Source organism: Nonomuraea fuscirosea (assembly GCF_035917475.1).
Classification (GTDB): Bacteria; Actinomycetota; Actinomycetes; order Streptosporangiales; family Streptosporangiaceae; genus Nonomuraea; species Nonomuraea fuscirosea.
Genome location: NZ_CP109074.1, coordinates 7,104,339 through 7,565,711, shown reverse-complemented (window position 1 = coordinate 7,565,711; position 461,373 = coordinate 7,104,339). Strand labels below are relative to the sequence as shown.

The window sequence follows — 461,373 nt, the reverse complement described above, 5'->3', positions numbered from 1 at the left end:
TACGGCGACCCGCAACCGGTGGCCGTCACCGCGCGCCGCTCGCTGCGGGACAAGGTGCTGCGCTACCGCATCAACGGCGGCCCCACGCGGGTCAAGCCGCTGAGCGAGTGGAAGGGCGGCGAGCGTTACGGCGACGAGAACGACCTGTACTTCGCCGAGTACCGCGCCACCGTGAGCGGCGCCAGAGCGGGTGACCGGGTCGAGGTCTGGTTCCAGGGCGTCAAGCCCGGCGCCGGCGTCGTCTCCAGCACGCACTTCACCTACCGGCTGGCCAAGAAGTCGTCGGCCAAGGTGCTGGTGCTGGCCAACGAGGACTACACCGGCTTCAACCCGGACTATCCGCCCACCGTGACGGCGCCCAAGTACACCACCACGTACAAGCAGGCCCTCCAGGCCGCCGGGTACGCCTCCGAGACCTGGGACGTGGACGCCCAGGGCGTGCCGCACCACCTCGGCGTGCTGTCGCACTTCAAGGGCGTGGTGTGGGAGCTGGGCGACAACCGGCTGTCCATGGACCAGCAGGACGTGGTCACGGTGACCCCGCTCGGCAACCTGCCGGACGCCGACGTCAAGCGCTCGCAGCAGGACCTGACCATCGCCGTCCGCGACTACCTGAACGAAGGAGGCAAGCTCCTCTACACCGGCGAGACCGCCGCGTACTACGGCATCCTGGACACCATCGTCGGCGGCATCTATTACGGCATCGACGGCGACCCGGACGGCGACTGCGTGGTCACCACCGTCCAGGGGCTGTTCGACGAGTGCCTGCTGCTGGCCGACGACTTCACCCAGTACTACATGGGCCTGGCCGGACGGCTGCCGCGGTCCGCCCCGAGCGGCTTCACCGGCACGGGCCCGCTGGCCGGGATCAGCGGCACGTTCGGCGGGCCGGCCACGGTGGACAACCCGGTGGACGAGGCGGGCGTGCTGTTCCCCATGGGGACGGACTTCCCGAGGTTCACCGGCACCCCGGCCGCCGACTACGCGCTCGGCGCCCCGGGACCGTTCGACCCCGTCGAGGGCGCCTGGTACATGGCCGGGGCGCACGCCGACGACTCGTACATGCGGCTGACCAGGACGATCGACCTGGGCTCCGTGACGGCGGCGCAGCAGCCGCGGCTGGCCTTCCAGCTCTCCTTCGACACCGAGCCGGGCTACGACAACCTCATCGTCGAGGCCCACACGGTCGGCCAGGAGAACTGGACCACGCTGCCCGATCTCAACGGCGGCACCGACACCGGCGTCCCGTCCGAGTGCGAGGCGGGCTTCTACCTGGACGAGCATCCGTGGCTGGAGCACTACCTGACCCGCGGCAACCCCTGTCAGCCGACCGGGAGCAGCGGGTCGTGGAACCGGTTCACCGGTGACTCGGGCGGCTGGCAGCAGGTGGCGTTCGACCTGGCCGCCTACGCCGGGCAGCAGGTCGAGGTGTCGATCAGCTACGTGACCGACCCCGCCACCGGCGGCGTGGGCGCGTTCGTCGACGACACCCGGCTCACCACGTCCGGCGGCACGACCCAGGCCGAGGGCTTCGAGACCGGGCTCGGGCCGTGGGCGACCCCCGGACCCCCGGCGGGCAGCCCGATCGGCGGCGGCGACTTCGTCCGCGCCTCCGCCGACCGGACGGCGGCCGTGACCACCAAGGACACGGTCCTGCTCGGCTTCGGGCTGGAGCAACTCGGCAGCGACGCGGCGCGTAGCGCGTCACTGCGGAAGATCCTGCGCTACCTGATCGGCTGATCACCGCACGGGACGGCCACCTCCTTCGCAGGGGGTGGCCGTTTCGCATGCGAACCGGCCCCTGACCCGCCGAACACCGAAAAATAGTGTAAAGGCGGCGGTTACGCGGGTTTTCGCGGTTTCTTGATGACATTCGTCCTAAGCCGATACGAGGGACGAGGAATCCATGCGTACATCACGTTTCGCTCTGGTGGTTCTCGCGGCCGTCGCGTTGCTCATGACGTCGTTCACGACGGGGAGCGCCGCGTTCGCCGATCCGGAGCCGACCGCTCTGGAACTGCGGGTCGTCGTGGACGACTGCCACTACGGAAGCCTGCGGCCATGACGGACCAGGCGCTGCTCGAACGGGCCCTGTTCGAGGTCAAGCGGGTGATCGTGGGCCAGGACCACATGGTCGAGCGGCTGCTCGTGGCGGTGCTGGCCAAGGGGCACTGCCTGCTCGAAGGCGTGCCGGGGATCGCGAAGACCCTGGCCGCCGAGACCATGGCCACCGTGGTCGGGGGGACGTTCGCCCGCATCCAGTTCACGCCGGACCTGGTGCCGTCCGACATCGTCGGAACCCGGATCTACCGGCCCTCCACCGAGTCGTTCGACGTCGAGCTCGGCCCGGTCATGGTCAACCTGGTGCTCGCCGACGAGATCAACCGGGCGCCCGCGAAGGTGCAGTCCGCGCTGCTGGAGATCATGGCCGAGCACCAGGTCAGCATCGGCGGCGTCACGCACCGGGTGCCCGATCCGTTCCTGGTGCTGGCCACCCAGAACCCGATCGAGTCGGAGGGCGTGTACCACCTGCCCGAGGCGCAGCGGGACCGCTTCCTGATGAAGATCGACGTGGACCATCCCAGCGAATCGGAGGAGCTGGCGATCGTCTACCGCATGAGCGTGGACCCGCCCGTGCCGCAGAACATCCTCGGCCCGGCGCAGGTCGTCGCGTTGCAGCGCCGGGCCGAGGAGGTCTTCGTGCACCACGCGGTCGCCGAGTACGCCGTCCGCCTCGTCTACGCCACCCGCGACCCCGGCCGCTACGGCGTCCAGGACGTGGACCGGCTGCTGGCCTTCGGGGCCAGCCCCAGGGCCACGCTCGGCCTGCTCGCCGCCGGTCGGGCGCTGGCGCTCATGCGCGGGCGCGAGTACGTGCTGCCCGAGGACGTCCGCGACCTCGCCCACGACGTGATGGCGCACCGGCTCGTACTCTCCTTCGACGCCCTGGCCGACGGGGTCGTGCCCCGGCAGATCGTGGACCGCGTGCTCGCCGCCGTGCCGATGCCGGTCATCGCCCCGCAGCAGGAGGCCGTGGCGTGAAGCCGTACCTGATGGCCGAGCCCGCGCTGCGCCGGCTCGAACTGACGATCACCAGGAGACTCGATGGACTGCTCCAGGGCGAACACCTCGGCCTGGTGCCAGGTCCGGGCAGCGAGCCGGCCGAGTCGCGGCCCTACCGGCCGGGCGACGACGTGCGGCGGATGGACTGGAACGTCACCGCCCGCACGAACGAACCGCACGTCAGGGACCTGGTCGCCGACCGGGAGCTGGAGATCTGGGCCCTGCTCGACGCCACCGCCAGCATGGACTTCGGCACCGTGGCGATGGAGAAGCGGGAGCTCGCCCTGTCGGCCCTGGCCGCGATCGGCTTCCTCACCCAGCGGACCGGTAACCGGATCGGCGTCCACCTGCTGCACGGCGGCGGCGTCAGGACGCTGCCCGCCAGGACGGGCCGGCCGCACCTGATGGCGCTGCTCCAGGCGGCCTTCGCGCTGCCGCGCACCCAGCCGGGGGTGAGCGAGCCGCTGATCGGCGTGGCGGCAGACCAGCTCGGCCGGACGGCGCGCCGCCGCGGCCTGGTCGTCGTCGTCTCCGACTTCCTCGACCCGCCGCCGACCTGGGAGCAGCCGCTGCGCGCCCTCGCCGCCCGGCACCAGCTGCTGGCCGTGGAGGTGGTCGACCCGCGCGAACTGAGCCTGCCCGACGTGGGCATCCTGACGCTCATCGACCCGGAGACGGGACGGCGGCGCGAGGTCGCCACCGGCAGCGCGCGGCTGCGGCGCAGGTACGCCGAGGCGGCGGCCGGGCAGCGCGACGCCGTCACCCAGGGGCTGCGCCGGGCCGGGGCCGCCCACCTGCGGCTGCGTACCGACCGGGACTGGGTGCGCGACCTGGCCCGGCACGTCATGCGGCAGCGCCGGCTGGCCGCGCTGGCGACGGGACCGGCCCGCCAGGGGCGGCCGCCGGCGGGCGGAGGTGACGCCGCGTGAGCCTCCTCGCGCCCCTGTGGCTCTTGCTGCTCGTCCCCGTGGCCCTGCTCGCCGTGACGTACGTGGTCATGGCGCTGCGCAACAGGACCTCCTACGCCGTCCGCTTCACCAACCTCGACCTGCTGGACAAGGTGGCGCCGCGGCGGCCCGGCTGGCGCAGGCACGTGCCCGCGGCCGCGCTGCTGCTGATGTTCGCCCTGCTCGTGCTGGGCTTCGCCCGGCCGACGGCCGAGGTGCGGGTGCCGCGTGAACGGGCGACGATCATGGTGGCGTTCGACGTCTCGGCCTCCATGGGGGCCACCGACGTCGCGCCCAACCGGTTCGAGGCGGCCAAGCAGGCGGCCAGGCAGTTCGTCCAGGGCCTGCCGGAGCGGTTCAACCTGGGCCTGGTGTCGTTCTCGGCGTCGGCCTCGGTCGCCGTGCCGCCCACCACGGACCGGCGTACGGTGCTGAGCGCGCTCGACCGGCTCGGCACCGGCTCCGGCACCGCCATCGGCGAGGCCGTCTTCTCCTCCCTCGACGCCATCGCCGCACTCGACTCGGAGGAGGAGGCGCCGCCCGCGCACATCGTGCTGCTGTCCGACGGCTCCAGCACCACCGGCCGCACGGTGTCCGACGCGGCGGCGCAGGCGTCCGCGCGCGGTGTCCCGGTCACCACCATCGCCTACGGAACGGCGGACGGCACCATCAGCCTGGGCGGCCAGGAGGTGCCGGTGCCGGTGGACGGGCCCGCGCTGCGCGACCTGGCCGGCGCGGCCGGCGGCGGCTTCTACGAGGCGGCCAGCGGCGATGAGTTGCAGGCGGTCTACGAGGACATCGGCACGTCGGTCGGTTATCGCGTCGAGCGTCAGGAGGTCTGGCAGTGGTTCGTCGGAGCGGGGCTGATCTTCGCGCTCATCGCGGCGGTGACGTCGATGTTGTGGTTCTCGAGGCTGCCGTGATGGGCCTGGGCAGGCCCCACGGGCCCGACTTCCGGACCCCGTCGCCAGGCGCTCGCCGGGAGTCCCCGGCCGCCGCCTCACCGCCCGTGTCACCGCCGCCCGTCCTGCCGCCGCTGATCGGGCCGCCGCCGCTTCCCGTACCCGTCGCGTCCGGCCCGGGGACGGACGCCACGCGAGTCGTCCGGGAGTCGCCCGGCGGGCGGTTGCTGGTGGCCGCCGGGCTCGTGGCGGCGCTCACCGGCGCGCTCGGCGGGGCGGCGGTCGCCACGGCGGGCGCCCGGCTGTTCGAAGGACCCGCGCCGGCCCCCGTCGCCGCCCTCCCGAGGGCGGCCCGGGCCCCGTCCGCCGGCCTGACCGGGCTGAGCGCGACGGCGGCCCGCGTGCTGCCGAGCGTCGTCTCCATCGAGACGCGCGACAGCGGCGGCTCCGGCTTCGCGGTGGACGAGCGCGGCCACATCCTCACCAACGCCCACGTGGTCAGAGGCAGCAGCCAGGTCACGGTGGTGCTCAGCGACGGCAGCCGGCTGCCCGCCCGCGTGGCCGGCACCGACTACGGCGAGGACCTGGCCGTGCTGGAACTGGACGACCCGGCCCGGCTCACCCCCGCCACGCTCGGCAGGTCCGCGGACCTGTCCGTGGGGGAGCAGGTGCTCGCCATCGGCTCGCCCCTGGGCCTGTCGGGGACGGTCACCGCCGGCATCGTCAGCGCGCTGGACCGGGAGGTACGCCTGGGCGGCTCCTCCCGTACGGCCGTGCAGACCGACGCCTCCATCAACCCGGGCAACTCCGGCGGCCCGCTGGTGAACGGCCGGGGCGAGGTCGTGGGCGTGAACACCGCGATCGCGTCCGGCAGGGGAGGCGGCAACATCGGCATCGGGTTCGCCATCCCCATCGACCGGGCGGCGCCCATCGCGGACCGCATCATCCGAAACTAGGGTGCGAAACATGCGACTGCTGGTGGTGGAGGACGAGGAGGACCTGGTCGACGCGCTGCGCGTCGGCCTGGTCCGGGCCGGATACGCGGTGGACGTCTCCTACGACGCGCCCTCCGCGCACGAGAAGTTGCAGGTCAACACCTATGACCTGGTCCTGCTCGACCTCAACCTGCCGGGCGGCGACGGCTTCCAGCTCTGCCGGACCGTGCGCTCGGCGGGCCAGGGCGTGCGGATCATCATGATCACCGCCCGCGACCGCCTGGACGACCGGGTCCGCGGCCTCGACGAGGGAGCGGACGACTACCTGGTCAAGCCGTTCGCCTTCCCCGAGCTGCTGGCCCGGGTGCGGGCCCTGCTGCGCAGGGACACCGGGGGCGGCACCTCCGTGCTGGAGGTCGGCGGGCTGCGGATCGACACGGCCAGGCTGGAGGTGTCGCTCGACGGCCGGTCGCTGGCGCTGACCCCGAAGGAGTACGGCGTGCTGCACTACCTGATGACCAGGCCGGGCCACGTCGTCTCCACCGAGGAGTTGCTCGAACACGTCTGGGACGAGCACGCCGACCCGTTCACCAGCACCGTCCGCGTCACGGTCGGCAACCTGCGCCGCAAGCTGCAGGAAGAGGGCCTGATCGAGACCGTGATCAGCCGCGGTTACCGGCTGAAGGAGCCGTCGTGATCCACACCATCCGCTTCCGGATCACCGTGCTCTACTCGGGGCTGCTGTTCGTGCTGGCCGCGCTCGTGCTCGGCGGCATCTACTTCGCCGTGTCCAAGACCACCGACCAGCGGCCGGTCACCACCGAGTTCGCGAAGACGTACAGCGGCAACCAGTATCTCGGCAAGCGCGAGGTCGTCTTCGTCGAGGAGGTCGAGAACCAGGTCAACGTCCAGACCATGGCCACGCTGCGCGACTACTCCCTCTACACCCTGGCCGCCCTGTACGTGGCCAGCCTGGGCATCGGCTGGGTGCTGGCCGGGCGGGTGCTGCGGCCGGTCCGGTCGATCACCCGGACGACGGAGGAGATCCAGGCCACCGACCTGAAGCGGCGCATCGAGCTGGACGGCCCGCGCGACGAGCTGAAGGACCTGGCCGACACCATCGACACCATGCTCGACCGGCTGGAGGAGGCGTTCAGCGCGCAGCGCCAGCTCATCGACGACGCCTCCCACGAGCTGCGCAGCCCGCTGACCATCATCAGGGCCAACGTGGACGCCGTGCTGGCCGCCCCCGACGCCAGCGAGGAGGAGCGGATCAGGGCCGTGGCCATCGTGGACCGCGCGACCACCCGGATGACCCGGCTGGTCGAGGACCTGCTGGCCACCGCCAGGCGGCAGGGCACCGCGTTCGCCGACGCCGATCTCGACCTGGCCAGGGTGGTGGGGGAGGCGTGCGAGGAGTACGCCACACCCGCCGCCGAGCGCCGGATCGCGATCGTCCGCGACCTGGGCTCGGGGCTGGAGATGACCGGCGACGCCGACGCGCTGCGCCGCGCCGTGGCCAACCTGCTCTCCAACGCCGTACGCCTCTCGCCGCCCGGCGGCACGATCAGGGCCTCGGCGGGCCGGGACGAGGGCTGGCTGTGGGCGGCGGTCGGCGACGACGGCCCCGGCCTGCGCGAAGCCGACCAGGCGCGGGTGTTCGACCGCTTCTGGCGCGGCGAGTCCAGCCGCCGGGACCGGCACACGGGCCTGGGCCTGGCCATCGTCCGCCAGATCGTGGAGTCGCACGGGGGCCGCGTGGCGGTGTTCTCGCGGCTGGGCCAGGGGTCCACGTTCGTGCTCTGGCTGCCTCCGCCGGGCGGCGTGCCCGGCACCCCGCCCGGCCACAACCCCCTCGCCGACCTGCTCCAGAACCCCTAGTCCGACCGGCGGCGGCACCACGCCCTGGTGAGCAGGAAGGCCGCCACCGGCAGCACGACCACCGCGATCCGCAGGCCGGGCACGACCAGCTCGTAGGTGTCAGGAGGGACCGTCAGCAGCGCGGGCGCGGCCGGCGGCGGCGCGGGGAAGCCGGGCGCCGAGCGCATCACCGGCGGCGGCGCCGAGACCCACGTGCCCGCCCAGAGCACGGCGAAGAACGTGATCACCGCGGCGCCCAGCGCCGTCCGCACAGGTGCCTGTGACGGCCGGTCGAGCAGGTGGTGCACGTCGCGGTCGCCGGTGAACCGGCGTTCCAGGAACGGGTAGAGCAGCAGCACGCCGAAGAAGACGGCCAGGACCAGCGGCGGGATCCAGAGCCCGAACTGCAGCACGTACCCGCCGACCGTGACCTCCCAGGCGGGGACGAGCCGCTGCGCCCCTTCCAGCACCCCGGCGTACCAGAACGGCTGCGCCGACGGCGGCAGGCTGCCCGGACGGTAGGCGCCGTGCTCCCACACCGGGTTGACCCGGACGAACGTGGCCAGCAGCGCGATGAACCCGATCGTGAACAGCGCCGTCGCGCCGTTCTTGACCGCGAAGTAAGGGAAGAACGGCCCGCCGGTCACCGTCTTCTCGCCGGCGGCGGTGGCGCGCCGCTCGGTGTGCTTCTGCCGCCAGGTGAGGATGAGCGCGTGCAGCGGCACCACCGCCAGCAGGATGCCGGGCACGAGCAGCACGTGGGTGACGAACACGCGCGGGATGACCTGGCCGGGGAAGCCGCCGTCGAACGCGAACGCCGACAGGTACGTCCCCACCAGCGGGACCGACAGCAGGAGCCCCTCCGCCTGCCGCAGCCCCGTCATCGCGAGCTGGTCGGCGGGCAGCGAGACCCCCAGGAACGACTCGAACAGGGCCAGCCCGAACAGCAGCACCCCCAGCATCCAGGTCAGCTCGCGCGGTCTCCGGAAGGCCCCGGTGAAGAAGACCCGGCACATGTGGGCCACGATCGCCAGCACGAACACCGTCGCCGCCCAGTGGTGCAACTGGCGCATCAGCAGCCCGCCGCGCACCTGCACGCTGATCTCCACGACCGACTCGTAGGCGACGTCGGGGTTCGGTTTGTAGAACAGCGTCAGGAACGTGCCGGTGAGGATGAGCAGCACGAACGAGTAGAGCGCCAGCTCACCCAGCAGGAACGACCAGTGGCTGGGGAAGAGTTTGCGCAGCTGCGGCCGTAACCAGCGGCCGAACGGCAGCCGGTCGTCGAGGTAACGCGCCGAACCGACCGCGGCCCTGGCGGAGCCGGTGAGCACGCGGGCCCGCCGCCCGGGCTTGGTAGGAGTGGCCATCAGGGCCTCCTGGTGGGGGTGTGATCCGATTCTGCACCCAGGGGCCGCCTTTCTCAAGAATTGGTTTAAACCAATTGGTCTAATCCAATTTCCCAGAGCTGGTCGTATAATTGGATTAGACCTTTCATGCGCCCTTCACCAGCGCAAACAGTGACCTAAGAGGGGAGTGCAGTTTCATCATCAATTCCCCCGGTAGAGTCCGGGACAGAGGCGTTTGATTGGAGCGTGTGGTGGCCAAGTACGTTTACGACTTCACCGAGGGCGACAGGAATCAGAAAGATCTGCTCGGCGGTAAGGGTGCGAACCTCGCCGAAATGACGAACCTCGGGCTGCCCGTTCCCCCTGGATTCACCATCACCAGCGAGGCCTGCCGCCGCTACCTTGCGGAAGGCTCTGTTCCTGAGGGGCTGGACCAGGAGGTCGTCGGGCATCTGGAGGCACTGGAAGCCCAGATGGGCAGGAAGCTCGGCCAGGCCGACGATCCGCTGCTGGTGAGCGTCCGCTCAGGGGCCAAGTTCTCCATGCCGGGGATGATGGAGACCGTGCTCAACATCGGGCTCAACGACGAGTCCGTGCACGGGCTGGCCAAGCAGGCGGGCGGCAACGACCGCTTCGCCTGGGACTCCTACCGCAGGCTCATCCAGATGTTCGGCAAGACCGTGCTCGGCATCGACGGCGACCTGTTCGAGCGGGCGCTCGACACGCTGAAGGGCCGGCGCCAGGACACCGACCTGGACGCGGGCGAGCTGCAGGAGCTCGTGGAGACGTACAAGGGGATCGTCCGCGAGCAGACCGGCAAGGACTTCCCGGCCGACCCGCGCGAGCAGATGCGCCTGGCCGTCATGGCCGTCTTCGACTCGTGGAACGCCCCGCGCGCCATCCTCTACCGCCGCCAGGAGCGCATCCCCGCCGACCTCGGCACCGCCGTGAACATCATGGCCATGGTCTTCGGCAACTACGGCAACGACTCCGGCACCGGCGTCGCCTTCACCCGCGACCCCGGTTCGGGGCGGCAGGGCATCTACGGCGACTACCTGCAGAACGCCCAGGGCGAGGACGTGGTGGCCGGGATCCGCAACACGATCCCGCTGGAGGGGCTGGAGAGCATCGACCGGCACTCGTACGACGAGCTGCTGCGGATCATGGAGGTCCTGGAGAACCACTACCGCGACCTGTGCGACATCGAGTTCACCATCGAGCGCGGCAAGCTCTGGATGTTGCAGACACGGGTCGGCAAGCGCACGGCGGCGGCCGCCTTCCGCATCGCCACCCAGCTCGTCGACCAGGGCCTCATCACGATGGACGAGGCCGTCACCCGGGTCACCGGCGACCAGCTGGCCCAGCTCATGTTCCCCCGCTTCGACTCCGGCGCGCCCAAGAAGAGGATCGCCAAGGGCATGAACGCCTCCCCCGGCGCCGCCGTCGGCAAGGTCGTCTTCTCCTCCGAGCGCGCCGTGGAGCTGGCGGAGCAGGGTGAGGACGTCATCCTCGTCCGCCGCGAGACCAACCCCGACGACCTGTCCGGGATGATCGCCGCCAAAGGCGTCCTGACCAGCCGGGGCGGCAAGACCTCCCACGCCGCCGTGGTGGCGCGGGGGATGGGCAAGACGTGCGTGTGCGGGGCCGAGGAGCTGGAGGTGCACACCGATGAGCGCCGCTTCACCGCGCCCGGCGGCGTGACGGTCGCCGAGGGCGACGTCATCTCCATCGACGGGACGACCGGCGAGATCTACCTAGGCGAGGTGCCCGTGGTGGACTCGGCCGTGGTGGAGTACTTCGAGGGCGCCGCCGAGCCGGGTGACGACCTCGTCCGCGCGGTCGACCGCCTCATGCGGCACGCCGACGCGGCCCGCCGGCTCGGCATCAGGGCCAACGCCGACACCCCCGAGGACGCGGCCCGCGCCAGGCGCTTCGGCGGCGAGGGGATCGGGCTCTGCCGTACGGAGCACATGTTCCTCGGCGAGCGCCGCCAGCTGGTGGAGGACCTCGTGCTGGCCACCACGGACGAGGCCCGCCAGCAGGCCCTGGACGCCCTGGAGCCGCTCCAGAAAGCCGACTTCATCGGCATATTTCAGGCTATGGACGGCGCGCCCGTCACGATCCGCCTGATCGACCCGCCCCTGCACGAGTTCCTGCCCGACATCGTGGACCTGTCGATCAAGGCCGCCACCGACACCGCCACAGCCAAGGACCGCAGGCTCCTGGCCGCGGTCAAGCGCCTGCACGAGCAGAACCCGATGCTCGGCCTGCGCGGCGTCCGCCTCGGCCTGGTCATCCCCGGCCTGTTCGCGATGCAGGTCAGGGCCATCGCCCAGGCCGCCAAGGAGGTGCCGGGAGCCAGGCCCGAGATCATGATCCCGCTGGTGGCCGCCGTACAGGAGCTGGAGGCGGTCCGCGAGGAGGCCGTCAGGATCCTCACGGAGGCCGGCGTGCAGGCCCTGGTCGGCACCATGATCGAGGTCCCCAGGGCGGCGCTCACCGCGGGCCGGATCGCGGAGGCGGCCGAGTTCTTCTCCTTCGGCACCAACGACCTGACCCAGATGGCGTGGGGCTTCTCCCGCGACGACGTCGAGTCGGCCTTCTTCTCCCGCTACCTCGACCTCGGCATCTTCGGCGTCTCCCCCTTCGAGTCCCTGGACGAGGAGGGCGTGGGCCGCCTGGTCAGGATCGCCGCGGAGGAGGGCCGGGCCGCCCGGCCCGACCTGCACCTGGGGATCTGCGGCGAGCACGGCGGCGACCCCGCCTCGATCCACTTCTGCCACGACGTGGGCCTCGACTACGTCTCGTGCAGCCCGTTCCGCATCCCGGTGGCCCGGCTGGAGGCCGGCCGCGCCGCCCTCACCGACACCGACTCCGACACCCGCTGACGTCACCGAAAGCGCCACCGCCCCCGCCGGGCGGTGGCGCGACCTCAGGGCGCCTGTTGACAGAGCCCCACAAACCCCATGAAACTCTCCCGAAACACGCGCGTACTCACGTGCCTGCGGTAAACGTTTACAGGAGAGTCCGATGCCCTTACCCCGATGGATCGCCGCCACCGCGCTCACGGTCGTGGCCGCGCTCAGCCTGACGGCCGGGCCCGGTGAGACGGGCGTACGGGCGGAGGGCCGGATCACCACCGGCGCGGCCCCGTCGCCCGCCCTGGGCGAGGACATCGCCTACAACGTCTACCTCCCGGCCCGCTACGACCGGACCAAGGACCGCCACCCCGTGCTCTACCTGCTGCACGGCCGCGGCGACACCATGCAGGCGTGGACCCGCGTCAAGACGACGCTGGACGACATGATCCGCACCAAGCGCATCCCGCCGGTCATCGCCGTCATGCCGGACGCGCCGTGGAACGAGCGCGGCAACTGGTACGTCGACTCGCGCTACACCGGCGCCGACCTCCCCGGCCGCAAGGTGGAGACCGCCCTGACCAGGGACCTGATCGCGCATGTGGACGCCACCTACCGGACGGCCCCCATCAGGCAGGCGCGCCTGGTCGGCGGCTACTCGATGGGCGGCGCGGGCGCGCTGCGGTTCGCGCTCGCCCACCAGGACCTGTTCGGCGCCGCCGCCGTGCTCAGCCCGGCCGTGTACGCGCCGCTGCCGCCGTCCGACTCCTCGGCCCGCGACTACGGCGCCTTCGGCGACGGCGCGGCGAAGTTCTCGGAAGAGGTCTACCGCGAGCTCAACTACCCGTCCCTGCTCCCCGACCTGGACGAGGACCTGCCCGTCCGGCTGTTCGTGGCGGTCGGCGACGACGAGTACGCCAACCCCGACCCCGCCGACGCCCGCCACGACCTCGACTTCGAGTCCGCCGCCCTCTACAACGCCGCCAGGCGCTCGCCCGCGATCTCCGCGCAGCTCCGTGTCATGGACGGCGGCCACGACTGGACGGTCTGGACGCCCGCGTTCGAGCAGGCCATGGCCGAGCTGGGCCCCGGCCTCAGCGTCACGCCGCCAACCGGCCTGCCCGCCCCGTTGCACGGCACGCCGGCCGCCGACTGGGCCGGCGGGGTTGCCGCGCACGCAGACGGCTCCCTCACTCTCGGGTACGCCGCCGGCGGCCCGGTCGAGGGGCAGCCGCACGCCGGCCGCCTGGACGCCGTCCTGACCCGTACCGGCGGCTGGACCAGGCAGTTCGGCACGGCGGCGGACGAGCGCCTGTACGGCGTCGCGGCCCTGCCCGACGGGGGTGTGCTCGCGGCCGGCTACACCAAGGGCGACCTGGACGGCCGGCATCCGGGCAACGCCGCGGACGACGCCTTCGTGGTCCGGCTGGACGCCGCGGGGGAGGTGCGCTGGCTCACCCAGTTCGGCGACCCGGCCGCGGCCGACCGCCTCTACGCGCTCAGCGCCGCTCCCGACGGGGGCGCGTACGTCGCCGGCTACACCAAGGGCTCGCTCGACGGCCCGAACGCCGGCGACAAGGACGCCGTCGTCGCCCGCCTCACCCCGGACGGCGCGCTGTCCTGGATCCGCCAGTACGGCGGCCCCGGCGAGGACAAGGCGACCGGCATCGCCGCCGACGCCCTTGTCGCCGGAGTGGGGGCCGTCCACGTGACCGGCAGCGCCTCCGCCGCCCTGCCCGGCACGACCGCACTCGGCGGCCTGGACGGCTGGATCGCCGCCTACACCACGGACGGCGCCAGGCAGTGGGCCACCACCGCCGGCGGCCCCGAGGACGACCGGCTGAACGCGGTCACCGTCACCACCGCCGGCCTGGCCGTCGCCACGGGCCTGTCGGCGGGCGACGCGCTCACCGTCGCCTACACCGGCAAGGGCGCGCGGCGCTGGCAGCACGTGCTGGCCACGCCGCAGGCCGACGAGGGCGCCGCCGTGACCCCGCTGCCGGGCGGGGAGGTGCGGGTCGTGGGCTACACCCGGGGCCGGGTCGGCGTGCAGGCGGGCGGCGCCGACGTCGTGGTGCTGCGCCTGGACGCCAAGGGGGCCCAGCGCGCCGCCACCCAGCTCGGGACGGCCCGCGACGACGGCGTGGACCCGTTCGCCGAGCCCGGCCTGTACGCCACCACCACCCCGTCCGGGCAGGTGGCCGTCACGGGCCTGACCTACGGGAGCCCGGCGGGCGGCACCGCGCCGGGCAACGGCGACGTCTTCCTGGCCGTCCTTTAGCCGACGTTCGCCGGCTCGTCGTCCCAGTCGGGCAGGGTGGTCGTCCCGGACACCCAGTCCCGCCGCAGGATCGCGTAACCGACGGAGTCGTACACCGGGCCGTCCGGCGACGGCCAGGCGTCCCGGTAGTGCGACTCCTTCACGTAGCCGCAGCGGCGGAACACGATGCGCATGGCCAGGTTGTCCTGCCGCGTGTTCCCCTCGATCCGCAGGAACTCGGGGAACTGCTCGAACAGGTAGGCGGTCAGCCACTTCAGCGCCACCGCACCGAGCCCGCGCCCCCGCCACTTGGCCCGGATCCGCAGGTCGAACATGGGCGTCCCGTCGGTCAGATCCTGCAACCGCACCAGCCCGGCCCGCTCACCGTCGGCGACCAGCCAGAAGGTGCGGTTGTCATCGTCGTCGTAGACGCCGTCGGCGACCCGCCGCCGGATGGCCTCCTCCTCCTGGACGCCCGCATGGAAGGGCCACTCCTCCCCGGTCAGGAAGTCAACAAGGGCATCGGCCTCATCAGGGGAGAACCGTGAGAATTCAACGTTCACGCCCCTGATCGTCCAGAACACCACCACACCGGTCAAACTGTTTTTACAGCCGACGATAATGACCCTTCGAGGGCCGCAATCCTCGCCTGGAGGCACCCACAATCCTGACCTCAATGGTCCGACGATCATTACACTTGGGAGGCCCTCACGGGCCGTGCGCGCCGACCACGAGCGCCTGATCCTCGCCGGCGGCTTCCCCATGGTGCCGGCGCTGCGCCAGGCCGAGCGCGGTCGCTGGTTCACGAGTTTCGTCGACATGGTGATCGACCGTGACGCCCTGGAGATCAGGAAGGTCAGACAGCGTCATGCCCGCGGACCGGCTGTGGAGCCCGCCGTCGTCTCAGGCTCAGGCGGTGGGGCCGGCCCATCACCGCCCCGGAGGGTGATGGGCCGGCCAAGGTCAGTTCACGGTGAGCGTGTGGCGGAGGCTGTTGAGGCCGGTCGCCGGTTCCCAGACGCCCTCGTTGGCGAGGTGGATCGCGTACTCCGGCCTGGACGGCAGTTGCGGGTCCGGGAGGTTGAGGAGCAGCGCGTACGTGCCGGCGGGCAGGGAGGCGGGCAGCGGCACCGTCTGCGTGATCGTGCTCGTGGCGCCGGCCTGCCACCTGCGCGGGTCGGCGGTGAGCGGGAAGCGGTGCAGGGCCGAGGTGGCGGTGTTGCGCAGCACCAGTTCCAGGCCGCGCGGGTTGAAGGGGGCCGCGTAGCCGTCGTTCCGCAGGGTGACGCTGATCGGCAGGCCGCCGCCGCGGGTGGCGGTGCCGGGGTAGGTGCCGGTGGTCAGGGTGAGGCGGTAGCCGAGGCGGCGGGTGATCTCGGCCAGGCAGCCGCCGGTGTTCCAGCCGCCGAGCACGCCGGTGTGGTAGTCGGTGTTGAGGTAGGAGTAGTGGAAGCGGGACAGCTCGTCCATGGCGGTCGGGCAGTCGGAGCGGGGCGGGTTGGGGTTGCAGGTCTCGCCGCCCATGGCCACGTACGCGGTGTCGGAGCCGAGGTAGGGATATTCGACGGCCGGGTTCTCGTACGTGCCGTAGTCGTCCGGGCTGGCCAGGAAGCAGTCGTTGTGGTGCCCCAGCCGCGCCACGGCCGAGCCCCCGTACGCCTGGCCCGAGGTCACCGGGCTGGTGGTGTACATCGTGCGCTTGAACTTCGGTGTGCGCAGCTGCACCATCCGGGTCGAGGGCAGGACGTTGAGGATCTTGTCCACCACGGCCTTCCTGTTGGCCCAGTCGGCCGCGCTCACCGTGCCGGCGTTGCCGAAGTTCTGGGTGTAGTACCACTCGCCCCAGGCCCCGATGAAGCCGGCCTGCATGAGGTAGATGACGTCCCTGTTGGCGCTCAGGTAGGGGGCGAGCTGGTCGAGGTGGGCCAGCACCCGCTCCTTCGAGGCGTCGGCGCCGTCGGTCGAGGTGGTGTAGGCGAAGCGCAGGATCATCTTCAGGCCCGCCGCCCGTACGGTGTCGAGCTGCTGCTGCAGTTGCTGCAGGGCGGCCGCGCTGATCGGGGTGGTCTTGAACTCGGCCAGGTAGAACACGCACATCACCAGGGAGATGTTCTGGCTGGTGCGGTAGCTCTGCAGGGTCGCCTGGGAGAAGTCGTTCTTGTCGCAGTCACCGGTGTGGTGGTAGAGGCCGCGCTCGGGATTGGCGAAGTCGGCGCTGGTGGGGGTGTAGGTGACGGTGCCGTTGCCGCCACCGCCTCCGCCGCTGTACACGTGCGTGAGCTTGGCGGACGTCTCCAGCGGCGACTCCACCTGGAAGACGAGGTCGGCGTCGTTCGGGGTGGCGCTCTCGCCGAGGCTCGCGCGCGGCACCGTCCACCTGGCCGTGCCGCCGGAGGCCGAGTGGGTGACCGCGCCCACGAGCGTCCAGCTCCAGCCGCCGCCGTTGTGGCGATAGAGGGAACCGTTCTCCAGTAAGAAGTCGGCTCCGGCTCCGCCTTGGGCGAAGCCGGTCGCGGGGTTGCGGTCGGTGTCGACGTACGCGCGCGTGTAGGCGGGGCTGCCGGTGTAGCCGAACTGGTACGTCACCGTCGTGGCGGTGTCGGTGGCCGACGGGCCGGTGATGGCGGCCAGCGCGGGAGACGGCGCGACGAGGACCGACGCGCACAGGAAGAGGAGGAGGGTGAGACTGCGTGCGAGCTTGGGCATGGCGCTCCTAGGCAGGCAGGCCGGCGAGGTGTTCGCGGATTGCTTGCGACTAATCATGGAGTCCATGCGAATTAAGTCAAGACCCCGGTCAGCCTGCCCAGGTGGTGGAGTGGGGATGACCTTTAATAATCAGGGAGTCCCGAGTAATATTCGGCGGAAGGGGTGACGGTCCTGAGCGCGTGCCCCGCGTTCCCGCCGCACGCGTCGACGATCACCGCCCCCGGCCGGGTCTGCCCGGCCCACGACTCCGGCGAGCCCGCCAGCACGAGCACCCGGTCGTACGGCCCCCGCTCCGGGCATCCGCGCGCCTTCTCACCGACGAACAGGTGTGGTCGCATCCCCGCCGCGGCCAGATTCCGGCCCGCCGCCTCCGCCACCACCGGATCGCTCTCGATGGACGTGACGCCGCCCGCCTCGCCCGTCAGCCGGCACAGCAGCGCGGTCACCCAGCCGCTGCCCGTGCCGACCTCCATCACCCGCTGCCCGGGGCCGACGTCGAGCAGCTCCAGCAGGTCGGCCACGGCGCTGGGGGAGGGGTTGACGCAGGTGTAGGCGGTGCCGCCGCGCCCGGAGGCGAGCGGGGTGGCGATCGGGCTGCCCGAATAGACGGCGTCCCACCAGCCCGGCGGATCGGTGTCGCGGTCGATCGGCACCGCGCCGCCGTCGTCGTCGAGCGCCAGGCCCTGCGAGGGGACGAACCAGTGGCGCGGCACCTTCCGCAGCGCCTGCGCGATCGGGCCGGTGGCGGATGCGCGGCGCTCGGCGATGGTCGCGATCATCGCCTCGACCCGCCAGGCGATGTGGGGCAGCATCGTCGAGCCCTGCCGGGTTCCGCCGTCATGCCTGCTCACAGCGCCTCCTTGGTCCGGGCGAATGCTAAGGGTGACCGTAAGGCCACTGATCGGAGTGTGGCAAGACGGTCGGGAAAAACTCTTGTCCAGGCGCCCTCGTGTGCGCGACTTTCCGTTTCATCCGCCGGGACGCCGCAGACTCGTCCCCGCGATGATCGGTCATGACGCGATCGGCCCGGCCGATCGGCCAGAGCTGTCGGTGTGAGTGCTCGGCCGAGAGTGAACGGGCGTCGCGCGGGCGGGCGGTGATCGGGCAGGCTGGGCGCATGCCGGAAACGCCGCTCCCCGGAGGCTTCGTCAACGCCGTCGTCCGTGTCGGCGACACCGTCCGCCGCCGTCCCGCCGAGCGGGCCGCGCACGTGCACGAGGTGCTGCGCCTGTTCGAACGGAGCGGCTGGCGGGGGGCGCCGCGCTTCCTCGGCCTCGACGGTGAGGGGCGCGAGATCCTGGGGTACGTGGACGGGCACGTGGCATGGGAGGAGGTCCAGCCGGACGGCGTCGGCTCGGACGAGAGCCTGGCCCGGGTGGCCGGCCTGGTCCGCGAGTTCCACGACCTGACCGCGGGCACCCCGCAGGCCGGCGACGGCGAGGTGGTCTGCCACAACGACCTGTCGCCGAAGAACACCGTCTACCGGGACGAGGGGGCGGGGCTGCGGCCGGTGGCGTTCATCGACTGGGACCTCGCCGGGCCGGGGCGGCGGATCCACGACGTGGCGCACGTGTGCTGGCAGTACGCCGGCCTCGGCCCCGGCGCGGAGCCGGGCGAGGCCGCGCGGCGGATGCGGGTGATCTGCGACGGCTACGGCCTGGCCGAGCGCGGTGAGGTCGTGCGGACCGTGCTGTGGTGGCAGGACCGGTGCCGGAACGGCATCGTCGCGGACGCGGCGGCCGGCCTGCCGCACGCCGTCAGGCTGGTCGCGGAGGGGGTCGTCGAGCACGTGGGCGCCGCCCGCGACTGGGTCGCCGCACACCGCGCCGACCTCGACCGAGCCCTCCGCTGAGTCCGGTCAGCCGGGCAGGTGGTGCAGGTCGGCCGGGGTCGGTTGCGGAATCGCGGGGTCGGAGGCGGGTGGTTCTTCGATCGGTACGTAGTCGTGGCGCATCCCGTGATCGCCCAGCCACCGCCGCAGCCCGCCCACGGCCTCCGAGTTCGTCGCCACCTGGGCCGCGTACTCCGACAGGGCCACCTCCTCGCCGTCGTCGAACAGCAGCCGCGCGGGCCCCGACCACGACAGCGTCCACTTGGCCTCGCCGAGCTGGATCAGCACCGCCTCCAGCGCCTGCCCCAGCACCCCGGCCAGCAGGGTAGGGGAGGGGTTCCAGCCGCTCTCCAGCAGCTTGGCCTCCAGCTCCGCCTGCCGCCCCCGCGCGATGGCCTCGAACGCCGCGTCCAGGTACGGCCGCGTGGCGCCCATCACCTGCTGCCCGGCCACCGCCAGGTCGTGCAGGGCGTCGGCGTTGCGGCCGGCGTACATGGCGTGCGCGACCAGCTCCTCCCACGGCACCGGCCGCAGCGTCGTCGCCGCCTCGGGCGACCACATCGACTGCTCCACGGCCTGCACCGCCACGTTCGGGTCGATGAGCAGGGTCAGGGCGGAGCGCGGGTCCGGCACCTGCTGCGGCTCCGGCAGGTGCTCGATCGCGGCCAGGCGCTCGGCCATGCTCGGGTGCGAGTCGTACGGGGAGACCTCCTCGGGCCGCTCGCTCAGCTTGGCCAGCTCGGCCTGCCGCTCGGGGTCGCTCATGAGCGCGTGGAAGCCGCCGAACACCGTCGCCGGCCTGGTGCCGCCCGCGCCCGTCAGGGTCAGGTAGCTGTCGACGTAGGTCTCCCAGCCCGCCGCGGTCAGGCGGATCTTCTTCAGCGCGCCTGACGTGGCCTGCCGGCCGCCGATCGCGACGGCGAAGCGGTCGGCCTCCAGCTCCTGCTTGCGCGAGACGGCCTGCGAGACCCGGAGGTAGAGCTTGGCGTACCAGGTGAACAGGCGCTGCACGAACGGATGGTTGCGCAGCCCCTGGACGGTGGCGATGAGCGAGACCCGGCCCCGGTAGACCGGCGCGCCGAGGCGCGTGTGGGCGCCGCTGTAGTGGCCGAGCTCGTGCCCGAGCACCGCGCGCAACTCGTCCACCGTGAGCGTCTGCAGCAGCGGCAGCCCGATGAACATGCGCCGCCGCGTCGCCTTCAGCCCCAGCAGGCGGGTGTCCTCCGAGACGGCCGCGTTCACCTCGGGGACCAGGCGGATCTCGTCCGGCGGGGCCGTGCGCACGCGCTGGGCCAGCTCCTCGACCGTCTGCCACAGCACCGGCTCGTGCTCGCGTCCCACCGGCACGCCCGGCTGCTCGCCCTCACGGCGGCGGCTGACCATCACGAGCGTCCTGACCAGAGCGCCCGACGCCAGCGTGAGCACGATCGCGAACTTGAGCGCGGTGGCGTGGAAGTCGACGATGAGCAGGACGTCGAGGAAGATGGCGGTGGCCACGATGAGGCCGACCAGTACGTAGAAGCCGGCGAGCAGGGTGAAAGCCAGCACTGCTCGGAACGCTGTCGTCATGGGGGAGGGCTCCCGGGGAAGGGGTTCTCGCGAGGCTCGACACTAGCGGAGACGGGAAACTGGATAAAATCGCTTCACTGATGCCGTACTACGACGAGCATGACCAAGAGCGTTGGGTTCCGGAACTTCCCGGCAATCCGGAACGGTCCGCGTTCGAGCGGGACCGTGCCCGTGTGCTGCACAGCGCCGCGCTCAGGAGACTGGCCGCGAAGACGCAGGTCGTCGGCCCGGGGGAGACGCTCGGCGGCGGCCAGCACATCCCCCGCACCCGCCTGACCCACTCCCTGGAGTGCGCCCAGGTCGGCAGGGAGATGGGCGCCACGCTCGGCGTGGACCCCGACCTGGTGGAGACCGCCTGCCTGGCGCACGACCTGGGGCATCCGCCGTTCGGGCACAACGGGGAGGTGGCGCTCAACGCGCTGTCGAGCTCGTGCGGCGGCTTCGAGGGCAACGCGCAGAGCCTGCGCCTGCTCACCAGGCTGGAGGCCAAGGTGCTGACCGAGGACGGGCGCAGCGCCGGCCTCAACCTGACCCGCGCCGCCCTGGACGCCTCCGTGAAGTATCCGTGGACCTGCCGCGAATCGCCCAAGTTCGGCGTGTACGACGACGACCTGCCGGTGTTCGAGTGGATCAGGGAGCGCGCGCCGGCCGGGCGGGTGAGCTTCGAGGCGCAGATCATGGACTGGGCCGACGACGTCGCCTACTCCGTGCACGACCTGGAGGACGCCCTGCACTCCGGCCACGTCACCCCCGAGGCGCTCCAGTCGCCCGCCGAACGCGCCCAGGTGTGTGAGATCACCCGCACCTGGTACGCCCCCGGCGCCGACCTCAACGAGCTGGAGGAGGTCTTCGCCAAGCTGATCGACGACCCGCTCTGGCCGCGCCACTTCGCCGCCACGATCGCCGACCTGGCCGGGCTCAAGGCCCTCACCAGCGGCCTCATCGGCCGCTTCTGCAGGTCCGCGCAGGCCGCCACCAGGGAGGTGCACGGCTCGCGGCACCGCGCCGACCTCGTCGTGCCGTACGCCACCAGGCTGGAGTGCGCGCTGCTCAAGGGCGTCACCGCCCACTACGTGATGACCACCGAGGACCACCACGCCAACCAGGCCAGGCAGCGCGACCTCATCACCGAGCTGGCCTCGCTGATCACGCTCGGCGCGCCCGGCACGCTCGAACCCGCCTTCAGGCCCGCCTTCCAGGAGGCCCCGGACGACGCCGCCCGCGTGCGCGTGGTGATCGACCAGATCGCCTCGCTCACCGACACCTCGGCGGTGACCTGGCACCGCCGCCTCTCCCGCTGACCGATCCAGGACGAGCCCCGCCGGCCGATCTTCTGGTTAAGGCTTCGTCAACGAGCCGGGGTCGCCGGGACGAGCCGCTTTCGCGAGGACCCCCGCCGGGCGGATACTGCGCCCATGGCCACATATGTGATCGTCGGTGCCGGGCTGGCCGGGGCCAAGGCGGCGCAGACGCTGCGGGAAGAGGGCTTCGACGACGAGGTCGTGCTGATCGGCGCGGAGAGCGAACGGCCCTACGAGAGACCACCCCTGTCCAAGGAGTACCTCCAGGGCAGGAGCGAGCGGAACGACATCTTCGTCCACGCCCCCGACTGGTACGCGGGCAACGGCGTGGATCTGCGGCTCGGCACGCCGGTCACTAAAATCGAGCTGGAGCACCACGTGGTGCGGCTCGGGGACGGCTCCCGGCAGCCGTACGACAAGTTGCTCATCGCCACCGGCGCCGTGCCCAGGCGGCTGCCGGGGCCCGCCTACTACCTGCGTACCGTGGCGGACAGCGAGGCGCTGCGGCGACGCTTCGCCGAGGGCGGCTCCGTGCTGGTCGTCGGCGCGTCCTGGATCGGCCTGGAGACCGCCGCCGCGGCGCGCGCGGCCGGCTGCGCGGTCACCGTCGTCGAGCCCGAGCCCACCGCGCTCAACCGGGCGCTCGGCCCCGAGCTCGGCGCCCTCTTCGCCCGCCTGCACGCGAGCAAGGGCGTGGACCTGCGCTTCGGCATCGCCGCGGCGGAGATCACCGAGGACGGCGTGCGGCTCAGCTCGGGCGAGCGGCTGAGCGCCGACCTGGTCGTGGCCGGCATCGGGGCGGCGCCTGAGGTCGGTCTGGCCCGTAACGCGGGCCTCGACGTCGGCCAGGGCATCCGCACCGACGCCTCCCTGCGCACCTCGCACCCCGACGTGTACGCGGCCGGTGACGTGGCCGAGTTCCTGCACCCGGTGTACGGCCGCCACCTCCGCGTCGAGCACTGGGCCAACGCCCTGCACGGCGGCCCCGTGGCCGCACGGTCCATGCTGGGCCGGGAAGTGGTGCACGACCGGCTGCCCTACTTCTTCACCGACCAGTACGAGCTGGGCATGGAGTTCTCCGGCGACATCGAGGGCCACGACGAGATCGTCTACCGGGGCGACCCCGAGAGCCTGGAGTTCATCGTCTACTGGCTGCGCGGCGGCCGGGTGATCGCCGGCATGAACGTCAACACCTGGGACGTCGTGGACGGCATCCAGGAGCTGATCAGATCAGGGGTCCAGGTCGACGCCAAGGAGTTGTCGTCGGGCTGAGCGCGGGGCCGGCGCACGCCGTCGTGGACGCCTCAGCTCCGTTCGACTTCGAGCACGAGCTTGCCGGTGGTACGGCCGGCCTCGATGCGGCGGTGCGCCCGCGCGGCCTGCTCCAGCCGCAGCGACTCGACCCGTACCCGGAGCTCCCCGCTCGCGGCCGCGGCCACGGCCCGGCGCAGCGCCCGGCCCGCCTCCTGCGGGAAGGCGGCGGAGAACGCGGCCAGGTTGAACCCGGAGACGGTCTTGTTGGCGAACCACAGCTCGTCGGCCGAGATCCCGACGTCCTCGGCGCCGGAGGCGTTGCCCATCACCACCAGCCGGCCCATCGGCGCGAGCAGGTCCAGGCCGCTCCGGCGGGCCGTGCCGCCGACCATGTCCACCACGACGTCGAATCGACCGGCCTCGGCCACCTGGTCGCGCAGGACCACCTCGTCGTAGCCGAACGCCCTGGCCGCCTCGATCTTGGCCGGGCTGCCCACGGCGCCCACCACGCGGCCCGCGCCCAGCAGCCGGGCGGCCTGGCCGAGCTGGCTGCCCACGCCTCCGGCGGCGGCGTGCACCAGCACGTCCTCTCCCGGTTCGATGCGGGCCACCCGGTCGAGCACGAGGAACGCGGTGGCGCTGTTGGACGGCAGCGCCGCCGCGGTGCCCAGGTCGAGGTCGTAGCCGTCCAGCGGAGTCACCAGGTCGGCGGAGGTGGTCACCACCTCGGCGTAGCCGCCGCCGTCGACGATCGTCAGCGCGGCGACCGGCTGGCCCGCGCGCAGCCCCTCGACGCCGGGGCCGAGCGCACGGACGCGTCCTGACACCTCGATGCCGGGTACGAACGGCAGCGGGACGTCCACCACACCGCGCCGGTAGAGGATCTCGGCGAAGTTGGCGCCCGCGTAGGCCACGTCGATGGAGACCTGCCCCGGCCCGGGCTCGGGGACCTCGACCTCGTCGAGACGCAGGACGTCGGCGCTGCCGAATTCGGGGATCGTGATCGCTCTCATGCCGTCCATCGTGCGGGGACGGCGCCGGCCACGGCAGTGTCAGCTCATCCTGGGTGTGCCACCACCAGGCTCTCCACCTTCTCCTTGGTGCCGGTGCCGGGGAGTGGCGTGTGCAGCACCACGTTGAGGTCCGCGCGATCCGGCAGGCGCAGCAGCGAGTACTCGAAGGTGAGGTCCCCGGCCTCGGGATGGGTGATCGCCTTGATCCCCTGCGAGCGGGAACGGACGTCCGGCCGCGCCCACAACCCGGCGAAGTCCGCGCTGGCCGCGCACAGCTCCGCTGCGATCCGCCCGAAGACCGGATCGTCGGGGTACCGGGCCGCGCCGGCACGGAAGTCGGCCACCATGTCCGGGGCGAACTCGTGCCACTCGGTGAACCTGCCGCGGTAGGTGGGGTGGGTGAAGAACGCCACCATGCAGTTGCGGACCTCGTCGTCGAACCCGAACACCCGTCTGGCCGCGTCGTTCATCGCCACCAGGTTGTAGTGCCGGTCCAGGACGTGGGCCGGTTGGGGCATCCACGCCGCCAGCACCGCGCGCAGCTGCTCGCTCACCGGAGCGCCGGGGCGGCCCGCGGGGTCCGGTGGATTCAGCCCGGCGAGCACGTACAGGTGCGCCCGCTCGGCCTCGTCGAGCCGCAGCGCGCGGGCGATCGCGTCCAGCACGGCGTCGGAGACCTTGATGTCGCGGCCCTGCTCCAGCCAGGTGTACCAGGACACCCCGACCCCGGCGAGCACGGCCACCTCTTCCCGGCGCAGCCCGGGAGTGCGGCGGCGCCCCGCGGCGAGCATGCCGACCTCGGCCGGCGTGAGCGCTTCCCGCTTGGCCCGCAGGAACTCCTTGAGCTGGTCACGGCGGCTGGCAGTCACCAGCACACCATATGCGCCTCAGCCGGCCGTGACGCCGCCGTCGGTCAGGGGGTCCGTCGCCGTCGGGTTGCGGTCGGCGTCACTGTCGGAGCTCCTGCGCGGCCTCGGCGTCTTGGTGGGCTTGCCGCTCTGCGGCGTCGCCTGCCGCGACACGCACTGCACGGAACAGGGCGGCGTCTCGCCCAGCTTGCCGCGCAGCTTCATCGTCTCCTCGCGCGGCGAGTACGTGCGGTTGCCCTTCTTCCAGGCGTCGAGGTAGTCCCACGGCTCGACCATGCCCCTGCGCACCCACCAGAAGGCCGGGCCGGTCTTCCACGAGATCGCGAAGTAGAGGTTGGACCCGGTGTCGCGGGCGTTGCCCGAGCGGCCCACCCGTCCCAGCACCTGGCCCTTCTTGACCTTGGCGCCCGGCTTGACGCCGTCGGCGATCGAGTCGAGGTGGCCGCCCAGGTAGCGTACGCCGTCGTCACCGATGATCGTGACGAACCTGCCCTCGCGGTCGGCGCCCGCGTCGGTGCCCGGCTGCCACCTGTCCTGGTTGTTCACCTCGTCCACGACGCCTTCGACGGGCGACACGAACGAGCAGCCCTGCGGCGCCCAGATCGTCGTCTTGGGCAGCACGAGCAGCTTGCGCTGGTAGGTGGTCTTGCAGCCCTTCACCGGGAAGGCGTAGCTGTACTTCGACAACTTCGGCGGCGGGACGTTCACCGGGTCGTCGCCCTGGGGCGGCTGCTCGGCCGCCTGCGGCTGGGGAGCAGGGCTCGGGGTCGTGGCGGTGGCCGAGGGGGTCCCCGAGACGGCGACCGTGGAGGGCGATCCGGCCCCTGCTCCGCCCCCGGCGCCGATGCCCGCCAGCCCGGTGGCCTGGGTGCAGGCGCCGGTCAGCAGCATAGCGCCCGTGACAGCCGCCCAACGTCCGATATGCCCCGATCGCATGTTCTCCACCCGTGTCACCGTTTCCACCGACAACCTTTACCTTTGTAGCCGACCGGGAGCCCCCGCATGGCCGCTTTCCCCCTTTAGCAGCCGCAAGGTAACCGTGGGCTACCTCCCCGCTCCCGATACCGGGGACACCCGGTCGGTCGGGAACCGTCGGTGGGGCGGAATAGACTTCCCGGCGTGGCTGGCCGGATCCGTGATGTCGACATCGCACTCGTACGCGAGCGCTCCCCCATCGCCGACGTGATCGGCGAGCACATCCAGTTGCGCAGCGCCGGAGGGGGCAACCTCAAGGGCTTGTGCCCGTTCCACGACGAGAAGAGCCCGTCGTTCAACGTCACCCCCGAGCGGGGGATGTACTTCTGCTTCGGCTGCTCCGAGGGCGGCGACGTGATCACGTTCGTCGAGAAGATCGAGCACCTGTCGTTCGGCGAGGCCGTCGAGCGGCTGGCGCAGCGGGCCGGCATCCAGCTCCAGTACGAGCAGGGCGGCTACGTGCCCCGGCGCGACCACGGCGAGCGGGCCCGGCTGATCGAGGCGCACCGGGCGGCGGCCGAGTTCTACGCCGACAAGCTGATGTCGCCGGACGCGGCGGTGGGGCGGCGCTTCCTGTCGGAACGCGGGTTCGAGCGGGCCGACGCCGAGACGTTCGGGGTCGGCTACGCGCCGGCCGAGTGGGAGGCGCTGGCCCGCCATCTCCTGGGCCGCGGCTTCAGCGCCGACGAGCTGGTCAAGGGCGGTCTGGTCAGGGAGGGGCGGCGCGGCCCGATCGACCGGTTCCGCGGGCGGCTGATCTGGCCGATCAGGGACGCCACCGGCGATGTGATCGGCTTCGGCGCGCGCAAGTTGCTTGATTCCGACGACGGTCCGAAATACTTGAATACGCCTGACTCTCCGCTTTACAAGAAGAGCCAGGTCCTTTATGGAATTGATCTTGCCAAGCGGGAGATCAGCAAGCGCGCGCAGGCCGTGATCGTCGAGGGATACACCGACGTGATGGCCTGCCATCTCGCCGGCGTGCCGACCGCCGTGGCCACCTGCGGCACTTCCTTCGGCGAGGAGCACATCAAGATCCTGCGCCGGTTCCTGCTCGATCAGGCCGAATTTCGCGGCGAGGTCATCTTCACCTTCGACGGCGACGCCGCCGGGCAGAAGGCGGCGCTGCGCGCGTTCGCCGACGAGCAGAAGTTCGTCACGCAGACTTACGTGGCGGTGCAGGGCGACGGGCTCGACCCGTGCGATCTGCGCGTCAAGCAGGGCGACGCGGCCGTGCGCGATCTGATCGCCAGCCGTGAGCCGCTCTTCCAGTTCGCGATCAGGAGCACGATCTCCCGCTACGACCTGCGCAGCAACGAGGGCAAGATCGCCGCGCTCGACGCCGCCGCGCCGATCGTGGCCGGCATCAAGGACGTGGGGCTGCGCAAGCGTTACGCCATCGACCTGGACCGGTGGCTGGGGTTCATGGACGAGCGCTTCGTCATGCAGCGCATCTCCGAGGTGTCCGGCACCCAGCAGGGCCGCCGCAGGCAGGCCCCCAAGGCGGCCCCGCACGACCCGGGCGTGCGGGTCGAGGGCGAGCTGCTCAAGCTGGCCGTGCAGCGCCCCGCGCTGATCGGGCCCCGCTTCGACGCGCTCGACGCGCAGGCGTTCACCGCCGTCGAGCACGTGGCGTTGCACAAGGTCATCGCCGCCGCGGGCGGGCTCGCGGCGGCCGGGCACGGCGGCCGCGAGTGGGTGGACCGCCTGCTGGAGCACGCGCACGAGGAGGGGGCGCGGGCGCTGGTGACCCGGTTCGCGGTGGACCCGATCCAGGCCGACGCCCACGCCGAGGAGCGCTACGCCGGCGCCATGCTGGCCGCCATCGAGGCCATCGCGGTCGATCGGGCCATCGCGCAGGTCAAGTCGCGGATCCAGCGGCTCAACCCGGTGGAGGAGCAGCAGGAGTACAACAAGCTGTTCGGGGAGCTGGTGGCGCTGGAGCAGCAGCGCCGCGTCCTGCGCGACCGCGCCGCCGGCAGCTGACCCGCGACCGCCGCTGCCGCGCCTCCAGAGAGCTACTGGCGTGCCTCCAGGCCGCCGCTTCCGCGCCTCCGGACCGCCGCTTCCGCGCCTCCGGACCGCCGCTTCCGCGCCTCCGGCGCGCCGCTTCCCCGCCTCCGGACCGCCGCTTCCGCGCCTCCGGCGCGCCCTCCGAGACGCCGTCGGAACGGCTCTGCGGTGCCGTCTCATCACTCGCGTTCGGTAACAGTTAGGACGCGATCGCAGCCGCAATTCAGGGTGGTAGACCCGGAAACTTGGCCCGGTCCAAAGTCCGCGGCGAGCCACGGGCGGCCACGTCGGGGCAGCGGAACGGCGGCGTCCGACCGGGGGTGTCGCCGGGCGCGTGAATCCAGACCGCGTAATTGACTTTACTTTCCTGATCAAACTCGGGCTAAACCTTATTGCGATCTCAATTCGGTAAGGACGATCGTCTTACCTTCAGTGACAAAAATGGGTCTGCCATTTGATGGAACCAATACTGCAGACTGTCTCCCGTGGGTGCATCGGTGCTGCCAAGCGGGCCGCCATCGGTAGATCAGGTGGCGGACCTCGTCGCGAAGGGAAGGGAGCGCGGGAGCGTAACCGTCGATGACGTCGCAGCCGCGCTTGACCGATCCGAGTTGCCGTCCGACGCGCTGGAACGCGTCGTGCGGATGCTCGCCGAGAACGGTGTGGAGGTCCTCGAGCCCCAGGGCGACGAGGAGACCTCCCGCGCCGATGAGGAAGACGTAGGCAAGCGGGCGCCGACCAGTGATCTCGTCCGGATCTATCTGCGCGAGATCGGCCGGGTTCCGCTGCTGACCGCCGAGGAGGAGGTGGAGCTCGCCAAGTCGATCGAAGCCGGCCTGTTCGCCGAGGACAAGCTGGCCAACGGGGTCTCGCGTCTGGCCTTCCCGGAGTTCAGGGAGCTCGTCTGGCAGGGCACCCGGGCCAAACAGCGGCTGATCGAGGCCAATCTCAGGCTCGTGGTGTCGATCGCCAAACGCTACGTCGGCCGCGGCATGCTGTTCCTGGACCTGATCCAGGAGGGCAACCTCGGGCTCATCCGGGCCGTGGAGAAGTTCGACTACACCAAGGGCTACAAGTTCTCCACCTACGCGACCTGGTGGATCCGTCAGGCGATCACCCGGGCCATCGCCGACCAGGCGCGGACGATCCGCATCCCCGTGCACATGGTGGAGACCATCAACAAGCTCGTCAGGGTGCAGCGCCAGCTCCACCAGGATCTCGGCCGCGAGCCGATCCCGGAGGAGATCGCCAAGGAGATGGATCTCCCCGTCGATCGGGTGGTGGAGATCCAGCGCATCGCCCAGGAGCCGGTCTCGCTGCAGTCGCCGATCGGTGAGGAGGACTCCGACCTCGGTGACTTCATCGAGGACGCCGACGCCGTCGTGCCCATGGAGGCCGCGGCCTTCATCATGCTGCAGGATCAGCTCGACGACATCCTGGCCACGCTGTCGGACCGCGAGCAGCGCATCATCCAGCTCAGGTTCGGCCTGGCCGACGGGCATCCGCGCACGCTGGAGGAGGTGGGCAGGGAGTTCGGCGTCACACGGGAGCGCATCCGCCAGATCGAGTCGAAGACCCTGGCCAAGCTCCGCCATCCGACGCGGGCGCAGATGTTGCGCGACTACCTGGACTGACCGCCGCCGCGACTGATCACGAGGAGACGGGACCGATCACGAGAAAAGGGGACGGCCACCGCCGTCCCCTTTCCGCTTTCCCCTGTCACCGGCGAGCGGTCACGAACAGCCCTCGAACTGCGGCACCGCGATCGTGGACAGATCCAGCCCGGACTTGCCGAACCACTTGTCCAGCAGCTTCTTCGCCGTCCCGCTCTGGTACATGTCGGTGATCGCCCGGTTCACCGCCTCGCATCCGGCCACGTCGCCCTTGGCCATCCCGATCCCCGAGCGCTGCTCGTTGAACTGCGCGTTGGCCAGCCGCAGCCCCGAGCCGTCCTCGGCGGCCAGCCCGGCCAGGATGACGTCGTTGGTGGTGACCGCGTCCACCTGCCGGTCCTTCAGCGCCGCCAGGCACCTCTTGTAGTCGGGGAACGGCACGACCTGCGCCGCCACCCCGCGTTCCTCCACGACTCGCTTGGCCGCGTTCGCGCCCTGCACCTCGCAGATCTTCCGGCCCTTGAGATCGCGCACGTTCGAGATCGTGTCGTCGCGCCGGGTGAGGATGTCCTGGTACGAGACGTGGTACGGCCCCGCGAACAGCACCCGCTGCTTACGGTCCTGGTCGATCGTGAACGTGGCCACCACCAGGTCGGCCCGCCCCTGGGTGAGCACCTTCTCCCGGTCGGCGGCCAGCACGCCCAGGAAGGAGACCTCCTTGCCCAGCCGGCCGGCCACGTAACGGGCCACGTCCACGTCGAAGCCGTCAAACTTGCCGCCCGCGCGGAACCCGACCGAGGGCAGGTCCGTACGCACCCCGATGACGAGTTCGTCCTTGTCCAAAATCGACTCGCGCCCGCTCATCCCGCAGCCCGCGGCCGCCAGGGCGACCAGGACCAGCGCCACTGCCAGCACCCGCTTCACCGGTACTCCTTGAGTCGTGGCCACACCCCGGCGATCACCAGCAGCCCGATCGCGCCGATGGCGAACGGCATCAGCCGCCACAGGTTGTCCAGCGCGTTCTCGCCGGTGCCGATCGCCCGCTCGAACACCTGCTCGTGCGACTTGGCCATGGACTGCAGCGCCTGGTCGTAGGAGCCGAACGCGGTCATGGTCCGGCCGAGCCGCTCGGCGACCGCCTCGTTGGTCCTGCCGTCCGTGACGAGCCGGCGGAAGGCCGCGTCGGCGCGCTGGAAGTCCTGGTACGCCCCCATCACCTTCGCGCCGTCCCGGCCGACGAGCTCCGGCCCCAGCATGCCGAGACCTCCCGTCGTGCCGCTGGACACCTGCTGGTGGTAGGTGCTCAGGTTGCCCGCCTCGTAGTAGACGACCGACAGCGACTTGTCCAGATACGTGTGCTCGTAGGTGTCGGCCCGTTCCTTGTCCAGCAGGTAGCGGCTCTGGTCGCCCTGCATGCTGTTGCTGATCGCCCGCGCCCTGGCCAGCGTCAGCACCGAGTCGAACCCGTCCGACTTGGCCGTGCGCAGGGCCCGCTCGTCCTGGCTGAGCACGTTCACACCGAAGATCATCGCCACCGCGGTCGTCACCGTGGCCGCCATCAGCGCCGGCCCGAAGACCCGGCGGAAGCGCCGGGCCAGGAAGACCTGCAGCCAGATCAGGCAGCCCAGCGCCACCAGCCCGGCCACCGCGACCGCCACCCGCACGAGCGGCACCATGAGGGCCTTCTCGTCGTAGGTGCGGCGCACGATCGTGCCGCTCTCCAGGGTCAGGTTGTACGCCTGCGGCAGCAGCACCAGCCGCATGAGGTCGGTGGCGGTGCGGTAGGTGCGCACCACGTCGTCCGGCGGCGGCCCGGCGGCGTGATTCGCCTGGTCGTTCAGCAGCAGGGCCTGCCCGGCCAGCCGCTCGTAGCGGCCGAGCCCGTCGAGCACCGACCGGACGGTCTGGCGCTCGGCCTCGTTGTCGCCCGACAGCTCGAACGCCTCCAGCAGCGCCCGGTGAGCCTCGACCCGCCGTGTGTCGTACTGCTTCAGCGCCTCGGCCCGCCGCGATCCGTAGTCCCTGCCGATCACGAGCAGGTTGGCGACCTGCGCGTCCATGTCGCTCAGCGCGAGGTAGAGGCCGGCGGAGGCGACGACCTGCGGGCCGGCGTCGCGGCCGATGACGCGCAGCCCGTCGCGGGCGCTGGAACTGCCGACCGCGAGCGCGGCGAAGAGCAGGGCCAGCGACGCGACCGTGATACCGGAGATGACGCGGATCCGGCCCGGCACGCTCCGGCGCGCCGGCGCGGGGGCGGGCCGCACCTGCACCATGGTCACGGCGTGCCCTCCCTGATCGTGATCACGGTCCACGCCCCGAGGTGGATGCGGTCGCCGGGGCCGATCCTGACCGGGACGTTCACCGTGAGGGGCCGGCCGTTCAGCTGGGTGCCGTTGGACGAGCCGGGGTCCACCAGCAGCCAGGAGCCGTCCGGCCGGCCCAGCAGCACGGCGTGCAGGTGGGAGACGCCCGGGTCCTCGGGCGGCCCGGTCAGGTCGATCTCGGGGGCGGCGTTCCTGGCCCGGCTGCGCCGGCCGATGCGGACCTGCTCGCCGTGCAGCGCGAACGAGCGCTCGGGGCAGTACGGCGGGAACGCCATCGCGGCGGCGTCGGGACCGCCCTCGGCGATGACCTTCTCGTAGTAGGTGCGGTCGGCGCCGGTGACGGCCTCGTAGCGCGCTCCCGTCGCGGGCAGGGGGACGGCGGAGCCGTTGCCGCTGTAGTCGTGGCCGCACACCTCGCAGAACTGCCCGGCGCGCGGCGTCTGGCAGACGGGGCAGGTCTCCGCGGCCGGCCCCGCAGCCGCTTCCTGGGGCTGGGGCTGGGGGGCGGAGTGGTGGGACACGGGCTGAGGCGGGCCGGCCATTTGGGCGCCGCAGGTGTCGCAGTAGTCGTCGGCGCCCGACGCGTGCCCCTGCGGGCAGGTCGCCATCAGTTTCCTTCCTTACGCAGCCGGCTCGTCCGCACGGAGCCGGTGTCCAGCTCGATCTCGTCGGCCTTGTCCACGTTCCTGCGCAGCCGGGCCGTGCCAGTGGCCGGGTCGACCTCCACCACCCGCTCCAGCAGCCTGGCGGTGTCCTCCCGGCCGGAGTCGGTGGCGATCTGCCGCGCCTTGGCCAGGCGGGCGGTGGCGGTGTCGACGTCGCCGACGGAGCGGGCGTTGAGGCCCTCCTGGATCAGCTCGTGCAGCTCCGCCTGGCCGGTGTAGTGGGCGATTTTCCTGTTGATCCGGGTGGACTGCGCCAGGTCGTCGGTCCACTGGGCCAGCACGTTGCCGGAGGCCACGGTCTCCTGGGTGTCGGGGCGGACGAGCTTGACCCAGCCCGCTCTGATCTCCTGCCCGACCTGCCCGGGCGGCACCTCGACGCAGATGTGGTATTCGCGTTCCTCGGCGCCCCAGGAGCCGGTGGGGTAGTCGCCGGTCAGCGGATTGACGTCGGTGCGTTTGCCGGTCAGGTCGAGCAGCGTGGGGGAGACCTGCTTGACGAACTTCAGCCGCGCGGTCTGCGGCACCCACACCCGCAGCGACAGGTCGGCCACCGTCTTGCTCATCGACGTCTGGGTGAGCCGGCGGAAGTATTCGGGCAGGTCGCCCTGGTTGCGCACGAAGTCGAACGTGCCGAGCAGCGCCTCGGCCACCTTGCGCAGCTCGGCGGGCACCCAGTCGTCGCCGACGCCCAGGCAGTCGGCCACGAACTTGCCGCTCCAGCCCGCCAGCACGGAGGCGAACACCTCGGGCCGCTCGTTGTTCTGCCCGTCGGTCATGAGCAGCGCGTGCCTGATCGCCGAGGGATGCGCGGTCAGCAGGTGACCGGCCAGCTTGAGCCACTCGCCCATCGCGGTGCCGCCGTGCGCGGTCAGCCGGCTGATGGCCCGCTCCGCCTCGGCCCTGGTGGCCGGGCTCGCCTTGACCAGATTGGCGTGGCCACCGGGGAAGACGACCCTGGCCGACTCCGTACCGGCGATCACCGCGAAATAGACACCGTCGCGCAGCGTCCGCACGGCGGTCGCGGCCGCCTGCCGCGCCTCACGGATCTTGCTGCCGCTCATCGAGCCGGACGTGTCAATGATGATCACTTCGGCCGCCTCGGCGGACGGGGCCGCCTGCACGGTCGCGCCGCCGGTGGAGCCGACGGTGAGAATGGCGTGCACCTCGCGGCCGTCAAGCGGAAGGTACTTGTTCTGGTCGACGTTCAGCGTGAAAACGGGCTGGTCAGCCATGCGACTCTCCTAGGGGGATCAAAACGATCGTCACGTTGTCCTGGCCACCGGAGTCCAGCGCGTGGCGCAGCATCTCACGGGCCATCTCGATGGGGGTGCCGGTGGCGGGGAAGGCATAGCCGTCCAGATAGCGCCACAGGCCGTCGCTGCAGACGAGCAGCATCCCCGGCCGCTCCGGGGTGAAGGCGCGCAGGTGCAGGTCCACGTCGCCGGCGTCGGCGCCGAGCCAGGCGGTGATCTCGCCGGTCTCCACCACGTCGTCCTCGGTCAGCAGGGAGCCGCCGGGCAGCAGGTACGCCCGCGTGTCGCCGGCCCAGCCGAGCGTGACCCGGCCGTCCCGCGCGACCGCGGCCGAGACGTACGTGCAGGCCGGGGCGTCGTCCAGCGACGTCGCCAGCTTGGCCACGGCTCGCCCGGCCAGCTCGAACGCCTCCTCCTGCGGCAGGCCCCTGGCCAGCGCCGCGCCCGCGGTCTCCACCGCCACCGCGGAGGCCTCGTCGGCCCTGGGCGAGCTGCCCACGCCGTCGCAGACCACGGTCACCACGGTTCCGCCGGTTTCGAGCAGGGACACCGCGTCCTCGTTCCTGCTGCGCCGCAGGCCCTTGTCGGTCACCGCCGCGGCGCCGCCGGGCAGCACGATCTCGGCGTGGTCGCGGCCGGTGGGCTGGCGCAGCCCGCACCGCTCGCAGTAGCCCTCCGCGTCCACGGCCGCCGCGCCGCAGGAGGAGCAGGTGGGCGCGCCCAGCGCGTGGCCGCACGCCTCGCAGTACGTGTCTCCGGCCACCACGGGAGCCTCGCAAACGGGACAGATCACAACCACGTCCTCGGTCGTACGGCATTGGCCTGGTCGATCAGCGCGTGCCGCTCCTGGCGCGTCTCCGCCGCCACGGCCAGCCTGCGATAGATGGATTCGAGCCGTTTGCGCAGCCCCGGCTCGGTGAACGGCGCGTCGGCCAGCCGCACGGAACCCTGCGGCGGCGGGTTGTCGTCCAGCCAGGCCAGCGCCCCGCCCAGCACCTCGGCCGTGAGCAGGTCGCGGCGGCGCGGGTCGAGGTCGGCCTGATTCGCGACCCGGTCGGCGGCGCCCACGAGCTCGTCCGGCCTCAGCACGCTGAGGTCGGCCCGGCGCACCACCGAGGCCGCCAGCGCCACCTGCGCCGCCACCCGGTAGACCGACGACGCGGGCACCTCGTCCAGGACGTCGATCCGGCCCGTCCTGGCCAGCCCGAACGCCGCGCTGACGTAGGTGTGGTCGGTGCGCCAGATGAGGTCGTACCAGGGGGCGGCGGGCTTGCCCGCGCACTCCAGCGCGAACGCCAGCGCCAGCTTCGGCGCCGTCTCGCCGGGCAGGTGTGACAGGCACGCCTCGAACAGCGACACCGCCTGGTCCGCCTGCCCGGTGGTCAGCGCGAGCACCCCGCGGTACCAGGTGAGCCGCCAGTCGCGCGGCAGCTCGCGGTCCAGCTCGTTCAGGGCGACGGGGGTCTCGGCCGCGCCCGACTCGGCCAGCAGCCTGACCCGCATGAGCTTCGTCTCGGGGGTCGCCGGCATCGCGGCGACCTGGTCCAGTAACTCCTTGCCGTCGCGGCCGAGCAGCCCGGCGAGCGCGCCGGCCGCCGGGTCGGCCGGATCCACCAGGGGCACCGGCAGCGCGCGGGCGACGGCCAGCGGGTCCAGCGGCTCGAACACCTCGCCGTCCCGCTGCGACAGCGCCGTCCCGACGGCGGTGCGCTCCGGCCCGAACAACGTCGACAGCGCCGGGTGCGGCACCCCGCTCTCCAGCGCGCTGACCTCACGCAGCACGCCGACGAGCTGCTCCTCCATCTCCCACGCGCTCTGGAACCTGTCGGCCGGATTCGCCGCGGTCGCCTTGCGCAGCAGCCGGGTGAACGACGGGTGCCCGCAGTCGGCCGGCAGCGGGCTGGCCACGCCGCCCGAGGCCGGGCTGAACCCCTGGATCGCCAGCACCGCCAGCGTCCTGGCCACCGTGTAGAGGTCGGAGGCGATCGACGACGGCTGCGTCTCCAGCTCGGGGGCGTGGTAGCCGACGGTGACCCAGGACGAGCCCACCGGCGAGCCGAACGGCTGCACCGCGCCCAGGTCGATGAGCTTGAGCCGGCGACCGACCCTGATCACGTTGGCCGGCTTGAGGTCGCAGTAGACCAGGCCGTTCTCGTGCAGGTAGCCGAAGGCCTGCAGGATCTCCCTGCCGTACATCAGGGCCTCGCGCAGCGGCAGCGGGCCCTGGCGGCGCAGCTCGTGCAGCGACTGGCCGCCGACGTACTCCATGACGATGTAGCCCAGGCCGGCCGAGCGCTGGAAGTTGAAGATCTTGACGATGTTGGGGTGGTCGACGGTGGTCAGGAACTTCCGCTCGGCCTCGGCCGCCGCCAGCGCCTCGGCGTCCATGGTGTTGAGCAGGCCCTTGAGCACCACCCACCGGCCGTCCAGGTTCTCGTCGGAGGCCAGGTAGATCCAGCCGAGACCGCCGTGCGCCAGGCAGCCCAGCACCCGGTACTGGCCGGCGACCAGGTCGTCCTTGGCCAGCTTCGGGGCGAAGGAGAACTGGGTGCGGCAGTGCGGGCAGAACCCGTCCGTCAGCCCGGGGCGGCCCTCGCGCGAGCGGCCCACCGGCTTGCCGCAGTCGGGGTTGGCGCAGTGGCGCTTCTCCTCCGGCACCTCGGGGTTGGCCATCACCGCGGTGGACGGGTCGCGGTACGGGACCGACGGCAGGTCGGCGATCGTGGCCAGCACCCCGGCCCGCGACCTGCCGCTGCTCAACGGGGAGCTCATCGATCTGCTCACCGGCTGCGTGTGCAGGGGCACCGACGACGGCACCGACGACGGCGCCGACGGCGGCAGCGGTGACGGGCTCGCCGCGTTCCCGCACTGGTCGCAGTAGCCCTCCTCGATCGTCCCTGTGCAGCCGGGCTGCGCGCAGCGGGTCATCGCCTACCTCCGGAAATCGCGCGCTGATAGTTCTCGACGGCCTCGGCCGCCCTCGTCAGATCGCAGGGGGCGCTCCACAGCAGCACCCGCGCCCGCTCGTACAGCTCCGAGGTCACCGGGTCCTCGGCCAGCCCCTTGCGCACCGCCATCGCCTGGCAGGCGCCGAGCCGGCCGCGTAACTCGTCGCGCCTGCCGACGAGGCCGTAAAGCGCTTTGGCGGTGGCCCGCGCCTGGTCGGCGACCCTGCGGGTCTCGCCCTCCAGCGCCGACAGCCGCTTGGCCCGCAGCACCCACGGATCGGCGGAGGCGTCGAGCGCGTCCAGCTCACCGGCCAGCGCCTCGACCCTGCTGCGCGGCTGGGCCTGCGGCGGCAGGGCGATCTTGACCACGACCGAGCCGTGGGCCAGCCGGGTCTCGCTCTCGGCGGCCCGCACCCGGTCGAGCGCGGCCACCAGGTCCTCCCTGCGCCTGGCGTACTCGTCCTTGACCACGATCGCCAGCTCGACCTCCGCCAGCGAGCCGGCCAGCAGCCGGGTCACCCGGTCGAGGTCCGGCCCGACGGAGGGGCCCAGCGGGTCCTCGACCGCCGCCGCGCGCATCCGCTTCAGCTCCGCCTCCTGGGCGGCCAGGTCGGAGGTCTCGCCCAGCAGCCCCTCCAGCTCGCGGATCCGGCGCAGGCGGGCCTCGGCGTCGTCGAGGCGGGGCAGCACGGCGTTCCACACCGCGTCGATCTCGTTCAGCGCGGCCGTGACCTCGCGGAACGCGGCGTCCATCCGGGTCACGGTCTCGTCGAGCGTCAGGCGCGCGTCCGCCTGGGGGAGCAGCGAACGCTGCTCGACCGGCTTGGCGGCGGCACGCAGCACCACGGACGGGCCCGACAGCAGCTCGGTGAGCCGGGCGAGCTGGTCGACGCCGAGCCGCGGCCGGGAGGCCCTGAGCTGCTCGGCGTCGCGCAGCACGGCACGGTAGGCGTCGTTCAGCGCCCACAACCCGGCCAGCGCCTCCTGCGCCGCGGCCCAGCGCCGCTCGGTCGCCCCGCGTAAGGAGGCGCCCCGCAGCAACCGGTAGGTGGTGTGGGATTCGAGATCGAGCAGGTCGCCGGAGATCCGGTCACGTTCGTCGGCCCGAGCGCGCAGCGCGTGCTCGGCGCCCTCCCTGCTCATTGGTGGTCCCAGGCTCATCACGCTCCCCGTGAAGAGGCCCCCCGCTGCCCCGTTTATACCGCCTCAACGGCGGGTTTGAGGGCTTTAGTTCCTTTGGCTCGGGGTGACCCCTGACTTGTCCCTGATCTAACCCTGCCTCGCCTGCAAACCACTTAAGGATCTCTTAGCGTGGTGGTCATGGGACGAATTCTTCTGATCGTCGCGGCCGTCATCGCCGCGCTCCTGCTGCTCGGCCCCCTCGTGGGCTTCGCCCTCACGCTGCTCAAGTGGGGGCTCGTCATCGGCGCCGTCGCGTTCGCCGTCATGTTCGCCTCGAAGTGGCTCAAGCGGACATAGCTTCCTGAGACATCCGCAGTCATAGTGAGGTGATGGAGGCGCGGCCGGCGGTCGACGATGCCGCGCTCGGGCGCGAGGCCCTGGCCGTGCTCGAGGCGAACTGGACGGGCACCGGCACCGTGCCCGCGCCAGGGCTGTATCCGCACCAATGGAGCTGGGACTCCGCGTTCGTCGTCATCGGCCTGGCCAGGCACCGGCCGGACCGGGCCCGCGACGAGCTGCTCAGCCTGCTGCGCGGGCAGTGGGCCACCGGGATGGTGCCGCACATCGTCTTCCATACCCGCGAAGCGTACTTCCCCGGTCCTTCCGTGTGGCGATCGCAGGAGCACAAGGCCGCGCCCCGCGTGCTCACCTCGGGACTCACCGCGCCGCCGCTGCACGGGCTGGCGCTGTGGTGGCTCTACCGCCACACGGGCGACGCCGCGTTCGTCAGGCAGGCCTACCCGGCGCTGGCCGCCCAGCACGACTACCTCGCCTCGGCCCGCGACCTGGGCGGCGCCGGGCTCGCCGCGATCGTGCACCCCTGGGAGTCGGGCATGGACGACAGCCCGGCCTGGGACGAGCCGCTCAACGCGCTGCCCTCGATCCGGTACGGCTACCACAACGTCGAGATGGAAGAACGCCACCCCGACAGCGACCACGACCGCTACGTCTGGCTCGCGATGCGCTACCGGGACGCCGGCTACAGCCCCGGCTACCTGCGCGACGAGCACCCGTTCGCCATCGAGGACCCGATGTTCAACGGGATCTGGCTGGCCTCCTGCCAGGCCATGGCCGAGCTCGCCCCGCTCGCCGGCGTCGATCCCGCGCCGCACGCCGAGCAGGCGGAACGCATCAGGGGGGCCCTGCTCGACCGCCTCTGGGACGGCTGCTTCTACGCCAGGGACCTGCGCGCGGACCGGCTCATCCGGGTGTGCACGGTCGGCGCGTTCGGGCCGCTGCTCGACCCGGGGCTGCCCGCCGACCGGCTGCGGGCCGTCGTCGACGTGCTGGAGTCGGCCAGGTTCATGGGCGCGACCGGCTATCCGGTGCCGAGCTGTGAGATCCGCGCCGCCCAGTTCGACCGCACCCGCTACTGGCGCGGCCCCTCCTGGGTGAACACCAACTGGCTGCTGCGCAGGGCCGCGGCCGTGCACTCGCTCGACCAGCTCGGCCAGCAACTCACCAACGGCACCTTACGCCTGGTCCGCCAGGCCGGTTTCCGCGAGTGCTTCGACCCGTTCGACGGCAGCGGGCGGGGCTGCAGGGACTTCTCCTGGAGTGCGGCGCTCACCCTGGATCTGCTCGCCGATATCGTGGTCGAATGAGCCTTTTCCGCCGGCTGCCCGCTGACGTGCGCCGTTCCCTGGACTTCGAGAAGGGGGAGCGGGTGCTGACGTTCGCCGCCGCGGAGGTGGGTCACCTGGTGGCCACCAACCTCGCGCTCCACCTGCCCGGCGGCACGCGCCTGCCGTACGAGGAGATCGACCGGGCCTCTTGGGACGAGGACGGCCTGCACGTGATCACCACGGACGGCGTCCGGCACTTCGAGCGGATCTCCGAGCCGCGCATGATGCCCGAGACCGTGCGCGAGCGGGTCAACTCCACGATCGTGGTCAACAAGCACGTGCAGCTGCCCGGCAGGGGCGGCGTCCGGCTGGTGGCCAGGCGCAGGCCCGGCGGCGAGCTGCTCGGCTGGACCCTCGTCTTCGACGACGGCCTCGACCCCGCCGACCCCGGCCTGCGCGCCCAGGCCGAACAGGCCCTGGAAGGCGTACGCCGGAGCATGGGCGTCTGACCTTCCCGCTCCGGCGTGGGCGCGGCCGCAGGCGTGCGGGGGTGTACGGCCGCTCTCAACCCACACGGGGTCGGCGTGTGCCTCAGTAGGGGATGCCGCTCTCCCGGGCCTTCCGCTCCGCGGCGTCCTCCTCGGGCCAGCCGGTGCCGTTCGCCGAACCGTGCTCGTCGGAATGGAGGAACGGGATCCGCTGCTGCAGCGTGTCACCCACCCTCTCCCTGGCCATCCCCGCGAACCTCGACGCCTGCGCCCCGAACACCCCGGCCGCTTCCTGCACCCGGGGATTGTCGGCCACGCGCTGCGCGGTCCGCTTGATCTGCTCGTACCGTTCGCGCCCGGCCCGGCTGCCCAGCACGTAGCCCACAGCCAGCCCGACAGCGAATGTCAGTCGATAACGCATTTTTCACCTCCGCTGTCTCCGGGCCTACCCCGCTGACGATGCGACACGCACTCCCGGAGTGCGCTAATCTATTCCTGCGCACAGCGACAGGGCCCAGGGCCCCGCCAAGGTGGGCAAACAGTTCGATCCCGCGTAGCTCAACGGCAGAGCAGCCGGCTGTTAACCGGCAGGTTATAGGTTCGAGTCCTATCGCGGGAGCCAGTCTGCCAGGCCCTCTTCCTCCGGAAGGGGGCCTGAGTCGTTTCCGGCGACGTGGGGGATCAGGTGGCTCAGAGCCGCACCCCATGGCTCGGGTGCGTCGGCCGGTCCTCCCGCTGAGGGCGCCTGCGGTGCGGGGCGCCCGATCCGATGGCCAGAGCCACGGCGCCGATCATGAAGCCAGCACCCACAGGATCGGCCTCGGCCCGGAGGTGCGGACGCGCGCTAGGGGTCGGCGGTGGGCGGTCGTTGTGCTTTGATGGCGGTGCTTCGGACTTGCGCGTTTCCTGGCCCCCATCACAGGAGTGAACGAGTGTCTGCCTCTTCACCCGGCTCGCCCGACTCTCCCGGCCGCTCGTCGCGGCGGCCCGCGCGTACGCCCATGTGGCCGGCGGTGGCGATGGGTCTCTGCTGGATCGTCGGCGTCCTGTGGATCGTCGTGTTCTACCTGAACCCCACTCTGCCGGTCCTCGCCGAGCTGGGGAACTACAACCTGCTCGTCGGCTTCGCGTTCATCATCCTGGGTGTGTTCTTCGCCCTGGTGCAGGCGGTGGTGGCCATCGTGGTGGCGCGCCGCCGGGGCTGAAGCTGAAGATCGGTTCGGCTGTCTTAAGCCTCGCTTCAGGTGCCGCGGGCGACCCTCGGGGGTGTCGAAACCCCCTCGGGGAGGGAGATCCCAATGATGAAGCGACACCTGGCGATCGTCGCCACGGTCGCGGCGCTCGGACTCGGCGGCATGGCCGGGCCCGCACTGGCCGGCGAACGCCCTGACGGGCCCGTCAGAGTGCTCGGCGGGCAGGACGGGCACGCCGAACGTGCGCGGCCCGACGGGCACGGCGAACGTACGCGGCACGGCGGGCATACGGAACGTGCGTGGCACGGCGGCAGGCTCGTGTGCTGGACGGATGACGGCGAGGTCGTGCGCCTTTCCAGGGCCAAGGTGGCCGAGCTGATCGACGACGAGTACGTCGAGGCCGTGCCCGCGCGGGCCGCCGAGGACGACGTGCGGCGGGCGACGCCCGAGCGGCTGACGATCCGCGTTCCGGCACGGGAGATCGCGGGCGGGAAGGTCGCCGGCAAGCGGTGGCGTCACGCGCGCGTCATCCGTCTCACCTGCGCATGGGAGGGGCACGTCCGCCGGTAGCCCGGACGGTGTCACGCGTCGCCGGCAGGGTTTCCGGGGGCGCGTGGCATTTCACGCTATGTGACTCGACCATCACCCGTTTTCCCGTTCCTGGGACAAGGCGGGCATGGCGCGCAAGGATGGAAGGGCCGGTCGTTCAGGCCGGAGCCGCGGGAACCGTGACGGAGGCGTGGAGAGGGCGCCACCAGGACGTGTCGCCGACCCGGAATCGGCGGGGCGCTCCGCTGACGGAGAAGTGCTGACTGCCGCGTGCCTACCTGGATCAAATCCCTTCGACCCTTCGACGCGCCAGCCGCCCGCACGGTGGTCAGGCGCACCACCGACCTCGGCGAGGCCGAGCGTTTCATCAGGCTCTTCCACACCGAGAACCCGTCCGCCGGGAACCCGTACACCCGCCTGCGCGACGTCGCCAGGGAGGTGGCCCGGCGCGGGACCTACACGCACACGTACGAGGAACTGGAGTTCGGGGCCCGGGTGGCCTGGCGTAACAGCAGCCGGTGCATCGGGCGGCTGTACTGGCGCTCGCTCAAGGTACGTGACCGCCGCCAGGTGAGCACGGCCGAGGGGGTCGCCCTCGAATGCGTGGCCCACCTGCGCGACGCCACGGGCCGAGGCAGGATCAGGCCCACGGTCACCGTGCTGCCGCCCGACACCCCCGCCCTGCCCGGCTTCCGGATCGTGAACGACCAGCTCATCCGGTACGCCGGCTACCGCACCCCAGATGGCGTGCGCGGCGACCCGGCCAACCTCGCGCTCACCGAGACCGCCACCCGCCTGGGCTGGCGCGGCCGGGGCGGCCGGTTCGACGTGCTGCCGCTCGTCATCCGGTCCCCGGCGGGCGAGCCGCTTCTGTGCAACCTGCCCGGGGACGCCGTGCTGGAGGTGCCGCTGACGCATCCCGACTATCCCTGGTTCGAGGAACTCGGCCTGCGCTGGCACGCCGTACCGGCCATCTCGGACATGTGCCTGGAGATCGGCGGAATCTGCTACCCCTGCGCGCCGTTCAACGGCTGGTACATGGGCACCGAGATCGGCGCGCGCAACCTGGCGGACGCGGACAGGTACGACCAGCTCGGGGTGGTGGCGGAGCGGCTCGGGCTGGACACCTCCAGCGAACGGACGCTCTGGCGCGACCACGCGCTGGTGGAGCTGAACGTGGCGGTGCTGCATTCGTTCGAGCGGGCCGGGGTGAGCATGACCGATCACCACACGGAGTCGCGGCGCTTCCTGACGCATCTGTCGCGGGAGGAGCAGGCGGGACGGGTCTGCCCGGCGGACTGGTCGTGGATCGTGCCACCGCTGTCGGGCAGCGCCACGCCCGTCTTCCACCGCTACTACGACACGCGCGTCCTGACCCCGGCCTTCGTCCACCACCGGTAGGAGGTGCCGAGGGGGAGGGGCGGCGGCCACCCGCCCGCCCGTCGCGGTGAGCCGGTTGTGTAAGGCGTCAGGGGTGGGGCTCGGTCAGGCGGTCGCGGAGGGTGGTGAGTTCGGCGGCGGTCAGGCCGGCCGCCGTCAGGCGGGCCTCCACGTCGAGGCGCGCCAGCAGGGCCGAGACGACCTCTTCCGTGGTGGTCCCGGCCTCCGCCAGGCGGGCCCGTACGCGCAGGTCGTCGTCGGGCTCGCCCAGCAGGGCGTACAGCGGGCCGAGCCGGGCCGCCGAACACGAGTAGTCGGCCAGGATGTCGGCGGGCCCGACCCCGGCCAGCGCGAGCAGCAGCAGCGCGATCAGCCCGGTGCGGTCGCGGCCGGCCACGCAGTGGATGAGCACCCCGCCGGGCTCGGCCCGCGCGACGGCGCGCAGGGCGAGGACGCACAGGTCGGCCCGCCGGTCGAGGAACGGGCCCAGGTAGAGGGGCGTCCCGCCGTACCGGGTGACGGCGGGGTCGTCGTCGCGGTGCAGGGGCACGCTGACGATCGTCATCCCGGGCGGGCGGTGGCCGGGGGCGGCGCGGTGCTCGCCGGGAGTGCGCAGGTCGACGATCGTGCGTACGCCGTGGGCCGCCGCGGCCGCCCAGCCGGCCGGGGTGAGCCGGTCGGGCGTGTCGGAACGCACCACCGCCCCCCAGCGCGTCCGCCGTCCGCCGGTCGCCGCCAGGCCGCCCAGGTCGCGGACGTTGTGGCAGCCCTCCCACGCCAGATGCCGCTCCATGGGACCACCGTATCCTTGCCTTCCTGGGCTAGAACATGGTTCTGTTAGGGGCATGGCGGATCTGGTGCTCTCGACGCTCGACGACAAGGGCGTGCTCACGCTGACCTTCAACCGGCCCGACACGCTCAACGCGTGGACCGACGCGATGGGGCGGCGCTACTTCGACCTGCTGGCGGAGGCGGAGCAGGATCCCGGGGTACGGGCCGTGGTGGTCACCGGCGCGGGCCGGGGGTTCTGCTCGGGAGCCGACTTCAAGACGCTGACCGCCATCCAGACCGGCTCGTACGACGAGGCCCCCGACCCCCGTCCCAACACCTTCCCCACGACCATCGCCAAGCCGATCATCGCCGCCGTCAACGGGGCCTGCGCGGGCCTCGGCATGGTGCACGCCCTCGTCTGCGACCTCGTCTTCACCGCCGAGGAGGCCAAGTGGACGACGGCCTTCCCGCGCCGCGGGCTGGTCGCCGAGTACGGGCTGTCCTGGGTGCTGCCGCGCGTCATGGGGCAGCAGCGGGCGATGGACGTCCTGCTGTCGGGGCGGGTGTTCTCCGGGCGGGAGGCGTACGAGCTGGGGCTGGCCAACCGGGCCGTGCCGGGGGCCGAACTGCTGGACCAGGCCCGCGCCTACGCCGCCGAACTGGCGGTGCACAGCTCGCCGGCGTCCATGGCGGTGATCAAGCGGCAGGTGTGGCACGACTGGGACACCACGCTGGAGGAGTCGGCCAAGGCGGCCACCCAGGAGATGCTCGCCTCCTTCGGCCGGCCGGACTTCGCCGAGGGCGTGGCCAGCTTCCTGGAGCGCCGCCCGCCCACCTTCCCGCCCCTGTAACGGCGCCGCCCGCCCACCTTCCCGCCTCCGTAACAGCGCCGCCCGCCCACCTTCCCGCCTCCGTAACAGCGCCGCCCGCCGCACTTCCCACCCCCTGTGACGCCACCGCCGGTCAGGGCGCCGCCGGAGGTCCCTCGATGACCATCCGCAGGCAGTCCTGGAACAGGTCGTCGACGGTGCGGCCGGGCTGGAAGTAGTCGGTCACGCCGGCCATGACGGTCGGGAACATCGCGCCGTACGCGGCCAGGTCGAAGTCCTCCCCGCTGCCCGCCTCGGGCCGGGGCCACTGCTCCTCCAGGACGAACCCGAGGGTGAAGCGCTCCACCGTCAGCACGATCAGACGGGCCTGCCGCAGCGCGAAGCCGCGTTCCACCAGCGTGCTCATCGCCAGCTCCGAGATCGCCGCCATCTTGAGGGAGAGCTGGGACGCCGAGACGATCCTGGCGCCGTCCGGATGGGCCAGCAGCGCGCGGCGCAGCCGGGTGGCCAGGCCGCTCAGCCAGTCCTGCCAGCGTTCCTCCGGCTCGGGCCGCGTCAGCTCGGGGAACTGCTCTTCGAGGATCTCCTCGGCGATGGCGGTGACGAGGGCCGCCTTGTTCGGGAAGTGCCAGTAGAGGGTCGGTGACCGCACCCCGAGCCGGGTGGCCAGTTTGCGCGTGGTCACGCCGTCGAGACCTTCCGCGTCCAGCAGTGCTATCGCTTCGGTGACGATCCGCTGTCTGTCCAAGGCCAAAGTCGGCACCTCCCAGGGCACTCTATCAGTGCTAGGGTCCTCCCTATCGGTGATAGAGAGGAGCTGACATGAAGGCAGCGGTGCTGCACGAGATCGGCGGCGTGCCCCGGTTCGAGGACTTCCCGGACCCGGTGCCCGCCGCGGACGAGGTGATCGTCGAGGTCAGGGCGGTCGCGGTCGAGAACGTCGACAAGGCCTTCGCGGCCGGGACCCACTACGCCAGCGGCGGATACCTCGCCCGGTTCCCGCTGATCCCCGTCTTCGACGGCATCGGGACACTGCCGGACGGCACCCTCGTCGGCTTCGGCCGCCCGCGCGCCCCCTACGGCGCGCTGGCCGAGCGGACCGTGGTGGCGCGCGGCGCGTACGTTCCCGTCCCCGACGGGATCGAGCCGGAGGTCGCGGCGGTGCTCGGCTCCGCCGTCACCGGCATGTCCATGACGACCGCGGCGGGTCTCGTGCCCGGCGAGACGGTGCTGGTGCAGGGCGCCACGGGGGTGGCCGGGCGGCTCACGGTCCAGGTGGCCCGGCTGCTCGGCGCCGGCCGGATCGTCGCCACCGGCCGCGATGAGGGGCAACTGCGTGAGGTGCTGGACCTCGGCGCCGACACGGTGATCAACACGGCCGTCCAGGACGACGCGCTGGCGCGGGCGTACACGGAGGCGAGGGGCGACGGTTACGACGTCGTCGTGGACTTCCTCTGGGGCAGGCCCACCGAGATCCTGCTGCGCTCGCTGACGCCGGAGTCCTTCGCCTTCCCGAAGCCGACCCGGGTGGTGCAGGTCGGCGAGTCGGCCGGGGCGCGGCTGACCCTCTCCGCCGACAGCCTGCGTACCTCAGGGGTCGAGATCTACGGCGCGGCCAGAAACCTCGACCCCGGCACCATGGGCGAGGTGTACGGGCGGATCGTCGCGTGGACCCGCTCCGGCGAGCTCACCTTCGCGGTGGAGAAGGTCCCGCTGAGCGCGGTCGAGTCCGCCTGGCGACGCACCGACCTGCGCGGCAGACGTCTGGTCGTCGTGCCATGACCGCGGTTCTCAAGTGACGGCGGCGCTCAGGAGGCGCGCCGCAGTCCCCTGAAGACGAGGTCGATCAGGTGGCGGGGGTTGTAGCGCGGGTCGCTGCCGTGGTCAACGCACAGGTCGCCGACGCCGCGCATCAGCTCGTACGCGCGCGTGCCCGGCTCGATCTCGCCCGCCTCCACCCCGGCGTCGAGCAGGTGCGCGGCGACCGGCTCCAGGCGGTCGAGGAAGTAGGCGTGCAGCGTCGCGAAGCCGTTGCTGTCGGACTGCATCGCCTTGGCCAGCCCGTGCTTGGTGACCAGGAAGTCGACGAAGAGGTCGATCCACCGGCGGAGCGCCTCGTACGGGGAGCCGGTCTCCGCCAGCAGCACCGGACCGGCCTCCGCGCACGCCTCGACCTGGTGACGGTAGACGGCGACGATGAGGTCCGCCCGGGACGGGAAGTGACGGTAGATCGTCCCCACCCCGACGCCCGCCTTCGCGGCGATCTCCCGGATCGGCGCGTCGACACCCGAGGCGACGAACACCTCGGCGGCGGCGGCCAGCAGCGTCTGCTGGTTGCGCCGCGCGTCGGCCCGCTTGCTCCTGACCGGCATCTCGCCGGGCTGGCCTGTGGTGGGCACCGTGCTCTCCTTCGCCGACGAAGCGGACCGGGCTCCGACGATCGATCGATCGGAACAACGCTCCACTTAGTTTAGGCGAAACCGGACACTGATCAGAGAGGCAGCGTCAAGAGAGGCGGTGGGCACCGGCGGCCGGGGTGGCGGGCAGGAAGCGCGGCTCCTGGAAGCCCCGCTCCGCGTAGGCGGCCGTCACCGAGGCCCGCACGTCGTCCAGCCGCTCGTCCGGCACCAGCGCGATGGCCGAGCCGCCGAAGCCGCCGCCCGTCATCCGCGCGCCGCGCGCCCCGCCCCTGATCGCGGCCTCCACCGCCAGGTCCAGCTCGGGCGACGACACCTCGTACTGGTCGCGCAGCGACAGGTGGGAGGCGTTCAGCAGGGCGCCGATCTCGGTGACCTGGCCGGCCCGCAGCAGGCCGATCAGCGCCTCGACCCGGTGGTTCTCCGTCACGACGTGCATCGTGCGCTTGCGCTCGTCCCCGCGCAGCTGGTCGAGGGCCCCGGCCAGGTCGGTGACGTCGCGCAGGGCGGGGACGCCGAGCTTGCGGGCCGCGGACTCGCACTCGGCGCGGCGCTTGGCGTACTCGCCGCCCGCGTGCTCGTGGTGCACCTGCGTGTCGATGATGAGCACGCTCAGCCCGTGCGCGGCCAGGTCGAGCGGGATGTTGCGGGAACCGAGCGAGCGGCAGTCGAGGAACAGCGCGTGCCCCTCCCGGCCCAGCGCGGAGGCGGCCTGGTCCATGATGCCGCAGGGCATGCCGACGAAGTCGTTCTCCGCCTTCTGGCTGAGCAGGGCCAGCTCCATGGGCGTCAGGCCCAGCTCGTGCACGTCGTTGAGCGCGGAGGCGACGGCCACCTCCAGGGCGGCGCTGGAGCTCAGCCCGGCGCCGCGCGGGACGTCGCCGTCGATCGCGATGTCGGCGCCCTCGACCCGGTCGCCGAGCATCGCGAGGACGCCGACGACGTAGCGGGTCCAGCCCTCGGACTCCTCGCGGGTGGCCATGGTGACCGGCTCGCCGGGGGCCTGGAGGGAGAGCAGGCGGATGGTGCCGTCGGTGCGCGGGGTCAGGGCCGCCGTCACGCCCCACGGCACCGCGAACGGGAGCACGAAGCCGTCGTTGTAGTCGGTGTGCTCGCCGATGAGGTTGACCCTGCCGGGCGCACGCCAGACGGTCTGAGGGGACGCGCCGTACGCGGCACGGAAAGCTTCAACAACGCCCATAATCGAACACTCCTCAACAAAGGCCCGACCGTAGACTAGCGCCATGGAGGAGCTGCTGGACTCAGGGCTCGGTCAGGTCCGCGTGTTCCTGCGGCACGACGACAACAAACCGCGCAAACTCCGTTACAACCTCGGGCACGCGCGGCTGCTCACGTTCGGCGGCGCCTACTCCAACCACATCAGGGCCGTGGCCGAGGCGGGGGCGCGCCACGGCATCGAGACGATCGGGGTCATCAGGGGCGAGGAGCACCTGCCGCTCAACCCCTCACTGGCCCGCGCCGCGGCCTGCGGCATGACGCTCACCTACCTCGACCGGGCCTCCTACCGGCGCAAGCACACCGAGGAGGTGCTGGCGGGGCTGCGGGCGCGGTGGGGCGAGGACGTGGTGATCCTGCCGGAGGGCGGGAGCAACGCGGCGGCCGTACGCGGCTGCGCCGAGCTGCCGGGGGAGATCGACGGCGACATCGACGGCGACATCGACGGCGACATCAACGGCGACTACGACGTCATCTGCTGCCCGGTCGGCACCGGCGGCACCCTGGCGGGCATCTCGGCGGGGCTCGCCGCAGGCAGGCGGGCGCTCGGGTTCGCGGTGCTGAAGGGCGGCGGCTTCCTGCGGGAGGAGGTGGCCAGGCTGCAGCGGGAGGCATATGGACGTACGTGGCCGAACTGGTCGATCGAGCTCGGCTACCACTTCGGCGGGTACGCGCGTTCGACGCCGGCCCTGGACGCGTTCGTCGAGCGGCATCCGGTCGAGCGGATCTACGTGGCGAAGATGCTCTACGGGATCGTCGACCTGGCCCGGCGGGGCGTCCTCGCACCGGGCACCCGCGTCGTCGCCGTGGTCACCGGTCAGCCCTCGACCCCGGTGGACGCGTGCGGCGCCCCGACCGGCTTCGACTCCGGTGAGCCCCGCTGACGCAGATAGATCGACAGCACCACCATCGACAGCACGGCCAGCAGCTCCGACTGCCAGTTCTGCAGGCTCCGGTTCCAGAACTCCGGCGAGGTGACGTACGAGCCCCAGGTGACCGGATCGCGTAGGTCGCTGAGCCGCTCGGCGTTGTACGCCGCCTGCCCCGCCACCGACTGCGCCAGCCACGAGAGCAGGAAGACGGCGCCCATCACCATCCCGAGCGAGTTGCTGAGCAGCCACAGCCGCATCCCCTTGACCCTGGCCCAGCGCGGGGAGCCGGGCCCCGCGTGCGGGCCGATCCGCTGCTCCTCGTCCGACTCCGCCCCCTCCTCGCCGGGCTCCTTGGACTCGGGCGAGCCCTTCTGGACCAGCCAGACGGTGAGCATGATGAACAGGAAGAACTGCAGGTATTCGGACTGCCAGTTCTCGGCCACGTCCACCGCGAACGACGAGGAGAGCACGAACCGCGCCAGCGAGACCGGCTCGGCGCCCTCGGCCACCTGCTGGTCGTTGAACTGCAGCAGCCCGGCCACGGCCTGCCCGCCCAGCGCCAGCAGGAACAGCACCAGGAACGTCAGCGACAGCGCGTTCTCCTTGACCCGTCTCACAGTCTCGACCATCCGATCGCGAAGAAGCTCGCCAGCCCGAGCACGATCACCAGCAGGGTCAGCACGAACATCACCCGCATCAGTCCTCCACCTCGCACTCGTACGGGAGGTCGCGCACCGGGCTGCAGCCGGCCGCGCTGATCCGCCAGCCGTCGCTGAAGTGGCGCAGGAAGAGCGTGTCGCCGCGCAGCCGGACCTGCGCCTCGTCACCCCACACGCTCACCGCGGTGACCCCGCCGCCGGGGCCGAGTCCCAGCTCCTGCAGCGCGTCGGCGCAGGTCTGGCCGCGGCCGGGCAGCTTCTCGGCGGTCTGGCGGGTGAGCATCGCGCACGCGGCGGCCTCCTGGTGGGCGGAGATCGCGGCGTGGAAGCGCTCGGCCGCCCGTGCGGGGGCCCGGGTGTCCACGGCGCAGCCGGTGGCGGCCGAGACCGGCACGAGGACCAGCGCCAGCGCCACGAGAGGCTTTCTCATGGGCGTCTGTTACCCACAGGAGTATCGGCCATGCTCGGAGTAGCGCTGCCCTCGGGGATCAGTACATCGGCCCGAGCTGGTCGAGCACCGGCGACACCAGCGCGTTGAGCTCGCGGGCCAGCACCGTCACCGCCCGGTGCGCGCGTCGCTCGACCTCCTCGTGCGGTCCCTCGGGCTCGGGCGGCAGGTCGTCCAGCGGCACCGGCGCCTCGACGAGGAGGGAGGCGCGCAGGAACGGGATCCTGGCCAGGTCCTGCTGGGTCGGCTCGACGTACTGGCCGAAGGTCTCCTGCCAGCCCAGCCAGCCGCGGTCGCGCCACCACGTCCGCGAGCGCCGCAGCTCCTCCGGCAGCGGCGAGACGACCCTGACCCGCGCGTAGAGGGTGCCGTCCCAGGTGTTGCGGTGGCAGGTCGCCTCCAGGACGCGCCGGTCCCACCGCACGTAGCCGGGGTCGAGGAACGGCGGCGCGGCCAGCCGCCACGCCGTGCAGGCGAAGCGCACCGGCGCGATGTCACCCCACTCGAACTCGTCAAGGTTCTTGCGAACGTGTACGGCATAGCGCCCGTCGCGGTCCCTGTCGAACTCCTGATCGATCCAGAACGCCTTGCCCATGAGCACTACGCTACGGCGCTCCCCGGGCTCCCCGCGTGAGGACGGGAGATCTCGGAATGCGCTGTGACGCGCGTGACACATGTGTAGCTTTTTCACATTGTTGGATGACCTTGGAGTGAATGATGGCGTCGGAGCAGCTTGACGCGGCCATGAGCCACTGGAAAGCGGGAGATCTCGACCAGGCCGCCGTGCTGTTCAGGCAGATCGCGGCCACGGGTGACCCGGAGGCGTCCCATCTGCTGGCCGGGCTGCTGCACGAGCAGGGGGACCTGGAGGGCGCGGAGGCGGCGCACCGGTCGGTGATCCAGTCGGGCGACCCGGTGTTCGGGCAGCGTTCGGCCATCGCCATGGGGATGATGCTCGTGACGGCGAAGGAGTGGGCGGCCGCGCACCGCGTGCTGATGATCGCCTCGGACGGGGCGGATTTCGAGGTGGCCGCGCTCGCGGACACCGCCCTCGTGCTGGTGCTCACGCAACTGGGCGACGAACCCGGCGCGCAGGCGGCACTGGAGCGGGCCCGCAGGTCCGACAGCCCCTCGGTGGCGGAGCTGGCCGCCAGGCTGGAGCTGCCCGACTTCGAGCAGGATCCGGCCTCGGCCGGGGACCTGTACGAGGTGGCCGAGGACGAGGACGACTACCGGGCGCTGCTGACCTGCGGCGACCCCGAAGTGGTGTCGCTGTCGGCGTTCAAGCTGTACCGGGCGTACGCCGACGACGGCGAGTTCGGCGCGGCCCGCGAGGTGTGCGAGCACGCCATCGCCGTCGGCCACCCCGACCACCTGGCCATGGCGCACAGCCTGCTCGGCGCGGTGCTGGTGGACCTCGGTGAGTACGCCGAGGCCGCGGCCGCCTACCGGGTGGCCGCCGAGGACCCCAGGCCCGAGTTCCGGCTCCCCTCGCTGATCGAGCTGGCCAAGGTGACCGCGCAGCTCGGGGACGTGGCAGAGACCAGGGCGATCTTCCACCGGGTGATCGTCAGCGGCCAGCGCGAGTACGCCGTCGAGGCGCACGCCTGCCTGGCCCAGATGCACACCGAGGCGGGAGAAGCCGCCGAGGCGCTGACCGAGCTGCGCGCCGTGCTGGAGGCCGGCGAGAACGAGTGGGCCTCGATCTGCGTCACGCTGCTCGGCCTGCTGCACGACGGTCATCCTGAGGTACGCGACGAGGTCATGGAGCTGGTCCGGCTGGCGGCCGGGAGCGACGACCCCGACACCTCGTTCAAGGCCGCGCTGCTGCTGGAGCACGCCGCCAGGCAGCAGCCGCTGGCCGACCCCGTCGAGGAGCAGGCGTTCCAGGACATCGACGACGGCCTGGCCCGGCTGCGGGAGGGGGACCTGGGCGAGGCCAGGCGGCTGCTGCGCGGAGCCGTCGACTCCGGCGCGCCCGTCCAGTCGTCGCGGGCCATGGTGGTGCTGGCCGAGCTGGAGATGGGCGAAGGGGACCGGGAGCAGGCCGACGAGCTGCTCGCGTACGTGGCCGAGGGCGAGGACGTGCTGGAGGGGCTGCACGCGACCTTCCTGCTGCACCTGGTGCGCGAGTCGGGCGCGGAGCCGCATCCCGTGCTGGCCGCGATACTCGCCCACCAGCGGCTCGGCAGGGAGGAGGGCCTGGTCCGCTACGAGGCCGCCACCGCGCATCCCGACCCGGCGGCCGCCGCGATCGGCACCGCCGTGTTCGCCCAGGTGCTGGCCTCGATCGGGTACGACCTGTCGAAGGCGTCGGAGATGTTCACCCGGGCGGCGGACAGCGGGGACCCGCTGGCGCTGTCGTACACGGCGCTGCTCCGCAAGGACATGCCCACGGGCGCGGACCAGGCCGTCGAGCTGCTGCGCCGGGCCAGGGCGGACGGGCATCCCGCGCTCGCGCCGTGGGTGGCGCACCACCTGGCCGGGCTGGTCGAGGAGGACGACCCGGCCGAGGCGCGGGCCGCGTACGAGTCGGTGCTGGAGAGCACGACGCACAGGGGGCTGCGCGTCGAGGCCGCCGCCGGGCTGGTCGGCGTGTACGAGCGGCAGGGCGACCTGCTGGCCGCCTGCCGCCTGCACGAACGGCTGATCGCGGAGGGGAGGCAGGACCGCGCCGCGCTGCCGCTGGCGTTCACCCGGGTCAGGCTCGACGACGTCGAGGCCGCGCGGGCCGCGCTCGCCCTGGCCTCCGACGAGGTCGGCGGGTTCGGCGCGCTGCTGCTCGACGAGGACTTCGAGGCCGCGCGGCGGGCCTTCCCGCAGGAGGAGGTCCCGGCCGTGATGGCGACGGCGCTGGCCATGGAGAGCGCGCACGCCTGGCGGCGCCTGGGCGCGACGGCCGCCGCGGACGGGGCGCTCGCGCTGGCCGCCGCGGTCGGCGCGCCGCGGGACGAGCGGCAGCGGGCCGGCTGCTACCTCGGCGCGCTGCGCTCCGACGCGGGGGACCGGCGCGGCGCGGTGGCGGCGCTCATGGGGGCGCTGGGCGAGGACGAGCACCTGAACGGCGTGGCGCTGCGCTCGGCCGGCCAGATCCTGCGCGAACTGGGCGAGCACGCCGAGGCGGTCGAGACGCTGACCCGGGTGCCGGGAGCGGACGGCGACCGTGATCTGAGCCTGATGATCGGCGACTCCCTCGTGGCCTGCGGCCGGGCGGAGGAGGCGCGCGAGCTGCTGGCCGGGAGGTTCGGCGCGGACGCGACGCTGCACCTGGCCACGTTCCTGCGCGACCACGGCGACCCGCGGGCGGCGCTGGCCGCCATGGAGGCCGCGCCGCCGCGCGTGAGCGGCGAGTCCCAGAGGCTGCTCGGCGGCCTGCTGGCCGAGACGGGGGACCTGGAGGGGGCGAAGGCGGCGTTCGAGCTGGGGGCGGCCGTCGATCCCGGGTCCGAGCCCGAGACGATGCTGGCCGCCGGCCGCTGCCTGCTGGGGACGCCGGAGGCCGACGCCGCGCGCTTCGCGCTGGAGCGGGCCGCGGCGCAGGAGGAGGATCCGTTCCGCGCCGCCGTGGCCGCGTACCTGCTCGGGCGGGGTGACGAGGAAGACCTGCCCTGGCTGCTGGCGGCGGAGGGCGACCGGGAGGGCGCACTGGCGGCGCTGGCCGGGCGGACCGGCTCGGAGCTCATCGCGAAGGTGCTGCTCGCGATCCAGGCCGGCGAGGTGGACGGCCTGCGCGGCCCGCTGTCCGAGCTGCCCGTGCCGGACCGGACGGAGCCCCTGCGCGAGCTGCTGGCGCACGGCCTGGAGTCCGGCGCCGAGGCGGCCGAGCCGCTCTTCCGGCTGGTGGCCGAGCTGGGCGAGCCCGAGCTCGCCGCGCGGGCCGGGATCGAGCTGGGCGGGATCCTGTCGAACGCCGGCGACCAGTGCCGGGCCGAGCGGTGGCTGCTGCCGGCCACCGAGGTCGAGGCGACGGCCGAGACCGCCTGGCGCTACCTCGCCACCGTCCGCCGCCGCCGCGGCGACCTCGGCGGCGCGATCGAGGCCGCCCGCGCCGCCCTGCCCGCCACCGCCTCGCTCGTCGCCGAGCTGCTGGAGGAACGCGGCGAGTCCGGCGAGGCACGGCGGCTGCTGACCGAGGGCGCGGCGGCCGGCGACCTGGACTGCCACCAGAGGCTGCTCGTCCACCTGCGTCAGCGGGAGGACTTCGACGCCCTCGTGGCGCAGGCCGAGCTGGCGGCCGGCACCGGCGATCCCGAGACCGTGGCGCTGGCCTACTGGACCTGGGGCGACGCCCGCAAGGCCATGGGCGACCTGCCGGACGCGGCCCTGCTGTACGTCAAGGGCGTCGAGACCGGGTTCCCCGGCACCACGCCGCCCATCCGGGTGGACCTCGCCGTGACCCTGCGCGACCTGGGCGACGCCGCCGGGGCGGACCGGGAGCTGCGCCTGGCCGTGGAGTCGGGCGACGACCCGGGCACCGCGGCGAGAGGCGGCGTCCTGCTGGGCGTCTGGCTGCACGAGGACGGCGACCACCTCGGCGCGGCGCGGGCGTTCGCCACCGTGGCCACCGGCGGCCACGGCGACTTCGCCCAGACCGCGATGAACAACCTCGAGGCGCTCGCCTACCAGGCGTGCCGGCGCGGTGAGCACGCGCTGGCCGTCGAGGTGCTGTCGATGACGGGCCCGACCGGCGAGCGAGCCGGCGAGCAGGTCAAGGAGCAGGCCTGGGAGCTGGGCGACCTGTGCGAGGACCCGGCGGCCGTGCGGGCGTACTACGAGCTGGCCGGCCCGGGACCCTTCACCGAGCTGCGCATCGCCGCGCGGCTGGAGGAGCTGGAGCGGACGGACCAGGCCCGCGCGATCTACGAGGGGCTGAAGGACCACGACGACCCCGACGTCAGGTTCGTGGCCGGCGGCAGGCTGCTGTCGCTGCTCGACGCGGAGGGCGACGCCGCGGCCTTCTACGACCTGGCCGAGCGGCAGGCGGGCGACGCCGACAGCCCCGGGCAGGGGGTGTTCGGCAGCCTGTTCGGCATGCTGCAGGGCAGCCAGGGCGACACCGAGGCGTCGCTGCGCACGCTGCGCGCGGCGGCGGAGAGCGGCGAGCCGACCGCGCTGAGCGTCTTCGCGCAGACGCTGGTCGAGACCGGCGAGGTGGAGGAGGGCCGGCAGGTGTACCTGCGGGTGCTGGACGCCGGGGACGCCGACCTCGCCGCGCGGGCGATGGTCGCGATCGGCCGGACCTACCACGACGAGGACGAGGAACGGGCGCGCGAGTGGTACCGCAGGGCCGTCGAGGAGAGCGAGGGGCACACCAGCGCGCTGGGCGCGATGTACCTGGGCGCGCTGGCCAAGCGGGAGCGGGACTTCCCCGAGGCGCTCACCTGGTACCAGCGGGTCATCGACGCGGGCGACTCGGAGTCGGGGATGGCCGCGGCGCACCTGGGCGAGCTGTGCTACTGGCTGGGAGACCGCGACGGGGCGCTGCGTTACTACGAGCTCACGCTGGGGCTGAGCCGGCAGGACGACCTGGTGGCCGAGGCCGCGTACCGGCTCGGTGAGATCCGGTACGAGCGCGGCGACCTCGATCTGGCCCGCCGGCTGCTGGCCACGGCCGTCGACACCGGGGACACCGCCTTCGCCCCGCAGGCCGAGACGCTGCTCGGCAAACTTGCCGTTGATTAAATGACCAAATAGTCTCATCCAGTCAAACAAATGGGGTGAGACGTATGGCGAGAGCGGGAAGACCGCCGCAGGATCCGGCGCGCCAGATCGAACGGGCGCACCGGATCCTCGACGCGGTCGCCGAGCTGGTGCTGCGCTGGGGCTACGACAAGACCACGATCGACGACATCGCGCAGCGGGCGGGGGTCGCCAAGGGCACCATCTACCTGCACTGGAAGACCCGCGACGACATCTTCGCCGCACTGCTGCGGCGCGAGCGGGTCAGCCTGGTCGAGGCGGTCCGCGGCCGGGAGCCGGCCACGCCGGCCGAGCTGTTCGGCGAGTTCTCCCGGGCGCTGCTGCGCCGGCCGCTGCTGCACGCGGTGCTGAGCGGCGACTCCGAGGTGCTCGGCAAGCTGACCCGCCAGAAGCGGGCGAACACGGCGCGGCTGCGCATCGACGGGCCCTTCGAGGACTACGTGGCCCGGCTGATCGAGCTCGGCGCGGTGCGCGAGCAGCCCGGCCACCACGTGCGGGTGATCACCTCGATCGTGTACGGGTTCTTGTTCCTTCCTGGCGGACTGACCGACGGGCCGCCCGAGGAGTCCCCTGAGGAACTGCCCGACGGGGGCAGGCCGTCCGACGACCGCGTCGCCGAGCTGGTGGCCGACACCATCGAGCGGGCCATGAGCACGGGCCGGCCCCTGGACGCCGCCGCCGCGAAGGCCGTCGCGGGCGCCACCCTCGACTTCCTCGACGCCGCGGCCGACCTGGCCGGGCGCAAGCTCGCGGCGTCCCTGGGCGCCGAGCCGCAGAGAACCGGGTCACCGAGCACGGGGGAGCGGGCGAGATGAAGGCCGTCATCCCCCTCGACGACGCCGCCGCCGACCTCGCGACCGCGGGCGGCAAGGGCGCCTCCCTGGCCAGGCTGACCAGGGCCGGGCTGCCTGTCCCCGGCGGTTTCCACGTCACGACCGCCGCCTACCGCGCGTTCGTGGCCGGTTTCCAGGACGAGATCCTGCGGGCCGCCGCCGCCGATCCCGGCTCCATCCCGGCGCTGTTCGCCGCCCACGAGGTGCCCGGCCCGATCGCCGGCGAGATCCTGCGCGCGTACGAGGCGCTCGGCCGGGACGTCCCGGTGGCCGTGCGCTCGTCGGCCACCGCCGAGGACCTGCCGGACATGTCGTTCGCCGGCCAGCAGGACACCTACCTCAACATCCGCGGCGACGCCCTCCTCGACGCGGTCAGGCGCTGCTGGGCCTCCCTGTGGAACCCGCGCGCCATCGCCTACCGTGACACGAACGGCGTGCCGCACGACGACGTGGCCCTGGCCGTGGTGGTGCAGGAGCTGGTCGACGCCGACGCGGCCGGCGTCATGTTCACCGCCGACCCCGTCACCGGCGCCCGCGACGACACCGTGATCAACGCCTCGTGGGGGCTGGGCGAGGCGGTCGTCGGCGGTCAGGTCACGCCGGACACGATCGTGGTGTCCGGCGGCGCGGTCACCTCCGCGCGGCTGGGCGACAAGCAGGTCATGACCGTACGCACCGAGACGGGCACCGAGGAACGGCCGGTCCCCGCCGGCCTGCGCGACGCGGCCGTCCTGGACGACGCCGAGGCCGTGCGGCTGGCCGCGCTCGGCGCGCGCGTCCAGGACCTGTACGGCACCCCCATGGACGTGGAATGGACCCGGCGCGACGGCGATTTCGCCATCGTCCAGGCCCGCCCGATCACCGGCATCAGGCCCCCGCTGGAGGAGTGGAACGACAGCCTCAAGGGCGACTACCTGTGGACCGGCGGCAACCTGGGCGAGGCCATCCCCGACGTGATGACCCCGATCACCTGGTCGTACGTGCGGCTGTTCATCGGCGAGGCCATGTCTGCCGCCTCGATCCCCGGCTTCGACCTGGTGGGCAACATCGGCGGCCGGTTCTACATGAACTTGAGCGTCGTCCACTCCATCGCCGGCGCCCTGGGCATGAGCGGCCGGCTCAGCGCCGTCGAGCAGGTCTTCGGCAAGTTGCCGCCCGGCCTGGAGGTGCCGCGCGTGCCGGCGTCCCGCTGGGAGATCATCAGACGTGTCCTGCCCATGGCCGTACGCCTGCAGGGCCGGGTGCGGCAGAACCTCAAGGGCATGCGCGCGTTCCTGGACACCTCGCGGCGGCGCTGCGAGGAGCTGCGCGACCGCGTGGCCGCCACCACGTCCGGCGCCGAGCTGGCCGACCTGTGGGAACGGGAGATCCGGCCGCACCTGGTCACCGCCTGCCGCATGCTGGAGGCGGCCGGCCGCCAGGGCGGCTCCACGCTCGTCTACACCCGCGACCGGCTCTACCGGATGATGGGCGAGGCCGACGCCGAGGCCATGCTCACCGGCGTCAACGCCGAGGGCGAGCTGGCCAGCATGGGCCCGGTCATGGGCCTGTCCAGGCTGGCCCGCGGCGAGATCACCAGGGACGAGTTCGCCCGGGGCTACGGGCATCGCGGCCCCCACGAGTTCGAGGTCTCCATCCCGCGGCCCGGCGAGGACCCCGCCTGGATCGACGCCCAGCTCGCGGGCCTGCGCGACCTCGGGGCCGACACCCAGGCGCTGCTCGCCCGGCAGCGGAAGGCGCGCGAGGCGGCCTGGGCGCGCTTCGCCCAGCGGTATCCGGGCAAGCAGGCCCGGATGCGGGCCAGGGTGCGGCGCTGGAACGCCGTCGTACGCGATCGGGAGAGCACCCGGTCGGAGACGATGCGCGCGTTCTGGGTGCTGCGGGCGTTCACCGTCCGCGCCGGCGAGCTGACCGGGGCCGGCGACGACGTGTTCCACCTCTACCTGGAGGAACTGCTCGACCTGCTGCGCGGCGACCGGGCCGCGCTGGAGCGGGTGCCGTCGCGGCGGGCCACCCACGAGCGCTACGCCGCTCTGCCGCCCTACCCCGTGCTGATCGTCGGTCACTTCGACCCCGTGCGCTGGGCGGCCGATCCCGGACGCAGGGCCGACGTGTACGACGCCCGCGGCCCGGGGACGCCGGTGAGCGACACCGTGACCGGCTTCCCCGGCGCGCCCGGCGTGGTCGAGGGCGTGGCCAGGGTGATCGCGGGGCCAGAGGACGGCGAACGGCTCAAACCGGGCGAGATCCTGGTCACGACGCTGACGAACGTGGGCTGGACGCCGATGTTCCCGCGCGCGGCCGCGGTCGTGACCGACATGGGCGCCCCGCTGTCGCACGCCTCGATCGTGGCCCGCGAGCTCGGCATCCCGGCCGTGGTCGGCACCGGCAACGCCACCATGCGGCTGCGCGACGGGGACCGGATCAGGGTGGACGGGGAACGGGGCACGGTCGAGTTGCTGGCGTGAAAAGTTCGCGCCAAGTCGCTCGCGAAGGCCGTTGGCGTGTGATCCCGTCGAGGACCATGATCGAACAGTGGCTCGAAGACGAGCGCGAACTCGAAGCGCGTTGTGCCCGTTTCCGGAACGCCCAGCAGGCGCTGGAGCGCAAGGACCGGGAGGAGGAGGTTGAGCGTCCCGGGGAGATGGGACCGGCGGCATGACCGGGCCGGCCTGCCCGCCCCGCTGGTAGCGGAGGCCGAGCGCCGGCTGGGCGCCGTACGGGGGTTCGAGCCGCGGCGGGGCGGCTGCTCGTACGGCGTCCTCGGCGTGCTCACCCTCGACGGCGGGCGGCGCGTGTTCGTCAAGGCGACGCCGCCTGGCTGCGCACCCGCTGGGCGGCGGGTGAAGGAGGGTGAGAGCAAGGGTGTGGCGCGGGGTCAGGAGGGTGAGACCGGGAGCGTGGCGCGGGGTCAGGAGGGTGAGACGGTGGTGTGCTGCGGTGGGATGAGGTTGTGCCCGCCCTGGCTCAGCGCGTTGACGAACAGGCGCTCGCCCCCGGGGAGCCCGGCCAGCCTGAGGATCAGGTCGCGGGCCACGATGCGCCACCGGTGTGAGGGGGCCATCCACTGTATGAACCGCCGGCCGAACCGCTGCACCTCCGAGATGACCGGCTCCATCCGCTCCTGGTAGCGGACCAGCGCGTCGGCCGGATCCACCGCGTCGGACGTCAGCTCGTCGGCCAGGATCCACGCCGCCGCCATGGCCATGGACGCCCCGTGCCCGGCGAACAGCGACACCGCCTGGCAGGAGTCGCCCAGGAGCACGATCCGGCCCCGGTGCCAGCGTTCCATCACCACCTGCGTCACCGTGTCGTGGTAGAGGGCGGGCGGCTCGGGGCAGCGCGCCAGCACGTCCGGCAGGATCCAGCCGAGGTGGCCGAAGTGGCGGCGCAGCGCGGCGGCGGGGTCGGCGGGCAGCTCGGGGTCGGGCTCACGGCGCAGGAACAGCAGCGCGAGCCGGTCGTCGCCCAGCGCGTACGCGCCCGCCATGAGCCCCGGTTCGGTGAGCATCTGGTAGCGGACGCCCACCCGGCGGCTCAGCTCCGCGTCCGTCAGGACGCAGGCCGCCACCTGATGCCCGAGATAACGCGGCGCCACGTCGCCGAACGCCAGCTCGCGCACCCGCGAACGCGCGCCGTCCGCGCCCACCAGCAGATCGACCTCGCGGGACGTGCCGTCGGTCAGCCGCACCAACACCCGGCGGCCGTCCTGCTCGGCGGCCTCGACGCTGGTCCCGTACGTGACGGGCGCGCGCACGTCGTCGGCGATGATCCGGGCCAGGTCGCCCCGGAGCAGGCTGAGCACCCCCTCCAGCCCGCCCGCCCCGAGCCTGAGCCGGCTGCGGGGCCGCCCCGAACCGTCGACGTAACGGACCTCGTCGACCGGGTGGCGCGCCTCCGTCAGCCGCTCCCTCAGCCCCATGCGCTCGGCCACCAGGAGAGCGGCGCCGTAGAAGTCGATCAGGTAGCCGCCCTCGCGGAACGCCTCCGCCCGCTCGACCAGCTCCACCTCCCAGCCGGCGCGTTCGAGATGCCAGGCCAGGGTCAGCCCGGCGATGCCGGCGCCGCAGATCAGAGCCTTCACACTTCCGTCCTCCTCGTTCTGGTACGGGGGCCGCTCATCGGGTCGGGAGCGGTCTGTCCGGCGGCGAACATGGCCCGCAGCGGCCCGGCCAGCGCGGCCGGGTCGAGGCCGGGGTCGAGCGCCCGGTGCAGCACGATCCCGTCGAGCGAGGCCGCCAGCAGCGCGGCCGCGGCCTCGGCGTCGCCCCGGTAGCCGTGTGCGGTCAGCCAGGACGCCACGACCGCGCGGAAGCCGCCGATCTGCACCCCGAGCCGTTCGCGCAGCTCGGGCAGCCGGGTCGAGGCGAGGAACATCTCCATGACCAGCAGCGAGGCCGGGTCGGCGCCGCTGTACTGCGACAGCTCGCCGAGCAGCCAGTCGATCCCCTCGCCGATGCCCGGTCGTGCGGCCAGTTCGGCGGCGAGGCCGTCGAGCAGGGCGGTGGTGAAGCCGAGCCCGGCCGCGATGAGCAGGTCGGTGACGGAGGCGAAGTGGTAGTGGACCACGCCGGGCGCCACCCCCGCCCGCTCGGCGACCATCCTGGTCGTCACGCCGCCCCAGCCGACCTCGGGGACGAGGGTGACGGCGGCGTCGAGCAGCCGCTGCCGGGTGGTCCTGCCGCGTTCGGCGGAATGGGTCGCCATGGTCTCCTCTTCGGACGAACGGCTTGGTCGGGCGACTTGGTCGGGCGACTTGGTCGGGCGACTTGGTCGGGCGACTTGGGCAACTGTCCAAACCCTAGCCCATGACGGACCGGCGTGGCATAAACCGGTTGCCGATCGTGGAGACGGTTTGATGTGCTGGCAGGCGGCCGAACGCCTCACCGCCGCGACCGCGGCGATCACCGTCGTGGCCGAGTGACCCGGAGGAGCCCCGATGCGCCAAACGTCCATGTCCCACGCGAAAGAAGGAGTAGGCCGATCAGAGGACATGACGTTCGTTGCGTACGCTCAACTTGGGAATCTTGGCGCATGTAGACGCCGGTAAGACCAGCCTGACCGAGCGGCTGCTGCACGCCGCCGGGATCATCGACGAGGTCGGCAGCGTCGATGAGGGCAACACCCAGACCGACACCCTGGCCCTGGAACGCAGGCGCGGCATCACCATCAAATCCGCGGTCGTGTCCTTCGCCGTCGCCGGCACCACGGTCAACCTGATCGACACGCCGGGCCATCCCGACTTCATCGCCGAGGTGGAGCGGGTGCTGAACGTCCTGGACGGCGCCGTCCTGGTCGTCTCCGCCGTGGAGGGCGTGCAGGCGCAGACCCGCGTGCTCATGCGCACGCTGCGCCGGCTCGGCATCCCCACGCTCGTCTTCGTCAACAAGATCGACCGCCGTGGCGCCCGCTATGACGGCGTCCTGCGCGAGCTCGCCGCCAAGCTGTCCCCGTCCGTCGTCGCCATGGGCTCGGTCTGCGGCCTCGGTACGGGCGCCGCCGCGTTCACGCCGTTCGACGGTCAGGCCGCGTTCGCCGAGGACCTGGTGAACGTGCTCGCCACCCAGGAGGACGCGCTGCTGGCGGCGTACGTGGACGACGAGAGCTCGATCTCCGCCGCCCGCCTGCGTGCCGAGCTCGCGGACCAGACCGGCCGGGCCCTGGCGCACCCGGTCTTCTTCGGCTCGGCCATCACGGGAGCCGGGGTGGAGGCGCTGATGGCGGGCGTCAGGGAGCTGCTGCCGCCCGCCCAGGACGACCCGGACACCCCTATGTCGGGCACCGTCTTCAAGGTCGAGCGCGGCCCGGCGGGGGAGAAGGTCGCCTACGCGCGCATCTTCAGCGGCACCCTGCGCACCCGCGACCGCCTCCGCTTCGACGACCGACGCGGGGGCGCGCAGGACGGCGAGCACTCCGGGGGCCGGGAAGGTGTCAAAGGCCGCGAGGGCAGGGTCACCGCGATCAGCGTCTTCGACGGCGGCACGGCCGTGCGCTGCCAGGAGGCGCCCGCCGGCCGGATCGCCCGCCTCTGGGGCCTGGCCGACGTCCGCATCGGCGACCGGCTGACCCGCCTACAGGACCAGGATCCGCCTGACGCGGACCTCGGCGCCAGGCGGGCCTCCGCAGACGACAGGCCGTCCGGAGGCGGGCGGAGGTCAGGCGGCGAGGAGGCGTTCGACGGGCACTTCGCGCCGCCCACGCTGGAGACCGTCGTGTCGCCAGGCCGCGCCGCCGACCGGGGCGCGCTGCACCTCGCGCTGAGCCGGCTCGCCGAGCAGGACCCGCTGATCGGCCTGCGCCAGGACGACGTGCGCCAGGAGGTGTCGGTCTCGCTCTACGGCGAGGTGCAGAAGGAGGTCATCCAGGCCACGCTCCTGGACGACTTCGGCCTCGAGGTCACCTTCCGCGAGACCACCACCATCTGCGTCGAACGCCCGGCCGGCACGGGCGCGGCGTTCGAGCTGATCGGCAAGGAGCCGAACCCGTTCCTCGCCACCGTCGGCCTGCGCGTCGAGCCGGGCGGGGCGGGCGACCCGACCGGCGGGGGAGTGGAGTTCCGGCTGGAGGTGGAGCTGGGATCGCTGCCGTACGCGTTCATGAGCGCCATCGAGGAGACGGTGCACGAGACGCTCCACCAGGGCCTGCACGGCTGGGAGATGCGGGACTGCGTGGTCACGCTGACCCACTCGGGCTACTGGGCCAGGCAGAGCCATGCCGGCGGCGGCTTCGACAAGAGCATGTCGAGCACCGCGGGTGACTTCCGCAACCTCGTCCCGCTGGTGCTGATGGACGCGCTGCGGCAGGCCGGGACCACGGTGCACGAGCCGATGCACCGCTTCCGCCTGGAGTTGCCGCCCGAGACGCTGGGCCCGGTGCTGCCCGTGCTGGCCCGGCTCGGCGCGACCCCGCGCACCCAGCGCTCCTCCCTGGTGGAGGGGCTGATCCCGGCGGCCAAGGTGCACGAGCTGGAGCGGCGGCTGCCGGGGCTGACCCAGGGCGAGGCCGTGCTGGAGTCCGGCTTCGACCGGTACGAGCGCGTACGCGGCCCGATCCCGCGCCGCCCGCGCACCGACCACAACCCGCTCGACCGCAAGGAGTACCTGCTGCACGTGGTGCGCCGCGTCTGACGCACCCGAGCCCGCGCCGCCCGCACTGAGCGGCCGGAACTCACGCCGCGCGCACCGTCCCCGCCCGCCGCGCGGGGCCGGTGCGGCCGGTCAGACCTGGCGCAGGTCGGGGTCGGTGGCCACCACGATGACGGCGAGGTAGCCGTCGCCGTCCTGGACGACGTGGGCCAGCATGTCGTCCTTGAAGACGGGGTCGTTGCCGTTGTGGGTGTCGCGGGCCTGGTCGTGCCCGAGGTAAGGGGGGCGGGACAGCACCTTCCTGTTGAGGCTCTCGTCGAACATGAGCTCCGTGCACAGGGCGCGCCGGTCGTCCACGACCACCATCGCGTGGATGTGCACGGTGCGGCCCGGATACCAGCCCGGCCAGATGGTGGTGAAGCGGACCACGCCGCCGGTGTCGGCGATCTGGACGCCGCGCAGGTAACGCTTGCGGTCCGTGGGCCTCATGTCGGCGAACTTCGTGTCGGGGTTGATCTGCGCTTTGCCGTCCTCGCCCCGGTCCTTGAGCGCGTCGCGCGACTCGGACTCGGCCCCCGAGTAGAGCCCGGCGGCGTCGCAGTGCCAGATCTCCACCACGGCTCTGGGCAGCGGCCGGCAGCTGGCGCCGTCCTGCACCTTGATCGCCAGCCGCAGCCGGACGCCCTCCCGGTCCTCGCGCAGGTCGCTGCGGATCGCGCCGGTCTCGAAGTAGTAGGGGCCCTGCATCGTGCTGGGCGCCAGCCGGCACGTCCTGGCCTTGGCGAACAGCGCGTCCGCCTTGGCGTGGGTGCCGGGGTCGAAGGCGGTGGACGGGTCGTCCGTCAGGGTGACGCCGAAGCTGGGGTCGCCGGCGGTGAGCAGGCCGCCGAGGCTGAGTGTGCCGATTCCGGTGATGAGCCGTCGCCGGCTGACCCGCCGGTCTTCGCGATCGTGTACCACGGAAGGTCCTTGGAGATCAGGAGCTACTTCTCGGAACCTCTCATGCGCCGGGGGACTTTCCGCGCAGGCGCGCGGCGCGGCCGCGTCGTGACATCGGGCGAAGAAAGTCGTCGAAACCCTTTTCGTTGATACCCAACTGTAATCAGACGCGGTTGAGCTGATCAGCGCCGCCGGATTCTCTTCCGCGCAGTTCATGGCACGTGCAACAACGTGCAGGAGCCGATTGACAGACCCGCCTCTGGCGATCTACGTTCCCGAAAACCTTTTAGGTAGTCCCGAGCCTGTCATGTTAGCGCTCACATCCACAAGGGGCCACTCATGAGACGACGATGGGCGGCGGCCCTCGCCGCGGCACTCCTGCTCCTCCCCGGCACCGCGCGGCCCGCACTGGCGGGCCCGCCGATCACCACCGCGATCTACCCGGCCGACCCGGCCACGCTGGCCGTCGGCGACACCCTGTACCTCTACACCGGCCACGACGAGGCCCCGACCGGCGGCACGAACTTCGTCATGCGCGACCGGCACCTCTTCACCTCCTCCGACGCCACCACCTTCACCGACCAGGGCGCCCGGCTGAGCCTGGCGAACTTCCCGCACAGCCACGGCGCCTACGGCAACTGGAACCACCAGGGCACCGAATGGCTCGAATACCGCTGGCCGGCCGCCGGACGATCTCCAGGTCCGAGGTGTACTGGTTCGACGACGGCCTCGGCATCGACCTGCCCGCCTCCTGCCGGCTCCAGTACTGGAACGGCGGTGCCTACGTCGACCTGCCCGGCTGCGGCGTGGCCGGCGACACGTTCAACCCGATCACGTTCAGCCCGGTCAGCACGACCCGGCTGCGGCTGAACATCACCTCAAGAACCGGCTACTCGACCGGCGTGCTCGAACGGAGGGCCTTCTCATGAGGCGCGTCCTGTCCGCCCTGCTGCTGATCGCGGCTCTGATCGTGGCCGGCGCCCCGGCGCACGCCGACCAGACCATCGGCTACCCCTCCTTCGGCGGTCCCGCCGTCCCGGCGCCGCCGGGGGCGTACACGACCGGCGACATGATGCGGGCCATCTATGACGCCGAGAGCTCCGGCACCGACTTCTGGATGGACCGGCTGCTGGCCAGGCCCGGCAACGACCCGGCGGGCACCTGGCTCATGTCGCGCGGCCGGGCGCTGTTCATGAAGACGCACACGCCGGGCACGCTCGGGTTCGCCGGGCAGGCCGCGTACTGGGAGAGCATCAGCGACAACAACGCGTTCACCGTCGCGCTCACGCCGGGCACGTTCACCGAACAGGTGAGCTCGCGCTGGCAGGCGCCGAGCCACTGGAAGAGCCGGCACACCAGCGGCTCGATCACCGTCAACCAGACGAAGTTCGTCACCGACAACAATGTGGCCGTGGCCAACCTGGCGATCACCAACGGCGGCTCCGCCTCGGCCACGCTGCAACTGCGCGCCACCTCCCCGTACGCCACCACCGGCTCGGGCGCCGAGCTGACCGGCCAGGTCAACGCCTACAACAACCTGACCACCCTGCGCCCGCGGCTCACCTGCGACGGCTGCGCCGTCTCCAGTGGCGGGCTCAACCGCTCGCTCACGATCGCCGCGGGCGCCACCGTCACCGTCAAGGTCGTCATGGGCTTCGTCACCGACGAGATCCCGGCCTCCCGCACCGAGTACGACGCCTACGCCGGCTACTCGGCCGCCACCGCGTTCGCCACCCACGTGCGCGCCTACAACCGCTGGTGGGCCGAGAACGTCCCCTACATCGACGTGCCCGAGCCGGCCATCAAGAAGAACATCTACTACCGCTGGTGGCTGATGCGCTTCAACCACCTCGACGCCGACATCCCCGGCCAGACCTTCCAGTTCCCCACCTCGACCGAGGGTGTGCTCGGCTACAACAACGCGATCGCGCTGACCCAGCCCATGCACATCGACGACCTCAAGTACCTGCGCGACCCGATCTACGCCTACGGCGACTGGCTGAGCGTCGGGCAGACCTCCAAGAACGGCCGCTTCCTCGACAACCCCGGCGATCCGGAGAACTGGTCCAACAGCTACACCCAGTACATCGGCGAGGCCGCCTGGAAGAGCTACCAGATCCACGGCGGCCAGCCCGCCATCGCGGCCAACCTGGCCCGCTACGCCGAGCAGGACGTCAAGGGGCAGCTGTCCTATTACGACACCGACAACAACAAGCTGATCGAGTACGACTGGGGCGCCCTGACCGGCAACGACGCCGACGCCGTCTCCTTCCACTGGAAGCCGGGCCGGATGGACCGGGCCGAGAGCGCCTACCAGTACAGCGGCGCGCTGGCCGCCGCGCAGGCGTACGAGACGGCCGGCAACACCGCCAAGGCCACCGAGCTGCGCACGCTGGCCACGCAGATCCAGAACGCCATCGTCGGCGTGCTGTGGAACCCGGGCAGGCAGCTCTTCGAGCACCGGCTCAAGTCCACCAATGAATGGGTGCCGTGGAAGGAGATCAACAACTATTACCCGTTCGCCGTCGGCGCGATCCCCAACACGGCCACCTACAAGCAGGCGCTGCGCCTCTTCGACGATCCGGCCCAGTATCCGATCTTCCCCTTCTACACCGCCAACCAGGCCGACAAGGCGGCCTCGGGCACCGGCAGCAACAACTTCTCCACGATCAACTCCACCGTGCAGTTCCGCCTGCTCTCCTCGGTGCTGCGCGATTACCCGAACGAGTGGATCGACGCGACCTGGTACAAGAAGCTCCTCTACTGGAACGCCTGGGCCCAGTACGTGGGCGGCAACACCCAGTGGCCGGACGCCAACGAGTTCTGGGCCGACTGGAACGGCTCCTCCATCGCCTACCGCTCCTGGATCCACCACAACATCCTCGGCAGCGGCAACTGGACCGTGATCGAGGACGTCGCCGGGCTGCGGCCGCGCAACGACGCCAAGGTGGAGCTCTCGCCGATCGACATCGGCTGGACCCACTTCACCGTCAACAACCTGCGCTACCGCGGCGCCGACCTGACCATCGTCTGGGACGACCCGGCCGACGGCGTCGTCCGCTACCCCGGCGTGCCCGAGGGCTACTCGATCTACGTCAACGGCGCCCGCGCCGCCACGGTCTCCGCACTCGTGCCCTTCACCTGGGACCCCGCCACCGGAACGGTCACCACGAGCGGCACCGTCACCCACCACGTCGCCGTCTCGGGACTGCGCTCGCCGGCCCAGGTCGTCCACAGCGGCGCCCGCATGGTCGACCTGCTCGCCAAGGCCGGCGTCGACCTGACCGCCGACCTGGCCAACCTGGCCGCCGGCGCCACCGCCACGGCCTCCACCACCGCCTCCGGCAGCCCGGCGGCCGGCGCCGTGGACGGCTTCCCGATCAACGAGCCGTTCTGGGGCGGCACCACCGCCGGACAGGACTGGTACGAGCTCAACTTCGGCACCGCCCGCACCCTCGACGAGGTCCGGCTCTACTTCAAGGACAGCCGTCCTGCGAGCGCGACCTACCGGGCGCCCGCGTCGTTCGACCTCCAGTACCACAACGGCTCGGCCTGGGTCAGCGTGCCCGCGCAGACCAAGACCCCGGCCGCGCCGCGGGCCAACTACAACCTGGTGCGCTTCCCCGCGATCACCGCCCAGCGCGTCCGGGTGCTGGCCACGGCCGCCTCCGGCGCGCGGACCGGCCTCACCGAGATCAAGGCGCACAACCGGGGCGGCGTGCAGCCGCCGTCCAACCTGGCGCGGTCGGCCACGCCGACCGCGTCCTACACCTCGTCATGGGAGAGCGTGAACGCCGTCAACGACGGCATCGACCCGCCCTCCTCCAACGACACGGTCAACCCACGCTGGGGCTCCTGGCCGCAGTCCGGCCAGCAGTGGGTGGACCTGACCTGGTCCTCGGGCCGCACCCTGAACCGGGCCGAGGTGTACTTCTTCGACGACGAGCAGGGCATCGACATGCCGGCGTCGTGGAGGCTGCAGTACTGGAACGGCAGCGCGTACGCGGACGTGCCCGGCGCTTCGGCGTACACGTCGGCCAAGAACGCCTACAACACCGTCACCTTCACCGCGACCGCCACCAGCCGCCTGCGGGTGCTGCTCACCGGGACCGGCACCAGCTCCGTCGGCCTGCTGGAGGTCAGAGCCTACGGAACCTGAGGCGTCATCGTGAGGAGCGCTCCCGATATCGGGGGCGCTCCTCCTCTTGACGGCACCCGCGCCACGGGCGCACCATCGCGAGCATCGGAGTAATGACATTCTCACTTTCGGTGACGTAGCGCGGCGCTGTCGGGCAAGCTGCTGTCACAAATCCGGCCGATGGGTGGCGATCGCATGGTGGGCAAGTGGCAGGCAGGCAACCTCCCTGCGGAGTTGACGAGCCTGATCGGCCGCCGGGCCGAGCTCGAACAGGTGCGCCAGGCCGCGCGGCGCTCCCGCCTGGTCACGCTCACCGGCGTGGGCGGTGTCGGCAAGTCCCGCCTCGCGTTGCGCGCCGCCGCCGGCCTGCGGCCCCAGTTCAGCGGTGGAGCCTGGCTGGTGCAGTTGTCGCCGCTCGTGGACGGCTCGTTGTTGCCGCACGCCATCGCCGAGGCGCTCAGGCTCACCGACCAGACCACCCGCCCGATGGTCGAGGTGCTGGCCGAGCACCTGTACGACCGGGAGATCCTGCTCGTCCTCGACACCTGCGAACACCTCGTCGGCGCCTGCGCCAGGACGGTCGAGACGCTGCTCGACGCCGTGCCGGGCTTGCGCGTGCTGGCCACCAGCCGCCGCCCGCTCGACGTGCCCGGCGAGCTCGTCTACGTGGTCGACCCGCTGCCGGTCCCGCCACCCGGCACGAGCGCCGGCCTCGGTGACGCGGCGGCGCTGCTGGCCGAGCGCGCCGCCGAGACCGTGCCCGGCTTCGACCTGGCCGATCAGGACCAGGACGCCGTCATCCGGCTGTGCCGGCGGCTGGAGGGCATCCCGCTGGCGATCGAACTGGCGGCGGCGCGGCTGCGTGAGATGCCCGTCGAGCACCTGGCCGACCGGCTCGACGACAGATTCGCCACCCTCCGCGACGATCCCGCCGCCTCGGCCGCGTCGTTAACCGATCCCGCCGCGTCGGGAGATGCGGCCGCATCGGGCGCGTCCGGCGAGGCCGGACCGCCGTGGCACCAGGCGCTGCGCACCGCCATCGGATGGAGTCACGAGCTGTGCGAGCCCGCCGAGCGGCTGCTCTGGGCGCGGCTGTCGGTGTTCGCGGGCGACTTCGACGCCGAGGCCGTACGCCGGGTGTGCGCGGACGACCTGCTCGGCGAGGCCGACATCGGGCAACTGCTCGACGCGCTGGCCGAGGAGTCCATCCTGACCTGGCTGCCGACCGGCGCGGGAGAGCGCTACCGCATGCTGGACACGCTGCGCGAATACGGTGCGGGCTGGCTGCGCGGCCTCGGCGAGGAGGAGCGCTTCAAGCAGCGCCACCGCGAGCACTACCTGTCGCTGGCCACCAAGGGCGCGGCCGGCTGGCTCGGGCCCGGCCAGATCTCCTGGTACGACCGCATGATCGGCGAGCACGACAACCTGCGCGCCGCCATGGAGGTCGCCCTCGGCGTCAAGGACGGCCTGCCCGCGCTGGAGCTGGCCGGGACGCTGGCCTTCTTCTGGTACGGCTGCGGCTACGCCAAGGAGGGCCGCCACTACCTGCGCCAGGCCCTCGACCTGGACACCAGGCCGGGCCTCGCGCTCGCGCAGGCGCTGTGGGCCGACGGCCTGCTCGCCGCCACGCAGGGTGACGCCGACGGAGCCGAGACCAGGGCCGCGGAGTGCGAGCGGGCCGCCCCCGAAGACGATCCCTACGCCGCCATGTGCGTCCAGGCCCTGCGCTCCTCCGCCGGGGTCATCAGGGGCGACCTGGTGCAGGCGATGGCCGAGTCGGAGCCCGCGTACCTCGCCCGCTGGAGCGGCGAGCCGCTGACCATCGCCGGCCTGCTGGCGCTGCTGTGCCGGGCCCACGCCTACACCGTCGACAACCGCGTCGACGAGGCGATCGCCGTCCTGGAGGACCTGCGTTCCCTCTGCGACGAGCGCGGCGAGCAGTTGATGCGCTCCCACGGCGACCTGCTGCGCGGCCAGGCCGAGCTGAGCGGCGGGCGCCTCGACGCGGCCGTCTCCTACGGACAGGCGGCGCTGCGTACCAAGAGGCGGCTGCACGACAGCTTCGGCATCGGCATGACCGTGGACCTGCTGGCCCTGGCGGCGGGCGCGGCCGGGCGGGGCCTGCGCGCCGCGCGGCTGCTCGGGCTGGCCCAGCGGATCTGGAGCACCCACGGCCAGGCCCAGGCCAGCGTGCCCGCGTGGGTGGCGGCCAGGAAGGGCTGCGAGGCGCAGGCCCGCGACCTGCTCGGCGACAACGCGTACACGGTGGCCTACCGGACGGGGTTCGACAGCGACATCGACGCGGGCATCGCGTACGCGCTCGAACCCGAAGGCGAGGACCTGCCCAACGGCAACCCGTTCAGCTGACCCCCGCCACCGCTCCTCTGAGCGGCCCCCGGCCCGCCCGGCTCAGCGCTGGCGGGCCGGGCGGATGACGAGTTCGTTGACGTCCACGTCCGCCGGCTGGCCGATCGCGTAGGCGATGGCGTCCGCGATGCTGCCGGGCGGGATGGTGTCCTTCCTGTAGTCCCGCATCGCCTCCTGGGCCAGCGGGTCGGTGATGGAGCCGGCCAGCTCCGACTCCACCACGCCGGGCGAGAGGGTGGTGACCCGGATGCCCGGGTCCAGCTCCTGCCGCAGCCCCTCGGTGATCGCCCAGGCGGCGTACTTCGTCCCGCAGTAGACCGCCCCCGTCGGCACCACCTGATGGGCGCCGACCGAGGCGACGGTGACGAAGTGCCCCTCACCCCGGCGCTGGAAGTGCGGCAGGGCGGCGGCGATCCCGTACAGCAGGCCGCGCACGTTCACGTCGATCATCCGGTCCCACTCGTCGACCAGCAGCGCGTCCAGCCGGGACAGCGGCATCACGCCGGCGTTGTTGACGATCACGTCGATGCGGCCGTGCCGCTCGGCGGCGCCGTCGGCGAAGGCGGCGACGTCCCGCCGGTCGGTCACGTCGAGGCGGCGCACGTCGGCCTCGCCCCCCGCGGCCTCGATCGCCTTGGCGATCACGGCCAGCCGGTCCTCGCGCCGGGCGCCGAGGACGACCCGGTGGCCGTCGGCGGCCAGGCGCAGCGCGGTGGCCTCGCCGATGCCGCTGCTCGCGCCGGTGATCAGAACGACCTTGCTCATGAGGTTCCCTCCTGGGACGGGTAGTCGGCGCTGAGCGTGAGCTCGCGCCAGGTGCCGAAGACGGTCGCGAGCGTGCCGAGCCGGGCCGTGGCCACGTCGTAGGCGACCTTGCCGAGCAGCAGCCGCAGCGGCGGCTCGTCGGCCTCGACCGCGGCGATGATCGCCGCGGCGGCGCGCTCCGGGTCGCCGGGCTGCCGGCCGTAGGTGGCCAGGGTCGACGCGCGGCGCGCGCCGGCGGTCTCGACGTAGTCGCCGATGCTGACCCCGGACTGCCGCATGGACGGCCCGGACCAGTTCGTACGGAACGCGCCCGGCTCCACGATCGTGACCTTGATCCCCAGCGGCCCGACCTCGGCCGCCAGCGACTCCGACAGCCCCTCCACGGCGAACTTGGTCGCGTGGTAGTAGCCGGTCGCGCCGAAGGCGGCCAGGCCGCCGAGCGAGGACACGTTCACGATGTGGCCGGAGCGGCGGGCGCGCATGGCGGGCAGCACGGCCTTGGTGACGTCCACCAGGCCGTGCACGTTGGTGTCGAACAGGGCCCGCACCTGCTCGTCCTCGCCCTCCTCGATCGCGGCCAGATAGCCGTAGCCGGCGTTGTTGACCAGCACGTCGATCCGGCCGAACGCGCGCTGCGCCTCGACCACGGCGTGCTCGATCTGCTTGCCGTCGGTGACGTCGAGCGGCAGGGCTAGGGCGCGGCCGGGATGGCGTCCGACGAGGTCGGCCACCTGCTCCGGGTCGCGGGCGGTGACCACGGCGCGCAGGCCGCGATCGAGGACGGCGCCGGCCAGCGCGCGGCCGAGACCGGTCGAGCAGCCGGTGATGAACCAGACGTTCGTGTCGTTCATGGTGTGAGGTACTTCCTGATGGTTTCGTGGCATGGTCGAATGGCGCGCCGGCGAAGGTCGCCGCGCGGTGGACGGAATGGTTCGGTCGGTGCGGCCGCCCGGCAGATGGATCAGGCGGTGCGGCCGTCCGGTGGCCGGATCAGGCGGTCAGGCTGCCCAGGAGGCCGAGGGCCTCTTCCGAGGCGCTGCCCGGATCGGCCTGGTAGACGACGAGCTGCTGACCCGGCGCGCTGTTGACGGTCAGCGCCTCGTAGTGCAGCGTCAGCTCGCCCACCAGCGGATGACGGAAGCGCTTGGTCTCGTGGGTCTTCTGGCGGATGTCGTGCCGGGCCCACAGTTCGCGGAACTCCCGGCTCTTGAGCGACAACTCCCCGACCAGCTCGACCAGCGCGGGGTCGTCGTAGTCGGCGCCGATCGACTGGCGCAGCCCGGCGACGGTGTTGAGCGCCACCCGGTCCCATTCGGGATAGAAGGTACGCGCGTCCGGGTCGAGGAACACCAGCCGCACCAGGTCGCCGCTGTGGGCGTGCCCGGCGAACAGAGCCTCGCCGAGCATGTTGGCGGCCAGCACGGTCATCCGGCGGCCGAGCACCACGGCGGGCGTGTGCGGCCAGGCGTCCATCATCCGCAGCAGGCGGAGGCTGACCTGCTCAGGGCCGCCGCCCTGACCGCCCTGACCGCCCTGGCCGTGCGGCCGGCCGGCGGTGGGCCTGGCCAGCTCGTGCAGGTGCGCGGTCGCGTCCTCCTCCAGCTCCAGCGCGCGGGCCAGCGCGTCGATCACCTGAGCCGACGGGTGCCGTTCGCGGCCCTGCTCCAGTCGTACGTAATAGTCGGTGCTCACGCCCGCGGCCCGGGCGACCTCCTCCCGGCGCAGGCCGGACACCCGGCGGCGGACGCCGACGGGCAGGCCCAGGTCCTCGGGCTGGAGCAGCTCGCGGCGGGCCCGCAGGAACTGCCCGAGCAGGTTCTCCGTGTCCATGCTTCGAGGCTAGGCCAGAAAAGGGCAGGTCGGGGCGCTCAGGGTAGCCGCGCCACACCCACCCTCCGGTGCGGCGGCGCCCCGCTGGGAGCCGCCGCTGCTCCGGAGGCGGGTGGCGCTACGAGCCGGTGGCCGGGGTGGCGGTCGTGGTGGCGGCGGCGCAGGGCGGCGCGTAGGGGCGGCCGGGGACGTACTGGGCCCACTCGGCCCTGGTGACCGGCGTGCCGGCGGCCTCGCAGACGTTCGCGCTCGCCTGCTCCACGTTCAGCCCCCAGAGCTGCGCGGCCGTGCCGGACGCGCTGGCCAGCACGGTGCCGTCGGGGCCGAGCTCCACGTCGCCGGCCGCGTCGGAGCCGGCGAACACGGCCCAGAGCGAGGGCCGCGCGAGGTCGGCGACGTTCCACACGCGCAACGTACGGTCCTGGGAGGCGGTGACGAGCGTGCGGTCGTCGGCGGCGAACGCGACGGCGGAGACGTCGGCGGTGTGACCGGGCAGGCTCGCCAGGGCCTTGGGCTGGGCGGGGCGGGACACGTCCCACAGCCGGGCCGTGCCGTCGGAGGCGGCCACGGCCAGCGTCTTGCCGTCCTTGCTGAAGCTCAGGTCGAGCACCCCGCCGGAGGCCGCGGAGAAGGTCTTCAGCGACTGGGGCTTGGCGGGCTTGGCGACGTCCCAGAGCCGTACCGACGAGGTGCCGGAGCCCGTCGCCACCACGCGGCCGTCGGGGCGGAACACGGCGGTGTTCAGCCGCCTGTCGGCTGCGCCCGGCGTGGAGAGCCGCTTAGGGGTGGCCGGGGTGGCGACGTCCCACAGCATCGTCCTGCCGTCGCGGGCGGTCGTCACCACGGTCTTGCCGGCCGGTCCGTACGCGGCCGAGCGCAGGCCGTCGGTGTGCCCGGTCAGCGTGCCGAGCAGCTTGGGGGTGGCCGGCTCCGAGACGTCCCAGAGCTTGGCGGTCCGGTCGAGCGAGGCCGTGACCAGGCGCCGCCCGTCGGGGCTGAACGAGGCCGCCATGACCTTCCCGGTGTGTCCCGACAGCGTGGACTGCGGGACGGCCACCGCCGGGTCGGCCAGGTCCCAGAGTTTGACGCTCATGTCGTCCGAGGTCGTGGCCAGGACGCGGCCGCTCTTGGCGATCGCGATCCCGTTGACCGGGGCGGTGTGCCGGTCGAGCCGGGCGCGGGGGGCGACCCGGGAGGCGTTGGAGACGTTCCACAGGCGGGCGATGCCGTCGGTGGCGGAGGTGGCCAGGTTCTGGCCGCTCGGGCTGAACGCCACACCCGTCACCGGATCGGGGAACCCGGCCAGCGTCGCCGTGAGCTCGGGCTCGCTCGGCGACTCCATGCTCCACAGCCGCACGGTGGCGTCGGCCGAGGCGCTGGCCAGGACGCTGCCGTCGGGGCTGTAGGCGATGTCGTCCACGGAGGCGGAGTGGCCGCGGGCCGTGCCGAGCAGCTTGGTCGCCGTGATGTCCCACACCTGCACCGCGCCCGTGGCGGAGGAGGTGGCCAGGTTGAGCCCGTTCGGCGAGAAGGCCGCGCCGCGCACGGCGCCCTCCTGCGAGGTCAGCGTGGCCAGGCTCTTCGGCTGCGCGGGCGTGAGCACGTCGAGGATGGCGATCGTGCCGCCGGTGCCGGCCAGCGCGGCCAGGCGGCCGTCCGGGCTGAACACCGCCCTGGTGAGGGCGGACTGCCGGCTCAGCACGGAGACCGCGGCGGGCTTGGCGGTGTCCTCGACGTTCCACAGCCGGCCGGTGCCGTCGGCGGACGCGGTGAGCAGCACGTCGTCCTTCGGGCTGAACGCCACCGAGGTGACCTGCTCCTTGTGCCCCTTGAGGGTGGACGAAGCGCGGGGCTCGGCCGGGTCGGAGACGTTCCACAGCCGGGCCGTGCCGTCGGCCGACGCCGTGGCCAGCGTCTTGCCGTCCTTGCTGAACGCCGCCGCGAGCACGCCGCCGGTGTGCCCCCTCGCCACGCCCAGGGCCTTCGGGCGCAGGGGGTCGGTGACGTTCCACAGCCTCGCGGTGGTGTCGCCGGAGGCGGTGACGGCGACGCGGCCGTCGGGGCGGTAGGCGACCCGCTCGACCGGGCCGGTGTGCCCGATCATGCGGGCGCCGACCGGACGCGACAGGGAGCCGAGCAGCGCGCCCCTGGCCTCGGGCGTGGCCGAGACGCGGTAGGCGGCCAAGGCGAGCTGGGAGCCGAGCGAGGTGTCCCTGACGGTGCTCGCGGACGCGGCCACCTGGCGGGACAGGGCCTGGTCCCGCGCCGCGGCGGCCTCGTTCGCCAGCCTGCCGGCCTGCCCGCTCCGCACCAGCGCCACGACACCGCCCGCCGCCGCCACGAGGAACAGCACGGCCAGGGAGGCGATGGCGGCCCGGGCGATCAGTGACCGCCGCGCCTTCCGGCCACGCGACGCGGCCAGGAAGTCCCGCTCGACGGGGGTGAGGGTGGGGTCGGCTGTCGCGGGCCCGCCTGTGGCCACAGGGCCTTGGGCCGGCTGGGCGGCTCGCGGAGCTGGTGCCGCGGGGACGGACGCGCTCACGGCCGCCTGGGCGATGGCGAGGCGGTCGTCGGCGTACAGGTAGCCGGCGTCCTGCCCGTCGCGCTGCCACATCAGCGCGTCCTCGGCCAGCCGGCGCCGTACCAGCAGCTGGGCCCGCCCGGTCTCCGCCCAGGTGCCGAGCCGCGGCCAGGCGCGGATGAGCGCCTCGTGCGCGAGCTCGGCCTGGGTGCCGTCCAGCGTGACCAGCCGGGCGCGGACGAACTCCGCCAGCACCTGCCCCTCGATCGACGACGGCCCCGGGCTCAGATCGCCCACCGGGACCCGCCGCCGCAGGCCGCCGGCCTGCTCGTCCACGTGCACCAGCCGGACCAGCAGGCCGCGCGCCACCGGCTCCGACTCCGCGCCGAGCCGCCGCAGCGTCTCCTCGCCGCTCATCGCCACCGCCCGCGCCACCCCGCCGGCGGAGCGGTAGCCGGCCATGGTCAGCACGCCACCGGCGCGCCGCTGCCAGGTGGCCAGCAGCGCGTGGGAGAGCCTGGGCAGCAGGTCGTCCTCGACCGCCTGGACGTCCTCCAGGATCAGCTCGACCAGCCCGGGCTCCAGGGAGAGCCCCGAGCGCACGGCCGGCTCCTCGATCGCCTCGCGCAGCTCGGCCGGCGTCATGGGGGCGACGATCTCGGGCCGCCGCATCGTCTCCAGCAGGCCGGGATAGCTCGCGCAGCGCCCGAAGAAGTCGCCGCGGACCGCGATCACCACGGCGGCGGAACGGGAGACCGCGACCAGCGCCTCGACGAAACGCCGCCGCGCGGGCTCGTCCGTGCAGACGGTGAAGAGCTCCTCGAACTGGTCCACCACCAGCAGCGTGCGGGCGGGCAGCCCGCGCCCGGCCGCGCCCGGGTCGGACTCGATCACCGCGCGCAGCCGTTCCTGATCGTTGCCCGTCAGGGCCGCCAGCTCCCGCGCCAGCCCGGCCACCGGCCGCGCGCCCGGGGTCATGACGACGTACCGGCCGCCCTCCTTGGCCAGCGCGGGGATCAGCCCGGCGCGCAGCAGCGAGGTCTTCCCGCACCCGGACGGGCCGGTGAGGACCAGCGGCCCGCCGGCCTCGAACGCCTGCGACCCGATCGCCACCGGCGGCCCCGAGGACCGCAACGCCTGGCGCGCCCGCGTCACCAGCGACCTCGTCTGCTCCGCACGGCCGAAGAGCAGCCCCGCGTGCTCGGGCCCGAAGGCCGCCAGCCCGCGGTAGGGGCTGTTGAGGTCGCCGGGGGAGCCGGTCGGCGGGCCCGTCTGGGAGGCGGGAGCGTCGTGAGCCGGGTTGACGGCCAGCGGCGGCAGCTCCTTGAGCGCGCCGGCCTGCCGCCGGGGCTTGGGGAACCCGGCCGCGGGCAGCACCCGGGACAGGTGGTGGTGCACGTGGTCCAGGGTGAACGCGCGCGGCCCCGACGGGTCGCCCTCGTTCAGCAGCCGCAGCAGCGCGCCGGTCATCGCGGTGTGCCTGACGCCGGGCAGCGCCCACGCGTTCTCGTCCTTGCTGGAGGACGCCAGCACGTACGCGCCCCGCGCGGACACGTCGAGCGCCTGCTCCATCGCCTTGGCCGGCACCGGCCGCGGGCCGGCGGTGAAGCAGCAGTCGAGGATCACGACGACCAGCTCGGCCCGCGACGACGCCAGGATCCGGCGCACCATCGAGTACGGCAGCGCCTGGTAGCCGGCCACCCCCTGCCCGAGGTCCGTCGTGGCCCGCGTGGCCAGGTGCAGCTCGTTCCCCGGGCCGAACAGCCCGTGCCCGACATAGTGGAACAACAGCACGCCGGTGGCCTCGCCCGCCGCCCGTTCCAGGGCCTCGCCCAGATTCGCCGGAGTCGCCGGATCGAGCAGCACGGACAGGTTGGCCGGCGCCAGACCCGCCCGTTCGACCAGCGCCTGACCGAGATCGGCGACGGTGGCCGGAACCGCCGGCACCTGTGGCAGCCGTGAGGAGGGCTGATGCGTGCCGGTGCCCGCCACCACCACCCGGGTCTCCGCCGCGGACAGCAGCAGCGGTGGACCGTTCCACCTGGGGGGCCGCACGAGCCGGGTCTTCTCGATCGTCGACTCGTCCTCGCTCATCCGGCGCTCCACAACGTGGGAATGCTTGCGGCCATGGTGGCAGGGAAGGTCAGGGCGCGGTCAACCCCCCGTTGCCCGGTTGTTACGGTACGCAGATCTCGGCCGGGCGTCGAGGGGGTTGACGGAGTCTCACCAGTTGGCGGGCAGACCGGGCGTCGTGGCGGGCAGCGGGCGCCCCGGCGGATGGATGACGTACGCCACGCCACCGCTGCTGGAGCCGCGCAACCACACGTTCTCGAACGCCGCCCGCGGATAGACGCGCCGTACGGCCTCATTGTTCGGCGAGGCGGGATCGTTCGCGATCACATCACCGCTCGGGGTGAAGCCCACGACCACCATGAGGTGGCCGTCGGTGCCGTACCCGGCCCCCGGCAGCTCGCCCTTCTTGAACGACTGCGACGTGATGACCGGAACGCCCGCCTTGATCAGCAGCTCCAGCTCGGTCAGCGACCGCAGCCGCGTGACGAACCCGTCGAGCCCGTAACGACCGGCGTAGGCGGTGTTGAACGGCCAGTTGCCGGTGCCCGCGTAGGCGTGGTCGTAGGTGTGCCGGGCGGCGTGGTCGACCTCCGGATCGGGGTCCGCCGGGTCGACCCAGGCGGTGTCGCGCTCGCTCGGCCACACGTCCCAGTAACCCATCACCATGGTGGTCGAGGTCGGGCTGCACCACGCCTCGCCGCCGCCGTTCCACTCGGGGTAGTGGCCCTGGTGCACGTTCTGGGAGCGGCGCGGCACGGCCAGCTCCTTCCCCCAGGCGCCCCCGCCCGGGCTGACCGGCACGGTCTTGCGGCCGGGCACGTTGGAGCTCATCACGCCGGACGTGCGCACGCGCGGCGTCACGTCCGAGCCCGGCAGGCGGTAGAGGGTCAGGCGGAGCTGGTAGCCGCTCATCGGCCGGCCCGCCGCCGCGACCAGCGTGTCGACCGCCACCTCGGCGTCGGCGTCGCCCTGGCCGGGCACCGACGTGCGCAGCACGTCACCCTCGGCGTAGGACCAGCGGCCCAGCGAATGCCACCTCGTCAGCCCCTCCGTGTTCCTGACCCGGGCCTCGACCTGCAGCCAGCTGCCCTGCGGCACGTCCGCCGTCCAGGAGGCGATCAGCTCGGTGGCGGCGAAGCCGATGGCCCGCTCGGGGCCGGTCCAGCGGGCGTACTCCCAGGTCTTCGTGCCGAGCGCGTCGGTGTGGCTGACCGTGCCCGCCGCCTCGCGGAACGCCAGCCCGTCGCCGGCCGTCGTGCCCTCACCGGTGCCGGTGGCGAAGTCGGCCCGGTGGAAGACGACGTCGGGGATCGTCGCGGCCGGTCTCGCGCGCGCCGGGGCCGCCACCGTCGTGACCAGGGCGAGGGTGGACAGGAACACGGTCAGCACACGCATGGACTCACCCTCTCTGAACACGCTCGTCGCCGCCGACCCTAGGCACGGCGGGCCTGGCAAAGCATCCGCAGATCTACGTATCACCGTGGTTTCGCCGTACCGGCCTCGATGGGAGGGTGGCATGACCACGAGGCAAGGAGTGGACACATGCGGAAATATGTGATCATGGGCGTCCAGGGCAGCGGCAAGGGCACCCAGGGCGCCCTGCTGGCCAATGATCTCGACCTGGTGCACATCAGCGTGGGCGACATCTTCCGCTGGCACGTCAAGAACCACACCAAACTCGGCGCCCAGGTACGCCGTCTCGTGGCGGCGGGCGAGCTGGTGGGCGACGACCTGGTGGCCGACGTGGTCAAGGACCGGCTCCAGCTGCACGACTGGAACTACGGCTTCGTCATCGACGGCTTCCCCCGCAACCGTCCCCAGGCGGAGTTCTTCCTGGAGAGCTACGACCTCGACGGCGTGATCCACCTCGACCTGCCCGACGACGAGGTACGCCGCCGCGTCCTGGCCCGGCGGCTGTGCTCACGATGCGGCATGGACTACAACCTCATCGCCCACCGCCCGGAGGTGGAGGGCCGGTGTGACGTGTGCGGCGGGGACCTGGTCACCCGCGAGGACGACAGTCCCGACGCGCTGGCCCGGCGGCTGCGCGACTACCACAGCAAGACGGATCCGGTGCTGGAGCTGTTCCGGCGCAAGGAGTACGTCATGACCATCGACGCCCGCGCCGACAAGACCACCGTCCAACGCGCCATCCGCACCCGCTTCAACCTGCCGCCGTACAAGGGGTAGCGGGCGTGCGACCGCCGCAGGGGGCATACCCGACTCCGCCGGCACCGTGCCACTCTGGAGCACCGGACAGCACACCGAGACGGAGCCGACGAGTGAGCACTCCTGAGCACCATCACCTGATCCCCGCCGGCCGTCGGCACCGGACCGTCTCACGCGCCGACTTCGCCGCCGCATCCCGCGACATGCCGCTACTGGATGACCGGAAGTACCGCGAAGACATGAACCGCCACGTCAACGACGCCCTCTACGACCCTTATGACCGCGCTGACGGCAAGGGCGGCTGTGCATCGGACGGGGAATGATTCTCTCCGTAACCCCAAGATCGCATGTCGCCCACTGCGCAGGCCGAGCACGAGAGCGTACGCGCAGTGGGGGAGGACCTGTTACGCCGCGGACTCGGCGCCCCGGCGGCTTCACCTGCCTGTCCTTCGCCGCTCGGAGGTCAAGAGTGGCTGGTGTGATTGATGGTGAGAATCGCCGCCACCCTGTGCTCGTCGCCGTGGGGTGATGTCTTGTAGCTGTCCGAGTACTGGTGGTCGATACGACCGGCCATCAGACACTGCACACTTATAACGAAATGTGTTACCTGGTGTCTCTCAAGCGATACAGAGCCGCTCTGTCGTTGGCCGGCAACACGTGGGTGGAAGCAGAAGCGCCCGCCGGGCCCATGATGAGCACCGCTGCTCGGCCAGTTGTCCGACCTCAGCCCCCGTAGAGGGCGGGCAGGTCGACCAGGAGGAGGTCATCGCGACGGTCGGCAAGTTGGACCACGTCCGGGTAGAAGCCGTGCAGCGAGTACAGCGCCAGGGTGGTGGCGGCGGTGTCGTACCCCTGATCGGTCAGCAGATCTCGGATGCGCTCCAGACGTTCCACATCACCGATACCCCGGCGGGCGACGGTCGCCTTGGCCTCCCCCAGGAGCGCGATCCGCGCACGGGGAGCCTGCGGGCGCTCGCCCGCGGCGAGGGCGATGACGTCGACCTCGTGCTTCGTCCGAGCGGCCGGGTCGGCGACCTCGGTGGTGCCGACCGGGCCCGGCAGCCGGCCGGGCAGCAGGGCATGGGCGTACCGGCGGGTGAAGTCGCGGGCCAGGTCCTCGAAGTGCGGGCCGAGGATCTTGGAGTTGAAGGTCGGGGCGGCCTGCCGCCACACCTGCTCGGCGAACCCCTGCTCCACGGCGGCGGCCTGCGGGAGGGTGATGAGCTGGTTGAAGCGGATCACCGGATCGGCGAGGGTGATGACCGGATGCCGGGCGCGCAGGATGTCCTGCTCGCGCCGGATGTAACCGGTCGATTCCAGCACGCCCAGCGGATGGGCGACGGCGTTGCGCGGGCGTTCCAGGGCGGCGCCGATCTTGCTGGGAGTGGTGGCTCCCTGCGCGATCGCGGTGAGAATGTCGTAGTAGAGCGTGTGCTGCGTGATTCGCGGGTCCTCGCGCAGGAGGTACTCGGTCTCGGTACGGGAGTAGACCGCCCTGCCCGGGTCGAGCAGCGTCCGGGTGAGCCAGGTGTCGAAACCGTCGTCCGGGTGCGGCCGCCCGGCCACCGGCCGATAGCCCGGCGCCCCGCCGAGGACCGCGTGCACCTTCAGCGCCGTCAGTGGATCGCTGATCTGCCAGAAGGCCCGGCTGTCCCGATAGCCGAACGGCCCGAGCCGTAGATCGATCACGGCACGACCCCGCAGCGGCTTCGTCCCGGACAACAGTTCGTGCATGACACTCATCGCGGAGCCGCACAGGATCAGCCGGGGACCCGGCCCGGCACCCGTACGGGCACCGTGCTGGCGTTCGTCGTAGAGCTGCTGGAGCAGTCCAGGGATCTCAGGTGAGTGCTGGAGCAGATACGGCAGCTCGTCGATCACGAGGAGCGGGTGAGACGAACGGGCGCTCACCTCCAGGGCGTTGGACAGGACGTCACGCCAGTCCGTCAGACGCAGACTCCCCGGCCGAAGACCGGCATGAGCCGCGACCGCGTCACTGAACCGCCGCATCGCGGGCAGCCGCCCCTCCTCGCGGACCGCGGTCACGTACAGGCCGCCGACCTGCTCGGACAGGGCTTGGAGCAGGTACGACTTCCCGTGCCGCCGCCGCCCGGACACGATGCCGAGCCGCATGGCGGGATCAGGATCGGTGAGGAACTCCGCGAGCAGAGCCCACTCCCGGTCGCGGTCGACCACATCGTCCGGCTTGACCGGCAGACTCTGCGTCATGCGATCTCCGATACATCGACTGCGACGGATTCTGTCTAACTGTACTTCGACAGAACTTGCGACACCGCACATGTACGGATGCGTCGGCTCGCAGCAAGTCGGCACATGACTCGGTGGACTCGCGATGCTGTGGATCAGGCCGGCTTATCGGCGTTGCTCGGTTGCGACGACATCCTCCGATCTCCAGGGGGCGTCGATGACGATCGCCCTGAGCAGGGTCCATTCCCGCAGGCGGGGATTGGCGGGGACGGACCTTGCGCAGCGCGATCGGTGTCACAGGGAGTAGGCCTTGGTGACGGAGATCTTGGTGTCGCCGAGGAACAGCCAGTCCGGTGGCGCGATGAAGCCGGGGAGTGCGGACATTTCGCTGGGGTTCGGGCTGATGTCGGTGACGCGGAGCCGGAGCTTGTCGTTGGTGGCCGCTACGGTGAGCGTTGCCTCCACGCCCGACCGGCCGGGGGCGTGGAAGGCGAAGCCCGCTGGGTCGGCGGTGATGGTGCGGCCCTCGACGGTCAGGGCGCGCACTGCCGCCGTGTCCCCGTCCACTCGTAGGGCGATCGCGTTCGCTCCGCGTTCTGAGCGGATCCGGACGCGCAGGGTTCGTTCGCCGCGCGAGGTCGTGTCCGCGAGCACCTGCAGCGTGGGCGCCGGCAGGGTGGCGGGTTTCGCCGGGCTGAGGAGTTTCGATCCGCCGCCCCACAGCTCCGCCTGCGGGTGGCCGGTCGCGGTGGTGCCGCCGTAGCGCCGGGCCCACTGGTCGGGGTTCTCGGAGGTCAGCCAGACGGCCTGGCCGGTGTCGGCGTCGAGGCCGTAGGCGAGGCTGGTGCGCCGGGGGTGTTCCTTGTCGAAGGGTTCGACCAGCAGGCCCGCCGCCAGCAGGGCGATGGACACGGTCAGGGCGGTCAGCGGGATCAGTGGGGAGCGCCTGTGTGGCCACACGGTTTCGATCAGCGGGAGCAGGAGGCCGGTGAACAGGATCATCAGGGGGATGGAGGCGTAGCCGACGTACTGCAGGCCGGTTGGCAGGGTGTTCCATGCGCTGGGCAGGAGGATGAGGGCGGCCGGGACGAGGCCGGTGGTGAGGGCGAGGGTGCGACGGCGCGGCGGGCAGTGGAGTGCGGCCAGACCGCCCAGTGCTGCTCCGAGGGTGGGCCAGGTGGCGAGGTGGGACGCTCCGGGCGAGACGATGCCGAGGCCGAGGGCGATCAGGGCGGCCCAGGTCAGGATGCCGAGCGACAGTTCGGTGGTGCCGATGCGGCGGCGGAGTAGCGCGTACCAGGTGATCAGGATGGTGGTGGCGAGGGTCAGGACGGCGAGCCACAGCAGTTCGGGACGGTACGGCGTCGTGGTGGCGGTGCCGTTCAGCGCGGGGCGGATGGCCTTGAGCAGGTCCCAGAAGGAGACGCCGGCGCCTGCCCCGGCCGCGATCGGGATCAGCGCGAGTGCGGTGCCGAGGAGGGTGCGTCGCAGCGTGACGACGCCGCGGCGGCGGGCCAGGAGGATCAGGGCGAGTGCCGCCAGCAGGGCGAGGACGGCCAGTCCGGTGGCCGCCCAGGCCGGGTAGCGGATCAGCAGGCCCGGTGGGAGGTTGAAGTAGACCAGGTTGTCGTTTCCGGTGGTCAGCCTCGCGAGGTCGGCGGAGCCGAAGGCCTGTACCAGCGCGAGAGTGTTGTCGCCCATCTGCTGCAGTGCGGCGAGGTCGACGTGCGCGGGGTCGTCGAGGACGCTGTGGTAGAGGGTGCCGGCGTTGGCGTAGGCGGAGTCGAGTACGGCCATCCCGCCGGGTTCGAAGGCGGTGAAGTCGGTGTCGTTGTTGAGCAGTTTCATGAGCTCGGCGTACACGGAGTCGGCCACGGGCATGGGAGCGGCCGATCCGTAGGTGGAGATCAGGCCGGCGTTCGGCTCGGTGCTGCGGAACATCAGCACCGGCCCCTTCGAGCCGCGGGCCTCGTTGTTGAGCACCACGTTGCGCCCTTGGGCGAGCGGGTGGTGCTTGACGAACGCCTCCGATCCGAGGAGTCCTGTCTCCTCGGCGTCGGTGATGAGGAAGACGACGTCGTTGCGCAGCGGAGTGCCGGCCGCGACCAGTGCTCTGGCCGTCTCGATCGCGCTGGCCGTGCCGGCTCCGTCGTCGTTGGCGCCGGGGCCTTCGGGGACGGAGTCGTAGTGGGCGGTGACGAAGACCCGGCCGGTGGGAGCGGTCCCCGGTATGACCGCGACGATGTTGTAGACCCGTCCGGCGGTGACGGGTTCGCCTCGTTCGCCGCGCGGTGCGACGCCCACCGCCTCCTGCACCTCGGGCTTGAGGCCCAGTCGTCGTAGCTCGCCGACCAGGTGGTCCCGGACCCGGGCGTGCTCGGCCGTGCCGACGGGGTGAGGGGCGACGGCGATGCGCTCGACCTGGGTGAAGGCGCGCTCCGCGCTGAACGTCCGGCCGGGGGCGTCGGCGGGGCTCACCGCGGTGGGGGTGATGTCCCTGATCGCGGCGATGCCGATCAGCACGAGCACGCACAGGGCGATGAGACCGGTGACGCGGGTACGCCGTCCCGTCGGGTGCCGGTTCTCGGGTGATGTCATGTCGTTCGCTCCCATGCTGGCGCTCCGCTGTCGGGTGATCGCCACGAGGGAGTATTGCAGAAAAAATGCTGCAGAAGAAATTATGCAAGTCGCGGTACGCCGGGAACGTGATGCCGCCCTCCGTGTCATCCGCGTCCACGAGTGATCTTCCGTGAACGCCGAGCACTTCAAGCATCTCTTGACATGGCATGCACTCGTGATACATGCTCAATAAAGTTAGAAGTTATAACTCAACGGAGCACTGCTCCAGGCGGAGGAGGTCGAAAGATGGGCAAGGGACGGGTGCATCCCGGGGCGGACGCTCGCCCTGAGGCGTCGCGTGGAGTGGCGACGGCCGGCCTGGCGACAGCCATGTTCCTGGCGGCAGTCTCGTCGGTGTCTTCCTCGGCGGAACGCTGACCGGGATGCTCGGCTGGCAGGCCGTGTTCGTGACCCCGGTGCCGTAGGCCTCATCGGGGCGATCATCGTGTGGCGCTCGGCGCCGTCGGCTCCGGGCAGGCCCGGCCGGTTCGACCTGCCCGGCGCCATCGCCGTCACCGTCGCGATCTCCGCCCTCGCGCTGGGGATGGTCGCGGCCGCCGAGGCCGGGTGGGACGCGCCCGGCACCGTCGCCGGTCTCGCGGCCGGCCTCGCCGCCCTGGTCGCGTTCGTGACGGTCGAGCGACGCTCGGCACACCCGCTGGTCCCGCTCGGCGTCTTCCGCAGAGGGCCGGTGGTCCTGGCGAACGTGGTGGTGCTGCTGATCGGCGGCACGCTGACGAGCCTGTTCTTCTTCCTGCCGCAGTACCAGCAGGAGGTACTCGGGATGAGCCCGACGGCGGCCGGGACGGCCCAGCTCCCCATCGCCGTCATGATCATCGTGGGTAGTGCCGCCGCGCCGCCGCTGGCCAAGCGCATCGGGCCGGCCCGCGCGCTGCCGGTCGCCCTCGTCGTGCTGCTCGCCGGCTTCGTGTGGCTGGCGCTGGACCGGACGGCCGGCGGCTTCTCCCTCACGCTGCTGGGCGCGTTCGTGCTGATCGGCGCCGGCCTCGGGCTCGGCGCCGTCACCGCCACCGCGATGGCGGTACGCGACAGCGCCGAAGGCGAATCGGGGCTGCTCAGCGGGCTGGTCAACGCCGCACAGCAGCTGGGTGGCGCGGTCGGGCTCGCCGCCCTGGCCGGGATCGCCATCGGCACCGCTGGAGCCGGGGAGGACATCGCGTTCACGACCGCGTTCCTGGGGCAGGCCGCGCTCATCCTCATCGCGCTCGGACTGTCACTCGTCCCCACCGTCAAGACCCGGCCGGACCCCGCCTCCGCGGGAACGCGCTGACCCGGCATCACCACTCTCCCCGGGGAACAGGACCTCGGCGGAACCACAGGAAGGAACACCATGATGAACAGCCCCACCGTCCTCGTCACCGGAGCGACCGGAACCGTGGGATCCGACTTGATCTCCGCCCTGCAGGCCCGCGGCGCCACCGTCCGCGCCATGATCCGCAACCCCGGCCGTCCCGTCCCCGGCGTCCAGAACGTCGTCGCCGACCTGCGCGACCGCGCATCGGTCACCGCCTCGTTGAAAGACGTCGACGCGGCGTTCCTCAACAGCCCCTCCGCGCCGGACGCCGCCGCCCTCCAGATCCACTTCGCCGATGCCGCCCGCGACGCCGGCTTGAACCGGCTGGTGCTGCTCTCCCAGTACGCGGCCCGCGCCGACTCCCCAGTACGGTTCCTGCGCTGGCACGCCGAAGTCGAAGCACACCTCCAGCGGATCGGCATCGACCACACCGTGCTGCGCCCCAACCTCTACCTGCAGGCGCTGCTCGGCTTCGCCGGCACCATCGCGCAGGGCTGGTTCGGCGCGCCCATCGGCGACGCCGCCGTCAGCGCGATCGACACCAGGGACATCGCGGAGGCGGCCGCGGTCGTCCTGACCGGCACGGGGCACACCGGCCAGATCTACACCCTGACCGGCCCCCGCGCCGTGACCCACGGCCAGATCGCCGAGGCGCTCTCCGCGGCCACCGGACGGGACATCACCTTCCGTGACGTCCCCGCCGACCAGTTCACGGCCGCACTGACCGGGGTCCTTCCGCCTTGGCAGATCGACGGCCTGGTCGAGGACTACGCCCACTACGCCGGCGGCGAGGCCGCCGAGGTGCACACATCCGTCCCCGATCTCACCGGACGCCCCGCACGCGACATCACCGACTTCGCCCGCGACTTCGCCCCCGCGTTCCGCCCGGCGTGACATCCCGGACGGACACCAGCCGAAAGGAAAGGCTCGATGATCTACCACTGCATCCGTTTCACCGCCAAGCCCGGCGTCACGGAGGCGGACCGGCAGGCCGCTCTGGAGAGCATGCGCGCGGCCGCCCGCGCCATCCCGGCCATCAAGTCACACGTCGTCGGCCCCGACTTCGGCGGGGACTACGAATACGGCTCCATCTCCGTGATGGAGGACCTCGAAGGCTACGCGGAGATGATGAACCACCCGGCCCACCTTGAGGTGGACCGCAAGGGGCTGCCGCTGGTCGACAGGTTCGCCTCGTTCGACATCACCGACGACCCGGACCCGGAGATCGGCGTCAAGATCGCCGCAATCCACCGCCGCCGCTACGCCACCGTCCCCGACATCGCCGCCCTGGTCGCCGACCTCCCCGAATACACCGGCAGCGCCACTCCACCGGCCGACGCCGACTGACCACGATCCCGCACGTCACACGCTTGGGACGGGGCCGCGCTCTGACACAGCGCATTCAGAGCCAACGAGCCCTACCTCTCCGCGCTGACCACCGGCCACCCGCCAGAAACAACCACCCAGACGACCACCCAGACGACCACCCAGACGACCACTCAGACGACCACCGCCGCCACAGCACCCCTCGGCCTGCTCCTCGCCGTGGTCGTCTGCGCCGCCTCCGTCTCGGAGAACCAGCCGGCCAGCCACCGTACCGGCACCGGTGGTGGCGAGGAACCTACGCCGCGTCAACCGTCAGGGGAATGTGGCTCGTGCTTCCGGGATGGTTGTACGGCACCGCCGGTGTCGGCCGAATGTCAGCCGCTCGCCGGGATCAACCCGGGCCTGCCGGGCCGGTAGCACGGTCAGGCTGGTGGAGAAGCGCCCGCGGCGCGCCTGCGGGCCACCAGTTGAGCGGGCCGGCCAGGCGCATGAGGCTCGGCACCAGCACGGCCCTGATGACGGTGGCGTCTACCAGCACGGCCACGGCCATGCCCACGCCCAGCATCTGCACGAACGTCACCCGCGCCGGGGCGTAGGCGGCGAACGTGAGCGCCAGGATCCCGCCCGCCGCTGTGATCAGCGGCGCGCCCCGCTGCAGGCCGACGGCCACGGCCCGCTCGGTGTCGCCGGTCCTGTCGTACTCCTCCTTGATGCGTGACAGCAGGAACACCTCGTAGTCCATCGACAGCCCGTAGGCCACGCAGAGCATGAGAATCGGGATGCTTGGGTCGAGGGTCCCGGTCGGGGTGAAGCCGAGCAGGCCAGACAGGTTACCTTCCTGGAAGACCCAGACGATCGCGCCGAACATGACGCCGAGACTGAGGACGTTCAGCAGGGTCGCCTTGAGCGGGATGATGAGGCTGCGTGTCATGAGGAACAGGACGGCGAACGTCACGCCGAGCATGAGCGCCAGCACCAGCGGGAGCCGGTCCACGACCGAGGCCCGGTAGTCCGACAGTTCGGCCGGGTAACCCCCGACCAGCACCTCGAAGGGCGGCTCGATGGAGCGGACGGCCGCCACCAGGCGTACCGGGTCGTCGGCCAGGGCGGCGGCCGAGGGCACCGCCGACAACCAGGTTCCCTGTTCGGTCGCGGTGGTGCCGCGGAAGCGGATCGGGTCGCCGTCGCCCACGCGGCGTCCCCCGGCGAAGGAGCCGGCGGCAGAGTCGACCTGGGCGATGCCCGGCAGCCGGGACAACGACTCCGCGTACGCGGATATGTCGCCCGCCGCCGGACCCTTCGAGATGATCTGGATGGCGTCGGTCTCCTCGGCCGGGAACGACTGGCGGATGACCTCCTGCGTCTGCCGGGAGGCGGCCTCCGGTGGCAGGATGCGGTCGTCGGCGACGCCGAAGCGCAGCCCGAGGAAGGGTGAGGCGAGCAGAAGCAGCACCGCCGTCGCCAGGCTCCCGAAGACCAGCGGGCGGCGCATCACGCGCACGGCCAGCCCGTGCCAGAACCCCGAGTCTCCGGGCTCGGATCGCGTGGACTTGGGCAGCAGCGTGCCGCCGATCGTGGCGAGCACGGCGGGCAGCACGAGCACCGCTGCCACCAGGCCGCCGACCACCACGGCGATGCCCGCGTAGGCGAACGAGCGCAGGAAGTCGAAGGGCAGCGCGAACAGAACGGCCAGCGACATGGCCACGGTGAGGCCGCTGAACAGCACGGTACGGCCCGCGTGCTCGACCGCCCCCGCGATCGCGCTCGCCCGGTCTCGCCCGTCGCGGGTCTCCTCGCGGAAGCGCTGGATGACGAACAGGCAGTAGTCGATGCCGAGCCCCAGGCCCATGGCCAGGGTCAGATTCAGGGCGAAGGTGGAGATCTCCGTCCAGAGCAGGACGCCACCCAGCAGCGCCAGCCCGGTCACCATGGCGAACACCCCAGCCAGGATCGGCACCAGAGCCGCCATCGCGCGCCGCTGGTAGAGCCAGAGCAGCACGAACGCCACCGGGAAGATCACCAGCTCCGCCCGGACGAAGTCCTGCCTGGCCAGCGGCACGGTCTCGCGGAAGACCTCCTCGCCGCCCCCGGCACGGACCTGGAGCAGGTCGTCACCGGCGGTGATCCGCGGCACCAGGACGGGCAGCACCCGGGCGCGCACATGATCGGCGTCGCCGGGGACGCGCACCACGATCAGCGCGTGCCGGCCGTCCGTACTGCGCATGGTCGCGGGCTTGCCGCGGGTCCAGTACGAGGCGGCCTCGGCGACGCCGTCCTCGCGGCCGACCCTGGCGGTCAGTTCGCGACCCGCCGCCGCCACGGCCGGGTCGTCCACGGTGCCCTGTCTCGCGGTGACCAAAAAGATCATGTCTGGGCTGCCGGTGCCGAATCGCCCGGCCAGCTCGGCCTGTGCCCGGTCGGACTCCGAACCAGGCGCCTCGAACCTGGCCAGCGACAACCCCGACGCCGCGCCGGCCGCCAGCACGCCCGCGGCGATCAGCCCGGCCAGCGCCAATGCCAGCACCAGCCGGCGACGGCGGACGAGCAGGAACCCGAGCCTGCGCAGCGGCGGCCCCACCGTCATCTCCCCGGACTGCCTGGCCGGGGCGCCGACGGCCGTCACGGGCGCGGTCCCAGGACGTCGAGGAGGCGCTCGAAGCTCTCCTGATCGTGCTCGAGCCACCACCAGCGGGAGTGGATGTCGGTGCCGAAGTTGCCGCAGCCCGTGACGAGCACGGTTCTCATGGGGTCTCCCGGGGAAACTCGGTAAACTGCTCGTGTTTCTCTGCTGAGCCCAGAAATACAAGTAAATGCTCGCATTTGTCAACGAGGAGGTCGCCCATGCCTGAACGCTCAATCCGTCGGCAGGCGCGCGGCCTGAAGCGCATGGCCGAGATCCTCGACGCCGCCGAACTGGTGGTCGCCGAAGTGGGTTACATGGAGCTGACGACGAACCAGGTGGCCGCGCGGGCCGGGATCTCGCCCGGGTCGCTGTATCAGTTCTTCCGCAACAAGGAGGAGATCCTCGACGGGCTGGTGAAGCGCTACACCGATGACCGGCAGGAGTTCTGGGCCGCCCGGCTCGCCGCCGTCAGCCCGGATGTGCCGCTGGAGACGCTGGTGGAGCGGCTGGTGGATGAGAGTGTGGCGTTCAAGACGGCCTCGCCCGCGTACTGGTCGCTGCTGTACGGCACGGCCACCGGCGATCGGCTGGCGGCGGCCTCGCAGCAGTTGCACGAGGCCATCGCGGGGCACATCGCGGCCCTGTTGCGCCGTCGCACTCCCGGGCTGCCGGAGGAGCGGGCGCTGCTCACCGGGACGATGGCGCTGGCCATGGTGAAGGCGGTGATGCCGATGATCACCACGGCCACGCAGGAACGGGCGGCGGAACTGGTGGCCGAGCTGCGACTGATGCTGGTGCGGTACCTGAGCTGAGCGCGCCGCCAGGTGCCAGGGGACAATCGGGCAAGCCTTTCCGGCGGCGTCCGTGCGCCCGCTCGACCGGTGATCGCCATGAGCGCGCCACACGCTCGGGTTCCGGCTGGGGATCGGGCGTCGGCGGGACCGGGCGCGGGGGAGGGGCCAGCGGGCGGGGCTGCCACCAGTTGCGGTGCCCGAGCAGCCTCATCAGGCCGGGAGGAGCAACATGCGAATCACGGTGGCGTCGATGAGAATGGCCACCGCCACGGCGAATCCGGCCTGCTGGAAGTCCAGGCGTCGGGTGAACGTCAGCCCGGCGAACGAGACGGCCATGATGGTGGCGGCCAGCGTGATGGGTGCGCTCTGTCGCCGCCGCAGGCGCAGTTGTGCGGGCCGCCGGGGCGGGCAGGCTGGTGGCCAGGTACCAGGTGGCCTTGTCCGGCAGGGTGACCGGATCGGTGGTGACGATCACCAGCCGGGTGAGCCCGTCGGGTCCCCGAAAGCCCAGCGATGCCTCGGCCGTCCACCACGTCTCGGTGTGCCGGTCTCGGAAGCGGCGCTGAACAGGCTGCCAGTCGCCGGGCTCCTCCGGCCCGCGCCACCTCAGCCGGCCGGCAGCGTCACGGGGAATGTGCGCATCCGGGCCGTAGGCCCAGGTGCCACGCTTGGGACGGACCGCCACCACCCAGCCCATGCCCGCCCGGCGCAGCTCACCCCGGAAATCGTCCAGGTCGCCATAGGCACAGTCGGCCACCACCGCGCGGAAGACCACCCCGGCCGCGGCCGCCTGGCCGGCCAGTTTGACGGCGATGCGCCACTTGGTCCGAAAAGCCGGGTCGTTCTTGCCCAGGCGGCCCAGCCACTGGCGGCCCACATGTGCGGTGGCCTTCTCATCTTTGCGGTCCCCGCTGTCATCGATCACCAACACCCCATCCGGATGGGGCGCGGGCGCGGTCGCCGCCTCGGCCGGCAATAACTCCACCCGCCGGGCATTGACCCGCTCGGGATCCCAGCACGACTCCGGTGAGGATGGCGTCGGTGATGAAGATTTTGCGGAAGTCGTGCGGCTGGAAGGTCAGGGGCTGTCCGCTGGCGTCGATGATGCCGGTATCCGCCAGCAGCATATTGAGCGACTGGCGGATCGTAGCAATGGAGATTGCCCTGTTCTCACCGCCCACAGACCATTGGTAGAGCAACGGCATGGGAGGGTTCCACACCTTCTCGTGTAGGTCGTAGGACGGGATGCTCGGCACCCTGCCGTCATGCCCGCGAACACGGCTGATCACGGCGCTGAGAACGTCGGCAAGCTCGGGGCTGACCAGCAGGAGGCGCTCTTGATTCGACTTGGACGGCGCGATCTGCAGGAGCGGTATCACCTCTCCAGTGGTTGGCAGCTTGCAGCTGATGATGCTGTGGTGGCCGAGCTCCTTGAGCTCTTCGATGCGCATCCCGGTATGCCTGAGGATCTCCACGGTCGCCCAGCCGTAGAAGGCCAGCTTTTCCTTTTCCTCTGTTCGGAGGTCGCGCTGCGTTCCTGTGGCGTCCACGACCGTTGAAGGTTTGCCGCCAGCGCGGTCAGTGAATCGAGGCAGGGTGAAGCTCTCACCGAGCACCGTGATGGTGGCTCCAAGGTCAGCCGCCTTCAATGCCTCCAGTCGCTGCCGGGCTTCTTTAAGAGGTCCTAACACAAAGATCAGCGAACGAGGCGGCGCCAGCAGATGATCGCGGCCGCGAGGGTCATGAACGCTTCGTGGATGTCGTCGCGGATTTCCCAGCGGATGCGCAGTCGGCGGAACCAGTGCAGTAGCGCGATGGTGCGCTCGACGACCCATCGGTGGATGCCCAGGCCTGAGCCGTGCGGGGTGCCGCGTCGGGCGATGACGGGTTTGATTCCAGTGCGCCAGACCAGGCGCCGGTACTTGTCGTGGTCGTAGCCGCGGTCGGCGGAGAGGCAGTCGGGTCGCTTCCGCGGCCGGCCGACGCGACCGCGTACCGGCGGGATGGCCTTGATCAGCGGCATGAGCTGGGTGACGTCGTTGCGGTTGCCGCCGGTCAGAGAGACGGCGAGGGGGATCCCGTTGCCTTCGGTGATGACGTGGTGTTTCGAGCCCGGCTTGGCGCGGTCGACCGGGCTCGGGCCGGTTTTGGGCCGCCCTTGAGCGCCCGGACGTGGGAGCTGTCGATCACCGCCTTGGACCAGTCCAGCTGGCCGGCGGCGTGCAATTCGGCCAGCAGGAGCTGGTGCAGCCGGTCCCACACTCCGGCTTGATGCCAGTCACGCAGCCGCCGCCAGCAGGTCATCCCCGAGCCGAAGCCCAGCTCCCGAGGCAGGAACTCCCACGGGATCGCGGTGTAGAGCACGAACAAGATGCCCTGCGGAGCAAGCCGGTCATCCAGCCGTTTCCGGCCCGGATGGCGCCGGCGTCGTTCCACCTTCGGCAGCAGCGGCTCAATCCGCTCCCACAAGCTGTCCGGCACGATCCGCGGCAGCTGCTCGCCCTTCTTCACACGGAGATCAACGACCAGCAGAGCCATGGGACACGGTCCTAGATCATTTTGTTAGTGGCTCTAAGCGAGGCTGGCGCTGGACGGATGCGAGCTGATCTCGAATTGTTGGGGATCGATGCTGAGAGTCTGAAGGGCGACAGCCGTGGATGAACAGAGAGTGGCGACGCTGCTGCGCGCTGCTGGCCTGCAGTTGCTGCCCGGCGAGGTGCCAGCAGGCGCACCTCCGTTGACGGCGGTGGGACTGCTGGCGACGTGTGCACCGGAGGACGGTCGGCGAGATGCCTGGGTGGACGGCTGGGTGGATGAGGAGACACCAGGCTTGGTGGAGCAGGCCAACGCAGGTTGGTTCGCCCTGGCCGCAGAGCATGGGTTGTTCGGTCCGGATCGCGAGTTCCTCTTGGGCGTACCGGTAGGCGACGACAGTGGGGATGGTTACGACACGAGCCAGTGGCGGCGTGTGCGGTTGTTGGAGGAGTGGGATCTGGTCGGTGCCGGGGCCGAAACAGGCCTGCTGGGTTCCCGTGCCGGGAGGCCGGAATTCAGAATGTGCTCGCTGGACGGACGCGTCCCGGTGCAGGGCACCACCTATCAATCCGGCGTAACCAGCATCGTGGTGACCGAGCTGTGGCGAGCGCCGTCGATATGCCTCTACATGGAGCGGCAAGTCGAACGTGTGCAGCAATCGAACAGGGCAGACGTAGATGACCGGGAGCGCGCCTTGGTGCGTGAGTGGCTTCAATACCTCCAGCACCACAGCTGAACCCGCGGCAGTCACGGGGCCGCCTTCAGGACGCGGGGCAGGTGCGCGTGAAGGTGTTCGATCTCGACCTCGCGACCGCGGGCGCGAACGGGTCTGGCGGTGAGTTCCACCAGGCCAGCAGCATTTTTTCTGAACTACTAAGATCAATTCGTGGGCTGCGCCGCTTTTGCAGGTCATCGGCGCTCTCCGGAAATGATCGGCATACCCAGAGACACGGGCGAGGACGGCTGCCTGCGGGCGAGCCGATCGAGGGCGGCGAGCTTGCGGCCGGCGGCGTCGAGACTGATCTGTAGTCCTTGGACTTCGCCGAGCCAGCCGTTGATGCGGGCTTCGTCGATACGGTCACGCAGGTTTCGGTGATCTGTTCGAGGCGGCGGCGTTGTGCTGGCTCAACGCGCAGCATGGGACAGCGAACGCAGGCTTCTCTGAACCAACGAGAGTGTGCCCTGTGATCAGGTGACGGGACGATCAGTCCTGAAGGGGAGATCCGGTGTGGGGCCGGAGAACGGGTGCGAATGGCGCGGGTGTTAGTTTCCTTCCCGTGTTAAAACACCAGGACGAGACCAGGGCGGCCTACGACGGGGTCGTCGAGCTGTACGCGTCGATGTTTGCTAATCGGTTGGAGACGCAGCCGTTCGCGCGGAACATGATCGGCACCTTCGCCGAGCTCGTGCGTGGCACGGGGAACCTGCGTGCAGCCGACGTCGGGTGCGGACCCGGGCATCTGACAGCCATGCTGCACGACTTGGGGCTGGACTCCTTCGGGCTCGACCTCTCCCCGGCTATGGTCGCCCACGCCCGGCGGGCCCATCCGACGCTGCGGTTCGACGAAGCGCGAATGGAGGCCCTGCCGATCGAGGACGGCGCGCTCGGCGGAGTGCTGGCCCACTACTCGATGATCCATACCCCACCTGGAGAATTGCCCGCGCTGCTCGCCGAACAGGTGCGTGTCCTGACGTCAGGGGGCCTGCTCCTGGTGTCCTTCTTCGGGACCGAGGGACCGGAGCCGGTCCGCTTCGACCACAAGGTGGCGCCCGCCTATAGCTGGCCGGCGGAGCAGTTTGCCGAGTTGCTGACCGGGGCCGGACTCGTCACGGTTGCTCGGTTGCTCCACGACCCAGCGCCCGAGCGGGGCTTCCTCGACACCCATTTGCTGGCCCGCCGCCCGTAGAGCGTGGCCCGTGGCCTGGGTCGGGGTGGTGTAGATCATCCGCGTGGATGAGCTCGGCTAACTTGAAGGTCCTCTTGCCGTACTGATTCGTGTCGCGATCTGGCTGAAGCGGGGCATGCCGAGATCAACCACTTGGCGTTGACGGACTTGCTCTGCATCGAGCTGGGCGAGCTTCTCCTCTGCGCTGGCGAGGCTGACTTGGAGTCCTTCGATCTCACCGAGCCATCCCTCCTGTTCAGCTTCGGTGATTCGGGCGATCAAGTTGTCGCGGATCTCGGCAAGCCGTGCCCGTTGGGCCGGGTCAGGTCGGAGGAGCGAGCATCTGACACAAGCTTCTCTGAACTTGCGGAGGTGACCTCAGTCTGGGTCCGTGGCATGCCACCCGGCGGTGACGCACCCTTCTTCCCAGTGCCACCATCCCTTGGCCTCGCCGTGTTCCAGCAGCTTGCGGATCCGGCGAAGGTCCGCGGACGGTGGGACATCCAGCGCGACCATCCTGAACTGCTCGATACCCTCGCCCGTGGTGCCGAGTCGATGAAAGGTCTCCAGCACGGTCTGCCGTGCAGCCTCTGACCCACCGTCCTTCAGCACGATTAGCCGAATGGTGCAGTTGTTCGATGCCCGAACCGTCTCTCCGGCCCACCACAGGCCGTCCTCGTCGACCTGCACTCTGATGATGTCGTCGCTCGCGACTCCTCGGACGAACCACGGGGTGTTGTCGAGGCGGACGGTTCCATCGCCCAGGTCCACCGCCCACAGGCTTTCGACGCTTGCGGGCGGCCAGCCGTCCTCGTCCACCTCCATTCGGAAGTGGAGCTTCACATGGTCGTCGCCGATGTTGGTCACCGCGCCATCATTCCTGGCAGTCGGCAGGATCGGAAGCGTCAACATCACGAGCACGGATCTGATCGGGAGACGGTGTTCCGAGGAACACCGTCGGTGAGCTGCGGTCGTGCCGGGCGTTGAGCTGGACGAGCTTGTCCTCGGCGCCGGCGAGGCTGACGCGGAGCCCTTCGACCTCGCCGAGCCAGCCTTCACGTTCGGCCTCGGCGATGCGGGCGATGAGGTTGTCCCGGATCTCCTCGAGGCGGGGGCGTTGCGCAGGGTCTGGCCTGAGGAGTGAACATCTGACACAAGCGTGCTCATGAACACAAGGGGTTGAGAATGCGCGGCCGCAGGTACCGACCGACACCTTGCGCTTCTCGAAGTGCGCCAGGAAGGCGTCCCACTCCTCGTCAGTGGGGGTCCGGTATTCTTCGCTGGGACGGGTGGCCCGGCGGCGGGCGATGAACGCCCTGTGTGCCTCGATCGTCTCGGCCGGGTAGACGGCCTTGTAGCCCATCGTCGTATCAATGTTCTTGTGGCCGCAGATCACTTGGGCGATGTGCGGCGGCAGGCCGTTCATGATGGCGTCGGTGACGAAGATTCTCCTGAAGTCGTGCGGAGAGATCGTGAGTGGTGTGCCGCTGGCGTCGGTGAGCCCGGTGCACGCGATCGCGCCGATCAGCAGCGTGCGCAGGAATGTAGGGGTGAAGGCCCGATGCTCGGTGCCGATCTGCCGCTGGAACAGCAGTGGCATCGGCGGGTTCCAGACCTTCTCGCGGACGTCGTAGAACGGCGCCAGCGGGATTGCTCCAGCCGAGCCGCGCAGTCGGCGGACGACGGAGGACAAGACGTCCGCCAGTTCTGGGCTGACCAGCAAGAGCCGCTCGGTGTCGGTCTTCGAAGGGGCGATCTGTAGCAGCGGCACGACCTCCCCGGTCGTCGGCAGCCGGTATTCGGTGATGCTGTGGTGACTCAGCTCCAGGAGTTCCTCGTTGCGGATGCCGGTCAGGCGCAGAACCTCGACGGCGGCGAACGCCCAGAATGCTTCTTCCTCCTCGAAGGACAGGTTCCGTCGACGCCCGGTGAAGGTCTCCTCGGCCCAGGTGAGGTGCCCTGCGGCCTTAGTCGTGACGGCTCGGCGCAGCAATCCCTCGGTGCCAGGGATCACCGCCCCGGGCTCGGTGGCCTGTGCGGACCGGAGCAGCTCGGCGGCCGTGAGCCTGCGACGGTTGGCAGTGTTGACCAGGACGGGAAGCACGGGAAGACGCTCTCGGGTGCGCTGATCCATCCGTGCCTTGCGGTGCTTGCGTTCCTTGACCTTGCGGATCTCGTCGTCGCTGATCGGGCAGCGAACCACCCACGGTCCCCAGCGACCCGGTTCCTCCGCGGCCCAGTGGGCGAGGTCGAGGTAGAACGCCCGGGCCCGCATCAACTCGTCCTTGGCATTCAGCCGGGGGCTAGTGATCTCGATCGCGGCCCCGTCGGGACCGGTGGTGGTGCGCCGCTTGGTGCTCAAGTCTTCCTTCCAGGCGCGGGCCAGCGTCGGTGGTAACAGCAACGTGTCGATGCCCGGTGAGAGCGCTTCGATCCGCGCCCAGAACAGCCCCGCCAGAGTCCGTGAGACCGCGTCCAAGCTGGCGAAGTCCAGCGACGGCTGCCGCTCGCGAAGGTATTCCACCAGCAGGTCCCGAATCGGGCGGCACCGGATCGGATAGCGGTCCACGAGCTCTTCGATGCTCAGCTGGCCCAGGGCCTGGCCGAACGCCCGGATCGTGGCCGGGGCGTCGTCGGAGAAGACGCCCATCGTCCGCAGCCGCAGGTAGAAGTCGACCTTGTGCTGACCGCCGCGGACGTGGACCCGGCGTTGGGTGTCGAACAGTTCCACGCAGTCTCCGACGGTGATGTCCCGGATCAGCCCGCCCTTGCAGGCCAGGATGCTCGCGATCCGGGTCGCGGCGATCTGGGCGTCCTTGCTGGAATGCGGCTGCGCGGCGGCCATGTGCGCCAGTTGGCCGAACCCGTCGGGGTCGCGGGCCTCGGCCATGATCGTGGCCAGATGCCGATGGGTTCAAGTGAGCATCCACGGCAGGCTGGGACGAATCACATCACCGCCGACCAGCACGAGCAGCCCGGTCGACAGGTCGGTGCTGACGTACGACGCCTGCGGCCCGGCCTGCGAGTTCAGGAAACGCAGCGGGAGCTGCGTCCAATCCACGCCGGGAAGGTCTTCGGCGCCGCTGACGGTCCACCGCTCCTGCCAACTGTCTCCCGGCAGGCTCGACAGCCAGTCCAACACCTTCATCACTCCGCGCCGACGACCGGCCCGGGTGGCCTTGGCCACCGGCAGAAACGGCGCCGTGGTGAGCCGGCGCAGCACGTCCTCAGCCGATTCTCCAGTCGCTGGCCACCACACTTCGGCAGCCCGAGACGGGAACCGCTCCCGCAGCACGCTGTTCCGCGCCCGAGCCTGCTCGGCGGTCGCGTTCGCGGCCTGTAGCGGCTGACGCGTCGAGTGCTTCTTGGTGATGGTCATGACGACCGCCCGAACAGGACGTCCAGCGCCTCGGGATCGTAGCCCGGCGCCGGAGGCGGCGGCACGGGTTCGGCGTTCCGGCCGCTCTGGCGGGCGTGATGGGCCAGCACCTGGGCGACGACCTCGTCCTGACCCGGGGCGAGGTAGACCTCGGTGGTGGTCAGGTGAGCATGGCCCAGGACCCACTGCACATCGGTCAACGTCAACTGCGGATCGCGAACCATTCGGCCGGCGGCGGAATGTCGAAGGTCGTGCAAAGTCCAGTCCGCGCCGAAAGTGGCGTTGACCCGCTCGAACATGCGGTGGGCGCCGTGATAGGTCAGCGGCCGGACCGGACGCCGCAGGGTCCACCACACCGGCTGCGCCTTGCCCCGCGGTATCAGCCCGTGCATTTCCTGCTGGTAGAGCCGTAGCCACACGAACGCGTCCGCCGACGCCGGCACCTGCTGCCGGGCCCGGGAGCCCTTTCGGACAACGCTGATCAGCTGCTGGCCCGGATCGACATCGCACTGGCGGATGCCGATCAACTCCGAGGCCCGGACCCCGCTGGAGACCCAGAACGCGATCAGGGCCCGGTCTCGGTTCGACGGCAGCGCAGCGAACAGCGTGTTGAACCATTCGTCCGGGATCGAGCGCGGGATGCGCCGTGGGACGCTGGGCCTGTAGCGACCCGTCTTCTCCGGCACCCAGGCGTCCATCGGGTTGTGGTGCGCGTGCACGCGGCCGGAGCGACACGCCAGGTCCAGCGGAAACGGGTTGAGCAGCGGCCCGGAGCCTGCATCGCGATGCAGATCGTAAAACCGCCGCAGCACCGTCTCGCTGTGAACGACGGTCGAAGGGGCATAGCCCGGTCCTAACGTCGGCTTCCCGGTCACCGGATTCGGAGTTCCCGCGACCCGCGCCGATCGCCGCGCCCCAGCAGTCGCCCTGGGCTTGACCGAGCCTTGGATCCAGCAGCTGAAGTCCCGCGCCTCCACACGCGTCGCCCGATCCCAGGCCACGTCGACGGCGTGCAGGAACCGCCACCACCGCAGCAGATCCATGCCATAGGAGCGAACGGTTGCCGCCGCCTTCCCGGCCGCCAGCAGCTCCTGGAAGAAGACCGCGGCCGGCTCCACGGGCACGCCACCGGCGTCGATCAATCGATAGGGCTCGTACCGGTCGCCGGTCTCCATCAGCCGACCCGATCGAGCGACCACCAATCTCGATAGATCCCGCCCGGGAAGACGCTCGTCCATCATGACCGCAGACCGTACTGCCCAAGAACCGAACCCGTGCTCTGAACTGCACAATCTCCGTGGTTCGTTCAGTCAACGGGGCGTGTTCGTGGGCGCAGGGTGTGCCGTAGGGGCGACCACAGGTTCCGAGCTCGACCTTGCGCAGCTCGAAGTGCTGCTGGAACTCCTGCCACTCGTCTTCCGTGGGCTCGCGGTATTCCGCCGCCGGGCGGACGGAACGGCGGGTGTCGAGGAAGGCGCGATAGCTGTTGATCAATTCGCCTTGGAAGACCGCGAGATACGCCTGCGTGGTGTTGATGTTGTGGTGGCCGAGGATCTTCGCGGCGATGTGGACCGGGAGTCCTCCGGTGACGGCGTCCGTGACGAACATTCTGCGGAAGTCATGCGGCGTGTAGCGCAGCGGCTGGCCAGCGCGGTCGGTGAGTCCTGCCCGCTGGATGGTGTCGTTGAGCAGGGTGTAGAGCACTTTGGTGCTGATGATTTCCCGGCGCCAGCCCACTTTGCGCTGGAACAGGTGAGGTAGCTGCGGGCCGGTCAGTCGCGCGTGTGGGTCGTAGCGCGCGGCGAGCGGAACGCGGCCGGACTCGTCTCTGATCCGGCTGATCACCGAGGCGAGCACGCTGGCCAGCTCGGGAACGACGAGCAGGAGACGTTTCTCGTTGCTCTTCGACGGCACGATCTGGAGCAGCGGAATGACTTCGCCGGTGTCGGGCAGCCGGTAGGAGATCAGGGCGAGGTGCGTCAGCTCCAGCAGCTCTTCGATCCGGACGCCGGTGTGTCGCGGTCCGAGCCCAACGCCTCGAAGAAGTTCTTTCACTGCTGGTCGGACATTGCCCGCGGCCGGCGCTTGGGCGCGGGCGGGTTGTAGCGCAGCCGCCCTTCGGGCCGGAACGGTTGCAGCGGATTGTGGTGCGCGTTCGGCCGTTGCCCGCCGCGGCGTTGCAAAGGCACTGGGTTGACCAGCGGCCCAGCGCCGCGCTCGATCCAGAACTCGTAGGAGGCGCGTAGGACGGCGTTGCTATGCAGGATCGTCCGCGGCTGATACCGGTCGCCCGGGTGCAGCTTGCGCGTGATCGGGTTGATCGTCCCCGCTGTGGCGGCCGACGTTGTCCGCGCTGTCCGGCGCTGCTTGGTTGCTTGTTGCAGCCAGAGCACCAGGTCGCGAACCTCGGCCGAGGTTGCTCGGTCCCACTCGATGTCGATGGCACGCAGCCAGCGCCACCAGCGGAGTAAGTCGTAGGCGTAGCTGCGTACGCTGCCGGATCGGCTCGATCGGCTGGCCGTCGTCGTCGAGAACTTCGTACGGCACGACACCGCCGGTCGCGACGACGCGGCCCCAGCTCGGGAGCTCGATGATGCCGACGTCTCGGTCCGGCTCGTCCGGTAGCGCCACGCGAATCCCTCCTCTTGGGTCGCGTGGCTTCCTATCGGCGCCTTCCCTATGGCTGTCCTCGACACGCGGAGGGCCAGCTCCGTAGTCCGGTCAACATGTCGAGCCGGACTTACACCATCACCGCGGGCAGGAGTGATGGGTGGTGGGCTTAACCGTCTCCGGACCCGGCCTCAGGCGGAGCTACCACACCCAGGTGAAGCGCCTGGAGCAAGCCGAGGAGATGGCGCGTGACCTGGTGGTCACCGTGCTGGATGAGGACCTCTCCGAGACTGGCGCCGAGTTCGAGCTGACCGCTTCTGGCAAAGAGGTCAGTACACGTCCTATGGCGTCAATCAGGGCTTAGTCCGAAGCCAGCGAACCTCGCCTCCCAACGTCAGGACCCTGTTGACGAAGTAGATAAGACGGAAGCGACCCCGTGATCACCACTGTGACCACGGGGCGTATCACGTGTCGGGGGACGTGCGCCTGGCCCGGTAGCACAGCTGAGAGCACACATACCAAGAACGTTGAGGGGGGATTCTAGAGATCATTTCTCCCCGGACAGGTAATCAAGGGGCTGTTGAGGTCATTACCAGGTGTGGACGATTCACAAGCGCGACTCACCGCGCTGTATGAGGAGCACTACCGCAACGTGCTCAGCTACGTGCTGCTGCGAGCCGATCAGGAGACGGCCGAGGACATCACCAGCGAGACCTTTGTGATCGCGTGGCGAAAACTCAGCCGCCTACCGGAGCCGCCGCTGCCGTGGCTGCTCGGCGTGGCACGCAACTTGGTACGGACGCAACGCCGCACCTCTGCGCGCAGGCACAACCTGGTCGCGCGGCTCGCCGAACTTGCCCCTGCCGACGACGTCGCCGAGCAGGTGGCCGAGCGGCAGGCAGCGCTCACAGCGCTCGCGGAGCTATCCGAGCTCGATGCCGAGGCGGTGCTGCTGGCCAGCTGGTACGGGCTCACCCCGGACGAGGCCGCGAAGATCGCCGGTTGCTCGGCTCGCACCTTCAACGTACGACTGCACCGCGCCCGTCGCCGTCTCACCGACGCGCTCAACCTCACCCAGCCCACGTTCCTGGAGCAGTCATGAACGACCTCAACGGCCTGATCACCTCCTTGCGCCCCAACACTGAGGACGCCTACCGGCGCCGCCGCGAAGCCGACCTCGCGCGCGCCTTCGCCACCCGTCGCCGTCGTGGCTTCTCCCTCCGGTTGCGGCTTGTGGCCGTGGCCGCACCTGTCGCCCTCGCCGGCATCGTGGCCGCGGTCGCACTGGCACCCGGCGGTACCCCGTCACCGGATCACAGTGCCGCAACGGATCACGACGTCAGGGCGTCGAGCCTGCACCAGTTCGTTCTGATGAGCTCGAAAGAGCCGGGAATCAGGGTCTTTCTGTGCAAGGAGGACGCTCCATGGCCCGCGTGCGGAGGCATCATGGCCGACCCGCCGGGCAGGGGCACAGCGATCACCGAGCAGCAAAAGGCCGACGTCGAGCGAACTTTGGGCGAACTACCAGGGGTCGTGAGCGTCACCTTCGAGGACGAGGCCGCCGCACTCGCCAGATTCCGCAAATTCGCTCCTCAAATGACGGGCGTAGGGATCAAAGACATGAACGAGTCGTTTCTCGTCACCATGGAGCCCGGCGCGGACTACAGTTCAGTGATCAGAAGGGCGAAAAGCCTGCCCGGGGTCTCGAACGCCTTCGAACAGAGACCTGCTCCGCAGACGCCACCGCCATCCACAAGCCGGCCTGCAGAGTGAAGCCATCCTCACTGCGTTTGCCGTGCGGCCTCCACGCCCCGGGAGCAGACAAGACGAAACGCCTACGCATCATGCTGTGGGCGCACGCCCATTCCAGGAGGGCAGTTAGCATCCCATCAAAGACCATGGTTTGTGACGTTCGGCGCACCTGGAGTCGCCATCGCCGCTGCCCGCGAGGACGGCCACGTTCGCGCAATTGACGATGAAGCTCGTCGAACGTGGAGAACGTGAGGCGTTGCTCGGTGCCGCTCTGGTCCATAAAGGTCGCCACGCCGCTGTAGAACTCGACGAAGCGTTCCCGCAGCGCGTAATCCAACACCAACTGTGCATGATCATGGGCAAGGGTGAAGAACTCGTAGTTGAGCACCCCGTAGCTGTGAGCCGCCCGCACTCGTTCGAAGCTCCTACGCACCAGGTCAGGCACAGAATCTGTCAGGTCGATCCGTCCAATGACCTCTTGCTGGAACGCTGCAGCATCCTCAGCGGTCAGCTTCCCCCAGACCCAGCGGCGAGAACAGCAATGCAGTTTGTCGGGCCGCTGAAGCTCCCCGAGCGATCTGATATCCACCCTCGTCCTCCCTCGCGTAGCAAAGCCTTCCAGGCTAGGCCACGCGACGTTCGTGGACGATCGGTTCTCCCCGGCTCATCGCTGGCGCTCTGCTGTTCAGCACCGTCTAATCCGTAGAGACAGGCAACATCTCATGACAACATTCTGTCCTGGTCAGGCGTTAGATGCGTGCCGGTGAGGTGTAAGAGCATGAAACGGTGTTGCTGTACGGCACTGCTGTCGCAGTACTTAGTGAACCGAACACCGTCTTCAGGGGTTTACAGCGGCAAAGCGTCCCGGATCGCCTCCTGAGAGGGCGTTTAGGCATGGTTGGTTGGCGTATGCCCAGCTCTGTAGGTGCAGCCTTTTGGGCTCTTTTCCCTGTACGTGTAGCTTTGTGTAGTCCTCATCGCTCATGCGAGCGACCATTTTGATGATGAAATGGCCTCAAATTCCGTCTGGTCTAGAAATGTGGTAGACGCTCCCGACTAGCCGAAGCCCACTATCGATCATATCTTTCGGGTAGAGGCTCCGCCATGAGCGAACGGAAGCCGTACCCCAGCGACATTTCCGACGCCCGCTGGGCCTTAATCGAGCCCACCTTGACCGCCTGGCGGCAGGCCAGACTCGACCGCCGGCCCACCGGCCAGCCAGCCTCGGTCGAACTACGGGACGTCTTCAATGCGATTCTCTATGTCAACCGCACGGGAATTGCCTGGAAATACCTACCGCACGACTTCCCGTCGTACAACACCGTGTACGCCTACTACGCGGCCTGGCGCGACGAAGGGATACTCGCCCAACTCAACTACGACCTGACCGGACTGGCCCGCGTCAAGGCCGGCCGCGAGCCCGAGCCGACTGCCTCCGTGATCGACACCCAGAGCGTCAAGACCTCCACCAACGTACCCCTGACCAGCCAGGGAACGGACGCCGCCAAGAAGATCATCGGCCGGAAGCGAGGCATCGTCACAGACGCGCTCGGCCTCCTACTCGCCGTCACCGTCACCGCCGCAAGCCTCTCCGAAAACGCCATAGGAATACAACTGCTCAACACCGTCAAGGAGACCCACCCAACCATCACCAAAGCCTGGGTCGACACAGGATTCAAGAACGCCGCAGTCGAACACGGAGCCCGCCTCGGAATCGACGTGGAAGTCGTCAACAGAAACCCCGACGTCCGCGGCTTCCAAGTCGTTAAAAGACGCTGGGTAGTGGAACGCAGCCTCGGCTGGCTTATGTTAAGACGACGCCTGACCCGCGATTACGAAACCCTTCCCACCAGCCTCGATTCTTCAGTGGGCTGAGTTGTGTGAGCGGCTCTGCGGTTCGCCCGTAATGTCCCCGGTGCGGTTGGGGCGGGCCATCGCATGACGCTGCGGGGGCGCCGGGTTCCACGGGCCCGGATGAGGCTCCTTCCTGGATCGTCGTGGTCGGGTCCGGCTCTCAGGCGAGAGCGGGTAGGTCGGTGAGCCGCTGCCAGGCCAGGACGAATGCCTGGGCCCAGGGCCAGGTGCGTTCGAGGCGTAGGTGGCGGCGGCGGGCGTGGGCGGCCAGGCGGGCGGGCAGGTGGTAGAGCCGGTAGCGCATGGTGCCGGGTTCGGCGCGGGCCAGATCGTCTTGGTCGTGCAGGGTGAGCAGGCGTAGCCAGCAGTCCAGGTCGTGGCCGAGGTTGGCGGCCAGCATCCAGCCGGAGTTGACGGTCCAGTTCTTGCTGGGCAGGTTGCGCAGGCCCATCGCCTTGTCGGCGCGGACGCGGTCTTCGACCACGGCGTGGGCGCGGGCCAGGGCATCGAGCCATTGCGGGTGGTGGGAGCCGGCGATGCCCCACATGCGGCCGATGTTGGTGGCGACGATGGAGTACTTCCAGCCGGTCCGCCTCTCCAAGGCGGTGAGGTTTTTGCGGTGCCGGGCTGAGGGGCGGACCCGGCGGACCAGCAGTCGCATGCCCTTTGGCCAGCCGGTGCGTTGGCTGAGGCCGGTGAGTTCGGCGACGTGGTAGCCGGGTTGGAGGTCGCCGTCCTGGCGCAGGGAGTCGGTCCAGGCGGTGGCGGGTAGTCGGGCGATGGCCTGCTCGTCGACATCGGTGATCATCCAGCCGACCAGGTAGCGGACCGTGCGGCGGGCGGTGTTCAGCCCTTCCAGATGGAGGAGCAGGTCGTGGGTGGCGCCCGCGCCGTCGACCCGCACGAGGATCTTGGCCTGGCATGAGTTGGGGATCTGGGCGAGTGCGTCGGTGAGGACGCGCAGGTGGTCGGCGACGGTGTTACTGCCCGCGTTACCAGGGCGCAGCAGCATCGCAAGCGCTTCTTGGGTGTTGGCGCACCAGCAGGCCAGCGGGTGAAAGCCGTACGTCTTTTTGAACGTCACCGCTGCCCCGTGCTTGCCCGAGGCCGAGGTGATGATGGTGGCGTCGATGTCGATGACGATCCAGCCGCGCAGTCGTTTGCCGGCCACCGTCAGCCAGGGGAAGCCGCCCGGGCGCAGGTGCAGCAGTTGCCAGACGCGGCGGCGTACTCTCGCCCGCATCTTGGCGATGTGGGCGAGCATCGGCTCGTCCAGTCCGGCCAGGGTGCGGTGGGTGGTGGAGTCCGACGGTGCCGTCCCGAACAGTGTCGCCTGGTGGGCTTGCAGCCGTTCGGCCTCCAGCAGGTTCCGCGCGCCGCACGCGATCGCTGTCGCCAGGGTGATCAGGACGTGAGCGCGGTCGCGCCAGGTCGCGCTTTGCCCGTTCGGCCACACCCCGCCCAGCTCTGCGGTCAGTCCGACCCGATCGGCGAGCCTATGCAGCAGCACCACTCCGGCATGACCCACCAGCCCTTTTCCATCGGCTGTGACAGACAACCGGCGATCCCAACCGGTACGCTCGTTCACCAGAAAGGTGCACCTGCTTCTGCACTGGATATGGCGTCGACACCCGAATCCTTGCAGGTCAGGGGCACCTTTTCTCATGTTTCAAGCACAGCCGCCCTCTCGGCTGAATACCCGAGGCCAGCTCCGAAGCCATGATCTACATCGCCTCGATCGACAACCTCACCAAACGCATAACGGACGAAACCACCCCAACCTGGCGAGGCACCTACTAGAACATAAGCCGCAATCTACTCAAATCAAATGCCCTCTGAGAGGGCGTTTAGGCATGGTTGGTTGGCGTATGCCCAGCTCTGTAGGTGCAGCCTTTTGGGCTCTTTTCCCTGTACGTGTAGCTTTGTGTAGTCCTCATCGCTCATGCGAGCGACCATTTTGATGATGAAATGGCCTCAAATTCCGTCTGGTCTAGAAATGTGGTAGACGCTCCCGACTAGCCGAAGCCCACTATCGATCATATCTTTCGGGTAGAGGCTCCGCCATGAGCGAACGGAAGCCGTACCCCAGCGACATTTCCGACGCCCGCTGGGCCTTAATCGAGCCCACCTTGACCGCCTGGCGGCAGGCCAGACTCGACCGCCGGCCCACCGGCCAGCCAGCCTCGGTCGAACTACGGGACGTCTTCAATGCGATTCTCTATGTCAACCGCACGGGAATTGCCTGGAAATACCTACCGCACGACTTCCCGTCGTACAACACCGTGTACGCCTACTACGCGGCCTGGCGCGACGAAGGGATACTCGCCCAACTCAACTACGACCTGACCGGACTGGCCCGCGTCAAGGCCGGCCGCGAGCCCGAGCCGACTGCCTCCGTGATCGACACCCAGAGCGTCAAGACCTCCACCAACGTACCCCTGACCAGCCAGGGAACGGACGCCGCCAAGAAGATCATCGGCCGGAAGCGAGGCATCGTCACAGACGCGCTCGGCCTCCTACTCGCCGTCACCGTCACCGCCGCAAGCCTCTCCGAAAACGCCATAGGAATACAACTGCTCAACACCGTCAAGGAGACCCACCCAACCATCACCAAAGCCTGGGTCGACACAGGATTCAAGAACGCCGCAGTCGAACACGGAGCCCGCCTCGGAATCGACGTGGAAGTCGTCAACAGAAACCCCGACGTCCGCGGCTTCCAAGTCGTTAAAAGACGCTGGGTAGTGGAACGCAGCCTCGGCTGGCTTATGTTAAGACGACGCCTGACCCGCGATTACGAAACCCTTCCCACCAGCTCCGAAGCCATGATCTACATCGCCTCGATCGACAACCTCACCAAACGCATAACGGACGAAACCACCCCAACCTGGCGAGGCACCTACTAGAACATAAGCCGCAATCTACTCAAATCAAATGCCCTCTGAGGTCATACCGTTGTCCGTGATGATCGGGACTATGGTCTGCCAGAGCTCCTCGCCAGCGACCGACGGCGCACCCACATGGCGCCGCGCGACAGCCTGTCCCGCTCCTGCCACCAGATCGACGGGTGATCTGGAGTTGGCCCAAGGCCAGGTAGTTAAGGCTTCTGTGGTGCCGTCAAGGGCGTGGGTTCTCAGGACATGAGGACGGAGATCCAGTAGAACGGTGATCTTCCACAACCAGCCGTCGAAGAACTGGATCTCCGTTGATTGCCGAGTATGCCAGCTCTGCTGTTTCCCGCGCTGTCGAGACGGACTCTTCGTCCCGCTCGGCAGCCGGGCGATTGTTCGCTCCCGGGCATTTGGGTGAGCTGACCGGGCTCGTGCCGTTCGAGCTCGTCGATGCGGTCCTTGATGAGACACGCAGCGTGCAGCGTCGTCTGCGCGCGCTGCCCTCGCGTGTCGGGGTCTACTTCCTGCTGGCGATGTGCCTGTTCCCCGAGGTCGGCTACCTGCTGGTCTGGCAGAAACTGACGGCCTCGCTGACCGCCCTGCCTGTCGTGACCCCCACCGCCAAAGCCCTGCGAGACCTGCGCCGCAGAGTCGGCGGCGCACCGATGCAGCGCCTGTTCGAAGTGCTGAGCGGACCATTGGCCCAGCGCACGACGCCCGGAGCACGGTTCGGGGCCTACCGCACCGTCTCCTTCGACGGCTGCAGCTCGCTCAAGGCCCCCGACACCATCCGTAACCGGGCCTGGCTGGGCAGCCCCGGCCACGGCGGCTACCCACTGCTGGAACTGATGACGCTCGCAGAGACCGGAACGCGGGCCCTGATCGGCGCGGTCTTCGGCCCCACCAGCGAAGGCGAGACCGGCTATGCCCGGCGCCTGCTGCACCTGCTGACGCCCGACATGCTCGTGTTATGGGACAAGGGCTTCGACAGCAACGCCTTCCTCGCCCAGGTCAGCGCCACCGGCGCCCAGGTGCTCGGCCGGCTGCGCAGCAACCGGCGCACCCCCGTCCTGGCCACCCTCACCGACGGCTCCTACCTCTCGATGCTCGGTAACCTGAAGATCCGCATCATCGAGGCCCGCGTGACCGTGACCTGCACCGACGGCACCACCTTCACCGGCACCTACCGTCTGGCCACCACCTTGACCGACGCCCGCCGCTACCCGGCCGCCGCCCTGATCAAGCTCTACCACCAGCGATGGGAACACGAGTCGGCCTACTACGCACTCCGCCACACCATCATGCAAGGACGGATCCTGCGCTCAGGCGACCCCGCCGGCCTGGAACAGGAGATGTGGTCGGTGCTCACGCTCTACCAGCTCCTACGCACGACGATGGTCGACGCCGCCGAGTCCCGGCCCGGGACCGACCCCGACCGCTGCGGCTTCTCCACCGCCCTGCACGCGGCCCGCGACCTGGTGATCCGGCCCGGCGACAACCCAGGCACCACCACCGGCCTGGTCGGAACCATCGGACGCCGTGTCCTGGCCGCGCTGCTGCCACCCCGCCGCCCGCGTGTCAGCACCCGCAAGGTCAAATCACCCATCTCCCGCTACAACGAACGCCTCGACGACGGCAGACCCGACCACAGCCGCACCATCACCGACCTCGACATCACCCTCCTGCCACCCCCGCCCACGTTGCCCACCGCGTCCCGAGACGAGCGGCCCATCGCCCCGGCCGACCGCCGCAGACAACAACAAGTCCTGGCCCTCCTCCACCAAGACCCCAACCGCTCCTGGAGGGCCCGCGACATCGCCCATCACCTCGGCGATGTCGCCCTGAACACCATGTATCGGCAGCTGTCGCGCTGGGCCGACAGCCAGCTCATCCGCAAAATCCGGCCGGGTGTCTACACTGCCGGGCCGCTCGCCCCGGCGCTCTTGCCAGCAGCCCAGAAACCTTAACTACCTGGCCTTGGGGCAACTTCAGATCCTTCGACACGCCACGTACAAGGCTCCGCAGGGGAGTGCCCGGCAGCACTCTGATGGGACCCCACTTGAGAGGCGCCGCCTTCGCGATCATACTAACCTCGGGCTTCCGCGGTGAATTTCGCGCGAGTTGATCATCTACATGAGAAAAGTGCTTCCGAGCTGCAATGCCGGTGAGTTAAGGCATTTGCGCAGGTAGCGAGTGCTTTTGCTGGTGTTGGGCGTAGCTGGCCTCAGCGCGGATCGTCGCGATTCGGTGACGGATGTGCGTCGGCTCGCCTGAGCAACGAAGCCCTCGCTAGGACAGCGGTCGACCAAGATCGCTTTATTGTCCTTCCGAGGAGCTTCGTTGCTCGCTCAGTTTGCCACGCCCAGATCATCTGTAGAGGAGGCTCCTGATCGGCCGATGTGCTCGGTCGGGCTCGGGGTCTTGACGGAGGAGATCCCGCCGGAGTTCGTCGATGAGGTTGTCGAACTGTCGGGTTGTGGCGAGAAGCGGCATCGGTTGCTGCCCGCGCGGGCGGTGGTGTACTTCGTTTTGGGGTTATGCCTGTTCAGCGGCGCAGACAGCGCGGCACCGCCGGGATACCGGTCGGTGATGAGGTGGCTCACCAACGGCCTACGGCATCTGCATGGGCTGGCGTTGCCGACCAGTTCGGCACTGACCAAGGCCAGGCAGCGGCTCGGGTCCAAGCCCCTTGAGCTGCTGTTCGATCTGCGGCGCGGGCCACTGGCCGGCCCGGGCACGAAGGGTGCTTTCGCGTTCGGGCTCCGCCTGGTCGCTTGGGACGGCACCGGCCTGGATGCGGCCGACACCCCCGAGAACGCGGCCGAGTTCGGAGTCACACAGGGCGGAAATCCACAGGTTCGGCTGCTGGCGCTGATCGAATGCGGCACCCACGCGCTGATCGATGCCGCCTTTGACGGTGTCGCCAAGGCCAGCGAGCACAAACTCGCGCGCAGGCTCCTGCACGCGCTTAACGCGGGCATGCTCCTGCTGGCCGACCGGAACTTCGCTGGCCACGAACTGTGGGGCATGGTCACCGCGACCGGATCCGACATGCTGTGGCGGATCAAGAAGAACCTGGTGTTCCCCGCGGTCGAGATCCTGCCGGACGGTTCGTTCCTGTCCATCATGCCCACCCCCGGGGGAGAACCTGCGGCACGGCATCGCCCGAGCACGCGGCCGCAGCCTTGGACGGGACACCGCACGGCCACCTCGTCCGGATCGTCGAATACACCGTCACGATCAAGACAGCGGACGGCCGCACGAGGACCGAACCGTTCCGGCTCGTCACCACCCTTCTCGATCACGAACAAGCGCCCGCAGCCGAGATCGCAGCCGTCTATCACGAGCGCTGGGAGATCGAGAACGGGTACGGCGAACTCAAGACCCGACTCCGCGGAGCGGCGTTCATCCTGCGCTCCAAGCTTCCCGAACTCGTCTGCCAAGAACTGTTCGCGCTGCTCGCCGTCTACCAAGCGCTGTGCACGCTGAAGTGCGAAGCGGCCCTGGCCGTCGGCATTGACCCGGACCGCGTTTCCTTCACTGTGACGGTCCGCGTCGCCCGCGACCACGCGCTTAGCGCATCAGCAGAACCCGCCCAAGCCCGCCGCAACGCTGTCCGCGACATTCTCGACGACCTGCTTCCACGTCGTCGTGACCGTCAATGCGAGCGCGTCAAGAAGCCCGCCAAGAACACCTTCCCGACCAAGAAGCGTGACACTGCGCAACCGCCACCAAGGCCAGCTACAAGATCAAACTCTTGAGAAAGGCACCTTCACCAGCGTAAATGCCTTAACTCACCGGCATTGTTCCGAGATGGGAGGATGGGGCTTGTCTAGAGTCCTGTCCACGCCAGATCGAGAAGCACTTTCCACGTGGAGACTATCGCTTCCCAGCGCACCATCACCGCCTCCGCGGACGGCACCGGACTGCTGTCTCATGCCGGGAGTCTGCTGCTGCTCAAGACCCTGCACGTCACCGGCCTGGACCGGCCGCCACCGCTCCAGCTGGGCCGATGGCGCCCGGTCCCGTGCGGTGCATCACCCCGGCAAGATCGTGGCCGACCTGGCCGTCGCCGTCGCACTCGGCGGAGACTGCCTGGCCGACATCGCCATGCTGCGCGCCCGGCCCGACCTGTTCGACCCCATCGCCTCCGACCCCACCGTCTCCCGCCTGATCGACCGGCTCGCCCGCGATGACGCCAAGACGCTCAAGGCCAAGACGCTCAAGGCCCTGCGCGCCGCCCGGGCACTCGCCCGCCAACGCGCCCGGCACCTGGCAGGAACGTCGGCACCGGGCAGCGACTGTGAGCTGATCCCCCTCGACATCGACGCCACCATCGTCATCGCCCACTCCGACAAACAACACGCCGCCCCCCTGGAAACACACCTTCGGCTTCCACCCGATGACGGTCTTCGCCGACCACGGCCCCGGCGGCTCCGGTGAACCCCTGGCCATCGTGCTCAGGGCGGGCAACGCCGGCTCCAACACCGCCGCCGACCACATCGAGGCCACCCGCCCGGCCCTGGCCCAGCTGCCCCAGCACCGTCGGCGTCAGGTGCTGATCCGCACCGACTCCGGCGGCGGCACGCACGAGTTCCTCACCTGGCTGACCAAACCAGGGCGGCGGCTGTCGTACTCGATCGTATTCACCCTGACCGAGCAGGTGCAGCAGGCCGTGCTACGGGCCGTGCTACGCCTGCCCAAGAGTGCCTGGACGCCCGCCTAGACGCCGACCGGCAAGTCCGGCCCGGCGCCTGGGTGGCCGAGCTGACGGCCTGCTGGACCTGACCGGCTGGCCGAAGGGCATGCGGGTCATCGCCCGCAAGGAACGCCCGCACCCCCGGCGCCCAGCTGCGTTTCACCGACGTCGACGGCTGCCGCGTCACCTGCTTCGTCACCAACACCAAGCAAGGTGGCCTCGCCGACCTGGAACTCCGCCATCGCCGCCGGGCCCCCACCGAAGACCGCATCCGCTGCGCCAAGGACACCGGCCTGGCCAACCTGCCGCTGCACCACTTCGATCGCCATCAGATCTGGTGCGGGCTCGTCGCGCTGGCCTGCGAGCTGCCGGCCTGGATGCAACTGCTCGCCCTGTCCGGCACCGCCGCCCGCAGCTACGAGCCCAAACGTCTGCGCCTGCGGCTGTTCGCCGTGGCCGGACGACTGGTCCGCGGCGGCCGGCGCGTCCGTCTGCGCCTGGCCTCCCGCTTAGTGGAGGCCTGCACGAAGTCCTGCTGAGAGTGCTCATGGACGCCGAGCTTGTCGACATCCGTTCGCGTCTCAGTGAGTCACAGGGGTACTCCGATGCCGTGGGGCCGACGTAGGAGGCCCTGCGGCGCCGATCGCTCCCGACCATCGCCCTATGCCAGCCACTCCCAGGCGATCGTGAGGCCCCGGCTGTTCCGACCCCTTGCTTGCAAAGGACGGCCTCTGATGTCCGCAGGACCGTGGACTACATGGCCGTGTACCGGGAGAACCTCTGTCCGTGGAACAGCATGTCTATGTCCGCCCACCAGCAGTTTCTTGTGTCCGTTCACAGCCCCGCCGCGGCCGTTCTCGCCCGACCCGAACCGCAGGGCCACCAAGTCCGAGAGCGGAATTTGCTCGACACCTCAGATCGGCTCTGCGTAGCCGGCTGGAGCCCTCAGAGGGCATTTGATTTGAGTAGATTGCGGCTTATGTTCTAGTAGGTGCCTCGCCAGGTTGGGGTGGTTTCGTCCGTTATGCGTTTGGTGAGGTTGTCGATCGAGGCGATGTAGATCATGGCTTCGGAGCTGGTGGGAAGGGTTTCGTAATCGCGGGTCAGGCGTCGTCTTAACATAAGCCAGCCGAGGCTGCGTTCCACTACCCAGCGTCTTTTAACGACTTGGAAGCCGCGGACGTCGGGGTTTCTGTTGACGACTTCCACGTCGATTCCGAGGCGGGCTCCGTGTTCGACTGCGGCGTTCTTGAATCCTGTGTCGACCCAGGCTTTGGTGATGGTTGGGTGGGTCTCCTTGACGGTGTTGAGCAGTTGTATTCCTATGGCGTTTTCGGAGAGGCTTGCGGCGGTGATGGTGACGGCGAGTAGGAGGCCGAGCGCGTCTGTGACGATGCCTCGCTTCCGGCCGATGATCTTCTTGGCGGCGTCCGTTCCCTGGCTGGTCAGGGGTACGTTGGTGGAGGTCTTGACGCTCTGGGTGTCGATCACGGAGGCAGTCGGCTCGGGCTCGCGGCCGGCCTTGACGCGGGCCAGTCCGGTCAGGTCGTAGTTGAGTTGGGCGAGTATCCCTTCGTCGCGCCAGGCCGCGTAGTAGGCGTACACGGTGTTGTACGACGGGAAGTCGTGCGGTAGGTATTTCCAGGCAATTCCCGTGCGGTTGACATAGAGAATCGCATTGAAGACGTCCCGTAGTTCGACCGAGGCTGGCTGGCCGGTGGGCCGGCGGTCGAGTCTGGCCTGCCGCCAGGCGGTCAAGGTGGGCTCGATTAAGGCCCAGCGGGCGTCGGAAATGTCGCTGGGGTACGGCTTCCGTTCGCTCATGGCGGAGCCTCTACCCGAAAGATATGATCGATAGTGGGCTTCGGCTAGTCGGGAGCGTCTACCACATTTCTAGACCAGACGGAATTTGAGGCCATTTCATCATCAAAATGGTCGCTCGCATGAGCGATGAGGACTACACAAAGCTACACGTACAGGGAAAAGAGCCCAAAAGGCTGCACCTACAGAGCTGGGCATACGCCAACCAACCATGCCTAAACGCCCTCTCAGAGGGCGTTCCGCGAGTAGGTGTCTCTGTCGCGGTCGGACGCGGGATCGGTCGGCTGGTTGGAGGCTCGTCGGGTGGGCTGTGGGCGAGGCTGGGTGGACGATTCCGGCTCGGTGGCGTGCCGGCGAGCGTCAATCAGGGCGGTGCGGTCTGTCCGGTCAGGCAGTGCTGCACGAGCGGCCCGAACCGGCTGACCAGTTCGTCGACGGACGATGACGCGATCGGTTCGATCCGTACGATGTAGCGCGCCACGGTGAGGCCCAGGAGTTGGACGTTGACCATGCCGGCCCGCAATGTGGCGTCCGGTGTGCCGAGCAGTGCCGCCACTCGGCTGGTGATCTCTCGGTCGATGTATTCGCGGATCAGCGTCTCGGACTGGTCGCCGGTTCGGGCCGAACGGGTGAGCATCGCGAGCGGGGTGCGGCCCGATGCGTCGATGGTCTCCACGAGTGTCCGGATGATGCGTTCACCGATGCCGTCGAGGCCGTCGGCGAAGATCGATTCGATGGCCGGCGGGAGCTGGGCGGACATCTCGACAGCGGCGGCGAACAGGCCCTGTTTGTTGCCGAAGAAGTAGAACACCATCGCTGAATCAACCCCAGCGGCGGCGGCGACTGCGCGCACCGTGGTGCCGCCGTAGCCATGCTCGCGGAACAGCGCGCGTGCCGCGTCCAAGATCCGCTGCTTGCTCTCCGCCCCTGTTCGCCAGCGCCCTGGGCGAGCGGGGGAACGGTGTTCTGTCATGGCCGGACGAGTCTATCGGAAGGTTCTTCATCGTAGATGGACTTCCCTCTCGGATCTCGGTAGCTTGAACTTCATCGACGATGAAGAAAGGGTTTCGCGATGAAGGTGATCGTGATCGGCGCCGGCCTGGGCGGGTTGACGCTGGCACAGGGCTTACGCCGGGCGGGGATCGATGCCGTCGTGTACGAGCGAGACGGCGCGCGCGGACGCGCGCAGGGTGTCAGCCTGCATGTCGATGACCGAGGCGCCAGGGCGCTGCGAGCGTGCCTGCCTTCGGAGCACGCCGCGATGGCCGAGGCCACGATGGGCGGGCCGCGCGAGCGGACGTTGACGTTGTCCGAGGTGGATGGAGCGCTCACCATCGCAGGCGCTCAGCCGTCGGACGGCGTGGCGGGCCGGCCGCGGCCCGGGCGGCAGGTTCATCGTCCGTTGCTGCGTGCGGTGTTGCTGACGGGGCTGGAGGACGTGGTACGAACCGGGGCTGAGTTCACCCGGTTCGAGCGGCGGGCCGACGGCACGGTCCAGGTGTGGCTTGCCGACGGCGGCACGGACACGGCGGACGTGCTGGTCGGCGCGGACGGGATCGGTTCGGCGGTTCGCCGTCAGTACCTGCCGCACGCGCGGGTGGTCGATACGGGGCGGCGCATGCTCATGGGCGCGACCGCGCTGCGGGCGATCGCCGATACCGGGCTGCCCGAGCTGATCGGCGACAGCCCCGCCGGCGTGCGGGTGCACGGCACGATGATGGTGCTGGGCGTGCTGCGGTTCACCGAGTCGCCGGTGGCCGCGCGGCAGCGGTGGCTGCCTGCCTTGCCCCTCAGCGCGGTCGCCCCGGTCGAGGACTACGCCATGTGGGCTCTGCCGATCACGCGGGAGCAGCTCGGCGCGGCCGGTTCGCCGGCTGCGATGTGGCGCCAAGCCCAGGAGGTGATCGTGGACCTGCCCTCGGCCCTGCGGTTGGTCGTCGCTGAGGCGTGGCCGGACCTCACGGTCGCACTGCGCATCGGGACGATCCCGCCGATCCCCGCCTGGCCCGCCGGCCCGGTGACGGTCATCGGTGACGCCATCCACCTGGCCCCGGGTTTCGGCGGCAATTTGGCGATGCAGGACGCGCACCGCCTTTGCGAGGCCCTGGTCGAGGCGGATCGCGGCCGGCTGGGCCTGCTCGACGCGATCGACGCGTACGAAGACACGATGCGCCGGATCAGCTTCTCCGCGCCTGCCGCGGCGAAGGCGGGCACGTGAGTCTCAGCGTACTGAGCCAGAAGTCGTTGTCCTTGTTCGCCGCGGTGGGCGGTTGGCGGACGGTCGTCGAAGGAGCCGCGTCCCGGGTGCTGTTCCTGGTCGCCTATCTGGTGACCGATCAGGTGTCGACCTCCGCGCTGGTGGCGGTCGGTGGCGTGGTGGGGTTCGCCGCGGCTCGAGTGTTCACCGACAGAAAGTACTGGCAGGCAGGGGTCGGGCTGTTCGTCGTGGGGGCCTCCGCAGTGCTGGCCGGGAGTACCGGGCGCGCAGTCGACTTCTACCTTCCGGCCGTGTTCATGCAGGCGGCCGGGGGTGCGGTGTTCCTGGTATCCATTCTGGTGCGGTGGCCCATGATCGGGCTGGCGGTGGGGGCGGCACGCGGTGAACGGTTCGGCTGGCGGCGAGACCCTGCACGGCGACGGCGTTATCAGGTGTGCACGGCGGTCTTCCTGGCGAAGTACGGCATCGCCACGATGGTGCTGGTGCCTCTGTACCTGACCGGGAAGGTGACATCGCTCGGCATCGCCGCCACGCTGCTGGGGGGCGCGCCCGCGATGGGCGTCTGCATCTACCTGTGCTGGCGGATCCTGCGCGCCCAAGCGGACCCGACGAACCCGACCCCGGCTCCGGCAGTCATCGGGCCGAACCGTTGACAGGCTCGTCCATGCCGTCGGGTCGCCCTCCGGCCGTGTCTCAACAGGCGGGCGGGCGGGCGAGCCTAGTCTCCAAGCCGTCCAGGATGCGCTCGACGCCGTAGACGAAGGACTCCGCGCGGATCTGCTCCGGATCCCTGGTCTGCTCCGCAGCGCGTCCGTCGCGCAGAAGCGGGTAGTCCTGCAGGGCCTGTTCGGTGGTCGGTCGCAGGCTCTCGAGCCAGTCCTGTTCGTTCTGGCCGCTGCGGGCGAGCACCGACAGGTAGGCGGCCTCGCTGGTGGTCATCCCGATGACATAGGCGATGAGCAGCTTCATGGCCTGATCGGCCTCGTCGACGGCGAAGCCCGCCGCTTTGAACAGGGCGAGCATGCGCTCTGACTGTCGCATCAGGTTGGGCCCGAGGTAGGCGAGCCCGACCTGGCCGAGCACGGAGGCGACCCAGGGGTGACGCAGCACCATCGAGCGCAGGCTGTGGGCGGATTCGGTGACGGCCGCCCGCCAGCGTGCGGGGTCGGCGGCGGGCACTCGTACTTCGCCGTAGATCTCGTCCACGACCAGCTCGATCAGCTCGTCCTTGTTGGCCACGTGCCGATAGAGAGACGTGGCTCCGGCGCCGAGCCGGGCGCCGAGGCTGCGCATGCTCAGGGCGTCGGTGCCCTCGGTGTCCAGGAGTTGGATGGCCTCAGACACGATCCGGTCGCGGCTCAGCGACGGCTGCTCCCGCTTGGGGCGCGGACGGGCCCATACCGAGGGTATGGGCTGCTTCTCGGCTGGCATGCAGGTCTCCTCGTCGGGGACGCCCCAGAGTAGCGTACGCCGTTCGCTTCATGCGTACGGCGATCCCGTCAGTTGGTAGCGAAGACGCGCACCCGAAGGATCGTGCGCCGAGAACGCGTGTCTGCCCTACACGTCCGCCGGGAACGCGTGTGCGTTACACGTCCGCCGGCAGAGGCAGGCCGCACGACCGTACCGCCGTGCCGCAGAACCGCAGAACCGCAGAACCGCAGAACCGCACGGTCGAACCGCCGCCGGGTGGTGCTTCAGGTCTGCCGATCATCTTGGCCGTAGTCGCCGTGCGCAATTGCGTACGATGATCCGGTGTGCGTACAGTGTTCGCATCGGCGGAACGACGTACCGGAGGAAAGCATGGCGACGAACGTGCAGTGGACCGAGCAGGGTGGCTGGACGGCGGACGGCGACTGGGGGAGTGCCGGCTCGCAGGGGCGGACCTTCGACCTGGCCCGCTGGCAGGCGCGCCTCGACGAGCTGCGCCGGCGGCACCACGTGCCGGGCGCGTCACTGGCGGTGCTGGTCAACGGGCGGGTGCACGAGCTGGCGAGCGGCGTGCTGCACCGAGGCACCGGCGTGGAGGTGACGACCGACTCGGTGTTCCTGGCCGGGTCGATCGCCAAGGTCTACACGGCCACCGTCGTCATGCGGCTGATCGACGAGGGCCGGCTGACGCTGGACACCCGGGTGGCCGACGTCCTGCCCGAGTTCGCCACCCCCGACCCCGTGGCCACCCGGACGATCACCGTCCGCCAGCTCCTGTCGCACACCGGCGGCGTCACCAACGACTTCAACTACGACGGCGGGCGCGGCGACGACTGCCTGGCCCGCTACGTCGAGGCCGCCCGGGACGTGCCGCTGGACTGCCCGCCCGGCACCGCGATCTCCTACGGCGGGCTCGGCTACATCGTGCTGGGCCGCCTCATCGAGGTCCTTACCGGCCGTACCTGGGACCAAGCCCTCAAGGATCTGCTGTTCACTCCGCTCGGCCTGGAGCGTTCGATGACGCTGCCGGAGGAGGCGCTGCGCTTCCCGGCCGCGATGAGCCACCTGGGTGAGCCCGGCACCGACCCCGACCCGGCCCCCGCCTGGGACCTCATGCCGCGCTCGGCCGGCCCCGCCGGTCGCGTCATCACCTCCGCCGGCGACATGGCCCGCCTGGCCGCCATGCACCTGGCAGGCGGCGGCCCCGTGCTGTCGGCCGAGGCGGTCGCCGCCATGCAGCACCGCGAGACCGACGTGCCCGACAAGTGGACCGTCTCCGCCGATGGCTGGGGTCTTGGCTGGACCCTCTACGACTGGAACGGCATACCCGGTTACGGCCACGACGGCGCCGCCATCGGTCAGTACGCCTACCTGCGCGTCGTCCCGCACGCCGGCCTCGCCCTGGTCCTGCTGACCAACGGCGGCAGCGCCCGCCTCCTGTACGCCGACCTGTTCCGTGATCTGCTCGCCGAATTCGCCGGCGTCGCCATGCCCGCTCCCTTCGGCCCGCCCGCCCAACCCTCCACCGTGGACGTCACCCCGCTGCTCGGCACCTACCGGCGCGCCGGTGTCGTCATCACCGTCAGCCACGACGGCGGAGGCGCCGGTGATGACGACGGTGACGGCCTGCGCATGCGTTACGAGTTCGTGGACGACATGAAGGAGATGTCCCCGCCCCTGGACATGGAGCTGCTCCCGGTGACCCAGACCGTCTTCGCGGCCACGGGGGCGGGCCCGTCCTTCAGCGAGGACCACATGCCCGTGGTCTTCTCCACCCTGGCCGACGGAACGGCCTGCGTGTACGTCGGCATGCGCGCCACCCCCAAGATCGATTGACGCCGGCTTGGAGGCGTACGACCTGGCGGAGGTGGCGCGGCCCGTCAGACAGCTCACTCGCCCGCGCCGAGCCTTCCACCCCAGCTCTGTTACCACGGGCCCGCACATGCCGGCTGTCGTCAACCCCCGCAAGATCGCACGACGTGATGTCGAGACAGCACCTGGAAGCGGCTTGCAGGTCGCGCACGTACGACCTGCTCTTCCGCTGAACGGATGACCGTCACATCAGGTCCCGGACCTACGGCGAGATCGTACGGAAGCCCGCACTCGTCAAGGCGGAAGTGATTGCGCCACCGGACCAGGACCGCCGCCGGCGGAACCGCTACATCACCGCACCCGACGAGGGACACGACCTGAAGACGAGCGAACGGGCTCGCAACTGCGCGAAGGGACACCAACTCTGCAACTTCAGTTGCCTAAGGATGTGCAACCTCGGTAGCCTACACTGATGATGAGGAAGCGGGATCTAGAGCGGCGGATGCGCAAGCTCGCCAAGGAGTATGGCGTGTCCGTTCGCTCAACCGAAGGCGGCAGCCACACCAAGTGGCATGCCGGCTCCGAGGCGATGCCCGTGCCTCGCCACTCGGAGGTCAACGAGCGCACGGCTAAAGGAATCTTGGAGAACTGGGAGAACATCCTTGTTGAGGTTGCGAAGGAGCAGGAGGAGCAGTGAGCAAGCGTGACACTTACACCATCACCGCCAGTAAGAGTGATGGCTGGTGGGCTTTGACCGTCTCCGGCCCCGGCCTCAAGCGCAGTTACCACACCCAGGTGAAGCGCCTGGAGCAAGCCGAGGAGATGGCGCGTGACCTGGTGGTCACCATGCTGGATGTGGACGTCTTCGAGATCAACGCCGACTTCGACGTGACCGTGGCCGACGAAGAAGTGGCTACAGAACTGGAGGCCACGCTGGTAACCCGCCTCGCGGCGACCCTAGTCAGACAGAAGGCTGCTGAAGCGACGCAGGCAACGGTGGCTGATCTGGCGCGAAGAGGTTACGTTCACCGCGACATCGGTTACCTGCTGGGTATGTCACACCAGGCAGTCGGGAAGTTGCTGAATGAGGCCGAGAAGGAGGCGGCCGCTTCTGCGGACGATGTCAGTACACGTTCCGCGGCGCTTCCCCCCAAGGAAATGCTCGATCAGCTTTGCATGACGCGCGACACGGAAGCGCTGTTCAAGTCTTACCTGCTCGAAGTGGCCGCAGGCGATCCGGCGGACCGCAAGCTGAACAGGCTTAGAGCGCTGGGTGAGCAGTTGCGGCATGGCAGACGGCGGCGGCTGACAGACGCCTGATCGCGCGGCTTCTTCAGCGGCCACGCGAACGGCCATACGGTCTACGCACGCATGATGCCCGGCTCCCACGAGAGCGCTGCAAGGCGAGCGACGACCGCCTGTTCCGCTCGCGCGAGGTCTCTCACGGAACAGGGACGGGAACAGTGATCGTTCAAGCTCCCAGGCCGAGACCACGAACCCCGCCTCCCAGCACTTGGAAAGCGGGGTTCCACACGTCAGGGCCTACTTGGCCAGGTGGCGGCTGATGACGAGGCGCTGGATCTGGTTGGTGCCCTCGAAGATCTGCATGATCTTGGCTTCGCGCATGTAGCGCTCGACCCGGAACTCCCGCGTGTACCCGTACCCGCCCAGCACCTGCACCGCGTCCGTGGTGACCTTCATCGCCGTGTCCGTGGCCACCAGTTTGGCGACGCTGGCCTGGCGGCTGTACGGGAGGCCGGCGTCGCGGCGGCGGGCCGCGTCCAAGTAGGTGGCGCGGGCGGTGTCGACGCCGGCGGCCATGTCGGCCAGGAGGAAGCCGAGGCCCTGGTGGTCGATGATCTTCTTGCCGAACGTCTGCCGTTCCTTCGCGTACGCCACCGCCTCGTCCAGGGCCGCCTGGGCCAGGCCGGTCGCGCAGGCGGCGATGCCGAGGCGGCCCGAGTCGAGGGCGCTGAAGGCGATCTGCAGGCCCTGGCCCTCCTCGCCGATCAGGCGGTCGGCGTCCAGGATGGCCCCGTCCCAATGCGCGCTGGTCGTGGGGACGGCGTGCAGGCCCATCTTCTCCTCCGGGCGGCCGAACGTCAGGCCGTCGGCGGCGCCGGGGGCGAGGAAGCAGGAGATGCCTCGGGAGCCCTCGCCCGTGCGGGCGAACAGGGCGTAGAAGTCGGCGATGCCGCCATGGGTGATCCACGCCTTGTTGCCGGTGATCCGGTAGCCGTGCTCGACCCGTTCCGCCTTGCAGGTCAGCGCGCCGGCGTCGGAGCCGGCCTGGGGCTCCGACAGGCTGTAGCCGCCGATGAGACGCCCGGCCAGCAGGTCGGGCAGCCACCGCTCCCGCTGCTCGGGTGTGCCGTACGTCGCCACCGGGAAGCAGGCCAGCGTGTGCACGCTGGTCGCCACCGCGACGGCGGCCCAGCGCATCGCCAGCTCCTCGATGACCTGGAGGTACACCTCGTACGGCTGCGCGCCCCCGCCGTGCTCCTCCGGGTAGGGCAGGCCGAGCAGCCCCGCCGCGCCCAGCGTGGCGAACAACCCCTCCGGGTACGTCTCCGCCCGCTCGTGCTCGTCCACCCGGCGCGCCAGCTCCTTGTCGGCGATCTCCCTGGTGAGCTCGATGAGGTCGCGGGCGTCCTGGTCGGGCAGCAGCCGGTCAACTGGGGCAAAAGTCACGGTTCGAGCTCCTGGTGGCGGTCGACGTCAGCTCTTGTGAGGTAGTACGTCAACTGTTCTGGGCTGATGGGTGGAGGTTAGCTGTTCTGGTCGGTCTGGTGGAGGTTAGTTGTTCTGGTCCTTGGGGTGGAGGGCCTCGGTGGTGTTCCGTCGGTTCGCCGGCGTGGTCACAGGGTTTCCAGGGTCTTCCCGGCGCGGTCGCGGAACTCCGCGACCCGGGCGAGCTTGATGTCCTCGTACCCCCGGATCAGCTCCGGCAGCCCCGCGAGTTCCTCGACCGCCGCCGCGTTGGCGGGGGTGAGGCGGGTCAGGGCGGTGCGGATCATGGTGCGGTACTCGGTGACCAGCTCGCGCTCGACCCGGCGGACCTCGGCCCGGCCGAAGACGTCGAACGCGGTTCCGCGCAGGACGCGGGCGGCGCGCAGGCCGCGGAACAGGACGCCGGCCGAGCGGCGCAGGCGGATCTTGCGCTTCATGCCCATTGCGCGCAGCACCGGCGGGTGCAGCAGCACCGACACGACGGCGTCCGCGCCGAACTCGCGCTCGCGCCGGGCAACCTCGGCGGGGTCGAGGTGGAGGCGGGCGACCTCGTACTCGTCCTTGTAGGCCATCAGTTTGTGCAGGCCGCGGGCGTAGGCGGTGGCGATGGCGGCGCCCTGCTCCGCGCCCGCGCGTTCGACGGCCAGCGCCGTCACCTGACGGACGTCGTCGGCGTACGTACGGGCGTAGGTCGCGTTCTGGTAGCCCGTCAGGTCGGCGACCCGGGTGGCCACGAGCTCGTCCAGCTTCTGCGGCGCCTCCGGCTCCGAGCCGGGCAGCGCCGCCCGGCGGACGGCCTCCGGGTCGGCCACGGCGGCCCGCCCCCAGCGGAAGGCGGCCAGGTTCTGCTCTACGGCGGCCCGGTTGAGCGTGATGGCCCGCTCGATCGCGTCGGCGCCGACGGGCAGGCAGCCACGCTGGTACGCGGCCCCGAGCAGCAGCAGGTTGGCCGGCATGTGGTCGCCGAACAGCGCCTCGGACAGGGCGTGGGCGTCCACGCAGAGCTGCTCCTTGGTGGCCGAGGCGACCCGCGTGACCGCGTCGGCGTGTCCCGGCACCGGCACGCGGCCGGTCACCATGGCGGCGGTGGGGACGACGGCGGTGTTGAGCACGGCGACGGTGCGTTCCGGCGAGGCCACGGCGAGGGTGGCGTCGGCCGCCGCGCCGAGCACGTCGAAGCCGATGATGACGTCCGCGCCGCCCTCCGAGGCGCGTACGGACCCGGTGAGCGGACGCCTGGACAGCCGCACGTCGCTGACCACGGGCCCGCCCTTCTGCGCGAGCCCGGTCTGCTCGATCCCGGCGGCGTGCAGGCCGTCGAGATGGGCGGCCATCTGCAGGATCTGGGAGACGGTGACGACGCCGGTGCCGCCGATGCCGGGCATCCTGACCAGCACCGAGTCCCCGGCCCCGTGGTGGGTGGCGGGCTCGGTGAGGTGGACGGGGAGGGGTGGCGGCGAGGTGCGCGGCTCCCCGGTGCTCGCCTTGCCGGCGCCAGGCTTCCCGGTGCGCGCCTTCCCCGTGCGCGGCTTCCCGGTGCCCGGCTCGATTAGGAGGAACGAAGGGCAGTCGCCCTTGAGGCAGCTCAAATCCGTGTTGCAGGACGCCTGGTGGATGCGGGTCTTGCGGCCGTACTCGGTCTCGACCGGCTGCACGGACAGGCACGTCGAGACGTCGCCGCAGTCGCCGCAGCCCTCGCAGACGCGCTCGTTGATCAGCACCTTCTCGGCCGCCGCGGGCACCTTGCCGCGCTTGCGCAGCCGCCGCTCCTCGGCGGCGCAGCGGTCGTCGTGGATGAGCACGGTGACGCCGCCGGCCGCGGCCAGCTCCTTCTCGACCTCGGGCAGGTCGTCGCGGTGCCGTACGGAGGCGATCGGCGCCAGCCGCACCCCCCGGTACGTCTCCGGCTCTGGCGTGGTGACCACGATCTTGCGGACACCCTCGACGGCCAGCTCCTCGGTGAGCGCGGGCACGTCCAGCCGCCCCTCGGCGCGCTGCCCGCCGGTCATGGCCACGGCGTCGTTGTAGAGCAGCTTGTACGTCATCGTCACCCCCGCCGCGACGGCGGCCCTGATCGCCAGGGAGCCGGAGTGGTGGAAGGTGCCGTCGCCGATGTTCTGCACGAAGTGCCGGTCCTCGGTGAACGGCGCCAGCCCGATCCACTGGGCGCCCTCGCCGCCCATCTGGGTGATGCCGACCTGCGTGCCGCGCCCGTGCCCGTCCAGCGCGATCATCGCGTGGCAGCCGATGCCGACGCCGACCAGCGTGTCGTCCGCGGTGCGGGTGGAGGTGTTGTGCGGGCAGCCGGAGCAGAAGTACGGGGTGCGGGCGGCGACCACCGGCAGCAGGCCGCGCCGCCGCTCCCTGCGTGGCGGAGTGAGGCCGAGGCAGGTGGCGACGGCCTTGGCCACGTCCTCGGCGCTGAGCGTGCCCCTGGCGGTCAGCAGTTCGCGGCCCACCACGGCGGGGGCCCGCTCGCCGCCGTACAGGGCCTGCTTGAGGTGCCCTTCCAGGAACGGCACCTTGTCCTCGACCACCAGCACCTTGTCCAGGTCGGAGGTCATGGCCGCCAGCTCGCCCGCGTCGACGGGGAACGGCATCGCCAGCCTGATCAGGCGCAGGCCCAGCTCGTCCCGCGCCGCCTCGTCGAGGCCGAGATCCGACAGGGCCCGCTCGACGATCGCGTACGTGGCGCCCGAGGCGAGCACGCCCAGCCTGGTGTTGCCGGCGCCGGACATGATCCGGTTGAGGCCGTGCTCGCGGGCGTAGGCGCGGGCCAGGTCGAGGCGGCGGGTGAGCAGGTCGTGCTCGGCGTCCAGGGCGGCCGCGCCGAGCAGGATGGGGGACGGGGCCCTGGACTCCTGTCCGGGCACGGGGACGCCCGCGCGCAGCGGATCGAGGTCGACGGTGGACGAGGCGTCGGCGACGTCGGCGACGATCTTCAGGCCCACCCACAGGCCGGTGGCCCGCGACATGGCCACCGCGTGCAGCCCGTACTCGATGATCTCGGCCACGGAGGAGGGCGCGAGCAGCGGCATCGACAGGCTCTGGCACATCGGCTCGCACGAGCTGGGCAGCGTGGAGGACTTGCAGCCGGGGTCGTCGCCGATCCAGGCCACGGCGCCGCCGAGCGGCGCGGTGCCCGCCACGTTGGCGTGCCTGATGGCGTCGGCGGCGCGGTCGAGGCCGGGGTTCTTGCCGTACCAGAAGCCGGTGACGCCCTGGTGCCTGCGGCCGGGGACCTGGCCGAGCAGCTGGGTGCCGGCCACCGCCGTGGCGGCCAGTTCCTCGTTCAGGCCGGCCTGGAACACCACGCCCGCCTCGTCCAGGAACCGCTTGGCCCGGCCCATCTCCAGGTCGACGCCCGCGAGCGGCGAGCCCTGGTAGCCGGAGACGAACGCCCGGGTGTCCAGGCCGCGGGCCTGGTCGAGGCGGCGCTGCTCCAGCGTCAGGCGGACCAGGGCCTGGATGCCGGAGATGAGCACCCGGCCGCCGGACGCGGTGTACTTGTCGTCGAGCGATACGGGGGCGGGAGTCTCGCTCACGCTCGAACCTCCTGGCTGTCGTACGTGCTGGGCGCTGACGTGAGATTCTCAGCACAGCAACCCGGGCAGGATGTGCGCAAGTATTAGAGGAGAAAGTGGGTCGAAGACGCAAACTAACTGAGTCGATGGGGTTCCCGGCTCGATTTGTTTGCGCCGGAAGGGGGCGTTCTCCGTGCCTGAGATCGACGACATCGATCATCACGTGCTGCGGCTGCTGCGGGAGGACGGGCGCAGGACGTTCTCCGAGATGGCCGAGCGGATCGGGCTGTCGGTGGCGGCGGTCAAGCGGCGGGTGGACCGGCTGCGCGAGCTCGGGGTGATCACCGGCTTCTCGGTGCAGATCGACTACGCCAAGCTCGGGTGGGGGATCGAGGCGTTCACCGAGCTGCGTTATCCGGGCACGACGCCGGTCAGCGAGATCATCCGCACCGCGGCGGACGTGGCCGAGGTGCAGGCCGTCTTCACCATCGCCGGTGACCCGGACGCGCTGATCCACGTACGGGTGCGGGACCTCGGGCACCTGCAGAAGGTCATCGACCGGCTGCGCAGGGCCGGCGACGTCACGGGGACGAAGACGCTCCTGGTGCTCGGCTCGTGGACCAGGGACGCGCCGGTGCCGTAGGACCTGCGGGACGCGCCGGTGCCCTGAGCAGGTCAGCGGGTTCGCCCGGGGCGCGGGTCGCGGTGGGAGAACGAGCGGACGAGCAGGCCGATCGCGAGCAGCACGGCGACGCCCAGGCCGAGCATCCAGAGCGACGCGCCGGTCAGGGGGAGGGACTGGGTCCGGTGGTGCGCGGGCGCCGGCACCTCGCCGCCGGCGGCGAGGGACTTCGGCTCGTCCTGGCCGTCACCGTTCTCGGCCCCGGCCTGCCCCGCCTTCTCATGATGGCCGCGCGCGCCATGCTCGCGGCTCCGCGCCGCCCCGTCACCCGTCCCGCCGGCCGTCTCGTCCGCGGCCTCCTCGGCGACCTCGTCGGTCGTCTCGCCGGTGCCGAGCGCGGGGTCCGACGACGGCGGGTCGCCCATGACGGTGGTGCCGGCGCAGGAGCGGTTGTCCGCGGTGTTCCGCTCACGCCCGCCGGTGTGCACGGTGGCGCAGCCCTCCATCAGCCCGGCGACGCCGGGGACGACGGTGTAGCCGAACGTCCTTCGCTCGTCCGGGTCGAGCACCCCGAGGGGACAGGTGAGGGCCGGTCCGGCGGCGGAGCATTCGGCGGGCAGCGTGGCGCCGTCGCCGCCGAGATGGTCCTGCACGGTGACGTCCACCGCCTGCGACGGGCCGTGGTTGACGACCGTCAGCCGGTACGCGACGGTGCCGCCGGTCGGGGCCGTGGCCGGGGCGTGCTTGACGATCTCCACGTCGGCCACGGACCGGGCCCGGATGATGAGCTGGGCCTCGTCGGCGGTCGCGTTCGGGGAGGTGACGTAGGCGCGGTTGGTGAGGTTCGTGCCGTCGGGGATCGCGGGGCTGGTCGTGACGGGGAGCTCGTACGTGATGTCGCGGCCCGGCGCGATCGTCAGGCCGGAGCCGCCGCAGACGACGGTGTGGCCGGTCGCGGAGCAGTCGGCGGGCAGCAGGCCGAGGGCGAGGTTCTCGTCGAGCAGACCGGTGACGAGGACGTCGTCGGCGTCCCGGTCACCGGTGTTCGCCACGGTCAGGGCGTAGACGGCCCTCGCTCCGGCGATCAGGGGGTCGGGGGTGAGCACGTCGGTGACGCGCAGGATCGCGTTCCTGACCGGCGGTGGCGGTGGCACGGCCAGGTCACCGGCCGAACGCCCGGAGTCGCCCGCCTCACCTGCCGGAGGCCGGGGACGCCGGGGGTCGCGGACGGAGGGCGGCCCAGGCCGGCCCGATTTCCGCGCGGAGGGCAGCCCAGGCCGGCGTGGGTCCCGCACGGAGGGCAGCCCAGGATGGCGCGGGTCCCGCGCCGAGGGCAGCCCGGGTTCGCGGAGGTCGCCGGGGTCGCCGGCGGAAGGCCACAACCGCCGGGAGTCGCGGGCGGAGTCGTCGGCGGGGGCGGGTGGCCGTGGGGCCACGGCTGTGACCGGGGCGGGCCAGAGAGCGGCGGCCAGCGCGGCCAGTGCGGTGATCGCCCCGAATCTGGGCGTGCCCATGTCCTACCCCCGACGTCGTACGGTGCTCGGCCCGGGGCCGATCCTCCTCCCTCCGGACGGGCGGAAAAGCCGGTCAGACCGCAATCATGCGCCTCCATGACGTGATCTTTGCCCGCCGGGTTCCGCGCTGGACGAACAGCTCTCCTCCAGCCGGGGACCGCACGCGTACCGTGAGGACCATGGCAGGCGTTGCGCGCTACGACGAGATCGCCGACTTCTACGCGTCCGGCTGGAGCGACACCATCGACGACCCGGCCTCACTGCGCCTGCTGGCCCTCCTGGAGCCGGTGGCGGGCCGCCGCATGCTGGAGATCGCCTGCGGGCACGGCCGGATCAGCCGCGAGCTGGCCCGCAGGGGCGCCGAGGTCGTGGGGGCCGACATCTCGGCCGCGCTGATCGGCAAGGCGGAGGCCGCCGAGCGCGCGGCCCCGCTGGGTGTGCGCTACCTGCACGCCGACGTCACCGCCGAGGGGCGGCTGCGGGAGCTGGGCTCGTTCGACGCGGTGGTGTGCGGTTTCGGCCTGTCCGACATCGACGACCTGGACGGCGCGGTCGCGACCGCGGCGGCGGCGCTGCGCCCGGGCGGGATCTTCGCCTGCTTGATCCTGCATCCGTGCTTCCCCGGCGGCCCCGGCGTCTCGGGCTCCTGGCCCGCCCACGCGCGTTACCAGGCCGAGGGCTGGTGGCGGGCCGACGGTGAGCAGTCGTCGCTGCGCCGTCAGGTGGGCGCCAACCACCGGACGCTGGCGACGTACGTCAACACCTTCCGCCGCCACGAGCTGTGGCTGGACGAGCTGGCCGAGCCCGAGCCGGACCCGGCCTGGGCGGCGCGCCGGCCGGAGGCGGCCCGGCATCCCGTCTTCCTCGTCATGAGATGCGTCAAAGGCTCAGCGGCGGGGCTTGCGGTCCGGCCGGCGTGACAGGGCCGGCACCAGGCCGCGCGGCATGAAGAGCACCACCACGATGAGCACCAGCGCGTACACCGCGTACGACAGCACGCTCGGCGCGTACGTCGGCATCCCCGGCAGCGACGCCAGCCGGTCCAGCCCCTGCACCAGCAGCGTGATCGCGGTGGCCCCCACGACGGCGCCCCAGATCGTGCCGAGCCCGCCGACCACCGCCATCACGATGTACTGGATGGAGATGAGCACGGGGAAGGACCCCGGCGCCACGTACCCGGTGTAGAAGCAGTAGATGCCGCCGGCGAGCCCGGCGAACGTGGCCGACAGGGCGAAGACCACCAGCTTGTAGCGGCCCACCGGGATGCCGGATGAGGCGGCGGCCGTCTCGCTCGTGGCCAGCGCGCGCAGCGCGCGGCCGGGGCGGGAGGAGATCACGTTGTGCGTGATCAGCATGACCACCGCCAGCCCGGCCCAGGTCATGTACGCGTACGCCGCCGCCCCGCTGGCCTCGAACGAGCCCAGGCTGAACTGCGGGATCGCCTGCAGCCCGATGTCGCCGCCGGTGAACTCCAGCTGCCCGGCCAGCGACAGCAGGATGAGCTGCATGGCGAGGGTGGCGAAGGCCAGGTGGTGGCCGCGCAGGCGGAGCAGCGGCGTGCCGATGACGAGGGCGAAGACGGCCGCGGCCACGGGGGCGGCGAGCAGGCCGACGAGCGGGGGGACGCCGCCCAGCGACAGGAGCGCGGCGGTGTAGGCGCCGATGGCGTAGAAGGCGCCCTGCCCGAGCGAGACCTGGCCGGCGTAGCCCATGAGCAGGGAGACCCCGGCCGTGACGATGGCGGCCAGGCCGAGCAGGATGTAGACGGCCAGCGCGCTGTCGTCGAGCGTCGCCGGGAGCACGAGGGTCACGGCGGCGACCAGGAGGACGGCGGCCGGTCTGACGAACCTGGTCATACCGTCTCCTCCGAGATGGCCGAGCGGCGGCCGGCCTGCACGATCATGACGATGATCATCAGGCCGAGTGCCACCTCCAGCTGGTGGGAGCCGTAGCCGTACCCGGCGGCCATGGTCTCGGCCACGCCGAGCAGCAGCGCGCCGAAGAGCGCGATCATCGGCCGGGTGAGCGCGCCGAAGACGGCGGCGGCGAAGCCGTTGACGATGAGCGTCACGTCCGTGTCGAACGAGATCGGCCGCAGCGGCGTCACCAGCACCCCGGCGATGCCGCCGAGCAGCCCGCCGAGCGCGAACGCGAGCAGCCCCATGCGGCGGACGTCGATGCCGACGACGCGGGCCGCGTAGGGGTTGGAGGCGCAGGCGGTCAGCGCCTTGCCCAGGTAGGTGCGGCCGAAGAAGAGCGCGAGCAGCACGAACGTGGCCGCCGTGACGCCGATGACGAGCAGGTGCTGCGTCTGGATGTGGGCTCCCGCGACGGTCACCGAGCCCGCCAGCCCGGGGGCCGAGCGCGGCTGGTCGCCCCACAGGACGATCTCCACGGCGTACGCGAGCACGCCCACCCCGAGCGTGACGATCAGCGAGGCGAGTGGCGTGGTGCCCCGCTTGCCGATCGCGGCCAGCCCGGTCAGCAGCCCCGCCACCGCCGCCGCGAGCACGGCGGCCAGCTCGCTCAGCCCGTGCGGGAAGCCGAGCCCGAGCAGCGAGGAGGTGCACAGTCCGGCGACGACGGCGAACGTGCCCTGGGCGAAGTTCACCACGCCCGTGACGCGGTGGATGGTGACCAGGCCGCTGGCGATGAGGGCGATGGCGCAGCCGACCGCCAGGCCGTTCAGCAGATAGCTCAGGAACGCGCTCATGTGACGGCACCGCCCAGGTACGCGGCCGCCACCCGCGGGTCGTCGGCCAGGTCGGCGCAGGCGCCCTCGGTCACCAGCCGTCCGGACTCCAGCACGTACGCCCGCGAGCACAGCTCGAACGCCAGCCGCGCGTTCTGCTCGATGAGCAGCACCGCCAGCCCCTGCGACCGGTTGAGTTCAGCCAGATGGGCGGCCAGGTCGGCGGTGACGCCGGGCGCGAGCCCGAGCGACAGCTCGTCCACCACCAGCACCTCGGGGCGCGACATCATCGCCCGCCCGAACGCCACCATCTGCTGCTCGCCGCCGGACAGCACGCCCGCGCGCCGGCCCGCCAGCTCGGCCAGCCGGGGCAGCAGCTCGTAGACGGAGGAGGGGTCGCGCAGGCCCGAGCGCCAGCCGCCGAGGGCGAGGTTGTCGGCGACGGACAGGTCGGGGAAGAGCTGGCGGCCCTCGGGGATGAGCGCGAGCCGCCCGCCGATCCGCACCGTGCCGGACGCGGGGGCGATGATGCCGGCCAGCGTGTTGGCCAGGGTGGACTTGCCGGCGCCGTTCGGGCCGAGCAGGGCCACCATCTCGCCCTCGCCGACCGTGAGCGTGAGGTGGTCGAGCGCGGTCGCGGTGCCGTACGAGACCACCAGGTCCTGGACTTCGATCATGAGGCCTGTCCGAGGTAGGCGGCCAGCACCAGGGGATCGGCGCGGACCTCGGCCGGTGGGCCGTCGGCGATCACCTGGCCCAGGTCGAGCACCACGATGCGGTCGGCCAGCCGGGTCACGAACGCCACGTCGTGCTCGATCAGCAGGATCGTCAGCCCGCCCGCCCGCAGCTCCTCCACCAGCGACGCCAAGCGCTCGCGTTCCTCGCCGCGCAGCCCGGAGGCGGGCTCGTCGAGCAGCAGCAGGCGGGGCCGGGCGCACAGGGCGCGGGCCAGTTGCAGGGCCCGCTGCTGGCCGATCGGCAGCCGGTCGGCGGGCCGGTCCGCCCATTCGGCCAGCCCCACGCGTTCGAGCGCGACGTCGGCCTCGGCGGCGATCTCACGCTCGTCGCGCCGGTGCCGCGGCAGCCGCAGCGCGGCGGAGACGAACCCGGCCCTGGTGCGGCCGTGCGAGCCCACCATGACGTTCTCCCTGACCGTCATGCCGCCGAACACCCGGGCCGCCTGGAAGACGATCGACATGCCGAGCCGGGCCCGCCGGTGTGGCGCGAGCCGGTCCACCCGGTGCCCATGGAACGTGATCCGGCCGTGCTCGGCCGCCAGATGCCCGGTGATCAGGTTGAACAGGGTGGACTTGCCGGCCCCGTTCGGGCCGATCACCGCGCAGACTTCGCCGTCCGCGACGCTCAGTGAGACGTCGCGGACGGCGTAGACGCCCCCGAAGCTCCGGGAGACCCCGCTGACCGAGAGCGCGCTTTCCTCCGGCACGCCTCACCCCGCCGCGTTGACGGTCTTGGTGAGCTGCTCCTTGGCCCACTCCGTCGGCACGAACTGCCCGTTCTTCACCGTGTTGACCGAGATGTACTCGGGCGACAGGCCGGAGTGGTCGGTGGCGGAGTAGCGGAAGCGGCCGTTGGGCGTGATCAGGTCCATCTTCTCGAGCGCCTGCTGGATCTTGGTCTTGTCCGTGCTGTTCGCCTTCCTGATGGCCTCGAACAGCAGCAGCGAGGCGCTGTAGCCGTCCTGGGCGAACTGCGGCGGCGGATAACCGTGCTTGTCCTGATACGGCTTGGCCATCTGCTCGATGACCTGCTTCTGCTTGCCGTCGGGCAGGTGGTCGCCCACCACGCCGATGGCGCTCTGCACGGTCATGCCCTCGGCCGCCGCGCCCATCGGCTCCAGCCACAGCTTGCTGGCCTGCGACGCGGTCAGGAACAGCGGCGTCTTCAGCCCGGAGGCCACGTACTGCTTGGCCGCCGTCACGCCGGGCGCGCCCGAGCCCCAGAAGACCAGGGCCTCGGCCTTGGAGTCGCGCACGTGGGTGAACAGGGGGCTGAAGTCGGAGGTGGTCGTCTCGTACGGCTCGTCCACGGCGATCGTCACGCCGTACTTGGGCGCCAGGGCCACCATCGACTCGTGGCCGGAGACCGAGTAGGCGCTCTTGGAGTCCCAGCCGACCGCGATCGTCTTGATGCCCTCGGCCTGGATGTACTGCAGGAAGCGCTCGGCGTACATGCTGGACAGGGCGGGGGTGACGAAGATGTAGGACTTGATCGGCTCGACCTGCTCCTGAGCCGGCGCCAGCGACAGGTACGGCATCTTGTCGCGCTGCGCGAGCGGCTCGACCGCCAGCGCCGAGTTGGAGAACACCGGGCCGATCAGCGCGTCGATGTCGCCCTTGATCTGGTTGTAGGCCACGATGCCCTGGTCGGGGGCGGTCTTGTCGTCCCGCGTGACGAGCTCGACCTTGCGGCCCAGCAGCCCGCCCTGGGCGTTGACCTGCTCGACCGCCAGCTCGACGGCCTTCTTGTCCTCGCTGCCGAGCGGAGTGTAGTTGCCGGTCAGGGAGACGATGAGGCCCACCTTGATCGGATCTGCGGAGCCGGAGCCCTGCTCGCCTCCGCCTCCGCCACATGCGGTCACGGCCAGCAGCAAACAGGCCAGGGACGGAAGAAGCCTGCGCATCGGGGACCTCCTGGACCGGGCGACGTGGCCCCGAATGTAGGCAGGTACATTACGGCTGTCAATAGAGTGCCGAATTTCGGGAGACAAGCTGTTATGAGGCCTCAGTCGGTGATTCTGACCTTCCTCGGGGACCACGTATACGGCCGCGGGGTCTGTGTCTCGTCGGGCAGTTTCATCGAGGCGTTCGCCAGGGTGGGGATCTCGGAGGAGGCCACCCGCTCGACGCTGACCCGGATGGTGCGGCGCGGCCTGCTGCGCCGGCAGCGGTCGGGCCGGCGCATGTACTTCGGCCTCACCCCGACCAGCGCGGAAGTGCTCAGCGACGGCGAGCGGCGCATCTGGCACAGCGGCGTGGTCAACGACGCCGACGAGGACCGGTGGACCCTGATCGGCTTCTCGCTGCCCGAGTCCTGGCAGCGGCAGCGGCACGAGTTGCGCGCCCGGCTGGTCTGGGCCGGGTTCGGCCCGCTGCAGAACGGGCTGTGGATCGCCCCCGGCGAGGTGGACGCGGCCGGCGTGATCGAGGACCTCGGCGCGAACGTGCGCGTCTTCTCCGCCGAGCCGCGCCCCCCGACGGACATGCAGGCCCTGGTCGCCGACGCCTACGACCTGGCCGATCTGGGCGCCCGCTACCGCGCCTTCCTGCGCCGCTGGGACCAGGCCGATCCGGCGCCGGACGCCCCCGACGACCTGGCCAGGTCGCTGACGCTGCTCACCGACTGGCTGCAGATCATCAGGAGCGATCCGCGGCTGCCCCTGCGGCACCTGCCGCACGACTGGCCGGCCGAGAAGGCGCAGCGGGTGTGCCACACGCTGCACGAGCGGTTCCGGCCCGAGGCGGCGCGGCTCGTGGCGGAGCTCCTGGACACCGTGCCCGATGAAACTTGGGCAGAACGGTGACAGCGATCGCATAGTGGCCTAACTTGAGGGCTTGAGCGCGGAGGAGTGCCGATGCGGAATCAGGGGATGGGGTCGTGGCCCGCGCGCAGGGCCCGCATGACGCCGGAGCGGGTCGCGCTGTCGTACCGGGGGCGCGATCACACTTACCGCGAGCTGTGCGAACGCGTGAACCGGCTGGCCTCGGCGCTGGCCGTGAGCCATGGCGTGCGGCGCGGCGACCGCGTCGCCTTCCTCGGCGTCAACCAGCCCTCGGCGGTGGAGACGTTCTTCGCGGCGGGGCTGCTGGGGGCCGTGTTCGTGCCGCTCAACACCCGCCTGGCCCTGCCCGAGCTGCGTTACGTCCTGACGGACGCCGAGCCGGCGGTCCTCGTGCTCGGCGCGGAACGCGACGGAGCGGGCTTACCGGGACGGCACCTGCCCGCCGCCGGCTACGAGGCGCTGCTGGCGTCGGGGTCGCCCGAGCCCATCGACGAGCCCGTGGGCCTCGACGACGTGTGCCTGATCATGTACACCTCGGGCACCACGGGCCATCCCAAGGGCGCCATGCTCACCCACGGCAACCTCACCTGGAACACCGTCAACCTGCTCGTGGACGTGCCGCTGGCGCACGACGAGGTGGTGCTGATCAGCGCGCCGCTGTTCCACATCGCGGCGCTGGCCCAGACGCTGGTGCCGAGCGTGCTCAAGGGCGGGCGGGTCATCCTGGAGCCGTCGTTCGACGTGGAGCGCACGTTCGACCTGATCGAGTCGGAACGGGTGACGGTGATGTTCGGGGTGCCGTCGATGTTCGGCTTCCTCACCCACTCGCCGCGCTGGGACAAGGCCGACCTGTCGAGCCTGCGGCACCTGCTGTGCGGGGGCGCGCCCGTGCCCGAGCCGCTGATCAGGACCTACCAGGAGCGCGGGCTGATGTTCCTGCAGGGATACGGCATGACGGAGGCCGCGCCCGGCGCGCTCTTCCTGGGCGCCGAGCGCTCCGTCGACAAGGCCGGCACGGCCGGCGTGCCGCACTTCTTCTCCGACGTCCGCCTGGTCGCCCCCGACGGCTCGCCCGCGGCGCCCGGCGAGCCGGGCGAGCTCTACGTCCAGGGCCCCAACGTGATGCCCGGCTACTGGCGGCGGCCGGAGGCGAGCGCCGAGGTGCTGTCCGCCGACGGCTGGTTCCGCTCCGGCGACGTCGGCGTCGCCGACGAGGACGGCTACGTGCGCATCTCCGACCGGATCAAGGACGTGATCATCTCCGGCGGCGAGAACGTCTACCCCGCCGAGGTGGAGGGCGCCCTGTACGAGCACGCGGCGGTGGCCGAGTGCGCGGTGATCGGGGTGCCCGACCAGAAGTGGGGCGAGGTGGGCAAGGCCCTGGTGGTGCCGCGCCCCGGCGCCACGGCCGCGCCGGAGGAGTTGCTGAAACACCTGGACGGCCGCCTGGCCCGCTACAAGATCCCGAAATATGTTGAATTCGTGGCTGAACTGCCTAAGAACGCAGCGGGCAAGTTGCTCAAGGCCCCGCTGAGAGAGCTCTACGGAGGATGATCGCCCATGCGTACCTCACCGCCCTTCCGCGCCGACCACGTCGGCAGCCTGCTCCGCCCGCCGGAGCTGCTGCGCGCCCGGCAGACCCTCACCGGCGAGGCGCTGCGCGAGGCGGAGGACGAGGCGATCAGGGCGGTCGTCCGCGGCCAGCGTGAGGCCGGCCTGCAGAGCGCCACCGACGGAGAGTTCCGCCGGGCCTCCTGGCACATGGACTTCATCTACCAGCTGGGCGGCATCGGCCAGGCCGCCGACGAGCAGATCACGGTCCGCTTCCACAACGAGCAGGGCGACATCGAGTTCACCCCGGCCGCCCTGCGGGTGCACGACCGGATCCGGCTGAACGAGCCGATCTTCGCCGACGACTTCGCGTTCCTGCGCGACACGGTGGAGCCGGGGGTGACGCCCAAGCTGACCATCCCGTCGCCGAGCATGGTGCACTACCGCGGCGGTCCCGCCTCCATCGACCCCGGCGTCTACCCCGACGTGGAGGAGTTCTGGCGGGACCTGAGCGCCGCCTACGCCGAGCAGGTGCGCAGGATCGGCGCGCTGGGCTGCACGTACCTGCAGTTCGACGACACGAGCCTGGCCTACCTGAACGACCCGGCGCAGCGCGCGGAGCTGAGCGAGCGCGGCGACGACGCCGACCACATGCACCTGCGCTACATCAAGCAGATCAACGCGGCCCTGGCCGCCAAGCCGGCCGGCATGACGATCACGACGCACATGTGCCGGGGCAACTTCCGCTCCTCCTGGGCTGCCGCCGGCGGCTACGACTTCGTGGCCGAGGCGCTGTTCGGCGAGCTGAACGTGGACGGGTTCTTCCTGGAGTTCGACGACGAGCGCTCGGGCGGCTTCGAGCCGCTGCGGTACGTGCCGCCCGGCAAGATGGTCGTGCTCGGCCTGGTCACGACCAAGCGCGGCGAACTGGAGTCGAAGGACACGCTCAAGCGGCGGATCGACGAGGCGGCCAAGTTCGTCGACCTCGACCAGCTCTGCCTGTCGCCGCAGTGCGGGTTCTCCTCGACGCTGGAGGGCAACGAGCTCACCTCGGAGGAGCAGTTCGCCAAGCTGCGCCTGATCGTCGAGACCGCCCAGGAGGTGTGGGGATAGCGCCGGTCACAGGGTGACCACCGTGCCGCTGAGGCGGGCGCGTTCGGCGGCCCAGACGACGCGGTGCGTCATCAGGCTCTGCTCGGCGTCCGAGCGCAGCAGCGTGGCGTCACCCGAGGCGACGGCGGCGAGGAAGGCGTCGGTGAGCCCCTCGTCGCCGCCCCCGTGGCCGTCGGCCGCCGACGGGCCGCCCGCCTCGTCCACCGTCATGACCTCCTCCGCGCCGGTGCGGAAGTCCACCACCCGCAGTGTGCCGCCGTCGCCCTCGATGTAGCCGTGGGTGCCGAACAGGCGGGTGCGGCGGTGCTCCATCGGGGTGAACGCGCTCATCGTGAACGAGCAGGTCCCGCCGTCGTCGAACTCCATCACCACCTCCTGGTGGTCGACCACGTCGTTGTCGCAGGCGTACACGCAGCGCCCGTACGGCCCGGTGCGCAGCGCCTCCAGCACGTCGGCCTCGGTGCGCCCCGGCGTGACGGCCCCGAGCGGCCAGAACTCGCTCTCGGGATCGCCGAGGCAGCCCAGGTAGAGCCGCGGCGCCGAGTACGGGCACGACGGCTCCAGCGGGCAGTCGAGGCACCGGTCGGCCGCGGCGGCGGGCCGCTCCTCGGCGCGGAAGTGCGACAGGGAGCCGAACGACGACACCCGGGCCGGCGGGCGGCCGAACAGGTGCACCAGCCAGTCCACGTCGTGGCAGGCCTTGGCCAGCAGCATCGGCGCCGAGGTGTCCTCGCGCCGCCAGTGCCCGCGGACGAACGAGTGCGCCTGGTGCCACCAGCCGACCGGCTCCAGGTGCTGCACGCTGACCAGCCGGCCGATCCGGCCTTCGTCCAGCAGTTCCTTCACCACCCGCGTGTACGGCGTGTACCGCAGCACGTGGCAGACCGCCAGCATGATGCCGTTGCGCACGGCCGCCGCGGCGATGGCGGCCGCCTCGTGCTCCTCCGTGGCCATCGGCTTCTCCAGGAGGATGTGATAACCGAGGTCGGCCAGCGTCACGGCGGGGTCGGTGTGCAGCCGGTCCTGCGTGGCGATGACGGCCGCGTCCGCCAGCCGGCCGGCCGCCGCCAGATCCTTCCAGTCCTCGTGGACCCGCTCGGGCGCGATCCCGAACTCGGCCGCGAACGCCGCCCGCCGCCCGGGATCGGGCTCCGCCACGGCGACCACCCGCCCGGCTCCCGTCGCGTGCGCCCGGCGCGCGTACGTCAGCCCTCGCAGGCCGCCGCCGACGACGGCTAGAGTCACCTCAGTCATGGAACCTTCCCCCCGAAGAAATATCATGGAGAGCATCATTATTCGGTTCTGGAATGCTGACAGCAAGGGGGGCCGATGGCCGGGGATGTGACCGGCGGCGACCTGTCCAGGCTGCGGCAGCTCAACGCGCAGGCCGTGATCAAGGTGTTGCAGGGCGGCTCGTCGCTCACGCTGACCGAGGTGGCCAAGAGCACGGGGCTGTCACGCGCGTCGGCCGAGGACGTGGTGCGCGAGCTGCTGCAGAAGGGCTGGGTCGCCGAGGCGGGCGCCACGGCCGGCGGGGTGGGCCGCCCGGCCAGGCGTTACCGGTTCAGGTCCGAGGCGGGCCGGGTGCTCGGCGTCGACATCGGCGGGCACAAGATCCGTGCGGTGGTCGCCGACCTCGACGGCGAGGTGCAGCACGGCGCGTGGGTCGCCGTGACGCCCGAGATGGGCCGGCTCGAACGCCTGGCGGCGGTGGACCGGGCGGTCGCGGAGTGCCTGGAGGGCGCCGGGCTGACCGGCGGCGACGTGTGGGCCTCGGGCGTCGGCACCACCGGCCTGGTGGACGGCGCCGGCCGGGTGCTGCTGTCGGAGGCGCTGCCCGAGTGGACCGGCGTCGACCTGGCCGCCCACGTCCGCCGGATGGTCCCCGCCCCGGTGCTGGTGGAGAACGACGGCAAGCTGGCCGCCCTGGCCGAGTGCTGGCGGGGGGTGGCCCGCTACGCCAAGGACCTGGTGTTCCTGCTGGCCGGGCTGCGGACCGGAGCCGGCCTGATCATCGACGGCAAGCTCCACAGGGGCTTCGCCAACGCCTCGGGCGAGATCGGGGCGCTGCCGGTGCTCGGCTGGATCCGCGCCCAGGAGCACCTGGTGGCCGCCAGCGGCGAGGCGGGCGACGTGTTCGCCGCCGCTCGGGAGGGCGACAAGACGGCGGTCGCGGCCGTGCGCCGCTACGTCAAGGACCTCGCGCTCGGGGCGTCCGCGCTGGTCCTGACGCTGGATCCGCAGATGGTCGTGGTCGGCGGCGGCTACTCGCGCTCGGCCGACGTGCTCATCGAGCCGCTCAGGCGGGAGCTGGACCGCTGGTGCATCCGCACCCCCGAGGTGCGCATGTCGGCGCTGGGCGACGAGGCCGTGGTGCTCGGCGCCGTACGGCTCGCGCTGGACGACGTCGAAGACCGGGTGCTCGACGGCCGCAGCCCGCTCGTGAGCCATCTGTAACACGCTCACTCTTGCCAAGTATTTCACTGGACTCCATGATTACTCCCACGTTCTAGGAGAGGACTGGGAGATGTGGAAGTCGGCACGGAGCGGTGCGGCCCTCCTCTGCGCGGCGCTGCTCGCCTCCGCCTGCGGCGGCGGTGAGCAGGCCGGCGGCACGGACGCGCAGCCCGGAGAGAAGGTGACGCTGTCCTACGGCGTCTGGGACGCCACCCAGCAGGCGGTCATGCAGGAACTGGCCGCGGAGTTCACCAAGACGCACCCGGACGTCACCGTCAACGTCCAGCTCACGCCGTGGGCCGACTACTGGACGAAGATGAAGGCCGCCGTCACCGGCGGCGCCGCGCCCGACGTCTTCTGGATGAACGGCCCCAACTTCCAGCTCTACGCCTCCAACGGCGTGATCAAGCCGATCGAGGAGCAGGTCGACACCTCGGTCTACCCCAAGGCGCTGGTGGACCTCTACACCTACGAGGGCAAGCTGTACGGCCTGCCCAAGGACATGGACACCGTCGGCGTCTGGTACAACAAGACGCTCTTCGACCAGGCCAAGGTGAAGTATCCGGCCGACGACTGGACCTGGGCCGACTTCAAGGAGAGCGCCGCCAAGCTCACCGACCCGGACAAGGGCGTCTACGCCGTCGGGGCCGAGCTGACCAGCTTCCAGGAATACCAGTACAACACGATCTACCAGGCCGGCGGCCACGTGATCTCGCCCGACGGCAAGAAGTCCGGCTACGACGACCCGAAGACGATCCAGGGCCTGAAGTTCTGGACCGACCTCATCGCCGCCAAGCAGTCGCCCGACCTCAAGACCATGACCGACACCGCCCCGCTGCAGCTCTTCGAGGCCGGCAAGCTGGCGATGTACTGGGGCGGGTCCTGGAACGTGGCCGAGTTCGGCAAGAACGACTACACCAAGGACAAGGTCGACGTCGCCCCGCTGCCCAAGGGCGAGAAGCAGGCCACGATCATCCACGGCGTGGCCAACGTGGTGTCGGCCAAGACCGAGCACCCGGCCGAGGCGCTGGAGCTGGTCAAGTTCCTCGGCTCCAAGCCGGCCGCCGACATCCTCGGCAAGAAGGGCCCGATCCCCGCCTACAACGGCACCCAGACCGACTGGGTGGCCGCCCATCCCGAGTGGAAGCTGCAGACGTTCCTCGACTCCGTCGCGTACGCGGTGCCGTACCCGGTGTCCAAGAACACCGCCGCCTGGCAGGAGGCCGAGCTCACCCACCTCACCAAGGCGTGGACCGGCGAGGTGCCGGTCGAGAAGGCCGCCGCGGACCTCGCGGCCGGCATGAACGACCTGCTGGCCAAGGAGTGACGTGACCACCACCGCCGGAACGCGGCCCCCGCGCTCGTCCGCGGGAGCCGCCCACGCGGCGAAGCGGCGCGGGCCGCGCACCGAGGCCCTGTGGGGGTACGCGTTCATCGCCCCCACCGGCCTCGGCCTGGCCGTCTTCTACCTGTGGCCCGTCCTGCAGACCGCCTACTTCTCCTTCACCGAATGGGGCGCGTTCGGCGGGCACACCTGGGTCGGCCTGGAGAACTACACGCGGCTGATCGCCGACCCCGAGGTCGGCCGGGCGATGCTCAACACGCTCATGTACACCGCGCTCGGCCTGATCGGGATCCCCGTCGCCATCGTGTTCGCCGCGCTGATGAACCGGCAGGGGATGCGCGGGGTGAGCGTGTACCGCACGGCGTTCTTCCTGCCGGTGGTGACCATGCCGGTCGCGGTCGCGATGCTCTGGCGCTGGCTCTACAACGGCGACTACGGCCTGGTCAACCAGGTGCTCTCGATCGCCGGCATCGACGGGCCCAACTGGATCGCCGACCCGGCCACCGCCATGTACGCCCTGGTCGTGGTCGGCATCTGGAGCAGCGTCGGCTACAACCTGATCATCTTCCTGGCCGGCATGCAGGGCATCCCCAAGGAGCTGTACGAGGCCGCCTCCATGGACGGCGCCGGCCGCGTCCGCCAGTTCTTCAGGATCACGCTGCCGATGTTGTCGCCGACCGCGTTCTTCATCTCGATCGTGTCGGTGATCGGCTCGCTGCAGCTGTTCGACCTGGTCTTCGTGATGACCGGGTCCGGCCAGTCGGCGCGGGCCAACCCGGCGTACTCGCGGCTGCAGACCGTCGTCCAGCTCTTCTACGAGCGGGCGTTCGTCACCAACGACCGCGGTTACGCCGCCGCCATCGTGATCGCGCTGCTCGTGCTCATCGCGGCGCTGACGGTCGCGCAGTTCCGCCTCCAGCGCAAGTGGGTGCACTATGTCTGAGCGCCGCCCGCTGGGCGTGCACGCCATCCTCGCCGTCTCGTCGCTGCTGATGGTGGCGCCGTTCGTCTGGCAGATCATCACCTCGCTCAAGACGCTCAGCAGCGCCACCGCGGTGCCGCCGACGTTCCTGCCCGAGGGACGCTGGGACAACTACGCCAAGGTCTTCGACCTGCTGCCGTTCGGCGAGCAGTTCCTCAACACCGTGATCATGGCCGCGGGCCGGGTGACCGGGCAGGTGCTGTTCTGCTCGATGGCCGCCTACGCCTTCGCCCGCCTGCGCTTCCCCGGCCGGGACCTGCTGTTCGGCGTCTTCCTGTCGGTGCTCATGGTGCCGCCGCAGCTGTTCGTGATCCCGCAGTACCAGATCATGTCCTCGCTCGGCTGGCTCAACAGCCTCCAGGCGATCATCGTGCCCGGCCTGTTCAGCGCGTTCGGGGTGTTCCTGCTGCGGCAGTTCTTCCTCGCCCTGCCGCGCGAGATCGAGGAGGCGGCCCGGCTCGACGGGGCCGGCCCCGTGCGCATCTACTGGTCGGTCATGCTGCCGCTGGCCCGGCCCGGGCTGATCGCGCTGGGCATCCTGACCCTGCTGTGGGCGTGGAACGACCTGTTCTGGCCGCTGGTGGTCAACACCGATCCGGAGAAGATGACGCTGTCGGCGGGGCTGGCGGCGCTGCAGGGGCAGTACCAGACCGACTATCCCGTGCTGATGGCCGGCTCGCTGATCGCCTCGCTGCCCGTGATCGCCGTCTTCGTGTTCCTGCAGCGGCAGTTCATCCAGGGCGTCGCCCACACCGGCAGCAAGGGCTGAGCTCTTCCCCCGCGGCCGGTCGGGCGGACGTCCGCGTGGCCCGCGCGGACCTCGGCGGGCTCGAACCCGTCAGCTCATGACGATCGTGGTCAGGGCCCGCGGTGGCAGCGTCACCGTGCGGCCCTTGATCGGGGCGGGCGTGAGCGAACGGGTCTCGTCGGTCACGTACGCCGCCGCCCGGCCGCGCACGCCCTGCCACGCGACGGGAGCGGTGCCGGTGTTGAGCGCCACCACCACGCGGGAGCCGTCACGGTTCTTGAAGGCTGAAACTTTCACCGCCGGATCGGCCGCCGACGCCTCCAGTCGCACCGCGCCCGGACGGATGAACCGGCTGTAGCCGGCCAGCGCCCACAGCCGTTTCGACACGTGGTACTGCTTGGCCGCGTCGTCGAGTTGCAGCAGCGCCCTGGTCGCCCCCCGCGAGCCGCCCAGCCAGTAGACGTACGCGCTGACCTGGCCCAGCGTGAGCGCGTCGTGCACGGCCTGGGCGATGGTGAGGCCGTCGTAGCCGCTGCCGTCGTCCCAGTTCTCGTTCCAGGTGTCGCCGTTGGGGTTCCACTCCGACATCCACGTCTTCCTGGCCGTCGGCAGCGGGCCGTCCACCGGGCTGGCGTAGGTGTGGCCCGTGTGCGTCTTGACCCAGCGGCGGGCCTCGGGGTCGGCCTCGATCGCCGCCGTGTACCCCTTCGCCTCGGTCCAGCCGAAGGAGTCGCAGCAGGCCAGCTTGACGTCCTTGGCGATCGGGCCGAGCACCTTGACGAAGTCGGCGGCCTGCTCGGGGGTGAAGCGCATCGAGGCGTACGTGGCCGTCCAGTCGGGCTCGTTCGTGAACCCCAGGTCGGTGATCCTGATGCCCTCACGGCGGTAGAACTTCGTGTAGGCGACCAGGTAGTTCGCGTACGCGCGCCGCCACTCGGGCAGCAGGGTGCCGCCGTTCTTGTCGTCGCCGTTGTCCTTCATGTAGCCGGGGGCGCTCCAGGCGTCGGCGAAGAAGCGTTCGACGCCGTACCGCTTGGCCTCCTTGGCCACCCAGACCTGGCTGTTGTCGTCGCCGTCCCACACGTACTTCGGCGGGGCGTCGGGGCCGCCGGGGTTCTCGGGCTGGATCGACACCATGTGGTCGTACGGGCTGCCGGCGGGGGAGGAGCCGATGCCGAGCCGCAGGATGCTCAGACCGGCCCCCTTCCGGCGGTCGAACCACAGGTCGAGGACCTCCCGCTGCTGGGCCGGAGACAGGGCGGCGAGCAGTTCGTTGCGGCGGAAGGCCTGGGAGATGCCGAAGCCGTCGATCTCCTGGTGCCGGACGCGCTCGTTCACGGTGATGGCGGGCGGGCCGGCGGGGGGCGTGGGATGCACGGCGGGGAGGCCGAGCAGCGAGATGGCGACGAGTCCTCGTAACATGGCGCCTCCGAAAATTTCGGGCTCGTGACGATACATTTCGCCGATCGCCGGAACCGTAAGCTCGCGGAGGCGCCCCCGTCAATAAGCGCCGTCGACCGTGGAGTCAACGGCCGCGTCAAGTGACTCGGCGGCCGGAGCGCCCGCGGGCTTTCAGCGGGGCGGTCCGGCCGACGCGCGGCTACGGGTGGGTGGACTCGGCGCGCTCCTTGATGGTCAGGAGCCGGCGGCGGGTGGTGAGGAAGTCGCCGAGGTCCGTGGTCGCGAGGTAGGTGGTGCCGCGCACGTTCGGCTCGGCGCGGACGCGCGTGCGGAAGATCAACCGGGTCCCGCCGTCCACCTCGCGCAGGGAGACGGAGCAGGTGGTGGTGGCGTCGGCGCCGCGCATGGCCAGGACGAGCGTGTGCGGGGGGTCGATCCGCTCCACGATGAACGCGCTGCCGTCGTTCCGGCCGAGCAGCACGTCGCCGACCTTGAGCCCCTGCCCGGCGGGCTCCTCCCCGGGGGCGCCGGCCGAGGGGGCGGAGGCGGGCCGGTCGGTCGCGGCGCCGGGGCGGTTGCCGCCGAGCTCGATCAGCCAGGGCCAGACGCCGGCCGGCGGAGCCGCCACCGTGATCGCGCGGGTGGCCTGGTACTGCGCGCGGCCGGCCAGGTCGTCGCCGGGCATCTCCGCGTGGACCTCGCGTTCGTCGGCGCCCCAGCGCAGCTGCCAGGGCCGGAGCGCGAACAGGTAGCCTGCCGCCGCTCCGGTCGCGAGCCTGAACAGCGAGCGCGGCACGAGCGAGAACATACGGTCTCCTTCGTTCGGCTGTCGGAACGCCCAGTCTCCGACGGGGACCGCGCCGGATCAACCCGGTAGCCTCCCGTCAGGGGAGTGCGTCCGGTGGTGGGGTGACGGGTGCGCCGGGGGCGGGCGGGTCCGGGCTGATGATGAAGTCCTCCGGCCACATCGTGAGCTGGATCCCGGCCCCCGCCCCGATGACGACGTCGTGCAGGTTGCCCCGTTCCAGCTTCGGGATCAGGAACAGCTCGTCGTCCCGGTTGACCGGATCCGCGCGCAGCCAGGCGTCGAAGCCGTCGAAGTCCGCGAACCCCGCCGCCAGGTACGGCACGATCCGCCGGAACAGCTTCGGCCACATCGCCAGCCGTTCCAGCTCGGCCAGATCCCGCACGGTGGCCGCACCGTCCGGGTCGGCGTCCGAGCGGGGCCACAGCCCTGAGCCCTTGCGCCGGGCCGCCTGCGACGCCTCCGCCAGATGCGCCCGCAGGTCCGCGGGCAACGTGGCGTAGAACGCCGGGTAGGCGAGCCCGGCGGCCAGCAGTTGCGCGTTCACGGAACGATCGGCCATCGGCCCGTCCACGAACACGGTGGTCCCGTCCGGGTCCGGACGGTCACCGGCGTAGCAGAACGCGATCATGCGGCCGTTGCCGTCGATGCCGTTGGAGAGCACGTGGCCGCGCAGGGAGTCCTGATCGGCCGAGCGCACCCGGTTGGGCAGGTCCTCCCAGAAGGTCACGTTCGTGAAGCCGAGCAGCCGCAGCAGCTCGTCGCGGGCCGCGTAGGCGCCGTCCTTCTCCTGGTGGGTCTCCGCGAAGTGGGTCTCCAGGGCGTCGATCGCCTCCAGCCGCGCGGAGACGCCGCGCGCGGTGATCGCCGCCGGCCGGCCGGAGCGCCGGGGCAGCGCCTCGACCAGGGCGGGCGTGTCAGGCTTGAACTTGACGGTGTCGCCGTCGGGCTCGGGGCCCTGACGCGGCCGGTCCGGATACCGGATCACGAAGCTGCCGCGGATCAGGGTGTACGTCATGATGGCCCCCCATCGGTGTCGGTTTGTCCCCCGACAGGTCGCCAGCGGAGCGTAACTCGCCGGAACGGCCCCGTCCATGGACGGCGCGGCCGGGCACGGCAGTGTGGCGGGTCGCGGCAGCACTACGGGATCGCCGCCGGTGCGGCGGGTCGTGCCGGCTCAGCGCTTGGGCTTGCGCCGGTGGCGGCGGGAGTCGGCCCGCTCGGCCGATTTGTCGGGACGGCTCGCGCCGCGACCGCCGTCGCCGCCGTGACCGGCGTGGCCGGAATCGCGGCCGCGACCGCCGCGAGCGTCCTGGCCGCCGTGACCGCCGTGGCCGCCGTGGCCGACGCCGGCCGGGGGCGGGCCGTAGCCGAAGGTGCCCATCATGCCCTGTTCCTGGTGGTAGAGGTTGTGGCAGTGGAACATCCATTCGCCGGGATTGTCGGCTTTCACGTCGATGTTGAGGCGCTCGCGCGGCTTGATGTTCACGGTGTCCTTGCGCGGCCCGCCCCACCCCGTGCCGCGCAACTGGAAGGTGTGGCCGTGCAGGTGCATCGGATGCCACATCGGCGACTGGTTGTCCAGGACGATCCTGATCGTCTCGCCCCGCTCGACGCGCAGCCGCATCGGGTCGTTCGCGAGCCGGTCGTTCATCGTCCACTCGTTGCCCGACGGCCGCATGCCGAGCGTCACCGTCACCCGCCTGGCCGGGCGCGGAAGCTCGTCGGAGCCGCGGGCCTCCAGGTCGGCGTAGGTGAGGATGCGCCCGTCCAACTCGGGCAGCCGGACGTTCCTGTTCGGGGTGGCGGCGATCTTCGTCGTACGGACGACGGCGAACGCCCGCGCCCGCTTGCCCTCCGCCTCCGCCACCAGCGGGAACGCCCCCGGCCCCAGCCGGACGAGGAAGTCGTACCGCTCGCCCATGCCGATGAGGAACGTGTCCACCGTGACCGGCCGGCACGGGAAGCCGTCGGTGTGCGTGATGGCGATGCGGTGCCCGCCCAGCGCCACCCGGAACGGCGTGTCCGCCGCCGCGTTGATCACCCGGAACCGGACCAGCCGCCCCGGACGGCTGGTGAACACCGCGGGCGCGTCCGGCGTGCGGCCGTTGACCAGGTGGTACGGATGGACCAGCTCGCCCACGACCCCGCCCAGCAGGTCACTGCGCAGGGTGTCGTCGTGCTCGGTGCTGGCGTTCAGCCGGGCCAGCGCGTCGTCGGGCGTGCCCGAGATCCCGTCGAGCCAGTCGTCGAGCACGACCGTGAACTCCTCGTCGTACCCGAGCGGCTCGCGCGGGTCCTCGACGATCAGCGGCCCGTACAGGCCGCGGTCGTTCTGCATGCCGACGTGCGAATGGTAGAAGTACGTGCCCGGATCGGGGACCTCGAAGACGTAGTCGAACGTGCCGCCGGGCCGGGTCGCCTGCTGGGTGTAGCCGGGGGCGCCGTCCATCCGGGGGTCGATCCTGATGCCGTGCCAGTGCACGGTGGTCGGCGCGGGCAGGTCGTTGACGAGCCTAGCCCGGACGATGCCGCCGGCGGTGGCCTCGATGCGCGGCCCGGGCAGCGACTCCCCGTAGGCCCAGGTGGAGACGGTACGCCGCCCCAGCGAGACCGACGCGGGACGCGCCCGCAACGTCACCCCGCGCGCGGGCCGCGCCATCCTGCCCGCTCCTCCGGCGCTCCCGGCGAGCCCGGTGCCCTCAGCGCCCCCAGCGCCCCCAGCGCCCCCGGTGGCCGCCCGAGCGGCGGCCGGGGTGGCGCCCAGGGCGGCGAACATGCCGGTGACGAACAACCTGCGAGAAACCGGACCCCGCGCGCGTGCCGAACCATTCACAACAGATCCCCCCATCCACCTGGCAAGGTAACCGAGAGTGATCAAGAAATCCGCGCGCCACGCTCCAGCGGCACGCGAGCCGGCTCCGTCCCGAGCGGGTGACGCCCATCCGGAATCGGCTCTTGATCCGGGCGCAGGGCGCGGCATACGGTGTTAATCGATTCACATCGCTCGTAAGCCGAGGGGTGAGCCCTCTCCCCAGGCTGACCTGTCCACCGAGATCCGGCCTCCGGAATTACCCTAATGTCCTGTAGGGAATGCTAGGTTATTCGACTAACATGAGACCAACAGCGCGACAAGTGGCCGAACTGGCGAACGTGTCAGTGGCGACCGTCTCCTACGTGCTCAGCGGCAAGAACCGTCCGGTCGCCGCCGAGACCAGGCAGCGGGTGCTCGACGCCGCCAGACAGCTCGGCTACACCCCCGACCAGGCCGCCAGGAGCCTGCGCAAGCGCCGCACCCAGCGGGTCTGCCTGGTGCTCAGCTCGTTCGGCGGCGTGCCGAGCGACGAGCGGCTGGCCACCGACCTGCACGAGATGGCCGACGCGCGGGGTTACTCCGTGGTGTCGCTGTCCGTCTACTCCGAGGCCCGCGCGAAGTCCGCGGTCGAGGTGCTGCGCGGCGGCATCGCCGACGGCGCCCTGGTCAACCTCGGCGGCGACCACCTCACCCGCGACCTGCTCGCCGGCCTGGCCGGCACGGGGCTGCCGCTGGTGGTGATGAGCAACGAGAGCGGGCTCGCGGGCTGCGACGTCGTCCGCACGCCCGAGACCGAGGCGACCGCGGAGGCGGTCGGGCACCTGCTGGACAGCGGGCGCCGGCGGGTCGCGTTCATGGCGCACCGGCACGAGGTCTACCGGGATCGGCCCGCGGGGCGGCTGCTCGGCTACACCACGGCCCTCGACCGGCACGGCGTCGAGGAGCGGATCGTCACCGGGGGCGCGGACGACCGCGTCTCGGCGTACCAGACGGCGACCGAGCTGCTGAGCTCGCCCGACCGGCCCGACGCGATCTTCGCCGCCTCCGACCGGGCCGCGATCAGCGCCATCTGGGCGGCCAGGGACCTCGGGCTGAGCGTGCCGGGGGACGTCGCGATCGTCGGCGCGGGCAACATCGACGAGGGTCTCATCAGCAATCCGCCGCTCAGCACCGTCGGCCCGCTCCGGCACGACTACACCGACGTCGTACGCCTGCTCTTCGACCGCCTCCAGGCCGAGGAGCCGCCGCCCGCCCGCGAGATCGTCCGTTCGTGGACCTTCATCCGGCGGGGCTCGTCCTAGAAGGGAAATCCGAGATGCCCTCCCACCCCTCACGCCGTGACCTGTTCCGTCTGGCCGGGGCGGCCGCCGCCGTTCCGGTGCTGGCGTCCTGCGCTGGAGCGCCCACCACGCAGAGCGCCGCCCCCGGCACCTTCACCGTCTACTGGAACGCCGGCCACGACTACCAGGCCTACCGCAAGGTGATCGCCGAGTTCGAGCAGGCCAACAAGGTCAAGGTCAACCTGCAGAAGTACCAGTGGCCCGACCTGCGGACCAGACTGCTGGCCGACTTCGCCTCCGGGACCGTTCCCGACCTGGTGGAGGAGCCCGGCGGATGGGTGCAGGAGTTCGCGATCTCCGGCAACGCCCGCTCGCTGCAGGACTACGTCGACCGCGACGGCGAGGCGATGGGCTTCCCCTCCGACTGGCAGCCGGTGACGGTCGAGCGCAACTCCTACCAGGGCAAGGTGTACGGGGTGCAGCTGCACCTGACCTGCAACACACTGCTCTACAACCAGGCCATGCTCCGCGACGCGGGCGTGCGGGTGCCCACCACCTGGGAGGAGTTCCTCGACGCCGCCAAGAAGCTGACCGGGGACGGCGTCCACGGCGTGGCGCTCAACCAGGACTACACCTACCTGTGGCCGTGGATGGTGCAGGCCGGCGTCACCCCGTACGACCCGGAGACCGGCAAGGTGATGACCCCGATCGCGGACGCGGTCGCCGCGCTCCAGTTCCAGGCCGACCTCGTGCACAAGCACAAGGTCGCCCCGGTGCCGGTGTCCGGCACCGACTACTCGGGCCCGCAGAAGCTGTTCTCCGCCGGGCGCGCCGCGATGATCCTCACCGGCCCCTGGGACCTGGAGCCGATCAGGAAGACCAGCCCGGACATCGACCTGGGCGTCGCGCCGCCGCTCAAGCACAAGGTCGCGGCCACGCAGGCGGCCGGGGTCAGCATGTTCGTGCCGGCCAAGGCGGCCAGGCCCGACCTGTCGTGGGACTTCATCAAGCGCGTCACCGCCCTCGACGTCGAACGGGCCGCCACCAAGGAGACCGGCATGCTCATGCCGCGCGTCTCCTGGGCCGAGCTGCCCGAGGTGCGCTCGGACGCGGCGCTCAAGGTCTTCGCCGACGCGCTCCCCGACGCCAAGGACTCCTCCCAGCAGGTACGCCTGACCGGAAAGCTGGGCAAGTGGGAGGAGGAGCTGAAGGTCATGTACCAGCAGGTGCTGATCCAGAACCAGCCGGCGGAAGAGACGCTGCGCAGGTTCGCCGCGAGCGCCGAGAGCTACCTGAAGTGAGGCCCCGCACGCCGCCCGCCCCTGCCGCGCACCGGTCCTCCACGTCCCGTGGCCCTGCCGCGCACCGGCCCCGCCCGCCGCGTGGCCTCGCCGTGGTCCGGCCGCGCACGCTGCAGGGCCGGTACGCCAGGACCGCGTACCTGTTCCTGCTGCCCGCGATCCTGTTCTTCGCCGCCTTCTTCTACCTGCCGATCGGCAACGTGGTCGCCACCGGCTTCCGCACGGGCCCGATGGCCGACCAGTGGGCCGGCCTGGACAACTACGGCCAGGCCCTGTCCGATCCGGCCGTCCGGCACTCGTTCCTGGTCACGGCCGGGTTCGCCGTGATGGTGGTGGCCGGGTCGATCGTCATCGGGCTGGCCCTGGCCATGGCGATCGACCAGCCGCTCAGGGGCCGGGTGCTGTTCCGGGTGCTGCTGCTGGTGCCGTACCTGACCTCCGTGGCCATCGTGGGCCTGCTGTGGCGCAACATCCTCGACCCCGAACTCGGCGTGCTGAACCGAGTGCTGGGCGCGATGGGCCTGCCGGGACAGACCTGGCTCAACACCGCGCCGCTGCTCACGATCGCCGCCGTCACCCTCTGGCAGAGCGTCGGCTACACGATGGTGCTGTTCCTGGCCGGGCTGCAGGGCATCCCGGAGACCTACCACGAGGCCGCCAAGATCGACGGGGCCGACGCCTGGCGCCGCTTCTGGCGGATCACGCTGCCGCTGCTCGCCCCGACCACGCTGTTCGTGTCGGTGATGGCGGTCATCTCGGGGCTGCAGGCGTTCGGGCAGGCGTACATCATCACCGGCGGCGGGCCTGGCGACGCCACCGACCTGTCGGTCTTCCACATCTTCAACGTCGCCTTCCGTACCAGGGACTTCGGCTACTCCTCGGCGCAGTCGGTGCTGCTGCTGATCGTGATCGTGGCCTTCACCCTGGTCCAGCTCAGGGCGGGGCGGCGCGGGGAGGTCACGTACTGATGCGCAGGCCGCTGCTCTACACCCTGCTCGGCCTGGCCTGCCTGGTCACGGTCCTGCCGCTGCTCTACATGGTCTCGCTGTCGCTGCAGACGGAGGCCGAGACGCTGGCGGCAGACGCCGTCCTGTGGCCGGACGCGCCGCAGTGGGGCAACTACGCCGAGCTGTTCGCGCGGGCGCCGTTCGGCGACTTCATCGTCAACAGCCTCGTCGTGGCCGGCTGCATCACGCTGGCGCACCTGCTGTTCGACCCGCTCGTCGGGTACGTCTTCGCCAAGTTCCGCTTCCCGCTGCGCAACACGCTGTTCGTGGCGTTGCTGGCCACGCTGATGGTGCCGTTCTTCGTGCGGATGATCCCGCTGTACGTGCTGATGGCCAACCTGGGGTGGCTCGACACGTACCAGGGGCTGATCACGCCGTTCCTCATGGACGCGTTCGGTATCTTCCTCATGCGGCAGTTCATCCAGCCCATCCCCGACGACCTGATCAGCGCGGCCCGCATCGACGGCGCCTCCGAGCTGCGGATCTACCGCAGCGTCATCCTGCCGCAGACGCGGCCGGCGCTGGCCGTGCTCGGGCTGTTCACGTTCGTCTTCCAGTGGAACGAGTTCCTCTGGCCGCTGGTCGCCACCAGCACGCCCGAGATGCGCACCATTCCGGTCGGGCTCACCCTGTTCAACCAGGAGTACTTCACGCTGTGGCACCTGACGGCGGCCGGCTCGATGATCCTCTTCGTCCCCACCGCCGTCCTGTTCGTCCTGACCCAGCGCTACTTCGTCCGCGGCATCGCCCTGACCGGCCTCAAATAAGGAGTTCCAGCATCTTGCGCCCGAACGTGATCGTCGTCTTCACCGACCAGCAGCGGTGGGACACCGTCGGTCCCTTCACCCCGAACCTCGACCGGATGGCCAGGCACGGCACGCAGGCCACGGTGGCGATCACCCCGCAGCCGGTGTGCGCGCCCGCCCGCGCCGCCCTGCAGACGGGCCGCTATCCGACCACGACCGGTGTGCACCGCAACGGCCGCGTGCTGCCGCCGGAGGAGCGCACGCTGGCGCACCACTTCGGCGCGGCCGGCTACGCCACCGGCTACATCGGCAAGTGGCACCTGGCCGGCACCGAGCCGGTCCCCGAGGAGCGGCGCGGCGGCTACCGGTCGTGGCTGGGCGCCAACGCCCTCGAGCACACCTCCGACGCCTACCGGACGATCGTCTACGACGAGGCGAACGAGCCCGTCCTGCTGCCCGGCTACCGCTCCGACGCGCTGATGGACGCGGCCGTGCGGTTCGTCGCCGACCACGCCGGCGAGCCGTTCTACCTCTTCCTGTCGCTGCTGGAGCCGCACCACCAGAACGAGACGGACGACTACCCGGCCCCCGACGGCTACGAGGAGCGCCACCAGGGCCGCTGGATGCCGCCGGACCTGGCCGCGCTCGGCGGGACCGCGCACCGGCACATGGGCGGCTACCTGGGCCAGGTCAAACGCCTGGACGAGGGGCTCGGCCGGCTGCTGGACGCGCTGCGCAGCATGGACCTGCTGGACGACACGATCGTGGCCTACACCTCCGACCACGGCAACCACTTCAAGACCCGCAACGGCGAGTACAAGCGCTCCTGCCACGACGCCTCCCTGCGGGTGCCGCTGGCGCTGCGCGGGCCCGGCTTCGACGGCGGCGGCGCGATCGGCCGGCCGGTCAGCACCCTCGACCTGCCGCCGACGCTGCTGGACGCCGCCGGGCTGGACGTGCCGGCGGAGATGCAGGGCCGCTCGTTCCTGCCGCTGGTGCGCGACTCCCGCGCCGACTGGCCCGAGGAGGTCTTCTTCCAGGTGAGCGAGTCGGAGGTGGGGCGCGGCATCCGCACCTCGCGGTGGAAGTACTACGCCGTCGCCGAGGGCGCCGACCCGTGGGACGTCCCAGCCGCCGATCGCTACCGGGAGCAGGCGCTCTACGACCTGGAGCACGATCCGTACGAGCTGGTCAACCTGGCGGGGTACGGCTCGCACGCCGAGGTCGCCGCCGGGCTGCGGGAGCGGCTGGTGCGGCGGATCGTGGCGGCCGGCGAGGCCGAGCCGGTCGTCGAGCCGGCCGTGGCGCGGGCGGGGCGCGAGCAGGCGATGCCCGACCCGGAGGTACGGCTCCGCGGCCCGAAACCGGTCCGTTTCGGCCACCAGCCCCGCCCCTGAACAGCCCGCCCCTGAAACAGCCCGCCCCTGGACAGCCCCGCTCATGGGGCCGCCCCGCGCCTCTCCGGGAGGAGGCGCGGGGCGGCCGGGGATTCAGCTCGCGGAGACCGCGGGCCCGTGGGTGTGCGCCTCGGCGGCACCGCTCCGGGCCGCCGGCGCCGGCGGGGTGGTGCCGATGGTGCCGGTGTCGAAGGCGTACCGGCCCGCGAGGGTCGCGATGGCGTCGGAGTTCACGTCCAGCGCCTTGTCGTTGATGTTCTTGATCGTGTCGCAGGAGCTGTGGTAGCAGGGGTCGAGCGGGATGCCGGCCGTGCCGCCGAAGATCGCCGCCTCCTCCTCGGTCTTGCGCACCTCGGCGCCGGTGAACAGGCCGCCCGACGGGATGCCGACCGCGATGAACGGCCCGTAGTCGGAGCGCCCGGTGAACGCCGTCGCCGTGAAGGGCTGCCCGCGCTTGGCGAAGAACTTCTCGAAGTCCTCCTCGATCACGTCGGATCCGGGCGGCCCGGCGGTGCCGAAGGCGTCACCGTCGCCGTCGTAGATGCCGAACGTGTAGTTGGGCGAGCCGATCATGTCGAAGTTCAGGTACAGCGTGATCTTGTCCCGCTGCTCCGGCGTCAGCGTGTCCACGTAGTGCTGCGAGCCGAGCAGGCCGAACTCCTCGGCGCCCCAGAAGGCGAAGCGCAGCTGGTTCTTCGGCTTGATCTTGGCCATCTGCAGCGCGACCTCCAGGGTGCCGGCGCTGCCCGAGCCGTTGTCGTTGATGCCGGGGCCCTCCTGGACGCTGTCCAGGTGCGCGCCGAGCATGACGACGTTGTCCGGGTCGCCCTTCCTGCTCTGCGCGATCACGTTGTAGGTGGTCCTGGCCTCCACGATCGGATCCCAGTTCATCTTGACCGTGCTGCCGGCCGCGGCCAGCTCCTGGCCGACGGCGAAGCTGGCGAAGAACGACGGGATCGTCACGCCGGGCCCGCCCAGCGTCGGGTTGAGGTCGACCTCCGTACGGCCCTCCTGCCCCTCGTTGAAGACGATGGCGCCGGAGGCGCCGGCGGCCATGGCGTTGTCCACCTTGACGCGGAAGTTGCAGGTGCCGCGCTGCATGAGCGCGATGTTTCCGGCCGTGAACCCGGCGAAGTCGGCGGCCTCGCAGCCCGAGGTCGAGGAGTTCGGCTCACCCGGCGGCAGCACGAGGTCCACGTTCTGGACGGTGCCGGTGACGCCGCCGGCGGGGGAGTCCACCATCGCGACGTAGTCGCTGAAGAACCCGTACGTGTACGACTTGGGCGTCCCGTCGGTCTTCTGCAGCACGGGCGGCGTGATGTAGCCGTCGAAGGTGAACTCGAAGGGCTGGATCGTCACGTCGTACCCGGCGTGGCGCAGCTTGCCGGCCACGTAGTCGCGGGAGGCGTCGAACCCGCGCGTCCCCGAGACACGGGTGTTGTCGTTCGCGGAGGCGATGGCCTGGAACGCCTTCAGGTGCTTCTTGACGTTCTTGCCGGAGACCGCCTTGACCAGCTTGTCCACGGCGTCCTTGGGCCCGTGCCCCTGTCCGGGACCGGGTCCGTGTCCGGGCCCGTGCCCGTGTCCTTGGGCGCCGGCGGGGGAGGCGATGGCCAGAGGCGACAGGGCCACGGCGGCGGCGGTGATGGCGCCGAGCACGCCCTTACGTAAGCGGGAACGCATGCTTGCTCCTCGAACGTGGACGGTGAATCGGGTCAAAATGCGCACGTGCCCCCGAAACGTATTCATCGGCGGGGTGATAGGGAAGATTGACCGCGTATCCGTTGCATCACGGACCTGGAACGTCGCACTCGAAACGGGGAACCGCATGTCCATCTCCCTCCCGTCCACCGGCACCGTCACTCTCGGCGGCAAGACCGTGCACCGCCTCGGCTACGGGGCCATGAGCCTCACGGGGCCCGGCGTCTGGGGGCCGCCGCGCGATCATGATGAGGCGATCAGGGTGCTGCGCCGGGTGGTCGAGCTGGGCGTGAACTTCATCGACACGGCCGACTCGTACGGGCCCTACGTCAACGAGGAGCTCATCCGCGAGGCGCTGCACCCGTACCCGGAGGACCTGCTGATCGCGACGAAGGCCGGGTTCGTGCGCACGGGGCCGGGCCAGTGGCATCCGGTGGGGCGGCCGGAATACCTGCGGCAGGAGGTCGAGATGAGCCTGCGCCGGCTCGGCGCCGAGCGGCTCGGCCTGCTGCAGTTGCACCGCGTGGACCCGCGGGTGCCGCTGGAGGAGCAGGTGGGCGAGCTGAAGGCGCTGCGGGACGAGGGCAAGATCGCCGATATCGGGCTGTCGGAGGTGACCGTCGACGTGTTGGAACGGGCTCGCCGCGTCACCGGCATCGCCAGTGTCCAGAACCGCTACAACCTCACCCTGCGCGACTCCGAGGACGTGCTGGAGCACTGCGAGCGGGAGGGGATCGTGTTCATCCCCTACAGCCCCGTCGCCAAGGGCGCGCTGGCCGGGTCCGGCAGCCCTGTCCAGCACGTCGCCAAGGCCGTCGGGGCGACGCCCTCGCAGGTGGCCCTGGCCTGGCTGCTGGCCCGCTCGCCGGTGGTCGCGCCGATCCCCGGCACCTCGTCGATCGCGCACCTGGAGGAGAACCTGGGGGCCTCGACGGTGACGCTGACGGACGAGCAGGTGCGCGAGCTCGGCTGAGCGGGCCGGCCCTCCCCGGACGGAGGGCCGGCCCGCCTGCCGACCGGCCGCTCATTCCGATCGGCCGGTCACGCGGCCGGCCGGACAGTCGATCAGCCGGTGGGCTGGTCGGCCGGGGCCGGTGCCGCCGATCGGCCGGTTCGTGACCGGCCGATCGGGTCTGCCGCCGGTCAGCCCAGGCCGTTGCGCATGGCCGTGAGCAGTTCGGCGTTCGTGGTGTCGCCGCTGAGCTCCCAGAAGAACGCGCCGCCGAGGCCCTGGTTCTTCGAGTAGCTCATCTTGCCGCCGATGGTGGCCGGCGTGTCGTAGCTCCACCACTGGTTGCCGCAGTACGCGTACGCCGTCCCGCCGACCGTGCCGGTGGCCGGGCAGCGCGTCTTGAGCACCTTGTAGTCCTCGATGCCCTGCTCGTACGTCCCCGGCGCGGGCCCGGAGGCCGAGCCGCCCGGCGCGGCCTGCGAGACCCCGGCCCAGCCGCGGCCGTAGAAGCCGATCCCGAGCAGTAGCTTGCTCGCCGGCACGCCCTTGCTCTTGAGCTTCTGGATGGCGGCGTCGGAGTGGAAGTTCGCGGTCGGGATGCCGTTGTAGGAGGTCAGCGGCGAGTGCGGAGCCGTCGGTCCCTGCGGGGCGAAGGCGCCGAAGTAGTCGTAGGTCATGACGTTGTACCAGTCCAGGTACTGTGCCGCGCCGCCGTAGTCGGCCGCGTCGATCTTGCCGCCGTTGGTGCCGTCGGCGGTGATCGCGGCGGTGACCAGGTAGTTGGAGCCGAAGCGCGAGCGCAGCGCCGACATGACGTTCCTGAACGCGGCCGGGCCGCTGCTGTCGCAGGTCAGGCCGCAGGCGTTCGGGTACTCCCAGTCGATGTCGATGCCGTCGAACACGTCCGCCCAGCGCGGGTCCTCCAGCAGGTTGTAGCAGGAGTTGGCGAAGGCCGCCGGGTTCTGGGCCGCCTGGCCGAAGCCGCCGGACCAGGTCCACCCGCCGAAGGAGAACAGCACCTTCAGGTGGGGGTGCTTCTTCTTGAGCTTGCGCAGCTGGTTGAAGCTGCCGCGCAGCGCGCCCGCGTCCCAGGTGTCGGCGACGCCGTCCACGCTCTCGTTCGCCTGGTAGAAGCGGTCGTAGTCGGCATAGCTGTCGCCGATCGTGCACTGGCCGTTCTGCACGTTGCCGAAGGCGTAGTTGATGTGGGTGAGCTTGGCCGCCGAGCCGCTGGTGTCGATGTTCTTGACGTGGTAGCCGCGCTGGTAGACGCCCCACTGCACGAAGTAGCCGAGGACCTTGTCGCCCCCGCCTCCGCCGCCGCCCGTGGTGGTGGCGCTGACGCTGTTGCTCTCGCCGGAGCGGTTGCCGGCGGCGTCGCGGGCGCGGACGGTGTAGCTGTAGCTGGTGCCGGCGTTCAGGCCGGTGTTGGTGTAGGTGGTGCCGGTGACGGTGGTGACGAGGCTGCCGCCGCGGTAGACCTCGTAGCCGGTGACGCCGACGTTGTCGGTGGCGGCGTTCCAGGCCAGGGCGACGCTGTTGCTGGTGACGCCGGTCGAGCGCAGGTTGCCCGGCGCCGAGGGTGCGGTGGTGTCGCCGCCTCCGCCGCCCGTGGTGGTGGCGCTGACGCTGTTGCTCTCGCCGGAGCGGTTGCCGGCGGCGTCGCGGGCGCGGACGGTGAAGGTGTAGCTGGTGCCGGCGTTCAGGCCGGTGTTGGTGTAGGTGGTGCCGGTGACGGTGGTGACGAGAGTGCCGCCGCGGTAGACCTCGTAGCCGGTGACGCCGACGTTGTCGGTGGCGGCGTTCCAGGCCAGGGCGACGCTGTTGCTGGTGACGCCGGTCGAGCGCAGGTTGCCCGGCACGGAGGGTGCGGTGGTGTCGCCGCCTCCGCCGCCCGTGGTCCGCCACAGCGCCGGGACGTTCGGGGGTTCCCAGCCGGGCTGGGAGGTGTGGCTCTGGACGCACTCGTACTCGACGCCGTTGTACGTGACGCGCGTGCCCGCCGTGTAGGCCGTCCACGCCGCCCAGTCGGCGAAGACGGCCTGCGCCGAGGCCAGCGCCTGCGGCGGCGCGACGGCCAGGGCCGTGAGGGGAAGTGCCAGCGCCGCCAGCACCGCGAGGAGCTTGCTCAGGATCTTGTGTCTCATGACGCTCCGACATCCGGTTGGGGGGTGTGAGGGGGTGAAGGATGCCAACTATTAGGAAAGTTTCCTTTAAGTTATGAGACGACCGTAGTTCCTGCCTGGGGTGCCGTCAATATGTGCGGTCAATATGTGAAGTCGCGCAGTAAGCCCGAGTAGCGCTTCGGCCGCGGCGGCGCGTACTCGCCGCGCGCGCTGGTCCGCAGGCCGAGCGCCACCAGCGACTCGGCGAAGCGGGTGGCCGCGCTGACGCCGTCGATCACCGGCACCGACGTCGCCCGCGACACCTCGGCGCAGAAGTCGGCCATGCCCGCGCACCCCAGCACCAGCGCGTCGCTGCCGTCCCGCTCGACGGCCTCGGCGCAGAGCCGGATCACCGCCGCGCGGGCGGAGGGCCGCTCCAGGTCGAGGACCGGGATTTCGCTGGCGTGCACGCCTCTGCAGGCGGTGGCGAAGCCGTAGCGGTGGGCCAGGTCCCAGGCCCGGCCCACGGTCCTGGACAGGGTCGTCACCACGCTGAAGCCGCGGCCGAGCATGGTGGCGGCGTGCATGGCCGCCTCCGCGATCCCGAGCACCGGGCCGGTGGCCAGCTCCCTGGCGGCGTCCAGGCCGGGGTCGCCGAAGCAGGCGATGACGTACGCGTCCACGCCCTCGCGCTCGCCCGCCGCCACCTCCGCCAGCACTCCCGGCACCGCCAGCGCCTCGTCGTAGTGGCTCTCGATCGACTCGGGGCCCATGGACGGGCTGACGGTCGTCACGGTGGTCGACGGGGACGCCACCGCCCTGGCGCACCGACCGATCGCGTCGGTCATGGCCAGGGCGGTGTTCGGGTTGATCACTTTGATGTGCGTCATGCGGCGGTGATCCTGGGGTTGCGGCGCTCCAGGGCGATCATGGCCACGAAGCCCAGCCCGCAGCCGATGAACCAGCTGTAGTCGGCGATCCAGGTCACGTCCACCGCCGTGACCAGCTTCGGCACCAGCACCGACGCGATGGCGGGGCCGCCGCTCGCGACCGTGGCCCAGACCGCGTTGGGGTTGTAGCCGCGGCTGAACCAGTAGCGCCCGCCCGGGTCCATCGTGAACAGCTCGTCCACCGACACCCGCTGCCGGGCGCAGACGTAGTAGCCGGCGATCAGGATGCCGAACAGCGGCCCGATCAGCGCGCCCAGCAGGCCGAGGGTGTAGTGGATGGCGTCGGGGTTGCCGTACCAGTTCCACGGCGTGAGCAGCACCGAGCCGACCGCCGCGATCATCCCGCCGGTGCGCCAGCTGATCCGCTGCGGGCTGACGTTGGAGAAGTCGAAGGCCGGGGAGATGAAGTTCGCCACGATGTTGATGCCCACGGTCGCGATGACGAACGTCAGGCCGCCGAGCAGGATCGCGAACGGCGTGTCGATGCGCTGCACGGTGTGGATCGGGTCGGTGATCAGCTCGCCGAAGACCGGCACCGTGGCCGACGCCGTGATCACCGTGAGCAGGGAGAAGAACAGGAAGTTGATCGGCAGGCCGAGGAAGTTGCCCCGCTTGACCGCCTCGAAGCTGCGCCCGTAGCGGGAGAAGTCGCCGAAGTTGAGCATCGGCCCGGAAAAGTACGACACGACCAGGGCGATCGCGCTCAGCATCACCGGGATCGACTCGGCGAACCCGAGGCTGTCGCCCTGCGACAGGTCCAGGCTGATGTTCTCCCAGCCCGCCTGGCTGACCAGGTAGCCGGCCAGCACCAGCATGACCACGTACACGGCCGGGCCGGCCCAGTCCACGAAGCGGCGGATCGCGTCCATGCCGCGCCAGAACACCGCCGCCTGCGCCAGCCAGAGAATCGCGTAGCAGATGTAGCCGAGCGCGGACAGGCCGAGGAAGGTCGGCTCGTTCAGCGCCGCGGTGGCGGGCCAGAACTTCAGGAAGATGATGATGAGCGACTGCGAGGCCAGGTACGTCTGCACGCCGTACCAGGCGATGGCGATGGCGCCGCGCACGATGGCCGGGATGTTGGCGCCCAGCACGCCGAAGACGGCGCGGTTGATCACCGGGTACGGCACCCCGGTCACCTGGCTCGGCCTGGCCACCAGGTTGCAGAAGACGTTGACGATGACGATGCCCGCGAGCAGCGCGAACAGCACCTGCCAGCTGGCCAGGCCGAGCGCGAACAGGCTGCCCGCGGTCACGTAGCCGCCGACGCTGTGCACGTCGGACATCCAGAAGGCGAAGATGTTGTACGACGACCAGGTCTGCTTCTTCAGCGGGGCCAGGTCCTCGTTGGTGAGCCGGGGGTCGTAGGACGGCGGGGACGTGGTGACGGCGGGTTGTGTCATCTGCGGCATCCTTGGGGGGTGGGTACGCGTTCGCCGGAGTGTTAAGTGATGACTTAACACCTAGGTCGAATGTAAGCCCGGCCACCCGGGCGCTGATTGCGGCCGTGTTAACAATTGACGATGGGGGCCCATGGACCTGGAAGCGCTCGGTGGCGAACGTCTCGGCCGGCGGCTGCGCGAGCTGCGCGCCGGGTCGGGCAAGTCGCTGCGGGCGGTGGCCCGTGAACTGGGCATCTCGGCCAGCGCGGTGTCCCAGATCGAGCGCGGGGCGATGCGCCCGTCCGTCAGCCGGCTGATCGCCTACACGGCCGCCATCGGCGTGCCGCTGGCGGCCGTCTTCGAGGAGCCCTCCGCCGCTGGGTCCGCCGCTGGGTCCGCCGCCGGGTCCGTCTCCGGGTCCGTTTCTAGGCCCGCGCCCGTGCCCGGCCTCGCCGTGCGGCGGGCGGGGGAGGTGGCGCCGATCGTGCTCGGCGGCGGGGTCTCGTTCCGCCGGCTGTCGCCGGGGGCGACGCCGGACGTCGAGTTCTTCGAGTCCACGTACCCGCCGCACGCCGTCTCCACCGCCCACGGGAGCTTCCTGCGGCACGAGGGGTACGAGGTCGGGACGGTCACGGCGGGGGAGCTGACGATCGAGTTCGAGTCGGAGGTGGTCACCCTGGCGGCGGGCGACTCGATCACGTTCCCGTGCAGCCGTCCGCACAGCATCGGCAACCGCTCCGCCACCGTCACCGCGGTCGCGACCTGGCTCATCGTGCACGCCCGCTGAACGGCAGGCGTGACCGCGCGCGTGGCGGGGGAGGCCACAGGGTGGCGGAGAACCCGAGACTGCGAGGAGGCCCGTCATGGCCGTGCTGTTGCTGGGGACCTTCGACACCAAGGGCGCCGAGTACGCCCACGTCCGTGACCTGGTCACGGCGGCGGGACAGGAGGTGGTCCTGCTCGACGCGGGCGTCCTGGGAGCCCCGCCCCCGGACGCGGGGGCCGGCACGGGGACGGGCGCACGGGCCGGAGGCGGGCCGGGGCTGGAGGCCGACTTCGGGGCGGCGGCGGTGGCCGAGGCGGGCGGGGCGCGGCTGGAGGAGCTACGCGGCGCGGGAGATCGCGGCCGCGCTCTGGAGGTCATGGCGGCCGGGGCCGCGGCCATCGCGAAGGACCTGCACGCCCAAGGCCGGCTGAGCGGCGTGCTGGCGCTCGGCGGCAGCGGCGGGTCCTCGATCGCCGCCGCCGTGATGCGGGTCCTGCCCGTGGGCCTGCCGAAGCTGCTGGTCTCCACCATGGCGAGCGGCGACGTGTCGGCGTACGTGGGGCAGAGCGACGTGACGCTCATGTACAGCGTCGTCGACGTGGCCGGGATCAACTCGATCTCCCGCCAGATCCTCGGCAACGCGGCGGCCGCGATCAGCGCGATGGCGGCGGCCTACGACACCCGCGCCGCCGATGCTTCCCGCGGCGCCCGGGCTTCCTCCGACGCCGGCACCTCCCGGGACGCCCGCACCGCCGCCGGGCCCTCGGGGGAGGGGGAGCGGCCGCTGGTCGCCGCGACCATGTTCGGCGTCACCACGCCCGCCGTGGACGCCGCTCGCGCCCGGCTGGAGGAGCTGGGTTACGAGGTGCTCGTCTTCCACGCCACCGGCTCCGGTGGCCGGGCCATGGAGGCGCTGGTCGCGAGCGGATACTTCGCGGGCGTGCTTGACCTGACCACCACCGAGCTGGCGGACGAGCTCGTCGGCGGCGTCCTGTCCGCCGGCCCCGACCGCCTGACCGCCGCCGGCGCCGCCGGGGTGCCGCAGGTCGTCAGCCTGGGCGCGGTGGACATGGTGAACTTCGGCCCGATGGACACCGTCCCCGAGCGGTTCGCGCGGCGCCGGCTGCTGGTGCACAACCCGACCGTGACGCTGATGCGGACGACCCCCGCCGAGAACGCCGAGGTCGGCCGGACCATCGGCGCCAAACTGGCCGGCGCCACCGGGCCGGTCACGCTCTTCCTCCCGCGCGGCGGCGTCTCCGCCGTGGACGTCGAAGGCGGCCCCTTCCACGACCCGGAGGCCGACGCCGCCTGCTTCGACGCCGTCCTGCGCGCCGTCGCGGGCAGCGCGGTGGAGGTGGTGGAGAGCCAGGACGACATCAACCGGCCGGGATTCGCGGTGGCCGCCGCCGACCGGCTGCACGAGCTGATCCAGAAAGGAGCGGCATGAATCGCGACGAGGCGCTCGCCAGGCTGCACGCCGAACGCAAGGCGGGCCGGCTCATCATCGGGGCCGGCGCGGGCACCGGGCTGTCGGCCAAGGCGGCCGAGACCGGCGGCGTGGACCTGATCATCATCTACAACTCCGGCCGGTTCCGGATGGCCGGGCGCGGCTCGCTGGCCGGGCTGCTGCCGTACGGGGACGCCAACGCCATCGTGGTCGAGATGGCCGGCGAGGTGCTCCCGGTGGTCAGGGACACCCCCGTGCTCGCCGGGGTCTGCGGCACCGACCCGTTCCGGCTGATGCCGCAGTTCCTCGACCAGCTGGCCGCCATGGGCTTCGCCGGCGTGCAGAACTTCCCCACCGTCGGCCTCATCGACGGCGTCTTCCGGGCGAACCTGGAGGAGACCGGCATGGGGTTCGGCCTGGAGATCGAGATGATCCGGCTGGCCGCCGAGCGCGGCCTGCTCACCGCCCCCTACGTGTTCACCGCCGAGCAGGCCGAGGCGATGGCGCGGGCGGGCGCCGACATCCTGGTGCCGCACATGGGCCTGACCACCAAGGGCAGCATCGGCGCCAAGACCGCGCTGACCCTCGACGAGTCGGCCGTCCGCGTGCAGGAGATGCGTGACGCCGCCGTCGCGGTGAACCCCGACGTCATCGTGTTGTGTCACGGCGGGCCCATCGCCGAGCCCGACGACGTCCGCTACATCCAGGAGCGCACCTCCGGCGTGGCCGGCTTCTTCGGCGCCTCCTCGATGGAACGCCTGCCCGCGGAGCGGGCCATCGCCGACCAGCTCAGGGCCTTCAAGGCCCTGCCCGCCTAGGAAAGGGTCCCATGCACCGCGAACCGAACTCCGTTCCCACGATGCTCTTCGACTGGGGCTCGATCAAATGGCACGTGACGCCCGGCAGCGTGCCCGGCGCCTCGTCCACGCTCGGCGAGGTGGTGATCAACCCGAACCGGGGCCACGACCGCCACCTGCACCCGCACTCCGACGAGATCCTCTACATCATCGAAGGGGAGGGGCGTCAGACGGTCGGCGACGACCCGGAGTTCGCGGTCAAGGCCGGTGACGCCGTCTGGATCCCCATGGGGACGCTGCACTCGACGTTCAACACCGGCTGGCGGCCCTTGCGGATCATCGCCACGTACACGCCGGGCGGCGCGGAGGAGGCGCTGCGCGACCTGCCGGACTTCATCGAACTGGCGCCCGGCGAACACCCCACCTGGGAGGTCGGCCCGCCGAGCTGAGGCTCCACCGAGCTGAGGCCCGGCGGCTCAGGGGCGGGGGTAGAGCGTGCCGTCGAAGAGCTTGCGCGCGGTGCGGACGTTCGCGGCCCGCAGCGCGGTGGGCGGGCTCGTGGACAGGTCGAGCTCCACCTCCACCTGGAGATGCCCGGTGGGATGCTCGACGTCCACCCGGCTGCCCGCGGGCAGCCGGGCGTACCGGCGCGCCACCCCGTTCTCCAGCAGCGCCGCCGTCACGACGCTGACGGCCCCCAGCACGCCGATCGCCGCGTGCGGCCTGAGCGGGATGAACGTACGGGTGCACAGCGCCCCGCCGTCCCTGGGCGGGGCCACCAGCGTGGTCTTCGGCACCGGCCGGCCCGTCACGTCTCCGAGCCCCATGAGCCGGCCGGCCTGCAGGCGCAGCGACTGCACCCGTTCGCGCAGCTTCTCGTCGGCGGCCAGCTCCTCGTGCGGCTCGTACCCGGTGATCCCCAGGTCCTCGGCCGCCGCCACCACGACCGGCATGCCGTTGTCGACGCACGTCACCTCGACGCCGTCGATCACGTCCACCTCGCGGCCGGTCGGCAGCAGGCCGCCGGTGGCCGAGCCCGCCGTGTCCTCGAACCCGAGCACGACGGCCGCGGCCGTTCCCGGCACCCCGGAGATGGCGGTGCCGCCCTGGTAGCCGACGCGCCCGCCGGGCGTGGGGAAGCTCGCGGTGGCCGCGCCGCCGGAGTTGAGCAGGCGGATGCGCACCTCGGTGTGTTCACGGCCCGGCGTGACCAGCCCGCGTTCGACGGCGAACGGGCCGACGCCGGCCAGCAGGTTCCCGCAGTTCTGCGCCGCCGAGACCACCGGCTCGTCCACGGCAACCTGGAGGAACAGGTAGTCGAGGTCGGCCGAAGGATCGGCGCTCGGCGACACCACGGCGACCTTGCTGGTCAGCGGATGCGCGCCGCCGATGCCGTCGATCTGGCGCGGGTCGGGGCTCCCCAGGGCGCGCAGCAGCAGGTCGTCGCGCTCCACGGGATCGGCGGGCAGGTCGGACGCCAGAAAGTACGCGCCCTTCGAGGTGCCGCCCCGCATCAACATGCAGGGCACGCCCTCATCGTCCGCTGTCATCGATCACCGCCAAGGGCCGCCGCCATCGGTCACCGGTGCCGGTCGCCGCATGGGCCACGTTCATCGATCACTTTCGTACTCCTCCGCGCTCACGTATGTGATGCCGAGCTCGGGCAGGCGTTCGCGCAGGCCGTAGCGGTCGAGGCCGAGTTCGCCCCTCTCGAACGCCTCCCGCGTCGCCGCCTCCTTGGCGGCCCGCGCGGCGGAGGCTTCGATGCCCCGCTCCAGGTCCTGGCGCGGGCACACGAGCACCCCGTCGTCGTCGGCGATGATCGGGTCGCCGGGCCGGACGAGCTGCCCGCCGATCGTGACCGGCACGTTCACCGCGCCCGCCGTCGCCTTCACCGTGCCCTGCGCGCTGACCGCCGCGCTCCACGCGGGAAAGCCCATCGCCCGCAGCTCCGCCAGGTCGCGCACGCCCGCGTCGATCACCACGCCGCGCACCCCGCGGTGGCGCAGCGCGGTCGCGAACAGCTCCCCGAACATGCCGTCCGTGCACGGCGACGTCGTGGTGACGACCAGGAGATCGCCCTCCTGGCACTGCTCGACCGCGACGTGGATCATCAGGTTGTCGCCCGGCCAGCACACCGCGGTGACCGCGTTGCCGCCCGTCCGCGCGCCCGGCCAGGCGGGACGCAGCCCGGGGCCGAGGTAGCCGGTGCGGCCGAGGGCCTCGTGCACGGTCGCGACACCGTACGAGGCCAGCGTGTCGATGCGGTCGACGGGCGCCCGCGTGATGCCGGTGACGACCACGTTCCTCATGCGAGCACGTCCGTGACCTGCGGGTAGAGCCGCATGTACGCCTCGCCCATGGTGTCGTGCGCCAGCCCCAGGTTGGGGCCCGCGTTGCGCTTGAGCTGCACCCCGCGCCGCTTGGCCAGGTCGGTGTAGTAGTCCCACATGTGCTGCTGGGCCGGCAGGCACTCCATGGCCTTGCGCTTCCTGTCGAACACCGGGGTGATGTCGAGCAGCAGGTCGGGCTTGAAGTCGCACTGCTCGGGCTGGTGCGGCTCGAAGAAGAACACCGGTGGCGCGCCGAGCGGCGCGCCGGGCGCGTCGTAGCCGGCGGCCTGCGCCAGCACGCGCGCCTGCAGCGCCATGCGGGCCGCCGCCGGATGGTCGCCGTTGTACGGATCGGCCGGCGGATGGGTCAGCACCACGTCCGGTTCGAGCTCCCGGTAGACCCGGACGAGCCGGTCGACCAGCTCGGTGCTCTCGATCAGCGGGTAGTCGCCGGCGTCGAAGAACTCGATCTCCGCGCCCAGCGCCGCGGCGGCGTTCTGCGCCTCCTCGCGGCGGATCGCCTTGATCTCGTCGAGCGTACGGCCGGCCCGCCACGCCTTCGCGGACTCGCCGCGTTCGCCGAAGCTGAGGCAGACCACCTTGGCGCGCTCGCCACGGCTGCTCGCGAGGGCGATCGCGCCGCCCGCGCGCCAGACGAAGTCGCCCGCGTGGGCACTGATCACCAGAAGGGTGCGGGAAGAGGTCTTTGCCGAGGTCACCCAGCCGACGCTAAGAGCCGATCGGCGGGATTGTCAACACTTTCGCTCGCAATCCACGCGCGGTTCCCGGCTCCAGTGGCTGGTCTGCGCTGGATATGGACAATATTGTCAACAACAAGGAATGCCGGATCAGGAAGGACGTCCATGCAGGACCCTCAGGTCGCGCTGCTCGGCTACGGTGAGGTCGGCCGCATCCTGGCCGGCGGACTCGCCGGACGTGTCCCGCTGCGCGTGTACGACCCGGCCTGCCCGCCCGGCGGACCGGTGCCCGGTGAACTGGTCGCGTCCAATGCCGCCGCCGTACGCGGGGCCGACGTCGTCATCGCGGTCACCACCGGAGCCGACAGCCTCACCGCGGGCGCCGAGTCGCTGCCCCACCTCAAGCCCGGCGCCCTGTACGCCGACCTGTCCACCGGCGCGCCCGGCGACAAGCGGCGCCTGGCCGAGGTGCTGGAGCCGGGCGGCGCGGCCGTCGTGGACGGGGCGATCATGGCGCCGATCCCGCTGCGCGGCCTGGCGACGCCGGTCCTGGCCAGCGGGGAGCAGGCGGAGCGGTTCGCCGCGTTCGCCGGCGCGCACGGCATGGCGGTGACGCCGATCGGCGGTGTGCCCGGCGACGCCGCGGCCCGCAAACTGCTGCGCAGCGTGCTGGTGAAGGGGCTCAGCGCCCTGCTCATCGAGTCCCGGCGGGCGGCTGAGGCGGCCGGGTTGGGGGAGTGGTTCTGGGAGCATCTGCTGGAGACCGTGCAGAACGCCGACGAGGCCTTCGTGGTCCGGCTGCTCCAGGGAGCGGGACAGCACGGCGTGCGGCGGGTGCACGAGATGGAGGCGGCCACCCGGATGCTGACGGCGCTCGGCGTGCCCGCCACCATGACCGAGGCCACCACCGCCACCCTCGACCACGCCACCCGCACCGGCCTCCCACCCACCCCGGGCAAAGCCCCGTGACGAGCCGCGTCAGGTGGGGCCGGCTTCGAGGGCCTTGGTGACGCTGCGCAGGTGCTGCTGCATGGCGGTCTGCGCGGCCTCGGGGTCGCGGGCCACGATCGCCGCCACGATCAGCTCGTGCTGCGGCAGCGACACCGCCGCCCGCCCCGGCTGCCTGGCCAGCCGGAACTTGTGCCGCACCACCTGCGCCCCCAGCCGTTCGATGATCGCCGCCGAGGTGCGGTGCCCGGCGATGGCGCGGATCTCGGCGTGCAGGGCGGCGTTCAGCTCCGAATAACGGTCGACGTCGTTGACCGCCACGGCCTCCCGCATGTCGCCCACGATCTCGCGCAGCCGCGCGGCCTGCTCGGGCGTGACCCGCTCGGCGGCCTTGGCCGCGGACAGGCCCTCCAGCACCATCCGCACCTCGGTGATCTCGACGGCCTCCTCCCGCGAGATCGCCCGGACGCGGGCGCCCTTGTTGCGCAGGATCTCGACGAGCCCTTCGCCCGCGAGCTCCTTGAACGTCTCGCGCACCGCCGCCCGCGCGGCGCCGAACTGCTCGCACACGTCGGCCTCGACCAGCCGCTGGTTGGGCACGAAGTCCCCGTCGAGTATGGCCGACCTGACCCGGTCGGTCAGCGTCTCCTCCTGCGGGGACCCTGCGGTCACGACTTCTCCTGGTGCCGTACGGACGTGTCTGGTTCGACAATATTATGAACAATCCGTGCGTGGTCGTGCGGCCGGAGGCCCTCACCGCGCGGGGCTGGCGCTTTGATCGTTTGGCCCCGATCTGTCGGTGCCCTCTAGTAAGTTCCCGGATCATTCGATCAGCCGGTCGCGGAGAGCACGGGCATGCCCGCCTGTGCCCGCGAGCCGGCAGGGGCGGGAGGTTCTGAGGCCGTGGACGCGGACAATGCCGCGTGGGAAGAGCGCAGCGTGCTCCGGGTGGTGCCACCCGTCGAGCCGCGCAAGCTCGCGAAAGTGCCCTTCGTCGAGCTGGCCGACGGCCGGCTGCAGGGCGTCGTGTCGAGCGGATCCGACATCGAGCGGGTCTACGTCTCGTCGATCAGCGCCGGTGATCACGCGCTGAGCTGCAGCACCAACAACAACCGGCCGTGCGGCGCGCTGCACGGTTACGCGTGCAAGCACATCAACCTGCTGGCCGACGAGGCGGTCGTGCAGTACGGGCTCGATCGGGTGGCCCGTTACCTGCGGGTCGAGGTCCCTGAGGGGGAACGCCTGATGGCGCACATCAACGGCCACGTCGAGCGCACCCCGGCGGCCGTCGTGTTCAGCCGGTTCCTGCGCCACCTGGCCTACCTTGAGGTGCCCGACAGCACCGCCCCGCTGACCGAGCTGCACTGGTTCCCGGCGACGGGGGCGGTGCGCTGATGCTCGACGTACAGCTGAGCGAGCTGATCTCGGACGGCCCCGCGGGAGTCGGCGCGGCGCTCGACGTGGTGGCGGGGCTCGACGCCGCGCTCACCCACGGGTTCGCCCGGATCGGCGAGGAGCCGGCGGCGGCGCTGGCCGCCCTGGCGGGCGCGCTGGGGGGCACCCCGCTGGCCGGGCGGGTGAGCGAGGCCGTGGCGAAGGTGAGCGCGGGCTCCGTCGCGGACGAGCACCTGGCCGCGCTGGCCGGCGGCCGGGCGGCGCTGTTCGGCGCGGTCCATGACGCCCTGCTGGGCCGCCTGGACACGGCGCTGGGCCGCACCCGCGCCACCTGGGAGCCGGTCGCCGGCGAGAGCGAGACCCGGGCCAATCTGCTCGCCGGCTGCCGCATCTGGCTGCGCGAGCTGGCCATCGTGGGCTGGCGCGGCGTCGATCACGACCTGGTCGCCTCCGCCGACCAGACCATCGAGGCGCTGCTGGCCGTGCCGGAGCTGCGCGGCCTGGCGGTGCTGCTCGACGGCTTCGCGACGGAGCTGCGGGCCTCCAGCCCGATCGCCACGATGGATCGGCTGCCCGTCCGCCGGTGGGCCGACCTGTGGACGCGCGCCATGCTGCTGTCGCAGCAGGGCCCGTGGCCCGGCGGCGGCGAGCAGGTGTCGGGCCGGCTGCTGATCCTGGGCGCCGATGTGCACGAGCACGCCACCGTCGTCCGCGTGCAGGTGCACGCGGTGCTGGAGCCGTCGGGAGGCGCGCCCACCAGGCTCGTCCGGACGAGCGTGGCCGCCGCCAAGGTGGACACGATCGCCGGCCCGACCGTGTGGCGGCTGCTCGGCGGCCATCCCGCGCTGCTGGCCGCGCTGGCCGAGCACCGCAGCCTGGAGATCACCGACATGCCGCTGCTGCCCGGCGGCGACCTGGTGTGGCACGACGACCGCGCCCGTCCGGGCGAGGAAGCCGACCCGTTCGCCACCGCCCGGCTCCAGCTCGGCGCGGCCACGGCGGCGGCGGTGACGCCGCTCGACCGCCATCCGGTGCGCATCGCCGAGCCCGTCTTCGTCGAGGGCTACAAGTCCGACGGCCGGACGCTGACCCTCGGCGGGGGCAAGATCGCGTTCGACCTCGACCGGCTGCCGTCCTGCGGCCCGCTCACCCCCGCGCTGCTCAAGGCCTCCACCGCCTGCGTCGGCCTGCTGCGCTGGGACGGCGGGCAGTGGTCGCTCCAGCCGCTCGCGGTGCAGTCCGTGGTGAAGAAGGAGCCGGTCGCGGCGCACAACGGCGACTGGGCCAAGGGCCCGACCGACCCGAAGGCGGCCAAGGCCGAGGCCAGGAACGGCGACGTGGTCGCCGTGCTGCGCGAACGAGCGGGACGGTTGCTGCGGAAATGACCGAGACCCCCGTCACGACGCCCGAGGCGCAGAGCGCCGACCAGACCAAGCGCCAGGTGCTCTACTGGCGGCTGCTGTCCCGGCTGTTCAGCCCCGACGAGCAGCCCTCGCTGGAGAACGCCAGCGTCGGCATCGTCGGCGAGCTGGGCCTGCCGCCCGCGCTGCTCGACCCAGGGGTGTCGGTGGACAACCTGGTGCAACGCTTCCCTGAGCTGGCCGCACAGTTCGAGGGCCTGATGACCGAGCAGGAGCACGAGGAGGGCGACGAGGTCCGCCGCGCGGCCCTCGTCTCCAAACTGCTGCTCAACGTCTTCGCGACCGGCTCCGGCAACGTCAGCGCGAGCCAGTTGCAGAGCTGGAAGCAGGACGCCGGCTGGTTCGAGCGCGGCATGGGCTGCGAGCCCGGCGGGCTGCGACACCGCGTGGGCGACGAAGAGCTGGCCAAGGTCCTCGCCGGCCTGGAGGGCGACCTGGTCAAGCGCATGCGCCTGCGCGAGGTGCTCGCCGATCCGGCCCTGGCCAAGCAGCTGACGCCGAGCATGTCGCTCATCGAGCAGCTCCTGCACGACAAGTCCAACCTGTCGGGCGTCGCGCTGGCCAACGCCAAGGCGCTGATCCGCAGGTTCGTGGACGAGGTCGCCGAGGTGCTGCGCACCCAGGTGGAGAAGGCCAGCGCGGGCGTCATCGACCGGTCGGTGCCGCCGAAGCGGGTCTACCGCAACCTCGACATCGAACGGACGATCTGGAAGAACCTCACCAACTGGAGCCCCGACGACCAGCGGCTCTACGTGGACCGGCTCTTCTACAAGCGGACCGCCCGCCGCACCACCCCGGCCCGCGTGATCGTGGTCGTCGACCAGTCGGGCTCGATGGTGGACGCCATGGTCAACTGCACGATCCTGGCCTCGATCTTCGCCGGGCTGCCGAAGGTGGACGTGCACCTGGTCGCCTACGACACCAGGGCACTCGACCTGACCCCGTGGGTGAGCGACCCGTTCGAGGTGCTGCTGCGCACCACCCTGGGCGGTGGCACCGACGGCACGGTCGCGATGGCGCTGGCCAGGCCGAAGATCGCCGATCCGCGCAACACCGCGATGGTGTGGATCTCCGACTTCTACGACAACCGATCACTGATCACCGACTTCGAGGCGATCCACCGTTCGGGGGTCAAGTTCATCCCCGTCGGCTCGGTCAACAGCTCGGGCAGCCAGAGCGTCGACCCGTGGTACCGCCAGAAACTCAAGGCCATGGGCACGCCCGTGCTCTCCGGCCATGTCCGCAAGCTCGTGTTCGAGCTCAAGAACTTCCTCGCCTAGGAGACCGCGAATGAGTGACGATATGCTGCGTGCCCCCGCAGAGGTGAAGTACGCCGAGGAGCTCGACTACCTGGAGTCGATCGACGACGGCCCCAAGCCGTTCTCGTGGCGGCTCAGCCCCCGCATGATCCGGATGTTCGTGCTCGGCTCCGAGCGCGCCGACGGGATCGACAGGGAGATCCCGCAGAAGTGGTTCGGTGACCGCAGCTTCGTCGAGCGCAGCATCGTGACCCTGGCCTCCGACCGGGGCCTGCTGCTGATCGGCGACCCGGGCACCGGCAAGAGCTGGCTGGCCGAGCTGCTGTCCGCGGCCATCTGCCGCAACTCCACGCTCGTCGTCCAGGGCACCGCAGGCACCACCGAGGACCACATCAAATACTCGTGGAACGTCTCCATGGTCATCGCCAAGGGGCAGTCCCGCGAGTCGATGATCCCCTCGCCGATCATGACGGCGATGGAGGGCGGCGTGATCGGCCGCTTCGAGGAGCTGACCCGCTCCACCAGCGACGTGCAGGACGCGCTCATCTCGATCCTGTCGGAGAAGTACGTCTCCATCCCCGAGCTCGACGACGACAACATCGTCTTCGCCCAGCCCGGCTTCTCCATCATCGCCACCGCCAACAGCCGCGACCGGGGCGTCAACGACCTGTCCTCCGCGCTCAAGCGCCGCTTCAACTTCGTCCGCATCCCGGTCGTGACGAACAAGAAGAGCGAGGCGGAGATCGTCCGCTTCCGTACGGAGGAGCTGCTGCGCCGGCACCGGATCGAGCTGGACCTGCCGCCCACACTGCTGGACATCCTGCTGCAGAGCTTCGCCGACCTGCGTTCGGCGGCGTCCTCGGCCACCAGCGACGACGACAAGCTGGAGTCGGCGCTGTCCACGGCCGAGCAGATCGGCGTGCTGGAGGACGCCATCCTGCACAGCCACTTCTTCGGCGACCGGGTGCTGCGCGCGCAGACGCTGGCCGGTTCGCTGGTCGGCTCGCTGGCCCGGCGCAGCCCCGAGGACCTGGCGATCCTCAACAAGTACTGGCACGGGGTGGTCGAGCCACGCAGCAAGAAGGACGGCGGCGAGTGGCCGGAGTTCCTCGAGGGCGGCCGCGAGGCCATCGCCACGCTCTCATGATCGACCAGCCGAGCCCCTTCGGCTCGCTCCGCGAGCAGCTGCTCGGCGCGGCCGAGCAGTTCGCCGAGGGTCCCGTGGCCGTGTCCGGCATCCTGTCGGGCCTGGTGGACGACGTGGACCGGGCGCTGCGCGAGGAGCTGGAGATCTTCCCGGTCTGCCACCACTCGCCGGCCTCGGCGCTGGCGATGGTGCGCAGGCTCAGGGAGAAGCAGCCGAAGGTCATCTACCTGGAGCTCTGTGAGGACCTGCAGCCGCTGCTGACCGAGCTGCGCAACTGCCGGCTGCCGGTGGCACTGCAGGCGTTCGCGACGGACATCGACGGCTTCCCGAAGTCGTGGGCGCCGCTCAGCGTGGTGGCGCCCATCACGGAGGCGTCCGCCGAGTACCAGGCCATCTCGTACGCGCTGGAGACCCCGGGCGTCGAGCTGGTGCTGGTGGACCGCTCGACCGACCACGTCTTCCAGTGGGCTCCGGGAGAGGAGCCGCAGACCGCCGCCAAGGAGGAGGAGGCGGGCCTGCACGGCGACGCGGTGGGTGTCGAGATCGGCGACCTGCGTCCCCGCTTCGCCGAGCTGGAGGAGCACCTGCTGCACCACGGCAAGGTGCGCCACTGGTCGGAGTGGTGGGACCAGTATGTCGAGCAGCCGCTGTCCGGAGCCGACTACGAGACCTACCGCCAGGTCATGGTGCTGATCGGCAGCCTGTTCCGCCGGCTTGGCCCCGGCGGCGGCCGGCTGGCCGTGGACGAGGACCGCGAGCGCTACATGTGGACCAGGATGCGCGAGCACCTGTCCGCCTCGGGCGCCGACCCCGCCGACTGCCTGTACGTGTGCGGCGCCTTCCATGCCGCCAGTCACGTCGAGCAGTTCGGCGTCAGGTCCGAGGCGCCGTTCGAGATCAGCCCGCGCACCGGCACCAAATGGCTGTACGGCCTCATCCCGTCCAGCCACTCGGCCATCGAGGCGCAGTTCGGGCTGGCCCCCGGCTCGGTCTCGATCGCGGCGGCGACCTGGTCCAAGGCGCTCACCCGCGGCAGGCTGACCCCGTTCCAGCTCCAAGGCCAGAAGGGCGCGCGCAAGCGCCCGGCCAAGCTGCCGGCGCCCGTCCCGCAGGGTGACGTGGCCGACAAGCTGACCGGGTTCCTGTCCAGCCCGCCGGCCCTCGACGCGCTCGACGAGGCCGAACTGCTCGGCTGGTCGGTGGACATCGTCCGGCTGGCCCGGCGCAACGGCTACCTGGCCAGCACCGCCGACGCGATCGCGGTCTACGAGACCTCGATCCTGCTGGCGGGCATGCGCAACCGGGCCAGGCCGACCCCGTACGACTTCCAGGACGCCGCCATCACCTGCATCGAGAAGGACTCGGTGCCCGGGCGGCGCGACGTGCGGCGGCTGTGCGAGATCCTGCTCGGCGGCGACCGCGTCGGCGAGGTCGGCTACGACGCGCTGCCGCCGCTGGCCAGGAACGTCTACGACCGGCTCGCGCCGCTCGGGCTCGACCTGGAGAAGCGCACGATCCAGCGGGCGCTGCTCAACCTTCAGGCGGAGCCCGACCTGGTGCCCTGCTCCGACCTGCTGTGGATGCTGCGCCACCTGCTGCCGTCCGACGCGGTCCGGCCCATCATGGGCGAGCGCAAGCTGGGCGAACGCTCGATCCAGGAGAGCTGGGACCTGTCGTTCGGCAAGCACCAGCGCTCGATCATCGAGCTCGGCTACGAGGGCGTCACCATCGAGCAGGTGCTGGAGCAGCGGCTGCGGCGCTCGGTGTGGGATCAGAAGGCCACCGCGGCCGTCGCGCTGGCGGCGGTCGAGGACGCGATCCTGTTCCTCGGCAGCCGGCGCTTCGCCGACGAGCTCGGCGCGCGGGCGGTGGAGCTGCTCGCGGCCGAACGCACCGTGGACGACGCGCCGGAGGTGCTGCGCCGGATCCGGCGGCTGATGGCCTACTACCGGTCGGCCGAGCCGGAGCTGCCCGCCTGGTGCGAGGCGTTCGCGACCAGCGGATACGCCCACTACTGCACGCTGCTGCCGACGGCCTTCGTGGACGACGACACCGGGGTGCGGCAGGTGTCGGCCATGCTCGGGTTCCTGTTCTCGATGGAGAGCCTCGCGCTGGCGCTCGGCTGCGACCGGGCTCAGCTGGAGCTGGCGGTGCAGCAGTCGCACCCGGAGGCGCCGGCCAAGGTGGCGCTGCTGTGGGCGGCCCGGCACCAGCTCGGGCTGCTGCCGCTGGCCGAGCTGCGCTCCCGCGCGGACGAGCTGCTGGCCAACCCGCTGGTCATCCCGTCGTTCCCGCAGTACATCATCGGGTTCGTGCAGGCCATGGAGCCGGTGCCGCAGTTGTCGGGGTTCGTGGTGGAGGTGATCTCCAAGGCGTTCGGCCGTCTGCCCGACGGCGTGCTGCTGCCCTGGCTGCCCAAGCTGATCACCACGCTGCGGGAGGGGGCGGCGGAGCTGGTGCCGGTGCTCGTCCGCGAGGCCGGGCGCACGTTCCCCGGCTCGCTGACCGCCGCCGACACCTGGACGCCGCCCTGGGAGGCCCGTCCCAAGCCGGCCTCGGCCGCCGGCGCCGCTCCGATGGCGTCGGGGCCGGTGGCCGAGTTGCTGCTGGCGCATCCGGCCGCGTGTGACGCGGTGGCCGGGCTGCTGGGGTGCGCGGGCGAGTGGGCCGCGCCCGGCGCCGGGCCGGCCGACGGCTATCCCGAGGTGAGCGCGCTGCTGGACGGGCATCCGGAGGCGGCGCTGGCGCTGGCCGGCCTGCTGTCCTGACCCACCGCGCCGCATGACCGCTGGGCGCGGCCCCGTTCAGAACGGGACCGCGCCCGGCATCGGCGATGTCAGCCGAACACGCGGGCCAGCTTGGGGATGCGCCGCAGGACGAGCCAGTCCACCAGCAGCACCACGATCATCGTCACCCCGGCCAGCGGGAACAGCAGCCCCAGCACCGCCATGATGGCCATCACCCCGTAGGCGGTGCGCCGGTCCGTGGCGCGGGCGGGGGCGCCGGCGCGGCCGCGCGGGCGGCGCTTCCACCACATCCACGTCCCCGTGACCACGAGCGTGATGATCGTCAGGCAGGCGCCCAGCATCACGAGCAGGTTCACCACGCCGTATCTGCGGCCCTCGTGCAGCGCGACGCCCTGCTCGACGGCCTTGGCCAGCACGCCGTACTGGTCCCAGCCGTACGAGGTCAGCACCTTCCCGCTGTACTGATCGACGTGCAAGGTCTGCGCGTCCGCCGGGTCGCGGCGGGGGTCGGTCACGATCGTGTAGACGCCCTCGGGCCCATCCGGCAGCAGCACCTTGACGTCGCATTCGGCCGGCGGGCACCTCCGGATCGCCGGCCGGGCGGCGGCCAGGGCGTTCTCGACGGGCAGCGCTCCCGGCTGCAGCACGCCGTGCGTCGCGCCGTGCCCGGCGTGCGCGTCGCCGGACGTGTCGCCGGACGTGTTGCCAGACGTGTTGTCTGATGGGGGCACGGGCAGCCGCTCGGCCGCCCACGGCACCTTGGCGTCGGGGTTGGCCGACAGGTCGCCGGACAGGGGCGTGGAGGTGTTGGGGTAGTCGTCGGCGCTCGGGTACGTCGAGCCGGTGCCCGCCTCGATGCGCTGCAGCCCGTCACCCCACACGCCCGACCACGGCAGACCGGAGAGCACGAGGAACAGGACCACCGCGCCCCCGCCGATCCCGGCCGTGACGTGCAGCCGGCGCAGTTTCGCCCGCCCGCTCCGCATCTTCCTGACCGGCGCCCCCTTGACCCGCTTGCGCCGGCCCCCCCACCACAGGTACGTGCCGGTCGCGGCCAGGATCAGCGCCCAGCAGGCGGCGATCTCCACGACCCGGTCGCCGGCCGTCCCTGACATCAGCTCGCCGTGGATCGTGCGCACGACACGCATGAACGTGGCCGCGTCGTCGATCTCCCCGACCACCTGCGCCGTGCCGGGGTTGACGTAGACCGAGATGCCCTGGGCGAAGGGGCCGGTGTCGGTGCCCTGAAGGATGACGCGGGTGGTGCGGTCGGGGGACGTGGGCGGGATGACGGACATGACGGGCGTGCCCGGACGTAGCTGCTGGGCGGCGGTGATCTGCTCCGACAGGGGGCGGGCCGTGGCGGCGGGTTCGGCCAGCGTGCGGACGTCCTGGTAGCGCCACTCCTCGAAGGGCTCCTTGAACAGGTAGATCGAGCCGGTGATCGCCAGCACGAGCAGGACGGGGGCGACGAAGAGGCCGGCGTAGAAGTGCCAGCGCCAGACGACCCGGTAGCGCTGGGAGGCGGATGACGTCGGCGGGGGAGAGGGGACGGGTGCGGTGGCTTCCGCGCGGGTTTCGACTGAGGTCATGAGAGCTCCGTTCCGTCCGGCGCGCATGGCGGTACGAAGGCGCGCCGGGACCGGGCAAAGGGGGGACCGCGTGGAGGGGCGTACACGCACGAACCGGGCGACCAGGGGTCGCGCGGAGCGGGCGTACGCGCCGGATCCAGGCAGGGGAACCGTGCGGCGCGCGGACAGGCTCATGCCTGGGCCGGCGCGCCGGCGACGGACGCGCCCGGCGGAAGCATGCGGGGCCGGGCGCCGTGAGACGTCGGGTCAGTCCAGTCCCGGGCAGGGCGGTCCCCTGCGGCACAGAGCCCAGGCCAGCACCTGGGAGTCGCGGATCTTCGCGCGGTCCGCCGCGATCGGGCGGGCGACACGGGCGTACGCCGGGGGCGCGGCGGCACGGGCGATCAGCAGCGCCCACAGCAGCTCGCGCACCGAGCAGCCGAGCAACAGCAGCAGGGCGGCCAGCGCCGTCTCACCGCGATCGAGCCACCATGCCGACACCGCCGCGACCAGGGCGTGGGCCAGCAGCATGCCCGCCCAGGCGAACAGGCCGTCCTCGTGGTGGCCGGCGAACAGGTGCGAGCCGTGCTCGCCGCCGCCGGGGGACAGTGCGGAGAAAAAGGAGGATTCGCCCGACGCGAACAGCTGGTGCATCCCGTACTGGGCGGCGAAGGAGGCGGTGAGCAGCGTGCCGGGGGAGCGTCTGCGGCGGGCCAGCACGTACGCGCCCGCCGCCGTCACCGCCGTGGCCGCCAGCATGGTTCCGAGACCGGCGATCGGCCCGCCGGCCAGCACGTGCATGCCCAGCGCCGCGAGCACGCAGACGGCCGCGAACACCGCCGCCCGCAGCCCGCGCAGGCCGGGCCGGCCGGCCTGCGCGGTGTCCCTGCTGCCGGTGCCGCGTCCTTTCTGGTCGGGGCTCATGCGCGTTCACCGCTCACACCGACAGATACGGCGGGTTCGTCGGCGCGGTTCACCCAACGCGACGGACCTTCGGATCAGCGCCCGCCCGTGGCCGGGGCCAAGGGAGCGAAGTCACGCCTTCGCGGAACGAAGGTGCAGGTGAGACCGGTTCCGGTCACTGGGCGCCGTACACCAGCTTGGGCGGCCTGCCGCGGTAAAGCTGACTGACGGTGACGAAGCGGTAGCCGCGCTTGGACAGGGTTCGCAGAATCCGCGGCATCGCCCGCACCGTCGACGGGTGGATGTCGTGGAAAAGGATGACGCTGCCGGGCCGCACCGACTTGAGCGCCTTGCGGGCCACCTTGGCGCTGTCGCGCAGGCGCCAGTCCAGGGTGTCCAGGCTCCACATCACGATGGGGCGTCTGGTCTGATGGCGGACGGCCGCGTTGAACGCCCCGTACGGCGGCCGGACGAGCCTCGGCCGGACCCCGATGACCGCCTTGATCGCCTGGTCGGCACGGGCGAGCTGCGACCGCACCCGGACGGCGGACAGCTTCGTCAGGTCCGGGTGCGACCAGGTGTGGCTGCCGATCTCGTGCCCCGCCGCGTACGTCCTGCGCACGATGCCCGGGCTCGCGGCGACGTTCTGGCCGACGACGAAGAACGTGGCCCGCGCCCGGTGCTTCGCCAGGTGCCGCAGCAGCGCGTCCGTGTACCGGCCCGGCCCGTCGTCGAACGTGAGCGCCACGCACTTGACCCGGCGGCAGTCGACGGGCCTGGCCTGCTCGGCGGTGACGCCGCTGATCGCGGCCGGCACCGGCGCGATCGAGGCCGCCCCCGCCACCTCCACCGCCCCCGTCGCCCTCGCCCACGCCGCCCGCACGGCGACCGATAACGCGCCCGGCGACACCCCGCCCTCGGCCTGCCGTGTCTCGGGCTGGGCGGAGTCCGGTGTCATACCCCCCACGCCCAGCCCTGCCACCGCCCTGACCTGCGCTGCTCCCGACGTGGCCTTTGCCGGGCCCGGGGTGATGGTCAGGTAGCCGCAGGCAGCCGTCACCAGAGCGGCTGCGGTGAGTAGTCGCGTCGTCCCCCGCCGCGCCCCGGCCCCTGCGGGCGGGCGCGGCTTCGTGCCGATGTTCATTTCTGCCCCCTCGCGCACCGCCCCCGGTGCGCCCCCTGAGCGACGACCCCGGCGAGCGCCAGGATCGTTCCAAGGTGTTGGACTGCCGCCGTTCGCACCTGGTTCGCGCAAAGCCGCTTTCCGGATGAAGCGGCCGGAGAGGGGACGCCATCCCGACCGGCTCACCGAGCCGGCCTGCCGTACCGCCCCATCGCCGTGGTCGGCGGGAACCAGGAGACGCGCGGCCTCGCCCTGGACCGGGGCGTGGACGCCCCGGCGGGCGGCGTGCGGGCTTGACAGGGGACCGGGGCTGGTCTTGTCTCGTTCCATCGGGGTCGGGAGGGGAGCTCTGGCATGCCCGCGATCCGCCGCACCGTCCTTGCCCTGCTCATCACCGCCGCCTTCGTCACGGTCCCCGTCGATCCGGTGCTCGCCCTGGCCCCCGCGCCGGGCGGGCCGGGGGCGGGCTCGCACTTCGGCGCGGCCAGGAAGGACTGCGTGGGCACCGCCACCGGCCGGGCCTCCAAGGTCTGGTACACGGTCGCGGGCGGCGTCCTGTCCGACGTGTACGAGCCGACGATCGACAACACGAACGTCGAGACCATGCAGTTCGTCGTCACCGACGGCAGGACGTTCACCGAGCTGCAGGCCCGCGACACCACCTACCAGGTGAGCACCGACCGCTCCGGCATGACCTGCACGATCACCTCGGCCAGCAAGAGCGGCCGCTACCGCCTGACCACCACCTACGTCACCGACCCGGGCGGCGACGCCGTCGTGGTGCGCACCCGGCTCCAGCCCGCCGGCCTGCGCCTCTACGTCCGGCTCGACGCGAGCGTCAACGGCAACGGAGGCGGTGGCGAGCCCGACGGCGGCGCCGACAGCGGCACGATCGACGGCGTTACCGGCGCGCCCGTGATCTGGGACACCACCACCGAGACCTCGGCCCCGGCCCGCGACTACGCCGTGCCCACCCACCTGGCGCTGCGGGCCGGACGCCGGCTGCCGGAGGCGAGCGTCGGATACGCCGGCACCGCCGGCGACGGCGCCGCGCAGCTCGACGCGGACCGTCGGCTGACCCCGTACACCGACGCCCCGGCCGGCAACGTGGTCGCCACCGCCCGCCTGCCGATCGACGGCAGGGGCGAGGTGACGTTCGCGCTCGGCTTCGGCCGCACCAGGGCAGCCGCGCTGCGCACCGCCGGCGAGGCGGCCGGCCGCCCGTTCGACGCCACCCGCGCCCGCTACGAGTCCGGCTGGGCCGCCTACGACGCCGGGCTGCGCCGGCCGCCGAACGCGCTGGGCGACTTCTACCGGCTGTCGGCCAACGTGCTCAAGGCCAGCGAGGACAAGACGTTCCCCGGCGCGGTCGTGGCCTCCCTGGCCAGCCCGTGGGGGCAGGCGATCGGGGCGGGCGAGCTGGTCGGGGGCAAGGCGATCTACTTCGGCTCCTACCGCGAGGTGTTCGCCCGCGACCTGTACGAGGCGTTCACCGGCTTCCTCGCCGCCGGCGACGTGGCGACCGCCCGCGCCACGGTCCGCTTCCTGCTGGAGCGCCAGCAACTGCCGGACGGCCGGCTGCCGCGCAACTCCCTGCTCAACGGCCAGCTCGCCCCCGATTCGGGCGGCGACCAGCTCGACGAGACCGCCTACCCGCTGCTGATGGCCTACCAGGCGGGGCTGGCCGGCGACGCGAAGCTCTGGCCGCGGGTGCGGGCGGCGGCCGACTTCGTGCTCTCACGCGGGCCCGCGTTCGGCGTGGAGCGCTGGGAGGAGCAGTCGGGCTACTCGCCGTCCACGATCGCGGCCGAGATCGCCGGGCTGGTCGCGGCGGGGGAGATCGCCGCCAGGCAGGGCGACCGGGCCAGGGCCGCGCTCTACCGGTCCACGGCCGACCACTTCGCCCGCTCGGTCAAGGCGTGGACGGTCACCACGACCGGCCCGTACGCGCCCCGCTACTTCCTGCGCCTGTCGCGCGCCGGCGACCCGGACGCGGCCTCGTCGTACAACCTGGGCAACGGCGGCCCCACCGAGGACCAGCGCCGCGTGGTCGACGCGGGCTTCCTGGAGCTGACCCGCCTCGGCATCCTGCCGCCTCGCGACCCCGACGTGCTGGCCAGCCTGCCCGTCGTGGACCGGGTGATCAGGCGCGACACGGCCCGCGGCCCCGGCTGGTACCGCTACGGCTCCGACACCCCCGGCACCGAGGACGGCTACGGCGACTGCCACGAGCCCGACCCCACCGACTGCGCGCCGTCGGGCAGACCGTGGCCGACCGGGAACGCCGGCTCAGGGCATGTGTGGCCGGTGCTGGCCGGCGAGCGGGCCGAGCACGCGTTGCAGACCGGCGACCAGGGCTCCGCCTCCGCACTGCTGTCGGCCATGCGCGCCATGGCCTCGGGCACCGGGCTGATCCCCGAGCAGGCGTGGGAGAACCGGGACCTGCCCGCCTCCCCGTACGGGACCGATCCCGCCGTCGCCTCGATCGGATTCCGCGACGGCGGCCCGGCGGGCTCGGCCTCCCCGCTGACCTGGGCGCAGGCCCAGGCCGTGCGGCTCATCCTGTCGCTCGGGTCCGGCCGGCCCGTCGAGCAGCCCGACGTCGTACGCGGCCGTTACGCGACCATGCCGCGGAGCATCCCGCTCACCGTCACCGCCCCGGCCGACGGCACCGCGGTCGCCGGGGCGTCGGTGCGGGTCGAGGGCACCACCGCGCCCGGCGCGCGGGTCGAGGTGGCCGCCACGCCCGTCGACACCGGCGCGCCCACCCAGGTCGTCTCGGCCCGCGCGGGCTCGGACGGCGCCTTCACCGTAGCGGCGCCGGTCTCCTTCGGGGAGGTCGTGCTCACCGTGACGGCCGCCACCCAGGACGGCCGCGACGCCTACGCGCGGCGCTCGGTCGTCGGCGACATCGCGGGCGCCACGACAGTGCTGGACGTGACCGATCCCGAGGGGGACGACGACGGTCCCGGCACGTACGCCTACCCGACGGCCGCCGACTTCCATGACGGCGCGTTCGACCTGCGCGGATTCCAGGTCATCACCGACGACACCACCGTCTACCTGCGGGCCGAGCTGCGCGACCTGACGGCCACCTTCGGCAACCAGATGGGCGCCCAGCTCCTCGACGTGTACGTCCAGGACCCGGCGGTGGCCGCCCGCTCGACGGGCGCGGCCTTCCCGCAGCGCAATCACCGCATCGCCGGGCCGGACGCCTGGACGCAGCGGGTGGAGGCGCAGGGCTTCGCCGCCCCGGTCTGGGTGACGGCCGACGGCGTGGCGCGGTCCGGGGCCGCGGTCCGCGCGTCCGGCACCACGCGGACGATCACGATCGCCCTGCCCAGGGCCGTCTTCGGGACGCCGGGGCCGGGGTGGCGCTTCGCCGTCGTGCTCGCCGGGCAGGACGGGTTCAGTGCCGACCAGGCCAGGGGGTTCGCGGCGACGCCGCAGCCGTACGCGTTCGGGGTCTGCGCCGAGGGCGGCACGGACCCGCTGTGCGCGGCCGACCCCGGCACGGTGCCGAAGGCGCTCGACGTGCTGGTCCCGGCCGGGCAGTCCCAGGCCGACGTGCTGAACCCGCTCGCCGGCCCGGTCGAGGTGCCCGCCGTCACGGTGCCCTGACCATGTACCTGCGTGGTCAGCCGGGCCAGGAGCGCTGGAGGGTGCGGCGGACGCGTTCCCCGGCCGGGGGCGGTACGTCGCCGTCGGCCGGCGGGGCGGGCGGCAGCGCGGGGAGAGCCGCGGGCACCAGCACCGCCGTCTCCTCCTCGGTCGCCGGCCGTTCGATCTCGGTGAAGCCGCCCTCGGGACCGCGCACGATCACCCCGGTCTCCACCCCGTGCGCGACGATGTGCCGGTCGCGCAGCTGCAGCCCCAGGCAGATCCGCCGGGTGACCACGTACCCGAGCACCGGCCCGGCGACGATGAGGACGCGGAAGATCCAGGTGGTCGCGTTGAGCGAGATGTGGAAGTTCGAGGCGATCAGGTCGTTGCCCCCGGCCAGCCACAACACGCCGTAGTACATGATCCCGGCGACCCCGAGCCCCGCCCGCTTGGGCACGTCGCGCGGCCGGTCGAGCAGGTGGTGCACGGCGTGGTCCCGGGTGATCCACCGCTCGGCGAACGGGTAGAGCGCGAGCACGGTGAACAGCAGGCCAGGCGCGCCGAGCGCGGGGATCAGCACGCTCATCGTCACCGTGGAGCCGAAGACGGTGAACTCCCACGGCGGCATGATCCGCAGCGCGCCCTCCAGGAAGCCCATGTACCAGTCGGGCTGGGAGCCGGCGCTGACCGTGCTCGGCAGGTACGGCCCGTACAGCCAGATCGGGTTGATCTGGAAGACGGTGGCGAGCAGCGCGACCACCCCGGTCACCCACAGGAAGAACACCGTCGTCTTCGCCAGGAACGCGGGGAAGAACGGCGCGCCGCGAACCTGCTCGTTCCGCAGCCCCTTGGCGCGGAACTGCGTGTGCGTCTGCCGCCACGTCAGCACCACCGCGTGCAGCGGGAGCAGCACCAGCAGCAGGGCGGGGATGAGCAGCACGTGCAGGCTGTAGAGGCGGGAGACGATGTCCTCGCCGGGGAACTCCCCGCCGAACAGGAACGTCGCCACGTACGTGCCTGCCAGCGGCACCGAGATGATCACCCCGTGCAGGATGCGCAGCCCGGCCCCGGACAGCAGGTCGTCCGGCAGCGAGTAGCCGAACAGCCCGTTGAGCAGCACCAGCGCGAACAGGGCCACGCCGATCAGCCAGTTGAGGTCACGCGGCTTGCGGAAGGCGCCGGTGAAGAAGTTGCGCAGCATGTGCACGACGATCGCGGCCAGGAAGATGAGTGTGGCCCAGTGGTGCATCTGCCGCATCAGCAGGCCGCCGCGCACCTCGAAGCTGATCTCCAGCGACGACGCGTACGCCTCGCTCATCGTCACGCCGCGCAGCGGCACGTAGCTGCCGTTGTAGACGACCTCCTGCATGGACGGCTTGAAGAAGAACGTCAGGAAGACGCCGGTGAGCAGGATCACCACGAAGGCGTACAGCGCGATCTCGCCCAGCAGGAACGTCCAGTGGTCGGGAAAGATCTTCCGCATCGCCTTCTTCAGGAATCCGGCTCCGCCGAGCCGGTCGTCCAAGGCTCCGGCCAGTGAGCTGCCCTTCATCGCCACCCCGCATACGACTTGTTTTCACCTTCAGCAACAAGACGGGATACGGGGCACGAATGTGACACTCACCGGCCGATGAATTTTTCCTCAGGCGAACCGCTCGACCGTGACGGGGATGAGGCCCTGCTCACGCACCACCTGCCGGTGATGGTGCAGCAGCGCCCCGAGCGCGGTGACGGGGCCGGAGCCCAGCCGCGCGGTCACGTCCACGCACCAGGCGATGCCCGCGCCGATCCGGCGCAGCTCCCAGGTGAAGCCGTGGCCGCCGGCGCTGACCGATGCCTTGCCGACCACGCGGGGATGGTCGGTGGGTTCGAGGCGCAGGGCCGTGCGCGCGTTGGCCAGGCCGTCCTCGCCCAGTTCCCCGGCGAACAGGATCCGGTAACGGCGGGCTCCCGAGCCGGAGCCGAGGTTGAGCGGGGCCGTGGTCGGCAGGTGCCGGCGCTCCTGGAAGAGGGTGCGCAGCCCGGCCTCCTCCGGCAGCCCGCCGCCGCCGAGCCGGGCGAAGGCGGCGGCGGCCTCCTGCCGGCTCACCGGAGTCACCCGCCCCCGCAGCGCGCTGTCGGCCCTGATGGCCCGGCTCAGCTCCGCGGAGGCGGACCAGGCACCGATCTCCGGTTGCCACTCGGCGCCGTCGATGCCGGCCGCCGTGTAGTCGTCGCACAGGACGAACTCCTCCACCAGGAGGGCCGCGGGTGAGGGGTCGCCCGCCGTCGGGGAGATCAGGTAGTAGTCCACCGGCCCATGATTGTAGGCGGCCGAACACCGGATCAAGATCATTGACACGCGCCGCGCCCCCGGTCCGCATGGGTCAAGCCGATACGGGCAGGAGTCCGCCGGATCGCCGACAAACGAACTAATGTGAAGAACTGCCTACATGTCAGGCGCGGGAGGCATCAGCGATGCGGAACGGCCGGACCAGAAAGACATTCGCCGGCATCATGGCGGCGGCGCTGCTCGTCACCGCCGGTTGTACCTCGTCGGGCGGCGGGTCGCCGGACCGGCCCCCGCAGGCCACGGCCCCCGTGGCCAAGCTGTCGTTCACGCCCGCCGACGGCACCGAGAAGGTGGCCCCCGACACCGGGATCGGCGTCAAGGTCACCGGCGGCAAGCTGGGCGAACTGGCCGTCGCCGACGCCAAGGGCCGGCCGGTCAAGGGCGCCGTCGGCGCGGACGGCCTGTGGCGGCCCCGGTGGCCGCTGCGGCCCTCGACCACCTACACGGTCGATGCCCGGGCGACCGGCACCGACGGCAAGCAGGTGACGGGACGCTCCACGTTCACCACGCTCAAGCCCAGGCGGGCGCTGGAGAGCGGCATGTCGCCGCTCGACGGCGAGAAGGTGGGCGTCGGGATGCCCGTGCAGCTCCTGCTGTCACGGCCGGTCCCCGGCAAGCAGGAGCGGGCCGCGATCGAGCGGTCGCTGGTCGTCACGATGTCGCAGCCGGTCGAGGGCGCGTGGAGCTGGGTGAGCGACCGCGAGGTGCAGTTCAGGCCGCGCGAGTACTGGCCGGTCGGGCAGAAGGTGACGGTCGTGGCGCACCTGGCCGGACTGCGCGCGGGCCCGGGCGTGTGGGGCACCAAGGATCGCCGGTTGAGCTTCACCGTCGGGGCCGAGCACATCACCAAGGTCGACGCCAAGTCGCACCGGGCGGTCGTGCGCGAGGACGGCGAGGTCGTCAAGACCATCCCCGTCAGCCTGGGCAGACCGGGCGACGACAGCTACTCCGGCGTCATGATCGCACAGGAGAAGGCCGCCGACGTCGTCATGGACTCGGCCACCATCGGCGAGCCGGGCGAGTACCGGATCAAGACGAAGTGGAACGTCCGGATGACCTACAGCGGCACCTTCTTCCACGCCGCCCCCTGGTCCACCGGCGCGCAGGGCAGCTCGAACGTCAGCCACGGCTGCGTCAACGCCAGCCCGGCCAACGCGCGCTGGTTCTACGAGTTCACCCAGCGCGGGGACATCATCGAGGTCACCGGAACCTCCAGGAAGCTGCGATTCGGCAACGGGCCGACGCCGTGGGCCAAGTCCTGGGAGGACTGGCTGGCGGGCAGCGCCCTGGGCAAACCGGTCAACGGGTAGGGCCACCGCCGGAAGGCACGCACCTCGCGCGCCTTCCGGCGGTGGTGCCGCCGTCAACGCGCCGGGCAGGCCTTGCGGCGTTCGACCTCGGCGGGGACGTACTTCGCCCACTCGACGGGGGTGAGGTCGCGGCGGGCGAGCGCGCAGGCGCCGCCGGCGAGGTCGGCCGGCGGCTCGACGTTCCACAGCCGCACGCGGCCCCCGTCGTCGGCGCCGGCCAGGGTCCGCGCGTCCACGGCGAAGGCCAGCGCGGTCACCGTCCTGCGCTCCCCGGTGGGGGAGACGCTGATCGGCTGGTTGCTCGCCAGGTCCCAGAGCCGGACGGTGGCGTCGGCGCCGCCGGTCGCCAAGGTCCTGCCGTCGGGGCTGAAGGTGAGCGAGGTGACCGGGTTCACGTGGCCGAGCAGCGCCGCGCTGGGCTGGTCGCCGCCCCGGACGTTCCACAGGCGCACCACGCCGGCCGCGTTCCCGGTCGCGAGGGTCCTGCCGTCGGGGCTGAAGGCCGAGGCGAGCACGGGCTCGTTGTCGTTCAGGCGCATCGTCACCTCCTTCGTGCCCAGGTCCACCAGCTGCACCCCGCCGGCGACGGCGAGCGCCAGCGTGCGCCCGTCGGGGCTCAGCGACAGCGACGACGGCTTCGCGCGGGTGGGGATGCGGTCGCGCACGTCCAGGGAACGGCGGTCGACGACGCGCACGCCCGTGCCGCCGCCGACCACCAGGGTGCGCCCGTCGGGGCTGAACGCCACCACCGAGCCGGCGCCGCCGATCCTGGCCGGCTTGCGCCGGACCCGGACCCCGCTGAGCCGGACGCCGTCCTTCGCCGCCTCGGCCGCGACGATGTCACCTTCCCGGCCGAACGCCAGCGCCAGCGCCGGATCGCCCAGGCGGTAGGACGACCTCCTGGCCGGCCAGCCGAGCACCCGCAGCAGCCCGGAACGGGCCTCGGGCGTGGGGCTGACCCGCCAGGCCAGCGCGGCCAGCAGCGCCGAGAGCGCGGGGTCGCTGACCAGCGCGCTCTGCTCGGCCAGCCCCTGGGACACCTCGTCGTCCCGTACGATCCGCAACCGGCGCTCCGCGGTGGTCAGGCTGGCCACGTTCAGGCCCGCCACCAGCACCGTCACCAGCAACGCGAGCAGCGCGGTGCCCCGGACCGTCCTGCGTCTCCTGCGGGCCCGGTCGCCGGCCTCCAGGAACAGGCGGGCCCGGTCGTCCAGGGGCAGCTCGCCGCTCTCCTCCCACCGCCCGCGCGCCCGCAGCACCGTGGCCAGCCTGGTGCCCCGGTACAGGAACTCCGGATTGCGCCGGCTGTCCATCCAGGCGGCGGCGTCGTCCAGCAGCTGGTCGTAGATGATCTGGCCCGACAGGTCCTCCTCGAACCAGTCGCGCAGCCGCGGCCAGTCCTCGGCCAGGCACCCGTGCGCCATCCGCACCGCGTCCGCGTCCACCACGACCACCCGCGCGGCGGCCAGCGCCCGCAGCACCGCGTCGAGGTCGCCGGCCGCGTCCGCGTGTTCGGCCCGCAGGCCGTCGAGCGCGGCCCGCCTGGGCAGGATCCGGCCGTCGCGGGAGATCGCCGCCAGCCGGCGCAGCACCGTACGGGCGACGGCCTGACGCGGGGCGTCGAGCGCGAGGTAGGCGGACTCGGCGGCGTCGACCACCGCCCTGCGGATGCCGCCCGTCTCGGCGTAGCCGCGCAGGGTGAGCCGGTCGCCGTCGCGGTGGCACCAGGTGGTGTGCATCGCCCGGGCCAGCAGCGGCAGCGCGCCCGGCTCCGGCGCGCCGCGCGGGGTGCGCAGGTCGTCGAGCACCGCGTCGACCAGCCCCTCCTCCAGGGCCAGCCCCGCCACCTCCGCCGGTCCCGTGATCGCCCGCCGCAGCTCGCCGCGCCCCATCGGCCCGAGTGCGTACGCGGGCCCGGCCAGCTCGGGAAAGGCCGCGCACCGCTCGGCGAAGGGCGCACTCACCACGACCACGACCACCACGTTGTGCGGCCCGCCGGCGACGGCATGCAACGCCGCCACGAACGCGGCGGTGTCGGGATCCCCGGCCCCGGCCCCGGCCAGCACCTCCTCGAACCCATCCACCACCAGCACCAGCCCGTCACCCGGCAGCCCGTCACCCGGGAGGGGGGCGGTCGGCGAGGCGGTACCCGGGAGTGTGTCGCCCGGGAAGGCGGCGTCCTGGAGGGCGGTGATGGCTTGGGCGGCTATCGAGCGGGCGCTTGCCGGGCGTTCGCGGAGGGCGGCCAGGACGGTCGCGGTGTCCAGGCCGTCCACGAGGCCGGACAGGGACGCGGCCAGTTCGTTCAGCGGGGCGGTGCCGGGGACGAGGACCAGGCCGTGCCATCGCGTCCCCCGCCCCCCGTTCTCGGCCAGGGCGGGCAGCAGGCCGGCCCGGACCAGTGAGGACGCCCCCACGCCGGTGGGCCCGGTCACCACCACCGGCTCCCGCGCCTCCGACAGGAGCCCGGCCAGTTCTCTGACGGCCTCCTCGCGGCCGAAGAACACCTTCGCGTCCCGTTCGGAGAACGGCTCGGCCCCCGGATAGGGCAGCCCGTCGAACACCCCGCCCGTGTCCGGCACCAGCGGCCTGACCGAGCCGCGCAGCCGGTGCAGATCCCGTTCGCCGCGCACCACCACGACCTCGTGGGCGGCCCGCTCCAGCAGCGGCAGCGCCTCGGGGGCGGCGTAACCCGCGACGACCAGCACGATCCTGGCCGGCCAGCCCCGCGCCCGCACCCGTTCCATGAGGCCGGCCAGGTCCGCCGCCTCCCGCGCGGTGAAGACGGCGTCCACGATCTGGACCAGCAGCCGGGGCCCCGACGCCGACAGGACCGCGTAGTCGGCCGTGACGTCGCCGTCCCGCCAGTCGCGCCGGTATCCGGCCCGCTCGTCCAGCAGCCACCCCTCCACGGCCCGGTCCGCGGCCTGCCTCATCGCGACCCCCGTGCCGAGGACCCGGTCGGCGAAACGGCGGTCGATCGTGCCGCGCTCGCCCCCCGCGGTGGCCAGCCGGAACGCCCGCCAGGCCAGCTGCAGGAAGGCCCGCACGTTGCCGCCGCTCAGCCGCAGCAGCGCCCGCAGCCCCTCCTCCGTGAACGGCCCGACCCCACCCCCCGGTCCGCCCAGTCCGCCGCCCGGTCCGCCCGGTCTGCCGCTCGGCCCGCTTGACCCGCCACTCCGACTACCGCCGGGGACGTGAGCCCGTTCCAGGTAGGCGCGGAGGAGAGCGAGGGCCTGCCCCGGGCTCAGCACCCCCGTCTCCAGGTGGTTGGCGCCGAACCGTTGCCGCAGGTCGTCGGGCAGTGCCGCCCACACCGAGCCGCTCCCCGACAGCAGCAGCATCCCGCCCTCCTGCGGAACGCGTTCCACCAGCGAGTGCAGCACACCCAGGTTCGAGGGCGGGCCGAGGACGAACCGTTCGCACTGGTCCACCACGATGATGACGGGCCGCCCGACCCGGGCGCACAGCGCGGTCAGCAGTTGCAGCCCGTGGCGGCACTGGTTGGGGTCGGTCATCGGGCCGGACACGCCGAGCCGCGCCGCGTCCGTCGGCGTGATGTCGCGCCCCGCCAGCCACGCGAACGCGGCCTCCTCCATCGCGGGCTCCAGCAGCGAGGTCAGCGCCCGCTGGAACTCCTGTCCGTCGTCGGTCACCCGGCCCAGCTCGTCGGCCTGCGCCTCCAGCACCGCGCCCGGCTCCACCAGCAGCTCCGTGAACAGCAGCTCCGCCCGCCCGGGATCGGGCGGCCGGCGCAGGCCCGCCTCCTCGCCGGCCAGCACCGCCTGGAAGCCGCGGCTCAGCTCGCGCAGCCGGTCGCGGCCCACCTGGCTCATGAGCCGCTGGTAGAGGGCGCGGAAGTCGCCGTCCTGGGCCTTGGCGTAGAGCCGGAGCGCGCCGGTCTCGCCGCCGAGCGCGTACCTGATCGTGTGGGTCTTGCCGGTGCCGTGCTCGCCGTGCAGGAACGCGACCTGGCCGCAGGACGGCTGCTCCAGGTACTGCCGGACCAGCGCGGTCAGGCCGGCCACGGCGGGCAGCTCGACGGTCGGCCCGGTGATCTGGGCGTCGAGGATGTCGGCGTCCCTGACCTGCTCCTCCATGCTCATGGTGCCGCGCGCGGGGAAGGGGTTGCCGGTGGCCGTCCTCACGACGCCCCCAGCTCGTTCAGCATCCTGATCATGAAGAACATGAACCGGTGCGGGATCTCCAGCTCGGTGTTGTCCGGCCAGGGGCCGTGGTCGGCGGCCGAGCCGAGGCGGATGTCCAGCAGCAGGCTCAGCGTCTTGACCACCGACTTGATCGGGGTCGGCGCGGGCCAGGCCGTCTCCAGGCTGTCGGGCGGGAACGGGCTCGGCAGCGCGGAGGCCGCCCGCCAGCGCTCCTCGGCCAGGCAGCGGACCTGCTCGCCCTTCAGCGGCTCCAGCTTGATCAGGTGGACGTCCAACCGGCTCAGCTCCTCGTACGAGGGCGTGTTGGCGTGCTTGTAGTCGCCGTGCGTGAACACCGCGATCGACCGGCTGCTCTTGAACACCTTGCGCATCGCGTCCACCAGACTCGTCTGCCGCAGCCCCTCGAACACCACCCCGAACGAGCACCGTCCTCTGGCCTGCCCCGCCAGCTCCCCGTGCAACCGCCGGGCGAGCCCCCGGTAACGGCTCTGGTAGACGCCCTCGTCGATGCCCTCGATGGTGTTGAGCGACTCGGTCAACGCGGGGGAGAGCGTCAGGTCGGCCTCCTCGATCTCGTTCTGCAGCTCCACCATCGCCTCCTTCACCCACTCGAAGTCGCGGTTGTGGCCCACCTTGATCCGGCTGACCAGCAGCCGGTCATCCAGTTCGCTGACCTCGCGGTAGACGTCCAGCACGTGGTTGGCGATCGTCGTGCGGCCGGTGTAGTCGCGCCCGCTCACCACCACGAACGCCGACTCTCCCGCCGCCACGCTCTCGCGCAGGTACGCGCGCAGCGCCTCCGTCGAGACGAACCCGTCGATGTCCACCAGCAGCGCGCGGTCGCCCGCGCGGGCCAGCGGGTCCAGCGGCTCGATCCGGTACGGGTTGCCGTGACGCAGCCCGTACAGCTCGTAGCGCAGCGGCTCCGACAACATCGTCAGCGGCCCAGCATCGTGAGATAGCCGGGGAGCTCGTCCTTCACCTCCGCGAACGCCGTGCCGCAGAAGACGCCGCCGAGGTAGTCCTGCGACCGGTGGAATTTGCGTACGGCCGCGGCCATCGGTTCGGCTTCGGCCTGGCCGTAGCGTTCGATGAGCCGGTCGGGGCGGTCGAGGGGGAGGCGGCCGGCGTACATGTCCTCCAGCGCCGCGGCCAGGCGGGGGCGGGCCACGATGGCGTCGTACAGGTCGGGGCTCTGGACGCGCAGGACGACGAGCCTGATGACGATGTCGGCGCGCAGCGGCGGGCCGCCCACGACGCTCATGACGGCGCAGGTGTTGAGCACCCGTTTGATGCGGCGCGGGTTGGGGGCGACGATCCCGGCCAGCAGTTCCCGGTACGTGGCCAGCCCGCCGGGCAGCGGCAACCGATCGAGGAAGGCGCCGGGGTCGATCGGCATCAGCGTGAGCGGCAGCTGGACAATCTTGTCCAGATATTCGTCGCCTATTTCCATGAGTCGGGCGGCCTCGAATCCGAATTCCCGATATTTCATGGCAATGCCCTGATCGACCACATTTTTGGCGACGGCCAGAATGACGATGACATGGCGCAGGTCGAGGAACAGCTTGACCGACTCCAGCAGATCCACGATCTCGTGCGCCTGGCAGCGGTCGAGGTCGTCGATGAAGATCACCAGCCGGGCGTCGTCGGCCGCGGCGCGGTCGGCCTGCTCCTGCAGCGTGCGCCGCAGGTTGCGCAGCTCGCTGTGCACCTTGCCGCGCTGCTCGGCGTACTGCCTGGACAGCTCGCCGATCCGGTCGAGCGTGACCGCGCCGCCCGAGACCTTGCGCAGCAGGGTGTCGGAGGTCAGCCCGGCGATCACGTGGCCGAGCCGGCCCGCCGCCTCGCGCAGGCGGTGGCGTCCGTCCTGCTCCAGGGTGTCCTGCAGCGCGTGCAGCAGCGGCAGCAGCAGGTGCGGCTCGCCCCGGTGCACCCACGGGTTGAAGTGCACCCTGATCGTGCGGCCCGGATGCTCCGCGGCCAGGCGCTGGTCCAGCATGCGCAGCAGGCTCGACTTGCCGCTGCCCCAGGGGCCGTACACGCCGATCGTGAACGGGGTCTCGGTCGCCGGCTCGGTGATCACCCGGACCAGGGGGTCGACGTAGCGGCCGAAGCCCAGCTCGTCCTGCTCCAGCCCGACCGGCGCATCGGACAGGACCGGAATGTCTTTGTCCATGAATGCTCCTTTTGCGGGCTCGCCAGGTCGGCCGTGCAATGGAGCATATAAACCGGATCCTCTGCCGGAGCGCATTCGGGGAATCCTTTGTCGCGCGCCGCCCGTTCCTTCGCCTGTTCTCCGTCGCCTGTTCTCCGGCGCCCGGAGAATACGCGCTGGAGAATACGCGCTGGAGAATGCGCACCGGAAAACGCGCGCCTGCGGCGGTGAAGACGCAGACTGGGAGGACGACATCGCCGTTCATGGAAGGCGTTGTGATATCAGGTGCCGACTGACGGAAGGTGGCGGAGGCCGGCCCGGCTGCCCGCCGTCGCCCTGTGGCTGCTGATCTGGCTGCTCAACTGCTACGACTTCCTGCTGACCTTCTGAGCCCCCGCGCGCTCGCCGGTCAGGCGCTCGCCCCCGGGACCACCAGGCCCGACTCGTACGCGAAGACGACCAGCTGGGCCCGGTCGCGGACGCCGAGTTTGATCATCGACCTGCTCACGTGCGTCTTGGCGGTGGCGCCGCTGATCACCAGGTGCGCGGCGATCTCCTCGTTCGACAGCCCTCTGCCGACCAGGGCGACGATCTCGCGTTCGCGGCCGGTCAGCCGGTCCAGCCCCGGCGCGGACGGTGCCGGGCGGGGCGGGGTGCTGACGTACTCCTCGATCAGGCGGCGCGTCACCGACGGCGACAGCAGCGCCTCGCCTCTGGCCGCCACCCGCACCGACCGCAGCAGGTCGCCCGGCTCGATGTCCTTCAGCAGGAAGCCGCTGGCGCCGGCTCTGAGCGCGGCGAAGACGTACTCGTCGAGGGCGTAGTTGGTGAGGATCACCACGCGGACGTCGTTCAGCTCAGGGGTGGCGCCGATCCTGCGGGTGGCCTGGATGCCGTCCATCAGCGGCATGCGCACGTCGAGCAGTGCCACGTCCGGCCGCAGCCGCCCGGCCAGCTCCACCGCCTGCGCGCCGTCGCCCGCCTCGCCGACCACGGCGACGTCGTCGGTGAGTTCGAGCAGGGCCCTGAAGCCGGCCCGGATCAGCGGCTGGTCGTCGGCCAGCAGCACCCGGATCACGGCCGCCTCCCTGCGCGGGCGTCGCGCGTCCTGGCGGTCGCGCGAAACTCGCCGTGCCGGGGGCTCATGCGGCGGCCCGGGCGGGGAGTTCGGCGCGTACCGTGAAGCCGCCGTGCTCGCCCGGACCCGCCGTCAGCGAGCCGCCGACGGCGACCGCGCGCTCGCGCATCCCGATCAACCCCATCCCCGGCCCGGCCACGCCCGGCTCGCCGTCGTTCTCCACCCGCAGCACGATCTTCGAGTCGGCGTATTCGACGGTCACCGTGACCGCCGCCGCGCCCGCGTGCCGCAGTACGTTGGTCAGCGCCTCCTGGGCGATCCGGTACGCGGCCCGATCCACCTCAGGCGCCGGCGCGTACGGGACGCCGCGCACGGTGTGCGTCACCCGCAGCCCCGCCCCCTCGGCCCTGGCGACCAGGCGCGGCAGCCCGGACAGCCCCGCCTCCACCTCCTCGGGAGCGCGCAGCACGCCGAGGGTGGCACGCAGCTCGTTCATCGCCTCGTGCCCCGACTCCTTGATCGCCACCAGCGCCTCCCTGACCCGCTCAGGACGGCGCTCCAGCAGCTCAAGGGCCAGTGCGGTCTGCACGTTGACCACGGAGATGCTGTGCGTGAGCGAGTCGTGCAGCTCCTGCGCGATCCACAGCCGCTCCTCGCCCGCCTGGCGCAGCGCCGCCTCCTCCCGCGTGCGCTCGGCCTCCAGCGCCCGCTGCTCCACGGCCTCCGCCCGCTGCTCCATCGCCTGCGCGCGCTGCTCCACCGCCCGCAGGTACGCCCGGCCGCTCCTGGTCACCTCGCCCACCAGCACCATGGCCACCAGCCAGCCGCTCAGCAGCGCCATCCAGCTGCCCGGCGGAGGGTCCTCGGGGGCCAGCGCCATGAGGCCGTACATGGTCACGGTCAGCGCCGCCGCCAGCCAGATCGCCGCCCTGCGCCGGCCGAGCACGACGAGGGTGTAGATCGAGGCCAGCGCGGGCGCGGCGGTGAACACGCCCGGATAGTGGGCGGCGTAGTAGGCGACCCCGGCGGCCGCGGCGACGATCCCGGCCGCCAGCGGGGCGGTGCGGCGGAAGGCGAGCGACAGCGCCGCGGCCACGAGCAGCGCCAGGCCCGCCGGGTCGAGCGGCCGTTCCTGGGGGCCCGACCACGACAGGTTCGCGTATGTGCCCGCCATGATCGCCGCCAGCGCGCCCGCCGCGACCAGCGCGTCCTTTCGGCGGGTGTTCATGCACCCAAGGTAGGGGAGCGGCTCGGGCGGGGCGTCATCCCGGGGGCGTACGTTTCGCGTACCCGGCGGCTCTCGTACGACCCCGGGAGTACGGAACAGAGTCGTCCGGTGCGGGATGTGAGCGGAGGGGTGTTCCGAGGAGCATTCCGGCCATGACCTCCTCGAACTCCGTTCCGCGACCGCGCGGCTGGATCGTCTGGTCGTTGCGGGTGGCGGCGACCGGGCATCTGGCCGGGGTGCTCGTCCAGGCGGCGCTCGCCGGGCTGTTCGTCACCGGCGACGTCGATCTGCTGGCCTGGCACCGCGACAACGCCGGCTACACCCACGCGCTGCTCTACCTGCAGCTGGTGGCCTCCGTGCTGCTGTGGCGGCCAGGACGCGGCCCCGGGTGGCCGGCGCTGGCCGGAGTCGGGCTCGTCGCTCTTGAGACGGCGCAGGTGGGGCTGGGGCAGGCGCGGATCATCGCGGGGCACTTCCCGCTCGGCATGGCCATCTTCGGCCTGTCGGCCGTCTTCACCGCCTGGACCTGGCGCACGTTCCGCCGCTCCGACGCCGGGGACGGTGGCGCGTGAGCCGGGCCGGCGCCGGAGGGTTCTCCCGGCGGGCGTTCCTGGGGGTGCTGGGCGGTGCCGGGCTGGGGGTCGCCGGGTGCAGGGCGACGGACGAGGTGGCGGGGCAACTGCTGCGGAGCGGGGCGCGGCTGCCCCGGCCGTTCACGGTGCCGCTGCCGATCCCGGACGTGGCCAGGCCGGTCAGTCCAGGCCGGTACGAGGTGACGCAGCGGGTGGCGGCGGCCGAGATCCTGCCGGGGCTGCGTACCGAGGTGTGGGGGTACGACGGTACGTTCCCCGGGCCCACGTTCGAGCTGCGGCGCGGGGAACCCGTCACGGTCTCGGTGCGCAACGAGCTGCCCGTGCCCACCTCCACGCACCTGCACGGCGGCGTCACCCCGCCCGGCTCCGACGGCTACCCGACCGACCTCGTCATGCCCGCCGGCCTCACGCCGCGGCCGGCTCATCCAGGGGAGGTGCACCATCCGCTGGTCAAGGAGTACCGCTACCCGGTCGGCCAGCGGGCCGCCACGCTCTGGTACCACGACCACCGGATGGACTTCACCGCGCCGCAGGTGTGGCGGGGGCTGGCCGGGATGGCGCTGGTGCGCGACGAGGAGGAGGACGCCCTGCCGCTGCCCCGCGGCGAGCGGGAACTGCCGCTGATGATCTGCGACCGGGCCTTCGAGGAGGACGGCTCGTTCCGTTACCCGCAGCCGTTCGACGCCCCGTCGCCCGGACACGCCCCGCCGTCCGGACACGACGCCCATGGCGTGAGCGGCGCGAACGGCGTGACCGGGACGGACGGCGGGCACGGACGGCACGGCCCGCCGGGCGGCTGGGGAAGGCTCGGCGGTGACTACATGGAGGGGGTCGAAGGGGACGTGATCCTGGTGAACGGCGCGCCCTGGCCGGTCGCCGAGGTGACGGCCACCCGCTACCGCCTGCGCCTGCTGAACGCCTCCAACGCCCGCAGGTACCTGCTCCGGCTGACCCCCGGCGGCCGGTTCACCCAGATCGGCAGCGACTCCGGGCTGCTGGCCGCCCCGGTGGCGCACGACGAGATCCCGATCTCCCCCGGCGAGCGGTACGACGTCGTCGTCGACTTCTCCGCCTACCCGGTCGGCACCGCCGTCACCCTGGTCAACGCCCTGGCCGGGGGCCCGGCCGGGAACGTCATGCGCTTCGTCGTCACCCGGCGGGCGCCGGACGACAGCCGCGTGCCGGCCGTCCTGTCCCGCCCGCCGCAGCGGCCGCGTCCCGTCGTGACCCGCCTGTTCGACTTCCGCGCGACGGACGGCGCCTGGACGATCAACGGGCAGCGCTACCGGCCCGGCGTGCCGCTGGCCCGGCCCCGCCTGGGCACCGCCGAGGTCTGGCGGCTGACCGGCGACTTCCGCCATCCCGTGCACGTGCACCTGGCCCACTTCCAGGTGCTGGCCAGGAACGGCCGGCCGCCGGCCGCCACGGACGCGGGCTGGAAGGACACCGTGGACGTGCGCCCGTACGAGGTCGTGGACGTGCTCGTCCGCTTCGACGGCCACCGCGGCACGTACATGCTGCACTGCCACAACCTCGAACACGAAGACATGGCGATGATGGCCGACTTCGAGGTGATATGAGGGGATATGACCATAAGGCCCCTCCCGATCGACCCGCCGAACTACTAGGTTGATCCCTTAGGGGATTATTCATCGGATGACCGACGCCCCCTCGTCTGATGGAGCTAGGAGCAGGCATGCAGATCGTACGGTTCACCAGCCCTCTGACCAGCGCCGACGCCGTCGGAATCGACGACGGCGAGCAGGTGGTGGAGCTGGCCGGGATCACCACCGTGGGCGAGCTGCTCCGGTTGTCCTCCGATGAGCTCCGCCGGCGCTGCGCGGAGGCGGACGGGCCGCGGCACCCGTCCGGGTCGGTGCGGCGGCTGGCTCCCATGGACGGGCGGATGGAGGTGTGGGCGGCCGGCGTCACCTACCGGCGCTCGCGCGAAGCCAGGGTGCTGGAGAGCGAGCAGGCCGCCGACGTGTACGAGCTGGTCTACGACGCCGAGCGGCCCGAGCTGTTCTTCAAGTCGGTGGCGTGGAAGGTGTCCGGCGACGGCGGGCGCATCTCGGTCCGCGAGGATTCGGGCATCGACGTGCCGGAGCCGGAGCTCGGGCTGGTGCTGAACGCGCACGGGGAGATCGTCGGCTACACGGTCGTGGACGACGTCAGCTCGCGCACCATCGAGGGGGTCAACCCGCTCTACCTGCCGCAGGCCAAGATCTACCTGGGCGGGTGCGCGGTGGGACCGGCGATCAGGCCCGCGTGGGAGGTCGCGGACCCGTACGCGCTGGACATCTCGCTGAGCATCGTCAGGGCGGGCGAGACGGTGTGGGACGGCAAGGCGAGCACCTCCCAGCTGAACCGCCGCCTCGACGACCTGGCCGGCTACCTGTTCCGCGCCGACTCCTTCCCCGACGGCGCGGTGCTGGCCACCGGGACGTGCCTGGTGCCCGACCTGCCCTTCACGCTCCAGGACGGCGACATGGTCAGCATCGGCATCGGCGAGATCGGCACCCTGACCACCACCGTGGTCAAGGGCCTGGCCGCCATGAGCTGAGCGCGGCGCGGTTCACCGACGGCCCCGTCCGGTGTGGGCGGTCACCGGCGTCCCCCTCGCCAGGGTGACGGGGCCGGGGGCGGGACCACGGGCGGGCGGTCGTCGCAGGTGATGGTGTTGGGCAGCAGCCACGGCGCCAGCCAGCCCCCGTCGTTCCCGCCCCGGTCCGTCAGTGAGAACTCCGACCCGGTGGCGGGGAAGCCGAACGAGCCGCAGTTGTTCACCCCGACCGCCCCGACGTTGCGCGCGTCGACGTTCTCGAACGTGGCCGACCCCCTCACCCGGGCGCTGACCACGGAGGTGCCGGTGCCGTCCACCCGGATGTCCTTGAAGCGCACGTTCGTGATCGCGTACAGGTCCTTCACCGACCACTCGCTGACCAGCATGATCGCGTTGTAGGTGCTGTCGAGGAAGTCGTTGCCGGTCACCCGGACGTCGGCGGCGATGTCCCGCTCCAGCGCGTAGAACCAGATGGCGCCCAGGCCGATGTTCCAGTTGAGCTCGTAGGTGCCGGACCTGACCGTCGTGTTGCCGGTGACGTCCAGCCGGCCGGTGAACGGCTCCGCGCCGAAGCGGGAGCCCACCTGGAGGGCGCTGCCCTCCCTGACCGGGTCGGCGATCAGGTTGCCGGAGATCGTGTTGTCGCCGCCGCCGTAGACGGCGATGCCGTTGGCCAGCACGGGGCTCTGCACGGTGTTGCGGGCGAACGTGTTGCCGGTGTCCGGAATCTTCTCCGACCACATGGCCAGGGCGTCGTCACCGGTGTTGCGGATGAAGTTATCCGCCACGAGCGAGTTCGTGACGCCGGTGTGGAAGTTGATCGCGTCGGCGATCTGGTCGACGATGACGTTGTTCGTGATCCGCAGATTGCTCATCGGGCCGTCGAACCACATGCCGGCCTTGGTGTGCCGCAGGTGCAGGCCGTCGATGGTGGAGTCGCTCATCGCGCCGCCGATGCCGTTGACCTGGTCGGTGTCGATGCGCTCGCGTACGTCGCCCTCGATCGCGAACCCCGACAGGTGCACGTCGCGGCTGCCGCCGTCGGCGGCGTCCCTGCCGTAGAAGCCGACGCCGGTGTGCGTGGAGCCGTCGGGGGCCGGGCGGGGCAGCGCGGTCTCGCGGCCCTTGATGATCGTGTACCAGCTGCCCGCGCCGATGATCGTCACGTCGTCGACGATGATGTGCCGATTGATCTGGTACGTCCCCGGCGGCACGTACACCTTCAGCCGCTTGCGCTGGGCGAAGGCGATGGTCCGGTCGAACGCCCCGGCCGCGTCCCGCCGCCCCGTGGGGTCGGCGCCGAAGGCCAGCACGCTGGCCGCGAGCAGTTCGATCTTCGGCGGGCCGACGAGCTCGGAGTCGAGCAGGTCGACGACCGTCCACGCGGCCGCGCTCCCGGCCGGGGCGGTCAGCCGCACCCGGTCGCCCGCCCGGTACGTACGCTTCAGCAGCAGGCGCTGCTCGTCGTAGAAGTGGCTGGGCCGGAACGGCTTGGGGATCACCGGCGGCGGGGTCGTGGCGGCGGGCACGCACGAGCACTCGGTGATCCACCAGTCGGGATGCAGCAGGCCGGCGCCGGGGTCGTTGGCGAACGGGTACTGGTTGTACAGCCACGAGTACTGCGACGTGAGCGTCATCGTGACGCGGTCGCGGCCGTTGACCGTGACGTCGAGCGGCGCGGTGATGCCGCCTCCGCCGGGCGCGTCGGGGATGCTGTAGCGCACGGTGATCGCGTTCGCCCTGGCCGGCAGGGTGAACTCCACGTGCCGGCCCGGCTCCAGCCGGACCGCCCTGCGCCCGGACGCCTCGGCGGGCAGCGTGTACGCGTCGCGTCCCGGGCCGATGACGGTGCCGTTCGTCGCCGCGTTCTCCGCCTCCTGCTCGGCGAAGGCCACCCGGGCGCCCCGGCCCGCGACCAGCGCCGGATCGAGCCCCGCCCGGGTGACGACGGGCGCGGGCGCCGCGGACTCGGCTGCGACGGGGCCGGTGAGGCTCAGGGCCAGGGCGGCGACGGTGGTCACGATGAGGGTGCGACGCATCGCGTCCTCGTTTCTCTCGGGGGTGAGGCGACAGTAGGCCGCTCGCACACCCCTCCACAAGGCCCTGTGAACTACTTTCAGCGACTCCTCAAATTATTGCGTTAACAACGCAAACAGCTTGCGGAGATTGCGTCCGGCCTACCAGCCCCACGAATCGTTCTCGGACGAGGGGCCGAACTGGGCCGCCTCCTCGCGCAACCGCCCGGCGCGGTCGCGCAGGTTCTCGGCGGTGGCCAGGCACGAGTCCTCCAGCTCGCCCAGCTCACGGCGCAGTGACCGCGCCCGGGTGAGGAAGCGCTGCGCGGCGGGCCCCGTCCAGTACGGCTCGCAGTCGCCGGGCTCGACCGGGATCCCGTCGAACGCCTCCGCCAGGCCGCGCGCGTAGCGGGTGAAGGCCGCCGCCAGCGACTCCTTCTCGGCCGCGTCGCGCAGCAGTTGGTGCTTGGTGAGCATGCTCAGCGATCCTCGATCTCCAGCGTGGCGCCGAGCCCGCGGACGACGGTGCGCCAGGCCCGCTCGCGCAGCCCGTCCACGCCGGCGCCCGGCTTCAGCGCCTCGTGCACCGCGCTCGCCAGCGGCTCCGCGCAGCCGGGGTCGTCGGCCGCGGCGTCCAGCAGGACGCGGGCCTCGTCCCGGTGCTCGGCCAGCAGCTGCTGGAACGCCAGCGGATCGCGCTCGTACGCCTGGATCAGGGCGCGCGGGCTCCAGCCGGCGGCGGGCGGGCGGCCGAGCAGCCCCGTCGCCACCCGGTTCAGCATCGCGCCCGACTGGCTGGCCAGCGTGACCAGGTTCGTCAGGACGCCGGCCGGGGCGCTGTCCACCAGCTCATACCATGCGTCCCCGAGCCGCCCGGTCCGCTCCGCACTCGCGAACGCCTCGGCCAGGACCCGCCCGCCCACCGGCCCACCGTCGGCCGGGACGGCGTCCTCCGCAGGCCCACCGGTGTCCGGGGCGGCCTGGTCCGACAGCAGGCGGGTGAAGGCGTCGGGCCCGAGGGTCGCCAGCAGCGCCGCCGCGTAGGCGGGATCGCCGGTTTTGCCCTCGGCTCCGGCCAAGGCTCGCTCCATCACGTCACCCGCCTCCTCGCCGCCCGCCTGCTCGTCCGCCTCGGCCCCGGTCGCCGTCTCCGGGGCGGCATCGGCGCCGGTGGCCGGCTGGTCCAGGGCGCGCAGGATGGCGTGCGCGGTCCGTTCGGCGGCCGGCACCGCCTCCGTCTCGCTGCCGAACGGGAAGGTGCCGGTGAGCATGCCTCTCTCCCGCACCGGCACGAGCTGCTCCAGCGTGTCGACGCGCCACTTCAGGTCCTGCTGGGACTCGTGGTAGAACTCCCAGGCGCGGCGCATGGCCGTGGTGCCCCGGTGGCCGGCCCAGTCCTGGCCCGCCTCGTCGATGGCGGCGTCCAGCCCGGGTCGCGTCCGGCCGAGGACCCCCTTTCCCGCCTCCATCCGGCGGATCACCTCTTGTGCCCAGCGGGGGTCGATCCCTACGAACTCCCCCATGAACCCTCCCAGAGGGGTTATCTACCAGGCGGGAGTCAAGCACATCAGAGGCGCCGCCCGACACGCGTTTCACAGAACGGGAATCGCCACCCTCGGATCACGCGCCGAGCCGGCCGCGCCTGAAGCCGGTCGGGCCCGGAGCCGGGCCCGATCTCATCCCGAGGCGCCCTCCTTCTCGAACGCGCTCAGCGTGGGGTCGTAGTCGAGGGCGCCGATGTCGTACATCGGCGTCATCCAGTGGTAGAAGTTGTCGCCGCGCTCCCGCAGCAGGTCGTACAGCCGGCGCATCAGGCGGCGGCGGACCGGGGCCAGCTCGGGATGGGTGTAGCGGTTGCTCAGCTCGTGCGGGTCGGCGCGCAGGTCGTACAGCTCGTTGACCGACTCGGGGTTGACGACGAGCTTGTAGCGGTCGTCGCGGATCATGCGCTGCGGGTACGGGAAGTGGTGGCCGTGGTACTCGGCGAGCAGCTCGCCCGGCCACTCCGGATGTTCGCCGCGCACCAGCGGCACCAGGCTGCGGCTGTCCACGGCCGGCCCGGTGGCGCAGCCGGCCAGCTCCAGGATCGTCGCCGTGCAGTCGGTGAGCGACACGAACTCGTCCCTGACCTGCGGCGCGGCGCCCGGGATCCGGACGATGCCGGCGATGCGGTAGATGTCCTCGTACATCGCCGGGCCCTTGTCGTGCAGCCGGTGCGCGCCGGTGAACTCGCCGTGGTCGGAGGTGAAGAACACCGACGTCCGGTCGGTCAGGCCCAGCTCGTCCATGCGGTCGAGGATGCGGCCGATCTGCTGGTCGATGAGCGTGACGTAACCCCAGTAGACCGCGATCAGCTTGCGGCTGACCTCGATCGGGATCGTGTCGAACGTCCAGTGCGCGCTGTAGTTGCGCTGCACCGGCGGTTTGCCCTCGAACGTCTCCGCGATCGACGGCGGCAGCTCGACGAGGTCGGGGTCGTACATGTCGAAGTACTCGTCCGGCAGCAGGTACGGCAGATGCGGCCCGAAGAAGTGGGTGGCCAGGAAGAACGGCCGGCCGTCGGCCGCGTACCGCTCCAGATGCTCGATCGCCCTGGTCGCCAGGTAGTGCTCGAACGTGGCCTCCACCGGCTGGTGCAGCCGCGCCGCCAGCAGGTTGCCCTGGTTGCCGTTGGGCGTGGTGCCCCGGATCAGGTCCGAGATCCGGTACGGCGGCAGCCCCCGCTCCTCCAGGTAGGCCAGGTAGTCGGGATGGTCGACCGGGTTGTGCCAGCCGGGCAGGTCGGGGCCGTCGAAGCCGTACGAGGCGGCGTTGCGCGTGGTGCCTCCGTGCCACTTGCCGATCAGCCCGAGCTGGTAGCCGCGCTCCTTCAGCGCCTCGGGGAAGGTGAACGCGTCCTCCCGCAGATCCTCCAGGTAGCCGACGTTGCGCTCGTAGTTCGCCAGCAGCCGGTGCCGGAACGGCGCCTGCCCGGTGAGCAGGCTGGCCCGCGCCGGCGTGCAGATGGCCGTCGGCGTGTAGAACCGGTCGAAACGGGTGCCGGTGGCGGCCAGCCGGTCCAGGTTCGGCGTGGCGACGTGCGGGTTGCCGTAGCAGCCGAGCGTGTCGACGCGGTGCTGGTCGGTCATCAGGAACAGCAGGTTCACTTCGTGAAGGCCTTCGTGTAGAGATCGCCGGTGTAGTACGTCGCGGGGTCGGGCCTCGTCTTGAGCTGGCCGGTGCCGACGAAGAAGTCACCCAGGCTGTTCAGCCACTTGGCGACGGTGCCGTCCTTGGTCTTGCCGACCAGGTCCTCGGTCGTCATCGTCTGGACGTTCGCCGCGTCGGCCTTGACCTTGGCCGGGTCCAGCTTGAGCAGCGCGGCCGATTCGGTGATCGCCTCCTCGGGATGCGCCGCCCGCCAGTCGTTCGCCTGCTGCAGCACCTTGATCACCTTGCTGGTGAGCGCGTCGTCCACCTTCGTGCCGCCCACGAACGCGGTCGGGAACGAGCTGTCGGGCCACTCCTTGGTGCTGGCCAGCTCCACCATGTCCGGCACCTGCCGCTTGATGTTGTCGATCAGCGGGTACCAGATGCCGGCCCCGTCGATCTGCCCGGCCGCGAACGCCGACACCACGGTGGCCGGGTCCATCGGCACCTTCTGGATGTCCTTGACCGTCATGCCGGCCTTCTGCAGCGCCAGGTTGAGCACCATGTCGCCGGACGTGCCCTCCGGCACGCCGACCTTCTTGCCCTTCAGGTCCTGGATCGTCTTGACGCCGGGCCGGCCGATGACGCGGTCGGCGTAGGCGAGCGTGTTGATCGCGACGACCTTGGCCTTGCCGGTGGCGGGCAGCCACATCGCGCCGGGGCCGATGTAGCCGAAGTCGAGGTCGCCGGCACCGAGCGCCTGGATCTGCAGCGGCCCGTTGGTGAACACCTTGATCTCGGGGGTGAGCCCCTGCTTGTCCCACAGGCCCTGCTTGTCGGCGATGGCGAGCAGGCTCGCGCCGTTGTAGTCGCTGATGTAGCCGAACCTGACCGTGGAGCCGTCGTCGGAGCAGGCGGTCACGGACAGTGTCAACAGGCTCACCGCCGTGGCGGCCGTCAGGGCGCGACGAAGAGAACGCATGGCGGATCAGTCCTTTCTCGGGGGGTTGTTCAGGCCGCTGACGCGGCAGATGCCTGGTGGGTGTGGTTCAGGCCGGGTGCCTGGTGTGGGTCAGGCCGCCGACGAGGCGGGCGCCTGGTGGTAGACGGCGTGCCAGACCTCGTTGCGGATGCGCCCGAACTCGGGCGAGAGCCGCATCTCCTCGGTACGCGGGTACGGCAGGTCCACGTCGATGATCCGCTGGATGCGGCCGGGCCTGGCCGCCATCACGATCACCCGGCTGGCCAGGTAGACGGCCTCGTCCACGTCGTGGGTGATGAACATGACCGTGCGCTGGTCCTGGCTCCAGGTGTCGAGCAGCTGGTCCTGCAGCTGCACCCTGGTCAGCGCGTCCAGGGCGCCGAACGGCTCGTCCATGAGCAGCACCTGCGGGTTCACCGCGTACGCGCGGGCGATGGCGCAGCGCTGCTTCATCCCGCCGGACAGCGTCTTCGGCAGCGCGTCGGCGAAGTCGGACAGCCCGACCAGCTCGATCGCCCGCTCGGCCCGCCGCCTGCGCTCCTCGGCCGGCAGCTCCATGAGCTTCAGCCCGAACTCGACGTTCTTGCGCACGGTCAGCCACGGGAACAGCGCGTACTGCTGGAAGATCACCCCCCGGTCCGGGCCGGGACCGGTGACCGGTTCACCGTCCACCAGCGTCTCGCCCGCGCTGGCCTCGACCAGCCCGGCGGCCATGCTCATCAGCGTGCTCTTGCCGCACCCGGACGGTCCCACGACGGTGACGAACTCGCGGTCGGCGATGTCCAGCGACACGTGGTCCAGGGCCGTGAAGGTGCCGTCCTTCATCGGGTAGGTCTTGACCACGTCCCTGAACGAGATCTTGGCGTTCAACGGCGCTCCTGCCAGTCGGTGAGGCGGCGCTCGGCGAGCAGCAGCAACCGGTCCATCAGCAGGCCGAGCACGCCGATGGCGATCAGTCCCACGAAGATCGTGGACAGGTCGTAGTAGAGCTGGGCCTGCTGCATCCGGAAGCCCAGGCCCTCCTGGGCGGCGATCAGCTCGGCGGCGACCAGCGTGCCCCAGGCCGAGCCGAGCCCGACCCGCATCCCGACCAGGATGAACGGCGTCGAGGCCGGCACCACGACCTTGAGGAAGATCGTCCGGTCGGACGCGCCGAGCACCCGGGCGGCGTTGATCAGCGTCCTGTCCACGTCCACCACGCCCTGGAACGTGGCCACGACGCTGGACAGGAACGACGCCAGGAAGATCACGAAGACCTTCGGCACCTCGCCGATGCCCATGAGCACGATGGCCAGCGGGATGATCGCCAGTGGCGGGATGGTGCGGAAGAACTGCACGTACGGCTCCAGCAGGCCGCGCGCGGTGGCGTACCAGCCCATGAGGAAGCCGATCGGGACCGCCAGCAGCGTGCCGAGCAGGAAGCCGAGCAGCACCCTGCGCAGGCTGGCCAGGGCGTCGAGCGGGAGGGTGCCGTCCGAGAGCAGCTCGGCCGCCTTGCCCGCCACCTCCACCGGCCCGGGCAGGCCCTGCACGCCGACGCCGGCCAGCAGTGTCCAGACGGCCAGGCCGATGACGACCGCGATCAGGTTGAGCGCGACGGCGCGCCGCGAGCGCTTGGGGCCGCGCCGCACGACCGGGGCCGGCGACGACTTGCCCAGCGCGGTCAGCTGGGTCATGGGTGCCTCGTTTGCGTCATGGAGGGGACCTCCGCCAGGTCGGGACCGGCCGGATAGCGGGAGAGCAGGGGGGATTCGTGCAGGACGAGGGCGATGCCGCCCAGGGCGCCGGCCACCTCGCCGAGCGTGGCGCGGCGCAGGCTCACGCGCTGCCGGGAGACCGGCATGACGTGGTCGTGCAGCGCGCCCTCTATCGGGCCGATCAGCGCAGGGCCGGTCTCCGCGAGCTCGCCGCCGATCACGATCACGCTGGGGCCGATGGCGTTGCAGACGGCGGCGAGCACCTCGCCGATCCTGGCGCCGACCCCGCTCAGCAGGGTCAGCGCGCCCGTCTCGCCCGCTCTGACGGCCTTGACCAGCTCGGGTATGTCCGCGGCCCGGCCGCCGGCGTCGCGGTAGGCGTCCAGCACGGCTCTTATCGAGGCGACGGTCTCCAGGCAGCCGGTGCCGCCGCAGTCGCAGCGGGCGCCGCCGGGCTCGACCGTGATGTGGCCGAACTCGCCGGAGAGGCCGTACGCGCCGCGGTGCAGCGATCCGCCGACCACCAGCCCGCCGCCGACGCCGTGGGACAGCCGCAGGTAGAGCACGTCCTGGCCGCCCGCCGCCGCGCCCCAGATGGACTCGCCCAGCGCGGCCAGCCGGGTGTTGTTGTCGAGCAGCACCGGGACGCCGAACCGCTCGCGCAGCAGCAGCTGTACGGGATGCGGCGCGGAACCCTCCTCGTCCGGATCGGTTCCCTCGACCTGCGCGCCGACCACGCCGACGCCGATCGCGGCGAGCGCGCCCAGGCGCAGCGCTCCCGATCCGGCTCCGGTGAGTGAGCCGACCAGCCGCTCGGCCAGCGCGACCCGCTCCTCCCACGGCAGGTCGGCGTCGTGGGGCTCGCTGGCCGAGCCGACGATCTCGTGGGCCACGTTGACGGCCGCCACGTGCAGCCCGCGCCGGGCGAAGTCGATGCCGATGGCCTGCCCGGCGTCCGGGTTGAGGGTCAGCGTCTCGGCCGGCCTGCCGCGCCCGCGCGGCGCGTCCTGCGAGGTGGCGGTGACGACGGCGCCCTCGGCGACCAGCTCCGCGAGGATGTCGTACAGGGTCGTGCGGGACAGCCCGCAGTGCTTGCCCAGCTCGCCCCGGCTGAGCGGGCCGTGCTTGCGCAGCAGCCCGAGCACGAGCTCTTCGTGCCCGCGCCGGAGTTGCGACAGGGGGCCATGGGGTTGTGCCATGACGCTGAGTCTGCCGACGCCCGGCCTTTTTCGTCAATAACCCGGAAAAAATATTTTCGCCCCGGCCGGGCTCGGGCTCGGGCGCCGGCCGGGGGCGCCGGCCTGGTCAGGCGCGGTCGGGGACCGCCATCTCGCCCAGCTCGGACCAGTCGTCCTGGTCGAGGGTGGTGTTGACGATGCGGGGCGTCTCGGCGAGGTGGGGCGGCAGCGTCCGCCGGGCCTGCTCGAAGTGCGCCGACTGAACGTGCGCCGCACCCGCCTCGCCGTCCCTGAACGCCTCCACCAGCACGTACTCGGCCGGGTCGTCGAGGCTGCGCGACCAGTCGAACCACAGGCAGCCCGGCTCGGCGCGGGTCGCGGCGGTGAAGTCGGCGGTGATCTCGGCCCAGCGCTCGGCGGACTCGGGCAGGACGCGGAACTTGGCGGTGATGAAGATCATCGAATCGGCTCCCTTGATCGGCGGCGTTACCGGACGAGCGTAGCGATCGATAATTCTCTATATCTCATGTAGGAAATGTTGACTTTGCCGCGCGGGGCTCGTAGCTTCATACGCATGAGTACTCCGGTGTGCTGTCATTGGACGAAATCGTTCGCCGGGCTGGACGTGCGGACGCGCGAGAGACTGCAGGAGACCCTCGCCCGCGTCCGGCAGCACACCGGCACAACCATCGCCTTCGTCACGAGGGAACGGAAGGTGGGGGCCCATCATGGCTGAGACGACACGCCGGTACGCGGCGCCGGACGAGCGCGAGGGCGACGTCCACTGGTACGACCTGCCGGACGACGAGGCGGAGGAGTTCTCCCCCGTCGTCCTGGAGGGCGAGGAGGCGGTGTCCCGATGACCGTCGTCGCCCTGGTCGGCAACCCCCGCGAGGGCTCCAGAACCCTGACCGTCGCCACCCGGGCGGCGCACGCCGTCGGCCTGCGCCTCAACCCGGCTGACCTCAGCGCCTCGGCGAACGGCACCTCCTGGAGCCGGGTCTCCGGGAACGGCACGGTGGGCGGCGGGTCCGCGGAGTTCGGGTCCGCGGAGTTCGGGTCCGCGGAGTTCGGGTCCGCGGAGCTCGGGGCCGCGGAGCCGAACGGAGCGCCGGGCGCCGGGCGGTCGTACGAAGTGGTGGACCTGTCGGCGCTCGGGCCCCACCTGCTCGCCCCCGGCGCCCACCCCGGCGTCGAGGTGGCGCTGGAACTGGTGCGGGAGGCGAGCGTCCTGGTGGTGGCGAGCCCGACCTACAAGGGCACCTACACCGGCCTGCTCAAGTCGTTCCTCGACCGGCTGCCCCCGCAGGCGCTGGCGGGCACGGCGGCGCTGCCGCTGCTGGTCATGGGGGACGCCAAGCACGCCCTGGCGGTGGAGGTGCACCTGCGCCCGCTGCTGGTGGAGCTGGGCGCGAGCGTGCCCACGCCGGGCCTCGCGTTCCTGGAGGCGGATTTCCCCAGGCTGGAGGAGGTCGTGGCGGCCTGGACGGACCGGATCGCGCCCCAGGTGCGCGCGATCACCGCACTCAGGCCGGCGGCGTCGGCCGCCGCTTCCCGAAGCCCGGCATAGGAATCCCGAGGAAACAGACGGGTCAAGGCAGCAGAAAGGTGTCCTTCCCGCGTTATTCGGGATGCGGCCGGAATTGACGCAGGCGGAAAATCAGTTTCTTTCGCCGATCTTCATTTCTAAAATTGCATTTTGTGGACACACCACCTCTTCTCCAGCATTTCCGGACTCATGACGTTCCGCTGGTTCTGTCCAGGAGCGGCGAGCCGGTCTGGGACGACGCGGAGCTCCACCGGACCGCCCAGCTGAGCGACCCGGAAGGGTACGCGCTGCTCGCGCTGGTGCCCGGTGTGCTCCCCTGGCAGCGCGCCCGCGTACTGCTGCGGACGCTGGCCGCCACCCAGGACGGCCTGGCCGAGCGGACCCGCGCCACGCTGGCCAAGGCGACCAGGGCGCTCATGTTCGGCCTGCCGCCCGCGTACGCGCTCACCGTCCTGCTGGCGCTGCGCCGGCTGCGGGCCAACCACAAGCACGTCACCCGGGCCGTCGTCGCGTTCGTCCTGGAGCACCCGGAGGCGGACGCGCTGATCGAAGCGCGCCGGCCCGCTCTGGTCGACTGCTTCGAGCACGCGCTCGGCAAGACGACCGCCCGCGCCTGCGCCCGCCTGATCACCGAAGCCACCGGAACAGCCGGAAGCGATGGTGGCGACACCGGCCGGTACCTGCGCAGGAGTCTGCTGCGCTTCACCGCCGACCCCGTGCTCGCGGCGAAGCGGGTGCGCGCGCTCTACGCCCCCGGCACGTACGGCGTGCCGGCCCCGCAGGAGCCGCCCGCGCCACTCGACCCGGTCAGGGAGTACCCGCCGATCGTCACCCCCACCAACCGGGGCGACATCGCCGCCACGCTGGTCCACCTCTACCAGGGCGGCCCGGTAGCCGAGCTGCGCCCGGCCCTCGCGGGATACGTGGCGCGGGCGACGCGCGGGCTGCCCCGGCTGGACGCGAGCGTGGCCATGGTGCTGGACACGTCCGGCTCCATGCGCGGGTACGGCGAGCGCGAGTGGGCCGTCATGTCGCAGGCCGTCGCGCTGCGGCTGGTGCTGGCCGAGGTCTGCGACCGGTTCACGGTCATCGAGACCGGCGGCACCGAGCAGGCCCCGGCGGGCTCGGCCGACCTGGCCGGCGGCCTGCTCGACGCGCTCGGCACCGGCCCCGACCTGGTGGTGGTCGTCACCGACGGCTACGAGAACCACCTGCCTGGCGACCTGGCGCGGGTGGCGGCCACGCTGCCCATGGCCGGCGTCACCACGCCCGTGGTGCGCTGCCTGGCGGCGTTCACCAAGGGCGACGACCTGACCCTGCGCGACCCCGCGCCCGGCCTGCCCGGACAGGCGTTCTGGCACCAGGACGACTTCGCCGGGCTGCTGGCGTGGATGTTCGCCCACTGCGCGCCCGGCGTGAACTGGATCCGCGCGACGATGCTCGGCCGGCTGGAAGGAGGACGGACATGACGAGCCTAGCCACACTGCTGCCCGAGCCGCTCGACCTGGGCGGCTACCGGGCGGGCACCCCGCAGCGCGCGGGGGCGCTGACGATGGTGCCGGTCTACGGGCCCGCGCGCCCCGGCATCGTGCCGCCCCGCTCCGGGCTGAAGCTCAAGCGGGTCGTCGGCTACGGCCAGGTGGAGCTGTCGAACGGCGCCCGCGAGGGCGTGGCGATCGTGCCGCTGCACATCGGCTACATCCAGGACGCCGCCCAGAACCACGCCCTGTGCGCCTCGGCGCTCCTGGGCGCCGGGCAGACCAGGCGCTTCGACGACGCCTGCTGCGTCCAGGCCGCCCAGGGCGGTTACCTGGAGGGCCGCGACCAGTGGTTCTTCGTGCTGCCCGCCGAGCTGCGCGCCAGTGCGCTGGCGCTGCGCGGGCAGCACAACTACAGCAAGCTGTGGGACGAGATCAGTGAGCTCAACCGCGCGTGCGGGCTGCCCTCCAGGGGCCACCTGGAGCAGATTCTGTCGCGCAGGCGGGCCACGCTGACGCAGTTCCAGAGCCGGCTGGAGCTGATGCCGGGGCAGCTCGGCGCGCTGTTCTTCCTGGGTGACCGGTTCGCGGGGCTGGAGCTGGCGCCCGACTCCGCCTACTTCGCCGAGGTGTGGACGGCTCTCGTCTGCTTCGCGTACGGTGTGGCGGCCTGGCGGGCGGAGCCGGAGACGGGGGAGGCGCGGCCGTACGAGGCGGAGAGCCTGGCCGAGCTGCGCGCCGAACTGGCGCGCGACCGGGCGGTGCGGCTGGCCGAGGTGGCGTCCTGGATGCCGGCGCCCGCCCGCGACGTGCGGATGGTCGAGGAGGAGCGCTACCTCGACCTGCGGCTGTCCACGCTCACCGCCGGCGGGCTGGCCGGGCAGGTGGTCACCGAGCACGGGCGGCCGGTGTACGCCTCGGTCTTCACCACCGGATGAAGCCGGGTGAAGCCGGATAAAACCGGTTGCGACGCCCGCGGGGGCGGCGTTGAATGATCAGTGCGGGAACTGTTCCGGGCGCGGCGGCAAAAACCCTCATTCCATGTAAGGGATGGTCGCTACGACGACTCTTCGTGTCGCCGAGGCGCCGGACACCTGTCCCGCACTTTTCAACTGCTTATACGCTGATATTTCTCATTTGACAAGATCTTGTCAGCCAGGGTTGGCGATGTTACCTCTTTCGGGAGATGCGCGAAAGCTGCGCATCCCTGACACGCAGGAGGGAAAACGTGTCGACCAAGCCCTGGTTACGCAGCACACTCATCGTCGCCGCGCTCACAGCGTCGGCTCTACCCGTAGCGGGGGCGGCCCGGGGAGAACCCGGCGGGCAGGCCGCCGTCGTCCATGACTTCCAGGCGGAGAACCACGGCGAACCCGACGTGGACAACCGCCAGGGCCGGGTGCCGCCCCCGGCGGAGGCCGACCGGCGCGCCGCCGCGACGGACGCGCGGATCACCTGGAACGCTCTCGGCACCCCGGCCGCCGTCGTCAGCGCGAAGCCGCTGGCCGAGGGCCTGGGCTCCGACCCCGTCCAGGCCGCCAAGACCTACCTCAAGAACAACCAGAACGTCTTCGGGCTGACGGCCGAGTCCGTGGACGCGCTGGAGACGGTCGCGGTCAACCCGATCGGGGAGGGCGCGGCCGTACTGCTGCGCCAGCGCTTCGGCGACCTGCCGGCCGGCGTGGACGGTCTCGTCGCCGTCGGCGTGTCCGGCGGCCAGATCAGGCACGTGACGTCCACGCTGTCCCGCAGCACCGAAGCGCCTCCGGCCGCGGCCATCACCGCGGAGCGGGCCATGGAGATCGCGGCCGCCGACGGCGGCATCGACCTGGCCACGGCGATCACCAAGCAGGCCACCCCGGTCGCGGTGCCGGCGCCCGACGGCGTGCACAACGCGTTCCAGGTCGTCCTCATCGGCGGGGCTCAGGGCGCCGAGGCGGGGTACACGACGCACGTGGACGCGGTCAGCGGCGCGATCCTGACCAGGGAGAACCTGGTCGACCACGTCGACCCGGAGAACCCGCGCTGGGCGGCCTTCCCGTCGAACCCGCGCGACGACTACAGCTCCAAGGACTCCCGCCAGACCTGGTGCTACGCGCCCGGCCCCCGCTGCGACTACGTCACCGGCGGCGACCCGGGGACGGGCAAGGCGTGGGACGTGGACCACGCCACGAACGAGCCTGCGAACACCAGCCTCGGCAACGCGGCCAGGACCTTCGAGAACCGGGCGAACGGCGACCCGTTCTCGGTCGGCACCCGCTCCAACGTGCCCACCCCGAGCCGTAACTACGTCTACCCGTGGAAGAACGCCTGGTACCAGGCCAAGTGCGACCCCGCGGCGCTCGACCAGCCCGGCGAGGCCGACCTCGAGGCCGCCATCGCCAACCTGCACGCCATGCACAACCGCATGCACGACTGGTCCTACCGGCTCGGCTTCACCGAGACCGCGTGGAACATGCAGGCGGACAACGGCACGCGCGGCGGGCTCGGCAACGACCCCGAGCAGGGCAACGCCCAGGCCGGCGCTCGGGTCCTGTCCGTACGCGACAACGCCAACCAGATCACCGGCCCCGACGGGGTCGCGCCGATCACGAACATGTACCTGTGGCAGCCGATCGCCGGCTCCTTCTACTCGCCGTGCGTGGACGGTGACTACGACATGTCGGTCATCGGCCACGAGTACACGCACGCCATCTCCGGCCGCATGATCGGCGGGCCCAACGCCGGCTGGAGCGGCACCCAGCCCGGGGCCATGAACGAGAGCACCTCCGACCTGTTCGCCATGGAGTACCTCTACGAGTACGGCTTCCGCCCCTCGGGCCAGACCCCGTACGTCACCGGCGGCTACGTCACCGGCGACAAGGGGCGCGGCATCAGGAACTACGACATGTCGAAGTCGCCGCTCAACTACAGCGACCTGGCCTACGACATCGTCGGCACCCAGCCGCACGCGGACGGCGAGATCTGGTCGGCCACGCAGTTCGACGTGCGCGCGGCCTTCGTCAAGCGGTACGGCCAGGGCTCGGCCAAGCAGCAGCAGGCGTGCGCGGAGGGCCGGACGCCGGTCGGGAAGTGCCCGGGCAACCGGCGCTGGGCGCAGCTCTCGTTCGACGCGCTGCTGCTGATGGCCACCGGCGCGGTCAGCTACGTCGACCACCGTGACGCGCTGCTGGCGGCCGACGCGATCCGCTTCGGCGGGGCGAACCAGGACATCATGTGGCGCGCGTTCGCCGAGCACGGCCTGGGCGACGGCGCGGCCAGCAACGGCGCGAACGACGCCGACGCGACGCCGAGCTTCGTCAACCCGGCGGGCCGGAACGGCTCGCTGCAGCTCAAGCCCCTGGGCGAGGCGAAGGGCGCGGCGCTGCGGCTGTACGTGGGCGACTACGAGGGCCGCGTCGTCCCCGTCGCCGACACCGACCCGGCCACCCCGCTCGGTGACACGGTCGAGATGACCCCCGGCCAGTACGACTTCGTCGTCGTGGGCGCGGGCTTCGGCCACAAGCGGCTGAAGTACGCGGTCCTGCCGGGCGTCAAGCTGCCGCTGCCGCTGGCGCTGACCCGCAACCACGCCTCGGCGGCGAACGGGGCGGCGGCGATGGGCGACGGCGTCAACCAGCTCAGGCTGATCGACGACACCGAGGCGACGAACTGGGCCTCGCTCACCGGCGCGCCCGCGGGCAAGTCGGTCGTGGTGGACCTGGCGGGCGACAAGCCGGTCAAGATCCGCCGGGTGCAGGTCAGCGCCCTGCTGCGGCCGAACGTCGGCGACCCGGCCGACCCCGGCGCGCAGAACCGCTTCTCCAGCCTGCGCTCGTTCGAGGTGCTGGCGTGCAGCGCGAACTGCGCCGACCCGGCCAGTTTCCGCAAGGTCCACACCAGCCGCGCGAACGCCTTCGACGCCAGTCTGCCGCGGCCGCGAGGCGCCGACATGCTGATCAAGTCGTTCGACATCAGGGACACGAACGCCACGCACCTGATGCTGCGCGCGCTCAGCACGCAGTGCACCGGCAACCCGCTGTACGCCGGTGAGCAGGACGCCGACCCGAACTCCGCGACGGACTGCGCCACGGCCAGCCCGCAGCGGGATCAGGTCAGGGCGGCCGAGTTCCAGGCCTTCTCGCACTGATCCCTTCCCTTCCGACAGCGGCCCGCGTCCCGGCCTGGGGCGCGGGCCCCTTTATCGCGCCTAGTAGTTTGGGGTCGTACTATTCGAAGCCGGGTCTGATCGACGCCCACGCGCACGTCTTCGACGGCGACCTGGCCGAGGCGCTGACGTTCGGCGACCGAGCTGGACACGAACAACCTGCCGCCCACCCTGGCCGTCCAGCGCCGGAGCCGAGCCGCTGCGCGATCCGCGCGTCGCGGCGCGGCTGTCCGACCGGGGCAGGATCGCGCCGGGGCTCCGGGCCGACCTGCTGCTCGTGGACGGCGACCCGACGAGCGACATCACGGCGACCAGGGCCATCGCCGACGTGTGGCGGGCCGGCGTACGCCAGGAGCGGCGGTGACCGGCGGTGGCGGGGGCTTGTGCGGCAGTCTGGAGGCATGGACCTGGTGGCGTGCGCGCGGGCGGCGTTCGGATGGGATGACGACGTCGTGGTCTCGGAGGGGCGGCGGGGCGCGCTGGGCCAGATCTGGCGGGTGGAGACCGGGACGGCGTCGTACGCGCTGAAGGAGATCTTCGGCGAACCGCCGGCGGAGACGCTGGTCGCGGCCGAACTCGCCTTCACCCGGCGGGCCGCCGCGCACGGGGTGCGGCTTCCGGCGAGCCACCCGAGCCGCGACGGCCGCCATCTGGTCGAGACACCCGGGGGGCCGTGGCTTCGCCTGTACGACTGGATGGACCTGAGCCCGGTCGACCCGGCGGGCCCGGCCACGCCGGAGGACCTGGGGGCGCTGTTCGCCCGGCTGCACCGCTGCGCGCCCGCCGTGACCGCCGAACCCGACGGGCAGGGCCCCGACCCCTGGTACCACCGCCCGCCCGACCTCAGCGCGTGGGAGCGGGTAGTAGTCGCGGTGGGTGCGGGGGAGCAGGGGCAAGGCGCGGCCGGGGCGGGGGAGCGGGTGGCAGGTGCGGTGGGTGTGGTGTGGGGGGATCGGCTGCGGGAACGGCTGGTCACGGTGCCCGAGCTGAGCGCCGCGGTGGTCCCGCCCGAGCCGGCCGCCCTGATCCTCTGCCATCGCGACCTGCACCCGGACAACGTCCTGACCGGCCCGGAGGGCGAGCTCGTGGTGGTGGACTGGGACCGCCTCGGCCCCGCCGAGCCGGGGCGGGAGCTGGCCATGGCTCTGTTCGACTGGTTCTGCGACCCGGCGCCCGACCTGCCCGCCATGCGCCGTATGTACCGGACCTACCTGCGAGAGGGCGGGCCCGGCCGGATCGACGGGCCGGCCGCCTTCTCCATGCTCGTCGCCTCCCGGCTGAACTTCCTGCTGCTCCAGACGCGGATCGCGCTCGACCCGGGCGCCGAGCCGCGGCACCGCGCGTGGGCGGAGCGCGAGATCGACGAGGCGCTGCGCATCATGCCGGCCCCCGCCCACCTGGCCGCCGTGCCGGCGGCGCTGGAACAGCCCCGGGGCCCGGCGGACGACCGCCGGGCCCCGGGGCGCGCGTGACCTGAGGTCACGTCCTAGTAGATGCGGTGCTTGCTGCCGCAGTGGTCGAACTTGCCGCCCCAGCAGGTGAACGTGTAGACCTTCTTGATCCCCCTGCCGTTCCAGCTGCCGACGGTCTTGCCGTCCCAGGACCGGTTGAACTTGTGCCAGCCGCCGTTCTGGTAGAACTCGAACCAGATCCAGCCCTTCTTGCCGCCGCGCTTCTCGACGCCGTACCACTTCGTGTAGACCTTGCCGTGGGACTTCCAGGTCTTGCCGAAGGTGTAGGCCTTGCGGTCGCTGGAGAAGTACCTGCCCCAGTTGCCGAAGCTCGCGGTGCTGCTCTCGGCGGTGGCCACGGAGCCGGTGGCGGCGCTGGTGCTCGCCTGGGCGGTGGCCGGGACGAGCGCGAGGCCGGTCATGGCCGTCGAGCCCGCTATGGCGGCGATCGCGAGGATCTTACGCATGTGGGTGTCCTCCCCTGTCGGTGCTGCCGGGTGGTCCGGCAAACAGGACAGTACGGAGATTCGCGCCGCCCATCTGCGGAGGAATCCACACATCACGAGTGACCGCCGACACACCCCGGCCTTCGGCCGCTCAGGTTCGGCCCGTCAGCGCTTGACGGAGAACGTCCGGTCCGCGGCGAACGGGACGAACGCCGGCTGCGCCGCCCTGGCCTGCGGCGCGGCCTGCCCGCACGCGGCCAGCAGGTAGTACTGGACGATGGCCACGTCGATGGGGCTCACCTGCGGGACGCCGTTCTCGTCGACCGTCTGGTACTTGGTCAGGTTCTGCCCGATGGACAGCTGGCGCTGACCGTCCTCGCTGGTCAGCGAGTCGGTGGCCATGCCGAAGACGCTGCCGCTGTGCCCCCAGAACCGGCCGCACGGCAGGTCGGTGGAGTAGAGGCCGAGGCCGTAGTTCAGCAGGCCGCCGCCGACGTTCACCGGCACCGTCTTCCGCATCTCGGCGAGCTGCTCCTGGCCGATCACCTCGCCGCGCAGCAGGGCCCGGTAGAAGCGGTTGAGGTCGTCCATCGTGGAGGTGAGCGCGCCCGCCGTCGAGATCCACGACATGTTGTAGACGCTGTAGTCGCGCGGCGGGTCGATGAGGCCGAACATCGACTCGTACGCCTTCGAGTGCGGACCCGGGATGAGCGGCGTGCGCGGGAACGACGTGTGCCGCAGACCGGCCGGGCGGATGACGTGCTGGGTGATGTACCGCTCCGCGTCCATGCCCGTCACCTTCTCCAGCAGCAGGCCGGCCAGCACGTAGTTGGTGTTGGAGTACACGCCGGGAGTCGTCCCCGGCTCGCCGGTCGGCGCGGCGCCGAGGCCCAGGCGCACCAGCTCCAGCGGGGTGAACGTACGCAGCCGGTTGTCGTCGAGGCTCTTCGTCGAGCCTTCCAGCAGCGACGGGAACGCCGGGCCCACCAGGTCGGCGATGTGGCTCGTGTGGTTGAGCAGCATCCGTACGGTGATCTTCGTGCCGCGCTCGCCCGGCACGACGTCGGGCAGGTAGCGGCCGACGGGGGCGTCCAGCTCGATCTTGCCGCGGGCGACCTGCTGGAGCACGGCCACCGCGGTGAACGTCTTGGTGATGCTGCCGACCCGGTGCACCATGTCCGGCCGCACGGGACGGCGGGTGCGCACGTCGGCCACGCCGGAGGCGCCCCGCCAGCTCTGGCCGCCGTCACGGGTCTCGGTGTAGACGCCGTACATGCCCGCCTCGTGCACCGCGTTCAGCGACTTGCGCAGCGCCTGCCGGTCGAGCCCGGTCCCGGCCGCGGCGGGCTGGGCGGGAAGTGCGGCGAGCAGCAGGCCGGCGGCGGTGGCGGCGGCCGCCCGGCGGACGGCGGTGTTCTTTCCCAGCTGACGAATGACCATGAGTGAAGCATGATCGAAGCGGGGGTGTCCGGGTCAGTCCACTGTGTCACCGGTCGTCCATGACAGGAGTCATACGGGACGGTTCGTGCGGGCGGCAGACAGGGCCGGCCGGCGCTGGGCGTACGGGACGGTTCAGGCGGTTGGCAGGCGCTACCCTGCAGTGTCGGTCGTTTGCGCGGTCGTTCCGAAGGAGAGGACGCAGCGGATGCCCCACGCGGCCAGGCCCACGGTCACGCTGCACGACGTGGCCGCGGCGGCGGGCGTCTCGGTCGCCACCGCGTCCAGGGTGCTCGGCGGCAGCGCCAGGAAGGTCGCCCCCGAGTTCCAGGCCCGCGTGCTGGCCGCGGCGGCGGCCCTGCGCTACACGGTGGACGCCTCGGCCAGGGCGATGCGGCGGGCCAGCGACTCGATCGCGCTCGTCGCCGACGATCTCACGACGCCGAGCATGGGCCTGGTGGTGGCGGCGATGGAACGCGAGGCGCGCACCGCGGGGGCGTTCGTCACGGTGTCGTCCACGATGGGCGATCCGGAGCGCCAGGCGGAGACCGTCCGCGTGCTCAGGTCGTTGCGCCCGCGCGCCCTCGTGCTCACCTCCAACCGGCTGCTGGCCGCCGCCGACGAGGACCGGCTGGTGAAGGAGCTGCTCGCGTACGAACGGGAGGGCGGCCGGGTCGCCGTCGTCGGCGAGACGGACCTGACGTTCGACACGATCGCCTTCGACAACGTCGGCGCGGCCCGTGCGATGGGCGCGTTCGTCGGGCGCGCCGGGCACCGGCGGGTGGCGATCTTCGTCGGCGCGGGGGACCGGCGGAACATGAGCGACCGCACGGCCGGGTTCGTGGCGGGGCTGCGCGCGGAGGGCGTCCGTGCGAGCGACATCGAGCTCGTGTCCTGCCGGGCCGACAGGGACGGTGGGTTCGCCGCCGCGCGCGAGCTGGCCGAGGCGGGGATGGACGGCAGGCAGGCGGTTCTCGCGAGCAACGACGCCATCGCGATCGGCGCGATGTCGGCGTTCCGCGCGGCTTCCCTGAACGTGCCCGGCGACGTCTCGGTGACGGGGATCGACGACCTCCCGCTCGCCTCCGACGTGACGCCGCGGCTGACGACCGTGGCGCTGCCGCTCGCGCGGGCCGGGGCCGAGGCCATCCGGTTCGCGGTGGGGGAGCGGGGGCCGGCCAGGCGGCTTGTCCTTGCGGGACGGCTGATCGTCAGGGACAGCCTCCGGCCTCGTCCGTGACCCGCGTGCCTTGACGCTCCGGGTCATAGGCGGGCAAACTGCGGAATACGTTTTCCCATGGCGTACGGAAGAGATGCTGTCCGACCGGCGGGTTGACCAGCACCGAGCGCCGAGCCGGGATCGACGGCGCCCGGCCCCCCACCGAATCGCGAAGGAACACATGTCTGAACGCACGTACAGGGCCGCCATCATCGGCACCGGCGGGATCGCCCACGCGCACGCCAAGGCCGTGCTGGACTCGGCCGGCCGGACCTCGGGGGCTTCCGGCGGCCCGGCCGGGGGCGCCGGGGCTTCGGGCGGCGGGGCCTCGGGTGGCCGGGCCGAGCTGGTCGCCGTGGCCGACGTGGACGCCGGGCGGGCGCGCGAGTTCGCCGCCACGTACGGCATCCCGCACGCCTACGCCGACGCCGAGGAGCTGCTGCGCGAGGAGCGGCTGGACATCGCGCACCTGTGCACACCGCCGCAGCAGCACGCCCCGCTGGCCCTGGCCTGCCTGGAGGCCGGCGTGACGGCGCTGGTGGAGAAGCCGCCCACACTCTCCCTCGCCGAGTTCGACACCCTGATCGAGGCGGAGCGGCGCTCGGCCGGGCACGTCGCGACCGTGCTGCAGCACCGCTTCGGCGCCGGCGCCGTACGGCTGCGGCGGCTGGTGGAGGCGGGCGAGCTGGGCCGCCCGCTGCTGGCCACCTGCCTGACCCAGTGGTACCGCGGCGACGACTACTACGCGGTCCCGTGGCGCGGCACGTGGGAGTCGGAGGGCGGCGGGCCCACGATGGGCCACGGGATCCACCAGTTCGACCTGCTGCTGTCGGTGCTCGGCCCCTGGCGCGAGGTGACCGCCGTGGCCGCCCGTCAGGCCCGCCCGGTGGACACCGAGGACGTGTCGATGGCGCTGGTGACGTTCGAGAGCGGCGCGGCGGCGACCGTGGTGAACTCCGTCCTGTCCCCGAGGCAGACCTCCGAGCTGCGCTTCGACTTCGAACGCGCCACGGTCGAGGTCGAGCACCTGTACGGCTACACCGACGACGACTGGACCGTCACCCCCGCCCCCGGCCACGACGACGTGAAATCTCTGTGGCAGCCCGACCCCGGCAGCGGGTCCAGCGGCCACGGCGACTGGTTCGCGGCCGTGCTCGACGCGCTCGACCAGGGCCAGGCGCCGCCGGTCACCGCCGCCGACGCCCGCAGGACCATGGAGTTCATCGCCGCCCTGTACGCCTCCGCCTTCACCGGCGAACGCGTACAAGCCGGTCAGATCACCGCCGACAGCCCGTTCGCCCGCCGCATGGACGGCACGGGCACCCCCTGGAGGACCACGTGACGTTGCGGGCCACCCACGAACTCGGCCGGTCGGTCGTCGTCAGCGCCGGCGCCGCCGAGCTGTTCACCTACGTCTACCGCCCGGACACGCCGGTGCTGGAGTCGCCCAAGCCGTACCTGCACCCGATCCGCACCCGCGGCGGCGCGCTCGTGTCGCTGTACCGGCCGCACGACCACGTCTGGCACAAGGGCATCGCCTGGTCGCTGCCGCATGTGGGCGAGCACAACTTCTGGGGCGGGCCCACGTACACCGACGGCCGTTACGTCCAGCGCGACAACAACGGCAGCGCCGTCCACCGCGAGCTGACCACGCTGACGGCCAGCGGCGACCGGGTGCAGATCGGCCACACGCTCGACTGGAGCGCGCAGGGCGGCGATCCGGTCATAGAGGAGCGGCGCTCGCTCACGGCCACCCTGGTCGACGACGCGACCTGGGCGCTGGTCTTCGAGACGGCCATGACGAACGTGTCCGGCGCCACGATCGACTTCGGCTCGCCGACCACCAAGGGCAGGGAGAACGCCGGCTACGGCGGCCTGTTCTGGCGCGGGCCCCGCTCGTTCACCGACGGCGTCATCCAGTCACCCGACGGGGCGGGCGGCGACGAGCTGCGCGGCCGGCGCGCCGAGTGGTTCGGCTTCCGCGGCCGGCACGACGAGAGCGGCGACCGCTCCACCGTCGTCATCGTGGACGACGCGGCCAACCCGCAGCACCCGCCGCAGTGGTTCGCCCGCACCGAGAACTTCGCCTGCCTCAACCCCGCGCCGTTCTTCAGCGAGGAGGTGCCGCTGCCGGACGGGCAGACGCTCGGCTTCCGGTACGCGGTCGTCGTCGCCGACGGGGACCGGGGCGAGCACGGCACGGCGTCGCTGGCCGACCACGGCAGAAACGCCCTGCGATGACCTCCCAGGGGACCTCCCAGGGGACCTCCCCCTCCCACGGGGCCTTTCCCGGCGGCACGTCGATCAGCCGGCTGACGGTCTACTCGGGCAGCGCGTGCGCCGACGGGCTGGAGGGCGGCACACCGCACATGCACACGGCCTCGACGGAGGCGTACGTGGTGATCGCCGGCCACGGGACGCTGCAGACCCTGGACGCGCACGGCCTCAGGGAGACCGCGCTGAGCGCGGGCTCGACCGTGTGGTTCACCCCCGGCACCATCCACCGGGCCGTCAACCACGGCGGCCTGGAGGTGGTGGTCGTCATGTCGAACGCCGGCCTGCCCGAGGCCGGCGACGCGGTCATGACGTTCCCGCCCGAGATCGTCGCGGACCGCGAACGCTACCGCGCGGCCGCGACCCTGCCCGCCGACGGCGTCGAGGATGCGGTACGCCGGCGCAGGGACCTGGCGGTCGAGGGCTTCCACCGCCTCACCGAGGGCGGCCCCGAGGCGCTGCGTACCTTCTACGACAGCGCGATCGCCCTGGTCAGGCCCAAGGCGGCGGCCTGGCGGGAGATCTGGGAGAGCACGGTCGCCAGGGAGACCCGGCGCACGGCCGCAGTCCTCGACGCCCTGGAGCGCGGCGACGGCGCGCACCTCATGGAGTCGGCGCTGATGGAGAGCCCGCCGCAGGAGCGGTGGGGGATGTGCGGCAACCTGCGCGCCCACGACGTCGCCCACCCCGTCGTGCACACCCTCGACCCACCGTCACCCCCGCAACCGGAAGCGAACCGCTGACGACGGTGACAGGATGACCGCCATGGAAGATCCGCCGCCGACCCCCGCTATCCCGGCGACTTCCTCGACCCCGGCGACTCCCGCAACCCCGGCATGCCCCGGAACGTCGGCGCCGCCCGCAGCTCCAGCCGGTCCCACAGCTCCAGCTGGTCCCACAGCTCCGGCTGGTCCCACAGCTCCGGCTGGTCTCACGGCTCCAGCGGCTCCCACAGGGTCGGCCGCGACCCTGCACGATGTCGCCAGAGAGGCGGGCGTCTCCATCGCCACCGCCTCGCGGGCCCTCAACGGCAGCGCGCGCAACGTCAGAGCGGAGAACGTCGCCCGGGTACGCGCCGCCGCCGCCAAGCTCGACTACGAGCCGCACCTGTCGGCTCAAGCCATCGCCAAGGGCTCGACCAGGACCGTCGCGCTGGTGGTCCGCGACGTCGCCGACCCCTACTTCTCCACCATCGCGGCCGGCGTCACGCAGGCCGCGACGGAGGCCGGCCTCATCGTCACCATGGCGGTGGCCGACGGCTCGCCCGAACGCGAGCTGGAGATCGTCAGAACCCTGCGGGGCCAGCGCCCGCGCATCATCATCGTGACCGGCAGCCGCATCGAGGGGACCACCACCAGGGACGCGCTCATCGAGGAGCTGACGCAGTACCGTACGGCCGGCGGGCGGGTGGTGCTGATCAGCCAGCGGGACCTGCCGTTCGGCACCGTCACCATCGACGACCGCGGCGGCTCGGCCGCGCTCGCCCGCGCGCTGCTCGCCCGCGGTTACCGCCGCTTCGCCGTCTTCCACGCCGCCCCGTCGCTGCGCACGTCCCGTGACCGGCACGAGGGCTTCCTGTCCGGCCTGGACGGTTCCGGCGCGCCCGCTCCGCTCGCGTTCGAGACCGGCTTCACCCGCGACGGCGGCCACGAGGCGGCGCGGCGGCTGGTGGAACGGGGGATGGGGGACGTGGAGGCGGTGTTCGCGGTCAACGACGTGATGGCGATCGGCGCGATGACCGCCTTCCGCGAGGCCGGCCTGATCCCGGGACGGGACATCGGGGTGGCCGGCTTCGACGACATCGCCCCGGCGGTGGACGTCCTTCCGGCCCTCACCTCGGTGGCCGTACCCTTGCGCGAGGCCGGCCTGACCGCGATGCGCCTGGCCCTGTCGACGGACGACCCGACCGCCCACCGCCCGCTCCCGGCCCAGGTCACCCTCCGCCCCAGCACACCCCACAAACCCACGCCATAACGCCGGCACACCACACCCTCGAACCCGACATGACCGGATGCAGGGAGGCCCCGCACCCGCGACATGACCGGATGCGGGGAGACGTCGTACCCACGACATAACCGGATGCGGGGTACCGGCCCACCAGGCATGATCGCGCCCATGGACTACGAGGCACTGATCCACGAGGCGCTGACCACGCCGTTCGAGGGCTGGGACTTCTCCGTCTTCGGCGACCGCGTCACCTACGACGGCACCCTGCCGTGGGACTACGAGCGCCTGGTCCGCGACCACCTCGCCCACGCCAAGGCCCTCCTCGACCTCGGGACGGGAGGCGGCGAGTTCCTGTCCTCGCTAGCCCTGCTCCCGCCCCGCACCGCGGCGACGGAGGCCCACCCACCCAACCTCCCACTGGCCCGCGCCCGCCTGGAACCCCTGGGAGTAGCGGTCACCGAAGACACCCGCCCGTTCCCCGACGCCTCCTTCGACCTGATCATCAACCGCCACGACTCGTACGACCCGCACGAGTCGAACCGCCTCCTGACCCCGGGCGGCACGTTCCTCACCCAGCAGGTCGGAGGCCGCGACCTGGAGGAGATCAACGCGGCCTTGGGCGGCCCACCGCACGAGGACCACTCCTGGAACCTCGACACGGCCACCACCGACCTGAACGTCACGTGGAGCCAGGAGGGCTCGTTCACCACGACGTTCCACGACATCGGCGCACTCGTCCTGTTCCTCCGCGTCATCCCCTGGCAGGTGCCGAACTTCGACGTTCACACGTACGAGCCCCGGCTCCGCGCCCTGCACGACGCGATGAAACGCGGCCACCCCCTCCACACCACAGCCCACCGCTTCGCCCTGCTGGCCAGGAAGCGGCCCTTCGACGCAGACGAGCGCACGATTCGAGTTTTTCCGAAGTGAGGGTCTCTCCCCTTACCCTCCCGGAGGAGAGCCGGGAGGTATGTTGAGCGGATTTCAGCCGGACGATCTGGAGCGGATCACCGCGCGGGCCGAGGAGATGCTGGCGCACGTCGAGCAGCTCAAGGACGAGCTGGACGTGGTCGTCGGACGGGGTGAGGCGGCGGACGGGCAGGTGCGGGTGACGGCCGGGGCCTCCGGGCGTCTCATCGACGTCGTGCTCGCCCCGCGGGTCATGGGCATGGACAGCAGGAAGCTGGCCGAGGCGGTGTTGCGGGCGGCGCAGGAGGCGCAGGACGAGGTGGCCGGGAAGGTGGACAAGATCATGGCCGGGTCCCCGGAGGCCGGGAACGCCGGGGACGCCGGGGATGCGGTGGACGACGAGAAGCGCTTCGCCGCCATGCTGGAGTCCTTCGAGGCGTCGATGGCCGAGCGGTTCCGCGCCGCCGACGATCAGCGCCGGGACGACCGCTGAGCCGGGCGGTGACCAGCGTGGGGACGGTTGCCGAGCCGGGCGTCGGCGAGTGCCGGGACGGTCGTTCAGCTGGATGTTTCTAGATTATTTGAAGGGTCGTCGGGAGCCGGGTGGGCCGCCCTAGTGTGTCCGCGGACGCGTGTACGCATGGGATCTCGCGGGATGTGAATCGGTGGTCTTTCGGTGGCGGAGCGCGGCGGGGCGGCGGGCGGCGGGCATCGTCGCGGGCGTGCTGACGGCCGCGCTGGTCGGAGTCGGCCTGTTCCTGGACACAGGCGTCTCCAGTGCGCGCCCCAAGCTCGCCGACGTCGGCGCGTGGCTGGCCAGTGCGCTCAACGGTGAGGTGGTGCACGCCAACGGCCTGTCCGGGCAGGTGGACGGCCGGGTGGACCTGGCCTCGGCCGGCGGTCAGGCGCTGACGGTGGTGCAGGACGGCGACAACGTGCTCGTCGTCGACGAGTCCACCGGCAAGGTCAGCCGCATCGACCCCACCCAGCTGGAGGTGGCGCAGACCGGCACGATCGGCGCGGACGGCATGCAGATCGTGATGGGCGCGGGCAAGGCGTACGGGATCGACCCGCGCGGCGGCACCGTACAGCAGCTCGATCCGCTGACCGTGGACACGGTCGGCGCCCCGATCACGCTCAAGCCGCCGCTCGGGCAGGCGGGCATCGACAGGAGCGGCACGCTCTGGGTGCCCGTGCCGGAGGAGGGCACGCTCGTGCAGGTGGCCGGCGCGCAGAAGGGGAAGGCGGTCACGGTCGGCGAGCCCGGCGACCCGCTCACGCTGACGATCGCGAACGGCGTCCCCCTGGTCACCAACTCCGCCGCCGCCACCGCCATGGTGATCGGCGCGACCGGCACCCGGCTGCAGGTGAGCCTGCCCAGCACCGTCACCGAGGCCGGCCGCGCGGGACTGCGGGTCCCCGCCGTGGCCGAGAGCCAGGTGGTGCCGATCCTGGCGCCCAAGCAGGGCGCGCTCGTCCTCGTCGACACCGGCAGCGGCGCGCTGACGACGGTCTCGGTGAAGGGCGGCAAGCTGGGCGCGCCGCAGGCGCTCGGGCGGCGCGTCTACATCGCCGACGAGAGCACGGGCAAGCTCATCGTGTACGACACCGTGGCCAAGCGGTTCGAGCCGGACAAGGTCGTCACCGGCAAGGCGGGGCCGCTGGAGGTGTTCGTCAAGGACGGGCTGCTCTGGGTGAACGACCAGTTCAGCGAGACCGCCCTGGTCATCGAGCAGGACGGCAGGGGGCACCGGGTCGGCAAGTACGACGAGGCGCTCGGCCAGAAGGACACCCCGACGCCGCTGCCCGTGCCCAGCAGCGTGCCCACGGTGGTGCCGCCGACGACCGTGCCGACCCGGACGACCAAGCAGCCGACGTCCGTACCCACGCGGACGAGGACCGCCGCGCCGACCGTGACCGTCACCGCCACCCCGACCAGGAGCGCCACCCAGACCCCCACCGCCACGCCGACGCCCACGCAGACCCAGACCCCGACCCCGACCCCGACGCCGACGGTCACCCCCGACCCGCCGGGCACGGTCACCGCGAACTCCGGGCCCGGCTGGATGGAGATCGTCTTCACGCCGTCCGGCAAGGGCGACGTCACCGGCTACACGCTGAAGGGCGCGCCCGGCGGCGCCGACGTCAGCCCGGACCGGGTACGAGCCGACGGCCCGTTCCAGTTCCGGGTGACGGGCGGCAGCTGCGGCCAGGAGTACACGTTCCGCGTCGCCGCCCAGTACGCCGGCGGCGAGGTGGAATCGGCCCCGTCCATCCCGGTACGTCCCTGCGTCGCCCCCGGCCGCCCGTCCGGATTCACCGCCAAGGGCAAGAACCACGGCGCCGACCTCACCTGGTCGCCGCCCGAGAACGCCAAGGACGGCGTCACGTACCTCCTCGACGGTCCCGGCACCCACCCGGCCGCCCCCGACGGGACGAGCGCGGAGGTGACCGGGCTGAAGAACGGCCAGTCCTACACCTGGACCCTGCGCGCCAAGAACGAGGCCGGCGAGAGCCAGGACCGCGCGGAGGCCACCGCCGAGCTGCGCCCGCCGTCGGCCCAGTTCAGCAACGCCCACAACGACCACCGCGACACGCTCATCCGCTCGGGGCCGAGCGCGGGCGCGGAGGCGGGCCGGATCCCGCAGGGCACGTACGTCACCATGACCGTGCTCTGCCAGCAGAAGGGCGCCGGCTTCACCGACAGCGACACGGGCATGAGCAGCGACGTCTGGAACAAGGTCGAATCCCCCCACGGCAACGGCTGGCTCAACGACGTGCTCATGGACACCCCGAAGGGGGGCTTCCCCGCGGCCCCGCTCTGGGAGTGTGAATGATCACCAGGGCGGGGTGGGGCCTGGCGGCTTCTTCGGTGCTCGTGTACGCCGTGGGGGCGCCGCTCGGGTACGCCCAGGCGGCGGTGCTGGCCGTGGCCGGGCTCGCCGCCGTGGGGGCCGGCGCGCTGTGGACGCTCAGGGGGGCGTCGCTGGAGGTGCGGCGCGAGGTGACGCCCGTGAAGGTGACGCGAGGGGAGCCGGCCATCGCCGTTCTCCACGTACGCAACGCCGGCCGGTGGCGGCACTCGGGGCTGGTCGCCAGGGACACCTGCCGGGACACGACCGTGTCCGTCGAGGTACCCGCGCTGGCCGGGAACACGACGCGGACGGTGTCGTACCGGCTGCCCACGCGCCGCCGGGGGGAGACGCCGGTGGGGCCGCTGCTGCTGGACCGGGGTGACCCGTTCGGGCTGGCCCGCCGCTCGGTCGCGTACGGGCGGACCGACCTGCTCCTCGTCCGGCCCCGCACCGTCCCGCTGCCGCCGCCGCACGCGGGGCGGCAGCGGCACCTCGACGGGCTGGCGGCGCGCTCGGCGCCGGCCGGGACGAGCGGCTTCAACGGGCTGCGCGAGTACGTCGTCGGCGACGACCTGCGCCACGTCCACTGGCGGTCCACCGCAAGGACCGGGATCCTCATGGTCAAGGAGCTGACCGACGTCAACCTGCCCAGCACCGTCACCGTCCTCGACACCAGGACCTCGTCGTACGAGGGCGACGACGAGTTCGAGCTGGCCGTGGACGTGGCCGCGTCGGCGGCCTGCGCGGTGACGCGGGACCGGTTCCCCGTGCGGGTGTTTACCGGGGACGGGGAGCTGGTGCACGCCAAGGGCGGGGAGGACGAGGAGGTGCTCGACCGGCTGGCGCTGGTGCGGCGGTCCGACGCCGCCGAGCCGCCCGCCCACGTGATCAGGCTGGCGGGGGCCGGCGGGGCGCTGGTGCTGGTCAGCGGCACGTACGCGGCACTGGCGGGTGCGGCGGCGGTGCGGCGGCGCTTCGACCAGGTGCTGTTCGTCCGGGTGGGGCCCGCGTCGCCGGGCGGGGTGCCACGGGCGGCGGGGGTCACGGTGATCGAGGTGGGGGATCTCGGGGAGCTGGCCGCGCTATGGCCACGCTAGCCACCCCACCGAGCGCCCCCGCCGGACAGCCCGCCCCTGGCCCGCAGCCGTCTGCCGCCCCTGTCCCGCACGACGGTGCGGCCGGGCCTCGCGATGGCGTGGGGCCGGGGCGGCGGGTGGCGTCCGTCGTGGCGGTCGCGTTGCTGGTGGCGGGGGCCGGGCTGGCGTTCGACGGGGTGTTCCCGATGGACGCGCTGCTGCCCGTGGTGGCGGTGGCGGCCGGGGTGCCGTCTGTGCTGTCGCTGCTGGTCTCCGGACGGTTGCCGCTCTGGGGCGTCGTCCCCGTACAGGCGCTGGCCTGGCTGACGGCGGTGTCGGCCACGGTGTTCAGGGATGAGGCGTGGCTCGGGTTCCTGCCCGGCCCGGCCGCCGTCCGCGCCGCGCTGACCGGCGTGCGTGAGGCGGGCGGCAGACTGCTGACCACCATCCTGCCCGCCGCCCCGGACAGCACCGCGATCGTGCTGGTCAGCTTCCTGGTCTGGGCCGCCGCCGCAGTCGGGGCCGAGCTGGCGCTGCGGTCCCGGGCCGTGCTGCTGCCCGCCGTGGCCGCGCTGCCCGTGCTGGCCGTCGCGGTCGTGCTCGGGGTCGCGGGGGCGGGCTCCGGGATGCCGTACGGGGCCGGGTTCGCGGGGCTGGCGCTGCTGCTCGCGCTGGTCAGGTCCGGCAGGCCGGCGGGGACGATCGCGGCGGGCGTGCCGCTGCTGGCCGGCCTGGTGCTGGTGGCCGCCGTCGCCGGTCCCGTGCTGCCCATGGCCGGGCGGCCGTACGACGTGCGCGAGCTGGTCGAACAGCCGCCGCCGCGCCCGATCAACGGGGTCAGCGCGCTCGACCAGGTGTCGGCGTGGCTGCAGAACCCCCAGCGCGAGCTGTTCACGGTCAGCACGAGCTCCGAGGCGAACCTCCGGCTGGCCGTCCTGGACACCTTCGACGGGGTGAGCTGGACGTCGAACGCCGGCTTCGTTCCCACGGGCGGCCGGGTGCCGGGCCAGCCGGGTGCGCGTGACAGCGTCGTGCAGCGGTTCACCGTGCGGAGGCTGCCGGGGCCGTGGCTGCCCGCCGCCGACCGGCCGCTGCTGGTCGCCGGGCCCGGCATCGTGGTCGATCCCGCCACCGGGATGCTGGCCGGCACGCAGGCCCGCGAGGGGATGACGTACCAGGTGACCTCGGGGATCCGCCGGTTCACGACGGAGGAACTGCGCGGGGCGACCGCGGCCGACGACCCGGCCGCCCGCGCCCTGCCGGACGGGCCCGACGGCCGTACGCCGCCGCAGCGGGCCCGGCTCGGGCGGATCGCCCGCCGCGCCACCGAGGGGGCGCGCAGCCCGACGCAGCAGGCCGCCAAGCTGGCGGCCTACCTGCGCAAGCTCGCCGTGAACGACGTCAACGCGCCGCCGGGGCACGGGTACCGCAGCATCGAGTTCTTCCTGACGGAGTCGAAGCGGGGGACGACCGAGCAGTTCGCCGCGTCGTTCGCGCTGCTGGCCCGCTCGATCGGGCTGCCCAGCAGGATCGTCGTCGGGTTCCGGCCCGGTACGGCGCAGGAGTCCTCGCGAGCGGGCCGGGACGCCGGACAGGCGCAGGGGACGGGCGCGGGCCGGGCCGGCACCGGGGAGCAGTTGACCGGGACCGGGGCCTTGGCACGGGAGAGCGGTGGCGTGCGGCAGGTGCGCGCCGGGGATGTGCTGGCTTGGGCGGAGGTGGAGTTCAAGGGGATCGGGTGGGTGCCGTTCTATCCGACGCCCTCGCGTACGCGGGCCGGCGAGGGAGGCGACGTGGCCGAGGGCGCTCCCAAGCAGGCCAAGGAGATCGAGCAGGCGATCAACGACGACTCCTCCCAGCCCGAACCCGACGAGACACCCACCGGTCAGGCGAGCCGGCAGCCGCGACCCGTCCCGGGCGGGACGTCGTGGACTCTCGTGTGGGTGGTGGTTCCCGCTGTCCTGCTGGCGTTCTACCTGCTCGCGGTGGGCATCGTGCCGTTCGTCCGCAGAACGCGCCGCCGTCGAGGCGCCTCGGCCGCCGCCCGCGTGTTGGGGGCGTGGCGGGAGACGGTGAGCCGCATGCGGGCGGCCGGGATCCCCGTCGCCTCGGGCGCGCTGACCGCCGGTGAGGTGGCGCACCTGGCCGAGGAGGCTCTGGGACCCGGCGCGCGGGAACCGCTGACCACACTCGCCGACCTGGCCAACCTGGCCACCTTCGGCGGAGCACCCGTGGACGACGCCGACGCCGAACTGGCCTGGCGGCACCACGCCACGGTGGACGGGCTGGTCAGGCGGCGGTCAGGGGTGGCGCGGAGGCTCGTCACCCGGCTGGCGCCGCTGTCGCTGTTCGGCTGACGACGCGGCCGGGGCGGGTGGTGTCGCTGTGGGCTGGGCTTGCGAGCGAGGTGGCTATTCGGCTGAGGTTGTCGGCGGGGTGGCCAGGGGGAGCACGATCGGGGGCTGGGCCTGGTCGTCGTTCTGGGTGCCTGACTCCGCCGCGCCCCTGATGCACAGCGCGGACGACCAGGCCACCGACGACGGCCGGCCCAGGGTGACCACGCTGCCGACCTTGAAGCAGTAGCCGAGGGCCGGGTCCAGGCCGCCGACGGTGTAGGTGCTGCCGCCGGTGGTCGCCGACATCAGGCGGTCGCCGGGGGACTGCTGGATGATCATGGGGTAGCCGTTCTTCCGCACGGCCTTCCAGGCCAGCGTCACCATGGTGCCGCTGTCGGTGACCAGCTTGAGGCTTTTGGGGCGGTACGTGGCGACGGTGGCCGGGTCGGCGCTTCGTCGTACGGCGGGCGGGGATGGTGACGGCGTCCCCGGGTCGCCCCACTCCTGGTCCCGCAGTGTCTTCGGCGGCTGCCGGTCAGCCGGTGGCGCGACGCTCGTGGAGGCGTCCGGCGGCGCGACCGTGGAGGCGTCGGGTGGCGCGTCGTTGACGGAGCCGTCCGGTGGGGTGGCATCGCCGGCGGGCTCCGTGGCCCCGGCCTGCTGCTGCGCGGTCGTGGTCCCGGCGCCGCCGCTCATCGCCAGGGCGACACTGCCCGCCCCCACCAGCACCGCCAGTGCCGCCCCGCCCGCCACGAGCAACGGCACCTTCCCGCCCCGGCCACCCGGATCCGGGGCCGCGGGCGCGTGCGGCGGCGCGGTGACCTCAGGAGCCGGCGGCAGGAACGGCTGCGGCCCGGCCGGCGGCCTGACCTGCGAGCGATCCGGATCCACCGTCCAGACAAGCTCCGGCGGCCCCGACCACTCCTGACCGCCGGAGACCGGACCGGTCATGCTGACCGCCGCGCCCTCGGCCGGCGGCATGGTGAGCCACGCTTTGGGGACGCGGACGGTGGGGTCGTGATCCACCTCGCCGTCCCCGCCAGCCGTGCCGGCCTGCTGCCCGGTCCTGCCGGGTGGGGTGGCGGCGGTGGCGAGGACGGTGGCCGGGGGGCGGGTTGCTGGGTCTTTGGACATTGCCGCGAGCAGGAGGGCAGCCAGGGATGACGGCACCGAGGCGGGCAGTGGGGGTGGGTCCTCGGTCAGGACGCCGAGGGCGAACCTGGCCGTGCTTCCCGGTCCGTCCAGTGCGAACGCGGGCCGGCCTGCCAGCAGTTCGTACGTCATCGACGCCAGCGCGTACACGTCGGAGGCCGGCACCGGCGGACGCCCTTCGAGCTCCTCCGGCGCGGCGTGCACCGAGGGCGGCGTCCCGTCCGGCAGTTCCACGATCGACATCAGCGCCGACATGGCGTACCCCGTCAGCACCACCCCGCCGCCGGTCATGACGACGTTCTCCGGCTTGACGCGCCCGTGCACCCCGCCGGCCGCGTGCGTGGCCGCGACCGCGTGCGCCACCGACCGCAGCAGCCCCGTGGCCTGCTCCAGCGGCAGGGGCAGGCCGCGTCCCGGCCGTTCGGCGACCGTGAGACCTTCGTGCGGCGGCGTCACCAGGTACGGCCGTCCGTCCCCCGTCGCCCCCACCTCCAGCACCGGGACCACCGAGCCGAGCGCCGCCAGCGCCTCGGGGAAGCCGAAGCCGCGCATGATCCGCTTCAGCGCCCGCTTGTCCACCCGGTGACACGCGAGCGTCTTGACCAGCACCTCGCCGCCCGGCCGGCCTCCCTCGCCGGAAGCCGCGGTCCGCGCCAGGTACGTGGTCCAGGGCCCGTCCTGCCCGGCCCGCTCCAGCAGCCGGTAACCGCGCACCCGCTCGGCGATCACACCCACCGGCACACCACGCTCATCGCCGCACCACGCTCATACGACCGTCGCCCATGTCGCCCCGCTCGCGCGGTCCATCGCCTCATGCCGCCGCGCTCATGCGATCACCGGCGGGCCGCCCAGGTCGTCGGACTCGAACGCCTCGTCCTCCACCAGCGCCATCCTGGTCCGCTCCCGTTCGCGCTCCTGCCCGGCCCCGGCCCCAGTCGCGCCGAACGGCGGCAGCATGCCCATGGGCATCCCGTTCAGCCCGAGCCCCGCTCCGGCGGCCAATGGCTTGGGCACGCTGACGCCGAACGGGGCCACGGGGGTGGCGCCCGAGGTGACGCCGGGCCCGTTGCCGGTGGGCGGGAGCGTGGTGGTGCCGGAGACGGCCGGCGGCAGGTTCGACGTCGGCAGGGCGGACGGTGGCAGGCTGGACAGGTCCGTCGTGGACGGCGGCTGCGACAGCCCGCCGGGCGGGTCGAGCGAGGGAGGGGACATGCCAGGCATGTCCGGGTTCGGCAGCGAGGGGTGCTGGACACCGGGACTCTGGACACCCGGGTTCTGGCCGCCGGAGAGCGACGGGTCCTGGAGCGACGGGTCACGCAGGGAGGGGTCGCGCAGGGAGGGGTCGCCCAGGGAGGGATCCGTGAGGGACGGGTCCTGCGGTTGGCGGAGGCCGGGGAGGTCCGGGCCGCCGGTCCCCGGGCCGTAGGGGGAGCCAAAGCCGGATATATCACCGTAAGGGGAGGTCAGTCCGCTGCCCGAGTACGAGCCGCCGGGCAGGCCCAGCCCCCGCCCTGACGACGGCAGGCCCAGATCCGCCCCCGGCGCGGACGTGCGCTGCTCGACGGTGGGCGCGATGGCGCCGTACACGTCCCCCATGTACCCGTTGAGCAGACGGAGGTGATGCCGCGCGAGGACGTGGCCGTTGTCCTCGACGCTGCCGAAGGCGTCGAAGACGTCGTCATCGAGGCCGACCGAGCCGGTCCCGGGAACGTTGTCCTTGAACCAGCGCAGCACCTTGTCCCCGTACCATTCGAGCGGCGTCCCGACCGAGGTGGCCGCGGCGCTGATCCTGGCCAGGTCCCGCTGCAGCTCGCCCAGGGTCCTGAAGACGCCCTCCAGCGACTCCCCGCCGAGCGTCTCGGAGATGGCGCGGGCCTGCGCGCTCAGCTCCGCCACCGACTCCCCGCACATGCGGGCGATCTCCAGGTAGTCGCGCCCGGCCCGGGCGATCTGCTCGGGCTCGGTCGACTGGAGGAGGGCGGCGACGCCGTCGGCGTCCTCGGAGTCCGCGCCGTTGAGCGACTGGGTGCCGTCGGGATGCGGCGCCCGGTTCTCGTCCCTGAGCGCCTCCTCCCAGAAGTCGCTCATGTACGCGCCCGCCGGTCGCTCGCGAGGGACCGGTCCGCCCCCTTGGCCGTCTGCACGGTCGCGTCGAGCGCCTGGATGACGGACTCGTACACGGTGCACAGCCGGTCGATCGCGCCGCCCAGCGCGGCGTGCGCCTTGTCCGTGGTCGCGCGCAGGTCGTCGGCGGCCTGCCAGGCGCCCAGCTCGCGCTGGTCGAGCCGGGCCCGGTCGAGCAGGAGCTTCAGGCCCGTGTCCTGGCCGGCGCCCTTGAGCCGGTCGAGGTCCTGGCGCAGCCGTTCCACCGGCGACGACGGCCGGGGCGTGCCGGTGGCCGGGTCCTCGTAGGCGTCGAGGTCGACGAACAGCTCCTTCTTCGGCGCGCCGGGGTCGATCGGGTGCGCGGCGAGCAACCGGCCGCCGTCCGGGTCGGGCGGCGTGAGCGTGCTCTGGCCGGGGTAGGCGCCCTTCCCGTGGTCGACGAGGTGGTCGGCGTAGGCGTCCTCGACGGTGTGCGCCTCGTAGTCGAACTCCTCGCCCGAGCCTCCGCCCTCGTAGGTCCTGGTGAGCTTCTCCCGTTCCAGGTACGACCTGCCGACGGTCGGCCGCTGGCTGTCCCCGCCGTCCTCAGGTGTCGTCATGCTCTCTCCGCGTCCACACGTCGCCGGACATGCCGACACCTGCCTACCGGGCGTACCGCGGGATGACGCGTCATTTCAAGGTTTTTGGAAGAGAGCCACGACAGTGCGCGAGTGTCGGAAGACTCCCCTGTCGTGCCCTTCCTCTGGTACGGCACTACCGTGCCTCTTCTCCACGGCGCCGCGGCCCTGCTGCTCGCCCTGACCCCCGCCCCGGCCTCGGGCGGGCCGGTCAGCTGCGACCCGGAGCCGGGCGTCGCGGAGGTCACCGGCACGCCGTGGCCGCAGGAGCGGCTGCGTTTCGAGCGGGTGTGGCGGCTCACCAGGGGCGAGGGCGTCACCGTCGCCGTCGTGGACAGCGGTGTGGACGCCGCGCATCCCCAGCTCGCCGGCGCCGTCACCCGCCAGGTGGACCTGACCGCCACGGACCCGCGCGACTGCGTGGGCCACGGCACGGCGGTGGCCGGGATCATCGCGGGGCGCGACCTCACCTCGCGCGGCGTCCCGGTGCTGGGCGTCGCGCCGGCCGCCGCGATCGTGTCGATCAAGCAGACGGAAGGGCGCTCGGGGGACGTGTCCCGGCTGGCGCGGGGCATCCGGCGGGCCGCCGACCTGGGCGCGGACGTCATCAACGTGTCCGTGCAGGCCCACGACGCCCCCGAGTTGAAGGCGGCGGTGACGTACGCGCAGGCCAGGGACGCGGTGATCGTGGCGGCGGCCGGCAACGTCAAGCAGGACGACGGCGCGGTCACGCCCGCCTACCCGGCCGAGTACCCCGGCGTGATCGCGGTGGGCGCGGCCTCGCCCGACGGCGGGAAGCCGGGCTTCTCCAACGACGTCACCCGCGTCTCGGTGACCGCGCCGGGCGCCGGGGTGACGAGCGCGTGGACGGGCGGCGGCTACCGCACGGGGCTGGACGGCACCAGCTTCGCCGCCCCCTTCGTGTCGGGCGTCGCCGCCCTGGTCAGGGCCCGGCATCCCGATCTCGACCACTGGCAGGTCAAGCGCCGGCTGGAACGGACGGCCGAGGGCGGGGGAGCGGCGGGCACCGGGGCCGGGCTGGTCAACCCGCTGCAGGCGGTCACCTCCGTGCTGCCGGAGGCGGAGGAGAGCCGGGACGCCGCGCCGCCCGTCGTCCTGGCCACGGCGCCGGTGCCCGACGAGCGGACGCGCGGCCTGGCGATCAGCATCACGGCCGGCGCGGGCGGGGTGACGGCGCTGACGGTCTTCCTGGCGTTGACGCTGCCCAGAGCCAGGCGGCGGGCCCGGCGGGCCGATGAACAGGGGGCCGGCGGGCCGGGGGCCGGAAAACATTTACAGGAAAGTTGAAACCACAGCCCTGGCATCGAGCGCCGCCTACGTTGATCCAGAAATTCGGAACCCGGTCGACAGCGGGTTCACGAGAGCCGAGAGGTGAACCGTGGCAGACAGGACCACTTATGCCGAGGGCAGCCAGCACAGTGCCGCGGAACGCGTACAGATCGCCGTCGGGAACGTGGAACAGATCCGCAACCGGCTCGCCCTGATCCCCGAGACGCTCGGCGGCGCCTGGATGGGCGAGGCCGCCACGGTCTACACGCAGGTGCTCAACGAGTGGACCCCGCAGTTCACCAAGGTCATCGAGGCCCTCGCCAGGATCGGCGAGAACCTCAAGGCGACCGACGTCCAGTACACCGAGGCGAGCACCAGCGCGAGCGAGGTCGCCGCGAGACTGAGGTCGTCCCTCAACGGCGGCGCCATCTAGGGCGAAGGAGAGCTCACCATGACCGGTCCCGACATCATCCTCGCCAATTTCGACGAGATGGAGGAGATCGCGGCCGAGCTCGGCCGCGCCTACGCCAATCTCGTCGGCGAACTGGCCGACCTGGAGGACGACCTCAAGGTCCTGGAGACCTGGGACGGCCCGGCCAAGGCCGTCTACCTCGACGCCAAGGTCCAGTGGAACCAGGCGGTGGAGGCCATGGGCGACACCATGCAGCGCCTCGGGCCGTCGCTGCACGACGCGACCGCGATCATGCGGGACGCGGAGAACGCCAACGTCCGCCGCTGGGGCACCTGAGCCGCGCGACCGTTCATGGCGCCAGGTAGGCGGTCTGGATCAGCTTCTCGCCGGAACGCCGGTTCACGTGCAGCCCCCGCCCCGCGGGCAACTGCCGCGGCCGTACGTTGCCGAAGAGCTGCCCCTCCTCCCTCGGCCCCGACAGCAGCACGGCGGGCGAGTTCATCTCCTTCAGCCGCCGCACCACCGGGTCCAGCATGCCCCGCCCCGCCCCGCCCATGGCCCGGGCCAGCACGAGGTGCAGCCCGATGTCCCTGGCCTGCGGCAGCAGGTCGCCGAGTACGGCCAGGGGGTTGGCGGAGGTGGCCACCAGGTCGTAGTCGTCCACGATGACGTACAGGTCCTGCCCGGTCCACCAGCTCCGGGTGCGCAGCTGCTCGGAGGTGAGGTCGGGCGGCGGCAGCCGTTCGGTCAGCACCTCCTGCACCCCCTTGAGCAGCGTCGTCGCGGCGGCGCTCGACGCGGCGTAGCCGACGCGGTGCCCGGTGTCGGTGGCGTCCAGCAGCGAGCGCCGGTAGTCGATGACGACGAAGCGCGCCCGCAGCGGCGTGCGCGCGGCCGCGATGCCGTGCGCGATCACCTTCAGCAGGTTGCTCTTGCCGCTCTCGGTGTCGCCGAGCACCACGAAGTGCGGGTCGGCGTCGAAGTCCAACAGCACGGGAGCGAGTGCGGCCTCGTCGATGCCGACCGGGATCCGCATGGGGCCCTCGGCCGGGGGAGCGGGCAGCGTGTGCGCGGGCAGCAGGGCCGGCAGCAGCCGTACGGGCGGCGCGGGACGCCCGGGCCACGCCGCCGCCGCGGCCTGTACCAGGGCGGAGACCCCGTCGGCGAGGTCGTCGAGCGTGCGGCGGCCGTCGATGCGCGGCAGCGCGGCCAGGAAGTGCAGCGACTCGCGGGTGAGGCCGCGTCCTGGCGTGCGCTCGGGCACGTTCGCGGCGGCCTTGCGGTCGATCTCCGAGTCGAACGCGTCGCCGAGCCGCAGCTCCAGCCGGGTGGCGAGCAGTTCGCGCACCCCGGCGCGGAACTCCAGCCACCGGTTGGCGGTGCCGACGACGTGGATGCCGAAGCCGAGGCCCCGCGTGACCAGGTCGCCGACGTCGGCTTCGAGCAGCTCGTACTCCTGGCGCAGGGTGGCCCAGCCGTCCACCACGAGGAACACGTCGCCCCAGCCGTCGCCCTCGTGGGCGCCGGAGGCGACCATCCTGCGGTAGGCGGCCATGGAGTCGATCCCGCGCTCCACGAACAGCCGCTCGCGCCGTTCCAGCAGCGTCTTCATCTCGGCCACGGTCCTGCGCACCGCGTCGGCGTCGAGGCGGGCCGCCACGCCGCCGACGTGCGGCAGCCCGGACAGCGCCGACAGGGTGCCGCCGCCGAAGTCCAGGCAGTAGAACTGGACCTCCTCCGGGGTGTGGGTGAGCGCGAGCGAGGCGATCAGCGTGCGCAGCAGCGTGCTCTTGCCGGTCTGCGGCGCGCCCACGATCGCGACGTTGCCCGCCGCGCCCGACAGATCCAGCCAGTACGGGTCCCGCCGCTGGTCGAACGGGCTGTCCACGATCCCGGCGACGGCGTGCAGCCGCCCGGGCCGCTCGCCCGACGTCCCCGCCGCGGTGAGCCCGTGCGTAGGCGTGGCCTCGACGGGCGGCAGGAGCCGGTCGAGCGAGGCGGGCTCCCTCAGCGGTGGCAGCCAGATCCGGTGCGCCGGCGCGCCCTGGCCCTCCAGCCGTTTCACCACGATGTCCAGCAGGCTGTCCTGCCTGCCCTTGGAGTCGGCCACGACCGGGGGCGCGGCGGCGACGGGCGGCAGCGGGACGCGTTCTGCGCCGTACCAGACGATCTTGCCCCGGTGTCCCGTGCGGGCCGGCCCGGCCGGGCCGCGCGCCTCGGCCGGCCGGTACGGCCCCGACACGTACGCGGCCTTGAACCGCGTCATCCCGGTCGTCTCGAACATCAGGTAAGCGTTGCCCGGCTCGGGCGGCAGCGAGTAGGCGTCCGCCACCCCCAGCACCGCCCGGCTCTCGGCGGCCGAGAAGGTGCGCAGCCCGATCCGGTACGACAGGTGCGTGTCCAGCCCGCGCAGCCGCCCCGCCTCCAGCCGCTGCGAGGCCAGCAGCAGGTGCACCCCGAGCGAACGCCCGAGCCGCCCGATCATCACGAACAGCTCGGCGAACTCGGGCTTGGCCGCCAGCAGCTCGCTGAACTCGTCCAGCACGATGAACAGCGTCGGCAGCGGCCGCAGCTTGGCCCCCTGCTCGCGGGCCTGCTCGTAGTCGCGCACCGAGGCGTGGTTCCCGGCCGAGCGCAGCAGCTCCTGCCGGCGTACCAGCTCGCCGTGCAGCGCGTCGTGCATGCGGTCGACCAGCGGCAGCTCGTCCTCCAGGTTGGTGATCACCGCGGACACGTGCGGCAGCGCGTCCAGCCCGAGGAACGTGGCGCCGCCCTTGAAGTCGACGAGCACGAAGTTCAGCGTCTCGGAGGAGTGCGTGATCGCCAGCGCGAGCACGAGCGTGCGCAGCAGCTCCGACTTGCCCGAGCCGGTCGCCCCCACCACGAGCCCGTGCGGCCCCATGCCGCCCTGGGCCGCCTCCTTGATGTCCAGCTCCACGGGCTGGCCGTCCGCGCCCAGCCCGATCGGCACCCGCAGCCGGTGGCGCGCCGGGCGGGGCTGCCAGCTCACCGCCGTGGACATCCGGTGCGCGTCGCCGATCCTGAGCAGGTCGGTGAGCGTGGTGTCGGTGGCGAGGACGTCCTGCCGCTCCTCCCCGCCGCCCGTGCCGGTCCGCATCGGCGCGAGCTGCCTGGCCAGCGCGGCGAACGCGGGCGCGGCCATCCGGTCGGGGCGGCCCAGCCCGGTTCCGACCTCGTTGCCCAGCTCGTCCGCGCCGATCCTGACCAGCTCCTCCGGTCCCGCCTCCAGGCGCAGGGTGAGCGGCGCGGGCGCGGGCGGGGTGGCGCCGCTGAGGTCGATCACGGTCACGCCCTCGATGACGTCCTGCGCGAGCCGGCTGCCCGCCGGCACCGTGCCGCCGTCCACGACCACGACGTGGTACGGCACCGCGTCCGCCGCGAGCCCCTTGCTGAACCGGGGCCGGTCCTTCAGCTCGAATCCCAGCAGGAGGTCCAGCTCGCCCAGGTCGCCCACGACCAGCCGGACGGGTCCGGCGCCGTCCTCCTCCGAGGGGTGCAGCGCGTGCGGCAGCCACTTCACCGGCTCCCAGTCCCGCGCGGCGCCGGACCCCGCGCACACGGAGATCCGCAGGTCGTCGGGGGAGTGCAGCGCCGCCGCCTGGGCCAGCGCGGCCCGGACCAGGTCGCGCGCCACCAAGGGATCCCCGCTCAGCACGATCCGCGCGAACGAGTGCAGCGCCAGCGCCACCGGCAGCCCGGGGACGGTGGCGTGCGTGCGCACGAACCGGCGCAGCGCGCCCGCCGTCATCGGGTCCAGGTCCTCGACCGGCCCGGTCTCGGGCGGGATCAGCGGCAGCGAGAGCCGCTGCGCCGAGGTGGCGATCCTGACCTGGACGAAGTCGTCGTCGTGCGGCCTGCGCTCCCACAGCCGGGTGGTCATCACCAGCGACCACAGGGCGGAGGGGTCGGGATGGATCCAGGTCATGGCGCGGCGCTGCTGCCCGGCGGCCGCCCGGACCCGCTTCCTGACCTGCTCCAGATAGCGGTAGTAGTCGCGGCGCCGGCCGTTGAGCTGGTTCCTGCGCTCCCCGGCGGTGCGCATCAGCTGGCCGACGCTCATGCCGGCCATCGAGATCGCGAACAGGCCGCTGGAGACCAGCATGATCGGGTTGCCGGTGGAGCCGCCGGTGAACATGAGCGCCATCGCCCCCGCGCCCGCGATCATCGGCAGGTACGTGAGCAACTGCGTCAGCCCGCCGCCCGTCACGGTCTCCGGGATCTCGGGCGGGGGTTCGAGGAGGACCTCTCCCGCCGGAGACTCCGGCGGCTCGCGCCGCTCCGGCCGGCGGATCACGATCAGGCTGCCGCTCACCAGCCTCATGTAAGCGTCTGACGTAGGGATATAGGCGACATTTCAAAATTCCTGAACGTTTTTCGCCCGTCACGGCGCGAACCCGCTCCCTACACTCATCCGGGTGAGCGCCACCGGAACCGACCTGTGCCGGGTCACCGTCGTGACCCCGCGCGGCTTCCTGGACCTGGGCCTGCCATCGGACATCCCGCTGGGCAACCTGCTGCCGACGCTCCTGCGCATCGCAGGCGAGGGGCTGGCCGAGGCGGGCCTGGCCCACGGCGGCTGGGTGCTCCAGCGGCTCGGCGCGCCGCCGTTCGACCCGGACGCGACCCTGTCCGAGCTGGCCGTGCACGACGGCGAGCTGCTGCACCTGCGCCCGCGCGGCCACGAGCTGCCCGAGGCCGTCTTCGACGACGTCGCCGACGCGGTCGCGACCGGCGTCCTGGAGCGCACGGGACGCTGGCAGCCGGCCGCGACCAGGAGTTACGGCCTGCGCGGAGCCGTCGCCCTGCTCGGGCTCGGCGCGGCGGCGCCGCTGACGGCCGGCCCGCCGTGGCCGCCCGCCGCGCTGGTCGCCGGGGTCGTGGCGCTGGTCCTGCTGCTGGTGGCCGCGGCGCTGTCCCGGGCCATGGACGACGCCGGAGCGGGAACGGTCATCGGGTACGCGGCCCTGCCCTACGGCTTCGTCGCCGGCCTCGTCGGACCGGCCTCGGCGCAGGCGCTCGTCCAGCCGGACACCCTGCTCTCCGCCTGCGGCGTGACGCTGATGCTGGCCACGGCGACCGGGTTCGCGGTGGCGCGGGGGCTGCCCGCGTTCCTCGGCGTGGCCGCCGCCGCGCTCTGCGGGCTGCTGGGCGCCGGCGTCGTCATGGCCTTCGACCTGCCCCCGGCCGGGGTGGCGGCGGTGCTGGCCGCGCTCGCCGTCGGGCTGAGCACGACCATCCCCTCACTGTCGTTCCGGCTGGCCGGGATGCCGCTGCCCGCGCTGCCGGCCACGGCGGAGGAACTGCGCCAAGAGAGCGGCGACCTGGACGGCGCGATGGTGATCGACAAGACCGTGCTCGCCGACCGCTTCTGCTCGGGGCTGCTCGGCGCGGTGGCGCTGGTGGTGCTGGGCGCGCAGGTGCTGCTCGTGCTGGAGGGCACCTGGGCCTCGCTCGCGATGAGCGCGGCGCTCTCGCTGTCGCTGCTCCTGCGGGCCCGCGTCTTCGAGGGCCGCGGCCAGCGGGCCTGGCTGACGGCCGCGACCCTGCTCGGCGTGCTCCTGCCGGCCGGGGCCGCGACGCTCGCCGCCGCGGACGGGACCGTCCTGTACGTGATCGTGCCGGGGCTCGTGGCGCTGGCCCTGGCCGTGGCGGGGACGGCGCTGTGGCTCACGACCGGGCGGCCGTCGCCGTTCTGGGGCCGCGCGGGCGACATCGTCGACATCCTGCTGATGATCGCGCTGGTGCCGCTCGCCCTGGCCGTGATGAACCTGTACGAGACCATCCGCGGCCTGGTCGGCTGACCCGGCCCGCGCCGGGAGGGGCGGAGTGCACAACCAGCGCGATCTTTACCAGGCCTACCGCCTCACCGTGCAGCGCGTCGGGCTGGCCCTGCTGCGCGGCCGGCCCAACCTGCCGGAGTGGCCGCTGCGCCGGCAGAACATCGGGTTCCTGGCCGGCGTCATGGTCGCGGTCCTGCTCTGCGTCGGCTTCGCCGTCTACGGCCTGCTGCGCCCCGGCGGCACCAGGGCTCTGGAGGACCCCGGCACGCTGATCATCGAGCGCGAGACAGGGGCACGCTTCGTCTACAGCCAGGACCAGCGCCGGCTCATCCCCGTCGCCAACTACGCCTCCGCCCGCCTCGTCCTCGACGCCGGGCAGATCAAGGAGCGGGTCGTGGCCAGGCAGGCGCTGGCCACGTACGAGCGCGGTGCGGCCATCGGCATCCCCGGCGCGCCCGACTCGCTGCCCGACCCGGCGAACCTGGCCAAGGGCCCCTGGTCGGCGTGCGTGCGGGAGCGGGCCGAGCCGACCGGGCGCGAGCCGTACGTGATGCTGGTCGCGGGACGCGACCTGGGCGGAATGCCGGTCGTCGAGGGGGAGGCGACGCTGGTCGGCGTGGGCGGCCAGACGTGGGCGATCTGGCGCGGCACCCGCATGCGCGTGCCGGCCGGCATCGCCGGCGGCCTCACCGCCGCCGACCCGGCCGCCGTGCCGGTGGCCTGGCTGAACGCGCTGCCGGAAGGGCCCGACCTGGCCGCCCCCGCCATCCCCGGACGGGGCCGCCCGGTGACCGGGCCGGGCGGCAAAGCGGCGGCGGTGGGGCAGGTGTTCCTGGCCGGCGCCGTGGCGGGCGGAGAGGACCGCTGGTACGTGCTGCTCGCCGACGGCCTGGCCCCCATCACCCAGGGGCAGGCCGCGCTGCTGCTGAGCGACCCCGACAGCAGGTCCGCCTACGGCGGTGGCGCGGTCGAGGAGATCCGGGTGGACGCCGCCACCGCCAACGCCGCCCCCCGCTCCCGTACCGCCCTGCCCGCCGACGGGCTGCCCGCCGTGCTGCCGCGGATGACCGCCTACGACCCGGCGCGCCCGATCTGCGTGGTCTACGCGGAGACCGGCACCGGCTCCACCCGCGTCCGCGTCACCACCGGCGCCACGCTGCCCGCCGCGCACGGCGACGCCACCGACCTGGTCCGCCTGCCGGCCGGTCGCGCCGTCCTGGCCGGGGTGCTGCCGGGTGACGGCCAGCTCAAGGCCGTGCAGTCCTTCTACCTGGTCACCCCCGAGGGCCGCCGCTACGCCGTGCCCGGCGCCGACGTGCTGACCAGGCTGGGCTACACCGCCGCCCAGGCCGCCCCCGTGCCGCTGAACGTGCTCCAGCTCATCCCCGAGGGCCCGGTGCTGGACCCGGCACGGGCCGCCAGGCCCGCGATCGGCGGCGATCAGCAGCCGCGGTAGCCCGCACCTCGTGCTCGGCGGCGATCAGCAGCCGCGGTAGCCCGCACCTCGTGCTCGGCGGCGAACAGCAGCCGCGACAGCCCGCACCGGTTCCCCCGGCGCCTCAGCAGCGGAACAGCTCCAGCAGCTCGTCCGCCCGGTTGGTGCGGGCGATCCACACCTCACGGCCGCGCCGCTCGCGGGTGATCAGCCGCCCGGCGCGCAGCCGGTCGCAGTGGTAGGTGAGCCCGCTGGGCGCGATCTTCATGTCCGTCGCCAGCATGGACATCGTCATCGGCTGGTCCAGCGCGCAGAGCAGGTCCGCGCGGACCGGCCCCACCAGCGCCGACAGCTCGTCCACCGCCGGGGCGACGGGCTTGCGCCACAGGGAGTCCGCGCCGGGCACGGGGTAGGCGATCCACACCGCGCCGGGGTCGTCCAGGCCGAGCACGAGCGCGTCCCGGCCGGCCAGCATCGGCGTCAGGACCAGCGTGCGCTCGCCCAGCTCGTACGTGCCGGCGGGCGAGCCGGGGAAGCGCAGGCCGCCCTCCACGTGCACGATGCGTTCGCCGAGCGCCCCGAGCAGCAGCTCGGGCCCGCCGCGCACGGTCGTCACGCCGACCCGCTCGACCTCCCTGTCGAGCAGCGGCCGGGCGCGCTTCCACAGCGGTTCGACGGTGTTCCAGACGTCGGCCAGGGCACTGGCGTAGCCGTGCAGCCAGCGAGCGGGCCGCTCGGCCGCCGCCCGCCACTGCACGGGCGGCGCGTCCGTTCTGTACGTACGCTCCAGGTCCGCGAGGAAGGCGTCGGGCGACAGGTCGTGCAGGGCGGCGACCTGGGCCGGCACGGAGACGTCACCCCCGATGGGGGAGTGCGGCACCAGGCTGTCCGGCCCCAGCGAGCAACCGGGAGCGGCCAGCGGGCGTACGGCCTCGTGGCCGAGCGGGCCGACCCGGGAGCCGATCGCCCGCCGCCACAGCTCGGGCAGGCCGCGGCGGCGGCCGGCGACGGCGTCGATGAGCATGGCAAGGGCGGTGAGACTCGGCGAGATCGAGATGTTCAGCTTCGGTGTGGAGCTCAGGCGCAGCTCACTCCACCCGCTGGTCCTTGGTACTTGGGCCCCCACAGGTAGGACAGTAGACAGGTAAGACATCGCCGGAGGAATGCTTCAACAATGCTAGAAACATCCAAAAACGGCCCCTATGTGATGCGGACGGTGCGGCTTTCGAGGGGGCGTGTCGCCTCTGCGGTCAAGTTCATGCCTTGTCCTCTTCTGTAAAGCTGTGTCCCTCTTTGGAACGGGGAAGCTACGCCTCTTCACTAACTTCTGACTTGAAAGTCCCTTACAAGCTCCGTTGCCCCCGCCCGCCTCCCGGCGCGCTTCCCAGGCCGCTTCCCCCTGACCAGGGGGGCATTTCTGGTACCGAGGTCAATAGATCGTCACCTGGGAGTGGGGTTTTCTCCCCGCCGGGTTGGGCGGAGCGGTGGCAGGCGGCCTTGCGGAGATGGAAGGCTGCCCGCAACCGCCCCGGTTCTCCTGCGAATGGAGGACCGGGGTGGAGCCCGCAATGCACCGAAAGGAGTGCTGCAGATGACACAAGACGCCAGCCGCGTCGCGGCGAAGCGGATCAACGACCACGTGGAGATCATCCACGCGGACAACCCGGACACGGTGCTGGAAGTTCCTCGCCGTGACTGGGAGGCGTTCACCGCGGCCGTCAAGTCGGGCGCGTTCGACCTCGAAACGCTCAACAGGCAGGCCGAGGAGAGCGCGGCCTGACCTTCCGCAGCACGAAGGCGCCCGCTCCCCGGACCCGGGAAGCGGGCGCCCGCCGCTCAGCAGCGGCTCTTGGCGTGGTCCACGCCGCTCAGCTCTTGGCGCGGTCCCGCACCGCTCAGTTCCCGGGGCTCAGTGGCGCCCGGACCAGTAGCTCTTGGCGCGCTCCCATGCCGCCGTGCCGACCGCGCTGCCCAGGGCGCGGCCCTGCTCGTCACCGAGGCGGAAGTGGATGCCGCCGTACCGGCGCGACAGCCCGGCCTCCGTGGCGGCGTCCGTGAACGTACGCCAGCGCAACGTCACGTCCCGCGCGGGCGTCACCCCCGGCTCGATGAGCGACGACCCCTGGGCGACCACCGCCTGCCCGCCGAACGCGTCGCTCCCGGTGAAGCGCCTGAGCACCTCGGCCGCCGCCGCGCTGAACGTGCTGTGCCCCGACACGTACTCGCCGAACGGCGGCGTCGGGAACGTCGCCGGCTGGTACGGCGTCCACAGCGCCCCCTCGACCGTCCGTCCGCCCCACGTCGGGATGCTCTGCCCCTGGTACAGGTAGCGGATCGCGGTGATCGGCCGGGCCGAGTCGTGGTCGCGCTTGACCTCCCACGAGGCGATGCCGGCGTCCATGACCGAGTTGGCCAGCGCGAAGAACAGCTTGGCGTCCTGGTCGACGCCGTGCCGGTCGCGCGCCGAGACCTGCTGGGCGAACAGGCACCAGTGGCCGGGCGGCGTTTCGCTGCTGGGCCCGTCGGACCAGTACTCGGAGATCGCCTTCTTCCTGTCGTCCAGCGCGGCCGTACCGGAGACGATCTCGGCGGCCTGCGCCCGGAACCCCGCCGAGCCGTACGCGTGCGGCGCCGGCACCCGGTCGGCGAGTGACTTCGCCGCGCCGCTGAAGGAGGCCACCCCGCCCCAGTGCGGCGCCAGGAACGGCGGCGTCACGACCGCTCCGGCCCGGTTGACGTACGTCAGCGGCGCCCACCGGCCGGGAGCGTTCAGCGTGGTCAGCGGCTCGGCCACGACGACGGGAGCGTTGACCGGCGCGTAGCCGGAGGTGTCGGCGTAGCCGTTGCCCTGGTTGGAGCCGTCGGCGTGCCGGTGGTCGAGCACCGCCTGGCACGCGGCCACGCCGGTGCGGGCCGCCTGGCTCGACGGATTCGCCGGATCGTAGCCCAGCTCGTTCATCAGGGCGTCGAAGCCCGCCCGCTGCGCCGGATAGAGGTCCACCGCCGCGAGGTGGGCGGCGAAGCTGATCGCCTCCGCCTTGTTCGCCTCGGTGTGCTCCGCCGGGGGACGCCGGAGCGAGCCGCCGAGCCGGGTGCCGACGGCGACCGCGTCGTAGGCGGCCCAGGCGTCGTAGGCGCAGGTGTGCGTGACGGCGAGCGCCCTGGCCACCATCGGCGGGCCGAGCGTTCCGGTGCGGATGGCCGTCAGCAGCGCCTGGTTCCACCGGACCACCACACTGGGGCCGCCGGTGGACGCGGCTTCGGCGGCGGCTTCGGTGGCGGTGGCGGGCAGGGCGGGGACGGCGAGCGCGGTGGCGCTCACCAGCGCGAGCGCCAGCGTGCGTAAGGACGTGCGTGCGGGCATGAGCGATCTCCTCCTGGAAATGGGACGGGCCCCGGGCACCAGGAGACGATGCCATGCTCGAACACGCTTTCTAACTTACCGGCAGGTGACACCGCCCTTACTCCATCCGGCGAACGCCTGGAGACGGCGCGTGTCAGGGGAGGCGGAGCTCGGCGAAGACGCCGCGATGGTCGGTCCTCGGCACGTCCAGGACCTCCACCCGGCGCACCGCCACCCTCCGATCCGCCAGCACGTGGTCGATGGAGATGATCGGCGGCATCGGCCGGAAGTTCGGCCACGTCGGGGTGAGCCCCTGGCCCAGCTGGTCGGCCGCGTCCACGTAGCCCCGGTCGAGCAGGTCGCGGAAGGCGCGGTGGTCGAGGCTGGCGTTGAAGTCGCCGGCCAGCACCCTGATCGCCGTGGGCGAGGCGGGCGGCAGGCCGCGCAGGGCGGCGTTCCACTCCCGCTCCATGCGCCCGAGCGGCGGGTTCGGATGCACGGCCACGAACTGCACCTCGCCGCCCCCGGGCAGCGCCACGGTGGCGGCCGGCATGTTGTGCCCGATCGGCGTGAACAGCCCGGTCAGCTTCGTCACCGGATGCTTGGAATAGATGCCGCTGCCGGTCGCCCCCCACTCGGCCTGCAGCACCCGGTACGGGAGCAGCTGCTTCAGCCCGGCCGCGTCCAGCCGTTCGGCCTCGGCGTAGGTCAGCTCCAGGGCGCTGAACACCTCGACGTCGTACCGGCGGACCAGATCGACCACCGTCGCCGCGTCACCGCGCCCGAACAGGTTCACCGTCAGCACCCGCAGCGACGCGCCCCGCGTCGCCGGCTGCTCGGCGCTCACCGTGCGCGGCACCACCAGCGCCACCATGGCCACGCACACGAGCGCGGCGGCCAGCGCGGCCCGGCGGTTGCGCCGCAGCAGCGACAGCAGCGCGGTCAGGGCGGCCAGCCCCGCGCCGTACGGGGTCACGGTCATGAGCTGCGTCAGGAACGAGCCCTGCTCCCAGCCGCCGGCCCTGATCACGGCCCACGACGCGAGCAGCGTGACGACCGTCCAGCTCAGCCACCGCCGGCGGCGCCGTTTCGATCTCGGCCGCTCACCGGCCACGGGCTGCTCGACCCCGACCGCCGCGCTCACCGCGCTGTCCTGTCCCCGAACTGATCCACAGCTTGAACCTTAAACCGCTTTGGAACGTGACGGCGCGCGGCCCGCCGTCACGGCTTGCGGCCGACCCCGGCGTACATCCAGGCCGCCGGGTCGGGGAAGAGCGGCGTGTCGTGCCACTCGGAGACCGCGACCAGGCCCGGCTCGACCAGCTCGAACCCGTCGAAGTAGCGGGCGATCTGCTCGCCGGTCCGCGGCGTCCTGTGCATCGCCTGCGGCCGGGTGGCCTCCAGGTAGTCCTCCGCGGTCTCCTTGGACACCAGGTCGAGCGTCAGGTGGCTGAGCACCAGGAAGCTGCCCGGCGGCAGGGCCTGCGCGTAGGCCTTGACCAGCCCGCCCGGATCGTCGTCGTCGGAGATGTGCATGAGGATCGCCACCATGACGAGCGCGATCGGCTGGTCGAAGTCGAGGGTGCCGAGCACGTCGGGGTGTTTCAGGATGGTGCGCGGCTCGCGGACGTCGGCCTCGATGTAGGCCGTCCTGCCCTCGGGCGTGCTGGTGAGCAGCGCCCGCGCGTGCGCCATCACGATCGGGTCGTTGTCGACGTAGACCACCCGGGCGTCCGGCGCCTCGGCCTGCGCCACCTCGTGGGTGTTGCCCTGGCTGGGGATGCCGGTCCCGAGATCGAGGAACTGGCGCACGCCCAGCCGGGCGAGGTGGCGCACCGCGCGGCCGAGGAAGGCCCGGTTGTTGCGGGCGCTCTCGCGGATGCCCGGCACCGCGGCCATGGTCTGCTCCGCCACCCGGCGATCGGCCTCGAAATTGTCCTTCCCGCCCAGCCAGTAGTCGTAGACCCGGGCGGAGTGAGGAATGTTCGGGTTGATGCCGTGTGGTGCGCTCACATGAGCGATCCTAGGTCAACCGGATCATCGGCACGATCGCCGCCCCCATTTGGTCGTATTGTTCACGCCCCGTTCGCCTGGTTCCCGCGGTTCGCGCAATCACCCGGTTCACCCCGTTTCACCTGGTTCGCGCGGTCACACTCGTCACGCCGTCACGAACTCGGCGATGACCACCGTGGCGTCGTCCTTGGGCTCCGCGGCGGCCATCTCGTCGTACAGACGGTCGAGACAGGCGCTCGGCGACGCGCCGCCCCCCAGCAGCTGCTTCGTCCGCACCTCCCCGAGCGTCCTGACCGCCCCGTCGCTGACGAGCGCGATCCGGTCCCCTGGACGCAGTATCAGCGTGCCGATCTCCGGCTCGGCGGCCGGCAGGCCGACCCCGCGCGGCCCCGAGCCCTGCCACGCCGTCGTGACCAGGCGCGGCTCCCCGCCCTTGGGGCAGTGCCAGATCCCCCCGTCGCCGATGTGCGCGTACCGCAACCGGGGGATCTCGGTCCGGTCGAGCACGACCAGGTCGAGCGTGCTGGCCAGCTCGGGACAGGCGGGGTCGCGCAGCGCCGCGGCCCGCACCGCCCGGTGCGCCGCCTGCGCGCAGCCGCGCAGGTCCCGCTCCATCGTGCCGGCGTGCTGCGGCCGTTCGGTGACGACCGCCCCAAGGGCCAGCGCGGCGGCCGGGTGCGCCGGCTCCGCCCCGACGGCCCCGCTGGCCGCCGCGATCAACCGCTCCTGGACGACGTACGCGTCGGACGGCCGGCCGCGCGTCCCCTCGTACGTGCCCCCCACCGCCACCAGGCGCGGCCGTGCCACCGGCATCCCCGCCGGCCAGTTCCCCTTCCGGCCCCTGACCGTCATCACGGACAGGCAGCCCAGCAGGAACGTGATCACGAACACCGTCATGAGGTCCCCTCCCCGCCGCGATCTTTCGCGGCCACACGCGTCCCAGTACACGCCTGTGAGAAGGGACGCGACTGACGGCCGATCGGCCGTCGTAGCACCATGACGGCCGATCAGCCGTCATGCCGGTGGGGGCGGCCCGGGACAGGGTTCGGGGAGGGCGGTGAAGACCGCAACAGAGCCGGCCCGAGGACAAACAGCCATGCGACCCATGACGCCAATTACCGGAATTTCGGTAAAACGCGGAGAAACCCTTTTCCGTAGCTTTTTACCCATGCTTCCCTGCGTTATCGTGAGACCCGTCTTATGCCCATATCGCGTGCGGACGGCTCATGGTTCATTCCGGCTCCACGAGATACGACTCGGCCAGCAGGCAATTGGACCAGGCCGTCGCGAGGACGGCGGCCGGCGCACGGAGCGCGGTGGGCTCGGTGGCCGTCGTGGCGGCGCTGTTCGGTGCCGTCCCGCCGGTCGACTTCCGCTGGCTCGCGCCCATGCTCGTGCTCCACTTCACCTGGACGGCGCTGTTCGCCCGCGTGTTCTGGCGCAAGCGGCCACTGCCTCACCTGCTGGTGGCCGGTGATGTGGCCATCACCGTCGCGTTGTGCCTGGCGCAGATCCACCTCGTGGCGCCCGAGGCGCTCTTCACGGGGTCCAGCTGGGTCGCGGGGCTGGTCACGATGACCGTCGTCATGGCCGGAGTCACGTGGAGGCCGCGCACGGCCGTCCCCGTCGGGTTCGCCGTGGCCGCGGCGTTCGCCGTCGGCGTGCGGCTGGCCACCCCCTCCGGCGACGTGCACACCACCCTCGGCATCCACCTCGTCCAGCTGCTGGCCATCGTGCTGCTCATGACGCTGCTGCGCCGCTCGGCCGCCTCGGCCGACACGTTCCTGCGCGAGAGCGCCCGCGCCGAGATCTCCCTCATGGTGGAACGACTGCGCCGCGAGGACGAACTGCGCCAGGTCGGCAGCGTCCACGAGACCTCCCTGCACACGCTGACCATGGTCGGCCTGGGTACCTACGACGAGCCCTCACCGACCCTGCGCGCCCAGGTGGCCACCGACCTGGCCGCCCTCGACAAGCTGCGCGACCAGCCGGGCGCCGACCCCGCCCCGATCGCCCTGGACACGCTGCTCGACGAGGTGGCCGGCCGCGCCACCGGCCTGGACGTGCACCGCAGCCTGACCCCCGAGACCGTGCCCGGCGACGTCGCGGAACGCTTCGCCCGCGCCGTCACCGAGGCGCTGGCCAACGTCGCCCTGCACGCCGGCGTCCAGGAGGCCGACCTGAGCTCGGAACGGCGCGACGGAGAGATCCACGTCGAGATCGCCGACGCCGGCCGGGGCTTCGACCAGCACCGCCTGCCACCCGACCGGTTCGGCGTGCGCGGCTCCATCCTCGACACCATGCGCTCCCTGCCGAACGGCGGCGCGCAGATCTCCTCCGGCGACCGGGGCACCCGGGTGATCCTCTGGTGGCGGCCATGACCGAGGAGATCGAGCAGATCGCCCAGCGCTACGCCCGCTACACCGCGCTCGGCGCCGTCGTCATCGCCGGGGTCTGGCACCTCGGCTACGACCTCACCGTCACCCTCACCGGCTGGAGCTCCTTCCGCTGGCCGCTGCTGGCGCTCGCCGCCTGGATCGTCTACTCCGTCGTCTTCGCCGTCGGCGCGCTGGCCCTGTCCCGCACCTCCCGGGGCCCGGACCGGATCCTCGAACTCGCGCTCGCCACCCTGGCCGTGGAGGTCGCGGTCATCGTCGCCTCCCGCCCGGACGAGCTGCTCGGCATCAGCGACTGGGGGTTCGGCTCCATCGGCTGGATCGGCGTCATGCTCACCTGGAACCGGCCGCGCTGGCGCGGCGAGATCGTCGCCTTCCTGGCCGCCAACGCCGGCATCATGCTGGCCGCGATGGCCGTCTCCGGCTCGCTCGACCGCGTCTCCATCGCCAAGTACCTCGTCGTCATCGCCGGGGGCGTCACCATGCAGCTCGGCTACATGGCCGGCTGCCACATGCTGCGCGCCCGCGCCGAGGACACCGTGCTGCTGGCCCGCAAGCTGGCCGCCGACGACGCCTGGCGCGAGTCGGCCCAGCGCATCCACACCGACCGGCTGCGCCGCTACGAGGCCATCCGCGACGTGGCCGAGTCCCTGCTCACCCAGCTCGCCGACGGCGCCGACCCGGGCGATCCCCGGGTGCGCGAGGACTGCACCGCGGGCGCCATGCGGCTGCGCCGGCTCATCACCGAGCGGGAGGACGTACCCGACGAGCTCGTCGCCGTGCTGCGCGAACGCATCGACGCGGCCGAGCGGCGGCAGGTCCTCGTCACGGCGCCGCCGTTCGGGGATCACCTGCCCGCCCTGCCGAACGGCGTGCGCGAGGACCTCCTCAGAGCTCCCGTCCGGGCGCTCGACGGGGCGATCTCGCGGGCGAGGGTAACGGTTTCCGCGATGTCCACGATGGTGAGCGTGGCGGTCGTGGCCGACAACGAGGATCTGCCCATCAGCTCGACCCCCGTACGTGAGGCCAGCGGCGTCGTCGTGAGCTACCAGCGGCAGGGAGGTGAGATATGGGTCAACAGCATCTGGGAGGGCCCGTGACGGTCGCCCTGGTGGAGGACCACCAGGTCGTCGTGGACGGCGTACGGTCGTGGTTCGGCCCGCCGGGCCCGATCGAGCTGGTCGTGCAGGGGCCCACCATCGAGTCCGTCCGCGGCATCGCCGCCGACGTGCTGCTGCTCGACCTCAACCTCAACGGCACCATGGTCGTCGACCGGGTCGGGGAGTTATGCGCGGGCGGGCAGCGGGTGATCGTCTTCTCGGAGCACGAGGAGCCGGAGATCGTCCGCAAGGTGCTGGACGCCGGCGCCTCGGCCTTCATCGGCAAGGGCCGCGCGACCAAGGAGTCCTGCCTGGAGACCATCCTGGAGGTGGCCGCCGACCGGCCCTCCGTCACCCCGCCGATGGCCCAGGCCATCGCGACCGACGAGGGCCCGCACCGGCCACAGCTGTCCGACAAGGAACGGGCGGCGCTGCTGTACTGGTTCCAGTCCATGTCCAAGGCGTCGGTGGCGGCGCGCATGGGGATCAAGGAACGGACGGTGCGGCAGTACATCGACCGGGCGCGGGTCAAATACGCGGCGGCCGGAAGGCCCGCGCCCACCAAGGAGAAACTGCTCATCTGCGCCATCCAGGACGGCCTGGTGAGCCCCGACGAGGTGACCGTCTACACCTCCCTGGCCGCCAAGGGCCCGCCCGGCGACCAGTGAAACTCCTGGACCCCGGGCACTCCCGGCAGGAGGGGGCCGGCAGTACCGGGGTCCAGGTCAGCGCCTCACGCAGAGCACGGCGGGATCGAACTCGACCGCGACAGGCACCGCCATCCTCGCCACGGCACCGGCCTTGTGCACGACCGGGGGCTCGTAACGGTCACCCTTCAGCTCGTAGACGTAGAGAGCCGGTCCCTCATCCGGTTCGATCCGCCAGTAGGAGGGGATACCCGCCTGGGCGTATGCGACCGCTTTGAGGCCCTCGTCCTGTTTCATGGTGCTCGGGCTGCAGACTTCTACGACGAGCAGCAAGTCCCGAGGCGAGAACATGAGCCCGACCCTCTCCACCGACTTCTCGTGAACGACGACGAGATCGGGAATGTAGAAGTCCCTACCGGACACCCGCACATTCACCGCCGGCAACGCCTCCAGCTCGTCCGGCAGGGCGTCGTCGAGAATGCCCAGCAGCCGGCAGACGATCCGCTGGTGCAGGGGAGCGGGGACGGGAGTCGTCAGGAGAACGCCGTCGCAGAGCTCGTACCGGTTTCCGTCATCGGGAAGATCGAACAGATCCCCGACCGTGTACGAAGCCACGCGACGCCCGTCCGGCTCGATCACCGTCATCTCGAGGTCAGTCGAGCAGCTGAGCGGGATCGAGACCCACCTCGAACGGTCGCGTCAGCTTCGCCACGACGCCGGCCTTGTGCACGGCCGGCGGGCCGTAGTGGTCACCGTCGAGCTCATAGACGTAGAGGGCGGGCCCTTCGTCCGGCTCGACCCGCCAGTAAACGGGAATGCCGGCCTGCGCATACGTCTTGGCCTTCAGGTCCTCGTCCCGCATGCGGGTGCTCGGGCTGCCCACCTCCACCGCGAGCAGCAGATCCTGCGGGGCGAACATGAGCCGCACGGTCCGCACCGAACTCCTCGACACGACCACGACGTCCGGAATGTAGTAGTCCTTCTCCGACACCCGCAAGTTGGCGGCCGTCAGCGTCACCAGGTGCGGCGGCGCCGCGGCCTGCAGGGCGACCATCACGTTGGTGATCACCAGCTGGTGCATGGGGGTGGGGGAAGGGCTCACCAGCAGGCTCCCGTTGAAGAGCTCGTAGCGGTTTCCGTCGTCGGGAAACTCGAGCAGGTCATCGACCGTGAAGGACCGCCCTGTGGGCAGGAACGGTTGCGGCCTGCCCGGTTCGATCGCCGCCAATGTGGTCACCCGCTCAGTATCGGGAGTCTCGCCCTCGCTCACATGCTACTTCCCCCTATTCCCTCACTTTAAGTTTCACCGCAATCACCCATAGATACGGAGTAAATCGAACGAGTTGAAAGTTTCAATCCTCTGACATAACTCCGGAAAGCCCTTTCCGCTGCTCACCCGCTCCAGTGCTCGGCAGCGAACCCGTTTGACGAAACCCCATCACTTGGCCGTACTCCAGCAGTCAGATACCGTCGCGCACCGGAGCGCTCCCCACCCCCGGACCCCGACCGGAACACGGAGACCGCACAATGCCCCGACGAGCACCGCGACGCTGGGCGAAGCGCGCCCTGATCCTGCTCACGTCCCTGACCATGCTCTGCGTCGTGCCCCTGAGCGGCACCGCCTCGGCGCACGGCTCGACCACCGACCCCGCCTCCCGCAACTACGGCTGCTGGCTGCGCTGGGGCAGCGACTTCCAGAACCCCGCCATGCAGCAGCAGGACCCCATGTGCTGGCAGGCCTGGCAGGACAACACGAACGCCATGTGGAACTGGAACGGCCTCTACCGCGACAACGTCGGCGGCAACCACGAGGCCGCCGTCCCCAACGGCCAGTTGTGCAGCGCCGGCCAGACCCAGGACGGCCGGTACCGCTCCATGGACACGCCCGGCGCGTGGAAGACGACGCCGCTCGGCAGCACGTTCAGCGTCCGCCTGACCGACCAGGCGTACCACGGCGCCGACTACATCAAGGTCTACATCACCCGCCAGGGCTACGACGCCACGACCACCCGGCTCGGCTGGAACCACCTCGAACTGATCAGGGAGACCTCCAGGTACGCACCCGCCAACGTCTACCAGATCGACAACCTCAGCAAGGGCTCCCGCACCGGCCGCCACATCGTCTACACGATCTGGAAGGCCTCCCACATGGACCAGACCTACTACTTCTGCAGCGACGTCACATTCAACTGAAGCAGCCCCCAGCCGGACGCGGCCCGTCCGCGTCCGGCCTCATCAGACGCCTGTACGCAGGTCCGCACCGTGAACCCGAGAGGCTGCGACCGGGGTACTCGGCCACACCCGGGATGTGCCATCGCCGCCAGCGTGGGGGAGGCGGCGGCAGGTGATCAGTCCTTGGTGAAGGTCCACCGGCCGTCTGCATGCACCGTCACCAGGATCGTTCCATCAGGCAGCAGGACTTCACCGCGATAGGAACCGATCTCGTTGATCAAGTTGTCGCGGTCGCCTTCCGAGTAGGCGTCGACGATGATGTTGCTGCTGCCGGAGTGGTTGACCTTCACCGTCGTCAGGCCGGAGCTGGCCGGCGACACCAGCAGCACTTCGTCGCCGCGACCGGACACGCGCGCGGCAGTCCACGGCCGGGCCGCGGTGAGCGGTTTCAGTGTGAGCGTCCACGCCCCGTCCGCCTTGATCTTGAAGCCGCGCAGCACCTTCCCCTCGTACTCGTTGACGATGACCGTGCCCTTGTAAGCGCCGATCTCGTTGACGATGGACGCCTGTTCTGCGCCGCCCGGGTCCACCGGCTCGACGATGAAGTTCGACCCGCCCGCATGCGTGAGCGTCGCGAGCAGAACGTCTTCCGTCTCCTTCACCTTGACCACCTTGTCGCCTACGCCGCGATAGGAGCGCGGCTTCATGGTCGGCGACGGCGTCGGTGTGGCCGAGGCGTCCTCGACAGGGGCCTCCGCCTCCACCTCCTCTGTCGGGGAACTGCTGGACGTGTCTTCCGTGAAAGCGAGCCGATCCCGACCGGCCGGTTCCCCGCCGGACAGGAACGCTCCAATCACGGCCAGCACGACCAGGCCGCCGAGCAGGGCGAGCGTCACCTTCAACCCGGTCTGCTTCTTCGGCGGCCGACGGTGAGGAGGGGGAAACCCCTGGCCGGGCGGAGGGAAACCACCTCCTGGAGGCGGGCCGTACCCGCCGCCGTACGGCCCTCCAGGGGGTGGCGGGAAAGGAGGCGGCGGATAGCCACCCGGCGGTTGGCCAGGGGGTGGCGGGTATCCGCCTTGGGGCGGTTGCTGCGGCCCGTATGGGTGCGACATGGAGGCTCCAAAGGGACGGAAGGACGCACTCGCACATCCGCCCGTTTCGGTGTCGGTGTTACAAGCCGCCCGGTGCGGAGGGCGGTGGGCCGGCGCATACGCAGGGCACCGCGAGCAGCGTGCCGGCCTCTTCGTCGATGTGCAGGACCGTGCTCGCCCCCATGCAGACGCGGCAGCCCAGCGCGGCCGCGACGTAGGGGTCCGCCCACACCCTGTGGCCGGCGGCGGTCGGCGGAGGTGGTGGCGGCTTCGCGCCTCGCTCCGCGGGCTCGTTGTCGCCGCCGACGACGCCCTGGCCGGCGCAGAACCGGCAGGTGAGGAAGAGCGGCCCTATCCGCTCCCCGTGGCCGCCTTCGCATTCCGGGCAGGTGATGGGGTCGGTCACGCCCGGCCGGTCCCACGGCACGTCGTGCACGGCACCCAGGTGCGCTGCTCGTCCTTCTTGCCGTTCAGCTCCATCCACTCCCCTTGAGCGCCCAGACAGATCCCGCAGACCGGTGGCGCCTCTTCATCCTCGCCTTTCTTTCTTCGCCATGGCCGGACTTTGACGCGCTCGCCGGGCTGAAGCCCGACGATTCTGGCCTGTGCCGCTGTCGTTCACGCGGCGGCACTTCCTTGGCTTCCTGCTTCGAGGGGCCGTGCCGGGCTCGCGCCCGGTCTTACCGGCCCTCCACAGGCGTTTTGCCTCTCCGCCCGTCCGGCGGCGAGGATATTGAGCGCGGCGTTGATGTCCCGGTCGTGGGCCGCACCGCAGGAGCAGGTCCACTCCCGCACCGACAGGGGTATGTCCTGCCGTACCGCTCCGCATACCGAGCACAGCTTGCTACTCGGGAACCAGCGGCTGACCTTGACGAAGGTCCTGCCGTACAGGCGCGCCTTGTACTCCAGCATGGCCACGAACGACGACCAGCCCGCATCATGCACGCTCTTGGCCAGCCGGGTGCGCGCCAAGCCCTTGACCGCCAGGTCCTCCAGATACACCGCTTGGTTCTCGCGGATGATCTGGGTGGAGAGCTGGTGGTGGAACTCGCGGCGCGTGTCGGCGACCCTGGCGTGCTGCCGGGCGACCACAAGCCGGGCCTTGGCCCCGTTCTTGGAACCTTTCTCCTTACGGGACAGGGCCTTCTGCGCCCGCTTGAGTTTCTTCTCCGCCCGGCGCAGGAACCGGGGCGAATCGATCTTCTGCCCGTCCGACAGGACGGCGAAGTGTCCAAGACCCAGGTCGATCCCGCTCTCGATCCCGCTTTCCGGTAGGGGTGAGGCGCTGGCCTCCACGACGAAAGACGCGAAATAGCGGCCCGCCGCATCCTTGATCACGCTCACGCTGGACGGCTCGGAGGGCAGCTCCCGCGACCAGCGCACCGCCACGTCTCCGATCTTCGGCAGGCGCAGCTTTCCGCCCGGCGTGATCGAGAATCGGGCGTTGCGGGTGAACCTGATCGCCTGCCGGTTGTCCTTGCGGGACCGGAACCGGGGAGCGCCCAGCTTCGGGCCTTTCCGTTTGCCCGACAACGAGGCGAAGAAGTTGCGGAATGCCCTCGTGCAGTCGGCCAGCGCCTGCTGGAGCACCACTGCCGACACCTCGCCCAGCCACACCCGGTCGGGGCGCTTCTTCGCCTCGGTGATGACCTGCCGGGACAGGTCGGCGTCGATGACGAACGGCAGGCCGGCCTCATGTGCGTCGTTACGCAGCCGCAGCGCGTCGTTGAACACGACACGCGCGCAACCGAACGCCTTGGCCAGCTCGATTTGCTGGCCCGGTGTCGGGTCGAGGCGGAAGCTGTAACGCAGCTGCACACGAACTACCTTACTATTGGTTTATGGCCGAGCACAGCGATATCAGGACCGGTAGGCACTGCGTTTTCGTCCTGCACGCTCACTTGGTTTTCGTGACCAAGTTCCGCCACCGGGTCTTCAACGGCGAGCACCTGACACGCCTGGAAGAGATCATGAGGGATGTGTGCGCCGACTTCGAGACCGACCTGCGTGAGTTCAACGGCGAGAACAATCACGTCCACCTGCTGGTGAACTTCCCACCCAAGATCGCCCTGTCCAAGCTCGTCAACTCGTTGAAAGGGGTGTCCTCGCGGCGGATGCGCCAGGAGTTCCCCGAACTGGCCGCCCACTACTACCGGGCAAACAAGCTGTGGTCAGGCTCCTACTTCGCCGGGTCGGTAGACGGCGCTCCCATCAGTGTCCTGCGCCAGTACATCGAGCAGCAGAACCGGCCGGTCTGAGCGGGGTGGACGCCGGTCCGCCTGGCGGCGAATCGGCTGTCCTTGCCCCGCTTCGCGGGACGGTCGGCTTCACCACCGGCCTGAAGGCCGGAGCACTACCGTCAATTCTGGTAGCCGGACCGATGCGCTCCGTCTGTGACCCGAGCGAGGGAAGCCTGTAGCGAGCCCGGTTCGACGGTGGTGCGGTGCCGTGGCCCCGGCGGGCTGGAAAGATGATGCCGCAGGTCAGAAGGGCAACGACGCCATTGTGGCCTGGCCGGCCGTTGCCGTGGCCCCTTCCCGAGGCTGTGGCGAGCGCTCCCTAGGGGTGCGGGTGGGTGGAGGGGCGTAGTTCGAGTTCGATCGGGTGGACGCGTTCCGTCCCGGGCCCGGCGGTGCCTGACAGGAGTTCGAACAGCAGCTCGGCGCAGCCGGCCCCGGCCTCCCGGGGACGGAGGTCGATCGAGGTGATCGGGGGGTCGGCCATCCGGGTGGCGGCGCTGTCGACGCAGGAGGCGAGGAGCACGCCGGAGCCCGTCTCCCGCACCATGGGCGCCACCTCGGTGGCCGCCCCGGCGGGAGCGCACACCAGCGCGTCCACCGCCTCGCCGTCGCTGGACTCGGGCGCGAGCAGGGTGCGGGCGGCGGCGCGGATCTCCTCGCCGGTGGCGTCGAAGGAGACGCGGCGGACCCGGGGGGTGATGTCCTTCGTGGCGCACCATTCCAGGTAGCCCCGGTGCAGGCTGGCGGCCCAGTCGCTTTCGTCGCCGGCCACGATGAGGCCGGGGCGGACGGAGCCGGCCGTGCTGAGGTGGTCGAGCAGGCGGTGGAGCATCGGCGCGTGTTCCGACCACACCACCCCGTCCGCCTGCCGCGCCCCCGGGAAGCGTTCGCAGGAGACGGTCGGCAGGCCGGTGGCCATCAGGCTCTCCACCACCGGGTCGCCCCCGAGCGGGTCGCCGAGCACCAGGCCGTCGACGCGTGGCGGGCGGGAGCGGCGCTGGCCCGAGGTGATCAGGGTGACGTCGTAGTCGTGCCGCGCCGCCTGTTCGACCACGCCGAAGACGAACGACATGTAGTAGGAGGAGCGGGTCAGCACCTCGGGCACGTGCAGGCCGATCGTCCCCGTGCTGGCCTTGCGCAGGTGGCGGGCCGAGCCGTTGGGTACGTAGCCGAGCCGTTCGGCGACCCGCGCGACCGTCTCGCGGGTGCGCTCCGAGACCCGGCCCGAGCCGCGCAGGGCGTCGGAGGCGGTCGTCTTGGAGACGCCGGCTTCCCTGGCGACGGTGAGGATCGTGACCGGCTCGTCTGCTTGCACGCCCTGATGGTACTGGTGCATTTTCCGTCCTCGTCCCCTGGCTGTGCCGGGCTCCCGGCCCCTCGGTCTCCGGCCTCCGCGCCCAGCCGGAGTGCGGCGTCCCCGTCCTGCTTCCGTTAAGGATCTGTTTCGCCTGGGCCTCAGGTCTTGTGCCTCGCGGCCGTCGCAATTAAGTTAGCGCGAAACTTGCCGGAACGTTCCGGCAGTAGAAAGGGGCGGAACGTTGCACCTGTCCACCGGGAAGCACCCCCACCCTCTCGACCCGCTCGCCGCGCGGGAGATCGACGAGGTCAGACGGATTCTGATGGCCGAAGGGCTGCTGACGGAGACGGTCCGGGTGGCTTACCTCGGCCTGGAGGAGCCGCCGAAGGGCGAGGTGCTGGCGTACCGGCCGGGCGACCCCGTCACGCGCAAGGCCCGTGCGTTCCTGCTCGACCTGGCCACCGAGGCGGCGCTGGACGTGGTCGTCTCCATCGGCGGGGGCCGGGTGGAGTCGCGCGAGCCGATCGACCCCGCGATCGACGGCCAGGTGCCGATGCTGGACGAGGAGCACGCGCTGGTCCGGCGGGTGCTGCGCGCGGACGCCGCCTGGGCCGAGGCGCTGGCCAGGCGCGGGATCGACGACCCGCAGGGCGTCTACCTGGCCGCGCTCAGCGCCGGCCACTTCGGGCTGGCCGAGGAGGAGGGACGGCGGGTGGCCAGGGTGCTGGCGCACGTCATGCCCACGCCGGAGAGCCTGCCTTGGGCCCACCCGGTGGACGGCCTGGTCGCGTACGTGGACCTGGTCAAGGGCGAGGTCCTGGAGATCGTGGACACCGGCCCCCAGCCGATCCCGCGGGAGTCCGGCGACTACGGCCACGGCCCCTTCCGCACCACGCAGAAACCCATCCACATCACCCAGCCGGACGGCCCCAGCTTCACCGTGGACGGCCCGCTGGTGCAGTGGGAGAAGTGGAGCCTGCGCCTCGGCTACGACATGCGCGAGGGCCTGACGCTGCACCGGATCGGGTTCGAGGACGGCGGCCGGGTCCGCCCGATCGTGTACCGGGCCTCGGTGGCCGAGATGGTCGTCCCGTACGGCGACCCGAGCCCGATCCGCTTCTGGCAGAACTACTTCGACACCGGCGAGTACCAGCTCGGCAAGCTGGCCAACTCCCTCGAACTCGGTTGCGACTGCCTCGGCGAGATCACCTACTTCGACGCCGTCGTCACGGACGGCGCCGGCGTGCCCAAGGTGATCACGAACGCGATCTGCATGCACGAGGAGGACTACGGCGTGCTGTGGAAGCACACCGACCCGGCCAACGGCTCCAGGGAGACGCGCAGGCAGCGCCGCCTGGTGATCTCGTTCTTCGTGACGGTGGGCAACTACGACTACGGCTTCTACTGGTACCTCTACCTGGACGGCACCATCGAGCTGGAGGTCAAGGCCACCGGCATCGTCTTCACCGGCGCCTACGACGAGCGGGCCGCGCCGTACGCGTCGGAGGTGGCGCCGGGGCTGGCGGCGCCGTACCACCAGCACCTGTTCGGGGCCCGGCTGGACATGACGGTGGACGGCGTGGCCAACGCCGTGGACGAGGTCGAGGTGGACATCCCCCCGGCCGGCCAGGACAACCCGTACGGGAGCGCCATCCGCCGCGCCGTCACCCGCCTGCGCACCGAACGTGAGGCCGTCCGCGACGCCGACCTGAAGGCGGAGCGCACCTGGCACGTCGTCAACCCGGACGTGCGCAACCGCCTGGGCCGCCCCGTCGGCTACGCGCTGCACGCCGAGGGCAGGCCGACGCTGCTGGCCACACCGGGATCGAGCATCCACAGCAGAGCCGAGTTCGCCACCAGACATCTGTGGGTCACCCGCTACCACCCCGCAGAGCGCTATCCCGCCGGAGACCTGGTGAACCAGCATCCCGGCGGCGCGGGCCTGCCCGCCTACACCAGGGCCGACCGCGACATCGACGGGCAGGACATCGTGCTGTGGCACACGTTCGGCCTGACGCATTTCCCCCGCACCGAGGACTGGCCGATCATGCCGGTCGACACCTGCGGGTTCGTCCTCAAGCCGGTCGGCTTCTTCGACCGCAACCCCACGCTCGACGTACCGCCGAGCGCCGCCGAACGTTCCTGTCACTAGAGGAGAAGAGGCCCATGCGTAACCTACGCCTGGCCTGCGGTGTCGCGGCCGCCCTGCTGGCTTCGGCCTGCGCCGCCACCGGAACGACCACCAGCCCGACGGCCGCGGCGCAGCAGAGCGCCGCCCCCGGCTACCTCGCGCTCGCCGATCAGTCCCTCCCTTCTGGAGGCACGCTCAACCTCCAGGTCCACATCGACAGCGGCGCCGCCACCGGGTACGACCCGCAGCTCGCCGACGTCGCCACCACCTGGCAGCTGCTGTCGCTGTCCTACGAGACGCTGGTCACGGTGGGCCCCGACTTCTCCGTGCAGCCGCTGCTGGCCGAGAAGTGGGACACGCCGAGCCCCACCGAGTACGTCTTCCACCTGCGTAAGGGCGTCCGGTTCTCCAACGGCAGGGAGATGACGGCCGACGACGTGGTGGGCAGCCTCAAGCGGCTGCTGGCCTCGAAGTCGGTGTGGCGCGGGCAGCTCGGCCCGGTCAAGTCGGTGACCGCGGACGGCGACGGCGAGGTGAAGGTGACGCTGAGCGAGCCGTACACGCCGTTCCTGGCGGCGCTGGCCAACGTGCCCGCGGCGGTGCTGCCGATGAAGGAGATCGACGACAAGTCGGTCGATCCGGCCACCACGCTGCTCGGCACCGGCCCGTACGTGGTCGAGAACCACCGCCAGGACGTGTCGTGGGCGTTCAAGCGCAACGACCGGTACTGGAACAAGGGCAAGCCCGCGGCCGACGCGCTGAACATCACGATCGCCCCCGAGGAGGCCGCGCGCATCGCCGCGCTGCAGAACGGCAGCGCCGCCCTGGCGACCCTGGGCAACGTGGACTCGGCCACGATGCTGGCCGGAGCCGGGAACGTCCAGGTCGGGACGCAGGCCACCACGGACTTCTACTACCTGATGCTGAACAGCCTGAAGCCGGGCTCGAAGCTGGCCGACCCGAAGGTGCGCCAGGCCATCGCCATCGCGCTGGACAACCAGCAGATCGCGGACGTCGCGCTGGGCGGCCAGGGCAAGCCGACCGCGATCACCCCGGCGGGCCTGCCCGGCGCCTGCGACCCGGCCGCGCTGCCGTCGGCGGCCAAGAGCGTGGACGACGCCAAGGCGCTGCTGGCCGAGGCCGGCGCGCAGGACCTGTCGTTCACGCTCACCATCTTCTCCACCGAGCCGGCCCCGGCGGTCGCGCAGGTGATCCAGCAGAACCTGCAGCAGGCCGGCATCACCGTCAAGATCGAGCAGATGGACGAGGCGAGCTGGTCGGGCAAGGTGTACGGCAAGGCGCCGGCCGACTTCGACGCCGCCCTGTCCTGGTTCGCCGGCTACGCCGACCCCGGCATGGTCACCAGGTGGTGGAACCCGGAGACGGCCGGCTTCAACGTCGGCTTCATGAAGCCGGACAAGGAGCTGAACACGCTCATCGACGCGGCGGGCAAGGAGCCGGCCGGGCCGTCCAGGGACCGGGCGCTGACCGCCGTGTGCGCCAAGGCGGACGCGGACGCGCAGATGATCCCGCTGGTCACCCGCCCGGCCACGGTCGCGTTCAGGACCGACGCGCTCAGCCCGAGCCTGTACGCCACCGAGGGCTACGGCAACGTGCTGCGCCTGGTCGCCGACGCCCGCGTGAAGAAGACCCGATAACCATGCGGCTGCTGATGTGGTGGTCCGGCCGGGCGCTCAGCTCGGCCGCCACGCTGCTGGGCGTCTCGGTCCTCATCTTCGCCGCCGTGCGGCTGATGCCGGGCGGCTTCGCGGAGACCGTGCTCGGGCCGTTCGCCACCGCCGAGCAGAAGGCCGAGCTGGCCGCCCGCTACGGGCTGGACCAGGCGGTCTTCATGCAGTACGGGCACTGGCTCTCGGCCGTGGCGGGCGGCGACTTCGGCGTCTCCATGATCAGCCGCCAGCCGGTGGGCGTGGAGCTGCTGGCCCGGCTGCCGGTCACGGCCGAGCTGACGGTGCTGGCCGTGCTGGCGAGCGTGCTGGCCGGGGTGCCACTGGGCGTGCTGACCGCCGTGCGCGCCCGCCCCGAGGGCGGCGGCGCGGCCGGGCGGCTGCTCAGCGGGCTGGGCGTCAGCGTGCCCGAGTTCGTGCTGGGCAGCCTGGTGGTGTTCGTCTTCTCCCGGTACGCGCTCGGCCTCAAGGTCGGCTCCTGGGTGCCGCTCACCCAGGACCCGGCGGCGAACCTGGCCACGATGATCCTGCCCGCGGCCGTCCTGTCGGTCTTCTCCATCTCGGTGACCGCCAGGACCACCCGCGACGCCGTCATGGGCGTGCTGGTCGAGCCGTACGTCACGGCCGCCGTCGGGCGCGGGGAGTCACCGTGGTTCATCGTCAGGCACCACATCCTGCGCAACGCCGCCACCCCCGTGGTCACGCTGATCGGCACCACGACCGCGTACCTGCTGGGCGGCGCGCTGATCGTGGAGCACGTGTTCAACCTGCCCGGCGTCGGCTCCTACATCGTGCAGGCCGTCGGCCGCCGCGACTACGCGGTGGTGCAGGCCGGGGTGCTGCTGGCGGCCGGGGTGTTCATCGTGATGAACGTGCTCATCGACCTGCTGGTCGGGATGCTCGACCCCCGGCTCGGCGTCATGGCGGGGAGGCGCTCGTGAGAAGACTGGATCGGCTGTCCATCGGCGGGCTGGTCACGCTGCTGGTCCTGGTGGTGTTCGCGCTGGGATCGCTGATCGGGGCCGGCGGGGATCCGGACGCGATCGTCGGCCCCCGGCTGCAGCCCCCTGGCCCCGGCTGGTGGCTGGGCACCGACAACCTGGGCCGCTCGGTGCTGCCGCGCGTCATGGAGGGCGTGGGCACGACGCTGCTGCTGTCGTCCGTCGCGGTGCTGGTCACGGCCGCGTTGAGCGCGACGTTCGGCATCGTCGCCGGATACCGTGGCGGTTACCTGAACGAGCTGGTGATGCGCCTGGTGGAAGTGCTCTACTCCTTCCCGGCCATCGTGCTGGCCATCCTGGTCGCCGCCGTGCTCGGCCCCGGCCAGACGGCGGCGCTGGCCAGCATCGTGCTGGTGACGATCCCGCTGATGACCCGGCTGGTGCGGGCCGCCGCCGTGGCCGTCTCGCAGCGCGACTACGTCACCTCGGCCGTCATCAGCGGCGCCCGGCTGCCGCGCGTGCTCGTCCGGCACGTGCTGCCGAACGTGGCCGGCACGATCGCGGTGCAGGGCACGTACGCGCTGTCGGTCGGCATCGCGGTCGAGGGCGGGCTGAGCTTCCTCGGCTTCGGGGTGCAGCCGCCGCAGGCCTCGCTCGGCGTGCTCATCCAGCAGGGCGGCACGTACATGATCGCCGCGCCCTGGCTGATCCTCGGCCCGGGGGTCGTGCTGGTGGCGGCGATCCTGGCGATCAACGTGGTCGGCGACGGGCTGCGCGACCGGCTCGAACCCAGGGAGACGAGGACTTTGACATGAGCCTGCTCTCGGTACGGAATCTGGTGATCGACTATCCGCGCACCCGGGCCCTCGACGGCGCCGATCTGACCCTGGAGCAGGGGGAGAGCCTCGGGCTGGTCGGCGAGAGCGGATCGGGCAAGTCCACGCTCGGCTCCGCCGTCGGCCGGCTGCTGCCCACGTCGGCGCGGCGGACGGACGGGGAGGTGCTGGTCGCCGGGGAGCCGGTGTTCGAGCTGCCCGCCGTCCGGCTGCGCCACCTGCGCAGGAGACACCTCGGGTTCGTCTTCCAGGACCCGATCGCCTCGCTCGACCCGACCATGCGCGTCGGCGCCCAGCTCCGGCTGGTGCTCGGGCGCGACGGCGACGTGCGCTTCCACCTGGGACGGGTCAGGCTGGACGACCCCCGGGTGCTGCGCGCCTACCCGCACCAGCTCTCCGGCGGCATGGCGCAGCGGGTGGCCATAGCGATGGCCATGGCCACCTCGCCCGAGCTGCTCGTCGCCGACGAGCCGACCGCCGCCCTGGACAGCCAGGTGCGCGAGGAGGTGTCGAACGTGGTGTTCTCGCTGGCCGCCGAGGCGGGCACGGGCATCCTGTGGCTCAGCCACGACCTGCCCGCCGTGGCCCGCCGCTGCGACCGGGTCGCGGTCATGTACGGCGGGCGCGTCGTCGAGAGCGGCCCCGCCCGCCGGGTGCTGGGCGATCCGGCCCACCCCTATACGGCGGCGCTGGCGGGCTCGGCTCCCGCCGCCGCGCCCCACGGCGTCCGGCTCCATCCGGTGCCCGGCCGTCCGCCCGTGCTGGAGGGCCCGGCGGCCGGATGCGCCTTCGCGCCGCGCTGCCCGTTCGCGGAGGAACGCTGCGAGCACGAACGCCCGGTCCCGGTCCGCGTCCGCGAGCAGGACGTCCTGTGCCACCGGGCGGGAGAGCTGGAGGGCCGCCTGTCGCAGGGCGACGCCGTGTCGGAGGTGAAGGCGTGATCCTCGAACTCGACGACGTCACCGTCACCTTCGCCGCGGGGCCGCCGTTCCGGCGCATCCACCTCGACGCGATGCGGCACGTCACGCTGTCGGTCGCCGAGGGCGAGACGCTGGGCCTGGTCGGCGAGTCGGGCTCCGGTAAGACGACCACCAGCCGGGTCGCCCTCGGCCTGCAGCGTCCCACGGCCGGCACCGTCAGGTTCGGCGGGCGCCCGTTCCCCAAACGGCGGCGCGAGCTGGCCGGCCGCATGCAGGCCGTGCTCCAGCACCCGCACTGGTCGCTCAACCCGCGCATGCGCGTCGGCCAGAGCGTCGCCGAGCCGCTGGCGGTGCTCGGCCGCCTCGAAGACGGCCGCGCGGGCGACGCGGTCACCGAGGTGCTGGAGCAGGTCGGCCTGGAGGCGGCCTTCGCCGGCCGCTATCCGCACGAGCTGTCCGGCGGCCAGCGCCAGCGCGTCTCGATCGCCCGCGCGCTGGTCACCAGGCCGGGCTTCATCGTCTTCGACGAGGCCGTCAGCGCGCTGGACGTCTCCGTCCAGGTGCAGATCCTCAACCTGATCAAGGACCTGCAGGCCGAGTACGGCTTCAGCGCCCTGTTCATCTCCCACGACCTCGGCGCGGTGCGTTACGTCGCCGACCGGATCGCGGTCATGCGCGCGGGCGAGATCGTGGAGACCGCCGAGACGGCCACCTTCTACACCGCCCCTTCACACGAGTATTCGAAGCAGCTTCTGGAGGCCCTATGAGAGACGACGCTGTGAGAGACGCTGTGAGTGCGGACCCGCGCCCGGCGACCCCGTCGGAGTTCGCGCCGGGCGGGCCGCGCAACGCGGACCTGCCGCTGACCCCGCAGCCCAGCCCCGGGCGCGCCTCGGTCGCGTTCGACCTGCCCGGCGTGTTCGTCGGCACGGCCGAGTACGGCGAGGGCCCCACCGGCTGCACCGTCGTCCACCTGCCCGCGGGCGCCCGCACGGCCGTGGACGCGCGCGGCGGCGCGGTCGGCATGAGCGGCGGCTACGACTTCAACCACGCGATCTGCCTGGCGGGCGGCTCGGTGTACGGGCTGGCCGCGGCGGCGGGCGTCAGCGACGAGCTGCTGGCCCGCCGGGACAACCGCACCAAGTGGGACGAGCTGCAGCTGGTGTCCGGGGCGGTGATCTACGACTTCTCCTGCCGCGACACCGCCGTCTACCCGGACGCCGAGCTGGGCCGGGCCGCGCTGCGCAACGCGGTCGAGGGCGCGTTCCCGGTGGGCCGGTGCGGCGCGGGCCGCACGGCGAGCGCCGGCAAGGTGGACTTCGGCCGGGCCGAGTTCGCCGGTCAGGGGGCCGCGTTCGGCACGTTCGGCGAGGCCAAGGTGCTGGTGGCGACGGTGGTCAACTCGGTGGGCGCGGTGATCGACCGGCAGGGCCGGGTCGTGCGCGGCAACTACCACGCCGACCTCGGGGAGCGCCGCCACCCGAGCGCCGACTACGCCGCGGCGATCGGCGACGGCGCGCCGTCCGTCATGGGCAACACCACGCTGACCGTGATGATCACCAACGTCCGGCTGACGGACGTGGAGCTGCTCCAGGTGGGCCGCCAGGTGCACAGCTCGATGCACCGGGGCATCCAGCCGTTCCACACGCTGACGGACGGCGACACGATGTTCGCGATGACGACCGACGAGGTCGAGCTGACCGGCGTCAAGCCGACCGGCCTCGGCACGCTGGCCTCCGAGGTCGCCTGGGACGCGATCCTGAGCGCGGCGGAGTAGCCGGGATGTACACCTTTCCCCGCTACGCGGCCCAGGATCCGGCGCAGGTGGACCTGCTGGTCAGGGAGAACCCGTTCGCGCTGGTCGTGAGCGCGACGGACGGCGCGCCCGTGGCCACGCACGTACCGGTGATCCTGGAGGGCGACCACGTCGAGGGCGGCACGCTGCTCGGGCACCTGGCCCGCGCCAACCCGCACTGGCGCTCCTGGGAGTCTTCGCCGGAGGTGCTGGTGATCTTCCAGGGGCCGCACGGCTACGTCTCGCCCACCGTGTACGCCACCGACCCGGCCGTCCCGACCTGGGACTACGCGGCGGTGCACGTGACCGGCCGGCTGGAGCCGCTCGACGACGCTCTTGAGGTGGTGGAGCGCACGGTCGAAGCCCTGGAGTCGGGCCGCCGCCCGTCCTGGGAGGCGACCCCGGCCTCGCGGGAGAGGTTCCGCGCGTTGCTGCCGGGGGTAGTGGCCTTCCGGGTGCACGTGCGTACCGTGCAGAGCATGTTCAAGCTGAGCCAGGACATCGACGCCGAGCGGTACGCCCGCGTCCGCGACTCCTTCGCCGCGGAGAACCCGCGGCTCGCCGACTTGATGGACAGGTCATGACATTTCCCTGCTTTACGTCCAGCCAGACCGACCCCCGGGCCCGCGGCAAAGAACTGGGCACCCACCTGCGCAAGCGCATCGTCGCCAACCTCACCGGCTACGGCGAGCTGTTCGCGGTGGCCGGCGCCACCCCCGAGCAGGTGCGCGCGTGGGGCGAGCGGGCGCTCGACCGCAGCGCCGCCTGGGCGCCGTCGCTGGCGGACGAGATGGCCGGGATCGCGGCCGGCGCCGGGCTGGACCCCTGGCAGGTCGCCGTGGTCAACGCCCGCACCGAGATCCTGGCCGGCATCGACGCGGTCGGCCACGGCGAGTGCTCGACCTCCGTCGTGCTGCCGCAGGACGGCCCGCCGCGTACGGTGCAGACCTGGGACTGGCACGACCACCTGCGTGACGCGCCGATGTTGTGGGAGCTGGAGCCGCGGCCCGGCCACGTCGTGCGCACGTTCACCGAGGCAGGGGTGCTGGCCAAGATCGGCGTCAACACGGCGGGCCTCGGCGTGCACTTCAACATCCTGCGCCACGACGCCGACACCGCCGAGACCGGCGTGCCCGTCCACCTGATCGCCCGCCGCATCCTCGACGAGGCGGCCACCGTCGAGCAGGCCGCGGACATCGCCCGCTCGGCCCCGGTCTCCGCCTCCAGCGTCATCACGGCCGTGACCGCAGACGACGCGGCCTCGATCGAGATCTCACCGGCCGGGGTGGCCGTCATCCCGCCGGACCCCGACGGGGTCCTGCAGCACTGCAACCACTTCCTGGACGCGGACCTGGCGGCGGGGGAGCGGCACGCCACCGAGCGGCCCGGCACCTACGACCGGCTGCGGCACCTGCACGAGCACGTCGAGGAGCTCAGCGACCCCGACCTCAACGCGCGGGCGCTGGCCATGCTCGCGCACGCTCCCGGCGACGCGCCCGTCTGCGCCCACCCCGACCTGACCCAGCCGCTCAACCAGCGCTGGGAGACGCTCGCCACGATCGGCCTCGACCTGCCCGCCGGGCGGCTGCGGGTGCACCAGGGCGGGCCGTGCCAGGTCACCGAGGCGACCTGGCAGACCTTCTGAGCGCTCTGCTTGAAGGCTCTATTTGAACGCCGGGATGCCGGTGAGCGCCTTGCCGATGACCAGCGAGTGGATCTCCGAGGTCCCCTCGTAGGTCAGCACGGACTCCAGGTTCACCGAGTGCCTGATCACGGGGTATTCGAGGGTGATGCCGCTCGCTCCGAGCAGCGTGCGGCACTTCCTGGCGATCTCCAGGGCCTCGCGCACGTTGTTCAGCTTGCCCAGGCTCACCTGCTCGGGGGTGAGCGTGCCGGCCTCCTTCAACCGGCCGAGGTGCACCGCGAGCAGCAGGCCCTTGCCCAGCTCCAGCGCCATGTCCGCGAGCTTGTCCTGGGTCAGCTGGTACGACGACAGCGGCCGCGCGAACACCTCCCGCTGGGCGGTGTAGGCGAGGGTGGTCTCCAGGCAGTCCAGCGCCGCCCCCATCGCCCCGAACACGATCCCGAACCTGGCCTCGTTCAGGCAGCCGAGCGGCCCGGACAGGCCCCTGGCGCCGGGCAGCATCGCCGCGGCCGGCAGGCGTACCCCGTCGAGCACCAGCTCGCTGGTCACGCTCGCGCGCAGCGAGATCTTGTGCTTGACGTCGTTGACGGTGAACCCGGGAGTGCCCGCCGGGACCAGGAAGCCCCTGACGCCCTCGTCGGTGCGGGCCCAGACCACCGCCACGTCCGACACCGAGCCGTTGGTGATCCACAGTTTGGTGCCGTTCAGCACCCAGTCGCCGCCCTCGCGCTTGGCCGTGGTCCGCATGCCGCCGGGGTCGGAGCCGAAGTCGGGCTCGGTCAGGCCGAAGCAGCCGATGCGCTCGCCTGCCGCCATCGCGGGCAGCCACTCCTGCTTCTGCTCCTCGCTGCCGTACTTCCAGATCGCGTACATGGCCAGCGAGCCCTGCACCGAGACCAGGCTGCGCAGGCCGGAGTCGGCCGCCTCCAGCTCCAGGCAGGCCAGCCCGTACGAGACCGCGCCCATGCCGGCGCAGCCGTATCCGTCGAGGTGCATGCCGAGCACGCCGAGCGAGCCGAGCGTGCGGGCCAGCTCCCGCGCGGGCAGCTCTCCGGCCTCGAACCAGCCGGCGACGTGCGGGCGGATCTCCCGGTCGCACACGAGCCTGACCGTGTTCCTGATCTCGCGTTCCTCGTCGGTCAGCAGGGTGTCGAGGGCGAAGAGGGTGGTGGGTGCGATCATTCCCGCTCCGTATTTTGGATCCAATATTGAAAATCCAATATGGCACAGTTAGGGTGCGTTGACCATGGACGTTCTGAATCTCATCGGTGGCCGCTGGGTCGAGGGCGCGGGCGAGGAGTTCGCCGACACCAACCCGGCACGGCCCTCCGAGGTCGTGGCGCGCGGGCGGTTCGCGTCCGTGCCCGAGGTGGAGCGGGCCGTCGCGGCGGCCGGGCGGGCCGCGCCCGGCTGGGCGGCGACCCCGCACCATGCCCGCGCCGCCGTGCTCACCGCCGCCGCCGACCTCGTCGCGGGCCACGCCGGCGAGTGGGGCGCCGAGCTGGCCCGCGAGGAGGGCAAGACACTGCCCGAGGCGGTCGCGGAGGTCCAGGGCGCGGCCCGGATCATGCGGTACTACGCCGGCGAGGCCGACCGGGAGAGCGGCGAGATCTTCGCCTCTCCGCGCCCCGGCGAGAACGTGCTCGTCGTCCGCAAGCCGATCGGCGTGGCGGGGCTGATCACGCCGTTCAACTTCCCGATCGCCATCCCGGCCTGGAAGATCGCGCCCGCGCTCACGTACGGGAACGCCGTGGTGTGGAAGCCGTCCTCGCTGGTGCCGCTGCTCGCCTACCGGCTGGCCTGGGCGCTGACCTCCGCCGGGTTGCCCGACGGCGTGCTCAACCTCGTCTACGGCGAGGCCGACGCCGGCTCGGCCGTCGTGGGCCATCCGGGCGTGGACGCGGTGTCGTTCACCGGCTCCACCGCCGTCGGCCGGGCCGTCATCGCCCGCTGCGGCGAACTGGGCAAGCCGGTGCAGACCGAGATGGGCGGCAAGAACGCCTCCATCGTGCTCGCCGACGCCGACCTCGACCACGCCGCCGAGCAGGTCTGCCTCGGCGCCTTCCGCTCGACCGGGCAGAAGTGCACGGCCACCTCCCGGCTCATCGTGGCCGACCAGGTGGCGGACGACCTGCTGGAACGGGTCGCGGACCGGGCCGCGCGGCTCGTCGTCGGCGACCCGCTGGACAGCGGCGTCGAGATGGGCCCCCTGGTCAGCTCGGCCGCCCGCGAGCGCGTCACGGCCGGGGTCGCGCGGGCCGTGGGGGAGGGGGCCAAGCCGCTGGCGGGCGGCGCGCCGCTGGAGCGCGACGGCTGGTTCACGCCGCCTACCCTGCTGGACCTGCCGGGGACCGGGGTGGACTTCTGGCGGACCGAGCTGTTCGGGCCCGTGGTGGGCGCCGTACGGGCGGGCAGCGCGGAGGAGGCGCTCGGGCTGGCGAACCTCAGCGACCACGGGCTGTCGGCGGCGATCTTCACCCGGGACCTCGGGGCGGCGCTGCGCGCGGTCGACGGGCTGGAGGTGGGCGTGCTGCACGTCAACTCCGAGTCGGCGGGGACGTTCCCGCACGTGCCGTTCGGCGGGGCCAGGCAGAGCGGATTCGGGCCCAAGGAGCAGGGGCGGGCGGCCAGGGAGTTCTACACCAGGACGGTCACCGTCTACCTCGGGGCGCCGGCGTGAGCGGGGCGCTGTCCGGGCTGCTCGTGGCCGACTTCAGCCGGGTGCTGGCCGGGCCCTACGCGACCATGCTCCTGGCCGACCTGGGGGCCGAGGTGGTCAAGGTCGAGCGGCCCGGGGCCGGGGACGACACCCGGGCGTGGGGGCCGCCGTACGCGGAGGGGGAGGCGACGTACTTCCTCGGCGTCAACCGCAACAAGCGCTCGATCGCCCTGGACCTGCGCGCGGACGCCGAGGTCGCGCGGGCCCTGGCGGCGCGGGCCGACGTGCTGGTGGAGAACTTCAGGCCCGGCACGATGGAACGGCTCGGGCTCGGCTACGAGAGGCTGCGGGAGCTCAACCCGGGCCTGGTCTACTGCTCGATCACCGGGTTCGGGTCGGGGGCCGGGGCTGGTCTGCCCGGGTACGACCTGATCGCGCAGGCCGTCGGCGGGCTGATGAGCGTCACGGGCGAGCCCGGCGGGCCCGGCACCAAGGCGGGGGTGGCGCTGGTGGACGTGATCACCGGCCTGCACGCGGCCCTCGGCATCCTGGCCGCCCTCCGCCACCGCGACACCACCGGCCGGGGCGGCCGCGTCGGCGCGCCCGCCGCCGACCCGGGCCCTGCCGACGGCGCGTCCACCGCCGGTCAGGGCCTCTCCGACGGCGCGTCTGCCGCCGGTCAGGGCGTCTCCGGCGGCGAGCCTGGCGGCGGGGTCGGGCAGCGGGTCGAGGTGTCGTTGTTGTCGTCGTTGTTGTCGGCGCTCACCAACCACTCCTCCGCCTACGCCGCCGCCGGCGTCGTGCCGCGCGCGATGGGGAACCGGCATCCGAGCATCGTCCCGTACGAGGTGTTCCAGGCCGCCGACCGGCCGATCGTGATCGCGGCGGGGAACGACCGCCAGTACCGCGCCCTGTGCGCCGTCCTGGACCGGGACGACCTGGCCGGCGACCCCCGCTACGCCACCAACGCCGCCCGGGTGGCCGCCAGGGAGACGCTCGTACCCGCCCTCGACAAGGCCCTGGCCGGGCGGAGCGCCGACGAGTGGTTCGAGCGGCTGACCGCCGCCGGAGTGCCGTGCGGCCCGATCAACGACCTGGCCGCCGCCTTCGCCCTCGCCGCGGACCTCGGCCTGGAGCCCGCCGTCGACCTCGACGGTGTCGGCCAGGTCGCCAACCCGGTGCGGATGAGCGCCACCCCGCCCTCCTACCGCCGACCGCCGCCCGCGCTCGGGCAGGACGACGCGTGGGTTCGTGAGATATTGGGGCCGTGAGTCCGGACGAGGCACGACGCAGGCCGCCCACGGCCCAGCAGTTCGTGCTGGCCGAGCTGCGCCGCGCCATCACCACCGGCCGCCTGCGGCCCGGCGCCCCGATCAGGCAGGACGCGCTGGCCGAGGAGTTCCAGGTCAGCCGCGTCCCGCTGCGTGAGGCGCTCAAGACGCTGCAGGGCGAGGGGCTGGTCACCTACGAGGCGCACCGCGGCTACTCCGTCGAGACGCTCTCCCTCGACGACCTGCGCGAGGTCTACCGCATCAGGCAACTGCTGGAGGAGGAGGCCGTGCGCCGGGCCGTGGCCCGCCTCACCGACGCCGACCTGCGCCGGCTGGCGGAGGCGCAGGACGAGGTCGAGCGGGCCGCGACGGCGGGTGACGTGCTGGCCATGGCCACCGCCAACCGGGTCTTCCACATGACCCTGTTCGACTGCGCGGGGATGCCGCGGCTGGCCCGGATGATCCGCACGCTCTGGGACACGACCGACGCCTACCGGTCGATGTACTACGGCGACGCCGGCAACAGGGAGCGGGTGGTCAAGGAGCACCGCGCCACCCTCGACGCCCTGCGCCGCGGGTCCGCCGACGAGGCCGTGACCACGCTCAACGTGCACCGCGACCACGCGGTGGCCGAGCTGGAGCCGTACCTGAACGCCTGAGCGTGCGAGCTCGCCGCCGGCACTCCGCCGCTGCCGTGAGGGGTCTGTGACGCGGGCGGCGTCACCCCCGGGGTGTCTGACTCATCTCATTTCGAAAAGTCACTCGTTTTGTCGGCCGCGCCGCAGTAGCTTGTGATGATCTTCAAAATGGACCCCTACGAGGAGGGCAATGTTCCCCCAGCCACGACGGGTGGGCATCTTCACGCTGCTCACGCTGGTCGTGTCCGTCGGCACGACCGGCGCGACGGCGCCGTTATCCGCGGCCGCGCGCGAGGCCGCGTCCCCTCCTCCCGCGTCCGTCGCGGGACAGGCCACGGCTTCCCCGGCCTTCTCGGGAACGTCCCCCGCTCTCTCGGGAACGTCCCCCGCTCTCTCGGGAACGTCCCCTGCTTCCTCGGGAACGCCCACGAAGGTGGTCGTTCCCGCCCTGGACGACGTGTTCGTCAGCCAGGCGGAGCCGGCCAAGAGCTTCGGCGCCGCCACGTGGATGTCCGTCTGCGGCGCCACCTGCGGATCCTCTTCCGGCGGCCGGCGGGTCGCGCTCGCCAGGTTCAGGGTCTCCGGCATCCCGGCCGGCGCCGGGAACGTCACCGCCACCCTTGAGCTGACCCCCACCAGGACCGCCGCGACCACGCTGTCGGCGCGCGAGGTGTCCGGCGCCTGGACCGAGACAGCGACCACGTGGCGGACCCGCCCCGAGCTCGGGAAGGTGCTCGCGAAGCACACCGGCTTCACCGCCGGCCGGCCGGTCCGCCTCGACGTCTCCCCGGCGATCTCCCGCGACGGCGCCTACTCCTTCGCCCTCACACAGCCGGACGGCACGCCCACGGTGCTGTACTCCTCACGTCAGCGCGGCGACCGCGGCCCCAAGCTCACGGTCACCTACACCACCGGCGCCGCCCCCTGTGCCACGCTGCCCTTCGACAAACCCTCGGCCGCCGCGTTGCGCGCCTCGGCCAAGAAGGCGTTCGCGTTCTACTTCCCGCCCTTCCCCGTCTCGGTCGACAACAAGGACCCGGCGGACGACCAGTACGCCTCCTGGCTCGACCCGGCCGGCTCCAGCGGCCTCTACCGCAGCAGAGGCGGCTACCTGCGGGATCGGCCGCTGACCAGGTCCGTACGGCCCGAGGCCGGCTGGCGGCGGCTCGACTTCGAGCGCGAGGTGCGCCAGGCCATCGCGCAGGGGCTCGACGGGTTCATCTACCAGCACCACACCTCCAGCGACCAGCGCTGGAACCAGCTGCCCCAGCTCCTCGACGCCGCCAAGGCCGTGGACCCGCAGTTCAGGATCGTGCTCAGCCCCGGCTTCCCGGCCGCGGCCGGAGCCTCGTACACCAAGATGATCTCGGACCTCCTGCTGGTCAAGGGTCATCCATCGCTGTTCACGCTGCCCGACGGGAGCGTGCTGCTCGCGCCGTACACGATCGAGCGCCAGCCGCCCTCCTGGTGGCGGGCCGCCCAGGCGGCGCTGGCCGCCAGAGGCATGCGGACGTCGCTGATGTCGATCTTCAGCTACTGGGACGGCCGCGGCAGGACCGAGTGGGACGAACACGTCTACGGTCACTCCTCCTGGGGCGCCAACCGTCCCGGGGTGACCGGCGGTTTCGTCAAGGCGGCCAGGGCCGCGCACAAGCGCGGGCTGACGTACATGGCGCCGATCGGGTTCGAGGACACCAGGGTCAAGGACCTGCGCTACTGGGAGGCGCGCAACAGCAGCACGTTGCGCGGCTCGTGGCGGGCGGCGATCAAGGGGGACGCCGACTGGGTGCAGCTCGTCACCTGGAACGACTACGGCGCGTCGCACCAGGCGCCCTCGAAGGCGCGCGGCCACGCGCTCGCCGACGTCAACGCCTACTACACGACCTGGTTCAAGACCGGCGCGGCGCCGCGGATCGTCCGGGACGCGCTCTACTACTTCCACCGCGGCCACAAGGCCGGCGCGCCCTACGACAGGAGCAGGCAGACCGCCGGCGGGTTCACCATCGCGGCCGGTCCGGGGCCGGTGGACCAGGTGGAGCTGCTGGCGTTCGTGAAGGGGCCGGGCAAGCTGGTGATCACGCAGGGCTCGGACGTGCGGAGCAAGCGGGTGCGGGCGGCCGGGGTCGTGTCGTTCAAGGTGCCGATGGTGCCGGGGACGACGCCGGTCTTCGAGCTGCGGCGGGGCGGCGACACCGTCCAGACGCTGCGCAGCTCGACGCCCATCAGGGCCGGCGTCACCTACCAGGACATGATCTACCACGCGGGCGGCGGCACCGCCTGCTCCGCCTGACCCGGCAGGCGCTCACCGCACGCGCTCGGCCAGATCGGTCACCGCGTTCACGAGGCCGGGGCCGTTCAGCATGACCAGGTCGTTGTGCCCGGCCCCCGCCACCTCCACGGTCGTCGCGTCCGCCGCCTCGGCCACCGCCCGGCTCAGGCGCGGGGGGACGATCGTGTCGCGGGTGCCGTACACGACGACGACCGGGGCGCGGACCCGGGCGATGTCCCGCGCTACGGGGAAGTGGTCGCGCAGCAGGGCGCGTACCGGGAGGAACGGGTAGTTGACCTGGCCGGCGGCGGCCAGGTCGGTGAACGGCGAGCGCAGCACCAGCCCGTCCGGCGGCCGCTCCAGCGCGAGCCTGGTCGCGACCGCCGCGCCCAGGCTCTCGCCGAAGTAGATCACCCGCGAGGTGCGGACGAGGTCGCGCGCGGCCAGCGCGTCGAGGAACAGGCCCTCCTCGGTCGGGCTGCCCGGGTTGCCACCGTAGCCGCGGTAGTCCATCAGCAGGACCGGCAGCCCGTACGCGGCCAGCGCCCTGGCCAGGGGCGCGCGGTGCAGCCGGTTGCCCGCGTTGCCGCCGGTGACCAGCACGGTCACGTCGCGGTCGCCGGGCACGTGCCAGGCGGCGAGCCTGAGCCCGTCGCGGGTGGTGAACGAGACGTCGCGCGCCCCCGGGATCACCTCGGCGGCCGGCGGCACCGAGCCCCGGTCGGGCAGGTAGATGAGCCGCCGCTGGAACACCCACAGCAGGCCGAGCAGCAGGAGCAGCACGACCACGACCACCAGGGCGGTGCGCGTCAGCGTAGTCACGACGACCACGGTACGCACACCGCCCGCAACCCGGCCGCGATGATCACCTACGGAAGCACGCGGCCGGCGGTGATCATGTCCGAGGAGGTGCGGCGGCGGGGAGTCGCAGCCGGGAAGGAGCGGCGGCGGTCACGAGTTCGCCGAGGAGACGACCGCGCCTGCCTGGACGACGTGGCGCAGGTGCTTGGCCGGGTCGGCGAGGACGCCGATGTCCCCCAGCGGGTCACCGTCGAGCACGAGCAGGTCGGCGTGCGCTCCCACGGCCAGCGTGCCGAGCTCGCCCGCCCGCCCGGCCAGCGCCGCCGCGCCGATGGTGGCCGAGCGCAGCACGTCGATCGGCCGCTGCACCTCGGCCCGCAGCCGGAACTCGTGGTTCTGGTGCCGGTGCATGCCGCCGAGCAGGTCCGTCCCGTACGCCAGCCGCACGCCCCCGCGCGCCGCCCGTTCCAGCGCGACGATGCCCGCGTCCAGCACGTCGTCCACCTTGCGCCAGCTGCTCTCGGACAGCCCGAACTCGCGCCCTTCCTGCTTGAGCGCCCAGTACGTCACCAGCGTCGGCACCAGGTAGGCGTCGTGCCGCAGGAACAGCTCGACGCTGGCGTCGTCGATCAGGTTGCCGTGCTCGATCGAGCGCACCCCGGCGTCGAGGGCCCGGTTGACGGCGCGGGCGGTGTAGGCGTGGGCGGCGACGTACCGGTTGGCGGCCTCGGCCTCCTCGACGGCGGCGCGCAGCTCGTCCACCGAGAACTGGGTCGAGTCGATCCGGTCGGTCGGCGAGGCGACGCCGCCTGAGGCCATCACCTTGATGTGGTCCGCGCCCTTGCGCAGCTCGTCGCGGGCGGCGGCGCGCACCGCGTCGGCCCCGTCGACCACCCGCCCGACGCCCGCGCAGCACGGGTGGTCGTCGTTCAGGTGCTCGCCCCTGCCGCGGAGGTCGGCGTGGCCGCCGGTCTGGCTCAGCCCCTTGCCGCAGAACAGCAGCCGCGGACCCCGGATCAGGCCCTCCGCCTGGGCGTCGGCGAGCCCGAAGTCGGCGCCCGAGCAGTCGCGGACCGTGGTGAAGCCGCGATCGAGCATGCCGCCCATGATGCGGGCGCTGTGCGCGGCGACGTACGCGGGCGACATGGAGCCGAGCCTGCCCAGGTCCGCGGTCGAGGCGGTGACGTGCACGTGCGCGTCGATCAGGCCGGGCACGACGTGGGCGCCGGCCAGGTCGATCACCCGGGTGCCGTCGGGGGCGCGCAGCCCTCGTCCGGTCTCGGCGACGCGGCCGTCGGCGCAGCGCAGGTCGCCTTCGGCGTACTCGCCGGTCGTCACGTCGAGCAGGAGCGCGTTACGCAGCAGCAGGCTCATGCGGCACCTCCGGACAGCGCGGGAGCGGCCTTCGCGGCGATGGCCTGGGCGGCGGCCACGGAGTCGTCGTCGTAGCTGCCCTCGGCGTCGAGGATGTTGAGCACCCCGAGCACGCCGCCGTCCGTCCCGATCACGGGCACGTTGACGATCGAACCGCAGCCGAGGCTCTCGATCAGCTCGTGGTCGGCGAAGATCTCCCGCACGGCCGCCCGGTCGCGGCCGAAGTACGGCTCCTGCCGCTCGATGCAGGTGGCCAGCCAGCCCTGGGCGACCTCGACGGTCTTCTCGCCGCCCACCGGGTACTCCACGGGGTGGCTGCTGTGCACGCGGCGCAGCGCCCGCCGTTCCGGCACCCAGGCCAGCACGGTGAACAGCCGCACGCCCACCTCCCTGCGCACCGTCTCTTCCAGCTCGTTCAGGTCGTCGATCACTTGGTCGCCTCCTCGGCGGTGGATTCGGTCAGCTCTTCCAGTGAACGCCCGGCCGTGGCCAGCCCGAACACGACCACACACACCACCCCGGCCACCAGCACGGCCGTGGTCAGCCCGAACACGCCGGCGAAGCCGAGGCTGGCGGCCGACAGTCCGATGATCGTCGGCGCCAGGATGCTGCCGACCCGCCCGAACGCGCTGGACAGGCCGGAGCCGGTCGCCCGGATCCAGGTCGGGAAGACCTCGGGGGTGTAGGAGTAGACGCCGGCGTACGTGCCGTTCAGGAAGAACGACAGCACCGCGCCCGCGATCGTGATGGTGACGGGCGAGTCCATCTGCGACAGCCAGAACGCGCTGACCGCCGAACCGCCGAGGTAGATCGCGATGGTGTTCTTGCGGTCCAGTCGCTCGGAAAGCCACGCGGCGGAGAAGTAGCCGGGGATCTGGGCCAGATAGATGATGATCGAGAACTCGAAGCTCTTGGTCACGGTGATGCCGCGCTGCACGAGCAGGGTGGGGATCCAGGAGAAGAACCCGTAGTACGAGAACGTGATCACGAACCACACCAGCCAGATCACCGCCGTGCGCCTGGCCATGGCGGGGCTCCACAGGAACTTCAGCGCGTTGAGCAGGTTCACCTTCGGCGTGTGCGTCACGGGGGCGACGGCGGCCTCGGGCACCGGTGGCAGCGGCGCGCCGGTGGCTCGTTCGACGCGGCGCTCCAGGTCGGCCACCACCGCCTCGGCCTCGTCCGTACGGCCCTGCTGGAGCAGGAAGCGCGGTGACTCCGGCAGCGAGCGGCGCCACCACAGCAGCATGACGATCGGCAGCGCGGTGACCACCTGCGCGATCCGCCAGCCGTCGTCGAACGTCGGCACCACGAACCGCCCGATCAGCGCCGCCATCACGAACCCGAACGAGAAGAACCCGGCCAGCGCGCCGATGAACCAGCCGCGCCGGTTGGCGGGCACGAACTCGGACAGGAACGGCGCGATGATCGCGCTCTCCGCCCCCGCGCCCGCTCCGGCCAGCACGCGGGCACCGAGGAAGATCTCGTAGTTCGGGGCGAACGCGGCCACGACGGAGAAGACGGCGTAGAAGGCGAGCGCGTACATCATCACCTTCTTGCGGCCGATGCGGTCGCCGAGCAGGCCCGCCACGGTCGCGCCGAACAGGAACCCGAACGGCGTCGCCGAGCCGATGATGCCGAGCTGGCCGTTGGAGAGGTCCCAGGCCTCCTGGGCGCTCGGCAGCAGGAACGCGACGACGGCGGAGTCCATGCCGTCGAAGGTGTAGCCGAGGCCGCCGATCAGGAGGAGGAGATAGTGCGGACGGCTCAGGGGGAGCCTGTCCAGCCGGGCCAACAAGGTCATCTGACACACCTTTCCCCAGGTCCTGGCCCTGTAGGTCGAATTCGAAGCAACATATAGTGCGGATAGCTAAAATTGCAATGTTCTTTGCAAGTTAGGGTGGTGACGACCGCGTAGCATGTTCCCGGCCGCGGGACCCGCTCACGCTCGGATCCCGGGCCCGGGGGGAAGAGCGGAAGGGGACAGGTGACAGAGGGCGCGGTCGTGCCGGAAGAGCTGGGGAGCGCGGACAGTTACGAGGACTGGCTGCGTGAGCGGCTGCCGGTGCGCGGGCTGCGCGGCAAGGCGGCCGCCGTGCTCGAAGTCCTGCTGTCGCAGCCGCGCCGCGCCTCGTTCGGCTCGGCGCAGGAGCTGGCCCAGCTCGCCGGCGTCAACGTCGCCACCGTCACCCGCACCGCGCAGGCGCTCGGCTTCGCCGGCTGGCCGGCGCTCCAGCAGGAGCTGCGCGCCCGCTACCTGTCCTCGCTCAGCGCCGGCCAGGTGGCCGCCGAGCATCGGGGCACCGGCTCGCCCAGCTCCCGGTCGCTGCGCCGCGACCTCGACAGCCTGGCCGTGCTCAACCGGCGCCTCGACGAGAGCGTGCTGCTCACGATCGCCGAGGCGATGGCGGCGGCGCGGCACACCGTGATCGTGGCCGACGGCAGCTACGCCGCCGTCGGGCTGGCGCTCGCGCACAACGCCCGGCTGGCCGGCTATCCGGTACGCGCGGTGACGGCGGGGGACGCGGAGCTGGCCAACGCGATGGCGGCGATCGGTGAGGGCGACGTCCTGATCGCGATCAGCTTCTGGCGCCTGTACCAGAGCACGGTGCTGGCCGCCAACGAGGCCCGTTCGCGCGGGGTGCGGGTGTTCGCGCTGACCGACGCGGCCAGCCCGGCCCTGGCCAGCGCGGCGGAGCAGGTGGTGATCGTGCCGGCGGAGGGCGAGGCGTTCTTCCCCTCGCTCACGGCCGGCATCGCCGTCGCGCAGGCCCTGGTCACCCAGCTGGCCGCGGTGGATCCGGCGCGTACGGGAGCCTCGATCGAGGCGGCGGAGGCCATGTGGGCCAAGTTCGGCCTGCTCCACCGCCGCCCCACCGCCGGCGACCCCTCCTGACCCACCCGGACGACCCTGTGCGACCTTTCGGCCGGCCGGCGGGCGCCTGCCCGCCGAGCCGCGTGGCGTCATCGGCCCCGCCTCGGGCGTATTCCCGCCGTATTCCAGGCTGCTTCCGGCGCGTGCGACGATCCCGCCAGTGACCTGGGTCAGGGGATCGCTGCTGCCGGAGTACCTGTCTCCGGCGTTGCGGAGGAGCGATCTCCGTCCGGGAGAAGGAGGCACGATGAAATATCTCAGGACAGCCATCGTCGGCGCCGCTGTCGCGGCGGCGAGCGTCATTCTGGCCCAACCGGCCCTGGCGGCGAGCTTCCAGCGCGACGTCGGCGACGGGATCGTCCGTTACGACGACACCACCAACGAGCTGTGCGTCCGCGCCGACAACACCACCGGGACGGCCTGGGTGGAGGTCACCCTCACCCGGCCGGGGATGGTCGGCACGCCCATCGTCATCAGGGACGACAACGTCAAGCACCCGGACGCCACCTGCAAGCAGGTCTCCGCCTTCGACAACGTCACCTACCGGGCCGCCTACGAGAGCTTCTGGAGCGGCCGGGGCACCATCCTGCGCGGAGCGTTCCAGTTCACGACCTGAGGCTTCGGCCAGAACCCCGCACCATCACTCGTGCAGGGTTCTTGATGAACAAGCTGATGAGGGCCGCCCTCGTGGCGACGGTGGCCGTGGGCTCCGTGCTCGTCGGGGCGATGCCGGCTGACCGGCTGACTTCCTGACGCCGCGTTGATCGGCGGGCCGCCGGCGCCTCTCCGGCGGCCCGCCGACCTACCGTGTCACAGCCAGCTGGCCCGCACGCTGGTGCCCGAGCCGTCGCCCTCGGGGAGCCCCGCCTGCCCGGCGCGGACGGAGTCGAGCAGGCGCGCGACCGTCTCGACGATCTCCGGCGTCCGCTCGCGCAGGCCCGTCACGTCGGCGGGGCTCACCTCGTCCGCCCCGACCCCGGCCTGATCCAGCACCGCCTCCAGGTCGGCCAGCCGCTCGCCGAGCCACTTGAGCGGCTCCTGCGACAACTGCCGGTCGAACACCCGCCGCCCCGGCTCCCAGCCGTCCACCCCCGGGTGATGGTGGGTGCGGTCGAAGCTTCCCGGCGTCCCCGAGACCGACTCCAGCAGGTCGACCCGCCAGATCGGGCGGTCCACGGTGATCGGCCTGGCCGAGTAGATGGAGCCCTTCAGCTCGCCCTGGTCGAGCCGGCGCAGCTCCAGCCGCACCCCGCGTTCGGCCCCCTCCTGCCCGGCCAGCGGGTCGGGGTCGACGAAGTAGATGTCGCTCACGGCCACGCCGATCCGATCGAAGCCGAAGAGGTAGAGCACGGGAGACCACATCCTTCGCGAGGGTTAGTGCACGCCTTGTTCAACGTAACACCGCCGTCCGACGCCGGATCAAGGCCCCTCGACCGGCATCGACGCCGCCGGATCGCCGGATCGAGGTCCCGGCGTCCGTCCGGCGGGGAAGCGTCAGGGTTCGACGAGGCCGGCGCGGATGGCGTAGCGGGTCAGGTCCAGGCGGTCGCGCATGCCGAGCTTGGCGAGGATGTTGGCCCGGTGCCGGTCGACCGTCTTCACGCTGATCACCAGCGTCTCGGCGATCTCCTTGGCCGAGTTGCCCTCCGCGATCAGCTTGACGATCTCCTCCTCGCGCGGCGTCAGGATGCTCTCGGGCATGCGGTCGCCCTCCCGGTTCCGCTGCAGGTAGTCGCGGATCAGCGCGGTCACCGCGCCCGGGTAGAGGAACGGCTCCCCGCGCATCGCGGCCCGGCACGCCTCCAGCAGGTCCTGGTCGGCGACCGACTTGAGCACGTAGCCGGAGGCGCCGACCTTGAGCGACTCGAAGAAGTACTGCTCGTTGTCGTACATGGACAGGATCAGGATGCGCACGCCGGGCGCCCGGCGGGAGATCTCCCTGGCGGCCTGGAGACCCGTCATGCGCGGCATCGCGATGTCGAGGATGGCCAGGTCCACCGTCTCCTCGGAGGCCGCGGCGACGGCCTCGGCGCCGTCGGCGGCCTCGGCGACCACCTCCAGGTCGGGCTCGGCGTCGAGGATGAGCCGCAGCCCCTGGCGGACGAGCGCGTGGTCGTCGGCCAGCAGGATCCGGGTCTTGTTCACGAGAGTGTGCTCCGATCCGAGGGGTCCGGGATGACCAGGCGCACATGGGTGCCCTCGCCTGGCGGGGAGTCGACGCTCAGCCGGGCGCCGATGAGCAGGGCGCGTTCGCGCATGCCCCGGATCCCGGCGCCGTCCTCGCCCGCGCCGCCCCGGCCGTTGTCGGAGATGCGCAGGACCAGGCGGCCGTCCTCGGTCGTGAGCGACAGCTCGGCGCGGGTGGCGCGGGCGTGCCTGGCGATGTTGGTCAGGCTCTCCTGCGCGATCCGGTAGAGGACCAGCTCGACGTCCGCGCCCAGCGCCGGATGGTCCGGTTCGACGGCGCGGGTGACCGGGATGCCGCCCATCCGGGAGAGGTCGGTGGCCAGCGCGCTGAGCGCGGCGTGCAGCCCGAGGTCCTCCAGTACGCCGGGGCGCAGGCGGCGGGCGACCTGGCGGACCTCGTCGAGGCTGGCGCGTACGGTCTCCTGGACGCCGTGCAGCTCCTCGCACAGGTCGGCGGGCGCCCGGTCGACCACCCGCTTCAGGGCGAGGAGCACCACGGTCAGGCTCTGGCCGATCTCGTCGTGCAGCTCGCGGGCGATGCGCTGGCGTTCGCCCTCCTGCGCGGCCAGCGCGTGCGCGCTGCTCGCGCTGCGCTCGGCCTCCAGCCGGTCCAGCATCGCGTTGAACGTGTCGATGAGATGGGTGAGGTCGCTGTTGCCGCTGTCGGCCAGCCGGTCGCCGGTGCGCAGCAGGTCCACCCGCTGCATGAGCGTGGTCAGCGCGTCCAGCGGGGCCAGGCTGCGGCGCAGCAGCAGCGCGTTGGCGAAGAGCATCACCGCCAGCCCCACCAGCAGCACCGGTACCTCGGCCAGCAGCACCGGGGAGGATACGGTGGCGGGAGACAGCGCCAGCACGAGCGTGCCGGCGGCGAAGACCAGCCCGTTGATCAGCACCAGCCGGCGGAACAACGCCTGAGCCGGTGGCCGCGGCGCTCCCTGGCCGCTCGCGTCAACCGGCCGCCCCCCTGCGCGGTCGTTCATACCACCAGCCTCTTCGTTGTCGGACCCGGTTGTCCATCCGGTCTGGCCCTCATCCGGCGAGTCGTCCTACATGTTGTATCCCTGCCCAGATGGGTGTCATGCCCAATAGTGCGGGAGTGCGTTCGCCGGAAGACTGGGGGAGAGCCGGATGGGAGGAAGCGACATGGACGTCACTCGCACGACCGTGCCGGGCAGCGGCCCGGGGAGAGACATCGTGCATCACCTCGTCACCCGCGCGGGCCAGCGCTTCGGTCTGCTCGTGGAGAGCGGCGGGCGGCGGCGGTTCCTCGTCTACGACTCCGCCGACGCCGACGTGCCGGCGCAGACCATCGTCCTCGACCAGGACGAAGCCGATCAGGTCGCCGACCTGTTGCACAGCAGGCCCGTACCCGACCGGCTGGCCGACCTGGAACGCCGCGTCGCCCGGTTGGCCGGAGCGGCGCCATGACGTCGCCGGGGACACCCGGTCGACTCGTCGAACGGGATGATGTCATGCATGCCAGCAATATCGCCGTGAACCTGCCCACGGTGACCGTCCACGACCCCGTCACCAAAGCCGTGCGGATCATGGCACTGGGCCGGATGCCCGGCCTGATCGTCGTGGACGGCCGGGGGCGCCCGTCCTGCGTGCTCCCGGGGACGCAGGTGCTGCGCCTGGCCGTGCCGGGGGCCTACCAGGAGGACCCGGCGCTCTGCCGGACGATCGACGAGGCGCACGCCGACCTGTTCTGGGGTGAGCTGGGCGACCTGACGGTGGGCGACTGCCTGCCGCAGCGGCCCGCCACGCCCGCGACGGTACGGCTCGACGCGACCCTCCTGGAGGTGGCGGCCCTGATGGCCCGCCTGCGCAGCCCGATCGTCGCGGTCGTCGGCCCCGATGGCGTCCTCGCCGGGGCGATCACCCTGGAGCGGCTGCTGACCACCCTGGTCCTGTCCGGCTCGGACGACTGACCCCTTTTCCCTGACCGGGCGCGCGCCTTCGGCCGCGCCCGGGTCGCCGCATGTTCACCGTTCGGAGGCCCTTGCCATGTGCTCGCCGTACTCGCCGTACCGTCTGTCCCGTGCCCTGCCGTCATGTCCTGACCGTCACCTCTGTCCCGCCGGGCGCACCGTGCAGGCCGGACCGCCGGGACAGGACGGATGAGCGCCTTCGTCGCACTGGCGATCTTCCTGGTGGCCTTCTTCTTCATCGCCACCGAGAAGGCCGACAAGGTCAAAGTCGTACTCATCGCCGCCGGGCTGATGGCCGTAACGGGCCTCATCCCCGGCGCCGAGGTGTTCTTCTCCGAGCACGAGGGCATCGACTGGAACGTCATCTTCCTGCTCTTCGGCATGATGGTCATCGTCGGCATCATCAAGCAGACGGGGATCTTCGACTATCTCGCCATCTGGGCGGCCAAGCGGTCGAAAGGGCGGCCGTACCGGCTGATGGTCATGCTGATGGCGATCACCGCCGTCGCCTCGCCCTTCCTCGACAACGTCACCACCATCATGCTGGTCGCGCCGGTCACCATCGTGGTGTGCAACCGGCTGCGGATCGCGGCGCAGCCGTACCTGATCGCGGAGGTGCTGGCGTCCAACATCGGCGGCGCGGCCACGCTCATCGGTGACCCGCCGAACATCATCATCGGCAGCCGCGCCGGGCTGACCTTCAACGACTTCCTCGTGCACATGGCCCCGATCGTGGTGGTCATCTTCGCCGTGTTCGTGCTGCTTTCGCGCTGGCTGTTCCGCAACTCGTTCCAGTACAACGCCGAGCACGTGGCCGAGGTGATGGCGCTGCAGGAGCGGCGGGCGATCACCGACCCGCGGCTGCTGGTGCGCTGCCTGGTGGTGCTGGGCGCGGTCGTGGCCGGGTTCGGGCTGCACGCGGTGGTGCACATCGAGCCGTCGATCGTGGCGCTGGTGGGCGCCGGGGTGATGCTGCTGGTCTCCCGCGCCAGCGTGTCCGACGTGCTGGACGAGGTCGAGTGGCCCACGCTGGTCTTCTTCATGGGGCTGTTCGTCATGGTCGGGGGCCTCGTGCACACCGGCCTGATCGCCTCGATCGGCACGTGGGCGGTGGAGACGCTGGGGGACAACTACTTCGTCGCCGCGACGGCGCTGCTGTTCGGCTCCAGCGCGCTGGGCGCCTTCTTCGACAACATCCCGTACGTCGCCACGACCGCCCCCATCGTCGAGGGCGTGGTCGCCGCGGCCCCCGACCCGCAGATCGGCCAGGCGCTGTGGTGGGCCTTCGCCCTGGGCGCCGACTTCGGCGGGAACGGCACCGCGGTCGCGGCCAGCGCCAACGTGGTGGCCATCGGGATCGCCGCGCGCAACGGGCACAAGATCTCCTTCTGGCAGTTCACCAGGTACGGCATCGTGGTCACGATCCTGAGCACGCTGATGGCCTGGCTATATGTCTGGATGCGTTACTTCACCTGAACGCCGTCCGGCTGAGCCTGCACACCTGAGCCGGCACACCTGAGCCAGCCCCTGGGTGCGGGCCAGGGTGAAATCAGGGACGATCACCGATGATCCAGGCGGGCGGTGCGGGGCATCGTGGCAACCATGAACCCCGCGAACCGCCTGGCCCAGATCTCCTTCACCGCCGGACCCGCTGCCCTGCTGGCCGGTTGGTTCCTCATGCGTCCCATTCACGGGGGCCTGGAACCGGGGCCCTGGTGGACCGCCGCGCACGCGCTGTGGCTGGCCGCCTTCCTGATGTTCGGCGTGATGACGGCGGCGATGCGCGGCCTGGCGGGGCCGGTGACGGGCGGGCGGCGGGTGGCGGTGACGGCGCTGACGGGGCTCGCCCTGTTCAGCGTGGCCGCCAACCTCGCCCAGCTCGGCATCGACCTGTACGCCGGATTCGCCGCGGCGGACGGGGCGGCGCTGCGGGCGCTGCTGGAGCAGGTGCAGGGCTACCCGGGGGTGGACCCGCTGGTGTACGGCCCGGGGGCGCAGCTGTTCTACGCCGCGCTGCTCGTCCAGGCGGTCCTGCTCGGCGTGCTGCGCCGGGTGACGCCGGTCAGCGCGGCGGTCACGGCCGGCGGCGTGGTGCTGCTGGCGGCGGCCACGTTCATGGACGGCAGGGGCTCGAACCTGGTCGCGGTCGGCATGGCGGTGCTGTGGCTGGGCGCGCTGCTGCTCGGGCGGGGGACCTCGGCCGGCGCGGGCGTGAGCACCCCGTCCAGGGAGCTGACGCCCGCGGCCCGGCCATGATCGCCTGCCGCTGATCAGACGCGGTGGCCGTTGACCCGGACGTTGCGCAGCTCGAATCCGGTCACGTCGGTCACCACGTCCGGCTCGGCCATCTCCTCGAAGACGCTGTCGCTCACCCGCACGCCCCTGATGGGGTTGCCCGGATTGCCGATCAGGGTGAACGCCCGCGGCGCCCGCCCGGCCCGCAGGCGGCGGATGTCGATGCCGCCCACGTCGGGGAAGTAGGGGCCGGTGTGCTTGTTCTCGTAGTTGAGCGCCACCTCCACCACCGCGTCGGCGGCCTGCCCCACCGTGATGTCCCTGAAGTACAGGTCCCGGACGTAACCGCCGCGCTCGGGGTTGGTCTTGACCCGGATCGCGCGTTCCAGCCGGGCGCTGCTCATCGTGCAGTTCCAGGCGAACACCCAGCGCACGCCGCCGGTCGTCTCGCTGCCGACGGTCACGCCGCCGTTGCCGTCGCGCATGACGCACGAGTCCACCAGGATGTTCACGCACGGCTCGTCCACCCGGCGCCCGTCGGCGTTCTTGCCGGCCTTGACGGCCACGCAGTCGTCGCCGGTGTTGAACTCGCACCGCTCGATCAGCACGTCCACGCACGACTCGGGGTCGCAGCCATCGTTGTTGGGGCCGTTCGGGCTGTCCACGGTGACCTCGCGCACGGTCACGTTCGAGCACAGGACCGGGTGGATGTTCCACATGGGGGAGTCCTTGACCGTCACCCCCTCGATCAGCACGTTGCGACAGCGGTAGAGCTGGATGAGGTTCGGCCGCAGGTAGTGGCCCGCGCCGAAGACCCGCTCGGCCACCGGCACGCCGTCCTCGGCGAGCTGGGCGAGCAGCTTCTTGTCGGGACCCTCCGAGGGGGCGGGGTCGCTCGACCAGTCCCACCAGTGGGTGGCGTCGGCCTGGCCGTCGATCGTGCCCCTGCCGGTGACGGCCACGTTGGTCCGGCCGTGGGCGTAGATGAACGGGGAGTAGTTCATCAGCTCGATGCCCTCGTACCGGGTGGCGACGACGGGCAGGTAGTCGGCGGGGTCGCGGCTGAAGCGGATGGTGGCGCCGGCCTCCAGGTGCAGCTCCACGTTGTCGGCCAGGTGGACGGCGCCGGTCAGGTACGTCCCCGCGGGCACCAGCACGCGCCCGCCGCCCGCCGCCGAGCAGGCCGCGACGGCCTCGGCGAACGCCCCGGTGCACTTCGTGCTTCCGTCGCCGACGGCCCCGTGGGCGGTGACGGGGAAGACGCGGCGGGGGAAGCGAGGCGGCCGGATCCGCCGCCTGATCGCCGGCACCCGGCTCCACGCCGCGGCGGCCTCAGCACGACCGGCCTCTGCGGTTCCCGCCACAGCGGCACCAGCCTGGGCGGGACCGGCCACGACCGGTGTGGCCAGTAAGCCGCCCGCGGCCACGGCCAGAAATCTCCTGCGGGACTGTTCCATCGGTGTCCTCCGTCTGTGTGTGGGGGCCGCGCGCCGGCTCACGACCATGCCACGGACACCCCCCGCCGCTCGGTCATCGAGTGTTCGCCCACCCGGTACGGCTCGGCCCGCCGCACCGCCGTGTAGAAGTGGTGCAGGTGCCCGTCGCGGGCGACGACGGCGGGCTTGTGCGCGTAGGTGTCGTCGGCCGAGCCGGGCGGCCCCACGTCGACGAGGATCTCCGTGCCCTTCTCCCAGGTCCGCAGGTCGCGCGAGACCGCGTACCCCTCGCGGGCGTGACCGTCGAACGAGAGGCCGAAGTAGAACATCACCCACCAGTCGCCGTCGCGCAGCACGCACGGGTCGGAGGCGAAGCGCTCGTCGAACGCGCCCGCGCCGCCGTTCGGGATCACCGGCGTGCGCCGGGGCCGTTCCCAGCGGACGAGGTCGGGGGAGACGGCGTAGCCGATCTGTTCGCGCCAGCCGTCGTAGGTGCGGTTCTTGGCGTTGTAGAAGCAGTAGTAGAGGCCGTCGTGGCGCAGCAGCCACGACTTGTACAGGCCGCCGCGCTCCCATGCGCCGCCGTCCTGCGGGCGCAGCACCGAGCCGGTGTCCGTCCAGCTCAGCAGGTCGTCGCTGACGCAGAAGCCGATGATCGCGGCGCCGGTCTCCATGCCGGGCTCCGGATAGGCGTGGTACGTGCCGACCGCCCGCCCGCCGATCCTGCTCACCTGGCCGGCCGAGTGCAGCCGGTTGTCCCGCACGATCGAGGTCAGCGCGGCGTTGTAGCGGCGGTAGGGGTGATCGGCGTCGCGGGGGAGCACCACCCTGCCGCGCGACCAGGACTCCAGGTCGCGCGAGCGGCTCAGCGCGGTCTGGTAGCCGGTCCCGTCGAAGCCGACGTACGTCATCAGGTACTCGCCGCCGTCGGAGCAGACGAACGGGCAGTCCACGAAGAGCGAGTCGAACCGGCCGGGCTCGCCCGACGGCCGCACCAGCAGCCGGTCCGCCTTGTACGGGGTCCTGATCCCGGCCGGGTCGTAGCCGCTCACCGGCGGGCCTCGAACGTCCAGCGCCCGGCGGGCACGTCCCAGGCCCCGGCGCCGGCCGCGACGGCCCCCGCGGGCGCCGTGTGCCGGTCGAGGCCCTGACCGGACAGCGAGTCCGGCAGCCGTACCTCGGCCGAGGAGCCCGGCGGCACCTCCACCTCCAGCGTGAACTCCGTGTCCGAGCGCCGCCACGACACCCCGGCCCGTCCGTAGGGGGTGGCGGTGCTCGCTCGTACCGACTCCAGGTCGCCCGGCGCGGCGGGCGCGACGAGCAGCCGGCGGAAGCCGTTCGAGCCAGGGGCCTGGCCGAGGCCGCCGAGCCCCCGGTAGAACCAGGAGTCGATGGCGCCCAGCATGTAGTGGTTCTGCGACAGCCCGGACGTGGGGCCGTCCCAGGCCTCGGTCAGGGCGGTGGCGCCGTGGCGCACCTGGTAGCCGTAGCCGGGGTGGGTGGTGGAGGTCGCCCACGCCCACAGCGCGTCGTGCCGGCCGGCCCGGGCGAGCACCCGGAACAGCGCGGGCAGCACGACCTCGCCGACCGTGATCTCGCCGGCGCGCACGGCGCCCGCCAGCCGGTCGAGGGCGTCCGGCTCGTCCGGGGTGAGGCCCATGTCCAGGGTCAGGATCCGCGCCGCCTGCGTCCGGCAGCCGGCGAAGCGCCGGGCGAAGGCGGCCACGACGTCCTCGGCCAGCGCCGTGTAGCGCTTGGCGTCGTCGTCGCGGCCCAGGACGGTGGCGGCCCTGGCCAGGGTGGCCGCCGCGCGCCAGTAGCCCCAGGTCGAGGGGAGCGCGACGGGCGTGCTGGAGTCGGGGGCCAGCCAGTCGCCGAGGCCCTGGCTGGTGATGCCGTCCTCGGCCCGGCTCGTCAGGTAGCCGACGTAGCGGCGCATCGCGTCGTAGTGCGTCTCCAGCGCGGTGGTGTCGCCGTAGTGGCGGTAGAGCTGCCACGGGAGGCGGACCAGCGCGCCGCCCCAGTTCGGGTCGTCGCGGAAGCCTCCGTCGAACACCAGGTACTCGGGGGCGATGTCGGGCACCAGGCCGTCCCCGGTCTGGGACTCGGCGATGGTGACCAGCAGCTCGCGGGAGTAGGCGGCCACGTCGTAGTTGTAGGCGACCACGTCGAACAGCAGGTGGACCTGCTCCAGCCAGCCCAGCTTCTCCCGGTGCGGGCAGTCGGTCATGACGCTGTACATGTTGCCGCGCACCGCACGGTCGATGATCGTGTGGATGTCGTCGAGCAGCGGGTCGGAGGTCTCGAACGTGCCGATGTGCTCGTTGTCCGCGCGCAGGACCAGCGCGGTCAGCGCCTCGGCGCCGACGTGCTCGGGCAGGCCCTGGGCCTCGACGTAGCGGAAGCCGTCGTAGCGGAAGCTCGGGTGCCAGGTCTGCGGGCCGTCCTTGGTGGTGTACACGTTGAAGACCGGCGCGCCCGTCGTGGGCTTCGACTGCACCACCCGGCCGTAGGCGTCGAGCTGGTCGCCGGGCACCAGCCGCAGCGTGCGGCCCGCCGGGAGGTCGAGGTCGAGCTCGGGCCAGCCCGCCACGACCGCGCCGACGTCGAAGACGGGGGTGCCGTCGGCGGCGACGAGCCTGGCCGTGGCGGGCAGCTCCTCGGTGATCCTGATCGGCGGGCAGGCCCTGGAGCGCAGCATGCCGGTTCCCTCGGGCCTGACGGTCACCGGGCGCCAGCCGGAGCGGTCCGCGCCGGGGGCGTCCCAGCCGGGCGGTTCCAGGCGGGCGTCGTGGTCCTCGCCGCCGTACCAGTGCGAGCGCGTGGTCGGCCCGTGCGTGGCCAGCCAGTCCGCGCCGGTGGTGAAGCGGCCGGAGGTCCCGTCGGCGTAGCGGACCTCCAGCTGCGCGATGGCGCGGGGCGAAGCCTTCGAGCCGTAGAACTTCATGTAGCGGTCCTGGTGCGGGGCGACGTGCGCGATGCCGGGCCCGAGCGCCAGGCCGAGCGTGTTCGCGCCGGGCCGCAGCAGCTCCGTGACGTCGTGGACGGCGTAGGCGACCCGCCGGCCGAAGTCGGTGTACGGCGGTTCCAGCACCGCGTCCGTCACCGGCGCGCCGTTCACCGAGGCCACGTAGACGCCGAGGCCCGCCACGTACAGGCGGGCCGCTACGACCGGGCCGGCCAGCGTGAGCTCGCCCGCCAGCAGCGGCAGCGGGCAGCCTTCGCCGACGCGGGGGTCGCCGTCCGCGCCGTGCCAGTCGGGGTGGGTGATCCACTCGGCGCTCCAGTCGGCCGCCTTCAGCAGACCCAGCTCGAAGCGGGCCTCGTCGCTCCACCCCGACCAGTTCCCGTCGCCGTCGCGCACGCGGACCCGCCAGTGCACGGTGGCGCGGCTGGTAAGGGGGTGGCCGTCGTAGGTGACGCGCTGGTCCGCCGAGTCGACCTCGCCGCTGTCCCACAGGTCGGCCGCGCCGGGAGAGGAGCCGGCCCGCACGTGGTAGCCGGTCTGCGTGGGGGCGCCGGCGAGCTGCCAGGTCAGCGGGGGGCGGGTGAGCTCGATGCCGAGCGGATCCGTCAGGTCGCAGGTGCGGAGGTTCGTCACCATGCAGGAGCTCCTCGTCAGGTGATCTTGATCATGTGGGCGGCGCGGGTGGGCGGCTCGGGCGGCAGGTCCGCGTACAGGGCCTCCGGTTCCAGCCGCCAGCCGACGGGGCCGTGGCCGAGCAGTTCGACCCGCGCGGGGGCGCGGTCCAGCAGTCCGGCCGCCGTGCCCAGGCTGGTGATCACCGCCGTGCGGTCCCGCGGCCAGGCGAGCAGCGTCGCGTAGACGGCCTCGCCGCGCCGGGTGAAGCGGATGTCGCCGGGCAGGTAGGCGCGGTCGGCCTCGTTGTAGTGCTCGTAGCCCCTGACCGCGCCCAGGCCGGTGCCGCCTTCCGCGGCGCGCAGCCAGGGCGTCGTGCCGTACACGCCCTCGCCGCACACCCGCAGCCAGGCGCCCACCTCCGCCAGCAGGTCGCGGGCCCGGGCGTCCACCGTGCCGTCGGCGTGCTGGGGGATGTTCAGCAGCAGGCAGCCGTTCTTGCTGACCACGTCGATCAGCGTGTGGATCACCTGCTGGGCCGACTTGCGCGGATGGAACATCGGGTCGTCGTCCGCGCAGTCGAACCACTCGCCGTCGCTGGTGTCGAACTGCCACGGGTACGGCTGCGCCGCGTCGAGCTGGCGGCGCTCGCTGTCCAGCAGCACCGCCGTGCGGTCGCTCTCGGGCACGTCCTTGATCGTCACGATGCCGCCGGTCGGGCACGTGTTGTAGTAGTGGGCCAGCAGGTCGAGCCCGGCCTTGCTGACCGGCTCCGACTCCACCACGCTGCCCTCGTCGAACGGCAGCCGGCCGTCGTCGAGGTAGACCAGGTCGGGGCGGTAGCGGTCGAGCGCCTGGCGGACGCGGGCGTAGAAGCGCGCCGACTCCGCGGCCGGCGGCCTGGCTCCGGGGTCGTGCCGGCGGGGGTAGAGCTCGGCCGGGTCGAGGCCCTCCCACCAGGTTCCGGCGCCGTCGCGCGCGGTCAGCGCGCCGTCGTACGGCTCGCCGGTCTCCGGGTCCCGGCCGTGGGCCACGTCGAGCCAGCGCCAGGTCCAGTTCTGGTGGAAGCTGAGGCCGAACGGCAGCCCCGCCGCGCGGGCCGCCCGCTCCCACGCGCCCACGATGTCGCGGCCGGGGCCGACCCGGGCGGCGTTCCAGCCACGCTCACCCGAGTCCCACAGGTCGAAGTTGTCGCAGTGGGTGGCCAGGGCGACGAAGTAACGGGCGCCGCCGGCGACGTAGAGGTCGATCAGCTCGTCCGGGTCGAACCGCTCGGCCCGCCAGCGCGGGAACAGGTCCTTGGCGCCCTCGCCCCGGTTGAAGTGGGTGCGGTGGTGGGCCCGCTGACGGGCGGCCCGCCTGCTCTCCCACGGCTCCGACCAGGGCTGCGTGCCGTAGAGGTGGCGGGCGTACCAGTCGCCCGAGCGCGCCACGGACTGAGGGCCCCAGTGCGACCAGATGCCGAACTTCGCCTCGCCGAACCACCGGGGGAGCTGATGGCCGCGCAGCGACTGCCAATCGGGGAGGAATGTCGTCATCTCACCACTCGCACCTCGAAGGGGGCCAGCCGCAGCGGGCCCGGCCGCAGCGGCTCACGGGGCCCGGTGACCTCGGTCGCCGGGCCGGTGAGCGTCACCGTGGTCTCGCGGCCGGACCAGTTGTGCGCGAACCAGAGCCGCTCGCCGCCCGCGTTGACCGCCGAGCGCACGCTGACCTCTGGCGCGTCGGCGACGACGAGCCGGCCGGGGTCCGGGGCGGCTGAGCGGAACAGCTCCGCCATGAGCCGCCGGCCGGGCAGCGTGCCCACGTAGGTCACGGTGCCCGCGCCCACACGGTTCCGGGTGATCGCGGGCCAGCGGCCGAAGTGGGGGTGGTCGTAGCGCGCCAGCGGCTCGGCGCCCTCGGGTTCGAGGCCGTCGGCCCAGTGCCTGGCCACGTCCTGCCCGCCGCTCCAGCGCAGGGGGACCGGCTTCAGCAGCGTCGAGTATTCGAGGTAACGCACCCCGGCCAGGGCGCGCAGCGGGCCGGGCGCGATCTCGGTGCGGGCCCTGGCCTCCTCGTCGGCGTAGCCGGTGCGGAAGGTGAGGATCAGGTGGCCGCCGTCGCGTACGTACGCCTCCAGCTCCCCGGCGAACTCCCCGGACAGGCAGTAGAGGGCGGGCGCCACGATCATGGGCAAACGTTTGAACTGCGTGGGCGCCATGAACGCCGCCTGCCGTCCCGCGTCGGCCGCGCCCTGGTAGAAGGCGGCCATGACGCGTTCGTAGGAGTCGGGGTCGGGTGAGCGGCCGTCCAGGGTGAGTGGCGGCTGGAAGGTCAGCGCCCACTTGCTCTCGTGCGAGTACAGGAACCCGACGTCGGCGTCCGGCGTCAGGCCCGTGAGGTCGCCGGCCGCCCGCTCCAGCTCCGCGCCCAGAGCCGCGATCTCGTCGTAGACGCGGCCGGGCTCCGGAGCGTGGCCGAGGATGCCGCCCCAGTACGTCTCCGCGCCGTACGGCAGCGTGTGCCAGTGCCAGTACGAGATCATCTCCGCCCCGCGCGCCACCAGGGCCCAGGCCGCCTGGCGGAGCTGCCCGTCGTACGGCGGCAGGTTGAGCTGCGAGCCGGCGATCGACGTGGCGTTGGTCTCGGTCACCCAGAACCGGTCCTGCCGGGAGGCGTACATCCGGTCGGCGGCCTGGAACAGCCCGGCGGGCGTGGTGGTGAACCAGGAGATCTCGGCGGGCGCGTCGCCGTCGTCGTGGACCAGGGCGTCCTGCGGCAGGTAGTAGGCGTTGCCGCTGGTGACCGTCAGGTGCTCCGACAGCCGGACGTCGTGCAGCGCCGGCCGCTGGTAGGCCAGGCACGTGGTCAGCGCGCGGTCCCCCGGGACCAGCTCGCGGACCAGGCGGGCCTGCCAGGCGATGAACTCCGTGGTCAGCTCGGCCTGGAACGTGCGCCAGGCCAGGTCGTACGACGGGGTCGTGTTGCCTTCAGGGCGCCACAGCTCGTCCCAGCCGGCCAGGCGGTGCGACCAGTAGGTCAGCCCCCACTCCGCGTTGAGGCGCTCGACGCCGCCGTACCGCCGCGCCAGCCAGGTCTTGAACCGCTCGAACACCGGCTCGTTGTGGATCAGGTGCAGGCCCGGCTCGTTGTCGAGCTGGACGCCGAGCACGGCCGGATGCCCGCCGTGCTCCCCGACGACGGCGCGGATGACGCGCTCGGCGTAGCGCAGGAAGACGGGCGAGGTGAAGTCGATCTCCTGCCGCGCGCCCCACGGGATGCGGCGCCCGTCGGCCCGCACGACGGCCAGCTCGGGGTGCTTGCGCTGCAGCCACGGCGGGACGGCGTAGGTGGGCGTGCCGAGCAGCACCTTCATGCCGCGCTCGTGCGCCGCGTCGAGGACGGGCGTCATCCAGTCGAGGGCGAACACGCCGTCGCGCGGCTCCCAGGTGGACCAGACGGATTCGCCCACGCGGATGGTGTCGATCTTCGCCCGCGCCATCAGGTCGAGGTCGCGTTCGAGGTCGGGGGTGCGCTGGTATTCCCAGTAGTAGGCGGTGCCGAAGCGGATGCCGGTCGTCGGGGTTGGAGGCGTCATGAGATCCCCAGCGATGTTAAAACGATTTATTGAATGATATATTTATTCATGCCTGGATGTCAATGCCTGTGAGATCTGGTGTCGTGCGGGGCTCCCCTATAGGGTTAAAACGTTTTGTCTCACCCGGGAGGACCGTTCGGATGGCCGCATCCCCTGTCGACGCCCCGCTCCGTTTCCACGAGGACCCGGCGCCCGGCTCCGGACGGCGGGCGGCCCGCGCGGACTTCGTCTCCGACGCGCCCCGGCTCTCGCTCAACGGCCGCTGGCGCTTCCGGCTCTCCGGAACCGCCGAGGGGACCGGCCCCTCGCTGCCCGACCCGGACCTGGACGACACCGGCTGGGACACGATCCGGGTGCCCGCCCACTGGGTGCTCGAAGGCCACGACCAGCCCCTTTACACCAACACGGCCTACCCGTTCCCCATCGACCCGCCGTACCTGCCGGACCGGAACCCGACCGGCGATCATCGCGTCCGCTTCGACCTGCCGCCCGGCTGGCCGGCCGGGCGCAGCGTGCTGCGCTTCCAGGGGGTCGACTCGTGTGGCACCGTCTGGCTCAACGGCGAGCTGCTCGGGCACTCCAAGGGCAGCAGGCTGCCGTTCGAGTTCGACGTCACCGGGCTCATCAGGCCCAGGGACAATCTGCTCGCCGTACGCGTGCAGCGCTGGTCCTCCGGCAGCTACCTGGAGGATCAGGACATGTGGTGGCTGCCGGGCATCTTCCGCGACGTGGAACTGCTGTCCCGGCCCGAGGGCGGCATCGACGACTTCACCGTACGCGCCTCCTACCGCGGCGGCGCCGGCACCCTCCTCGTCACCGCCGACGCCCCCGGCCAGGTGGAGGTCCCCGAACTCAGCCTGGCCCTCGCCACCGGCGAACAGGTCACCGTCCCCCGGGTGGAGCCGTGGAGCGCCGAGCACCCCCGCCTCTACCGCGGCACGCTCACGGCGGCCGGCGAGACGATCGAGCTGGCGATCGGCTTTCGAACGGTCGAGATCGCCGGCGGCCGGCTCCTCGTCAACGGCGTCCCCGTGCTGTTCCGCGGGGTCAACCGGCACGAGCACGACCCCGACCGTGGCCGCTCGCTCGACCGCGCCACCATGATCCGCGACATCGAGCTGATGAAGCGGCACAACGTCAACGCCGTCCGCACCGCCCACTACCCGCCGCACCCGGAGTTCCTGCGCCTGTGCGACGAGTACGGCCTGTGGGTGGTGGACGAATGCGACATCGAGACGCACGGCTTCATCTACGCCGGCTGGGACGGCAACCCGCCCGCCGAGCCCATGTGGCGCGAGGCCCTGCTCGACCGCGCCCGGCGCATGGTCGAACGCGACAAGAACCACCCGAGCGTGGTCATCTGGTCGCTCGGGAACGAGAGCGGCAGCGGCTCCGCCTTCGGCGACATCGAGGACTACATCCGCCACCGCGACCCCACCAGGCCGCTGCACTACGAGCGCGACCCCAGCTACCGGCACTCCGACTTCCACAGCCTCATGTACCCGTCCCTGTCCGACCTGGAACGCATCGGGCGGCGGGCGGAGGAGCCCCCCGAGGGGGTCGAGCCGGGCTCGCCGGACGACGTGCGCCGGCGGGGGCTGCCGTTCCTGCTGTGCGAGTACGCCCACGCCATGGGCAACGGGCCCGGGTCGCTCTCCGACTACCAGGCCATTCTGGAGTCGTACGAACGGTTCTGCGGGGCGTTCGTGTGGGAGTGGATCGATCACGGGCTGGCCGCGCGCGACGCGCTGGGGCGGCGCTACTACCGGCACGGCGGGGACATCGACCACCAGCCGAACGGGGAACGCTTCTGCCTCGACGGGCTGCTGTTCCCCGATCGCACGCCTTCGCCTGGGCTGGCCGAGCTGCGCAAGGCGATCGCGCCGGTGCGGATCACGGTGGAGGGCGGGGAGGTCGTGGTCGCCAACCGGTACGACTTCCTGTCGCTCGCGCACCTCGGCTTCCGGTGGTGCGTCGAGCGGGACGGGGTCCGGATCGCCTCGGGCACCCTGCCCGTCCCCGACTGCCCGGCCCGCACAGAAACCCGCCTCCCCCTCCCGCCGGCGGCCACCGCCGCGCCCGCCACGGTGCCGGTCCGCGACCCGTCCGGCACGGCGCCCTCACGCGGCCCGCACGCTGCCGGGCCCGGCGGTGAGACGTGGGTGACGGTGGAGGCGGTGCTGGTCGAAGACACCCGCTGGGCTCCGGCGGGCCACGTGATCGCCTGGGGTCAGGCCCGCCTCGACCAGCCCGCACCACCCCCTCCCGCCCCGGTCATCGGGCCGGGGACCGCTCCGGTGATCGAGCCGGTCCTGGGGCCGGTCGGAGAGCCGGAGGCTCAGCGCGGGCAGGACGGCGGGGCGGACGGCCGGGCGTACGGGGGAGAGGTGCGGCTCGGGGCGGCGGTCTTCGACGGGCGGACGGGGCGGCTGGTCCGGATCGGTGGGCTGGAGCTGGACGGGCCGGTGCTCGACGTGTGGCGGGCACCCACCGAGAACGACCGGGGTCAGGGCCCGAGGAACGCCCTGGCCGCCGACTGGGAGGCGGTCGGGCTGGACCGCTTCCTGCACCGGTGCGCCGGCGTCGAACGGCCCGGCGACGGCACGATCGTGGTCAGGGGACGCAGCGGCCCAGCCACCCGTACCCTCGGCTTCCGCACCACGTTCACCTACCGCTTGCGCGACGGCGGGCTGCACCTGCTGATCGAGGCCGACCCCGTGGGCGACTGGCACGACACCGCCTACGGCCACCTCGACGTCAACCCGCCCCGCATGGGCGCCAGGTTCGCGCTGCCCGGCGGCTACAGCGAGGTCACCTGGTTCGGCCGGGGCCCGGGGGAGTCGTACGCCGACAGCCACGCGGCCGCCCGCGTCGGCCGGCACGCCCGCTCGATCGACGCCCTGCAGACCCCGTACCTCGTGCCGCAGGAGAACGGCAACCACGTCGAGACCCGCTGGCTGGAGCTGTCGGGCGCCGGCCTGCCCACCCTGCGCGTGGACGGCGAGCCGCACCTGGACTTCACCGCCCGCCGCTGGACGAGCGAGGCGCTGCAGGCCGCCCGCCGCCCGCACGACCTGATGGACTCGGGGCGCGTGTGGCTCAACCTGGACCACGGCCAGCAGGGCATCGGCAGCGCCTCCTGCGGCCCAGCACTGCCCGAACGCTACCGGCTGACCGTCCGCCGCTACACCTGGTCCATCACCCTGAGCCTGCCCTGACCGTCGATGACGCCGCCCCCGCCCGCCGTACCTGATCGCCGCACCCGGCCGATGACGCCGGCCCCGTACCGAGAGGACGCCGATCACATGACAGGACCGACAGGACCGTCCACGTTCGACTTCCGCCCGTGGCTGTTCTGGGACCACGCGACCGAGGAGGAACGCCGCGCCCAGGAGGCCCACCTGGCCGGCATCCGTGAGGAGATCGGGCTCGACGCGGCGGGGAAGGTGTTCATCTCGCCGCTGGCCGCCGTGCACACCGAACGGCTGCGGATGGGCGACTTCTGCTACATCGCCGCCCACGCCTACGTCACCGACGACATCTCCATGGGCTCGGACTGCACCGTCAACCCGTACGCGGTGGTGCGGGGGAAGGTGTCGCTGGGGGATGCCGTGCGGATCGGGGCGCACACGTCCCTGCTCGGCTTCAACCACTCCACCGAGCCCGACCGCCCCGTCTTCCGCCAGCCCGTCACCAGCCGGGGCATCCGCGTCGGGGACGACGTGTGGATCGGCTCGAACGTCGTCGTGCTCGACGGGGTGACGATCGGCGACCACGCCGTCATCGGCGCGGGTTCCGTCGTCACCAAGGACGTGCCCGCCTGGGCCATGATGGCCGGCAATCCGGCCCGCCCGATCCGCGACCGCCGCCACCCCCGCCCGTCCACCGCTCCGGCAGGCGGGGGTGGGCTGGAGAGACGGCTGGTCGCGTTCGCCGGGCGGGCGCGGGAGCAGGCGGGGGAGGTGCTCGCCCGCTGCTGGACCGGCGAACGGTACGTCGACCGTCCCGGCGCGCGGCCGACCGTACGGGCCTGGGCCGACGCCGTCGAGATCGCCGACCTGCTGCTCGGCGGCCCGCCGCCGACCCCGGCCCGCGAGGAGATCGTCGCCTTCCTGCGTGACCGCCAGGACCCGGCGACGGGGCTGGTCCCCGAGATCGGCGCGCCCGGCTCACCCGAGGCGGCCGACGGCGGGCGGCCCGAACTGGAGGGCATCACCGCGTACCACATCCTGTCCGTCGGGTACGCGCTCGACCTGCTCGGCACCGGCTTCCAGCACCCGATCACGGCGGTTGCCGACCTTGCCCCCGAGGACCTGCTCGCCACCCTCGACGGGCTCGACTGGGCCCGTAACGCGTGGACGGCCGGGTCGTGGGTGGACGCGGTCGGGACCGGGCTCTATCGCAACCTGTCCGGTTTCGGGGTGCGGGGCCCGAACCTGGAGACCCTCTACGGCTGGCTGCTGACCCGCTGCCGCCAGGCCCACGGAATGTGGGGCGAACCGGACGGGGACGCGGGGTGGCTGCAGGTGGTCAACGGCTTCTACCGGCTGACGAGGGGGACGTTCGCGCAGTTCGGGCAGCCGCTGCCGTACCCGGAGCGGGCCGTGGACACGGTGCTCGCCCAGTCCCGCGACCCCCGCTACTTCGGCCCGGACACCGGGAACGCCTGCAACGTGCTCGACGTCATCCACCCGCTCTGGCTGACCGCCCGCCAGACCCGGCACCGTCGCGCCGAAGGCGAGGCGTGGGCCAGGGAGCAGCTCGACCGCGCGCTCGGGGGCTGGCAGGACGGGGCCGGACTCAGCTTCGCCCTGACCATCGGGCCGGGCGAGACCCGCACGCCGGGGCTCCAGGGGACGGAGATGTGGCTGGCCATCATCTGGCTCCTGTCCGATTACCTCGGCCTCTCCGACACCCTGGGCTACCGCCCTCGCGGCGTCCACCGCCCAGAACCGGCCATCCACCTCCCGACCTGACCGGCGGGTGGTTCGTCCAGGCGGCCCGCGATCGGCCGACCGGCTCCCGGTCCGACCGGCGGGCGCTTTCTCCCGGCTGCCCGGGAGCTGCTGTCGAGCTCGCGGCCTGGCCCGAGGGTTGCTGCCTCAGGATCGCGCCGCCGTCTATGGACGGACTTGTCGCGTTGCCTCGGAAGCCGGGCGGTTCGGGGGGAGGGGGCGGAGGTCTACTGCGGCGGCCATCGCGTGGTGGCCGGCGGTGCTCGGGTGGAGGTGGTCGCCGCAGTCGTGGCAGGGCAGGAGGCGGGTTGGGTCGGCGGGGTCGCGCAGGGCGGCGTCGAAGTCGGCCAGTCCGTCGAACGCGCCGACCTGGCGGATGAAGGCGTTCACCTCCTGACGAGCCCGTTCCGCGTCGGGGCTGTGGAAGACCGCACCGGCGAACGGGGTGATCGTGGCGCCGACCACGCGCACCCCGGCGGCGTGCGCGGCGGTGACGATGCGGCGGTAGGCGGCGATGAGGTCCTTCGCCCGCGCCCCCGCCCCGAGGTCGTTGACGCCCGCCGCCAGGATCACGGTGTCGATGCCCGGCTTGGTCAGCACCTCGGCGGTGAGCCGCTCCTCGGCCGCGCGACCGGTGCCCGCCGCCAGCACCTTCCCACCCGACACACCCTCATTGGCGACCGCGATCCCGCCGAGGACCGCAATCCCGGTGCCGATCGCGAACTCGTCGCCCGTCCGGTGCCAGTCGCCCGTCCGGTGCTCGGTGCCCCAGGCCAGGAGGTCGGTCCAGCCGTGGCCGGTTACGGAGCCGACGCCGGTGGTGAGTGAGTCGCCGAGGACGGCCACGGTGGACACCGGCTCGGGCGCGACGACGGTCAGCGCGTCCAGCCAGTGCCAGACCGCCGCCTCCTCCGTGTACGCGCCGCCGCCCTCGTCGGCCGCGTGGTCACCGGACGTCGATCGGTACACGGGAGAGACGGCGGCCTGCCGTCCGTACGCCGGTGCCGTGGCGCGGTTGCGGCCGGTCAGGGTGCCGCCGTCGCCCCGCAGGTAGAGGGTGACGGCGAGCCGTTGGCGGGCGTGCACGGGGCCGGGCAGCGGGTCACTGAGCGCCGTCGTCCCCGGGGCCAGCCGCACCTCGGCCAGGCCGCCGAAGGTCAGCCGCCGATTCGAGCCCGCCACCAGCGCCGCCCCGGCCCGCCCCACGCCCACGTACACCCCGCCGAACGTCACCTCCCGGTCTCCGAAGGCGTTGCTCAGCCGCACTCTGAGGCTCGTGCCGCCCACCGTCGTGCGTACCACGTTGCGTACGGTCTGCTCGTGCAGGGAGCCGGGGAGGCGTTCGGTGCCGGCTGCCCAGGTGGTCACCGGGCGGGTGCCGGCGGTCAGGGGCGCCACGTCGCGGTGAAGGTGTGGAGCCCCGAGCCCACCTCGCACACCAGCGCCGGCCCGGTCGCCGGCGTGCCGGACGGGCGTACCGAGGGCGGATCGGTCGCGGGTGAGCCGGTCACCGGCCGGCCTGACGAGCGCACCGAGGCCGGGTCGGTGGTGGGGACGTGGACGGTGGCCAGGGCGCCGGGTGGGACGCGGACCTCCAGGCGCAGCGTGTCCCCGTCCAGCTCCCACCGGCTGCCGAGCCGCCCCAGCGGGGTCTCGTACGCGGCGGACGCCCATCGGAGCAGCCCTCCGACCAGCGGCCGGACGACCGGGCGGCGGAAACCGGCCGAGTCGTCGCGCTGCCCGAGGCCGGCCACCCCGCCGTACAGCCACGCGCCGACCGACCCGAGCGCGTAGTGGTTGAAGGAGTTCATCGCGACGGGCCCGAAGCCGGCCTCCTCCGTCCAGCCGTCCCACCGCTCCCAGATGGTGGTGGCGCCGCGCTTGATGGAGTACCCCCACGACGGATACCGGTCGTCGTGCAGCAGCGCGTAGGCCAGGTCGGCGTGCCCGTGCGCCGACAGGACCGGCCCGAGCAGGCCCACGCCGGCGAACCCGGTGGTCAGCCGCCGCCCGCGCCGCTCCAGGTCGGCCACCAGGTGCCCGACGGCGGCGGGCACGAGGCCGGCGGGCACCAGGTCGTGCGCCAGCGCCAGCAGGTAGCCGGTCTGCGTGTCGCCGGTGATCCTCCCGTCCGGCGCCACGAACTCCCGCGCGAACGCCTCCCCGATGCGGGCGCGCAACCCCGCGTAGCGGGAGTGGGTGTCGAGGTCCCCGAGCACGTGCGCCGCCCTGGCGGTCAGGTCGGCGCTCAGCGCGAAGTACGCGGTGGCCATCACGTCGCGGGACGTCCGCACCCCGGCCTGCAGCCAGTCGCCGTAGTGGCTGCCGACCCGGTGACGCCAGACGAGGCCGGGATTGTGCCGTTCGACGTGGTCCACCCAGCGGCGCATGCTGGGCAGGCTGTCGCGCAGCACGCGCTCGTCCCCGTACACGCGGTAGAGGTGCCACGGGACGACGGTCGCGGCGTCGCCCCAGCCGGGGGTGCCGTGCCGCTCGGTCATCACGTGCGGCACCACGTCGGGCACCGCGCCGCCCACCGCGTCCTGGGCGCAGCGCAGGTCGGCCAGCCAGCCGGTGAAGAACGCGGCCACGTCGGCGTTGTAGCAGGCCGTGGGCAGGAACACCTGCGCGTCCGCGGTCCAGCCGAGCCGTTCGTCGCGTTGCGGGCAGTCGGTCGGCACGGAGACGAAGTTGTCGCGCTGGCTCCAGCGGATGTTGCTCATGAGCCGGTTCACGGTGGCGTCGGAGCAGGTGAACTCGCCCGCCACCGGGGTGTCCGAGTGCATCGCCCGCCCGGTCACCTCGATGTCGGGCGCGCGGCTGCCGGTGAGGCCGTCCGCACGGTCGCCGGGGACGGCGCCCTGGTGATGATCGCCGTTGAGGTCGCTCGCAGCGTCGCCAGGCAGCTCTCCGGGGAGGTGGGTGGTGAGTTCGACGTAGCGGAAGCCGTGCACGGTGAAGCGTGGTTCGAACGTCTCCTCCGCCCGCCCCGCCGCCACATAGTGATCGGTGGCCTCGGCCGAGCGGAGATTGCCGGTGTAGAGGTCGCCGCCGGCGCTCAGCGCCTCGCCGTGCCTGAGCGTGACACGGGTGCCGGGCGCGGCGCCGCGCAGCGTCACCCGGACCCGGCCGGCGATGTTCTGGCCGAGGTCGACGATGGTGCGGCCGTCCCGCACGAAGGTCTCGACGGGTACGAGGTCCTGCGTCACGCGGACGGGTTCGGCGGCCGACGGCACCAGGACGGAGAGGTCGGTGTCGGTCACACGGGCCGGAGCCCAGGAGGAGTCGTCGAAGCCGGGCAGGTCCCAGCCGTGGAGTTCGAGGCGGGCGTCGTACCACTCGCCCATGAGCAGGTCGGCGTAGCGCCGCGGTCCGGTCGTCTCGCGCCAGCTCCCGTCGGTGCCGATCACGGTACGGGAGCCGTCCGCGTGCTCGGCCACGAGCTGGACCAGGAGTTGCGGCTGCCGCCCGTACCGCTGGGCCTGCTGCCGGCCGTCCCAGCCGAGGCTGCCCGACCACCAGCCGTCCGCCAGCACCGCCCCGACGCACAGCGGGCCCTCCCCGGCCAGGTCGGTGACGTCGTACACCTGGTACGGGACGCGCCGGTGGTATTCGGTCCACCCGGGCGTCAGCTCGCCGTCGCCGACGCGGTGGCCGTTGACGCGCAGCTCGTACAGGCCGCGGGCGGTGCAGGCGATCCTGATCGCGGTGGCCGGGCGCAGGCGGACCTCGCGCCGGAAGTGGCGCGGAGCGGGCAGGTGCGCCGTGCGGACGGTGCGGGGCTCGCGGTCGTCCGTGGGCGGCTCGAAGGGCGGCTCGGTCTCGGGGTCGTGCCCGATCCAGGCGGCGGCCCACTCGTCGGCGTGCAGCACACCGGTCCCGAACCAGGACTCCGCCGCCCGCGTCGTGCCGTCGGCGGCCCGTACCTCGACCCGCCAGGCATAGCGGGCGAACGACGTCAGCGGCGCGCCGCCGTAGTCGGCGCTCACGTCCTGGCCGTCGATCCAGCCGCTGTCCCAGACCGGGACGCCGTCGATCCGGCCGCTGTCCCGGGCCGGGACGTCGGCCTGGGGCAGCGGACCGGCCTGGGGCAGCGCCGGAGCGCCGGTCGCGGTGCGGACGGTCACGCGGAAGGCGGCCTGCGCGTCGCCGCGCCGGTCGGAGGCGAGGCGCCAGCTCAGCCTCGGCACGGGCACGCCGACGCCCCGCGGGGTGCCGAGGTGCTCGCAGCGCAGCGCGTACGGGGTCAGCGTCGCGGCGGGCGGGACATCCGCCAGGTTCCAGCCGCTCACCAGGCCCACTCCCGCGCCGGCCGGGTCAGGGCGTAGTCGCGCCGTGGCGCGGTCGGATGGACCTTGCGCCCGCTGTACATCGGCCGGGCCGTCCCCTCGGGGCTGATGCCGATCACGTCGTCGCCGCGCCAGCGCACCCGGTACTCGCGCTCCGCCGCGACCTCGGTGCTCGTCGTCTCCGGCACGGGGAAGGTGACCGTGACGCGCTCTCCCCGGCGCGGCGCGGGGATCGACAGGTAGCCGTCGGAGGCCCACACCCCGGCCTCCGCGCCGTCGTGGTCGCCGGACGGGCGGGAGACGCGGACCTTGGCGTACCCGGCCCATTCGGGCACCCGCAGCCGCAGTTCGGGCAGGTCCTCGTGCACGTCGAGGTCCACCCGGCCCTCGTGGGGAAGGTGGCTGAGCACGGTGACGCTCCGGGTGGCGCGGGTGAGGAGCAGGTTGACGCGGGTGACCCGGTCGTCGGCGGTGACGATCGAGTTCCAGCCCCAGAACAGGCCGCGCACGCCGGAGCCGACGCAGCACGCCTGCACGTCGGCGGTGTGCCCGCGGCCCAGCTCGACGTCGCAGACGTAGTCGTTGGGCGCGCCGTAGCCGGCGAAGGCGCCGAGCACCCGCTCGCCCACCCGTACGCGGGTCGTCCAGCCCGGCTCGTCGCCGGAGGTGTCCTGGGCGGACTCCACCCAGCTCAGGTCGAGCAGTTGCGACTCCACGAGGTGGTTGCGCAGGAACCGCTCCACCACGCCCCAGTACGCGGTGTGGCCCGAGCGGGCCAGCGTGGTGCCGGTGCCGATGAGGTCGACCAGGGAGCAGCTCTCGTGCTCGTAGCGCTGGTCGGCCAGGTCGCCGGGTGTCCAGCCGAACGCCGTGGCCTGGCCGAGGGCCCAGTCGTAGGCGCGGCGCACGAACGCGGTCAGCTCGTGGTCGCCGGTGTGGGCGGCGTACCGGGCGAGTCCTTCGAGCGTGCCCAGCCGGGTGTGGAAGTGCCCGCTGCGGTAGGCCCGCGCGGAGTTGAAACTCCCGTCCTCCCCATAGATGCCGCTCTTGTGCACGATGAGGCGGGCGAACCAGCCGCACAGCTCCAGCGCGTCCTCGTTGCCGGTGGCCTGGTGGTAACGGAGCAGCGGCATGATGAGCCTTCCGCTGAACGAGGCGGGGTCCGGGGCCAGGTGCAGCGCGATCGCGTTGGGGGAGGGCCAGCCGGCCGGCGTGTACTCGGAGGCGGGGTAGAACCACACGTCCCGCTCCTTGATCGCGATCCGCTTGAGCGCGGCCACGTGCCGGTCGGCCAGCTTCCGCGCCTCGGGGTCGCCGTCGGAGACGAACCAGGTGGTCAGCGCGAGCAGCACGGCCCGCTGGTCGATCAGGTTGGCGTTGGCCGCCCATCCCACCTCCGGCCGGGCCAGCCGGTAGCTCAGCCCGTCGGCGCCGAAGAAGCCGGTCAGCCGCCGCCGGAAGCCGTCCTCGGCCTCCCGCCAGGTGTCCCGGCCGGTCATCTGCCTGGCCAGGACGCAGGCGTCGAGCAGCCGGCCGTGGCTGGAGCCCCAGTCCCAGTCGCCGTGCCGCAGCACCGCGGGACGGGCGAGCAGGTCGGCGCTGAAGTACGGTATGCCGCCCAGGTCGTCGTCCGGCAATCCGGTCACCGCGTTCATCGCCAGCGCGGCCCGCTCTTCGAGCAGCACCGTGTCGGGGATCTCGGACATCGCCATCCCTTCGTCGCACATAAATATTCAACTGTGCATAGATTTCCCATTCACCCTCCTTCGCGCCCAGCGTGACGTCAAGGTGTGCATAGATATTCGTATCTTGTTGGATATGTAGACCTCAGGCAGGATGGCTGGTATGAGCGATGATGCGGTGGTGCGGCCGCGCCCTGACGCGGCGGTGACGTTGCGGCCCGCCTCGGGCGGGCGCGTCGAGGGCGGCTTCTGGGGCGCGCGGCAGCGGGTCAACCGCGAGGTCACGATCCCGCTGGGCGGCGAACGGATCCGCGAGTCGGGCGCGTTCGCCAACCTGGAACTGGCCGGCGGTGCCGGAGGGGAGCACCGCGGCAAGGTCTTCGCCGACTCCGACGTCTACAAGTGGCTGGAGGCCGTGGCCTGGGAGCGCGGCAGGGCCGAGGACGAGAGCCTGGCCCGCTCGTACGCCGAGGCGGTGCGTCTCGTCGCCGGCGCCCAGCGGCCCGACGGCTATCTGCACACCCACACCCAGCTCACCGGCCGCCCGCCCTACTCCGACCTGGCCTCCAGCCACGAGCTCTACTGCGCCGGCCACCTCATGCAGGCCGCCGTCGCCGGCCGCCGCGCCACCGGCGACGACACCCTGCTCGGCGTGGCCGGCCGCGTCGCCGACCACCTCGTCAAGGACCTGCCGGGCGACGCGCTCGACGGGCATCCCGAGGTCGAGACGGGCCTGGCCGAGCTGTACCGGGAGACCGGTGTCCGGCCGTACCTCGACCTGGCCGCCCGCATGATCACCGGGCGCGGCCACGAACGGCTCCCGCTCAAGGGCCACCACGGGCCCGGCATCCGGCAGGACCGCGTGCCGCTGCGCGACGCCACCGCCGTCGAGGGACACGCCGTCCGCGCCATGTACCTCGCCGCCGGCGCGACCGACGTCGCCGCCGAGACCTCCGACCGCGGTCTGCTGGACGCGCTGGAACGGCAGTGGCTCGACATGGTGGCGACCAGGACGTACCTGACCGGCGGGCTCGGCTCCGTCTGGTACGGCGAGCAGTTCGGCGGCCCGCACGAGCTGGCCCCCGAGACCGCGTACTGCGAGACCTGCGCCGCCATCGGCAGCGTCCAGTGGTCCTGGCGCATGCTCCTCGCCACCGGGGCGGCCCGGTACGCCGACCTCATGGAACGCACCCTGCACAACGCCGTCCTGCCGGGCATCTCCCTCACCGGCGACCGCTTCTTCTACGTCAACGCGCTGCGGGTGCGCGCCGGAGCCAACCCCGACGACCGGCGCGCCGCCGCCCGCGGCCGCCAGGACTGGTTCGGCACCGCCTGCTGCCCGCCCAACGTCATGCGCCTGCTCTCCTCGCTCGGCCACTACCTGGCCACCCGGGACGACGACGGCGTCCAGCTGCATCTGTACGCGAACGGGACCGTCCGGGCGGGGGACGTGCTGCTGGAGGTGGAGACCGACTACCCGTGGGACGGCCGGGTCGAGATCGTGGTCAGGGAGACGCCGGACCGGCCGTGGACCCTCGCGCTGCGCGTCCCCGCGTGGGCCGACGGCGCCGCCGGCGTGAACGGCGAGCCCGCCAACCCCACCGCGACCGCCGCGAACGGGCCTGGTGGATATCATCGCGTCCGGCGGGCCTGGCGGCCCGGTGACCGGGTCAGCCTGGACCTCGCCGTCCGCCCCCGCCTGACCGCCGCCGTGCCCCGGCTGGACGTGGCGCGCGGGCAGGTCGCGGTCGAGCGTGGCCCGCTCGTCTACTGCCTGGAGCAGGTGGACCACCCCGGCGTCATCGTGGACGACCTGTGCGTGGCGGGGCCGGACCTCAGGGACGGCGCCCCGCTGCCCGGCCTGCCCGCCGAGGTGGTGCCGGTCCTCGCCCGCGGCCGGGCCCACGCACACCGCGCGGAGGACGGCGGCTTCCCCTACCGCACCGCCACCGCCCCCCAGGAGCCGGAGCACGCGGGCCCGGTCGAGCTGACCTTCGTGCCGTACCACACCTGGGCCAACAGGGGCGCGGGCCCCATGACGATCTGGACCCCCATGCACTGACGTCCAGGACCCGAGCCCCCGTCCGGCGGGCCGCGTCACCGCCGGGAACCCATGCGCCGGACGGGCGCGCGGGAGAGGCGACGCCCGTCTTCTGATGATTCGACGCCGCGCATTCCGTAACGAGGCGCTGGAGCTCTGGCGGGGGCCGGCCTTCTCCGGCATGTCGGACCTGCGGGTGCTGGCGACGGAGGCCACCCGGCTGGCCGAGGTGCGGCTTGGAGTGCTGGAGCCGCGGATCGACATCGACCTGCGCCTCGGCCGGCACGCCGCGCTGCTGGCCTCGTTGACCGGCGTGCACTTCATGCGGCGCCGTTTCGACCTGGCCGAGGCCTGCTGCGCCAGGGCCGTGCGGCTGTTCCACGAGCTGGGCGACCGGACGGTCGGGCGGGCGCTGCTGGAGGACGGCCGGGCAGCGGAGGCGGCCATCGGCACGGTGTCCGTCCGCGCGCCCAGGTCCTGGGCGCCACCGGCTCCCTCTACGCCGCCCACGCCCGGGGCCGGCTGCACCTGGCCCGCGGCTACCACGACGCCGCCGCCCGCGCCGATCGCGAGGCGGCGGCGACCCGCGCCGGAATCGGCTGAGGAAAGCGGTACTCGCCCGGAATATGCGGGCCATGTACCGGGCGTGTGCCACCGGTATTCCGCCCGGATTCATAATCAGGGCGCGACAGAGTTTATCTCTGACCCCTGTCGGAAGGGACCTCATGAGACTCAGATCCGGTTTCCTGGTGCTCACGCTCGCCGGCGCGACGATATCCGTCACCTCCCCCGCCGCGTACGCCGACCACTACACCACGTACAGGAATGCTTCCTCCGTCGGCGGCACCCTCTATCTGCACGCTGCGAGCGGCCCCAGGAAGGGCGCCCGGACCAGCATGAGCGGCAGCATTTTCCGAGTCTATGCGAACACCTACAACGGCGCGGACGGCGGGCTGCACGCCACCTCCAATTCCGTGAGCTCGATCGTCGTCCTCAGCCACCCCCGATACAACTACGGCCGCAGCGGCTGCAAATGGACTCTCGCGGGCTCGAACAGCCGCGTGAACCTGAAATGCGAATCGCGCATCGCGTCATGACCGGATCAGCAGGAGAGAGGTTTCTTGTCATGAGAAAACCGTTGGTTCTGACGGCCGCCGCCACCGCCGGGGCGGCCGCGATCGGCCTTTTCCTCGTCGTCACGGCGCAGGCCGGCACCGCGACCTCGAAAGCCCCGGTCGAGCAGTTGTCCCTCATGTCCCGGCAGCAGACTCAGGCGGATCACCTGCCCGCGTTCGTCTCCGCCGGGACCGAGGTCGGCGACCTGGTCGCGGCCGACACGACCCGGCGGCTCGGCTCCTCCGGCGCCGGCACGCACTGGTCCGGGGTCGACGCCGAGGGCCGGCTCTGCCTGATCACGGTCATCGGCGACCAGGAGGCCGACTTCGTCGCCGGGGCTTCGTGCGCGGAGCCGTCCGACTTCGCCGGACAGGGCGTCGGCCTCCAGGTGGCCGGCCCGCCCGGCGCGAGCGAGGCCTACCTCCTGCCGGACGGCGTGCCCGCCGCTCAGCTGGGCGACGGCTACACCGTGGTGGCGCCGAACCTGGTGCTGTCCGACCCGGCCGCGGCGGAGACCGGCCCGCGCGGCGTCACCGGCGCGAGCGGCGCCTTCACCCTCTCCGACCTGTCGCCCACCGTGGCGCGATGAGTCCTGCCGAGACAAGGAGCCAGGCCATGTCACTCAGGAAGCGGCCGCTGTCCCTCGCTCTGGCGTTCCTGCTGGCGGTCCCGGTGTTCGCCGCCACGACCGGGACCGCGCACGCCGCTCTCATCACGTACTGCAATCGCGAGATCGGCAACAACGTGGAGTGCGCCAGCGCGTCCTACCTGTCGATCAGAGGAGGCTCCGTCGAGGCCGGAAGGGGGATGGACGTCTACCTCTACACCGACTCGAACGTCTCCAACACCTCCTACAGCTCGAAGGGGAGCTCCGGGCACACCACGATGACGCATCCACGGGTCAGCCCGGCCTACAGCACCTGCAAGTGGGTCCAGGCCAAGGGCAGGTCGCACATCCTGTGCAAGTACCGCAACTGACCGTTCCGCCGCTCAGCCGGCGGACTCCTGGCCGGTCCGCTCCAGCACGTGGTCACCGAGGACGAGAACGTCCAGCCCGCTGCGCAGGAACGTGGACAGGGCGTCCTGCGGGGAGCACACGATGGGTTCGCCGGCCAGGTTGAAGGAGGTGTTGAGCACGGCCGGCGTGCCGGTCATGTCGCGGAAGGACTCGATCACGTCGTAGTAGCGCGGCGTCCGGTCGCGGCGGACGTACTGCGGGCGCGCGGTGCCGTCCACGTGCACGGTCGCCGGCATCAGCGGGCGCACGCCGTCGCGGACGTGGGTCGCGCCGAGCATGTGGTGCCCGAGGTCGCCGAGGTCGTGCGTGAAGACGCGGTCGCGGTCCTCGGCGAGCACGCTGGGCGCGAGCGGCCGCCACAACTCCCTGCCCTTGACCTGGTTGAGCCGGCCCACCATCGTGCGCCGCCGGGGGTCGGCCAGGATGCTGCGCGCGCCCAGCGCCCGCTGCCCCACCTCCGCCCTGCCCTGGTACCAGCCCACCAGGCGGCCGGCGGCGAGGTGCTCGGCGACGCACGCGGCGAGGTCGGAGTCGGAGAGCCGCCGGCCGGCCAGCGGCGCCGACTCGGCCACCTCAGCTATCCGCGCGGAGTGGTCGCGGCCGAGGTAGGCGCCCACCCGGCCGTTCGCGGTGGACACGCCGGTCAGGCCGCTGTCCCTGGCGGCGAGCAGGGCCGCGCCGACGGCCACGCCGCAGTCGTAGGCGAAGGGCGGCACGTAGAGCTCCTCCACCGACGGGTGGCGGGCCAGCTTGCCGTTGGCGGTGCAGTTCATCGCGACCCCGCCGGCCAGCACCACCTGGGCGCAGCCGGTCTCGCCGACGGCCGCCGTGACCAGGGAGCTCAGCGCCGCCTCCAGGGAGGACTGCACCGACGCGGCGAAATCGGCATACGCCATGATCTCCATCCCGTCGCCCTCCCCGTACGGGAAGCAGGCGGAGAAGTAGGGTGTGACGCTCGCGTTCAGCGCCTCGCGCAGCTCCGGCATCGTCCGGTTCGGCACCCGCTCGGCCCCGGCCAGCCGGTAGCCGTCCGGGGTCACCTCGATCGGCATCGCCATCCGCGGCTCGCCGTAGGCGGCCAGCCCCATGAACTTGCCGACGTCGGTGGGCCCGAGCCCGCTCCACGACGACGCCTTGCTGTAGTAGCGGCCCAGCGACTCGGCCAGGTCCCACTGGGCCAGCCGTTTGAAGGTGTCGGCCTCGGCGAGGTAGGTCGTCGTGGCGGCGTCCTCGCCCCGGCCGTCCGTGACGATCACCGTGGCGCGGTCCCAGCCGCTGGTCCAGAACGCGCTGGCGGCGTGGGCCAGGTGGTGGCCGTAGAAGTGGATCGGGATCTCGTGCGGGACGCCGATCCGCTTGCGGAAGATGTCCACGGGGAAGCCGCGGCCTTCGAGCGCGAAGTACTTCGGCATGTCCCAGCCGACGGCGACGCACGAGACGTCGCTCAGCTCGATGCCGGCGTCCATGAGGCACGTCCTGATGGCGTCGCGCGGCGACTCGTTGACCGCGCGCTTGCGGCGGCTGATCCGCTCCTGCTCGATCAGCGAGATTATCTTCCCGTCCTTCACCAGCGCCGCGGAGGCGTCGTGCGAGCCGGTGTTCACTCCGACGATATAGCCGCCCGACATGGATGCCGCTCCTTCTCGTCGCGAAGTGGAAAACGCGCTGGAAATCACTGCGCGGCGTCAGCCTCGCAACAAGTCAATCGCCTGTCAAGGCCGCTCATTGCCGGTGAACCCGGTATTCGGAAGCGCCGGCCGGTCTTTTCAGCGAGCTGTCAGACGGCTGACAGACGGCTGCCAGCCGATTGATATCGCGGTGTGCTAGAACCATTCTCGGGCGCCACGCACAATGCGTGGAAAAGCGGTCAGCACGTCATTGACAGCTGCTTGTCCCGTAGGAACCACCGGTTCCGGCTGAGCTCAAATGAGGAGGTGAATTCAGATGAGTGAGACCATGACGTCCGCAGAGGCGCTCGATGTCGTCGAGGACACGTCGGAATACGACGTGATGCTCCTCCAGTGCGAGTGCTACTAGGCGCGCACGAGTAGGCCGGTGTCGTGGTGCCGGCGTCGGTTCACCACGACGGCGCCACGGCATTCGGCACATTCCATCGAGTGATGTCTGAGAGTCTCATGCTCGTACGAATCAATCCCGCGGTCCGCATGATTCCCCCGTCGGAACTGGTCGGTGACCGCTGGATAGCGGAGAACCTGCTGGAGAAGAAACGCCACCGGCTGCGGCCGCCCGCCGCCGCGGCGCTGGCCGCCGCCTTCCGCCCGCGCACGCCGGACGACCTGGCCGGCCACCTGACGGACGCCGACCCCCTGCACCGGCCGGCCGGCTACTGGTCGGGCCTGGTCGAGGTGCTGCGCGAGCGGGCGCTCGTCGTGGAGGCGGCGCAGGTCGAGTCCGATCCGCGGCTCGCCTGGCTGGTCGGGCTGCGCCGGAGCTGGAGCGGGCACGGCTGGGGCGAGGCGGCCGAGTATCACGCGCTCGCCTACGACTACCCGTGCGTCGACTACTCCGAGGCGGCGGGCACGTACTTCGACCACGACCGCATGCGGGCCTACCAGGCCGTGGAGCCCGACCTCGACCGGCACAAGCTCGACCATCTCGAACGCCCCGAGCTGCCGCTGCCCACACCCGCCGCGGGGATGGCGCCGGGCACGGTGCGCACCGTGTGGGGCGGTGAGCGCCTCGCACGCCGGGCCGACTTCGCGGCGCTCTCCCGGATCCTGTCGCTGTCCTTCGGCGCCACCGGCGAGCGGGTGCCGATCACCGACGCGGCCCCGCTGCTGCGCCGCAGCAGCCCGTCGGGAGGCGGACGCAACCCTTCGGAGGGGTACGTGATCGTCCGGGACGTCCCCGGCGCCGCGGCCGGCCGCTACCACGTCACGATGCGGCCGTTCGGCCTGCGGCTGCTGGACGACGACGGCCCGCTCGGCGACGAGGACCTGCGCCGGATCTTCCCGCAGAGCATCCGGAGCTTCCCCGATGTCCGGGCGCTGGTGGTCATCACGAGCCTGTTCGAACGGAACATGTACCGCTACCGCGAGCCTCGGACGTTCAGGACGGTGCACATGGACGCGGGGCACATCGCGAGCACGGTGCAGTTGTCAGCCCGCGCGATGGGCCTGCGGGCCGCCGTCTTCGACCGAGACGCCGCCGCGGAGGTGGAGCGGACCCTGGGGCTCCAGGGCCTGCGGGAAGGCTACCTGCTCACCGTCGCCATCTCCGACGGCGAGCCAGGGCCGGCGACCGCCTGATGAGTCTTGATGAGTCCGGTTCAGCGCGCGGCGAGAAGGATCGGCGCGCCGCGAGAAAGGGCACGATGATGTCGGCGGAAATGCCCGAGGTCCGGTGGCCGGCCGGATTCAGGATGCGGCCCGCGGCCGACCCGGAGTCGGCGCGGGTCGAGGTGACCGACGCCGTCACCGGCCGGCGGTTCCACTGGTCCCCGGAGACGTTGTCAGGACACATCCTGCGCGGCGACCCGGATCTCGCCGCGCTGGACGACGGCGACGAGTGGAAGAACGTGCTGAAGGCGGCCGGCGAACGCCGCGCCCTGCTGCACGACTGGCGGCACTGGCAGGAACGCCGCTGGCACCCGTCCGACCACTACTACCTCGCCTCCCGGCTGGACGACCCGGCCCTGGAACTGGACACCGGCGAGCCGGCCCTGGATCCGGACACCAGCGAACTCGCCCACGACTCGGGCACCAGCGAGCCAGCCCTGGATGCCTACAGCGGTGAGCCTGTGCGCCCCGGCGCCGTGCAGTCGTTCCCGTTGACGGATGGGTCGCCGGTGCGGGCGCGGACGGATGGGCCGCCGCCGGAGTGGCGGCCGGACGGGACCGTGCTGCAGCTGGGCACGTCGCCGGCGCTCGGCGGGCAGGAGATCGCCCGGCTGCTGGTGAACCGGCGTACCGGACGCTCCTACATCAAGCGGGCGGCCCCGCTCGACAGCCTGTCCGGCCTGCTCTGGTACGGGCTCGCGGACGCGCGGGACGCGCCCGCCCTGGCCGGGCACCCGGATCGGCGCGGCTCGGCCTGGGACTTCTACCTGTGCGTCTACAAGGTCGAAGGTGTCGAGCCCGGCGTCTACCGCTACGACGCGCCGAACCACCAGCTCGTCGGCGTACGGCCCGGTGACCACCGCGACGCCATGATCGACGTGCTGCAGGGCATGCACTCGCCGGCGACCGCGACGTGGACGCTCGGGCTGGTCGCCGACTTCGCCCGCTACCAGTGGCGCTACCGCAGCGAGCACGGCCTGCGCCGGCTCTACCTGGAGGCGGGCGTGCTCGGCCAGCAGCTCATCGTCCTTGCCATGTCGTACGGGCTGAGCACCCTGGTCACGCCCGCCCAGAAGGACCGCGCGTACCTGGACCTGCACGCCCTGCCCGAGGACCGGTTCGCCCCGGTCTACACGCTCACGATGGGGCTCTCCCGAGGCGGGGCGGGCGTCGGCTTCGACAACGCGCCGGGGGCCTCATGACGGTGCCGGCCGCGACCGGCGACGTGCGGCTGCGACAGGCGCTGCTCGCCGCCGAACGCGACACCTCGCCCCGGCTGTCGCCGGACGGTCGTTCGATCGCGTTCCTCCGCACCGGCGACAGCGGCCCCGAGGTGTGGCTGCGCACCGGCGACGGCGCCGAACGCCGGCTGGCCGCGCACCACGCGGAGGCGATCCAGGACCTGCGATGGACGGCCGACGGCTCGGCCCTGCTCTACCGGCGCGGCCCGCGCGGGCGCGAGTCCTGGACGCTGTCCGGGTTGCGCGGCGCGACGTTCGAGCCGATCACGATCTCCTCAGGGGGATCGGTCACCGAGTACTGGTTGTCCGCCACCGACCCGGACGCACTCGTCTACAGCCACCGGGATGCCAGAAGCAGGGGCACGCGACTCTTCCGCGCCGACCTCGCCGATTCCGGCTGGGCCTCCGGTGGCGGTCCCGGTAGGGACTCCGATGGCGATTCCGGCGGAGGCTCCGGTGGCGCTCCCGGCGAGGACCGCAGCGGCGGGTCGCGCCTGATCGCCGCTGATCGGGGGTTCCATCGCTGGCTGGTGGACGGTGGGCTCAGGCCGCGTGGCGGTACCCGGTTCGCGGTGGACGGATCGACGGAGATCGTGCTGGGGGACGACCTCGATACGGCCCGCACCGTGCTCACGGTGCCGGTCGACGCCACTCCCGACCTGGCCGTGTACGGGTTCAGCCGCGACGGCGAGCGGCTGTTCCTGCTGATCGGCGGCGAGACGGGCACGCGCAGGCTGGTCGCGGTCGGGTCGCGTGACGGGTCGGCAGAGACGATCTTCGCGCATCCCGAACTGGACGTCGGCGGCTACCCGATCGGCAACGACGGCGTCTGGTTCGACCCGGTGACGGGGGAGCCGGACCTGTGCGCGGTCATGGACCAGCGGCTGCGCTACCACGGGCTGACCGGACGGGCGCGGGCCGGGGTCGCGAGCCTGGCCGCCACCGACGAGCACTCCGCGGTCATCCTCGACCGCAGCGCGGACGACCGTACCTGGCTGATCGTCCACGTGCACGACGACGGCCCGATCGCCTACCACTCCTACGACCCCGCCACGAGCAAGGCCGAGCCGCTGTTCGTCAACCGGCCGGACCTCGTGGGGCGGGAGCTGGCCCGGCTGGAGGACTTCTGTTTCACCGCCGGCGACGGCGTGGCGATCAGCGGGTACGCGATGCGCCCGAGGTCGGGGACACCGCCGTACCCGACGGTCGTCCTGGTCCACGGCGGCCCCGCCAGCCGCGACCTGTGGCGCTTCCACGCCGACGCGCAGTACCTGGCCTCGCTCGGCTACCTGTCGCTGCACGTGAACTATCGCGGGTCTAAGGGGTTCGGCGCCGCGTTCCGGATGGCGGGCTACGGCGAGTGGGGCGGCCTGATGCAGCAGGACCTGTACGACGCCGTGGCGAGCGGCGTGACCTCCGGGCTGGTGGACCCGGCGCGGGTGGCGTTCTGCGGCGCGTCCTACGGGGGATACGCCGCGCTGCTCGCCGCGTGCACCCGGCAGGACCTCGTCCGCTGCGCCATCGCGATCAGCCCGCCCTGCGACCTGGTCTCCTTCACCGAGCGCCCGCCCGCTTACTGGCAACCCCTCGCCGTCCTGCTGCGACGCCAGGTCCTCGGCGCCCGCGACGGCGACCAGGCCCAGGACGGAGACGGCGACGGCCGATGCCTCGACGAACGGGTGTTGCGGCGGCGTTCGCCCGCTCAGGCGCTGGACGCCTCGTGCGCGCCGCTGCTGCTCGCGCACGGCGTACGCGACCCCCGCGTGCCGGTCGCGGAGGTCGACCGGTTCGCGGACCGGGCCAGGGACCTCGGCGTCCCGGTCAGGTACCTGAGGTTCGCGGACGAGGGCCACCACGTGCGGTCCAACCCAAACCGGCAGACCCTTTTCACCGAGATCGAGCGATTCCTGGAGACTCACCTTGACGTCTGACCCGCGCACGTTGCAGGTGCGGCCGCGCTACGCGCGCAGCGACCCCAGGGGCCTGTTCCCCCACGTCACCGGCCTGCCAGAACCGCCGTACAACCGGCTCGCCCACTTCTGGCGGCCGATCATCGACATGACCGACAGCGACGTGGCGCCGTCCCGGCTGCGGATGATCCGCCCGGTCGCGTCCTGGCTGGCCGAGCCGGAGTCGGGCGAACAGCTGTGGTTCGCCCGGATCAACGTCACGGGCCTGCGCCGTCAGGTGATCAGGCACGCGGGACTCGACGCGTACGACTGCCGCGAACCGAAGAACCTGGCCGAGCAGCTTCGCACACCCGCCTGGGAGACGCTGGTCCTGGCCATCGACCGGTTCGACCGGCTGGACCCGTACGTGCGCGCGCTGGTGCTCTTCCAGCTCGCCCAGCTCTCCTTCTGCGAGCTGGGCATCCGCCTGGCCGGCGACGTCCAGCCGGACGGCGACCCCGTCCGCGACCGGTACGTCTACCAGGTGGCCCGCCTGCACGCCCGGCTGCCCGGCAGCAGGCCCGTCGCGCTGCGGCTGTTCGAGCAGCTGGCCACGTCGTCGAAGGACCCGCTGCTCGCGCTGCTGTCGTGCTTCCAGGGGATCAGCCACGCCATCCGCAAGGAGAACGATCTGGACCTGGCCCGCCGGTTCGAACGGCACGGCCAGGCGGTGACCGAGCTGCCCGACGACTGGCACACGTACCTGGTGCTCAGCCGCTTCCACCGGGCGCTGGCGCTGCTGCGCCTGAACGAGCGCCGGTTCGGCGAGATGCGCGCCGAGGTGGGCGCGGCGCTGGACTTCCACGAGCGGCTGCGGCCCGAGGTGTCCGGCGAGGTCGACACCATGGTGGCGGACGAGAACCGGCGCATCCTGCTGGAGTCGCAGATCAACGCCGCCGTGCGGGCCCGTGGCGGCGAGTCCGCGGCCCAGGTGCGGGCGCTGTGCGCGGAGATCATCGCGCTCGACCCGTACTGCGTGCTGGTCCGGCTCGCCGTGGGCGACGGGCACGCGGCCATCGGCGAGCACGCCGAGGCCGCCCGCTGGTACGAGCGGGCCGGCGAGCTGGGCACCGGGGCCGGCGCGATCGGCTGGTTCCGCGCGGGGCAGTGCCACGACTTCCTCGGCGACCGCGGCGCGGCGATCAACGCCTACGGACGCTGCCTGGAGCTGGACGCCTCGGCCGTCGAGCCGCGCGAGTACCTGACCGCGGCGCGGACCGCCGAGGGGTGAGGTGACGTGAGCGCGGACACCGCCTCCGACGCGCGGACGCCGGTCAGGCAGATCGCCGCACTGGGACTGCCGTTCCTGCTCGGCGCGTTCCTGTCGTCGGTGTCGGGCGTCATCGACACCGCCATGATGGGCCGGTTCGGCTCGGCCGAGCTGGCGGCGGTGTCGGGCGCGTCGGCCGTCTTCGACGTCTTCTCCGGCGTCGTGCTCGCCACGGTCGTCGGGCACCAGATCCTGGCGGCCAGGTTCGCCGGGCGGGACGACCCGGCCGGCCTCCGCCGGTCGTTGCGGTCGTCGATGTGGTACTGCGGCGCGTTCGCCGTCCCGCTGACCCTGCTCTGTCTCTTCGCGGGCGGCCGGCTGACCGGGCTGATCTCGGACGGCGACGGCGGCGTCAGCGTCCTCGGCGCGGACTACCTGCTCGCCAGGGGCCCTTCGCTGCTGCTGCTGGTCCCCTTCAGCCTGCTGGCCGCGACGTTCAACGCCTACAAGCGGCCACGGTACGCGACGGTGGCGAGCGTCGTGATCAACGTGGCCAACATCCTGCTCGACTGGCTGCTGATCTACGGGCCAGGCCCCTTCCCGCGGCTGGGCGCGACCGGCAACGGCCTGGCGACCACGATCTCCTGGCTGCTCGGCATCGGCTGCCTGCTGGTGGCGGCCCGCCGGTTCCGGCTCGCGGAGCTGCTGCGCCGGCCGGGCCCCGGCGGCCCCGTCGACTTCGAGACGTCGATCCCCAAGCTCGGCTGGCCGGCCGTCGTCTCCATGGGGCTGGACTACTCCAGCAACGCGATCTTCTTCGCCATCATCGGCGGGCTCGGCCAGGCGGCGCTGGGCGGCGGCCGGATCGCGTTCCAGATGATGGTCCTGCTGTACGGGGTGGGCACGGCCTTCTCGGCGGCGGCGCGCATCCTCATCGGGCGGGCCGCGGGCGCGGGGGAGGTGGGGGACCTGCCCGTCCTGTGGCGGGGGAGCAGGCTGCTCCTGATGCCGCCGGCCCTGGTCGTGGGCGTGGTGCTGGTCGTGGCGCCGGGACCGGCCGCGTCGCTGTTCACGTCCTTCCCGGACGTGCTGCGCGACGGCGCCGCGGCGATGCCGCTGATCGGCCTCTGCCTGCCGCTGATCGCGTGGACGCTGGGCAACGTCAGCGTGCTCCGCGCGCTCGGCCAGACCCGCTCCGACATGTACGGAAATCTGGTGGCGGCGCTGTGCGTGCAGCTGCCCGTGAGCTGGCTGCTGGCGAGCGTGGCCGGGCTCGGCATCGCCGGGGCCTACGCCGGCGTCGTCGGCTACTGGCTGGTCCGCGGCGCGCTGACCGAGTTCCTCGCCCGCGCCCGCATCCGGCACGAGACCCGCGCCGCCGCCGTGGCGCGGGACGGCGGGGCCCTGGAGTCCGCCGCCTCCGACCCGGGCGCCCGGCCCGCATGAAACGACGAAGGAGCCGATGGTGACCGAACACCTCATCGACGTCCCGCCGCTGTCCGCCAAGGCGCAGGCCATCGCGGACCAGGGCAACTGGCGGCTGTCGTCCGACCGGCAGACGGGCGCGCTGCTGCGCACCCTCGCCGCGAGCAAGCCGGGGGGCCGCATCCTGGAGATCGGCGCCGGCGTCGGCGTGGGCGCCGGCTGGCTGCTGGCCGGGATGGACGCGGCGGCCCGGCTGACCACCCTGGAGCTCTTCCCCGGCCTGGCCAAGGCCTGCGCGTCGGTGCTCGCCGCGGACGACCGCGCCGAGGTGGTGCGCACGGACGCGGTCGACTGGCTCACCGCGTACGCGGGGCCGCCGTTCGACCTGGTCTTCGTCGACACCACCATCCTCAAGTTCGACCGCCGTGACCTGGTCTTCGCCCACCTGGCCGACGGGGCGCTGCTCATCGCCGACGACCTGCTGCCGCAGGAGAAGTGGACCGAGGAGCACTACCCGCGCGTCGAGCGTTTCCGCGAGGAGATCATGAACGAGCCCGGGCTGGTGCCCACGCTGGTCGACTGGGCCTCCGGCATCCTCATCGCGAGCTACCGCAAGAGCGAGGGAGGGGGACGCTGAGCGTGCCGGGCCGCTTCCACGTGCGTCAGCGCTACACGCGCAGCGACCCCAGGGGCCTGTTCCCCCGGGTGACGGGACGTCCCGCGCTGCCGCACAACCGGCTCGCCGCCTTCTGGCGGCCGGTCGTCGACCTGGCCGACAGCGAGGTGGCGTCGCTGCGCCTGCGGATGATCAGGCCGGTCTCGACGTGGCTGGCCGATCCGGAGGCGGCGCCGTGGCCGTGGTTCTCGCGGATGGGGCTGCCCGGCGTCCGGCGTCAGGTCGTCCGGCACGCGGGGCTCGATCCGTACGACTGCGCGGATCCACGGCAGTTGCCCGGGGAGTTGCGCACGCCCCGGTGGGAGACGCTGGTCGCGGCGGTGGACGGGTTCGCCGCGCTCGGTCATCGCGCCCGTACGCTGCTGATCTTCCATCTCGCCCAGCTCTCCTACCACCCGCTCGCCCTCCGGCTGGCCGGCCCGGTGCGGCCCGACGGCGACCCCGAACGCGACCGGTACGTCTACGAGGTCGCCCGCGTGCGCGCCGGCTCACCCGGCCAGGTCGCGCACGCCCTGTCGCTGTTCGAGGAGCTGGCTGGCTGCGGCGACCCGCAGGTGGCGCTGGCCGCCTGCTTCCAGGGCATCGGGCACGCCCTGCGCCACGCGAACGACCTCACCTCGGCCAGGCGGTTCGAGGAACGCGGCCGCGAGCTGGCGAAACCACCGGACGACTGGCACGCCTGCCTGGTCTTCAGCCGCTTCCACCGGGCGGTCGCACTGCTCCGCCTGACGGAGGGCGACCCCGGCGCCGCGACCTCCGCGCTGACCACGGCGAAGAGCGCACACGACGACCTGGCGGCGGCGCGGCGCCCGCACGACGACCTGGCGGCGGCGCAGCGTGCGTACGACGCCCCGGCGGACCCGGCGCCGGGCGGCACGGACTCGATGATCGTGCGGGAGAACCGGCGCTACCTCCTCGAACTGGAACTCGACGCCGAGACCCGCGGCGGGTCAGGGTCGCGGACCGTCGCGCTCTGTCAGGAGCTGCTCCGGCTCGACCCGTACTGCTTGCACGCGAGACTGCGCGCGGGCGACGGGTTCGCCGCCGCCGGAGACCTGGCGCGGGCGGCGCGGTGGTACGAGCGGGCCGGCGAGCTCGGCACCGGAGCCGGCGCGACCGGCTGGTTCCGCGCCGCGCAGTGTCACGACCACCTCGGCGACCGCGCCGCCGCCGTCAACGCCATGGGACGCTGCCTCGAACTCGACGCCACCGCCGTCGAGCCCCGCGAATACCTGGCCGGCTGACAACGCACTTAACCTCCCGCATACGGTCGGACGACTTCACTTAGAGAACTGGAGAAATGTTGAGGTCTGCCCGGGTTGGGATGCGAAGCTGACATTGGCTTGAGCCCACGGGGGGCGAGCGCTCAGCGTGGCCGGCTGAGGCGAGGAGGCGGGCGAATGTTCGAGTTCGGGCTCCTGGGACCGCTCACGGTGACCTACGCCGGGGTCCCCTTGCAGGTCGGCGCCGCCAGGCAGCGGGCGCTGCTCGCCTCGCTGCTGGTCGACGCCAACCGCATCGTGCCCGCCGACGAGCTGATCGCCCGCGTGTGGCGCGGCGACCGGGCCGGCAACGCGCGGGCCAACCTGCACACCTACGTCATGCGCCTGCGCCGCACGCTGGCGGCGGGCGGCGCGCCCGATCCGATCGTGACCCGGCCGGAGGGTTACCTCATCGAGGTGCCGGACGAGGCCCTGGACCTGAACCGCTTCGACGCCCTGGTGAGCGAGGCGCGGACGGCCGACCCAGAACGGACGGCGGCCCTGCTGGAGGAGGCGCTGGCGCTCTGGTCCGGCAGCCCGCTGTCCAACGTGCCGTCGGAGGTGCTGCACCGGGAGGTCGTGCCCGGCCTGGCCGAACGGCGGACGCTGGCGCTTGAGGCGTACATCGACGCGGAGCTGGCGCTGGGCCACCATCGTGACCTGGTGGTCAGGCTGCGCGAGGTGACCGCCCGCCATCCGCTGCGCGAGCGGTTCTGGACCCAGCGGATGACCGCCCTGTACCGGTGCGGACGGCAGGCGGAGGCGCTGGAATGCTTCCGTACGGTCAACGCGCTGCTGACCGAGGAGCTGGGCATCGAGCCCGGCGAGGAGATCCAGGAGCTGCACCGGGCGATCCTGGCCCGGGATCCGCGTCTCGGCGCGCCGGCTCCCAGGATCCAGGTCAGGCGGCACGACCTGCCGGGCGACATTCCCGACTTCGTAGGGCGGTCGGCCGAGCTCGAACGCCTCCTGAGCTGGCCGTACCGCGACGGGCCCGGCGGGAGGGTCCTGACGATCGACGGCATGGCGGGGGCCGGCAAGACCGCGCTCGCCGTCCGCGCGGCCCACCGGGTGGCCGACCGCTATCCCGACGCGCGGCTCTTCCTCGACCTGCACGGTCACACCCCCGGCCGGGAGCCCATCGAGCCGGCCGCCGCGCTCGACGTGCTGCTGCGCGCCGTCGGCGTGCCCGGCGACCGGGTCCCGGCCCGGGTCGAGGAGCGGACCGCGATGTGGCGGGCCGAACTCGCCGGCCGGCGGGTGCTGCTCGTCCTCGACGACGCCGCCAGCGCCGCGCAGGTACGGCCGCTGCTCCCCGGGGACGGCTCCCTGGTGCTGGTCACGAGCCGGCGCCGGCTCACCGACCTCGACGCCGCGGACACCCTGTCCCTCGACGTCCTGTCGCCGGCCGACGCCGCGGCGCTGCTCGCCCGGCTGGCCGGTGAGCCGCGGGCCGCGGCGGAGGCCGGCGCGGTCGCCGACGTGGTCAAGTCCTGCGGATATCTGCCCCTGGCCGTGCGCATCGTCGGCAGCCGGCTCCGCGGCAGGCGGGTCTGGTCCATCGGCTACCTGGCCCGGCGGCTGCGCGAGAGCTGGCCGGGGCTGGAGGAGTTCGTCACCGGTGACCGCAGCGTCGCGGACGCGCTCAGGCTCTCGTACGAGCGGCTGACCCCGGACGAGAGGCACCTGTTACGGCTGCTGAGCCTGCTGCCCCCGGCGACCGTCGACGCCTGCATGGCCGCGGCGCTGGCCGACGTCGGCGTGGACTGGGCCGAACGGCTGCTCGAAGGGCTCTTCGACGTGCACCTGATCGAGCAGTGCGGGCCCGGCCGCTACCGGCTGCACGAACTCGTCCGCCGCTCCGCCAACGCCACCGCCCGCGACGCGCTGACCGACGCGTCCCGGCGCGAGGCGATGAGCCGGATCCTCGGCGGCTGAGTCCCGGCTCGCCCACGCTGAGGCCCGTTCGCCGGTCATTCTCCCCCCACGGTCACCCCCGTCACCGACAGTCCTTCCACGTCGTCGACCACGTCCGCCCGCAGCACCCGCGCGAACGAGCTGTCCCTGATCGTGATCTCCCGCAGCGGCTGCTCGGGATACCCCCGCAGCAGGTACGCGCTGCGCGTGCGGTCACTGCGCACCCCGGACACGTGCACGTTCCTGATCGGCGGCGGGTCGTCGCCGTTGTGCCCGTCCCCGTGGTAGAGGTCGATCGAGACGACCTCCTTGGTCAGCTCGCTGACCTCGACGTCCTTGACGTAGACGTTCTCCACGAAGCCGCCGCGCACGGAGTTCGTCTTGATGTAGAGCCCGAAGTACAGCCCGGGACCGCCCCACCGGCAGTGGCGGACGAACACGTTGCGGATGCCGCCGGTCGTGTCCGTGCCGATGGCGACCGAGCCGTAGCGGTAGCGCATGTCGCAGTCCTCGATCAGCACGTCCTCGCACGGCACCCCGACGCGCCGCCCGTCCGGCCCCCGCCCCGCCTTGATGGCGATGCAGTCGTCGCCGACGTCGAACACGCACCCGGTGATCACCACCGAGCGGCACGACTCGGGGTCGCAGCCGTCGTTGTTGGGGCCGCGCGAGTGGATGGACACGTTTCTGACCAGCACGTTCTCGCACCGGACCGGATGGATCTCCCACATGGGGGAGCGCACGATCCGCACGCCCTCCACCAGCACATCGCGGCACAGGTACGGCTGGATCATGTTCGGCCGCAGGTAGTGCCCCGCCCCGAACACCCGCTCCGCCACCGGGACGCCCTCGGCCGCCATCCGCTGCAGCTCGGCCCAGTCCGCCGCCTCGTGCGGGGCGCCCTCCCGGTAGCCGAACCCGGGCGTGCCCACCCACGGCCACCAGTGCTCGGGGCCGGCGGACCCGTCGAGCGTCCCGCCGCCGGTGATCGCGATGTTCTCCTGGCCGTAGGCGTAGATGAAGGGGGAGTAGTTGTAGCACTCGACGGCCGAGAACCGGGTGTAGACGGCCGGCAGGTAGTCGGCCGGGTCGGTGCTGAACCGGATCGTCGCCCCCGCCTCCACGTGCAGGTCCACGTTGCTGAGCAGGTGGATGGCGCCGGTCTCGTACGTTCCAGGCGGCACCCGCACGTGACCGCCGCCCGCCTCGTGGCAGGCGTGGACGGCGGCGCGGAACGCCTCCGTCCACGGGCCGCCGGTGCCGTAGTCGGTGAGGTCGAACCAGCGGTCGGGGAACGCCGGCGGGCGCACCCGGTCCCTGAGCTCGTCCGCGTACCGCCAGGCCGCCTCCTCGTCGGCGAAGTTCATGCCGCCCTCCTCATCCGCAGCGCGTGGTAGAGCGGCAGCGCGATCACCCAGGACGGGTTCCACGTGTTCGCCTCGCCCGTACGCTGCCAGTTGGTCTGGAAGAACCCCTCGCCCTGCTCGCCGGGCACCTCGAAGCCCCAGTCGCCGGGCTCCGCGCAGACGCCCTGGCCCATGGCGTGCAGGATCGTCCAGGCGCGCTCGGCGTACCAGGGCTCGCCGGTCGCCAGGCCGAACTCCATCAGCTCGGAGGTCGGGAAGAACACGTCGAGGTGGTGGTTCTGCACGCTGACCGACGGCCAGCCGCACGCCTTGAAGCCGCGCCGCTCGAACGTGGTGCCCGCGGCGTACTCGGGCGACCACACATAGACGAACGTGAGCAGCCAGTCGGCCGCCGTCCGCGCCCACCGCGCGTACATCTCCTCGCCGGTGAGCCGGTAGAGCTCGAAGGCGGCCAGGAAGTAGTACATCCCGGCCTCCTTGTCCTCCCCCGCGGCGTCGAGCGTGGCGTGCGCGAACGGCCGCTCGAACGTGGCCGCGTGCAGCCGGTGGTAGTGGCCGAGCACCTCCTCGGCGCGCAGCAGCCACACGCGCTCGCCGCCGAGCCGGTAGGCCCCCAGCATCGCCTGCACGCACGCGATCCCCGCCGCGGTGACCATCGGGCTGACCGCGGCGCCCGAGGGCGTCCAGCCGAGCGGGACGACGCCCTCGGGCAGCCGCGCGTGCCAGAAGAGCGTGGCGGCGTCCGCCACGGCCTCCTCCCACTCCGGCGGCACGTCGAGGCCCGCGTCCCTGAAGTCGGCGGCCAGGCCGGCCAGGTCGGCGACGGTCTCGCCGAGGGCGCGGCTGGAGACGAAGCCGGCGCCGTCCCTGCGGAACATCTCCCACCCGCCGTCGTCGACGAGGTAACGGGCGGCACGCAGGCCGCGCACGGGGGTCGCGCTGCCCGCGACGTAGAAGTCCGCGGCCCGCCGGGCCCGCTCGATCCGCTCGGGCCGGTCCTCCTGGAGGCCGAGCAGGGCGTCGCAGCGGGCCAGCTTCATGCACTGCCCGGTCCAGCCGTACAGGTACGACCGGGGCCGGCCGTGCCGGACGCCGTCGTAGGCGAGGTAGCCGTCGCCGTTCCAGCGGGCGTCCATGGCGTTGGCCTTGAGCCGGACGAGCTCGTCCGCGGACAAGGGGCCGGCGGCCTCGTCCTGGTAGAGGCCGGTGCGCACGAGCTTGGTGAAGCCGAGCCCGCGCGGCTCGACCGGCCCCCAGTCCAGCGTGTGCCGGGTGGTGAGCGTCGCGGCCGGGGCGAGGTCCCGGTAGCCGACCTCCCGGTCCGCGATCTCGGCCTTGCTGACGTAACAGACGTCGGGACGCCCGCCGAACATGATCACGCCGGACATGGCCGTCACCGTCAGCCCCGGCGAGCGCAGCAGGCCGAGCGAGCCGTAGGCGACGCCGCCGTCCCCGCGCGACCGGTCGGGCTCGGGGTGGGCGAAGAGGCTGACGTAGCGGCCGTCCCACGCGGCGTTGACGGCGGGGACGGGCAGCCGGTGCTCCTCGACCACGAGCCCGCCGGCGATGTGCGGGACGGTACGGGCCGGGTCGGAGGAGGGGTTGTCGTTGTAGAGCACGCCGGGCACGGTCACGTGGACGTCCTCGGCGGGCAGCGGGATCAGCAGGCCGGCCGCCACGTCGGCGACCTCCTCGGCCGAGTCGTTGCGCCACGTGGTGGTGAGCGTGAGTCGGCCGTCGGTGCCGAAGGCCAGCTCCAGCCGCGCGCTCAGCGCCTCGGCCAGCGCCGTCACCACCAGGGTCCCGCCGTCCGTCACCGCCACGCCGCCGGGGCGCGCGGGCTCGACCCGCCACGGCCGGCCCGCCGAGGCGGTGAGCAGGCCGCGCAGCGGGACGCGCAGGTGCGGGGCGCCGGCGTCGCGGCGGCCGAGCAGGAGCTCCGGCCCGTCGCGGCCCGCCACCACCTCGACGTACTTCCCGCCCGGCTCGGCGATGGCGGCGACGGCGGTCGTGCCGGGGGCCTGCGAGGAGACGGTCATGGGCGCCGCCTCAGCCGGACGGCCTGCCCGACCGTGCCCGGCAGGTCGACCGTCACCACCGGGCCCTCCCGCACGCCGACCGGCGTGACCGTCAGCTCCCACGTGTCGATCACCTCGACCTCGTACCGGCCTTCCGGTACCTCGTACTCCCGCTGCGGGAAGCGGTGCTCGCCGCAGAACTCCAGGTAGAACTCGCCGGGCAGCTCCAGCATGGGCGCGTCGCGGTCGCGGTAGCGGGCCTCGTCCGGCGTCCCGGCGAACACGTGCCGCAGCAGCGCGAGCCGGGGCACGGCCTCGCCGGCGAGCGTCCCGCCGTCCTGCGACCAGGTCAGGCCCTCGTCGTCGGCGTACGACTCGCCGTGCGTCACGTACCGCCGCCTGATCGCGCCGTCCCACGCGCTGGTGACCACCTCCTCAGGCGGCAGGCTGCGCCAGGGGTCGTCCGCGTCGCCCTCGTACCCGCACATGTCCATGAGCACCGGCCGGTGGTGGTCGCGCGTGCGCACCCAGGCGTCGCGCGGGCGGGGCGCGGTCACGCTGCCGTGGGTGAAGCCGTGCCGCCACAGCAGCGGGTCGTCCGGACCCGTCGTGATCGACAGCGGGTGGTGGCCGGGGTCCTCCTCGGCCACCAGCCGCGCCAGCGCCACCCAGTCGTGCTCGGACAGGCCGGGCAGCGCGGCGGGCTCGTCCGACAGCGACCACCACACGTTCGCGTGCGCGGCCAGCCGCGGGACCACCTCCGTCACGTAGCGGGCGGCGGCGTCCGCGTCGTCGATGCCGTCATCGTGGCGCAGCAGCACGATCTCGGCGGTCACGCCGATCGCCGCCAGCTCCGCGATCCGCTCCTCCAGCTCGTCCAGCGTGCACCGGGTCGCTGCCGCCGCCATCCGCACCCGGTCGAAGGGCGAAGAGGCGAGGGCGGCGAGCGTCCGCGCGCGCCGCCTCTCGCCGTGCAGGTGCCAGCCGAGCGCGGTGGTCGCCATCGGCCCGATCCTCATCGCTCCTCCACTTCCGTCATCAGCAGCGCCAGGTACGGGCGGCGCGGCAGCGCAATCCCGGCCGGCCCCTTGAACACGCCCGGTACCGGGGTGCGCGTCATGTTCCAGGCGTCGATGATCTCCACGGTGTACGCACCGTCCCCGGCTGCTTCCACCGTGACGCGCGCCGGACGCCGCCGGCCCAGGTAGCGCAGGGCGCCGCCGTCGCGGCGCAGCCCCTCCATGACCTCGCGCAGGAACGCGATCCTTACCGGGCTCTCCCCGTACAGGCCGCCGCCGTTGCCGATCCAGGCCCGCTCCTCGTACCCGGCCAGCGACTCGCCGTGACCCGCGTACGCGCCCCGCGCCATCGCCTCCCAGCAGCGGTCCACCAGCTCGGCGGCGGTGACGTTGCCCCAGCGCTTGCCGATGTTCCCCTCGTAGGAGATCTCGTCCAGCACCACCGGCTTCGGGCAGGCGCGCAGCCACTCGGAGGCCGGCGTCACATCCCAGTGCTGGACGCTGTGGTGGGTGATCCACGGCTTGGTGGTGTCGTACAGGGTCGCGACCTCGTACATGCGGGTGCCGTTGTGGATCGAGCGCAGGTGCTCGTACGGGTCCAGCCGCTGGATCGTGCGCAGGATGTCGTCCCAGTCCGCGACGGTCTTGGCCCGGTTGAAGTCGTATTCGTTGGCGGCCGACCACCACACGTTGCGGTAGGCGGCCAGGCGCGCGATCACGTGCCGCAGGTAGGCGTGGTCGGCCTCCCGCCCCATGTCCTCCACGCCCCGCACCCCTCCGTCGTACGGGTGGAACAGGATGACGTCGGCCTCGACGCCCAGCTCCAGCAGATCCCTGATCCGGGCTTCGAGATGGCGGAAGAAGACCGGGTTGTACCGGGTCCTGTCCAGCCCGCCGGGGTCCTCGCCGGCGAACGGCACCTCGGGCGGCCGCATCGCCCCGGTCGGCAGCACGCACATGCGCAGCTTGTTGAACGGGGAGGCGGCCAGCGTGTCCAGCGTCCGGCGCTCGCGCTCCTCGTCCATGTCGTGCGTCCAGTGGTAGGCGGTCGTGCCGAACGGCAGGTACGGGGTGCCGTCGGCGTACTCGAAGTCGGTGCCGGCGGCCCGCACGGGGCCGTGGTTCCCGGGAGCGGGCGGCCCCGCCTCGAAGCCGCCCGTACGCCCGTCCAGCTCGGTCACGTTGCTTACGGTGGTGTAGCTCCACGAACCCACCGCGTCCGGCATGAACCGGACGCGGTAGACGCCGTCGCCGTCGTAGAAGCCCTCGGCCTCGACGATGCGATCGCGGAACCGGTACCGGGCCGACAGGCGAACCTCCGTGAAGGGGTTGCCGCCGGAGGGCCCGGCCAGTTCGATCTCGTGGACGCCCCAGCGTTCCACGGTGGGGGACAGTGTTACCAATCCTTCCCGGACTCGGACTGAGCCTTGATGTAGTTCGGGATGTCCTGCTGCTGGGAGAGGGTCAGCGCCTGCTCGGGCGTCCCGCCGTCCCGCAGGATGTGCTGGCGGTAGACCGACCACAGCGGCAGATCCCAGTACTCGGTGTTCTCATAACCGGAGATCGCGGCGTTCTCGCCCCAGTAGACGGCCGAGGTGTCGATCTTCGCCAGCTCGGGGATCGCCTTGCCGAAGCTCGCCACGACCTGGTCGGTCTCCAGGACCGCCTTGACGCCGTGGCTGGACAGCTCGGTCTGGCCCTCCTCGGAGACCAGCCACTTCACGATCGCCAGCGCCTGCTCCTTCTTGGGCGAGGACGGCGGGATGAACGCGGCCCGCGTGTTCGGCTGGTACGTCGTCGTGGCGCCCTTCTTCAGCACCGGGATCGCGCTGACGCCGATGTCCACGCTCTTGGCCTGCTCGGCGAAGGCGGCCTCGTCGCCGTCCTCGATGAACAGCTCGCTGCCGGCGTACATGTTGAGCCGCGACAGCGTGTCGACCGCCATGGCCAGGTGGCCCGGCTGACTCATGTCGCCCTTGAAGAAGTCGGTGACGGTGGTGAAGTCGTTGCGCGGGATCTCCAGGAAGCGGTACAGGTTGTCGACGTACGTCTTCCAGGCGTCGCCGCTGATGTCGACCTTGACGTCCTCGGGCGCCGGCTCCTCGCCCGACGTCGGCAGGAACGGGTAGAGCCCGGCCTGGTTGAAGTCGAGGTACTGGTCGGGGTGCTGCATGTAGCCCTTGTAGTGGTCCAGGCCGTCGTCCTTGGTCAGCTGCTTGGCCTTCTTGTACGCCTCGTCGTACGTCATGCCGGGCTTCGGGTGGTTCACCCGGAACTTGTCGAAGATCTTCTTGTTGTAGAGCAGCACGTGCTCGTCGATGAACAGCGGCACGCCGTAGAGGCCGCCGTCGGAGCGCGACCTGGTCAGCTCCACCGCCGCCTGGTTCAGCGTGTTCACGTCGATGCCGGCCCGCTGCAGGTCGGCCGTGAGGTCGCCGACCCAGCCGAGCGGTTCGAGGTCGCGGTCGATGCGGTTCTTCGGGTCCTCGATGACGATGTCCGGGGTGACCCCGGCCTTCTTCAGGTCCTCGTAGCGCACGGGGTAGTCCCACGTCGCGTACTTGATCTTGACGTCGGGGAACGCGGCCCGCAGCTTGTTGCCGATGAGCTCGTCGAAGACCCGCGTCGCGGCTCCCTGCTCGTCCTGGACGGTCGCCTCGAACGGCTTGTAGTTGGCCGCGAAGATGAGCAGCTCGTCGTCGCAGACGCTGAACGGGAGGTTGTACTTGTTCGGCACGTCCTTACAGGCGGCGGCCGAGGCGGCGTCGGCGGGGACGGCGGTCACGGACAGGGCGAGCGCGAGCAGCGCGACAGCACGCACCTTGTTCACAGGGGGATCTCCTTCAGCCGGGCTGTTTCGAGGGGGTGTAGCCGCACTGGCGTACGACATTGCGCCGGACGCCCTTCGTGAACTCGGTGATCGTGTGCTCGGGCCAGTTCGACAGCAGCCCCACCGAATTACGGAGGAATTCCTCGTTGAAGACGACGTGCCGGATGTTGTTGCGGTTGTAGGAATAGACCAGGTGAATGAATCCGTCGGAGCTCTGCGTGAGCACCGGATAGGTGAACTGCGGGCCCGACTGCGCCTCGACGTCCACCGAGTGCTCCCAGGTGCGCCCCTTGTCGGGAGAGAGCGAGAGCCGCATGGGGGAGCGGTGCTCGACCCACGGGTTGTAGGCCAGCACGAGCTTGCCGTCGGCCAGCTGCAGCGCGGCGACCCGCGAGTTCGGGTTGCCGATCGGCTCGGCCACGGGAGCGCTCCAGGTGCGGCCGAAGTCGGTGGACTCGCTCTTGTAGACGGCCCGGTCTCCGGTCCGCAGGTACGCGACCAGCCGGCCCGGCTCCACCTCCGCCACGGTCGGCTGGATCGAGCCGTTCGGCGTGCGGATCCAGGCCCCGGTGTCCTCGGGGTAGGCCTTCCACGTGCTCATGTCCTGGCTGAAGACGTAGAAGCCCGAGGTGGACTTCTCCTCGTCGTAGATCGGCAGCAGCACCTCGCCGTTCGACATGCGGATCGGGCTGGTGCCGACCATCCAGCCCCACTCGGAGCGGATGGTGGCGGGCTCGCTCCAGGTGCGGCCACCGTCGCCGGAGGTGATGAGCCGGATCGAGGCCTGCTCCCAGCCGTGACCCTCGATGACGACGAAGAACAGGTAGACCCGCTCGCCGTCCGACCACAGCACGGGGTTGCCGTCGGCCTTGCCCGCCTCGTCGAACACGACCTCGGGCTTCGACCAGGTCTTCTTGCCGGGCTCCAGGCGTGACAGGTACAGCGCCTGGTCGGCGGCGCCCTCCGAGGCGCCGCCGTAGTAGACGGTCAGCAGGTCTCCCGTCGGGGCCTGCGTGACGGCGGCCGCGTGCACCTTGGGCACGTCGGGGTCGGGGGCCGCCACGTCCTGGCGGCAGGCGTACGCGCCGGTGGGCGGATCCACCCGCACGTCGCCGCCGTCAGGCTGGGAGGGCCCGCCCGCCACGTAGGAGGGCACGCCGACGGCGACCGCCAGGGCGCCGTATAAAAGGCTCTGCCGGATTCTCATGAAGCGTCGATCTCCAGATGTTTGATGGTCTTCCGCAAATACGAGAAGGCGACGTCGAGCCGTCCTTCCCGGCCTTCGGTGACGCTCGGATAGGAATAGCCGAGCTCGCTCCGCCGATATTCGGCGTCGGCGTCCTGCAATATCCGCCGGTGCGGCCAGGTCGCGCCGCCGTCCTCTGAGACGGCGACGGCCAGCGGGGTGCGCAGCGCTTTCCTGCGCCGCTCGCCGTGTTTGGTCACCCATCTGAACTGGCCGCGCTCCAGGCTCGCGTCGTTGTAGACGAGCGCGAGCCGTCCGTCGCCGAGCCTCGTGAGCTGGACGGAGGAGTCGTTGTTCGGCAGTGCGGTCCGCTCAGGGGCGGACCAGGTGCGGCCGTCGGAGGAGGTGGCGGCGTGGATCCGCCCCGCCCGCCGGTCGCGGAACATCGCCAGCAGCCGGCCGTCCGGCCGCCGCGCGATCGTCATCTGGACCAGGTCCGCGCTCGCGGGCACCCGGTGCTCGGTCCACGTACGCCCGCCGTCGGCGCTGACCCGCACCACGCTGTGGTCACCGGCGGCCGTGCAGTGGTAGGCGGGCAGCACCCACGTGCCGTCGTCCAGCACGACCGGTGGGTGCCGGACGAAGACGCCCGGCCGGGAGAACAGCACGCGCGGCTCGCTCCACGTACGGCCCGCGTCCGCCGACTCGCGGGCCACGACGTGCGCGGTCGTCTGGTCGTGCGGCTCGCTGGAGGTGTGCAGCAGCCACACCCGCCCGCCGCCGTCCTCGAACAGCACCGGGTTCTGCTCGCTGCGCAGCGGGTCGGCCGCCACGAGCAGCGGCTGCTCCCAGCGGTCGCCGGTCAGCCGCGAGAGCACCACGTTCGTGCCGGGATCGCCTTCCTGAGGGCCGCTGAACCAGGTGCACAGCAGCTCGCCGCCGCCGGTGCGGAGCAGGTTGGCGGCATGGTTGTCGGGCCCGTGCGGCGCCGGCAGCAGCGCCTCACACCCGCCCGCCGGCCCGGCGGAAGGGCGGACGACACCGTCGAAACGCGGATCACGCTCGGTCACGCGGTCACCTCTCGGACGTCGGGGTCGGGGACGCCGCGCAGGTCGAGCTCGCCGGCGAAGTGGCAGGCCACCCGCCGTCCCCTGACCTCGCGCAGCGGCGGCCGTTCGGTACGGCACTCGTCCCGCGCGTACACGCAGCGGGGATGGAACGGGCAGCCCGGCGGCACGTGCGCCGGGTCGGCGATGTCGCCGAGCAGCTTGATCCGCTCGCGCTGCCTCCTGGCCGCCGGATCGGGATCGGGCACCGCCGACAGCAGCGCCTCGGTGTAGGGGTGCAGGGGCCGCTGGTAGAGCCGCTCGGTCGGGCCCTGCTCGACCACCCGGCCCAGGTACATCACCGCGACGTCGTCCGCGACGTGCTCGATGATGCCCAGGTCGTGGCTGACGAACAGAAAGCCGAGCCCCTCCTGCTCGCGCAGGTCCGTCAGCAGGTTGAGGATCTGGGCCCGGACCGACACGTCCAGCGCGCTGACCGCCTCGTCGGCGACGACCAGCCGGGGCGAGAGCGCCAGCGCCCGCGCGATGCCGACCCGCTGCCGCTGGCCGCCGCTGAAGGCGTGCGGGTAGCGGTCGGCGTACTCGGGCCGCAGGCCCACGCGCTCCAGCAGCTCGCCGACGCGCGTCTCGATCTCGTCCTTGGCGCCGGTCCCGTGCACCCGCATCGGCTCGCCGATGATCTCGCGCAGCGTCTTGCGCGGGTTGAGCGACGAGTGCGGGTCCTGAAAGATCATCCGCACTTCGGCCCGGTACGACCTGAGCTCCTTCTCCTTCAAACCCGCCACGTCGATCACCGAGCCGTCCGCCCGCCGGTAGAGCATGCGCCCGCCGGTCGGGTCGTGCGCCCGCACGATGCACCGGCCCAGCGTCGTCTTGCCGCAGCCGGACTCGCCGACCAGGCCGAGCGTGCGGCCCGCGACGAGGTCCAGGTCGACCTCGTCGACCGCCTTCACCGCGCCGACCTGCCGGCCCAGCAGGCCGCTGCGGACGGGGAAGTGCTTGGTCAGCCCCTCGATCCGGAGCAGGGGTTCCGTGCTCACTCGTCCTCCTCGTAGAGCAGGCAGGACACCTCGCGGCCGCCCGCGGGCTCGCTCATCGGGATCAGGCGCGGCTCCGTCACGTCGCACCGCCCGGCCACGACGCGGTCGCAGCGCGGGTGGAAGGAGCAGCCGCCGGGCCGCGCGTACGGGGGTGGGACCATGCCCTTGATCGCCGTCAGCCGGGTGCGCGAGGCGCGCCCCAGCCGCGGCATCGAACGCAGCAGCGCCTGCGCGTAGGGGTGGCGGGGGGCGGCCAGCACCTGCTCGGCGGTGCCGTACTCGACGACCCGCCCCAGGTACATCACCGCCATCGTGTCGGCCACCTGCGCCGCCACGCCGAGGTCGTGCGTGATCAGCATGATCGCCATGCCGAACTCGTCCTGGAGGTCACGCAGCAGCTCCAGGATCTGCGCCTGCGTGGTCACGTCCAGGGCGGTCGTCGGCTCGTCCGCGATGAGCAGGCTCGGCCGGCACGACAGCGCCATCGCGATCATCGCCCGCTGCCGCATGCCGCCGCTGAGCTCGAACGGATAGGAGTCCACCCGCCGCTGCGGCATCGGGATGCCGACCCGGTCCAGCATCTCGATCGCGCGCCTGCGCGCGGCGGCCTTGCCCACGTTCTCGTGCAGCCGCACCGCCTCGACGATCTGGCTGCCGATCGTGTGCACCAGGCTCAGCGAGGCCATCGGCTCCTGGAACACCATCGCGATGTCCCGCCACCTGATCTCCCGCAGCAGCCGGGAAGGCGCGCCGGTCAGCTCGACGGGGCCGCCGTCGCGGTGCAGGGTGATCCTGCCGCCCTCGATCCGGCCCGGCCGGTCGACCAGGCGCAGGATCGAGCGGGCCATGACGCTCTTCCCGCATCCCGACTCGCCGACGATGGCCAGCGTCTCGCCCCTGCGCACGCGCAGGTCCACGCCGTCCACGGCGGCGATCACGCCGTCGTCCATGAGGAAGTGCGTGCGCAGGTCCTCGATCTCCAGCAGCACGTCGTCCGCGCCCACGCCTCACCGTCCGTTAGCCGTGTCGATTGGGGTGTCGATCGGGGTGCTCGCCGTGCCGGTCGCGGTGCCGGTGCTCACGAGGGCCGATCGCCGTGCGCGCCGGCGCCAGAAGGGCGTCCTGCCGCGGGGCCGGCCCGCCGATCCGTACGGGTCCGCGGCGTCGCGCAGCCCGTCCCCGAAGAAGTTCATCGCGACCACGACGACCACCACCGCGACGCCCGGCGCCAGCAGCCACGGCGCGTCGGCGACCACACGCACGTTCTGCGCGCCCTCCAGCAGCACGCCCCAGCTCACCGCCGGCGCCTGCAGCCCCAGGCCGAGGAAGCTCAGGCTGGTCTCGCCCAGGATCATGCTCGGGATGGCCAGCGACAGCGAGGCGATGATGTGGCTGGCGAACGAGGGGATCATGTGCCGGAAGATGATCGACAGCCGGCCCACGCCGTCCAGCCGGGCGGCGGTGACGAAGTCCTCCTCGCGCAGCGACAGGAACCGCCCGCGCACGTCCCTGGCCAGCCCGGTCCACCCGATCAGCGACAGCAGCACCGTGATGGCGAAGTACCGGGTCAGCGGCCCCCAGTCGGTGGGGAGCGCGGCCGACAGCGCCATCCACAGCGGCAGGGTCGGGATCGCCATCAGGAACTCGATGATCCGCTGCACGATGTTGTCGACAGCGCCCCCGAAATACCCTGATATGCCGCCTATCAGCATGCCGAGTAAGAAGCTGGCCGCCACGCCGACCAGCCCGATCGACAGCGACACGCGGGCGCCGTGGATCAGCCTGGACAGCAGGTCGCGCCCGTTCTGGTCGGAGCCGAGCAGGAAGAACGGCGCGCCCTTCTGCACCGGGCCGATCAGGTGGATGTCGGACGGGATCAGCCCGAGCAGCCTGTACGCGTCCCCGCGCACGAACAGCCCGACCTCGATCACCTGGGACGGATCCTCGGTGTAGGTCTGCGCGTACGTCCGCGGATCGCGTTCGGTCGTGTATCCGTACACGTGCGGCCCGTGCTCACCCGAGAGGCGCAGCACCTGCGGCGGCGCGTACGTCATCGACGTGTTCGCGGCCGAAGCGGACATCGGCGCGAAGAACTCCGCGAAGATCGCCACGAAGTAGACCGGGATCAGGATCGCCGCGCCCGCCATCGCCAGCCGGTGCCTGCGGAACTGCCGCCACATCAGCCGCCACTGCGGCAGCGTCCCCGCTTCCTTCGTCGTGGGTCGCCTGAGAAACATGGGGCGCTACTCTCTCTTGTACCGTTTGCGGATTCGCGGGTCCCACCACGCCAGCGCCAGATCGCTCACCACGGTGCCGACCACGGTCAGCACGCTGAGGATCAGCACGAAGCTGCCGACCAGGTACATGTCCTGGTTCATGACGCCGCTGAGCAGCAGCGGGCCGCCGGTCGGCAGGCTCATGACGACCGAGACGATGGTCTCCCCGCCGATCAGGCCGGGCAGCAGCCAGCCCACCGTGCTGAAGAACGGGCTGAGCGACATCCGCACCGGGTACTTCAGCAGCAGCTTCCACTCCGGCAGCCCCTTGGCCCTGGCCGTGTGCACGTAGGGCCGGTAGAGCTCGTCCAGCAGGTTCGCGCGGGTCACCCGGATCATGCCGGCGGTGCCGGACACCCCGATGACCACGATCGGCACCCACAGATGGCCGAGCAGGTCGAGGACCTTGCCCAGGTTCCAGGCCGCGTCCTGGAACTCCGGCGAGAACAGCCCGCCCACGCTCGCCCCGAAGTAGCGGAACCCGATGTACATGAGGATCAGCGCCAGCATGAACTCGGGGATCGCCATCCCGATGAAGCCGAGGAAGGAGAAGCCGTAGTCGCCCCACGAGTACTGCCGGACCGCGCTGTAGATCCCGATGGGGAACGCGATCGCCCAGACCATGAGCAGGGAGCTGACCGACAGGATCGCCGAGAGCAGCACCCGCTCACCGATGAGCGTCGAGACCGGCTGGTTCCAGGCAAACGATTGACCGAAGTCACCGTGGAAGATGATGGCCGAGAACCAGCGCCAGTATTGGACGATGAGCGGATCGTCGAGGCCGTACCGCAGCCTGAGGTTGGTGATCTCGGCCGGCGTGAGGCTCTGCCCGCCCGCCTGCGCGTTCGCGATCACCGTGGAGACGTAGTCGCCCGGCGGCAGGTTGATGATGACGAACGTGACGATCGAGATCGCCCACAGCGTCACGACCACGTAGAGCAGGCGGCGGCCGAAGTAACCCAGCACGTCGGCCCCTCAGAACGAGTACTGCTCGGGCATGGTCGGCCCGGGGGTCACCTGCGCGCTCGCCATGGTGTCGGGCACGTTCTTGACCGTCTGCGAGACGATGCCGTACTCGTTCGGATAGGAGCTGATCCCGATGCTGTAGAACTGCTCCTTGGCGATCCGCACGACCTCCTTGGCATGGTCGAGCGCCTTGGTGAAGTCCGGCTCGTTGCGCATCGCGGTGAAGGCTTCGAGCTGCTCGCGCACCACCTGGGGCGGCTCCTCGCCGCTCTTGCCCTTGCTGCCGTACCACAGGGCCCAGCGGATCGCGTACCGGGCGCTGCCGGAGTTGCTCGGCACGTAGTAGTGGTCGCCGCCGGTGCCGGTGATCAGGTCGAAGTCGCTGCACGTGTACGTGGACGCCTGCGGCTCGTTGCCCATCGAGCGCTCGGTGTAGAGCGTGTCCGCGACCGGATCGACCCGCAGGCCGACCCCGACCGCCTCCCAGTGCTTCTTGACGAACTCCAGCGCCTGCACGTGGTGCGGGAAGTCCGTGTTGGACATGACGGTGACGGTCAGCGGCTCGCCGTCGGGGCCGAGCCGCCGGCCGCTCGCGTCCTTCTTCAGCCCCGCCTTGTCCAGGTGCTCGCCGGCCTTGGCCACGTCGTACTCGGTGTGCTGCTTGGCGAAGTCCGCGTCGTAGAGGGCGTTGGCCTTCGACGGCGCGGCCTGCCAGGGCTCGCCCTGGCCCGCGTACACGCCGTCGATGATCTCCTTGCGGTTGATCGCGTACGACAGCCCGACGCGGAAGTCCTTGTTCCTGAACAGCTCGCGCAGCTCGTCGTCGCCGATCGTCTGGTTGAACTGGATGATCATCGTGTTGCTGAGCCGGCTCGGCACGTCGAAGATCCGGTACTTGCCCTTGGCCGCGTTCCGCGCGATCAGCGGTTTGTTCTCCGGCGTGTTGAAGTTGCGGGTCTGCAGCGTGATCTCGCCGTTCATGATCTTCAGCAGCTCCACCTCGACGTCGCCGAGCACCTCCGCCCTGAACCGGTCGATGTAGGGGAGCTGGCGCCCCTGCTCGTCGACCTTCCAGTAGTACGGGTTCCGCTCCGCCACCACCGCCGTGCCACGGCCGAGCGCGTTGGTGATCTTCCACGGGTGCAGCGTGGGCATGTCGGCGTTGTGCGGGACGTCGTTCTTGCTCATGAACAGCTGGGTCCAGTCCTCCAGCTGCTGCTCCTTGGCAAGCTGGTCGGCGTCCGGGTTGTACTTCTTGTGGAACTGCTTGAGGTAGTGCTTGGGCAGCAGGAACCCGGCCGCCCCGCCCCGCTCCAGCGTCGAGACCGCGAGCTGGAACAGCAGGCCCGCCTTCGGCTCCTTGTAGGCGTAGCGGACCGTCCGCTCGTCCACCTTCTCCACCTTGACCAGCTCGTCCGTGCTGCCGTTCTCCAGGTAGAGGTCGTAGACGCCGGTCGTGTGCAGGTCCTTGTAGACGGCCACGTCCTCGAAGGCGAACAGCAGGTCGTCAGCCGTGCACGGCTCGCCGTCCGACCACCGGAGGCCCTCGCGCAGGCGGAAGACGTACTCGCGGCCGCCGTCCTTCATCTCGAACTCGGCCACGTTCGCGACGATGTCGTCCGGGCCCTTCTGGCCGTTGGTGCCCGGCTTGAGGCGGACGACGGGCTCGTAGGCGAGCGTGTAGTACAGCCAGTCGATGTCGTCCTCGCCGACCATCGCCGAGCTCCACGTGCCGCCGTACGCTCCCGGCTCCCGCAGCGGGGTGACGACCAGCGGGTTCTTCGGCAGGCGCTGCTCCAGCGGCGGCAGCTTGCCGGCCTTGACCAGCTCCGCCAGCGCCGGCGCCTCCTTGGCGGACAGGTCGGCGGCCCGCGCGGCGCCGGCGGAGCCCGAGTCCGGGCTGGTGTCGAAGAAGCTGCAGCCGGAGGCCGTGGCCAGCATCAGCAGGCCGCCGCCGCGGAGCAGGCTCCTCCTCGTGAACGCTTGCTCTGTCATGGGTGGTGCTCCGTTCGGGTCTAACGATTGACCTTGACCTGGCGGAAGGTCGCCGTGGTGTAGACGTGGACGCCGTTCGCCTCCTGGTTGCCGTCCACGGCGAGGCCGACGTAGAACCGGCCGGTCCGCATGACGATGCGCTCGTAGCCGATGCGGTCCCAGTTGAGCGAGTTGTCCGAGAGGAAGGCCTCGAACTCGGTGTCGCCGCCGGTCGGCAGGCTCCGGCAGACCAGCCGCAGCCAGTACGGCTTGTCGTCCAGCGGATCGTCGCCGGCGGGCGGGAACACGCCGACGCTCGGCGCCGTGCCGTGAGAGGCGACCCTGATCGCCTTGGCGCGCCTGCGCGAGCCGTCCTCGTTGCTGGCCGCGTAGCCGATGCCGGCCATCATGAACGGCGAGTTCGGCTCCAGGTCCTGCCGGATCATGATCCCTGCCACGGCGTCGACGTGGTTCCTGCTCACGTCGTCCACCCGGGCGGTGATCTCCAGCACCTCACCGCGCTTGCTGAAGCCGACCGCCTTGTGGGCGAAGTGGAAGGAGTCGTTCCAGCCGGCGATCTTGCCGGAGCCCTTGATGGTGAACACGCCGTCCTTGAGCGCGGTGTTGCCCGGGATCGGCACCTCGCCGACGTCCTTGACCTGCCACCCGGTGTGCGTCCTGGTGCGGTTGACGTGGATCGGCACCAGCGAGGAGGTGGTGGCAGAGCCGGTGTTGTCGGTGGCCCTGGCGGTCAGGAAGTAGGTGCCGTCGGTGACGCCCTGCCACGTCGCCTGGTACGGCGCCGCCGCCGCCTCTCCGATCTTCTCGTCGCCGTGGAAGAACTCGACCCTGGCGATGCTCGCGCCTTCTGCGGCCCTGGCCTCGGCCGTGACCGTGACCTGCTGCTTGTCCTTGTTCGCGGCGAACACCTGATCGATCGTGGGGGAGGTGATCGCCACCTCCGGGTTGGGGGCCCCGGCCCGCTGGATCGTGTTGAGGTAGCGCTCCAGGTTCGTGTACCCGTCGGGGCCGACCGCCTGGGCGTCGGCGGCGTCGTCGGGGTTCAGGCCCTGGGCGGTCTCCCACTCGTCCGGGATGCCGTCCTTGTCGGTGTCGGCCGGCGCGGCCACCTCGGACGGTAAGGGCAGGAAGCCGCCCACGTCCTTCTGCGAGTTGATGTGCCGGCCCGTGCCGGTGCGCGCCTCGTTGACCAGCCGGGCGTCGATGGCGTCCCGGCGCGGCAGGGTGGCGCCCGCCTGGTCGAGCACGGCCGCGTACGCCTGCCGCGCCGTCTGCTCGGTGATGCCGTTCGCGAACTCCACCGGCTGCGGCAGCAGTGTGACGCCGCCGATCGGGTAGGTGATGCCGAGCGTGTTGTCGGCCGTGACGTCGGCGTGGCCGGCGATCTCGTTGCCGGTGACGTGCCACTGGCCGAACCGGCCGGGGGCGACGATCTCCCTGGCGATCTTCGGCAGCGTGTTGGGGCCCGGCTTGTAGTAGTTGCCCACCAGGTTGATGCCGTTGGACCACTCGCCGCCGTAGCAGGAGGTGATGCCGGGGTTGTAGATCACGTTGTTGCGGTGGTCCACCAGCAGGGCCATGCCCTCCTCGAAGCTGAAGCGCGGGTTGCGCGCGTTCTGGTGGACGAGCAGGTTGTGGTGGTACGTGATCGTGTCGCCGCCCCACAGGCCGCCCATGCCGTGCCGGCCCTTGTCGTGCACCGAGTTCGTCAGGCCCTCGGAGATGACGCACCACTGGACGGTCACGTTGGTGTTGCCGTAGACGGAGCAGCACTCGTCCACGCCCCAGCTGAACGAGCAGTGGTCGATGACGAGGTCGCGCACGCCCCGGGCGCCGAACGTGTCGATCGGGGTGCCCAGCTCGTCGCCGCCGCGGAAGCGCAGGTGACGCAGGATGATGTTGTCGCCCTTGATCTGCGTCTCGTTGCCGGTGACGGTGATGCCGTGCCCGGGGGCGGTCTGGCCGGCGATCGTCAGGTTGGACCCGGTGACGTCGAGCCCGCCCTTGAGCTTGATGGTGCCGGCCACCCGGAAGACGATCGTGCCGTCCGACTTGGCGCAGGCCGCGCGCAGCGAGCCGGGGCCGTCGTCGTCGAGGGTGGTCACCTCGTAGACGGCGCCGCCCCGGCCGCCGGTGGTGTACATGCCCGCGCCCTCGGCCCCGGGGAAGGCGGGGATCTTCTTCGCCTGCGCGCTCGGCGCGGGAGTCGGCGTGGGGGAGCCCGCCAGAGCCGGCTCGGCGCGGGCCTCGCCCGGAATTCCGGCCAACGCGACCCCGGGCGTGGCCAATGCCGCCGAACGCACGAAAGTGCGCCGGCTGAATGCTGATTGCTGGGGATCGAAGCCAAGGGCCTCGGTCATCGAAACGCTCGCTTTCCGCCCCGGAAAAAGGCAGGGCTGTGCCGTCTTTCGGCACACTCCGGACCCACGCTGTCGCTAGGTGAGAATTTTTATTCAGCCATGAATGGAGTGGATTCATCACATCGTGAACGACACGCATGTCAGTGTCAAGAGCGGTTTCCCGGCAGATGACGCGCCAGTAAACAACCGACCCGGCCCGCGACATGGCGAAGGCCGCCGTGCACGGCGCACGACGGCCTCGGCGGACGGGGCGGGGATCAGTCCTTGAGCAGCTCCTCGGCCACGCCCACGTCCGTGATGAGCGTGTTGACCCAGCCGCCCTTGAGCGCGGCCCTGATCGCGGCCGTCTTGCGCCGGCCCCCGGCGATGGCGATGCGCCGCGGCACCCGCAGCAGGTCGGCGGCCGGGATGCCGAGGATGCGCTCCTCCAGCGGCGAGTCGATCAGCCGCCCCTCGGCGTCGAAGAAGCGCAGGCAGACGTCGCCCACCGCGCCGAGCCCGCGCAGCGTCTCCAGCTCGTCCTCGGAGATCGCGTTGCCGCTCTCCTGCAGCAGCGGGGACGGGTTGAGGCTGCCGATCCCCACCAGCACGGTCGTCAGCCGCGACCACGCGTCGACCACCTGACGCACCACGTGGTCGTCCGACAGCGCCTGCCGCGCCACCGCCGAGCCGACCAGCCCCGGCGCGGGCAGGAAGACCGGCTCGGCTCCGGTCAGATCGGCCAGATGGGCGGCCAGCCGGGTCGCCTGCACCTGCGCGGAGCCCTTGCCCACACCGCCGATGAGCTGCACGACCTCCTCGGCCACCCGCACCGGACGGCGCTGCATGGCCTCCACGGTGGCCAGCAGGCTCGCGCTCCACGACGAGATGCCGAGGTGCTCGCCGCCGATCAGCGTGGCGTCGAGATGGGTCGCCCCGGCCGAGCCGAGCGCGGCCACCACGTCGTGGTTCTCGCCCGCCGCGTCCACGACGATGATCTGCTCCACGCCGTATTTACGTTCGAGGTCCTCCTCCAGCAGCGCGTGCACGCCACTGGGCACCACGACCACCGTGCGCACGATGCCGATCTCCGCGGCCTCCTTGAGCAGCCGCGACACCCGCGGCTGCGAGATGCGCAGCTGCGCGGCGATCTGCGGCTGCCGCACCCCGTGCTCGTGATAGAGCCGGGCGACGCGCACCAGCAGCCGCATGCGCTCGGACTCCTGGCTGAGCCGGCGGCCGCTGTATCTCCCCGGCTCGCCGACGGCACGGCCCTTCTCGAACTGACTCTCAGCTCCCACGATCGCTGGCCTCCGCTTCGGCTCCGCCGCTCCTACTGGTCCGGTGGCGAGCCCGGGCCACTGCCGAGTGCCATTCTGCTAGGGCTTGACGCCGCTCGCACACCGCGAGAGCGGGTGTGTAGCGCCGGCCGTGGCGGGGCAGCCCGGACAGCTCCCGGCGGGACCATACACCGGATGCCGCCCCGGCCAGATGAGCGGCCCCGAGCGCCGACAGCTCAGGCCGCCGCGCGACCCGCACAGGGTGCCCGGTCACGTCGGCCTGCCACTGCATGAGATCGGCGTTGGCGGTGGGCCCGCCGTCGGCCAGCAGCTCCTCGACCGGGCCGGCCGCGCGCTCCATGGCCGACACGACGTCGCCGACCTGCAGGCCGATCGCGTCGACCGCCGCCCTCGCCATGTCCTCCCTGCGGGTGTCGAGGCCGAAGCCCGTCATGACCGCTCGCGCCCGGTCGTCCCACCACGGTGCGCCGAGGCCACCGAACGCCGGCACGATGTGCAGCCTACCCCGGCGGCCACGGGTCGCGAGCCGCGCCAGCTCGCCCGGCTCCGTGCCGAGCACCCCGGCCAGCCAGGTGATCGTGGCGCCGGTGGCCAGGATGTTGCCCTCCAGCGCGTAGGCCGGCTCACCGTCCTGCCAGCCGATCGTCAGGCACAATCCCTCGCGGGCGGCGGCGTCGGGTTCGCTGGTGCTCAGCCCTTTTGAACCGGTTTGTCCGGCGTCGGGTTCGCCCGTCCTCAGGCCGTTCGTGCCGGGTGGTCCCGCGAGGCCCATGACGGACGAGCCGGTGCCGTACGTGACCTTGACCCGGCCCCGCCGCCCCGCCGCGTGCGCGAACAGCGCGGCGTGCGAGTCGCCGAGCACCGCCGCGACCGGGATCCCGGCCAGCGACGGGTGCAGCCCGCCCGCGTCGGCGTGCTCCCCGGTGGAGGCGACCACGCGGGGCAGCGCCTCCACCGGCACGCCGAACAGGGTCAGCAGCTCGGGGCTCCATGCCCGCCGCCGCACGTCGAGCAGCTGGGTACGCGAGGCGCAGCCCACCTCGGCGACGTGCCCGCCACCGAGCCGGTGCAGCAGCCACGAGTCCACCGTGCCCAGGCACAGCTCACCCCGCGCCGCGCGGCCCCGTCCAGGGTCGTGCCGATCGAGCAACCAGGCCGCCTTGGCCGCCGAGAACATCGGGTCCAGGGGCAGGCCGCTGATCCGGCGGACCCGCCGGGCGGCGCCCTCGGCGGCCAGCCGGGCGCACAGCTCGGCGCCCCTGCGGTCCTGCCAGCTCACCAGTGGGCCCAGCGGCTCGCCGGTGGCGCGGTCCCAGAGGAGCACCGACTCGCGCTGCACGCTCAGCCCCACCGCCGCCACCCGGCCGCCGGCCGGCATCCCGGCCAGGCACTTCGCCACCGCGTCCAGGACGCCGCGCCACAACTCCGCGCCGTCCTGCTCGACCAGTCCCGGGCCCGGATGCCGCCGCGAGAGCGGCGCCGAGGCCACGGACACCGGCTCTCCTGAGGAGTCGACCAGGACGGCCTTGGTCGCGCTCGTGCCCTGATCGACCCCCAATACGAAGGACCCGCTCCGGCCGGCCGCCCTGGCAGCGGCTGGACCGGCTTCTTCGCCGGTGATCCGATCCGCGGCGTCGTCAGACGTGGTGGTCAAGGCCCAGCACCTCCATGGCCGACCGGGCGATCCCGGTCGCCGTGAGCCCGTAGTACTCCAGCAGGAACTCCGTCTCCCCGGTCGGCGCGAACGTACGGGGACCGAGCAGCCGCATCGGCACCGGCCGCGTCTCCAGCACGACCTCCGCCACCGCCGCCCCGAGCCCGCCGGTGGGCACCGCCTCCTCGGCCGTCACGACCGCCCCGGTCTGCCGCGCCGCCGCCATGATCTCCTCCCGGTCGAGCGGGGAGATGGTGGACACGTTCACCACCCTGACCTGCACCCCGTGCTCGGCCAGCAGGGCGGCCGCCGCCAGCGCCCGGCTCACCAGCGTGCCGGTCGCCACGATCGTGGCGTCCACGCCCTCGCGCAGGCGGGCCGCCCTGCCGTAGGTGAACGCGGGTCCCTGCGGCGGCGACACGTCCGGCACCGGGAACCTGCCGATCCGCAGGAACACCGGCCCCGGCGTGCCCGCCGCCCACCGGATCGCCGCCCGCGTCTGAGCCGGGTCGGCGGGCACGATCACGGGCAGGTCCGCGATGGCGCGCAGCCACGACAGGTCCTCGGTCGAGTGGTGGGTCGGCCCCAGCGCCCCGTACGAGAGCCCCGGGCTCATCCCGCACAGCTTGACGTTCGCCACGCTGTAGGCCACGTCGGCCTTGATCTGCTCCAGCGCCCGCGCGGTCAGGAACGTCGCCGCCCCGCACACGAACGGCACCAGCCCCGCGTTGGCCAGCCCCGCGCCGATGCCGACCATGTCCTGCTCCGCGATGCCCACGTTGACCAGCCGGTCGGGGAACTCCGCGGCGAAGCCGCCCAGCTTGCTCGACCCGACCGAGTCGTTGCACACGGCCACGATCCGGCTGTCGGCGCGGGCCAGCCGGACCAGCTCCTCGGCGAAGGCGTCCCTGCAGTCGTGCCGCTCCTCGACGATCAACGCAGTTCCTCTAGCGCGAGGCGGGCCTGCTCGGGGTCCGGCACCCGGTGATGCCACTCCACCCGATCCTCCATGAACGACACCCCTCGTCCCTTCACGGTCCTGGCGATCACGCAGCGCGGCCGGCCGGAGCGCGGCGCGGTGACGGCGTCCAGGAGCGCCAGATGATCGTGACCGTCCACCTCGACCGCCTCCCACCCGAACGCCCGCCACTTGTCGGTCAGCGGCTCCAGGTCGTTCGTCGCGCTGGTCCGCGCGCCCTGCTGCAGTCCGTTGCGGTCCACCACGGCGGTCAGCGAGGCCAGCTTCCTGTGCCCGGCCGTCATGGCGGCCTCCCAGTTGCTGCCCTCCTGCAACTCGCCGTCGCCCAGCACCACGACCGTCCTGGCCGCCGAGCCGCGCAGCCGCAGGCCCACCGCGACGCCCACGCCGACGGGCAGCCCGTGGCCGAGCGGGCCCGTGCTGGTCTCGACGCCGGGCACCGCCCTGCGGCTCGGGTGCCCGTTGAGCGGCGACAGCGGGGCCGCGAACGTGCGCAGCTGTTCCGCGGGGAAGAAACCGCAGGTCGTGAGCGTGGTGTAGAGGGCCACCGAGCAGTGTCCCTTGCTCAGGATGAACCGGTCGCGCTCGGGCCAGTCCGGGTCGGCCGGATCGACGCGCAGCACGGCGCCGTACAGGGTGGCCAGGATGTCCGTCACCGACAGGTCGCCGCCGGCGTGGCCGAGGCCCGCCCCGCTGATGGTGCCGATGACGGTACGCCGGATCCCGGCCGCCAGCGCCGCCAGCGCGGCGGCGGAGGCGGCCCGGTCGGAGTGCGCCAGCCGCTCCCGCAGCCGGCGCCACTCGCCGACGGCGGCCTGATCGGGCCGCAACCCGCCGCCCCGCGCGGTCCCGCCCGCCGCCTCGACGGCGGCCGCGCTCGCGGTCGTGTCGCCGGACGCCGTGTCGCCGGACGCCGTGCCGCCGGGTGTCGTGCCGCCGGGTGTCGTGATCGTCGTGTCGCTAGGTCGCACGTGCCATCCCGATCGCCGACCAGAGGAGCGCCTGCGCGGCGAGGGCGTCCTGGCGTTCCTGGGCGTCCCTGAGCGCGTCCAGGTCGATCCGGTCGCACACCTCCTCCAGCGCGCGGATGGTCTGGATGCTCTGGGAGAGCGCGCGTACCGGATCCTCCCTGAACGGGAACTGGTCGAGCAGCACCGGCTCGCTCCACCCGATCCGCCGTACCGCGAGCAGGTACTCGATGGTCTCGAACAGGTGCACCGAGGCGACCGGCAGGTCGTCGTCCCAGCCGCGCCAGTTGTCGTTCAGCTCGACCGAGACGAGCTTGCCGCGCCGGTGCACGAGCTGCACCGCCTCGGCCGGCGTCTCGCCGGCCAGCAGGGAGTGGCCGAAGTCCATGACGATGCCGACGTTGGGCTGCCCGGACTCGTCGATGGCCAGCAGCGTGCGGGCCGCGTCGGCGAGCGTGATGTGCACCCGCGGCTCCTTCGCCTTGTACTCGATGGCGAACTGGACGTCGGGATGGGCGGAGGCGAGCTCGCGCAGCGCGGCCACGGTCAGCTCCCACAGCCGCGCGTAGTCGGCCTGGCCGGGCAGGTCGAACCCGTCCTGACCCGGCCAGAACTTCACGTAGTCGGCGCCCAGCTCTCGTGCCACGGCGACGGCCTCGTGCACGCGCTCGGCGGCCCGGCGGCGCACCGCCGGATCGGGGTTGGTGAAAGCCCCCTTGACGAACTCCCGCGTGTACAGGTGCGGGGTGATCGCCCGGGCCCGCAGCCCGCGCTCGGCCAGGGCCCCGGCCAGCTCGGACGCCTTGGAGATCCCGTCGGCGAACGGCACGTTGATGTCCAGGCAGGCCAGCCCGTCCACGGACGCCGCCAGGTCCAGCATCTCCGTCATGGTCCTGGCGGGGCCGTAGCCGTCGGTGGCGTACCTGTCGACGATCTGCCCGAACGCCCATATCCCCGCGCCGAACGTCAGCGCACTCATGGTGCATCGCCTCCTGTGTCGTGGATGTGTTCAGCGCCCGGCGAAGGCGCGCAGCTTCGCGAAGAAGTCCTCGTGGATGAACCGGGCGTCGATCGAGTCGTACGTGCGGATCGGCCGGTTGGCGGCGGAGAAGTCGAGGCCGCCGTCGAAGCGGAAGTTCGGCGCCGGCCGCTCCACCCAGGTGCCGCAGTCGGGATGCAGCATCAGCCCGATCGCGGGGGAGTCGCCGAGCACGCGGAACTCGATCGACCCGCCGTGCTGCCGCTCGTTCCACTCGACGAGCTGGCGGACGAGGTACTCGCCGATGTCGCCGTACGGAGCGACCTTCTCGTCCAGCTCGGCGTAGCCGACGGCGGTCATCCGGTACGTCGGCGCCGGGATCTGCCAGACCTTGACCGCCGAGGAGAAGACGACGTTGGCCGCCACGATGTCGTTGGACAGGTTGAACTCGGGCCTGCCGTCCTGCGGGCCGCGGCCGTCGTACCCGCCGCCGCCGATCCAGATCACGGTGACGTCCCGTTCGGCGATGCGCGGTTCGAGCAGCAGGGCCGCGGCCATGTCGGTCAGGGGGCCGAGGAAGGCGACGTAGAGCGGCTCGGCCACGTCGCGCAGGGACTCCTCGATGATCAGGTCGACGCCGGGGGAGCGGACCGGGGTGCCGGCGTCGGGCAGCGCGTACGGAACGCCGTCCGCCACCGGCACCCGGCCGTCGAGCTTCGTCAGCCGCAGCAGCAGCTCGATTTCCGCGCGGCTTTCCTCCATGCTCCGCCTGGTGCGCCGGTTGCCGAAATGCGCGGGCACCAGACCGCGAATATCCAGGCTCGGGGAGAGCAGCGCGTGCACGATGGCGAATTGGTCGTCCGCCTCGTTTTTGGCATCGGTGTCGACGATCACTCTGCGCCGGTGGGAAAACGTTCTGCCCGCCATGGGCCCTCCCGAGCATGAATATCTATTCAATAGTGTATCTATATTCTGATATTAGGTTGTGACATTTGCCGTGTCAAGATCCCAGAGGATGACGGAAAGGGCGTGCGGCGAGATCGTGTGGTCGTCGTGCGTGGCGTCCTCCAGCAGGTCCCACCGCCCCCGCTCGGGCCGCCCGCCGGCCAGCAGCCGCACCCGGTCGCGCACCGGGGCCTGGTAGACCCGGTGGCCGACGCCGTTGAAGCAGCACTCGTCGAACCGGTTGAGTATCTGCAGCTGGCCCCGGTTCGCGCCGATCGAGGCCATCACGTACATGTCGAGGAAGTCGTCGGAGCTCGCGGCGTAGAAGCCGGGGAACGCGGCTTTCGTCTGCTCGAAGTCGCCGATCGTCGGGCTCGGCTTCGGCGAGGCCGGCCGCAGGAAGAACGGCAGCGAGCCCGCCACCGGGTAGCTGCGGGTGATCCTGGGGTCGAGCGCCGAATAGACGGTCGTCGTCCAGCCGCCGCCTGACAGCCCGATCATCTCGACCGACTCCGGCCGGTACGTCCGTTCCGCGTGGTTGAGCGTGACGGTGAGCGGCTCCAGGAAGAAGGACAGCGTGGAGAACCGCTCCGTCTCCCACGGGACGAGCTCGCGGTGCGACGGGCCTGGCAGCATGGTGCCCGGATGCTGCGGGTCCTCGATGCCCTGGGCGTTCCAGTGGTGGAACGGCATCGCGTACACCATGACGCGGTAACCCAGGTCGAGCAGGGCCTGCGCGGTGCGGATCATCGTGTCGGGCGGCTCACCGTGGCCGTTGTGGTAGAGCGCCAGGCGGCGGTTCCAGCCCTTGCGGGGGAGCAGGTCGTACACCTTGGCGGTGACCTGATACCCGAGCGGGACCGTCAGCAGGTCGATCCGGCGCACGCCGGTGAGGTCCTTGAGCTCCGCCGGAGCGGTCACGCCCGTCTCGACCACGGGCAGGCTCCTGGGCGGGCCCGCGCCCTTCCAGATGTAGCCGGCCATGGCCGCGCGCCTGGCCTCGATGTCCGCGGCCGTCGCGATGCCGATCAGCGGCTCGATGTCGACGCCGGCGACGGCCGGGGGCAGGGTCTTGTACTCGGGGCCGAACTTGGCCGCCGCCTCCTGGTTCACCGGGGCCACCGGGCGGGGGGCCGGCTTGCCGCCGTGCCGGACGCCCGCCCCGGTCCTGCCGGTTCCGCTCTCGATGGCCTGCGCCGCGGCGGGCGCGGCGGTCGTGACCAGGGCGGCACCGATCCCGCCCAGTACACCTCCAAGCACCCTGCGCCTGGTCGCTTCTGTGCGCGGGATGGGTTGTCCGTTCGTCACTTCGTCGCTCCGTCCGCGGATTCGGGGTTCCAGCCGCCCAGCACGAACGCCGGTTCGCTCCACTGAGCCGCCTCGGCGTCGGTGAGCTGACGGGAGCAGGGCAGCCGCTGCGAGGTGTCGATCGGCCGGCCGTCCAGATCGGTGCTGCGGTACTCCCAGAACGAGGCCGACCGGGCCTGGGCGCAGTCGTTCGGGTCGATCTGCCAGCCCACCGGCGCGATGTGCGTGTCCATCTTCGTGTCGATGAACACCGCCTGGCTGTGCGTGAACCGCCACACCGCGGCCCGGCTGAGCATCACCGACCCCGCCGGCACGCCGGGCGCCTGGGTCAGCCGCGTGCGCACGAGCACGATCCCCGGCCGCGTCTCGTCGTTGCGGCTCTGCGTGAGGTAGCCGGAGTCGGTCGACTCCAGCACCGAGTCCTGGATGAACACCGTCCCGGTGCCCCAGACGAAGTCCGTGTCCCCGCTGATGCGGCTGTCGGTGACGAACCCCTTGCCCTGAAGCCGCAGCGTGTCCTGATTGCTGCGCAGATCCACCCGTTCCAGCACGATGCGGTCGTTGTTCCCGCGGAACGCCTCCGCCTGCGACCCGCCGTCCGGCGTCGTGTTGTGCACGGTGAGGTCGGCGAGCCGGAAGTCGGCCGCGTCCACGCCGAACGTCTGCCGCCAGCAGTTGTGCAGGTCCGAGGTCTCCAGCACGCGGCGCGGGCACACGTCCGCCGGCCCGCCGTCGGCCAGCGCCTTGTCGCCGTTGCGCAGGTCGTTGTTCGGGTACGCGATCACGGTGCGCCCCGCGCCCGAGCCCCGCACGGTGAGGTGCGGCCGATCCTCGCGGACGTAGACGATCTCGGTGTAGACGCCGGGCTTGACGTCGATGGTGACCGGCCGCCGGTTCCCGGTCGGCACGGCGTCGATGGCGCCCTGCACGGTGCAGAAGTCGCCGTCGCCCGAGGCCGAGACCTTGATGCGGCGCGGGTCGCCGTGCGGCGGGTGCCTTCTGGTGGTGAACCGCCAGGCGTCCGGGTCGCGCACGCCGTCCCATCCGGTGAAGACGCCGGGATCGACGGTGACGTAGTACTCCGCGCCGTACTCCAGCGGGTGGTGCGGGTGGACGGAGGCCCGCGTGCCGTCGATCATGATCGACTCGTACGAGAAGTCGTGCGGCAGTCCCGTGTCCGAGACGGCGGCGCCGATGTTCTTTTTGTCGGCCTTCGCGGTGGCCGCCTCGACGCGGTCGGCGAGCGTTCCGTCCGCGCGGCGGATCTCGATCGCCCCCGAGGCGCCGAGCGCGGGCGCGCCACCCGGGAAGGTGATCGTCAGCGGCGCGTCCACACACGTCCCGCCGCCCCGGCCCGGGACCGAGAACCGCGGACCGCCTCCCGCGGCGGCCGTCGTCCGGAGGGTGGGCGAGAGGGGGGACGCCGCAGGTCGTTGAAGTGCGGAGGAGGACGGGGACGCCGCAGGTCGCTGGGACGCGGATGCCGTACCGGGCGGCGTTCCTAAGACGAGCGCGGTCGCCACCGCCGTCACGAGAACCGTGGTCTTTGCCTTCACATTCGGCCTCTCTCTGGCGAATGGATAGTTGGCTTTGAATATATATGTAGACCTGCAGGCAAGATCGGTCAAGAGTGATGAGCCTTGTCCACGCCCGTACCTTCGTGGCATGCTGTCGGCCACGCCTGAAGTGACACGTGTAGACTCCGGGAACGACCTGGTCAACCGGCCAGAAGGAGCAGCCATGAAGAAGAGCCTGGCCCTCATGAGCCTCCTGGCCGTGCTCGCGGCGGCCGGATGCGGATCAGGGGACGCCGGTGCGAACACGCTCAGCTTCCTCGGCCCGGAAGACCCCAAGACCTTCCAGCCGGTCATCGACGGCTTCGAGGCCAAGCACCCCGGGGTCCGGATCGCGTACACGCAGATCCCGTTCGACCAGCTCAACAGCACGCTCCAGCAGCGGCTGGCCGCCGAGGACGAGACCATCGACGTCTACACCGTCGACCAGCCGCGCGTCTCCGCCCTCGCCGCCCGCGGCTTCCTGGCGGACCTCAGCGACTGGAAGGACCGCGTCAAGCAGGCGGCGCTGCCCGCCCAGTACGACGTCAACGAGTTCAGGGGCAAGCTCTGGTCCGTCCCCATCTGGACCTCCGACCAGTTCCTCTTCTACAACAAGACCCTGCTGAAGCAGGCCGGCGTCACCCCGCCGTCCAGCGACCCCGCCGAGCGCTGGACGTGGGAGCGGACCGTCGAGGCGGGCAGGCAGGCGCAGGCCAGGGGCGGAGCCCAGTGGGCGCTCATCCCCGAGCAGATCGAGCAGTACTACCAGCTGCAGAGCCTGCCCGAGTCGCTCGGCGGCGGATCCGGCATCACCGGCGCCGACATGCTCACCCCCGCCCTGACCACCGACGGCTGGATCAAGGCGATGACCTGGTACCGGGACCTGTTCGCCGGCGGGCTCGCCCCGCGCGGGGTCGGCTCGTTCCAGACCTCGCCGCTGTTCACCGAGGGCAAGGTCGCCTTCTTCGCCGGCGGGCCGTGGGACGTGGGCACGTTCGGGGCGGCCAAGGACCTGGACTGGGGCGTGGCGCCGTACCCGTACTTCGAGGGCGGCAAGCAGGTCACGCCGACCGGCTCGTGGTCCTGGGGCATCAACCCGGCGTCCAGGAAGCAGCGGCTGGCCCGCGAGTTCCTGGAGTACGCCGCCCTCGACCCCGAGGGTAACCTGCTGACCACCAAGGCCAGCCCCATCATCCCGGCGAACCGGGCCGCCTTCGAGAAGTACGTCCCCACCCTCGACGCACTCGCCGGCGAGAAGAGCAGGGGCGCGGGCGAGATCCTGACCTACGACGCCGATCACACGGCCGTGGCGCGGCCCCGTTCGGTCGGCTACATCCAGTTCGAGGACATCATGACCAAGACGTTCGCCGACATCCGCAACGGCGCCGACCCCAGGACACGGCTGGAGCAGGCCGCGCGGGAGGTCACCACCGCCTGGGCCCAGCTCCGATGACCACCCCGCCACCCACCTCGACGCGGCTCCCCACGCCGACGCGACCCACCACCCCGAGGCGGGTCCGGCTCGCCGACCGCCCGGCGGCGATCGCGCTGGCCTTCCTCGCCCCCGCCCTCGTCGCCCTGCTCGTCCTGCGCCTGCTCCCGGCCGGGATCGCGTTCGTCAGCAGCCTCAACCACACCAGCCTGCTCACCGGCGAGACCTACTTCGTCGGCCTGCGCAACTACGCCACGCTCTTCGCCGACCCCACGTTCCTGCAGAGCGTCCGCGTCACCCTGCTGTTCAGCGTGATCGTCAACCCCTTGCAGATCGCCGCCGCCCTCGCCCTCGCCGTGCTGTTCACCAGGCGCTTCGCGGGCGTGCGATTCCTGCGCGTGCTCGTCATCCTGCCGATCGCCGTCCCGCCCGCCGTCTCCGCGGCCGTCTGGAGCGTCGCCTACCGCCCCGACGGCCTGCTCAACTCCCTGCTCACCGTGCTCGGCCTCCCGCCGCAGCCCTTCCTCACCTCGCCCGGCCAGGCCCTGTGGTCGCTGATCGTGCTGCTGTCGTGGATCGGCGTCGGCTACTGGATGATGTTCCTGATCGCCGGCCTCCAGGACATCCCGCTCTCCCTGTACGAGGCCGCCGCCATCGACGGCGCCTCCGCCTGGCGCCGCTTCTGGCACGTCACGCTGCCCCTGCTGCGCCGGACGCTGGCGTTCGTGCTGGTGGCCGACACGGTCGCGAACTTCCTCGTCTTCGCCCCCGTCCAGATGCTGACCAACGGCGGCCCGGAGGGCTCCACGAACGTGACCATGTACGACATCTTCACCCGCGCCTACACCGTGGGAGACCTGAGCCTGGCGCAGGCCGAGGTGATGCTGCTGGTGCTGCTCGTCCTCGCCGTGGTCGTCGTCCAGTTCCGGCTCCTGCGCGGGAAGGACTGAGCGCCCGTGTCCAGACGCCTCTACACTCTGCTCGCCACGGTCATCGGGCTCGCCTTCGCGCTGCCGCTGCTGTGGGCGCTGTCCAGCTCGCTGCGCGGCGGGTCGGAGATCTTCCAGCACATCTCGCGGCTGTCGTGGGAGACGCTCGTACCGGCCTCGCCCACGCTCGCCAACTACGGCGCCCTGGCCACCGGCACCTTCGGCCGCGCCATCCTCAACTCCCTGCTCGTGGCCCTGGTCACCGTGGTGGCGGGCCTGCTCATCTCCGCCGCGGCGGCGTTCGGGCTGTCGGCGCTGCGCTTCAGAGGACAGGGGGCGCTGTTCGCGATCGTCGTGCTCAGCTTCCTCATCCCGTTCGACGCCATCGCGATCCCGCTGGCCACCCTCTTCCGCGACTGGGACCTCACCAACACCTACGCCGGCCTGATCCTGCCCGGCCTCGGCCACGGCCTGGCCATCTTCCTGCTGCGCCAGTTCTTCCTGGCCATCCCCGGCGACCTGGTGGAGGCCGCCCGCATCGACGGTCTAGGGTGGTTCGGGGTGTTCGCCCGGATCTACCTGCCGCTCTCCCGGCCCGCCCTGGTGAGCGCCGGCCTGACGCTGTTCATCTTCCAGTGGCAGTCGTACGTCTGGCCGCTGCTCATCGGCACCGGCACCGACCACCAGCTCGGGCCGATCGCGCTGGCGAACATGCGCGGCCAGTTCACCATCGACTACGGTCAGCTCTTCGCCGGCTCGATCGTGCTGACGGTGATCCCGCTGCTGATCATCCTGCGCTTCCAACGGCACTTCACCCAGTCCATCGCCACCACCGGCCTCAAGTAGCCCCATCACCTCCGTACCGACCGGCCACCTTTCGTCACCCATCACCGACCCCTCGGAGAAACCTCCATGGCCTCCTCTGCCCCCATCCACCTCGTCTTCGACACCGACATCGGCTCCGACGTGGACGACGCGCTGGCGCTCGCCGTCCTGCTCGGCTCGCCGGAGGCGGACCTGCTCGGCGCCACCACCGTGTACGGGGACACCCAGCTCAGAGCCCGCCTGACCAAGCGCCTGGCCCGCCTGGCCGGCCGCGCCCTGACCGTCGTCCCCGGCGCCGCCGAGACCCTGACCGGCAGGCCCGTCTGGTGGGCGGGGCACGAGGGCAGGCTGTTCACCGACCTGGACACGGAGAGCGCCGACCCAGGGGACGCGGTGGCCTACCTCGTCGACCGGGTCACCGCCGCCCCCGGCGAGGTGGACGTGGTCGCCGTCGGCCCCCTCACCAACATCGCCACGGCGATCACCTCGTCACCCGCCTTCGCCCGCGACGTACGGCACATGTGGATCATGGGCGGCCGCTTCGACACCGCCGAACCCGAGCACAACCTCAAGTGCGACCCGGAGGCGGCCGCCGTCGTCTTCGGCTCCGGCGCGCCGATCACGGTCACCGGCCTGGAGATCACCACCACCGTGCGGCTGGATGCCACCGACGTCGCCGCCATCGCCGCCGCCGGACCGCTGGGAGAGGCGCTGAAGGCGGAGATCGAGCAGTGGTGGCGCTTCTGGAACGAGGAGTGGAACTGCCCGCACGACCCGATCACGGTGCTGACCCTGCTCGCACCGGACCTGTTCACGTTCAGCCCGGAGGGCCGGGTGACAGTGGACCCCGACGGGACCAGCAGATTCGAGCCCGGAGAGGGCCGCACCCGCATCACCACCGCCGCCCCGGCGAAACGAGTGGCCCAGCAAATCGTCCACCGCATCATCGCCGCGGCCTCCTCCACCTGACCGCCGCCGCCCACCCTTTCCGGCCCTCCAGGGCCGGCCGGTCAGACCGTTGGCCTGTCCACGAGCTTGCGCAGGAAATCCTGGGTCTCGGAATCGACCGCGTAGAGCACCACTCCAGCGAGCCCTCGGGTCAGAAGCACCTTGTAGGTGTTGCGGACGAGCCGGTCGAACTGCTCGTGTGTCACGGTCGACTTCGTCAGATCCCTGTCCTGGCTGCCCGCGCGGTCGGAGACCATCCGCCCGCCGCGGGCGAGGAGATCAGGCCCGATGATCACGCCGGCCCAGTCGAACTCCAGCCCTTGGGCGGTGTAGACGCAGCCGAGCTGGCCGAAGCCCCCCGGGGAGGTCGCCCAGATGTGACTCGGCGGGGCCTGTCCGACCTTGGAGGTGCTGTTGGCGTTCCAGGGGCGTTCCCAGCCATCGATCTTCACGTCGGGGACCAGGGTCTTGTCCGCGTTCGGCTTGCTCCACGGCCAGCAGTAGCCGGCGGTCATCCGCGCGGTCCAGCCGTCGGCGAGCTTGTCCCCGAGCACGGCCTCCATGTGGGCCGGCGACTCGGCGACGATCACCTCGAAATTCTCATCCCCTTCCCACGGCTCAGGCAGGGCATCGCCGTCCCACTCCGCGTCCTCGCCGCCGAGACCGAGCAGCCGTCGGACCCAGAGGTCGTAGGCGACACTGCCTCCGCACCGCCACTGACCTTCGAGCGAGATGTGGTGGTGACGGACGTTCAGCCGCTGGGCGTGTGCCTTGATGGCGGCAAGGGTGCCCACCTCGCCGGGCTTGACCACCTGATGTTCGTCGAGGAAGAAGACAGGCACCCGGGCGGCGTTGATCAGGTCCTCGATCTGCGGGTTGTCACTGCACTTCTCTCTGCGGAAACGGTCGAAGGACTTCAGCCGGGCGCGATGCGCTTCGTCGGCGATCAGGATCTCGGCCTCGTTGGGGCGCGCCTGTGCGAAGTCGTTGAAGTACCTGAAAAGGTTCCGCAGCTCTTTGTCGCTGCCCGTGACGAAGCGGCGCATCGTCTCGGTGAAGGCCCTGGACCCGGTGGCATACCACGTCTTGCGCTTGTCCTGGGTCATGTAGCGCAGAAGTTCCATGGCCACCGCGGTTTTGCCGCTGCCGGGACCGCCGGTGATGGTCACGACGCGTTTGGTGTTCGCGGCGAAGGCGCTTTCCACCGCATGGCGTACGGTCTCGAACGCCGTCTGCTGCTGGTCGAGGAGGATGAAGGTATCCCGGCCCTTGAGCACCTCTGCGGCCTTCTTGAGCAGCGGCTGATTCGGCTGGACCCGCCCGTTGAGCAGTCGCTCGGCCGCCTGCCGTCCTTCGCCTTCGCCGAAGCGGCTTTTGAGGTAGTCGATGAACGCGCTGCGCTCCGTCTTCGTGTACAGCCGCACGTTCTCGTCCAGGGCCAGCTTGAACAGGTCGCGCACGCTGTGCCGGGTCGCGTTGTGCAGATAGACGACGCCTTCCACGGCTTGCGGATCTCCGTCCACCGCGCTGCAGTTCTCCACGAGCCGCCGGCGATAGCCGGACACCTGGATCACCGGATGGGTGTCGTACTCGTTCCGGCTTCCCGGCACGACCACCAGCTTTTCGTTCTCTTCGTACAGTTCGGCCTCGCTCCACTGCTTGAGCTCGACGACCACGAACAGATCCTTGCCGGTGTGCCGATCGGTGCCGGCGAGTACGGCGTCCGCCGAGCTGCGCCTGTTGTGGGGCATCGGGTATTCGAGCATCACCTCGACCTGGCCGAGCCCGGCGTCGTGCAGATCCCGGACAAGCGCGGACACGCTGTTGGTCCACGCCCGTAGCTGGCTCTTGGTCGCCGGTCGCCCCGTCTGAAGCTTCGTCGCCTCAGAAAGAGCGGCGGTGAACGCCTTCTCCATCTCCGACGTGGGCGTGGACAACGATGCGAAGAGCATGTCCACGGACCCTCGGTAGGCAGGTCCGGGTGGCTTGGCCATGCGATACCCCCAGGGCACGAGTGATTCGTGCGGTGTGGGGGCGTGTCCGGATCACCGGAAGCCCGTCGGGCCGCGTATGACGGTGGTGCTGAACTATGCGGCGGGCAGCAGCCGCCTCAGGAACGTCTGGGTCTCGGCGTCGGCCGAGTAGAGGAGGGTGCCGAGCATCCCGCGGGTCAGCAGGACCTTGTAGGTGTTCCTGATCAAGCGGTCGGCCTCCTCGTCATCGGTGCCGCGGGTGAGAGCCGGGTCCCTGCTCGCCGCTCTGACCGTGATCAGCCGCCCGTTGCGGGCGACCAGGTCGGGCCCGATGATCACGCCGTTGTAGTCGTACTCGAAGCCCTGAGCCGTGTAGACGCAGCCGACCTGCTCGAAACCGCCGTCCATGGTCGCCCACAGCGCGCTCGCGGGCGCCTGGCCCACGGCTCGGTCGCCCTTGACGTTCCAGGGGCGGGTCCAGTCGCCGATCCTGACGTCGTGGACGAGCGTGTCGTCCTTGCGCGGCTCACTCCACGGCCAGCAGAAACCGGCCGTCATCCGGGCGGAGTAGCCCGCGTCCAGCTTCGAGCGGAGCAGGTCTTCGAGCCGCCGGGGAGAGTCGGTCGCGGCGACCGTGAAGTGATCGTCCCCCGTCCACGCTTCAGGGAGCCCGGGTCTCAGCCCGAGCAGGCTCAGCACCCATTTCTCGTAGGCGCGACTGCCTCCGCAGCGGAACTGCTCGTCGAGGGAGATCTCCTGCACGCGCACCCCACGAGCCCGCGCGTGCGCCCTGATCTCGGAGACGGTGCCCATCTCCCCAGGCCGTACGACCTGATGCTCGTCGAGAAGGAAGACCGGCACCCGCGCCGCGTCGATGAGTTCGTCGACCTGCCGGCGGTCGCTGCGCAAGTGGGCGGCGGTGTAGCGGGTCTGCGAGGTCTCCCGGATCCGATGGGCCTCATCGCAGATCAGCACGTCGAGGTCGTCAGGACGGGCCTTCGTGAAGCCGTTGAAGTATTTGAACAGACTCTTCACCTTCGACGATCCCCGGCCCGGCACCCGTCGCAGTGTCTCGGTGAACGAACGGGACCCGGTGGCGTGCAGGACGGCTCGCTCCTGCCGCGACAACTCGCCCAGCAGAGACAGGGCGATGACGCTCTTGCCGCTGCCCGGCCCGCCGGTGACGATGACGACCTCTTTGGAACCCGCCCGCCGCGCACGCTCGACGGCGTGCATAACGAGTTCGTAGGCCAGGCGCTGCTCGGCGAGGAGGACGAACTGCTCCCGTTCCTTGATCTCCTGGGCCGCGAGCGCGAGCAACCGCTTCGACGGACGGATCGTGCTCTCGAGTAAGCGGTCGGCGGCGTCGGCGCCGGGCCGGGGCGCGAACTGGTCACGCAGGAATCGGAGAAAGTCCGCGCGCCGGCTGCGGGAGAACATTCGGGCCCGCCCATCACCCGCCGCCGGGTACAGATCCCGTACGTCGGGGTCGGCCGCGTTGTGCAGGTACGCCACACCGATGAGGGCATCGTCGCGCCCGTCGAGCACCTCGGTGAAGTCGGCGAGGTAGTCGCAGTAGCCCTGCACCTGCAGTGCCGGATGCAGCCGGGGAGCGCCCGGCCAGCCCTCCACCAGCACGAGCTCGGGATCGTCCTCGTACAGCTCGGCCTGGCTCCACTGCTTGAGCTCCACCACCATGTAGGCGTCGCGCCCGGTGCGCGGGTTCACACCCGCGAGCACGACGTCGGCGCGCTTGCTGGTCAGCGGAAGCTGGTATTCGATCAGCATCTCGACCGCGCCCAGCCCGGCGTCGAGCAGGTCACGCGCGAGCACGGGAAGGCTGCGGTCCCATGATCGCGACTCCGCGGGGGACGGACTGATGTGCGCGGTCCTCCCGAGGTGCTCCGTGATGGCCTCGCTGAGCCGCCGCTCGGGGATCGAAGCACTGGTCACAAGCTTGACCAGGCTTTCGGCGGAGCGCCGAAACGCCATCACGGACCTACCCCCAGGCAGCACGAGAGACTCGTGCGGTATGGGGGCGTGTCCGGAGATCAGCCGATCTGCGGAAGCCCGTCGGGCCGCATCACTACGACAGGCAGATTACCTCGATCAACCGACGTTTTCCGGCGAAGGAGGCCCGTCGCTTCACGGGGCCGGATCGCCTGCCGTCGAGCCGGGACCGTGGCGGTATAGATGTGGAGGTCAGCGGCGGAGGTGGGGTTCTGGGCAGCCGCAGGAGCCGCGGGTGATCAGGGTGGCGGAGAAGATCTCCGTCAGGGGTTCCTCGTTCTCCTTCTCGATCGCCGCCACCAGGGTTTCCGTGGCGCGGCGGGCCATTTCGTCTATGGGCTGGCTGATCGTGGTCAGGCCGGGCACCGTGTACGCCGCCTCCCTCGCCCCGTCGAAGCCGACCACCGCCACGTCCTGCGGGACCCGGAGGCCGAGGTCGGCGGCGGCGCGCATGGCACCGATGGCCTGGGTGTCTATGGAGGCGAACAGCGCCGTGGGGCGCTCGGCCGAGGAGAGCAGGCGCAGCGCCGCGGTGTAGCCGCCCTCCAGGCTGAACTCGCCCTCCGCGATCAGGTCGTCCGCCCTCAGGTCGGCCGCCGTCGGTTCGGCCGGGGTGAGCGGGCTCGTCGCCGGTCCGGGCGGGAGGAGGGCGGACTCGCGCAGGGCCCGTCGCCAGCCGATGGCCCTGAGGCGGACGGGGGTGATGTCGAGAGGGCCGCCGATGTAGCCGATCCGCCGGTGGCCGTGCTGGACGAGGTGGCGGGTGGCCTGGTAGCCGCCCTCCTCGTCGTCCACCGCCAGCCGGGAGAAGTGGGGCGGCGCCGTATGGTCGATGGTGACGACAGGGACGCGGCCCCGCATCTCCTCGGCCCGCTCAGGCGCGATGGGCACGCGCATCAGCACCAGCCCGTCCACCTGGTGCTCCATGAAGCGCCTGACGTAGCCCTCCGCCCGCATCGGGTCCTCGGCGGAGTTGCCCAGCAGCACCGAGTAGCCCCGCTGCCAGGCCACCTCCTCGCAGGCCCGGGTGAACTGGCCGAAGAACGGGCTGGTGCCGCCGGTGTTGCCGGAGGCGATCACGCCGATGGTCCACGTACGGCGGGCGCGCAGCGACCTGGCCACCGCGTTCGGCCGGTAGCCGAGCTCCGCCACCGCCGCCAGCACCCGCCGCCTGGCCGCCTCGGAGACGGGCTTGGGCCCGTTGTTGATCACGTAGCTGACCACGGCGGGGGAGGTGCCCGCCAGACGCGCCACGTCGTTGCGCGTCACCATGCTCGTCCCACCCCGGCTCTCACGAGCACAGCTTACGGTCCGGCCGCGGCAGGCGGGCGGCCCCTCCAAGCACCGCCGCGGCCGCGTGAGGCTGTGCCGGCTCAGTCGTGGCCCAGGGAGGAGTACGCGGCGGGCCGGCCCATGTCGGGCAGTTTGCCGAGTTTGTTCACCTCGTTCGTCAGCCCCTCCAGCACCGCCCGCAACTGGACCTGCGTGACCTCGGCGAAGGTGCGCAGGTAGGCGATCCGCCGTTCGAGTTCCTCGGCGTCGGCCGACTGCTGCCCGCCGCTCGACCGGTAGACGTCGACCGCCTGGTTGCCGGCCTCCTCCGCCTGCTGCTGCGCCTCGTTCAGCATCTGCTCGTACTGCTGGCGCGCCTGGCCCACCAGCCGCCGGGCGTAGTCCTCGGCCTCGGCGATCTGGGCGTCGGCCGTCTGCTGGGCACGGGACAGCAGGTTGACCGCGTCGACGCTCAGCTTCTTGGCGCCGGAGTTGTCGACGTCGGTGCCGCGCTCCTTGTACCAGTTCTTCAGCCGTTCGACCTCGGCGCGCAGGTCGGCCTTCTCCATGTCGCCGGTGGCGATGTCGTCGGCCACGCGGTACAGGAAGGCCCGTACCTCCTCCTCGCTGTATCCGCGGTGCCCGAGCTTGGTGCGGGAGAAGTCCTTGTTCCGCACGCGATCAGGGGTGAGGCGCCGATGGTCGTTCGACGGGCGCTCTCCCCACGGCGTCTCTACCGTCACGGCTCCCTACCTCCAGCAGTGGTGAACTCGTCGAAGCGGATGAGCTCGGGCGGCACGCCGGCGTCGAGGAGCCGGGAGACGGAGTTCTGCACCATCTCCTCGGAGCCGCAGACGAAGACGTCCTGGCCGCGCCAGGCCTTCAGCGCGACGTCCACGGCGTGGCCGTGCTCACCGCTGTAGAAGGCGTCGCGGGACACGACGGGGACCACGCTCAGCCAGGGGTTCTCGGCCTCCATCTTGGACAGGGCCTCGAGGTCGTACAGCTCGCGGGAGGTTCTGGCGCCGACGAAGAGGCGGACGCCCCGGGGCGGGCCCTCGTACGCCACCTGCTCGACGAGCGCCTTGAGCGGCGCCAGGCCGGTGCCGCCCGCGATGAGGAGGAGCTCCTTGGACTGGTTCTGGCCGAGCGTCAGCCGGTCGCCCACCGGGGCGCCGACCTTGAGGATGTCGCCGCGCTGCGCCCCGTGCACGAGGGCGGTGCTGACCGTGCCGCCGTCGACCACGCGTACGTGCAGATCAATGGAGTTGTCGCGGCGCGGCGCGTTGGCGAAGGAGTAGAAGCGCCACAGCTTCGGCCGCAGCGGGACCGAGACGGAGGCGGACTGCCCGGCGCGGAAGGCGTACTGGTAGTTCAGGCGGGCCCTGATGACCGCGATGCCCGGCGCGCGCACCTCGTGCAGGATGATCTCGCCCTCCCACCAGGGAGGCGTGACGGCTGAGGACTCCTCGGCCGCCTCGGTCATCACCTTCGCGACCAGCCCGTACGCCGCCGTCCAGTCACGCGCCAGGGCGGGCGTCCAGCGGTCGCCGAGGAAGTGCTCCAGGGTCGCGAGCAGCGCCTGCCCGACGGCCGGGTAGTGCTGGGCGAGCACGGCGAACTTACGATGGTCGCGGCCGAGCTGCTGGAGGAACGGCACCACCTCGTTCACCCGGTCGACGTTGCTGACGACGTGCCCCAGCGCGTTGACGAGCCGGTCGCGCTGGGTGGCCATGGACACCGGGAACAGGGCGCGGGTCTCCGGGTACATGAGGAATAAGGCGGAGTAGAAGAACAGCGGCACCTGGTCACCCGACTGGGCGACCCGCTGCCAGCTGCCCTTCAGGGCTTGCGTGTCCACTTATCCCGCTGCCCCTACGGGCTTTTCCACGATGGAGCCGCGCACCTGGCCCAGCACGGTGGCGACATGCTCGACGAGGCCGTCGTCGGCGCCGAAGTCCTCACGCAGCACGGTGACCAGGATCCGGCCGACCCGCTCGTAGTGATCGCCGGTGACGCCCATGCCCCGGTGGGCGTCGCCCAGGTCGTGACCTTCGTAAACCTCCGGGCCACCGAGGACGGAACAGAGCAGCATGACCATGTGCCGCTTGAGCCGGACCATGTCGACCCCGTCGAAATACGGCTTGAGCTCGGCGTCATCCAGCACGACCACATAGAAGCGGTCGACCACGTCGCGAATGGTCGAAGCGCCGACCTGCTCGTAGTACGAAGCCATGGGAACTGCAAACCTCCTGAATGGAACGACATTTTCCTGCGTATCAACGCGCGGTTAATGTGCTGGTTTAGTGGCGTCGCCGAATCCCTTCCGACTGGACTCTCCTCAGTCGGGTGCCTGGGTACCCTCCTCGGCGGAAGCCTCCCCCTTGAGGCGAACGCGGGTTCCGGGCCAGGCCCGTACGGTCATGACCTCGCCGTCGCGGTGGCGACCGCGTCTGGTCCGAGTGCCATTCATGCCCCCATGATGCGGACTCTGCGCCGGGCCCTGTACCGATGCCGGCTCTTAACCACCGGATTTTCCGAGCACGTGAAGATGTGTCAGAAACATTAGGGGGTGAGCAGACCGCCCGCAACCCGTATGGAGACGACAATGGCCGGTTTTTCGGACAGCTATTCCGTCTTTCAGCGTCATTCCACGCGGAAGGCTCGATATCGCCTGTTCAGGGAAGAAAGCACGCTCCGTGCGTTACCGAATGCGCGCGTCCGGCCGCGAAACGTCAACGTGCCCGCCCGGCCGAATCGGGAAACGTCACACAGCCCGCTTATCCGGTCACGAAACGTCCACCGGTTCGGCCGCTCGGGACGGCGAAAGGCCGATTTCAGCCGACGGGGGCCTCTCCGTACGGCACGACCCGCACCGGGCCGAGCAGACCGTACGGCTGACGCGTCAGCCCGCCGTAGACCTCCGGGTCCGCGACCCTGAGCCGGTTGCCGAGCGGGGTCGCCACCTCCACCTCGACGGTGTTGGAGCCGCGCCGCAGGCGCGTGCCGAGATCGGCCACCGGGTGGATCAGGTCCACCGGGCCGAGCCGGCGGCCGTTGACGGTGACCCGGCAGGTGTCGGTGACCTCGCCCAGCTCCAGGTACGCCGGCGAGCCGTCCCATTCCAGCCGCGCCGTGTACGTCCCCACCCCCGAGGCGTCGGCCAGTTCCGGGACCTCCGGCCAGGGGACGAGGCGGTCGAGGCGCACCGTGTGCACGGTCTTCGCCGTCCCCGAAGCTCCAGGTCCCCAGGACTCGACCCGCAGCCGCCACGAGGTGAGCTCGACGGGGGCGCGGACGGGGCCGATGACGGTGGTGGCGGTGCGGCCGTCGGACAGGGTGGTGGTGTACGTGCCGGGGCGGGCGGCGCGGACGAGCAGGCGCCCGGCGGGGGAGAAGGTCACCTGGTCGGCGTCGGTGCCGGTGGCGTGGGCGCTCGTCCTGTCGCCCGAGGAGCCGGAGGAGCCGGAGGAGCCGGAGGAGCTGGGTGCACCGGACAGGGCGGGCGTGCCGGACGAACCGGATGTGCCGAACTGGCCGGGGCGGGCGATGGCGACGACCCGGGCCTGGCCGGGCCGCAGGGCGATCCGGAGGCGCAGCCCCGCGGCCCCCTCGTCCGTGTACAGCGCCACCCGCGTGACCCGCCCCGTCCACGGATCCAGCAGGTACGGAACCCCGTCCCGCGCGGTGCGGGCCAGCGTGACCTCGTGGTCGATCGCGGCGACGGGAGGCTTGACGTTCTCCTGGTGCCTGCCGTTGCACAGGTAGTAGTAGTCCACCTCCCCGTCCACGCGGCGCAGGGTGAGCAGGGTGGACGGCGTCGCGTACCGGATGTCGGGGCGCACGCCGAGCGAGTCGAGCGCGGCGGGCACGTCCGTCTGGGCCGCGACCGTCCGCACCGCAGGCTCGGCGGTCAGCGACGCGACGAGGGCGCGCAGCCGTTCGTCGTCGCCGTCGCGCGGCACGCCGGGCACCGACGCCGACGACCAGTCGCCGAGCAGGACGACGGGCAGGCCCGCACGGGCCAGCTCCAGCAGCCGCCGGGCGACGGCGAGCGTCATCGTGCACTCGCCGGCGTAGAAGCGGTCGCCCTCGACGAACAGCGCCTTGTACGCGGGCCCGGCCAGCCGCCCGTCCCTGACCCGGGCCGTGGGCAGGTCGAGCAGGGGTCCGCTGACGAACTGGTGGGTCCATCCGGTGGACACCCCGCTCGCGGTGAACCAGGACGCGCCGATCCCGGTCTTGGTGTAGCCGGTCTGCCGCAGCACGGCCACGTCCACCCGCGGCACACCCTGTCGCATGATCAAATGAATTCGCGCGAAATAATCGGCAATGTCGCTGATGTGGGCCCACGTCGGCTGGCGCGGCCCCCACGACTCCGCGTATCCCGCCTTACCGTCATAGGGTGTGAACGCCGCGAACCCCGGCCACGCCGCACCCGGCGCGCTCGCGTACGAGAAGCCGTGCAGCACCGTCTGGTTGAGACCGGCCGCGTACGCCCCGCCCATCGTCAGCAGCAGCTTGCGCCAGGTCGTCGTGTAGGCCCCGCCCTGGTACGCCCCCGCCTCGCAGGACAGCACCTCGCCCCCCGCCAGATCCCGGCCCCCGGCCAGGCAGCGGTAGTCGTCGAGGTTCTTGAAGCCCAGCGACTCGCCTTCCGGCACGTCGAGGACGGCCGCCGCCTCGATCGCGTCGGTCCGCAGCCCGTACGGCTGCGCCCGCAGCCGCAGCCCCAGCGAGTGCGCCCAGTCGCGCAACAGGGTGAAATGGTGCTCGTTGAGCAGCTCGGAGACCGTGTCCCAGAAGTCCTTGCGGGCGTGCCGGGTCAGGACGGGATCGTAGGCGAAGACCGGGTCCTCGTCCGCCAGCATGACCACCGGCAGGTAGGGGGCCAGCGCGTACCCGCGTCGCCGCTCGAACTCGGCGGGCAGGTCCGGCGTCCACGGCAGCGCGTCGCTCTCGATCTCGATGGAGTCCTCGAACAACGCACCGCCCGAACGCCGCAGCAGCCTGCGGACGGCGGGGGTGAGCAGCTCCGACGTCCAGTGGTCGATCACCGCCTGGGTGCCGGCCCGGCTGAAGTGGTCCACGACGTACGACTCGGGCGCGGTGTGCGGGCCGGACTCGGGGCGCTGGCCGGTGCCGCGCTGCCAGGAGGAGATCAGCAGCCACTCGCCCTCGGCGGGCGCGGTCCAGGTGACGCTGTCGCCGTCCACCGGGACGGTCCTGACGGAGGCGGGGTCGAGGCCGGTCTCGTCGCGGGTGGAATGGGCCGGTTCGATCCTGGCCGCCTGGAGGAGCAGCAGCTCCCGTACGGGCTCGCCGTCGACGGCGGGCGGCGGAACCGGCCCCGTGTACGTGGCGCCGGCGGCCACCGCGACGGACCCGTGGGCCAGCTCCTTGGCCGCCGCCGGGTGGCCGGGGGTGATCGTGGGAACGGCCGCGGGCCAGGACGGGCCGATGGTCAGGTCGATCGACAGTCCACGCCTGGCCGCCTGATCCAGCGCGGCCTCGACGGCGGCGTTCCACGCGGGCGTGCCCCAGCCGTGGCCGGCCGGGTCGAGCAGGGACTTGTCGCGGATGCTGTGGTGCACGGCCGCGATCTCCGCGCCGCCGAAGCCGGCGTCGGCGAGCTGGTCCACCTCACGCCGGATCTCGGCCGGATCGACGTGCGCGTCCGGCCACCACCACCGCACCATCGGCCGCACGTCCGCCGGCGGCCGGGCGAACCGGCGAGCCGAGACGGCGGGAGAGACCGGGCCCGGGAAAGCGTCCAGGACGGCGGGGGCGAGGACGCCGAGCGAGAGGAAACCACGGCGCGTCAGCGGAGACGGGCCGGCCTCCGAAGGCCGGCCGGACGCGACCGGAAGTGCGTCGTGGTGCGGTACTGAAGGGAGCTGTGCCGGAGAGGGGAGTGCCGGGAAGAGGTGCGTCGAGGGTGCGTCGTGCCGGGTCGGGTCGTTCACGGGCGCTCCAGGAGGCTGGTCCTGTCAGGGGGTCGCCGGTGGGGCGGGGCGCCGGGCCCGACGGCCCGGCGCCCCGCACGAGTCAGGCCGGAATCGGGTACGGGAAGGCGCCCGTCACGCCGATCTTGTCGTACTCCATCTTCGAGCTGTCGAACCCGTCCTCCCAGTCCGCGTTGCTCACCTCGTTGCACTGGTAGGCCTGGTACTTCTGGTCGCTGACCTTGCCCACCTGCACGTTGCTGATGGCGAACCCGCAGCCGCCGGCGTCCATGTGCACGCCGCGCGTCCCCGAGTCGGGCATCTGCCCGGCGGGGTCGTTGACGACGTCCCCGATCACCATCTGGTCGACGTAGTTGTCGATCGGGTGCGGCTCGACGTTGTGCACGCCGTAGGTGTAGAAGGCCCCCATGTCGCCGCTGTCCAGCCCGGTCTCCTCCAGGCGGATGTAGGAGAAGCGGTTGCCGCGGGCGTAGTTGTCGGCGTTCGCGATCTCGGGGCGGACCTCCAGGCTGATGCCGTACCGGGCGCTGTGCTTGACCACGACGTTGCTGACCGTGTTGTGGCCGGTGCTCATCAGCTCGATGCCGGACGCGTCGCCGGGCACCAGCTCGCCGACGTGGTCGATGTAGGTGTTCGTGATCGTGTGGTGGCCGGAGATGTCCCCTTCGCCGGGATAGCCGCCCTCCACCTTGATGCCGTCGCCGCCGAGGTTGGCCAGCAGGCTGTCGCTCACCTTGACCCGTTCGTTGGCGAAGAGCATGAAGACGCCCGTGTAGCCGCTGTCGGAGATGCTCAGCCTGCTCAGGTCGATGTCGCGGGTGTTCTCCAGCGTGATCATGCCGAACCGGTTGCGGGGCAGCTCGATCTGCCGGTCGTAGACAGGGTACTTGTGCACCACGCCGGAGTCGCCGGCGTCGTTCCACCCGTACCGGTACCAGTCGACGAAGTCGGAGTACTGCAGGGCGAGCCCGTCGAAGGCGAGGTTCGCCACCCGCCGGTCGGGCGAGGAGCCCTTGAGCGAGACGAGGGTCTTGACGGTGGGCGCCATGACCTTGTCGATCGAGGTCTTCGGCCAGTAGTAGACCTCGCTGTTGGCGAAGTCGAAGTAGTACTCACCCGGCTGGTCGAGGAAGCGCAGCGTGTTCTGCAGGAAGTAGCGGGAGCCGCTGCGGCTGTTGACCAACGCGAACCGGGAGGAGTGGTTGAAGGTGAAGAAGTTCTTGCGGAAGTCGGCGCCGCCCAGCGGGATGGTGTCGCTGAACCAGCTCCACGAGCCGCCCGACCAGACGACGATCTGGGAGTTCTTGTCGAAGTCGGGGTCCCACTCCTGCGGGATGTCCTTGGGGTCGAAGAACAGCCAGGTGTGCTGGGCCTGGTACTCCGCCTCCGGCGTCACCGAGAACAGGTAGGGCGACCACAGGTCGTCGGCGGTGCGGTTGGGGTGGCGGGCGGTGGTGGCGCGGGCGCCGTCCTCGAACAGGGTGTAGAAGGTGCGGTCGACCTTGGTCTTGTAGATGTTGTCCTGGTACTTCTGCCAGCCCGTCAGGGGCCTGGCCCCGAGCAGCCGGGCCTTGCCGGGGCCGTCGGCGCTGCGGTAGGTGATCTTGTGCCCGTCGCGGCCCGAGTCGGCCTCGGTGAACTCGATGGTCTTGTCGACCACGTAGTCACCGGCCTTCACGTTGACCACGACGTCGCAGTTCGTCAGGTTCTTCTTCGTCCGCAGCTGGTCACGAGCCTGCTCGATGGACTTCCACGGCCTCTTCTCGCTGCCGTCGCCGCGCTCGCCGCCGGACGGGGACACGTAGAAGTCGCAGGTCTTGGCGGCGGCCGTGGCCGGCGCCTGCGCCGTCAAGCCGCCCAGCAGTAAGACCACCGCGCCTATGGACCGAAGGATCACTGGCTCTCCTTAACGTCCCGCCACCGTTCGAACTCGGCGCGGGTCTCGGGGGTGAGGGGGTAGTAGTCGGAAAGGGTCGCGCCCTCCTCGATGCGGGCGCGGCTGAAGAGCTCCCACTGCTCGTGGTCGGCCGCGGCCTCCAGCACCGACGCGGCCCGCCGCAGCGGCACCACCACGGCGCCGTCGTCGTCGGCCACGCACAGGTCGCCGGGCAGCGCGAGCGAGCCGCCGACGGCCACCGGCACGTCGTACGCCCACGGGAACAGCTCCGCCTGCGAGGCGTAGTGCGGGGTGGCGCCCGTGCACCAGATGGGCACGCCGAGGCCGCTGACGCGCGGCAGGTCCCTGATCCGGCCGTCCACGACGATGCCGGCGCCGCCCCTGCGCTTGAAGTAGCGGACCAGCATGTCGCCGAAGCAGCCGGTGTAGGCGCTGCCGTACGCCTGCACGACGAGCACGTCGCCGGGCCGGATGTCCTCCAGCACGTGCCACAGGGCCGTGTGCCGTTCGACGTACTCCTGGCCGAGCCCTGAGGCGATGTCCTCGCGCTGCGGCATGAACTGCAGTGTGCGGACCCGGCCGGCCAGCTTCTGGCCCGGCGCGATGGGGCGCGGCCCTTCGATGAAGGTGCGCCGGATGCCCTGGGCGTGCAGCTTGGCGCAGGCGGTGGCCGAGCTGATCCGGGACAGCCCCGCCACGAGTGCGGGATCGGGTGCGTCGGGCAGCGACCCCCGAACGGGGAGATCCCAGATGGCGTCGTCCATGTAACTCCTCAGTAGTGCTGGTGGGACGGCGTGCGGACGCGCGCGGTCGTGTGCAGGTCGAGCCGGATGCGGCGGCCGGGCGGCAGCTCCACGAGCAGGCGGGGCCCGTCCACGGGCACGTCGTACTCGGTCTCGGCGATCGGAGGCGGGGTGTAGCCGCGCGGGTCGCCCGGATAGCCGTCGCCGGCCCGGGTCACGGTCGCGCGGTCGATGCGGTGCTCACCGAACGCGCCGGCCTGCACCACGACCCTGCGGGTGCGGGTCAGGCCGAGGTTGACCAGCTCGACGCCGACGCCGTCCGGGCGTACGGAGCCGACCAGCGCGGCCACGTCCCCTGGCAGGCCGGGACGGTGCCGGTCGGCGTCGAAGTAGGCCAGCCGGGCCGGCAGCAGGCCGCCGTTGTAGAGCACCTGCGGGGTGCCGGTGACGAGCTGCAGCAGCGCCTCGGTGACCACCGGGTTGAGGCGCTGCCAGTGGTGGACGTGGATGGTGGCCAGGTCGGCCTGGTCGGCGTCGATGAGCGCCATGCGGCGCTGCACCTGGCCGAGCGCGGTGGTGAGCATCCGCTCGGGGAAGCCGGGGTTGGCGCCGCGCAGGTACGCGAGCCACGGGGCCTCGTGCCCGGCCTCCTCCTTGTTGCGGAACGGCCGCACGGTCGTCCAGTCGTAGCCGGAGCCCCTGCGCACCCGGTCGAGCCGGTCGGCGTCGCTCCCGGCCAGGCTCATGTGCCAGAGCCAGACGGGCAGGCCGAGCTGCGGCGGCTGGAAGTCGAACCAGCCGTCGTCGTCGTGCCGGTTGGGCACCAGCATGGTCGGCTTGCCGGCCTCGTCGCCCAGCTCCGCCAGCCAGCGGTCGCTGATGCTCATCTCGGTCTCGGTGACGCCCGCCTGGATGGCGCGCTCGTACACGGCCTCCAGCGGGTCGCGGCCGATGGCGAGGGCGGCGTCGTCGCCGGTCAGCAGGTGGGCGTTGACCGCGGCGACGGCGGCGGCGGCGCCGACGCTGTAGAGGCCGTGCGGCCACTGCCAGCCGTAGTTGCCGCCGTACCAGCGGCCGTCGTGCAGCTCGCCGACGACGCCGGACGGGCCCACGTTGTCGGGGATGACGCCGCCGTTGGCCTCGGCCCTGCGCTGCCAGGCGCCGATGTAGCGCAGCGCCCAGTCGCGGTAGCGCTCGTCGCCGTCGTACAGCCAGGCGTTGACGGCCAGGCTGGTCGCGGCCAGGTTGACGGCCACGTCACCGCGGCCGATGCGCTCGCTCATCGCCGCGCCCATGCGGGCGGCGTTGCACGGGTCGCCCAGGTCCTCCCAGGCGGAGATGCCCGGCAGGTCGCGCAGCGGCAGCCCGAACGGCCGCATGCTGGTCAGGTCGGTGTGGTAGGAGGCCCACTCCCACTGCAGGCCGTAACGGGGGCCGCCGGCGCCGTTGTGCGGGGCACGGATGATGTCGTGCTCGGCGTCGTAGTTGGCCGAGCCGGGCAGGTACAGGTCGGCGAAGCGGCGGGCCCGCTCGCGGAAGCGCGCGTCGCGCGGGTCGGCGGCGCAGATGCCGTAGAAGAGCAGCATCGACTCGCCCTGGTGGAACCAGTCGTAGCCGCGCTCGTACTCCTCCACCAGGTAGCCCAGCTCGGTGAGCTGCGCGGTGACCCCCTCCCAGTGGTGCTTGGCCGCGTCGAGCAGGTCGTCGGCGCCGCCGAGCTGGTAGAGGGTCGGCCAGTTGAAGAACGCCTCGTAGAAGTCGTCGGCGCCGTCGCGATCCGCGGCCGGGCCGTGGTAGATCAGCCGCCCGTCCGGCCCGCAGTAGCGGGCGGCGAAGGCCCGCCACGCCTCGTCGAGGGCGTCGAACAGCCGTCGCTCCAGGACCGCCCAGGCCGGCGGCACGCCGAGGGGCACGGTCGCCTTGATCTCGCGCATGTTCACCCTTTCGTAGCTCCTGTCGTGAGGCCGCTGATGATGTGCCGTTGCATGAAGACGAAGAAGATCAGCAGCGGGGCGATGGCCAGCAGCAGCGTCGGGAAGACCACCGTGTAGTCGGTGGAGTACTGGCTGACCGCCGCGTAGACGCCGGTGGTGACGGTGTAGAGGCCGCTGCCGGGACCCAGGATGATCTGCGGGTTCACGAAGTCGTTCCACACCGAGAACGTGTTGAGGATGACCATCGTGGCGACGGCGGGCCGCATGAGAGGGAAGACGATCTGCCAGAACGTGCGCAGCCTGCCCGCCCCGTCCACGGCCGCGGCCTGGTCGAGCACGGCGGGGATGGTGGCGATGTAGCCGGCGTACAGGAAGATCGAGAACGGGATCGTGAGCGTGGTCTCGAACAGCACGAACCCGCGGATGGTGCCCATCAGGCCGAGCGTCTTGAGCACGTACACGACGGGGATGACCAGCACCTGGCCCGGGATGAACGTGCCGGCCAGGAAGAACAGCATGAGGACGCGGAAGCGGCGCTTGGGGCTGCGCGCGATCACGTAGGCGGCCGGAGCGGCCAGCACCACCGACAGCACGTTGACCGCCACCACGAACAGCAGCGTGATCGCGTAGCCCTTGAACACGTTGAACTGCGGGTTGGTCAGCGCCCTGCCGAGCGGTTCGAGGGTCAGGCCGCCGAGGCCGAACGGGTCGGCCAGGATGTCCTGCTGGCCCTTGAACGCGTTGGCGGTGAGCACGTACAGGGGGATGAGCATGAAGGCGGCGCTCGCCCACAGGAAGGTCTTTCTCACTGGTGCACCGCCAGTTCGCCGCGCCTGCGCAGCTTCGTCACCACGAACGCCAGCGCCGCCGTGACCAGCATGAGGATCACCGACTGCGCCGAGCCGAAGCCGAGGCGGGCGTCGTGGAAGGAGTTCCAGAGGATGAGGTAGGCGACGGTCTGCGTCTGACCGGCCGGGCCGCCCGCCGTGAGCGAGACCACCAGGTCGTACGTCTTCAGCAGCGTCACCAGCGACAGCACGATGTTCACCGTCACCGACGGCCCCAGCGCGGGCAGCGTCACGTTCCTGAACACCTGCGCGCGGGTGGCGCCGTCGATCCTGGCCGCCTCGATCAGCGAGTGCGGCACCGCCTGCAGCCCGGCCAGGTAGAGCACCACGTTGACGCCGAACCCGGCCCAGACCAGCACCGCGATCATGGTGACCGTGGCCCAGACCGGGTCGGACAGGAACGGGATGACCTGCCCGCCCCAGGTCGTCACCAGGTTGTTGACCGCGCCGGTGGTGCCCAGGATGGCCGACCAGAGGAAGCCGACCACCAGGGCGCTGAGCACGTGCGGGTAGAACAGCACGATCCGAAAGAACGTGTTGGCCTTCGAGGCGCCGTTGACGAGGAGGGCGAAGCCGAGGCCGAGCAGGTTGAGCCCGGCCGTGCCGGCCGCCGCGACCAGCAGCGTCACCAGGGCGGCGCGCTGGAGTTCGGGGTCGTCCAGGAGCTTGACGTAGTTCGCGGCCCCGACGAAGGCGGGGTCGGCGCTGAAGCCGTCCCAGTCGGTCAGGCTCAGGTAGAGGGCCAGGCCGACCGGGATGATCAGCATCACGACGTAGAGGACGGTGGCGGGCGCCACCATGAGGGCGTTGGCCCAGCCGTCGTGACGTCCGCGCCGCTCCGGGGCCGCGGCCCCGGTGACCGGGGGCGCCGGCTTGGTGAGGGTCATGGGGATTCCTCCGCCGGCCTCATGGCCGGGGTGTCACGTTCGTCGGCGGGCCGGGTCATGCGCGTCCGGCCAGCCAGCGGTCCACGCCCTCGGCCACGTCCTTGGGCGACTTGCCCACGTACAGGCCCTGGACCTCGGTGTTCCAGGCGGAGTTGAAGCCCTTCGGCAGGGTGGCGTCGCCGTAGCCCTCGCCCTGGGGGACGCCCTGCGGGGCCTGGTCGAGGATCTCCTGCACCTGCTTCTCCAGCGGCGTGAACGCGCGCTCGACGCCGGTGCGGAAGTTGCCGTCCTGGGCGAGCTGGCTCTTGACCGCCGCCGGGTCGGTGACCAGCCACTGGACCAGCTTGAGCGCCGCGTCCTTCCGCGGCGTGGCCTTGAGGATCATGTACGGCGCCGCCGGCGTCGCGCCCTGCGGGCCCGGGTAGGTCTGGCCCTTGTCGACGGGGGCGGGGAAGACGCCGACCTCGAAGTCCTTCTTCGCCTTGGCCTCGGTGGCGGTGAACCAGCTCCCCATGACGTACATGCCGGATTTGCCGGACAGGAACTGGGTCTCGGCGTCGGCGTACTTCATGCCGAGCGCGTTCTCGTCGACGTAACCCTTCTCGATCCAGGTGCGGTAGCGCTCCAGGTAGGGCAGCAGCGACTCGCCCGCCTTGATCTTGCCCGCCGTGACGTCCTGCTGCCAGGCCGGATGGGTCTGGGCCCGGCTGGGGTTGGACAGCTGCAGCACCTGCAGCCCGGTGAGGAAGTCGCCGCCCGTCTGCAGCGGCAGGTAGCCGGCCTTCTTCAGCTTGCCCATGGCCGCGTCGAACTCGTCGAACGTGGTCGGCGGCCGCTCGATCCCGGCCTTGGTGAAGGCGGCCTTGTTGTAGAAGACCAGCGACTGGGCCTGCACGCCGACGCCGACCGAGTAGATCCTGCCGCCCAGTTTGGCCTGCTCGGCCAGCGGGGTGTCCTTCGCCCACGGCTGGTCGGTCAGGTCGAGCATCTGCTTGGCCAGCGTCTCGTCCGCCATCAGCGTCTCCACCACGTCGGGCGCGTTGCCGGCGGCGAGCTGCTGCGGCAGCGTGTCGGCCACGCCCTTGCCGGTCGGCGCCTCGATCTTGACGTCGATGCCGGGATTGGCCTGCTCGAACGGCTTGACCAGCCCGTCCCAGTACGCCTGGGTGAGGTTCGGGCTGATGTTGACCAGCATGCGGACGGTGACCTGGCCGCCCTCGCTCCGCTGAGCCTGGGAGTCGCCGGCGAAGCCGCCCCCGCCGCAGCCGGTGAGCAGGAGCACGCAGCCGAGAACCGGTAGGACGAGGGATGGACGGGGGGAACGCATCGCACCTCCAAGGGGGCGAGATCTGCGACGCCTTTTAATGGGTCGTTACTCGATTAGCGATTATTTAATACGTTGGTCACATGGGCCCGTCAAGGGCAAACGTGACGCTACAAATATGTGTACGGTGACTCGTTGAGTCATAAGTACGTTAAGATCGCCCCGTGGCAGGACGTGAAGCCGACAACCGGCTGACCTTGGGCGCGGAGGAGCTGGCGACGTTGCGGGAGTGGGCGGGGCGCACCCCGGAGGGAGGGCTGGCGCTGCGCAGCCGCATCGTGCTGGCCTGCGCCGACGGCCTGTCCCGCAAGGAGATCGCCGCGAGCCTGGCGGTGAGCCCGGCGACGGTGGCGAAATGGCGGGCCCGCTTCGTGGAGCGCGGCCTCGACGGGCTCTCCGACGCGCCCAGACCCGGCCGCCCGCGCAGCGCGGAGCGGGCCGAGGCCGAGCGGGTGATCGCCGCCGCGGCCGAGGGCGCCGCCGTGCCCTCCACCCGGACCATGGCCGCCCAGCTCGGGCTGTCGCAGTCCACGGTGGCGCGCATCTGGCAGGAGCAGCAGATCGCCCCGCCCGCGGCCCGGCTGCTGCCCAGGGAGCTGCTGTCCGACCGCGTCTACGCGCTGCTGCGCGGCTGGATCGTCTCCGGAGAGCTGCAGGCGGGGCAGCGGCTGGTGGAGGCGGAGATCGCCCGGCGGGTCGGCACCAGCCAGGCCCCGGCCAGGGAGGCGATCAAGCGGTTGGCGCACGAGGGGCTGGTCATCTCCTATCCCAACCGGGGGAGTTACGTCGCGGAGATCTCCGACGAGCAGGCCAGGGAGGTCCGCGACATCAGGGTGTTGCTGGAGGAGTATGCCGCACGCGGCGCCGCCGCCCGCATCCAGCCCGACACGTTGCGGCAACTCGCGGCCGATGTGATGGCCATGCGCAAGGCGGCGAAGGACGGCGACATCGGCGGCTTCCGCGACGCGGACCTCGCCTTCCACCGCCGGGTCTGCGCGGCCTGCGGCAACTCCTTCCTGCTGCGGCTGTGGCGGACGATCGAGTCCAACCTGTGGAGCCTGCACGTGGTGGGCAACCCTCTCTACGACGGCGACTGGACGGCGATGGCGGGCCACCACGACGACCTGGTGGCCACGCTGGCCGCGGGCGACCCCGAGGAGGCCGCCCGCCTGTTCGCCGCCCACGCCCGCGGCGAGGCCTCTCGCACCCGCCCCAGGACCCGGCCCTAGGGGCCCGGCTCAGGCCGACGGCACCACCTCGTACGTGGCCCCGCGCCGCGTGGCGAGGACGACGACGCCCGCCTCGGGACGTTCGACCTTGACCGGCCGCCCGCGTTCGATGACCGTCACCGCTCCCGCGGTGCGCAGCGTCAGCTCGCGGCCCAGGCCGGAGCGGAGCCGGCCGCGGCGCAGCGCGCCGCCCGCCCACTCCAGGTCCACCTCGAATCCGCCGCGCGCCCGCAGTCCGCGCAGCGACCCGGCGGGCCAGGCGGCCGGCAGCGCGGGCAGCAGGTGCACCTGGTCGGCGTGGCTCTGCAGCAGCATCTCCGTGATCCCGGAGGTGCCGCCGAAGTTGCCGTCGATCTGGAACGGCGGATGCAGGTCGAACATGTTCGGCGCGGTACGGGCCGGGATCAGCAGGTTCGACAGCCGCTTGTACGCCTCCGCCGCGTCCAGCAGCCGCGCCCAGAAATTGATCTTCCAGGCCAGCGACCAGCCGGCCCCCGCCTCGCCGCGCAGCTCCAGGGTCCGCCGCGCGGCCGCGGCCAGCTCTGGCGACACGCGCGGATCGATCTGGTGGCCGGGGAACAGCCCCCACAGGTGCGAGATGTGCCGGCTGCGCGACAGCGCCGCGTCGCCCCGGTAGTCCTCCTGCCACTCCTGGATCTGCCCGAGGTGGCCCACCTGGTTCGGCACGAACCGCGCCCGCGCCTCCTTCACCCGCGCCCGCAGGCCGCCCTCCGTGCCGAGGACCTCGGAAGCCTGCTCGAAGGCCCCGAACAGGTCACGCAGGATCTGCATGTCCATGGTCGGGCCCGCGCAGATGCTGACGTTCTCGCCGCCGTCCTCGTGGTGGCCCACCTCGGGCGAGTGCGACGGGTTCGTCACCAGGTAGCCGGTCCTGGGGTCGGTCTGCAGCGTGTCCAGGAAGAACTCCACCGAGCCCTTGATCAGCGGGAAGTGCTCGCGCAGCCGCCGCTCGTCACCGGTGTAGAGATAGTGCTCCCACAACGTCAGGCACAGCCACGCGCCGCCGGTCGGCCACACGCCGTAGAAGGCGAAGTCCACGGGCGCGGTGCCGCGCCAGCCGTCGGTGTTGTGGTGGGCCACCCAGCCGGCCGCCCCGTAGTGCGTCTTCGCGGTCTTCGCGCCCGTCTCCGCCAGGTCCTTGATCAGGTCGAACAGCGGGTCCATGCACTCGATCAGGTTGCCCGGCGCGGCCGGCCAGTAGTTCATCTCACAGTTGATGTTGATCGTGTACTTCGACTCCCAGGCGGGCGCGAGCGAGTCGTTCCAGACGCCCTGCAGGTTGGCGGCGTGGCCGGGGGCGCGGGAGCTGGAGATGAGCAGGTAGCGGCCGTACTGGAAGTACAGGGCGGCCAGCTGCGGGTCGGTGTCGAGTCGCTGGCGGGCGATGCGCTCGTCGGTCGGCAGTGCGACGGCCTCCGACGTGCCGAGGTCGATCTCGACCCGCCCGAACAGCTCCTGGTAGTCGCGCAGGTGCCGGCGGCGCAGCACCTCGTACGGCCGCCCGCTCGCCTGCTCCAGGTGCCGCCCGGCGACCTCGGCGGGATCGCCGCCCACGTCCTTGAAGCTGCGGTAGCTGGAGCCCATGGAGATGAGCAGGGTGACCTCGTCCGCGCCCTCGACGGACAGCGTGCCCCCGTCCGTGCCGACCGAGCCGCCCTTCGCCTTGGCCTCGGCCAGCGCGCGGAAGCGGACCTCGCCCTTCAGGCCCTGGGTGTCGCCGCTGACGCCGTCGATCGCGATCGTGGCCCGGCCGGCCGCGGCCGTGGTCGTGGCCTGCGGGCTGGAGAAGGCGGCGGTGAACGTCACCGAGCCGGGCCTGTCGGCCGTGTGCCGGACCACGACGACCTGGTCGGGGTTGCTGGCGAAGACCTCGCGGGTGTGCCGCACGCCGTCACGGACGTACGTGACCGTCGTGACGGCCCTGGTGAGGTCGAGCTCGCGCCGGTAGTCCGTGAACTCGGCCGGTCCCGGGAAGGTCAGCGTGAGGTCGCCCAGCACCTGGTACGGCGCCTGCTCGCTGGGCCGGCCGAGGAACTTCTGGTCGGCCAGGTTCTGCGCGGCCTGCCACTTGTCCTCCCAGACCCACTGCCTGATCTGCGGGAGGGCGGCCAGCGCCTCGGGGTTGTCGTAGTCGTGCGGCCCCCCGGCCCAGATGCCGTCCTCGTTGAGCTGCAGCCGCTCGGTCTCCACGCCGCCGAAGACCATGGCGCCGAGCCGGCCGCAGCCGACCGGCAGCGCCTCCAGCCACTGGGCGGCCGGTCGGGTGTACCAGAGGGTGAGCGGGTTGCCCCGCGCGTCCGCCCGCGCGGGCCCGGCGGCGGCGCCGTTCACGAGCAGGGATCCGGCCGCGGCGCCCAATCCGGTGGCGAGCACGCCTCTTCTGGTGTAGCCGTCGTCGGTCTCGCCGGTCCTGTTCGTCCTGATGGTCCCGTGGTCGGTCACGGTCGCTCCTGTTCGGTTGGGGGGTTCGGCGCACTCGCCCGAGATCGGGGGTCGCCATACATGGGATGTATCTCTACGCTTGTCCTGGTTTTCTGTCCAGAGTCAGCGAAATTCGCCGGGAAACATTGGAGGTCTTGGTATGAGCCGTATCGACGCCCACCACCACGTCTGGGACCTGTCCGCCCGCCCGCACGCCTGGCTGGAGCAGCGCGCGATGGCGCCCGTGCGGCGCACGTTCACCCTCGGCGACCTCGCCGGGCCCGCGGCGGCGGCCGGCGTGAGCCGCACCGTGCTGGTGCAGGTGGTGGCAGATCCCGCTGAGACCAGGGAGTTCCTGGCCCTGGCCGCCGGGTCCCCGCTGGTCGCCGGGGTCGTCGGCTGGATCGACCTCACCGCGCCGGACGCCGCCGACGCGCTCGCCGAGCTGACCGCGCTGCCCGGCGGGCTGGTCGGCGTGCGCCACGGCGTGCAGTCCGAGCCCGACCCGGCCTGGCTCAACCGGCCCGACGTGCGCCGCGGGCTGGCCGCCGTGGCCGCGGCCGGGCTCGCCTACGACCTGCTCACGCTGCCGCACCAGCTGCCCGCCGCCATCGACACCGTGACCGCGTTGCCCGAGCTGACGTTCGTGCTCGACCACCTGTCCAAGCCGCCGATCGCCGCAGGCGAGCTGGAGCCGTGGCGCGGCCGGATCAGGCAGCTGGCCGAGCGGCCCAACGTCTCCTGCAAGCTGTCCGGCCTGGTCACCGAGGCCGACTGGACCGGCTGGCGGGTGGACGATCTGCGGCCGTACGCGGAGGTCGTGCTGGAGGCGTTCGGGCCGGAACGGGTGATGTTCGGCTCCGACTGGCCGGTCTGCCTGCTCGCGGCCGAGTACGGCCAGGTGAGCCGGGCCGCGGACGAGCTGTGCGCCGGCCTGTCGGAAGCGGAGCGGGCCGAGGTGTTCGCCGGCACGGCGCGCAGGGCGTACCGGCTGGAGGGGTAGGGCCCCGGCGGGGGCCGTCATCTCATGCGGCCTCCACCCGGAACGTCGTGTGGTACGTCCGCGACTCCTGCGCGCCGAGCCAGATCATGCTGCCGTCCCGCCTGGCCGCCGCGTCGCCCGACACGTGGTGCGTGGACGGCTCCAGCCCGACCGCGTAGTTGCCCGAGCGCAGGTTCAGCCACTCGAAGAAGTACGGGAACTCCTCCGCCCGCCACTCCACCGCCACCCGCATGCCCAGCCGCTCGTTGACCACGGCCACGCGGTGCAGGCCGTCGGGGCGCGGCACGAGCGCGTGCTCGTACACCTGCTCCACGAACCCCGGCACGGGCCCGGGGAAGGTGAGGTGATCGGCCTGCTGCTCGGCCACGCTGTCGCTGCGCCAGAGCGTCTCGCAGATGTCGGCCTCCAGCCTGGCGCCCTCGTCGAGCAGCGGCCAGCCCAGATTGATGTGGTACAGGTACATGTGCGGCGCCGGCTCGAACCCGGCGTTGGTCACCGTGTCGGTCAGCCGGATCTCGTTCCCGCCCAGGTCCGCCTCGATCCGGCGGACCAGGCGCAGGTTCTCCGCGAAGACCGCCGCCTGGCGCACCTCGCCCTCGGCCCACAGCACGCACCGCTCGCCGTCCCACCGCTCGCCGTAGCCGCTCAGGCGGGCGGGCAGGTTCCCGGCCCGGCCGTGCAGCCCGTGCCGTACGGACTCGCGCGGCGGATACCGGTAGCCGTCGGCCGGCACGTCGCCGCCGAACAGCGTGTGATCCAGCCCGGCCGTGACGATCAGACCCGAGAACGAGCGCAGCCACGACAGCCCGTCCTCGTCGTTGTTCTCGTGCAGTCCCGGATGCCGGAAGCCGGTGGGGGAGCGCCAGCCGAACGAGCGCCCCGCGTGCTCGGCGGGACCGATGTCCATGCACCGGTCCACCAGCACGTCGAACGCCAGCCCCGACCCGGTGCGGAACTCCAACGCCCTGACCCCGCGCTCCACGCCGTCGGCCAGCGTCACCAGCCGGACCCCGCCGGCCGCGCTCAGGTCGCCTGTCAGCTCGGCCAGCCGCCTGCGCTCCGGCGTCATGCCATCACCCACCCTCCGTTGACTTCGACGCACTGGCCGGTGACGAACGAGGCGTCCGGCCCGGTCAGGAACGACACCACGGCCGCCAGCTCGTCCGGCGTGCCGCGCCGCCGCAGCGCCTGCCGTTCCAGGACCATCCGGTTGTACGCCTCCAGGTCCTCGTGGATCTCCTCGGCGGCGGTCGGGAACGCGCCGGGGGAGACGCAGTTGACCCGGATCTCCCTCGGCCCGAGCTCGCGGGCCAGCGCCCTGGTGAAGGCCGCCGCCGCGCCCTTGGTGGAGACGTACGCGGCCAGGTCGGGCCAGCCGCCGTGCATGGTGATCGAGGCGACGTTGACGATCGCCCCGCCGCCCTCGCAGTCGCTCCTGCCGAGCATCTGCCTGGCCGCGTGCTGGGCGCACAGCCAGTAGGCGCGCTGGTTGACCGCGACGACCTCGTCGTACTCCTCCGGCGGCACTTCCAGGAACGGCCGGGCCGGATAGACGGCGGCGTTGTTGACGAGGATGCCGACCGGGCCGAGCCTGGCCGCGGTCTCGGTGAAGGCGGCCTCGATCGCCGCCGCGTCGCGCAGGTCGGCCTTCAGGTTGAGGGCGCCGTCGAGGCCGCCCGCGTCGACGTCGAGTGCGGCCACCCGGTGGCCGTCGGCGGTCAGGCGGCGCACGATCGCGCGGCCGAGCGCTCCCGCGGCACCGGTGACGAGCGCCGTGGTCATCTGGTCCTCCATTCCTCGTGCAGGTTCTTCAGCAGGTCGCGGGCGGGGGCGCGGGCGAGCAGCCCGTCGCGGATCAGCGCCGACGAGCGCTCCTGCAGCGCGATGTAGCCGGGGAAGCGCGGCCTGATCCAGGCGGCCTCCACGGTGGCGAGCGTGTCGCGGTAGAAGCTCGTGCCGGTCTTCTCCGCCGTCCAGACCGAGCGGGCGGCCGGCTGGCCCCCGACCGAGGGGAACAGCTCCGCCTGCACCGGCTCCGACACCAGGCGCAGCAGGTGCGCACGGATGGCGTCGCGGTTCGAGCCTCGGTCCGCGTCGAGCCGCCGCCGTGAGACCACGAGTCCGGTGCCGCCGAGCACGCTGCCCGGCGGGCGGCCGGGCCAGGCGGGCGCGTCGCCGAAGGTCAGGGGATAGGTGACGTAGCCGTACAGAAGAGGGCAGAAGTCCACCTGGCCGGCCGTCATCGCGTCCAGCACGCCGACCGGGTTGAGCGGCGACACCTCGGGGTCCGACAGCGCCAGCAGCTCGGCCATCAGCTCCAGCGCCCGCTCGCCGGACTGCTCGTCGAGGAAGTCCCCGCCGCACAGCGCGCAGAACATCAGGAACGCGTGCGGCCCGCCCAGGCACAGCGCCATCCGCGCGCCGGCGGCCAGCCCCGCCACCTCCGGCCACGTGCGCGGCGGCCGCACCCCGGGACGGGCGGCGGCCACCTGGGCGGCGGCGTCCAGGGGCAGCGCCCACTGGCGTCCGTCCAGGCGGTAACTCTCGTACGAGCGGCCCGCGAACCGAAGCCCGGCCAGCCCGGCCAGCTCGGCCGGCTCGAACAGCTCCTCCATCGGCACCAGCGCGTCCAGCGCCGCGCCCAGCCCGGGATGGTCGATCACCAGCACGTCGTACGTCTCGCAGAGCCGCGCGATCGGCTCCGACTCGAACCCCGCCAAGGGCTGCCGGTCCCACTCGATCGGCTCGGGGACGGCCCCGTACGGGTTCGCGCCCGCGTGGTCGAGCCGGGTCAGCTCGTCCAGCGGGGCGTACCCGCGCGGATGGTCCCAGGTCAGTCCTCGCATGCCAGCACGCCCTCCGCCACCAGCTCCTCCGTCCGCCCGGCGGCGTAGCCGAGCTCGCCGAGCAGCTCCCTGGTGTGCTCGCCCACGAGCGGCGCGCCCCTGCGGACCTCGGGCGGGGTGGCGCTGAAGCCGTAGGGGAAGCCGGGGGTGGTGACCGTGCCCTCGGTGCGGTGCTCGTAGGTGACGAACGAGCCGTTGTGCCTGACCTGCGGATCCTCGACCAGGTCGGCGTAGCCGTAGACCGGGCCGGCCCACAGGTCGTGGCGGGCGCAGATCTCCAGCCACTCCGCCGTCGTGCGCGCGGGCAGGCGGGCCGCCACCAGCGCGGTGATCTCGTCGCGCCTGGTGTGGCCGTCGGCGTCGCCGTCCATCGCGGCCAGCTCCGGCAGGTCCAGCGCCACGGCCAGGCCGTCCAGCCGGGGCATGCCGAGCGCGAGGTAGCCGTCCTTGGTGGCGAAGACGCCGTACGGGGCGCGGATGTAGGTGTGGCCGTGCGGTTCGCGGCCGCGCCGCTGCGGCACCCCGCCGACCGTGTAGATCGACAGCTCCTGCATCTGCACGGCGACGGCCGCGTCCAGCATGTTGACGCTCACCCGCTGGCCCTCGCCGGTGCGCTCGCGGTGCAGCAGCGCGGCCAGCGCGCCCTCGAACGCGCTGTAGGCGGTGATGGCGTCGATGGCGTAGGAGCCGGCCGGCGCCGGCGGGTCGCCCTCGCGGCCGGTGCTCAGCATGGCGCCGCTCATGGCCTGCAGCAGCAGGTCCTGGCCGGGGCGCGCGGTGTAGGGGCCGCTCTCGCCGTAGCCGGACATCGACACGTACACGATCGACGGGTTGAGCGCGCTGATCGTCTCGTAGTCCATGCCCAGCCGCTCGGCCACGCCGGGCCGGTAGTTCTGCAGGAACACGTCCGCCGTCGCGGCCAGCCGGTGCACGATCTCGCGGCCCGCGTCGGCCTTCAGGTTGACGGCCAGGCTGCGCTTGTTGCGGTTGAGCGACAGGAACGAGGCGTTCACCCGCCTGCCGGTGGCGCCGCCCGCCGGGGCGTGCCGCTGCCACTCGCCGCCGACCGGCTCCACCTTGACCACGTCCGCGCCCAGGTCGCCCAGGCGCATGGCGGCCAGCGGGCCCGCCATCGCGATGGACAGATCCACCACGCGGTATCCGTCGAGCACGCCCATGTCAGCGGCCCTCGAAGGCGGGCTCGCGGCGCGCGGCGAAGGCGGCCCTGCCCTCGGCGGCGTCGGCGGTGGCGAAGCAGACGGTCTGCAGGTCGCGCTCGTACTGGATGGCCTGGTCGAGCGGCATCGAGTAGGCGGCCTTGAGGTTGGCCTTGGCCGTCTGGGCGGCGATCGGCGCGCGCCTGGCGATGGTGGCCGCCAGCTCCTTCGCCGCCTTCAGCAGCTCCTCCCGCGGATGCACGTCGCTGACCAGACCCCATGCTCGGGCCTTGGCGGCGTCTATGGGGTCGCCGGTCAGCAGCATGGTGGCCGCGTTGCTCGGCCCGACCGCGTGCGCGAGCAGCGCCGACTGGCCGCTGCCGCCGATCCAGCCGAGCTTGATCTCCGGGGCGGCGAACGTGGCCGTCTCGGCGGCCAGCCTGATGTCGCAGGCCATGGCCAGCTCCAGGCCGCCGCCGTAGGCGTAGCCGTTGACCGCGGCCACGATGGGCTTGCGCAGGGCGCGGACGGCGTCGCCGTAGTCGCCGCGGTTGCGGAACTCCCAGGCGGTGGCGTACTCGTCGAGCTCGCGGATGTCGCTGCCCACGCAGAACGAGCGCTCGCCCGCTCCGGTGAGCACCGCCACGCGGAGATCGGGGTCGGCGTCGATCCGCGACAGGCAGGCGCGCAGCGCGGCGGCCATGTCCGGGGTGACGGCGTTCAGTTTCGCGGGTCGGTTGAGGGTGACGACGGCCACCGGGCCGTCGACGTCGAGGAGGACGTCCAAGGGAGCCCTTTCTTGCGGGGTTGTTCCAGCGGCTTACGGCCGGTGCTCACGTGGAGTTCCGGCATCCGGCCGGGCGTTCAGCAGCAGAGACGTACGTGCTGCTCGGCGTCGGCGCGGGCGACCTCGACCACCGTGCGCATGGCCGCCTCGGCCTCGCTGTGGTGGTGTCGCCCGATGGCCTGGGCCACGCGCTCGTGGCCGGGCAGCGTCTCCTTGTTATGGGCCACCGAGCGGGTGTGCACCTGGCGCACGGACCGCAGGGCGATGCTGATCATGTCGTAGATGTAGAGGAGCAGGTCGTTGTCGGCCGCGGCGAAGATCGCCTGGTGGAAGGCCAGGTCGGCCTCGATGAACGGCTCGGGGTCGTCGGCCGTGGCGTACAGCGCCTCCATGGCCTCGTCGATGCGGCGCACGGCGGCGGCGTCGGCCCGCTCGGAGGCCACCCGCGCCGCGCCGGGCTCCAGCGCGACCCGCAGGTCGGCCAGCACCCGGATGTCGCCCGGCGTGGGCTCGGGCTCGAACCGCCAGCTCAGCACGTCGGCGTCGAGCAGGCTCCAGGACGCGCGCGGGCGCACGATCGTGCCCGCGCTCCTCCTGGTCTCCAGCAGGCCCTTGCCGGCCAGGACCTTCACGCCCTCCCGTACGGCGGAGCGGCCCACGCCGAGCTCGCCGACCAGCTCCTCCTCGATGGGGATGGACGTGCCCGGAGGCAGCGTGCCGCCGACGATGCGGGCGCCGAGGGCCTGGACGACCTGGACGTGCCGGGCCGAGTCCCGCTGGGGATCGTTTGCCACGAGACCGGACGCTATACCGAGCGCGCCGAAATTCCTAGGCTTTCATCTGATGAAGTTGCTTTTTTCATCAGATGAAGTGACTTTTCGGGATATTGGTAGTACCTTTCCGGCGAGTGGTACGACCAATCGCGCCGAGGTGCTCACCATGCCCACCGACCCCGCCGCCGCCGATTTCGCCTCCGGCTCGTTGGCCGATGCGCTCTCCGACGCTCTGTCCGACCTGATCCGCGAGCTCGGGGAGGGCGCCAGGATGCCGCCCGAGCGGGAGCTGGCCGAGCGGCTGGGCGTCAGCCGCGGCGCGCTGCGCGACCGCCTGCGGCTCCTGGAGGGCTTCGGCGTGCTGAGCCGGCGCCAGGGCTCCGGCACGTACGTGCGGCGCCTGGCCCCGGAAGGGCTCGAATTCGCCCTCGACCTGGCCCTGTCGGCCAGCCACCTCAGCATCGAGTCCCTGCACTCCGTACGGGTGGCGCTGGAACGCCAGGCCGCCAGGGAGGCGGCGCGCAGGGCGGACCCGGTCGCGATCGGCCACGTCGGCAAGGCCCTGGCCGGCATGGAGGCCGCCGCCACCGCCGAGGACATCGACCGGGCCGACTTCGCCTTCCACCAGGCGCTGCTGCACGCCACCGGCAACGCCGCCCTCACCTTCTTCGCCGACGCGATGACCGGCGTGCTGTTCCGCGCCGTACGCCAGCGGCGCGACCGGCTCAAGACCCACCCGCGCGACAAGGAACTCTCGCTGGCCGCCCACCGGCCCCTGTACGAGGCCCTGCTGGCCGGCGACGAGGACGCGGCCGGGCAGGCCAGCGACGACCACTTCCAGGTCTGGCACGACCTGTTCACCCAGCCCGAGATGCGACGACCGTGACGACACGGCCCGCGGCAGCCACGGGCTGGACGACGCGGCCGGGACCCACCATCACGATGGCGCGACCATGACGACGAAGGCAGGCCATGACGAGAACCCTGGGACTCATCCACACCTCGGCCACGCTCGTGCCGGTGTTCGCCGAGTTGTGCGCGAAACACCTGCCGGGCGTCGAGACGTTCAACATCGTCGACGACAGCCTGATCAAGGACACCGTGGCCGCCGGCCACCTGACGCCGGGCACCGCGCGCCGCGTCGCCGGCCACATCGGCTCGGCCGAGGCCGCCGGAGCCGATCACATCCTGGTCACCTGCTCCTCGATCGGCGCGGCGGTGGAGGCGTCCGAGCCGCTGACCGGCGTGCCGGTGACCCGGGTGGACCGTCCGATGGCCGACAGGGCCGTGGCGCTCGGCCGCCGCATCGGCGTGTGCGCCACCCTGTCCACCACCCTCGACCCCACCGCCGACCTGGTACGCAGGCGCGCGGCGGCGGCCGGCGCCGAGATCGAGCTGACCGCCAGGCTGTGCGAAGGCGCGTTCGAGGCCCTGATGAGCGGCGACGCCGCCACCCACGACGCCCGCGTGGCCGCCGCGCTGGCCGAGCTGGGCGGGCAGGTGGACGTGATCGTGCTGGCCCAGGCGTCGATGGCGCGGGTCGCCGGGGCCGTCGAGTCGCCGGTCCCCATCCTGGCCAGCCCGCCGCTCGCCATGGAACACCTGGCGAAGGAGCTGTATGCGTGAGATGACGGTGGCCACGTACCGGGTGGTCACCCGCCTGCCGCTGGAGCAGGCGGTCAGCGCCATCGCGGGCGAGCAGAGCACCGGCACGTTCGTCAGCGTCGCGGGCGAGACGGACGAGCTGCGCGCCCGCCACAGTGCGGTGGTGCTCGGCATGACGGAGATCCCCGCGCCGATCGGCGAGGCCCTGCCCGGCGCGCGCGGGTCGGGGCCGCTGCACGCCGCCCTCGTCCGGATCGGCTTTCCGCTGGACAACACCGGGCCGTCGCTGACGAACCTGTTCCCGGTGGTCGCGGGCAACCTGTACGAGCTGCGCGAGCTGGCTGGGCTCAAGCTGGTCGACCTGGAGCTGCCGGACGCGTTCGGGCGGGCGTACCTGCCGGCCGGGTTCGCCGTCGAAGGCACCCGGCGGCTGGCCGGGCGGCCGGACGGCGTGCTGATCGGCACCATCGTCAAGCCCAACGTCGGCCTGCGCCCGTCCGACTACGTGGACCTGGTGCTGGAGCTGGGCCTGGCCGGGGCCGACTTCATCAAGGACGACGAGGTCAACGCCGACTGCCCGCCCGCGCCGCTCGCCCAGCGCGTCCGGGCCGTGACGGGGGCGCTGGACGAGGTGGAGCGGCGTACGGGGCGGCGGCCGATGTACGCCTTCAACATCAGCGACGAGCCCGACCGGATGCTGCGCCACCACGACATGGTGGTGGCCGCCGGCGGCACCTGCGTGATGGTCAACCTCAACGTCGTCGGCTTCCCGGCCGTGGCCATGCTGCGCCGGCACGCCAGGGTGCCGATCCACGCCCACGTCACCGGCATCGGGGCGCTGGCCCGGCATCCGGGGCTCGGGATCGGGCACGCGGCGTACCAGAAGCTGGCCCGCCTGACCGGCGTCGACCACCTGCACTGCGGCGGGTTCCACAGCAAGTTCTACGTGAGCGACGACGAGGTGGCGGCGATGGTCGGGGCGGTGCGCGCCCCGCTGCTCGGCGGCTTCCCGTGCCTGCCGGTGCTGTCGTCGGCGCAGTGGGCGGGAACGGCGCCGGTCACGCTGGAACGAACCGGGACGGACGACCTGCTGGTGCTGGCGGGCGGGGGCGTGCTCGGCCACCCGGACGGGCCGGCGGCCGGCATCACCAGCATCCGCCAGGCCTGGACCGCCACGGCGGCCGGGGTGCCGCTGACGGAGGTCGATTCGCCGGAACTGTACAGAGCCCTCGACCACTTCGGCGGCGTGGTGACGAGGTGAAACCGGCGTCATGACCCTGATCGCCTTCGTGGCCGACGACTTCACCGGGGCGACCGACGCGTTGTGGCAGTTCAGACGGTTCGGGCTGAGCGGGTCGCTGGTCACGGACGTGTCCCACCTGCACGATCGGGACGACGTCATCGGCGTCGCCACCACCGCCCGCGCCGCGGCCGACCCGGTCGCTGTCGCGCTCCCGGCGCTCAGGGCGGTGGCGGCGCTCCGGCCGCTGGCCGTCCAGTACAAGATCTGCTCGACGTTCGACTCCTCGCCCGCGCACGGCAGCATCGGCGCGGTCATCGCGGCCCTGCACCGGGAAGGGCTGGCCCGGCGCGCGGTGCCGGTGCTGGCCGCGCAGCCGGAGTTCGGGCGCTACACGGTGTACGGCAACCACTTCGTCCGGTCGGGGGAGGAGGTCGTCCGCCTCGACCGCCACCCACCCGCCCGCGACCACCCCGTCACCCCGGCGACCGAGGCCGACCTGCGGGTACGCCTGGAGGAACAGGGCGCGGGGCGCACCGGCCTGCTGCCGGCGGGGGCGTCGGAGGATCTGTACCGCGCGAGAAGCCGAGACGCCGCCTTCATCGCGGACGCCTCCACCGAGCAGCACCTCCACACCCTCGGCCGCCTGCTCCTCACCGACACCGCGCCAGAAGACGTGCTCTTCTGCGCCGGCTCAGGAGGCCTGAGCTATGCCCTCGCCTCAGCCCTCACCGGCGGCGAGCCGGATCTGGGCGGGGCAGGCCGGGGTGGGGCGGGTTTCGAGGGACGCGGGCCGAGGGCAGGCGGTCGTGGGTCGGGTAAGGAGAGGAGCCGGGCGGGGGCGGTGCTGGTGGTGTCCGGGAGTCGGTCGCCGGTCACCGTCCGGCAGATCGGCGCGGCGGAGCGGGCCGGTTGGACGGTGGTGGACGTCTCCGCAGGCCAGGATGCGATCGTCCAGGCCGAGGAGAGCCTGCGTGCCGAGTGTCACACGATCGTGCAATCCACCAGGGGCCCGGCGCTCGATCCGGCCGGGATCGGTGAGCTGCTCGGCCGGGTGGCCGCCGCGTCGGTGCGGGCCGGGCTGGTGCGACGGCTGGTGGTGGCCGGTGGCGACACCTCGGGCCAGGTCGTCGCGGCGCTCGGGGTCCGCGCCCTCGACGTGATCGGCGTGCTCGCGGTCGGGGGGCCGGTGTGCGTGCCGGCCGCCGATGATCCGGCGTTCGACGGGCTGGAGGTGGCGCTCAAGGGCGGCCAGGTGGGCGACGACGACTACTTCCTGCGAGCCGCGACGTGACACCGGCCGCCGGTCGCGACGTATCCCCAGCCTGCGACGTTTCTCTGGCCTGCGACGTATCCCTGGCCTGCGACGTGACCTGCTCACCCCTGCCCCCGGCGGCGGTTCGCTTGTAGCCGGGGCGGGGACCGTACGCCCGGCGCGGTATGGCCGGGGAGGGGCGTGCACCACGGGAGGCGCAGGCAGGGACGCGCCCCGGGTGGGATGTCCGGGGCGGCCTCGACTGGCACCGTAGAAGGCATGATGTTTCCGGATTTGCAGGGCAAGGTAGCGCTGGTCACCGGGGGTTCGGGCGGCATCGGGCGCGAGACCGTACGGGTGCTGGCCGCCCAGGGCATGCGCGTCGCCGTCAACGGCCGCGACCCCGCCGCCATCGAGGCCACCGTGAACGAGGTCCCGGACGGCCGCGCCATCGGGGTGGCCGCCGACACCACGGACCAGGCCGCCGTCGAGTCGATGCGCGAGCAGGTCGAGCGCCGCCTGGGCCCGGTGGACGTGCTGGCGGTCTTCGCCGGCGGCGGCACGGGCCGGCCACAGCCGATCGACCAGACGAGCGCGGAGGACTGGCACGCCACCGTGGACGCCAACCTCACCTCGACCTTCCTCGTCATCAGGACGTTCCTGCCGAGCATGAGAGAGCGCGGGCAGGGCTCGATCATCACCATGTCCTCCCTGGCCGCCCGCACCCCCACCCCCGCCTCCGTGGCCTACACGGCGGCCAAGGCCGGGGTGATCGCGCTGACCAAGCAGCTGGCGTACGAGCTGGGCCCGGCCGGCGTCCGGGTCAACAACGTCGCGCCCTCGACGATCATGACGGAGCGCCTGGAGCGGCGGATGCCGCCGGAGTTCGCCGAGCGCATGCTGGCCGAGCACCCGCTCGGCCGGCTCGGCCGGCCGCTGGACGTGGCCAACGTCACGGCCTTCCTCGCCTCCGACGCCTCCTCGTGGCTGACCGGGCTGACGATCGACGTGGCCGGCGGCAAGTGGATGCCGTGACGGCCGCGGGCCGGGTCGCCGTCGCGGCCGTCGAGCTCGGTCTCGGCATGAACAACACCACCTACAAGGTCACCGTCGAGGGCCTGGACCGTCCGGTGGTGCTGCGGTTCGCGCCGGACCCGGCCCGTCAGTTCGCCTCCGAGCGGGACCATCCGGATGGCGTCGAGGAAGCAGGACGAGCGGCCGGCGTTCTGGGAGTCCTACGGCGAGCCGGACGCGGACCCGGCGGCGCGGTGGCGCTCCCTCCGCTACGAGCTGCGCCATCTCGGCGCCGTCCGGCTGGAGCAGCATCGGCTCGGTCAGGCCGCGGCGGTACGCGACTCCTACGCCGGCGTCGCCGCCGTGCTCACCGCCGTGCTCACCGCCGTGCTCACCGGCCCGCTCAGCCGGGTCGTTTGACGCGTAGCCTCACCCCTCAGCGAATATGGTGTGGATCACGCCGGTTCGTCGTCATTCGTGTACGGATCCTGTGACACACGGCTTCTGTGAGACGTCCGAAAGGGCATCTGGTAGGCGATATTTCCGCAGGTCGAGGGGCGGGAGCGAAGTCGTCTGACAGGGCTCGTCGATCTTTTGTGAGTGACCTGACCGTTATATGGCTCCGTTTCTGCCTGTTATCGCTTTGCTTATATTCTTCGCGTTGATCGCCATCCCGCAGACATGTGAATTTCACGACGCGGGATGGGTTTACGTTGAGGGGGCACCGCTCCGCCCGTGAGTTCGCGCCCTCGATCAGCGCGAACGGAGAGTAATGGGCAAGTACCTGCTCCGCAGGTTGGCAATAAATGTGATCTTGGTAGCCATCGCGGCCAGCCTCGCGTACATGCTCGCGGCGACGACCATGAACCCGCGAGCCGCGTACGAGGGCCGGCAGCCGCCGGTGCCCGAGGCTGTCATCGACGCCACACTTGACGCCTACAACCTGAACGACAAGACCCCGGTGCTCGTGCGTTACGCGACCTGGGCCAAGGGGGTCGTCACCGGAGACTTCGGCAAGACCTGGAACGGCGGCTCGGTCAACGGCGAGATGGGCCGGCGCATCATGGTCAGCCTGCGCCTCCTGCTGATCGGCACGCTGCTGGGCTTCGCCCTGGGGGTGGTGCTGGGGGCGGTCTCCGCGGTCAAGCAGTACAAGTTCAGCGACCGGTTAATCGGGGTCAGCTCCTTCGTGATCATGGCCATCCCGGTGTTCGTGCTGGCGACCCTGCTGGCCATCGCCACGTACAACCTGAACAGAGGGCTGGGGTTCACGCTGATCGAGTACACCGGCGAGTACAACCCGCGGCTGTCCGGCTGGGACCAGTTCGTCAACCGGCTCAACCACCTGATCCTGCCGACGATCTCCCTCAGCCTCGGCTCGATCGCCTTCTACAGCCGGATCCAGCGCAACATGATGCTCGACGTGCTGGGCCAGGACTTCGTCCGCACGGCCATGGCCAAGGGCCTGCGGCGCAGGACGGCGCTGACGAAGCACGCGCTGCGCACCGCGCTGATCCCCTCGGCCACCTACTTCGCGTTCGCGTTCGGGACGATGTTCACCGGAGCCACGTTCACGGAGAAGATCTTCGCCTGGCACGGCATGGGCGCCTGGCTGGTCGACTCGATCAACCAGAACGACGTCAACTCCGTCGCCGCGGTCACGTTCTTCGCCGCCGTCTGCATCCTGTTCGCCTCCTTCCTGTCGGACCTGCTGGTCGCGGCGCTCGATCCTCGGGTCCGGGTGAGCTGACATGCGTTCGAAAGTCGTCTTCAGGCGCCTGCTGCGCAACAACCAGGCCCGTTACGGATTCGTCGCCCTGGTCCTGCTCGTGGGCCTGGCCTACGTCGGGCCGTTCATCGGCGCGTACGAGTGGACCGAGAAGGACTTCCTGTCCTTCCTGTCGCCGCCGGGCGGTGACCACTGGTGGGGCACCACCTCCATCGGCCAGGACATGTACGCGGTCACGCTGCGCGGCATGCAGAAGTCCATCGTCATCGGCCTGCTGGTCGCGCTGATCTCGACCGGCCTGGCGGCCGTCGTGGGCGCCTTCGCCGGATACTTCGGCGGCTGGGTGGACCGGGTGCTCATGTGGGGTGTGGACCTGCTGCTGGTCCTGCCGAGCTTCCTGGTCATCGCGATCATCTCGCCGCGGCTGCGGGAGGGCACCTGGCTCTGGTTCGTGGCGCTGCTCGCGGCGTTCTCCTGGATGATCACCTCCAGGGTCGTGCGCAGCATGACGCTCTCGCTCCGCGAGCGGGAGTACGTCCTGGCCGCCGTCTACATGGGCATCCCCCGCTGGAAGATCATCTTCCGGCACATCGTGCCCAACCTGTCCTCTCTGCTCATCATCGACGCGACGCTCAACGTCAGTGGCGCGATCATCGGTGAGGCCGCGCTGTCCTTCTTCGGGTTCGGCATCCAGCCGCCCGACGTCTCGCTGGGCACGCTGATCGCGACCGGCTCCGGCAACGCCACCGGCTATCCGTGGCTGTTCGCCTTCCCGGCCGGCCTGCTGGTCGCCCTGGTGCTCAGCGTCAACCTGATCGGCGACGGCCTGCGCGACGCACTCGACCCGGGGAGCAACACGTGAGCATTCTGCAGGTCAAGGACCTCACCGTCACCTTCCCCGGCGGCATCGAAGCCGTGCGCGGCGTCAGCTACGAGGTCGAGCGCGGCGAAGTGCTCGGCATCGTGGGCGAGTCCGGCTCGGGCAAGTCGGTGACCTCGCTGGCCGTGATGGGCCTGCTGCCGAAGAACGCCGTGGTGGACGGCTCGGTCACGCTGCACGGGCAAGAGCTGCTCGGCATGAAGGAAGACGACCTGGTCAAGGTACGCGGCAAGTCGATCAGCATGATCTTCCAGGATCCGCTGTCGGCCTTCACGCCCGTGTTCACCATCGGCGACCAGATCGCCGAGGCCGTCCGGGTCCACCAGAAGATGGGCAAGGACAAGGCCGCCAAGCGGGCCGTCGAACTGCTCGACCTGGTCGGCATCCCCAACCCGAACCTGCGGGCCAAGGCGTTCCCGCACGAGTTCTCCGGCGGCATGCGGCAGCGCGCGATGATCGCCATGGCCATCGCCAACGACCCCGACCTGCTGATCTGCGACGAGCCGACCACCGCGCTCGACGTCACCATCCAGGCCCAGGTGCTGGAGGTGCTCAAGACCGCCCAGCAGGAGACCGGCGCGGGCATCGTGATGATCACCCACGACCTGGGCGTCATCGCCGGCATGGCCGACCGGGTGCTCGTCATGTACGCGGGGCGGCCGGTCGAGCAGGGGCCCGTCGAGGACATCTACTACCGGCCGCGGATGCCGTACACGATGGGACTGCTCGCCTCGATCCCCAGGGTCGACGGCGAGGAGGGGCCGCTGGTGCCCATCGACGGCAACCCGCCGTCGCCGGCGGCGCTGCCGCCCGGCTGCCCGTTCGCGCCGCGCTGCCCGATGAAGGTGGACATGTGCGACGACGAGGAGCCGCCGCTGACGCCCTTCGGCGGCGGGCGGCACGTGGCCTGCATCCGCGCGCACGAGATCGAGCACAAGAACCTGACCGGAGCCGACGTGTTCCCGGTGCCGGTCATCCCGCCGAACGACGTGGTCCGGGTGCCGCGCGCCGAGCGGCCGACCGTGCTGGAGCTCGACGAGCTGATCAGGCACTACCCGCTGATGAAGGGCGCGGTCTTCAAGCGCCGCGTCGGCACGGTGTACGCCGTCGACGGCATCAGCCTCGACATCGCCCAGGGCGAGACGCTGGCCCTGGTCGGCGAGTCCGGCTGCGGCAAGACCACCACGCTGCAGCAGATCATGCAGCTCCAGCCGCCGCAGGGCGGCCGGGTGGTCGTGCTCGGCAGGAACAGCGCCGAGCTGGACAAGGCGGCGCGCAAGGAGCTCCGCGGCGACCTGCAGATCGTCTTCCAGGACCCGATGGCCGCGCTCGACCCGCGCATGCCGATCGGCGACATCATCGCCGAGCCGCTGCGCGCGCACGGCGTCAAGGACGACGTGCGGGGCAAGGTCGCCGAGCTGCTGCGGCTCGTCGGGCTGGCGCCCGAGCACGCGGAACGCTACCCGCAGCAGTTCTCCGGCGGCCAGCGCCAGCGCATCGGCATCGCCCGCGCGCTCGCGCTGGAGCCGAAGCTGCTGGTGCTGGACGAGCCGGTCTCGGCACTCGACGTGTCCATCCAGGCGGGCGTGATCAACCTGCTGGAGGAGCTGAAGAACAGGCTGGGTCTGTCCTACCTGTTCGTGGCGCACGACCTGGCGGTGGTACGGCATCTCGCCGACCGGGTGGCGGTCATGTACCTGGGCCGGATCGCCGAGATCGGGGCGGTCGAGAACGTCTACGACCGTCCGGCGCACCCGTACACGCAGGCGCTGCTGTCGGCGATCCCGCTGCCCGACCCCGAGATGGAACGCACCCGCAAGCGGATCCTGCTCGAAGGCGACCTGCCCAGCCCGGCGGACCCGCCGTCGGGCTGCAGGTTCCGCACCCGCTGCCCCAAGTTCGCCCGGCTGAGCGAGGCCGAGCGGCGGCGGTGTGTGGACGAAGAGCCCTCGGTTGCCCGGCTGACGCGTGCCGTGGACCACGGCGCCGCCTGCCATTACGCGGAGGAGATCGAGGTCATCACGGCCTCGGAAAATCAGGAGGAAGAGTGAAGGTTCATTACCGTGCGGCCGCTGGGCTGGCGGTCCTGGCCATGGCCGTCGCGGCCTGTGGCGGTGGCGGCGGCACCGAGAACAAGCAGCCGAACGCCGAGCAGTCCAAGCAGGCTCAGCAGCAGATGACGGAGACCCCGATCATCAGCATCAACTCCGTCCCGTACGCGCAGGTCAAGGACGGCGGCACGCTCACCCTGGCGATCGGGCAGTGGCCCACGCAGTGGAACGGCAACCACGTCGACGGCAACCAGGCCGATACGGCGACGATGCTGGACCCGATCATGCCGCAGCTGATGATGGCGGACGAGAACGCCACGTTCACCCCCAACAAGGACTACGTCAGCGACGTCAAGAACGACATGTCCTCGGGCAAGCAGGTCATCACGTACACGCTCAACGAGAAGGCCAAGTGGTCGGACGGCACGCCGATCACCTGGAAGGACCTCGAGGCGGCGTGGAAGGCCAACAGCGGCGAGAACAAGAAGTTCAAGCCGGCCTCCACGGACGGCTGGGACAAGATCGAGTCCGTTGCCAAGGGTGACTCGGACAACATCGCCGTCATCACCTTCAAGAAGCCGTACTCGGAGTGGCAGGGCCTGTTCAACCGCGGCACCTCCCACCTCTTCCCGGCCGAGCACATCGACACGCCGGAGAAGTACGAGAAGGACTACCTGCAGAAGATCCCGGTCACGGCCGGTCCCTTCAAGGTGGAATCCCTCGACGAGGGCACCAAGACACTCACCCTGGTGCGCGACGACAACTGGTGGGGTCAGAAGACCAAGCTGGACAAGCTCATCTTCCGGGCCATCCCCGACCCGGCCGCCGAGGTGAACGCCTTCGCCAACGGCGAACTGGACGCCGCGGAGATCCAGTCCGGCGCCCCGGCCGACCTGAAGCGGGCCAAGGAGGTGCCGGGCGCCGAGATCCGCAAGTCGCTCAGCCCGAACTGGCGCCACATCACGGTGAACAACCAGAGCGAGTTCCTCAAGGAGAAGGAAGTCCGCCAGGCCGTCCAGTACGCGATCAACCGTGACGTGATCACGCAGTCGGACCTGAAGGACATGGAGTGGCCGCTGCAGACGCTCGGCAACCACGTCTTCATGAACAACCACAAGGGTTACGTCGACAACTCCGGCGACCTGGGCAAGTACAACCTGGACAAGGCCAAGCAGCTGCTCGACGCGGCCGGCTGGAAGCAGGAGGGCGAGTACCGCAAGAAGGACGGCAAGGAGCTCGCGCTGAGCTTCGTCATCCCGACGGCGACGCCCGTCTCGCAGACGGAGGGTGAGCTCACCCAGGCCATGCTCAAGGAGGCCGGGATCAAGGTCACGATCCGCCCGGTCCCCGTGGACAAGTTCTTCAACGACTTCATCATCAAGGGTGACTTCGACCTGGTGCCGTTCTCCTGGATCGGCACGCCGCTGCCGCTGGGCTCGCTGCCGCAGATCTACAAGACCGGCTCGGAGAGCAACTTCCCCAAGATGAGCGACCCCGAGATCGACGCCGCCATCCAGGCGGCCGTGGACGAGATGGACCCGGCCGCGGCGATCCAGAAGGCCAACGCGGCCGACAAGCTGATCTGGGACCGGGTGCACACCATCCCGCTGTACCAGCGGCCTGAGATCTTCGCGACGAAGAAGACGCTGGCGAACTGGGGCGCCCGCGGTTACAAGTACTACGACTGGACGGCCGTCGGCTTCACCGGCTGACGTTCTGCCCAGCAGTGACACAGAGGACCCCCGGCCGCTCCGGCCGGGGGTCCTCGTCTATTTCGCGAACTCCTGGATCGTCGTCGGGGGCCGGCCGCCGTGCCGCTCGATGCTCGCGGTGACGCGGTAGAGCGGGTGGTCGCCGGCACCGATGAAGCGGAAGAGCGCCCACAGGTGGGTCAGGTGCTCGACGGTGACCTCGTCGCGGTAGACGTCCGCCGCCCACGCCTCCCACTCCTCGGGCGGCACGTCCTCGTACGTCACCCCGAGCGCGTCCGCCGCCTCGCCGGCCGTGGCCATCTGCCCCGTCACCAGGCACACCGGATCGGCGGGGGCGGGATCGAGCAGCAGCCCCGCGCCGACCCTGGCCACGTCCTCGCCCGCGACCAGCGGGATCAGCGTCTCGGGAGAGCCGAGCGGGAGCGCCAGCCGGCCCGCCGCGGCGGCCACGACGGCGAGGTTCTCGAAGAACACCGCGGCCCGGAGGTGCACCGCGCCCACCCCGGCCCAGTCGAAGACCTGCTCCGACACCCAGTGGCGGCGCATCCTGGGCGTGCCCGCCTCGGGGGAGGCGTCGAGCTGGGAGACCTCGACGACGCGCTCGACCCCCTCCTCCCTGGCCGCCGCCGCGAACGCGCCGGTGGCCTCCAGCAGGCCCGCCGTCACCGGGTAGGTGAAGAACGCCCGCCTGACCCCGCGCATGGCCGGGCGCACCGAGGCGATCTCGCACAGGTCGCCTGCCACCACCTCGGCGCCGAGCTCGCGCAGCTCCCGCGCCCGGTGGTCGTCGGTGTGGACGAAGGCGCGCACGGCCTCGCCGCGGCGCAGCAGCAGGTCCACGACGTGCCGCCCGGTCGAGCCCTGCGGCCCGCCGGCCGCTCCCGTGACCAGGATCATCGCCGCTCCCCAAGGCTCGGGGTGGCCGGCCGGAGGAGGCTCGGCAGGACCGGGCTCATCGGCGCTCCTCAAGGCTCAACGTGAACAGGCCGAGTCGCTCCAGGTCGCGCAGGAACGGCTCGGCGGGGAACGCCTCGGCCGGGGCGTACACGCCCGGCTGATCCGGGCCCAGACCGTCGGCCAGCCGGACGGCGGCCTCGACCGAGGTCAGGGCGCTCATGCGCCACAGGTCCCGCCCGCGCGCCTGCCCCGCCCGGCCGCCGCCCTCGGTGATCACCTGCACGGCGACCGTGAAATCGGAGCCCGCCCGGGTGGCCGCGTCCACGTGTTCGCTGGTGAACGCCTGCTCCTCCTCGAACGTGGCCGCCGTCAGCTGCGCCTCCACCCGCGCCGTCCGTACGTGCCTGGGCACGGTGACGACCTCGGAGAACGGCACGGGGGCGATCATCGTGCGCGGCCCCAGCGGCGGCGGGAACGGGAAGACGGCGTTGCGCGGCTCGACGTAGCCGACCCGCTGGACCCCGTCGGCGAAGGTGATCCGCTGGGTGTCGGCGAACAGCAGCTCGGCGGTCGCCCTGGCGCCCGTGGTCAGCCGCCAGCCGCTCACCGCGTACGCGGTCACCACCCGCTCGATCCCGGCCATCCCGGCGGCCACGGCCCCGGCCAGCAGGTCGCCCAGCCCGCCGTAGAAGCTCATCGCCGTGACCATGGTGACGCCCGCCGCCCGCGCCGGCTCCGTCAAGGTGTCGAACATCCACTTCGTGTGGTGCTGTTCCAGGGCGTGGTCCACGTAGTGGCAGCCGGCCTCGGCGGCGGCCGTGGCGACCGGTTTGCCGGTGTGCGTGAACGGGCCCGCGCAGTGGATCAGCACCGCCGCCCGGCCGGCCAGCTCGCGTAAGGCGGCGGGGTCGTCGAGCGCGGCCTGGTGGACGGGCGCCCCGCCGAGCTCGTCGGACAGGGCCTTGAGAGCGCCGGCGTCGCGGCCGGCCAGGATGACGTCCCGGCCCCGGGCGCGCAGGTCGGCCGCCACCAGGCGCCCGGTGTGGCCGGTGGCGCCGTAGACGGCGATGTGCGGTGATGACATGGCTACAACTCCTCGGTTTCACGTCACTATGTTCGACAATTTCCCATCGAGTCAATGAGAATCCGAATCAGTGAGCGAAACCGGCGGCCGGGCCTCCGTGGAGGCCGGCCGCCGGGTGACCCCGGTCAGCCGGGGAGAGCCGGGTCAGCCGTGGGAGTCGGGCACCGAGCTCTTGAGGGTGATCCCGCAGGACGGGCCGTTCTGGCCGTCGAAGCGGACGGAGTTCCAGAAGTCGCGGAAGTCGACGTAGAAGTTGCCCTTGCCGCGCGGGCTGGTCACCGCCGTGCAGCCGCCGTAGGCAGCCTCGGAGTAGAGGTGGATCCAGGAGTCCGTACGGTTCCAGTCGGACTTGCCCCGGTCGGCCATGCCGAGCGCGGCCAGGTCGGGCGTGTTGCCCTGGATCTGGATGATGTCCCCGGTGCCGTCGAGCCCGGAGAACATGCAGTAGTAGCCCTCCTGGCAGCGGTCGTACCCGTCGGCGGCCTGGGCCGGCCCGGCCACGGCCGTCAGGGCCGCGACAGCCAGCGGTAACGCCAGAATCTGAAACTTCTTGCCCACAGTGCCTCCATGGCCGAAACTTTCTTTCGGCTCGAACATACAACGCGCGATCTTGTCAGGAAAGGGGTTGACTTACGCCGCCGTGCTGAGCGACACCTCGACCGAGCCGCGGGTGCCCCAGCGGTTGACCCGCCGGCAGGTCAGCAGCGCGTAGACGTACATCGGGCGCAGCACCAGCGACCGCCAGCCGCAGGCCAGCGGGGCCAGCGCGAACGCGAGCAGCCGCGCGCCCGGGCTCTCGTCGGAGCGGCGCACGGTGAACAGCCGCAGCGCCATCAGATAGTTCATCGCCACCGCGACCTGTGCCGCCGCCAGAGCCAGCTCTCCCAGCCGCCCCCGGTACGCCGGGTCGGCGACCAGCACGACCGGTACGGCCAGGGCGAGCAGCAGGTGCAGGTACTCCGCGACCGTCGTCCAGAAGACCGGCCCGGTCAGCGGCTGGTAACGCAGCCACCACAGGTGCCGCACGGCGGTGCCGCGCATCCAGCGCAGCTGCTGCTTGGCGTAGTGGCCGAAACGCTCGGGCGCCAGCGTGAACACCATCGACGACGGCTGGTGCACCGTGCGCCCGGACAGCGAGGCGTAGAAGGTGAGCATGGAGTCGTCGTTCATCTGCATCGGACGCCCGCGGAAGCGCTCGCTCTCGTACGCGCCGGCGCAGGCGCGGACGACGTCCGCCCGGTAGAAGGCCAGCGCGCCCGAGTTCATCGTCACCCGGCGCAGCACCGACTGGGCGCTGCGCAGGCCGCGGGTGAAGGGCAGGTACAGCACCCCGGTCAGCCGGGCGAGCAGGCCGGCGGCGCGGTTCAGCACCAGCACCTGCCCGGCCACCGAGCGCACCCGAGGATCGGCGAACGGGGCCAGACCCTCCCTGACGGCGTGCCGGTCGAGCACGGAGTCGCTGTCGAGGGTGACGAAGACGTCGCCGTCGTCCTCGGCAAGCACGTGCATCTGGGCGAAGCGCTTGCCCCGGTTGGCGGTACGGTCCCAGGTCGTCTCGATGCCGCGGAGCATGGCCTCGCACTCGAAGTCGCGGCGTACGTCGTCGTAGGAGACGGGTTCGCCCGCCAGGGCCGAGCCGTCGTCCACCACCCGCACCCGGTTCACCGGCCGGCTCTGCGTCAGCACCGAGCGCAGGCACGCGCGCAGCGCCTCCGGATCCTCGTTGTAGACGGGGATCTGCACGGTCACCCGCAGGGCGTCGATCCGCTTCCGCGCGCCCGGCGGGACCGTGACCGGCCGCTCCAGCCAGGCCAGCGGCAGCCACCACAGCAGCAGCGAGGCGGTGAGCCAGGCCAGCGGCAGCTCGTACGGGCGGTCGCCGACCGTCCCCGTCAGGGTGGCCAGACGGGTGACGCCCCAGCCGGCGAGCGCCGCGACCGCGAGCGCGCCGAGGACGAGGAGCTTTCCCGATCCGGCGTACCGGGCGGTGAGCTTTCGTGGTGCGGCCATGTCCAGTCCGTTCCGTCGTCCTGCCGGTTTCGGTGTGCTGTCCGTTGTGTCGCGGCCGGGAAGCGCGGGGTCAGCGGCACATCGGGCCCCGGCCGCGCCGGAACCCGGCGCGCACCGCGAAGGCCCCGGCCAGCACGAGTGACAGACAGCCGGCGACCAGCCAGGGGTGCCCGCCCGCGAGCGCGGCCACGGCCACACCGCCGCCGAAACCGGCCAGGGATCCGTACGCCATGCGGCACTCCTTCTCCACGCGGGATCGAGGTGACGCTGGCGACCTAGCCGGAGGCGGGTTCACATAACCCCTTGGCCGCTTAAAGGCCCGTGCAACAGCGGGCCGCGGAAGGGACGCGCGGACCGGTCAAGCGGCGGTGAAACTTTCACCGCCTCCCGGCCCGTTTCCGCTGGTGCCGTCACCGCTCCGGCCGGTGCGGCGGGCCGGGCCGGGAGACTCGGGCCCTGGAGCTTACAGTGCCTGTGGGGGCGCTCCCGACAACCCTTCGAGCCGGCCGGAGCAGCCTGCGATGAGCAATCGAAGCAGCAGATGGAGGAGCGGGGCCGCGGTGCTCGCGCTCGTCGCGGCCGGCCTGGTCATGCCGCCGGCGACCGCCACGGCGGCCTTCCCCTACCAGGACCCCGCCCTTCCTGTGCCCGTCCGGGTCGCCGACCTCGTGTCCCGGATGTCGCTGGAGGAGAAACTCGGCCAGATGACCCAGGGTGAGCGCGCCTCGGTCAGCGCCGCCGACGTCACCGCGTACCGGCTCGGCTCGGTCCTGTCGGGCGGCGGCTCAGCGCCGCCGGTCAACACGGCGGCCGGCTGGGCGGACATGTACGACGGCTACCAGAAGGCCGCCCTGGCGACGCCGCTCGGCATCCCGCTCGTCTACGGCGTGGACGCCGTGCACGGCCACAACAACGTGGCCGGGGCCACGATCTTCCCGCACAACATCGGCCTCGGCGCCACCCGTGACCCCGGCCTGGCCGAGCGGATCGGGCGGGCCGTGGCCGAGGAGGTGTCCGGCACCGGGATCGACTGGAACTTCGCGCCCTGCCTGTGCGTGGCGCGCGACGACCGGTGGGGGCGTACGTACGAGTCGTTCGGCGAGACCCCCGACCTGCCCGCGTCGATGGCCTCCATCGTGACCGGACTGCAGGGCGAGACGCTGGACGGCCCCGCCTCCGTGCTGGCCACCGCCAAGCACTACGTCGGCGACGGCGGCACCACGGGCGGCGCCGACCAGGGCGACACCCGGCTGTCCGAGGCCGGCCTGCGGGCCGTCCATCTGCCGCCGTTCGAGGCCGCGGTACGGCGCGGGGTCGGCTCGGTGATGATCTCCTTCAGCCGATGGAACGGCGTCAAGCTGCACGGACACCGCTATCTGATCACCACGGTGCTCAAGGAGGAGTTGGGCTTCGGCGGGTTCGTCGTCTCCGACTGGAACGGCATCGACCAGATCGACGGCGTCCCCGGCACCTCCGCGCTCGACGTGCGCACCGCCGTCAACGCCGGCGTCGACATGGTGATGGTGCCGGTCGAATGGCGCAGGTTCATCGACCTGCTCCGCGCCGAAGTGCGGGCCGGGCGGGTGAGCACGGCGCGGGTGGACGACGCGGTACGGCGCGTGCTGACCAAGAAGTTCGAGCTCGGCCTGTTCGAGCGGCCCCTGACCGACCGCTCGTACACGGCGAGCGTGGGCAGCGCCGCGCACCGGGCCCTGGCCCGCGAGGCGGTGGCCAGGTCGCAGGTCGTGCTGAAGAACGCCGGCGGGGTGCTGCCCCTCGCCAGGACCGGCGGCAAGATCTTCGTGGCGGGGAAGAACGCGGACGACATCGGCAACCAGAGCGGCGGCTGGACGATCACCTGGCAGGGCTCGTCCGGCGCCGTCACCCCCGGCACCACGATCCTGCGGGGCATCAGGAACACCGTCGGGTCCGCCGCCACCGTCACCTACAGCAGTGACGGCAGCGGCATCGACGGCTCCTACCGGGTGGCCGTCGCCGTCGTCGGCGAGACCCCGTACGCCGAGACGCGGGGCGACCGGCCCGGCGGGCTCGCCCTGGACGCCGCGGACCTGAGCACCATCGCCACCCTGCGCGCCTCGGGCGTGCCCGTCGTCGTGGTGCTCGTCTCCGGCCGCCCCCTCGACATCGCCGCCGAGCTGCCCGGCTGGAACGCCGCCGTGGCCGCCTGGTTGCCCGGCACCGAGGGGCAGGGCGTCGCCGACGTGCTCTTCGGGGTCGTCCCGCCGACCGGCCGGCTGCCCATGACCTGGATGCGCGCCTTCTCCCAGCAGCCGATCAACGCGGGGGACGGCCAGACACCGCTGTTCGCGCAGGGGTACGGGCTCACGTAGGTCACCGGTCCGTGTGCACCCGGCCGAACTCGACCAGCGGCGTCCCACCGGCGAAGTTGCGATCGACCTCGGCCCGCTCGGCGGCGCTGGGGTTGGCGTTGGTACAGCTCACGGGCGCGCTGGAGCCGGACATCAGGTCGGTGCAGCGCCCGGTGCGCCGGTCGGGCAGGCCCAGGATGTGGCCGATCTCGTGGGTGGCGATCCGCACCCGGTTGTAGCCCTGGTCGACGGCCTGGCGGCCCATCCAGATCGTGCCGCGCCCCAGGCTGGTGGGCAGGGCCCTGGGCCAGCCGTTGTCGGCGAGCACGACGAAGTGCGCGGGCGTGCCCTTGACCAGCCGGACGTTGGCGACGCTGGCGTTCCACACCTGCGCGGCCTGGTCCACGGTGGCGCTGAACTCGGCGGCCCGGCCGGCGTCGTACCTGAGCACCGTCACCAGCGCACTGGCCTGCGCGGGCGCGGTGACCAGCAGGAACGCCAGCGTCAGCAGGGCGCTCAGCATGAGGCGGAGAGGTCGTGACACGGATCCTCCTGGGGGAGTGGGGGGTGCTGTGAACGGTATGCGCGCTCCGTCCTCCCGAAGAGCTGTCAGCTTGCCCCTATCACGGTGATATGGCCGCAGCGGATCGGCTGCGTGGCGCCCCGGACCCGCGCGGGGCGGCGGTCCGCGTCACGGCGCTCGCCGCGGCCGTGCCACTCTCGTTCCACACCGTCCCGGCACCGTGTCTTGCGGAACTGTCGGTGGCCGCGTGCAGACTCGATGCATGCAGAACGAGGAGCCGCTCGAGTTCGGCGAGATCGCTCTCACCGGCTGGAACGCCCACACCGACAAGATGGCCGAGGTCGGCTTCCTGACCATCGCGGGCAGGCTCCCTTCGCTCGTCGGCCAGGCGCTGCGGATGGCCTGGGCCGCGAGCCCGCGCGACACCCTGGCCACGGTCGCGCTCAACCTGCTCGGCGGGGTGTTCACCGCGTTCGGCCTGCTCGCCACGACGGGGGTGCTGACGGCGCTGTTCAGCGAGGGCCCGACCCCCGACCGCGTCGTGGCCGCTCTGCCCAGCCTGGCGCTGGTGGCGGGCGCGGCGGTGCTGCGCACGGCGACGCAGGCGGGCGCGGGCTGGGCGCAGTCCCGCCTCACCCCGCAGATCACCCGCCACACCGAGGAACGCCTCTACAGCCTGACCAGCCGGGTGGAGCTGGTCGCCTACGACGACCCCGACTTCCACGACGCGCTCGAACGCGCGGGCAGCCGCGGCGTGTCCGTGGCCGACCCGGTGGTGGGCTCGGCCGTCGGCGTGGTGACCGCGGCCGTCGGCATCGCCGCGGCGGCCGGCGTGCTGGGCGTGCTGCACCCGGTGCTGCTCCCGCTCCTGCTGCTGGCCGTGCTGCCCGACGCCTGGGCCGCGGTGCGCAGCGCGCGGATGCGCTACTCGACGATGTACTCCCTGATCCCCGCCCGCCGCCGCAAGTGGATCCTCGCGGGCCTGCTCGCCGAGCGCGACAACGCGGCCGAGGTGCGCTCGTTCACCATGCGCGGCTTCCTGCTCCGGGTCTACGACACCGTCGCCCGCGCCGAGCAGGAGGTCATGCTGCGCCTGGCCCGGCGGCAGATGACGGCCAGGCTGGTCGGCGAGGCGCTCGGCGGCCTCGGCACGGGCCTGGTCTACGTCGCGCTCGGTGTGCTGCTGACCGTCGCCGCGATCCCGCTGGCGGTGGCCGGCACCGCGGTTCTCGCCATCCGCTCAGGTCAGTCGTCGCTGCTCAGCCTCATGTACGCCACCAACCGCCTCTACGAGCAGGGCCTCTACTTCACCGACTTCCTCGACTTCTGCGCCGACGCGGAGCGACGCCTGACCGGCCCCAGGCCGCTACCTGCCCCCGACACCTTCGAGCGCATCACGGCCGACGACGTCACTTTCACCTATCCGGGCGCCGAGTCACCGGCGCTGCGCGGGGTGTCGGTGGAGATCAAGCAGGGTGAGGTGATCGCGTTCGTCGGGGAGAACGGCTCGGGCAAGACCACCCTGGCCAAGATCCTGTCCGGCCTGTACGAACCCGACACCGGCACCGTCCGCTGGGACGACACCGACCTGTCCCAGGTCAGCCCCGAAGACCTGCGCACCCGCACCGCCGTCATCGCCCAGGACCACACCCGCTGGCCCCTGGCCGCCCGCTACAACATCACCATGGGCACCGACCGCGGCGAACCCGCTCTGCACGCCGCCGCCACCGTCGCCGGCGCCGACGAAGTCATCGCCGAACTCCCCCACGGCTACCGCACCCTGCTCGATCGCCGCTTCAAAGACGGCTGCGAACTGTCCGGCGGCCAATGGCAGCGCATCGCCGTCGCCCGCGGCTTCCACCGCGACGCCGACCTGCTCATCTGCGACGAACCCACCGCAGCCCTCGACGCCCGCGCCGAACACGCCCTCTTCGAACGCATCCGCACCCACGCCGACGGCCGCACCGTCCTGCTCATCACCCACCGCCTGGCCAGCGTCCGCTACGCCGACCGCATCTACGTCCTCGACCACGGCCACATCACCGAACAAGGCGACCACGACACCCTCATGACCCTCAACGGCCTCTACGCCGACCTCTACACCCTCCAAGCCGACGCCTACCGCTGACCCCCGGCCTGACCTCCCGGCCTGACCCCCCGGGTCTGGCCCCCCGGCCTGACCCCCCGGCCGCCATGAGGGGCGGCCATCGTTCAGGCCGGTGGCCGCGTGCGGCGGCGTCTCATGATCACAGCGTGCGCACCTCGTGCTCACATCGTGGAGGTGAGCCCTCGTCCGATCCGCAGCAACTCGGCGTCGACCGCCTCGGCGCCGGAATACTCCTCGGCGTACACCGGGCTGAAGCCGATCTCGGCCCACTGGCTGTCGCTCGTCCGCAGGAAGAGGGTGGGGGTGCCCTTCATGCCGTCCTCGCCGACGTGCTGCACGACCAGATAGCCGCTCCGGCCGCCGACGGTGACCGCCTCGCCGTCCGCTTCGTCGCGGTAGGCGGTGATCCGCCGCTCGACCTCCTCGACGGCGCTCCCCTCGTACACCGTGATCATGACCCTGTAGGAGCTCTTGTCGTCGCCCCGGTAGACGTAGGAGACGTGGTAGGTGTCGCCCCAGTCCGCCGACCGGCCCGACCACTCCAGCCCGTCGGGCAGGTAGCCCACCTTCATCCGCCCGAACTCCCTCCCGTCGCCCAGGTCCCCGAGGCTCGGCGGGGCCGACGGCAGGGGCGGGGTGTCGTCGATGGCGGGCGGTTCCGGCGCCGGGGTGGACGTGCTGCGCTCGACGGCCGTGGGCGTCGTACCGACGGTGAAGAAGGCGACGGCGGGGGTGGTGACCACGCACGCGGCCACGGACGCGGCCGCCGCCGCGATCCTGATCCTGCGTCTCCTCTCCCTGGTGGAGCGCACCACCCGGCCCATCAGGTCGGGCGCGGCGTGCAGTCCCGCCGTCCCCTCCGTCATGAGCCGGCGGATCTCCTCCTCAAGCGTGGGCATCGGTGATCGCTCCTTCCAGTGTTTCCCGGCCGAGCGCCGAACGGAGCTTGGCCATGGCCTTCGACGCCTGACTCTTGACCGTTCCGACCGAGCATCCGAGCACCTCGGCGGTCTGCGTCTCGGTGAGGTCCTCCCAATAGCGCAGGACGATCACCGCACGCTGCCGGGGCGGCAGCGCGCGCAGCGCGCCCATGAGCACCTGGAACAGGTCCGGGTCACCCGCCCGGACCGCCGTCTCCGGCGGGCTGTGCATGGGGATGATGGTCAGGATCGCCCGGCGGCGGGCGCGGTTGATGGCGGCGTTGACGATGACGCGCCGCACGTAGGCATCCGGATTGTCGTAGCGGGCCACCCGATCCCATTTGCGGTAGGTGCGCTCCAGCGCCGTCTGCAGCAGATCCTCGGCCTCCGTCGCGTCACCACAGGCGAGGTAGGCGACCCGCAACAAGCTCGTGGCACGTGCGGCCACGAAAGCGCCGAAGTCATGTTCCAGGTCACTCACGGTTCTCCGTCCGATCTCACGCCTTCTGACACACCTCGTCCCTCGTGACGGTTGCCCGATCGTGCGAACATTTCGCGGGCAACCGTTCGTACGGCCCAGCTGTGTGCATGGTTGTGACTTCGAATCGATGGAGCGAACCGATGACGTCCACGACCACGCCGGCCCGGCGGCTGATCATCCTGGGTGTCGCCCTGGCCGCGGGCGCCGCCGTCCTCGGCACGCCGGCGGCCGTCGCGGCCACGCCTCCTGAGGGGGCCTACTGGCACACCAGAACGCTGATGACGGAACCCCATCCTGGGCGATTCGGCACCAGAGCGCACCCCTATTCGCTGGTCGAGCGGTTCGTCGGCGTACGGTGGAACGCCCCCGACGGCAGGGCCTGGTACGGAGGTCAGAGACTGGGGACGCTGCCGAAGACCGCGGCGGACAGGAAGGCGTGGCGGCGCGACGGCTCCCCCTCCACGTGGAGCGAATCGCTCGACGGCAAGACGGTGAAGTTGTCCACCAAGCCCGGCCGAGGCTCGGTGAGCCCCGCGTTGAAGGGTCATGACCAGTTCGAGTTCGCGGGGCAGCGGCTGACCTACGACGAGGTCCAGCGCCTGCCCGCCGACCCGGCCCAGCTGAAGGCGTGGCTCATGAAGGCGGGCCAGGTCGGCAGGGAGATGGATCTGGCCGCCTGGGTCGAGGAGACCCTGCCGCTGCTCCTGCACGACATCCCCGCGCCGAAGCAGGTCCGTGCCGCGGCCTACCAGGCTCTGCTGTCCCTGCCGGGTGCCCGCGTCGACGGCGAGGCCAAGGACGAACTGGGCAGATCCGGCGCCGCCCTCGTGATCGACAGGCCGGGCGGTAAAGCGAAGGGGGCGCCGTCGACCAGGGTGCGGATGATCGTCGACACCGGCAGGATGGTGCTGCTGGCCGTGGACCAGCTGGGCACGTCCGGCGGCAGGGCGTCCGCGGAGTGGTCGTACCGGAAGACGATGGTCGAGGTCGGCTGGACCGACGCGCCGCCCGCCGCGCCGGCCCTGTCCTGACACGTCGGCCCTGTCCTGACGCGTCGGCTGGTCCAAGCGGCGGGCGGGACGGCTTGGGCGCGGCGGGCGCGTTTGGCGGGCGCGTCAGGCAGGGGGTGTCACGCAGGGCGCGGCAGGCAGGGCGCGGCAGGCAGGGCGCGGCAGGCAGGGCCGCGTCACGCAGGGCGTGTCAGGCGGCCGCGGCGGCTTCCAGGTTGAAGGCGCGTGGCGGGCCGGTGAGGGTCGCCTTCGCGTCGGCGCCGATCCGGTCGAGGATCTCGATCTCCCCCGCCTCCAGCCCGTCCAGGGCGAGCCGGACGAGGTCGGCCGGGTCCAGCAGCGTGCCTTCGCGGAATTCGACGCCGGCGTTCGCGGCGAAGTCCCGCAACGTCTCCGTGGCGATGAGCCCGGGGACGAGGGCGGCGACATGCGTTCCCTGGCCGGCCAGTTCCACCCGGACACCGTTGGTCAGGCCCCACTGCGCGGACTTGGCGGCGGCGTAGGCGGTGTTGCCGTCGACGGTGGTCCAGGCCACGGCCGACAGGACGTTGAGGATGGCGCCGCCGCCGTTGCGGGCCAGCACGGGAGCGAACGCCCGGATCATCGCGAGGGTGCCGTAGTAGTTCGAGTCCATCGTCAGCCGGATGGCGTCGAGGTCTCCGGTCACCAGGTTCCCGCCGGCGGTGAACGCGGCGTTGTTGATGAGGAGGTCGACGTCGGTGGCGACGGCGGCGGCCGCCTCGACGGACTCCTGGTCGGTGATGTCCAGGCGCAGCACCTCGGCGCCGGGCACGTCCACGAGTTCGGGACGGCGGGCGGTGGCGTAGACCTTCGCCCCGCGCCGCAGCAGTTCGACGGCGAAGTGGTGGCCGATGCCGCGGTTCGTGCCGGTGACGAGCGCGGTGGCGCCGTGCAGTTCCATCGGTGACTCTCCTGAGATCCGACCTGCTGACCCGGCGATCGTAAAATGACCGCTGGGTCAAGTTGACTCCGCGAACCTATCCGCAACATGACCTCTCGGTCAACTTGCTAGACTCCCGCCTGTGACCAGTCCTGATCGCCGCCCCCTGCGCGCGGACGCGGCACGCAACCGCGAGCTCCTTCTGGCCGCGGCGGCGGACGAGTTCGCCGAGCGGGGCATCGACGCCTCGATGGCCGACATCGCCCGCCGGGCGGGTGTGGCGAAGGGCACCGTCTTCGCCCACTTCGCCACGAAGGAGGAGTTGATCGCCGCGATCGTCGGCGACCACTTCGCCGCGCTCACCGCCGTCGCCCGCAAACTGCTCGACTCGGCCGATCCCGGGGCGGCGCTGCTGGAGTTCCTCACCGTGGCCGCGGGCGGGCAGCGGCAACACGACCTGGCGTTCCTGCAGACGGTCGCCGAGGGCGACTCCGAGGTGACCGAACTTCGGAACGCGTTCCACGCGAGCATCGGATCGCTGGTCGACCGGGCCCGCGACGCGGGCGCCGTCCGGGCCGACATCACCGGGACCGACGTCCTGCTGCTCATCTGCGCACCGGTGCACGCGATCGGCTTCCTGGCGAACCCGGAGCCGGACCTGTGGCGGCGCTACCTCGCCATCATCTTCGACGGGTTGCGCCCCGAGGGCGCCAACCCCCTGCCCCGACCGGCGCCGAGCTGGCCCTGACCGGCGCCTGCGGCCGCCATGGCCAGGGGATGCGGGGGGTCAGGCCACGGTGACGTCGAGGAAGATCGGCCGCTTGCCCGCGAGCAGCGGGGTGCCGTCCTCGTCGGTCATCTTCCAGTAGATCTTGCAGCGGCCGGGGGAGCCGGCGGCGCGCACGCGCACGGTGATGTCGACCGAGTCGCCCGGCGCGACCGGCCCGATCCCGACCCGCTTGGGCGCCTTGCATGGCGTGTCGTTCATCCGGGTCAGATAGCGCCCGTGCCACGGGATGTTGCCCGTGTTGCGGATGCGCCAGGTCTTGTCGAAGGACTCGCCCGACTCGACGACGGTGCCGTCGGGGTAGGTCACGTCCTTCTCGAACTTCGAGTCGTCGAACGGCACGAGGGACGGGGACGTGCTGGGTGGGGTGCTCGGCCCGGTCTTGGCGTCGCCGGTGATGAGCGGCAGCACCCAGCCGATGAGAATCGCCGCCACCCCCACCACGCCGGTGACGGCCGCCAGCACGGTCAGCCGCTTGCCCGACGCGGGACGACCGGGGGAGGCGGCGGCCGGGGCGGGCTGATGATCGGTGGACGGGCCGGACCCGGGCGGAGGGTCTGCGGGCGGGAGCTCGCCGTCGGTGGACCGCGGGCGGCCGTCCGTGGAGGTGCGCCGGTGATCGGCGGATGGAGATCGTCGTTCCGCGGACGAGGAGTCCTGGCCCGTGGACGAAGGCCGGTGCTCGGCCGAAGGCGCGTGCTCCCGCGAGGGCTCGCCGGTCGACGCCGGCGGCCCGGACTGGGCGGGCGTATCGGTGGACGGTGGCAACGGCCCGGACTGGGCGGGCGAGCCGGTGGACGGTGGCGGCGTCCCGGAGTCGGCCGGCGCGCCTGGCGCGGCGCCTTCACGGTGGACGGGACGGTCGGGCGCGGTGCCCTCGGCCGGCCCGGTCGGACCGCCGTCGCTGTAGCCGAGGTTGGCGGCGCGTTCCCAGTGGGTGCGCCACTCGCGCCGGACCTCCTCCGGGTCTCCGCCCAGCCGGTCGACGGCCAGGACCCGGACGAACTCCCAGGTGGTCTCCCAGCTCGGCAGCGCGCTGCCCCGGGCCGCCGCCGCCAGCGACGACTTCGAGGCCGCCGCCCCGAGGCGGGAGGCCATGTCGGCGAAGGACGGGTCGCCCGCCCGCTCCTTGAGCTCCCAGAGGCGGTGGGCGAACAGCGCGACGGGGCCGGACCCGGGATCCGGCCGGATGGGCCTGCGCCCGCGCCGGGTTCCCGTGCTGTCGTCCCGTGATTCGGGCGACTCCGTCATCACACCCCTGCTTCGATCGACCGCCCCGCTACGGCTTCCATCGCATCACACCAAGAGCAAGGGAGGCTACCAAACGCCGGGTCAGAGTGTGCGGCGGCCCAAGACGGCCCCAAGGCGGCCCCGAGGCGGCCCCGAGGCGGCCAGGTGACGGCCCCGTGACGGCGGTGCGGCGGCCCTGGGACGGCGGAAACGACGCGGATGGCGGCCGTTTCGGCGCAAGTCGCCTCATTGTTGGGCGAACGGGGCGGCGGATGGTGCCGGACGGTGATGAACGCTTGACGGGAAGCGTCCGGCCGGTTAAACGACAAGCTATGACGACGGTGACGACACGGCTCCGCAACGCAATGTCCAACCTGGACCTCGGCATCGTGCTGCTCGTGGCCGCCGCCGTCAGCATCCTCGATCTGCTGGAGGTGTTCGAGGACGGGCAGTCCGACAAGCTGATCCTGCCGGTCCTGGCGCTGCTCGCGTACGTGTGGATCAGGGACAGGAACCGGCAGGCCAGGGTCGCCGAGCAGATCACCGCCATGTCGCGGGCCACCGACGGGATGTGGACGTTGCTGTCCAGCGGCGACTCCGTCAAGTCGCTGAACGGGGCGGCCATCACCCGCTTACTGGCCGAGGCGCGCAAGGACAGCGATCTGTGGCTGTTCAAGGGCGGCACCGGCACCTACATCCGGGCGGTCACCCTGCCGGAATGCGTGGAGCGCGCGATCCACACGCGGAGGCGGATGCGCTTCCTGCTCGAACTGCTCGACCCGACGAACGAGGCGTTGTGCGCGGCGTACACGCAACTGCACCGCAGCCTGTCGTCCGACGGCGCCGAGGAGAAGGGATGGACGGCGCTCGACACGCGGAAGGACGTCTATGCCACCATCCTGGCGGCATGCTGGTACCAGCAGCGCAACGGCCGGCTGCTGGACCTGAAGATCGGGCTCTCCGACACCTTCTCCCTGTTCCGCTGCGACCTCACCTCGACCCACCTCGTGATCACCCAGCGCGGCCCCGAGTTCCCCGGGCTGGCGATCCCGCGTGACAGCGCCCACTACCACCCGTGGAACGTCGAGCTGGAGACCAGCCTCGACCAGACCCGGCTGCTGGAGCTGGGCCGGGCGCCGCAGCTCAGCGCCCAGCCCACGGTGGCGGAGACGCGGGAGCTGTTCGTGGCGCTGGCCATTCCGCTGACGGATGAGTTCACGGACTCCGACGTGAAGGCGATCGCCCGCGGCGCGCTCAGCCGCGTCGACCCCTACCAGGGGCGGGTGCCGGTGCCCGCCCCTTCGATCAACTGAGATCGCGAGATCGCCGGCCTTCCGGTGGCGATCGGCGTGATGGTCGGAGTGGTGGCCGGAGTGGCGGTCAGACCACCACGCCGGCGGGCCCGGTGAGCATCGTGGTGCCCGCCCCGGCGAAGTTCGCCAGGTCGGCCACGGCCGCCTTGCCTTCCTCGCCGGACATGGCCGCGCCGAACGCCGCCTCGTCGTCGAAGGTCAGCACCGCGACCAGATGGTAGGCGGGCGGCCGGCCCCCTGCCGCGGCGGGACGTGTGACGGTGTACGAGCGCAGCCCCGGCAGCCGGGCCGCCAGCGGCGCGTGCGTCTCGTCGTAGTGCTTGTCGAAGGCCTCGGCGCTCTCGGGGTGGTTGTAGAGAACGATGAGCTGAAATGCCACGGTCTGCCTCCACGGTCGGGTTGTGCCTACGATGAAACCTCCCCCGGAGCCCGCGCGATAGGCCCGGCTCCGCTCCCACCTCTACTGACGGCCTGGCCGGGCCCGCCGTCGCCCCCGACGGGCTGGACGGCGAGGCCCGGCCAGGGGCGGACGGCGGCGGCCGGGGCCGGACACGGGGCCGGCTCGGGGTCAGCCCAGCCAGCCGGGCGCGACCAGGACGGCCCAGGCGGCCAGCGGGCCGACCAGGACGATCACGGCGCCGTAGGCGAGGAGTTTGCGGTAGAAGTCGTCCCGCGCCATGCCCCTGACGTTGGCCACCAGCAGCGCCCCCGTCGTCGAGAACGGGCTGACGTCCACGATCGCGGACGACACCGACAGCGCCGCGATCATCGCGATCGGACCCAGGCTGCCCTGCGACAGCAGCGGCACGGCCAGCGGCACCAGCGCGCCGAGGATGCCCACGGTCGAGGCGAACGCCGACACGACGCCGCCGACGTAGCAGATGAGCAGCGCGACCAGCAGCGGGATGCCGATCGCGGCCACCGCCGAGCCGACGTAGTCCACGGTGCCGATCTCCTGGAGCACGCCCACGTACGTGACGACGCCGCAGATCAGCAGCACGGTCGGCCAGGCCACCCGCTCGACGGCGCCCTTGTTCGTCTTGGGGGAGGTGAGAGAGAGGACGACGGCGACGGTGACGGCGGTCAGGCCGACGTCCAGCTTGAACACCAGCACGGCCACGCAGAGCGCGACGATGCCGGTCAGCGTGAGCGCCTGGTGCGGGGTGAGCCGCAGCCCGCCGCCGGTCGTGGTGTCCCGGGTCGTCGCGGTGGTCACCCCGCCACCGCCGGAGGCGCCGGACGTCTCATCGCCGTCCGGGCCGGCCACGGACGAAGCGGCCCCGGACGAAACAGCACCGGACGAAATAGCCCCGGACGGGGCGGGGGCGCCGGGCAGGGACTCCAAGGTGCCGCGCCGCAGCAGTTCCCGCCCGCCGAAGACGAAGAAGACGACCACCGCGGCGGCGGCGTTGAAGGCGAAGCTGGCGAGGAACAGCACCAGGTTGTTCCCGGGCAGGTTCGCGTCGGCGGTGACGCCGTTCACGATCCCGCCGAGCACGCTGATCGGCGAGAACGCCCCCGCCTGCGTCCCGTGCGCGACCATCAGCCCGATCAGCATCGCGTGGATCCGGTACTCGGCCGCGAACCCGAACGCGATCGGCGCCAGGATCGCCGCCACCGCGGGCGCCGGCGCCCCCACGGCCGTGAGCAGCGCGGAGATGACGAAGACGACGGGCGGGATGGCCGCCAGCCGCCCCCGTACGAGATGCACCGCGGCCCGGACGAGCCAGTCCACGGTGCCGTTGTTGGTGGCGATGGCGAACAGGAGCGTCACCCCGACGAGGATCACGAAGAGGCTGCCGGGGAAGGCGTCGAGGATCTGGTCGGTCTCCATGCCGGCGGCCAGCGTGCCGACCAGGAAGGCGCCGACGAGGGCCAGCGCTCCCAGGTTCACGGGGAAGAGGGTGGCCACGACGAACATGACGATGAGGGCGAGAATGGACAGGAGCTCTGCGGACACTGCGTACTCCGATCTCCCCCGAACGTGTTATGGCAGCCCGGCCGCCCTGTGAATCAGCTCGACCGGGTGAAGAGCGGTGCGGGACGCGCCGTGGGCGATCTGCTGGCGGCACGAGACCCCCGTGGCCGCGAGCAGCGTGTCGGGCGAGGACGCGGCGATCGCCGGGAAGAGCCGGAGGCCGCCGATCTTCATGGACAGGTCGTAGTGCTCGGCCTCGAAGCCGAACGATCCGGCCATTCCGCAGCAGCCGGCGTCGATCTCCGTCACCTCCGCCCCCGGGATCCTGGACAGCAGCGCGTACGTGGCGGTGGTGCCGGTGACGGCCTTCTCGTGGCAGTGGCCGTGCAGCAGGATCCGGCGGTCCTTGAGCGCGTCCCCGAGCACGAGCGAGCCGTCGTCGATGGCCCGCACCAGCAGTTCGGGGACGAGCCTGGCCCTGGCCGCGACGGCGGCCACCCGGGGGTCGCCGGGGAGCAGGGCGGCGTACTCGTCCTTGAGGGTGAGCAGGCAGGACGGTTCGAGGCCGACGATGGGGACGTCGGAGGCGGCCAGGCGGCCGACCAGGTCCGCGGCCATCGTACGAGCCTGGTCGAGCAGGCCCTTGGAGAGGCTGGAGCGCCCGCAGCAGCCCTTCGACTCCAAGCGGACCCGGTAGCCGGCGCGTTCCAGCAGTTCGACGGCGGCGCGGCCGACGGCGGGCTCGGTGAAGGTGGTGAAGGAGTCGGCCAGCAGGATGACCTCGCGCCCGCTCTCGGGCTCGGGGCGGCGGGAGAACCAGCGCGGCAGGGTGTCGCGCCGGAAGCGGGGGAGGGGGCGGCGCCGGCTCAGGCGGAGCGGGCCGCGTACGGCGCCGGCCAGCCAGTTCGACAGCGGCGCGGTGGCCGAGCCGAGCCGGTTGAGCGTCCTGATCGCGCCGAAGGCCCGCGAGCGCAGCGGCACGCCGTGCGTCTGCTGGTACTGGTGCAGGAACTCGCTCTTCATCGCGGCCATGTCCACCCCGAGCGGGCACTCCGACTGGCACGCCTTGCACTCCAGGCAGAGGTCGAGGATGCCGTGCAGCCGCTCGTCGCCCAGCTCGCGCCGCGGGTCGGGCGCCGACAGCGCCTTGACCAGGGCGCCCGCCCGGCCGCGGGTGGAGTGCTCCTCCTCGCGGGTGGCCATGTACGACGGGCACATGACGCCGGTGTCGTCCTTGCGGCACACGCCGATGTTCATGCACCGGTCGGCCGCGGCGTACATGCCTCCCGGGCCGAAGGAGAGCGTGGTGGCCAGGGGCTTCGGCTCGGGCCGCGCGGGGTCGCGCAGATGGTCGGTCATCGGCGGCGCGTCCACGATCTTGCCGGGGTTGAGCCTGCCATGGGGGTCGAAGATCTGCTTGACCCGCCGCATCGCCTCGTAGATCGGGTCGCCGAACAGCCGCCGGTTGAACTCGGAGCGGGCCAGCCCGTCGCCGTGCTCGCTGGAGTTGACGCCGCCGTGCCTGGCGGCCAGCTCGGCGACCTCCTCGGCCACCGCCCGCATCGTCTCGATCCCGCCGGGCGCGCGCAGGTCGACGAACGGGCGGATGTGCAGGCAGCCGACCGAGCAGTGGCCGTAGAAGCCGGCGTTCAGCCCGTGGCGGTCGAGGATCCGGGCGAACTCCTCCACGTACGGCACCAGCCGGTCGGGCGGCACGGCCGTGTCCTCCACGAAGGCGAGCGGCCTGCGGCTGCCGACGCTGGAGGCCATCAGCAGGCCGAGTCCCGCCTTGCGCACCTTGAGCACCGCCCACTGCTCCCGCGCGGTGACGGCCTTGAGCGTGTGGTAGCCGTGGCCGTTCGCCTTCCAGGTGGCGGCGAGCTTGCCGACGCGGTCGGCCACCTCGGCCGGCCCGTCGCCGAAGAACTCCACGAACAGCAGCGCCCGCGGCTCGCCCTCCAGGATGTCGCCCAGGCCCGCGTAGTCCACCCGCTGCCTGGACAGGTCGAGGATGGCCTTGTCCAGCAGCTCGACCGAGGCGGCGCCGAACGACAGGGCGTCGGCGGTGGCGGCGATGGCGGCCGGGGTCGAGGTGAAGTGGCCGACGGCGATGGCCTTGGCCCTGGGCAGCTCCACCAGCCCCACCGTGGCCTCGGTGACCACGGCCAGGGTGCCCTCCGAGCCGACCATCAGCTTGGTCAGGTCGCCGCCGGCGGCGGCGTCGAGCCGGTAGCCGCCCGAGTGCCGCCAGAAGCGCGGGAAGCCCGACAGGTCGAGCCCGCCCAGCACCTCGGCGACCGCGCCGTTCAGCCGGGCGTCGGTGGCCAGGTCGGGGGTGGTGGCGTCGGCGAGCACGACCCGCAGCGCCCGCACGTGGTCGATGGTGGAGCCGTACAGGACGGAGTGGCTGCCGGCGGAGTTGTTGCCGATCATCCCGCCGATCGTGGCCCGGTTGCTGGTGGAGGTGTCGGGGCCGAACATCAGCCCGTGCTTGCGGGCGGCCCGGTTGAGCTGGTCCTGAACGACGCCGGGCTGCACCCGGGCGGTGCGGCCGTCGATCTCCAGGATGCGGTTCATGTGCCGGGAGAAGTCCACGATCACCGCCGCGCCCACGGTCTGCCCGGCCAGGCTGGTGCCCGCCCCGCGCGGCAGGACCGGCACGCCCAGCTCGCCGCAGGCCGCGACCAGGGCCTGCACGTCGTCGGCGTGGCGGGGGAAGGCGACGGCCAGCGGCTCGATGGCGTACATGCTGGCGTCGGAGGAGTAGAGGTGCCTGGTGTAGGGGTCGTCCCTGACGTCACCGGACAGGATCGGGGCCAGCTCGCGGGCCAGGCTGTCTGGTCGCGCCAGGCTCATCGGGCGGCCTCCAGATGGGCCAGCGCCGCCCTGACGCCGCCCTCCTTGATCGGCACTCCGGCCGCGCGCAGCCCCATCTCGACCCCGCTCAGCGTGCCGGCCAGCATGAGGTCGTTGAAGTGGCCGAGATGCCCGATCCTGAAGACGCGCCCGGCCAGCCGCCCGAGACCCGTCCCGAGCGACATGTCGTAGCGCTCCAGGATCAGCCGCCTGACCGCGTCGGCGTCGTGGCCGTCCGGCATCAGCACGGCGGTCAGCGAGCTGGAGTGTTCGCGCTCGTCGGCGCAGAGCACCTCCAGCCCCCAGCCGCGCACGGCCAGCCTGGTCGCCTCGGCGTGCCGGTCGTGCCGGGCGAACACCTCCGCCAGGCCCTCCTCCTCCAGCATGACGAGCGCCTCGCGCAGCCCGTACAGCAGGTTGGTGGGCGGGGTGTACGGGAAGAAGCCCTGCCGGTTGGCCGCGATGATCGGATCCCAGTCCCAGTACGAGCGGGGCAGCCGCCCCCGGCGCGCCAGAGCCTTCTCGCTGACCGCGTTGAAGCCGATGCCCGGCGGCAGCATCAGCCCCTTCTGCGAGCAGCCGACGGTCACGTCCACGCCCCACTCGTCGTGGCGGTAGTCCATCGAGCCGAGTGACGAGATCGTGTCCACCAGCAGCAGCGCGTCGTGACCGGCCCGGTCGAGGGCGTCGCGGATCTCCGGGACGCGGCTGCGCACCCCGGTCGAGGTCTCGTTGTGCACCACCATGACGGCGGCCACGTCGGGGGTCAGGCGCTCGGCCAGCGCGGCGGGGTCGGCGCCGTGCCGCCAGTCGCCCGGCACCAGGTCCACGACCAGGCCCAGCCGGGCGGCCATCTCGCACCACAGCGAGGAGAAGTGCCCGGTCTCGAACGCCAGCACCTTCTCACCCGGCGACAGCGTGTTGACCAGCGCCGCCTCCCAGGCGCCCGTACCGGAGGAGGGGTAGACCACGACGGGGCCGCTCGTCGCGAACACGACCTTCAGCCGCTCCAGCAGCTGGCCCGCCAGCCGGGCGAACGCGGGCCCCCGATGGTCGATCGTGGGCTGGGCGATCGCGCGCAGCACCCGGTCGGGGACGTTCGTCGGCCCGGGGATCTGCAGGAAATGCCGGCCCACCGTCTTCACCTCCGTGCCATCACACGGCACAGCGTGCCGCCGTGCGGTTCATTAACATTAAAATCAGCCCGTAGAGGAGTCAATGATGCAGAACGTGATCAACGCCCTCCGGGTGCTCGAAGAGGTCGCCGCGCGCCAGCCGATCGGCGTCGGCGAGCTGGCCAGAGAGCTCGGCCTGCCGAAGAGCACGGTGCAGCGCTCGCTGCGGACGCTGAACGAGGCCGGCTGGATCAGGCCCGCCGGGGGCGAGGTCACCCGCTGGCAGGTCACCAGCAAGGCGCTGCAGATCGCCCGTACGACCGAGCTGGGGCTGCGTGACGCGGCCATGCCGGTCATGGAGGAGCTGCGCCAGCGCACCGGCGAGACGATCCACCTCATGGTGCCCGAGGGCGACGCGGTCGTGCTGATCGAACGGCTCGAGACCGACAAGCCGCTGCGCATCGTGCTGCCGCTCGGCATCAGGCTGCCCCTGCACGCCTCGGCCAACGGCAAGGCCGTCCTCGCCCACCTCCGCCGCCCCGCCGGCGCGCTGCTCGGCTACACCGGCACCACGATCACCGACCCCGACGCGCTGCGGGCCGAGCTGGACGGGGTGCTCGCGCGAGGCTACGCCGACAACCGGGGCGAGTGGCGCTCCGACATCGCCGCCGTCGCCGCCGCGGTGCTCGGCCCCGGCGGGCCGGTCGCCAGCCTCAGCGTCTCCACCCCGGCCAGCCGCATGCCGGAGGCGCTGCGCGCCGAGTACGGCAAGCTCGTCACCCAGGCCGCCAGAACGCTGACCGAGTCACTCGGCTGATGGAGACGCCGACGGCGAGGCCGGCTGAGGGGGCGGAGCGGTGGCCGGGGACGTCGGGGACGGCGGGGCCTGGGGCGCGGCCGGCAGGTCGGCGAAGTGGCCGGTCCGCGTCTTGACCGGCACCATCAGCCGCACCGGCTTCGCGTCCTTGAACGTGAACGTCATCGGCACCGTCCCCGCCCGCACGCCGCTGACCGTGCCGAGCGGCTGGTTGCCGGTGCCGACCGGCTGGTTCGGCGGCAGCGCGAGCGGCCCGGCGAGCTGGACCGAGCCGCCCCCCTCGACCGTGATCCGCTCGACCTGGTCGGGCCGCCCGGCCTCGTTGACCAGCACCCCGAACAGGGTCTCCGGCGGGGCGGAGGCGTCCTGGCCGGCGCCACGCAGCAGGAAGATGTTGCGCAGACGCAGGCTGTCGCCCACGTCGGCGTTCGCGCCGTCGTTCTGCGGAACTCTGTTGGCCTCGTCGAGCCCCGCCTTCGCGCAGCCGCCGGCCGCCAGGGCGAGGGCCAGGGCGAGCACGGCGCGGACGACGGGACGCGGGCTGAGACGCGGGACGGGACGCGGGCTGGGACACAGGGTGAGACGCGGGGTGAGACGCGGACGCATCGCTAGGTCCTCCTCATGCGGCAGAGCCCTTCCGCTACCCCCGGACACCCGCCGCAACCAGGCACGATCCCCCTCGCCCGCGTGCGCGCGCGTGCCGCCGATCCGCGCCGATCCGCGATCACTTCGCCTCGTGACCGTCGATCATCCTTGATGTACCGTCACCGTTAACGCGCGACCTACCCCAGGAGCGGTAGATGGTTGAGCAGCAAGGACCCGACGCGACAGGTCAGCAGAAGAGACGGCAACTGGTCCGGGCGGTGATCGCCTCCGCCGTGGGGACCTCGATCGAATGGTACGACTTCTTCCTCTACGGCTTCGCCGCCAGCACCATCTTCGCGGAGCTGTTCTTCCCCACAAGCGACCCCACGACGGGCCTGCTGCTCGCCCTCGGCACCTACTTCGGCGGCTTCGCCGCCCGCCCCATCGGCGCGGCGATCTTCGGCCACTACGGCGACCGCATCGGCCGCAAGGCCACCCTCATCATCACCCTGCTCAGCATGGGCATCGCCACCGCCCTCGTCGGCCTGGTGCCCACGTACGAGCAGATCGGCATCTGGGGCGGCATCCTGCTCACCCTGCTGCGCCTGCTCCAGGGCATCAGCGTCGGCGGAGAGTGGGGCGGCTCGGTGCTCCTCGCCACCGAGTGGGGCAAGTCGCGCGGCGGCAAGCGCGGCTTCCTCGGCAGCTGGCCGCAGTTCGGCGTGCCCGTCGGGCTCGTGCTCGGCTACCTGGCCCTGCAGGTGTTCCAGCCGATCGACCCCTACTGGGGCTGGCGCATCCCGTTCCTGCTCAGCATCGTGATGGCGGCCGTCGGCCTGTACATCAGGCTCGGCATCCTGGAGACGCCCGTCTTCGCCAAGCTCGTCGCCGAGAACAAGGTCGAGCGGGTGCCCGTACGCCAGGTGCTGGCCAAGAACTGGCGCGAGATCGTGCTCAGCGCGCTGCTGCGCACCGGCCAGCAGGCGCCGTTCTACATCTTCACCGTCTTCATCCTCACCTACGCCACCAAGACCCTCGGCTTCGAGGCCGGCGACGTCTACACGTACGTCATCGTGGCCGGGCTCGTCTCCCTCGTCACGGTGCCGTTCTGGGGCTACATCTCCGACCTCGTGGGCCGCCGGCGGCTCTACATCGTCGGCGCCGCGCTCATGGTGGTGTGGTCGTTCATCTACTGGCCGCTGCTCGACACCCGCGTCCCGTCGCTGGTCTTCCTGGCCATCGTGCTGGCCGCGCCCATCCATGACATCCAGTACGGGCCGCAGGCCACGTTCATCGCCGAGAGCTTCACCGGCCGGCTGCGCTACAGCGGCGCCTCCCTCGGCTACCAGCTCGCCTCACTGACGGCCGGCGGGCCCGCGCCGCTGATCGCGGTCTGGCTGTACGCGACCTATCAGAGCTCGTTCGCCATCGCCGTCTACATGGCGATCTGCTCGGTGATCAGCATCGTGGCGGCGTTCGCCCTGAAGGACCGCTCGCAGCAGGACTACGCGGTCGAGTACGACGAGGTGAAACCCACGACCGGATAGCCGCGCTCATCCGCCCGCGACCGGCACGCCCTGCGCCCTTCAGACCGCGCGCAGGGCGTGCCGGCCGGTCCGTCCCGTCAATTACCGGGTGAGCAGGCTGCGCAGGGCGGAGACCACCTCGGCCGGGGCCTCCTCGGCCATGAAGTGGCCGCAGCCGACCGTGCGGTGGTCCAGGTCGGACGCCCAGGCCCGCCACCGCTCGGCGGCGTCGAACCCGAGCGCCGCCCCCCAGTCCTGCTGCAGCACCGTCACCGGCATCCCGAGCCGCCGGCCCGCCCGCCGGTCCTCCTCGTCGTGCTCGACGTCGATGGTCGCCGTGGCCCGGTAGTCGGCCACGATCGACGGCACCGCCTCCCGGGACGCCTTCAGGTACGCCGCGCGTACGTCCGCCGGGATCGCGTCCGGGTCCTTGACCCACAGATCGAGGAAGTACCCGAAGAACGCGTCCGCCTCGGCGGCGATCATCCGCTCGGGCAGGCCCGGCGGCTGGGCCATCAGATACAGGTGGAAGCCGACCGCCGCCGCCCGGCCATGCATGACGTCCCAGCTGTCCAGGGTGGGCAGCACGTCCAGCGAGGCCAGATGGGTGACGACGCCCGGGTGGTCGAGCCCGGCCCTGACGGCGACCAGCGCGCCCCGGTCGTGCCCGGCCAGCGCGAACCGGTCGTACCCGAGCGCCTCGGCCAGGGCGACGACGTCGGCGGCCATGGTGCGCTTGGAGTAGGTGGTGCCGTCCGCGTCGGCCGGCGGCTTGTCGCTGTCGCCGTACCCGCGCAGGTCAGGACAGATGACGGTGTGATCGGCGGCCAGATCCGCGGCGACGTGCCGCCACATGAGATGAGTCTGCGGAAACCCGTGCAACAGCACGACCGGGCTCCCCGACCCGCCGACCGCGACGTTGAGCGCCACACCGTCGGCGACGGTGACGCGTTTCCCGGCGAACCCCGGAATGGTGAGTGACATGTCGGCTCCTCGCCGTCTCGAACCCGTCTCGCTACGGCCCCCACCCTGCCCACCCCCACTCAGCAGCCAGTCAGCACGCGGTCAGCCGGCTTCACCTGGGTGGATAGGTTGGATGGCGATGGTGACATTCGGGGTGCTGGGCCCGCTGACGGCCCGCGACGACCGGGGCCCGATCCGGCTCAAGGGTCCGCGGCACCGATCCGTGCTGGCGCGGTTGCTGGTGGCCAGGGGCCGGGTGGTGCCGGTGTCGTGGCTGATCGACGACCTCTGGGACGTTCCGCCCGCGGGCGCGCTCGGAGCCCTGCAGACCTTCGTCGCCGACCTGCGCAAGGCGCTCGAACCCGGCCGCCCGCCCCGCGCCCCCTCCCGCCTCCTGATCACCTCACCTCCCGGCTACGCGCTGCGCACCGATCCCGGCGAGGTGGACGCCCTGCGCTTCGAGTCGCTGCTGGCCCAGGCCGCCGACCTGCCCGCCGAGCAGGCCCGCGAGTCGCTGGACACGGCGCTCGGGCTGTGGCGGGGGCCCGCCTACGCGGAGTTCGCCGACCAGGGCTGGGCCGCCGGCGAGGCCGCCCGGCTGTCCGAACTGCGCCTTCTGGCGGTGGAACGCCGCGCGTCGGCGGTGCTGCGCTCGGGCCGGGCGGCCGAGGCGATCCCCGACCTTGAGGCCCACGTGACCGGCCACCCGCTGCGCGAGGACGGCTGGCGACTCCTGGCCCTGGCGCTGTACCGGACGGGCCGGCAAGGGGATGCGCTGGGAACGTTGCGGCGAGCCAGGAAGGCGCTCAGGGAGGAACTCGGCGTTGACCCCGGCGAGGACCTGCGTCACCTCGAAGCCGACATCCTCGCCCAGTCCCCCCACCTGACGGCCGGCCCGTCGGATCACGGCTTCTCCGACGCGACGACACCGGATCCGGGCCCCCGGGTCCTGCGCGCACCCGACGCCCTTCGAAACGAGCCGGACCAGCCGGCTGCCGGGCCCGCCGACCAGATCCCGCGCTCACACCGGCCGGGCGCCGGCGGGCGTCCGTTCGTGGGGCGCGTTGCGGAGTTGGGGGAGCTGGAGCGGGCCGCGGCAGGTGTGGTGGCGGGGCGCTCGGGACTGGTGCTGGTTTCGGGCGCGGCGGGCGCCGGCAAGACCGCGCTGGTATGGACGCTCGCCCGGCGGCTGGAGCGCGTCGGCTGGCACACCGCGTGGGGCAGCAGCCCCGAACTCCCAGGCGCCCCCGCCGCCTGGCCATGGGCCCAGATCCACGCCGACCTGACCGCCGCCGCAAGGGACGCCAGCCCCGCCACGACGGACGCTGCGAGTTCGTCTGTGTCGGTCAGGGATGAGGGGGACAGGTGGGGAGAGGGCTCGCAGGGTGTGTGGTTCAGGCGGCGGCGGGGGATCGTCGCCGCCATCGCCGCCTTCGCTGCTGAGCGACCGCTGCTGCTCGTCCTCGATGACCTGCACTGGGCGGACGAGGAGACCCTTGCCCTGCTCACCATGCTGGCCGCCGAGCTCGGTCCCGCTCCGGTGCTCGTCGTGGGGACGTACCGCTCGACCGAGATCTCACCCGGGCTGGGCGAGACGCTGGGCAGGGTCGCGCGCGCCGAACCGACGCGGATCTATCTGGGCGGCCTCACCGAAGCGCAGGTACGCGAGCTGGTCAGGGTCATCGCCACCCGCGAGATGAGTGACGGCGACGCCCGCACGATCCACGCGCGCAGCGGCGGGAACCCGTTCTTCGTGCGGGAGCTCACGAGGGTGTGGGAGAGCGAGGGTGAGCAGGCCCTGCACATCGTCCCGGCCGGGGTGCGGGACGTCATCCGCCACCGCCTGGCCGCGCTGCCGGACGTCACCCGCACGCACCTGCGCCAGGCCGCCGTGCTCGGCGACGAGGTCGACCTCGACGTGCTGATCCCGCTGACGGGAGCGGGCGAGGACCGGGTGCTGGACTCGGTGGAGTCCGCCCTGCTCGCGGGCTTCCTGGTCGAGCGGGACGCCGACCGGTCGCGGTTCGCGCACGCCCTGGTGCGGGAGGCCCTGTACGAGGACATCCCGCACGCCCGCCGCGCCCGCTGGCACGCCACGGCCGCCGGGATCGTCGAACGTCTGCGTCCCGGCGACGTGGAGACCATCGCCCACCACTGCCTGCGCGCCCAGGGCCGGGCCGGCGCCGCCCGTACGGCCCGCTACGCCCGTGCGGCGGCCGAGCGCGCCGAACGGAGATCGGCCCCGCACGAGGCGGCCCGCCTGTGGCGCGAGACGCTGGCTGCCCTGGACCAGATCTCCGCCGAGCGCCGGGATGCCGCCCAGATCGGCGAAGACATGCTCTCAGTCCAAAACGGTGGTGGCGGTGATGTCAGAACGGCCGGTGGCACCGATGCCGGTGGCATCAGGTTCGGCGGTGGCGGTGATGTCGGCATGACCGGTGGTGTCGATGGTGGTGGCGTCAGGAACAGCGGCGGCGGGGGTGTGCGGGAGCGGCTGGTGGCGGTCATGGGGTTGGGCAGGGCGCTGGCCGTGTGTGGGGAACTGCCGGAGTCGCGGCGGTTTCGGGCCGAGGCGGTCGGTGCGGCGGAGGCGATCGGGGATCCGGTGCTGACCGCGAAGGTGATCGGGTCGTTCGACGTGCCCGCCATCTGGACCGCCAACGACGACCCGGCCCTGTCCGCGCGGCTCGTGGACGCCGCCGAACGTACGTTGGCCGCTCTGCCTCCCGGGCACGAGCGTGAGCGGGCCCGGCTGCTCGTCACCATCGCGATGGAACGGCGCGCCGACCCCGGGCGGCGCGGGGAGCGGGCGGCGCGCGAGGCCGAGGAGATCGCGCGCAGGTCCGACGATCGGACCCTGCTGGCCTATGCGCTCAACGGCCGCTACATGCAGAGCTTTCATCGGGCGGGGCTCGCCCCTGAGCGCGCCGCGATCGGCGCCGCGCTGCTCGGGCTGTCCGACGGGCATGACGAGATGGTGACGTTCGCGGTGCTGGGGCGGCTGGTCCTGCTCCAGGCCAGTGCCGCGCTCGCCGACCTGGAGGCGGCGGGCCGGCACGCGGAGGCAGCCGACCGGCTCGCCGAGCGTCATGACCTTCCGCTGGTGGGGGTCTTCACCACCTGGTACGCCGCCCTCCGCCTGGCCGTGCTAGGCCGTACGGACGAGGCGCGCACCGCCTACCGCACGGCCGCCGCCCGCCTCGGCGGCACCGGCATGCCCGGCGTGGAGGACGGCATCCTGCCGCTGGCCCTCCTCTGCCTGGAGGTGGGTGACCTGGCGAGGTCCAAGTCGTCCAGGGAAACGGCCGACCGTCGCCGGTGCCAGGAAGCCGGGGATGCGGTCGATCCCGGTTGGTGCCCGGAGGCGGGGGAGGGGGTCGATCTGGGTCGGTCCCGGGAGACGGCGGTCGGGGCGTGGTTCTGGCGGGATGGGGGGCCGGACGGGGTGGTAAAGCTGGCGCAGGCTGAGTGGGGGCCGTACGAGAGGTGGGCCAGGCCGTTGGTTCTGCTCGCCCAGGGCCGGCGCGGCGAGGCGTTCGAGGCTGCCCGCGCCGTCCCGGACTCACCGCCCGACCTGCTGTTGGAGGCGCGGACCTGCCTGCACGTCATCGCCGTCGTGGCGACCGCAGAAGGGCCGATCGACCCCGCCGGTCGCCGGCTGCTCGAACGGCTCCGTGAACGGCTGTTGCCGGCCGAAGGGGAGCTGGCCGGCGCGGGCAGCGGGCTGGTCACCCTGGGCCCCGTCGCCCTGTATCTCGGTCACCTGGCCGCGGCCCTCGGTAGGCAGGACGAGGCCGCCGGATATTTCCGGAAGGCGACTTCGGTGGCCGGAGCCTGAGCGGCTCCGCCGTCGCCGGCACCGAAAGTTTCGGGCAAGTTTACGGGAGTCGAGTGTCCCAACCCACCGTGAGCTGCGGCGGGACTGAAACGAAACAACCCGTAACACAGCAGGTTGGCGGCACTCTTGACACGCCATGACTGGCCCTTTATGTTGCCGCAATATTAAATGGATTTACCTCGAAAACTTTCGGCGTCAGCCCCGCGCGACCACCACCCGCTCTCGCCGCGGACGGCGCCGTCGTTCGGCCGAAGGGATGGCATGAGGGGCCAGGTACCAATCGACGCGAGCTCGGCGTCCGGCGAGAGTGACCGGTGGCGGGACACGCGCCTGTCACCCGCCGAGCGGGCCGGTGCGCTCGTCCCGCTGATGACTCTTGAGGAGAAGGTCGCCCAGCTCGTCGGGGTGTGGGTCGGCGCCGACGCCTCGGGGGGCGGCGTCGCCCCGCACCAGACCGACATGGGCGGCGGCCCCGAGTGGGACGACGCGATCCGGCAGGGGCTGGGCCAGCTGACCCGGCCCTTCGGCACCGCGCCGGTCGATCCGGTGGCGGGCGCCAGGTCGCTGGCCGCCTCGCAGGCCGAGATCGTCGCGGCCAGCAGGTTCGGCATCCCGGCCCAGGTGCACGAGGAGTGCCTGACGGGCTTCGCGGCCTGGCGGGCGACGGTGTATCCGGCGCCGCTGAGCTGGGGCGCCTCGTTCGACCCCGACCTGCTGGAGGAGGTGGCCGGCCGGATCGGCCGGTCGATGCGGGCCGCGGGCGTGCACCAGGGGCTGGCCCCGGTGGTGGACGTGACCAGGGACTACCGCTGGGGACGCACCGAGGAGACGATCGGCGAGGACCCGTACCTGGTCGGCATGCTCGGCGCGGCGTACGTGCGCGGCCTGGAGGGCGCCGGGGTGGTGGCCACGCTCAAGCACTTCGCCGGCTACTCCGCCTCCCGGGGCGGCCGCAACCTGGCCCCGGTCCAGATGGGCCGCAGGGAGCTGGCGGACGTCGTGCTGCCGCCGTTCGAGATGGCGCTGCGGCTCGGCGGCGCCCGGTCGGTCATGAACTCCTACGCCGAGATCGACGGCGTTCCGGTGGCGGCCGACGAAAGCCTGCTGACGGGGCTGCTGCGGGACGAATGGGGCTTCGACGGCACGGTGGTCGCCGACTACTTCGCGGTCCGGTTCCTGGAGCGCCTGCACCGGGTCGCCGCCGACGCGGGGCAGGCGGCGGGGCTGGCGCTGCGGGCCGGGATCGACGTCGAGCTGCCCACGGTGGACGCGTTCGGCGCGCCGCTCGTCGAGGCGGTCAAGGCGGGAACGGTGGACGAGGCGCTGATCGACCGCGCCCTGCTCCGCGTGCTGACCCAGAAGGCGGAGCTCGGCCTGCTCGACGAGGGCTGGCAGCCGCTGCCGGGGCCCGCCGAGGCGGTCAGGCTGGACGACGAGGAGAGCAGGGAGCTGGCCCTGCGCCTGGCGCGCGAGGCCGTCGTCGTCGTCCGCAACTCCGACGAGATCCTGCCGCTGGCTCCCGGCCGCCGGGTGGCGCTGGTGGGCCCGGTCGCCGACGACCCCATGGCGATGCTGGGCTGCTACGCCTTCCCCGCGCACGTGGGCCCGCACCCCGAGCACGGCCTCGGCCTGGACCTGCCGTCCCTGCGCGAGGCGCTCGGCGGGCTGGTCCCCGGGCTGGCGTACGCGCCGGGCTGCGACATCACCGGCGACGACACCTCCGGCATCGCCGCGGCGGCCGAGCTGGCCGCGGCGAGCGACGTGTGCGTGGTGGCCGTCGGCGACCGCGCCGGGCTGTTCGGGCGCGGCACGTCCGGCGAGGGCTGCGACGCCACCGACCTGCGCCTGCCGGGCGTGCAGGCGGAGCTGGTGCGGGCCGTGCTGGCGACCGGCACACCGGTGGTGCTGGTGCTGCTGGCCGGCCGCCCGTACGCGCTGGGTCCCGAGCTGGAGCCGGCCGCGGCCGTCGTGTACGGCTTCTTCCCCGGCCAGCGCGGCGGCCAGGCGCTGGCCGAGGTACTGACCGGCGCGGTGAACCCGTCGGGCCGCCTGCCCGTCAGCGTCCCGCGCGACGCGGGCGGCCTGCCGTCCACCTACCTGTCGCCGCCGCTCGGCCAGCGGACCCAGGTGTCGTCCGTGGACCCGACGCCCGCGTACCCGTTCGGGCACGGCCTGAGCTACACCACGTTCGAGTGGAGCGACGCCCGCGTCGCGGGCGGGGCCGAGCAGTGGGCGGTGGACGGTGAGGTGAGCGTCGAGGTCACGGTCCGCAACACCGGTGCGCGCGCCGGCGCGGAGGTCGTCCAGTTGTACCTGCACGACCCGGTGGCCCAGACGACCAGGCCCGTCGTCCGGCTGATCGGCTTCGCCCGGGTCCCGCTGGAGGCGGGGGAGAGCGCGCGGGTGAGCTTCACCGTCCCGGCCGACGTCACGTCGTTCACCGGCACGCGCGGCCGGCGCGTCGTCGAGCCGGGCGACGTCGAGCTGCGGCTCGGCCGCTCCAGCGCGTGGTTCGAGGCGAGCCTGCCGCTGCGCCTGACCGGCGCCGAGCGTGAGGTCGGCCACCTGCGGGAGCTGCGGGTGCCGGCGCACATCGACCGCGACTCACCGGAGGGCCGAGGATGACCACACCCAAGACGCTGGACGCGGCCAGGCAGGCGCCGCGCGAGGAGAGACCGGCGCCGGGCCGGCGCCGGCGCACGCCCGCCGGTTCGTGGCGGGCCGCGTTCCGCCGCGACTGGCAGCTGTACTCGCTGGCGATCCTGCCGCTGCTGTTCTTCCTGATCTTCCGGTACGCCCCCATGATCGGGAACGTCATCGCCTTCAGGAAGTTCGAGCCGGGCGGCAGCATCTTCGGCGAGGAATGGGTGGGCCTGCGGTACGTGAAGCTGTTCCTGAACGACCCGACGTTCTGGAACGTGTTCACCAACACCCTGGTCCTCGGCGCGCTGACCCTGATCTTCTGCTTCCCGCTGCCGATCGTGCTGGCCCTGCTGCTGAACGAGGTCAGGCGGCGCACGCTGAAGCGCTTCCTGCAGTCCGTGTCGTACCTGCCGCACTTCCTGTCGATGGTGATCGTGGCCGGCCTCGTCATGCAGATGACGTCGCTGGACGGGCCGATCAACGCCTTCCTCGACTTCGTGGGCAGCGAGAAGGTCTCGTTCATGCAGGACCCGGGCTGGTTCCGGACGATCTACGTCAGCTCCGAGGTCTGGCAGACGGTCGGCTGGGGCACGATCCTCTACCTGGCGGCGCTGACGACCATCGACGACCAGCTCTACGAGGCGGCCAGGATGGACGGCGCCGGCCGCTGGCGGCAGATCTGGCACGTGACGCTGCCGGGCATCCGGCCGACGGCGGTCACGCTGCTGATCCTCAACATCGGCACGTTCATGGCGGTGGGCTTCGAGAAGGTGCTGCTGCTGTACAACCCGCTGACGTATCCGACCGCCGACGTGATCTCCACCTACCTGTACCGGATGGGCCTGGAGGCCAGCAACTTCAGCTACGCGGCGGCCATCGGCCTGTTCGAGGCGCTGGTCGGGCTGGTCCTGATCCTCTCGGCCAACGTGATCTCCCGCCGCACAGTTGGGACGAGCCTGTGGTGACAACGCACGAGCTGACCCGGGGTTACCGCGTCTTCCAGTGGTTCAACGGCCTCATCCTGACCGGCGTCGTGGTGGTGACGCTCTATCCGTTCGTCAACATCCTGGCCCGTTCGTTCAGCAGTCAGGGCGCCATCAGCGCGGGCGAGGTGAACCTCATTCCCAAGGGGTTCAACCTGACGACGTACCGGATCGTGGCGTCGGACCCGACGTTCTGGACGAACTACCGCAACACGGTGGTCTACACGGTCGTCGCGACGTTCATCGCGATCGTGATGACGACCTCGTACGCGTACGTGCTCTCCAAGAAGCACCTCAAAGGCCGCAAGGCGCTCATCGGCATCGCGGTCTTCACCATGTTCTTCACCGGCGGCCTGATCCCGAACTACGTGCTGATCACCGGCCTCGGCATGAAGAACTCGATCTGGGCCATCGTGCTGCCCAACGCCATCAGCGTCTTCAACCTCCTGGTGATGAAGGCGTTCTTCGAGAGCCTGCCGCAGGACCTGGAGGAGGCGGCGGCGATCGACGGCCTCAACACCTACGGCATCCTCTGGAAGATCGTGCTGCCGCTGTCGAAGGCGGTCCTCGCCACGATGATCCTGTTCTACGCGGTCTCGTTCTGGAACTCCTGGTTCCAGGCGTTCCTCTACATGAACGAGTCGGACCTGTTCCCCGTGACCGTCTACCTGCGCAACCTCATCGCCGGCGCCACCGGCTCCGACTCCTACGGCGCCGCGGCGACCGAGGTGACGCAGGCGGCCGCCAACATCCAGGCGGTGACGATCGTCCTGACCGTCCTGCCCATCCTCGTGATCTATCCGTTCGTCCAGCGTTACTTCGTCTCCGGCGTCATGCTCGGCGCGGTCAAGGGCTGACCTCCCGGCGCCTCCCCACCCAGCAGAACCACGGGAAAGGATCCCCCCCACATGCGTGACATCTCGCGGCGTCAGGCGATCATCGGCCTCAGCGCCTTCGCCTCCCTCGCCCTGACCGCCTGCGGCAGCGACAGTGAGGCCCCCGCGAAGGGCGCGGACATGTCGGCCAACAAGGCAGGCGCGATGGCGAGCTACGGCGTCGGCCAGCAGTTCAAGGCCACCGAGCCGGTGTCGTTCAGCATGCTCTACAACAACCACCCGTTCTACCCGATCAAGAACGACTGGCTGTTCTGGCAGGAGCTCACCAAGCGCACCAACGTCACCATCACCCCGACGACGGTGCCGCTCAGCGACTACGAGAAGAAGCGCAGCCTGATCATCGGCGCCGGCGACGCGCCGCTGATCATCCCGAAGACCTACCACCCGCAGGAGGAGGCGTTCGTCGCCTCCGGCGCCGTCCTGCCGGTCAGCGACTACTTCGAGCTGATGCCGAACTTCAAGGACCGCGTCGCCAAGTGGCAGCTCCAGCCCGAGCTGAACTCGATCATGCAGTCGGACGGCCGCGTCTACCTGCTGCCCGGCCTGCACGAGAACGTCTGGGTCGACTACTCCTTCGCGGTACGCACCGACATCCTGGACAAGCTCAAGATCGAGATCCCCAAGACCCTCGACGACTTCTACGCCATGCTCAAGGCGATGAAGGCGGAATATCCCGACCTCTACCCGATGACCGACCGCTGGGGCGTGCCCACGCCGGGCGGCAACATCATCAAGCTGATCGCCCAGGCGTACGGCACCAAGGGCGGCTGGGAGTACCAGCACGCCATGTGGGACGTCACGGCCGGCAAGTGGGCGTACACGGGAGCGATGCCGCAGTACAAGCAGACGCTGGAGTACCTGAACAAGCTGGTGAAGGAGAAGCTGCTCGACCCCGAGAGCTTCACCCAGCAGGACGACGCGGCCAAGCAGAAGTTCGTCTCCGGCAAGTCCTTCGTGATCAGCACGAACGCGCAGTCGCTGATCAACGACTACCGGGGCCCGCTGACCGAGAACATCCCCGAAGCAAAGATCGTCAAGATCCCGGTCCCGCTCGGGCCGATCGGCGAGTACAAGATCGCCACCCGGCTGGAGAACGGCATCATGATCTCCAAGAAGGCCACGGAGAGCAAGAACTTCGTCGCCATGATGCAGTTCATCGACTGGCTCTGGTACTCCGACGCGGGCCAGGAGTTCGGCAAGTGGGGCGTCGAGGGCACCACGTTCACGAAGGACGCCTCGGGCAAGTACAAGCTCACCAAGGACGTCGACTACGTCGGCCTGAACGCGGGCGCGCCCAAGCACCTGCAGAAGGACTTCGGCTTCGGCAACGGCGTGTTCGCCTACGGCGGCCCGACCGCGCTGCTCGAATCCACCTTCTCGGACGAGGAGCTGGAGTTCCAGAAGGTGATGAACACCCGCAAGCCGTGGCCGGTCGAGCCGGCCGCGCCGTTCACCGAGGAGGAGCGCGAGCAGGCCTCGCTGTGGGAGACGCCGCTGAAGGACCATGTCACCCAGAACACGCTCAAGTTCATCCTCGGCGAGCGCGACCTCAGCGAGTGGGACGCCTACGTCAAGGAGCTGGAGGCCAAGAACTCGACCTCCTACCTCAACCTGGTCAACACCGCCTACGAGCGCTTCAAGAAGGAACACGGCAGCTGATCCCGCTGTCCTCCCCGAAGCGAAGCGGCCCCGGCAGCAGAGGAGACACACGATGAGCGACGTGGGAGCGGCACGGCGGTTCGGCACTGGTCCGCTCTCGCGGGTCTCCGCGCTCGTCTACACCCTGATCGTCGTCGAGCTGCTCATCCTGCTCACCGCCGTGCCCGGCCTGGTGGCGCTCGTGCTGCTCGACCGGTCCGCCGGCAACGTGCCGCTGGCCGCCGCCTGTCTGCTCCCCGCCGGCCCGGCGCTGTCCGCCGCCCTGTACGCGCTGCGCCACCGCAGCCGCGAACTGGCGGACCTGCGCCCGGCCGGCGCGTTCTGGCGCGGCTACCGGCTCAACTTCGCCGGCGTGCTGAAGATCTGGGCGCCGTGGCTGGCCTGGATGGCCGTCGTGGGCACGAGCCTGGCCAACTTCGCCGCCGCCGGGGTGCCGGGCTGGTGGGCGGTGCTGCTGGTCGCGGTCGCGGCGGGGCCCACGCTCTGGGTGGTCAACGCGCTGGTCATCACGTCGCTGTTCGCGTTCAGGGCGGTGGACGTGGCCCGGCTGGCCGCGTACGCGCTGGGCCGCTTCCCGCGCGCCACCCTGGCCGACGCCTGCCTGCTCGTCGTGGCGGCGGGCGTCACGCTGTTCGCCTCCGAGGCGGTGCTGGCCCTGCTGGCCTCGGTGCTCACCGCGACGCTCCTGTGGAACGCCGGCCCGATGATCACCGAGGTCCAGCAGCGGTTCACCCGCCCGTAGCGGCCGTTGCACCGGTCGGTGGCCGTGGCCGCCGACCGGTCAGTGGATGCGGCGGCCGTGCGCGTCGGGGACGCCCGACTTCCGCAGGAAATAGGTGTTGACCTGGTCGCGCCACTCCTCCGCCGAGCGGACCTGCTCGTCGAGCAGCTCGCTCACCCGCGCGTGCAGGGCCGCGTCGACCGTCTTCGTCCCGTCCAGCTCCGCCCAGCGCGCCCGCATCGCCGCCGCCTCCTCGGCGCCCGCGAAATGGGTGTCGTAGATGTGCTGCACGACCGTGGTGCCGCTGTGCAGCACGTGCCCGTACGGCACGTGGTGGAAGAAGAGCAGCAGCTCGTCGGGGCACTCGGCCAGGGACTCGTACACCTCCGACCACGGCGCCGGGTACTGGCCGGTGTAGCCGGTGCCCGTGGCCCTGGTGCGGTCCACGCCGATGCCGTCGCGGTCGGCGAAGTGGTACGTGCCCCACTGCGTGTACTCGTACCCGTCCACGTCCGGGCCGTAGTGGTGGCCGGGGCGGACCATGAAGCAGACGCCGAGCGGGGCCGTGTAGCGCTCGTACGTCCGCCACGAGCCGTCCATCAGCTCGTGCAGCGTGCCGCGCAGCCGCTCCGCGTCGCCGTCCTGGCCGACCGGGAACGTCAGGCCGATCCACTCGTCCAGGACGGCGGCCGGGTCGAGGTCCGGCTGCCAGGCCAGGCGGCCGAAGGCGTACAGGTTGGCCTGGGCCAGGGGGTGGCCGGTCCAGTAGGGGTCGTCGCCGACGTTGGAGACCGCGACCAGGCCGCCGCTCGTGCTCACGTCCGCCACCGCACGCCCGTCAGGACCCCGGAAGCGGAACCCGAGCACCTCGCTCCACATCGGGGCCAGGTAGCACACGTGCCGCTGCTGGCCGGTGTACTCCTGCGTCACCTGCAGCTCCACCGCCAGCCGCGTGTTCGGCATGGCGCCGATCACCGGCGAGACCGGCTCGCGCGTCTGGAAGTCCAGCGGGCCGTGCTTGACCTGGAGGATCGCGTTGTCCCTGAACTGCCCGTCGAGCGGCGCGAAGTGGTCGTGGGCGGCGCGGGCGCGGTCGGTCGAGCGGTCGCGCCAGTCCTGGCGGTGGTTGTAGACGAAGGCGCGCCAGTGCACGACGCCGCCGTGCGGGGCGAGGGCGTCGGCGAGCACGTTGGCGCCGTCGGCGTGGCTGCGCCCGTACGCGAACGGCCCCGGCTGCCCCTCCGAGTCGGCCTTGACCACGTAGCCGCCGAAGTCGGGGATGACCGCGTAGACGCGCTCGGTCGTGCGCGCCCACCACTCGCGCACCCGCTCGTCCAGCGGGTCGGCGGTGTCCAGCCCGCCGAGCGCGACGGGGGAGGCGAAGTTGACCGACAGGTGGACGCGGATGCCGTACGGACGGAACTCCGCCGCGATGGCGGCCACCTCGCCGAGCCGGTCGGTGAGCAGGCGGGCCTCGGTGGCGTGCACGTTGACGTTGTTGATCCCGACCGCGTTGATCCCGGTCGCGGCCAGGAGCCGCGCGTAGGCGCGCACCCGGGACAGGTCCTCGTGCTGGACGCCGTCCCGCCAGAAGATCGAGCCGCCCGAGTAACCGCGCTCGACCTGGCCCATCACCGGATGCACGTCGATGTTGTCCCAGTGGTCCAGCATGCGCCGGCGCAGCGCCGGCCGGTGCACCTCGGCCGGCCGTGACGCTCCGAACGCGGCCGCACCCTGCCTGACCACCTCGAAGAACCCGTACAGCAGGCCCGCCGGGTCGTCGGCCAGCACCACCGTGACGCCGTCCTGGCGGCCCAGCAGGAAACCCTCGGCGCCGATCTCCGGCCCGGCGACCGCCCGCGCGGCGGGCGGCAACGGGCCGGCCGAGGTGAGCGCGAGCACCAGGTCGGCCGCCTCTCCCGGCCCCGCGAGCGCGCCGCCGTGGCGGGCGCAGGCGTCGGCCACCTCGGCCCGCACGGTCCTGGCCGGCGCCGACTCGTCGGCCTGCACGAGCGTGCGGCGCGAGCCGATCGCCGAGAACGCCTCGGGCGGCAGCCACGCCGGATGGACGCCGATCAGATGGGGGATGGTCACGGGGGCTCCTCAGGTCGGGCATCTCCGGACAAACGAATCTACCGGTGCCCATCACGCCGCCCCCGGGCGACCGCGCGGCAAGATCCACCGGCACGACCCGTCCGACGCCGGTGTGACCGGGATCGGGCGTCGTGGGGTGTCAGGTGAGGCGGTCGCGGGCGTAGTTCGCGGCCTCGGTGCGGTTGCGGACGCCGATCTTGGCGAAGGCGTTGTTGATGTGCGTCTTGACGGTCGTCCCGGCGATGAACAGACGGGCGCCGATCTCGGCGTTGCTCAGCCCGCGGGCGATCAGCCGCAGCACCTCCACCTCCCGCGCCGTCAGCCCGTCCGGGCACTCCGTCACCGGCTCGGGCACGCCCCGCGACAGCGCCTCCACCAGCCTCCTGGCCGCGGCGGCGGAGAAGGTGGACTGCCCGGCGGCGGCGGACCGCAGCGCGGCCGCGATCTCCGCCCGCCCCGCGTCCTTGGTCAGGTAGCCGCGCGCCCCCGCCAGCAGGGCGGAGTCCACGGACCGGTCGTCGTCGTACGTGGTCAGCACCACCACCGCCACCGCCGGATGGTCGCGCACGATCCGCCTGGTCGCCTCCACGCCGTCCATGACCGGCATGCGCAGGTCCATCAGCACCACGTCCGGCGCCAGCTCCGCCACCAGGGCCAGCGCCCGCTCGCCCTGCGCCGCGTCGCCGACCACCTCCACGCCGTCGACCAGCCCGAGCAGGGCCACCAGACCCTCGCGCATCGCCTGCTGGTCATCGACGACCAGGACCCTCACTCCGGCACCTCCGCCCGTACCTCCCAGAACCCGCCGACCGGGCCCGCGCCCAGTGTCCCGCCCGCCAGCGCGACCCGCTCCCGCATGCCGGACAGTCCGTACCCGGACGTGACGGGCATTTCCCTCTGTGCCGCGGGGGTGCTCGGGAGGTCGGGCGGGAGGGGGTTGCGGATCGTCAGGCGGACGGACTGGTCGCCGTACGACAGGTCGAGCGTGACCGGGCGGCCGGGCGCGTGCTTGGCGGTGTTGGTGAGCGCCTCGCGCGCCGTGCGCAGCAGGCAGACCTCCGCCGCCGGCGTGATCGGGCGGCGCGTGCCCGTCGCCCGCAGCTCGGCCCGTACGTCGTGGTCCCGGCGATGCTCGGTCACCAGCAGCCTGAGCGCGTCGGGCAGCGGCGGCACGTCCTCGCGCAGCGCCGCGACCGCCGCCCGCGCCTCGACCAGCCCGTCACGGGCGAGCCCCCGCGACCGCCTGATCCTGGCCACCGCCCCCGCCACGTCACCCCGCTCCGTCAGCAGCGCCTCGGCCACGTCGAGCTGCACCCCCAGCGCGCCGAGCGAGTGGGCGAGCACGTCGTGCAACTCCCTGGCGATGCGGGCGCGCTCGTCCAGCGCCAGCGCCCTGGCCCGGTCCTGCAGCGCGCGCCGGTACTGCCGCCGCTGCGCCGCGAACAGCACCGTGCAGACCATCACCGCCCCCTGCGTCACGATCGACCGCGCCGACTGGCCGAACCAGATCATGTTCCCCGTCATCAGCACGAGATCGACGGCGGCGACCGCGACGACGGCCGTGACGGGCGGCGTCAGGTGCGCCACGAACAGCAGCAGCATGGCGAACGTGAACACCGTGGGCGCCGCCGACTCCGACCCGGTCACCGCCGAGGCCACCGCGGACCCGGCCGCGAGCAGCCCCACGGCCGCCCGGGGCCGGCGCCCGTCGAGCAGCACGAACGCCAGCCAGCAGGCCATCGCCACGCCCAGCGCCGACCACACCAGCACGGGAGCGCGGACCGGCGCGGCCACCACCAGCGACCACGCCAGCGCGAAGCTGATCAGGACCCTGGCCAGCCGCCCCGTCTCGGGGTCGTCCGCGGCCAGCAGCCGCGCGACCCGCGCCCACACCTCGCGCATGACCTAGTGGGAGTCCCTCAGGCTGAGAATCATCTCCACCACGATAAGGCGGAACGCGACGAACCCGGCCAGCACCACCAGGCCCACGACGACGAGCGTGATCAAGAACTTTCCGTTCACTTTTCCCCCCGTGGCGTCCAGCAGCCACTTCAGTAGTTCGAACCGTTTGTCCATGCCTCGAACGGTAGGAACGGCGGGGGGTGGAGCGGCACCTACGAAGGGTGGAGCCGGGGGTGGAGCCGAGGGGCTAGTACCAGGTCTGATCGGAGGCGCTCCCGGGGACGCTGCCGGGGGACGGTGTCCGGGTGGCGCGCGGCCTCGGCTGCCTGACCAGGGGCGCCAAGGTGGAGACGATCCGCGGCGCCGGGCTGAGCGCCGGGGCCGGCGGCACGTAGCCGCGCTTGCGGGCGGGCCCCGGCCGGCGCGTGGCGGGCGGCGCGGAGGCGCCGGGAGCGTTGGTGGCGGCCGGGCCGGCAGGGGAGACGGTGGCCTCCGGATCGGCCGTCGTGGTGGGGGCGGTCTTCGGCGAGCCGGCCGGGGTCGGACGGGACGTCACCCCGTACGAGGACGTGGTCGGGCGCGGAGTGGGCGCGGAGGGACGCACGCCGGAGGCCGTCGGCCGCGGGGTGGCGGCGGCCATCGGCACGCGGACGGCCTCGGGCCGGCGGTCGTGCTCGGAGCCGGGCAAGGGATCGAGCGTGGTGGAGCCGCCCGGCAGCGTGATCAGGAAACCGGCCAGGGCCAGCTGCAGGACGCCCGCCAGCACCGTGGAGACCCGCAGCACCAGCCCGCGGCGCCGCCTGCGCGACACGGCCGGATCGGTGGGCGGGGTCAGCACGGCGTACGCGTTCCAGCCGAGGCCATGCGGCGGGTCCTCCGGGGGGTGGGGCGGGACGGATGCACTTGATCTAGGCATGGATGCGCACGGCGGTCAAGCGGAACCGAAGAAGATCACTGTAGCCGCGTCGCGAGGCGCGGGCGGCGGCCGGCCGTTCGTGTACCGTTCCATGACGGTCGGCAACGGCTGCGCTATGATCGCAGCGACGCACAAGGCTCGCGGCGAGGGACGATGTCGAGCATCAAAGAGGTCGCCCGGCTCGCCGGGGTCTCCGTCGGCACCGTGAGCAACGCGCTCAATCGCCCGGAGCTGGTGGCGCCCGACACCCTGCGCAGGGTGCGGGAGGCGATCGAGCGGCTCGGCTACGTGCGCAACGGCTCCGCCAGGCAACTGCGCGAGGGGCGCAGCCGCACCATCGGGCTGGTGGCGCTCGACCTGGCCAACCCGTTCGTCATCGACGTGCTGCGCGGCGTCGAGGGCGTGGCCCAGGGCGCCGACGTCACCGTGATGGTCTTCACCAGCAGCAAGGACGCCGCCCGTGAGGCGGGGCTGCTGGCGACGTTCGAGGAGCAGCGGCCGCTCGGCGTGCTGATCACCCCGGTCAACGACCGCGGCGAGGAGGAACGGCTGCGCCGGCTCGTCGCCCGCGGCATCCCGGTGGTGCGCTTCGACAGCTCGGCCCGCTACAGCCAGGGCTGCGCCGTCGCGGTGGACGACGTGCTCGGCGGGCGGCTGGCCGGCCGGCACTTACGCGAGCAGGGGCACCACCGCATCGCCTACGCGGGCGGCCCGTTCACCGTCCGCCAGGTGCGCGAGCGTCGCGACGGCCTGGCGAGCGTGCTCGGCCCCGGCGACGCGCTCACCGTGATCCCCCTGCCCGACCTCACCGTCGCCACCGGCAGGACGGCCGGCCAGGAGATCGCCGGCCTGCCCGCCGCCGAACGGCCCACCGCGGTCTTCTGCGCCAACGACCTGGTCGCGATCGGGGTGCTGCAGGAGATGACGCAGCGGGGCCTGCGGGTTCCCGAGGATCTGGCCATCATCGGCTACGACGACATCGACTTCGCCGCCGCGGCGGCCGTGCCGCTGTCGTCGATCCGCCAGCCGCGCGAGCAGCTCGGCCACACAGCGGCGCAGCTGCTGCTCGAAGAGGCCAACGAGCCGGCCGGTCACGAGCACCGGCTGGTCGTCTTCCAGCCCGACCTGATCGTCCGCACCTCGACGGCCGCGCCGTCGCGCGCCGGGCACTGAGCCCGCGCCGGGCGCTGAGTTGTGCGGCGGGGTCAGGCCGGGTCGGCTTCGATGGCCTGCTCGGGGCAGTTGACCACCGCCAGGCGCGCGTCCCGCTCCTGGTCAGGGGCCACAAGGCCGTCGCCGAGCACCCGCCCGTAGCCCTCGTCGTCCTCGCCGAACAGCTCGGGGGCCAGGTCGTAGCAGCGGCCGTGGCCCTGGCAACGTTCGGGGTCGATGTGCAGTTTCACGCGATCTCCGTCGGGTCGGCGAGCCGCTCCGACGGCTCGTCCAGGTACGTGTTCACGGGCTCGCCCACCGTCTCATCCGGGCACCCGCACGCGGGCCCGTTCCCGGCGGTCCGGTCCAGCGGGGCCAGGCCGGCGATGATCCGGGTCAGCAGCGCGGTCCACTCGGCGTCGTCCACGTGGTGCAGCGTCGGCGTGACGACCGCGCTGCCCATCGCGAGCAGCAGGCAGAAGTGGGCCAGGGCGTCGGGCGACAGCCCGGGGTCGATCTCCCGGTCGCCCTGCCCGGTGCGCAGCAGGTCGGAGATCCACTCCGCCCGCTCGCTCATGTAGTCGCGCATGGGGCCGGCCACGCTCTCGTCCCTGCGCGCCGCGACCAGCGCCTCCACGATGAGGTAGCCGTCGGGGTCGCGGTCGCGGGGCAGGGCGCGGCCGAGCTCCAGGAGCAGGTCCGTGGCCGACCGGTCGGGGTCGCCGGCGAACAGGCTCTCCAGCCTGCGCCGCGCGTGGGCCCGCAACGCGGCCACGAGCAGCTCGGCCTTGGACCCGAAGTGCGCGTAGAGGGCGCCGTTGCTCACCCCGGCCGCCGCCGCGATGTCCGCCACGCGGGTGCCGTCGTAGCCGTGCTCGGCGAAGGCGTCGGCGGCGGCGCGCAGCAACCGCTCGCGCGTCTCGGCGGCGGTGACCCCAGCGATGCGTCCCATGAAGGAATTGAAAAAGTCGTTCAATTGGCCCGTCAAGCCGCCCGGCCGCCCGCGCGGGCGAAACCGCGCGACACCCGGCTCATGCGGGCCGGCCGGCAGCACCGGATTACGCGTGATCGCCGCCGCCCGGGACGGCCGGGGTGTCGCGATGTCCGAATCTCATCTACTCTGAACGCGGCGAGGGGAGTACTTCCCAAGTGCCGACCCGGTCAGTACGGACGTCCCGGGCGTCCCCGGGCGGCCGCCCGCAAGGGTGAAGGAGACCTCGAACGAGAAGTGCGTTCGAGGGAGGTTTCCCATGTCCGCGGGGACGATTTCGCATGCCGTCGCGCTGCCCACCATCGCCTCACCCGCTCTCTGGACCATCACGGTCGCGGCCCTGGTGCTGCTGCTGTCGCTGGACCTGATCCTCACCCGCCGCCCGCGCGAGGAACGGATGCGCGAGGCGGTCGGCTGGTCGGTCTTCTACCTGCTGCTGCCCGTGCTCTTCGGCGTCTACCTGTGGGCCGACCACGGGGGCGGCGTGGCGGCCGAGTTCTTCACCGGGTTCGTGGTGGAGAAGTCGCTGTCGGTGGACAACCTGTTCGTGTTCATGCTGCTGCTGGCCGCCTTCGCGGTGCCGCAGGCGCTGGCCAGGCGGGTGCTGCTGTACGGCATCGTCGGGGCGCTGGTCCTGCGCGCCGTCTTCATCGCGCTGGGCGCCGCCGCGCTGCAGAGCGGCACGTGGGCGTTCCTGCTGTTCGGCGCGATCCTCATCCTCACCGCCGGAAAGATCCTCAAGGACGTCATGACCGGGCACGAGCAGGAGGTGGACATCTCCTCCATGCGCACGGTCCGGCTGGTACGGCGCTTCGTCGCGGTCACCGAGGACTACCGCGGCTCCCGGCTCGCCGTACGCGAGCAGGGCCGGCTGGCGCTGACCCCGCTGGCGCTGGCGGCGGTGGCGATCCTGGCCACGGACATCGTCTTCGCGGTGGACTCGGTGCCGGCCGTGTACGGCGTCACGGAGGACCCGTTCCTGGTGTTCGCCACCAACGCGTTCGCGCTGCTGGGGCTGCGTGCGCTGTACTTCGTGCTCAAGGGCGTGCTGACCAAGCTGCGCCACCTGAACCACGGGCTCAGCGTCATCCTGGCCTTCATCGGGGTCAAGCTGCTCCTGCACTGGGCGCACGGCGTGTGGGCCCAGGTGCCGGAGATCCCGACCCTGGCCTCGCTCGGGGTGATCGTCTCCGTCCTGGCCGTCGTGACGGCCACGAGCCTGCTCGCCAACCGCCGCGACCGGCTGCGAGCCGCTCCAGAGCGGGCCGGGAGCGCGGAGCCGGTGCAGGAACCGGCGGGCGAACGGTGATCGACACCGGCTAGTGGGCCGGGCGGGCCTGGAGGAGGTCGGCCAGGAAGTGCAGGAGGGCGGCCGACGTGGTCGCCGAGGTGATCGCCTGCTCCTCGATCAGCGCCTGGACCCGCAGCATCGGCACCCACTCGGCCCGCTCCCGGCCCTCGTCGCCGTCGTCCTGGCTCGCGTCGTCGCGGGCCTCCGGCGCGGTCACCGGGGCCGGGGCGGGCTCGGGCTGGTGGGCGGCGAAGACGATGTGCTCGCAGTCGGCGACGTCGCCGGCCGGGCGGATCCGCATCAGCGGCAGCAGCGGCCCAGGCCGCAGGCCCGTCTGCTCCTCGACGTGCCGCGCCGCCGCCTGCTCGGGCTCCTCCTCCGGCCCGATCTCGCCGAGCGGGATCTCCCAGCCCCACGTGCCGGTGATGGGCCGGTGGCGCCACAGCAGCAGCACCCGCCCGCCGTGGAAGACGACCGCTCCGGCGGCCCGTGGCGTGCGGATGAAGGGCCGCTCCACGCGCTCACCGCCGGTCAGCTCGACGTCGGCGACCCGGAGATCGACCCCGTTCGCCGCGTAGAGCAGTCTCTCCGACCGCCGCCGCATGTGATGCTCCTCACCCGTGCGCCGAGGCTTACTCCTCCGTATACCGTTTTGCCCGATTTCACGACAATACGCACCGGAGATGGCTATGCCCCGTCCATCGGGGAAACGTCAGTGGTGGAGTCTAGCCTGAGCGAGTCCTTCCACCGTGGAAGACACCGGACTCCCGGTTTGGTTCTGAGGTGAGAAGTTGTCCCAGCGTCCGACCGGAGGGGGAGCGATCGTGGGGGCTTTCGCGGGCGGGAGGCTGCCACCGGACGACGTCGTCGTCACGGCACTGCGCGCGGGCGACGAGACGATGTTCGCGGCGTTGCTCGACACCTGGTCCAGGGGCATGCTGAGGGTCGCCAGATCCTACGTGTCCACCGACCCGTCCGCCGAGGAGGTCCTCCAGGACACGTGGCTGGCGGTGATCGACGGGATCGACGGCTTCGAGGGCCGTTCCTCGATCAAGACGTGGGTCTACCGCATCCTGGTCAACACGGCGAAGAAGCGCGGCATGCGCGAGAGCCGCACCCTGCCGTGGAGTGCCTTCGAGGCCGACGGCGCCCCTTTCCCCGACGGTGTGTCGTTCCCCGACGGCGGCCGCTGGGGCGAGCCAGGGGCGGCCTGGCCGTCGCCCGAGGGTGCGGCGCTGGCCGCGGAGGTGCGCGCGCTGACCGCCGAGGCCCTGGGGCGGCTGCCGCCACGGCAGCGGGTCGTGATCACCATGCGTGACGTCGAGGGTTACTCCTCCGACGAGGTGTGCGAGATCCTGGAGATCTCCGCGGCCAACCAGCGGGTGCTGCTCCACCGCGCCCGTACGGCGGTGCGCGGCTGGCTGGCGGACTACTACGGCTCCGTCAAGCAGGCCGAACAGTAACGGAAACCGCTGACGGCCCCATCCGGTCCGTTCAGCGGCGACAATAAGTGAAACGGTTCATCCCAGAGACAAGGGCGGTCAACGTCGTGAAGCGGTTCACCTGCGACGAACTGGTGGAACTCCTCACCGCCTACCTTGAAGACGCCCTCGACCGGCCGTCACACGACGGCGTACGGGCGCATCTCTCCTGCTGCGAGCACTGCGAGCGCTATTTCGAGCAGTTCCGCGCCACGATCAGGGTCTTGGGTGACCAGCCCCCGGAGAAGCTGCCCGCCGGCGTCCGCGACCGGCTGATGTCCGCCTTCCGCGAGCGGCACGGCGGCTGAACGAAGCGGCGGCCCCCGCCGACCGGGCCCGCCACGCCTCCGTCCGCGCCTGCCCTTGGAGCTCCTACCGGCTGAAGCTTTCGCGCAGCGCGGTCAGCACCGGCGGCGGGACGACGCCGTCACGCAGGCAGCCCAGGGCCGCGATCGTCGCGCGGAGCTGCGCCAGCCAGGCCGCGCACCCCGGGCACGCGCCCAGATGCGCCGCCACGCCCTCGTGCCGGCCGGGGGTGAGCGCGTCGTCGAGATAGTCGGTGAGTGACGCCAGCACCTCGTCGCACTCCGGTGGTCCCTGCTCCATGTGGCCTAGTGCCCGCCGGGCCGCATCCGTTACACGAAAAGTCGTCTGTAACGATCGCGCGCCTCGCGGATCTGTAGTCGTGACCTGCGTCGCCGGCGAAGGGAAGACGATGATCGGGGTCACGGCCGAGAGCACGCCGCTGCGCGACGCCTCGGAGGTGGCGGACTTCGCGCGCCGCTGCTTCCAGCCCGCCACTTCCGACCGGGTGGGCGTGGAGCTGGAGTTCCTGGTCTTCGACCGTGCCGAGCCCGCCAGGCACGTGGCGCTGGCGCAGGTCGAGGGGGCCCTGCCCGCGCGGCTGCCGGGCGGGAGCCGGGTGACGTTCGAGCCGGGCGGCCAGCTCGAACTGTCGGGGCCCGCGGGCCCGCTGCCCGCCGCGCTGGCCGCCCTGGCCGGCGACGTCGCCGCCGTGCGCGCCGGGCTGCGCGCCTCCGGTCTGGTCCTCGGCGGGGTGGGCCTCGATCCGGTACGCCCCGCGCGCCGCCAGCTCAACCGCCCCCGCTACGACGCGATGGCCGCCTTCCTCGGGCTGCCGTACGGGGCGCTGATGATGTGCTCGACCGCGTCCATCCAGGTCAACCTGGACCTGGGCGCGCAACCGGCGATCCGGTGGGAACGCGCGCACGCGCTCGGCCCCGTCCTGCTGGCCGCCTTCGCCAACTCCCCGCTGAGCGGCGGCCGGCCGTGCGGCTGGATGTCGGGCCGCCAGGCCGTGTGGAACAACCTCGACCCCAGCAGGACCGCCCTCGTCCCCGCCACCGGCGACCCGGCCGCGGACTGGGCGGAATACCTGCTGGACGCCCGGCTCATGCTGGTGCGCGAGGACGAGGAGCGCTACCTTCCCGTCCGCGACGGCTCGACGTTCCGCGACTGGCTGGAGCGCGGCCGGGTGGCGGGCGGCGGGATGGAGGGTGGCGCGCGCCCGCCCACGGCCGAGGACCTCGCCTACCACGCCACCACCCTCTTCCCGCCGGTACGCCCACGGGGCTGGCTGGAGATCCGCTACCTGGACGCGCAGCACCTGTCGGCCTGGCCGGTGTGCGTGGCGGTGACCCACGCGCTCATCTCCGACGACCGGGCCGCCGACGCCGCGATGGCCGCCGTGCGGCCGTACCAGGAGCCGCGGGAGAGCGGGGCGGACGCGGAGGCGTGGGAGCGGGCGGCGCGGTGCGGGCTGGCCGACCCGGTGCTGCGCCGGGCGGCCGAGACGTGCTTCCGCGCCGCGCTCGAAGCCCTGCCGCGCCTGGGCGCGGGCCCCGGCCTGGTGGCCGAGGTGGCCGCGTTCGCCGACCGGCACGTGACGACGGGCCGCTCACCCGCCACCGACCTGATGGAGCCGGGGCCCACGGGCACGCCCTGGCTCGAAGGACCGAACGAAGGATGGCTATGAACGACTTCAAGGAACGCATCGCCGCGCAGCTCATCGCGGTGCGCGACCGTTCCCTCGCCTACACGGAGGCGGAGGACGACCTGCTGATCCGGCAGCACTCCCCGCTCATGTCGCCGCTCGTGTGGGACCTGGCCCACGTCGGCAACTACGAGGAGCTGTGGGTGCTGCGCGAGGCGGGCGGCATCACGCCGCTGCGCCCCGAGATCGACGACATCTACGACGCGTTCAAGACGCCGCGGAAAGACCGCCCCAGCCTGCCGTTCCTCGGTCCGGCCGAGGCCCGCCGCTACATCGAGGGGGTGCGCGGCCGGGTGCTCGACGTGCTCGACCGGGTCGACCTGGAGGGCCCGTCGCCGCTGCACCGCGACGGCTTCGTGTTCGGCCTGGTGATCCAGCACGAGCACCAGCACGACGAGACCATGCTCGCCACGCTGCAACTGTCGCGGGAGCCGGGGCTCGTCCGCGAGGGCGAACTGCCGCAGGGGCGCGCCGGCGGCCCCGACGAGGTGCACGTGCCCGCCGGCCGCTTCCTCATGGGCACCGACACGCTCCCGTGGGCCTACGACAACGAGCGCCCCGCCACCTGGGTCGACCTGCCCGGCTACTGGATCGACCGGCTGCCCGTCGGCAACGCCGCGTACGCGGCCTTCATCGAGGACGGCGGCTACGACGACCAGCGCTTCTGGACCCCGGAGGGCTGGCAGTGGCGGCAGCGCAAGGGCATCACCGCCCCGCTGTTCTGGACCAGGGAGGGCGGCTCCTGGTACCGCGACCGCTTCGGCCGCACGGAGCCGGTCCCGATGGACGAGCCGGTCCAGCACGTGTCCTGGTACGAGGCCGACGCCTACGCCCGCTGGGCCGGCAAGCGGCTGCCCACCGAGCCCGAGTGGGAGAAGGCCTGCGGCTGGGACCAGGAGGCGGGCCGGGCCAGGCGTTACCCGTGGGGCGAGAGCGATCCTGGCCCCTCGCTGGCCAACCTCGGCCATCGCGCGGCCCGGCCCGCGCCGCTGGGCGCCTATCCGGGCGGAGCCTCCCCTTACGGGGCCGAGCAGATGATCGGGGACGTGTGGGAGTGGACCTCCTCCTGGTTCCAGGCGTATCCGGGCTTCCGCAGCTTCCCGTACAAGGAGTACAGCGAGGTGTTCTTCGGCGAGGAGTACCGGGTGCTGCGCGGCGGCTCGTGGGCGGCCGACCCGGCGGCGGTGCGGACCACGTTCAGAAACTGGGACTATCCGATCCGCAGGCAGATCTTCACCGGCTTCCGGTGCGCCCGCTCGGAGCTGGTCTGACATGTGCCGGCACGCCGCCTGGCTGGGCGCCGCCCGCCCGCTCTCCTCGCTCATCGACGAGCCCGGGTACGGGCTGCTCAGGCAGTCCTACCAGCCGCGCCGCCAGCGCGCCGGTCTGGTGAACGCCGACGGGTTCGGCATGGGCTGGTACGACCCCGCCCGTCCGGAGCCCGTGCGTTACCGGCGTGCCGTGCCCATCTGGACCGACGCCAACCTGCCGGGCCTCGCCTCGGTGGCCCGCTCGACCTGCCTGCTGGCGGCCGTGCGCTCGGCCACCGTGGGGATGCCGGTCGAGGAGACCGCGACCGCGCCGTTCGCCGACGGGACCTGGCTGCTCAGCCACAACGGCCGGGTCGCGCGTGACGCGGTCAAGGACCTCGCCGACGGCGCCGAGAGCACCTGCGACGCCGCCTGGGTCGCCGCCGCCGTGTTCCAGCGCGGGCGCGCCGGCGCCGGTCTGGGTGAGGCGCTGGCCGACGTCGTCGTACGGGCCGGGGAGAAGGACCCCGCCGCCCGGCTCAACCTGCTCGCCTGCGACGGCGCGTCCGTCGTCGCGACCGTCTGGGGCGACACCCTGTTCCTTCGCCGACTCGACGACGGCGTGCTGGTGGCCAGCGAGCCGCTCGACGACCTGCCCGGCTGGCGGGCCGTGCCCGAGCGGAGCCTGCTGACCGTCGCCGGCGACGACGTACGCGTCCAGCCGTTGTGATCTACCTATAGGAGGCCTCGTGCCCGTCAGCCACTCCACCGTGCGTGTGATCAACCATCTCGACCGCGACTACCTGCGCCAGGCGCTCGAACACGACGTCACCAGCGGCCTGACGTCCTCGCCCAAGTGGCTGCCGCCCAAGTGGTTCTACGACGCCACGGGCAGCGAGCTGTTCTCGCGGATCACCCGGCTGCCCGAGTACTACCCGACCCGGCGCGAGCTGGCCATCCTGCGCGCCCGCTCGGCCGAGATCGTGGCTGCCTGCGGCGCGGACACGCTGGTCGAGCTGGGGTCGGGGACCAGCGAGAAGACCGTGCTGCTGCTGGACGCGCTCGCGGCGGCGGGCAGGCTGCGCGGCTACACTCCGGTGGACGTGGACGCGGTCACCCTGGAGGCCGCGGCGCGGCGGGTGGCCGGGCGCTTTCCCGGCGTGGACGTGCGCGCGGTGTGCGCCGACTTCGAACGCCACCTGGCGCTGCTGCCGCGCGAGGGGCGGCGGATGGTCGCCTTTCTCGGCGGCACCATCGGCAACCTCGACCCGGCCGCCCGCGCCGTGTTCCTCAAGGAGCTGCGGGCCACGATGCGGCCGGGGGACACGTTCCTGCTGGGGGCGGACCTGGTCAAGGACACCGGGCGGCTCGTCGCCGCCTACGACGACGCGGCCGGGGTGACGGCCGAGTTCAACCGGAACGTGCTCCGGGTGATCAACAGGGAGCTGGACGCGGACTTCGAGCCCGAGGCGTTCGAGCACGTGGCGGTCTTCGACGAGCGGCACGAGTGGATCGAGATGCGGCTGCGGGCGACCCGCGCCATGCGGGTGCGGGTGGACGCGCTCGGGCTGGCGATCTCGTTCGAGGAGGGGGAGGAGATGCGGACCGAGATCAGCGCCAAGTTCCGGCCCGAGGGGCTGCGCGCGGAGCTGGCCGCGGCCGGCTTCCGCATCGGCCGCCGCTACACCGATCCCGCTGGAGACTTCACCCTGGTCCTGGCCGAGGCGTGACGGTCTCGCCGGCGATCGGGCGCGTCGGCGCGGCGTGGCGGGCGGCACGGAGCGTGACGCCCGCCGGCCATCTCGACGCGGCCGGATGCAACGTGCCCAGCGACCGCGTACTCGACGCCGTCACCGGCCAGCTGCGGCGGGAACGCGAGCTCGGCGGCTACCGGGCGGCGCCCGACCTGACCGGAGCCAGGGCCTCTCTGGCCGCTCTGGTGGACGCGGAGCCCGGTGACGTGGCCTTCCTGGAGAGCGGGACCGAGGCGATGGCGGCGCTGCTGGGCGGCTGGCGGCTCGGTCCCGGCAGCCGCGTCGGCTGCACCCGTGCCGAGTACGGCAGCACGTTCATGCTGCTGCGCCGCCTGGCCGCGCGGCGGGGCTGGCGGCTGATCGAGCTGCCGCTGGACGGCGCCGGCCGGCTCGACCCGGACGGCCTGCGCGCCCGGCTGCGCTCCGGCCTGGACCTGGTCGTGCTCTCCCACGTCGGCTCTCACCATGGTGTCGTGCAGCCCGCTGCTGAGGCCGGGGCGCTGTGCCGGGCCGCCGGGGTGCCGTTCGCGCTGGACGTGTGCCAGTCGCTGGGGCACGTGGAGGTACGGGGGGCGGGGGCGAGCGCGTACGTGGGGACGTCGCGCAAGTGGCTGGCCGGGCCGCGCGGCGTCGGCTTCCTCATCGTCCCCGGCCTCACCGACACCATGGACACCCCGGCCCCGACCCTCGCCGGCCACATCTGGAACGACCCGTCGGGGCCGTGGGGTGAGCCGGCTGGGTCGTGGGGTGAGCCGGGTAGGTCAGGGAGCGATCCGTCGGAGTCGTGGGCCGAGTCCGGCAAGTCGTGGAACAGCCCAATGGAGCCGTGGGGCGAATCGCCGGAATCGTGGGACGGGCCGGCCGTAGGGGAGGCTTCCAGGCCTGTGCCGGGGGCGGCTCGGTTCGAGACCTCCGAGGCGGCCGTCGCGGCCAGGGCCGGGCTGGGGGTGGCCGTGCGGGAGCACCACGAGCTCGGCCCGCCCGCCGTCCACGCCCACCTGGCCGAACTCGGCCGCACGGCGCGCGGGCTGCTCGACGGCGCGGGCGGCTGGCGGGTGGCGGAGCCGCTGGACGAGCCCTCCGCCCTCGTCACCCTCAGCCCTCCGCCCGACGACACCGCCGCCCGCGCCGCCGCCCGAGCGACCGAGGCGTCCCTGCTGGTCGGCGTGGTACCGGTCGCCCGAGCGCCGCTGCACCTTCGTGAGCCGGTGCTGCGCGTCTCCCCGCCGCCCGGCACCCCCGTGGAGACCTTCGAAGCCCTGGCCCGCGCGCTGGCCACCCATTGACCCGACCGCGTGCCGGCCTCCCGCTGGCCCGGCCGTGTCCTGGCCTACCACCGACCTGGCCGTGTCCTGACCTCCTGCCGGCCGGGGTCGCGTCCAGACCTCCCGCTGACCGGGCCGCCGATGCCATCATGATCGCGAAACCCGAGTTGGAGGCACGCATGCGTTCCTTACGCACTCTCGGCGCCGTGGCCGGCGTCGTCGTGATCATGGCCGTCGGCGCATTGCCCGCCGCCGCGCAGCCGCCCACGTACACGTGGCACCGGCAGACCCTGTGGAAGCAGTCCGTCACCACCGATCCGGCCACTGGAAAGAACGTCACCACCTGCTACCGGCTGCCGGCGGTCGTGAAGACGAGCAACGACGTGCTGCTCGCCTTCGCCGAACGGCGTAACAGGAACGACTGCGCCGACCACGGCGCGTTCGACGTCGTCATGCGGCGCTCCACCGATCACGGCCGCACCTGGGAGGCGAGCAGGACGGTCCTGGCCGGCACCACGGGGGCGGCCCTCCAGGGGAACGCGACCGTGGTGGCCGACTCGTCCGGGCCGGTGTTCCTGTTCACCACCTCAGAGCCGACCGCCGCACAGCACACGCCACGCACCCCGAAGGTGCAGGTCAGCCGGGACGACGGACGTACGTGGTCGGCGCCGCGCGACCTGTCCGGCGACATCAAGGCCCCCGCCGGCCCCGGCGACTGGTTCGCCACCGGGCCGGGGCACGGCATCCAGCTCACGCGGGGCGAGCACCAGGGCCGGCTGGTGGTGCCCGTCTACTTCGCCGTGGGCGACCGGCAGAGCGTGCGGCTGGTCTACAGCGACGACCACGGCGCGAGCTGGCGGATCGGCGCGACCGCCACGTACGACAAGTCCGTGCTCAAGCTCGGCGAGCAGACCCTGGTCGAGCGGACCGACGGCGGCATCCTCGTCTTCGCTCGCAACGGCGTGGTGCCCGACCAGACCTCCGTGCACGGACTGGCCCGCGCCACGAGCTCGGACGGTGGCGAGACCTTCGACGGCGACTTCCGCGCCGACGACGCCGTCACCGCGCCGCCGACCCACCCCGCCCTGCTCCGCCAGCGCTGGGACGGCGGCCCGTACACCCGCATCCTGCTGTCGGCGCCCGCCACCCCCAAGACGGGCAACAACCCGGTGGGCATGAACGTGCGCTCCTCCTTCGACGAGGGCACGACCTGGCGCCACCACGACGGCGCCGCAGGGAACGCCGGCATCAGGATCGACGCCGACCACGCCGGCTACTCCGATATGACGCTCGCCGGGAACGGGGCGATCGGCGTGCTGTACGAGGCGGGGTCGGCCCGCTTCCGCGACGAGATCCGATGGAACTGGTTCTGGGAGAGCGCCATCGGCCTGCCCTGACGTCACGGGTCGCAGGCGCGGTGGACTTCCGTGAAGGCGCGTGCGGCTGCCATCGGGCTCGCGCCGGCCTCTGTGAAGGCGCGCCTGGTCTCCCTCGGTCGGCGGTTGACGTCATGGGTCGCAGGGGTGGCAGAGGTTTTCGATGGCGGCGGCTATGCGGCGGGTGAACGGGGAGGCGCTGGCGGGGCCGTGGAAGGGCTGGGTGGCGCCGTCCGTGACCGCCTCGATGGTGGCCAGGTCGGCGCCCGGATGACAGACGACGTCCGGGCCCGGCAGGTCGGCCAGCAGGAACTCGCCCTGGTCGGCGTGGGCATCGGCCGGGTTCGCGGCGGGACGGGCCCAGCGCAGGCGGTCCTCGCGGTCGAGCCGGTAGACGCCGGGGCCGCGGCCGGCCGCCACCCGTACCGGGGACTCGTGCCGGTGCCGCACCCGGACCGCGAACGGCCCGCCGCGTTCGGTCGCCCGCAGCAGGCTGAGCTGGTTGAACTCCTGCGGGTCCGCCAGCCAGCCGACCCGGCCGCGCAGCATGACGACCAGGTGCGCCAGCGTGAACGGCGGCACCCCCACGGCCTGCTGGTTGACCGCCGACACCTCGGCGCTCTCGTCGTGCCGCCACTTGATCGCCGACACCAGCACCCGTTCGCCCGGCGTGAGCAGCGCGTGCACGCTGAACAGCCCGGCGACGCCGTACCGGCGCCAGCCCCAGATCCCGATCCGCTCGGCGCACTCGATGAGCAGCGCGGCGGCCGGCACCGGCCACGGGCGCGACCAGTCCCGCCCGGCCGGGCACAGGGGGCCGGCGCCCAGCTCGGGGACGCCGGTCGCGCTGTGCGAGGGGCGGTCCACGTACACGCTGACGCCGCCCTCGCCGTCCGGGACGCTGAGCGCGGTGACGGCGCACGGCCAGCCGTCCACGTACCCGGACACGCGGTACGGCCCCAGCAGCCGGGCCGCGCGGTACATGTCGGCGTCGCCCGACACGATCACGGTGCCGCGCCCGCCGGCCAGGCCGCCCGCCTGCACCACGACCCGCTCGGTGCCGACCGCCCGGCGCAGCTCGGCCAGGCCGGGCAGCCGTTCGGCCGGCACACAGCGGATCCGCGCCACGGCGGGCACTCCGGCCGCGCGCAGCAGGTCGTCCAGCAGGTGCCTGGCCTCGATCGTGGCCCGCACACCCTCGCCGATCGCCGCCACCGTGGCCCCGGGGCCGGCCAGCTCCGACAGCCGGGCGCCGGCGCACCTGCTGGCGATGACCGGCGGGCGGTCCAGCTTGACGAGGTGCCGGGCGGCGTCGTGCCGCACTCGCCGCAACCAGCCGTGCCGCTCGGCGACGGAACGCGTCCTGGTCCGGTCCTCGGCCGCCACCACCATGCCGGGCAGGGCCGGGTCCCAGGCTGAATAGCAGCCGATGCCCAGGGCGGGCCGCAGCGATTCGACGGGGGCCGGGCCGGTGTAGCCGGTGCGCAGAGCGGTGCTGTAGCGGTCGACGGTGACCAGCGGCCGGCCCGCGAGCGCGGCCAGCAACTCGGCGTGCGCAACGTCGACAGCCGCCCCGTCCCGGTACGCGGCCCCGCCGCGTTCGTCCCTGCCTGTCATGCCGTCTGTCCTCTCGTCCGGCCTCGTACGGCCTCGACCGGGCCGCCACGTCACGGTCCGCACTATTGACGGTGCGCTCCGTACGGCGCATCGTCGAGGGCACCGCGATGTGAAGCGATGTGAAGCTGCGATGCCGCCACGGCGCACCCGTCCGGTCGTGAACCGGGCCCTCGCCGCGCTCATCGAACAGGCCGGCTGGACCCACGCCGCCACCGCGCAGAACGTCAACGCCGTCGCCGCCGAGACCGGGGAGCGGATCCACTACGACCGCTCTGCCGTCGGGCACTGGCTGACCGGCACCATGCCCAGGCCGGAGGCGGTGCACGCGGCCGTGGAGGCGTTCCGGCGCCGGCTCGGCCGGCCCGACCTCGGCCCCACGCATCTCGGCTGGCCGGACCCCGGGGTCGCGCCGCCGGCCGACGACCCCTGGCGCGGCGACCCGGTCGCCCGGCTGGTCACGCTGGGGGAGGACGACCTGCTCAACCGCCGTACCGTGCTGACCGCCGGCACGTTCACGCTCGCCGCCCTGTCGAGTCTGTCGAACCTGCCCGGCATGTCCCCACGGCGCGGGCGCGTCCCCGGCCCGTCCGGCCGTCCCGGCGCGGGCGACGTGGCCCGCATCAGGGCCGCCACCGCCGCCTTCGCCGACCTGGACGACCGGTTCGGTGGCGCGCACGCCCGCGTCGCGGTCGCCGCCTACCTGTCGCGCGAGGTCACGCCGCTGCTGCGCGAGGCGAGCGGGCGTACCAGGCCGGACCTGTTCGCCGCGGCGGCCGAGCTGGGCTATCTGGCCGCGTACATGGCGATGGACGCCGGCGCGAACGCGCTGGCCCAGCGCTACTACATCAGCACGGTACGGCTCGCCGACGAGGCCGGCGACCTGCTGTTACGGGCGACGGCGTTACGCAGCATGGCCGTGCAGGCGGCCGAGCTCGGCCACGACGGCGAGGCGCTGGCGCTGGCCGACGCCGCCGCCTCCGCCCTCGGCGGGCACGGCCCCCATCGCACGCTGGCCTGGATCACCGGGATGCGCGCCGAGGCGCACGCGGCGGCCGGCACCCGCTGGGACGCGCTCAACCTGCTGCGCCGTACGGAGAACCAGCTCGAACGCGCCGGCTCCCCCCAGGAGGCGGGCTGGACCGGCAACTACCGGCACGAATCCCTGGAGCACCAGATCGGCCTCACCCTCACCCAGCTCGGCGACCACGCCGCCGCGGCCCGCCACTTCACCGCCTCCATGAACGCCCGCCGCCCCGTCGAGCTGCGCACCCGCGTGCTGATCGGCCTGCGGGCGGCCAACGCCTACCTGCGGGCGGGCGATCCTGAGCAGGCCGCCGTCACGGCACTCGGCTTCGGCGACGACGTCCGGTTGACCGCCTCGGCCCGGGTCGGCGACGAGCTGCGCCGCCTGCGGGCGGGCTGGCAGCGCTTCCGCGCCAGCCCGCTCGTCGCCGAGGCCGACCGCATCGTCTCCACCGGCACTCCGCCCACCGGCCGGGCACGTTGACAGGCGGACAACTCGTTCAGGACTGCGGCAGGATCGTCCGGGCGGCGACCAGTTCGCCGTGCTCGAACCCCTCCACCCGGATGACGCCCGCGCCCGCCGCCCCCGGCACCGTCACGGTCGTCTCCGGCCCGGTCACGTCCACCGACACCGCCGGCCGCCCGTCCACGTACACGTCGGCCCGGTCGACCAGCCGGGTCGACAGCGTCAGGCCGGTCCCGGTGACCCGCGCGTCCAGCCGCCGCACCGGGAGCCCGGCCAGCAGCTCGCCGGCCCGGGCGAGCAGGTCGGCGTTGCCGTGCAGGACGTCGTCGCGGGTCATCAGGTGCCGGTGGTCGGAGGCCACGCCGAGGTCCTCGACGGGGGTGCCGGCCAGGTCGTGCACCCGCAGCGTCCGCCTGATCGACACCCGCATGCCCGCCTGCCCGGGCAGCGGCTGGTAGGGGCTGCCGGGCACGGGTGAGGGCAGTTCGAGCAGGAGCTTGAGCAGCGCGTGGGTCCACACGTTCGCGCCGCCCGCGCCCGTGCTGTCGTCGGTGCCGAGGACGGGGCCGATCCGGTGGTCCTGGAAGCCGCCGGCGAAGATGTCGGTCGCCGAGTAGCACAGGGCGTTGGTGATCAGCACGACCGGGCCGAAGTACCGCTGTCCGATGGCGTTGGCCCCGTCGGCCGGGGTGATGGGGAAGCTGCCCGAGTAGACCGCGCCGGTCTCCAGCGCCTGCTCCATGGACGGGCACCAGGGCCCGAGGTCGATCTCGCCGGTCGGGTTCTCCTTGTGCTGCCCGCAGACGCGCTGGTTCAGCGCCGTCGTGACGAACTGGGTCGGCTCGGGGACGATCGGGCGCGGGGTGAGCGTCTGCAGCAGGAACTCGGCCGCGTAGATGTGCCCGCCGCCGTTGTCCCGTACGTCCACCACGAGCCCGTCCTGCGGCAGCAGCTCGACGAGCCGGACGAACTCGCGCACGAACGCGCCGGGGTCGTTGACGCTGAAGCTGAAGATCCGCAGATGGCCGAAGACGCCGGACGGCGTGACGACGCTCCTGGCCCGGAAGAAGCCGGGCATCGACGTGGGCAGATCCGCGCCGGGCGCGGCGGGCTCGGCCGTGAGCTCGGCGCCGCCCAGCGTCTCCAGCGGGGTGACGGCCTCGGGGACGTACAACATCTTCGTGGCCCGGCCGATCTCGTCCGCGCCGAGGTCGAGGCCCTGGGCCACGGCGGCCACGCTGAGCCGGTCCGCGTCCACGAACGACGGCTGGTTGTCGCTGACCCGCCAGCTCTCGCGCAGCTCCCTGCGGATCCCGTCGGCGCCGACGTAGGTGAGCACGACCCAGCTCTCCTCCGGCGGCACGTGCAGGCGCAGCGGCCGGATCGTCAGCGACTGCAGGCCGCGCGCGTGCCGCGCGCCCGGGTTGCTGCCGGCGAACCTGGCCGCGTTGTGCTCGACCGCCCGGTCGATCGGGACGCCGTTCCAGTGGGTGACCTCCACGCCCGGCCCGAACCCGGGCGCGGTGAAGCCCTCGACGGTCATGGTGACGACGTGGTGGCGCTCGTCGCCGGTGTAGTACTCCTCGATCAGGTACGGGAGGTAGGCGATCTTGCCGGCGTACGGGAGCGGCAGCAGGTAGTTGGTGTGCAGGTCGCGTACGGAGTGGAAGATCTCCGACAGCTCGGCGTGGAAGCGCCACTCCGGGCCCATGGTCGCCGGGGTCTGCCGGCTCAGCCGTGCCGCGAGCAGCCGCAGCCGCTGCACAGGGTTGACGGCGTGCATCGCGGCCTTGAGCGGCAGGTGCACGTAGTTCTGCTCGATGAGCAGCAGCGCCTGCTGGACCAGGAGCTTGCGGTCGTCGAGCGTCAGCTTGTCCGCGGTGCGCAGGAAGTCGTGGAGCTCCTGTTTCGCCACCCCGCTTGTTGGCTCGGTCATGTCGTCCACCCACCCGGTGTCGTCTCGGTGCGGGCGCGGGGAACGTTCCCGAGCCCGCACACGGCACGCTGCCACCGGGCGTGGCGGCCGCGCCACGGGAGGTGGCCTAGGGCTTTCCCTAGGGCGCCGGCGCCAGAGCCGGTCGGGCGAGAAGTGCAGGTTGGTCGCGCGGTGAGCGAGGGCCGGTCAGGCGTGGAGCGGGAGTGTGCCGAACCGGTGGGCGGTCCACAGGCGGCGGGAGGTCTCCTCCGGGTACGGCTCGACCGACGGCGGGGTGTCGAAGAGGTGGACCAGGCGCCGTCCCGGCTCGTACGCCTCCCACCCCGGCCCCTCGCCCGCCGCGAACGCCGTCCACGCCCGGCGGAAGTCCGCCGACACCTCGGCCGCCCCAGGCGGGACCGGGTCGCCGAGGAAGAACCGGGCCATCCCGCTGCCGAGGTTGCCGAAGACCAGCGGGACGTCGAGGGCGTGGCAGGCGCCCAGCTCGCCGCCGCCGGCCGGGCTGGGCCAGGTCAGCTCGTAGACGTGCGCCCGCCCGCCCCCGGCGGCCTGCGCCTCGGCCAGGCGCAGGCTCGGCATGCGGAACAGCCAGTCGGACTGCACCAGCTCGCACAGCTCCTCGGCTTCGGCGCCGGGAAAGGCGGCCCGGTAGTCGATCCCGGGCGCGAACGCCCGCAGCAGCTCGTCGGCCCGTTCCTCCCAGGAGGCAGGCGGCCGGCCCATGCCCATGAACAGGCGGTACTCGTCGCGGTTGTGGCCCGCGACCAGCTCGACCTCACGGGCGGCGCCCCCGGCCAGCGCGGCCCAGGGGTCGCGGGGCAGCACGTCGCCGTCCACGACGGGGGAGAAGGGGGTGACGGTGCGGGCCACCGGCCCCCAGCGGTCCTCGTACTGGAGCATCTTGCCGTTGAACGCCTCCGTGGCGGCCACCAGGCGCTCGGGCGCGACGGCGGCGAGGTCGGCGACCGAGGCGCGCAGCCCCAGCTCGCCGGCCAGGACGGAGGCGATGTCGGCGGCCAGCGGCGCGGAGAAGAACGTGCCGGGCACACTCTGCGCGACGGCCCGCCCGAACAGCCCGGCGGCCCTCGGCATGGCCATGAGCGCGGCGATCGACCCGGCCCCCGCCGACTCGCCGAACACCGTCACCCGACCCGGGTCGCCCCCGAACGCGGCCACGTTGTCGCGCACCCACTCCAGCGCGGCCACCTGGTCGAGCAGCCCCCGGTTGGCCGGCGCCCCCTCGATCTGGGCGAACCCCTCCATGCCCACCCGGTAGTTGAGCGTGACGACCACCACGCCGCCCTCGCGGGCCAGCACCGTGCCGTCGTAGACGGAGTCGCCCGCCTCGCCCGCCCGGTACGCGCCACCGTAGATCCACACCAGCACCGGCAGCCGCGCGGCGGGGCCGGGCGACGGCGTCCAGACGTTGACGGTCAGCCAGCTCTCCCCGGCGCGGTCCCGCGCGGGCGTGTCCGTGAGCATGGACTGCTGGGGCGGCGGCGGCCCGAACGCCACGCAGTCGCGCACCCCGCCCCACGCCTCGGCGCGCACGGGGGCGGCGAAGCGCAGGTCACCGAGGGGTGGCCGGGCGAACGGGATGCCGAGGAAGACGGACACGCCGTCGCCGGTCCGGCCGCGCACGCCGCCGGTCGCGATCCTCACCTCTGGCCCGCTGGTCACCATGCCGCCCCCCGCTCGTGGTTGCTTCCATTATGATCGCGGGCTCTCCGGCTCACGGGTCGGCAGCCGTTCATCGACGCAAACTGACCGCTCGCCGTAAAACTTGTACGGTTTTCAAATACTGCATACCGTATGTGGTACCCGTGGTGCGTGGCAGACAGGACCAGGTTCGCTAGCTCCGCAGGTTTTCTCAGTCGTTCTCGTACCATCGCGGCACCCACCTGGAGCCGATGGCTCGTGCCGCCCGCCGCGCTCTCCGTGCACCTGGCCATCGGGCAGGCGTACGCGTGGAGCGTCTTCAAACCCCCGCTCGAATCCTCGCTCGGGCTCTCCGGCACCCAGAGCGCGCTCCCGTTCCAGCTCGGCATCGTCATGCTCGGCCTGTCGGCCGCCTTCGGCGGCACGCTGGTCGAGCGCAACGGGCCCCGCTGGGCGATGTTCGTCTCCATGGCCTGCTTCTCCTCCGGCTTCCTGCTGTCGGCGCTGGGCGTGGCCACCCGGCAGTACTGGCTGGTGGTGTTCGGCTACGGCTTCGTCGGCGGCATCGGACTCGGCATCGGCTACATCTCGCCGGTCTCGACCCTGATCAAATGGTTCCCCGACCGGCCGGGCATGGCCACCGGCATCGCGATCATGGGATTCGGCGGCGGCGCGCTCATCGCCTCGCCGTGGTCGGCGCAGATGTTGTCCTCGTTCGGCACCGCCACCGGCGGGATCGCGATGACGTTCCTCGTGCACGGCCTCGTCTACGCCGTGTTCATGACGATGGGCGTGCTCCTCGTCCGGGTGCCCGCCGACGGCTGGAAACCCAAGGGCTGGAGCCCGCCGACGGCCAGCTTGCGCCCGCTGATCACCAGCGCGGACGTCTCCGCCGCGAACGCCATCCGCACCCCGCAGTTCTACCTGCTGTGGGTCGTGCTGTGCTGCAACGTCACGGCCGGCATCGGCATCCTGGAGAAGGCCGCGCCGATGATCAGGGACTTCTTCGCCGGCACGCAGGCGCCCGTCGCCGTCGGCGCGGCGGCCGGCTTCGTCGCGCTGCTGTCGCTGGCCAACATGGCCGGCCGCTTCGTCTGGTCGTCCACCTCGGACCTGATCGGGCGCAAGAACATGTACCGCGTCTACCTGGGCGTCGGCGGGCTGCTCTACCTCGCCATCGCCCTGGCCGGCGACAGCTCCAAGCCGCTGTTCATCCTGTGCGCGATCGGCATCCTGTCCTTCTACGGCGGCGGCTTCGCGACCGTGCCCGCCTACCTCAAGGACCTGTTCGGCACCTACCAGGTGGGGGCCATCCACGGCCGCCTGCTCACGGCCTGGTCCACCGCCGGCGTGCTCGGCCCGCTGATCATCAACGCCATCGCCGACAGCCAGAAGGCGGCCGGCCGGGCCGGGCCCGACCTCTACACGACCTCGCTGTTCATCATGATCGGGCTGCTCGTGGTGGGCTTCCTCGCCAACGAGCTGATCCGGCCGGTGCACGAGAGATTCCATGAGAAGCCCGTGCAGCGGCTCGACCCGCAGGTGACGGAGAAGGGACAGGCGGTATGAGCGAGGGGCACACCTGGCTGAAGGTGGTGGCGTGGCTCTGGGTGGGGCTGCCGTTCGCGTACGGCGTGTACGAGCTGTTCCTGAAGCTCACCCAGCTCTTCGCCGGATGACGGGAACGGGCGGGCCCGGCGCACGCACGCCGGGCCCGTCCGTTCATCCCAGGCTGCGCCCGACGGCGGCGGCGACCAGGTCGAGCGCCTCGGCGCTGGCCGGCAGCACGTTCACCATCGTGAAGAAGACGTGCATCTGGCCCTCGAACCGCTTGGACTCCACCGGCACCCCCGCCTGGCGCAGCCGCTCGGCGTAGGCCTCGCCCTCCTCGCGCAGGATGTCGTACTCGGCGGTCAGCACGAGCGCCGGCGGCAGGCCGGACAGGTCGGCCGCCCGCAGCGGCGAGGCGTCCGGGGCGGCCCGCGCGCCGGGGTCGGGGGCGTAGTGGTCCCAGAAGTAGACCATCCCGTCGCGGGTGAGCAGCAGCTGGCGGTCCGGATCCTGGTAGGAGGGGGCGTCCAGGTCGCAGTCGGTGACGGGATAGACCAGCACCTGCAGCGCGATCGCCGGGCCGCCCTCGTCCCTGGCCCGCTGCGCCACCACCGCCGCCAGGTTGCCGCCCGCGCTGTCGCCCGCCACGATGATCGGCAGGCCCGGCATGTCGGAGGCGGCCCAGAGCAGGGCCGCGTAGGCGTCGCGGGCGGCGACCGGGTAGCGGTGCTCGGGGGCCAGCCGGTAGCCGGCCAGCACGACGGCGCAGCCGGTGCGCACGGCCAGCTCCCTGCCCAGGGCGTCGAACTCGTCGATGGAGCCGATCACCCAGCCGCCGCCGTGGTAGTAGACGATGACGCCGCGCGGGGTGCCGTTCGCGACGAGGACGCGGGCCGGGAGCGACGCGCCGTCCTCGGCCGGGATCGTGACCTCCTCGACCCGGGCCACGTCGGGGCCCTTGCCGCTCAGCTCGCTCAGCCCGGCGCTGACGGTGCGGGCCTCCTCAGGGGCGAGCTCGTGCAGCGGCGGGCCGCCCAGCGCGGCCAGTCGCTCCAGCAGTGCGGTCGTCGCGTGATCCAGGGGCATGGGACGTCACCTCATCCGGGGGGCGCGGTCGGTGAACCTCCTCGAACGTAGGATCAGGAAACGGGCTTGTCCAGCGCGGGTGCGCGGAGCCGCCAGAGGGCGAGCAGGCCGCCGATCACCGGGACGACGGCGCGCCGGCGGGCGCCGGTCGCGGCGCTGCCGGGGATCAGCACGGTGATGGCGATGACGGCCAGGTAGGCCGCGCCGTGCACGGGGCCGACGAGCGAGGCGACCGCCGGCTCGTGCACCGTCGCCAGGTTGGTCAGCAGGATCGCCAGGGACAGCGTCTCGACGGCGGCCGCGATCCGCAGCGCGCGGACGGACATCAGGCCCCCTCGCCCGCGCCGGGACGGACGATCATCAGCACGACGACGATCGTCCACAGCACGTTGTAGAACCCGGCCATCATCGACAGCGGCTTCAACCGGGCGCGGTCGCCTGGCGTGGCCAGGGCGTCGCGCTGGCGTGGATAGATCTGCACGGCGAGCAGGAAGCCGGCGGCGGCGGTGAGGACGACGGCGAGGGTGATCCAGATCTCGCCGGTACGCCCCTGCACGAAGGCCAGGACGAGCCCGGCGGCGGGCACGATCAGGCCGGCCAGGCTGTAGCCGCGGGTGATGCGGTGCAACGCCAGCGCCACGGCCCGGCTTCGCCCGTCATCCACGCTCTCATCAGCCACAGCGGTGACGGGGACGGTGACCGGGGCGGCCACCGGTACGTAGCGCGGGAACAGGCTCGTCGCGACGGCCGAGCCGCCCACGAACACGATGCCGGCGAGCACGTGCACCGACAACAGCAGATGTTCCATCGTTCTCCCTCCAACCTTCAGACGGACTGAAGCGTAACACGGCACCTTCAGGGTCCCTGAAGGGGGCGGGGATGGCGCGATCTGTGGGGTGGCGGTCGTTGACGCCACGTCCGGCCCGGTCACAAGCTGGAACGGTGAAACAGCGCCGCGTCGTCTTCGTCGTCTTCGACGGCTTCCAGTCACTCGACCTGGCCGGCCCGTACGAGGTCTTCCACCAGGCCGGCGCCTACACCTGCGAGATCCTGGCCCCCGCACCCGGCCTGGTCCGGGCGGGCAGCGGCCTGCCCGTGCACGCCGGCCATGGACCCGGCACGCTCTCCGCCGAAGGCGTGGACACCCTGGTCGTGGCCGGCGGCTCCGGCGTCCACGCGGCCAGGAACGACGCCGCGCTGCTGTCCTGGATCACCGCCGCCGGCTCGGGAGCTCGCCGGGCCACCTCGGTGTGCACCGGCGCGTTCCTGCTCGCCGCCGCCGGCCTGCTCGACGGCCGCCGGGTGACCA

At 71.8% G+C, this 461,373-nt stretch carries 381 protein-coding genes, 1 tRNA gene and 7 pseudogenes (2 of these 389 running past the window's edge); 192 read left to right on the top strand and 197 right to left on the bottom strand.

Going from position 1 to position 461,373, the window contains the following annotated elements:
- The 8 genes from OIE67_RS34390 to OIE67_RS34355 form a co-directional block, all read left to right on the top strand.
- Positions 1-1,740 carry the 3' portion of a M14 family metallopeptidase gene (locus OIE67_RS34390; protein ID WP_326628347.1) on the top strand. It extends 1,371 nt beyond the left edge of the window, so 1,740 of the gene's 3,111 nt are visible here — the last part of the coding sequence; the start codon falls outside the window, past its left edge; the stop codon is at positions 1,738-1,740.
- A gap of 166 nt (positions 1,741-1,906) precedes the next feature.
- Positions 1,907-2,065 (top strand): hypothetical protein, encoded by a 159-nt coding sequence (locus tag OIE67_RS34385; RefSeq protein WP_181307047.1) that lies wholly within the window; start codon positions 1,907-1,909, stop codon positions 2,063-2,065.
- A complete protein-coding gene (locus tag OIE67_RS34380) occupies positions 2,062-3,042 on the top strand; it encodes an AAA family ATPase (protein ID WP_106235624.1) in 981 nt (326 codons plus the stop codon). The genes OIE67_RS34385 and OIE67_RS34380 overlap by 4 nt, the downstream gene beginning before the upstream one ends.
- An 11-nt stretch (positions 3,043-3,053) precedes the next feature.
- On the top strand, positions 3,054-3,992 hold the full coding sequence (locus OIE67_RS34375; protein ID WP_326645534.1) for a DUF58 domain-containing protein: 939 nt from the start codon (positions 3,054-3,056) through the stop codon (positions 3,990-3,992).
- Positions 3,989-4,933 (top strand): VWA domain-containing protein, encoded by a 945-nt coding sequence (locus tag OIE67_RS34370; protein ID WP_326628341.1) that lies wholly within the window; start codon positions 3,989-3,991, stop codon positions 4,931-4,933. The genes OIE67_RS34375 and OIE67_RS34370 overlap by 4 nt, the downstream gene beginning before the upstream one ends.
- Positions 4,934-5,019: 86 nt before the next feature.
- Positions 5,020-5,868: a S1C family serine protease gene (locus tag OIE67_RS34365; protein WP_326628339.1), complete on the top strand. Its 849-nt coding sequence runs from the start codon at positions 5,020-5,022 to the stop codon at positions 5,866-5,868.
- A gap of 10 nt (positions 5,869-5,878) precedes the next feature.
- The gene (locus tag OIE67_RS34360; protein WP_181307049.1) at positions 5,879-6,544 is read left to right on the top strand and encodes a response regulator transcription factor; all 666 of its coding nucleotides are present in this window, start codon (positions 5,879-5,881) and stop codon (positions 6,542-6,544) included.
- Complete coding sequence (locus OIE67_RS34355; protein WP_326628336.1) at positions 6,541-7,728, top strand: sensor histidine kinase; 1,188 nt, start codon at positions 6,541-6,543, stop codon at positions 7,726-7,728. Before OIE67_RS34360 ends, OIE67_RS34355 begins: the two co-directional genes overlap by 4 nt.
- On the opposite strand, the gene OIE67_RS34350 is transcribed toward OIE67_RS34355, so the two are convergent.
- Positions 7,725-9,077, bottom strand: a complete 1,353-nt coding sequence (locus OIE67_RS34350; protein WP_326628334.1) for a cytochrome b — start codon at positions 9,075-9,077, stop codon at positions 7,725-7,727. The two genes, OIE67_RS34355 and OIE67_RS34350, sit on opposite strands and share 4 nt — an antisense overlap.
- Positions 9,078-9,307: 230 nt before the next feature.
- Here OIE67_RS34350 and ppdK point away from each other — a divergent pair, with 230 nt between their 5' ends.
- Entirely contained in the window at positions 9,308-11,944 is a 2,637-nt protein-coding gene (ppdK, locus tag OIE67_RS34345) for a pyruvate, phosphate dikinase (protein WP_326628332.1), read from the top strand.
- A gap of 142 nt (positions 11,945-12,086) precedes the next feature.
- Positions 12,087-14,195 (top strand): alpha/beta hydrolase-fold protein, encoded by a 2,109-nt coding sequence (locus OIE67_RS34340; protein ID WP_326628330.1) that lies wholly within the window; start codon positions 12,087-12,089, stop codon positions 14,193-14,195.
- On the opposite strand, the gene OIE67_RS34335 is transcribed toward OIE67_RS34340, so the two are convergent.
- From OIE67_RS34335 to OIE67_RS34320, 4 genes are all read right to left on the bottom strand, one after another.
- Positions 14,192-14,737: a GNAT family N-acetyltransferase gene (locus OIE67_RS34335; protein ID WP_326628328.1), complete on the bottom strand. Its 546-nt coding sequence runs from the start codon at positions 14,735-14,737 to the stop codon at positions 14,192-14,194. The genes OIE67_RS34340 and OIE67_RS34335 overlap by 4 nt on opposite strands.
- 145 nt (positions 14,738-14,882) lie before the next feature.
- Positions 14,883-15,044: a hypothetical protein gene (locus OIE67_RS34330; RefSeq protein ID WP_326628326.1), complete on the bottom strand. Its 162-nt coding sequence runs from the start codon at positions 15,042-15,044 to the stop codon at positions 14,883-14,885.
- A 93-nt stretch (positions 15,045-15,137) separates the two neighbouring features.
- On the bottom strand, positions 15,138-16,880 hold the full coding sequence (locus tag OIE67_RS34325) for a DUF4832 domain-containing protein (RefSeq protein ID WP_326628324.1): 1,743 nt from the start codon (positions 16,878-16,880) through the stop codon (positions 15,138-15,140).
- A 122-nt stretch (positions 16,881-17,002) separates the two neighbouring features.
- Entirely contained in the window at positions 17,003-17,731 is a 729-nt protein-coding gene (locus tag OIE67_RS34320) for a protein-L-isoaspartate O-methyltransferase family protein (RefSeq protein WP_326628322.1), read from the bottom strand.
- Between the two features lie 266 nt (positions 17,732-17,997).
- Between OIE67_RS34320 and OIE67_RS34315 the strand changes: the two genes are divergently transcribed.
- Entirely contained in the window at positions 17,998-18,732 is a 735-nt protein-coding gene (locus tag OIE67_RS34315; RefSeq protein WP_326628320.1) for a phosphotransferase, read from the top strand.
- Between the two features lie 6 nt (positions 18,733-18,738).
- Here the strand turns inward: OIE67_RS34315 and OIE67_RS34310 are convergent, their stop codons facing one another.
- On the bottom strand, positions 18,739-20,280 hold the full coding sequence (locus OIE67_RS34310; protein WP_326628318.1) for a M48 family metallopeptidase: 1,542 nt from the start codon (positions 20,278-20,280) through the stop codon (positions 18,739-18,741).
- 80 nt (positions 20,281-20,360) lie between these two features.
- Here OIE67_RS34310 and OIE67_RS34305 point away from each other — a divergent pair, with 80 nt between their 5' ends.
- Complete coding sequence (locus OIE67_RS34305) at positions 20,361-21,581, top strand: deoxyguanosinetriphosphate triphosphohydrolase (protein WP_326628316.1); 1,221 nt, start codon at positions 20,361-20,363, stop codon at positions 21,579-21,581.
- A 114-nt stretch (positions 21,582-21,695) separates the two neighbouring features.
- Positions 21,696-22,853 (top strand): NAD(P)/FAD-dependent oxidoreductase, encoded by a 1,158-nt coding sequence (locus OIE67_RS34300; protein ID WP_326628314.1) that lies wholly within the window; start codon positions 21,696-21,698, stop codon positions 22,851-22,853.
- Between the two features lie 32 nt (positions 22,854-22,885).
- On the opposite strand, the gene OIE67_RS34295 is transcribed toward OIE67_RS34300, so the two are convergent.
- Genes OIE67_RS34295 through OIE67_RS34285 form a run of 3 tightly spaced genes read right to left on the bottom strand, consistent with a single transcriptional unit; the run spans position 22,886 to position 25,608 of the window.
- A complete protein-coding gene (locus OIE67_RS34295; protein WP_326628312.1) occupies positions 22,886-23,848 on the bottom strand; it encodes a quinone oxidoreductase family protein in 963 nt (320 codons plus the stop codon).
- Between the two features lie 44 nt (positions 23,849-23,892).
- Positions 23,893-24,717, bottom strand: coding sequence for a helix-turn-helix transcriptional regulator (locus OIE67_RS34290; RefSeq protein WP_326628310.1), 825 nt, complete (start codon positions 24,715-24,717; stop codon positions 23,893-23,895).
- Between the two features lie 18 nt (positions 24,718-24,735).
- Positions 24,736-25,608: a M23 family metallopeptidase gene (locus OIE67_RS34285; RefSeq protein WP_326628308.1), complete on the bottom strand. Its 873-nt coding sequence runs from the start codon at positions 25,606-25,608 to the stop codon at positions 24,736-24,738.
- Positions 25,609-25,836: 228 nt separating this feature from the next.
- Between OIE67_RS34285 and dnaG the strand changes: the two genes are divergently transcribed.
- Together dnaG and rpoD are read left to right on the top strand one after the other, a co-directional pair.
- Positions 25,837-27,678, top strand: coding sequence for a DNA primase (gene dnaG / locus OIE67_RS34280; protein ID WP_106235647.1), 1,842 nt, complete (start codon positions 25,837-25,839; stop codon positions 27,676-27,678).
- 557 nt (positions 27,679-28,235) lie between these two features.
- Positions 28,236-29,339: an RNA polymerase sigma factor RpoD gene (rpoD, locus tag OIE67_RS34275; RefSeq protein WP_393264463.1), complete on the top strand. Its 1,104-nt coding sequence runs from the start codon at positions 28,236-28,238 to the stop codon at positions 29,337-29,339.
- Positions 29,340-29,438: 99 nt separating this feature from the next.
- Here the strand turns inward: rpoD and OIE67_RS34270 are convergent, their stop codons facing one another.
- The 6 genes from OIE67_RS34270 to OIE67_RS34245 are packed head-to-tail and all read right to left on the bottom strand — an operon-like array spanning position 29,439 to position 36,293.
- Complete coding sequence (locus OIE67_RS34270) at positions 29,439-30,242, bottom strand: glutamate ABC transporter substrate-binding protein (protein WP_106235650.1); 804 nt, start codon at positions 30,240-30,242, stop codon at positions 29,439-29,441.
- Positions 30,239-31,591, bottom strand: a complete 1,353-nt coding sequence (locus OIE67_RS34265; protein WP_407674918.1) for a hypothetical protein — start codon at positions 31,589-31,591, stop codon at positions 30,239-30,241. The genes OIE67_RS34270 and OIE67_RS34265 overlap by 4 nt, the downstream gene beginning before the upstream one ends.
- A 2-nt stretch (positions 31,592-31,593) precedes the next feature.
- On the bottom strand, positions 31,594-32,250 hold the full coding sequence (locus OIE67_RS34260; RefSeq protein ID WP_326628301.1) for an FHA domain-containing protein: 657 nt from the start codon (positions 32,248-32,250) through the stop codon (positions 31,594-31,596).
- Complete coding sequence (locus tag OIE67_RS34255) at positions 32,250-33,539, bottom strand: vWA domain-containing protein (protein ID WP_326628298.1); 1,290 nt, start codon at positions 33,537-33,539, stop codon at positions 32,250-32,252. Before OIE67_RS34255 ends, OIE67_RS34260 begins: the two co-directional genes overlap by 1 nt.
- Positions 33,532-34,323 carry a protein phosphatase 2C domain-containing protein gene (locus OIE67_RS34250; RefSeq protein WP_245955624.1) on the bottom strand — a complete coding sequence of 264 codons (792 nt, stop codon included), beginning with the start codon at positions 34,321-34,323 and terminating at the stop codon, positions 33,532-33,534. The genes OIE67_RS34255 and OIE67_RS34250 overlap by 8 nt, the downstream gene beginning before the upstream one ends.
- Positions 34,324-34,349: 26 nt before the next feature.
- The gene (locus tag OIE67_RS34245) at positions 34,350-36,293 is read right to left on the bottom strand and encodes a serine/threonine-protein kinase (RefSeq protein ID WP_326628295.1); all 1,944 of its coding nucleotides are present in this window, start codon (positions 36,291-36,293) and stop codon (positions 34,350-34,352) included.
- Here OIE67_RS34245 and OIE67_RS34240 point away from each other — a divergent pair.
- Complete coding sequence (locus OIE67_RS34240) at positions 36,283-36,441, top strand: hypothetical protein (RefSeq protein WP_326628293.1); 159 nt, start codon at positions 36,283-36,285, stop codon at positions 36,439-36,441. The two genes, OIE67_RS34245 and OIE67_RS34240, sit on opposite strands and share 11 nt — an antisense overlap.
- Before the next feature lie 43 nt (positions 36,442-36,484).
- Here OIE67_RS34240 and OIE67_RS34235 read toward each other — a convergent pair whose 3' ends face one another.
- Entirely contained in the window at positions 36,485-37,651 is a 1,167-nt protein-coding gene (locus tag OIE67_RS34235; protein WP_326628291.1) for a coiled-coil domain-containing protein, read from the bottom strand.
- Positions 37,652-37,828: 177 nt separating this feature from the next.
- On the opposite strand from OIE67_RS34235, the gene OIE67_RS34230 reads away from it, so the two are divergent.
- The 3 genes from OIE67_RS34230 to OIE67_RS34220 are packed head-to-tail and all read left to right on the top strand — an operon-like array spanning position 37,829 to position 39,764.
- Positions 37,829-37,987 carry a hypothetical protein gene (locus OIE67_RS34230; protein ID WP_181307058.1) on the top strand — a complete coding sequence of 53 codons (159 nt, stop codon included), beginning with the start codon at positions 37,829-37,831 and terminating at the stop codon, positions 37,985-37,987.
- A gap of 32 nt (positions 37,988-38,019) precedes the next feature.
- Entirely contained in the window at positions 38,020-39,294 is a 1,275-nt protein-coding gene (locus tag OIE67_RS34225; RefSeq protein WP_326628288.1) for an amylo-alpha-1,6-glucosidase, read from the top strand.
- Positions 39,291-39,764, top strand: a complete 474-nt coding sequence (locus OIE67_RS34220) for a hypothetical protein (RefSeq protein ID WP_326628286.1) — start codon at positions 39,291-39,293, stop codon at positions 39,762-39,764. Before OIE67_RS34225 ends, OIE67_RS34220 begins: the two co-directional genes overlap by 4 nt.
- An 82-nt stretch (positions 39,765-39,846) precedes the next feature.
- Here the strand turns inward: OIE67_RS34220 and OIE67_RS34215 are convergent, their stop codons facing one another.
- Entirely contained in the window at positions 39,847-40,164 is a 318-nt protein-coding gene (locus tag OIE67_RS34215) for a hypothetical protein (protein ID WP_106235665.1), read from the bottom strand.
- Between the two features lie 126 nt (positions 40,165-40,290).
- Between OIE67_RS34215 and OIE67_RS34210 the strand changes: the two genes are divergently transcribed.
- From OIE67_RS34210 to OIE67_RS34195, 4 genes are all read left to right on the top strand, one after another.
- Positions 40,291-40,365, top strand: a tRNA-Asn gene (locus OIE67_RS34210).
- 310 nt (positions 40,366-40,675) lie between these two features.
- Positions 40,676-40,948, top strand: coding sequence for a cell division protein CrgA (locus tag OIE67_RS34205; protein WP_326628283.1), 273 nt, complete (start codon positions 40,676-40,678; stop codon positions 40,946-40,948).
- A gap of 93 nt (positions 40,949-41,041) precedes the next feature.
- Complete coding sequence (locus OIE67_RS34200) at positions 41,042-41,506, top strand: hypothetical protein (protein ID WP_326628281.1); 465 nt, start codon at positions 41,042-41,044, stop codon at positions 41,504-41,506.
- A 249-nt stretch (positions 41,507-41,755) separates the two neighbouring features.
- Positions 41,756-42,886, top strand: coding sequence for a nitric oxide synthase oxygenase (locus OIE67_RS34195; RefSeq protein ID WP_326628279.1), 1,131 nt, complete (start codon positions 41,756-41,758; stop codon positions 42,884-42,886).
- Between the two features lie 67 nt (positions 42,887-42,953).
- On the opposite strand, the gene OIE67_RS34190 is transcribed toward OIE67_RS34195, so the two are convergent.
- A complete protein-coding gene (locus OIE67_RS34190; protein WP_326628278.1) occupies positions 42,954-43,658 on the bottom strand; it encodes a tyrosine-protein phosphatase in 705 nt (234 codons plus the stop codon).
- 52 nt (positions 43,659-43,710) lie between these two features.
- Here OIE67_RS34190 and OIE67_RS34185 point away from each other — a divergent pair, with 52 nt between their 5' ends.
- On the top strand, positions 43,711-44,487 hold the full coding sequence (locus tag OIE67_RS34185; RefSeq protein WP_326628276.1) for an enoyl-CoA hydratase-related protein: 777 nt from the start codon (positions 43,711-43,713) through the stop codon (positions 44,485-44,487).
- A 112-nt stretch (positions 44,488-44,599) separates the two neighbouring features.
- Here the strand turns inward: OIE67_RS34185 and OIE67_RS34180 are convergent, their stop codons facing one another.
- Complete coding sequence (locus OIE67_RS34180; RefSeq protein WP_326628274.1) at positions 44,600-45,220, bottom strand: TetR/AcrR family transcriptional regulator C-terminal domain-containing protein; 621 nt, start codon at positions 45,218-45,220, stop codon at positions 44,600-44,602.
- Positions 45,221-45,288: 68 nt separating this feature from the next.
- Between OIE67_RS34180 and OIE67_RS34175 the strand changes: the two genes are divergently transcribed.
- Positions 45,289-46,248, top strand: a complete 960-nt coding sequence (locus OIE67_RS34175) for a quinone oxidoreductase family protein (RefSeq protein ID WP_326628272.1) — start codon at positions 45,289-45,291, stop codon at positions 46,246-46,248.
- A 26-nt stretch (positions 46,249-46,274) separates the two neighbouring features.
- On the opposite strand, the gene OIE67_RS34170 is transcribed toward OIE67_RS34175, so the two are convergent.
- Together OIE67_RS34170 and galK are read right to left on the bottom strand one after the other, a co-directional pair.
- On the bottom strand, positions 46,275-46,865 hold the full coding sequence (locus OIE67_RS34170; protein WP_326628270.1) for a TetR/AcrR family transcriptional regulator: 591 nt from the start codon (positions 46,863-46,865) through the stop codon (positions 46,275-46,277).
- 106 nt (positions 46,866-46,971) lie between these two features.
- Complete coding sequence (gene galK / locus OIE67_RS34165) at positions 46,972-48,084, bottom strand: galactokinase (RefSeq protein ID WP_106235679.1); 1,113 nt, start codon at positions 48,082-48,084, stop codon at positions 46,972-46,974.
- Between the two features lie 43 nt (positions 48,085-48,127).
- Between galK and OIE67_RS34160 the strand changes: the two genes are divergently transcribed.
- The gene (locus OIE67_RS34160) at positions 48,128-49,003 is read left to right on the top strand and encodes a 1-aminocyclopropane-1-carboxylate deaminase/D-cysteine desulfhydrase (RefSeq protein ID WP_326628267.1); all 876 of its coding nucleotides are present in this window, start codon (positions 48,128-48,130) and stop codon (positions 49,001-49,003) included.
- Here the strand turns inward: OIE67_RS34160 and OIE67_RS34155 are convergent.
- From OIE67_RS34155 to OIE67_RS34145, 3 genes are all read right to left on the bottom strand, one after another.
- Positions 48,937-49,608 carry a DUF6766 family protein gene (locus tag OIE67_RS34155; protein ID WP_326628265.1) on the bottom strand — a complete coding sequence of 224 codons (672 nt, stop codon included), beginning with the start codon at positions 49,606-49,608 and terminating at the stop codon, positions 48,937-48,939. The two genes, OIE67_RS34160 and OIE67_RS34155, sit on opposite strands and share 67 nt — an antisense overlap.
- A 79-nt stretch (positions 49,609-49,687) precedes the next feature.
- On the bottom strand, positions 49,688-50,080 hold the full coding sequence (locus OIE67_RS34150) for a hypothetical protein (RefSeq protein ID WP_326628263.1): 393 nt from the start codon (positions 50,078-50,080) through the stop codon (positions 49,688-49,690).
- A gap of 58 nt (positions 50,081-50,138) precedes the next feature.
- A complete protein-coding gene (locus OIE67_RS34145; protein ID WP_326628261.1) occupies positions 50,139-50,693 on the bottom strand; it encodes a hypothetical protein in 555 nt (184 codons plus the stop codon).
- Between the two features lie 149 nt (positions 50,694-50,842).
- Between OIE67_RS34145 and OIE67_RS34140 the strand changes: the two genes are divergently transcribed.
- From OIE67_RS34140 to OIE67_RS34125, 4 genes are read left to right on the top strand one after another with little or no spacing between them, the layout of a single operon-like run.
- Positions 50,843-55,780, top strand: a complete 4,938-nt coding sequence (locus tag OIE67_RS34140; protein WP_326628259.1) for a tetratricopeptide repeat protein — start codon at positions 50,843-50,845, stop codon at positions 55,778-55,780.
- Between the two features lie 44 nt (positions 55,781-55,824).
- Entirely contained in the window at positions 55,825-56,613 is a 789-nt protein-coding gene (locus tag OIE67_RS34135) for a TetR/AcrR family transcriptional regulator (RefSeq protein WP_326628257.1), read from the top strand.
- Complete coding sequence (locus tag OIE67_RS34130) at positions 56,610-59,099, top strand: PEP/pyruvate-binding domain-containing protein (protein WP_326628255.1); 2,490 nt, start codon at positions 56,610-56,612, stop codon at positions 59,097-59,099. The genes OIE67_RS34135 and OIE67_RS34130 overlap by 4 nt, the downstream gene beginning before the upstream one ends.
- A 56-nt stretch (positions 59,100-59,155) precedes the next feature.
- On the top strand, positions 59,156-59,293 hold the full coding sequence (locus OIE67_RS34125; RefSeq protein ID WP_181307066.1) for a hypothetical protein: 138 nt from the start codon (positions 59,156-59,158) through the stop codon (positions 59,291-59,293).
- Between the two features lie 249 nt (positions 59,294-59,542).
- Here the strand turns inward: OIE67_RS34125 and OIE67_RS34120 are convergent, their stop codons facing one another.
- Both OIE67_RS34120 and OIE67_RS34115 read right to left on the bottom strand, forming a co-directional pair.
- Entirely contained in the window at positions 59,543-60,715 is a 1,173-nt protein-coding gene (locus OIE67_RS34120) for an FAD-dependent oxidoreductase (protein ID WP_326628253.1), read from the bottom strand.
- On the bottom strand, positions 60,712-61,338 hold the full coding sequence (locus OIE67_RS34115; protein WP_326628251.1) for a TetR/AcrR family transcriptional regulator: 627 nt from the start codon (positions 61,336-61,338) through the stop codon (positions 60,712-60,714). The genes OIE67_RS34120 and OIE67_RS34115 overlap by 4 nt, the downstream gene beginning before the upstream one ends.
- Before the next feature lie 296 nt (positions 61,339-61,634).
- Between OIE67_RS34115 and OIE67_RS34110 the strand changes: the two genes are divergently transcribed.
- The gene (locus tag OIE67_RS34110) at positions 61,635-63,758 is read left to right on the top strand and encodes a translation factor GTPase family protein (RefSeq protein ID WP_326628249.1); all 2,124 of its coding nucleotides are present in this window, start codon (positions 61,635-61,637) and stop codon (positions 63,756-63,758) included.
- Positions 63,759-63,848: 90 nt separating this feature from the next.
- On the opposite strand, the gene OIE67_RS34105 is transcribed toward OIE67_RS34110, so the two are convergent.
- The gene (locus OIE67_RS34105; RefSeq protein ID WP_326628247.1) at positions 63,849-64,676 is read right to left on the bottom strand and encodes a dioxygenase family protein; all 828 of its coding nucleotides are present in this window, start codon (positions 64,674-64,676) and stop codon (positions 63,849-63,851) included.
- 638 nt (positions 64,677-65,314) lie between these two features.
- On the opposite strand from OIE67_RS34105, the gene OIE67_RS34100 reads away from it, so the two are divergent.
- The 3 genes from OIE67_RS34100 (at position 65,315) to OIE67_RS34090 (ending at position 71,160) form a co-directional block, all read left to right on the top strand.
- Positions 65,315-65,584 carry a hypothetical protein gene (locus tag OIE67_RS34100; RefSeq protein WP_326628245.1) on the top strand — a complete coding sequence of 90 codons (270 nt, stop codon included), beginning with the start codon at positions 65,315-65,317 and terminating at the stop codon, positions 65,582-65,584.
- On the top strand, positions 65,581-68,814 hold the full coding sequence (locus OIE67_RS34095; protein ID WP_326628243.1) for a discoidin domain-containing protein: 3,234 nt from the start codon (positions 65,581-65,583) through the stop codon (positions 68,812-68,814). Before OIE67_RS34100 ends, OIE67_RS34095 begins: the two co-directional genes overlap by 4 nt.
- Positions 68,815-68,973: 159 nt before the next feature.
- Complete coding sequence (locus OIE67_RS34090) at positions 68,974-71,160, top strand: ATP-binding protein (RefSeq protein ID WP_326628241.1); 2,187 nt, start codon at positions 68,974-68,976, stop codon at positions 71,158-71,160.
- A gap of 42 nt (positions 71,161-71,202) precedes the next feature.
- Here the strand turns inward: OIE67_RS34090 and OIE67_RS34085 are convergent, their stop codons facing one another.
- The 5 genes from OIE67_RS34085 to OIE67_RS34065 all read right to left on the bottom strand — a co-directional run bounded on the left by OIE67_RS34085 (position 71,203) and on the right by OIE67_RS34065 (position 79,744).
- On the bottom strand, positions 71,203-71,925 hold the full coding sequence (locus OIE67_RS34085) for an SDR family oxidoreductase (protein WP_326628239.1): 723 nt from the start codon (positions 71,923-71,925) through the stop codon (positions 71,203-71,205).
- On the bottom strand, positions 71,922-72,776 hold the full coding sequence (locus OIE67_RS34080) for an oxidoreductase (protein WP_326628237.1): 855 nt from the start codon (positions 72,774-72,776) through the stop codon (positions 71,922-71,924). The genes OIE67_RS34085 and OIE67_RS34080 overlap by 4 nt, the downstream gene beginning before the upstream one ends.
- A gap of 139 nt (positions 72,777-72,915) precedes the next feature.
- The gene (locus OIE67_RS34075) at positions 72,916-73,755 is read right to left on the bottom strand and encodes a helix-turn-helix transcriptional regulator (protein WP_326628235.1); all 840 of its coding nucleotides are present in this window, start codon (positions 73,753-73,755) and stop codon (positions 72,916-72,918) included.
- A 118-nt stretch (positions 73,756-73,873) separates the two neighbouring features.
- Entirely contained in the window at positions 73,874-78,370 is a 4,497-nt protein-coding gene (locus tag OIE67_RS34070; RefSeq protein WP_326628234.1) for a caspase, EACC1-associated type, read from the bottom strand.
- Positions 78,371-78,499: 129 nt separating this feature from the next.
- Complete coding sequence (locus OIE67_RS34065) at positions 78,500-79,744, bottom strand: peptidase C39 family protein (protein ID WP_326628232.1); 1,245 nt, start codon at positions 79,742-79,744, stop codon at positions 78,500-78,502.
- A gap of 147 nt (positions 79,745-79,891) precedes the next feature.
- Between OIE67_RS34065 and OIE67_RS34060 the strand changes: the two genes are divergently transcribed.
- Together OIE67_RS34060 and OIE67_RS34055 are read left to right on the top strand one after the other, a co-directional pair.
- A complete protein-coding gene (locus tag OIE67_RS34060; protein ID WP_326628229.1) occupies positions 79,892-80,539 on the top strand; it encodes an adenylate kinase family protein in 648 nt (215 codons plus the stop codon).
- A gap of 92 nt (positions 80,540-80,631) precedes the next feature.
- Positions 80,632-80,841, top strand: a complete 210-nt coding sequence (locus OIE67_RS34055) for a hypothetical protein (protein ID WP_326628227.1) — start codon at positions 80,632-80,634, stop codon at positions 80,839-80,841.
- 400 nt (positions 80,842-81,241) lie between these two features.
- On the opposite strand, the gene OIE67_RS34050 is transcribed toward OIE67_RS34055, so the two are convergent.
- Positions 81,242-82,747: an AAA family ATPase gene (locus OIE67_RS34050; protein WP_326628224.1), complete on the bottom strand. Its 1,506-nt coding sequence runs from the start codon at positions 82,745-82,747 to the stop codon at positions 81,242-81,244.
- 273 nt (positions 82,748-83,020) lie between these two features.
- The gene (locus OIE67_RS34045; RefSeq protein ID WP_326628222.1) at positions 83,021-85,324 is read right to left on the bottom strand and encodes a M20/M25/M40 family metallo-hydrolase; all 2,304 of its coding nucleotides are present in this window, start codon (positions 85,322-85,324) and stop codon (positions 83,021-83,023) included.
- 466 nt (positions 85,325-85,790) lie between these two features.
- Here OIE67_RS34045 and OIE67_RS34040 point away from each other — a divergent pair, with 466 nt between their 5' ends.
- From OIE67_RS34040 to OIE67_RS34030, 3 genes are read left to right on the top strand one after another with little or no spacing between them, the layout of a single operon-like run.
- Complete coding sequence (locus OIE67_RS34040; RefSeq protein ID WP_326628220.1) at positions 85,791-86,636, top strand: MFS transporter; 846 nt, start codon at positions 85,791-85,793, stop codon at positions 86,634-86,636.
- 60 nt (positions 86,637-86,696) lie between these two features.
- Positions 86,697-87,554 (top strand): SDR family oxidoreductase, encoded by an 858-nt coding sequence (locus OIE67_RS34035; protein ID WP_326628218.1) that lies wholly within the window; start codon positions 86,697-86,699, stop codon positions 87,552-87,554.
- A gap of 36 nt (positions 87,555-87,590) precedes the next feature.
- On the top strand, positions 87,591-88,007 hold the full coding sequence (locus tag OIE67_RS34030; RefSeq protein WP_326628216.1) for a Dabb family protein: 417 nt from the start codon (positions 87,591-87,593) through the stop codon (positions 88,005-88,007).
- A gap of 370 nt (positions 88,008-88,377) precedes the next feature.
- Here OIE67_RS34030 and OIE67_RS34025 read toward each other — a convergent pair whose 3' ends face one another.
- Together OIE67_RS34025 and OIE67_RS34020 are read right to left on the bottom strand one after the other, a co-directional pair.
- Positions 88,378-90,609: an MMPL family transporter gene (locus OIE67_RS34025; protein ID WP_326628213.1), complete on the bottom strand. Its 2,232-nt coding sequence runs from the start codon at positions 90,607-90,609 to the stop codon at positions 88,378-88,380.
- A complete protein-coding gene (locus OIE67_RS34020; protein WP_281262644.1) occupies positions 90,606-90,731 on the bottom strand; it encodes a hypothetical protein in 126 nt (41 codons plus the stop codon). Before OIE67_RS34020 ends, OIE67_RS34025 begins: the two co-directional genes overlap by 4 nt.
- Positions 90,732-90,827: 96 nt before the next feature.
- Here OIE67_RS34020 and OIE67_RS34015 point away from each other — a divergent pair, with 96 nt between their 5' ends.
- Entirely contained in the window at positions 90,828-91,421 is a 594-nt protein-coding gene (locus OIE67_RS34015; protein ID WP_106247788.1) for a TetR/AcrR family transcriptional regulator, read from the top strand.
- 192 nt (positions 91,422-91,613) lie between these two features.
- Here OIE67_RS34015 and OIE67_RS34010 read toward each other — a convergent pair whose 3' ends face one another.
- The 4 genes and pseudogenes from OIE67_RS34010 to OIE67_RS34000 all read right to left on the bottom strand — a co-directional run bounded on the left by OIE67_RS34010 (position 91,614) and on the right by OIE67_RS34000 (position 93,941).
- On the bottom strand, positions 91,614-91,754 hold the full coding sequence (locus tag OIE67_RS34010; RefSeq protein WP_407674917.1) for an MMPL family transporter: 141 nt from the start codon (positions 91,752-91,754) through the stop codon (positions 91,614-91,616).
- Positions 91,755-91,950: 196 nt separating this feature from the next.
- A pseudogene (locus OIE67_RS55600) lies at positions 91,951-92,280 on the bottom strand (transposase); the annotation flags it as partial.
- A 37-nt stretch (positions 92,281-92,317) separates the two neighbouring features.
- Positions 92,318-93,094, bottom strand: coding sequence for a hypothetical protein (locus OIE67_RS34005; RefSeq protein WP_326628206.1), 777 nt, complete (start codon positions 93,092-93,094; stop codon positions 92,318-92,320).
- Between the two features lie 5 nt (positions 93,095-93,099).
- Positions 93,100-93,941 (bottom strand): IS5 family transposase gene (locus OIE67_RS34000; RefSeq protein ID WP_326628204.1). Its coding sequence is split into 2 segments (ribosomal slippage): positions 93,100-93,554 and positions 93,554-93,941, totalling 843 coding nucleotides; the frame shifts between segments, so codons are not numbered across the junction.
- A 130-nt stretch (positions 93,942-94,071) separates the two neighbouring features.
- Here OIE67_RS34000 and OIE67_RS33995 point away from each other — a divergent pair.
- The 3 genes from OIE67_RS33995 to OIE67_RS33985 all read left to right on the top strand — a co-directional run bounded on the left by OIE67_RS33995 (position 94,072) and on the right by OIE67_RS33985 (position 95,845).
- Positions 94,072-94,674, top strand: a complete 603-nt coding sequence (locus OIE67_RS33995; protein WP_326628202.1) for a hypothetical protein — start codon at positions 94,072-94,074, stop codon at positions 94,672-94,674.
- A gap of 47 nt (positions 94,675-94,721) precedes the next feature.
- On the top strand, positions 94,722-94,967 hold the full coding sequence (locus tag OIE67_RS33990; RefSeq protein WP_326628200.1) for a hypothetical protein: 246 nt from the start codon (positions 94,722-94,724) through the stop codon (positions 94,965-94,967).
- Positions 94,968-95,215: 248 nt separating this feature from the next.
- Positions 95,216-95,845: a class I SAM-dependent methyltransferase gene (locus tag OIE67_RS33985; protein WP_326628198.1), complete on the top strand. Its 630-nt coding sequence runs from the start codon at positions 95,216-95,218 to the stop codon at positions 95,843-95,845.
- A 357-nt stretch (positions 95,846-96,202) separates the two neighbouring features.
- On the opposite strand, the gene OIE67_RS33980 is transcribed toward OIE67_RS33985, so the two are convergent.
- The 6 genes and pseudogenes from OIE67_RS33980 to OIE67_RS33955 form a co-directional block, all read right to left on the bottom strand.
- The gene (locus OIE67_RS33980; protein ID WP_326628196.1) at positions 96,203-96,691 is read right to left on the bottom strand and encodes a DUF4265 domain-containing protein; all 489 of its coding nucleotides are present in this window, start codon (positions 96,689-96,691) and stop codon (positions 96,203-96,205) included.
- 7 nt (positions 96,692-96,698) lie between these two features.
- Positions 96,699-98,714, bottom strand: coding sequence for a site-specific integrase (locus OIE67_RS33975; protein ID WP_326628194.1), 2,016 nt, complete (start codon positions 98,712-98,714; stop codon positions 96,699-96,701).
- 24 nt (positions 98,715-98,738) lie between these two features.
- Positions 98,739-99,203 (bottom strand): hypothetical protein, encoded by a 465-nt coding sequence (locus tag OIE67_RS33970; protein ID WP_326645827.1) that lies wholly within the window; start codon positions 99,201-99,203, stop codon positions 98,739-98,741.
- Positions 99,200-100,444, bottom strand: a complete 1,245-nt coding sequence (locus tag OIE67_RS33965) for a tyrosine-type recombinase/integrase (protein WP_326628192.1) — start codon at positions 100,442-100,444, stop codon at positions 99,200-99,202. Before OIE67_RS33965 ends, OIE67_RS33970 begins: the two co-directional genes overlap by 4 nt.
- A gap of 322 nt (positions 100,445-100,766) precedes the next feature.
- A pseudogene (locus tag OIE67_RS33960) lies at positions 100,767-101,258 on the bottom strand (site-specific integrase); the annotation flags it as partial.
- A complete protein-coding gene (locus OIE67_RS33955) occupies positions 101,255-101,755 on the bottom strand; it encodes a site-specific integrase (RefSeq protein ID WP_326628190.1) in 501 nt (166 codons plus the stop codon). The pseudogene OIE67_RS33960 and the gene OIE67_RS33955, both read right to left, overlap by 4 nt.
- Positions 101,756-102,027: 272 nt before the next feature.
- Here OIE67_RS33955 and OIE67_RS33950 point away from each other — a divergent pair, with 272 nt between their 5' ends.
- From OIE67_RS33950 to OIE67_RS33940, 3 genes are all read left to right on the top strand, one after another.
- A complete protein-coding gene (locus tag OIE67_RS33950; RefSeq protein ID WP_326628187.1) occupies positions 102,028-102,177 on the top strand; it encodes a hypothetical protein in 150 nt (49 codons plus the stop codon).
- A gap of 234 nt (positions 102,178-102,411) precedes the next feature.
- Positions 102,412-102,915, top strand: a complete 504-nt coding sequence (locus OIE67_RS33945; protein ID WP_326628185.1) for an RNA polymerase sigma factor — start codon at positions 102,412-102,414, stop codon at positions 102,913-102,915.
- Positions 102,912-103,586 carry a permease-like cell division protein FtsX gene (locus OIE67_RS33940; protein ID WP_326628183.1) on the top strand — a complete coding sequence of 225 codons (675 nt, stop codon included), beginning with the start codon at positions 102,912-102,914 and terminating at the stop codon, positions 103,584-103,586. Before OIE67_RS33945 ends, OIE67_RS33940 begins: the two co-directional genes overlap by 4 nt.
- Here the strand turns inward: OIE67_RS33940 and OIE67_RS33935 are convergent.
- A complete protein-coding gene (locus OIE67_RS33935; protein WP_326628181.1) occupies positions 103,489-104,154 on the bottom strand; it encodes a hypothetical protein in 666 nt (221 codons plus the stop codon). The two genes, OIE67_RS33940 and OIE67_RS33935, sit on opposite strands and share 98 nt — an antisense overlap.
- A gap of 515 nt (positions 104,155-104,669) precedes the next feature.
- On the opposite strand from OIE67_RS33935, the pseudogene OIE67_RS33930 reads away from it, so the two are divergent.
- Positions 104,670-105,434 (top strand): annotated as a pseudogene (locus OIE67_RS33930) (IS5 family transposase); the annotation flags it as partial.
- Between the two features lie 145 nt (positions 105,435-105,579).
- Here the strand turns inward: OIE67_RS33930 and OIE67_RS33925 are convergent.
- Positions 105,580-106,929 carry an IS1380 family transposase gene (locus OIE67_RS33925; RefSeq protein ID WP_326628179.1) on the bottom strand — a complete coding sequence of 450 codons (1,350 nt, stop codon included), beginning with the start codon at positions 106,927-106,929 and terminating at the stop codon, positions 105,580-105,582.
- A 197-nt stretch (positions 106,930-107,126) separates the two neighbouring features.
- On the opposite strand from OIE67_RS33925, the pseudogene OIE67_RS33920 reads away from it, so the two are divergent.
- The 6 genes and pseudogenes from OIE67_RS33920 to OIE67_RS33895 all read left to right on the top strand — a co-directional run.
- Positions 107,127-107,219 (top strand): annotated as a pseudogene (locus OIE67_RS33920) (IS5/IS1182 family transposase); the annotation flags it as partial.
- Between the two features lie 263 nt (positions 107,220-107,482).
- The gene (locus OIE67_RS33915) at positions 107,483-108,322 is read left to right on the top strand and encodes an IS5 family transposase (protein ID WP_326628177.1); all 840 of its coding nucleotides are present in this window, start codon (positions 107,483-107,485) and stop codon (positions 108,320-108,322) included.
- Positions 108,323-108,621: 299 nt separating this feature from the next.
- Entirely contained in the window at positions 108,622-110,274 is a 1,653-nt protein-coding gene (locus OIE67_RS33910; protein ID WP_326628174.1) for an IS4 family transposase, read from the top strand.
- Positions 110,275-110,704: 430 nt separating this feature from the next.
- A pseudogene (locus tag OIE67_RS55595) lies at positions 110,705-111,448 on the top strand (IS4 family transposase); the annotation flags it as partial.
- Between the two features lie 44 nt (positions 111,449-111,492).
- Positions 111,493-112,068, top strand: coding sequence for a transposase (locus OIE67_RS33900; RefSeq protein ID WP_326628171.1), 576 nt, complete (start codon positions 111,493-111,495; stop codon positions 112,066-112,068).
- A 111-nt stretch (positions 112,069-112,179) separates the two neighbouring features.
- Positions 112,180-113,512: pseudogene (locus tag OIE67_RS33895) on the top strand (IS1380 family transposase); the annotation flags it as partial.
- A 478-nt stretch (positions 113,513-113,990) separates the two neighbouring features.
- On the opposite strand, the gene OIE67_RS33890 reads toward OIE67_RS33895, so the two are convergent.
- On the bottom strand, positions 113,991-114,830 hold the full coding sequence (locus OIE67_RS33890) for an IS5 family transposase (RefSeq protein ID WP_326628169.1): 840 nt from the start codon (positions 114,828-114,830) through the stop codon (positions 113,991-113,993).
- Positions 114,831-115,191: 361 nt separating this feature from the next.
- Positions 115,192-115,731 (bottom strand): TetR/AcrR family transcriptional regulator, encoded by a 540-nt coding sequence (locus tag OIE67_RS33885; RefSeq protein ID WP_326628167.1) that lies wholly within the window; start codon positions 115,729-115,731, stop codon positions 115,192-115,194.
- Positions 115,732-115,899: 168 nt separating this feature from the next.
- Between OIE67_RS33885 and OIE67_RS33880 the strand changes: the two genes are divergently transcribed.
- Both OIE67_RS33880 and OIE67_RS33875 read left to right on the top strand, forming a co-directional pair.
- The gene (locus tag OIE67_RS33880) at positions 115,900-117,045 is read left to right on the top strand and encodes an FAD-dependent oxidoreductase (RefSeq protein WP_326628165.1); all 1,146 of its coding nucleotides are present in this window, start codon (positions 115,900-115,902) and stop codon (positions 117,043-117,045) included.
- Positions 117,042-117,698, top strand: a complete 657-nt coding sequence (locus OIE67_RS33875; protein WP_326628163.1) for a DUF3159 domain-containing protein — start codon at positions 117,042-117,044, stop codon at positions 117,696-117,698. The genes OIE67_RS33880 and OIE67_RS33875 overlap by 4 nt, the downstream gene beginning before the upstream one ends.
- Positions 117,699-117,738: 40 nt before the next feature.
- Here OIE67_RS33875 and OIE67_RS33870 read toward each other — a convergent pair whose 3' ends face one another.
- A complete protein-coding gene (locus OIE67_RS33870; RefSeq protein ID WP_326628160.1) occupies positions 117,739-118,476 on the bottom strand; it encodes a TetR/AcrR family transcriptional regulator in 738 nt (245 codons plus the stop codon).
- 369 nt (positions 118,477-118,845) lie between these two features.
- Here OIE67_RS33870 and OIE67_RS33865 point away from each other — a divergent pair, with 369 nt between their 5' ends.
- The 3 genes from OIE67_RS33865 to OIE67_RS33855 all read left to right on the top strand — a co-directional run bounded on the left by OIE67_RS33865 (position 118,846) and on the right by OIE67_RS33855 (position 121,605).
- A complete protein-coding gene (locus OIE67_RS33865; RefSeq protein ID WP_326628158.1) occupies positions 118,846-120,309 on the top strand; it encodes a serine hydrolase domain-containing protein in 1,464 nt (487 codons plus the stop codon).
- 448 nt (positions 120,310-120,757) lie between these two features.
- Entirely contained in the window at positions 120,758-120,982 is a 225-nt protein-coding gene (locus tag OIE67_RS33860) for a hypothetical protein (RefSeq protein WP_326628157.1), read from the top strand.
- The gene (locus tag OIE67_RS33855) at positions 120,979-121,605 is read left to right on the top strand and encodes a hypothetical protein (protein WP_326628155.1); all 627 of its coding nucleotides are present in this window, start codon (positions 120,979-120,981) and stop codon (positions 121,603-121,605) included. Before OIE67_RS33860 ends, OIE67_RS33855 begins: the two co-directional genes overlap by 4 nt.
- A gap of 222 nt (positions 121,606-121,827) precedes the next feature.
- On the opposite strand, the gene OIE67_RS33850 is transcribed toward OIE67_RS33855, so the two are convergent.
- Together OIE67_RS33850 and OIE67_RS33845 are read right to left on the bottom strand one after the other, a co-directional pair.
- On the bottom strand, positions 121,828-122,976 hold the full coding sequence (locus tag OIE67_RS33850; RefSeq protein ID WP_106235736.1) for an acyl-CoA dehydrogenase family protein: 1,149 nt from the start codon (positions 122,974-122,976) through the stop codon (positions 121,828-121,830).
- A gap of 167 nt (positions 122,977-123,143) precedes the next feature.
- Positions 123,144-126,560 (bottom strand): indolepyruvate ferredoxin oxidoreductase family protein, encoded by a 3,417-nt coding sequence (locus tag OIE67_RS33845; protein WP_326628151.1) that lies wholly within the window; start codon positions 126,558-126,560, stop codon positions 123,144-123,146.
- Between the two features lie 172 nt (positions 126,561-126,732).
- On the opposite strand from OIE67_RS33845, the gene OIE67_RS33840 reads away from it, so the two are divergent.
- The gene (locus OIE67_RS33840) at positions 126,733-127,182 is read left to right on the top strand and encodes an Lrp/AsnC family transcriptional regulator (RefSeq protein ID WP_326628149.1); all 450 of its coding nucleotides are present in this window, start codon (positions 126,733-126,735) and stop codon (positions 127,180-127,182) included.
- A 32-nt stretch (positions 127,183-127,214) separates the two neighbouring features.
- Here OIE67_RS33840 and OIE67_RS33835 read toward each other — a convergent pair whose 3' ends face one another.
- The gene (locus tag OIE67_RS33835) at positions 127,215-128,675 is read right to left on the bottom strand and encodes a COG1361 family protein (protein WP_326628147.1); all 1,461 of its coding nucleotides are present in this window, start codon (positions 128,673-128,675) and stop codon (positions 127,215-127,217) included.
- A 179-nt stretch (positions 128,676-128,854) separates the two neighbouring features.
- Here OIE67_RS33835 and OIE67_RS33830 point away from each other — a divergent pair, with 179 nt between their 5' ends.
- Positions 128,855-129,595 (top strand): class I SAM-dependent methyltransferase, encoded by a 741-nt coding sequence (locus OIE67_RS33830; RefSeq protein WP_326628146.1) that lies wholly within the window; start codon positions 128,855-128,857, stop codon positions 129,593-129,595.
- Here the strand turns inward: OIE67_RS33830 and OIE67_RS33825 are convergent.
- The 5 genes from OIE67_RS33825 to OIE67_RS33805 are packed head-to-tail and all read right to left on the bottom strand — an operon-like array spanning position 129,563 to position 134,008.
- Entirely contained in the window at positions 129,563-130,531 is a 969-nt protein-coding gene (locus tag OIE67_RS33825) for a branched-chain amino acid ABC transporter permease (protein WP_326628143.1), read from the bottom strand. The two genes, OIE67_RS33830 and OIE67_RS33825, sit on opposite strands and share 33 nt — an antisense overlap.
- Entirely contained in the window at positions 130,528-131,388 is an 861-nt protein-coding gene (locus tag OIE67_RS33820; RefSeq protein WP_326628141.1) for a branched-chain amino acid ABC transporter permease, read from the bottom strand. Before OIE67_RS33820 ends, OIE67_RS33825 begins: the two co-directional genes overlap by 4 nt.
- A complete protein-coding gene (locus OIE67_RS33815; RefSeq protein WP_326628139.1) occupies positions 131,385-132,044 on the bottom strand; it encodes an ABC transporter ATP-binding protein in 660 nt (219 codons plus the stop codon). The genes OIE67_RS33820 and OIE67_RS33815 overlap by 4 nt, the downstream gene beginning before the upstream one ends.
- Complete coding sequence (locus OIE67_RS33810) at positions 132,041-132,811, bottom strand: ABC transporter ATP-binding protein (protein WP_326628137.1); 771 nt, start codon at positions 132,809-132,811, stop codon at positions 132,041-132,043. The genes OIE67_RS33815 and OIE67_RS33810 overlap by 4 nt, the downstream gene beginning before the upstream one ends.
- A gap of 3 nt (positions 132,812-132,814) precedes the next feature.
- On the bottom strand, positions 132,815-134,008 hold the full coding sequence (locus OIE67_RS33805; protein ID WP_326628135.1) for an ABC transporter substrate-binding protein: 1,194 nt from the start codon (positions 134,006-134,008) through the stop codon (positions 132,815-132,817).
- Between the two features lie 108 nt (positions 134,009-134,116).
- On the opposite strand from OIE67_RS33805, the gene OIE67_RS33800 reads away from it, so the two are divergent.
- From OIE67_RS33800 to OIE67_RS33790, 3 genes are read left to right on the top strand one after another with little or no spacing between them, the layout of a single operon-like run.
- The gene (locus tag OIE67_RS33800; protein WP_326628132.1) at positions 134,117-134,908 is read left to right on the top strand and encodes a PaaX family transcriptional regulator; all 792 of its coding nucleotides are present in this window, start codon (positions 134,117-134,119) and stop codon (positions 134,906-134,908) included.
- A gap of 51 nt (positions 134,909-134,959) precedes the next feature.
- On the top strand, positions 134,960-136,441 hold the full coding sequence (locus OIE67_RS33795; RefSeq protein WP_326628130.1) for an acyl-CoA synthetase: 1,482 nt from the start codon (positions 134,960-134,962) through the stop codon (positions 136,439-136,441).
- Between the two features lie 6 nt (positions 136,442-136,447).
- On the top strand, positions 136,448-137,551 hold the full coding sequence (locus OIE67_RS33790) for a 5-methyltetrahydropteroyltriglutamate--homocysteine S-methyltransferase (protein ID WP_106235753.1): 1,104 nt from the start codon (positions 136,448-136,450) through the stop codon (positions 137,549-137,551).
- A gap of 6 nt (positions 137,552-137,557) precedes the next feature.
- Here OIE67_RS33790 and OIE67_RS33785 read toward each other — a convergent pair whose 3' ends face one another.
- The gene (locus tag OIE67_RS33785) at positions 137,558-138,805 is read right to left on the bottom strand and encodes a Gfo/Idh/MocA family protein (protein ID WP_326628124.1); all 1,248 of its coding nucleotides are present in this window, start codon (positions 138,803-138,805) and stop codon (positions 137,558-137,560) included.
- A 75-nt stretch (positions 138,806-138,880) separates the two neighbouring features.
- Here OIE67_RS33785 and OIE67_RS33780 point away from each other — a divergent pair, with 75 nt between their 5' ends.
- From OIE67_RS33780 to OIE67_RS33765, 4 genes are all read left to right on the top strand, one after another.
- Positions 138,881-140,008, top strand: coding sequence for an ROK family transcriptional regulator (locus OIE67_RS33780; RefSeq protein WP_326628122.1), 1,128 nt, complete (start codon positions 138,881-138,883; stop codon positions 140,006-140,008).
- A 70-nt stretch (positions 140,009-140,078) separates the two neighbouring features.
- Complete coding sequence (locus tag OIE67_RS33775) at positions 140,079-141,335, top strand: ABC transporter substrate-binding protein (RefSeq protein ID WP_326628120.1); 1,257 nt, start codon at positions 140,079-140,081, stop codon at positions 141,333-141,335.
- Position 141,336: 1 nt separating this feature from the next.
- Positions 141,337-142,296 carry a carbohydrate ABC transporter permease gene (locus OIE67_RS33770; protein ID WP_326628118.1) on the top strand — a complete coding sequence of 320 codons (960 nt, stop codon included), beginning with the start codon at positions 141,337-141,339 and terminating at the stop codon, positions 142,294-142,296.
- Complete coding sequence (locus tag OIE67_RS33765; protein ID WP_326628116.1) at positions 142,289-143,104, top strand: carbohydrate ABC transporter permease; 816 nt, start codon at positions 142,289-142,291, stop codon at positions 143,102-143,104. The genes OIE67_RS33770 and OIE67_RS33765 overlap by 8 nt, the downstream gene beginning before the upstream one ends.
- Before the next feature lie 69 nt (positions 143,105-143,173).
- Here the strand turns inward: OIE67_RS33765 and OIE67_RS33760 are convergent, their stop codons facing one another.
- The 4 genes from OIE67_RS33760 to OIE67_RS33745 form a co-directional block, all read right to left on the bottom strand.
- Positions 143,174-144,505, bottom strand: a complete 1,332-nt coding sequence (locus OIE67_RS33760; RefSeq protein WP_326628114.1) for a glycoside hydrolase family 30 protein — start codon at positions 144,503-144,505, stop codon at positions 143,174-143,176.
- Positions 144,506-144,683: 178 nt separating this feature from the next.
- Positions 144,684-145,292: a hypothetical protein gene (locus OIE67_RS33755; protein WP_326628112.1), complete on the bottom strand. Its 609-nt coding sequence runs from the start codon at positions 145,290-145,292 to the stop codon at positions 144,684-144,686.
- A gap of 76 nt (positions 145,293-145,368) precedes the next feature.
- Positions 145,369-146,307: a thermonuclease family protein gene (locus tag OIE67_RS33750; RefSeq protein ID WP_326628110.1), complete on the bottom strand. Its 939-nt coding sequence runs from the start codon at positions 146,305-146,307 to the stop codon at positions 145,369-145,371.
- 159 nt (positions 146,308-146,466) lie between these two features.
- A complete protein-coding gene (locus tag OIE67_RS33745) occupies positions 146,467-147,951 on the bottom strand; it encodes a multicopper oxidase family protein (protein WP_326628108.1) in 1,485 nt (494 codons plus the stop codon).
- 431 nt (positions 147,952-148,382) lie between these two features.
- Here OIE67_RS33745 and OIE67_RS33740 point away from each other — a divergent pair, with 431 nt between their 5' ends.
- From OIE67_RS33740 to OIE67_RS33720, 5 genes are all read left to right on the top strand, one after another.
- The gene (locus OIE67_RS33740) at positions 148,383-149,405 is read left to right on the top strand and encodes a LacI family DNA-binding transcriptional regulator (RefSeq protein ID WP_326628106.1); all 1,023 of its coding nucleotides are present in this window, start codon (positions 148,383-148,385) and stop codon (positions 149,403-149,405) included.
- Between the two features lie 14 nt (positions 149,406-149,419).
- A complete protein-coding gene (locus tag OIE67_RS33735) occupies positions 149,420-150,685 on the top strand; it encodes an ABC transporter substrate-binding protein (protein ID WP_326628104.1) in 1,266 nt (421 codons plus the stop codon).
- A 92-nt stretch (positions 150,686-150,777) separates the two neighbouring features.
- On the top strand, positions 150,778-151,653 hold the full coding sequence (locus tag OIE67_RS33730) for a carbohydrate ABC transporter permease (RefSeq protein ID WP_326628102.1): 876 nt from the start codon (positions 150,778-150,780) through the stop codon (positions 151,651-151,653).
- On the top strand, positions 151,653-152,459 hold the full coding sequence (locus OIE67_RS33725) for a carbohydrate ABC transporter permease (RefSeq protein ID WP_326628100.1): 807 nt from the start codon (positions 151,653-151,655) through the stop codon (positions 152,457-152,459). Before OIE67_RS33730 ends, OIE67_RS33725 begins: the two co-directional genes overlap by 1 nt.
- Before the next feature lie 14 nt (positions 152,460-152,473).
- The gene (locus tag OIE67_RS33720; RefSeq protein WP_326628097.1) at positions 152,474-153,835 is read left to right on the top strand and encodes a sulfatase-like hydrolase/transferase; all 1,362 of its coding nucleotides are present in this window, start codon (positions 152,474-152,476) and stop codon (positions 153,833-153,835) included.
- A gap of 93 nt (positions 153,836-153,928) precedes the next feature.
- Here OIE67_RS33720 and OIE67_RS33715 read toward each other — a convergent pair whose 3' ends face one another.
- The gene (locus tag OIE67_RS33715; protein WP_326628095.1) at positions 153,929-155,518 is read right to left on the bottom strand and encodes a M28 family metallopeptidase; all 1,590 of its coding nucleotides are present in this window, start codon (positions 155,516-155,518) and stop codon (positions 153,929-153,931) included.
- A 145-nt stretch (positions 155,519-155,663) separates the two neighbouring features.
- On the opposite strand from OIE67_RS33715, the gene OIE67_RS33710 reads away from it, so the two are divergent.
- The gene (locus OIE67_RS33710) at positions 155,664-156,509 is read left to right on the top strand and encodes an aldo/keto reductase (protein ID WP_326628093.1); all 846 of its coding nucleotides are present in this window, start codon (positions 155,664-155,666) and stop codon (positions 156,507-156,509) included.
- Positions 156,510-156,679: 170 nt separating this feature from the next.
- Here the strand turns inward: OIE67_RS33710 and OIE67_RS33705 are convergent, their stop codons facing one another.
- The 3 genes from OIE67_RS33705 to OIE67_RS33695 all read right to left on the bottom strand — a co-directional run bounded on the left by OIE67_RS33705 (position 156,680) and on the right by OIE67_RS33695 (position 160,943).
- Positions 156,680-158,635: a glycosyl hydrolase family 18 protein gene (locus OIE67_RS33705; protein ID WP_326628091.1), complete on the bottom strand. Its 1,956-nt coding sequence runs from the start codon at positions 158,633-158,635 to the stop codon at positions 156,680-156,682.
- Between the two features lie 119 nt (positions 158,636-158,754).
- Complete coding sequence (locus OIE67_RS33700) at positions 158,755-159,483, bottom strand: aspartate/glutamate racemase family protein (RefSeq protein ID WP_326628089.1); 729 nt, start codon at positions 159,481-159,483, stop codon at positions 158,755-158,757.
- On the bottom strand, positions 159,480-160,943 hold the full coding sequence (locus OIE67_RS33695) for an NCS1 family nucleobase:cation symporter-1 (protein WP_326628087.1): 1,464 nt from the start codon (positions 160,941-160,943) through the stop codon (positions 159,480-159,482). Before OIE67_RS33695 ends, OIE67_RS33700 begins: the two co-directional genes overlap by 4 nt.
- A gap of 130 nt (positions 160,944-161,073) precedes the next feature.
- Here OIE67_RS33695 and OIE67_RS33690 point away from each other — a divergent pair, with 130 nt between their 5' ends.
- The 4 genes from OIE67_RS33690 (at position 161,074) to OIE67_RS33675 (ending at position 164,384) form a co-directional block, all read left to right on the top strand.
- Positions 161,074-161,709 (top strand): helix-turn-helix domain-containing protein, encoded by a 636-nt coding sequence (locus OIE67_RS33690; RefSeq protein WP_326628085.1) that lies wholly within the window; start codon positions 161,074-161,076, stop codon positions 161,707-161,709.
- A 76-nt stretch (positions 161,710-161,785) separates the two neighbouring features.
- On the top strand, positions 161,786-163,138 hold the full coding sequence (locus tag OIE67_RS33685; protein ID WP_326628083.1) for a Tm-1-like ATP-binding domain-containing protein: 1,353 nt from the start codon (positions 161,786-161,788) through the stop codon (positions 163,136-163,138).
- Positions 163,135-163,956 carry a phosphoenolpyruvate hydrolase family protein gene (locus tag OIE67_RS33680; RefSeq protein ID WP_326628081.1) on the top strand — a complete coding sequence of 274 codons (822 nt, stop codon included), beginning with the start codon at positions 163,135-163,137 and terminating at the stop codon, positions 163,954-163,956. Before OIE67_RS33685 ends, OIE67_RS33680 begins: the two co-directional genes overlap by 4 nt.
- A gap of 11 nt (positions 163,957-163,967) precedes the next feature.
- Positions 163,968-164,384: a cupin domain-containing protein gene (locus tag OIE67_RS33675; protein ID WP_326628079.1), complete on the top strand. Its 417-nt coding sequence runs from the start codon at positions 163,968-163,970 to the stop codon at positions 164,382-164,384.
- 27 nt (positions 164,385-164,411) lie between these two features.
- On the opposite strand, the gene OIE67_RS33670 is transcribed toward OIE67_RS33675, so the two are convergent.
- Genes OIE67_RS33670 through OIE67_RS33660 form a run of 3 tightly spaced genes read right to left on the bottom strand, consistent with a single transcriptional unit; the run spans position 164,412 to position 166,987 of the window.
- Positions 164,412-165,485 (bottom strand): 4-oxalomesaconate tautomerase, encoded by a 1,074-nt coding sequence (locus OIE67_RS33670; protein ID WP_326628078.1) that lies wholly within the window; start codon positions 165,483-165,485, stop codon positions 164,412-164,414.
- 60 nt (positions 165,486-165,545) lie between these two features.
- Positions 165,546-166,247 carry a 4-carboxy-4-hydroxy-2-oxoadipate aldolase/oxaloacetate decarboxylase gene (locus tag OIE67_RS33665; protein ID WP_326628076.1) on the bottom strand — a complete coding sequence of 234 codons (702 nt, stop codon included), beginning with the start codon at positions 166,245-166,247 and terminating at the stop codon, positions 165,546-165,548.
- Positions 166,244-166,987 carry a PIG-L deacetylase family protein gene (locus OIE67_RS33660; RefSeq protein ID WP_326628074.1) on the bottom strand — a complete coding sequence of 248 codons (744 nt, stop codon included), beginning with the start codon at positions 166,985-166,987 and terminating at the stop codon, positions 166,244-166,246. Before OIE67_RS33660 ends, OIE67_RS33665 begins: the two co-directional genes overlap by 4 nt.
- A gap of 144 nt (positions 166,988-167,131) precedes the next feature.
- On the opposite strand from OIE67_RS33660, the gene OIE67_RS33655 reads away from it, so the two are divergent.
- Complete coding sequence (locus tag OIE67_RS33655) at positions 167,132-167,935, top strand: NAD(P)-dependent oxidoreductase (RefSeq protein WP_326628072.1); 804 nt, start codon at positions 167,132-167,134, stop codon at positions 167,933-167,935.
- Positions 167,936-167,944: 9 nt separating this feature from the next.
- On the opposite strand, the gene OIE67_RS33650 is transcribed toward OIE67_RS33655, so the two are convergent.
- Positions 167,945-168,586, bottom strand: coding sequence for a GntR family transcriptional regulator (locus OIE67_RS33650; protein ID WP_326628070.1), 642 nt, complete (start codon positions 168,584-168,586; stop codon positions 167,945-167,947).
- A 231-nt stretch (positions 168,587-168,817) separates the two neighbouring features.
- On the opposite strand from OIE67_RS33650, the gene OIE67_RS33645 reads away from it, so the two are divergent.
- From OIE67_RS33645 to OIE67_RS33625, 5 genes are read left to right on the top strand one after another with little or no spacing between them, the layout of a single operon-like run.
- Positions 168,818-169,309 (top strand): hypothetical protein, encoded by a 492-nt coding sequence (locus OIE67_RS33645; RefSeq protein WP_326628068.1) that lies wholly within the window; start codon positions 168,818-168,820, stop codon positions 169,307-169,309.
- Positions 169,309-170,694: a hypothetical protein gene (locus tag OIE67_RS33640; RefSeq protein ID WP_326628066.1), complete on the top strand. Its 1,386-nt coding sequence runs from the start codon at positions 169,309-169,311 to the stop codon at positions 170,692-170,694. Before OIE67_RS33645 ends, OIE67_RS33640 begins: the two co-directional genes overlap by 1 nt.
- Positions 170,691-172,010 carry a VWA domain-containing protein gene (locus OIE67_RS33635; protein WP_326628063.1) on the top strand — a complete coding sequence of 440 codons (1,320 nt, stop codon included), beginning with the start codon at positions 170,691-170,693 and terminating at the stop codon, positions 172,008-172,010. The genes OIE67_RS33640 and OIE67_RS33635 overlap by 4 nt, the downstream gene beginning before the upstream one ends.
- Before the next feature lie 10 nt (positions 172,011-172,020).
- Entirely contained in the window at positions 172,021-173,136 is a 1,116-nt protein-coding gene (locus OIE67_RS33630; RefSeq protein WP_106235806.1) for an ATP-binding protein, read from the top strand.
- Complete coding sequence (locus tag OIE67_RS33625) at positions 173,133-175,904, top strand: DUF5682 family protein (protein WP_326628060.1); 2,772 nt, start codon at positions 173,133-173,135, stop codon at positions 175,902-175,904. The genes OIE67_RS33630 and OIE67_RS33625 overlap by 4 nt, the downstream gene beginning before the upstream one ends.
- Positions 175,905-175,972: 68 nt before the next feature.
- Here OIE67_RS33625 and OIE67_RS33620 read toward each other — a convergent pair whose 3' ends face one another.
- The 3 genes from OIE67_RS33620 to OIE67_RS33610 form a co-directional block, all read right to left on the bottom strand.
- Complete coding sequence (locus OIE67_RS33620) at positions 175,973-177,475, bottom strand: PepSY-associated TM helix domain-containing protein (protein WP_326628057.1); 1,503 nt, start codon at positions 177,473-177,475, stop codon at positions 175,973-175,975.
- 246 nt (positions 177,476-177,721) lie between these two features.
- Complete coding sequence (locus tag OIE67_RS33615) at positions 177,722-178,378, bottom strand: hypothetical protein (RefSeq protein ID WP_326628056.1); 657 nt, start codon at positions 178,376-178,378, stop codon at positions 177,722-177,724.
- 154 nt (positions 178,379-178,532) lie between these two features.
- Positions 178,533-179,501 carry a polysaccharide deacetylase family protein gene (locus OIE67_RS33610; protein WP_326628054.1) on the bottom strand — a complete coding sequence of 323 codons (969 nt, stop codon included), beginning with the start codon at positions 179,499-179,501 and terminating at the stop codon, positions 178,533-178,535.
- 333 nt (positions 179,502-179,834) lie between these two features.
- Here OIE67_RS33610 and OIE67_RS33605 point away from each other — a divergent pair, with 333 nt between their 5' ends.
- Positions 179,835-183,101 (top strand): glucodextranase DOMON-like domain-containing protein, encoded by a 3,267-nt coding sequence (locus tag OIE67_RS33605; RefSeq protein ID WP_326628052.1) that lies wholly within the window; start codon positions 179,835-179,837, stop codon positions 183,099-183,101.
- A gap of 16 nt (positions 183,102-183,117) precedes the next feature.
- Here the strand turns inward: OIE67_RS33605 and qcrB are convergent, their stop codons facing one another.
- The gene (gene qcrB / locus OIE67_RS33600; protein WP_326628051.1) at positions 183,118-184,635 is read right to left on the bottom strand and encodes a cytochrome bc1 complex cytochrome b subunit; all 1,518 of its coding nucleotides are present in this window, start codon (positions 184,633-184,635) and stop codon (positions 183,118-183,120) included.
- 90 nt (positions 184,636-184,725) lie between these two features.
- On the bottom strand, positions 184,726-185,376 hold the full coding sequence (locus OIE67_RS33595; RefSeq protein ID WP_106235822.1) for a hypothetical protein: 651 nt from the start codon (positions 185,374-185,376) through the stop codon (positions 184,726-184,728).
- 164 nt (positions 185,377-185,540) lie between these two features.
- Between OIE67_RS33595 and OIE67_RS33590 the strand changes: the two genes are divergently transcribed.
- A complete protein-coding gene (locus OIE67_RS33590) occupies positions 185,541-186,725 on the top strand; it encodes a L,D-transpeptidase (protein ID WP_326628049.1) in 1,185 nt (394 codons plus the stop codon).
- 53 nt (positions 186,726-186,778) lie between these two features.
- Here the strand turns inward: OIE67_RS33590 and OIE67_RS33585 are convergent, their stop codons facing one another.
- The 5 genes from OIE67_RS33585 to OIE67_RS33565 all read right to left on the bottom strand — a co-directional run bounded on the left by OIE67_RS33585 (position 186,779) and on the right by OIE67_RS33565 (position 195,355).
- Positions 186,779-190,873 carry an AAA family ATPase gene (locus tag OIE67_RS33585; RefSeq protein ID WP_326628048.1) on the bottom strand — a complete coding sequence of 1,365 codons (4,095 nt, stop codon included), beginning with the start codon at positions 190,871-190,873 and terminating at the stop codon, positions 186,779-186,781.
- Complete coding sequence (locus tag OIE67_RS33580; protein ID WP_106235825.1) at positions 190,870-191,829, bottom strand: hypothetical protein; 960 nt, start codon at positions 191,827-191,829, stop codon at positions 190,870-190,872. Before OIE67_RS33580 ends, OIE67_RS33585 begins: the two co-directional genes overlap by 4 nt.
- A 2-nt stretch (positions 191,830-191,831) precedes the next feature.
- The gene (locus tag OIE67_RS33575) at positions 191,832-193,070 is read right to left on the bottom strand and encodes a KAP family P-loop NTPase fold protein (protein WP_326628046.1); all 1,239 of its coding nucleotides are present in this window, start codon (positions 193,068-193,070) and stop codon (positions 191,832-191,834) included.
- Between the two features lie 388 nt (positions 193,071-193,458).
- Positions 193,459-194,127 (bottom strand): response regulator transcription factor, encoded by a 669-nt coding sequence (locus tag OIE67_RS33570; protein ID WP_326628044.1) that lies wholly within the window; start codon positions 194,125-194,127, stop codon positions 193,459-193,461.
- A 64-nt stretch (positions 194,128-194,191) separates the two neighbouring features.
- On the bottom strand, positions 194,192-195,355 hold the full coding sequence (locus tag OIE67_RS33565) for a sensor histidine kinase (protein WP_326628042.1): 1,164 nt from the start codon (positions 195,353-195,355) through the stop codon (positions 194,192-194,194).
- A gap of 152 nt (positions 195,356-195,507) precedes the next feature.
- Here OIE67_RS33565 and OIE67_RS33560 point away from each other — a divergent pair, with 152 nt between their 5' ends.
- The 3 genes from OIE67_RS33560 (at position 195,508) to OIE67_RS33550 (ending at position 198,511) form a co-directional block, all read left to right on the top strand.
- Positions 195,508-195,927, top strand: coding sequence for a hypothetical protein (locus tag OIE67_RS33560; protein WP_326628040.1), 420 nt, complete (start codon positions 195,508-195,510; stop codon positions 195,925-195,927).
- Positions 195,924-197,528, top strand: a complete 1,605-nt coding sequence (locus tag OIE67_RS33555) for a multicopper oxidase family protein (protein ID WP_326628038.1) — start codon at positions 195,924-195,926, stop codon at positions 197,526-197,528. The genes OIE67_RS33560 and OIE67_RS33555 overlap by 4 nt, the downstream gene beginning before the upstream one ends.
- A 116-nt stretch (positions 197,529-197,644) precedes the next feature.
- On the top strand, positions 197,645-198,511 hold the full coding sequence (locus OIE67_RS33550; RefSeq protein ID WP_326628036.1) for a fumarylacetoacetate hydrolase family protein: 867 nt from the start codon (positions 197,645-197,647) through the stop codon (positions 198,509-198,511).
- A 41-nt stretch (positions 198,512-198,552) separates the two neighbouring features.
- Here OIE67_RS33550 and OIE67_RS33545 read toward each other — a convergent pair whose 3' ends face one another.
- From OIE67_RS33545 to OIE67_RS33505, 9 genes are all read right to left on the bottom strand, one after another.
- On the bottom strand, positions 198,553-200,550 hold the full coding sequence (locus tag OIE67_RS33545) for a glycosyl hydrolase family 28-related protein (protein ID WP_326628034.1): 1,998 nt from the start codon (positions 200,548-200,550) through the stop codon (positions 198,553-198,555).
- Positions 200,551-200,688: 138 nt separating this feature from the next.
- Positions 200,689-201,003 (bottom strand): hypothetical protein, encoded by a 315-nt coding sequence (locus OIE67_RS33540; RefSeq protein WP_326628032.1) that lies wholly within the window; start codon positions 201,001-201,003, stop codon positions 200,689-200,691.
- Between the two features lie 2 nt (positions 201,004-201,005).
- Positions 201,006-202,049, bottom strand: coding sequence for a hypothetical protein (locus OIE67_RS33535; RefSeq protein ID WP_326628030.1), 1,044 nt, complete (start codon positions 202,047-202,049; stop codon positions 201,006-201,008).
- Between the two features lie 153 nt (positions 202,050-202,202).
- Entirely contained in the window at positions 202,203-203,672 is a 1,470-nt protein-coding gene (locus OIE67_RS33530; protein ID WP_326628028.1) for a sulfatase-like hydrolase/transferase, read from the bottom strand.
- On the bottom strand, positions 203,669-204,637 hold the full coding sequence (locus OIE67_RS33525; protein WP_106235843.1) for an aliphatic sulfonate ABC transporter substrate-binding protein: 969 nt from the start codon (positions 204,635-204,637) through the stop codon (positions 203,669-203,671). The genes OIE67_RS33530 and OIE67_RS33525 overlap by 4 nt, the downstream gene beginning before the upstream one ends.
- Before the next feature lie 90 nt (positions 204,638-204,727).
- Positions 204,728-205,507, bottom strand: coding sequence for an ABC transporter ATP-binding protein (locus OIE67_RS33520; RefSeq protein WP_326628025.1), 780 nt, complete (start codon positions 205,505-205,507; stop codon positions 204,728-204,730).
- Positions 205,504-206,313 carry an ABC transporter permease gene (locus tag OIE67_RS33515; protein ID WP_106235847.1) on the bottom strand — a complete coding sequence of 270 codons (810 nt, stop codon included), beginning with the start codon at positions 206,311-206,313 and terminating at the stop codon, positions 205,504-205,506. The genes OIE67_RS33520 and OIE67_RS33515 overlap by 4 nt, the downstream gene beginning before the upstream one ends.
- The gene (locus OIE67_RS33510) at positions 206,310-207,533 is read right to left on the bottom strand and encodes an ROK family protein (RefSeq protein WP_326628021.1); all 1,224 of its coding nucleotides are present in this window, start codon (positions 207,531-207,533) and stop codon (positions 206,310-206,312) included. Before OIE67_RS33510 ends, OIE67_RS33515 begins: the two co-directional genes overlap by 4 nt.
- Before the next feature lie 106 nt (positions 207,534-207,639).
- On the bottom strand, positions 207,640-207,972 hold the full coding sequence (locus tag OIE67_RS33505) for a putative quinol monooxygenase (protein ID WP_326628019.1): 333 nt from the start codon (positions 207,970-207,972) through the stop codon (positions 207,640-207,642).
- A gap of 268 nt (positions 207,973-208,240) precedes the next feature.
- Between OIE67_RS33505 and OIE67_RS33500 the strand changes: the two genes are divergently transcribed.
- From OIE67_RS33500 to OIE67_RS33475, 6 genes are all read left to right on the top strand, one after another.
- Positions 208,241-208,375, top strand: a complete 135-nt coding sequence (locus tag OIE67_RS33500; protein ID WP_326628017.1) for a hypothetical protein — start codon at positions 208,241-208,243, stop codon at positions 208,373-208,375.
- Positions 208,372-209,082 (top strand): NADPH-dependent FMN reductase, encoded by a 711-nt coding sequence (locus OIE67_RS33495; RefSeq protein WP_326628016.1) that lies wholly within the window; start codon positions 208,372-208,374, stop codon positions 209,080-209,082. The genes OIE67_RS33500 and OIE67_RS33495 overlap by 4 nt, the downstream gene beginning before the upstream one ends.
- A gap of 131 nt (positions 209,083-209,213) precedes the next feature.
- Positions 209,214-210,530 carry a vWA domain-containing protein gene (locus tag OIE67_RS33490; protein ID WP_326628014.1) on the top strand — a complete coding sequence of 439 codons (1,317 nt, stop codon included), beginning with the start codon at positions 209,214-209,216 and terminating at the stop codon, positions 210,528-210,530.
- Complete coding sequence (locus OIE67_RS33485) at positions 210,527-211,477, top strand: ARPP-1 family domain-containing protein (protein ID WP_326628012.1); 951 nt, start codon at positions 210,527-210,529, stop codon at positions 211,475-211,477. The genes OIE67_RS33490 and OIE67_RS33485 overlap by 4 nt, the downstream gene beginning before the upstream one ends.
- Positions 211,478-211,767: 290 nt before the next feature.
- Positions 211,768-214,668 (top strand): M36 family metallopeptidase, encoded by a 2,901-nt coding sequence (locus OIE67_RS33480; protein WP_326628010.1) that lies wholly within the window; start codon positions 211,768-211,770, stop codon positions 214,666-214,668.
- Positions 214,669-215,087: 419 nt separating this feature from the next.
- Complete coding sequence (locus tag OIE67_RS33475) at positions 215,088-216,158, top strand: phosphotransferase enzyme family protein (RefSeq protein WP_326628008.1); 1,071 nt, start codon at positions 215,088-215,090, stop codon at positions 216,156-216,158.
- 14 nt (positions 216,159-216,172) lie between these two features.
- Here OIE67_RS33475 and OIE67_RS33470 read toward each other — a convergent pair whose 3' ends face one another.
- A complete protein-coding gene (locus tag OIE67_RS33470) occupies positions 216,173-216,604 on the bottom strand; it encodes a hypothetical protein (protein WP_326628006.1) in 432 nt (143 codons plus the stop codon).
- Positions 216,605-216,748: 144 nt separating this feature from the next.
- On the bottom strand, positions 216,749-218,023 hold the full coding sequence (locus OIE67_RS33465) for a serine hydrolase domain-containing protein (protein ID WP_326628003.1): 1,275 nt from the start codon (positions 218,021-218,023) through the stop codon (positions 216,749-216,751).
- 205 nt (positions 218,024-218,228) lie between these two features.
- On the opposite strand from OIE67_RS33465, the gene OIE67_RS33460 reads away from it, so the two are divergent.
- The 10 genes from OIE67_RS33460 to OIE67_RS33415 all read left to right on the top strand — a co-directional run bounded on the left by OIE67_RS33460 (position 218,229) and on the right by OIE67_RS33415 (position 230,657).
- Positions 218,229-219,260: a LacI family DNA-binding transcriptional regulator gene (locus OIE67_RS33460; protein WP_326628000.1), complete on the top strand. Its 1,032-nt coding sequence runs from the start codon at positions 218,229-218,231 to the stop codon at positions 219,258-219,260.
- A 160-nt stretch (positions 219,261-219,420) separates the two neighbouring features.
- Entirely contained in the window at positions 219,421-220,581 is a 1,161-nt protein-coding gene (locus OIE67_RS33455) for a Gfo/Idh/MocA family protein (protein ID WP_326627995.1), read from the top strand.
- Complete coding sequence (locus OIE67_RS33450) at positions 220,578-221,480, top strand: DUF6807 domain-containing protein (protein WP_326627993.1); 903 nt, start codon at positions 220,578-220,580, stop codon at positions 221,478-221,480. Before OIE67_RS33455 ends, OIE67_RS33450 begins: the two co-directional genes overlap by 4 nt.
- On the top strand, positions 221,477-222,256 hold the full coding sequence (locus OIE67_RS33445) for a cupin domain-containing protein (RefSeq protein WP_326627991.1): 780 nt from the start codon (positions 221,477-221,479) through the stop codon (positions 222,254-222,256). The genes OIE67_RS33450 and OIE67_RS33445 overlap by 4 nt, the downstream gene beginning before the upstream one ends.
- A 13-nt stretch (positions 222,257-222,269) precedes the next feature.
- A complete protein-coding gene (locus OIE67_RS33440) occupies positions 222,270-223,487 on the top strand; it encodes a LacI family DNA-binding transcriptional regulator (RefSeq protein WP_326627990.1) in 1,218 nt (405 codons plus the stop codon).
- Between the two features lie 141 nt (positions 223,488-223,628).
- Positions 223,629-224,390: a class I SAM-dependent methyltransferase gene (locus tag OIE67_RS33435; protein ID WP_326627988.1), complete on the top strand. Its 762-nt coding sequence runs from the start codon at positions 223,629-223,631 to the stop codon at positions 224,388-224,390.
- 40 nt (positions 224,391-224,430) lie between these two features.
- The gene (locus OIE67_RS33430) at positions 224,431-224,862 is read left to right on the top strand and encodes a YbaB/EbfC family nucleoid-associated protein (RefSeq protein ID WP_326627986.1); all 432 of its coding nucleotides are present in this window, start codon (positions 224,431-224,433) and stop codon (positions 224,860-224,862) included.
- 172 nt (positions 224,863-225,034) lie between these two features.
- Positions 225,035-227,206 carry an NHL repeat-containing protein gene (locus tag OIE67_RS33425; protein WP_326627984.1) on the top strand — a complete coding sequence of 724 codons (2,172 nt, stop codon included), beginning with the start codon at positions 225,035-225,037 and terminating at the stop codon, positions 227,204-227,206.
- On the top strand, positions 227,203-228,321 hold the full coding sequence (locus tag OIE67_RS33420; RefSeq protein ID WP_326627982.1) for a DUF58 domain-containing protein: 1,119 nt from the start codon (positions 227,203-227,205) through the stop codon (positions 228,319-228,321). The genes OIE67_RS33425 and OIE67_RS33420 overlap by 4 nt, the downstream gene beginning before the upstream one ends.
- Positions 228,322-228,449: 128 nt before the next feature.
- Positions 228,450-230,657: a DUF3488 and transglutaminase-like domain-containing protein gene (locus tag OIE67_RS33415; protein WP_326627980.1), complete on the top strand. Its 2,208-nt coding sequence runs from the start codon at positions 228,450-228,452 to the stop codon at positions 230,655-230,657.
- 54 nt (positions 230,658-230,711) lie between these two features.
- Here OIE67_RS33415 and OIE67_RS33410 read toward each other — a convergent pair whose 3' ends face one another.
- The 3 genes from OIE67_RS33410 to OIE67_RS33400 all read right to left on the bottom strand — a co-directional run bounded on the left by OIE67_RS33410 (position 230,712) and on the right by OIE67_RS33400 (position 234,493).
- Entirely contained in the window at positions 230,712-232,529 is a 1,818-nt protein-coding gene (locus tag OIE67_RS33410; RefSeq protein ID WP_326627978.1) for a serine/threonine protein kinase, read from the bottom strand.
- Between the two features lie 84 nt (positions 232,530-232,613).
- Entirely contained in the window at positions 232,614-233,876 is a 1,263-nt protein-coding gene (locus OIE67_RS33405; RefSeq protein WP_326627976.1) for a hypothetical protein, read from the bottom strand.
- On the bottom strand, positions 233,873-234,493 hold the full coding sequence (locus tag OIE67_RS33400) for a hypothetical protein (protein ID WP_326627974.1): 621 nt from the start codon (positions 234,491-234,493) through the stop codon (positions 233,873-233,875). Before OIE67_RS33400 ends, OIE67_RS33405 begins: the two co-directional genes overlap by 4 nt.
- A gap of 111 nt (positions 234,494-234,604) precedes the next feature.
- Between OIE67_RS33400 and mycP the strand changes: the two genes are divergently transcribed.
- The 3 genes from mycP (at position 234,605) to OIE67_RS33385 (ending at position 236,549) form a co-directional block, all read left to right on the top strand.
- Positions 234,605-235,819, top strand: a complete 1,215-nt coding sequence (mycP, locus tag OIE67_RS33395) for a type VII secretion-associated serine protease mycosin (RefSeq protein WP_326627972.1) — start codon at positions 234,605-234,607, stop codon at positions 235,817-235,819.
- A 91-nt stretch (positions 235,820-235,910) separates the two neighbouring features.
- Positions 235,911-236,234 (top strand): WXG100 family type VII secretion target, encoded by a 324-nt coding sequence (locus OIE67_RS33390; protein ID WP_106235882.1) that lies wholly within the window; start codon positions 235,911-235,913, stop codon positions 236,232-236,234.
- A gap of 18 nt (positions 236,235-236,252) precedes the next feature.
- Positions 236,253-236,549 carry a WXG100 family type VII secretion target gene (locus OIE67_RS33385; protein ID WP_106235883.1) on the top strand — a complete coding sequence of 99 codons (297 nt, stop codon included), beginning with the start codon at positions 236,253-236,255 and terminating at the stop codon, positions 236,547-236,549.
- 13 nt (positions 236,550-236,562) lie between these two features.
- Here the strand turns inward: OIE67_RS33385 and eccCa are convergent, their stop codons facing one another.
- Positions 236,563-240,546 (bottom strand): type VII secretion protein EccCa, encoded by a 3,984-nt coding sequence (gene eccCa, locus OIE67_RS33380; RefSeq protein WP_326627968.1) that lies wholly within the window; start codon positions 240,544-240,546, stop codon positions 236,563-236,565.
- A 103-nt stretch (positions 240,547-240,649) separates the two neighbouring features.
- On the opposite strand from eccCa, the gene eccD reads away from it, so the two are divergent.
- Positions 240,650-242,035: a type VII secretion integral membrane protein EccD gene (eccD, locus tag OIE67_RS33375; protein ID WP_326627966.1), complete on the top strand. Its 1,386-nt coding sequence runs from the start codon at positions 240,650-240,652 to the stop codon at positions 242,033-242,035.
- Positions 242,036-242,060: 25 nt separating this feature from the next.
- Positions 242,061-243,470: a type VII secretion protein EccB gene (eccB, locus tag OIE67_RS33370; protein WP_326627964.1), complete on the top strand. Its 1,410-nt coding sequence runs from the start codon at positions 242,061-242,063 to the stop codon at positions 243,468-243,470.
- 103 nt (positions 243,471-243,573) lie between these two features.
- Here the strand turns inward: eccB and OIE67_RS33365 are convergent, their stop codons facing one another.
- Entirely contained in the window at positions 243,574-244,575 is a 1,002-nt protein-coding gene (locus OIE67_RS33365) for an ArsR/SmtB family transcription factor (RefSeq protein ID WP_326627962.1), read from the bottom strand.
- Positions 244,576-245,040: 465 nt separating this feature from the next.
- Between OIE67_RS33365 and OIE67_RS33360 the strand changes: the two genes are divergently transcribed.
- The gene (locus tag OIE67_RS33360) at positions 245,041-245,229 is read left to right on the top strand and encodes a hypothetical protein (protein ID WP_146178065.1); all 189 of its coding nucleotides are present in this window, start codon (positions 245,041-245,043) and stop codon (positions 245,227-245,229) included.
- 129 nt (positions 245,230-245,358) lie between these two features.
- On the opposite strand, the gene OIE67_RS33355 is transcribed toward OIE67_RS33360, so the two are convergent.
- The 4 genes from OIE67_RS33355 to OIE67_RS33340 form a co-directional block, all read right to left on the bottom strand.
- The gene (locus OIE67_RS33355; RefSeq protein WP_326627958.1) at positions 245,359-246,813 is read right to left on the bottom strand and encodes a vanadium-dependent haloperoxidase; all 1,455 of its coding nucleotides are present in this window, start codon (positions 246,811-246,813) and stop codon (positions 245,359-245,361) included.
- 133 nt (positions 246,814-246,946) lie between these two features.
- A complete protein-coding gene (locus tag OIE67_RS33350) occupies positions 246,947-247,936 on the bottom strand; it encodes an endonuclease/exonuclease/phosphatase family protein (protein ID WP_326627956.1) in 990 nt (329 codons plus the stop codon).
- A gap of 77 nt (positions 247,937-248,013) precedes the next feature.
- Positions 248,014-248,805 carry an SAM-dependent methyltransferase gene (locus tag OIE67_RS33345; RefSeq protein ID WP_326627954.1) on the bottom strand — a complete coding sequence of 264 codons (792 nt, stop codon included), beginning with the start codon at positions 248,803-248,805 and terminating at the stop codon, positions 248,014-248,016.
- Between the two features lie 144 nt (positions 248,806-248,949).
- The gene (locus OIE67_RS33340; RefSeq protein ID WP_326627952.1) at positions 248,950-249,702 is read right to left on the bottom strand and encodes a SpoIIE family protein phosphatase; all 753 of its coding nucleotides are present in this window, start codon (positions 249,700-249,702) and stop codon (positions 248,950-248,952) included.
- 329 nt (positions 249,703-250,031) lie between these two features.
- Between OIE67_RS33340 and OIE67_RS33335 the strand changes: the two genes are divergently transcribed.
- From OIE67_RS33335 to OIE67_RS33325, 3 genes are read left to right on the top strand one after another with little or no spacing between them, the layout of a single operon-like run.
- The gene (locus OIE67_RS33335) at positions 250,032-251,186 is read left to right on the top strand and encodes a sensor histidine kinase (protein ID WP_326627950.1); all 1,155 of its coding nucleotides are present in this window, start codon (positions 250,032-250,034) and stop codon (positions 251,184-251,186) included.
- Positions 251,183-252,301 (top strand): hypothetical protein, encoded by a 1,119-nt coding sequence (locus OIE67_RS33330; RefSeq protein WP_326627948.1) that lies wholly within the window; start codon positions 251,183-251,185, stop codon positions 252,299-252,301. Before OIE67_RS33335 ends, OIE67_RS33330 begins: the two co-directional genes overlap by 4 nt.
- The gene (locus tag OIE67_RS33325) at positions 252,298-252,969 is read left to right on the top strand and encodes a sigma factor-like helix-turn-helix DNA-binding protein (protein WP_219911667.1); all 672 of its coding nucleotides are present in this window, start codon (positions 252,298-252,300) and stop codon (positions 252,967-252,969) included. Before OIE67_RS33330 ends, OIE67_RS33325 begins: the two co-directional genes overlap by 4 nt.
- Before the next feature lie 57 nt (positions 252,970-253,026).
- Here the strand turns inward: OIE67_RS33325 and OIE67_RS33320 are convergent, their stop codons facing one another.
- Positions 253,027-253,593 (bottom strand): Uma2 family endonuclease, encoded by a 567-nt coding sequence (locus OIE67_RS33320; protein ID WP_326627942.1) that lies wholly within the window; start codon positions 253,591-253,593, stop codon positions 253,027-253,029.
- Positions 253,594-253,600: 7 nt separating this feature from the next.
- A complete protein-coding gene (locus OIE67_RS33315) occupies positions 253,601-254,185 on the bottom strand; it encodes a Uma2 family endonuclease (RefSeq protein ID WP_326627940.1) in 585 nt (194 codons plus the stop codon).
- Positions 254,186-254,475: 290 nt separating this feature from the next.
- On the opposite strand from OIE67_RS33315, the gene OIE67_RS33310 reads away from it, so the two are divergent.
- A complete protein-coding gene (locus tag OIE67_RS33310) occupies positions 254,476-255,141 on the top strand; it encodes a lytic polysaccharide monooxygenase auxiliary activity family 9 protein (protein ID WP_326627938.1) in 666 nt (221 codons plus the stop codon).
- A gap of 155 nt (positions 255,142-255,296) precedes the next feature.
- Here OIE67_RS33310 and OIE67_RS33305 read toward each other — a convergent pair whose 3' ends face one another.
- From OIE67_RS33305 to OIE67_RS33295, 3 genes are all read right to left on the bottom strand, one after another.
- Positions 255,297-256,022 (bottom strand): hypothetical protein, encoded by a 726-nt coding sequence (locus OIE67_RS33305; RefSeq protein WP_326627936.1) that lies wholly within the window; start codon positions 256,020-256,022, stop codon positions 255,297-255,299.
- Between the two features lie 271 nt (positions 256,023-256,293).
- A complete protein-coding gene (locus OIE67_RS33300) occupies positions 256,294-256,650 on the bottom strand; it encodes a hypothetical protein (RefSeq protein WP_326627934.1) in 357 nt (118 codons plus the stop codon).
- Between the two features lie 182 nt (positions 256,651-256,832).
- A complete protein-coding gene (locus tag OIE67_RS33295; protein WP_326627932.1) occupies positions 256,833-258,032 on the bottom strand; it encodes an RNA-guided endonuclease InsQ/TnpB family protein in 1,200 nt (399 codons plus the stop codon).
- 23 nt (positions 258,033-258,055) lie between these two features.
- Here OIE67_RS33295 and tnpA point away from each other — a divergent pair, with 23 nt between their 5' ends.
- Entirely contained in the window at positions 258,056-258,472 is a 417-nt protein-coding gene (gene tnpA, locus OIE67_RS33290) for an IS200/IS605 family transposase (RefSeq protein ID WP_326627930.1), read from the top strand.
- Positions 258,473-258,773: 301 nt separating this feature from the next.
- On the opposite strand, the gene OIE67_RS33285 is transcribed toward tnpA, so the two are convergent.
- Positions 258,774-259,769, bottom strand: coding sequence for a LacI family DNA-binding transcriptional regulator (locus tag OIE67_RS33285; protein ID WP_326627928.1), 996 nt, complete (start codon positions 259,767-259,769; stop codon positions 258,774-258,776).
- Positions 259,770-259,992: 223 nt separating this feature from the next.
- Here OIE67_RS33285 and OIE67_RS33280 point away from each other — a divergent pair, with 223 nt between their 5' ends.
- Genes OIE67_RS33280 through OIE67_RS33240 form a run of 9 tightly spaced genes read left to right on the top strand, consistent with a single transcriptional unit; the run spans position 259,993 to position 269,707 of the window.
- A complete protein-coding gene (locus OIE67_RS33280; RefSeq protein ID WP_326627926.1) occupies positions 259,993-261,903 on the top strand; it encodes a primary-amine oxidase in 1,911 nt (636 codons plus the stop codon).
- Between the two features lie 14 nt (positions 261,904-261,917).
- Positions 261,918-263,540 carry an ABC transporter substrate-binding protein gene (locus OIE67_RS33275; RefSeq protein ID WP_326627924.1) on the top strand — a complete coding sequence of 541 codons (1,623 nt, stop codon included), beginning with the start codon at positions 261,918-261,920 and terminating at the stop codon, positions 263,538-263,540.
- A gap of 2 nt (positions 263,541-263,542) precedes the next feature.
- On the top strand, positions 263,543-264,511 hold the full coding sequence (locus OIE67_RS33270) for an ABC transporter permease (RefSeq protein ID WP_326627922.1): 969 nt from the start codon (positions 263,543-263,545) through the stop codon (positions 264,509-264,511).
- Positions 264,508-265,326: an ABC transporter permease gene (locus tag OIE67_RS33265; RefSeq protein ID WP_326627920.1), complete on the top strand. Its 819-nt coding sequence runs from the start codon at positions 264,508-264,510 to the stop codon at positions 265,324-265,326. Before OIE67_RS33270 ends, OIE67_RS33265 begins: the two co-directional genes overlap by 4 nt.
- Positions 265,323-266,288 carry an ABC transporter ATP-binding protein gene (locus tag OIE67_RS33260; protein ID WP_326627918.1) on the top strand — a complete coding sequence of 322 codons (966 nt, stop codon included), beginning with the start codon at positions 265,323-265,325 and terminating at the stop codon, positions 266,286-266,288. The genes OIE67_RS33265 and OIE67_RS33260 overlap by 4 nt, the downstream gene beginning before the upstream one ends.
- The gene (locus OIE67_RS33255) at positions 266,285-267,034 is read left to right on the top strand and encodes an ABC transporter ATP-binding protein (RefSeq protein ID WP_326627916.1); all 750 of its coding nucleotides are present in this window, start codon (positions 266,285-266,287) and stop codon (positions 267,032-267,034) included. The genes OIE67_RS33260 and OIE67_RS33255 overlap by 4 nt, the downstream gene beginning before the upstream one ends.
- 23 nt (positions 267,035-267,057) lie before the next feature.
- Positions 267,058-268,044 carry a P1 family peptidase gene (locus OIE67_RS33250; protein WP_245955640.1) on the top strand — a complete coding sequence of 329 codons (987 nt, stop codon included), beginning with the start codon at positions 267,058-267,060 and terminating at the stop codon, positions 268,042-268,044.
- A gap of 5 nt (positions 268,045-268,049) precedes the next feature.
- Complete coding sequence (locus OIE67_RS33245) at positions 268,050-268,646, top strand: FMN-binding negative transcriptional regulator (RefSeq protein ID WP_326627913.1); 597 nt, start codon at positions 268,050-268,052, stop codon at positions 268,644-268,646.
- On the top strand, positions 268,643-269,707 hold the full coding sequence (locus OIE67_RS33240) for a C45 family peptidase (protein WP_326627911.1): 1,065 nt from the start codon (positions 268,643-268,645) through the stop codon (positions 269,705-269,707). Before OIE67_RS33245 ends, OIE67_RS33240 begins: the two co-directional genes overlap by 4 nt.
- An 18-nt stretch (positions 269,708-269,725) precedes the next feature.
- Here the strand turns inward: OIE67_RS33240 and OIE67_RS33235 are convergent, their stop codons facing one another.
- Positions 269,726-270,889 carry an acyl-CoA dehydrogenase family protein gene (locus OIE67_RS33235; RefSeq protein WP_326627909.1) on the bottom strand — a complete coding sequence of 388 codons (1,164 nt, stop codon included), beginning with the start codon at positions 270,887-270,889 and terminating at the stop codon, positions 269,726-269,728.
- A 64-nt stretch (positions 270,890-270,953) separates the two neighbouring features.
- On the opposite strand from OIE67_RS33235, the gene OIE67_RS33230 reads away from it, so the two are divergent.
- From OIE67_RS33230 to OIE67_RS33215, 4 genes are all read left to right on the top strand, one after another.
- Positions 270,954-272,387, top strand: coding sequence for an aldehyde dehydrogenase family protein (locus tag OIE67_RS33230; protein ID WP_326627907.1), 1,434 nt, complete (start codon positions 270,954-270,956; stop codon positions 272,385-272,387).
- Entirely contained in the window at positions 272,384-273,637 is a 1,254-nt protein-coding gene (locus OIE67_RS33225; RefSeq protein WP_326627904.1) for a CaiB/BaiF CoA transferase family protein, read from the top strand. The genes OIE67_RS33230 and OIE67_RS33225 overlap by 4 nt, the downstream gene beginning before the upstream one ends.
- Positions 273,634-274,296 (top strand): GntR family transcriptional regulator, encoded by a 663-nt coding sequence (locus tag OIE67_RS33220; protein ID WP_326627902.1) that lies wholly within the window; start codon positions 273,634-273,636, stop codon positions 274,294-274,296. The genes OIE67_RS33225 and OIE67_RS33220 overlap by 4 nt, the downstream gene beginning before the upstream one ends.
- Positions 274,297-274,465: 169 nt before the next feature.
- On the top strand, positions 274,466-276,565 hold the full coding sequence (locus OIE67_RS33215; protein WP_326627900.1) for an endo-1,3-alpha-glucanase family glycosylhydrolase: 2,100 nt from the start codon (positions 274,466-274,468) through the stop codon (positions 276,563-276,565).
- A 12-nt stretch (positions 276,566-276,577) separates the two neighbouring features.
- Here OIE67_RS33215 and OIE67_RS33210 read toward each other — a convergent pair whose 3' ends face one another.
- From OIE67_RS33210 to OIE67_RS33195, 4 genes are all read right to left on the bottom strand, one after another.
- Positions 276,578-277,366, bottom strand: coding sequence for an alpha/beta hydrolase (locus OIE67_RS33210; protein WP_326627898.1), 789 nt, complete (start codon positions 277,364-277,366; stop codon positions 276,578-276,580).
- A 129-nt stretch (positions 277,367-277,495) separates the two neighbouring features.
- Positions 277,496-278,719, bottom strand: coding sequence for a metal-dependent hydrolase family protein (locus OIE67_RS33205; protein WP_326627896.1), 1,224 nt, complete (start codon positions 278,717-278,719; stop codon positions 277,496-277,498).
- Entirely contained in the window at positions 278,716-279,150 is a 435-nt protein-coding gene (locus OIE67_RS33200) for a GAF domain-containing protein (RefSeq protein WP_326627893.1), read from the bottom strand. Before OIE67_RS33200 ends, OIE67_RS33205 begins: the two co-directional genes overlap by 4 nt.
- On the bottom strand, positions 279,147-280,523 hold the full coding sequence (locus tag OIE67_RS33195; RefSeq protein ID WP_326627892.1) for an MFS transporter: 1,377 nt from the start codon (positions 280,521-280,523) through the stop codon (positions 279,147-279,149). Before OIE67_RS33195 ends, OIE67_RS33200 begins: the two co-directional genes overlap by 4 nt.
- A 183-nt stretch (positions 280,524-280,706) precedes the next feature.
- On the opposite strand from OIE67_RS33195, the gene OIE67_RS33190 reads away from it, so the two are divergent.
- The gene (locus OIE67_RS33190; RefSeq protein ID WP_245955642.1) at positions 280,707-281,615 is read left to right on the top strand and encodes a MurR/RpiR family transcriptional regulator; all 909 of its coding nucleotides are present in this window, start codon (positions 280,707-280,709) and stop codon (positions 281,613-281,615) included.
- A gap of 226 nt (positions 281,616-281,841) precedes the next feature.
- The gene (locus OIE67_RS33185; RefSeq protein WP_326627887.1) at positions 281,842-282,210 is read left to right on the top strand and encodes a hypothetical protein; all 369 of its coding nucleotides are present in this window, start codon (positions 281,842-281,844) and stop codon (positions 282,208-282,210) included.
- A 194-nt stretch (positions 282,211-282,404) separates the two neighbouring features.
- Here the strand turns inward: OIE67_RS33185 and OIE67_RS33180 are convergent, their stop codons facing one another.
- From OIE67_RS33180 to OIE67_RS33170, 3 genes are all read right to left on the bottom strand, one after another.
- Positions 282,405-282,944 carry a hypothetical protein gene (locus OIE67_RS33180; protein WP_326627885.1) on the bottom strand — a complete coding sequence of 180 codons (540 nt, stop codon included), beginning with the start codon at positions 282,942-282,944 and terminating at the stop codon, positions 282,405-282,407.
- A 144-nt stretch (positions 282,945-283,088) separates the two neighbouring features.
- Positions 283,089-283,739, bottom strand: a complete 651-nt coding sequence (locus OIE67_RS33175; protein WP_106235938.1) for a response regulator — start codon at positions 283,737-283,739, stop codon at positions 283,089-283,091.
- Positions 283,736-284,761 (bottom strand): sensor histidine kinase, encoded by a 1,026-nt coding sequence (locus tag OIE67_RS33170; protein ID WP_326627880.1) that lies wholly within the window; start codon positions 284,759-284,761, stop codon positions 283,736-283,738. The genes OIE67_RS33175 and OIE67_RS33170 overlap by 4 nt, the downstream gene beginning before the upstream one ends.
- Positions 284,762-284,924: 163 nt before the next feature.
- Between OIE67_RS33170 and OIE67_RS33165 the strand changes: the two genes are divergently transcribed.
- From OIE67_RS33165 to OIE67_RS33150, 4 genes are all read left to right on the top strand, one after another.
- Positions 284,925-285,209: a hypothetical protein gene (locus tag OIE67_RS33165; protein WP_106235941.1), complete on the top strand. Its 285-nt coding sequence runs from the start codon at positions 284,925-284,927 to the stop codon at positions 285,207-285,209.
- A 44-nt stretch (positions 285,210-285,253) separates the two neighbouring features.
- Positions 285,254-285,712, top strand: coding sequence for a CBS domain-containing protein (locus tag OIE67_RS33160; protein ID WP_106235943.1), 459 nt, complete (start codon positions 285,254-285,256; stop codon positions 285,710-285,712).
- A 189-nt stretch (positions 285,713-285,901) separates the two neighbouring features.
- Entirely contained in the window at positions 285,902-287,188 is a 1,287-nt protein-coding gene (locus OIE67_RS33155) for an ArsB/NhaD family transporter (RefSeq protein ID WP_326627876.1), read from the top strand.
- Between the two features lie 126 nt (positions 287,189-287,314).
- Entirely contained in the window at positions 287,315-287,968 is a 654-nt protein-coding gene (locus OIE67_RS33150) for a hypothetical protein (RefSeq protein ID WP_326627874.1), read from the top strand.
- A gap of 14 nt (positions 287,969-287,982) precedes the next feature.
- Here the strand turns inward: OIE67_RS33150 and OIE67_RS33145 are convergent, their stop codons facing one another.
- From OIE67_RS33145 to OIE67_RS33125, 5 genes are read right to left on the bottom strand one after another with little or no spacing between them, the layout of a single operon-like run.
- Positions 287,983-289,404: a glycoside hydrolase family 28 protein gene (locus OIE67_RS33145; protein ID WP_326627872.1), complete on the bottom strand. Its 1,422-nt coding sequence runs from the start codon at positions 289,402-289,404 to the stop codon at positions 287,983-287,985.
- Between the two features lie 38 nt (positions 289,405-289,442).
- Positions 289,443-290,435, bottom strand: coding sequence for a hypothetical protein (locus OIE67_RS33140; RefSeq protein WP_326627871.1), 993 nt, complete (start codon positions 290,433-290,435; stop codon positions 289,443-289,445).
- Positions 290,432-292,987 (bottom strand): family 78 glycoside hydrolase catalytic domain, encoded by a 2,556-nt coding sequence (locus OIE67_RS33135; protein ID WP_326627869.1) that lies wholly within the window; start codon positions 292,985-292,987, stop codon positions 290,432-290,434. Before OIE67_RS33135 ends, OIE67_RS33140 begins: the two co-directional genes overlap by 4 nt.
- Before the next feature lie 14 nt (positions 292,988-293,001).
- On the bottom strand, positions 293,002-294,501 hold the full coding sequence (locus OIE67_RS33130; protein WP_326627867.1) for an alpha-L-fucosidase: 1,500 nt from the start codon (positions 294,499-294,501) through the stop codon (positions 293,002-293,004).
- The gene (locus tag OIE67_RS33125; protein ID WP_326627865.1) at positions 294,498-296,543 is read right to left on the bottom strand and encodes a beta-galactosidase; all 2,046 of its coding nucleotides are present in this window, start codon (positions 296,541-296,543) and stop codon (positions 294,498-294,500) included. The genes OIE67_RS33130 and OIE67_RS33125 overlap by 4 nt, the downstream gene beginning before the upstream one ends.
- A gap of 140 nt (positions 296,544-296,683) precedes the next feature.
- Here OIE67_RS33125 and OIE67_RS33120 point away from each other — a divergent pair, with 140 nt between their 5' ends.
- The gene (locus OIE67_RS33120) at positions 296,684-299,761 is read left to right on the top strand and encodes a glycoside hydrolase family 2 TIM barrel-domain containing protein (protein ID WP_326627863.1); all 3,078 of its coding nucleotides are present in this window, start codon (positions 296,684-296,686) and stop codon (positions 299,759-299,761) included.
- An 87-nt stretch (positions 299,762-299,848) separates the two neighbouring features.
- Complete coding sequence (locus OIE67_RS33115; protein WP_326627861.1) at positions 299,849-301,519, top strand: acyltransferase; 1,671 nt, start codon at positions 299,849-299,851, stop codon at positions 301,517-301,519.
- A 144-nt stretch (positions 301,520-301,663) separates the two neighbouring features.
- On the opposite strand, the gene OIE67_RS33110 is transcribed toward OIE67_RS33115, so the two are convergent.
- From OIE67_RS33110 to OIE67_RS33100, 3 genes are read right to left on the bottom strand one after another with little or no spacing between them, the layout of a single operon-like run.
- On the bottom strand, positions 301,664-302,896 hold the full coding sequence (locus OIE67_RS33110; RefSeq protein ID WP_326627859.1) for a GDSL-type esterase/lipase family protein: 1,233 nt from the start codon (positions 302,894-302,896) through the stop codon (positions 301,664-301,666).
- Positions 302,884-305,790 (bottom strand): alpha-L-rhamnosidase, encoded by a 2,907-nt coding sequence (locus OIE67_RS33105; RefSeq protein WP_326627856.1) that lies wholly within the window; start codon positions 305,788-305,790, stop codon positions 302,884-302,886. The genes OIE67_RS33110 and OIE67_RS33105 overlap by 13 nt, the downstream gene beginning before the upstream one ends.
- Entirely contained in the window at positions 305,787-307,493 is a 1,707-nt protein-coding gene (locus OIE67_RS33100; protein WP_326627854.1) for a glycoside hydrolase family protein, read from the bottom strand. The genes OIE67_RS33105 and OIE67_RS33100 overlap by 4 nt, the downstream gene beginning before the upstream one ends.
- 139 nt (positions 307,494-307,632) lie before the next feature.
- On the opposite strand from OIE67_RS33100, the gene OIE67_RS33095 reads away from it, so the two are divergent.
- The 5 genes and pseudogenes from OIE67_RS33095 to OIE67_RS33075 all read left to right on the top strand — a co-directional run bounded on the left by OIE67_RS33095 (position 307,633) and on the right by OIE67_RS33075 (position 311,604).
- Positions 307,633-309,531, top strand: a complete 1,899-nt coding sequence (locus tag OIE67_RS33095; protein ID WP_326627852.1) for a glycoside hydrolase family 127 protein — start codon at positions 307,633-307,635, stop codon at positions 309,529-309,531.
- Between the two features lie 94 nt (positions 309,532-309,625).
- Positions 309,626-309,889, top strand: a pseudogene (locus OIE67_RS33090) (BTAD domain-containing putative transcriptional regulator); the annotation flags it as partial.
- Between the two features lie 346 nt (positions 309,890-310,235).
- Positions 310,236-310,607: a hypothetical protein gene (locus OIE67_RS33085; protein WP_326645825.1), complete on the top strand. Its 372-nt coding sequence runs from the start codon at positions 310,236-310,238 to the stop codon at positions 310,605-310,607.
- Positions 310,608-310,636: 29 nt separating this feature from the next.
- The gene (locus tag OIE67_RS33080) at positions 310,637-311,215 is read left to right on the top strand and encodes a hypothetical protein (protein ID WP_326645823.1); all 579 of its coding nucleotides are present in this window, start codon (positions 310,637-310,639) and stop codon (positions 311,213-311,215) included.
- 26 nt (positions 311,216-311,241) lie between these two features.
- Positions 311,242-311,604 (top strand): hypothetical protein, encoded by a 363-nt coding sequence (locus OIE67_RS33075; RefSeq protein ID WP_326627851.1) that lies wholly within the window; start codon positions 311,242-311,244, stop codon positions 311,602-311,604.
- A 12-nt stretch (positions 311,605-311,616) separates the two neighbouring features.
- Here OIE67_RS33075 and OIE67_RS33070 read toward each other — a convergent pair whose 3' ends face one another.
- Positions 311,617-313,272 (bottom strand): carbamoyltransferase family protein, encoded by a 1,656-nt coding sequence (locus OIE67_RS33070; RefSeq protein ID WP_326627849.1) that lies wholly within the window; start codon positions 313,270-313,272, stop codon positions 311,617-311,619.
- 492 nt (positions 313,273-313,764) lie between these two features.
- Here OIE67_RS33070 and OIE67_RS33065 point away from each other — a divergent pair, with 492 nt between their 5' ends.
- From OIE67_RS33065 to OIE67_RS33030, 8 genes are all read left to right on the top strand, one after another.
- Positions 313,765-314,913 carry a SagB/ThcOx family dehydrogenase gene (locus tag OIE67_RS33065; RefSeq protein ID WP_326627847.1) on the top strand — a complete coding sequence of 383 codons (1,149 nt, stop codon included), beginning with the start codon at positions 313,765-313,767 and terminating at the stop codon, positions 314,911-314,913.
- A 65-nt stretch (positions 314,914-314,978) separates the two neighbouring features.
- Positions 314,979-316,145: a SagB/ThcOx family dehydrogenase gene (locus OIE67_RS33060; RefSeq protein WP_326627845.1), complete on the top strand. Its 1,167-nt coding sequence runs from the start codon at positions 314,979-314,981 to the stop codon at positions 316,143-316,145.
- The gene (locus OIE67_RS33055) at positions 316,142-318,115 is read left to right on the top strand and encodes a S9 family peptidase (RefSeq protein WP_326627843.1); all 1,974 of its coding nucleotides are present in this window, start codon (positions 316,142-316,144) and stop codon (positions 318,113-318,115) included. The genes OIE67_RS33060 and OIE67_RS33055 overlap by 4 nt, the downstream gene beginning before the upstream one ends.
- Positions 318,105-319,364, top strand: a complete 1,260-nt coding sequence (locus OIE67_RS33050; RefSeq protein WP_326627841.1) for a tetratricopeptide repeat protein — start codon at positions 318,105-318,107, stop codon at positions 319,362-319,364. The genes OIE67_RS33055 and OIE67_RS33050 overlap by 11 nt, the downstream gene beginning before the upstream one ends.
- 6 nt (positions 319,365-319,370) lie before the next feature.
- Positions 319,371-320,789 carry an MATE family efflux transporter gene (locus tag OIE67_RS33045; RefSeq protein WP_326627839.1) on the top strand — a complete coding sequence of 473 codons (1,419 nt, stop codon included), beginning with the start codon at positions 319,371-319,373 and terminating at the stop codon, positions 320,787-320,789.
- 16 nt (positions 320,790-320,805) lie between these two features.
- Positions 320,806-321,405 (top strand): O-methyltransferase, encoded by a 600-nt coding sequence (locus OIE67_RS33040; protein WP_326627836.1) that lies wholly within the window; start codon positions 320,806-320,808, stop codon positions 321,403-321,405.
- Between the two features lie 2 nt (positions 321,406-321,407).
- The gene (locus tag OIE67_RS33035; RefSeq protein ID WP_326627834.1) at positions 321,408-322,688 is read left to right on the top strand and encodes a hypothetical protein; all 1,281 of its coding nucleotides are present in this window, start codon (positions 321,408-321,410) and stop codon (positions 322,686-322,688) included.
- A 156-nt stretch (positions 322,689-322,844) separates the two neighbouring features.
- Positions 322,845-324,644: an AfsR/SARP family transcriptional regulator gene (locus tag OIE67_RS33030; RefSeq protein WP_326627832.1), complete on the top strand. Its 1,800-nt coding sequence runs from the start codon at positions 322,845-322,847 to the stop codon at positions 324,642-324,644.
- A gap of 35 nt (positions 324,645-324,679) precedes the next feature.
- Here OIE67_RS33030 and OIE67_RS33025 read toward each other — a convergent pair whose 3' ends face one another.
- The 21 genes from OIE67_RS33025 to OIE67_RS32925 form a co-directional block, all read right to left on the bottom strand.
- Positions 324,680-325,990, bottom strand: a complete 1,311-nt coding sequence (locus tag OIE67_RS33025) for a glycoside hydrolase family 28 protein (protein WP_326627830.1) — start codon at positions 325,988-325,990, stop codon at positions 324,680-324,682.
- Positions 325,987-328,029: a hypothetical protein gene (locus OIE67_RS33020; protein WP_326627829.1), complete on the bottom strand. Its 2,043-nt coding sequence runs from the start codon at positions 328,027-328,029 to the stop codon at positions 325,987-325,989. The genes OIE67_RS33025 and OIE67_RS33020 overlap by 4 nt, the downstream gene beginning before the upstream one ends.
- On the bottom strand, positions 328,026-329,027 hold the full coding sequence (locus tag OIE67_RS33015; RefSeq protein WP_326627827.1) for a DUF5605 domain-containing protein: 1,002 nt from the start codon (positions 329,025-329,027) through the stop codon (positions 328,026-328,028). Before OIE67_RS33015 ends, OIE67_RS33020 begins: the two co-directional genes overlap by 4 nt.
- Positions 329,024-330,409: a DUF5060 domain-containing protein gene (locus OIE67_RS33010; RefSeq protein WP_326627825.1), complete on the bottom strand. Its 1,386-nt coding sequence runs from the start codon at positions 330,407-330,409 to the stop codon at positions 329,024-329,026. Before OIE67_RS33010 ends, OIE67_RS33015 begins: the two co-directional genes overlap by 4 nt.
- Positions 330,410-330,423: 14 nt before the next feature.
- The gene (locus OIE67_RS33005; protein ID WP_326627823.1) at positions 330,424-331,857 is read right to left on the bottom strand and encodes an ABC transporter substrate-binding protein; all 1,434 of its coding nucleotides are present in this window, start codon (positions 331,855-331,857) and stop codon (positions 330,424-330,426) included.
- A 13-nt stretch (positions 331,858-331,870) separates the two neighbouring features.
- Positions 331,871-333,013, bottom strand: a complete 1,143-nt coding sequence (locus tag OIE67_RS33000) for a sialidase family protein (protein ID WP_326627821.1) — start codon at positions 333,011-333,013, stop codon at positions 331,871-331,873.
- Between the two features lie 47 nt (positions 333,014-333,060).
- Entirely contained in the window at positions 333,061-334,113 is a 1,053-nt protein-coding gene (locus OIE67_RS32995; RefSeq protein ID WP_326627819.1) for a sialidase family protein, read from the bottom strand.
- On the bottom strand, positions 334,110-335,150 hold the full coding sequence (locus tag OIE67_RS32990; RefSeq protein ID WP_326627818.1) for an ABC transporter ATP-binding protein: 1,041 nt from the start codon (positions 335,148-335,150) through the stop codon (positions 334,110-334,112). Before OIE67_RS32990 ends, OIE67_RS32995 begins: the two co-directional genes overlap by 4 nt.
- On the bottom strand, positions 335,147-336,154 hold the full coding sequence (locus OIE67_RS32985) for an ABC transporter ATP-binding protein (RefSeq protein ID WP_326627817.1): 1,008 nt from the start codon (positions 336,152-336,154) through the stop codon (positions 335,147-335,149). Before OIE67_RS32985 ends, OIE67_RS32990 begins: the two co-directional genes overlap by 4 nt.
- Positions 336,155-336,157: 3 nt before the next feature.
- A complete protein-coding gene (locus OIE67_RS32980; RefSeq protein ID WP_326627814.1) occupies positions 336,158-337,387 on the bottom strand; it encodes an ABC transporter permease in 1,230 nt (409 codons plus the stop codon).
- 6 nt (positions 337,388-337,393) lie between these two features.
- On the bottom strand, positions 337,394-338,392 hold the full coding sequence (locus OIE67_RS32975) for an ABC transporter permease (protein ID WP_326627813.1): 999 nt from the start codon (positions 338,390-338,392) through the stop codon (positions 337,394-337,396).
- A gap of 9 nt (positions 338,393-338,401) precedes the next feature.
- Entirely contained in the window at positions 338,402-340,387 is a 1,986-nt protein-coding gene (locus OIE67_RS32970) for an ABC transporter substrate-binding protein (protein ID WP_326627811.1), read from the bottom strand.
- 20 nt (positions 340,388-340,407) lie between these two features.
- Complete coding sequence (locus OIE67_RS32965) at positions 340,408-342,654, bottom strand: Ig-like domain-containing protein (RefSeq protein WP_326627809.1); 2,247 nt, start codon at positions 342,652-342,654, stop codon at positions 340,408-340,410.
- 350 nt (positions 342,655-343,004) lie between these two features.
- Positions 343,005-344,027 carry a sugar-binding transcriptional regulator gene (locus OIE67_RS32960; RefSeq protein ID WP_326627807.1) on the bottom strand — a complete coding sequence of 341 codons (1,023 nt, stop codon included), beginning with the start codon at positions 344,025-344,027 and terminating at the stop codon, positions 343,005-343,007.
- Positions 344,017-345,681, bottom strand: coding sequence for an FGGY family carbohydrate kinase (locus tag OIE67_RS32955; protein ID WP_326627805.1), 1,665 nt, complete (start codon positions 345,679-345,681; stop codon positions 344,017-344,019). The genes OIE67_RS32960 and OIE67_RS32955 overlap by 11 nt, the downstream gene beginning before the upstream one ends.
- Positions 345,665-346,618 carry a transketolase family protein gene (locus OIE67_RS32950; protein ID WP_326627802.1) on the bottom strand — a complete coding sequence of 318 codons (954 nt, stop codon included), beginning with the start codon at positions 346,616-346,618 and terminating at the stop codon, positions 345,665-345,667. The genes OIE67_RS32955 and OIE67_RS32950 overlap by 17 nt, the downstream gene beginning before the upstream one ends.
- Positions 346,615-347,631, bottom strand: coding sequence for a transketolase (locus tag OIE67_RS32945; RefSeq protein ID WP_326627800.1), 1,017 nt, complete (start codon positions 347,629-347,631; stop codon positions 346,615-346,617). The genes OIE67_RS32950 and OIE67_RS32945 overlap by 4 nt, the downstream gene beginning before the upstream one ends.
- Positions 347,621-348,607, bottom strand: a complete 987-nt coding sequence (locus OIE67_RS32940) for a sugar phosphate isomerase/epimerase family protein (RefSeq protein ID WP_326627799.1) — start codon at positions 348,605-348,607, stop codon at positions 347,621-347,623. Before OIE67_RS32940 ends, OIE67_RS32945 begins: the two co-directional genes overlap by 11 nt.
- A 30-nt stretch (positions 348,608-348,637) precedes the next feature.
- Positions 348,638-349,534 carry a nucleoside hydrolase gene (locus tag OIE67_RS32935; RefSeq protein ID WP_326627797.1) on the bottom strand — a complete coding sequence of 299 codons (897 nt, stop codon included), beginning with the start codon at positions 349,532-349,534 and terminating at the stop codon, positions 348,638-348,640.
- A 51-nt stretch (positions 349,535-349,585) separates the two neighbouring features.
- Complete coding sequence (locus tag OIE67_RS32930) at positions 349,586-350,860, bottom strand: hypothetical protein (RefSeq protein WP_326627795.1); 1,275 nt, start codon at positions 350,858-350,860, stop codon at positions 349,586-349,588.
- The gene (locus OIE67_RS32925) at positions 350,857-352,194 is read right to left on the bottom strand and encodes a pectinesterase family protein (RefSeq protein WP_326627793.1); all 1,338 of its coding nucleotides are present in this window, start codon (positions 352,192-352,194) and stop codon (positions 350,857-350,859) included. Before OIE67_RS32925 ends, OIE67_RS32930 begins: the two co-directional genes overlap by 4 nt.
- Positions 352,195-352,600: 406 nt before the next feature.
- Between OIE67_RS32925 and OIE67_RS32920 the strand changes: the two genes are divergently transcribed.
- The 4 genes from OIE67_RS32920 to OIE67_RS32905 all read left to right on the top strand — a co-directional run bounded on the left by OIE67_RS32920 (position 352,601) and on the right by OIE67_RS32905 (position 356,571).
- A complete protein-coding gene (locus tag OIE67_RS32920) occupies positions 352,601-353,869 on the top strand; it encodes an ABC transporter substrate-binding protein (protein ID WP_326627791.1) in 1,269 nt (422 codons plus the stop codon).
- Positions 353,866-354,798 (top strand): carbohydrate ABC transporter permease, encoded by a 933-nt coding sequence (locus tag OIE67_RS32915; protein WP_326627789.1) that lies wholly within the window; start codon positions 353,866-353,868, stop codon positions 354,796-354,798. The genes OIE67_RS32920 and OIE67_RS32915 overlap by 4 nt, the downstream gene beginning before the upstream one ends.
- A gap of 6 nt (positions 354,799-354,804) precedes the next feature.
- Positions 354,805-355,623 carry a carbohydrate ABC transporter permease gene (locus OIE67_RS32910; protein ID WP_326627787.1) on the top strand — a complete coding sequence of 273 codons (819 nt, stop codon included), beginning with the start codon at positions 354,805-354,807 and terminating at the stop codon, positions 355,621-355,623.
- Positions 355,624-355,689: 66 nt separating this feature from the next.
- Positions 355,690-356,571, top strand: coding sequence for a nucleoside hydrolase (locus OIE67_RS32905; RefSeq protein ID WP_326627785.1), 882 nt, complete (start codon positions 355,690-355,692; stop codon positions 356,569-356,571).
- A gap of 41 nt (positions 356,572-356,612) precedes the next feature.
- On the opposite strand, the gene OIE67_RS32900 is transcribed toward OIE67_RS32905, so the two are convergent.
- From OIE67_RS32900 to OIE67_RS32840, 13 genes are all read right to left on the bottom strand, one after another.
- Positions 356,613-358,502, bottom strand: a complete 1,890-nt coding sequence (locus OIE67_RS32900) for a DUF2075 domain-containing protein (RefSeq protein ID WP_326645531.1) — start codon at positions 358,500-358,502, stop codon at positions 356,613-356,615.
- Positions 358,503-358,637: 135 nt separating this feature from the next.
- A complete protein-coding gene (locus OIE67_RS32895; RefSeq protein WP_326627782.1) occupies positions 358,638-360,476 on the bottom strand; it encodes a DUF2075 domain-containing protein in 1,839 nt (612 codons plus the stop codon).
- Positions 360,477-360,725: 249 nt separating this feature from the next.
- The gene (locus OIE67_RS32890; protein ID WP_326627781.1) at positions 360,726-361,805 is read right to left on the bottom strand and encodes a LacI family DNA-binding transcriptional regulator; all 1,080 of its coding nucleotides are present in this window, start codon (positions 361,803-361,805) and stop codon (positions 360,726-360,728) included.
- Positions 361,806-361,906: 101 nt separating this feature from the next.
- Positions 361,907-362,548 (bottom strand): DivIVA domain-containing protein, encoded by a 642-nt coding sequence (locus OIE67_RS32885; protein WP_326627779.1) that lies wholly within the window; start codon positions 362,546-362,548, stop codon positions 361,907-361,909.
- Positions 362,545-363,666, bottom strand: coding sequence for a globin domain-containing protein (locus OIE67_RS32880; protein ID WP_326627777.1), 1,122 nt, complete (start codon positions 363,664-363,666; stop codon positions 362,545-362,547). The genes OIE67_RS32885 and OIE67_RS32880 overlap by 4 nt, the downstream gene beginning before the upstream one ends.
- Entirely contained in the window at positions 363,667-364,041 is a 375-nt protein-coding gene (locus OIE67_RS32875) for a group I truncated hemoglobin (RefSeq protein ID WP_326627774.1), read from the bottom strand.
- A gap of 601 nt (positions 364,042-364,642) precedes the next feature.
- Complete coding sequence (locus OIE67_RS32870; RefSeq protein WP_407674767.1) at positions 364,643-367,771, bottom strand: glycosyl hydrolase; 3,129 nt, start codon at positions 367,769-367,771, stop codon at positions 364,643-364,645.
- 82 nt (positions 367,772-367,853) lie between these two features.
- On the bottom strand, positions 367,854-369,668 hold the full coding sequence (locus OIE67_RS32865; RefSeq protein ID WP_326627772.1) for a right-handed parallel beta-helix repeat-containing protein: 1,815 nt from the start codon (positions 369,666-369,668) through the stop codon (positions 367,854-367,856).
- Positions 369,665-370,432, bottom strand: coding sequence for an RraA family protein (locus OIE67_RS32860; RefSeq protein ID WP_326627770.1), 768 nt, complete (start codon positions 370,430-370,432; stop codon positions 369,665-369,667). The genes OIE67_RS32865 and OIE67_RS32860 overlap by 4 nt, the downstream gene beginning before the upstream one ends.
- A gap of 8 nt (positions 370,433-370,440) precedes the next feature.
- A complete protein-coding gene (locus OIE67_RS32855; RefSeq protein ID WP_326627769.1) occupies positions 370,441-372,345 on the bottom strand; it encodes a hypothetical protein in 1,905 nt (634 codons plus the stop codon).
- Positions 372,346-372,347: 2 nt separating this feature from the next.
- On the bottom strand, positions 372,348-373,154 hold the full coding sequence (locus OIE67_RS32850; RefSeq protein WP_326627766.1) for a carbohydrate ABC transporter permease: 807 nt from the start codon (positions 373,152-373,154) through the stop codon (positions 372,348-372,350).
- Positions 373,151-374,080, bottom strand: coding sequence for a carbohydrate ABC transporter permease (locus OIE67_RS32845; RefSeq protein ID WP_326627764.1), 930 nt, complete (start codon positions 374,078-374,080; stop codon positions 373,151-373,153). The genes OIE67_RS32850 and OIE67_RS32845 overlap by 4 nt, the downstream gene beginning before the upstream one ends.
- A 55-nt stretch (positions 374,081-374,135) precedes the next feature.
- Complete coding sequence (locus OIE67_RS32840; RefSeq protein WP_326627761.1) at positions 374,136-375,407, bottom strand: ABC transporter substrate-binding protein; 1,272 nt, start codon at positions 375,405-375,407, stop codon at positions 374,136-374,138.
- Between the two features lie 161 nt (positions 375,408-375,568).
- Here OIE67_RS32840 and OIE67_RS32835 point away from each other — a divergent pair, with 161 nt between their 5' ends.
- On the top strand, positions 375,569-376,633 hold the full coding sequence (locus tag OIE67_RS32835; RefSeq protein WP_326627759.1) for an FCD domain-containing protein: 1,065 nt from the start codon (positions 375,569-375,571) through the stop codon (positions 376,631-376,633).
- A 9-nt stretch (positions 376,634-376,642) separates the two neighbouring features.
- Here the strand turns inward: OIE67_RS32835 and OIE67_RS32830 are convergent, their stop codons facing one another.
- Positions 376,643-379,096 carry a glycoside hydrolase family 95 protein gene (locus OIE67_RS32830; protein ID WP_326627757.1) on the bottom strand — a complete coding sequence of 818 codons (2,454 nt, stop codon included), beginning with the start codon at positions 379,094-379,096 and terminating at the stop codon, positions 376,643-376,645.
- A 139-nt stretch (positions 379,097-379,235) separates the two neighbouring features.
- Between OIE67_RS32830 and OIE67_RS32825 the strand changes: the two genes are divergently transcribed.
- On the top strand, positions 379,236-380,078 hold the full coding sequence (locus tag OIE67_RS32825) for an amidohydrolase family protein (protein ID WP_326627754.1): 843 nt from the start codon (positions 379,236-379,238) through the stop codon (positions 380,076-380,078).
- 22 nt (positions 380,079-380,100) lie between these two features.
- Here OIE67_RS32825 and OIE67_RS32820 read toward each other — a convergent pair whose 3' ends face one another.
- From OIE67_RS32820 to OIE67_RS32795, 6 genes are all read right to left on the bottom strand, one after another.
- Positions 380,101-381,147, bottom strand: a complete 1,047-nt coding sequence (locus tag OIE67_RS32820) for an aldose 1-epimerase family protein (RefSeq protein WP_326627752.1) — start codon at positions 381,145-381,147, stop codon at positions 380,101-380,103.
- A complete protein-coding gene (locus tag OIE67_RS32815; protein WP_326627750.1) occupies positions 381,144-381,860 on the bottom strand; it encodes an SDR family NAD(P)-dependent oxidoreductase in 717 nt (238 codons plus the stop codon). The genes OIE67_RS32820 and OIE67_RS32815 overlap by 4 nt, the downstream gene beginning before the upstream one ends.
- On the bottom strand, positions 381,857-382,924 hold the full coding sequence (locus OIE67_RS32810) for a type 2 periplasmic-binding domain-containing protein (RefSeq protein ID WP_326627749.1): 1,068 nt from the start codon (positions 382,922-382,924) through the stop codon (positions 381,857-381,859). Before OIE67_RS32810 ends, OIE67_RS32815 begins: the two co-directional genes overlap by 4 nt.
- On the bottom strand, positions 382,912-384,102 hold the full coding sequence (locus tag OIE67_RS32805) for a CaiB/BaiF CoA transferase family protein (protein WP_326627747.1): 1,191 nt from the start codon (positions 384,100-384,102) through the stop codon (positions 382,912-382,914). Before OIE67_RS32805 ends, OIE67_RS32810 begins: the two co-directional genes overlap by 13 nt.
- A gap of 1 nt (position 384,103) precedes the next feature.
- On the bottom strand, positions 384,104-384,868 hold the full coding sequence (locus tag OIE67_RS32800; protein ID WP_326627745.1) for an enoyl-CoA hydratase/isomerase family protein: 765 nt from the start codon (positions 384,866-384,868) through the stop codon (positions 384,104-384,106).
- 77 nt (positions 384,869-384,945) lie between these two features.
- The gene (locus OIE67_RS32795; RefSeq protein ID WP_326627744.1) at positions 384,946-385,662 is read right to left on the bottom strand and encodes a FadR/GntR family transcriptional regulator; all 717 of its coding nucleotides are present in this window, start codon (positions 385,660-385,662) and stop codon (positions 384,946-384,948) included.
- Positions 385,663-385,807: 145 nt separating this feature from the next.
- Between OIE67_RS32795 and OIE67_RS32790 the strand changes: the two genes are divergently transcribed.
- The 10 genes from OIE67_RS32790 (at position 385,808) to OIE67_RS32745 (ending at position 397,127) form a co-directional block, all read left to right on the top strand.
- Positions 385,808-386,527 (top strand): FadR/GntR family transcriptional regulator, encoded by a 720-nt coding sequence (locus OIE67_RS32790; RefSeq protein WP_326627742.1) that lies wholly within the window; start codon positions 385,808-385,810, stop codon positions 386,525-386,527.
- Between the two features lie 86 nt (positions 386,528-386,613).
- Positions 386,614-387,267: an aspartate/glutamate racemase family protein gene (locus OIE67_RS32785; protein WP_326627740.1), complete on the top strand. Its 654-nt coding sequence runs from the start codon at positions 386,614-386,616 to the stop codon at positions 387,265-387,267.
- Positions 387,260-388,507 carry a RuBisCO large subunit C-terminal-like domain-containing protein gene (locus tag OIE67_RS32780; RefSeq protein WP_326627738.1) on the top strand — a complete coding sequence of 416 codons (1,248 nt, stop codon included), beginning with the start codon at positions 387,260-387,262 and terminating at the stop codon, positions 388,505-388,507. The genes OIE67_RS32785 and OIE67_RS32780 overlap by 8 nt, the downstream gene beginning before the upstream one ends.
- A gap of 10 nt (positions 388,508-388,517) precedes the next feature.
- A complete protein-coding gene (locus OIE67_RS32775; RefSeq protein ID WP_326627736.1) occupies positions 388,518-389,780 on the top strand; it encodes a four-carbon acid sugar kinase family protein in 1,263 nt (420 codons plus the stop codon).
- 240 nt (positions 389,781-390,020) lie between these two features.
- Positions 390,021-390,776 (top strand): SDR family NAD(P)-dependent oxidoreductase, encoded by a 756-nt coding sequence (locus OIE67_RS32770; RefSeq protein ID WP_326627734.1) that lies wholly within the window; start codon positions 390,021-390,023, stop codon positions 390,774-390,776.
- A gap of 156 nt (positions 390,777-390,932) precedes the next feature.
- Complete coding sequence (locus OIE67_RS32765; protein WP_326627732.1) at positions 390,933-391,175, top strand: hypothetical protein; 243 nt, start codon at positions 390,933-390,935, stop codon at positions 391,173-391,175.
- 352 nt (positions 391,176-391,527) lie between these two features.
- Positions 391,528-392,505, top strand: coding sequence for an ABC transporter permease (locus OIE67_RS32760; protein ID WP_106235977.1), 978 nt, complete (start codon positions 391,528-391,530; stop codon positions 392,503-392,505).
- A gap of 1 nt (position 392,506) precedes the next feature.
- Complete coding sequence (locus tag OIE67_RS32755; RefSeq protein ID WP_326627728.1) at positions 392,507-393,346, top strand: ABC transporter permease; 840 nt, start codon at positions 392,507-392,509, stop codon at positions 393,344-393,346.
- Complete coding sequence (locus tag OIE67_RS32750; protein WP_326627727.1) at positions 393,343-395,415, top strand: ABC transporter ATP-binding protein; 2,073 nt, start codon at positions 393,343-393,345, stop codon at positions 395,413-395,415. Before OIE67_RS32755 ends, OIE67_RS32750 begins: the two co-directional genes overlap by 4 nt.
- Positions 395,412-397,127 (top strand): ABC transporter family substrate-binding protein, encoded by a 1,716-nt coding sequence (locus tag OIE67_RS32745; RefSeq protein WP_326627724.1) that lies wholly within the window; start codon positions 395,412-395,414, stop codon positions 397,125-397,127. The genes OIE67_RS32750 and OIE67_RS32745 overlap by 4 nt, the downstream gene beginning before the upstream one ends.
- A 57-nt stretch (positions 397,128-397,184) precedes the next feature.
- Here OIE67_RS32745 and OIE67_RS32740 read toward each other — a convergent pair whose 3' ends face one another.
- The 5 genes from OIE67_RS32740 to OIE67_RS32720 all read right to left on the bottom strand — a co-directional run bounded on the left by OIE67_RS32740 (position 397,185) and on the right by OIE67_RS32720 (position 401,350).
- On the bottom strand, positions 397,185-398,024 hold the full coding sequence (locus OIE67_RS32740; protein ID WP_326627722.1) for an NAD(P)H-binding protein: 840 nt from the start codon (positions 398,022-398,024) through the stop codon (positions 397,185-397,187).
- 55 nt (positions 398,025-398,079) lie between these two features.
- Positions 398,080-399,108, bottom strand: coding sequence for a saccharopine dehydrogenase NADP-binding domain-containing protein (locus tag OIE67_RS32735; protein WP_326627719.1), 1,029 nt, complete (start codon positions 399,106-399,108; stop codon positions 398,080-398,082).
- A 144-nt stretch (positions 399,109-399,252) separates the two neighbouring features.
- Positions 399,253-399,666 (bottom strand): peptidase inhibitor family I36 protein, encoded by a 414-nt coding sequence (locus OIE67_RS32730; RefSeq protein ID WP_326627717.1) that lies wholly within the window; start codon positions 399,664-399,666, stop codon positions 399,253-399,255.
- Between the two features lie 72 nt (positions 399,667-399,738).
- Positions 399,739-401,118 (bottom strand): glycosyltransferase family 2 protein, encoded by a 1,380-nt coding sequence (locus OIE67_RS32725; protein WP_326627716.1) that lies wholly within the window; start codon positions 401,116-401,118, stop codon positions 399,739-399,741.
- A gap of 70 nt (positions 401,119-401,188) precedes the next feature.
- On the bottom strand, positions 401,189-401,350 hold the full coding sequence (locus OIE67_RS32720) for a hypothetical protein (RefSeq protein ID WP_181307105.1): 162 nt from the start codon (positions 401,348-401,350) through the stop codon (positions 401,189-401,191).
- Between the two features lie 289 nt (positions 401,351-401,639).
- Between OIE67_RS32720 and OIE67_RS32715 the strand changes: the two genes are divergently transcribed.
- On the top strand, positions 401,640-403,469 hold the full coding sequence (locus tag OIE67_RS32715) for a glycoside hydrolase family 3 protein (protein ID WP_326627709.1): 1,830 nt from the start codon (positions 401,640-401,642) through the stop codon (positions 403,467-403,469).
- A 1-nt stretch (position 403,470) separates the two neighbouring features.
- Here OIE67_RS32715 and OIE67_RS32710 read toward each other — a convergent pair whose 3' ends face one another.
- A complete protein-coding gene (locus tag OIE67_RS32710) occupies positions 403,471-403,992 on the bottom strand; it encodes a snapalysin family zinc-dependent metalloprotease (protein ID WP_326627707.1) in 522 nt (173 codons plus the stop codon).
- Positions 403,993-404,233: 241 nt separating this feature from the next.
- Here OIE67_RS32710 and OIE67_RS32705 point away from each other — a divergent pair, with 241 nt between their 5' ends.
- Positions 404,234-406,099: an ABC transporter ATP-binding protein gene (locus OIE67_RS32705; protein ID WP_326627705.1), complete on the top strand. Its 1,866-nt coding sequence runs from the start codon at positions 404,234-404,236 to the stop codon at positions 406,097-406,099.
- Positions 406,100-406,239: 140 nt separating this feature from the next.
- Here the strand turns inward: OIE67_RS32705 and OIE67_RS32700 are convergent, their stop codons facing one another.
- Together OIE67_RS32700 and OIE67_RS32695 are read right to left on the bottom strand one after the other, a co-directional pair.
- Complete coding sequence (locus OIE67_RS32700; protein ID WP_326627704.1) at positions 406,240-406,977, bottom strand: hypothetical protein; 738 nt, start codon at positions 406,975-406,977, stop codon at positions 406,240-406,242.
- A complete protein-coding gene (locus OIE67_RS32695; RefSeq protein ID WP_106245859.1) occupies positions 406,964-407,479 on the bottom strand; it encodes a SigE family RNA polymerase sigma factor in 516 nt (171 codons plus the stop codon). The genes OIE67_RS32700 and OIE67_RS32695 overlap by 14 nt, the downstream gene beginning before the upstream one ends.
- 140 nt (positions 407,480-407,619) lie before the next feature.
- On the opposite strand from OIE67_RS32695, the gene OIE67_RS32690 reads away from it, so the two are divergent.
- Positions 407,620-408,510 (top strand): hypothetical protein, encoded by an 891-nt coding sequence (locus OIE67_RS32690; RefSeq protein WP_326627700.1) that lies wholly within the window; start codon positions 407,620-407,622, stop codon positions 408,508-408,510.
- A 169-nt stretch (positions 408,511-408,679) separates the two neighbouring features.
- On the opposite strand, the gene OIE67_RS32685 is transcribed toward OIE67_RS32690, so the two are convergent.
- Positions 408,680-409,411 carry an SDR family NAD(P)-dependent oxidoreductase gene (locus OIE67_RS32685; protein WP_326627698.1) on the bottom strand — a complete coding sequence of 244 codons (732 nt, stop codon included), beginning with the start codon at positions 409,409-409,411 and terminating at the stop codon, positions 408,680-408,682.
- A gap of 121 nt (positions 409,412-409,532) precedes the next feature.
- On the opposite strand from OIE67_RS32685, the gene OIE67_RS32680 reads away from it, so the two are divergent.
- Positions 409,533-410,138 carry a TetR/AcrR family transcriptional regulator gene (locus OIE67_RS32680; protein WP_326627696.1) on the top strand — a complete coding sequence of 202 codons (606 nt, stop codon included), beginning with the start codon at positions 409,533-409,535 and terminating at the stop codon, positions 410,136-410,138.
- A 39-nt stretch (positions 410,139-410,177) separates the two neighbouring features.
- On the opposite strand, the gene OIE67_RS32675 is transcribed toward OIE67_RS32680, so the two are convergent.
- Positions 410,178-411,428: an NBR1-Ig-like domain-containing protein gene (locus tag OIE67_RS32675; protein ID WP_326627694.1), complete on the bottom strand. Its 1,251-nt coding sequence runs from the start codon at positions 411,426-411,428 to the stop codon at positions 410,178-410,180.
- A gap of 311 nt (positions 411,429-411,739) precedes the next feature.
- Here OIE67_RS32675 and OIE67_RS32670 point away from each other — a divergent pair, with 311 nt between their 5' ends.
- Positions 411,740-412,720 carry a hypothetical protein gene (locus OIE67_RS32670; protein ID WP_326627692.1) on the top strand — a complete coding sequence of 327 codons (981 nt, stop codon included), beginning with the start codon at positions 411,740-411,742 and terminating at the stop codon, positions 412,718-412,720.
- 67 nt (positions 412,721-412,787) lie between these two features.
- On the opposite strand, the gene OIE67_RS32665 is transcribed toward OIE67_RS32670, so the two are convergent.
- The 4 genes from OIE67_RS32665 to OIE67_RS32650 all read right to left on the bottom strand — a co-directional run bounded on the left by OIE67_RS32665 (position 412,788) and on the right by OIE67_RS32650 (position 418,630).
- Positions 412,788-413,099: an EthD family reductase gene (locus OIE67_RS32665; protein ID WP_326627690.1), complete on the bottom strand. Its 312-nt coding sequence runs from the start codon at positions 413,097-413,099 to the stop codon at positions 412,788-412,790.
- 189 nt (positions 413,100-413,288) lie between these two features.
- The gene (locus OIE67_RS32660; protein ID WP_326627687.1) at positions 413,289-414,680 is read right to left on the bottom strand and encodes an SLC13 family permease; all 1,392 of its coding nucleotides are present in this window, start codon (positions 414,678-414,680) and stop codon (positions 413,289-413,291) included.
- A 27-nt stretch (positions 414,681-414,707) separates the two neighbouring features.
- Positions 414,708-417,494: an FAD-binding and (Fe-S)-binding domain-containing protein gene (locus OIE67_RS32655; RefSeq protein ID WP_326627685.1), complete on the bottom strand. Its 2,787-nt coding sequence runs from the start codon at positions 417,492-417,494 to the stop codon at positions 414,708-414,710.
- On the bottom strand, positions 417,491-418,630 hold the full coding sequence (locus OIE67_RS32650; protein WP_326627683.1) for a pyridoxal-phosphate-dependent aminotransferase family protein: 1,140 nt from the start codon (positions 418,628-418,630) through the stop codon (positions 417,491-417,493). The genes OIE67_RS32655 and OIE67_RS32650 overlap by 4 nt, the downstream gene beginning before the upstream one ends.
- Positions 418,631-418,712: 82 nt before the next feature.
- On the opposite strand from OIE67_RS32650, the gene OIE67_RS32645 reads away from it, so the two are divergent.
- Positions 418,713-419,426 carry an IclR family transcriptional regulator gene (locus tag OIE67_RS32645; protein ID WP_326627681.1) on the top strand — a complete coding sequence of 238 codons (714 nt, stop codon included), beginning with the start codon at positions 418,713-418,715 and terminating at the stop codon, positions 419,424-419,426.
- Here OIE67_RS32645 and OIE67_RS32640 read toward each other — a convergent pair.
- Entirely contained in the window at positions 419,415-420,032 is a 618-nt protein-coding gene (locus OIE67_RS32640) for a copper chaperone PCu(A)C (RefSeq protein ID WP_326627679.1), read from the bottom strand. The genes OIE67_RS32645 and OIE67_RS32640 overlap by 12 nt on opposite strands.
- 194 nt (positions 420,033-420,226) lie before the next feature.
- Between OIE67_RS32640 and OIE67_RS32635 the strand changes: the two genes are divergently transcribed.
- Positions 420,227-421,558: an MFS transporter gene (locus OIE67_RS32635; protein WP_326627677.1), complete on the top strand. Its 1,332-nt coding sequence runs from the start codon at positions 420,227-420,229 to the stop codon at positions 421,556-421,558.
- An 81-nt stretch (positions 421,559-421,639) separates the two neighbouring features.
- On the opposite strand, the gene OIE67_RS32630 is transcribed toward OIE67_RS32635, so the two are convergent.
- Positions 421,640-422,521: an alpha/beta fold hydrolase gene (locus OIE67_RS32630; protein ID WP_326627676.1), complete on the bottom strand. Its 882-nt coding sequence runs from the start codon at positions 422,519-422,521 to the stop codon at positions 421,640-421,642.
- A gap of 112 nt (positions 422,522-422,633) precedes the next feature.
- Between OIE67_RS32630 and OIE67_RS32625 the strand changes: the two genes are divergently transcribed.
- From OIE67_RS32625 to OIE67_RS32600, 6 genes are all read left to right on the top strand, one after another.
- Positions 422,634-426,338 (top strand): BTAD domain-containing putative transcriptional regulator, encoded by a 3,705-nt coding sequence (locus tag OIE67_RS32625; protein ID WP_326627673.1) that lies wholly within the window; start codon positions 422,634-422,636, stop codon positions 426,336-426,338.
- 261 nt (positions 426,339-426,599) lie between these two features.
- On the top strand, positions 426,600-428,963 hold the full coding sequence (locus OIE67_RS32620) for a beta-xylosidase/alpha-l-arabinosidase (protein WP_326627671.1): 2,364 nt from the start codon (positions 426,600-426,602) through the stop codon (positions 428,961-428,963).
- Positions 428,960-429,946 (top strand): ABC transporter permease, encoded by a 987-nt coding sequence (locus tag OIE67_RS32615; RefSeq protein ID WP_326627669.1) that lies wholly within the window; start codon positions 428,960-428,962, stop codon positions 429,944-429,946. Before OIE67_RS32620 ends, OIE67_RS32615 begins: the two co-directional genes overlap by 4 nt.
- Positions 429,943-430,821 (top strand): carbohydrate ABC transporter permease, encoded by an 879-nt coding sequence (locus OIE67_RS32610; protein ID WP_326627668.1) that lies wholly within the window; start codon positions 429,943-429,945, stop codon positions 430,819-430,821. Before OIE67_RS32615 ends, OIE67_RS32610 begins: the two co-directional genes overlap by 4 nt.
- 51 nt (positions 430,822-430,872) lie before the next feature.
- On the top strand, positions 430,873-432,519 hold the full coding sequence (locus tag OIE67_RS32605; protein WP_326627666.1) for an ABC transporter substrate-binding protein: 1,647 nt from the start codon (positions 430,873-430,875) through the stop codon (positions 432,517-432,519).
- 52 nt (positions 432,520-432,571) lie between these two features.
- Positions 432,572-433,261 (top strand): hypothetical protein, encoded by a 690-nt coding sequence (locus OIE67_RS32600; protein WP_326627664.1) that lies wholly within the window; start codon positions 432,572-432,574, stop codon positions 433,259-433,261.
- 39 nt (positions 433,262-433,300) lie between these two features.
- Here OIE67_RS32600 and OIE67_RS32595 read toward each other — a convergent pair whose 3' ends face one another.
- The 5 genes from OIE67_RS32595 to OIE67_RS32575 all read right to left on the bottom strand — a co-directional run bounded on the left by OIE67_RS32595 (position 433,301) and on the right by OIE67_RS32575 (position 438,152).
- Positions 433,301-435,334: an alpha-glucuronidase gene (locus OIE67_RS32595; RefSeq protein ID WP_326627662.1), complete on the bottom strand. Its 2,034-nt coding sequence runs from the start codon at positions 435,332-435,334 to the stop codon at positions 433,301-433,303.
- A gap of 139 nt (positions 435,335-435,473) precedes the next feature.
- Positions 435,474-436,106: a response regulator gene (locus OIE67_RS32590; RefSeq protein WP_326627660.1), complete on the bottom strand. Its 633-nt coding sequence runs from the start codon at positions 436,104-436,106 to the stop codon at positions 435,474-435,476.
- Positions 436,103-437,236 carry a sensor histidine kinase gene (locus OIE67_RS32585; RefSeq protein ID WP_326627658.1) on the bottom strand — a complete coding sequence of 378 codons (1,134 nt, stop codon included), beginning with the start codon at positions 437,234-437,236 and terminating at the stop codon, positions 436,103-436,105. Before OIE67_RS32585 ends, OIE67_RS32590 begins: the two co-directional genes overlap by 4 nt.
- Before the next feature lie 3 nt (positions 437,237-437,239).
- The gene (locus tag OIE67_RS32580; RefSeq protein WP_181307963.1) at positions 437,240-437,410 is read right to left on the bottom strand and encodes a hypothetical protein; all 171 of its coding nucleotides are present in this window, start codon (positions 437,408-437,410) and stop codon (positions 437,240-437,242) included.
- Positions 437,411-437,483: 73 nt separating this feature from the next.
- Positions 437,484-438,152: a hypothetical protein gene (locus tag OIE67_RS32575; RefSeq protein WP_326627654.1), complete on the bottom strand. Its 669-nt coding sequence runs from the start codon at positions 438,150-438,152 to the stop codon at positions 437,484-437,486.
- A gap of 153 nt (positions 438,153-438,305) precedes the next feature.
- Here OIE67_RS32575 and OIE67_RS32570 point away from each other — a divergent pair, with 153 nt between their 5' ends.
- Complete coding sequence (locus OIE67_RS32570; RefSeq protein WP_326627652.1) at positions 438,306-439,325, top strand: LacI family DNA-binding transcriptional regulator; 1,020 nt, start codon at positions 438,306-438,308, stop codon at positions 439,323-439,325.
- Positions 439,326-439,357: 32 nt separating this feature from the next.
- Here the strand turns inward: OIE67_RS32570 and OIE67_RS32565 are convergent, their stop codons facing one another.
- Together OIE67_RS32565 and OIE67_RS32560 are read right to left on the bottom strand one after the other, a co-directional pair.
- Positions 439,358-439,555: a ferredoxin gene (locus OIE67_RS32565; protein ID WP_326627650.1), complete on the bottom strand. Its 198-nt coding sequence runs from the start codon at positions 439,553-439,555 to the stop codon at positions 439,358-439,360.
- On the bottom strand, positions 439,552-440,256 hold the full coding sequence (locus tag OIE67_RS32560) for a TetR/AcrR family transcriptional regulator (RefSeq protein WP_326627648.1): 705 nt from the start codon (positions 440,254-440,256) through the stop codon (positions 439,552-439,554). The genes OIE67_RS32565 and OIE67_RS32560 overlap by 4 nt, the downstream gene beginning before the upstream one ends.
- A gap of 298 nt (positions 440,257-440,554) precedes the next feature.
- Here OIE67_RS32560 and OIE67_RS32555 point away from each other — a divergent pair, with 298 nt between their 5' ends.
- Positions 440,555-441,604, top strand: a complete 1,050-nt coding sequence (locus OIE67_RS32555) for a TerC/Alx family metal homeostasis membrane protein (RefSeq protein WP_326627646.1) — start codon at positions 440,555-440,557, stop codon at positions 441,602-441,604.
- Positions 441,605-441,614: 10 nt separating this feature from the next.
- On the opposite strand, the gene OIE67_RS32550 is transcribed toward OIE67_RS32555, so the two are convergent.
- Positions 441,615-442,190 (bottom strand): NUDIX domain-containing protein, encoded by a 576-nt coding sequence (locus OIE67_RS32550; protein ID WP_106245819.1) that lies wholly within the window; start codon positions 442,188-442,190, stop codon positions 441,615-441,617.
- Positions 442,191-442,410: 220 nt separating this feature from the next.
- Between OIE67_RS32550 and OIE67_RS32545 the strand changes: the two genes are divergently transcribed.
- Both OIE67_RS32545 and OIE67_RS32540 read left to right on the top strand, forming a co-directional pair.
- A complete protein-coding gene (locus tag OIE67_RS32545) occupies positions 442,411-443,049 on the top strand; it encodes an RNA polymerase sigma factor (protein WP_326627643.1) in 639 nt (212 codons plus the stop codon).
- 86 nt (positions 443,050-443,135) lie between these two features.
- Positions 443,136-443,375, top strand: a complete 240-nt coding sequence (locus OIE67_RS32540) for an anti-sigma factor family protein (protein WP_326627641.1) — start codon at positions 443,136-443,138, stop codon at positions 443,373-443,375.
- 64 nt (positions 443,376-443,439) lie between these two features.
- On the opposite strand, the gene OIE67_RS32535 is transcribed toward OIE67_RS32540, so the two are convergent.
- Positions 443,440-443,673 carry an anti-sigma factor family protein gene (locus tag OIE67_RS32535; protein WP_326627639.1) on the bottom strand — a complete coding sequence of 78 codons (234 nt, stop codon included), beginning with the start codon at positions 443,671-443,673 and terminating at the stop codon, positions 443,440-443,442.
- A 109-nt stretch (positions 443,674-443,782) separates the two neighbouring features.
- Between OIE67_RS32535 and egtA the strand changes: the two genes are divergently transcribed.
- The 6 genes from egtA to OIE67_RS32505 all read left to right on the top strand — a co-directional run bounded on the left by egtA (position 443,783) and on the right by OIE67_RS32505 (position 450,747).
- The gene (gene egtA, locus OIE67_RS32530) at positions 443,783-445,063 is read left to right on the top strand and encodes an ergothioneine biosynthesis glutamate--cysteine ligase EgtA (RefSeq protein ID WP_326627637.1); all 1,281 of its coding nucleotides are present in this window, start codon (positions 443,783-443,785) and stop codon (positions 445,061-445,063) included.
- Positions 445,060-446,352: an ergothioneine biosynthesis protein EgtB gene (egtB, locus tag OIE67_RS32525; RefSeq protein ID WP_326627636.1), complete on the top strand. Its 1,293-nt coding sequence runs from the start codon at positions 445,060-445,062 to the stop codon at positions 446,350-446,352. Before egtA ends, egtB begins: the two co-directional genes overlap by 4 nt.
- Position 446,353: 1 nt before the next feature.
- Positions 446,354-447,061, top strand: a complete 708-nt coding sequence (egtC, locus tag OIE67_RS32520) for an ergothioneine biosynthesis protein EgtC (RefSeq protein WP_326627634.1) — start codon at positions 446,354-446,356, stop codon at positions 447,059-447,061.
- Between the two features lie 19 nt (positions 447,062-447,080).
- Positions 447,081-448,061: an L-histidine N(alpha)-methyltransferase gene (gene egtD / locus OIE67_RS32515; RefSeq protein WP_326627632.1), complete on the top strand. Its 981-nt coding sequence runs from the start codon at positions 447,081-447,083 to the stop codon at positions 448,059-448,061.
- On the top strand, positions 448,058-449,371 hold the full coding sequence (egtE, locus tag OIE67_RS32510) for an ergothioneine biosynthesis PLP-dependent enzyme EgtE (protein ID WP_326627630.1): 1,314 nt from the start codon (positions 448,058-448,060) through the stop codon (positions 449,369-449,371). The genes egtD and egtE overlap by 4 nt, the downstream gene beginning before the upstream one ends.
- A gap of 158 nt (positions 449,372-449,529) precedes the next feature.
- Positions 449,530-450,747 carry a sialidase family protein gene (locus OIE67_RS32505; RefSeq protein WP_326627628.1) on the top strand — a complete coding sequence of 406 codons (1,218 nt, stop codon included), beginning with the start codon at positions 449,530-449,532 and terminating at the stop codon, positions 450,745-450,747.
- Positions 450,748-450,858: 111 nt separating this feature from the next.
- On the opposite strand, the gene OIE67_RS32500 is transcribed toward OIE67_RS32505, so the two are convergent.
- Complete coding sequence (locus OIE67_RS32500) at positions 450,859-452,343, bottom strand: hypothetical protein (RefSeq protein ID WP_326627626.1); 1,485 nt, start codon at positions 452,341-452,343, stop codon at positions 450,859-450,861.
- Positions 452,344-452,500: 157 nt separating this feature from the next.
- Between OIE67_RS32500 and OIE67_RS32495 the strand changes: the two genes are divergently transcribed.
- Positions 452,501-453,850 (top strand): hypothetical protein, encoded by a 1,350-nt coding sequence (locus OIE67_RS32495; protein ID WP_326627624.1) that lies wholly within the window; start codon positions 452,501-452,503, stop codon positions 453,848-453,850.
- 16 nt (positions 453,851-453,866) lie between these two features.
- Here OIE67_RS32495 and OIE67_RS32490 read toward each other — a convergent pair whose 3' ends face one another.
- Positions 453,867-455,768, bottom strand: a complete 1,902-nt coding sequence (locus tag OIE67_RS32490; protein ID WP_326627621.1) for a S41 family peptidase — start codon at positions 455,766-455,768, stop codon at positions 453,867-453,869.
- Between the two features lie 186 nt (positions 455,769-455,954).
- The gene (locus OIE67_RS32485; RefSeq protein WP_326627619.1) at positions 455,955-457,430 is read right to left on the bottom strand and encodes a carboxylesterase/lipase family protein; all 1,476 of its coding nucleotides are present in this window, start codon (positions 457,428-457,430) and stop codon (positions 455,955-455,957) included.
- Positions 457,431-457,685: 255 nt separating this feature from the next.
- Here OIE67_RS32485 and OIE67_RS32480 point away from each other — a divergent pair, with 255 nt between their 5' ends.
- Both OIE67_RS32480 and OIE67_RS55795 read left to right on the top strand, forming a co-directional pair.
- A complete protein-coding gene (locus OIE67_RS32480; protein ID WP_435875082.1) occupies positions 457,686-458,996 on the top strand; it encodes an MFS transporter in 1,311 nt (436 codons plus the stop codon).
- The gene (locus tag OIE67_RS55795; protein WP_435830591.1) at positions 458,993-459,106 is read left to right on the top strand and encodes an MFS transporter small subunit; all 114 of its coding nucleotides are present in this window, start codon (positions 458,993-458,995) and stop codon (positions 459,104-459,106) included. The genes OIE67_RS32480 and OIE67_RS55795 overlap by 4 nt, the downstream gene beginning before the upstream one ends.
- A gap of 43 nt (positions 459,107-459,149) precedes the next feature.
- Here OIE67_RS55795 and OIE67_RS32475 read toward each other — a convergent pair whose 3' ends face one another.
- The 3 genes from OIE67_RS32475 to OIE67_RS32465 are packed head-to-tail and all read right to left on the bottom strand — an operon-like array spanning position 459,150 to position 460,872.
- Positions 459,150-460,064, bottom strand: a complete 915-nt coding sequence (locus tag OIE67_RS32475; RefSeq protein ID WP_326627615.1) for an alpha/beta hydrolase — start codon at positions 460,062-460,064, stop codon at positions 459,150-459,152.
- Positions 460,065-460,117: 53 nt separating this feature from the next.
- A complete protein-coding gene (locus OIE67_RS32470; RefSeq protein ID WP_181307959.1) occupies positions 460,118-460,390 on the bottom strand; it encodes a hypothetical protein in 273 nt (90 codons plus the stop codon).
- Positions 460,390-460,872: a hypothetical protein gene (locus OIE67_RS32465; protein WP_326627613.1), complete on the bottom strand. Its 483-nt coding sequence runs from the start codon at positions 460,870-460,872 to the stop codon at positions 460,390-460,392. The genes OIE67_RS32470 and OIE67_RS32465 overlap by 1 nt, the downstream gene beginning before the upstream one ends.
- 134 nt (positions 460,873-461,006) lie before the next feature.
- Between OIE67_RS32465 and OIE67_RS32460 the strand changes: the two genes are divergently transcribed.
- On the top strand, positions 461,007-461,373 hold the 5' end (the start) of the coding sequence (locus tag OIE67_RS32460; RefSeq protein WP_326627610.1) for a GlxA family transcriptional regulator. The gene runs 599 nt beyond the window's last position; the window shows 367 of its 966 coding nt (coding positions 1-367); the start codon lies at positions 461,007-461,009; its stop codon lies beyond the right edge, outside the window.

Coding starts and splice junctions, on each gene's coding strand:
- OIE67_RS33830 (WP_326628146.1), top strand. CDS start 128,855: ATGGCAGGCGTTGCGCGCTACGACGAGATCGCCGACTTCTACGCGTCC.
- OIE67_RS34200 (WP_326628281.1), top strand. CDS start 41,042: ATGATGAAGCGACACCTGGCGATCGTCGCCACGGTCGCGGCGCTCGGA.
- OIE67_RS32765 (WP_326627732.1), top strand. CDS start 390,933: ATGGCGTCGAGGAAGCAGGACGAGCGGCCGGCGTTCTGGGAGTCCTAC.
- OIE67_RS33705 (WP_326628091.1), bottom strand. CDS start 158,635: ATGAGACACAAGATCCTGAGCAAGCTCCTCGCGGTGCTGGCGGCGCTG.
- OIE67_RS34300 (WP_326628314.1), top strand. CDS start 21,696: ATGGCCACATATGTGATCGTCGGTGCCGGGCTGGCCGGGGCCAAGGCG.
- OIE67_RS34190 (WP_326628278.1), bottom strand. CDS start 43,658: ATGGAGCGGCATCTGGCGTGGGAGGGCTGCCACAACGTCCGCGACCTG.
- OIE67_RS32615 (WP_326627669.1), top strand. CDS start 428,960: ATGACCACACCCAAGACGCTGGACGCGGCCAGGCAGGCGCCGCGCGAG.
- OIE67_RS34050 (WP_326628224.1), bottom strand. CDS start 82,747: ATGACGCAGAGTCTGCCGGTCAAGCCGGACGATGTGGTCGACCGCGAC.
- OIE67_RS33790 (WP_106235753.1), top strand. CDS start 136,448: ATGCGTACCTCACCGCCCTTCCGCGCCGACCACGTCGGCAGCCTGCTC.
- OIE67_RS34265 (WP_407674918.1), bottom strand. CDS start 31,591: ATGGTGCAGGTGCGGCCCGCCCCCGCGCCGGCGCGCCGGAGCGTGCCG.
- OIE67_RS34315 (WP_326628320.1), top strand. CDS start 17,998: ATGCCGGAAACGCCGCTCCCCGGAGGCTTCGTCAACGCCGTCGTCCGT.
- OIE67_RS33185 (WP_326627887.1), top strand. CDS start 281,842: ATGAAATATCTCAGGACAGCCATCGTCGGCGCCGCTGTCGCGGCGGCG.
- OIE67_RS33805 (WP_326628135.1), bottom strand. CDS start 134,008: ATGCGCAGGCTTCTTCCGTCCCTGGCCTGTTTGCTGCTGGCCGTGACC.
- OIE67_RS33590 (WP_326628049.1), top strand. CDS start 185,541: ATGCGGAACGGCCGGACCAGAAAGACATTCGCCGGCATCATGGCGGCG.
- OIE67_RS33745 (WP_326628108.1), bottom strand. CDS start 147,951: ATGGCGCGGCCCGCGCGCGGGGTGACGTTGCGGGCGCGTCCCGCGTCG.
- OIE67_RS32770 (WP_326627734.1), top strand. CDS start 390,021: ATGATGTTTCCGGATTTGCAGGGCAAGGTAGCGCTGGTCACCGGGGGT.
- OIE67_RS34260 (WP_326628301.1), bottom strand. CDS start 32,250: ATGGCGACCTGCCCGCAGGGGCACGCGTCGGGCGCCGACGACTACTGC.
- OIE67_RS32740 (WP_326627722.1), bottom strand. CDS start 398,024: ATGATCCTGGTCACGGGAGCGGCCGGCGGGCCGCAGGGCTCGACCGGG.
- OIE67_RS33535 (WP_326628030.1), bottom strand. CDS start 202,049: ATGGGGGAGTTCGTAGGGATCGACCCCCGCTGGGCACAAGAGGTGATC.
- OIE67_RS33260 (WP_326627918.1), top strand. CDS start 265,323: ATGAGCCTGCTCTCGGTACGGAATCTGGTGATCGACTATCCGCGCACC.
- OIE67_RS32550 (WP_106245819.1), bottom strand. CDS start 442,190: ATGCGGCGGCGGTCGGAGAGACTGCTCTACGCGGCGAACGGGGTCGAT.
- OIE67_RS33675 (WP_326628079.1), top strand. CDS start 163,968: ATGCACCGCGAACCGAACTCCGTTCCCACGATGCTCTTCGACTGGGGC.
- OIE67_RS33150 (WP_326627874.1), top strand. CDS start 287,315: ATGAACCCCGCGAACCGCCTGGCCCAGATCTCCTTCACCGCCGGACCC.
- OIE67_RS33515 (WP_106235847.1), bottom strand. CDS start 206,313: ATGACCCAGCTGACCGCGCTGGGCAAGTCGTCGCCGGCCCCGGTCGTG.
- OIE67_RS33680 (WP_326628081.1), top strand. CDS start 163,135: ATGAATCGCGACGAGGCGCTCGCCAGGCTGCACGCCGAACGCAAGGCG.
- OIE67_RS32890 (WP_326627781.1), bottom strand. CDS start 361,805: ATGGTGACGCGCAACGACGTGGCGCGTCTGGCGGGCACCTCCCCCGCC.
- OIE67_RS33430 (WP_326627986.1), top strand. CDS start 224,431: ATGTTGAGCGGATTTCAGCCGGACGATCTGGAGCGGATCACCGCGCGG.
- OIE67_RS33785 (WP_326628124.1), bottom strand. CDS start 138,805: ATGACTGAGGTGACTCTAGCCGTCGTCGGCGGCGGCCTGCGAGGGCTG.
- OIE67_RS32905 (WP_326627785.1), top strand. CDS start 355,690: ATGGCCTCCTCTGCCCCCATCCACCTCGTCTTCGACACCGACATCGGC.
- OIE67_RS32625 (WP_326627673.1), top strand. CDS start 422,634: ATGGCGATGGTGACATTCGGGGTGCTGGGCCCGCTGACGGCCCGCGAC.
- OIE67_RS33320 (WP_326627942.1), bottom strand. CDS start 253,593: ATGACGGTGATCGAGCCGGACGGGCGTCGCGTGGCTTCGTACACGGTC.
- OIE67_RS33085 (WP_326645825.1), top strand. CDS start 310,236: ATGAGACTCAGATCCGGTTTCCTGGTGCTCACGCTCGCCGGCGCGACG.
- OIE67_RS32780 (WP_326627738.1), top strand. CDS start 387,260: ATGCGTGAGATGACGGTGGCCACGTACCGGGTGGTCACCCGCCTGCCG.
- OIE67_RS32620 (WP_326627671.1), top strand. CDS start 426,600: ATGAGGGGCCAGGTACCAATCGACGCGAGCTCGGCGTCCGGCGAGAGT.
- OIE67_RS33060 (WP_326627845.1), top strand. CDS start 314,979: ATGATGTCGGCGGAAATGCCCGAGGTCCGGTGGCCGGCCGGATTCAGG.
- egtB (WP_326627636.1), top strand. CDS start 445,060: ATGAACGACTTCAAGGAACGCATCGCCGCGCAGCTCATCGCGGTGCGC.
- OIE67_RS33725 (WP_326628100.1), top strand. CDS start 151,653: ATGCGCAGGCCGCTGCTCTACACCCTGCTCGGCCTGGCCTGCCTGGTC.
- OIE67_RS32970 (WP_326627811.1), bottom strand. CDS start 340,387: ATGACAGAGCAAGCGTTCACGAGGAGGAGCCTGCTCCGCGGCGGCGGC.
- OIE67_RS33075 (WP_326627851.1), top strand. CDS start 311,242: ATGTCACTCAGGAAGCGGCCGCTGTCCCTCGCTCTGGCGTTCCTGCTG.
- qcrB (WP_326628051.1), bottom strand. CDS start 184,635: ATGAAGGGCAGCTCACTGGCCGGAGCCTTGGACGACCGGCTCGGCGGA.
- OIE67_RS33760 (WP_326628114.1), bottom strand. CDS start 144,505: ATGTTACGAGGACTCGTCGCCATCTCGCTGCTCGGCCTCCCCGCCGTG.
- OIE67_RS32570 (WP_326627652.1), top strand. CDS start 438,306: ATGTCGAGCATCAAAGAGGTCGCCCGGCTCGCCGGGGTCTCCGTCGGC.
- OIE67_RS32860 (WP_326627770.1), bottom strand. CDS start 370,432: ATGGACGACGCCATCTGGGATCTCCCCGTTCGGGGGTCGCTGCCCGAC.
- OIE67_RS32705 (WP_326627705.1), top strand. CDS start 404,234: ATGCAGAACGAGGAGCCGCTCGAGTTCGGCGAGATCGCTCTCACCGGC.
- OIE67_RS33235 (WP_326627909.1), bottom strand. CDS start 270,889: ATGATCGCACCCACCACCCTCTTCGCCCTCGACACCCTGCTGACCGAC.
- OIE67_RS32825 (WP_326627754.1), top strand. CDS start 379,236: ATGAGCCGTATCGACGCCCACCACCACGTCTGGGACCTGTCCGCCCGC.
- OIE67_RS34125 (WP_181307066.1), top strand. CDS start 59,156: ATGATCGAACAGTGGCTCGAAGACGAGCGCGAACTCGAAGCGCGTTGT.
- OIE67_RS33655 (WP_326628072.1), top strand. CDS start 167,132: ATGCAGGACCCTCAGGTCGCGCTGCTCGGCTACGGTGAGGTCGGCCGC.
- OIE67_RS32900 (WP_326645531.1), bottom strand. CDS start 358,502: ATGCTCTTCGCATCGTTGTCCACGCCCACGTCGGAGATGGAGAAGGCG.
- OIE67_RS32635 (WP_326627677.1), top strand. CDS start 420,227: ATGGTTGAGCAGCAAGGACCCGACGCGACAGGTCAGCAGAAGAGACGG.
- OIE67_RS33195 (WP_326627892.1), bottom strand. CDS start 280,523: ATGACCTTGTTGGCCCGGCTGGACAGGCTCCCCCTGAGCCGTCCGCAC.
- OIE67_RS32560 (WP_326627648.1), bottom strand. CDS start 440,256: ATGGGACGCATCGCTGGGGTCACCGCCGCCGAGACGCGCGAGCGGTTG.
- OIE67_RS34145 (WP_326628261.1), bottom strand. CDS start 50,693: ATGGGCAAGGCGTTCTGGATCGATCAGGAGTTCGACAGGGACCGCGAC.
- OIE67_RS34020 (WP_281262644.1), bottom strand. CDS start 90,731: ATGAGAACCGTGCTCGTCACGGGCTGCGGCAACTTCGGCACCGACATC.
- OIE67_RS34215 (WP_106235665.1), bottom strand. CDS start 40,164: ATGCGTTATCGACTGACATTCGCTGTCGGGCTGGCTGTGGGCTACGTG.
- OIE67_RS33915 (WP_326628177.1), top strand. CDS start 107,483: ATGAGCGAACGGAAGCCGTACCCCAGCGACATTTCCGACGCCCGCTGG.
- OIE67_RS33825 (WP_326628143.1), bottom strand. CDS start 130,531: ATGACCAGGTTCGTCAGACCGGCCGCCGTCCTCCTGGTCGCCGCCGTG.
- OIE67_RS34220 (WP_326628286.1), top strand. CDS start 39,291: ATGAGCCTTTTCCGCCGGCTGCCCGCTGACGTGCGCCGTTCCCTGGAC.
- OIE67_RS33505 (WP_326628019.1), bottom strand. CDS start 207,972: ATGATCTTCATCACCGCCAAGTTCCGCGTCCTGCCCGAGTCCGCCGAG.
- OIE67_RS32855 (WP_326627769.1), bottom strand. CDS start 372,345: ATGCGCGAGATCAAGGCGACCGTGCCCCTCGGCGTGCCGCCGGCCTGG.
- OIE67_RS34295 (WP_326628312.1), bottom strand. CDS start 23,848: ATGAGAGCGATCACGATCCCCGAATTCGGCAGCGCCGACGTCCTGCGT.
- OIE67_RS33335 (WP_326627950.1), top strand. CDS start 250,032: ATGGTTCATTCCGGCTCCACGAGATACGACTCGGCCAGCAGGCAATTG.
- OIE67_RS33510 (WP_326628021.1), bottom strand. CDS start 207,533: ATGGCACAACCCCATGGCCCCCTGTCGCAACTCCGGCGCGGGCACGAA.
- OIE67_RS33420 (WP_326627982.1), top strand. CDS start 227,203: ATGATCACCAGGGCGGGGTGGGGCCTGGCGGCTTCTTCGGTGCTCGTG.
- OIE67_RS33865 (WP_326628158.1), top strand. CDS start 118,846: ATGGCGACGAACGTGCAGTGGACCGAGCAGGGTGGCTGGACGGCGGAC.
- OIE67_RS33610 (WP_326628054.1), bottom strand. CDS start 179,501: ATGAACATCGGCACGAAGCCGCGCCCGCCCGCAGGGGCCGGGGCGCGG.
- OIE67_RS32500 (WP_326627626.1), bottom strand. CDS start 452,343: ATGACAGGCAGGGACGAACGCGGCGGGGCCGCGTACCGGGACGGGGCG.
- OIE67_RS32820 (WP_326627752.1), bottom strand. CDS start 381,147: ATGACGCCGGAGCGCAGGCGGCTGGCCGAGCTGACAGGCGACCTGAGC.
- OIE67_RS33070 (WP_326627849.1), bottom strand. CDS start 313,272: ATGTCGGGCGGCTATATCGTCGGAGTGAACACCGGCTCGCACGACGCC.
- OIE67_RS32775 (WP_326627736.1), top strand. CDS start 388,518: ATGACCCTGATCGCCTTCGTGGCCGACGACTTCACCGGGGCGACCGAC.
- OIE67_RS32690 (WP_326627700.1), top strand. CDS start 407,620: ATGACGTCCACGACCACGCCGGCCCGGCGGCTGATCATCCTGGGTGTC.
- OIE67_RS33975 (WP_326628194.1), bottom strand. CDS start 98,714: ATGGCCGAGGCCCGCGACCCCGACGGGTTCGGCCAACTGGCGCACATG.
- OIE67_RS34375 (WP_326645534.1), top strand. CDS start 3,054: ATGGCCGAGCCCGCGCTGCGCCGGCTCGAACTGACGATCACCAGGAGA.
- OIE67_RS32700 (WP_326627704.1), bottom strand. CDS start 406,977: ATGCCCACGCTTGAGGAGGAGATCCGCCGGCTCATGACGGAGGGGACG.
- OIE67_RS32605 (WP_326627666.1), top strand. CDS start 430,873: ATGCGTGACATCTCGCGGCGTCAGGCGATCATCGGCCTCAGCGCCTTC.
- OIE67_RS33715 (WP_326628095.1), bottom strand. CDS start 155,518: ATGCGTTCCCGCTTACGTAAGGGCGTGCTCGGCGCCATCACCGCCGCC.
- OIE67_RS32685 (WP_326627698.1), bottom strand. CDS start 409,411: ATGGAACTGCACGGCGCCACCGCGCTCGTCACCGGCACGAACCGCGGC.
- OIE67_RS34285 (WP_326628308.1), bottom strand. CDS start 25,608: ATGCTGCTGACCGGCGCCTGCACCCAGGCCACCGGGCTGGCGGGCATC.
- OIE67_RS32645 (WP_326627681.1), top strand. CDS start 418,713: ATGATGCAGAACGTGATCAACGCCCTCCGGGTGCTCGAAGAGGTCGCC.
- OIE67_RS33245 (WP_326627913.1), top strand. CDS start 268,050: ATGTACACCTTTCCCCGCTACGCGGCCCAGGATCCGGCGCAGGTGGAC.
- OIE67_RS33155 (WP_326627876.1), top strand. CDS start 285,902: ATGAGCGCCTTCGTCGCACTGGCGATCTTCCTGGTGGCCTTCTTCTTC.
- OIE67_RS33310 (WP_326627938.1), top strand. CDS start 254,476: ATGCCCCGACGAGCACCGCGACGCTGGGCGAAGCGCGCCCTGATCCTG.
- OIE67_RS33215 (WP_326627900.1), top strand. CDS start 274,466: ATGTTCCCCCAGCCACGACGGGTGGGCATCTTCACGCTGCTCACGCTG.
- OIE67_RS32840 (WP_326627761.1), bottom strand. CDS start 375,407: ATGCGTTCCCCCCGTCCATCCCTCGTCCTACCGGTTCTCGGCTGCGTG.
- OIE67_RS33580 (WP_106235825.1), bottom strand. CDS start 191,829: ATGTTGTCGGAGCCGCTGCGCTACGAGCTGTACGGGCTGCGTCACGGC.
- OIE67_RS33205 (WP_326627896.1), bottom strand. CDS start 278,719: ATGAGCCTGCTGCTGCGTAACGCGCTCCTGCTCGACGTGACGACCGGC.
- OIE67_RS33775 (WP_326628120.1), top strand. CDS start 140,079: ATGTGGAAGTCGGCACGGAGCGGTGCGGCCCTCCTCTGCGCGGCGCTG.
- OIE67_RS33540 (WP_326628032.1), bottom strand. CDS start 201,003: ATGCTCACCAAGCACCAACTGCTGCGCGACGCGGCCGAGAAGGAGTCG.
- galK (WP_106235679.1), bottom strand. CDS start 48,084: ATGGGCGTTGTTGAAGCTTTCCGTGCCGCGTACGGCGCGTCCCCTCAG.
- OIE67_RS32980 (WP_326627814.1), bottom strand. CDS start 337,387: ATGTTTCTCAGGCGACCCACGACGAAGGAAGCGGGGACGCTGCCGCAG.
- OIE67_RS32810 (WP_326627749.1), bottom strand. CDS start 382,924: ATGCGAGGACTGACCTGGGACCATCCGCGCGGGTACGCCCCGCTGGAC.
- OIE67_RS34175 (WP_326628272.1), top strand. CDS start 45,289: ATGAAGGCAGCGGTGCTGCACGAGATCGGCGGCGTGCCCCGGTTCGAG.
- OIE67_RS33040 (WP_326627836.1), top strand. CDS start 320,806: ATGGTGACCGAACACCTCATCGACGTCCCGCCGCTGTCCGCCAAGGCG.
- OIE67_RS34325 (WP_326628324.1), bottom strand. CDS start 16,880: ATGCCCAAGCTCGCACGCAGTCTCACCCTCCTCCTCTTCCTGTGCGCG.
- OIE67_RS33750 (WP_326628110.1), bottom strand. CDS start 146,307: ATGACGTACACCCTGATCCGCGGCAGCTTCGTGATCCGGTATCCGGAC.
- OIE67_RS33525 (WP_106235843.1), bottom strand. CDS start 204,637: ATGCGTTCTCTTCGTCGCGCCCTGACGGCCGCCACGGCGGTGAGCCTG.
- OIE67_RS33030 (WP_326627832.1), top strand. CDS start 322,845: ATGTTCGAGTTCGGGCTCCTGGGACCGCTCACGGTGACCTACGCCGGG.
- OIE67_RS32785 (WP_326627740.1), top strand. CDS start 386,614: ATGACGAGAACCCTGGGACTCATCCACACCTCGGCCACGCTCGTGCCG.
- OIE67_RS34340 (WP_326628330.1), top strand. CDS start 12,087: ATGCCCTTACCCCGATGGATCGCCGCCACCGCGCTCACGGTCGTGGCC.
- OIE67_RS34130 (WP_326628255.1), top strand. CDS start 56,610: ATGAAGGCCGTCATCCCCCTCGACGACGCCGCCGCCGACCTCGCGACC.
- OIE67_RS33475 (WP_326628008.1), top strand. CDS start 215,088: ATGGACCTGGTGGCGTGCGCGCGGGCGGCGTTCGGATGGGATGACGAC.
- OIE67_RS32760 (WP_106235977.1), top strand. CDS start 391,528: ATGGGCAAGTACCTGCTCCGCAGGTTGGCAATAAATGTGATCTTGGTA.
- OIE67_RS34100 (WP_326628245.1), top strand. CDS start 65,315: ATGGCTCGAATACCGCTGGCCGGCCGCCGGACGATCTCCAGGTCCGAG.
- OIE67_RS34150 (WP_326628263.1), bottom strand. CDS start 50,080: ATGAGAAAGCCTCTCGTGGCGCTGGCGCTGGTCCTCGTGCCGGTCTCG.
- OIE67_RS33735 (WP_326628104.1), top strand. CDS start 149,420: ATGCCCTCCCACCCCTCACGCCGTGACCTGTTCCGTCTGGCCGGGGCG.
- OIE67_RS33055 (WP_326627843.1), top strand. CDS start 316,142: ATGACGGTGCCGGCCGCGACCGGCGACGTGCGGCTGCGACAGGCGCTG.
- OIE67_RS34085 (WP_326628239.1), bottom strand. CDS start 71,925: ATGAGCAAGGTCGTTCTGATCACCGGCGCGAGCAGCGGCATCGGCGAG.
- OIE67_RS34035 (WP_326628218.1), top strand. CDS start 86,697: ATGATGAACAGCCCCACCGTCCTCGTCACCGGAGCGACCGGAACCGTG.
- OIE67_RS34235 (WP_326628291.1), bottom strand. CDS start 37,651: ATGAGCAGGGAGGGCGCCGAGCACGCGCTGCGCGCTCGGGCCGACGAA.
- OIE67_RS34305 (WP_326628316.1), top strand. CDS start 20,361: ATGCCGTACTACGACGAGCATGACCAAGAGCGTTGGGTTCCGGAACTT.
- OIE67_RS32915 (WP_326627789.1), top strand. CDS start 353,866: ATGACCACCCCGCCACCCACCTCGACGCGGCTCCCCACGCCGACGCGA.
- OIE67_RS32580 (WP_181307963.1), bottom strand. CDS start 437,410: ATGGACAAACGGTTCGAACTACTGAAGTGGCTGCTGGACGCCACGGGG.
- OIE67_RS33690 (WP_326628085.1), top strand. CDS start 161,074: ATGGACCTGGAAGCGCTCGGTGGCGAACGTCTCGGCCGGCGGCTGCGC.
- OIE67_RS32575 (WP_326627654.1), bottom strand. CDS start 438,152: ATGCCTAGATCAAGTGCATCCGTCCCGCCCCACCCCCCGGAGGACCCG.
- OIE67_RS33170 (WP_326627880.1), bottom strand. CDS start 284,761: ATGAACGACCGCGCAGGGGGGCGGCCGGTTGACGCGAGCGGCCAGGGA.
- OIE67_RS34185 (WP_326628276.1), top strand. CDS start 43,711: ATGGCGGATCTGGTGCTCTCGACGCTCGACGACAAGGGCGTGCTCACG.
- OIE67_RS34140 (WP_326628259.1), top strand. CDS start 50,843: ATGAGCCACTGGAAAGCGGGAGATCTCGACCAGGCCGCCGTGCTGTTC.
- OIE67_RS33100 (WP_326627854.1), bottom strand. CDS start 307,493: ATGTCCGAGATCCCCGACACGGTGCTGCTCGAAGAGCGGGCCGCGCTG.
- OIE67_RS33780 (WP_326628122.1), top strand. CDS start 138,881: ATGGCCGGGGATGTGACCGGCGGCGACCTGTCCAGGCTGCGGCAGCTC.
- OIE67_RS33755 (WP_326628112.1), bottom strand. CDS start 145,292: ATGTTCTCGCTCGTGCCGCGCTCGCTGTTCAGGCTCGCGACCGGAGCG.
- OIE67_RS33465 (WP_326628003.1), bottom strand. CDS start 218,023: ATGGTCATTCGTCAGCTGGGAAAGAACACCGCCGTCCGCCGGGCGGCC.
- OIE67_RS33970 (WP_326645827.1), bottom strand. CDS start 99,203: ATGACCATCACCAAGAAGCACTCGACGCGTCAGCCGCTACAGGCCGCG.
- OIE67_RS34255 (WP_326628298.1), bottom strand. CDS start 33,539: ATGGCTGACCAGCCCGTTTTCACGCTGAACGTCGACCAGAACAAGTAC.
- OIE67_RS32585 (WP_326627658.1), bottom strand. CDS start 437,236: ATGCGCGAGGTGTGGGCGCGGGTCGCGCGGCTGCTGGCCGCGGACGAC.
- OIE67_RS33385 (WP_106235883.1), top strand. CDS start 236,253: ATGACCGGTCCCGACATCATCCTCGCCAATTTCGACGAGATGGAGGAG.
- OIE67_RS32465 (WP_326627613.1), bottom strand. CDS start 460,872: ATGGAACATCTGCTGTTGTCGGTGCACGTGCTCGCCGGCATCGTGTTC.
- OIE67_RS33065 (WP_326627847.1), top strand. CDS start 313,765: ATGTCTGAGAGTCTCATGCTCGTACGAATCAATCCCGCGGTCCGCATG.
- OIE67_RS33460 (WP_326628000.1), top strand. CDS start 218,229: ATGCCCCACGCGGCCAGGCCCACGGTCACGCTGCACGACGTGGCCGCG.
- OIE67_RS33500 (WP_326628017.1), top strand. CDS start 208,241: ATGGCTGAGACGACACGCCGGTACGCGGCGCCGGACGAGCGCGAGGGC.
- OIE67_RS33870 (WP_326628160.1), bottom strand. CDS start 118,476: ATGCCAGCCGAGAAGCAGCCCATACCCTCGGTATGGGCCCGTCCGCGC.
- OIE67_RS33080 (WP_326645823.1), top strand. CDS start 310,637: ATGAGAAAACCGTTGGTTCTGACGGCCGCCGCCACCGCCGGGGCGGCC.
- OIE67_RS32600 (WP_326627664.1), top strand. CDS start 432,572: ATGAGCGACGTGGGAGCGGCACGGCGGTTCGGCACTGGTCCGCTCTCG.
- OIE67_RS32490 (WP_326627621.1), bottom strand. CDS start 455,768: ATGACCGAGCCAACAAGCGGGGTGGCGAAACAGGAGCTCCACGACTTC.
- OIE67_RS32790 (WP_326627742.1), top strand. CDS start 385,808: ATGCCCACCGACCCCGCCGCCGCCGATTTCGCCTCCGGCTCGTTGGCC.
- OIE67_RS32640 (WP_326627679.1), bottom strand. CDS start 420,032: ATGCGTCCGCGTCTCACCCCGCGTCTCACCCTGTGTCCCAGCCCGCGT.
- OIE67_RS33565 (WP_326628042.1), bottom strand. CDS start 195,355: ATGAACACCCGCCGAAAGGACGCGCTGGTCGCGGCGGGCGCGCTGGCG.
- OIE67_RS33020 (WP_326627829.1), bottom strand. CDS start 328,029: ATGACCGTCTCCTCGCAGGCCCCCGGCACGACCGCCGTCGCCGCCATC.
- OIE67_RS33355 (WP_326627958.1), bottom strand. CDS start 246,813: ATGCCCGCACGCACGTCCTTACGCACGCTGGCGCTCGCGCTGGTGAGC.
- OIE67_RS33240 (WP_326627911.1), top strand. CDS start 268,643: ATGACATTTCCCTGCTTTACGTCCAGCCAGACCGACCCCCGGGCCCGC.
- OIE67_RS34310 (WP_326628318.1), bottom strand. CDS start 20,280: ATGACGACAGCGTTCCGAGCAGTGCTGGCTTTCACCCTGCTCGCCGGC.
- OIE67_RS33405 (WP_326627976.1), bottom strand. CDS start 233,876: ATGAGCGACTTCTGGGAGGAGGCGCTCAGGGACGAGAACCGGGCGCCG.
- OIE67_RS33340 (WP_326627952.1), bottom strand. CDS start 249,702: ATGACGGTGTTCGTGATCACGTTCCTGCTGGGCTGCCTGTCCGTGATG.
- OIE67_RS32755 (WP_326627728.1), top strand. CDS start 392,507: ATGCGTTCGAAAGTCGTCTTCAGGCGCCTGCTGCGCAACAACCAGGCC.
- OIE67_RS33630 (WP_106235806.1), top strand. CDS start 172,021: ATGAGTGACGATATGCTGCGTGCCCCCGCAGAGGTGAAGTACGCCGAG.
- OIE67_RS34015 (WP_106247788.1), top strand. CDS start 90,828: ATGCCTGAACGCTCAATCCGTCGGCAGGCGCGCGGCCTGAAGCGCATG.
- OIE67_RS34225 (WP_326628288.1), top strand. CDS start 38,020: ATGGAGGCGCGGCCGGCGGTCGACGATGCCGCGCTCGGGCGCGAGGCC.
- OIE67_RS33710 (WP_326628093.1), top strand. CDS start 155,664: ATGTCCATCTCCCTCCCGTCCACCGGCACCGTCACTCTCGGCGGCAAG.
- OIE67_RS33095 (WP_326627852.1), top strand. CDS start 307,633: ATGAGCGATGATGCGGTGGTGCGGCCGCGCCCTGACGCGGCGGTGACG.
- OIE67_RS33890 (WP_326628169.1), bottom strand. CDS start 114,830: ATGAGCGAACGGAAGCCGTACCCCAGCGACATTTCCGACGCCCGCTGG.
- OIE67_RS33125 (WP_326627865.1), bottom strand. CDS start 296,543: ATGACGCCTCCAACCCCGACGACCGGCATCCGCTTCGGCACCGCCTAC.
- OIE67_RS32935 (WP_326627797.1), bottom strand. CDS start 349,534: ATGGCGGGCAGAACGTTTTCCCACCGGCGCAGAGTGATCGTCGACACC.
- OIE67_RS33620 (WP_326628057.1), bottom strand. CDS start 177,475: ATGACCTCAGTCGAAACCCGCGCGGAAGCCACCGCACCCGTCCCCTCT.
- OIE67_RS33560 (WP_326628040.1), top strand. CDS start 195,508: ATGACCTCCTCGAACTCCGTTCCGCGACCGCGCGGCTGGATCGTCTGG.
- OIE67_RS33765 (WP_326628116.1), top strand. CDS start 142,289: ATGTCTGAGCGCCGCCCGCTGGGCGTGCACGCCATCCTCGCCGTCTCG.
- OIE67_RS33815 (WP_326628139.1), bottom strand. CDS start 132,044: ATGATCGAAGTCCAGGACCTGGTGGTCTCGTACGGCACCGCGACCGCG.
- OIE67_RS32475 (WP_326627615.1), bottom strand. CDS start 460,064: ATGCCCCTGGATCACGCGACGACCGCACTGCTGGAGCGACTGGCCGCG.
- OIE67_RS34160 (WP_326628267.1), top strand. CDS start 48,128: ATGGAGGAGCTGCTGGACTCAGGGCTCGGTCAGGTCCGCGTGTTCCTG.
- OIE67_RS33135 (WP_326627869.1), bottom strand. CDS start 292,987: ATGGTGACGAACCTCCGCACCTGCGACCTGACGGATCCGCTCGGCATC.
- egtA (WP_326627637.1), top strand. CDS start 443,783: ATGATCGGGGTCACGGCCGAGAGCACGCCGCTGCGCGACGCCTCGGAG.
- OIE67_RS33270 (WP_326627922.1), top strand. CDS start 263,543: ATGCGGCTGCTGATGTGGTGGTCCGGCCGGGCGCTCAGCTCGGCCGCC.
- OIE67_RS33820 (WP_326628141.1), bottom strand. CDS start 131,388: ATGAGCGCGTTCCTGAGCTATCTGCTGAACGGCCTGGCGGTCGGCTGC.
- OIE67_RS33615 (WP_326628056.1), bottom strand. CDS start 178,378: ATGAGCCCCGACCAGAAAGGACGCGGCACCGGCAGCAGGGACACCGCG.
- OIE67_RS32725 (WP_326627716.1), bottom strand. CDS start 401,118: ATGGCCGCACCACGAAAGCTCACCGCCCGGTACGCCGGATCGGGAAAG.
- OIE67_RS32845 (WP_326627764.1), bottom strand. CDS start 374,080: ATGACCCTCACCAAGCCGGCGCCCCCGGTCACCGGGGCCGCGGCCCCG.
- OIE67_RS33435 (WP_326627988.1), top strand. CDS start 223,629: ATGGACTACGAGGCACTGATCCACGAGGCGCTGACCACGCCGTTCGAG.
- OIE67_RS33165 (WP_106235941.1), top strand. CDS start 284,925: ATGGACGTCACTCGCACGACCGTGCCGGGCAGCGGCCCGGGGAGAGAC.
- OIE67_RS32675 (WP_326627694.1), bottom strand. CDS start 411,428: ATGACGGAGTCGCCCGAATCACGGGACGACAGCACGGGAACCCGGCGC.
- OIE67_RS33470 (WP_326628006.1), bottom strand. CDS start 216,604: ATGCGTAAGATCCTCGCGATCGCCGCCATAGCGGGCTCGACGGCCATG.
- OIE67_RS32470 (WP_181307959.1), bottom strand. CDS start 460,390: ATGTCCGTCCGCGCGCTGCGGATCGCGGCCGCCGTCGAGACGCTGTCC.
- OIE67_RS34380 (WP_106235624.1), top strand. CDS start 2,062: ATGACGGACCAGGCGCTGCTCGAACGGGCCCTGTTCGAGGTCAAGCGG.
- OIE67_RS33445 (WP_326627991.1), top strand. CDS start 221,477: ATGACCTCCCAGGGGACCTCCCAGGGGACCTCCCCCTCCCACGGGGCC.
- OIE67_RS33275 (WP_326627924.1), top strand. CDS start 261,918: ATGCGTAACCTACGCCTGGCCTGCGGTGTCGCGGCCGCCCTGCTGGCT.
- OIE67_RS34065 (WP_326628232.1), bottom strand. CDS start 79,744: ATGCGTGTGCTGACCGTGTTCCTGTCCACCCTCGCCCTGGTCACGACG.
- OIE67_RS33015 (WP_326627827.1), bottom strand. CDS start 329,027: ATGAGGATCGGGCCGATGGCGACCACCGCGCTCGGCTGGCACCTGCAC.
- OIE67_RS34090 (WP_326628241.1), top strand. CDS start 68,974: ATGGGTGGCGATCGCATGGTGGGCAAGTGGCAGGCAGGCAACCTCCCT.
- OIE67_RS32535 (WP_326627639.1), bottom strand. CDS start 443,673: ATGGAGCAGGGACCACCGGAGTGCGACGAGGTGCTGGCGTCACTCACC.
- OIE67_RS32805 (WP_326627747.1), bottom strand. CDS start 384,102: ATGGGCGTGCTCGACGGATACCGCGTGGTGGATCTGTCCATCGCGATG.
- OIE67_RS34115 (WP_326628251.1), bottom strand. CDS start 61,338: ATGGCGACCCATTCCGCCGAACGCGGCAGGACCACCCGGCAGCGGCTG.
- OIE67_RS32875 (WP_326627774.1), bottom strand. CDS start 364,041: ATGGCTTCGTACTACGAGCAGGTCGGCGCTTCGACCATTCGCGACGTG.
- OIE67_RS34075 (WP_326628235.1), bottom strand. CDS start 73,755: ATGGACACGGAGAACCTGCTCGGGCAGTTCCTGCGGGCCCGCCGCGAG.
- OIE67_RS32815 (WP_326627750.1), bottom strand. CDS start 381,860: ATGACCACGGCGCTCGTCACCGGTGCCGCGGGAGCGCTCGGCCGCGCG.
- OIE67_RS32715 (WP_326627709.1), top strand. CDS start 401,640: ATGAGCAATCGAAGCAGCAGATGGAGGAGCGGGGCCGCGGTGCTCGCG.
- OIE67_RS34080 (WP_326628237.1), bottom strand. CDS start 72,776: ATGAACGACACGAACGTCTGGTTCATCACCGGCTGCTCGACCGGTCTC.
- OIE67_RS33795 (WP_326628130.1), top strand. CDS start 134,960: ATGCGGAATCAGGGGATGGGGTCGTGGCCCGCGCGCAGGGCCCGCATG.
- OIE67_RS33330 (WP_326627948.1), top strand. CDS start 251,183: ATGACCGAGGAGATCGAGCAGATCGCCCAGCGCTACGCCCGCTACACC.
- OIE67_RS33880 (WP_326628165.1), top strand. CDS start 115,900: ATGAAGGTGATCGTGATCGGCGCCGGCCTGGGCGGGTTGACGCTGGCA.
- OIE67_RS33685 (WP_326628083.1), top strand. CDS start 161,786: ATGGCCGTGCTGTTGCTGGGGACCTTCGACACCAAGGGCGCCGAGTAC.
- OIE67_RS34135 (WP_326628257.1), top strand. CDS start 55,825: ATGGCGAGAGCGGGAAGACCGCCGCAGGATCCGGCGCGCCAGATCGAA.
- OIE67_RS34070 (WP_326628234.1), bottom strand. CDS start 78,370: ATGAGCGAGGACGAGTCGACGATCGAGAAGACCCGGCTCGTGCGGCCC.
- OIE67_RS33740 (WP_326628106.1), top strand. CDS start 148,383: ATGCTAGGTTATTCGACTAACATGAGACCAACAGCGCGACAAGTGGCC.
- OIE67_RS33230 (WP_326627907.1), top strand. CDS start 270,954: ATGGACGTTCTGAATCTCATCGGTGGCCGCTGGGTCGAGGGCGCGGGC.
- OIE67_RS33605 (WP_326628052.1), top strand. CDS start 179,835: ATGCCCGCGATCCGCCGCACCGTCCTTGCCCTGCTCATCACCGCCGCC.
- OIE67_RS32555 (WP_326627646.1), top strand. CDS start 440,555: ATGTCCGCGGGGACGATTTCGCATGCCGTCGCGCTGCCCACCATCGCC.
- OIE67_RS33965 (WP_326628192.1), bottom strand. CDS start 100,444: ATGATGGACGAGCGTCTTCCCGGGCGGGATCTATCGAGATTGGTGGTC.
- OIE67_RS32630 (WP_326627676.1), bottom strand. CDS start 422,521: ATGTCACTCACCATTCCGGGGTTCGCCGGGAAACGCGTCACCGTCGCC.
- OIE67_RS32720 (WP_181307105.1), bottom strand. CDS start 401,350: ATGGCGTACGGATCCCTGGCCGGTTTCGGCGGCGGTGTGGCCGTGGCC.
- OIE67_RS34360 (WP_181307049.1), top strand. CDS start 5,879: ATGCGACTGCTGGTGGTGGAGGACGAGGAGGACCTGGTCGACGCGCTG.
- OIE67_RS33550 (WP_326628036.1), top strand. CDS start 197,645: ATGCAGATCGTACGGTTCACCAGCCCTCTGACCAGCGCCGACGCCGTC.
- OIE67_RS34230 (WP_181307058.1), top strand. CDS start 37,829: ATGGGACGAATTCTTCTGATCGTCGCGGCCGTCATCGCCGCGCTCCTG.
- OIE67_RS33455 (WP_326627995.1), top strand. CDS start 219,421: ATGTCTGAACGCACGTACAGGGCCGCCATCATCGGCACCGGCGGGATC.
- OIE67_RS34350 (WP_326628334.1), bottom strand. CDS start 9,077: ATGGCCACTCCTACCAAGCCCGGGCGGCGGGCCCGCGTGCTCACCGGC.
- OIE67_RS34030 (WP_326628216.1), top strand. CDS start 87,591: ATGATCTACCACTGCATCCGTTTCACCGCCAAGCCCGGCGTCACGGAG.
- OIE67_RS33670 (WP_326628078.1), bottom strand. CDS start 165,485: ATGACAGCGGACGATGAGGGCGTGCCCTGCATGTTGATGCGGGGCGGC.
- OIE67_RS32655 (WP_326627685.1), bottom strand. CDS start 417,494: ATGAGCCTGGCGCGACCAGACAGCCTGGCCCGCGAGCTGGCCCCGATC.
- OIE67_RS33145 (WP_326627872.1), bottom strand. CDS start 289,404: ATGGAACAGTCCCGCAGGAGATTTCTGGCCGTGGCCGCGGGCGGCTTA.
- OIE67_RS34330 (WP_326628326.1), bottom strand. CDS start 15,044: ATGACGCTGTCTGACCTTCCTGATCTCCAGGGCGTCACGGTCGATCAC.
- OIE67_RS33640 (WP_326628066.1), top strand. CDS start 169,309: ATGCTCGACGTACAGCTGAGCGAGCTGATCTCGGACGGCCCCGCGGGA.
- OIE67_RS32940 (WP_326627799.1), bottom strand. CDS start 348,607: ATGAGTGCGCTGACGTTCGGCGCGGGGATATGGGCGTTCGGGCAGATC.
- OIE67_RS34045 (WP_326628222.1), bottom strand. CDS start 85,324: ATGACATCACCCGAGAACCGGCACCCGACGGGACGGCGTACCCGCGTC.
- OIE67_RS33940 (WP_326628183.1), top strand. CDS start 102,912: ATGAACGACCTCAACGGCCTGATCACCTCCTTGCGCCCCAACACTGAG.
- OIE67_RS33625 (WP_326628060.1), top strand. CDS start 173,133: ATGATCGACCAGCCGAGCCCCTTCGGCTCGCTCCGCGAGCAGCTGCTC.
- OIE67_RS33440 (WP_326627990.1), top strand. CDS start 222,270: ATGACCGCCATGGAAGATCCGCCGCCGACCCCCGCTATCCCGGCGACT.
- OIE67_RS33695 (WP_326628087.1), bottom strand. CDS start 160,943: ATGACACAACCCGCCGTCACCACGTCCCCGCCGTCCTACGACCCCCGG.
- OIE67_RS33130 (WP_326627867.1), bottom strand. CDS start 294,501: ATGACGACATTCCTCCCCGATTGGCAGTCGCTGCGCGGCCATCAGCTC.
- OIE67_RS33025 (WP_326627830.1), bottom strand. CDS start 325,990: ATGAACTTCGCCGACGAGGAGGCGGCCTGGCGGTACGCGGACGAGCTC.
- OIE67_RS33545 (WP_326628034.1), bottom strand. CDS start 200,550: ATGCGTCGCACCCTCATCGTGACCACCGTCGCCGCCCTGGCCCTGAGC.
- OIE67_RS33360 (WP_146178065.1), top strand. CDS start 245,041: ATGACACAAGACGCCAGCCGCGTCGCGGCGAAGCGGATCAACGACCAC.
- OIE67_RS34095 (WP_326628243.1), top strand. CDS start 65,581: ATGAGGCGCGTCCTGTCCGCCCTGCTGCTGATCGCGGCTCTGATCGTG.
- OIE67_RS33485 (WP_326628012.1), top strand. CDS start 210,527: ATGACGAGCCTAGCCACACTGCTGCCCGAGCCGCTCGACCTGGGCGGC.
- OIE67_RS33495 (WP_326628016.1), top strand. CDS start 208,372: ATGACCGTCGTCGCCCTGGTCGGCAACCCCCGCGAGGGCTCCAGAACC.
- OIE67_RS32670 (WP_326627692.1), top strand. CDS start 411,740: ATGACGACGGTGACGACACGGCTCCGCAACGCAATGTCCAACCTGGAC.
- OIE67_RS34385 (WP_181307047.1), top strand. CDS start 1,907: ATGCGTACATCACGTTTCGCTCTGGTGGTTCTCGCGGCCGTCGCGTTG.
- OIE67_RS32505 (WP_326627628.1), top strand. CDS start 449,530: ATGCGTTCCTTACGCACTCTCGGCGCCGTGGCCGGCGTCGTCGTGATC.
- OIE67_RS33575 (WP_326628046.1), bottom strand. CDS start 193,070: ATGGACAAAGACATTCCGGTCCTGTCCGATGCGCCGGTCGGGCTGGAG.
- OIE67_RS32735 (WP_326627719.1), bottom strand. CDS start 399,108: ATGTCATCACCGCACATCGCCGTCTACGGCGCCACCGGCCACACCGGG.
- OIE67_RS33120 (WP_326627863.1), top strand. CDS start 296,684: ATGGCCGCATCCCCTGTCGACGCCCCGCTCCGTTTCCACGAGGACCCG.
- OIE67_RS33835 (WP_326628147.1), bottom strand. CDS start 128,675: ATGGGCACGCCCAGATTCGGGGCGATCACCGCACTGGCCGCGCTGGCC.
- tnpA (WP_326627930.1), top strand. CDS start 258,056: ATGGCCGAGCACAGCGATATCAGGACCGGTAGGCACTGCGTTTTCGTC.
- egtC (WP_326627634.1), top strand. CDS start 446,354: ATGTGCCGGCACGCCGCCTGGCTGGGCGCCGCCCGCCCGCTCTCCTCG.
- OIE67_RS33665 (WP_326628076.1), bottom strand. CDS start 166,247: ATGAGGAACGTGGTCGTCACCGGCATCACGCGGGCGCCCGTCGACCGC.
- OIE67_RS32920 (WP_326627791.1), top strand. CDS start 352,601: ATGAAGAAGAGCCTGGCCCTCATGAGCCTCCTGGCCGTGCTCGCGGCG.
- OIE67_RS33860 (WP_326628157.1), top strand. CDS start 120,758: ATGATGAGGAAGCGGGATCTAGAGCGGCGGATGCGCAAGCTCGCCAAG.
- OIE67_RS33160 (WP_106235943.1), top strand. CDS start 285,254: ATGCATGCCAGCAATATCGCCGTGAACCTGCCCACGGTGACCGTCCAC.
- OIE67_RS55795 (WP_435830591.1), top strand. CDS start 458,993: ATGAGCGAGGGGCACACCTGGCTGAAGGTGGTGGCGTGGCTCTGGGTG.
- OIE67_RS33400 (WP_326627974.1), bottom strand. CDS start 234,493: ATGACGACACCTGAGGACGGCGGGGACAGCCAGCGGCCGACCGTCGGC.
- OIE67_RS33635 (WP_326628063.1), top strand. CDS start 170,691: ATGACCGAGACCCCCGTCACGACGCCCGAGGCGCAGAGCGCCGACCAG.
- OIE67_RS33700 (WP_326628089.1), bottom strand. CDS start 159,483: ATGACGCACATCAAAGTGATCAACCCGAACACCGCCCTGGCCATGACC.
- OIE67_RS33115 (WP_326627861.1), top strand. CDS start 299,849: ATGACAGGACCGACAGGACCGTCCACGTTCGACTTCCGCCCGTGGCTG.
- OIE67_RS34060 (WP_326628229.1), top strand. CDS start 79,892: ATGCGGAAATATGTGATCATGGGCGTCCAGGGCAGCGGCAAGGGCACC.